Origin of the sequence: Bradyrhizobium sp. HKCCYLRH3073 (assembly GCF_051167995.1) — a bacterium.
Lineage (GTDB): Bacteria > Pseudomonadota > Alphaproteobacteria > Rhizobiales > Xanthobacteraceae > Bradyrhizobium.
The window spans coordinates 226,281-682,259 of the sequence record NZ_JBNPUD010000001.1 but is presented as its reverse complement, the minus strand read 5'-3'; the positions used below and the strand labels follow the sequence as shown (position 1 = coordinate 682,259).

Genomic DNA, 455,979 nt, shown 5'->3' with positions numbered 1-455,979 from the left:
CGCGGCAATAGCCATGGGCGCGGTGCCCTGCATGCTGGCCGACAGCATCGCCAACCAGGGCGGGCACGCCGCGCTGTGGCGCACGGTGTGGATCCGGACAGCGTTCCTAGCCTCGCTCGGCGGCGCGGTCGCGCTCGATTTCCGGCGGCTGTTCTTCCTGCTCATCATCGTCCCGGTGATCGTGCTGTTCTTCCTGGTGTTCGGACTGATCGGCGGCTGCGTCGGCCGCCGGACCGGATCGCCGATGGCCGAGGGCATCGGTCTCGGCTTCATCCTGGCGTGGTCGCTCGGCGTGTCGTTTCCGATGTTCCTGCCGGGATAGCGTGTCCAGACCACGCGGAGCGGTGCATCGTCAGCGAGGCCTGGGCAATCGGGTCAGATGAGAACCAGCACGAGCCGCCTTGGCCCGCCTGAGGACAGCGGCACCGTCTCGCCCTCGATCAGGCGAGCATCTTCGCGCGCGTCCACGCCGTCGCGCGCCTGGAGTTTCGCGGCGCGTCGCCGAAGATAGAGCGCAACGCGCAGGTCGAGCCAGAGCTCGGCATGGATGACCAGCAGGGTCAACTCGTTTGTCATCAAAAATTCTCTTCACAATGGCGGACTGCGATCTCAGGTGAGCATGCCACCTGCAGTCCGGCGCGATTGAAATTGCGATCAGACTGGCGACCGGCCCGCCAGAACACGACGGGCCGGCCTGCCGAACTAATTCAGGCCATGCGCCGCCTTGATGATGTCGGCGGCGCGCTCGCCGATGACGACGCACGGCGCCATCGTGTTGCCGCTGGTGATCTCCGGCATGATCGACGCATCGGCGATGCGCAGCCTGTCGATGCCGTAGACCTTCAGCTTGCCGTCCACCACCGACATCGCATCGTGCCCCATCTTGGCCGTGCACGACTGATGCCAGTAGGTAACCGCGGCGTTGCGCACGAAGCTTTCCATCGCGGCCGCGTCACGCTTGCCGGGAAGCGCTTCGCGCTTGACGAGCTTGTTGAAGGCCGGGTCGCCGCCCAGGGCGCGGCACAGCTCGATGTTGGCGTAAGCCGCCGCGAGATCATCCGGATGCGACAGCGTATTGGCTGCGATACGGATCGGGTCGTTCGGACCCGGGCCGGACAGATGCAGCGTGCCGCGGCTCTTGGGATGCGCGAGGCCTGCGAACATCGTCCAGCCATGCTCCGGAACGTCCGGCCCCATGGTCTCGGCACTGACCACCGGAAACTCGACCTGGCAGTGGAACATGTCGGGACAAGCGAGGGCCGCATCGCTCTTCCAGTACAGCGTGGCCTCCGAGCCGCCGTGACCGACGTCCTGCGGCTCGCGATATTCGAAGACGCAGGCGAACGCGATGTGGTCCTGGTGGTTGCGGCCGACGCCCGGCAGATGCTGGATCACCGCAATGCCGTGGCGCCGGAGTTCGTCCTCCGGACCGATGCCGGATTGCATCAGAACCTTGGGCGTGTTGATGGCGCCGAGCGAGAGCACGACTTCCCGGCCGGCCATGAACACACACCGCTTCGAATCCTGCATCGCTTCCACGCCGACGACGGAACTGCCGTCGAGGATCAGCCGCGTGACCATCGTATCCGTCAGGACCGTGAGGTTCGGCTGCGCGAGACGCGGGTGCACGTAGGAGCGGTAGATCGACGAGCGCCGTCCGTCCTTGATGATCAGGTCGTTGATGGCGGCCCCGCCACGGCCCTCCATCATGGCGCCGTTCGGACTGTCGAACGCCGGCAGACCGAGCGATTGCGCGGCCTCGATCATCGTCAGCGCGACCGGCTGCGGATTGGCCGCAGGTCCCACATGCACCGGCCCGCCGATGCCGCGCCGCCGCGGGTCGGGAATGCCCTGCCAGCTTTCGATGCGACGATAGATCTCCAGCACCGACTCATAACCCCACGCCGGATCCTGCACCTCCGCAGCGAAGCGCTCCCAATCGTTGCGATGGCCGCGCGCCCACACCATCACGTTGATGCTCGAGCCGCCGCCCAGCACCTTGCCCATGTTGAGCGGAATGGCCCGCCCGTTCAGATGCGGATTCGGCTCGGCCTGGAAGGCCCAATCGCGCGCCGAGCCGAGATTGAGCGGCCATTGTCCGGGGGTCATGACCTCGGGAACGTCGTCGCTGCCGCCCGCCTCGAGCAGGAGCACGCGAACCGCCGGATCTTCCGCCATCCGTGCGGCCACAACGGCGCCGGACGAGCCGGCGCCGCAGACGATGAAATCGTATCGCCCGGAACTCTCTCCAGGCCTCGCCATGGTGATCCGCTGCGGATCGTCTTCGCGGGTACCGGTCGCCATCATCTACTCCCTCTCCGTTTGAAATGGACTCAACACAGCCAAAACGTGCATCTGCGGCCGGACGACACCGAATCTCGGTATCTCAATGCCGCGCTGCGGGATTGAAACTATCAAATCTATCGAATATATCAATATCACCAAATATGATTGTTTTGTGATCGGAGGAACGCGCCTGCGTTTGAACCGAAGCGGACCCTGCGGCGATCCACGCGCGGGCGCGGGCCGTTCAGCGGGGGCTGCAAACGATGCGGCGAGCCGATACGGTGCAGTCCATGGAGAAGGACGTTCTGACGACATCCGAGGCGGCGAAGCTGCTGGGGATTTCCGTGCGCACGGCGCAATTGCTGATCGAGGGCGGCACGCTGACCTCATGGAAGACGCCAGGAGGGCACCGCCGGGTCTACCGCACCGAGGTCGAAGCGCTCATCGCCCGCACCAAGCCCGCCCTTGTCCTGGAATCCGCGCTCGTCATCGTCGTGTGCTCGCCGGACCGCCGGGCGGCCTACGAAGCGATGCTGGCGGCGGTGCCGGAATGCACCGTCGCGATCCATGAGGATGTCCACACCGCGGCCTTCGTCATCGGCTCGCGGCTGCCGGCCGCGGTGATCGTCGACCTCGACGACGCCTATGCCGACCGGCTGGGGTTCCTGAAGCACATCGACATGACTCCCGCGTTCGGCGCGATCGCCGTGTTTGCATCGGCAGGCGCCGGTGTGATCGCGCGCGGCGATCTCGCCGCCTTGCGGCGCGTGACCGTGACGCCGCCCGACCAGTTGGCGGCTGCGTTGCACGGCGTGTTGAAGGACAAGGAGGGGCCCCGTGACATCGTGGTGGACGGCGCGTCCTTTCCGCTCGCCCCCAATGAAGGCCGGCGTCTGGCGGCGCTGAATCGCTCAGGCCTGGTCGACACCGCGCCGGAAGACGCCTTCGACCGCCTGACCTGGCTTGCGAGCCGCAGCCTCAAGGCGCCGGTGGCGCTGCTGACACTGCTGACCAACAGCCGCCAATGGTTCAAGTCGCGTGTCGGGCTGGAGATGACGGAGACGCCGCGAAGCTGGTCGTTCTGCAACCATACCATTCTGCAGAAGGGCGTGTTCGCCGTGGACGACCTGGCCCGCGAGCCCCCGTTCGACACCAATCCCGCCGTCGCCGGCGCTCCGCATTTTCGCTTCTACGCCGGCGCCCCCGTCACCGACCCGGACGGCTTCGCCGTCGGCGCGCTTTGCGTCATCGACTACGAACCGCGCAGGCTCGACGCCGAGCAGGAAAAGACGCTGCTCGCGCTGGCGGCGCTGGCGTCCGACGAGATCCGGCTGCGCGCCACCGACCGGCAATTGCGCTGGGCATTGGACTCGCTCGACCGGCAGACAAAATCCTGACGACGGGCAGCCCCGCGCCGGTTAGCTTCGGCGGCGCTGGCACACCGAATTCGCGCAGTTCCGTGCTGCATGGGCGCCAGACTCGGACAGGGGGTGGTCATGGCGAAACACCGCATCTACACGACGAGCTTCGCGAGCGTGTACCGGCTCTACGTCGCGAAGGGGGAAAAGAAAGGACGAACCAAGGCCGAGGTCGATCAGATCATCTGCTGGCTGACGGGCTACGATCAGAAACAGCTCGACGCCGAGGTGGACCGACAGACGGACTTCGAGACCTTCTTTACGCGGGCGCCGGCCATGAATCCGGCGCGCTCCCTGATGAAGGGCGTGGTCTGCGGCGTCCGCGTGGAGGACGTCGAGGAGCCGACGATGCGCGAGATCCGCTACCTGGACAAGCTGGTCGATGAGCTGGCGCGCGGAAAGGCGATGGACAAGATCCTGCGCACGCCGTGAGCGCCAAGCGCGCGGCGGCGGTCGTGCAAACCCAAGCCTCAGTCCTGCTCCTGCCCCGGCGCCTGCCGCAGCATGAAATGCCCGAATGCGGTGGCAATCGGCTTCGTATCATCGTCCTGCCAGGCGCGGGCCTCGAAGGCGACGACGCGGCGGCCCTGCTTGACGATCGACGCCGACGCGATGCTGTCGAGCGCGCGCCCCGAACGGAGATAGTTGATGGTGAGGCCGATCGGCTTCGGCGGCGCCGACGCGCCGAGCTCGCGCATCACGGTGATGATCGCCGCGGTTTCGAGGAATGCGCCGGTCATGCCGCCGTGGATCGCCGGCAGCACGGGATTGCCGATGATCTGCTGCGAGAACGGCATCATCAGCGTCTCGTTCTCGGCGAGACGAATGCCGAGACAGCGCGCGAACGGACTGGTGGCGAACGGCCCCGTCGGATCCTCAGGCGCCTCGAGCGGTGGCGGCGCGCCGTTGAACGCCGGGCGATCGGTCAGCATGTTGGTGCGGTTGGCGCCGATCATGAAACAGGCCGTCGCGGTCGCGACCGGTTCGCTTTCTTCCTCCTGATAGGCGGTGGCGCGCACGAAGGCGATCGAGCGCGTGACGCGGAAGCATACGGCATGCGCCTTGATGTCGAGCCCGGGGGTCGCCGGCTTCTGATAGTCGATGCGCAGATCGAGCGTGGCGATTGCCCGGCTGCCGTCGAGCGCGAGCTGCACCGCCATTCCGCAGCTCTCGTCGAGCATCGCCGTGACCACGCCGCCATGGATGACGCCGGTCTCGCTGTCGCCGACGAACACGGGACGATAAGGCAGGGTCGACCAGGCCTCGCCGGGCGCGAAGCGGTCCATCCTGAGCCCGCTGATATGGCCATAGACCGAGCGGCGATTCCTGATGGCCCCGGCGAGCGCGTCGAATGCCGGCGATGCGGCGGTGGGCGGAATGTGGGACATGCGCGATTTAGAGCATGATCGCACGGAGGCACGAAGTCTTTTTCCGGCACATCTGCTTTGTGTGCGAACGATCCGCCCCGGACCACCGCTGCTCCCGCCTCTGCACCGTTCTGCACCGCCGACCACGTTCACGACGCGCGCCGCGAGACCGACGTGCAGCAGCGCGCACCGCACGGCCTTGCAGCTCGGCGCCGGGACCGCATTCCGCAAAACTACGTGGATGAAATGTTCCACCGGCGCGGCGCGCTTAGAACATTGGCAACCTTAATATGATCATAATTGTCTCCATCAAATCCCGGAGACCCCGTCGATGCGCAGATCCACCAAGACGCCGGACGCCCCGCCGAGCAGCGGCACGGCCTCTCTACGAATTGTCCTGAGCCTGGCGCTCGTTGCCAGCGCCGGCGCGATGTGGTGGAGCAGCGGCGGCGCCAACAGCTTCTCCTTCGGTAACGGAGCGCCTTCGCTCGAGACCCGCGTCGCCACGCTGACATCGGAGCTGGCCCAGCTCAAGGCCGAGACCGCCCAGTTGCGCGACCGCCAGAGCGACACCTCCGGCGAGCTCATGCAATTGCGCGCCAGCCTCACCACGACCGAGACCGGCCTGGCCACTCTGCGCACCGCCGCCGACGAGACCGAGGCGCGCCGCCGCGATACGGCCGACAAGATCGAGTCCGATCTCGCGCTGCTGAAGCGCCAGGCGGTCCGCCTCCGCGGCGCCCAGGAAGATGCGGCGACCGAGCTGAGCGGGCTGCGCACCGCCGCCGCGAACAGCGACATGTCCATCGAGCAGCTCCGGACCTCCACCGGCGAGATGCGTCAGCAGTTGGCGCGCATCGAGACCGCGCGCGAAGCGACCAGCTCGATCTCCCGCAGGCCTCACCGTGTCAGGCGCGTAGCGCGCGCGGCCGAGGCGCAGCACGAGCCGCAGCCCTTCCTGATGCAGTGGCCCGGCGTCCTCCCCGCAGGCCGCAACTGATTTGAAGTGCCACCCGGCCTGACCCGCGAATCGCGGTCAGGCATCAGCCCGGCTGGTCACCACCAGCCCGGCTGCACCGGCCGGTAGTAGGTCGGAGGCGGCCCGCGACGACGCGGAGCCGCGACGGGCTGGCCATCCCAGCTGCGCTGGAAGAAGCTGCCGAAGCCGTCGTCATATTCGTCCCCGCTGGCGACGACATCGGCATTGGTCGTCGGCCGCCGCGTGATGAAGCCGCCCTGCGGCTGGTTGCTCAGCACCGCCACGAACTCGGTCCGGTAGTTGGTCTCGCTCGACAGCGGCTCGTCCGAGACGATGATCGAGGAGCGCGGCACCGCCGTCGGCGCGATGCGGTCGAGCACGTCCTTCGGAATGGTGATGCGGTCGAGCGCGTCCTTGGCGGTGTCGCCGTCGTCGATGGTCACCGCCGTCCAGCGCAGCCCCGCGCCGTCCTGCGCCACCGCGGTGAACACATGCGTTCCGATCGGCCGGTCGGGATCACGGATGGTCACCGGGGCCTCGATCGAGGTGTCGAACACCTCGCCGCCGCCATCGGGGGCCGGCTTGTGCGTGTTGCGCCTGACATAGAGCATCTGCGTCGACCGGCTGATATAGACCGAGACCGGCTCGGTCGCGAGCCTGGCGTCGGTCGCGGTCTTGCTCGTCTCGGTCTTCCTGGCCGCCGCCGCCTTGGCGGCGTCCTTGGTCGAGGTCGCCGCTGCGAGCTTCACGGTCGCGTCCGACTTCGCGGCCTCGAGCTGCGCTGCCGCGTCGGTCGCCTTGGCGGCGGCCTTCTGCTTCGCATCCTCGGCCAGCGTCCTGGCCTGATCGGTCTTGGCGGCAGCCAGCTTCCTGTCGGCGAATTTGAGCTCGGCCTCGGCGCGTGCCTTGGCCTGCTCCAGCTTGCGCAAGGACGTCTTCAGCGCCTTGGCCTCGCGCTCGGCCGCGGCGGCCGCCGCCTTGGCCTCGTCGGCGCTCTTGGCGGCGTCCTCGGCTTCGTGGCCAAGCGTCGCGGCCCGCGACGGCACCGCGGCGAGCGCCTGCGCATTTGGTACGAACAAGGCGGGATGGGAGAACTCGACCGGCGCCGGGTCACCCGGCGCGATGATCACCCGCATGCCGATCCAGGTCCGGTCGAACAGCTTCTCGGCAAAGCCATAGGGCATGCGGACGCAGCCATGCGAGGCGGCATAGCCAGGCAGCGGCCCGCCGTGCAGCGCCACACCATTCCAGGTGATGCGCTGCATGTTCGGCATCCAGGCATCGTCGTAGAGCGTCGAGTGGTGGTCCTTGTCCTTCTCGATGATGGCGAACACGCCGGCCGGCGTCTCGCGGCCGGAGACGCCGGTCGAGACCGGCGCGCGCCAGATCCAGCCATCGGCGTCGTAGAACGTCACCTTCTGCGCCTTGATCGACACGATCGCCATGATCGGATCGCCATGCGCGCGCGGCGCCGTCGCCTCGGTCACCGGCGCCGGACGCGCCTGCCGCGCAGCGGCCTCGGATCCGGCCAGCGCCAGCACGGTGGCGGCTGCGAGAGTCGTCAGGACCGTTCCCCGACGCCGCATCGCTGCAAGGTTCTGAGCCGCCTTGGATCGTGTCACCATGCTGTTTCCCGATTCGTCATTGCTGTTCCGCCGGCGCGATCGGCGCAGGACGATCTATACGCTCGATCATGTCTTGGGGTGAAGTGAGGCGAAGGCGCGTCCTGATGTCATCGGCTTTCCGCTCGCCGCAATTGGGGCAGGATCGGGCAACGAATCGGACTCGGGACGCGCCCTTCCGTCGCACGCCCCCAAGACCCGCATTCCACCACCCCACCGGTTGCCCATCGCTTAACGCCGAACAGGGCGATCGGGTCCGTGGCTCGGCCTGGAGAACCGCAAGGCGCAGGCGCCGCGAGATCAATCTGAAATCCGCTTCTCGAAGAACAAGTCCGGATAGGGGTCGTCGTTGAAGCGGTCGATCTCGGTCCAGCCGGTGCGACGATAGAGCTGCATGGCCTCGGCGAGCGCGCTGTTGGTGTCGAGGCGAAGAAGGCTGATCGAGAGCTTGCGCGCAGCCGCTTCGGCCGCATCCATCAGGCGGCGGCCGAGGCCGAGGCCGCGCGCGGCGGGCGCGACCCAGAGCCGCTTGATCTCGGCGGCATCGCCGCCGCTGCCCTTCAGCCCGACGCAGCCGAGCGGCAGGCCGTCCGACAACGCGACGAAGAAGGCGCCGCGCGGCGCCATCATGTCCAAGGCGTCGGGATCGCGCGACAGCGAAACATCGAAGCCGCGCTCGAAACGGCGTGACAGCTCGGCGTAGTATTCGCCGAGGCAGTAGCGCGCCTGCTCGCTCCTGGGATCGGTCTCCTCGATGGTGATGCGGCTACGCCCGAGCGCGGCCGCGACCATGTCCATCGCGGCAAGCAACGCCTGGGGCTGGCCATGGCGCGCCAGCATCGACTCCGCCTGAGCGTTGGAGAGCGTCTCATAGGCCTCGAATTCGCGCCGGCCGCCTGCGGTGAGCCTGGCGATGCGGCGGCGCGCGTCGTCGGGATGCGGCCGGGTCGTCACCAGCCCCTCCTCCTCCAGGCCGCGCAGCAGCCGGCTCATCAGCCCGGAATCGAGCGCGAGATAGTCGCGCAACTCGGCGACGTCGCTGCGGCCGTGGCCGATCGCGTTGAGCACGCGGGCCGCGCCGAGCGGCCGACCCCGCCCGAGAAACGAGGTGTCGAGCGCGCCGACCTCCGAGGTGACGGCGCGGTTGAAGCGGCGGATGCGGGAAACGGGGTCGAGCATGATATCTGACCTAAGTCAGATAACTCGCGATGTCAACGCGGCCACAACCGCGCCGCCCCCAAACAAAAAAGGGCGGCCCAGCCGCCGGCCGAAGCCGGATGCCGGACCGCCAGGTTTTCCCCGGGAGGAACTCAGTTCAGAAGCTTGGCGACGTTGTCCTTGGTGACGAGGTCGAGACCCGTGTAGATCACCTCAGGCACCTTCTCGCCCTTCTTGATCGCGAGCAGCGTGTCCATCGCCTTCTCGCCCATCTCGAACGGACGCTGGCCGGTCAGCGCGTTGGAATAGCCGTCGCGCAGCAGCTCGAGCTGCATCTTCAGCGTATCGGCAACGACCAGCGTCAGCTTGCCGGCGTCGATGTCCTTCTTGTTCTTGTTGACGAAGGCCTTGTAGCCCTCGGGTGCGAACATCGGCCAGCCGCCGATCGGCACGATGGCGCCGAGGTCCGGCGTCGCGGTGCGCAGGTCGGCCATCTGCTGCACGGCGAGCGCGGGATCGTCGTTGCAGAAGGTCGGCGAACCGGCCACTTCCGTCCACTTCGAGCCCTTCAGCGCCTCGCGCACGCCGTCGACACGCTCGGCGAGGTTCTTGGCGCCGGGACCGCCGGAGACGATGGCGTACTTGCCGCCGTCAGGCCGGAGCTCCCGCAGCTGCTTGCCGAGCGCGAGACCGAAGTCCTTGTTGTTGGTGCCGATATAGGCGAGGCGCTTGGAGCCCGGCGCATCGGCGTCGAAAGTGATGACGGGAATGCCGGCGGCGGTCGCCGCCTCGATCGATTTCGTCATCGATGGAACGTCGGCGACCGAGATGGCGAGGCCGTCGACCTTCTGGGTGATGAAGTCCTGGATGATCTGCGCCTGCGTGGCCGGCTCGTGCTCGACCGGGCCCTTGTAGATGCACTCGACATCGCCGAGCTCCTTGGCGCGCTTCAAACAGCCGTCGCGCGCGACGTCGAAGAACGGGTTGTTCATCGCCTTCGGCACGATGGCGAAGCGGTACTTGGTCTCGGCCTGCGCCGGGGCCAGCATGATCGCGAGCGACGCGACCGCAAAGAGCAGCTTCTTCATGGGTTCCCTCGTCCATGTCTATCCCTGATGATTGTCTGTTCCGGGTGAGGATAGACGTGATTGTCATCCCGGCCAGTATTCGTCACAGCAGGCGGGCGCGGATGCGGTCGACCAGCACGGCGGCGATGATGATCACGCCGACCAGGGTCTGCTGCCAGTAGGAGTTGACCTGGGCCAGCACCAGGCCGTTCCGGATCACCTCGAGCAGCACGCAGCCGACGATGGCGCCGAGCGGGCCGCCGAGGCCGCCGGCGAGGTTGGCGCCGCCGATCACGGCCGCCGCGATCACGTTGAGCTCGTAGGACGTTGCCATGTTGGCAGGCGCCGAGCCGAGCCAGCCGGAGATGATGATGCCCTGCAGGCCGGCTGCCAGCGCGCCGATCACATAGACCTCGATCTTCACGCGGGGCACGGAGACGCCGGTGAGCTCCGCGGCCTTCTCGTTGCCGCCGATCGCGAACACGTGGCGGCCGAACGCGGTGTGGTGCAGCACCAGCGCCATCACCAGCGCCAGCGCCATCAGATAGATGAAGGGCGCCGGCACGCCGTACACGTCACCCTGCGTCAGCGCGTAGAAATAATCGGCGTCCGGCCCGCCGGGGAAGCTGCCCTTGCCGTTCGAGATCACGTAGCTCAGGCCGCGCACGATCGACAGCATGCCGAGCGTGGTCACGAACGGCGACAGCCCGAGCAAGGCGATGCAGACGCCGTTGATGAGGCCGACGACCAGCGAGACCGCAAGGCCGGCCAGCACCGAGACGATCAGGATCAGGCCGGGCACGTTGGCGACGACGGTCTTGCCGTCCGCGGCGAGATGCACGAACAGCGAGGACAACGGCATGCCCGGCGTCGACAGCGTCGTCATCACCATCGAGGTGATCATCGCCGCGAAGCACATCATCGAGCCGACCGACAGGTCGATGCCGCCGGTGATGATCACGAAGGTGATGCCGAGCGTCGCGATGGCGATGAAGGAGAAGTTCTTGGCGACGTTCTGCAGATTGCCTTCGGTCAGGAAATAGGGACTGGCGAAGCTCATCACGATGATGAGGGCGATGAGCGCCAGCGTGACGTAGGCCGTCTGCGAGGCGAACACGCCGCGATGCCACCATCTGATGGCGCCGACATTGGTGAAGGTGACGTCGGTGCCGGCGGAGCTGGTCCCGGATGGAACGGACATCACGCCGCCTCCTTGGCGCCGGTGATCAGCGCGGTCACTTCCTCGGGGCTGGTCTCGCCGACCGGCTTGTCGGCCTTCTTCTCGCCGCGGCGCATCACCACGACGCGATCGCAGACCGCGAAGATGTCGGGCATGCGGTGCGAGATCAGGATCACCGCGATGCCCTGCTCCTTCAGCCGATGGATCAGGCTCAGCACCTGCTCGACCTGGCGCACCGAGATCGCCGCGGTCGGCTCGTCCATCATCACCAGCTTGGCGTTCGACAGCCGCGTGCGCGCGATCGCCACCGCCTGGCGCTGGCCGCCCGACATGTCCTTGACGAGATCGTGCGGCCGCGTCTCCGAGCGCAGCTCGCGGAACAGCTCCAGCGCGCGCGCCTCCATGCCCTTGTGGTCGAGCAGCACGAGGGGACCGAAATTGCGCTTCAGCTCGCGGCCGAGAAACACGTTGGCGGCGGCGGTGAGATTGTTGGCCAGCGCGAGGTCCTGGTACACGACCTCGATGCCGACGCTGCGCGAATCCATCGGGCGATGGAAATGCACCTCGCGGCCGTCGAAATGGATGGCGCCCTGGCTCGGCGGAAAGTTGCCGGCGATGATGCGCACCAGGGTGGACTTGCCGGCGCCGTTGTCGCCCATCAGGCCGACGACCTCGCCGGCGCCGATTGTCAGATCCACGCCCTGCAGCGCGCGGATCGCGCCGAACTGCTTGCCGAGGCCCTTCAGCTCCAGCACCGGCTGCGCGGCGGTGCTCATCGCGGCGCGCCCAGCCTCGTTCGTGGACATGCGCAGGCTGCTGTCGTCAGACATAGCGGTTCACCACGCTTTCGAGATATTCCTGCCGGCCGGAGCGAGGCTGCGGATCGAGGCCGGTGTCGGCGGCGCGGTCGGCGAGTTCGGCAAGCGAGCGGCGGCCGGCGAGGATCGCCTGCCCCTCCTCGCCGTCCCAGCCGGCGTAGCGGGCTGCGAGCGGCGCCGTCAGCGCACTGTCGGTCAGCATCTCGTCGGCCGCGATCAGCGCCCGCGCGCAGGCGTCCATCGAGCCGACATGGGCGTGCAGCAGATCATCCGGATCGATCGACTGCCGCCGGATCTTGGCATCGAAGTTCAGCCCGCCGGTGGTGAAGCCGCCGGCCTTGAGCATGTCGTGGAACACCAGCGCCAGCTCCGGCACGTTCATCGCGAACTGGTCGGTGTCCCAGCCCAGCAGATCGTCGCCGCGGTTGATGTCGAGGGAGCCGAACACGCCGAGCGCCTGCGCCAGCGCGATCTCGTGCTGGAACGAATGACCGGCGAGGATGGCGTGGTTCTGCTCGATATTGAGCTTGACGTCGTCGAGCAGGTCATAGCGCTGCAGGAAGCCGTAGCAGGTGGCGACGTCGAAATCATATTGATGCTTTGTCGGCTCCTTCGGCTTCGGCTCGATCAAGAGCGGTCCCTTGAAGCCGATCTTGTGCTTGTGCTCGACGACCAGCGAGACGAAGCGACCGAGCTGGTCGAGCTCGCGCCTCATGTCGGTGTTGAGCAGGGTCTCGTAGCCTTCGCGGCCGCCCCACAGCACGTAGTTGGCGCCGCCGAGGCGGTGCGTCAGCTCGAGCGCGGCGCGCACCTGCCCGGCGGCATAGGCGAAGACATCGGGATCCGGATTGGTCGCGGCGCCCGCCATGTAGCGGCGGTGCGAGAACAGATTGGCCGTGCCCCATAGCAGCCGCACCTTGGCAGACGCCATCTTCTGCTCGAACAGGTCGCCGATCGCATTGAGATTGGCGACCGACTCCTTCAGCGTCGCGCCTTCCGGCGCGGCGTCGACGTCGTGGAAGGTGAAGAACGGCACGTCGAGCAGCCGGAACAAGTCGAACGCGACATCGGCCTTGGCGCGCGCCATCGCCAGCGCATCGTCGCCATGCTGCCACGGCCGCAGGAAGGTCTCGCCACCGAACGGATCGCTGCCCGGCCAGCAGAACGAATGCCAGTAGCAGACGGCGAAGCGCAGATGATCCTCCATCCGCTTGCCCCGGATGACACGGTCCTTGTCGTACCAGCGGAACGACAGCGGGCTGCGTGACTCGGGCCCGACATAGCTGACGGTCGCGCCGGTCTGGAAGAAGGGAGCCTGGACGTTCACGAGATGCACTCCTTGAGAGCGGGATAGAGCTTGCGCCATTGCGCGTAGGCGTCGTCGTAGGCGGCGCGCTGCGGCGCGCGGGGTTCGAAACTCTGCAGCCGCTGTGGCTTGCGGCAGACATCGGCCGGGGCTTCGCCGGTCGCGGCCAGACGGCCGAGCCTGGACGCACCGATGGCGGCGCCGACCTCGCCCTCCTCGACGCGATGCACGGTGACGCCGAGCACGTCGGCCATGATCTGCGCCCACAACAAAGAGCGCGAGCCGCCGCCGACGAGATCGAGCTCTGTGATCGGCTGCGCGCTGCGCGCGAGCGCGGCGAACATGTCGCGTGAGGCGAACGCCACGCCCTCCAGCACCGCCTGCACCAGATCAGCGCGGCCGGCGGCGCTGCGCAGCCCGACCAGGGCGCCGGCCGCGTGGGCATCGTTGTGCGGCGTGCGTTCGCCGTCGAGATAAGGCAGGAACTGCACCGGGCTCGGGCGATCGACGCTGCTACCGAGCGGCGCCAGCAGCGCGGCTTCCGGCGTCTCGAGAATGCGCGCCAGCCACGCCAGCGAGGCCGCGGCCGACAGCATCACGCCCATCTGGTGCCAGAGCCCGCCGAGCGCATGGCAGAACGCATGCACGGCCGCTTGCGGCGCCGGCGCGAAGCGGTCGGTCACCCGGAACAGCACGCCCGATGTGCCGAGCGACAGGAAGGCATCGCCGGGCGTGATGGCGCCGAGCCCGATCGCGCTCGCCGCGTTGTCGCCGGCGCCGCCCGCGATCACGACGTCAGCCCCCATGCCCCAGCGCCGCGCCAGTTCGAGCGACAACACGGCACTGCGCTCATTGCCTTCGACCAGGCGCGGCATGTGATCGAGACCGAGCCCGGTCGCCGCCAGCAGTTTTTCCGACCAGCGCCGCGCGCCGACGTCGAGCCACAGGGTGCCGGCCGCATCCGACATGTCCTCGACCATCTCGCCGGACAGCCGATAGCGCACATAGGCCTTCGGCAGCAGCACCTTCGCCACCTCGGCGAAGATCTTCGGCTCGTGCTTCGCCACCCAGACGAGCTTCGGCGCGGTGAAGCCGGGCATCGCGAGGTTGCCGGCGATCGCATGCAGCTCGGGACAGCGGCGTTCGAGCTCGGCGCATTCGGCCTGCGAGCGGCCGTCATTCCACAGGATCGCCGGCCGCAGCGGCCGGCCGTCGCGGTTCAGCAAGGTCGCGCCGTGCATCTGGCCGGACAGGCCGATGCCGCGGACGACCGCGGTCTCGCGCGGACGCTCCCGCGCGAGATCATCGACCGCGCCGATGACGGCCTCGACCCAGTGATCCGGATTCTGCTCGGACCACAGCGGCTGCGGATGCGACAGCGCCAGCGGACGCCCGGCGCTCGCGATCAGCGCGCCCGCCTCGTCCTCCAGCACGGCCTTCACGCCGGATGTGCCGACATCCAGTCCGAGAAACACGACTCCACTCCTCCCACCGACCGCCAGGCGCTTCGGCGATCTGCTGTCGCCTCGAAACCAGCACCTCGGTCTTTCTCGTTCCGTACGCAAACGACCGCGTCACCGCGGCCGCCCGCTCACGGCAGATTGTCCCGCATCACGATGTCGATGCGGATCGTCTCCTGTTCGCTCAGGATCGGCTCGCCGCGCGCCAGCGCCAGCAGCACGCGCACCGCGGAGCGCGCCTCGTGGCCCGGGTTCTGCGAAATCGCCGCGTCCATCACGCCGTTCAACAGCAGCTTGCGCGTCAGTGCCGTTACGTCGTGGCCGACGAACACGATGTCGTCGGCGCGCCCCGACTCGGTCAGCGCTTTGGCGACGCCGGCCGTGCCGGCGCCGACATTGTAGAGCCCGACGATGTCGCGGTGCTCGGTCAGCAGCTTGCGCATGAGGTGCTCTGAGCGATCGTCCACGTCATGCCCCTCAGCAACCGGCAAAACCTCAAGTTGCCGAAACTCCGCCGCGAGAACCTGGCCGAAGCCGAAGATGCGCTCGGCATGATCGCGCAGGCCTTGCGAGCCCGCCATGATCGCGATCCGCCCCGCCTTGCCGCCGGCGAAGCGTCCGACCAGCGCCCCCGCGGTGCGGCCAGCGGCGATGTTGTCGATGCCGACATAATGCTGCCGCCGCGACGATGGCACGTCCGACACCAGCGTCACCACCTTGGCGCCGGACTCGACGAGATCGTTGATCGCCGCGCGCACGCCCGGATGATCGAGCGCCACCACCGCGACGCCGTCGACCTGACCGACGAGCTGCTCGAGCTTCGCGGCCAGCACGGCGGCATCGAACACGTCGGTCGTGACGACATCGACCGTGAGCCGGCGCGCGGCCATCCAGCTCGCCAGATCGCCGAGATGCGCCTGAATCTGCTGCATGAAGGGATTGATGCCGGACGGCATCACGAAGGCAAAGCGCCGCGCGCGGGCACGGGCGAGTTCGGAGGCCGCCGCATGCGGCTGGAACGCGCTACGCGCCATGGCGTCCTTGACGCGTCGCACCGTGTCCGGGCGCACGCCCGGCCGGTTGTGCAGCACGCGGTCGACGGTGGCGAGGCTCACACCCGCCTGTCGCGCAATGTCCCGCAATGTCAGCGGCGCGTTCATGGTCCTCCCCTTTGGGTTGAGGACCATAACGCGGTTTTTGAGGTGCGCAACTCATTTTTGAGGGGCGGCGCGCCCGGCCGCGCCTGGAAGCCCCGAGGGAGCTAGACGAAAGCGACCTCGATCCGCTTGTCGGACCGCGCCGTCATGCGGCAGGCACGTGAGAAACCGTCGCTGGCGATCGCGAGCTTGAAGTTCTCCGGCAAGTCGGCCGTGGAGATCACGTCCATTGCAGCCGCGCGTTCGGACAACGCACGGACCGTGCAGTCGAGCGTCGAACGTCCGGCGTTGAACGCGATCTGCCCCGCCTTGAACACGCGGCGCAGCGCAGGCGCGATCGACGGTGACGCCTCCACCCAGGCGATGACCTGATTGCGGCCGTTGTTCTTGGCGGAGTACATCGCCATGTCCGCCCGCTCCTGCATGGCATCGAAGCCCAGACGGGAAGTCAGATCCGCGGCGCCGAAGCTGGCGGTGACCCTGATCGGTCCGCACGGCGTGTCGATCGACAGGCCGGCAGCCGCCGACCGCATCTTCTCCAACACCGCCAGCCCGTCGTGCAGGCCCGTATGCGGCAGCAGGATGCCGAACTCCTCGCCGCCGAGACGGCCGATGACGTCGGAGCTCCGCAGCACCGACCGCCAGGTCTCGACCAGCCTGGACAGGACGAGATCGCCGACGGCATGGCCGTAAGTGTCGTTCACCGACTTGAAGTGATCGACGTCGACCATGGCATATGTCAGCTTGTGGCCGTGACGCTCGGCCAGCGCCCGCAACCGCTCGCCTTCGTTGTGAAAGGCGCGGCGCGACAGCGCGCCGGTCAGGGCGTCGCGCATGCTCAGCTTGCGCAGCATCAGCTCGTCGACGGCGATCGCGGCGAGGTCCTTGAGCACATCGACATCGTGCGCACTGAACTCGCGCGGCGTCGTGTCCATCGCGCATAGCGTGCCGACGTTCACGCCGGAGATGCGAAGCTGCGCACCAGCGTAGAACCGAATGAACGGCTTGCCATGGACGAGGACGTTGTCCACCAGCCGCGCATCCTGATGCGTGTCGGGGATGATCAGCGGCTCGCTTTCCTGAATGGCATAGTTGCACAGCGCGGGCCGCCGCTCGCCCTCACGGTCGGCCATCCCTGTGGCCGCCTTGAACCATTGGCGATGGCCGTCGATGAGGGTGAGTGTCGACATCGGGACGCCAAAGACCTTCCGGCACAGGCCGGTGAGACGGTCGAAGGCGAGCTCGCTGGGTGTATCAAGGATGTCGAGTTCGGCAAGGGCTTCCAGGCGGCGGGCATCGTCGTGGTGGTCGGCTGACATCGGCAACTCCTCGCCGACAGCTTCTCGCGGAGGGACTTAACGCCGGATTGAGGAGGAGAATGAGTAAATTCCTAACAGGAAGCACGACGTCCAGCAGGGAACCCGCCCGAGGGCCGGCCTGCCTGCCATCGGCCGGCCAGCCGGCGCCATCTTCCGATAAAAATAATCACCTTGCCATTTATCCGAATTCGTGATTATCTCCCGCCATCCCGCCTCAACGAGAGGGGCGTTGCGCGCGATCGTCACGACACGCGAGGCGGGGATGCGGTGGCCGCGAGAGATCGCAGCATTCTCTTTCACGAGGGTGCGGACGAACGATCGCTTGCGGACGTGAAGTCGCAGCGGCCTGACACCCCGAAGCTGGTGTCAACCTGGCGCAATGCTAACGCATTGCGTTGGGGATGGTGGCCAACAAGCCCGGCGCACCAGGGCGACTGCGTATAAGCGTGAAGACACCGCGCAGGGAATGCCGGATGCTCGGCTGCACCTGTGGTACCTGCCGCCTGCATTTTTTTCGCAGGCGGGCCATGGGTGAGGCCTTCACCCGGCATTCCCTGCGCCCTCTCACTTGGAGGGACGAACCAATTGCAGGCCTCGGGCATCAGATGCCGCGAGAACGCGCTGCTATGTCCTCGCTGTTTGAGCCGTGAAGCCTACCCCACCCACCACCGTCGTCCCGGGCAAGCCGTGACGCGCAAAGCGCGTCGCGGCGCCGACCCGGGACCCATGGTCCGCGGCGGGTGTGAGGCGCGGGATGGCCGACGCGCCTGCCCCGAACTATGCCCTGTGATTATGGGTCCCGGCTCAAGGCCGGGACGACAGGAGAGTTTGCTGATGCGGTTACGCCATCAGTTGACGCCGACGAAGCGCGCCGCGCTCGCTCAGAACGGCAGCCCGACATAGTTCTCCGCCAGCGACCGCTGCGCGGCCTCGGACGAGAACAGATAGGCGAGCTCGGTGTCCTGCAGCCTGTCGTCGTAGGACAGCCGGTCGGGGAAGCGATGCAGCAGCGTTGTCATCCACCACGAGAAGCGCTGCGCCTTCCAGATCCGCGCCAGCGCGCGCTGGGAGTAGCCGTCGATGCCGGCGTCGTCGCCCTTTTTGTAGTGATCGAGCAGCGCATGATAGAGATAGTAGATGTCGGACGCCGCCGAGTTCAGCCCGCGCGCGCCGGTCGGCGGCACGATGTGGGCGGCGTCGCCGGCCAGGAACAGCCGGCCGTAGCGCATCGGCTCGGCGACGAAGCTGCGCAGCGGCGCGATGCTCTTCTCGATCGACGGGCCAGTGATCAGCTTGGCCGCGATCTCATTGGGCAGGCGGCGCTTCAGCTCCTCCCAGAACGCATCGTCGCTCCAGTCCTCGACCTTGTCGGTGAGCGGCACCTGGACGTAATAGCGACTCAGCACCTGGGAGCGCAGCGAGCACAGCGCGAAGCCACGCTCGTGCTTGGCATAGATCAGCTCCGGCGACACCGGCTTGGTGCGCGACAGCACGCCGAGCCAGCCGAACGGGTACACCCGCTCGTATTCCGTCAGCTTGTCGTGCGGGATCGACTTGCGGCTGACGCCATGAAAGCCGTCGGCGCCGATGATGTAGTCGCAGTCGACGCGGATCACCTCCTCGCCGCTGCGATAGGTGACGTAGGGCTTGTCGGAGGCGATGTCGTGCGGCGTGACGTCGGCCGCGTTGTGCACGACCTTGCCGCCGAGCTTGTCGCGGGCCTCGTAGAGATCGCGCGTCAGCTCGGTCTGGCCGTAGACCATCACCGAGTTGCCGCCGGAATATTTGTGCAGGTCGACGCGGTCGAGCTTGCCGTCATGGGCGATGTAGAAGCCGTGATGGATCTCGCCCTCGCGATCCATGCGCTCGCCGCACTGCGCCTCGCGCATCAGCTCGGCAAAGCCGTGCTCGAGCACGCCGGCACGGATGCGCGACAGCACGTAGTCGCGGCTGGATTTCTCCAGGATGATCGTATCGATGCCCTGCAGATGCAGGAGCTGCGACAGCATCAGCCCCGACGGGCCTCCGCCGATGATGCAGACTTGGACTTTCATGGGCGTGTTCTCCCGGATTCGCAGACGCAGGTTTGTTGGGTATGCTTTTCAGTGGCGGATTTTACCAAGAAATGCGCAGGATCAGTTGGATGGACGCGGCATTCTCTTGTACTTTTCCAACACCATGCCGCGACGCAAAACGAATGCGACGGTGGTATCGGGCGGCGCCGGTCAGCCGGCCGGCGGCGCCGCGCCGTCTCCCACGCCCATCGCGCGCCGATAGTCGCGCGGGCTGGCCCCGGTGTGGCGCTTGAAGAAGCGGCAGAAATAGGCCGGGTCCTTGAAACCGAGCTCGAACGCCAGCTTCGACACCGGCGCTGCAATATAGGTCAGCCGACGACAGGCCTCACGGGCCAGACGCGCATGCACGATGTCGAGCGCGGACTGGCCGGTCTCGGCCCGCGTCAACCGATTGAGCCGCTCCGGCGTCATGCCGAGCTCGTCGGCGTAGCGCGCCACCGACCAGTGATCGCGGTGATGCGCCTCGACCAGCACGATGAAGCGGGTGAACAGATCAGCGTGCCCACTGCCGCGCCGCCCGCCTTGCGACTGCCGCGCGCTCTGCTGCGCCAGCCGCCACACGATCGAGCGCCCGAGCCAGTGCGGCACCGGGGAGGCCGCGGAATCGGCCGCGGCGAACTCGCCGGCGAGGTCGACGAACAGCGTGCCGATCCGGCCCGTCGCAACGGCTTGCGGCTCCAGATGCAGGATTTGTGGCGCTGCAAACAGGTCGCGCAGCGCCTCGCCGGTCGCCGGCACGTCGCCCTCCACCACCGCCCGCGGATTGAAGGTGAGCACGTAGCCGTCGGTCTCGCGCGAGAAGCGGAAGGCATGGACCACGCCGGGCGGAATGATCACCGCGACCGGGCCGGTGCAGCGCTCGCGGCTTTCGTCCAACGCGATCTCGGCCGGGCCGGAGGCGACCCAGAGGATCTGATGCAGGCCCTGGTGCGTATGCGCCTCGATTTCCCAGCGATACAGCTTGCTGCGCACCTGGATCGGCTCGACATGCAGCATGTCCGGCTGCGCGGCGGAGGCTTCGCCGTACAGCGCGAAGGCCGGGATCGACGGCTTGGTGCGAAAGCGGGGCATGAGCGAGAGCTAACCCCGAATGTCGGAAAAGTACAAGTCTTGACCGGCTTTCGTGTCTCACGCCGCGGCCACGGCTCGGCTAGATCAGTGAAAAGAACAACAACGACCACACTCAATGGAGAGGAGGCCCGACATGTTCACGTTCGACCCGTATTCGCCGGCGGTCGATGCCGACCCGTTCCCGTTCTACAAGACGCTGCGCGACGAGCACCCCTGCTTCTGGAGCCAGCAAGCCCAGATGTGGATCCTGTCGCGCTATGCCGACGTGGCAGCGGCGGGCACGAACTGGCAGACCTATTCGTCGGCTAAGGGCAACCTGATGACCGAGCTGCCGAACCGCGCCGGCGCGACGCTCGGCACCACCGATCCGCCGCGCCATGACCGGCTGCGTGGCCTCGTCCAGCATGCCTTCATGAAGCGCAATCTGGAGAGCCTGTCAGGCCCGATCCGCGACATCGCGCGCGACAGCGCCGAGGCGCTGCGCGGCCAGGACCGGTTCGACTTCATCGACGCCTTCTCGTCGAAGTTCACGGTGCGCGTGCTGTTCGCCGCACTCGGCCTGCCGCTCGGCGACGAGCAGACGGTGCGCGACAAGGCGGTGCTCATGGTGCAGAGCGATCCGGTGAGCCGCGCCAAGGGACCGCAGCACATCGCAGCCTACAACTGGATGCAGGACTATGCGGCCGGCATCATCGCGGAGCGCCGGGCGCGGCCGCAGAACGATCTGATCTCGCATTTCAGCATGGCCGAGATCGACGGCGACAAGCTCGACGAGCGCGAGGTGCTGCTGACGACGACCACGCTGATCATGGCCGGCATCGAGTCTCTCGGCGGCTTCATGACGATGCTGGCCTACAATCTCGCCGATCACGACGACGCCCGCCGTGCGGTCGTCGCCAATCCCGATCTGCTGGCGGACGCCGTCGAGGAGTCGCTGCGCTTCAACACCTCGGCGCAGCGTTTCCGCCGCTGCCTGCAGAAGGATCTCACCCTGCACGGCCAGACCATGCGCGAGGGCGATTTCGTCTGCCTCGCCTACGGCTCCGCCAATCGCGACGAGCGGCAGTTTCCCAATCCCGACGTCTACGACATCACGCGCAAGCCGCGCGGCCACCTCGGCTTCGGCGGCGGCGTGCATGCCTGCCTGGGATCGGCGATCGCGCGCATGGCGATCAGGATCGCGTTCGACGAGCTGCACAAGGTCGTGCCGGACTATCGCCGCACCCAGGAGCAACTGCCCTGGATGCCGTCATCGACCTTCCGCAGCCCGATGTACCTGGAACTGACGGCTCATTAGTCGGTCGCAAGGACGGGATGGCGGGCTCGAGCACGCACCTCGCGGACGGTATGCTCCCTCGCCCCGCTTGCGCGGGGCGAGGGAGGCGCCAACCGGTTTACCAGAGCTCAAACCAGCGCGCCGAGATCCGCCGCGCTGAAGCCCTTCAGGCCCGCCTTGTCGCCGGACTTGATCTTGGCGACCCATTCGGCATCGCTGATCAGCGCGCGGCCGACCGCGATGAGGTCGAACTCCTCCTTGGCCATGCGCTCCAGCAGCGCATCGAGATCGGCTGTCGTCGACGGCTTGCCGGCGAACGCCGAGAAGAACTCGTCGGACAGGCCGACCGAGCCGACGCTGATGGTCGCGGCGCCCGTGATCTTCTTGGCCCAGCCGGCGAAGTTCAGGCCCTTCTCGCCGTCGACGTCCGGGAATTCCGGCTCCCAGAAACGGCGCTGCGAGCAGTGCAGGATGTCGACGCCGGCCGCGACCAGCGGCTGCAGCCAGTCGGCCATCAGCGCCGGCGTCTCGGCGAGGCGCGCCGCATAGTCCTGCTGCTTCCACTGGCTGACGCGCAGGATGATCGGAAAATCCGGCCCCACCGCCTTGCGGATCGCGGCGACGATTTCGCCGGCGAAGCGCGAGCGCTCCTTGATGCTGGCGCCGCCATAGCGATCCTCGCGCTGGTTGGTGCCGGACCAGAAGAACTCGTCGATCAGATAGCCGTGCGCACCGTGGATCTCGACGGTGTCGAAGCCGGTGCGCTTGGCGTCGGCCGCGGCCTGCGCGAATGCGGCGACGGTGTCGGCGATGTCGTTCTCGGTCATCGCGTTGCCGCGCGGCTTGCCAGGCGCAACCAGCCCGGACGGGCTCTCGACCGGCGCATCAGGCTCCCAGCGGCTCATGCCCTTGGTCGAGCCGGTGTGCCAGATCTGTGGCGCGATGCGGCCGCCGGCCGCGTGTACGGCGCTCGCCACGCTCCGCCAGCCGGCCAGGGCTGCGTCACCGTGGAAGAAGGGAATATTGGGCTCGTTGCGCGAGGCCGGACGGTTGACGACAGTGCCCTCGGTCAGGATCAGCCCCACGCCGCCTTCGGCGCGGCGACGGTAATAAGCGGCATTGGCCTCGCCGGGAACGCCATTCGGCGCCGCGTTGCGGGTCATCGGCGCCATGACGATGCGGTTCTTCAGCTCCAGCGACTTCAGGCGAAACGGACGAAACAGCACGCTGGTATCGAGGTCGGACATTCAGAGGGCTCCATTGCGTTCGGAACCGCTCCAGTATACTTCGTAAACCTGAAGTCAATCAGGCACCCGAAGTCGCTCAGGTATATCAGAGGAAACCGCGTCGTGACCGTCGCGTCGACATCAGAGACCGCCCCGCTCCGCTGCAAGCCGCAGCACTTCTCGTCGGAGTGCCCGAGCCGGGTGCTGATCGACCAGATCGCCGACAAATGGTCGATGATGGTGCTGGCCGTGCTGGACGGCGGGCCGTTGCGCTTCAACGCGGTCAAGAAGCAGCTCGAGGGCGTCACCCAGAAGGCGCTGACGCAATGCCTGCGCCGGCTCGAGCGCAACGGCCTCGTCGCGCGGGAGGTGATCGCGGACTCGCCCGTTGCCGTCCAGTACGAGATCACGCCGCTCGGCCGGACCCTGCAGCCGCCATTCCGCGCGCTCTACGCCTGGACCATCGCCAAGATGCCCGAGGTCGAGCAGGCGCGTCAGGCCTTCGACGAGCGCCGCGGCCGCTGATCGGCGGCGGTCGCAGACCGCTACTGAAAGGCGACTTCGGCGAAGCTGCGCAGCTTGCGCGAATGCAGCCGCTCCGACTCCTGGTGCTTCAGCAGTTCCAGCGCCTTCAGCCCGATCTGAAGATGCTGGCCGACGCGCTGCCGGTAGAAGTCGCCGGCCATGCCGGCGAGCTTGATCTCGCCATGCAGCGGCTTGTCGGAGACGCAGAGCAAGGTGCCGTAGGGCACGCGGAAGCGATAGCCGTTGGCGGCGATGGCGGCGGACTCCATGTCGAGCGCGACGGCGCGCGACTGCGACAAGCGGCGGATCACCCCAGGGCCGGAGATCTCCCAATTGCGGTTATCGACGCTGGCCACCGTGCCGGTCCGCATCACCCGCTTCAGCTCAAAGCCGGAATAGCCGGTCACCGTCTCCACGGCCTCTTCGAGCGCGACCTGCACCTCGGCCAGCGCGGGGATCGGCACCCAGGGCGGCAGCTCCTGGTCGAGCACGTGGTCCTCGCGGACGTAGCCGTGCGCGAGGACGTAGTCGCCGAGCCGCTGAGTGTTGCGCAGTCCCGCGCAGTGGCCGACCATCAGCCAGGCATGCGGCCGCAGCACCGCAATGTGGTCAGTGACGTTGCGCGCATTCGACGGGCCGGTGCCGATGTTGATCAGTGTGATCCCCTGATGGCCTGGCTCGACCAGATGAAGCGCCGGCATCTGTGGCGTGCGCGCCGGCGCGGAGCCCGTGGTTCCGCCGCCGAGCCGCGCGGTTCGCGTGATCACATTGCCCGGCTCGACGAAGGCCTCGGCTGCCCCCTGCGCGGCCGCCAGCTGCTGGCGGCCCCAATCGGCGAAGGCGTCGACATAGAACTGATAGTTCGTGAAGATCACGAAATTCTGGAAATGGTCCGGGTCGGTCCCGGTGTAGTGATAGAGCCGACGCAGCGAGTAGTCGACGCGCGCGGCGCGGAACAGCGACAGCGGCTCCGGCATGCCGGGCTTCAGCTCGAGCGTGCCGTCGGCGATCGCATCGTCCATGGTCGCGAGATCCGGAGCGTCGAACACGTCGCGCAGCGAGCGCGTCACCAACGGGCTCTCATGGTGCGGAAGCGCCGTCTCGATGTTGATGTCGCGGCGATAGGCGAAATGCACCGGGATCGGCTCGGCCGACTCGCCGATCTCGACCGGCATGCCGTGGTTCTCCACCAGCAGACGGATCTGCTCGGTGAGATACGAACGGAACAGGTCTGGCCGCGTCACGCTGGTCTCGTGCACGCCGGGCCCTGCGACGAAGCCATAGGCCAGACGCGAGTCGAGCCGGGCATGACTTGCGGTCGTCAGCCGCACGAAGGGATAGGTGGCGCGGATCCGTGTCGCCGGCACGACGCCGTTGGCATAGGCCTCGAAATGGCCGCGCAGGAACGCCGTGTTGCGCTCGTAGATCTCCTCGAGCCGGGCCACCGCGGCGGCCGCGTCGGTAAAGCTTTCGGTCTGGAACGGTTGCGGCGATTGCACGGTCAAGGGCGGCCTCATCTTGCTGAAGCCGATGGTAAGCGAAGCCGCCATACGAGTGCAACGCTCGTCGGCGGATCTTCCAGGCGCCGCCGAGGGTCCCCTCCCCGCGCGCCGAGACGCGAGGAGGGAATCGGCTCAGCCCTTCGCGAGCTGCGCGTCGAGGTCGTGCAGCACCTGGTAGCAGGGCAGCACCTGGGCAACGGACGCGTTGGGCTCGCGGCCCTCGCGGATCGCGGCGAAGAACTCGCGGTCCTGCAGCTCGATGCCGTTCATGGAGACATCGACCTTGGAGACGTCGATCTTCTCCTCCTTGCCGTTCACCAGATCGTCGTAGCGCGCGATGTAGGTGCCGGTGTCGCCGATGTAGCGGAAGAAGGTGCCGAGCGGGCCGTCATTGTTGAACGACAGCGACAAGGTGCAGATTGCGCCATTGGCGGCCTTGAGCTGGATCGACATGTCCATCGCGATGCCCAAGGTCGGATGGATCGGCCCCTGGATCGCATTGGCCTTCACGATCGGCGAGCCCGCCTGGTAGGCGAACAGGTCGACGGTGTGCGCGGCGTGGTGCCACAGCAGATGGTCCGTCCAGCTGCGCGGCTGGCCCAGCGCATTCATATTGGTGCGGCGGAAGAAGTAGGTCTGCACATCCATCTGCTGGATGTGAAATTCGCCGGCCTTGATCTTCTTGTGCACGAACTGGTGGCTCGGATTGAAGCGGCGGGTGTGGCCGCACATCGCAACCAAGCCGGTCTCCTTCTGCAGCTCGACGACCTGCTGGGCGTCCTTCAAGGAGTCGGCGAGCGGAATCTCGACCTGCACGTGCTTGCCGGCCTTGAGGCAGTCGATCGCCTGCGCAGCGTGCATCTGCGTCGGCGTGCAGAGAATGACGGCGTCGACCTCCGGCAGCTTGAGGCTGTCGGCGAGCTCAGTCGCGACGTGCTTGATGCCGTATTTGTCGGCGACTTCCTTGGTCTGGTCGAAGCGGCGGCCGACCAGCGACACCACCTCGACGCCATCGATGTTCTTGATGCCGTCGAGATGCTTGATGCCGAAGGCGCCGGCGCCGGCGAGCGCGACCTTGATCGTCTTGGCCATTTAGTTGTTCTCCAGGATCAGATGGCCGACCGCGGTGTTGCTGGCCGGCACATGATAGAAGCGGTGGCGCACGGTCGGAGCGTTGCCCTTCTTGGTCTCGTTGACGTCGCTCATGGCGCCGCGCGCGATCAGCCACATCACGAGCTCGATGCCCTCGCTGCCGGCCTCTCGGACGTAGTCGATATGCGGCACCTTGGACAGGCCTTCGGGATCGTTGATCAGCTTGTCCAGGAACATGTTGTCCCATTCCCGGTTGATCAGGCCGGCGCGCGGACCCTGCAACTGGTGGCTCATGCCACCGGTGCCCCAGATCTGCACGTTGAGCGGCTCGTCATAGCTCTCGATCGCCTTGCGGATCGCCTTGCCCAGCATGAAGCAGCGGCGGCCCGACGGCACCGGATACTGCACGACGTTGACGGCGAACGGGATGACGGGGCACGGCCATGCATCGACCTGGCCGAAGATCAGGCTGAGCGGCACGGTGAGGCCGTGGTCGACATCCATCTTGTTGACGATGGTGAGATCGAAATCGTCCTGGATCACCGACTGCGCGATATGCGCGGCGAGCTTCGGATGTCCGATCACCTTGGGCACCGGGCGCGGCCCCCAGCCCTCGTCGGCCGGCTGATATTCGGCTGCGGTGCCGATCGCGAACGTGGGAATCATGTCCAGGCTGAAGGCGGTCGCGTGGTCGTTGAAGACCAGGAACACCACGTCCGGCTTCTGCTCCTTCTCCCACTGCTTGGCGAAATCGTAGCCGGCGAACACCGGCTTCCAATAATCCTCGCCGGTCTTGCCGAGGTCGAGGGCGGCGCCGATCGCCGGCACGTGCGAGGTGAAAACGCTTGCGGAGATTTTTGCCATTTACTTCTTCTCCCCGGTGTAGCGGTTGCCCTCAACCGAGCGGCCGCCCTTGATCATCATCTCGCGATACTGGTCTTCAGTCATGCCGGTCATGCTGCCGGCCATTTGCTGAAAGCTCTTGCCGTCGGTCGCGCCGATCTTGGCGAGGAAGTAGATGTTGCCACCAAGCGCAATGCAGCGGTTGAGGTCGCGGTCGAGCACGGCCTGCTTCTGCTCCTCGCTCATCGGCCATTCGTCGAGATAGGCGCGCTCGTTGGCCTTGAAGCGGGCGCGGTTCTCCGCCTTCATCAGCGACATGCAGAACTGGTTGAGGTGATAGCCCATCCGCGACATGTCCGCGTCGAAGATGGTCGTGCCGGGAACGTCGGTATAGGGTTTGTCGAGCGACATCGCTTCCCTCCTTCAGGATTCTTCGGGCCAGTACAGCCGCATCGGATTGTCGACCAGGAGCTTCTGCTGCAGCTCCGCGGTGACGGCGATGTGGGGAATGAAGTCGACCAGCAGGCCGTCATCGGGCATGTGGTCCTTGAGGTTCGGGTGCGGCCAGTCGGTGCCCCACAGCACGCGATCCGGGAAAGTCTCGACGATGCGCTTCGCAAACGGCACCACGTCGCGATAGGCGTTCTGCTCGCCGTTCAGCGCTGGCGGTCCCTTGACCGAGAGACGCTCCGGGCAGCTCACCTTGGACCAGACGTTGGAATGCTCGCGCATGAACTTCACGAACAGCTCGAACTCCGGGCCATCGACCGGCTTGGTCACGTCAGGACGACCCATGTGGTCGACGACGACGGTGGTCGGCAGCGACGTGAAGAAGTCCCACAGCTCGGGCAGGTCGACGGCTTCGAAATAGATCACGACGTGCCAGCCGAGCTTGTTGATGCGGTTGGCGATCTCGATCAACTCGTCCTTCGGCGTGAAGTCGACCAGGCGCTTGACGAAGTTGAAGCGGACGCCGCGCACGCCGGCGTCGTGCATCGCCTGCAACTCGGCGTCGGTGACGCTGCGCTTGACGGTGGCGACACCGCGCGCCTTGCCGTTCGAATGCGCCAGCGCATCGACCATCGCGCGGTTGTCGGCACCGTGGCAGGTCGCCTGCACCACGACGTTGCGGGCGAAGCCGAGATGGTCGCGCAGCGCGTAGAGCTGCTGCTTGGAGGCGTCGCAGGGCGTGTACTTGCGCTCGGGCGCATAGGGGAATTCGGCGCCAGGGCCGAACACGTGGCAATGCGCGTCGACGCTGCCGGCCGGCACCTTGAAGCGCGGCTTCGACGGGCCGTCGTACCAGTCGAGCCATCCCGGGGTCTTCTGGAACTCCATGAGGTTCCCTACTCCTTGGACTTGATCTTGTTAATGATACGATCGGCCTCGGTGCGCCAATCCGGGCTGCGCGCGAACTCCTTGGTGCCGCGCGTGCCGAACAGGCCCTCATCGGCGAGATCGGCGACCCAGGCCTGGCGCTCGGCGGTGCCGTCCGCCGACCACGGCGTCAGCCCGATGTCGCGTACGGTCTCGGCCACCTCCCTCACCTCCTCGGCGCGGCGGCGGCCATGCTCGATGACCCGCTGAAAGAAATAGGCGCCCTGCTTCTCCCAGTCGATCCCGGGAAAGGTCTCCTTCAGCGAGGCCAGCACCGCGTCCTCGACGCCATAGGCGCGGGCGGTGGTGAAGCTCTCGATCACCATCGCCTCCAGGCCCTTGATCATGATGCTGCGGCACATCTTTGTGGCCGAGGCCACGCCGAGCTTGTCGCTAGCGGGCTTCGCGGCAAAGCCCAGATCGTTGAGCAGCGGCGCCAGCTCGCGCGCGCCGGCGCCTCCCAGCAGCAGCGGCACCTTGATGCGATAGGGCGGCACCGAGGTCATCACCGCGCCTTCGACATAGCGGCCGCCGGCGCCGTCGATCAACGCGGCCGCGCGCTGCTTGGCGCCGGGCGAAGCCGAGTTGAAGTCGAGGAACCACGCGCCTGGCTTGATCTTCGGAGCGCAGGCTTCCGCCACCGCCACGTCCTGACTGGCGGTCACTGCCGAGACGATGAAGTCGGCCTGCGCCGCCAGTTCGGCATGCGAGGCCGTGAGCGTCACGCCGATGCTCTCGGCATGGCTGCGCATCGCGTCGCCGCGGCTGTCCGCCAGCTTCACATCATAGGCCGAGACGCGCACGCCATCCTTGCGCAGATCCTCGGCGAGGATCTTGCCGACCTCGCCGTAGCCGATCAGCCCGACATGCCACTGGTTCGACGCCGCGGTCATCGCTGCTCAATCGATGTATTTGAGCCCGGCCTTCGCCAGCGGCTCGCGCATCTTGTACATGTCGAGGCCGAGCACGCCCGACGCCAGCTTCTCGCGCTTGTCGGCCTCGTTGGCCTCGCGCGCCGCGGCCGCATCCGCCGCCTGATGTGCGACCGCGGCCGGCACCACGACGATGCCGTCGACATCGGCGACGATCACGTCGCCCGGATTGACCGCGGCGCCGGCGCAGACGATCGGGATGTTGACCGAGCCGAGCGAGGCCTTGACCGTGCCGCGCGCGGAGATCGCGCGCGAGAACACCGGGAACTGCATGTCGGTGAGATCGGCGACGTCACGGACGCCGCCGTCGATGACGAGGCCCTGCGCGCCGCGGGCGCGGAAGCTGGTCGCCAGGAGATCGCCGAAGAAGCCGTCGGTATTCTCGACCGTGCAGGCCGCGACGACGACGTCGCCGGGCTGGATCTGCTCGGCCGCGACATGCAGCATCCAGTTGTCGCCGGGCTGCAGCAGCACGGTGACGGCCGTGCCGCACATCTTGGCGGTCGGATAGATCGGGCGCATGTAGCATTGCATCAGGCCGACGCGGCCCATCGCCTCGTGGATGGTGGCGACGCCGAACTTCGACAGCTTCTCCACCGCCGCCTTGTCGGCGCGGTTGATCTTCGTCTTGACGATGCCGAGATTGTTCATGGGGGTGCTCATATCGCCTGCCCTTTAGATTACTTGCCCTTGGCCTTCAACGCGGCGTCGAGACGCGGGAACACGCGCCGCGCATTGCCTTCGTAGATCTGGTGGCGCTGCTCGGGGGTCAGCTTGGCGGCCTCGATGTAGCGCTTGGTGTCGTCGTAGTAGAAGCCGGTCTCCGGATCGATGCCGCGGACGGCGCCGATCATTTCCGACGCGAACAGGATGTTGTCGATCGGGATCACGCCGGTCAGGAGGTCGATGCCCGGCTGGTGATAGACGCAGGTGTCGAAGAAGATGTTGTTGAGCAGATGGTCCTTCAACAGCGGCTTCTTCAGCTCCTGGGCGAGGCCGCGGAACCGGCCCCAGTGATACGGCACCGCGCCGCCGCCATGCGGGATCAGGAACTTCAGGGTCGGGAAGTCCTTGAACAGGTCCGACGTCAGGCACTGCATGAACGCGGTGGTGTCGGCGTTGAGATAATGCGCGCCGGTGGTGTGGAAGCAGGCATTGCAGCTGGTCGAGACGTGGATCATCGCGGGGATGTCGAGCTCGACCATCTTCTCGTAGATCGGATACCAGTGCCGGTCCGACAGCGGCGGCGAGGTCCAGTGGCCGCCGGACGGGTCCGGGTTCAAATTGATGCCGACGAAGCCGTAGTCCTTGATGCACTTCTCGAGCTCGGGAATGCAGGTCTTGGGGTCCACGCCCGGCGACTGCGGCAGCATCGCGACGCCGATGAAATTGTCCGGGAACAGCTTGCTGACGCGGTAGCAGAGCTCGTTGCAGATCCCAGCCCAGGTCGAGGACACCTGGAAGTCGCCGATATGGTGGGCCATGAAGCTCGCGCGCGGCGAGAACACGGTGAGGTCGCTGCCGCGCTCCTTCATCTTCTTGAGCTGGTTGCTCTCGATGCTCTCGCGCAGCTCGTCGTCGCTGATCGAAAGCTCCGACGCCTTGGGCATGACGGAGGGATCCTTGATGCCCGCGATCTGCCGGTTGCGCCACTCTTCGAGCGCCTTCGGAGCCGTCGTGTAATGGCCGTGCACGTCGATGATCACGTCAGTCTCTCCCTCAGATTGTCTCGCGAGCCAGCTAGCGCCTTCAATGCGCCGCCACGGGGGCGCCGACATCCTTGCCGCTGGCGCGGCCTCCCGGTCCCACGACCTGCTTTACCACAAGGGCGAGCGCCGCGATCAAGCCGGGAACTGCGATCACGGTGAAAATCTCGCTGAAGGTCAGGTGCCGCGCGGTCAATTCGGCGACCAGGAACGACCCGGCGATACCGCCGAAGCGACCGATGCCCATCATCCAGGCGACACCGGTGGCGCGGCCCTGGGTCGGATAGAACGCCGCGGCCAGCGCCGGCAGCGACGACTGCGCCGTGTTCATGACCACGCCGGCGACGAACACGATCACCACCAGGAAGCCCATGTTGCCAGCCGCCTGCCCAATCAGGAAGATCGTGACCGCCGTCAGCGCATAGCCGACCGCGACGATGCGGTTGGCGTTGAAGCGGTCCATCAGCACGCCGAAGAACACCGCCCCGACGCCGCCGAGCGGGAACAGCGCCGAGATCAGCGTCGCGGTCTGCGGGTTCAGCCCGACATCCTTGAACAGGATCGGCATCCAGTTGATCAGCGAATAGAAGATCACCAGGCCCATGAAATAGGTGACCCACAGCATCAGCGAGCCCACACGCAGCACCGGCGACAGCACCATGCCGATGCCGGTGGCATTGACGCGCCGGGTGGTCTCGGCATGCTCCGGCTCCAGCATCACGAACTGGCCGACTTCGGAGGCGGCAGAAGAGACCCTGCGCATGACCTTACGGACACGCTCCACACTGGCGCCTCGCGACAACAGGTAATGCACCGATTCCGGCAGGATCGCGATCAGCAGCACCGTCAGCACCAGCGGGGTGACGCCGCCGAGCACCAGCACGCTGCGCCAGCCCCATTGCGGGATCATCCACGCCGCGAGAAAGCCGCCGCATGCCGCGCCCAGCGGAAAGCCGCAGAACATCAAATTGGTCATGGTCGCGCGCAGCCGGCCCGGGCAATACTCGCTGAGCAGGGTCACGGCATTCGGCATGGCGGCACCGAGGCCGATACCGGTGACGCAGCGGAGCACGGTGAGCTCGGTGAGGTTGCTCGCGAACGCCGAGGCAAGACAGGCGATGCCGAAGATCAGCACGGAGCCGACCAGCACCAGCTTGCGGCCGAGACGATCGGCGATAGGCCCTGCGAACAGCGCCCCGCCGGCAAGGCCGAACAGCGCCGCGCTCAGCACCGGTCCCAGCGCCGACTTCTCGATGCCCCACTCCTTCAGGAGCGACGGCGCGATGAAGCCGATCGCCGCGGTGTCGAAGCCGTCGAGCAGCACGATGACGAAGCCGAGCGCGAAGATCAGCCACTGGAAGCCGGAAAACGGGTGGTCGTCGAGAAAGGCCTGGACGTCGACACGGGCGGTCGTTGGCATCGCTTCTGCTTCCTTGGGGTGCTGTTCTGGCGCATCAACCGAGGTCCGCAGACGCCCGTTCCTCGCGTGGTCGGGTCTTGCAGCTTCGGCAGCTTGACAGGCTATGTGACGGACAGGGACAGCGCGCACCAGCGCCCGGGGGCTTCTATCAGCTATTCCGAAACGGCATAAGATATCACATGAGCCATGCTGAATTTAGAATGGGTCTGGAGAGGCCGCCACAGCCGCTTGGGCGCGACGTCGAGGCTCACACCTCCACCTCCCCAGGCGACGCTGCTACACTTGAAGATCGGAGCTTTGCGCTCGCGTGTCTCCAAGTCGTCAGGGCCGGGCTTGTCCCGGCCATCGACGTTGGTCGGCATCCTGGGAATGACGTGGATGCCCGGGACGAGCCCGGGCATGACGGAGTAACTCACTGGCGGGGTTGCTCGTCCCAGGAGTCCGATATCTTCACATGCCCGCCTTGAACCTCCAGGGGACAATGGCACCGCCCGAACCGAACTGACGCAGCGCTCAGCGCGGCAGCTTCCTGATCAACGCGGTCGCCAGCTTGATCGTCTGCTGCGCCAGCGGCGTTGGGCGCTTGTGCGCCGAAGTGACGAAGCACAGCACGCTTGTCGGGGCCGGCTCGGTCAGCGGCCGGATCGCGAGCTCGCCGGCGCGGCCCGAGGCGGCGACGCCGCTCGGGGTCAGCACCGCGTGGCCGTAGCCGGCGCAGACGAGATCGATGATCGAGGGCACGCTCGATACCTCCCAGGCGATGTCGAGCTTGATCCCGGCGAGCGCGGCCTGCGTCTCCAGCAGGCGCCGCATCGCGTGCACCCGCTCCGGCATGATCAGGCTGTAGCGCGACAGCTCGGCCATCGGCAGCGGCGCGGTGACGCGGCGCTTGCCCTTCGGCGCGTGGCTGACGAGGGCGAGCGGCTCCTGCAGCACCGGCGTGATCTCGATGCCGGCCTGCGCCTCGGGATTGTAGACCATGCCGACATCGATGCGGCCCGTGGTGACCCACTCGACCACATGCGTCGACAGGCCCTCGACCACGGCGAGGCGCGCGGCCGGATATTCCTTCCGGAAGCGATCGATCAGCGGCAAGGTCAATTGCCGCGCGATGCTCGGCGGCAGGCCGATGGTGACGCGGCCGACCGGCGCATCGCGGCTGGCGCCGAGATCCTCGCGCGCATGCGCCACCAGCTGCAGCACGCCGACGCTGTGGTCGAGCAGCCGCTTCCCCGCTTCAGTCAGTTCGACGCCGCGCCCGTTGCGCGCGAACAGCTGCTGCTTCAATTCCGATTCCAGCGCCCGCACCTGCCGCGACAGCGCCGGCTGCGCCACGTCGAGCACGGACGCGGCCTTGCTGAACGAGCCGAGCTCGGCGACCTGGACGAAGTATTCGAGCTGCTTGAGGTTCATGGGCGGTGGCCCCGCGAATGCCCGTGGTGTGACGCGAACTCGGAGCCGCAAGCGCGCTGCAACCTCGCCCCGCTTGCGGGGCCGCGACGAGCTTCGCTCGCGCTGAGAGGTCGGATTGCATCGTCAGATGCAATCCGGGTGAGGGGGTACAGGTCTATCCGCGAACACCCCCCGCGCGGCTGCCCCTCACCCCAACCCTCTCCCCGTAAGAACGGGGAGAGGGAGCGCACCGTTGTTCTCATCTGACAGCGAGCTTTCATCAAACCCGCCTCATCTCAATTCAACACGTTCACCGAAAAATTCAGCACCGACGCAAACCCTACCCAGCACGCATAGGGCACGAACAGCAACGCGGCGATCCGATCCTCGCGCCATTGCATCACGATGAAGATCACGATCAGCACGAACATGCTGGCGATGATCGCGAACGCGACCCACATCAGATGCGCGGTGAAGAACACCGGCGACCAGGCGAAGTTCAGCACCAGCTGTCCCCACCACACCTGCATCACAGCGCCGCTTTCGACCCGCTCATAGGTGCGCCAGCCGGCGACCGCAATCATGATGTAGAGCACGGTCCAGGCGATCGGAAACAGCCAGCCCGGCGGGGTGAACCAGGGCTTGTTGAGCGAGCCGTACCAGGCGCCGGGCATGTTGGAGGCGCCGATGATCCAGCCGCCTCCGACCACGAGGACCAGCAGGACGAGGAGATGCAGGATGGATCGGTTCATATTCCGCTCGGCGTGATTTACAGGAGGAGGTTCTCGGTCCGTCCGCTGGCGACCGGCAGCCATGCGGCTTGGGCACCCACGCACGCACTGGACAGGGCTGCCGGGTGCGCGTAGCCAGGACATAACACAATGCGAGGAAAAGTCAGGGTTTTCGCCCTGATACCAACGTCCAGGGACCGGAACGCCGATCACATCTGCGCCGGGTCCTGATACCAGGAAACGGAGTTTCGTCAGTGGCTGATTCCCCGGCCTCCCCTTCAGCCATCGCCTCGATCGCGGCCGTCGAAGCCGGCCTCGCCGCGCAGGGCTATATCGCCAGCCGCCAGATCGCCACCGCCGTCTACCTGTCGCAGGCGATCGACAAGCCGATCCTGGTTGAGGGGCCGGCCGGCGTCGGCAAGACCGAGCTCGCCAAGGCGATCGCCGCCTGGCGCGGCCTGAAGATGATCCGGCTGCAATGCTATGAGGGTCTCGACGAGGCCAAGGCGCTGTACGAGTGGAAATACGCCAAGCAGCTGCTCTACACCCAGATCCTGAAGGACAAGCTCGGCGAGGTGCTCGGCGGCGCCCAGACCTTGCATGCCGCGCTCGGCCAGCTGCATGATTTCGGCGACGTGTTCTTCTCCAAGGAGTTCGTCGAGCCGCGGCCGCTGCTGCAGGCGCTGCTCGAGCCAAACGGTTGCGTACTGCTGATCGACGAGATCGACAAATCCGACGCCGAGTTCGAATCGCTGCTGCTGGAGATCCTCTCCGATTTCCAGGTTACGATCCCCGAGCTCGGCAGCATCGCCGCCGCAAAGCCGCCGACGGTGATCCTGACCTCCAACTCCGAGCGCAATCTCGGCGACGCGCTCAAGCGGCGCTGCCTGCATCTGCACATCGGCTTCCCCGAGCAGAAGCTGGAGGAGCGCATCGTCGAGAGCCGCGTGCCCGGCATCGCGCAGAATCTGCGCCGGCAGCTCGTGGCCTTCATCCACGACGTCAGGACGCTCGACCTGAAGAAGCAGCCTTCGGTGAGCGAGACCATCGATTGGGCGCGCGTGCTGGTGCTGCTGCAGGCCGCTGAACTCGACCACGAGGTGGTCAAGGACACGCTCAACGTGCTGCTGAAATACGAATCGGACATCGAGGTCGCGCTGCCGCAGGTGACGACCTTCGTCGCCAAGGCGCAGCGACAGAACATCTTCGGGTAGGCGCCATGCAGGAGAACCTGCATCGGTTCTTCCGGGCGGCGCGCGGCGCCGGCGTGCACGTCTCGCCGGCCGAGAGCATCGACGCCATGCGCGCGGTGGCGAGCGTCGGTCTCGCCGACCGCACGGTGCTGCGCGACAGCCTGCTGCTGACGCTCGCCAAGAGCGAGGACGAGAAGAAGGCGCTCGGCGCCTGCTTCGACCTGTTCTTCGCCCATGTCGATCCGGCGCAGGCCGAGGCGGATGACGAGACGCGGCAGGACGCGGCGTCGAAGGAGGCCCAGGCAGCTCCGCCATCATCGGGACAGCCGGCCGGCGCCGAGGCGGATGCCGAGCTTGGGCCCCTCGCCCAGATGCTGCTGACGCAGAACACGGCTGACATCTCGGCCGCGATCGCCAACGCGTCCAGCGCCGTCGGGCTGTCGGAGATCCGCTACTTCACCCAGCGCGGCCTGTTCTCCAGCCGCATGCTGGAGACGATGGGCATCCAGCGGCTGCGCGACGATCTGGATACGCTCACCGAAACCAATCCGTCATTGGCGGAGCGGCTGCAGGCCGGGCTCGACGGCCTGCGCGACACCGTGCGCGATGCCGTCGCGCAGGCGCTGGCGCTGTACGGCCGAGAAGAGACCGAGAATCTGCGCCACGAGATCCTGCGCAATGCCCAGCTCTCGCGCATCGAGCCGCGCCAGGTCGCGGCGATGCGGGCGCTGATCCGGCAGATCGCGCGCCGCCTGCGCGAGCGCTATGCGAAGCCGCGCAAGCGCCAGCGCCGCGGCCATCTCGACGTCCGCCGCACGCTCCGCCGCAACGCCGCCTGGGGCAGCGTGCCCTTCCTCACCGCGTGGAAGCGACGGCACCGCGACCGCCCGAAGATCGTGGCGCTCTGCGACGTTTCCGGCTCGGTCGCCCGCGTCTCGGATTTCTTCCTGCTGCTGATCCACAGCCTGCACGACGTCGTCAGCGATGTTCGCTCGTTCGCGTTCTCCGGCCACCTGATCGAGGTCAGCGAGATCCTGGAGCAGAATCCGGCCGAGGAGGCCATGGCCGAGATCATGCACAAGGTCGGCTTCGGCTCGTCCGACTACGGCTCGTCGCTGGTGGATTTCGAGAAGCAGTTCATGGCCTCGGTGACGCCGCAGACCACCGTGATCATTCTGGGTGATGCCCGCAGCAACAAGCTCGACCCACGCGCCGACATCCTCAAAGCCATCTCCGAACGCGCCAAGCGCGTGGTCTGGCTCAATCCAGAGGGCCGCATGACCTGGGGCTGGGGCGATTCAGAGATGCCGCGCTACCAGACCTTCTGCAACGTCGTCCGCCCCTGCGCGACAGCTCAGCAATTGGAACGCGCTGTGAGCGACATCGTCTCGGCGTATCAGTAGCACTCCGCTCTCCCCACGCGTCATTGCGAGCGCAGCGAAGCAATCCAGGGCCGAGTGCGCGACTCTGGATTGCTTCGTCGCTGCGCTCCTCGCAATGACGCCATAAGTTCGTAGGGTGGACAAAGCCGTCGTGCGGAGTAAGCCGCACGATCGCGTGCCCACCGGCGGACCATCCGCGAACAACGGCGGGCACGGCGCGATCAGACAGTGCCAAAAAACAATCGCGATCAGGGCGCGCCTTTGCCCACCCTACGCACCGGGAGCGGAGCTACCGGCCCCCCGCCGCCCGCTTCAACAATGCCGCACGCTGCTGGTCCGTAAAACTCACCCCCGACTTCTTCTCCACCACGCGCACCGCCCACGACCGCATCGGATCGTCATCCACCCGCGCCGGCTCGCGCAGAATGGCGACGCCGATCTCCAGCATCTTGGCATCGGCCTGATGCTCGATGCCGCCGCCACCGACGCTCGCCAATGCCAGCGCGCCGGCCGCAGCGCCGATGCCGGCGGCCAGCGCCGTCGTCACGAAGAGTTTCCAATCCAAGTCCGCCCCCCTGCTCTCATCCGCCCCTGGGCGGCCACGCTCGAACAGGTTGGTGGCCGCGACATGGCGATCTCGCGTCCATCGTTCGACAGAGGGCGCATCAGACGACCACAATTGTTCGACGAACGAAGCGCGATGCCTGCGAACTGTGATGTGCTGTGTGACTGCCCGCCGCGTTACCATGTCGCAGCGCTCGAGCCTTGTGTCGTCGGGCAAATCACGACGATGCTTGCGCCCAACCTGCTCCGGCGAAGAGGGGCGTACGCGTCGTCACGATACGTGGGGCAGGCTGCGGTGGACGCCGTTGCATCATGCGCTTGTTGCGCGGACGAGTGATGTCGTGGCGTACGGTGAAGTCGTGATGTCCTGATACCCCGACGCTGGTATCACCCGCGCAACGCGCTACGCGCGTTGTCGCGAACGCGACGAGGCTTCGCCTCGCGCGGAGGTGGCCAACAAGCCCGGCGCACCAGGGAGACCACGTATAATCCGTCAAACATCGCGCAGGGAAGGCCGGCATGTTCGGCCCACCTGTGGTTCCTGCCCCGTGCATTTTTGATCGCACGGGGGCCGCGGGTGTGGTGGACACCCGGCCTTCCCTGCGCCCTCGATTTTCGCCGGGGGTGATCGACCAGCAAAGCTCGGGCCGACCAGCCGCGAGAGCGCGATGTCATATTCCAGATTCGACCGATCAAAGACGGGCCCCTGCCGGCAGCACCCGCCCTCAGCGCGGCACCACCGCAGTCGCCTCGATCTCCACCCGCGCGGCCTTCTCGACCAGCCTGACGACCTGCACCAGGGCCATCGCGGGATAATGACTGCCAAAGATCTCGCGATAGATCTTCCCAAGCTCCTTCAGATGGCCGAGATACTCATCCATGTCGACGACATACCAGGTCAGGCGCACCAGGTGCTCCGGACGCGCATGGCCCTCGGCCAGGATTGCGGAGATGTTTTCCAGCGCCTGCCGCACCTGCGCGACGAAGCCGTCGGCGAGCGTCTCGCTCGCGTCCCAGCCGATCACGCCGCCGGTGACGACGATGCGCCCCTCGGCGCTGATGCCGTTGGCATAGCCCTTTGGCATCGGCCAGCCGCTCGGCTGCAGCACGCGCATGCCCTCGGCCTCATCCTGCTTCACCACGGCCAGCGTGGGCGCCTTGGTCGTGCTCACGACTGTGCCTCCTTATCGATTGTCAGCGCCGGACGGCGGCGCGGCCACGCCTTGCGCCAGCTGCCGCAGGGCAAAGCGCTTCAGCTTGCCGGTCTCGGTCTTGGGCAACTGTGTCACGAACTCGATCGCACGCGGATATTTGTACGGTGCGATCTCGCGTTTGACATGCTCCTGCAGTTCGGCCACCAGCGCCGGCGTGCCTTCGGCTCCCGGCGCCAGCACGACATAGGCCTTCACGACCATGCCGCGCGCGTCGTCGGGAGCACCGACAACGCCGCACTCGGCAACCGCCGGATGCGTCAGCAGCGCCGCTTCCACGTCAGTGCCGGCGATGTTGTAACCCGAGGATACGATCATGTCATCGGAGCGCGACTGGTACCAGAAGTAGCCGTCCTCATCCATCACATAGGTGTCGCCGGTGACGTTCCAACCGTTCTGAACATATTTGCGCTGACGCTCGTCGGCGAGATAGCGGCAGCCGGTGGGACCGCGCACTGCGAGCCGCCCCATCGTGCCCGGCGGCACGTCGCGGCCCTCGTCGTCGACGATCTTGGCCTCGTAGCCCGGCACCGGCTTGCCGGTGGCGCCGGGGCGGATCTCGTCCTCGATGGCGCTGATGAAGATGTGCAGCATCTCGGTCGAACCGATGCCGTCCATCAGCTTCAGCCCGGTCGCCTTCAGCCAGGCGTCGAAGGTCGGCTTCGGCAGGGTCTCACCGGCGGAAACGCATTTGCGCAGCGAGGAGATGTCGCGCCCCTCGAGCTTGCTCAGCATCGCCCGATAGGCGGTCGGCGCCGTGAAGCAGATCGTGGCCTTGGTGCGCTCGATGGCCGCGAGCAGATCGTCCGGCGAGGTCTTTTCCAGCACGACATAGGATGCCCCGATATGCATCGGAAACAGCACGCCGCCGAAGCCGAAGGTGAAGGCGAGCGGTGCGGTGCCGATGAAGCGGTCGCTCTGGCTGGCGCGCAGCACGTTGCGGGCGTAGCCGTCGCACACTGCGAGCATGTCGCGGTGAAAATGCATGGTGCCCTTGGGATCGCCGGTCGTACCGGAAGTGAAGGCGATCAAGCAGAGATCGTCGGAGGCGGTGTCGACTGCGGTGAACTCCGGGCTGGCATCGGCGATCAGCGCTTCCAGCGCGCTGGGCTGGCCGTTGCCCCAATAGACCACCTGCTTCAGCGCCGGCGCGATCGGGCGGGTCTTTTCCATCTCGTCGGCGAGCTTGCCGTCGCACAAGGCCAGCGCGATCTGCGCCTTCTGGATCGGATAGGACAGCTCTTTGGCACGCAGCAGCGGCATGGTGGCGACCACGATGCCGCCGGCCTTGATGACGGCCAGATAGGTGGCAACCATCATCGGATTGTTGGCGGAGCGGAGCAGCACGCGGCCGCCGGGCACGAGGCCGAGCTTGCCGACCAGGACGTTGGCGATCCTGTTCACCAGGGCCTGCAGCTCACGATAGGTGTAGCCGATGTCAGCGCTGATGATGCACGGCGCATCGCCCCGCCCCTCATTCACCCAGCGATCGACGAAATGCGTCACGCAGTTCAGCCGCGGCGGATATTGGAATTCGGGCCGGCTGAAGACGAAGTCAGGCCACAGCTCGCGTGGCGGCAGATTGTCCTGGGCGAAGGTGTCGACGTGAGCGCTGTGCGCATGCGCACTGGCGCTCTCCGGCTGCTGAACCTTGGCGGCAGTGGCCATCACACGCTCCTGTCTGAAGGGAAGAACGCCCGGCACGTTTCAGTCCTAAACATTTTAGACTTAAAACATCTGGACGCAAGAGCCGAAGATAGCCGAAGATTGTGCACTGCCCGCAAATTGTTTGAGCGTTTGCCGCGCGTGGCAGCGTGGCGTGCGACGTCCTGTCAGGCCCGCTTCAATCCTGCCGGCGCTGCACGGCCTTCTGCGCCGACCCCTTGGTCTTGGCGAGCAGCCGCATCAACTCGCGCACGTCCTTCTCCGTGAGATCGCCGAAGATATCCGCGATCCAGGTCTCGTGCTCGGCCGCCATCTTGCGGAATTCGGCGCGGCCGAGCTTGGTCAGCCGGATCACCTGGACGCGGCGGTCGGTATCGGAGGTGCGGCGATCCAGATGGCCGGATTCGACGAGGCGCTCGACCAGTCCGGTGACGTTGCCGTTCGAGACCATCATGCGCTTGGAGACGTCGGACAGGGTCATGCCATCAGGCGCCTTGTCGAGCTGCGCCATCAGGTCGAAACGCGGCAGGGTCACGTCGAAACGCTCGCGCAGCCGGCTGCGGATCTCGCCTTCGATCAGCGTCGTGCAGGTGAGCAGGCGCAGCCACAGCCGCAGCTCCTCGGCATGGTCCTCGGGCAGCTCGACGGCCTTGGTCTCGGAATCAAGCGTCATGACGGAATCACTTGGGCACGTTCAGCCTCGTCGGGCGAGGCTCGTGAGTTTGACCTTCAGGACCTCCCGGGAGCAAGGAAAAATGTACCGTCATTTTGCGCAGGACGATGAGGCGGCAATTCCTTTAACCTTCAAGCAATTGGCGCGGCGCTTGCATGCGTGCCGAAACTGCCCTTTCCGCAAGCAGCTCGCTTGCAGCTGAGGGCGTCATCAGACTAGGCTTGTGACCAAGCTGCGGTCTGGCCCATCGTTTGGTCAGGTGCAAAAAACATAAACCTGAAATTCCGCATCCCGGGGGAGTTGTCATGAAAATGAGTTCGAAGCTGGCCGGTCTCGGCGTCGGTCTTGGCATTGCTGCGAGCCTGCTCGCCCAGCCGACGCTGGCCGCCGACAAGATCAAGATCGGCGTCATCGTCACCCTCTCCGGCCCCGCCGCCGCGCTCGGCGGCCAGGTCCGAGACGGCTTCAACCTTGCCATCAAGGACCTCGGCGGCAAGATGGGCGGCAAGGACGTCGAGGTGGTCGTCGCCGACGACGAGCTCAAGCCGGACGCCGCGATCACCAAGGTCAAGGGCCTGCTCGAGCGTGACAAGGTCGACTTCGTCGTCGGTCCGATCTTCTCCAACATGCTGCAGGCGATCCACCGGCCGGTCACCGAGAACAAGACCTTCCTGATCAGCCCGAATGCCGGTCCGTCCAGCTACGCCGGCAAGGAGTGCAGTCCCTACTTCTACGTGACCTCGTACCAGAACGACCAAGTGCATGCCGTTCTCGGCAAGGTCGCGCAGGACCGCGGCTACAAGAAGATGTATCTGCTGGTTCCGAACTACCAGGCCGGGCGCGATTCCGTCGCCGGCTTCAAGCTCGACTACAAGGGCGAGATCGTCGAGGAGTCCTACGTCCCCCTCAACACGCTCGATTTCCAGCCTGAACTGTCCAAGATCTCCTCGCAGAAGCCGGACGCCGTGTTCACTTTCATGCCGGGTGGCATGGGCGTGAACCTCGTCAAGCAGTTCAAGCAGGCCGGCCTTGCCGACACCATTCCGGTGCTCTCGGCCTTCACGGTCGACGAATCCACGCTGCCTGCGCAGCAGGACGCCGCGGTCGGAATGTTCGGCGGCGCCAACTGGGCGCCCAATTTCGACAATCCGCAAAGCAAGAAGTTCGTCGCCGGCTACGAGGCCGCCTACAACAGCGTGCCCGGCACCTACGCCATGCAGGCCTATGACGCCGCGCTTTTGATCGACAGCGCCGTGAAGGCGGTCAATGGCGACCTCAGCAACAAGGATGCGGTGGCCGCGGCGCTGAAGAAGGCCGATTTCGCCTCGCTGCGCGGCAACTTCAAGTTCAACACCAATGGCTACCCGATCCAGGACTTCTATCTGACCAAGGTCGCCAAGCGGCCCGACGGCAAGTTCCAGACCGAAATCGTGCAGAAGGTGTTCGAGAACTACGCCGACCGCTACGCCAAGGATTGCGCGGCCAAGTAACAACAGGGAGCGAAACCAACATGAATCATCCGGAAATCGCCGGCATCACCCGGGCCAATGAGGGCATCCAGGGCATCTCCTGGAACATCCTCGGCCAGGTCTACGTGCCGAAGAACCGCACCGAGCACAGCTTCTCCTGGCATGCGACGTTCCCGGTCGGCACCTTCGTGCCGCCGCACATCCATCCCGACCAGGACGAGTATCTCTACATCCTCGAGGGCCGGCTCGACTTCTTCCTCGACGGCGCCGAGGAATACGCCACCGCCGGCGACACGGTGCGGCTGCCAATGGGCAAGCCGCACGGCATCTTCAACAAGTCGCAGCAGACGGCGAAGACCTTGTTCTGGGTGTCGCCGACGCGGCGGCTCTACGAGCTGTTCTGGGCGATCCACAACATGCGCGAGCAGAACCCCGACGACGTCGTGAAGCTCGCCGCCGAGCACAACATCCACTTCCTGCCCCCGCCTCCGGGGGCGTGAGCCGGGCTGGTGCTTGGGTTCGAACTATACCGCAGAATGCAGGCGGCTCCCTCTCCCCGTTCTTACGGGGAGAGGGCTGGGGTGAGGGGCAGCCCGGAAAACGGTGCTCGACGCTGACTTACGACGCCTGTCGCGTCACCATCCGCGCGGCAAATCCAGCCCGGCTGGCATAGCCGCGCACGATGCCTTCGCGGGCTTCGTAGTTGAGGATGGTGTTGATGTCGCTGAACCCCTGCGGCGCGAGCTGCTCGACGGCATCGATGACGCCCTCGGGGCCGCCGCGACGGTTGGACGCGACGATCTCGGCCGTCATCGGCAGCCGCTTCTGCTCATAGGTCATCAGCGCCTGGCGCGGATGCTCGGAGCGGGCCAAGGCATCAGCGAGCGCTCGGGCATCGAGAATGGCCTGCGAGGCGCCGTTGGAGCCGACCGGGTACATCGGATGCGCGGCGTCGCCCAGCAGCGTGACGCGGCCACTCGACCAGTAAGGCAACGGATCGCGGTCGCAGCAGGGATATTCCCAGAACTCCGGCGTCGCCTGCACCATCGCGGCGAAGTCGACCTGGGGAATGGAGAAGCCGTTGACATGCGGCATCAGCTCGTCGGCCTTGCCGAGCCGCGACCAGTCCTCGCGCCGCGGCGGCGCGGTGTTGGCATCGCCGATGCGCACCAGCACGGCCCAGTTGGTGAGGCGGCTCGCGGGGCTCGAGCCCTCGGCGATCGGATAGATCACCGCCTTGGCGTTGAGGCCGCCGGCGATGATCATCGAACGCCCGGTCAGGAACACCGGCCAGTCGGTGGCGCCGCGCCACAGCATCAGGCCGTTCCAGCACGGCGCGCCCTCGTTCGGGAACAGCGTCTGCCGGACCTTGGAATGGATGCCGTCGGCGCCGATCAGCACGTCGCCGCGGGCGGTGTGGACATGGGCGCCGGTGCGGTCGAAGAAATACGCGGTGACCCCGCCCTCATCCTGGGTGAAGGCGCCGAGCCGGCAGCCGGTGTGGACCTTCTCAGGCCCGAGCCGCTGCATCACCGCCTGATGGATCACGCTCTGCAGACGGCCGCGGTGAATCGAGAATTGCGGCACGTCATGGCCGGCATCGAGCCCGCGGGTCTCGTGCCAGACCTCCTGGCCGCGCCGGGTCAGGTAGAACAGCTCATAGGTCCGGATGGCGACCTCGTCGAGCCGGTCGAGCAGCCCGAGCTGGGCGAGCTCGCGGATCGCGTGCGGCAGGGTGTTGATGCCGACACCGAGCTCGCGGATTGCATCCGCCTGCTCGAACAGCTCACAGTCGATGCCGCGCGCCCGCAGCATCAGAGCCGTGGTCAATCCGCCGATACCGCCGCCTACGATGATCGCCTTCATCGTTCCCTACTCCACTCGTACTTCGCATACCGGGCGGCAGCGTTGCACAGCGGCTCACTCCGCCGCAAGCGGCTTCGCAGCCTCGGCCTTCAGCTCGGCCCGCGTTTTCGGCTTAGCCTTAATCTTCAGCTCCTCGAAATCCTGCCGGTCGCGGACGCTGTTGCGGAAGATCTGCTCCTTGCCCGGCAGATATTGCGGTGGACAGAACATGTCGGCGCCGTACCAGGCCGCGGCCTTCATCGTGAAGGCGGGGTCGACCAGATGCGGACGGCCGAGCGCGACGAGATCGGCGCGGCCGGCGGCGAGGATGGTATTGACCTGGTCGGCCGAAGTGATGTTACCGACGCACATGGTGGCGACATCAGCCTCATTGCGGACCTGGTCCGAGAACGGCGTCTGGAACATGCGGCCGTAGATCGGCTTGGCCTCGCGCACGGTCTGCCCGGTCGAGACGTCGACGAGATCGACGCCCGCCTCGCCGAAGGCGCGGGCGATCAGCACCGCGTCGTCACCAGTGATGCCGCCCTCGGCCCAGTCGGTGGCGGAGATGCGCACCGACATCGGCTTGTGCGCCGGCCACGCCGCGCGCATCGCCGCGAACACTTCCAGCGGGAAGCGCAGCCGGTTCTCCAGCGAGCCGCCGTACTCATCGGTGCGCCTGTTGGTCAGCGGCGATATGAAGCTCGCGAGCAGATAGCCGTGGGCGCAGTGCAGTTCGAGCATGTCGAATCCGCAGCGGTTGCCGCGCTCGGCCGCAGCGACGAAGTCGGTCTTGATCGCATCCATCGACTGGCGGTCGAGCTCGCGCGGCACCTGGCTGTCCGGAAAATACGGCAATGGCGACGCCGACACCACGTCCCAGCCGCCCTGCTCCAACGGCCGGTCGATGCCGTCCCACATCAGCTTGGTCGCGCCTTTGCGGCCGGCGTGGCCGAGCTGCAGCGCGAACTTCGCCTGCGAGTTCGCATGGACGAAATCGACGATGCGCGTCCACGCCGCCTCCTGGGCGTCGTTCCACAGACCGGCACAGCCGGGCGTGATGCGGGCACCGCGGCTGACGCAGGTCATCTCGGTGAACAGCAGACCCGCGCCGCCGATCGCGCGCGAGCCGTAATGCACCAAGTGGAAATCGCCAGGGACACCTTCCTCCGCCGAGTACATGCACATCGGCGACAGCACCGCGCGGTTCACGATTGTCATCTCGCGCAGCTTGAGCGGCTGGAACATCGGCGCCAAGGGCTTCTCGACATCGACATCAAAACCCTTGGCGCGGACCTGGCGCGCGAAGGCCTTGTCAACCTCGGCCACGAAGTCCGGCGCGCGCAGAGTGAGATTGTCGTAGGTGATCGCTTTCGAGCGCGTCATCACGCCGAACGCGAACTGAACCGGGTCGAAATCCCAGAAGCGGTCGACATGCTCGAACCAGACCAGCGACACGTCGGCGGCGTGCTGGGTCTTCTCGACCTCCTCGCGCCGGCCATGCTCGTAAAGATCGAGCGCCGCTGGAATGTTGGGCGCGCGCTGCATGGCGTCAGCCAGCGCGATCGCGTCCTCCATCGCAAGCTTGGTGCCCGAACCGATCGAGAAATGCGCGGTCGACTTGGCGTCACCGAGCAGCACCATGTTGTCCCTGACCCAGCGCTTGTTGCGGATCATCGGGAAATTGCGCCACATCGAGCGGTTGATCAGCAGCGGATGGTCGCCGAGGAACCAGCCGAAGATCTCCTTCATGCGATCGGCGGACTGCCGCTCGTCGAGCCCGGTCAGGCCGGCGCGCTCGAAGGTCTCGGGATCCGTCTCGAATATCCAGGTCGAGTGCCCCGCCTCATACTGATAGGCGTGCGCAATGAACGGGCCCCACTCCGTCTCCTGGAAGATGAAGGTGAAGGCATCGAGCGGCTTGGTCGAGCCCATCCACGCGAACTTGTTGGCGCGCAGGTCGACCTCGGGCTGGAAGTGATCGACATACTTCTGGCGGAAGCGGCTGTTGATGCCATCCGACAGGATCAGGAGATCGGCATCAGCGAATTGCGTCTCGTCCTCGAGATCGACCTCGAAGTGCAGAGCGACACCCAGCTCGTGGGCACGCTCCTGCAGGATGCGCAGCAGCGTGCGGCGCGAGCAGCCGCAGAAGCCGTTGCCGCCGACGCGATGCACCGTGCCGCGGAAGTGCACGGCGATATCATCCCAGTAGGCGAACTCCTGGGTGATGCGCTGGTAGCTCGGCAGATCGTGCTTCTCGAAATTGTCGAGCGTGGCGTCCGAGAACACCACGCCGAAGCCGAACGTATCGTCGGCACGGTTGCGCTCGTAGACCGCGATGTCGGCGCTGGGCCGCTGCTTCTTGAGCAATATCGCCGCATAGAGACCGGCAGGTCCGCCGCCGATGATCGCGATCTTCATGAGCGCCTCCGCTGGAGAGCCGAGCCAATGAAAATTATTTTAGACCTAAAATATCTCCTGGCAAGTCCCTTTGGTTCCCGCGGCCGCTCAATTGCCCTGGAAGACCGGTTTGGACTTGGCGGCGAACGCTTCGAAGGCGCGGTTGAAATCCTCTGTCGTCATGCACAAGGCCTGGGCAACTGCCTCCGCCTCGATCGCCTCCTCGACCGACATCGCCCATTCCATCGCCAGCATGCGCTTGGTCATCGTGTTGGCAAAGGTCGGGCCGTTCGCGATCTCTGTTGCCAGTGTCACGGCCTGCCCCAGCACGTCGGCGGGCGCGACGGTGCGGCTGAAGAAGCCCCAGCGCTCGCCCTCGTCCGCGCTCATGAAGCGGCCAGTGTAGAGCAGTTCGGACGCACGCGACTGGCCGATGATGCGCGGCAGGATCGCGCAGGCGCCCATGTCGCAGCCGGCAAGACCGACCTTGTTGAACAGGAACGCGACCTTGGCGCCGGTCGCTGCGAGACGAATATCGGAGGCCATCGCGACGATGGCGCCGGCACCGGCGCAGATGCCCTCGACGGCGGCGACGATCGGCTGCGGACAGGCGCGCATCGCCTTGACCAGGTCGCCGGTCATGCGGGTGAAGGCGGTGAGACCCTTGGTGTCCATCTTCACCAGCGGACCGATGATCTCGAACACATCGCCGCCGGACGAGAAGTTGCCGCCGGCGCCGGTCACGACCACCGCCTTGACCTCATCGTCGAAGGCACAGGCCCGGAAGAAATCGGTCAGCTCGCGATAGCTCTCGAACGTCAGCGGATTCTTGCGCTCGGGCCGGTTCAACGTCACGGTCGCGACGCGATCCTTGACCGTAAGCAGGAAATGGCTGGGCTTGTAGTCCGCCAGCGGCACGGTGACGGGGTTGGCCGGTCTCGACATGTAAGTTCCCTCTGTTCAACTGTTTTCGTTAGGCCAGGGCGCTGCGGCTCACACTTCGCCGCCGGCAACCGCGATCGCCTGCCCCGTGATCGCACCGGCACCGCTGCCGCACAGCCACAGCACAGTGTCGGCAACCTCCTGCGGCATGATGAGACGCCCCTGCGGATTGTGCTTGGCAAGCTCGGCGATCGCTTGCTCCCGGCTGCGGCCGGTCTTTTTCATGATGTTGTCGACGCTTTCCGCGACAAGATCGGTATCGGTAAAGCCGGGACACACGGCATTGACCGTGACGCGCGTCGCGGCCAGCTCCAGCGCCAGCGATCGCGTGAGGCCGACGACCGCATGCTTGGCCGCGGTGTACGCGCTGACATAGGGATAGCCCTTGAGGCCCGCGGTAGACGCCACTGCGACAATCCTGCCGTAGGGCCTGCCCTTCATCGCCGGCAGCACCGCCTGCACGGCGTGTACGACGCCCATGAAGTTGATGTCCATCATGCGGTGGAACAACGCGGTGTCGGATTTCAGGAACGGCGCCGATTCTGCGCTTCCCGCATTGGCGACCAGAATGTCGATCGGCTGATGCGCGGCGGCGCTTGCGGCTGCGGCATTGAGCGCCACCGGATCGGCAACATCGGCGATTGCGGCATGATCTGCGCATCCGGCCGCGATCGCCTCATCGAGCGTTGCGCGGTTGCGACCGACGATCGTCACGGTTGCGCCCGCAAGCTTCAAGGCGCGCGCGATTTCGCGGCCAATGCCGCGCCCGCCCCCGGTCACCATCGCATGCGCGGCTTGCGGAAGTCCGGACATGCGTGCGCCTCCTCTGATTTCGTTGGCTCGTCTCGACGGAGAAGTTATTTTAAACTTCAAATTTTTGCAACAACACGCCGGAAGCGGCTTGACACCTCGTTTACCGCGACTAGCGTTCAAGGGCCTGGAGCGAGCAACGTAGCGGCCTCGGGCATATCTCGGAGGTCTGCGTGCCTGCGTCGCAAATCGTTACCACGAAGGACGGCCGCTTCGGCTACGAGGCATCGGGGACGCCCGAGCAACAGAGCGTTGTGTTCCTGCACGGCATCGGTGGCGCCGCGCGCGCCTGGCGTGGTCAGCTCGATTATTTCGGCGAGCGCTGCCATGCGATGGCCTGGGACATGCCGGGCTATGGCCGATCCGCCCGGCTCGACATGGTCAGCATCACCACGCTCGCCGCTGCGCTCCAAGACTTCCTGATTCAGATCGGCGCCAAGCAGCCGATCCTCGTTGGTCATTCCATCGGCGGAATGATCGTACAGGAATGGTTGACGATGCATCCACAGGCCGCGTCGGCCGTGGTGTTGGCTCAGACCAGCCCGGCCTTCGGCAAGGCCGACGGCGACTGGCAGAAATCGTTCATCGAGGCCCGCCTCGGCCCGCTGGATCGCGGAGCGACGATGGCGTCATTGGCGTCGGGCCTGGTCGAGGAGTTGGTCGGCGACGATCCCGATCCGAACGGCCTTGAAATTGCAACCTCCTGCATGGCCGGCGTGCCCGAGGCAAGCTATCGCTCGAGCATGCTGGCCCTGCTCGGTTTCGACCGGCGACAAACCTTGAGGAACATCAAGGTGCCGACGCTGGTGCTCTCGGGATCGAAGGATCGCAACGCACCGGCGCCGATGATGGAGAAGATGGCGAGCTTCATTCCCGCGTCGAGCTATGTCGAGATCCAAGGCGCCGGCCATCTCGTCAATCTCGAACGGCCCGGCGAATTCAACACTGCGCTCGACGCCTTTCTGAGGGCGCACGCGACAACGACGGCAGCGGAGGCACAATGACCATTCAGGTCCAGAAGACGGCGACGGCATCCCGTGAGGCGCTCGACGCCCCGATGTTCGATCCGGCCGCGTACCGGCTGACCGCTGAGCAGGCCGACATCATCACTCGCGCTCGGCAACTCGGACAGAGCGTGCTGGCGGGCCGCGCCGCGACCTGGGATCGCGAGGCGAGCTTTCCGACTGAGAACTACAAGGACCTGCATCGCGCCGGCCTGCTCGGCATCTCCGTTCCCAAGGCTCTCGGCGGCCTCGGCGCCGGCTACCAGACCTATGCACTCACCGCCGCCGAGATCGGCCGCTATTGCGGCGCGACCGCGCTGACCTGGAACATGCACGTTTGCTCGACCTTATGGTCCGGACCGCTCGCCGACGACCTCGACATGGAGGACGACGTCCGCGCCGAGCATGAGCGGCGGCGCGCGATCCACTACAAGCGCATCGTCGAGGACGGCGCGATCTACTCGCAACCGTTCTCGGAAGGCGGCGCAGCCGCGGCGGGCGGCGTCGCCTTCGGCACCGAGGCCAAGCCGGTCAATGGCGGCTGGCTGATCAATGGCAAGAAGATCTTCGCCTCGCTTGCCGGACACGCGGATTATTATGGTGTGCTATGCACCGAGGTCAGCGAGGGCGAGAAGGCGTCCCGCCGCAACACGCTCTATCTCGCGGTGCCGGCGAAAACGGAGGGCGTCTCCGTCGTCGGCGACTGGGATCCGCTGGGCATGCGCGGCACGGTGTCACGCACGCTGCTGTTCAAGGATGTCTTCGTCGCGGAGGACGCCGCCTTGATGCCGCGCGGCGTCTACTTCCAGGCGGCCATGCGCTGGCCGCACATGTTCATGACGCTGTCGCCGACCTATATGGGCCTGGCGCAGGCGGCCTATGACTTCACCGTCAAATATCTGCGCGGCGAGGTGCCGGGCATGCCGCCGGTCAAGCGGCGGATGTATCCGACCAAGCAGATCGCGGTGGCGCAGATGCAGATCAAGCTGGAGCAGATCAAGGGCATCTGGTTCCAGGCGGTGACCGAGGCGCGCGCCAATCCGACCAAGGAGCAGGCGCTGCGCGCCTATGCGGCGCAATACTCGGTGATGGAGGGGGCCAATGACCTGGCGGCGCTCGCCATCCGCACCTGTGGCGGACAGTCGATGCTCAAGACGCTGCCGCTGGAGCGCATCTATCGCGACAGCCGTTGCGGCTCCCTGATGCTGCCCTGGACCGCCGAATTGTGCCTCGACCGCATCGGCCGCGAGGCACTGTACGAGCCCGGCGAGACGGACGACTGAGCGTGGACCTCTGCAACCTGATCGAGCGCAACGCGGCGTTCACGCCGGACAAGCCGGCGATCCACTTCGAAGGCGCGACGCTGAGCTATGCCGATTTCAGCGCGCGCATCGCGCTGATGGCGCGCGCGCTCAAGTCCGAGTTCAGCGTCGGGCGCGGCGACCGCGTCGCGATCCTGAGTCTCAACCGGCCGGACTATCTGGTCCTGCTCTATGCTTGCGCGCGGCTTGGCGCGATCCTGGTGCCGCTGAACTGGCGGCTCGCGGTGGCCGAGCAGGTCTTCATTCTTTCCGATGCCGCGGCCAAGGTGCTGGTGCTGGAGCAGGCGTTTGCGCCGGTGCTGCCGGCGCTAGCGGAGCAGCACCCGGAGACAGTGCCGGTCGGCATCGATTTCACGCCGGCTAACGGATTGCAGATCGACGATCTCCTAGCGCGTGGCCACGGCGACGATCGCAACCCGCACATCGATCTCTCCTGCCCGCTGCTGATCGTCTACACCTCGGGCACCACGGGCCGGCCGAAGGGCGCAGTGCTGCGGCAGGAGGCGCTGCTGTGGAACGGGGTGATGAGCCAGCACATGCATGGCCTGACCTCCGACGATCACGTGCTGACGGTGCTGCCGCTGTTCCATGTCGGCGGCCTCAACATCCAGACCACGCCGGCGCTGCATCACGGCGCCACCGTCACGCTGCACGCCCGCTTCACCCCGGATTCGACGCTGGCCGCGATCGTCAACGACCGGCCGACATTGACCGTGCTGGTGCCTGCAACGATCCAGGCCGTCACCGAGCATCCGGGCTGGGCCGCCGCGAACCTGTCGTCGCTCAAGGCCGTCGCCACCGGCTCGAGCATCGTGCCGCCGGCGCTGATCGCGCGTATCACGGCGCGCGGTGTGCCGGTACTGCAGGTCTATGGCTCGACCGAGACCTGTCCGATCGCGGTCTACACGCGGCTCGGCGGCGACCTCTCGCGCGCAGGCTCGACCGGCCTGCCCGGGCTGTGCTGCGAGGCCAAGATCATCGACAAAGACGGCGACGAACTTCCGGCGGGCAAAGCGGGCGAGATCGCCGTGCGCGGGCCCAATCTGTTCTTCGAATATTGGGGCAACGCCAAAGCCACGCAGCAGGCGATCCATGACGGCTGGTATCGCACCGGCGACATCGCCCAGCGCGATGCGGAGGGGTACTTCTTCGTGCTCGAGCGCAAGAACAACATGATCATCTCGGGCGGCGAGAACGTCTATCCGGCCGAGATCGAGCGCGTGCTCAGCGAGCATCCCGACGTCGTCGACTGCGGCGTGATCGGCCGGCCCGATCCGCGCTGGGACGAGGTGCCGGTCGCCTTCGTGGTCAAGCGCCAGGGCTGCGCGCTGGAGGCCGAGACCCTGCGCGCGCATCTGCAGTCGCAGCTCGCGCGCTTCAAGGTGCCGCGGGACATCGTTTTCGTCGACGACCTGCCGCGCACCGCGCTCGGCAAGGTGCAGCACCATCTGCTGCGCCAGATCGATGACCCCGAAATAAGCGAGACGGAGACGCGCTCTTGAAAATTGCAGTGCTCGGCGGCGGCAACGGCTCCTTTGCAGCGGCAGGCGATTTCGCGCTCGGAGGTCACGAGGTCCGGCTGTGGCGCCGCGATGCGGACGCTGTCGCGCAGCATCGAGCGGCGGGCTCGACGATCGTCGTCAAGGACGTCAATGGCCGGCATGAGGCCAGGCTCGCGCTGGTCACGACCGACATCGGCGAGGCCGTCCATGGTGCCGAGCTGATCCTCTGCCCGGCGCCGGCCTTCGCACAGGCCGACATTGCGCGCCATCTGGCGCCGCATCTGACCGACGGCCAGGTCGTATTCCTGCCGCCGGCGACCTTCGGCACCATGATCTTCGCGGCAGCCGCGCGCGATGCCGGCAACAAAGCCAGTGTCAGCTACGCCGAGACCGGCACCCTGCCCTGGCTGACGCGCAAGCACGGACCGTTCGAGGTCGCGATCACCATTCGCGCCAAGCGGCTGCCGGTCGGAGTGTTTCCGCTGAAGACGGCCGAGCATGCGCTCGCCGTGATCGGCAAGGCGTTCCCCGGCGTGATCGAGCCGTGCGGCGATGCGCTGTCGGGCGCGTTGATGAATGCCGGCTGCATCATCCATCCGCCGCTGATCGTGATGAATGCGGGTCCCATCGAGCATTTCGAGCGTTGGGACATCCACAAGGAAGGCACGCAAGCATCGATCCGCCGGGTGACCGACGCGCTCGACTCGGAGCGGATCGCGGTTCGCGAGGCGCTCGGCTACGGCGCGCCGCATTTCCCGCTGGCGCATCACTACGCCAAGGAAGGCGAGATCTGGATGTATGGCCGCGGCTCGCATGACCGGCTCACCGACTCCGGTGACTGGCGCGAGCAGCTGGTGCTGACGCAGCACCGCTACATGCGCGAGGATCTTCGGCTCGGACTCTCATTCCTGATCTCCGCGGCGGAGCTGACCGGCACGCCTGTGCCGCTTGCCCGCGCTTTCCTTGCCATCGGCGGCGCGATCTGCGGCGAGGATTTTTGGGCGACGGGACGCACGCTCGCCAGCCTCGGCCTTAGCGGTCTCGATCGAACCGCCCTGCAGGCGCTGCTGCGCGACGGGTTCGCGGCATGAGCGCGCGCGGTCATATTGCCTGCCTCGGCGCCGGTCGCATGGGGCGCGGGATCGCGGTGGCTTTCGCCTATGCCGGCCATCCCGTGACCATGATCGACATCAAGCCGCGCACGGCGGCCGAGTTCGACAGGCTGCAGCGCGAGGCGCTCGGCGAGATCAGCGCGACGTTCGCCACCTTGGCGCGGCTCGGGATGCTGCGGGCCGCGGACGCCGACAGACTGATGGCGAAGATCAGCGTGGCTCCGGCCGACGCGAGCAGCGACGTGCTGGCGCAGACCACGCTCGTCTTCGAAGGCGTGCCGGAGATCGTCGACCTCAAGCGCGAGGTGTTGGCCGCGGCGTCGCGCGCGGTCGCGCCGGACGTCATCATCGCCTCGACGACGTCGACCATCCTGGTCGATGATCTCTCCGGTGCGGTCGAGCGGCCCGAGCGATTTCTCAATGCCCATTGGCTCAACCCGGCCTATCTGATCCCGCTGGTCGAGATCTCGCCGGGCAAGGCCACAGATCCCGACGTCACGGCGCGGCTGAAGGCTCTGCTGGAAGCCATCGGCAAGGTGCCGGTGGTCTGCGCGGCGACGCCGGGCTTCATCGTGCCGCGCATCCAGGCGCTCGCCATGAACGAGGCGGCGCGCATGGTCGGCGAAGGCGTCGCCAGCGCCGAGGAGATCGACAAGGCGATCCGCTACGGCTTCGGCTTCCGCTACGCCGTGCTCGGCCTGCTCGAATTCATCGACTGGGGCGGCGGCGACATCCTGTATTACGCCAGCCGCTATCTCGAAGGTGCGCTGGGCAGCGACCGCTACCGCGCGCCCGAGGTGATCGAGCGCAACATGGCGGAGGGCCGCATCGGCCTGCGCACCGGTTCGGGCTTCCTCGACTATTCCGGGATGGATGTCGCCGCCTATCGCGAGCACCGGCTGGGAGCGCTGGTCGACATGCTGCGTCACTTCAAGCTGGCCCGGCCGCCGGTGGTGGATTGAGGCGGAGCACGTCGCAGCGACGGAGCCATGGGGTGGCCAAAGGCGCGCCACGCCGTCGTCCGATCGTGACGATGTCTCGCGCGCCGTGCCCACCGGTCGCACCGATCGCGTGGATCTACGGTGGGCACGCAACCGCCCTGCGAGCGGCCGTTTTGCCCGCCCTACGGATGCGGAGAATAGACGGGGCGACTGCTCGTGAATGGGCCCTCTCCCCTTGCGGGAGAGGGCATGTGGGACAGCGCGGCTGGCTCGGTTGGGTGAGGGGTATGCCTCGACGAAGTTTGCCTGCGGAGAGAGACCCCTCACCCGACCGCGTTTGTTGATAGGCCGGAGATGCCCTCTCCCACAAGGGGAGAGGGCGATGTATCGAGCAGCGCGCCGGCCGAAATGTTTTGAGTCGAGATGCACGTTCGGCGACATCCAGCGGATTCACGGTTCAAACAGCGATCGACATGCGGACGCGGTCTCGCGACGCATTTGCGTCCGAGGCTGCTGATTAGTTCGTCCCTCTTCTCGTGCAGAGGGCGCAGGGAATGCCGGGTGAAGGCCTCACCCATGGCCCGCCTGCGAAAAAAATGCAGGCGGCAGGTACCACAGGCAAAGCCGAACACGCCGGCATTCCCTGCGCGATGGGTCTAACGCTTATACGCAGTCTCCCTGGTGCGCCGGGCTTGTTGGCCACCATCACCGCGCGGCACTGAGGCCGACGCGACTTGATACCAGCGTCGGGGTATCAGGACGCTGCGACTTCACGTCCGCAAGCGATCGTTCGTCCGCGCCCTCGTAAGAAGACGCTGCGATCTCTCGCGGCCATCGCATCCCCACCTCGCGTGTCGTGACGATCGCGCGCAACGCCCCTCCGCAGTGAGGCGGGATGCAGAGAGAGAACCACGATTTCCGAAAAATAGCAAGTGATTTATTTTTTTCTGAATTCGCTCAGGTTCGGGATCGTCATCGATACGCCTCGTCGTGTTGGGCGACCTGCCGCCGCGACCAAGGTGCGCTCCCCTCCCCGCAAGGGGGAGGGGAGCGCCCCGTTGTCGGGGCGATTGCTCGAATACGACCAAGGAATTTACCCGAACACGTCCTGCAGCACGCCTTCCTTGATCACGGCGACCCCGTCCAGCTCGATCGTTGTCCCCATCATCGGCAGGTCGAAATGACCCGCCGTATAGCGGCCGGCGAATTCGTTGGCGCCGGTGGAGAACAGGAAGTTGCCGGGGACGGCGCGCAGCTCGGTGCCGTTGGTGTCGCGCTGGTCGTACATGGTCAGCGCCTCGTAGCGCGCGCCGGGGTTCATGCCCCAGCCGACATGCGACACCGCATAGGCCTCGCGGTCGCCCCAGGAGGCGAGATAGGCACGCATCATCGCGGCGTCGGCGCCCTCGCCTGCCAGGTCGGTGATGTAGTCGTCGCGCAGCGTCATCGTGACAGGCGATGAGAGATAGCGCTTGAAGGTGAGGTTGATGTCGCCCGGCGCCATGACGATGGTGCCGTTGACCGATTTGCTCTTGGGAAAGCTGACGACGATGCCGCCCGGCCAATGCGCCAGCGTGCCGGGACGGTCGGTCCAGCCCCAAACGCCGACGGTCGAGGCGCCCTCCATGACGACGTCGAGATCGGTGCCGGCCTTCGACGTCACGCGCATGCGTTTCGTGCCGCGCAGCATCTTGGCGGCGGCCCGCACGCGCTTCTCCAGCGCCGAGTCAGGCCGCATGCGCTCGAGCGCTTCCGGATGCTCATTGGAGATGACGAGAATGCGCGCGCCGGCTTTGAGGATCTCCGGCGTCTCCACCGCGTGCATCAGCCCTTCGATCGTGCAGTCGACGACGAAGCCCGCTTGCTGCAAGGCCGTCACGACAGGACCGAGCTTGCCGATCGCCTCCGACGCGCCGGTCGAGCGCACCGGCACCGGGTGGGGGTTGCGCGGGGTCGGCACCACGACGTGGAACGGACGCGCGCCCATGCGCAGCAGCGCCAGCTCGGCGATGTGCACGTTGAGCGGGCGCGACTGCGTCTCCGACAGGATCGCGGCGGTGTCGCCGGCCTTCACGGCACAGCGCTCGAAGATCTCGCAGAATGCGTCGATCCATTTCGCCTCGATGCGATCCGCCAGCATGGTCGTTCTCCCGATTGTTGTCGTTGTCTGTATCAGACCGAGGGGAAGCCGCGCAGCAGGTAAGCGCGCAGGCCCTGCAGCAGGGCGTTGAGAATGAGGCCCAGGAGCGAGATCGTGATCAGCGGCACGAACATGTCGACCGCCTGGAAGGTGCGCGCGGCGGTCACCAGCACATGGCCGAGCCCGTCGGTCGAGGTGATCATCTCGGCGAGGAACACGACGATGCAGGAGATCACGAGGCCGATGCGGCAGCCGGTCAGGATCGACGGCATCGCGGCCGGCAGCACCACCTTCCACAGCACGTCGCGCGGCGGCGTCCCGGCTGCGAGTGCCGACCAGATCAGCTTCTGCTCGACCGTGGTGGCGCCGTAATAGGTCGACAGCAGGATCGGAAACAGCGCATCCGCCGCCACCAGCATGATCTTGGATTCGTGGCCGAAGCCGAGCAGCAGCAGGAAGGCCGGATAGAGCGCGACCTTCGGCAGCGGCGCCAGCACGCGCACGATGGGCTTGACGGCGGCGTTGACGGGCGGGCTCACCGCAGCGGCAATTCCCAGGGAAACACCGAGCACCACGGCGATCGCAAAGCCGGCGAACAGCCGGAACAGCGTCGCCACGATGTCCTGCTGGAAGGTGACGCTCGAGAGCTGCTGACCCATGCGCAGGAACACCTGCCCCGGCGGCGGCAGCAGGGTCGGCGGCGCGTAGCCGAACGACACCAGCGCCTGCCACAGCAGCAGGACCAGCACGATCGGCGCGGCGCCCAGCAGGATGTCGTTGGAGGTGCGCGTCATGAGAAGCTCAAGGGCATGTCGAACTGCGGCTCGGACCAGCGCACCAGCCAGCGCCTGACGACCTCGAACGCCGCGTCGAGGCAGATGCCCATGGCGCCGATGATGATGATCATCGCGAACACCGTGTCGTACTGGCCCATGTCGAGCGCGTTGAACAGGATGTTGCCCGCGCCGGACTGCCGCGCGATCATCTCGCTCGTGACCATCGTGATCAGCGCCAGCACCAGGCCCGTGCGGCAGCCGGTCAGGATCTCCGGCAAGGCCGCAGGCAGGACGATGCGCAGCAGACGCTCGGCCGGCGACAGACCCATCGCCGCTCCCGACCACAGCATCTTCTCCTCGACCGCCTTGGCGCCCTCGAAGCTGTGGTAGATCACCGGAAGGCTGACGCCGAGGAAGATCACCAGCGTCTTGGAAATGTCGCCGACGCCGAGCCACAGCATGATGATCGGCATCAGCGCCGCCTTCGGCACCGGGTAGATCAGCATCAGCAGCGGATTGAAGAAGGCGGCGGTCGACCGGCTGCGCCCCATCAGCAACCCGAGCGGAATCGAGAAGGCGAGCGCCAGCGCGAAGCCGATCGCCATCCGCCGCAGCGAGGCCAGGATGTTGATCAGGGATTCCTTGTCGGTGAGGATCGGCGGGATCGCGCGCAGCGATTCCAGCGCGGTCGGGAAGCTGTCGTTCTTCAGCCCGAGCGAGGCGAGCTGCCAGGCCAGGAGCAGACCGCAGCAAGCCAGCACCGGCGCGAGCGGCTTCGACAGTCCATTCATGACGGCAGCTCGTTGTCACCGGAATCGTCGAACATGCGCTCGATGTCGACGATGTATTTCTGATAGCGCGGGTCCAGCAGCAGCTCCTCGCGGCGGCGCGGCCGGGGCAGATCGATGTCGATCACCTCGCGGATGCGGCCGGGCGAGCGCGACATCATCACGACCTTGTCGGACAGGAACACGGCTTCCTCGACCGAGTGGGTCACGAACAGCACCGTCTTGCGGTCGCGCTCCCAGATGTCGAGCAGGTCGTTCTGCAGCCGCGTGCGCGTGTGCGCGTCGAGTGCGCCGAACGGCTCGTCCATCAGCAGCACCTCCGGCCCGTAGGCCAGCGTGCGCGCCAGCGCGACGCGCTGCTTCATGCCGCCGGAGAGCTCCTTGGGATAGAATTTTTCGAAGCCGGTGAGGCCGACCATGGCGAGCAACGTCCGCGCGAGCGCCTCGGCCTTCGCCGGCTTCTTGCCCTGCTGCAGCGGACCATACATGACGTTGCCGAGCACGCTCTTCCAGGGGAACAGCGCGAACTCCTGGAACACCGGGCCGCGATCGGGGCCGGGACCGGTGATCGGCTTGCCCTTCATCTTCGCGGTGCCGCTGGTCGGGCTGACGAAGCCGCCGACGATGTAGAGCAAGGTCGACTTGCCGCAGCCGGAGGGCCCGAGAATCGAGACGAAGGCGCCCTCGCCCACCGTCAGCGAAATGTCCGACAGCGCGGTGTGGTCGCGGCGCGACGAGGTCTTGAACACCTGCGACACGTGATCGATCTCGATGATCGGCGTGGCCGCGCGGCGGCCGAGCGGCGTGCCCGCAAGCTGGCCGGGTCGGATCGGGGTCACGCCCATGTCGGCTTCTCTTTCCGATGCAGCACGCTCAAACGCTCCGTGAAATCAGGCAAGACGGACTGCCGCAGATTAGCAAGAACCCTGCCAATCGTCGCCACGCGCGGATCATCCCCGGTCCTGATCGAACCAGGGCCATTCGGCCGGCCCCTCGTGAGTCACGGCGCCGAGCGGTGCCTGCCCAACGAGTTTCGCGTATTTCGCCAGTGCTCCTGCCCTGTGCCGCGGCGGGCGCTGCGACCACGCGCTGCGACGCGCGGCGAGCTCGCGCTCATCGAGCAGCACGTCGAGCGTGCGCGCCTTCGCATCGATGCGGATCGGATCGCCATCCTGCACCAGCGCCAGCGGACCGCCGACGAAGGCTTCCGGGGAGACGTAGCCGATGCACAGGCCACGGGTGGCGCCGGAGAAGCGGCCATCGGTGATCAGCGCGACCTTCTCGCCCATGCCCTGACCATAGATCAGCGCGGTGACACCGAGCATCTCGCGCATGCCGGGACCGCCGACCGGTCCTTCGTTGCGGATGATCAGCACCTCGCCGGCTTGATAGTTGCGCGCGCGCACGGCCGCGACGCAGGTCTCTTCGTCTTCGAACACCCGTGCACGGCCCTCGAACACCAGGTTCTTGAGGCCGGCAACCTTGATGACGGCGCCATCGGGCGCGAGGTTGCCCTTGAGCACGGCGACGCCACCGTCGGCCATGATCGGCCTGGCCGGGCTGAACACGATCTCGCCGTCCGGCGCGTTGGCCGCGCCGTATTCCTCGGCCAGCGTGCGGCCCGTCACCGTGAGGCAGGAGCCGTCGATGTGGCCGCTCTCGATCAGCGCGCGGATCACCACGGCGGCGCCGCCGATGTCGTAGACGTCCTTGGCGGTGTACTTGCCGCCCGGCCTGAGATTGCCGATCAGCGGCGTGCGCGCGAACACCTCGCCGACATCGTCGAGCGTGAAGCGGATGCCGGCCTCATTGGCGATCGCCGGCAGATGCAGCGCCGCGTTGGTGGAGCCGCCGGTCGCCGCGACGATCGCCGCGCCGTTCTCCAGCGCCTTCCGGGTCACGAGGTCGCGCGGCAGCGGGCCGCCACGCGCGAGCATCTGCATGATCAGGCGTCCGGCCTGCCGCGCCACGTGGGCGCGCTCGGCATAGACGCCGGGGATCATCGAGACGTTGGGCATCGACAGGCCCATTGCCTCCGACAGCATGCCCATGGTGTTGGCGGTAAATTGCCCGGCGCAGGCGCCGATCGTCGGCAGGCAGGACCGCTCGATGCCTTCGAGCGTCTGTGCATCGATCTCGCCGGTCATGTAGCTGCCGACGGCTTCATACGAATCGAGCACCGTCAGCGTCCTGCCCTGGTACTTGCCGGGCAGCGCGCTGCCGCCATAGATGAAGATCGAGGGCACGTTGCAGCGGACCATGCCCATCATCACGCCGGGCAAGGTCTTGTCGCAGCCGCCGAAGCCGATCAGCGCATCATAGGCGAGGCCGTGGACCACGGCCTCGATCGAATCGGCGATCAGCTCGCGCGAGAACAGAGAGAACTTCATTCCCTCGTGGTTCATGCTGATGCCGTCGGAGACCGAGACGGTGGCGAACTCGCGCGGCGTGCCGCCGGCCTCCGAGATGCCCGTCTTCGCCGCGTCGACCTGGAAGTCGTGCGTCATGTTGCAGGGCGTCTGCTCGCCCTTCTGGCTGACGACACCGATCATCGGCTTGGCGATGTCGGCGTCATCCAGCCCCATCGCGCGCATGAAGGCGCGGTGCGGGGCGCGGTCGAGCCCCTCCACCGTCACGCGCGAGCGCAGCTTCCTCATCGACACGAGCTCCGCGCCAGCCGCCTACTGGATCGGCGCGACGATCGTCGGATGCTTGAACTGGGCGACGTCGAGCTTCGGCAGCATGCCGGTCTCGGCGTAGATGTCGAGCATCTTCTGGATCGCCGGGAAGTTCGGCGCGGCGACCGGGTCGCGGCCGAAATCGTTGTCTTTCAGCAGATAGGTATCGATCACGGCGACCGGCGCCTTCATGACCTCCGACACCACCTTCAAGGTCTCGTCGCGGTTGGCGAGCGCCTTCTTCATGCCGGCGGTGATGTCGCGGACATAGGCCTTCACCAGCTCAGGGTTCTTGTCGACGAAATCGGCGCGGCAGGCCTCGAGGATGTGGACGATGTTCGGCATCGCCTCGGACAGCGAGAACAGCTTACGGGTGCCGCCCTTGGCCTCGGCGCGCGCTGCAAACGGCTGATTCATGTTGACGGCGTCGACACGGCCCTGGCGCAGCGCATCCTCCGACACCGCGAAACCGACCTCGACCAGCTTGATGTCCTTGGCGGGATCGAGCCCGGCCTTCTTCAAGAGCATGTTGAACGGCCCCTGCGTGCCGCCACCGATCACGGAGATGCCGACCGTCTTGCCCTTGAGATCGGCGATGGTCTTGATCGGCGAATCGTCCTTGACCGCCCAGTAGACCGAGAAGCCGCCCGGCTTCTCATAGACGTGCTGGGCGACGATGTAGGCCTTGAGGCCGCCGCCGACCACGCCGTTGGCGAGTGACAGCGGCGCCTGCGTGGCGCAGTCGAGCGCGCCGGCGGCGAGCGCCTGCGTCATCGGTGCCGTTCCCTGGAACTGGGTCCACTCGATGTTGTAGGTCTTGCCGATATCCGGAAATTCGGCGGGCCGCTTCATCATCCAGTATTTGGATTCTTCCGCCGGGATGGTCCAGCCGACGCGGATCGTCTGCTGTGCGAATGTCGGCCCCGCGCTCGTCACCAAAGTCATCGCCGCGAGTGCCGCCAGCATCAACCGTTTCCGCATCACGCCCCTCCGCCTCATCAAAAAAGGAACCTCGCGGAGAATGTTTCATGTCTCAAATATCCGTGCAAGCGCGGAAAACGCCCCATGCTTGCCTGCCCCATGGGCAACCCCGCTTTGCAGCGCGGTGAAGCGGCGTCATGCGGAAACGTCGCTGGCCGTGTGCTGCGGATATGCCGGCAACGCAAGGTCGTGTCGAGGCCTCATGGTTCGAGACGCGCCGCTAGCGGCGCTCCTCACCATGAGGAGATGCATCGTGCTGAAGGATAGATGGACCGCGCCGCGAATTCCGGCCTCGTCCTGAGGAGCCCGCAAAGGCGGGCGTCTCGAAGGACGATGGAGGGCACATTGCCAGCCACGACGTTGTAAAAGGGGGCGGGAAAGAGGCTCGATTGCCACCCCTGCCCTGCCTCAGCCGACTGGCGTTGCCGCGCCGCACGCGCTAGGGAGAGGCCCCGAATTGACCTTTTGAGGAGTTCTTCGATGTCGATCCAGCGTTTCGAAATTGGCCCGCGCATGAGCCAGGTCGTCGTTCACGGCAATACCGTCTATCTCGCCGGAGTCGTCGCGCAAAAGACGGCCGGTGAAAGCGTGACCAAGCAGACCGAGGAGATTCTCTCGATCATCGACGGCCACCTCGCCAAGGCCGGCACCGACAAGTCGAAGCTGTTGTCGGCGACGATCTACCTCACCGACATCAAGACGTTCGGCGAAATGAACGCCGTGTGGGATGGCTGGGTCTCGGCCGGCAACACCCCGGCTCGCGCCACGGTCGAGGCCGGACTTGCGGCGCCGCAATACACCGTCGAGATCATGGTGATCGCGGCGAAGTAGACGCTGGGTCGCCGCGCCCTAGATCATGATGCGATTCCGCGGAATCGCATCATGATCTTATCCTTTTGTTTGAGCATGATCTTTTCGGAAAACCGGCTTCCACTTTTCCGGATCATGCCCTAGCCGGTGTCGCGGCGACCGGTGTTGCGATTGAGCGGATCACGCCGCTCGCGCCTGAGCCCTTCGGGAAGCACCGGCTCGGTGCCGGGCAAGGGCTCGGCCCGCACGTCGGCGCCCCACTGCTCCTGCTGGCGGGGCGTCGTTTCATCCTTGACCTGTTGCGGCTGCGGCAGACCGTCCTTGCTGACGGGGTCGTAGGCGCCGGAGCGCAGGTCGCGGGTGTCTCTGCCTGTCATGATGTTTCAACAAGCGTGCTGCGGCATTCGTTCCTGATCGCCGGCATGGAACGAGGCCTTCCTACCTCAGGTGAGCGCAGTGGTCGGCGTCGACGGTGGCGATGCAGCCGCGGTCAGGACTGAGGCCGCGCCGGCGCGCCCTCGCGGATGCCGTCGACCTTGACGGCGAGCCGCTTGATCTTGTCGTAAAGCGTCTGCTTCGGAATGCTCAGCAGCGCCGCGGTCGCCGGCACGTCGCCGAGCTTGCGGCGCAACGCATCCTCGATGATCGAGCGCTCGATGTTCTCCAACTGCCGTGGCAGCGACAGTTCCGAGGCTGCGGCGCCCGAGCGGTCGAGGACCTTGCGGTCGAGCACGCCGAGCACGAAGCGGTCGGCGACGTTGCGCAGCTCGCGCACATTGCCCGGCCATGAGTAGCCGAGCAGCAGCGACATGGTCTGCTCGTTCACGATCGGCGCGTCGCGCTCGAACCGCTTGGCGGCCTCGAGGGTGAAGTGCTCGAACAGGATCGGGATGTCCTCGCGGCGTTCGCGCAACGGAGGCAGCTCGATGAAGGCGACGCCGAGACGATAATACAGGTCGGCGCGGAACAGCTTCTGCTCGCTGAGCTCGAACAGATTGGCCTTGCTGGCCGCCACCACGCGGCAATCCACCGCCACAGGCTTGTTGGAGCCGACGCGCTCGACCGAGCGGTCCTGCAACGCCCGCAGCAGCTTCACCTGAACGCTGAGCGGCATGCTCTCGATTTCGTCGAGGAACAGCGTGCCGCCATGGGCGTATTCGATCTTGCCGATCCGCTGCTTGGTCGCGCCGGTGAAGGCGCCGGCCTCGTGGCCGAACAATTCGCTCTCGACCAGCGACTCCGGCAGGCCGCCGCAATTCACCGCGACATAGTTGCCGCCGCGCCGGGCACTGTGGGCGTGGAGACAACGGGCGACGACGTCCTTGCCGGTGCCGGTCTCGCCATAGATCGTCACGTCGACATTGGTCGAGGCCAGATTGGCGACGAGGCGGCGCACCTCCTGGATCTGCGGCGAGCGCCCGAGCAGGCTCGCCTCGATGCCCTGGCGGTCGGCGAGCGCCGAGCGCAAGGTGCGGACTTCGAGCGTCAGGTGCCGCTTGTCGAGCGCGCGGCGCACGACGGAGACGAGCTGCTCCGACGAACAGGGCTTCTCGATGAAGTCGTAGGCGCCGTTGCGCATCGCGTCCACGGCCATCGAGATGTCGCCGTGGCCGGTGACCAGGATGACCGGCAGGTCGGGATCGAGCCGGCGCAGCTCGGACAGCCACTCGGTGCCGCTCTTGCCGCGCAGCCGCACGTCGGACACCACCACGAACGGCATGTCGGCGCGGACGATTGCGCCGGCGGCTTCGGCGGAGGCGAACGGCGTCACCGGGAGGCCGGCGAGCTGCAGCGCCTGGACGGCGCCGATGCGGACATCCTCGTCGTCCTCGACATAAATCACGCCGACCGGTTGCTCAGGAGTCATGCGGGGACCTCTTCAATCGGCGAGCGGCAGCAGCACGATGAACTCGGCGCCGGCCGGCTCGAGATTCCGCGCCCGCAGCTCGCCGCCGAATGACCGTGCGATGTGGTTGGCGATGACGAGCCCAAGCCCGAGGCCCTTGCCGGCCGGCTTGGTCGTGACGAAGGGCTCGAACAGGTGCGGCAGGACATCGGCGGCGATCACCGGGCCGCTGTTGGCGATGGCGATACGGCACTGCCCCTCCTCACGCACGGCGTGGATGTGGATGGACTTCCGCGCGGCGCCCTCGACGGCATCGAGCGCGTTGGCGACGATGTTGCAGAGCAGTTGCTCGAGCCGGATCTGATCGGCCCTGACATGAAGCTCGGGCGCGAGATCGATGGTCACGTCGACATGGCCGTCTTTCACCCGCGCGCCGAGGATCTTGAACGTCTCGGACAGCGCCTGCTCGACCGCGACCGCATCGAGCGGCGCGTTCGATTTGTAGGCGAACACGCGCAACTGGCCGGTCAGGCGCGCGAGACGGCGGACCAGCTCGCCGATGCGGATGAGATTGCCGCGGGCCTCGCCGATCAAGCCGCGATCGACGAATTGCACGGCATTGTCGGAGGCGGTCTGCAGCGCCGCCAAGGGCTGGTTGATCTCGTGCACCATGCCCGCCGACATCTGGCCGAGCACGGCGAGCTTGCCGGCATGGACGAGTTCGTCCTGCGCCGCGCGCAATTCGGCGGTGCGCTCCTGCACCCGCATTTCCAGCCTGTCATTGGCGGCCTGCAGCGCGGCCTGGCTCGCCAGCCGCTGCCGGATCTCGCGGCGTCGCTGCGCCAGCAGGCCGAACGCCAGCAGCGCCACGATGCTGGCGAGACCCGAGAGCGTGCCGATGATCAAGGCCGTCCGCCGGATCGGCGCCTCGTCGTCGAGCAGCAGCAGCTGCCATTGCCGCCCGTTGAGCGGACGCTCGTCGACGCTGTAGACCGCGCCACGCTCGGTCGCGACCTGACCGCCGCGATCGGTCCTCTCCATGAAGGTCCAACCGAGCGGCGCGAGGCTGGAACTGCCATAGGGCTTCGACGTCGCGATTTCCTCGAGCGCATCCACCGAGAGCGGCGTCAGCGGGCGGAAGCGCCATTCCTCGCGCGAGGCGAGAATGGTGACGCCGCGGGCGTCGACCAGAAGCATGTCGGCACCGCGGTTGCGCCATTCGCGCTCGAAGGCATCGAGATTGACCTTGACGACGGCGACGCCGATCGTCCGTCCCTGTTGCTTGACGGCATAGGACAGGTAATAGCCGGCGCGCGCGCTGGTGATGCCGATGCCGAAGAACGCGCCGCGGCCGGTCGCCAGCGCCTGGCGCATATAAGGCCGGTAGGACAGGTTGCTGCCGACCGGCGTGCCCGGCTGGTCGAAATCGGCGGCGGCGATCGCATCACCGGCGACGGTGAGGACATAGAGGTTGTCGGCGCCGGCCAGCAGATTGATCGACTTCAGATGCAGGCTGACGCTCTGCTGCAGCGCGCGATCGTCCGGCGTGCCGAGCAGCCGGAAGACATCGGGCGAGGTCTCCAGCAGCGACGGCAGATATTCGAAGCGCGAGAGGTAGCCGTCGAGCTGCGCGGCCTCGACCGCCAGCCGCTGCTGGGCCGTGGCGTGCCGCTGATCGAGCCCGCGGGAAAAGGCAATGGCATAGCCGAACCAGGCCGCCGTGCCGACCAGCGCAGCCGCCATCACTCCGCGAACGACCAAGCCCGCGCGCCCGCGGACCACCGCAGTGACGTCGGGATGTCGCTCGAGGCCGATCCGGAATGGAAGGTCCGTCATTCCCTTTTCCAGGCCCATCGCTCCCAGGCCCATGCACCGGGCCGCGCCTGCCGTATCCGCAATTGTTCTGCAAGTCTAAGGCCTTGCCGGGCCATAGGCGACAACAAAATCGGCCACGCCGGCGCCCTGGGCACCCTCGTCAGTGCAGCTTGACGTGCGGCTCGGTGCGGCGGGTGATCAGCCGCGCCAGCGTGTCCAGGGTCACCTTGGCGAAGCCGTGCAGCGCGTATTCGTGCATCTTGTAGAGCGACAGATACATCATCCGCGCGAACAGGCCTTCGAACACCAGATTGCCGCCGACCAGCGCGCCCATCATCGAGCCGACGGTGCTGAACTCGCCGAGCGACACCAGCGAGCCGAAATCGTGATAGCGGTAGTCCGCCAGCGGCTCGCCCCTGACGAAGCGCGGGATCTGCTTGTAGAGGTGCGAGGCCTGCTGATGCGCGGCCTGCGCCCGCGGCGGCACGTTGCCGCGCTCGCCCCAGGAGCAGGCCGAGCAGTCGCCGATCGCGAAGATGCGCTCGTCGCGCGTGGTCTGCAGCGATTGCCTCACCACGAGCTGGTTGATGCGGTTGGTCTCCAGCCCCGCGATGTCCTTCAGGAAGTCGGGCGCCTTGACGCCCGCGGCCCAGACGATCAGCTCGGCCGGGATGACACGGCCGTCGGCGAGGCTCACTTTGTCGGGCCCGACCTCGGCGACCTTGGCGCCGACCAGCACCTCGACGCCGAGCTTTGCGAGCAGCTTCTCGGTCTCGCGCGACACCCGCTCGGGCAAGGCCGGCAACACCCGGCCCGCGGCTTCGATCAGCGTGATCCGGATGTCCTTCTCGGCGTCGACCTGGTCGAGACCATAGGCCACCACCTCGCGGGTCGTTCGATGCAGCTCGGCGGCCAGCTCGACGCCGGTCGCGCCGGCGCCGATGATCGCCACCTTGAGCTGGTGCGGGGCGATCGGCGACGACTGCGAGTGGGCGCGGATGCAGGCGTTGACCATGCGCTCGTGGAAACGCCGGGCGTCGTGCTGCGATTCCAGCTTGATCGCGTGGTCGACGACACCGGGCGTGCCGAAATCATTGTTCTGGCTGCCGATGGCCATGACGAGCACGTCATAGGGGATGGTCCGCCGCGGCGTGACCTCGCGCCCCTCCGCATCGAGATAGGGCGCCACCAGCACCTCGCGCTTGTCGCGGTCGAGGCCGATCATGTCGCCGATGCGGTAGTGGAAGCCGTGCCAATAGGCCTGGGCGAGATAGTCAACCTCATGCGCCGAGAGGTCCATGCTGCCCGCGGCGATCTCGTGCAGCTTCGGCTTCCAGACATGGGTGCGGTTGCGCTCGACCAGGGTGACGTCGAGCTTCCCCTTGCGGCCGTATCCGTCTCCGAGCCGGGTCGCGAGCTCCAGGCCGCCGGCACCGCCGCCGACGATCACGATGCGAGGAACACCAGACTGCGCGACGGCCATCATCCAACCTCCCCAAGGGTGACCGCGCCGCGACGGAGGGACTGCGATGTCACTCCGGTTGCGTCATCACGTCGGAATGCGCGGCCTTGCGGCGCCAGGCAGGATGCCTCCACGGTGAGCCCCTGCCCGCTGCCACCCTAGCAGATTATCCGAGATGTTGGCGGCATCGCGATTGGGCTTGACCGACTGATGCGCCGGGCCCCTGACGATGACGAAGCGGGCATGCCACATTTTGGCACGACGGCGCCACTGACGCTGGAATGCGACAGCAGCGCCACCCGCGACCGCAGGCCTATCCCGTCGTGACGGCGACCTCGACATCGGCCGGATCGATATCGCGATCGAGCGCGATGCGCAGCTTGTCGCGATCCAGCTCGCCTTCCCACCACGCCACGATCACGCAGGCGACGCCGTTGCCGCACAGGTTGGTCAGTGCGCGGCATTCGCTCATGAACTTGTCGATGCCGAGCACGATCGCCATGCCGGGAACGAGCTCCGGCCGCACGGCCGCAAGTGTTCCGGCCAGGGTGATGAAGCCTGCACCGGTGATGCCCGAGGCGCCCTTCGAGGTCAGCATCGCAACCAGCAGGATCGTGATCTGCTCGCCGAAGGAGAGGTGGACGTTCATCGCCTGCGCAATGAACAGCGTCGCCAGCGTCATGTAGATGTTGGTGCCGTCGAGATTGAACGAGTAGCCGGTCGGAACCACCAGGCCGACGACCGGCTTGGAGCAGCCGAGCCGCTCCAGCTTCTCCATCATCTGCGGCAGCGCGCTCTCGGACGACGAGGTGCCGAGCACGATCAGCAGCTCGTCCTTGATGTATTTGAGGAACTTGAAGATCGAGAACCCGGCGATGCGGGCGATGATGCCGAGCACGATCACGACGAAAGCGATCGCCGTGAGATAGAAGGTCGCGATCAGGCCGGCGAGGTTGCCGAGCGCCTGCGGCCCATAGCGGCCGATGGTGAAGGCCATGGCGCCGAAGGCGCCGATCGGAGCCGCCTTCACCACGAGAGCGATGACGCCGAAGATCGCGTGCGCGGCGTCGTCGACGAAGGCGCGCATCGTATGGCCGCGCTCGCCGAGCGTCATCAGCGAAATGCCGAACAGGATCGAGAACAGCAGCACCTGCAGGATCTCGCCTTGCGCGAACGCGCCGACCACCGTGTCCGGGATGATGTGGAGCACGAAGTCGACCGACTTCATCTCGCTCGCCTGCTTGGCGTAGTTGGCAACGGCGGCAGCATTGCTGCTCTGGCCCTGGAAGCCTGCTCCCGGCTGAATGAAATTGCCGACGATGAGCCCGAGCGCGAGCGCGAAGGTCGAGACGATCTCGAAATAGATCAGCGCCTTGACGGCGACGCGGCCGACCTTCTTGACTTCGGAGACGTGTGCGATGCCCGACACCACGGTGCAGAAGATGACCGGCGCGATCACCATCTTGATCAGCTTGACGAAGCCGTCGCCCAGCGCCTTGATCCATTCGTTCTTGCCGAACTCGGGCCAGAGCCAGCCGACGATGACGCCGAGCACGATCGCGAACAGGACCTGCACATAGAGGATCCGGTAGAACGGCTTCTGCGGCGCCGCGGCCGCTGTGATGGTTGCAGACATCGTATCTTCTCTCCCTGATCTTACTCGGTCTATCTCTCTGGCCTGCCTAGGACCCGCTTCCGCGCCGGCTCCATTGCGTGCCGGGGCCACGTCGCGCGTCTGGACGCGGGCCGCGCGAGGCGGACCCGCTAAGCTGCGCAGTCGGGATCGCCTGTCACCGGGTCTCAGGTGAGGAATGAGCTGTAGGCTGGCATCCGGACGTCCCCTCGCATCTGTTGTTCTGGAGCTGGCGCTCGTTTGGCGGCTCAGTAAGCAGCAATCGTGCCAGCCGAACGGTGCGGCGTGAGGCATCTGCATGTCCTTCAGTTTGCTGCGATTTGTGAACCATCACTCCCGCCGGGCCAGGGCCCTCGCGGCGCCGCGTCTGGACTTTCGGAAAATGGCCCCGGCCGGCGCCCGAAGAACCGGACGGGCCGGCACGCCGTGGCCCGACCGGCCCCGCCGGTGATCACGAGCAGGTATCGCCCGTCCGCGATGAGGTTCGGTCCGCGTGGTCGTGCTCGACGAAGCCACAACAAGATCGATCAGCCCGGGCCGCCAGACTCCTTGGGCCAAAGCGGCGCGATCCAGCCCAGCGATTATTCCTTTGTCAGATCGGTCTCGGGTTGGGAACGCACATTTCCTGCGGATATCTTTCCGCATGGAGGTGAACTGATCGTTCTAAGTCGGTGCGGGCGTCGAAGCGCAGGTCGATGGCAAGGCGATGGATGCTGTCGAGAAGTCGTGCGACGAGTGCGTTTCCCATGACCAGGCGTGTTCCGTGTGTCGCCGATCCGGTCCATCGCATAGCGGGTGAGAAGACCGAGGACATGCCTCAATGGTCCAGCGAGGTGGACCGGATGCGCCGCGAACAGGACGCCCGTCTTCCGCTCGAGAAAGTCGAGAACGATCGGGCCGGCCTTGAGGAACATGTCCACGCGTCGGTAGGTCGTGTGCTGGCCGAACATCGCGGTGAGATAGGTGCGCGCAGCGGCGTCCCCTCACCCTGCTCCTCTGGTCATGCGGCGATCCAGGCGTGGGCCTCGGCCGCCTCGGACAGTGAAAACACCCTGGTCGTTGCCGGCATCATGAACGCGAAGAGACGTACCGCCGTCCGGATCCATTCGATGTCGGTCACGACCGCGATCCTGTCCCAGCGCATCAGATGCTCGATGCCGATCTTGAAGTCTTCCCACATTGCGCCGGCATCGAGCGTGAAATCCTTGCCGGTCTCGTAGTATAATCGAAGAGTCCGGTTGGCTTGAAGTCCGGCGAGCACGGCGGGCGCCAGCACCTTGTCATAGTCCTCCTTCGTCACCCGGCCGCTGCAGCGGAACCCGACGACCTGGTCTGGAAAGTTCGTGAGCTGCTCGATCATGGCGTCCTCCTGTCGTTTTGTTGTGAAACCGAGGGGTTCGATCACGACGCACTCGATCTTGACCCTGCGATCTCGACCTTGCAGAGACTGGTTTGGCGGACCTGGCACCGGCTCGGTAGCTTTTTGCGTCAGTCTCTCTGCGCGCTTGTCCGAGCGACCGTCATATCCAAGGCCCGCGCTGGATCTTGATCCTGCCGGCCGGTATCCCGGCTGCTGTCCCTCGATCGCGAAACGGCACCATCTCGTCACCGACTTGCAGCCAGTCGACGGCACCCGCGACATCATCTCGCTGTCCTCCGACTGCGCCCTACAGACCGAGACGTCCAGCCAGGCCGGAAGTCCGGCCAGGATCCGGTAACGTGCGGATGCAGTCGATCCGTCTTCGCGCGGGCCGGAAGGCGCTCGGTTGGTGTTTCCTTGTTGACCATACCCATGAGTGCTGACTCCCCACCGTTGGTCGCCCCCTGACGTGAAACGCACTTCGCGACATCCGGTTGCCGTTTCAGTACCGGATGCGTCAGATGTGGCCACAGGACGCGCCGGCCGCCGCAACGATTCTGCGGAGTCGCCCCTCGCCGAGACGTCGGGTCGACACGGGGCTCGCCGCATGTCCGTCGTTCATCCCGCACACAACGCGTGGCCTGCCGCCGGCGATGGGGAGAGCACCGGCAGCAGGCTCCGTATCGGCGCGTCAGCCGATCGGGACCGCAACAAAATGGGTATTGGCGGCGGACTTGACCCGCATCAGCACGTCGCGCTTGCCGGCGGACCTTGCCTCCGACAATGCATTGCGCAGTTCGGCGACGGTGCCGACGATCCTGCCGCCGACATCGAGAATCACATCACCGGACTGCATACCGTGCTCCGCCGCCGGGCCGTCGGGATCCACGGCGGTGACCACGACACCCTTGTTTCCGGCGCCCGCCACGTCCTCTGCGGGCGCGACTGACAGACCGAGATGTGGCACGCCGCGAGCCGAGCCGTTGTCGTGATCGTCGGAACTGGCCTGCTTCTCCTGCTGGTTCGGCATGTTCGCAAGCGTCACAGCGATGGTCCGGGACTCACCCTTGCGAAGGATGTCGAGCTTTGCGGAGCTTCCGGGGGCCATCGCCGAAATCCGGCCCGCCAGGGCGCGCGAGTCCTTGATGGCTTCACCGTTGACGGCCGTAATGACGTCGCCAGGTTCAATCCCGGCTTTCGCCGCCGGCGTATCCGGCTTTGCTTCGTCGACCAGCGCGCCCGCGGCGTTCTTCATGCCGAGGCCTTCTGCGATGCCTGCGGTCACCGGCTGGACCTGCACGCCGAGCCAGCCCCGGGTCACCACGCCCTTGTCCTTAAGCTGGGCAACGATCATCTTGACCGTCGGCGCAGGTATATCGAAGCCGATGCCGACCGAGCCGCCTGTGGGCGAATAGATCGCGGTGTTGACGCCGATAACATTGCCGTTGGTATCGAAGGTGGGACCGCCCGAATTGCCCTTGTTGATCGGCGCGTCGATCTGGATGTAGTTGTCATAGGGGCTTGAGCTAAGCTCGCGGCCTTCCGCCGAGACGATGCCCGCCGTGACGGTGCCCCCGAGGCCGTAGGGATTGCCGACCGCCACGACCCAGTCACCGACGCGCGGCGTTTTGCTGTCCAGGTTGACATAGGTGAAGTCCGACTTGCCTTCGACCTTGATCAGCGCGACGTCGGTCTTCGGGTCGGTCCCAATGACTTTGGCGGTGTAGGTCTTGCCGTCGTCGGTGGTGACCTGCACCGACTTCGCGTGGTCCACGACATGGTTGTTGGTCACCGCGTAGCCGTCGGCCGAGATGAAGAATCCGGAGCCAACTCCCGTAATCAACTGGTGGCGACGCATCTTGCCTTGCGGGCCGTCGGCGAATCCGTATTGGCGGAAGAACTTCTCGAACGGCGTTCCCTGCATGAACGGCTCCCCGTTCGGCCCAAGCATGTCGGTCTCGTCACCTTCGTCGACACTGACGCGGACGGAGATCACCGCGGGCCTCACCTTGGCGACCAGATCGGCGAAGCCAGTGGGGCCCTGCTCGCCCTGGGAAGGCGCCGCCGCCCAGGCCTGATCGATCAGGCGGCCATAGCCGAGCGGTCCCGACAGCGCGATCGCCGAACCGATCACGGCAGCCGATCCGAGCAGAGTCAGGCGCCGCGCGGGCATGATCCTGCGGCGAGGTTGCTGATTGCTGTCCGACATGGATTGTCTCCTTCAAGATGTTGCGCCTCACGGCGTTGCACGAAGGAGTAACGCTCGTCAGATTACTACGTCCTGTCCGACGAATTAATTCATCCTGTCGGCGAGATGAATTCGTAGTAAGGCGGCATGCGCTGCCGAAGCACAGAAAGATGAACTGTTCGGCAGCGATCGCCCGGCGGACTGCGGCGTTCGGCATAGAAGGGCTCTCAGGTGAAGTGGAGCGATCGATGGCCAAAGATGCAACATCGCCAACGGCCGCCGCAGCTTGGCGCGATTCAAATGGAAGACTGCGAGAGGTGGGCGCCGATCATTCAGGCCGCCGGGCTCGCAGGCAAATAGCCGGTGCCATTTGGAGTGACTTGGGCCGCGAGTTTGGCGACGTCGTTCCAGTTGCTCGCTCAAGCGTGCTGCGGCCAATGCTGCTGAAACCTCTTTCGGACAAACCCAACGACTATACCGGCGGAATGACGATGATCATCGATGCGATCGCCGCAATTTCCCCGAGCTCATGACGTTTTCGGGCGCGCCCCCCACATTGCCCGCATGCGCTGAACTCGCCTCCAGCTGGCGTCGGTTCGACTAATGGCAGCAGCCGGGGGTCATGACGGCATCGAATACCCTATTCGACGATGTCTTCTTCGCCGCCAGCGCCTGCCTGCAGATCAGTGAGCTCCGCAGCTCGTTCCGAGAGTCTCCTCAGCAGCATGTCCAACATATGTGCGTCTTCATCGCTCAGACACGCTGCCAAATCTCTATTGTACGCCTTGGTTATCCGTTGCGCCTGCTCGTACAGGGCCTGTCCAGTGTCCGTCAGCGAAAGTGCCAAACGTCGCTTATTTTTGGGGAGCCTTGTCTTCGCAATGATTCCGCTGCCCACGAGTCTACCAACCCCTCTACTTGCAGGCTCCAGCTCGATGTCGGCGACTTCGGCGAGTTCGCTCAGGCTTATGCCGGGACGTTGCGCGACGTAAGCGAGAATGCGCCAGTCGCGCCGACCGATCCCCAACTCCCGCCGTAGCATGATGCCCGCGCCCCGCGCGGCGAGCTTTCCAAGATTGTAGATACGAAACGCGAGATACTCGTCAATGTTTGACGGATCCTTCAAATTGCTCATGACGTTCCGGCTGAGGGTGGAGGATGGCGGATGAGGTGACGTTTTCGAAACATACCGTCGTTTGACAATCTCCAACAGCAGCATTGTGCATCGCAAAACACATTTGATTTGGTCAAACGTTTGTCGACCATTGACGCTGAGCCGAAAGACACACATCAACGATCGAGCCGCGTCCCTGAATGGACCAAGCCGATCAAGGCGGCGACGGCCACAGGCAGCCCTGCTATCAGCAACCTCGAAAATGCCCGGTGTTCAGATGCAAGCAATCGAAACTGGCATAATGAGACTAGTTGCTTCGACAATTGCGGCCTGTGTTCTGCTGTGGGGAAATCCCTCCGCGGCAGATGAGATGAAGGTGACTTTGCTCGGAACCGGCACACCGACTCCACGGATCGGAAGCTTCAGTGCGTCAACACTCGTCGAGGCCGGACCCGAGAAATTGCTGTTTGATATGGGGCGGGGCTCGACCATTCGCCTCTTCCAGAAGCGAATTCCGCTCGGCGCCATCACCGCTCATTTCATCACGCATCTCCACTCCGACCATATTGTCGGCTTGCCTGATATGTGGCTCAGCGGCTGGATCGGAACGCCCTGGGCCTCACGAAAATCACCGATGGTGATCTTCGGGCCGGCCGGAACCGTCGCAATGACGCAAAACCTGACCAAGGCGTTCTCGGAGGATATTCGCATTCGCGAGGATGACGAACATCTGCCGCCGGAAGGCGTGGCATTTAATGCGCACGACATTCAGCCCGGACTCGTCTATGAGAAGGGCGGCGTGAAGGTCACGGCGATTGAGGTCAACCACGGTGAGAAGATCAAGCCAGCCTTCGGCTACGTGATCGAGTACGGCGGCAAGAAAGTCGTTCTATCGGGTGACACCAAATATGACGAGCGAATCGTGAACGCCGCGAAAGGCGCCGATCTGCTGGTTCACGAGGTCGCAATCATCGAACCTGATCTCGTGAAGGATTATCCCTCTTATCGTGCTATCGAAGCCCATCACACTTCACCAGAGGAAGCCGGGCGGATCTTCTCGCTCGCAAAGCCGAAGCTGGCGGTCTATTCGCATGTCGTATTCGCGACGGTGAAGCCGGTGCAGGATGTGCCCGAGGAGGCGCTGCTTCGGCGCACCCGCGCGACGTACCAGGGTCCATTAGTCATCGGACACGACCTGATGTCCTTTTCCGTCGGAGACGGCGTGTCGTCCTATAGTCCAGATGGGGAGCCCATGAAGCCGTTGATGGGCGATGGCCAGCGCTGATAACCACACTTGGTGACGATCTGACTGTGAAATTGCTTGGGGAACTATCCTCCCTCTGAAACTCAGATGCGAGCGCCGCGCTCATGTCCCGTGGGCAAAGGCGCGTGTTATCGCCCGCTGCGCGTATTCTCATTGAACGGTGATCCCCGCCGACAAAGGCTCTGAATGTTGGCGTTCGGGACAAGCGCGAGCTGCACGAACTCGTTACGGGCCTCACTAGGCGTATTTGACTTCCGGGGCATGCCGCACCTCCATTTTTGGGGTGACAAGCTCGGCGGGTGAGCCAGGGGCTTCAATCAATCTGACCTTAGGCGGGCAACGCCTGGTCTATACCGGGCCTCAAGCAGCCGCCCTCGTTCACGACGCCTTGGTTCGATCTGCTCCCATAGGGCAGCGTTCCTTCCGCGCTGCGCTACGATGACCTTTTCGAGCTTGGCAAAAGGCGCGTTCCCCAACAAATGGCGGACGTCACCCAGTTCCTGCAACCTGCCTAGGGGCCGGCCGTCTTCGGAGAAGCGAGTAACGGCAGACTGTCGCACTTCGGCCACGCTCTCGGGCCGCTCCCTGGCCTTTACGTACGCCTGGCAGGCTTCAAAGGAAACCGGTGCCTCGGGAAGCCAATGCCAGTCGTCTCAATCTCCTGGGCCCGCGCTGGGGCCTGTCACCTATAGTTTTCGGGATCGGAAGAACTGACGCCTCGTCGCGGCAGAAATCTCGGTTCCAGGCCTCGCGCGCTCTGCCGCGTCGACCTTCTCGCGTCGCTGCTCCGGGTGCGACTTTTATCAGGGCGTTCGTGCTAGCCCGACGCCAATTGCTTTTCCACCGCCTTGTGATCCTGCGCGAGGCCGGCGGCGATGCCCTTGGCCATGTCGCCGACATAGATGTCCTCCTCGCCGGTCTCGTAGCCGTCGAGAATTTCCTTGGCGGCCTCGGCCGGCGTCATCTTCGGGATCGGCAGGCCGGCCGTCATGCGCGTGTCGACGGCACCGGGCAGCGCGCCGGCGACGTGGACGCCCTTCGGCGTCAGTTCGCCGCGCAGTCCTTGCGTGAGGCTCAGCGCCGCGGCCTTCGAGGCGCAATAGGAGCCCATCAGCGGCAGGTTCACCCGCGCCAGGATGGTCAGGATGTTGAGCACGGCCCCCTGGTTCTTGATCAGCACCGGCGCGAAGGCGCGCGTCAGCCGCAACGGCGCGAGGTAGTTGATCTCGATCTCCTCCGTGGCGATGGCGAGATCGGGCGCGAGCATGAACGCAGTGTTGTGATTGACGCCGGCATTGTTGATCAGCAGCGTCGCGTCGGAAGCCTGTGCGGCGGCGGCTGCCGCGTCCCCATCGCTGGTAACGTCGAGCTTCAACGGCACGACCCTGTCGGACGCCGTGAGCGCGGAGACGTCGCGGGCGGCGGCATAGATCTTCGCAGCGCCGCGGGCGAGCAGTTCGGCGATGAGCGCCTTCGCGATGGCGCCGGTGGCGCCGGTGATGACGACGACGGAGTCCTTGATCGAAGCACTCATGCGGCTGATCCCTGCTGCTGGGGTTGCTCACGGGGCGAGGTGTCGTCGAGCCAGCCCGGCTCGACATCGGGGAGCGGAATGGCGGCCAGGAGCTGGCGCGTATAGGCGTGTTGCGGATGGGAGAAGATGCGGCCGACCGGGCCGTGCTCGACCACCTCGCCGCCCTTGAGAATGGCGACCTCGTCGCAGAGCACGCGGATCACTGAGAGATCATGGCTGATGAAGACCACGGTCAGCCCGAGCCTGGCGCGCAGCTCCTTCAACAGCATCAGGATGTGCGCCTGGGTCGAGACGTCGAGCCCGGAGACGATCTCGTCGGCGACGATGAAGTCCGGCTGCAGCGCCAGCGCGCGTGCGATGCCGGCGCGCTGGCGCTGGCCGCCGGAGAGCTCGTGCGGATAACGGTCGACGAAGGCTGTCGGCAGGCCGACGAGATCGAGCAGCGCGGCGGCGCGGTCGCGGCGATCGCGCCGGCCTTTCAACTGTCCATAGACCTCGAGCTGGCGCGTCAAGGTGACCGCGAGCGGCAGGCGCGGATTGAGCGAGGATTGCGGATCCTGGAAGATCATCTGGATGCGCGCGCGCAAGGGGCGCAGCGCGGCTTCGGACAGACGGCTGATCTCGACGCCGTCGAACTGGAGGCCGCCAGAAGTCGGCTCCAGCAGCCGCACCAGCAGCCGGCCCAGTGTGGTCTTGCCCGAACCGGATTCGCCGACGAGGCCGAGCACCGCGCCGCGCGGAACGGCGAGATCGACCGACTTGATGACGTCACGCATCACAGGCTTGCCGAACAGCGAAGTCGACCGCGCCGGATAGGCGAAGCCGAGCTGGCCGGTGCGCAGCAGGATCTCGCTCATGCCGGCCTCCTCGCCGCGAGCTGATCGAGCCGGTGCGCCTCCGCCCACAGGCTTTCGATCAGCGCCGGTGGCACCGGCCTCAAGCTGTCCGCCGGACGGTCGGCGCGCGGCGTCGCCGCCAGCAGCGCGCGCGTGTAGGCATGATGCGGCTTCACCAGCACGTCCGACGTCAATCCATCCTCGAGCACGCGGCCGGCATGCAGCACGGTCATGCTGCGGCAGATTTTTGCGACGACGCCGAGATCGTGGGTGACGAACAGGATCGCCGCGCCGTGGCGCTGGCGCATCCGCTCGACCAGCTGCAGCACCTGGCGCTGCACGGTGACGTCGAGCGCGGTGGTCGGCTCGTCGGCGATGACCAGCGACGGATCGCAGGCGAAGGCCATCGCGATCAGCACGCGCTGGCGCATGCCGCCGGAGAGCTCGTGCGGATAGAGTGCGAGGACGCCAGCGGGATCGCGGATCGCGACCTCGCTCAGCAGCTCGGCGGCGCGATCGCGCGCGGCACGCTTCGACAGCTTCAGATGCAGCTGCAACACCGCGCATATCTGCGCGCCGATACGCCGGACCGGGTTGAGCGACGTCATCGGATCCTGCGGGATCAGCGCGATGCGCCGTCCCAGCAGGTCGCGGCGCTGCTTGTCCGGCATCGCCAGGAGGTCGCGCCCCTCGAAGCTCACGCGGCCGGCCGTGATGGCGGCCTTCGCCGGCAGCAGGCCGAAGATGGTGCGGCCGACCATCGACTTGCCGGCACCGGATTCGCCGACGAGCCCGCGGACCTCGCCGGCCTCGACGCGCAAGGAGACGCCGCGCAGCACATTGGCGGCGCCGATCGCGACGTGGAGATTGTCGATGTCGAGCACGGCACTCATCGGCGCTGCACCGGATCGAGCGCGGCGCGCAGGCCGTCGCCGAGCAGGTTGAAGCCGATCACGCTGACGATGACGGCGCCGATCGGCAGCGCCATGATCCAGGGCGCCTGGTAGACGATCTGCCGTCCCTCGGTGATCATGCCGCCCCAGCTCGCGGTGTCGCCGGTGACGGAGATGCCGACGAAGGACAGGATGACCTCGACCAGGATAGCTATGCCCATCTCGACCGCCAGCAACGTGACGATCAGCGGCACGAGGTTGGGCAGGATCTCGAGCCGCAGCGCCTGCGCGCGGGTGAGGCCGAGCACCCGGGCCGCGGCGGCGTAGTCGCGCGCAAGCTGGGCCTGCGTTTCGGCTCTGGTGATGCGGGCGAAGCGGGTCCAGTCGACGACCACGATCGCAGCAATGACCGAGGTGAGGCCGGCGCCGATGACGGCGGCGAGCACGATCGACAGCAGCACCGGCGGGAACGCCATCCAGACGTCGATCAGCCGCGACACCAGCTGATCGATCCAGCCGCCGAAGGCGCCGGCAATCAGGCCGAGTGCGATGCCGATGACCGCAGCGAGCAGCGAGGCGATCAGCGCGACGGAGACCGCAGTACGCGCGGAATATATCAGGCGCGACAGCACGCAGCGGCCGAGGCTGTCGGTGCCCAACGGAAACGCCGCCTCGCCGCCGCGCATGAAGGCCGGCGGCAGCTGCGCCGACATCAGATCCTGCTCGGCCGGATCATGCGGCGCGATGACCGGGGCGAACAGCGCGATGAGCAGCAGCAGCGCGACAAGGCCGCCGCCGATCCACAGCCGCGCGCCGCCGCGTGAGAGAGCGCTGCGCCAGCGCGACGGCTGGGCCGTGATCGGGCCAGAAAGAACCAAGTCAACCATGGCGCAGCCTCGGATCGAGCAGCGCCACCAGCAGGTCGACGGCGAGATTGAGAGCGATGAACAGGACGGCGAAGGTCAGGATCAGCCCCTGGATCAGCGGGAAGTCGCGGTTGATGACGGCATCGATCGCCATGTTGCCGATGCCCTCGTAGGAGAAGATGCGCTCGACCAGCACGGTGCCGCCGAGCAGCAGGGTGACCTGCACGCCTGAGAGCGCGACCGTCGGGATCAGCGCGTTGGGGAACACCTCGCGCTGCAGGATCGTGGTGCGCGAAAATCCGCGGGTGCGGGCGATCTGGGCGTAGTCCTGGTCCTCGGCCTCTGCGAGCTGCGCCTTGAGGAGACGCGCGACCAGCGCGGCGAAGGGCAGCGCGAGCGCCAGCGACGGCAGCAACATATGGCGCAAGAGATCGGCGGCGACGTCGAGGCGCAGGGTGAGCAGGCTCTCGATCAGATAGAAGTGGGTGCGGAAGGCCACGGCAAGCTGCGGATCGAGCCGGCCGGAAATCGGCAGCAGCGGCAGCAGCACGCCGAAGCCGAGCAGCAGGATCAGGGCCCACAGGAAATCAGGAATGGCGAGAAAGAAGCCGTTGGCGGTGTCGAGCAGCCATTCGGCGCGGGTGCCGCGCGTGAGGCTGCCGACCAGCGCCACGGCTCCGCCCATCACGAGCGCCATGATCACCGAGAGCGCTGCGAGCTCAAGGGTCGCCGGCAGCCGCGCGCTGACCAATTCGAACACCTGCTGGCGCAGGCTGATCGAGCGGCCGAAATCGCCCGACGCGACTTGGCCAAGCCAGGTGATGAACTGCGACAGCAGCGGCTGATCGAGGCCGTAGAGCGCGCGCAGCCGCGCAATGTCGGCCGGCGAGGCGCCGGGCGGGATCATCATCGCGATGGGATCGCCGGGCACCACGCGCAGCAGCACGAACACGATGGCGCCGACGCCGAGCAGGGTCGGCGGGATCAGAGCGAGGCGCTTGAGAATGGCGCTCCAGCGCATCGCCCGACTCCGTCTCAGCCCTGGGTCACGAGCTGCGGCAGGATCATGCCGTTGGCCTGCGGCACCACCTTGAGGCCCTTCTTGTGCACGATCGGCTGGACGTATTGCAGCAGCGGAATCACCTCACCCTCCTCGGCGATGTATTTGTCGACCGCTTTCCAGCCGGCGATGCGCTTGGCCTCGTCCTTCTCGCCCCACAAGGGCCCGATGCGCTCGATCAGGTCCTTGCCCTTCCAGGCTGAATGTGGCGACGGGCCGAACATCGCAAAGCCGGTCGAGGTCGTGGGATCGCCGATCGCGTTGCCCCAATTGTAGAACGCCGCCGGCGCCAGCGCGTGGCGGGCGCGCAGCTCGAAATGCTGCGCGATCTCGTAGACCTCGATGTTGGCCTCGATGCCGACCTTGCGCCACATGCCGGCGATCGCCTGGACCATTTCGTAGTCCTTCGGCTTGAAGCCGCGCGTGGTCTGGATGGTGAACTTGACCGGCTTGGCGGCCGAGTAGCCGCTCTTGGCGAGCAGGCTCTTCGCGAGCTCCGGATCATAGGCGACCTTGATCGAGGGATCGAAGGCGGCGTAGCCCGGAGCTTCCAAGGTATCGATCGGCACGCCATAGCCGCGCAGCAGCTTTTCGACGATCGCCTTCTTGTCGATGGCGTGGTTGGCGGCGAGCCTGATGTTGCGGTCGAGCATCGGATCGATGTCGGTGAGGAAGATCATTCCGATGTCGGAGATCGGCTGCGTCAGGCCTGCCAAATTCGGCTTGGCCTTGAGGCGGTCGAACTCTTCATAGGGAATCTCGAAGGTGATGTCGGAGCCACCGGACTCGATCTCGGCGACGCGGCTGGTCGGATCGGTGACGAACTTGAAGACGACGGTCTCGAACGCCGGCTTCGGCCCCCAATAGCCGGGATGCGCCTTCAGCCGCAGGAACGCGTTGCGCTCGAAGGCATCGACCTTGTACGGGCCGGAGCCGATCGGCGCCTTCTCAAAGCCCTCCGCGCCGACCTTCTCGTAATAGGCCTTGGGCAGCACGTAGCCGGTGAGGAACGCCATCCATTTGAACAGCACCGGCTCGAACTCTACCACGTCGGCCGTGATGGTCTGGCCGTCGATCTTGAAGTTGTTGATCTTCGACCAGACGAACTGGATCGGGTTGCCGCCCTTCGGATCGGCGGCGCGGGTCAGCGACCACACCACGTCCTCCGGCGTCACCTTGGAGCCGTCATGCCAGGTCGCGTCGGAGCGCAGCTCCATCGTGACCTTGGTGCGGTCCTCGTTCCAGCCCCACTTCGTCAAGAGGCCCGGCTTGAACGAGAGATCGGCGGCCTGGCCGATATAGGGATCGAAGATGGCCTGGTAGATCGACTGGATGGTCGGATTGACCGCCGAGACGCCGACGGTCGGATCGAACGACGGCAGGTTGACGTTGTAGGCGATGGTCAGCGTGCCCGGCGCGGCACTGGCGGGGCGCAGCGGCAGGCCGGTGGCGAGTGGCAACGCAGCTGCGCCTGCGAGCTGCAACATCGTACGACGAGAGATCTGATGGTCACGCATGGTGATGCAACTCCGCATGGACGAAGGACGATGAGCGAAGAGAAGCGACGTCCCTGCCGACGCCGCCGGACGAATTGATCAGTTCGGCGCGCTCTCGGCCCAGCGCTTCATCAGCGTGTTCGAGGGCAAGGATTCGTCGACCAGCTTCTTCGCCGTCTCGATGCCGGCGACCGGGAGCTTCGCCGGATCGAGCAGGCCGATCTGCACCAGCACCGAGGCCTGATCCCAGTAGATGTGCTCGTTGTAGAGCTTGTCGCCGCGGAAGCGGACGATCGCAACCAGCGGAATCTCGACATATTTGCCGGTCGGCGGGATGCCGGGCAGCATCCAGTCGATCTCGATGTCGTGGGTGAAGCAGAACAGCATCTCGTCGACGACGCGGTCGGCGCCGATGGTGCGCGAGATCGGCACCAGCTTGGTGTCCGCCGGCGTCTTCGGAATGAAATGGTTGGCGTAGAACCTCAAGAGATCCTTGTAGCCGACGCCGCCGGTCATGGTCGGGATGTGGTTGACGTAGGGCTCGGCGACCATCGTGCCCATCGTCGCCTCCGCCGAGCGGGTGGCGAATTCGAGCTCGGTGTGACGGTCCCACAGCGACGACAGATCGTAGTGCGGGCCGAGCACTTTCCGGAACAGCGCGATCGAGCGCGAATGCGCCATCAGGGTCGCCGGCTTGTCGAAGCTGGCGCGCTCCGGCGCGGCGAAGGCGTGGTCGCAGCCTGGATAGAGATAGAACTCGGCATCGTCGCGGCCGGCAAAGCCGGCCTTGACCGCCTCGCGCGCCTCGGCGGGCGCGAACTTGTCGAGCTCGGCGAAGTGGAAGACGATCGGGCCCTTGATGTTCTTGGCCTCGGCGATATCGGCCTCGATGCCAACGCCATAATAGGAGACGGCGCAATCGACGTCGGTGCGGGCGGCGGTGAGATAAGCGAGCTTGCCGCCGAGGCAGAAGCCGAGCGCGCCGACCTTGCCCCTGCACTCGGGACGCGCGCGCAGCACCTTCAGCGCGTCGGCCGTGTCCTTGATCGCGAGATTGACGTCGAAGCGCTGGTAGTAGCCGAAGGCTTTACCGAAATCCGCCTCACCATAGCCGAGCTCGATGCCCGGCTCGAAGCGCCAGAACAGGTCCGGCGCCAGGACCACATACCCTTCCTCAGCATAATAGTCGGCGACCGCGCGCATCGAGGCGTTGACGCCGAAGATCTCCTGCAGGAGCACGATACCGGGACCGGAGCCTGACGCGGGCACCGCGAGATAGCCCTTGAACGTGCCGCCATCGGCGGCGGCGATGTCGATCCACTGACCAGCCACTGTCGTGCTCCCCGGTTCTGCCGGCCGACGTCCACGGTGACGCCGCGCCTGATGTGTTTTCTTCATTGAATTTTTAATGTAAAAATGTTGGATGTAAACAGCAGAGATTGAGCATGCGCTGCACACGCATTGTGCGGAGCGTCATCGGGAGACGGGCTATTGAAGAGGACGACGAGCGCTGGGGCGAGGCGCAGGACCGTGGCGGTGAAGGCGAGGGTGGCGGGCGGCACGGCGCGGTCACGGTCAGAGGCGGCTCGCGATGAGGCCGAGAGCGGCAGCAAAGGCGACGCGAAGGGAGCGTGGCATCTTGCGCGCAGTGACACCGAGCGACGGCTGTCCGACTTCGAATTCGCGCTGGAGCGGCTGGCCCAGTCCTATTATCGCTGGAAGGCGTCCTGCCTCGCCGCCGTTTGCGAGGTGCCGCTGACCGGCGACGATGTCGCCGTCCTCAATGTCGTACGCATGGGCGACGAGCCGAAGCGGCTCGCCGAGGTTGGCCAACTGCTCAACCGCGTCGATGTGCCTAATCTGCAATATGCGACGCGCAAGCTGGTCCGCGCCGGGCTGATCGAGACCGAAGGCCGTTCCTCACGCAAGGAGACACGCTACCGCGCCACGACACGCGGCCGCGCCGTCACCGAGGATTATGCGGCCTTGCGCGCGGCAACCCTGCCGCCGATGTTCGACGGCCTACCCGGCTGGATCGACGGCTGCGCCGCGACAGCGGCTCAGCTTGACCAGATGGCGGGGCTGTACGGCCAGGCGACGCGCATCGCGATCACGAGGCGGCACCAGTCCTGACCCGCCTCAGCGCAATATTTCGACCTTGGACCGCTATGTCGCGACTGTGGACGCGCTGAGGCCGTTCATTTGAGCGCCCCATCTCTGGAGGCTAGATGGACGGAGAGAGAACAGGCCTTTGCCCGCAGCCTCCGGTCGTGTGGGGCACGACAGGGGCGAAAGACCCGAAATAAGATCAATGGCTTGCGCACCCTCCTTCTATTGAGGCGCCTTGATCTCAAATGGGAAATTTTAGCGGCGCCCGCACCGTCCAATGGTTGGGCTGGGCTAGGACGACCCGCCAAAGCCACGGCCTCAGGATCACAACCGCGCCCAAGGGGGAGGCGCGGAACCATCTCTAATTCCGCGCCATTGATGCCAACAGGCAAACAAGCGCATCCCGCAAAACGAGAAAACGACCATGAGAGACGATCCATCGCTCCCGCCGTTCATCTATGAAGGGCTCTATCCTGCCGAGGACAAGAAGACCGCCTTTGGCTCCTTCGCTGGTCTCGTAAAGCAGGCTGCGAAGCAGGTGCGCAGCGCCGTGGAGTCCGGGCGCAAGCCAGGCATGCCGCTCAGCGTCCTAAGCAACGCCGCCCGCCGGGCCCCGCTTGCTTCTCTGCTGTTCGCGTTCCTTCTGGGCGCTTCGATAGCCCGCCGAAGGTGAATGCCACCAGCATGGGACGTAGCCCCTGCCCGTCCGCGCACGACTCTCCAACTGCCGGCAAGCGAAGCGCAACCAGACGACGATCTTGGCCCCGAGATCGTCCGGCTCTTCTGAGTTTCGCCTTGAACGCTATGCTTCCGCGCTGACGGACGCCCGAACGCCGAGGTGCAACGTGCCGGTGATCCGATATTGCAGGATCGCTGTTGCTGACCGTGCCGGTTCGCCAGCTATCTTTCCAAACGTCCTCTTTTAGAGAGGCGGCTTCAGCAGATCGGAAGGCTCAACACCCAGCGCGACAGCCAGGGCTTGGACCTTGTCGAGTTGCTGCCGATCTACCAGCTCTCAAGCGACCGTCGACATTGTTGACGCAGGTCAACGCTCTTGGCGATGGACATGTCAGCTTTTTACAACTTCAGGTTAATCGGGACCAAAACTTAGCGAGAAGGATGAGGAGACTTCCCATGCGGCTCGGCGGTCATACTGCAGCACTAGGCATGTTGCTTGGCGTCCTCGCCTTCCCCAGCGTCTGCCAGGCCGGCGGCACCGTCGAGGTGCTGCACTGGTGGACATCCGGTGGCGAAGCCAAGGCGATCGCCACGCTGAAGAGCGCCTTCGAAGCCCAAGGCGGCAAATGGATCGATTCTCCAGTCGCTGGCGGGGGTGGCGACGCCGCCATGACCGCCTTGCGAGCGCGCGTTGTTGCCGGCAATCCGCCGAGCGCGGTCCAACTCAAAGGACCGAATATCCAGGAATGGGCGCGCCAGGGCGTACTCACCGATATCGATGCGGTCGCTCGGGCGGAAAAGTGGGACGAGCTGCTGCCGCCGGTGCTTGCGTCGATCATGAAGTTCGACGGCAAATACGTGGCCGCCCCCGTCAACATCCATCGGGTCAACTGGATCTGGGCCAACCCGGCGGTGCTTGCCAAAGCGGGCGTCTTGCCGCCGACAACCTGGGACGAGTTCAACGCCGCAGCGGACAAGCTCAAAGCCGCGGGGATCACGCCGCTGGCGCATGGTGGCCAGCCGTGGCAGGACGCGACCTTGTTCGAGACGGTCGTGCTCGGGTTGGGCGGCGCGGATTTCTATCGCAAAGCGCTGGTCGAACTCGACGAAAAGGCGATCACCAGCAGCACGATGATCAAGGTGTTCGACCAGATGCGCAAGCTGCGTTCCTATGTCAGCCCGGATTTCTCCGGCCGCGACTGGAACCTCGCCACGGCCACCATCATGAACGGCCAGGCTGGCTTCCAGCTGATGGGAGATTGGGCGAAAGGCGAGTTCGTGGCGGCCGGAAAAGTGGCTGGCCAGGATTTCTTGTGCATTCCGGCGCCGGGCCTGCCGGGCTTCATCTTGAATTCGGACAGCATCGCGATGTTCAAGGTGAACGGTGTCGACAAGCTGGAGGGTCAGAAGGTGCTTGCCAGCCTGATCATGTCGGAGGGTTTCCAAGAGACGTTCAGCCTCAACAAGGGGTCGATCCCCGCACGGCTCGGCGTGCCGCGCGACAAGTTCGATTCCTGCGCGCGGAAATCGATGGACGATCTGGCTGCGGACACCAAGGCGAATACCCTGGTTCCAAGCATGGCGCATGAAATGGCGGTGTCGCGTTCGGTACGCGGCGAGATCCTGGACGTCGTGACCAACCATTTCAATTCGGACATGAGCTCGCAGGACGCTGTCAAACGATTGATGGAGGCGATCAGGCGCGCGAGGTCATAAGACGAACGGCGCTGCCGTCTGCAGCGCCTCATGTCCGTCGAGCAGTACCATCGCCATGCCCCACGCAGCGCTCCATCGATTCCTGCGACGTGTCGACACTTGGCTGCCGCGCCTGGTCATAAGTCCGTCCGGCGCGGCCGTGTTCGTGTTCGTGTATCTGTTCATTGCCTGGACGATCTACGTCTCGTTCACCCGGTCCAGCGTCCTGCCCGATTACAGCTTTGCCGGGCTCGTCCAATACGCGCGGCTGTGGGCGACGCCGCGCTGGTATGTGGCGATCGCCAACCTGTTCATCTTCACCACCCTGTTCATGGGCGGCTGCACCGTTATCGGCATCATGCTGGCGATCCTGCTCGACCAGCGCATCCGCGTCGAAGGCGTGATCCGCACCATCTATCTCTACCCGATGGCATTGTCGTTCATTGTCACCGGCACCGCCTGGAAATGGATCCTCAACCCTGGTCTCGGACTGGAAAAGATGGTGCAGTCGCTCGGCGTCACGAGCTTTCGCTTCGACTGGCTGGTCAATCCGGACATGGCAATCTACACCGTCGTGATTGCCGGCATCTGGCAATCTTCCGGCTATGCCATGGCGCTATTTCTCGCGGGCCTGCGCTCGATCGACGACGATGTTCTCAAGGCCGCGGCGGTCGATGGTGCCGGTCCGTTCCGCCTCTATATCCAGCTCGTGCTGCCGATGCTGCGGCCGATCTTTCTGTCAGTATTTGTCGTGCTGAGCCATCTCGCGATCAAGAGCTTCGACCTCGTCATTGCATTGACGAACGGCGGGCCAGGCTATGCGACCGATATGCCTGCGACCTTCATGTACTCGTTCGCATTCCAGCGCAGCGAGCTCGGGACCGCGGCGGCGAGCGCAACCATGATGCTGGCGACCGTGGTGGCGATCATGGTGCCATATCTATGGTCCGAGCTGCGGACGGACCGCCAATGATCCGCTCGCGCGCACCCGGCATCGTCCGCCCGACCGGTATCCGAACCACGGCGCTGCGCGGCGTCCTGTTCGCGATCCTCGGCCTGTTCGTTCTCTACTACCTGCTGCCACTGCTGGTGATGGTGGCGACATCATTGAAGTCGCTCGCGGAGATCCGTACCGGATCGCTGATCAGCCTTCCACGCGCCGTCACCTTCGAGGCGTGGCCGAAAGCCTGGGAATCCGCCTGTGTCGGGGTACGCTGCGCCGGTCTCAAGCCCTATCTCTGGAATTCGGTTCTGATGGTCGTTCCGTCGGTATGCCTCTCCACCATGCTTGGCGCCGTCAACGGCTATACCCTGGCGAAGTGGCGGTTTCCCGGCTCAGAGACGTTGTTCGGGTTGATCCTGTTCGGCGCCTTTATTCCCTTTCAGGTCGTTCTGGTGCCGATGGCGCGTACCCTCGGCATCCTCGATCTGGCCGGCACCATTCCCGGACTGGTGCTGGTCCACGTGATCTATGGAATTCCGTTCACGACGCTGTTCTTCCGCAACTTCTTCGTCACCGTCTCGGACGGCATCATGAATGCGGCCAAGATCGACGGCGCGGGCTTCTTCCGGATCTTCTTCCAGGTCGTGCTCCCGCTCGCGCCGTCGACCATCGTGGTGACCGTGATCTGGCAGTTCACCCAGATCTGGAACGACTATCTGTTTGGAGTGGCCTTCACGGCCGGCGACAGCAACCCGGTCACGGTTGCGCTGAACAATCTGGTCGCGACCTCGACGGGCGTCAAGGAATACAATGTCGACATGGCGGCGGCCATCATCGCTGCTCTGCCCACGCTGGCCGTCTATATCATCGCCGGAAACTATTTCTTGCGCGGGCTCTCCGCTGGTGCCGTGAAAGGTTGACCGTGGCTTCTGTATGTCTCGACAAGGTCTACAAGCAATTCGGCGCAACTGCGGTGCTCGACGGCATCGACCTCGAAATCGCCGATGGCGAATTCGTCGTGCTGGTCGGGCCTTCGGGCTGCGGCAAGTCGACCCTGCTCAACGTTGTGGCCGGGCTCGAGACATTGTCGGAAGGCCGGGTCCGGATCGGCGACCGGATCGTCGATGATGTACCGCCAAAGGATCGAAACATCGCAATGGTGTTTCAGTCCTATTCGCTCTATCCGACCAAGACCGTCCGCGACAACATCCTGTTCGGGATGGTGACGCGGCGAATCCCGGAGGTGCAGCAGCAGCAGGCTCTCGCGCGCGTGACCGAACTGCTGCATATTGAGCAGCTACTGCAGCGCAAGCCCGGCCAGCTATCCGGCGGACAGCGCCAGCGCGTCGCCATGGGACGGGCGCTGGTGCGCGAGCCCGATGTTTTTCTGTTCGACGAGCCTTTGTCCAATCTCGATGCCAAGCTGCGGGTGGAGATGCGCACCGAGATCAAGAAGCTGCACGCCCGGCTCGGGCAGACCATCATCTATGTCACTCATGATCAGGTGGAGGCGATGACGCTGGCTTCACGCATCGCCGTGATGGACAATGGGCGGATCCGTCAGTTCGCCGCGCCGGAAACCGTCTATGAGCAGCCGGCGGATCTGTTCGTTGCAGGTTTCATGGGCTCGCCGGCGATGAACCTGGTGCCGGCACGCGTCGTTCAGGGTGATGGAATCTGGCTCGAAGTGGAAGACGCGCGCGGCAATGTGCGACTTGCCGTTCCGCCGGGAGCGTCAGCCTCGATTGGCACTCATGTCGGGCGCCATCTGAAACTGGGACTCCGGCCGGAAATCATCACCCGTCAGGGCACCCAGAAGCCGAGCGGGTTGCTCTGCACGTTCCAACGTCCAGTCGATGTGGTCGAACCGACCGGACCCGATACCATGATCGTGTTCGATCTGGGCGGTGTAGAGATGATCGCGCGCGTCCACCCCGAGGACAAGGCGCCTGTCGGCAGCCTCTATTCTTTCGAGGTCAACATGGACAAGGCGAAGCTGTTCGATCCCGACTCCGGCAAGCGGGTCTGACACCCCTCCGGCTGGACCCAGGACCAGCCTTGGTGTTGGAGCTTGATGGAAATCAACCTCCCCGCCTGCAAGATCGAAACAATAGCAGCCTGTCATCACGGTTGCTGCAAGTGCCTACGCTTTCCTTAGCGGCTCCGCTTTGCGGCACGCGGAGCTGTGGTCGAGAACTGCATCGGTCAGGCCGCAATGGTTTCATAGTCAGGATGCCGCATGCATAAACATATTCTAATCCCGACGGACGGCTCGACGTTGTCGCAGGCTGCGGTTGAGTACGGCATCGCCCTCGCCAAGTCGGCTAGCGCCAAGGTCACAATATTGACCGTATCCACCCCCTTCCACACCTTTGCCGTCGAGCCGGCAATGGTCACGGACACGCCGGCGCAGTACGCGAAGCAGGTCGCGGCCCTTGCCACGAAGTATCTCGATGCGGCCAAGGAGGTCGCGTTGGCCGCTGGCGTCGGCTGCGAGGCCGTGCATGTCGAACATGATCATCCTTATCTGGCCATAGTCGACATGGCGAAAGCGAGGTCATGCGACCTGATCGTCATGGCATCGCACGGCAGGCGCGGGATCACCGCCATCATGCTCGGAAGCGAAACGAACAAAGTACTGACACACAGCAACGTGCCGGTGCTTGTCGTTCGCCCGCCGGACCGGCCGATCGTCTCCGTCGAATCCTGAACTCGACCGCTTCTGCGGCCGAGGTATGACTGCTCGCGTCTCATGGATGCTGCGCCGGGCAATGCCGAAGCACCCCAGGATCTCGCCGAGACGGTCACCGTCTCAAGATGACACCCGCCAAGGCAGACGGCCGGCGCTCACACCCTTGCCGAGCGCACTTTCGATGCCCACCGGCGTCCAATATCTTGCACGCCGGTTGACACACCTCGCCGCAGCCCAACCGTATCGCGGGGCGATCTGCTCGGCGCGCTTCGCTGAAATGTCGCAGGCTGCCTATCAGCACGCAGCCATTCAGGCCGCAGTTGGCGCCGCTCTTTCACGCTGCTCGGCCAGACTGCGCTGCAGGGCCTCCGCAAACATTACGACCTTCGCTTGGTACGTAGCCGATGCGACCTCACGTGCCGTGATTGCGAGACATCCGACTGGAGGCTTGCCCGCGAGTTCCTGCATCTGGCCGAAGGCTCTGTCGCTGCCTGCCCCGCCCAGCGTGCAAAAGAACGCCACCGCAGGAAGTCTTGACCTGCTTGCCAGCAGGAAGGCGCGGACGGGCGACGAAAGCGACCAGGCCCACACCGGCGTGCCGACAACAACGAGATCATAGCTCGATGGATCCTTGGCTATCGTAGCAATGCGCGATGGGACCTGCCGTCGCGCTTCGATCACCGATCGTACATAACCACGCATCCCTCGCCGGCTTACGGCCTCGACGATCTCTTCGCTGTCACAGCTCAGCGCTGTCCAGGCCGGCGTAGCCCCAGTCGAGCACGTGGTTATTGGCCAGGACACAGCGGTCGATTCCTGCTGCGATGAGGCAGTCCGCGTTCTCTGGGCTCATGCGGTAGTTGATACCCTTGTGAGCCCCGTCGTTACTGTGGGTCACGGCCGTTTCGAGATTGACGATCCGTGCATCCGGCTGCATGCGCGCGAGTTCGTCCAGGGCGGCGCCCCAGATGTAGGATGGTGCATTGCGCCGCGAAATGTGGCCGCTCGCCTGCTCGGCAAGGACCACATAATCCTCGGCCGACCGCGAGGCCTGCTGCTCAATGAGCTTCCGAGATGCGTCAGATGAAGCTGGACGGGTCGCAGTCATCGTCAGCGCGAAGGCGAAGGATCTTGGAGGGTCGAATTCGGGTCCGCTGCGACGGGCGGTTTCGCCCCGCTGTCTTCGGGGCCACGCGTACAAGGAAAGCTGAAGGCGCCGTCGTCGATGACGTGACGAGCATGCCGCGTCGATTGAGGCATCTCAATTTCAATAGATTGGACTTTGCCTAAGCTGGGGGCATCCGGGCTGGGACGACGACGATGACATTTCCCACGGGCTGGTGGATCCAAGGTGTCGCCGTCATGGCGGCAGTCGCGCTGCTCGGCTCCTCTGCGAGCGCAGGATGCAGCTTCGAGGACGTTGCCAACGCGTTCTGCGGAACGCTCAAGGCAACATCGGACTGCAAGTCTGTTTGCGAGGATGACGCATCCTGCGCTGCCGCGGTCGCACTTGAAATAGCTCTTGCGGGGGTCGCCCTCGAAGGATCGGACACCGGAAAAGGACAAGGGCTGGTCGATCAATTCTGCGCGGAAGCCAAAGTGAAGGGAAAGGATATCGTCGGTGCGCTGAACACGATATTCGGCAATGCAATTGCGAAGGAAGTGCTCGGCGATTTGTCAACTGAGCTCGCAGCCGTGGGCTCAGCTGCCAAGGTTGTGCAGTGCGCCTGTGAAACGGAGCAGAGTACGAATTCGATCGGCGCCGATATCGGCGCGTGCATTCAAGATGCGTTGTGCGGGGGGCTGGGGATCGGCTGCAACTGCTCGCGGCCACCGCCTCAGATGGCTTATTGCGGATCGGTCGACGTCAAGCATTGCCAGACGGAAGGTCACTTCGATCAGATGAAGGACCCCGCCTGCGTTCCCTACAGCTCGATTGCGAACTGCAATGACAAGTGGCAGAAGTGCGGCTACGGCGACAATATCCCAACGGTGGAGAGGATTGAGTCGGCGGAGGGAACGCTGGCCGTTCAACTACCTCCCACGCAAGAGGATACGGGTTGTGACCCGGTCATATCTTGCTTTTGTCCCAAGCCGATGGTGCCGGCCTGGCACGAGATCTCCAATCCGAACAGCGACGTGCATCGCTGGCTATTCGCCTGCGATTGTCCATATGAGGCCAACAATCCGGATCATCAAACACACCCAGGCCCGATCCTACCGAGCGGCTTGTCTCAGTGCCTCTGCGACAACACGGGTAAGCCGGCGAACCTGGGTTTTGCGCCGTTCGGCATGTGTCCGCCGCCGGCGTGCCCCGCGGGACAGACGCGTATGGGCCTGACCGGTGCGTGTGTGACACCGTGCTCCGATCCAACCCAGGGCATGGCGTTTGATGGCAGTTGCTGTAATCCCGCGCAGATGACGTCCTGCGGGCAATGTTGTCCGGTGGGCACGATACCTGACCCGAACAGCGGCACCTGTGTGCCGAAGCAGGCGGTGAAATGAGATTGGCGTCGTGACGCCACGGCCGGCACGATCGGCCGTCTATCGATTGACGCATCTCAAATTCAATGGACGCAGGTTCGGTTATCTCTATCGGGCCAAGTCAGTGGCGGGCGATGGTCATGCAACTTCGAGGAAGTTGGTGGTTCCACGGCGCAGCGATCGCCGCCGCAATGCTGCTGTTAGCGTCGCCGGCGCGAGCAGGCTGCAACCCAGGCGACATATTCAATGCTGCCAAACAGACGGTGGGCGGACTGTCGAGTTGCGCGGATGCCTGTGCGGACGGAGCTGGGTGCGCTGCGGCGGCTGCAGCCACCGGGGTCCTCACCGAGGTCGCCGGCGCTGCGGGGCAAGGCGCGGTCAACTCGTTCTGCAGCAAAGTACAGGGAAACCTCACCCAGATCCTCGCCCAACTGCAGTCGGCGGGCGGCTCGAAGATTGGACAGGGCCTGCTCGGGGAGCTCGCCAATGTGCTGTCCGCCGTCGGTTCGCCCGCGAAGGTCATGCAATGCGCCTGCTCAACCGAGCAGGGGGCGGGTTCCCTTGGCTCGGACATCGGGCAATGCATGGAGGACGCGCTGTGCTGGCTTCAGGAAGAGATTGGTCTCGGCGCTTGCGATTGCACGCGACCACCGCCCCGTTTCGCCAATTGCGCTGCCATCGACCTGAAGAAGTGTGAAGGCAAGGACTTCCTCACCAGAATGCATGACCCTGCATGTGTTGCGCCCGGCTCGATCGGCCACTCCATCCCGAGCTGCCAGAGCACGGGGAGCTACATGGAGCCGTGGCAGCCGACATTGGCATGCACGACGACTGCCGAGGGAACACTCATCGAGCAGTTGCCCCCTTCCGCTGAGGGTACAGGTTGCGAAGGAGTGCAGTATTGCTTCTGCCCGTCGCCGATGAAGGCTGACTGGCAGGAAGTCCCCAATCCTGATTCAGGCGATCATCGATACGCCTTCGCGTGCGAGTGCCCGGACGGCACGCATCCCGGCGCCATGATGCCGAGTGGGATCTCGTCATGTCTGTGTGACAACACGAACCAGCCCGCCAACCTGGGCTTTGCGCCGTTCGGCATGTGTCCGCCGCCGGCGTGCCCCACCGGACAGGTTCGCATCGGCGGCATCGGCGACTGCATCACGCCATGCGCCGATCCGAGCCAAGGCATGGCGTTCGATGGGAGCTGCTGCAATCCGGCCCAGATGACCTCCTGCGGGCAATGCTGCCCGCCGGACACCATCCCCGACCCGAAGAGCGGCACCTGCGTTCCGCGACCTGAGCCCCCGAAATGAGGCGACAGAACATCATGGAATATTGTCGTCATACCTCGTTGGCTATCGCCGCCCGTGCGATGCGGCGCATCGTCATCGTGTCGAGCTTGGCACTCGCGCTCGTCAGCACGGCATCGGCTCAGGCCCCCCGGAGCATCTACGCGCCGGGCCAGGCGGTCGTCACCGGCTTCTCCGGCGGTCTGCGTCCGTTCGAGATCGAGCCTGGCCAGGACCCCGATCTGAACTCCTTCATTAATCCAGACGGACCGTCGCTGCGCGTCGTTGATCTCAGCCGCATGGGCGGGCCGCCGGAAGCACAGGTGGTCGGCGCTCCGAAGCCGTTCACGGTGAGCGCGAAGTGGATCGGACAGGTGTTCGGTGTTGCGCTGGACGACCAGTCGCCCCCCAACATCTATGTCGCGGCGACATCGGCCTATGGGCTGCCCATCGTCGCACCCGGATCGGATGGCAAGCCGCAGCACATCAGATCCGGGAGGACCGGTGCAGTCTTCATGCCGGCACAATGGGGCCCCGGAGGAGGCCCTGGGTCGATCTGGAAGATCAACGGCCTTACCGGCGAGGTGAAGCTATTTGCGAACGTCCTCACTGAGGGAAAGGCGAACTCGGGCGCAGCGCTCGGCGCGCTCGCGTATGATTCTGCCACGAAGTCGCTGTTCGTCGCCGACCGCGAGACCGGCCTGATCCATCGCCTCGACCCGAACGGCGCGGATCTCGGCGTCTACGATCACGGCACCGCCGGCACGGCCGCCGTCGGGCTTGCGCCGATGCCCGCTGCTGGCGGGGCCGGCATTGATCTCGCGAGCCCACAGTTTGATAGCGCCCGCCCCGAGACCTGGGGCTATGCCGCGACGGCACGGCGCGTGTTCGGTCTCGCGATACGCGATCGTCGTCTCTATTACGCTGTCGCCGACGGACTGCGCATCTGGTCGGTCGGCCTCAAGCCGGATGGTTCGTTCGGCTCGGACATCAGGATCGAGGTCGCAGTGCCACCCGCGGCCGGCCCGACTGAAATCTCGCGCATCACCTTCGATGATGCAGGGCGGATGTATCTTGCCGAGCGGCCGGCGCCGACTGGCGCGCAGGATTTCGAGGCGCTGTCGGCGCCATCGATCGGTCGCGCGCTGCGCTATACCGTGATCGGCGTCACCGAGGCCCAACAGCCGATCTGGCAGGCCGTGCCGGACGAATATGCGGTGGGCTTCCCCGAGACCTTCCGCAACGACAATGGCGGCGTCGCCATCGGCTACAGCTACGATGAGCGCGGCAACATCAATCCCCGCTCCTGCGGCGGCTTCGTCTGGATCACCGGAGAACAGTTGCGCTACACGACCGACCCCAAGCTCTCCGCAGAGCTTGGTCATACAGACATGCTCGCAATCGACGGCCTGCAGGGAAATCCAGCTTGGCGCATCCGTCGTGGCGATGCGCCGCCGCGGATGAGCTATTTCATCGATTATGCCGATGCGCCGCCCGATCTGTCGGCCCGGGGGCATCTGGGAGACATTGCTATCCTGCGGATCTGCGCGGAGCAGCCGGCGGAGCTGCTCCCGGGCCCGCTCCCGGCCGGCGTGCCGCTGCCACCGCCGAGTTTCCGCGCCTGTCAGACGCATGTGTGCGGTCCCCCGGGTTTCCCGGTCTGTCCGATCAATCAGGTGTGGAGCAAGGGCGCTTGCGCGTCGAACTGCGCGCCGCCTGAAATCCTCCTGGGCGGCAGGTGCTGTTCACCTGCCGACCTCGGACCCGGCGGTGCCTGTTCGAGCGGCTCGATTCCATCGACTGACATTGCCAAACCGATGTGCGGGGTCACCCAGACGGCGATCGGCCCCAAGCAGGAGTGCTGCAACAACGATCACATCTATTCCGGTCCGGGTGGCGTTCAGGCTTGCTGCCTGAGCGCTCTCGTGAATGGCGTTTGCGAGCCCTCCATTCCGAAAATCCCAAACGGAAAGTGCCCGGATTGCTGTTCGCCCGGCTATGTGAAGATCGCGGGCAAATGCTGCCTGAAAAGCCAGGCGACTTCGAAAGGGGTTTGCTGTCCGATCGGACAGACGCCGAGCGCCGACGGGACACAGTGCCAGCCAACGTTCAAGATTCCCAAGATCTCGCTTTGCTGTGCCGCAGGCTACGTCCCGACCGCGGCGGGCAAGTGCTGCGCGACCGCAAACCTGACGACGAGCGGCGAGTGCTGTCCGGCCGCCGTCAATCCGAAGGATCGCTCGCGATGTGTTGCGCCAGCCCAGAAGAAGTCCGTTCCGCAAGAGCCCTGCGCCGCGGGCAAAGTTCGCGACGACGAGGGCGTTTGCGTGGCGCGAAAACCCTCGCCTGTGCCTGTCGTGCCCGGGCCGTCACCGCGACGTCCCTCGATACCCAAGGTTCCAGACAAGCGCGCGCCGTCTAATACAGGCCCGATCACCTGCCCGCCCGGCATGGTTCCCGGGCCACTCGGCAAGCGCTGCTGGCCGGCCGCACGTGGTCGCATTGCGCCGCTTGCGCCTCGCTGGACTGCACCACCGCCGCTCGAGAGAGGTCGCTAGGAGCTTTGTGTGGTGCCGATGATGATGCAGTGCTCGCTTGTCGTGGTGAAGAACATGAGTGGAAGGAACTGAGGGATGATTGGAGTAACTGACATGCCGAAGCTCTCGCGCATTCGTATTCGTGCCATCGCAGCAGTCACGCTCGTTGCCGCGGCGATCGCCGTACCCAGGACAGCCCAGGCTGAGTGGCAGCGCGCGGACATCGACCAGGCGATCCAGCAATATCTCGCCGCGCACCCGGAAGCCCTGGGGCCGGCAATCGAGAAATACCTGGCTGATCACCCGGAGGCGGTGCGCACTGCCCTGATGGCGCTGATTGCCAAGCGCAACGCTGTCGCCCAGACCGCGCCCGCGGCTGCGGCGGCCAGCGTCAAGCAGGCGATCAGTGACAACGCCAAGGCGCTGTACAACGCGCCGTTGCAGACGACACTCGGCGCCGCTGACGGCACCAGGACGGTGGTCGAATTTTACGACTTCAACTGCGGCTATTGCCGCAAGGCGCTCGGCGACACCCTTACGCTGATCGCCGACGAACCGAACGTGCGCATCGTGCTCAAAGAGCTTCCGATTCTCGGGCCGGACTCCGTCGAAGCCGCGAAGGTCGCGATCGCGCTGCAGATGCATCATCCCAGTGCCGGGGAATCCCTGGAGTTTCATCGCCGCCTGCTGGCGAAGAAGGGAAGGGTCGATCGTGCCGCGGCGCTTGAGGTGGCCGCAGATCTCGGCTTCAACGCAGGCGAGATCGAGAAGGATGCGGCGAGCGTCGAGGTGAACGAGGCCCTGCAGCAGAACACGCGCCTTGCCTCGGCGCTCGGCATCAATGGCACGCCGGGTTATGTCGTCGGCGACAGCATAGTCCCCGGGGCGGTCGGGGCCGCAGGGCTGAAGGCACACCTCTCGGCTGTGAAGGAACCATAGCGCGCGAGCGGCCGAGGCTTGGCACCAGCTCCGCCAAGTGCGTTCCGGTGACGTCCCCGCACAGGAACAGACGCACCTGACGCAATGCGTCGGTCATGGTGGCGACGCTGGTTGCGACATGGACGCGGCGGGCAACTGCTGGCGGTTGCCAGTGCCGCATCTGCGCATGGCCGAATTGACATTGCTCAATAGTCCCGTGAGCTATTCGAGCTACCTGATGTCATGGATGATTTTGCGCCAGGCACTCTCGAGCGTCGTCGCGCCTTGATCGCGCTCGTGAAGGATCTCGTCCACGAGCTTCATCCTCAGCGCGGCCGGTTCATGGAGGTCGAGCCTTCGAGTCGCATCGAGCGAGACCTCGGGATCGACAGCCTCGCGCGCACTGAATTGATCCTGCGCATCGAGCGGGCTTTCCACGTTCGCCTTCCGGCGCAGGCGGTCGGCGAGGCAGAAACCGTCGAGGATCTGGTCCGCGCGCTCGAACGGGCCGGCCCGACGCTGGACCGCCCGGTCTCAGTCGGGCACCCGGTTTCGGCGCTTCCGGCCGTACCGGCCGCAAGCGAGGCGCGCACCTTGATCGAGGTGCTGGACTGGCACGCAACGCGACACGCCGACCGGCTGCATTTGACAGTATTGCAGGACGAGGCGACGACGCTCGGGACGCTCACCTATGGAGAACTTGCGGCGAAAGCCCGGCAGGTGGCCCGTGGTCTGATCGCACGAGACATCACGGCAGGAGACCGGATTGGATTGATGCTCCCAACCAGCATCGATTTTTTCGTCGCCTTCTTCGGCATTCTCTACGCCGGCGCGATACCGGTCCCGATCTACCCGCCGATGCGCCTGTCGCAGCTTGAGGACCATCTACGGCGCCAGACCATGATTTTGCGCAATGCCGGCACCCGGATGCTGATCACCATGCCGGAAGGACGGCGATTAGCCGGCCTGCTTCGCAGTCTGGTGCAAAGCCTGGTCAGCGTCGCCAGTGTCGCCGACATCGAAGCCTCCGCGGCGCCGGCGCCGCTACCCCATTTGAAGGATGCGAGTGCAACGGCCCTGATCCAGTATACGTCAGGCAGCACCGGTGACCCGAAAGGCGTGGTGCTCAGCCATGCGAAGCTGCTCGCCAACATCAGAGCGATGGGCACGGTGATGGAAGCCGGTTCCGCCGACGTCTTCGTCAGCTGGCTGCCGCTGTATCACGACATGGGGCTGATCGGCGCGTGGCTCGGCTGCATGCATTATGCAGCACCGCTCTACGTGATGTCGCCGTTGAGTTTTCTGATCCGACCGCAGAGCTGGCTGTGGGCGATGCATCGGTATCACGCAACGTTTTCAGCATCGCCCAATTTCGGTTTCGAGCTATGCCTTGCCAAGATCAGCGATGATGATCTCGAGGGACTCGATCTGGGCTCGCTGCGCATGGTCGCCAACGGCGCCGAACCGGTCAGCGTCCAGACTCTGCGCCAGTTTGCCGAGCGGTTCGGCCGTCACGGCTTTCCCGCAAAGGCGATGGCGCCGGTCTATGGCCTGGCCGAAAACTCCGTCGGCCTGGCTTTTCCGCCGCTCGGCCGCGGGCCGGTCATCGATCGCATCAATCGCGACGAACTGAGTATTCACGGCATCGCGAAGCCGGCACCGCCTGGCGATACAGCGGTCCTGGAGATTCCGGCGTGCGGCCAGCCGCTTCCCGGCCATGAAATCCGCGTGGTTGACGCGACCGGCCGCGAGCTGGGCGAACGGCGGGAAGGACGGATCGAGTTTCGCGGCCCATCGGCGACAAGCGGCTATTTCCGCAACGAGACGAAGACGCGCGAACTGTTCCATGGAGATTGGCTCGACACCGGCGACCGCGGCTACATGGTTGGGGGCGACATCTTCGTGACGGGACGAGTCAAGGACATCATCATACGAGCTGGCAGGCATCTCTATCCCCAAGAGATCGAGCAAGCAGTTGCCAATATCCCGGGCGTGCACAAAGGCGGCGTCGCGGTGTTCGGCGTACCCGATCGCGTCTCGGGGACGGAGCGCGTCGTCGTGCTGGTCGAAACCCGTGAGTCCGACCAACCTCGCCGCCTCGAGTTGCAGGCGCGCGCCCAGGAGGTTGTGACGGACGTCGCAGGCACGCCACCCGACGAGATCGTGTTGGCGCCGCCCCGCACAGTGCCGAAGACATCGAGCGGAAAGATTCGCCGCAGTGCGGCCCGGGAGCTATACCAAAGAGGCGATATCGATACGCACCAGGGCACACTTGGTTTGCAGTTGTTGCGTCTTGCCCTTGCCAGCGCGGCGACTCAGGTCGGTCGGCTTGGCCGACTGCTCTACGAAGACATCTATGCAGCATGGTGGTGGATCATGCTCGGCGGCGCCTTCGCTGCGGGATATCTTGCCGTGCTCATCCTTCCGACGCCGAGATCGCGCTGGTCGGCGCTCAGGCAGATCGGTCGCATTGCGCTCGCAGGGATGGGCGTTCCGCTTGCGATCAAGGGCCTGGAGAAAATTCCTGCGCAAGGGGCGGTACTCGTATTCAACCATTCCAGCTATATGGACGCCTTTGCTCTGGCTACGACACTCCCCGGGGAGCCAGCGATCGTCGCAAAGCGTGAATTGGCCGAGCAGCTTGTCGCAGGACCAATCCTGCGCCGGCTCGATATTCCCTTCGTCGAACGTTACGACGTCTCGGGCAGCCTGACGGATGCCGCGCGACTGGGTGCGCTAGCCCGCGACCGGCGGCTTCTCGTCTTCTTTCCAGAAGGAACGTTCACGCGCAGGGCCGGGTTGTCCGGCTTCTATCTCGGCGCCTTCAAGACCGCGGCAGAAGCCGATCTTCCCGTCCTGCCGGGCATCATCGCCGGCACACGGACAATGTTGCGCAGCGATCAGTGGTTCCCGCGCTACAGCGCAGTCAGCATCGAGATCGGCGATCCGATCCAGCCCCGCGGCATCGATTTTCAATCCATCATTCGGCTGCGCGACCAAGTGCGACAATGGATGCTCGCTCGTTGCGGCGAGCCGGATCTGGAAGAACTCGTCAAGCCCGAGCCGATGTCCCCCGCAGCCTGAAGGAGAGAGCCATGAAGCTCGTTTCCAGCGCCTTTGCCGACGGAGCGGTCATTCCGCGGCACTTTACCTGTGACGGAGACAACGTTTCGCCTCCTCTACAGTGGTCCGGTGCGCCAGCGGGAACGCGGAGCTTCGTGCTGCTCTGCGACGATCCCGACGCGCCCGCGGGCACTTGGCACCACTGGGCGGCCTACGACATTCCGTTCACGAAGACGGAGCTTGCCGAGGATGCCACGAATGCGATCATCAAGGAAGCGGTCAACGATTTCCACAAGACCGGTTATGGCGGGCCCTGCCCTCCACATGGCCATGGGCCGCATCGTTATCATTTTCGGCTGCTCGCGCTTTCGACCGACCATGTCAGGGCCAAGGCAAACGCGTCCTGCCGGGATGTCGAGCGCGAGGCACGCAAATTTGCGCTCGCGGAAGCGGTTCTTGTCGGCCGCTATGAGAGATAGCGCTGCCAACCTGAGCGCACAGAAACATGACCCATTGTCAATCTGCGGCAAAGCGCGCGTGTCGGGCATCGGCAAGAAGCTCGCGAGACGCGCCCCCATTGATATGACTATGGTGGCGTGATCGCGGCCCTCGAACTGGATCTCCGGCTCGCTCGCCTGGTGTCATCGACAATGACCGTCAGCTCATATGCGCCTCCAAACGCGGGCGCCGCACCTGCGTCGTCACTGCAAACCCAACAGGACTCCAATTGCGGCTGGATGAAACTTCGGGGACAGGTCACACGGTGCCAAACCGGCAGACCGCGGGGCTCATTGTTGACGCAGATCAACGAGCGTCCGCGCGCTCGGACCAAATTTTAGCTGGTACAGCGACGCGTCGGGCGCGTTCGCAATGAACCGGAGCCAATCATGACCACCACGGACGCGGCGAACTCCCGCGGCGGGAGTGAAGCTCAGACCGAGCAGCAATGGGAACGAATCCGCAAGCGCCCGCAAGACTACGTCGGCGCAAACCTGATCGATTATGATCAGGCCAGGCGGACCTTCTCATGGGCCGATGCGCGAGCCTTGCTCGACGGGCTTCCCGGCGGCGGTCTCAACATCGCCCATGAGGCCATCGACCGCCATATGAAGGCCGGTCGCGGCGACAGGCTTGCGCTGCGCTGGATCGGCCGCGACGACAGCACTCGCGATTTCACCTATGCCGCGCTCGGCGCCCAGGTGAACCGCTTCGCCAACACCCTGGCCCGGCACGAGATAAGGAAGGGCGACCGGGTCTTCTCGCTGCTCGGGCGGGTGCCGGAACTCTACATCGCAGCCCTCGGCACGCTGAAGAATGGCGGCGTGTTTTCACCCTTGTTCTCGGCGTTCGGACCCGAGCCCATCAAGGCGCGCATGACGATCGGCGGAGCCAAGGCGCTCATCACCACCGAAGCCTTCTATCGCCGCAAGATCGAGCCCTGGCGCAGGGAGCTCGCCAGCCTGGAAAGAGTGTTCCTGACTGAATGCTCGGCCACTTTGCCGCCCGATACGATCGACCTTGCTGCGGCGCTTGCGGAGGCCTCTGAAGTCTTCGAGACGGTGCGGACCCTCCCTGAGGATATGGCGCTGCTCCATTTCACCAGCGGCACGACCGGCACGCCCAAGGGAGCGGTGCATGTGCACGAGGCGGTCATCGCCCACAATGTGACCGGCAAGCTCGTGCTCGACTTTCATCCCGACGATATTTTCTGGTGCACCGCAGACCCGGGATGGGTCACCGGGACTTCTTACGGAATCATTTCGCCACTGACCAATGGCGTGACCATGGTCATCGACCAGGCCGAGTTCGACACCGAGCGCTGGTACCGCATTCTGCAGGATCAGAAAATCACGGTCTGGTACACCGCGCCGACCGCGATCCGCATGTTGATGAAAGCCGGCGCCGAATTTGCCAAGAAGTTCGACCTGTCGACGCTGCGCCTGCTCGCCAGCGTCGGCGAGCCGCTCAATCCGGAAGCCGTGATGTGGGGCATGGAGGCTTTCGGCAAGCCGTTCCACGATAATTGGTGGCAGACCGAGACCGGCGGCATCATGATCACGAATTTTCTGTCGATGGACGTGAAGCCGGGGTCGATGGGCCGACCACTACCCGGCATCGAGGCCGGCATCGTCGAACGATTGGAAGGCGGCGCGTTGCGCGAGATCACCAGGCCGATGGCCATGGGCGAATTGGCCTTGCATCCGGGCTGGCCGTCGATGATGCGGGGCTACCTGAACGAGGAGGCGCGCTACAAGAAGTGCTTTGCAGGCGGCTGGTATCTCACCGGTGATCTCGCGATGCGCGACAGCGATGGCTATTACTGGTTCGTCGGCCGCGCCGACGACGTCATCAAGAGCTCCGGCCATCTGATCGGACCTTTCGAGGTGGAGAGCACCCTGATGGAGCACAAGGCCGTTGCGGAAGCCGGCGTGATTGGCATCCCGGAGCCCACTGCCGGCGAGGTGGTCAAGGCCTACGTGGCGCTCAACCCGGGCTTTGCGCCGAGCGACGCGCTGCGAAAGGAGCTCCTCGGCCACGCGCGGCAGCGGCTCGGACCGGCGGTCGCGCCAAAGGACATCGCGTTCCGCCAGAACCTGCCGAAGACTCGCAGCGGCAAGATCATGCGGCGCCTCCTCAAGGCCCGCGAACTCGGTCTGCCCGAAGGCGACCTCTCCACTCTCGAAAGCGAAGAACGATGACGGTTGCAGCCACAAAGCCGCATTTATCGCGCGAGCACATGCTGGGTCTGCTCAAGCACATGATCCGCATCCGCCGCTTCGAGGAGAAATGTGCCGAATTGTACACTCAGGAGAAGATCCGCGGCTTCATGCATCTCTACGACGGCGAGGAAGCGGTCGCTGTCGGAGTGATAACCGCGCTGGAAAAACGCGATCGGATCGTGGCGACATATCGCGAGCACGGGCAGGCCCTGGTGCGCGGCGTGCCGATGGCAACCGTGATGGCCGAGATGTACGGCAAGCAGGAAGGCTGCAGCCGCGGACGTGGCGGCTCGATGCACTTGTTCAACGCCGCGACCAATTTCTATGGCGGCAATGCCATTGTCGGTGGCGGCCTGCCGTTGGCGATCGGCCTTGCGCTCGCCTCCCATATGCAGGGCGATGATCTCGTCACGGCATGCTTCTTCGGAGACGGCGCGGTGGCCGAAGGCGAATTCCACGAAAGCCTGAATCTGGCGGAGCTTTGGCAGTTGCCGGTGTTGTTCGTGTGCGAAAACAATCTCTACGCCATGGGAACCGCGCTCGCCCTTTCGGAATCCGAAACTGACATCCAGCGCAAGGCGGCATGCTACCGCATCACTTCGGAAGCCGTCGATGGCATGGATGTGGTGGCGGTCGAGGCGGCGGCCCGCCGCGCGGTCCAGGCGGTGCGCAAAACGCGCATGCCCTATTTTCTTGAATGCCGCACCTATCGGCTGCGCGCGCATTCAATGTTCGATCCCCAGCTCTACCGCGACAAGGCCGAGGTCGAGTCGTGGCGTCCACGGGAGCCGATTGTGCGTTTCCAGGGATGGCTCGAGGCCAATCACATGGTCCATCCGGACGAGGTGTCCCGCATGACGGCCGAGATCGATGCCGAAATCGCTGAAGCAGTCGTTTTTGCTGAGGCCGGGACATGGGAGCCGACCGAGCAACTGAGCCGCTTTGTTTATGCAGACAGAGCGGTCCCCACCGGGATGTGAGGTTTCATGCAGCAGGTGGCACCCAGGACCAATGCAATCGAGATGACCTATCGCGAGGCGGTGCGTGCAGCGCTTCGGGACGCGCTCAGCCGCGACAACCGCGTCTTTCTGATGGGTGAGGACGTCGGTCGCTATGGCGGCTGCTACGCGGTGAGTCACGGACTGCTCGCCGAATTCGGGCCGCAGCGGATTCGCGATACGCCGCTCTCGGAGTCAGGCTTTACCGGCGCCGGCATTGGCGCAGCAATGGCTGGCATGCGGCCGATCGTTGAGCTGATGACGGTCAATTTCAGCCTGCTCGCGCTCGATCAGATCCTCAACAATGCAGCGACGGTGCGCCACATGTCGGGCAATCAGTTCGGCGTGCCGCTTGTGATCCGCATGGCCACCGGTGCCGGCCGCCAGCTGGCAGCCCAACATTCCCACAGCCTTGAAGGCTGGTACGCACATATTCCCGGCATCAAGGTGCTCGCGCCGGCAACCTTGGAAGATGCCCGCGGCATGCTGTGGACCGCCCTACAGGAACCCGACCCGGTGCTGATCTTCGAGAACGTCATGCTCTACAACATGTCGGGCAAGCTCGCGTCCGGTGCCGGAGCCGTCAATATCGACAAGGCTGCCGTGCGCCGCCAGGGCCGCGATATTTCTCTCATCACCTATGGCGGGTCGCTCTGGAAGACGCTCGAGGCTGCGACCGCGCTCGCAACCGATGGCATCGATGCCGAGGTGATCGATCTGCGCAGTCTGCGGCCGCTCGACGACGCCACGATCATGACTTCGGTGGCCAAGACCCGGCGTGCCGTCATCGTCGACGAAGGCTGGCGTTCCGGGAGCCTGGCGGCAGAGATCGGCATGCGCATCGTCGAACAAGCCTTCTGGTCGCTCGACGCGCCGATCGGGCGGGTTTGCAGCGAGGAGGTGCCGATCCCCTACCCTCACCACCTCGAAAACGCGGCACTGCCACAGACAGCGAAGATCGTGACCGCTGCGAAAACGGCGCTCGGCCGGACGTGAGGCGGGCCGTGGCCGAATTCCTCATGCCCTCTCTCGGCGCCGATATGGAAGCCGGCACGCTGGTGGAATGGCTGGTGAAGCCGGGAGACCGGGTCAAACGCGGCGATATTGTTGCGGTGGTCGAGACACAGAAGGGTGCGATCGAGATCGAAACCTTCCTGGCCGGCGAAATCGAAAAATTCCTCGTCAATCTTCACAGCAAGGTGCCAGTCGGAACGCCGCTAGCACTGATCCGTACCGACGGTGAAGAAAGAGCCGCCGTCACAGCACCGGTGCCACCGCCGTTACCTCTGCCAACCGCGCATCCCCCGATTGCGGTGCCCTCCCAACCACCGCCCACGCCGATCGGCGCGCCAATGCCGCCACCGCTTGCGGCTGCTGTCGTGGGACGGCTTCCCGCTTCGCCTGCCGCACGACGGCTCGCCGCAGAACGCGGCGTCGATCTCTCCACCATCACCGGCAGCGGACCGGGCGGAGCAATCGTCTACGTCGACGTGGAGCGACAGTCCGGCGCAACCCCGCCACCAACCGAAAAGAGGCGCGCGGGCTGGCTTGATCTCGCGGCGATGCGGACAGCCATCGCGGCCGCAATGGCCCGGTCGAAGCGGGAGATCCCACACTATTATCTTGAACATCAGATCGACGTCACGCCATGCGAACACTGGCTGGCCGACCAAAACGCGGCGCTTCCGCCCGACAGCCGCCTTTTGATCGGCGCGCTTGCGCTGAAGGCGGTCGCGCTGGCGATTCGTCGCTTTCCAGCCTTCAACGGCTTCTACCGCGACAACAAATTCGAGCCGTCAAAGGCGGTGCATGTCGGGGTTGCCATTGCGATCCGCGGCGGCGGCTTGGCGGCGCCGGCTCTGCATGACGCGGACCGACTGCCGCTCCACGACTTGATGAGCAGCTTACGCGACCTGGTGCAACGAACGCGCTCGGGGCGGATTCGCAGTTCGGAACTGTCAGATCCGACGATCACAGTATCCAGCCTAGGCGAGCGCGGAGTCGAAGCTCTCTATGCCATCATCTATCCACCCCAGGTCGCGATCGTTGGCTTTGGTAAGGTCGTTACGCGTCCCTGGATCATCGATGGCGTGATCGGCCCCCGTTCCGTGGTGACCATGACGCTGGCAGGTGATCATCGCGTGACCGATGGACACGCCGGCGCCTTGTTTCTGGCCGAGATCGGCAGACTTTTGCAGGAGCCTGAAAAGCTATGACCGAGATCGAGATTCGCAAAATCACGCAGGGTGAGCTCAGCGAAATCGTCAAACAGGAGCTTAACAACATCGCGCCAGAAGTCGATCTGGCAAACATTGATCCAGCAGCTGATTTGCGCGAGACCGTCGATATTGACTCGATAGACTTCCTGAACCTCGTGACCGCCCTGCATCACCGGACGGGCATCGATATTCCGGAGATCGACTATCCCAAACTCGTTACTCTCTCCGGAATGATCGCCTATCTCAGAGCCAAACTGGAATCGGCCAAGGAGTAAGTTGGTTGCGCCCGCGGGAATTGCGAGTTCTGAGCCTTGCCCGGCAACTTCAATCGCCGGCCGCTTGAATCAGGATGCAACGGGCGGCGGCGCGCGCCCCCCGGTCGGAGCGATGCTGGGCTCTGTCTAAGGACGAGAAGTCCTGTTTCTGCTAGGCAGTCGGCACGCGATAGCGTGCCCACAGCAACGCGATTGCACAAGATCCGAGTCTCGCCAGTGATTTGTCGGCCCGGCTCGTCAGAATGATGGGAACGCGAGCACCGACCACAACGCCCGCAACGTCCGCGCCGGCGAGATATTCGAGTTGCTTTGCCAGCATGTTACCCGCCTCGATGTCGGGCACAACAAAGATATCGGCCCGTCCGGCAACCGGAGAGATGATGCCTTTGCTCGTCGCCGCCTCCCTGGAAACGGCATTATCGAAGGCGAGTGGCCCGTCGATGACGGCTCCAGTGATCTGACCGCGATCCGCCATCTTGCAGAGTGCCGCCGCATCGATCGTGGAGCGAATCTTCTCGGTAACAGTTTCGATTGCCGAGAGAATTGCGACGTGAGGCGACGGATTGCCAAGCGCATGCGCAAGGTCAACTGCGTTTTGCACAATATCCCTTTTGTCGGAGAGATTTGGATAGATGTTGATGGCTGCGTCGGTCACGAAAAGCGGCCGCGGATAGAGCGGGGTGTCGATGACAAATATGTGGCTCATCCTGCGCTCGGTCCGCAGCTTCTCCTCAGCCAGGATCGGCATCATGAATTCATCTGTATGCAGGCTGCCCTTCATCAGCGCTTCCACCCTGCGGTCGCGGGCGAGGGCGGCCGCCAGTACAGCGGCCGCATGGCTGTGCTCAGCCGGAACGAGTTCGTAAGGGGTCAAATCGAGCTTGGCCTGCTCGGCCGCCGCCCGTATCTTCGCCTCGGGCCCGACCATCACGGGCAGAATCAAGCCCGCTCGCGCTGCTTCGATGGCACCGCTGAGAGACAGGGCATCAACTGGATGGACGACGGCTGTGCGGAGGGGCTGCAGGCCTTCCGCTTGCTCAATGATCCTCTGATAGTGACGGCCCTTCGCTTCGGGGCGGACAGACGCGCCTCCTTGCTGGACTGTGATGGTTCCGCTGTCCATAGGATTCATCCGACATGACTCCGCTCGGAGATGCTTGTCATATCCAGCCCCATGGATAGACGGGTGCCATGAGGTAAATCAAAGGTCTGACGACCAAGCAGGCGGCTTGAGAGAAACGTCAATCCAGCCACGGAGGTTGCGAGGCTGGAGCGGATCGGCGATATCCAGCATTGCTTCAAACTGCCTTTCTGCGCAGGGCTGGTCATGACACGTCGCGTGCCTGCATCGTTGTTACTTGGCAGCGAATCGCAGAAGCTTGTCAGCCTTGCGCCCAGCGTCGTGATCGTCGTGCCGTCACGGACTGGCTGTTCACGTTCGGCTGAGGCAGGTCGCATGTGGCCGGAGACGAAAACGATCCATCTCGTCTCCAATCGGCTCTCGAACGGCGCTACGATCCCTTGCGCTCGTTTTCGGTCCCGATACCGGGCGCCGACTTCTCCGAGCCAGCCCCGAGATAATGTTCGAACCAGCGAGCAGCATGCTCAATAACCGCCTCCAGCGCTCCCGGCTCGGGAAACAGGTGGCTGGCACCCGGAATGATTTCCAGGGCCTTCAAACCCTGCAGCCGTGCCAATGCCTCCTCGTTGAGTTCGATCACGCCGACATCCGCTCCTCCCACAACAAGGAGGGTGGGGGCCCGAACTTCATCAAGGAAGTCACCAGCAAGGTCCGGACGGCCGCCCCGCGATACGACAGCCCTCACGCGCCGGGGACATTTCGCGGCCGCAACGAGTGCAGCCGCAGCTCCAGTGCTGGCCCCAAACAGGCCCAGGGGAAGCCTTGCGAGAGACGGCTGTGCATCCAGCCAGCTGACAACGCCAGCGAGCCGGTCCGCTAGCAGCGAGATATCGAAGACGTTGGCCCGATCATCCTCTTCATCGTCGGTGAGAAGATCGAATAGAAGCGTCGCCATACCCCGGGTGTTCAATGCGTCTGCGACCGCCCGGTTTCGCGGACTCAACCGACTTGAACCACTCCCATGTACGAAGGCGACAATTGCATAGGCATCTCCCGGGACATGCAACACTCCTGCAAGACCAATCGGCGGGATCCGGATGTCGTGGGTGTCACTTCTTACCTGTGCCATCGATAAAGCGGCTCCTCGGTAGAGGCCACAACCTTGTCCTCTCGATAGGCTTCGTTTCTTGACACAGATCAATGAGTGTCCGGTTCTCCGGTGACGATCTTACAATCACCAATTGTCACGGAGAGCGGAAAATGGCGCTCTTCGAGCGAGATTGGGTGTGATCTACGCGAAAGCTTCTATAGCGCGCGTCGGGTCGCTTGACTGGCTTTTCCGCGAATATAAGCAGACGAAGGCGTGTCTTGAGAAGGTCTCGAAGCGGTCGTGGCCAAGCTATGAGCACAGCATGCAAGCCGTCTGCGATCTGCGAAACAAAAAAGGTGAGCGCATCGGATCGCTGCCGATCAAGAGTATCACCCCGCGCGCCGCCGATAAGGTCTACGAGATGTTCATCAAGAATAGCGCGGGCGAAAGTGTCCTCTTTCGGCGCGGCGAAAAATTCGTCGGCCTATGCCGCAAGGCATGGCGCGTAGTTCACCGACTATACCCGGCCGAATTCGCCGTCGAGTGTGAACGTGAGGGCCAGACCAATTTCCTTCCGCATCCGTTGAACGATCTTCTGCATGCCGGAGAACGAGTAGGGTTTGCTGACAGTCTCGACGCCTGCCGACACGGCGGGATGACCGAGCTTGAGGAAGCCGAACTTACGGAGGGACAGGGGCGCGCCCTGTCGGCACACTGCACAAAGGAAAGTTACGCCGGCTATGCCAAGCGCACAGCTCCGCGCATCCTTGCGGCCACACGCAAACGACGAGCTCACGTCTTGGCGAACACAACGCAAACGGAGTTTCAGAATGCGGTCTCTGGCGAGTTTCAGAACAACAAAATCGTGAAAATGTAAGATACTGACCGGGCAGCAGAAATCTGGCTGGGGCGGGAGGGATCGAACCTCCGAATGGCGGAATCAAAATCCGCTGCCTTACCGCTTGGCTACGCCCCATCAGGCTCGGCGGATCGGCGTAGCGTGGAGACGCCCGGCGATTCCGGATCGGCGTCCGTGGTCTACAGAGCGCGCCCGCCCATTTCAACCGCCGGGCGGCAGGAATTTTGCGGCGCGCCCAAGTGATCCGGGGCTGCCGCCAATTCGTCAATTTGGACAAGCTCTTATCCCGCCCGTCCCGAGCCGCCGCGGCGGCCTGCCGCAACGACTTGCGAAAAAGTTGAGACCCGGCCGGTTTCATGGGATGACGGCGGCCAAACCGGCAAATTTCGACCCCCGAGGACACGCCATGACCTATCGCGCCCCGCTCAACGACATGCTGCTCGCCCTCAACCACGGCGCCGGGCTGAAGGCGGCGGTCGAGGCCGGCCATTACGGCGATTTCGACCCCGACATCACTGCCGCCGTGCTCGAGGAAGCCGGCAAGTTCGCCACCGACGTGCTCGCCCCGCTCAACACGATCGGCGACAGGAACGGCGTCAAGCTCGCCGACAAGAAGGTGACGACCGCGCCGGGCTGGCCCGATGCCTACAAGCGCTGGACCGAGGCCGGCTGGAACGCGGTGTCCGGCCCCGAGGCGCATGGCGGCCAGGGCCTGCCGCTCGCCATCAACGCCGCCTGCACCGAGATCTGGAGCGCCTCGAACGTCGCCTTCGGCCTGTGTCCGCTGCTGACACTCTCCGCCATCGAGGCGCTCGACGCGCATGGCAGCGACGAGCTGAAGGACATCTATCTCGGCAAGCTGATCTCCGGTGAGTGGACCGGCACCATGCAGCTGACCGAGCCGCAGGCCGGCTCCGATGTCGGCGCCTTGCGCACCCGCGCCGAGCGCGCCGCCGACGGCACCTACCGCATCACCGGCTCGAAGATCTTCATCACCTATGGCGATCACGACATGACCGACAACATCGTGCATTTCGTGCTGGCGCGGCTGCCGGACGCGCCGGCCGGCACCAAGGGCATCTCGCTCTTCCTCATCCCCAAATTCCTCGTCAACGCCGACGGCTCGCTCGGCGCCCGCAACGACATCTATGCCAGCGGCATCGAGCACAAGCTCGGCATGCACGCCTCGCCGACCTGCACCATGACGATGGGCGACCATGGCGGCGCCATCGGCTATCTCGTCGGCGAAGAGAATGCCGGCATGCGCTGCATGTTCACGATGATGAACCAGGCGCGGCTCGGCGTCGGCCTCGAGGGCGTCGGCGTCGCCGATCGCGCCTATCAGCAGGCGCTGGCCTATGCGCAGGAGCGCAAACAGGGCCGCGCCGTCGGCAGCAAAGGCACCGGCTCCGATGCGATCATCGCCCATCCCGACGTCAAGCGCATGCTGATGCAGATGCGCTCGCTGACCGCCGCCTCGCGCTCGATCTGCTACGCCACCGCCGTCGCGCTCGATGTCGCCGTGCGCGCCAAGGATCCGGCCGTCCGTGCCGAGGCCGCCGCGCGCGGCGCGCTGCTGACGCCGATCGCGAAGGCCTTCTCCACCGACATCGGCAACGAGGTCGCCTATCTCGGCGTGCAGATCCATGGCGGCATGGGCTTCATCGAGGAGACCGGCGCCGCACAGCACTATCGCGACGCCCGCATCACCGCGATCTACGAGGGCACCAACGGCATCCAGGCGATCGACCTGGTGACGCGCAAGCTCGGCGCCAATGGCGGCGCCTCGGTGTTCAAGCTGCTCGACGAGCTCACCGACATCGTCCGCCGCGTCGAGGCCTCGAACGATCCGGCCTTCGGCACCACCGGCGCCAAGCTGCGCGAAGCGCTGGGCGCGCTCGACCGCTCCAGCCGCTGGCTGCTGGACAAGCTCGGCACCGCGCCGAACGACGCGCTCGCCGGCGCCACGCCTTACCTGCGCCTGTTCGGCTCCGCGCTCGGCGGCTGCATGCTCGCCAACGAGGCGCTGGCCGCGCGCAGCGAGAACGAGACCGACGGCGCCCGCCACGTCGCGCTGGCCCGCTTCTTCGCCGAGACGTTCGCGGTGCAGGCGCCGTCGCTGGAAAAGACCGTCACCGACGGCGCCGACGCCGTGCTCGCCGCGGAGGCCGTGCTGGTGGCGTGAGGACTCGAGCCACACAATGTGCTGGTGGCGCGACATGCGCCACACAAAAGGTGTCGTCCCGGCCTTGAGCCGGGACCCAGACTCACCGGCGGTCATGGCTTGGCCCAATCGCTCCTCCATCGTGCCCCGCACTCCTCCCTGGGGTTATGGGTCCCGGCTCAAGGCCGGGACGACAGTTGAGGTTGTGGCCGCGCCCTGCCCCGCACTACGTCATTGCAAACTTTGTGGCGATGAAGGTCGTTTCTTGCGCAGGCCGTCTACTCGGAATTCCGTCATCGCGAGCGCAGCGAAGCGATCCAGGGTCGAGCAAGGACTCTGGATTGCTTCGCTGCGCTCGCAATGACGCCAGGCGCACAGTCCCGATCCACACTGCCATACAAAATGCCGCATCAGATGAGATCGTGATGAGATGAGCATTCGCGGTCTCGCGACGCCTGCCGCGCCCGAGTGATGCCCAGAAGTCCCGCCCTCTCCAGATGGAGGGCGCGAGGAAGGCCGGACCTCGGCTGAGGCCCGTGGCCCGCCTGCAGAAAAAAAGCAGGCGGCAGTCACCACAGGTACAGCCGGACAGACCCGGCCTTCCCCGCGCGATGGTTTTAACGGGCTATAGCGCGCTCTTCCTGGTGCACCGGGCTTTCTGGCCACCATGTCGCGACGACGCGCTCTCGCGCATCGCGCTGGATACTAGCATCGGAGTATCAGAACCACACGCCTTCACCGTCCGCGAGCCTGACGTTCGTCCGTGCTATCAGCACGCCGCCCGCCCGCGTCCACCGCATCCCGCTGCAAACGTCCGTGACGACCGCGAACCGTCCCCTACCGTGCAACGGGATGCGCGGACCATAATGCTGATTTGGGGAAGCCGCCAAGCGATTTATGTTTTTCGGAATCCATTGACACCACGGCTTCGGATCGAGGTGAGTTGCCCGACGGGCGCATCGGATCGCCGCACCCAACCGCCGCATCCTTGACTTCTGAGCGCGCTCCGGCCAGTGCTACCACTGCCGCTCGCCGCGACCGGGACCACGTCTTTCAGCTCGGTCTGCGAAGGGATTGGTAACGCTCTGCATAGTTCATTGTTTTCATCATATCCGTTTGGAGACGCCCCATGAAATCGCTCGTCGCTCCTCTGTTCACCGCGGCCGTTCTGCTGTCCCCTGCTCCGGCCTCCGCCGTCGTGCTCGATCTCTCGACCATGAGCTGCAAGCAGTTCGTCGAAAGCGGCGACGACACCATCAAGATGGTGCTGATCTGGCTGGACGGCTGGTACAAGGGCGACCAGGACGAAGCGCTGTTCGACACCGAGGAGTTCGTCGCCAACGCCAAGAAGTTCGGCACCTATTGCGCCGAGCATCCCTCGGTCAGCATTGTGACGGCCGCGGAGAAGATTCTCGGCAAGTAACAGGCCATCGACGAATTGCTGAAGCAGGCGGCGTAGGGCGGGTTAGCGACAGCGTAATCCGCCGTCTCGCCGCTCCTCGAACGGCGGATGACGCTGCGCTTATGCCCCTGCTCCGTCGGGACGGCTCATACGCCCAACCAGATCAGCCCACCCGGCGACTCGTCCGCCGTAAAGTCGACCTGCAGCACGCGACGATGTCCGGGCTGCACGGACGGCTCCGACGCGTGCAGGATCGGTGTCGCATACAGCCAGATGTCGCCCGGCTCGGCGCGGCACACGGCGGTGCCACAGCGCGCGACGACGACGGGCACATCGGCTTCCGGGATGCGACCGAGGCGGTGCGAGCCGGGGGCGATCAGGAGCGGCGCGTTGCCGTCAGGGACGGCGTCGAGATGGACGCGCAGGGTGACCATTCGCGCGAGCACCTCATAAGGCGGCGCGACGTGCTGCAGGCCGCCTTTGATCGTCCAGGGGCCGAAGCCTGCGACCTCGATGCGGTCACGGACCACGATGGTGCGGTCCTGATGCCAGGGCACCGCCCAGTTGGCCTGCGCAGTCTTATCGAAATAAACGGCGCGAACCGGGCGCGTCGCGTCCCCAAGAACGGCGGCGGCGGCGCGGCCGACCGGACCGTCATTGGCGAGAAAGGGTGTCAACGCTGCCACGCCGTGCAGACGCGTGCCGGCCTGCGCTGGTGCGTGGCCGGACAAGGCCGCGACAAGTCCGCGCAACGCCGACGCATCGAGCGACGCCGGCAAATGCACCGCACCGGCGTCAGCAAAGCGGGACTTCTGGAGAGAGGAGAACTCGACGGTCATACGCGCGTGAGATTAGAGCGCACCCAAGGCGTTTGGCAATCGCCAGTTCGGCGACAGCGCAGCGGGGCACGGACACCATCAGACGCAACTCGTCGCGCCAGCTCCGCGCTCTCGTTGCGTTGAAGAAGCAAACCGCGCGGCTCGCGCGGTTGGTCCCTCTTCACGCGAGAGTCCCATGTCGATCAGCTCCGTCAGTTCTCCTCTCTCCACGGTCTCGGCCCAGGCCACCACCGCCCCATCGTCCACCACAGCAACTTCGTCGACGACCGCCACGGCCTCGTCATCGGCCACGAGCCCGGCCGACGGCGCATCGCAAAGTTCCTCCCGCAGCGGTGGCTCGTCTTCGAGCAAGGCAGTGGTCAGCGAGGTGTCGATCACGCTCGATGGCGTCACCACGACAACCATCACCTATTCCGACGGATCGACCGAGGTGACCAAGACCGCAGCCGCATCGGACAGCAGCAGCAAGGGCGCGGAGGGTTACAATGCGCAAGGCTACAATGCACAAGGCGCTTCCGGAAACGGCACGAGCGGCGGCACCGGCACGTCAAGCCAGAGCATGACGGTGTGAGCCGTCGTGCATCCGCGATGGCCTGACTAACAGTTCCCGCGCGGAACCGTGGCGTATCGGCAGTCGGCCGTGACACTGCGGTGACGCCGCCAAGCAACACTGCGCGTCAGATTTCGCGATCGGGCGATTGTTAATTTGCGCCGCCGGCACGATTCACTGCTGTTAGCAAACAAGGCAATCAGGGGGGATGTCGATGTTGCGGGGCGTGATGGCTGGGGGGCTGCTGATCCTGGCGATGGGATCGGAGCTTCAGGCGGCGGGCGAGTCAGGTGCGGAGACGCGGATGTCGTGCTCAGATGTCCGTTACTACGTCGAGAAGTACACGGCCGAGGTCGCCGAGATGTATGCGCGCAGCCGCGGCGCCACCGACGCGCAGATCAACCGTGCCCGGCGCTGCCTGACGCCGGTGCATGCCCGGCGCGCGGAGCGGTGGCGGACGTCCGCAGAATAAGTCGAGCCGCTGCGGCAAGCGATCGCAGCGTTGGTTACTCCGTCATGCCCGGGCTTGTCCCGGGCATCCACGCGGTTCTCAGCGCGCGGTATGACGTGGATGGCCGGGACAAGCCCACGGCTGTCCGGTTCAGCTTCCGCATATTGCGAGGCTCAACTGTTGTGGGTTTTTGGCAAGTTGGGGTGGCCCCGTGAGCAATTGATCGATGGGGCGGCGATGCATGAGGTTGGTGCGGACCAATCTGGCAAAGACCAAGGGGCTTTGGATTGCCTTCTGAAGGTCTTGCGCGAGGCGAAGCAAGAGGAAGGCGATCAGGGCAACGGCGATCTGGATACGAACGGCGTTCTCAGAAGTCCCGAGGAACCTGGTGATCTTGAGGGTCTGCTTGACCCAACGAAAGAACAACTCGATGGCCCAGCGGCGACGATAGAGGTCGGCGATCTCTTGAGCGCTGGCATCGAGGTCGTTCGACAGGATGCGCAGGATCTTTCCCGTTTCCAAGGTGACGCGCACTTCGCGCACCGCAGTCTGCATTGGATTGCGGCGGCTGTAGGCTTGGCGTTGTGGAAGGAAGCCGATGCGGTCGGAGAGGATGTTGCCATCCGCGATGACAGGCAACTCCTCCACGACCCGCAGCGGCGTATTGGATTTGAACCGGGTCACGATTCGACAACCGGCGGCGTCCAGTTGAGCCCACCAAGCATATTCATAATAGCCGAGATCGAAGACGTAGGTTGCTCCCGGCTCGATGGGCATCTGATGCGCTGCAGTATTGTCGTTGACGTTGGCTCCGCTGATTGCCGCATAAATCGGCCGGTCGGCGTCGGCATCATAGATCACATGCACCTTGGCACCGCAGACACCGGTAGAGAACCGTGCCCAGCCAGCGCTGGCTTCTGTCAGCCGTACGCTGGTCGAATCAATCAAATACGTCGTCTCGGCAAGCTTGCGGCGTAACCGGCGATGGGCCTGCTTCATCATGATGGCCAACAGGGCGGCAAACATCTCCGCAGGCCGATTCATATTGGCGTCCGCGAAAGTCGAGCGGCGGACAGGGCCCCCACCCAGGTGATAAAGCCGCGCGGTGTGGCTCGACAGCCCGGTGACAATCTCACGCAGACTGGAAGCCCCCGAAAGCTGACCGTACAGCAGCGCCACAAATTGGTCTTTGGTGGAAAGCCGTCGAATCCGCGCGTCCGTGCCATGCTCGTCCACAAGCGCCTCGAAGCGATGCCAGGGGACCAACTTCAGAATGTCTCGGAATACTGTATTCTGATGCGGCATGGCGGGACCTTCCTGGTGTGTCTCGAACATTTGGCGATGCTCAAGACCGCAGAAGAATCCACGCCATGCACCATGTCCAGTCTGTCTGAACCGGACAGCCGTGGGACAAGCCCGGCCATGACGACGTGGAGGGAGACGAGCACATAGCTGCGATGTTCGACGCGAGCCTTGCCTCCAGGGAGGTCGGCCGCTGCGTAGAAAATAGGGCGGGTTAGCCGAAGACGTAACCCGCCATCTTCGCGGGAAAACGGCGGATGACGCTTGCTCATCCGCCCTACTCCCAATCACGCCTGCTCGATCGCCGCCGGCATCTTGGCGACCGACATCAGCGAGCGGGCGACCTGGTTGAGGAGCTGATCAGCGTTCTCCTCCTCGGCCAGCGACTTCGACAGCAGCGCGACGACGGCGCTGTGGCGGAGCTGCTGGGCGAGGTTGCGCGCGGTGGTGTAGCCGGACATCTCGTAATGTTCGACACGCTGCGCGGCGCCGATCAGCGCCAGATCGGCGGCGGCATCCTCCTTGTCCTCGCCTTGCGCGATGATCTCCTGGCCTTCCTCGACCAGGCCCATCATGCCCTTGCAGGGTTTTGCCCGCGGCGTCTTGCCGAGCAGCTCGAAGCATTCGTTGATGCGCTCGATCTGCGCCTCGGTCTCGGCCAGATGCTGCTCGAACAGTTCGCGGAGCTGATCGAAGCGCGCGGCCTCCGCCATCTTCGGCAGCGCCTTGGTGAGCTGCTTCTCAGCGTGGAGGATGTCGCGCAGCTCCTCGATCAGGAGATCGCCGAGGCCGGCCTCGTCGGCCGGCGGCGAGCTCTCGGTGACGATCGCATTGGCCGCGCCGTTGTCGGCCTGGATCGCCGGCGATTCCGTGAACACCCAGTCGCCGCCCTCGTTCCAGGGGCCGCGGGTGTCGATCTCGCCGTGGTCGCCGGTGCCGGTGGAATCGTTGAAGAACTGATCGACCAGGCCCGGCGTCGGCGCGATGCGGCCGATGCTGAAGGCCGGCTTGTTCATGCTCTCCAACGCCAGCGCGAACGCCTTCATGTGGGTGATCTCGCGCGTCATCAGGAACTGCAGCGCGTCCTTCGTGCCGGCATCGTCGGTGAAATTGATCAGCCGCTCATAGACGATCTTGGCGCGGGCTTCGGCGGCGATGTTGCTGCGCAGGTCGACGTCGAGCTCGCCGGTGATCTTGAGATAGTCCGCGGTCCAGGCACTGCCCTGCGAGTTGAACAGGTTGACGCCGCCACCGCCGGCGATCGCGATCAGCGGATCGGCCTCGGCCGCCTCGCGGTCGAACTTGGCGGGCTTGAGATGCATGCGGGCGAGCGTGCCGACGACCTCGAGATGGCTCAGCTCCTCGGTGCCGATGTCCATCAACAGGTCCTTGCGATCGGGGTCCTCGCAATTGAGGCCCTGGATCGAGTACTGCATGGCGGCGGCGAGCTCGCCATTGGCGCCGCCGAACTGCTCCAGCAGCATGTTGCCGAAGCGCGGATCGGGCTCGTCGACACGGACGGTGAACATCAGCTTCTTGACGTGGTGATACATGGAAGGCCTCGGACGTTTGCGGGGACGGCAAGCAAGGTCCGAACGGCCGGGCATCACGGTTGTTCCTTACCTCCGACTGATGGCCTTACGCGTTCCTGCCGGCCGCGCGGCCCGGCAGACCGGCCACGGCACGAAGGGTCGGGGGGCCGCGTCAAACCAGCTCCCCCGCCGGCCAGGTCCATATGCACGCCGAAACGCACTTCACACCTGGGTTGCCGGCGTCATCGGCGCTTCGCGCGTTCGTGCCAGGGATCCGCAAGAGGAACCTGCCGGGGGTCAGCGCATGCGCCGCCGGCGCCGGCTACTGCGCGACATCCTGTTGGCAGCTGAACGATGGCCTCTTGCTAAGGTTTTCCCTGCTCGCCTAAGCTGTTCCGCTGGAGAGTGACATGTTGATGCGAACACCGGCCAGGGAGAAGCCAGGTCTCGGCGAGCGAGTCCGCCGGGTCATCGAGCGACTCCGCGACCACGCATCGTCGTTTACGCTATCATCGCCCGCGAATGGGGCGACAGTGCGGAAGCCCTCCTACGTCGTCGAAGAGGAGCCTGACGACAGCAACATGGATGTCGCGCTGGCGGCGCTGATCGACCAGATCGAACGTCCCCAGCGGACGCCGCCGCCGCGATTTCCAGGTCTGGCACGCATCACCTCATCGCGTCAGGCGCCGCACATCCCGGTCTACGAGCGGCCGCCTTATTTCGACGTCGCGCCACGCCCCGTCGAGGTCGAGCCGCGGCGGATGCCCTATGATGAGCCAGCCGAGCGGATCGTGCCGGAGGACGAGTTGTCGGAGCTGCGCAAGGATCTGATGAGCGCGATCTCGGCGCGACTCGGATCGCCGGAGGATCATCTGGCGACGATCAGGAACCTGCTGAGGTCGGTGAAGTAGGATGTGGGGCCGCAGCAACATCGGCAAGACGGTCGAGGAGCTGACCGATCATCTGCGGCTGGTCGATCACGTGCGCGCGCTGCAGGACGGCCAGAAGGAGATCGCCGAGGCGATCCGGGCGGTGAACCAGCGCCTGACCTCGATCGAGGCCGAGTTCAGGGTGCTCAAGGCCGAGACCCAGCGTGACGCACTGCGCGAGGTGCAGCACGCCGTGCAGGGCGTTCAGGGCTCGGTCCATGACGAACTGACGCGCATGGCGACGCGGCTGGTGGTGCTGGAGCAGGCCTTGCGGCGCGAGGCCGTCCGCCAGCAGGCTCCAGCCGCTGCCTCGCGCGCAGCGCCCGTCCCCCGGTCCGACGGCGCCAAATAGGCGGCAGAGGCGGATCGATCGCGTGCGGCCGGTCGCGCCACGACGGGGCAGCCCGACGCCCGCGGGCCCTGCGGCGCGCCCAAACGCCGCGAGGCGCGTTGAGACATTGTTAACCCGGCGGCGCGAGCCTCGCGGCGGACCTCACGCACGAGGCCAAAGGCGACGACAGTCCCGTCGCAGGGTGCGGACGTCAGCACCGGATCCGCAGCCCGCATCGGCCTCACATCCGAGCGAGGCGAGCCATGCCCATCAATGCCATCGGCTCCGTCACCACGACGTCAGCAGCCCCGGCGGCGACCGCCCTGGCGCGAACGGGATCGCGCTCCGCGGTCAGCACGGCCGGCGTCCCGACGGCGAGCAGGATCGTGATCAGCAAGGTCTCGATCACGGTCGCCGGCGAGATCATCACCACGACCACCTATTCGGACGGCACAACCGGGGTGACGGTCTCCACAGCGCCGCCGAGCACGGGGCTGCAGACCTACACCGCCCGGGGAACGCTCAGCGGCGGCCGCATCGCCGCGTGAGACGGTGCGCTTGGCGTCGCCGTCGGTCCTCAGCGCAGCCTGGCCGCGCGGCTCGCGATGTCGATGACAACGCTGCCGGTCTTGGCGTAACCCTGCGGCACCGAGCCCTCGCCCGCCGCGGGCTCGCGCATGTCTTCCGCATCCTTCGGCTTCGGAAAGCCTTTGCCACAGGCTGTCTCGATCGTCTCGCGGTCGGCGTAGCTCACGTCCGCAACGACCGTTCCGGGGCTCGGCCCGGCCGCGAGCTTCGACAGATCGAAATATTTGAGCTGCTCCGAACAGGTAACGATGTTGGTCAGGTAGGCTCCCGTCGTGTCCTCGGCCTGCAGCAGAAAATCATAGGACATCTCGATGGGCCCGCCGCTGGCATTGGCGAAGCCGACGCGCGCCACGCCCGTCTCGACCACCCCCTGCCCCATATGCCCGGTCAGGCAGACGAGCACGTCCTGCGCTTCGTTCCTGGTGGTGGAGATGACGCATTCATTCACCTGCATGCCCGGCTGGAAGCCGCGAAATTTGTAAGCGCCGCCGACCTGCTCGAACACGACCGCGCCGCCGAAATCGGTCGCATGCGGCTCGCAGCCGCTGCCATAGCTCACGACCAGCAGCGGATCGCTGGAGGCCAGGAAACGTCCCTGCTGCCGCTCCGGCTTCAGGGTGACGTCACAGCGGCGCCCCTCGGAGTCGGGATACGATCTGGCGCGCTTGCAGGTGGTGCCCGCGATCGCGCCGGGCGCGCAGAACAGCGACAGCAGCGCGCGGTCGGTGACGGCAGCCTCAGCGATCCCCGGGAAGGCGTGACAGAGCAGCAGCAGCGACAGCAGTACTGAAAAGGGCTTGGTCATCGAATTGCCTTGCAGAGGATCGCAGTTTTGCGCGGGACGATAGCGGACGCCGATGCCGTTGCAAACCAGTCGTAAACCACGGCGAGAATCACGGCGAGCGCTCGCCTGCGATCACGCCCGCATTCGCTCCGCGACCAATGACGCTTCAGCCCTTGGCGCGACCAGCGGATGATGTAGGCTGCGGCGAGATGCAGGACTGGACAAATGACCGGCGGCAGCGCAGCGGCCGGCGCACACGCATGAGGGGCCCATGACCGACCATCTGATCGTCACCGACGAGGGCGAGACGCGGACGATCAAGCTCCGGCGTCCGGAGAAGAAGAACGCGATCACCCAGGCCATGTATCTCGGCATCAGCGATGCAATCGACACCGCGCAGAACAACCCGCTGGTGCGATGCATCATCATCACCGGCGGCTCCGGCGTGTTCACGGCCGGCAATGATCTGGAGGATTTCCTGCATGCCGGCAATGCCGGCAGCGACGCCGCGCGCACGTCGGCGGCGACCAAGTTCCTGTATTCGCTGGCGCACAACGTCAAGCCGATCATCGCCGCGGTCGACGGCGTCGCGATCGGCATCGGCACGACGATGCTGTTCCATTGCGACTACGTGCTGGCGTCGACCACGGCGACGTTCTCGACGCCCTTCATCCATCTCGGCCTGGTGCCGGAGGGCGCCTCGAGCCTGCTGATGCCGCAGACCATGGGCTATCAGCGCGCGTTCGCGATGCTGGTCATGGGGCGCACCATGACCGCGGAGGATGCGCAGATCGCGGGCTTCGTCAATACGGTGGTGGCGCCGGGCCATACCGAGGTCGAGGCGCACAAGGTGGCGCGCGACATCTGCCGGCTGCCGGCCGAGGCGGTCGCGATCGGGCGCAGACTGATCCGCACCGCGCCGGACGAGCTGACCCGCCGCATCGACCAGGAGGCCTATCTGTTCGCCGAGCGCATGACCTCCGAGGAGGCGGTCGGCGCGTTCAAGGCGTTCCTGTCGCGCAAGAAGAAGAAATGAGCGGAGCCGCGGCGGGCGCGCATGGCGCAGTTTGATGTCATCGTGATCGGCTGCGGCGCCGTCGGCAGCGCCGCATTGCTGCATCTCGCCAAGGCGGGCAAGCGCGTGCTCGGCATCGACCGCTTCCAGCCGCCGCACAAATTCGGCTCGACCCATGGGGAGACCCGCATCACCCGCACGGCGATCGGCGAAGGCGTCGACTACACGCCGCTGGCGCAGCGCTCGCACGTGCTGTGGCGGGAGCTGGAGCGCGAGACCGGCGCACGGCTGTTCGAACAATGCGGCTGCCTGTTCATCCCGAGCCAGGATGGCGGCGAGGTCCACGGCGTCAGCAGCGCGCAGTTCTTCGCCAACATCGAAACCGCGGCGCGGCTGCACGGCGTCGACGGCGAGACGCTGTCGTCAGAGCAGTTGCGCGCCGCCTTTCCGGCGTTTGCCACCGCGGCGAACGACCGCGCCTTCCTCGATCGCGAGGGCGGCTATCTCATGGTCGAGGACTGCGTGCGCGCCGAGCTTGCGGTGGCCGCGCGCCATGGCGCGGAGCTCGTGACCGGCCGGCGCGTGGCGGCGTTTCGCCGTGCCGCGGGCGCCCTCGTCGTGACCCTGGACGACGGCGCGACGGCCTCGGCGGACACATTGATCGTCACCACCGGGCCGTGGATCACCGAGCTGATCGCGCCGCTGCGCCGCCGCGTCAATGTCACCCGCCAGGTGCTGTACTGGTTCGAGGTGCTGTCCCATCCGGAGCGCTTCGGTCCGGATGCGCCGGTCTTCATCTGGGACGTCACCGGCCGCGACCGCGCGGCCTCCGACATCTACGGCTTTCCGTGGCTGGGCTCGCCTGACAATGGCGTCAAGATCGCCAACGAAGTGCTGACCGGCGAGACCGATCCGGACGACGTCGCGCGCGAGGTCACGCCGGACGAAATCGCCGCGACCTATGAGACCTATGTCCGCCCCTTCGTGCCGGATCTCGGCCCGCGCTGCCTGCGCAGCGAGGTCTGCCTCTATACCAACGCGCCGGGCGGCCGCTTTATCATCGACCGCGATCCCGGCGATGCGGACGTGATCTACGCCTCGGCCTGCTCCGGCCATGGCTTCAAGCATTCGCCGGCGGTCGGCGAGGCGCTCGCCGCGATGGCCCGGGGCGAGACACCGAGGGTCGATCTCTCCGGCTTCACGCTGGACCGGCTGGCCGCCGCCGATCCGGCCTGACTACTTGCCGGACTGCAGCGCCGCCGTCTGCTTGGCCAGCCCCTCGTTGAACTGCGTCTCCAGCTTGTCGAGATAGGCATTGAACTCGCCCGGCTTGACGAACGGGTTGGCCGCGCCTTCCGCGATCTTCGCCCGCTTGCCGGCCATGTCGTACATCTCCGGATGGGGCGCCAGCAGGATGTCGGGATGCGCCGTCTTGGCCCAGGCGAAGGTCTTCTTGTAGTCGTCGACGATGCCCGGATAGGTGGGACGGCCGACCAGCCGGTTCAACGCCACGGTGGCGCTGCAGAAGAAGATCAGGCTGCGGGTGGCGTCGCCGTCCTTCACGTCGGTCGTCCAGCTGGTGCAGCCCGGCGAATGGCCCGGCGTCTCGTGCGCCGTCAACGTCACGCCGCCGAGCGTGACGGTGTCGCCCTCGCGCACGGCGCGGTCGACCTTGACCGGCGGGAAGCCGAGATAGCGCTCCTCCTCGCGGCCCGGATAGAAGCCGCCTTCGAGCAGCGGCACGTCCTTGGCGCCCGCCACCATCTGCGCCCCGGTCTCCTGCTTGATCTGCGCGAGCCCGCCGGTATGGTCGATATGGGCGTGGGTGTTGAGGATGTACTTGATGTCGGCGACCTTGAAGCCGAGCTTGCCGATGCTGGCCTCGATCTGCGCGGTCGATTCCGGCATCACGGTATCGATCAGGATATGGCCCTGCGGTGTCGTGATCAGGTAGGAGGCCAGCCCGTTGGTGCCGACGTAGTAGACGTTGTCGATCACCTTGAACGGCTCGGTCGGCTTATTCCACGCCGCGACCATCTGCTTCATCAGGTCCGGCAGCGATTGCGCTGCAGCGGAGCCGGCGGCCAGCGACAATGTCGCCGCGAGCAGCATCATTCTTTTCATTCCGGCCTCCCGATGTATTGTTGTTATGCAATCTTTTTATGTCATTGCGACCGCGGCGGGGCAATCGCGCTTCGTCCGTCGGACCTGCACCACACGTGACCCTGCCATGAGCCGTCTGTCCCGCTTTGCGCTTGCCTGCCTGCTGACCGGCGCCGCCGTTGCAAGCATCGCCGGCCCGCCCGCCTCGGCCGAGGACGAGCCGGTGGCGTTGCGCATCCTCGCCATCAACGACTTCCACGGCAATCTGAAGCCGCCCTCCTCCGGCATCCGCGTCGCCGATCCCGCCGACCCGACCAAGACCACCGTGGTTCCAGCCGGCGGCGCCGAGCACATGGCGAGCCTCGTCAAGCTGCTCGCCGACGGCCAGCCCAACACGATCTTCGTCGCCGCCGGCGACCTGATCGGCGCGAGCCCGTTCCTGTCGGCGATGTTCCACGACGAGCCGACCATCGAATCGATGTCGCAGATGGGGCTCGCGCTGTCGGCGGTCGGCAACCACGAGTTCGACGAAGGCAAGGCCGAGCTGCTGCGGATGCAGAACGGCGGCTGTCATCCGACCGACGGCTGCCGCGGGCCGCAGCCGTTCACCGGCGCCAAATTCCATTATCTCGCGGCGTCGACGTTCCTCGCCGGCACCGACAAGACGGTGTTTCCGCCCTACGAGATCCGCACCTTCGAGGACATCCCGGTCGCCTTCATCGGGCTGACGTTGAAGGGGACCGCGGGCATCATCTCGCCGGCGAGCGCGGCCGGCCTCGACTTCCGCAACGAGGCCGAGAGCGTCAACGCGCTGATCCCGGAATTGAAGGCCAAGGGCGTGCAGGCGATCGTCGTGCTGATCCACGAGGGCGGCTGGCCGTCCGGCGGCATGAACGAATGTCCCGGGCTGTCGGGGCCGATCGTCGACATCGTCAAGGACCTCGACAGCGCGGTCGACATCGTGATCTCCGGCCACACCCACCAGGCCTATGTCTGCACCATCGACAAGCGGCTCGTCACCTCGGGCGACAAGTTCGGCACGCTGGTGACCGCGATCGACGTCAAGCTCGACCGCACCACGCGCGACGTGATCAGCGCGACCGCCACCAACATCGTCGTCGACACCACGCTGCCGAAGGATCCGGCACAGACCGCGCTGATCGACGCCTATGAGAAGCTCGCCGCGCCCTACGCCAACCGGCCCGCCGGCGTGCTCAGCGCAACGCTGTCGCGGATGCCCGATGCGTCCGGCGAGAGCGTGCTGGGCGACGTCGTCGCCGATGCCCAGCTCGCGGCGACGCGGGCGGCCGACAAGGGCGCCGCGGTGATCGCGATGACCAATCCCGGCGGCATCCGCACCGATCTCGTCCGCCGCGACGACGGCGCCGTGACCTATGCCGACGTGTTCGCGAGCCAGCCGTTTCGCAACCAGCTGATGACGGTCACCCTGACCGGCGCCGAGATCAAGGCCGCGCTGGAGCAGCAATGGCTCGACCCGGCGCGGCCGCGCATCCTGCAGGTCTCCAGCGGCTTCTCCTATGCCTTCGACGCCAAACAATCCGCGGGCGCGCGGATCGATGCCGCCAGCATGATGCTCGACGGCAAGGCCATCGATCCCGCCGCGTCCTACCGGGTCACCATCAACAACTACCTCGCGCTCGGCGGCGACGGCTTCACCGCGTTCAAGAGCGGCCGCGATCCGATCACCGGCCCCTATGACGACGAGGCGCTGTTCGCCTATCTCAAGGCCAACGGCCCGCTGGCGCCGCCGCCGCGCGGCCGCATCGTCAACAAGGCCTCGTGACGCCCCGCACGCTGGGCGGAAAGCCGGTCATATCGCCCGCGGGGCTCTTTCCGAGGCTGCGTTCAGCGCATAGATTGGGCACTCCCGCAACGCGCGAGTGGCAGAGCCCTAATGTCGACGCTGTATCTCTCTCATGAAGCCTGCCTCGATCACGCCACGCCGTCCGGCCACCCCGAGCGCGCCGACCGGCTGCGCGCCGTCGAGGAGGCGCTGACCGAGGAGCGCTTCGCCCTGCTCGATCGCGACGAGGCCCCGGAGGCGGACATCGAGCTCGCCCTGCTCTGCCACAACGAGCACTACGTCACCGAGCTGCGCCATATGGCCCCGACCTCGGGGATCATCTATCTCGACGGCGATACCTCGATGTCGCCGGGCACCTGGGAAGCGGTGATGCGCGGCGTCGGCGGCGCGGTCGCGGCGACCGAGTCGGTGATGTCCGGCCGCCACCGCAACGCCTTCGTCGCGGTGCGCCCGCCCGGGCACCATGCCGAGATCGCCAAGCCGATGGGCTTCTGCTTCTTCGACAATGTCGCGATCGCCGCGCGCTACGCCCAACGCACCTTCGGCATCGCGCGCGCCGCCATCGTCGATTTCGACGTCCACCATGGCAACGGCACCCAGGACATCTTCTGGGCCGACAAGAGCGTGATGTACTGCTCGACCCACCAGATGCCGCTGTTCCCGGGCACCGGCGCCCGCGGCGAGCGCGGCGAGCACGACACCATCGTCAACGCGCCGCTGGCCTCCGAGGACGGCAGCCTCGAGTTCCGCTCCGCCTTCGAGAACCTGATCCTGCCGCAGCTCACTAAGTTCAGCCCGGAGCTCGTGATCATCTCGGCCGGCTTCGACGCCCACTATCGCGATCCGCTGGCGTCGCTCAACCTGCGGGCCGAGGATTTCGGCTGGGTCACCCGCAAGCTGATGGATCTGGCTGACAAGACCGCCGGCGGCCGCGTCGTTTCGGTCCTGGAGGGCGGCTATGACCTTCAGGGGCTTAAGGAATCCGTCGCGGCCCACGTCGCGGCGCTGACCGGGGCGTAATCCCCAGGTTCCGGCCGATCCACCCCGGCAGGGCCTGACAGGGCCGCGAGCGGGGTGTAAAAGCACGGCCCCGGAGTTGAGTGAGCTGCAGGGAACCCGCATGGCGGACAACACCGTAACCGACGTCAAGAAGCTGTCGTTCGAGCGCGCGATCGAGGAGCTGGAAACGATCGTGAAGCGGCTCGAGGACGGCAAGGTGCCGCTCGAGGAGTCGGTGACGATCTATGAGCGCGGCGAGGCGCTGAAGCGGCGCTGCGAGGAACTGCTGCGCCAGGCCGAGGCCCGGGTCGAGAAGATCACGACCGACGCCAGCGGCCATGCGGCGGGAACCGTACCGCTCGACGTGCAATAGCGGCTTGCGGCGGGCCTCTCCGGGCAACAGTCCGGATTTATTTCGCTGCCGTCCGGCGCGACTTTCACGCGCGGTCGGAGCGCCTCTCAATCGTGCAATTCGGCCGCACATCGGAGCAGCTGCATTGTCGACGGGCTTGGCCGCCAAGCGCCCCCTGGCGAAGTCTCTGCCCCGCGTTCACCGATCGAGAGCCGCCGCTACGTGCTTCGTTTACCATGCGACACGATTGGATCCTGGCAGTTCGACCATGGCGTCCCCGATCCCATGAGCGCGCCGGTCCACGGCTGCAAGCGTCCGGGCCCGATCATGACAACGTGCTGCGCTCATAGGCCTTCCGCGTCCGCTTCGTGACGGCCCACGAAAGGCCGCACGCCGGCGACTTCTTCATGATCGTCCGCGGACCGATCCCCTTACGCGAACGCATGGCTCACCGCGCCGCGGCGCGCGCAATCGCCGCATCGGCGGATTCTGTGCCGCGGGAAAAAGCCTGGACCGAGCTCGCGTCCCCGGTCTATTGCGGAGCGCTGGCTGCCGTCGATTTGAGCAGCGCACTGGAACCTCCGGCACGCCGCCGCGGTTGAGACGTGGCGCAAAGGTACCGTTTGCGGGCTTGCCAACGCCCGCCGGGTTGGCTTTAAGACGCACTTTGGTGTAAAGCTTCTCGCAACTGCGGGTTTTTGGAAGTGTCCATCCTCTCCAGAGAGAGGAATCTAAGCGCTTGCAAGAGCTAGCAAAACTCACTTGGCTGAACGACTTGGCGATCTTGGGCGACTAACGAGGACGGCAAGGCCACCAAGAGTGACTTACATCACATAGATCGATCCCAAACCCGGCTAGTCTTCGGACTGCGGCTTCGATCCGCGCGGATGTGACCTTCAAGACCTCAGGTTTCGCCGCCCGTTACGATGAACCTCTCAGATGTCGGCCCTTGAACCCGACCTGCAAAATTGGAATGTCACCGTGACCACATTTAGTAAGACGCCGCTTCTCGACACCATCAAGACCCCGGAAGATCTGCGCCGGCTGAAGGTCGAGCAGGTCCGGCAGGTCGCCGACGAATTGCGCCAGGAGACCATCGACGCGGTCTCGGTGACCGGCGGCCATTTCGGCGCGGGTCTCGGCGTGGTCGAGCTGACCACGGCCATCCATTACGTATTCGACACCCCGCGCGACCGCCTGATCTGGGACGTCGGCCACCAGGCCTATCCGCACAAGATCCTGACCGGACGCCGCGACCGCATCCGCACCTTGCGCACCGGCGGCGGCCTGTCCGGGTTTACCAAGCGCGCCGAGAGCGACTACGATCCGTTTGGCGCTGCGCACTCGTCGACCTCGATTTCCGCCGGCCTCGGCATGGCCGTGGCGCGCGACCTGTCGGGCGGCAAGAACAACGTGATCGCCGTGATCGGCGACGGTGCGATGTCCGCCGGCATGGCCTATGAGGCGATGAACAATGCCGGCGCGATGAACTCCCGCCTTATCGTGATCCTCAACGACAACGACATGTCGATCGCGCCGCCGGTCGGCGCGATGTCGGCCTATCTGTCCCGCCTCTACTCGGGCAAGACCTACCGTACCCTGCGCGATGCCGCCAAGCAGCTCGGCCAGCATCTGCCCAAGGTGATTGCCAACCGCGCCAGCCGCGTCGAGGAATATTCGCGCGGCTTCATGATGGACGGCGGCACGCTGTTCGAGGAGCTCGGCTTCTACTACGTCGGCCCGATCGACGGCCACAACCTCGACCATCTGCTCCCCGTGCTGAAGAACGTCCGCGACATGGAGGCCGGCCCGATCCTGGTCCACGTCGTGACCCAGAAGGGCAAGGGCTACTCGCCCGCGGAAGCGGCGGCCGACAAATATCACGCGGTGGCCAAGTTCGACATCGCCACCGGCACCCAGGCCAAGGCCAAGCCGAACGCGCCGGCCTATCAGAACGTGTTCGGCCAGAGCCTGGTCAAGGAAGCCGAGAAGGACGACAAGATCGTCGGCATCACGGCCGCGATGCCCTCGGGCACCGGCATCGACATCTTCGCCAAGGCGTTCCCGAAGCGCACCTTCGACGTCGGCATCGCCGAGCAGCATGCGGTGACCTTCGCCGCCGGCCTCGCGGCGGAAGGCTACAAGCCGTTCTGCGCGATCTACTCGACCTTCCTGCAGCGCGGCTACGACCAGATCGTCCACGACGTCTGCATCCAGAGCCTGCCGGTGCGCTTCGCGATCGACCGCGCCGGCCTGGTCGGCGCCGACGGCGCCACCCATGCCGGCTCGTTCGACAACGCCTATCTCGGCTGCCTGCCGAACATGGTGATCATGGCGGCCTCCGACGAGGCCGAGCTGGTACACATGGTGGCGACCCAGGTCGCGATCAACGACCGGCCGAGCTCGGTGCGCTATCCGCGCGGCGAAGGCCGCGGCGTGGAAATGCCCGAGGTTGGCGTTCCCTTGCCGATCGGCAAGGGCCGCATGATCCGCCAGGGCAAGCAGGTCGCTCTGCTCTCGTTCGGCACCCGGTTGGCCGAGTGCGAGAAGGCGGCCGACGAGCTCGCCGCCCATGGCCTGTCCGCCTCGATCGCCGATGCGCGCTTCATGAAGCCGCTCGACGAGGAGCTGGTGATAAAGCTCGCCCGCGAGCACGACATCCTGATCACGATCGAGGAAGGCTCGATCGGCGGCTTCGGCTCGCACGTGATGCAGTATCTGTCCGACCAGGGCATGCTGGACGGCGGCCTGAAGATGCGTTCGATGGTGCTGCCCGACGAGTTCCAGGACCACGACACGCCGGCGGCGATGTACGCCCGCGCCGGGCTGGACGCCAAGGGCATCGTCCGCAAGGTGTTCGAGGCGCTCGGCAAGGACTACGCGACCGAGTCGGTCAAGCTCGCCTGAGGGCGGGCTTGCGTCCCGCAGTGGTGAGCCATGAAGATCTATCTGGCAGGTCCCGACGTGTTCCTGCCGGATGCCATTGAAATCGGCCGGCGGAAGGCCGCGATCTGCGACCGCCACGGCCTGATCGGCCTCTACCCCCTCGACAACAGCATCGACCTCGCCTCCTCCGACGCCTCGCGCCAGATCTTCCATGGCAACGAGGCGATGATGGACGACGCCGATGCCATCATCGCCAATCTCACGCCGTTCCGCGGCCCCGGCGCCGATGCCGGCACGGTCTATGAGTTCGGCTACATGGCCGGATCCGGCAAGCTGTGTCTCGGCTACTGCAACGACCCGGCCATCTACGCCGATCGAGCCCGGCGCTTCACGGCGGTGACGGAGCAGGACGGCCGCCTGGTCGATGGCGAAGGCCTGACGGTCGAGGATTTCGGCCTGCCCGACAATCTCATGATGATCCACGCGCTCGAGCTGCGCGGCCATCCACTGGTGCTGCCGCGCGAGCGGCCGGCGAATGTCTGGAACGATCTCTCGGCGTTCGAGCTGTGCGTGAAGCTAGCGGCGGAGCGGCTGGCCACGGTCTCGTAGGGTGGGCAAAGCGGCGCCGCCAGGTGCAGCGTGCCCACCGTCCATCCACGCTCTGCAATCGAGATGGTGGGCACGGCGCGTCAATTGCGATACGAGCTTGCGGAAACACCGGTGCACGCGCCTTTGCCCACCCTACGAGTCTCGCGTGGTGGCACGATCGATGACACGAACTCCCATGTCGTCCCTGCGAAAGCCGGGACCCATAACCACAGGACGGTGTGTTGGGCAGACACGTAGTTGCCATCTTCCTACAAACTACGTCCTGTGGTTATGGGTCCCGGGTCGGCGCACCGACGCGCGATGCGCGCCAGTGCTTGCCCGGGACGACACCGGAATGGTTGCGCGACCTCCACAACTCATGACCACTCCACAACTCATGACCATTCATCAAACCGCCCATGACCCCTGCCCGCAAACGCGCTGACATCCTCCTCGTCGAACGCGGCCTGTTCGAGAGCCGCGCGCGGGCGCAGGCGGCGATCGAGGCGGGGCTCGTGTTCGCCAACGACAAGCAGGTCGGCAAAGCCTCGGAGAGCATTCCCGCCGACGCCGTCCTGCAGGCCGAGCCGGCGCATCCCTGGGTGTCGCGTGGCGGCGTCAAGCTGGCGGCGGCGCTGGAGCATTACGGCATCGAGGTCGAGGACCATGTCTGCCTCGATGTCGGCGCCTCCACCGGCGGCTTCACCGAGGTGCTGCTGGCGAATGGCGCGGCGCTCGTGTTCGCGGTCGACGTCGGCCGCGACCAGTTGCACCCGTCATTGCGCAATCACCCGAAGATCATCTCGATGGAGCAGACCGACATCCGCAGCTACGACGGCAAGCGGCTGGCGCAGCGCCCCGACATCGTCGTGATCGACTGCAGCTTCATCTCGCTCAAGGCGGTGCTGCCGGCCGCGCTATCGCTCGCCGCCTCGCCGATGAGCCTGCTGGCGCTGATCAAGCCGCAATTCGAGGCGCAGGGAAAGCACGGCAAGGGCGGCATCATCAAGGATGCAGCCGTCCATCAAGCCGTGTGCGATGACATCGCCGCCTTCGCCGCCTCGCTCGGCTGCAGCGAAATCGCGATCTTTCCGTCATCGATCAAGGGCGGCGACGGCAACGCCGAATTCTTCCTGGGAGCGCGCCGCCATGGTTGAACGTCTCGTCATCGACCAGGTCGGCCATCGCGGCGATGGCGTGTCGCTGTCATCGGGCGAGGCGCTGTACGTGCCCTACACGCTGGCCGGCGAGACCGTGGAGACGGCCGTCGTGCCCGGCCATCCCGATCGCCGCAAGCTGCTCGCGGTGGAGACGGCGAGTCCCGAGCGGATCGCGCCGTTCTGCGCGCATTTCGGCGTGTGCGGCGGCTGCGCCATCCAGCACTGGATGTCCGGGCCCTATCAGCAATGGAAGCGCAACATCATCGTCGAGACGCTACGGGCCGCCAAGGTCGACTGCGACGTGGCCGATCTGATCGATGCCCACGGCGCCGGCCGGCGCCGCGCCACCTTCCACGCCCGGATGGGCACGCACGACGTTCTCAGGGTCGGATTCTCGGCCGCGAACAGCCACGATATCGTGCCGATCGACCGCTGCCCGATGCTCGATCCTGCTCTGGACGGTGCGCTGGAAGCCGCATGGGCCCTGGCTGAGGCGCTGAAGCCGACCGGCAAGCCGCTCGACATCCAGGCGACCGCGACCAGCAACGGCCTCGACATCGACATCCGCGGCTCCGGCCCGCTGCCGCCGCCGCGCATCGCGGCCCTGTCCCGCCTCGCCGAACAGCACCGGCTGGCGCGGCTGACGCGCCACGGCGAGCTGGTGCTGATGCGCAATGCGCCAGTTGTCACGATGGGCACGGCGCAGGTGACGCTGCCGCCCGGCTCGTTTCTGCAGGCCACCGTGCAAGGCGAGGAGACGCTGGCGCAGCTCGTGATGGAGCGGACCGGCAAGGCCAGGCACGTCGCCGACCTGTTCTGCGGCGTCGGCCCGTTCGCGCTGCGGCTCGCCACGCGGGCGCGCGTCACCGCCATGGACAATGATGCCGGCGCGATCGCGGCGCTGCAGAAGGCGGCCGGGACGCCCGGCCTCAAGCCGATCAAGGCCGAGGCGCGCGACCTGTTCCGCCGCCCGCTGATGCCGCCGGAATTGCGCGACATCGATGCCGTCGTGTTCGACCCGCCGCGCCAGGGCGCGCAGGCCCAGGCCAGGCAGCTCGCGGCCAGCAAGGCGCCGGTGATCGTCGCGGTGTCCTGCAACGTCACCACCTTCGCCCGCGACGTCCGCATGCTGATCGACGGCGGCTACAAGCTCGAGACGGTCGTCCCCGTCGACCAGTTCCGCCACACGCCGCATGTGGAGTTGGTGGCGCGGCTGGTGCGGTGAGGCGGTGATGCGGGATGCCTATTAGTTGAGCGCAGAGCTTGCTCGGCACGAACGGTGCGCACCCTCTCCCCGTTCTTACGGGGGCGCGACGAGCTTCGCTCGCGCTGAGAGGGTTGGGGTGAGAGGCAGCCGCACGGGAAGTGTCAGCAGGGGCAAACGCACCGGGTGTGTGCGTGGATAGACCTGTCCCCCTCACCCGGATTGCATCTTCGATGCAATCCGACCTCTCAGCGCGAGCGAAGCTCGTCGCGGCCCCGCAAGCGGGGCGAGGTGCACTGCCGCCGCTGCGAGATCCCGGCCAATCAAGAAACACGAGAGGTCAAGCAGCGGCGCTGCCGTGTCTATGACTGCTACCGCACCACGCTGACCTTCACCGGGGCGACGCCGGTGTGGATCATGCCGAGCGCCTGGGCGGCGGAGTAGGACACATCCACCACCCGGCCCTGCACGAACGGTCCACGGTCGTTGACACGCACCACCACCGAGCGGCCGGTCTTGACGTTGGTGACCTGCAAACGGGTGCCGAACGGCAGGCTGCGATGGGCGGCCGTCAGCTCGGAGGGATCGAAGCGTTCGCCGCTCGCGGTCTTGCGGCCTTCCGAGTAGTAGCTGGCGAGGCCCGACGAGGTGGCGTGGGCTGGAGGCGGGCTGAGCTCGGCCTGCTGGACGCGCACCACCGACTCCGGCGCCGTCTCCGCACGCTGCACCTGCGGCCGGAATTCGGCGGCAGCTTGCTTCGTCGGCGCCGCCCAGCGCGCCTGCCGGACCGCCGACGATTGCGCGCAGGCGGCGAGCGAAGCCGCCGCCGCACACAGCAGCGCTGGCCTCAGAAGTTGGGATGCGAGCCCTGCACCCGGGCCATGGACGACTGACGAGGGACCTGCTGTCCGGTCGATGATACGCATGTTCTGTGCGCCTCCGCCTCAACCCGCTCATGGTCGCGGCCCAATCGCGGCGGCACAGTGGCAAAGAGAATTTTGGCGCCATGCAACCCCTGGTTTTCAGATCATGTGTGGCTGTGAGGTCACAGATTCGCCGGATCGGCAACAAGACGGGGTTTTTCCACACGAGATCGGGATACCAATCCTTGCACCCGACACGCGTCCGATGGGTGCGCAGTGCACGCCTCCGACCAGGACAGGCGGTGTGAAGCGCTGCGCGCCGGTCGATGGCGGATCAGGGGCGCCGGTGTGGCGCAGCCCGGGTCACCGGCCCCAGCGATCCTGCCAGATCTTCTCGCCGATCGTGCAGGACACGCGCGGCTCCTTGTCGGCGTCATCGGCGACCGGCACGATGCGCGGCGGCGGTGCCCGTCCGGCGACCTCCATCAGCAGCTTGGTGCGGATGGCCTCCTTGAACTCCTCGCGGCTCTTGATCGTGACCACGAACGAGCCGTGGCCGCCGGTGACGCAATCCTTGTAGTAGAGATCGAGGTTCTCGATATCCATGGTCGAGTAGGACGGCTCCTTGACCATGATCGGCAGGCCGTTGATCGTGATGCCCTTGTTGACGGCCTCGTCGCGCGCGATCGTCACCGGCGAGGGACCGTTGTTGTTGGGCCCGTCGCCGGAGATGTCGATGACGCGGCGCAGCCCGCGATAGGGGTTCTCATCGAACAACGGCATGGCGAAGTAGATCGCGCCCGAGATCGAGGTGCGCGACGCCCGGCGGATCGGCGTCTTCATGATCTCGGCGGCGACGGCGTCGGCACTTTCCGGTCCGTCGATCAGGCGCCATGGAATGATGATCTTCTGGTCGCTCGAGGCCGCCCATTCGAAATAGGTCACGGCGATGCGGCCGTGCACGCCGTTCTTCAGCGCCTGCAGGAACTCGCGCGAGCTGAGCGCCTGGGCGTAGCCTTCGCGCTGGATCGCCAGTTCGTCCAGATCCATCGAGTAGGACACGTCGACGGCGAGGATGAGCTCAACGTCGACGGAGGCTTCCTTCTCGCTCAGTTGCTGCGCCGGCTGGGTCCTCGGCGCGGCCACGACGCTGGCGACGTCGCCGCCAGCCAAGGCGCCCGCCAGACACGCCACCCCGATCGAGATCCACCAGCGCATGAGCTGCCCTCCAATCGCGTCTGATGATGGTGACATGCAATCCGCAGAGCGCAAAGCGGGAACGCACACATCCATTCACATTCCGGTTAGTCCCCTGGATTGCCCGGATGTCAGGCAGCCGCGTGCGCCCATCGCGCAAGGCATGCAGCCCGTGGTTTCCCGGAGCGTTCGAAGCCTGTATCGTGGCGTGACTGCCGCATCAGGAACACAGGCGCGCCCTTCAAATGAACGATGCCGTCACCAAGCCCAAGACGAAGGTACGCACCAAGACCGAGCGTCCGCGGCTCTACAAGGTGATCCTCGTCAACGACGATTTCACGCCGCGCGATTTCGTGGTGATGATCCTGAAGGCGGAATTCCGCATGACCGAGGACCAGGCCTACAAGGTCATGATCACGGCCCATAAGCTCGGCGTCTGCGTGGTGGCGGTGTTCACAAAGGACGTCGCCGAGACCAAGGCGACGCGCGCGACCGATGCCGGCCGCGCCAAGGGATACCCGCTGCTGTTCACCACCGAGCCGGAGACCTGAGCCGGCGAACTAATTCCCTTCCTCGCGCAGCCCGAACACGCGTTGCGCGGTCGCGAGGCCAGCGATCGGAAATTCGCCGAGATCGGTCCAGAGATCGGTCAGCGGCTCGGGACAGGCGCCGGCAAAGGCCTCGGACGCGACCACCGTGCGCTTCAGCTGCGCGGCCATCTTCTCCAGCCTTGCGGCGAGATTGACGGCGGGGCCGATGCAGGTGAAGTCGAGCCGGTTGCCGCCGCCGATATTGCCATAGAGCAACCGTCCGACATGCAGCGCCACGCCGAAACGAAACCGCTCCCCGATGTCGCCGACCGCATATTCCAGCGCGTCGACGCGGGCGCGCGACGCCCGCGCCGCCGTGAGTACGCGGCCGCAGACCTCGCTCGGATCGCCGCCCTGCGCGCGAATGGGGAACACCGCGAGCAGGCCGTCGCCCATGAACTTGAGCACCTCGCCGCCCTGCTCGCGGATCGGATCCACCTGGCAGTCGAAGTACTGGTTGAGGATGTCGACGACGTTCTCGGCCGGCAGCCGGTCCGACAGCGGCGTGAAGCCGCGCAGATCCGACAACCAGATCGCCGCATCGAGCGTATCGGTGTGGCCGCGGCGGATCTGGCCGCCGAGGATGCGCTCGCCGGCGCTGTTGCCGACATAGGTGTCGAGCAGCATCGAGGCGGTCCGGCGCAGCGTGACGATCTCGGTGTAGCGTGCGAGCGCAGGCATCAGCGACCGGATCGCGTTCAGCTGCGCGTCGGTGAAGCCTCTTGGAGATTTGGTGGTCCAGCTCGAGGCATGGACCGCGCGATCGATGAAGGTCATCGGCAAGGCGAGATAGTCGGTCACGCCCTCGGCACGCAGATCCATCAGGATCGGAAAACGCTCCGCCTGCGGATGGCGAGGATCGGCCCCGAACTCCCTGCCATGCTCGAACACGAGCGCGAGCGGACTGTCCGTGTAGGCCGGGGTGCTCTCGAAACCGAAATCGACCGTGCCCATCTCGACCTCGGCGCCCTGGCGCCAGATGAAGCTGCGGCCGGCGATATCGGGATGAAGGGTGCGGACGAACACGCCGACGCGCCACAACGGGATGCCGAGCCCGACCAGGCGCTCGCAGCATTCGGACATCATCTGGCTCGGCGTCGCCGCGGAGCGCGCACCATCGACCAGCCAGTCCTTGATGTCCCGCAGCTTGGAAGTGTCCATGGGCTGAGATTAAGCGACGGACGTGACAACAGTAAACAGGTACTCCGTGCGCGACCAACCGACCTGGCCGCGATGGCGCAGCAGATGATCGGCGAGCACGCAGGCCATCATCGCCTCGCCCACCGGGCCCGTGCGGATTGCCGACGCAGGGGTCGTGATGGCCCTTGGCGAGGCTCTTCGTGACAGCTCATGGAGACAGCGAGACGCACGCGGCGTGGCGGCAATTTTAGCCATTTGCGAGGAAGGCCGTTCAGCTCCGCGCGGTATCCTGACACGATGAGAGAGACCCTCCGCAGCGTATCATCCACCATTGTTCCTCAGACCTCGTTCGGACCGTTGCGGCTACTGCCGGCGCTGCCATGGCTCATCCTCGCCGCGGCAATGCGGGTGATCGCGTTTGCCGGCGGACCGGCCAGCCTGCCCGCTCTGGTCGTGGCCGCGGTCGCCGTGCTGCACGCCTTCATCGTCACGGCGCAGCGCTGTATCGAGGCAAGCGGCGGCCAGACGAACCTCGGCGAGCTGAGCGTCACCGACCAGCTTCGATTGTCCCTGGCCGTGCTATGGCGGATCGCCTTGCTGATGATCGCGGCTGCGCTAGCCCTGGTGTTCACGCCCTATGCGGGACAGAGCCCCCATCTGATGGCCGGACTGGATGGCATGGCCTTCGACCAGTTCACGCATCTCGGCCGGTTCTGGAGCGCATTCATCGCAGCGCTGGTGCTGCTGATGATCCTGCAGGCCGAGCGCAACAATGGCCGGACCGCGTTCTTCCCCGCACTCGGTGAGTTCGCTCGGCGCGGGCTATGGCTCGGGACCGCCGTGCTGGTGCTGGGCCTGGTCAACATCGGACTGGGCTACGGCCAGAATGCCGTCCGTAGCCTGATCTGGACGTTCGGGCAGACCGAGGCCAGTCAGTTCGCCAAGAACCTGGTGTTCTTCGTGTTCATCTTCTCGTTCGCGATGCTGCGGCTGTGGGTCACGCTCTCGATCGTGACCTTCGGGCTGAAGGCGTCGTATGTGTACGGCGAGAACGATTAACCTACCCCACCTGGCCGCGATGGCGCAGCAGGTGATCGGCGAGCACGCAAGCCATCATCGCCTCGCCGACGGGAACCGCGCGGATGCCGACGCAGGGGTCGTGACGGCCCTTGGTCAGGATCTCGGTCTCCTGGCCTGAGCGGTCGACGGTCTGGCGCGGGGTGAGGATCGACGAGGTCGGCTTGACCGCGAAGCGCAGCACGATCGGCTGTCCCGTGGCGATGCCGCCGAGAATGCCCCCGGCATTGTTGGAGAGGAAGCGCGTGCCGTCATTGGCCGAGCGCATCTCGTCGGCATTCTCCTCGCCGGTCAGCTCGGCCGCACCGAAGCCGGCGCCGATCTCGACCCCCTTCACGGCGTTGATGCTCATCATCGCCGCGGCGAGATCGGCATCGAGCTTGCCGTAGAGCGGCGCGCCAAGTCCCGCCGGCACGCCCTCGGCGACGATCTCGAGCACGGCGCCGATCGACGAGCCGGACTTCCTGATGCCGTCGAGATAGTCCTCGAAGAACGCTGCCTTGTCCTTGTCGGGGCAGAAGAAGGGATTGCGCGCGACCTCGTCCCAGTCCCAGTTGCCGCGGTCGATCTTGTGCGGCCCCATCTGCACCAGCGCGCCGCGCACCTTCACGTCGGGCAGGACCTTGCGCGCGATCGCGCCGGCCGCAACGCGCGTCGCGGTCTCGCGCGCGGAGGACCGGCCGCCGCCGCGATAGTCGCGCAGGCCGTATTTGGCCTCGTAGGTGAAGTCGGCATGGCCGGGACGAAACTTGTCCTTGATCCCGGAATAGTCCTTGGAGCGCTGATCGGTGTTCTCGATCAGGAGCGCGATCGGCGTGCCGGTGGTGACCTGCGCTCCCGTGTCTGGATCGGCCATCACACCGGACAGGATCTTCACCTGGTCCGGCTCCTGGCGCTGGGTGGTGAAGCGCGACTGGCCGGGACGGCGGCGGTCGAGATCACGCTGGATCTCCTCCGCTTGCAGCGGGATCCGCGGCGGACAGCCGTCGACCACGCAGCCGATGGCCACGCCATGGCTCTCGCCGAAGGTGGTGACGCGGAACATGTGGCCGAAGGTGTTGAAGGACATGAGCTGATCACCCAATCGGAAAAACCGTCATTCCGGGACGGTCCGAAGGACCAGACCCGGACTCTCGAGATTCCGGTTTCGCCTCTCACGACGCGCCCCGGAATGACGGGGACAAACTAACTGTACTTCTCGAAGCCGTTCTCGCCGAACACATAGACCGCGCCCTGCTGGATCGGCAGGTCGACGGCGCCGTGCGGCGTCTCGAAGCCCAGCGCGACCATCAGCGCCCGCGCCGTGCCGCCATGGGCGACCGCCACGATATCGCCAGACAGCCCATCGTACCAGTCGCGCACGCGGCGCTCGACGTCGGCATAGGTCTCGCCGCCCTCGGGCGCCAGCGACCATTTGTCGGTCAGCCGCCGGGCATAGAAGGCGGGATCGGCCGCCTGCATTTCCGGCAGCGTCGCCCCTTCCCATTTGCCGTAGCCGATCTCGCGCAGCCGGGCATCGAGCGCATAGCCCTCGGCTGGCAGCCCCAGGGTCTCACGCACCAGCTCCATGGTCGCGCGGGCGCGGCTGAGCGGGCTCGCGACGTAGGGCAGGCGCGCCGCATCATGGCCGTTGCGCGCAGCAAGCTCGGCCAGGAGGTTGCCGGCCTGCACCGCCTGCACCCGCCCGAGCGCGTTCAGCGGAATGTCCTGCGTGCCCTGCAGCCGGCCGAGCGCATTCCATTCCGTCTCGCCGTGGCGGATGTAGTAGATCGTGGGCCGTGGCATTGCGTGTTGACGTTAGTCCTTGGCGCCGACGGAGTTGCTGAGCGAGATGTCGGGCGCCTCGGGCCGCTTCATGCCGACGACATGATAGCCGGAATCGACGTGATGCACCTCGCCGGTGACACCACGCGACAGGTCGGACAAGAGATACAGCGCGCTGTCGCCGACCTCGTCGATGGTCACGGTCCGGCGCAGCGGCGCGTTGTATTCGTTCCACTTCAGAATATAGCGGAAGTCACCGATGCCCGACGCGGCCAGCGTCTTGATCGGGCCGGCCGAGATCGCGTTGACGCGGATGCTCTTCTCGCCGAGATCGGCGGCGAGATAGCGCACGCTGGCTTCCAGCGCGGCCTTGGCGACGCCCATCACATTGTAGTGCGGCATCCACTTCTCGGCGCCGTAATAGGTCAGGGTGATGATCGAGCCGCCGTCGGTCATCAGCTTCTCGGCGCGCTGCGCGATCGCGGTCAGCGAGTAGCAGCTGATCAGCATGCTCTTGGAGAAATTGTCCTGCGTGGTCTCGATGTAGCGGCCGTCGAGCTGGTCCTTGTCGGAGAAGGCGATGGCGTGGACGACGAAGTCGATCTTGCCCCACTTCTCCTTGAGCACGTCGAACACGGCATCGATGGTCGATGGATCGGTGACGTCGCAATGGCCGAGCACGAGGCCGCCGAGCTCAGCCGCCAGCGGCTCGACGCGCTTCTTCAGCGCGTCGCCCTGGTAGGTCAACGCGATCTCCGCGCCGGCCGCGCGCGCGGCCTTGGCAATGCCCCAGGCGATCGAGCGGTTGTTGGCCACACCGAGGACCACCCCGCGCTTGCCCTGCATCAAACCTGAAATCTGCGCCATGCGGCTTCCCATCGAACTGATTATGAGAGCATGATCCGGAAAAGTGGAAACCGGTTTTCCGAAAGATCATGCTCAAACAAGGAGATGAGCATCATGCGTTTCCGTGGAAGCGCATCATGCTCTGAGGACTGGACGTACACCACCGGTCTGGCCCGGTACAGCCCCATTCCGCCCGCTCTGTGGCAAACGCCCAGCCAGCTTGCCCGGCTGGAATAGGCCTGAGATCGCGGGGTTATGATCTTTGCAAGGCGCCGGCTGCGGCCTGCGCCCTTGTCATCGCAGCGAACAGCCGCAGGGCAGTCCATGAACGCGTTCCGCCAGAGCGTCGAGACCATGATTCCGGCACTGCGCCGTTATGCCCGGGCGTTGGCGCGCGACATGGACGCGGCCGACGAGCTGGTCCAGGACACGCTGGTGCGGGCGCTGCGCTCGGAACGGCTGTTCCTGGGCGGCGACATCAGGAGCTGGCTGTACACGATCCTGACCAATCTGAACAAGAACCGCCGGCGCTCCCTGGCACGGCGACCTCACTTCATGCCGCTCCAGGACGACAATGCCGACGCCAGCGGCACTGAGGCCGAGGGCCGGGACATCGAGCGCGCGCTGGCGACCCTGGTGGAGGAGCAGCGCGCGGCGCTTCTCCTCGTCGTGCTCGAAGGCATGAGCTACCGCGAGGTCGCCGACATCCAGGGTGTCCCGATCGGCACCGTGATGTCCCGCCTCGCCCGCGCCCGCGCCCATGTCCGTGCCGTGCTCGAGGGCGAGCGGCCGGCGCTGCGGAGGGTGAAATGACCACTGCACAAAAGCCGCCCTGCCATGTTCGGCTGCCCAAGCCTGCAGCGACCGCGCATCGCCGCAGCCGCTCGATTGCAACGAGATCCCGATGATGACCGAGCCGACCATTCCCGTCACCGAAGACGAGCTGCACGCCTACGTCGACAACGAGCTGCCGGCCGAGCGCCGCAGCGACGTCGAGCGCTGGCTGGCCGCGCATCCGGCGGACGCCGAGCGCGTGCAATCCTGGCGCAGCATGGCTGAGGCGCTCCATGCCCGCTACGATTCGATCGTCAACGAGCCGGTGCCGCCGCGGCTCGACCTCGACGGTCTGGAGCGCCGGCCGCGGCGCTGGGTCGTCGCGGCCATGGCGGCAAGCGTGGCGGCCTTCGCGGCCGGCGGCGCGGTCGGCTGGGTCGCGCGTGGCGCTACGTCCTCGCCGTCGCCGCTGCAGGCCCTCGCCGGCGAGGCACTCGATGCGCACCGACTCTACGTCGTGGAGGTGCGCCATCCGGTTGAGGTCCCCGGCGACGAGAAGGCCCATCTGCAGCAATGGCTGACGCGGCGCTGCGGCCGCACCGTGCAGGCGCCGGAGCTGGAAACCACCGGACTGAAGCTCGTCGGCGGCCGGCTGCTGCCGGGGCCGACCGGTCCGGCGTCCTTCCTGATGTACGAGAGCACCTCCGGCGAGCGCTTCACGGTGTATGCGACCAAGGTCGGGATCGAGGCGGCCGAGATGCGCTATACGGCGCAGGGCAACACCGCTGCGCTGTCCTGGGCGGAGCGCGGCGTCAGCTACGTCGTCAGTGGCAGCAGCGACCGGACGCGTCTCACCCAGGTCGCGCGCCTTGTTTATGACCAGTCCGAACGGGCGGGCGGCTAGCGGCGGACCATTGCCCGATTTCGCGAGGTGCCGGCCTCGGCGCGATTACGGCCGTGATCAGAAGCGTTTGCAGGATGGCCGCAAACGCTGCGCGAAAGCGTACCGATCCCCGCCTCGCCCGGGCGGGAGACACGCCAAGGTCGGCGCCGCAATTCGGTCACCGGAAATCTGGAATCAGGTCACCGGCACGTCTCAATATAGCGCCAAATGTTCACGAAAAAATGAGGAGTGTTCGATCCGCCGATCGACACGGAAGCGGCCTCGATCGGGGTTTTGTACCGCGCTGGTCCCCCTTTCGAGGCCGCACTTTTTCTCTCAGCTTTCCAGCTCGCCCCCTCAACTTTAAGCCGAGTGGCCTACAACGCGCAACCTCAGGAGAGGTTGCTGCGCGGATTGTAGGGATGGCGGTCGCGCCATTTGGTCATCAGGGCTTCGAGCTCGGCATCGTTGCCGTCGGGCAGCACGATCCGGGTGGTGACGAACAGATCGCCGACCGAGCCATCGCTCTTGGGCAGGCCCTTGCCCTTGAGCCGGAAGGTGCGGCCGCTGGAGGTGTTCTTCGGGATCGACAGCTCGACCGCGCTGCCGAGCGTCGGCGCCCTCACCTTGGCGCCCAGGACCGCCTCGTAAAGCGTGATCGGCAGATCGAGCCTGAGGTCGCTGCCCTCGACCTTGAAGAACGGATGCGGCGCGATCTGGATCGTGATCAGGAGATCACCTGGCCGGTGTCCGGGCGCGCTCTCGCCCTGCCCCTTCAGCCTGATCTGCTGGCCGGCGGTGACGCCAGCGGGGACCTTGACGTTGAGCTCCTTGCCCGACGGCAGCCGAACGCGCTTCTCGCCGCCCTTCACGGACTCCTCGAGCGAGACCGACATCGCAACCTTCAGATCGAGGTCGAGGCCGACTCCGCCGGTGTCGAACTCGAACGAACCGCCGCCGCCACGTGCACCGCGCGGGCCAGCGCCGCCGAACATGCTGTTCAGGATGTCCTCGAATCCGCCACCGCCAAAGCCGCCACCCGGCCCGCCGCCGCTGCGGAAGGTATAATTCTCGAATCCGCCCCCCGGCCCGCCGCGGCCGGCGCCGCCGCCAGGGAAGCCCTGGAAGCGCGGCTTGCCTTCGGCGTCGATCTCGCCGCGATCGAACTGCTTGCGCTTCTCCTCGTCGCCCAGGATCTCGTTGGCCGAATTGATCTCGGCAAACCGCGCCGATGCCTTCGGATCATCCTTGTTGCTGTCGGGGTGGTGCTTCTTGGCGAGCTTGCGATAGGCGCTCTTGATGGCCGCAGCGCTGGCGCTTCGCGGCACCCCCAAGACCTCATAGGGGTCGCGCATCCGTCACGTCTCCTTACAGAAAGTCAGATACTAACCTATGGGCTCCCCGCCCGCTTTGCATTTCATCTGGGGAGTCCGTTGTATTTTTGCAACGGGTTCCTGATGGTCCCGGCTAGCTTTGCTGCCAGGGTTTGAGCGTCTGGATGTCCCAGCGCCCACGCTCGATACGGCACGCCGAGCCCTGCAGCCAGCGCTCCGTCTTGCCGTTGACGTAGCTCGCGAGGAAATCGCGGCACGTGCGGCCGTTGTCGGCCGTGTAGGACTTGGCGATCGGCGTCACCGAGCCGCGAGCGCCGGTCTGCGGATTCTGCCAGGGCTGGCTGGAATCCTTGCTCCCCCTGGTCAGCACGTCCGACGCGGCGTTGCGGGCAAAAGCGAGATCGGCTTCGGTCGGCTCGCGCTCGGGCGGCGGGCTGACCGCGCCGGTGATCTCCGCATCGTCCATCTTGGCAAAGGCCGTTTCAGGGCGAGACAGGCTGCAGCCGCCGCCGGACAGGCCGATTAGAATGAGTGTCAAAGCGGTGCCGGCATGACCGATCGCGGATAGGCCAAGTCGGACCGATGCCCTATATAGGACCGGACCCGGATGGACTTGCGCGCGCTTGGCCGCGGGTGAACGCAAAACTCGGACTCCCCAAAGACATGACCGACCCCACGAGCATCAAACACCAGACAACCTTAACATCCGGTACATCGGCCGATTTTACCCAGGCCGGCGAGCCGTTTGCGCTGTTTGCCGACTGGTTTGCGGAGGCCAGCAAGAGCGAGCCCAACGATCCGAATGCGATGGCGCTGGCGACGGTCGACGATAGCGGGTTGCCCGACGTGCGCATGGTGCTGATGAAGGGCTATGACCAGGACGGCTTCGTCTTCTACAGCCACAAGGCCAGCCAGAAGGGCCGTGAGCTCGCCGCCAATCCGAAGGCCGCGCTGCTGTTTCACTGGAAGTCGCTGCGCCGCCAGGTCCGCATCCGCGGCCTCGTGACGCCGGTGAGCGACGAGGAGGCCGACGCCTATTTCGCGACCCGGCCGAAGCAGGCGCAGCTCGGCGCCTGGGCCAGCAAGCAGTCGCAGCCGCTGGAGAGCCGGTTCGCGTTCGAGCAGGCGATCGCCAAGGTCGCCACGCAATACATCATCGGCGAGGTGCCGCGGCCGCCGGGATGGAGCGGCTGGCGCATCGCGCCCATCAGCATGGAGTTCTGGCACGACCGGCCGTTCCGCCTGCACGACCGCATCGAATTCCGCCGCGACGCCGCCGACCAGCCGTGGACCAAGGTGCGGATGTATCCGTGAGACATCGCCGAGCGCGCCAGCGCCCGGCTGCCGGCGTCTGATGCCTTGTCGGACGAATCGCCCGCGCGTGCGTGAATCGAGCGTCGCACCTGCAACCATTGTGGTAAGTTGATCCGTCCGGGATCGTGAGAGACCCAGTTCATGCCGACTCCTTCGAACCAGCCGCGGCGCACGATGCTGCTGACCGGCGCCAGCCGCGGCATCGGTCATGCCACCGTCATCCGATTCTCCTCCGCCGGCTGGCGCGTCATCACCTGCTCGCGGCATCCCTTCCCCGAGGAATGTCCGTGGGGCGCAGGTCCCGAAGACCACATCCAGGTCGACCTTGCCGATCCCGAGGACACGCTGCGGGCGATCGAGGAGGTCAAACAGCGCATGGACAGTGGCGAGCTGCATGCGCTGGTGAACAACGCCGCGATCTCGCCGAAGGGCGCCGGCGGCGCCCGGCTCGGCACCGTCGACACCGACCTCGACACCTGGAATCACGTCTTCCGCGTCAACTTCTTCGCGCCGATCATGATGGCGCGCGGCCTGATCAAGGAGCTGAAGGCGGCCAAGGGCTCCGTCGTCAACGTCACCTCGATCGCCGGCTCGCGCGTGCATCCCTTCGCCGGCGCGGCCTACGCGACCTCCAAGGCGGCGCTGGCCGCGCTGACCCGCGAGATGGCGTCGGATTTCGGCCGCGTCGGCGTCCGCGTCAACTCGATCGCGCCGGGCGAGATCGACACCTCGATCCTGTCGCCGGGCACCGAGAAGATCGTGCAGGAGCAGATCCCGATGCAGCGCCTCGGCACCCCCGACGAGGTCGCCAAGATCATCTATGTGCTGTGCACGGAGACCAGCTCCTACGTGAACGGCGCCGAGATCCACATCAACGGCGGCCAGCACGTCTGAGACCGTCGCCGCGGAGGGGCCTGCCCGTCTCCGGTTTGGTTCACGGCGGATTGCCGCGCGCGGCAAGTTCCAGATGGCCGTGCGAAGCGGCGATTAACACCGTTTCCGAAGATCGATTCGGCCGCCACAAACAAAACAGCGCTCCCGGAGGGAGCGCTGTTCAAGGGATGACATCGGCTGCTGAATTTCCGATCGTGGACTTTCGGGCGGCATTGCCGGGATACCGCTCGGCCGAGAACAGTCGTTCAGCCTTCGCACACCAGGCCACGAAGGATCTGCGCGGCGCGCCAGCGCAGGCGGTCGGACTCGACGTTGAGGGCGCTGGAGCAATCATCCTCGCGCTCGTCGTCATCGAGCTCGGCGCCGCAATAGCGGCAGGTGCGCGGCGACAGCGCATGGGCCACGACGATGTCGGCGCGGCTGCGTTGATAGTTGGCCAGCTCGATCACGTTGTTCGATGCCGTTATGCGTTTCTCAACCATTGCCGCCTCTTGGATAAGGCGCGATGAACGCGCCCTCGAGCTCTGCCTTGCATGCCACGCGCCGAGACGCTCGTAGTCGGTCATGCTCACGAGCAGATTTATCGCAGAGAAGTTTCGATCAAACGTTCAGGGTTCCCGTCAAATTTTACCTGAGGAATTGGGGCGGCTTTGCAGCGGCGTTGCGGCTGGCCTAACAAGTATTTCTGTTATGCGTTGCACGTTGCCGCTTGTGACACTTGCAGTGCATAGCGACTATCAGTCGGCGGCACGCGACCAACGAACATGTCGCCCACGCAGCTAACAACGGGGCACGAATGAGGCGCTGCGGATGGCGCTTTGCCGCAGCCTTCGCGCGGGCGAGCGGCCTGGGGCGGCCGGCGATTCCAGCTCGGCTGCGCTACAGCCACTTCTTCAATTTGAAGATGTAGTACGGCACGATCGCACAGATCAGCATCAGCACCAACGCCATCGGATAGCCGTGCACCCATTCGAGCTCCGGCATCATCTTGAAGTTCATGCCGTAGATCGATGCGATCAAGGTCGGCGGCATCAGGACCACCGCCATCACCGAGAACAGCTTGATGATGTTGTTCTGCTCGAGGTTGACGACGCCGAGCATCGCATCCAGCACGAAGGTGATCTTGCTCGCGAGGTAGGACGCGTGGTCGGTCAGCGAGGCGACGTCGCGCTGCATGGTCTTGAGCTGCTCGCGCATGTCCTTCGACCACTTCACGCCTTCGACCACCGCAGACAGGAAGGTGACGAGGCGGCCGATCGACACCAGGCTCTCACGCACCTTCGAGGTCAGGTCGCCCTTGCGCCCGATCGCGATCAGAATCTGCGAATATTGCTTGGCGTGTCCGTGACGCTCATTGTTCGGCTCGAAGATCTCGTGGCTGACCTGATCGATATCAGCCCCGACCTTCTCGAGAATGTCGGCGCAGCGGTCGATCACGGCGTCGAGCAGCTCCATCAGCACCATCTCGCCGGTGATCCCGGGCGCACAGTTGCGGGCGAGCTTGGCCTCCACCACCGCGAACGGGCGCGGCTGGTCGTAACGCACCGTCACCAGGCGGTGGCCCGCCAGGATGAAGGTGACTGCCGTGGTCCTCGGCATATCGGAGTCCGAGTGACACATCAGCGTGGCCGTCATGTAGCGGGCCCCGTTCTCGATGTAGAGACGGCTCGAGATCTCGATCTCCTGCATGTCCTCGCGGGTCGGCACCGCGATCCCGGCCAGCTTTTCCACGGCCCGGTCCTCGGCGCTGCTCGGGTTCACGAGGTCGACCCAGACCGCATTGTCGGGCAGAGCCGCGGGATCGGTGATCGCCAGCTTCTTCAGCGCGGCTTCGGACGGAACGAACACCGAGAACATGGACAAAACTCCGAATCGCGAAACGTGAATTTTCGGGGACTTAGCGGCGGGATGCTGCCGCCTTGTGACGCAGCTTGCCGGCCCGGTCCATGGGCTTTCTCGCGAAGGCCATGGTCTCAAGGGCAACGCCCCCGGGAGAGAGACGATCGTGCCATTCGGAGCACAGCTGTGGATGACTGCCCGCATTTTTGCGGCAAAAAAGCAACAATCGCGGCGCTGCAGCGTGACCTGTGCGTGTATCGGCTGGAATTGAGAACGATTTTGACGATAATGGGACATGTGGAATCGCGCTGCAGTGGCGCGGCCGTACCATTGCAACGTCAGCTGTCAATTGGAATTGGTGACATGTCGCTGAAGGTGAAACTCGGACTCCTGGCCGCCGGCCTGATGCTGTCGGGCTGCATGCAGGCCACGACGTACGAGGCGACCAACACGCAGGCCTTCAAGCCGAAGGACAAGGAGCTTCTCGCGAAGATCCGCTACACCAACACGCCGGTGGCCGAGCCCTATCGGCGCGCGATCGTCGAGTATCACCGCAAGGAAGCCCCGGGCTCGATCGTCGTCGATTCCGACAGCCACTACCTCTATTACGTCCTCGATGGCGGCAAGGCGATTCGCTACGGCATCACCGTCGGCGAAGAGGCGATGGCGTGGTCGGGCATCGCGAAGGTCGGCGCCATGACCGAATGGCCGGCCTGGCATCCGACCAAGGGCGAGATCGAGCGCCTGGGCGTTCCGACCTTCGTCGCTCCGGGTCCCGACAATCCGATGGGCTCGCGCGCGATGTACCTCTATGCCAACGGCAAGGACACGCTGTTCCGCATCCACGGCACCAACCAGCCGGAATATATCGGCGCCTCGATCTCCTCGGGCTGCATTCGCCTGACGAACGAGGACGCGATCGACCTCTATAACCGCGTGAAGGTCGGCACCATCGTCGTGGTGCTGGATCCGAAGAAGGGTGATTCGCCCTACAAGCCGCAGATGGCGCTGCAGGGCGGCGGCACCTTCGCTGCGATGCAGTGAGCCCCGGCTGAAGCCGGTACGATATTCAAAAGCCGAGAAGCGCGTTTAGCAGCGTTTCCAAGGCGCCGGTCACCCGGCGCCTTTTTGTTTGGGGCTAGAACAATCCGCGGAACGGATCCCAGCTACGCCGGCCGTGATGGCGCTTCCGTGGAGCCGGCTTCGATGGCGAAGCCCGTTCCCCACTTGAGCTGTTCAGGGCGCGCTGGTCCCGCCCGGCTGTATTCCGTGCCTTGTCGGACGCTACGGTCGGCGCGCGCGTCTCTGCGGCGACGCGTCCGGACTTTTGCTGTTCAGGCGCAGACTTCGACGCGGTCTGCCGATTGCGGACCGTTCCGGCGGGCTTTGCGGCCGGAGGCTGCGCTTCCGTATCGGCCCGTCCGGAGCGGTCGTCAGCAGAAGGGCTCTGCGCGGTGGCCGGCGGCTCGGCCTTCTCGTCGGTACCGGCGCGACCGCTGCTGTTGTGTTCGGCGTCGGTGCTCGCGGTCTTCCGGACATTTTCGGTGCCAGCCTGCGCGGTCTCGCGTGACGGCGCGTCGTCGGGCCTGGCGGCGGGCATCAGGGGCGCGACCTTCGGCAGCGGGTCGAGCACGTCCCATTGGCAGATGCGGTAGTTGTTGCGGCGTTCGATCAGGTCGAGATGAATGTGGTCCTCGTGGTACCAATCCGAATCGGGGCCGAGCACCGTGGAGAAATGGGTGCAGACTGCGTGCAGCACGGACTCGCGCAAATCGCGCGGCTGATTTCGGTCGGTGAGATCGATCATGCGGCCGTCGGCCAGCTTGAAGCCGTGGACGTCCAGCGCATTGGCACGGCCGTGCTCCGATAGCTGCGCGCCGCTGACATTGTTGCGGCCGCGGCACTGATAGGAATCGAAATTGTCGAGCGCAGTGACCGCGCTGCCGAGCCGTTCGGCCAGCGGCGCCACATCGTTGCGCACCCAGTTGACGACCGCGGTCGCCATCGGACAACGCATGGTCGCCGCGGGCGTCAGCGCCACCCTGCGCTTGTCAGGCAGCACCACCGCCTCCAGCCGCACCAGGTCCTCGCCGCCGCATCCGCCTGGCCCCTTGATCGGCGGAATCGACGGCGCGATCGCGACCTCTTCGGTCAGGGCCAGCCTGCAGGCCGAAGGCGGCGGCGGGGCTTGGGCATCCACCTTTGGACCGGCGCTGGCCGCGTCGCGCGGGGCGGCATCCTCCCCCTTGGCCGCTGCCCGCGCCGGCGCATCGGCAGGCCGCGGCTGCGGAAGCGGCACCTTGGCAACACCGTCGGCCAGCTTCGCTGCGGCCTCGGCGGCCGTGGGCAGGCTGCGATGCGCCGATTTCGCGGCCGCCGCCGGCGCCGCCATGAGCCAGCTCAATGCGATCGCCACGGCCACAGCGCTAACCATCACGCCCGGCGCGACGTCGTGGCCATCACAAGCCCATTTGCGTCGGGTGCGGCGCGCGCTAAAATTGACCAAAGAGACCAAAAGACCCTCGCTGCAAGCGAATACCGGAGGAACGACCTGATGCTTGGTTTGATGCAAGACTGGCCCCTGCTTTGTCACCGGATCATCGAGCATGCGGCGACAATCCATGGCTCCCAGGAGGTCGTGACCCGCTCGGTCGAAGGCCCCATCGTTCGCACCACCTATCGGCAAATCCACGACCGTGCTCTCAAGGTCTCGCAGAAGCTGACGCGCGACGGCATCAAGCTGGGCGACCGCGTCGCCACCATCGCCTGGAATACCGGCCGTCATCTCGAGGTCTGGTACGGCATCATGGGAATCGGCGCGATCTGTCACACGGTCAATCCGCGTCTGTTTCCCGAGCAGATCGGCTGGATCATCAATCACGCCCAGGACCGCATCGTCATCACCGATCTGACGTTCGTGCCGATCCTCGAGAAGCTCGCCGACAAGCTGCCGAGCGTCGAGCGCTACATCGTGCTGACCGACGCCGCGCACATGCCGCAGACGACGCTCAAGAACGCCGTCGCCTACGAATCGTGGATCGGCGAGGCCGACGGCGATTTCACCTGGGGGACCTTCGACGAGAACACCGCAGCCGCGATGTGCTACACGTCCGGCACCACGGGCGATCCGAAAGGTGTGCTGTATTCGCATCGGTCCAACGTGCTGCATGCGTTGATGGCCAATAACCGGGATTCACTCGGTACGTCCGCTGCAGACACAATGCTTCCGGTGGTTCCGCTGTTCCATGCCAACAGCTGGGGCATTGCCTTCTCCGCTCCCTCGATGGGCACCAAGCTGGTGATGCCCGGCCCCAAGCTCGACGGTGCGTCCGTCTACGAGCTGCTCGATACCGAGAAGGTGACCTACACCGCCGGCGTGCCGACGGTGTGGCTGATGCTGCTGCAGCACATGCAGGCGCATAACCTCAAACTGCCGCATCTGAAGATGGTGGTGTGCGGCGGCTCGGCGATGCCGCGCTCGATGATCCAGGCCTTCCTCGACATGGGTATCGGCGTGCGCCACGCCTGGGGCATGACCGAGATGAGCCCGATCGGCACGCTCGCTACCCTGAAGCCGCCGTTCCTCGCCGCCGACGGCGACGCCAAGCTCGACGTGCTGCAGACCCAGGGCTTCCCGCCGTTCGGCGTCGAGATGAAGATCACCGACGATGCCGGCACCGAGTTGCCGTGGGACGGCAAGACCTTCGGCCGGCTCAAGGTGTCCGGGCCCGCGGTGTCGAAGGCCTACTACAAGGTCGACAGCAACATCCTCGACGATGAAGGCTTCTTCGACACCGGCGACGTCGCAACCGTCGACGAGCATGGCTACATGCGCATCACCGACCGCTCCAAGGACGTCATCAAGTCCGGCGGCGAATGGATCTCCTCGATCGACCTGGAGAATCTCGCGGTCGGCCATCCCGCGATCGCCGAGGCTGCCGTCATCGGCGTCTATCATCCAAAATGGGATGAGCGCCCGCTGCTGATCGTGCAATTGAAGCCCGGCCAGACGACGACGCGCGAGGACATCCTGAAATACATGGAGGGCAAGATCGCCAAATGGTGGATGCCCGATGACGTCGCCTTCGTCGACGGCATTCCGCACACGGCAACGGGCAAGATCCTGAAGACCGCGCTGCGCGACCAGTTCAAGAGCTACCGCTTCCCCAACGCCGCAGCTTAGCAACAACTCCCGTTCCGCGCGAGACTCACGGCCCCTGCGCCCCCGCGGGGGCCGTTTGCGTTCCGCGCAAAAAGTTCCATCGCCCTCGCCTCGACCAAAGGCGAATAGGAAGCCCATGGGCGGGTTCCTAAGGTCCGGCACCATAAAAAAACGAGGGAACGCCACCATGCGAAAATCAATCCGCCTGCTGCCCTGGCTGCTGGGAGCATCACTGGTCGCCACGGCCGCTCACGCCGCCGGCAACAAGGTCGTGATCGGCGACATCGACGACATGTCCGGGCTCTATGCCGACGTGATCGGGCCGGGCGGCGTCGAGGCTGCAAAGATGGCGATCGAGGATTTCGGCGGCAGCGTGCTCGGCAACAAGATCGAGTTCATGGAGAGCGATCATCAGAACAAGCCGGACGTCGGCGCCCAGAAATTGCGCGAGTGGGCCGATCGCGACGGCGTCACCATGATCCTCGGCGGCTCCAACACGGGGGTCAGCCTCGCGATGGCCACCGCCGCCAAGGAGAAGAAAATACCGTTCATTGCGATCGGTGCCGCCGGCGCCTCGCTGACGGGCAAGGACTGCACGCCCTACACCGTCCACTACGCCTACGATACGACCTCGCTCGCCAACGGCACCGCCAAGACCATGGTCAGCCAGGGCGGCAAGAGCTGGTTCTTCCTGACCGCCGACTACGCCTTCGGCACCCAGTTGCAGGAGGCCGCGTCCAAGGTGGTCGAGGCCAATGGTGGCAAGGTGGTCGGAGCGGTCCGCGTGCCGCTCTCGACCTCGGATTTCTCCAGCTATCTGCTGCAGGCGCAAGGCTCGGGCGCGCAGGTTCTGGGCCTCGCCAATGCCGGCAACGACTTCACGAACTCGATCAAGGCCGCGGATGAATTCGGCATCGCCAAGACGATGAAGCCGGCGGCGCTGCTCGCCTTCATCAGCGACATCCACAGTCTCGGCCTGAAGACCGCGCAGGGTCTCTATCTCACCACCGGCTGGTATTGGGATCTCAACGACAAGACCCGCGCCTTCGCCAAGCGCTACTTCGAAAAGACCAAGCGCGAGCCGACCATGAACCAGGCCGCCTACTACTCGGCGACCACGACCTATCTCAACGCCGTGAAGGCGGCCGGCACCACCGACTCCGACAAGGTCATGGACCAGCTGCGCAAGATGAAGATCGACGACATGTTCACGTCGAACGGCAAGATCCGCGCCGACGGCCTGATGGAGCACGAGATGTACATCATGCAGGTCAAGAAGCCGGAGGAGTCGAAGTACCCCTGGGACTACTACAAGCTGATCCAGACGATGTCGGGCGAGGAGGCGTTCGGCAAGCTCGCCGACTCGGCCTGCCCGCTGGTGCATGGGCACTGAGCATCCGGCGCAGCCTGACCAAGGAAGCCGCGGCCCCTCCCTTTCGGCGGGGCCGTGGCGCTTGTGCCGCTGCGGCTTTGACGTGGCGCAAGATGGCAGTCTCGGCCGCATCTAAAAGATGGGCATGGGTTCAAGAGCGCGCGTCCCGGCTTCCACGACATGGCGCGACGTACCGTCGACGGTGCTGACGCTCGGGCTGGTGTCGCTGCTGATGGACATCTCCTCGGAGCTGATCCACGCGCTGCTGCCGGTCTTCCTCGCCACCGTGGTCGGCGCCTCCACGGTGACCATTGGCCTGATCGAAGGCGTGTCCGAGGCTACCGCCGCAATCACCAAGGTGTTCTCCGGCGCACTATCCGACCGCATCGGCAAGCGCAAGCTGCTGGTCGCAATCGGCTATGGGCTGGCGGCATTGACCAAGCCGGTGTTTCCGCTCGCCGGCACATCCTGGCAGATCCTCGCCGCGCGCTTCGTCGACCGCATCGGCAAGGGCATCCGCGAGGCGCCGCGCGACGCACTGATCGCCGACGTCACGCCGGAAGGCATCCGCGGCGCGAGCTACGGCCTGCGCCAGGCGCTCGACACGATCGGCGCCTTTGCCGGTCCCCTCCTCGCAGTGGCGCTGATGGCGCTCTATGCCAACGACTTCCGGGCGGTGTTCTGGTGGTCGGCGCTGCCGGCCACGCTTGCCGTGCTGCTGATCCTGTTCGGCGTGCGCGAGCCGGTGGAGACAGCGCCTGCGCCGCACCCCGGCTGGCCGGTCCATGCGCGCGAGCTGCGCCGGCTGCCATCAGCCTACTGGATCGTGGTCGCCATCGGCGCGGTGTTCGCGTTGGCCCGCTTCAGCGAGGCGTTCCTGGTGCTCAAGGCGCAGGCCGACGGCCTCGCTCTCTCCCTCATCCCGTTGGTCTACGTGCTGATGAACCTGATCTATGCCGGCGTCGCCATGCCCGCCGGCATCCTCTCCGACCGCATCGGCCGCAACAACGTGCTGACCTGCGGCCTCGTGGTGCTGACAGCCGCCGACCTGACGCTGGCCTTCGTGCCCGGCCTGATCGGCACCGCGATCGGCGTCGCGCTGTGGGGCCTCTACCTCGGGCTGTCGCAGGGGCTGTTGTCGGCGATGGTCGCCGATACCGCCCCGCCGGACCTGCGCGGCACCGCGTTCGGCCTGTTCAACCTTGTGACCGGCGCTGCGCTGCTGGTCGCGAGCCTGCTGGCGGGATGGCTGTGGCAAGCCTATGGGTCGCAGGCGACGTTCGCGACCGGCGCGGCATTCTCCGTCGCAACCATCCTATTGATGCTGACGGCCTTGCGCGCCCGCCCCATCCCAAGCGCCTGACGCAGTCAACGGATCAACCGCCCTCTCCGGGCCAGACCCCTCTTGAATTTAGCCCCTCCGCGTGGTCTCACACGGATGACCCAGCCGCCCGGCGCAACGCAGGCAGCGGCCCAACCCGGCAGTTCCTGACACGATGGCACGCAGGTTTCACGCCCCCTATCTGTCGGAGCCCATCTCCAGCCTCGCGACCTGGACCCGCAATCTGGCGGTGTTCTCGGTCGTCGCCGTGCTGGTCTCGATCCTGATCCTGCGCTTCGATTTTCTGGAGATGAAGCCGGCGCTGGCGACGTTCTTCGGAGCGCTGGGGCTTGCCGTCCTGTCGATCCTGCTCGGGCTCGCGGCCTTCGTCGCGATCTGGCGCAACGGCAGCCGCGGCATGAGCCGGATCCTGCTCGCCTTCATGATCGATGCCGTGGTGCTGGCCTATCCGGCCTACCTCGCGCTCCAGTACCGCAAGCTGCCGAAGATCTACGACATCACCACCGACCCGATCGATCCGCCGCGCTTCGAGGCCTTGGCGCCGCTGCGCAACGGCGACGGCACCAACACGGCCGTGTATGCCGGGCTGTATTCAGCCGAGCAGCAGCAGAAATTCTATCCGGACATCGAGCCGGTGCAGATCGAGCTGCCGCCCGATCGTGCCTATGCGATCGCGCTGAAGCTGGTCAACCGGCGCAAATGGTTCGTGGTCGACGAGCGCGCGCCGCAGCCGCCGCGCCGCGTCGGCCGCATCGAGGCGGTCGCACGCACGCCGATCATGGGCTTTCGCGAGGACATCTCGATCCGGATCCAGCCCGACGGCGAGGATTCCCGCGTCGACGTCCGCTCCGCCTCGCGCTATTTCGAGTCAGATATCGGCAGCAACGCCGCGCGCGTGACCAAGCTGATCGAGGATCTCTCCAGCGCCGGCGAGGCCGAGGCGCAGAAGCCGGTGAAGAAGGTGACGCCGCCGCCCATGGCAGCGAAGGGGAATGCGAAGACGGTGAAGAAGTGAGAGGCGAATTGCGAAGAGGGAGGAGCGAATAGGGAATGAAATCGGTCCCCGCTCGCGCTCTTGCCCTGCTTGCTATTCGCTCCTCCCTGTTCGCTATACCAGCCGATACGTCCCGCCGATCACCGGATCGCCTTCCGTCGCGACCACGCCGCGGGCGACGAGGTCTTCCAGATGCGCCAGCACGGAATAGCCGGCCGCCGTGGTGAGCCGCGGATCGATGCCGATATAGATCGCGCGCACCATGGTCGGGATGTCGGCCTCGCCCTTGGCGAGGCGATGCAGGATCGAGGCTTCGCGCGCCTGGCGATGGCGCATCAGGAAGCGCGTGTAGCGCGGTCCCTCCGGAATTTCCGGTCCGTGGCCTGAGAAATACAGCTCCTCGGGCCGCGCGGCGAGCCGCTCCAGCGAAGCCATGTAGTCGACCATCGAACCGTCGGGCGGCGCCACGATCGAGGTGGCCCAGCCCATCACGTGATCGCCGACGAAGGTGGTGCTACGCGCGCCCCAGGCGAAGGCGAGATGGTTGGCGGTATGACCGGGTGTCGCCAGCGCCTCGAGCTGCCAGCCCTGCCCCTCGATCACGTCACCATCGGCAACGGTGACATCGGGCGCGAAGTCCCGATCGACGCCGGATTCCGGGCTGTGCTTCTCGCTCTCGTAGCGCGGCCGCGACGCGCGATGCGGGCCCTCGGCATAGACGGTGGCGCCGGTCGCGGCCTTGAGCCGGCCGGTGTTCGGCGAGTGATCGCGGTGGGTGTGCGTCACCAGGATGTGCGTGACGGTCTCGCCTCTGACGGCATCGAGCAGCGCCTGCGCATGGGCCTCGTTGTCCGGACCCGGATCGATGATCGCGACGTTACCGGTGCCCACGATGTAGCTGACGGTACCGGTGAAGGTGAACGGGCTCGGATTGTTGCAGAGGACGCGGCGAATGCCCGGACGCACCTCCTCGACGACTCCAGCTGCAAGCGGGAAGTTGCGGTTGAATGGGACGTCTTCCTCGGCCATCTGCTGCCCTTAACTCTGCGCGGGCGCTTGAATGGCCCGCTTCCTCCGGCGTCATGCCCCGCGCAGGCGGGGCATCCGGTACGCCCTGGCATATCGGCTGATCACTCTCGTCTCGGCATACTGGATCGTCCGCTTGCGCGGACGATGACAGTTGAGGACTCAGGGCCCGTCCCCAAGATCGACCAGGCGAATTAGAAGAACGCCTGACTAGAAGAACGCCTGGATGCCGGTGATGGCGCGGCCGAGGATCAGCGCGTGGACGTCGTGCGTGCCCTCGTAGGTATTGACCGTCTCGAGGTTGGCGACGTGGCGCATCACCTGATACTCGATCGAAATGCCGTTGCCGCCGTGCATGTCGCGCGCGACGCGGGCGATGTCGAGCGCCTTGCCGCAATTGTTGCGCTTGACGATCGAGATCATCTCCGGGGCCATCTTGCCCTCGTCCATCAGCCGGCCGACGCGCAAGCTTGCCTGCAAGCCAAGCGCGATCTCCGTCTCCATGTCCGCAAGCTTCTTCTGCACCAGTTGCGTGGCGGCCAGCGGACGGCCGAACTGCTTGCGGTCCAGCGTGTACTGGCGGGCGCGATGCATGCAGTCCTCGGCGGCGCCGAGCACGCCCCAGGAGATGCCGTAGCGGGCGCGATTGAGGCAGCCGAACGGCCCTTTCAGGCCGGACACGTTGGGCAGCAGCGCGCTCTCCGGCACCACCACGCCGTCCATCACGACCTCGCCGGTGATCGAGGCACGCAACGAGAGCTTGCCGCCGATCTTCGGCGCCGACAGCCCCTTCATGCCCTTCTCGAGGATGAAGCCACGGATCTGGTTGTCATGCGCGGCCGACTTCGCCCACACCACGAACACGTCGGCGATCGGCGCGTTCGAGATCCACATCTTGCTGCCGGTCAGGCGGTAGCCGTCGGCGACCTTCTCGGCGCGGGTCTTCATGCCAGCCGGATCGGAGCCGGCATCCGGCTCGGTGAGGCCGAAACAGCCGACCCATTCGCCGCTGGCGAGCTTCGGCAGGTACTTCTTGCGCTGGCTCTCGTCGCCATAGGCGTAGATCGGATACATCACCAGCGAGGACTGCACCGAGTTCATCGAGCGGTAGCCGGAATCGACGCGCTCGATCTCGCGTGCCACGAGGCCATAGGCGACGTAGCTCGCATTGGCGCAGCCATATTCCTCCGGCAAGGTGATGCCGATCAGGCCGAGCTCGCCCATCTCGTTGAAGATCTCGCGATCGGTCTTCTCGTCGAGATAGGCCTTGGTCACGCGCGGCAGCAGCTTGTCCTGGGCATAGGCGCGCGCGGTGTCACGCACCATGCGCTCGTCCTCGGTCAACTGCTCGTCCAGCAGGAAGGGATCGTCCCACTGGAAGCTCGACTGGGCCGGCTTGTCCTTTGCCTGAGGGCGCGCGCTCATGAATGGTCCTTTCGCGTCTCGCTGCGCACGGGTCGCAGCAGTCTAGAGGTTAAATCCTGGAAGTTCAGCCTTCAAGCCGCTCGTTGGCGACGATCTCGATGCCGAAACCCGACAGGCCCTTGTAGTCATGCGCTGACGACGTCAGGTTCCGGATCGAGGTCACGCCGAGATCACGCAGGATCTGCGCACCGACGCCGACCTCGCGCCACTGCCGATGGCGATCGGCCTCCGCGGTATGCGGCTCTTCGACCGGCTCGACGGGAACGCCGGCCGCGCCGTCGCGCAGATAGATCAGCACGCCGCGACCGGCCTGCTTGAAGTGCTGCAGCACCGCCTGGATACGCTGCGGGCCTGCGATCAGATCCTTCACGATGTTGGGCTTGTGCAGCCGCGTCAGCACGTTCTTGCCGTCGCCGATGCCGTTGTAGACGAACGCGGCGTGGGTGATCGGATCGAACGGCGAGCGGTAGGCGAAGCCCTGCAGCGGCCCGATCGGGCTGTCGGTCGTGAAAGTCGACACCCGCTCGATCAGCTTCTCGCGCGCCTGCCGGTAGGAGATGAGATCGGCGATGGTGACATGCTTGAGATTGTGGGCCGCGGCGAAACGAACGACCTGCTCGCCCTTCATGACCGTGCCGTCATCGTTCATCAACTCGGAGATGACGCCGACCGGCGGCAGCCCCGAGAGCTTGCAGAGATCGACCGCCGCCTCGGTGTGGCCCGAGCGCAGCAGCACGCCGCCGTCGCGCGCGATCAGCGGGAAGATATGGCCGGGCCGCGCAAAATCATTGGCGCCGGCATTGGGATTGGCGAGCGCGCGACAGCAGGAGGCACGCTCCTCGGCCGAGATTCCGGTGCCACCGTCCGGCTTGTAGTCGATCGAGACGGTGAACGCCGTGGTGTGATTTGAATCATTGTGCGCGACCATCGGGTCGAGCCGCAGCCGCCGCGCGTCGTCGGCCGTGATCGGCGCGCAGACGATGCCGGAGGTATGGCGAATGATGAACGCCATCTTGTCGGGCGTGCAGAGCGAGGCGGCGACAATGAGATCGCCCTCGCCCTCGCGGTCGTCGTCATCGGTCACGACGACCATCTCGCCCTTGGCGAAGGCGTACAGAACTTCCTGGATCGAGTCGGCCATTGCAAGTCTCGCTGCTTTTCCGGGCTGCTTTAGCCGGGATCGCAGGCGCGCGCCAGAGCGGCGGAACCGCCGCTCGAAGGTCGCCTTCCCCGGGAAAAGGACCTGCCCTGCCAGGACAAGCGCCCTGGTATCTGTTTAAAGTCGCCTCAAATCGAGAACAAGGGAGCCGCGCCTCATGGCCGCATTCGATTTTGCACCCCTCCTCAGCCCCGGCCTGCCCGCGCCGGCCGCGCGCTGGACGGGACTCGCAAAATACAGCTTCGTCGGTGGCAACAACGACGCCGACGCCGTGCCCGTGGAGGGCTTGCGCGCGGCTGCCGACGCCGTGCTCGCCCGCGAGGGACGCGCGCTCGCCACCTACGGCCTCGCGCACGGGCCTCAAGGCTACCGGCCGCTGCGGGACTTTCTTGCCGCCAAGCTGACGCGCGACGCGGGCATGTCGGCGCGCGCCGACGACATCATGATCCTGTCCGGCTCGCTGCAGGGCCTCGACCTCGTCAACCAGGCGCTGCTGACGCGCGGCGACACCGTGCTGGTCGAGCAGGACAATTACCAGGGCACGCTGGCGCGGCTGGCACGACTGGGCGTCAAGGTCATCGGCATCCCGCTCGACCAGGACGGCATGCGAACCGATGCGCTGGCGACGGTGCTGGCCGATCTGAAGGATCGCGGCATCCGGCCGAAATACATCTATACCATTCCGACGGTGCAGAACCCGACCGGCACCATCATGCCGGAAAGCCGCCGTGCCGAGCTGCTGTGGCTGTCGCGCGCCTATGGCGTGCCGGTGTTCGAGGACGACTGCTACGCCGACCTGATCTGGGAGGGCAAACGGCCCCGTGCGATCCACGGCATGTCCGATCATGGCGGCGTGATCCACCTCGGCTCGTTCTCGAAATCGGTCGCACCCGCGCTGCGGGTCGGCTTCCTGGTCGCGCCCTGGGAGATCATGTCGGTGCTGCTGGCCCTCAAGACCGATGCCGGCTCGGGCGCGCTGGAACAGATGGTGCTGGCGGAATATTGCAGGCCGCATTTCGCGACCCACGTGCCGCAGTTGGTGCGGGGCCTGCGCGCCAAGCTGGACACCCTGATCGAGGCGCTCAACGCGGAGTTCGGCACCTCCGCCGAGTTCGCGCCACCCAAGGGCGGGATCTTCCTCTGGGTCAAGCTGCCGGACCAGGTTGACGCGATGAAGCTGTCACAGGCAGCGCTCAAACGCGGCGTCTCGATCAATCCGGGACCGGAATGGTCCACCGACGCCGCGCATGCGCGGAGCCGCCTGCGGCTGTGCTTCGCCAGCCCCTCGCATCAGGAGATCCGCGAGGGCATCGCAGTGCTCGCCGATGTCTGCCGGGAGGAGTTCGGCGTGCCGCTCCGCTCGTCCAATGTGGAGCGGACGCGCGCGATCGAGTGATTTGCGCGCCGCTCACCGCACCGAAAAGGGCGACTGATAGGGCCGCCCGAACGGCACGCCATTGATCACCGTCTGCACCGGCTTGAGCTGCAGCTTGCCGTCGCGCTTGTTGCCGCGGGTATCGACGAAGCTGACGGGACCCTCGACCAGGTCCATGATTGCAACGTCGGCCGGCGCGCCGACCTGCAACGTGCCGATCTTCGGCGCACGGTTGATGATCTTGGCCGGCACAGAGGTGGCCATGCTCACCACCTGCTCCAACGAAAATCCCATCGCGATGAATTTCGCCATCACGTTGGGCAGGAACGGCATGCCCGGACTGTTGCCGGAGAACACATGGATGTCGGAGGAGATCGTGTCCGGGCCGCAGCCGCCGGGGATTGCGACTTCGGCCACGGTGAAATCGAAGCTGCCGCCGCCGTGGCCGACATCGAACAGCACGCCGCGCTGCTTGGCGGCGAGCGCCGCGGGCAGCAGCTTGCCGTCCTGGACGATGTTGGTGAAGGCGCCGCCCATATTCGGCGCGCCGGAATAGGCATGGGTCAGGATGTCGCCGGGGCGCAGCAGGTCCAGGATCTGTGACATCAGCTCGCCGGTCTCGACGCCACCGATATGCACCATCATCCGCGCCGGCCAGCCGCACAGCTCGCAGGCCTTGATGGCACGCTTCAGCGGTTCGATCCCGTGCTTGAAGATCACGTTCTCCGACATCCGCACCTTGACCCCGAGCAGGAAGTCCGGGTTCTCCGCCAGCGCCATGGCGCAGGCGTCGACCTGCGCGTTGTCGATGTTGTAGAGCTCGGCCACGGGGAACGCCGACAGGCCGTTGTTGGCGATGTGGACGAAGGCGTAGATGCGTGCCCGCGACTGGGCGGTGATGAAGCGGCGCAGCGCCGCCAGATTGTTCACACCGGCGTCGCCGGCCGAGACGACCGTCGTGGTGCCCTGGAATTGCACCAGTTCGTCCGGGGGAATCCCGATCGCCGAACCATAGGGGTAGACGTGACTGTGGAGATCGATCAGGCCCGGCGTCACCAGCCGGCCGTTGGCGTCGATCGACCGCAGCGCCCGCTCGGCCGGTATCTCGGGCTCGACCGCTTCGACGACGCCCCAGCGGATCCCGATGTCGCGCCTGCCTCGGAGCGACTGGCTGGGATCGATCACGTCGCCGCCCTTGATCACCAGATCGAACTTGTCGGCCGGCCCCATCGCGGCGCCGGCGGGACCCGATAGCGCGGCCATGGCGGCCGCTCCGGACGACAGCAGGAATTTGCGGCGCGACAGCGCAGACATGGTCAGCCTCCCCACGCTTGTTTGTAGTTGCGGGGAGCATGCGCCTTGTCCCCCTCGCCATCAAGGCCGGCCCGGAAAGAATGAGACTTTGTGCCAACGATCTCGGCGCAGGTCTGTCGTTGCGCCGTTGACGCAGTGCATTAAGATGTCACGGCAGTCATCCCCGCGAGACCGCATGATTTCGATCTCCCGCCCTCTCATCGCAATCGTCCTCTGCGCATCATCAGCGTCTGCCGCCCGGGCCGACGACACCGTCGAGGTCGCCCGGACCTGGGGCCTGATCGGAACCTGGGCCGCCGACTGCAGCGCACCGCCGGTCAAGGGCCGCGGCGCCATCATCTCCTACGAAGTCACTGACGATCGTCACCTGATCTATCGTCGTGACCACGATCCGTCCGACGTCAACCAGGTGGCGAGCGCACGCGTCGAGGCGGACCAGACGCTGGTGCTCTCGATCGTGCTGCCCAAAGCGCGCCAGACGCGAGAGAACGGGATCACCCGGACCGCCGACGGCAACATCCGCTCCGTGTTCAATCGCGGCGAGGACGACAGCTACACCATTCGTGACGGCCGCTTCGTTGCCAACGGCAAGCCGACGCCAGCGCTCAGGAAATGCGACTGACGCGGCGGGCTCGAGGGGGCGCCGCGATTCGCCCGCGAGCTTGAAGACCAAATCTGAACGTGCATTCAGCAACTTCGTGGAAGTTCCTGCGGAACGTTCTTTCACACTTCAAGTTGATCCCGCACTTTCATTCTGGAGGACAACATGAAGAAAATCGCTCTCGCACTCGCTTCCCTGGCGGTCGTCGCGCTCGCGGCACCGTCGATCGCCAATGCCGAGACCGTGGTCATCAAGCGTGGCGGCCATCACTACCACCACGGCTGGGATCGGTCCCGCGCCGAATACCGCATGCATCGTGAGTACCGGCCTCACCGTTATGTCCGGCCCTTCCACCGCCATCACGATCGCACCGTGATCATCCGGCGCGACTGATCTGCAACTTCGACACAGCAATGGCCCCGCAAGGGGCCATTTTCTGTGGCGTTCGTTCTGACGCCCGTTCTTGCAGGGCTTCGCGTGGTCGTCAGCGGTCCCAGTCCGGCGCAAAGGCCGGATTGACGAAGCGCTTGTCCTTCGGGAGGGACGCGATGGTGGCGCGATCCTCATCGTCGAGTTGAAGCTTCATCGCATCCCAGTTCGCACGCTGACTTTCCGGGCGCGCTGCCTTGGGGATCGCCGCCACCCCATCCTGGTCCAACAGCCATTTCAGCGCGACCTGGGCGGCGCTGGCGCCATGCTTCCTGCCGATGGCCCCAAGCGTCTCGTCGGCGGCGGCCCGTCCCTGCGCCAGCGGGCAATAGGCCAACAGGGGAATCGAGCGGCCCGCCATGTAGGCCATCAGCTTCGACTGGTCGAGCATCACATGATATTCGACCTGATTGCAGGCGACAGGTGCCTGGATCTCCTCGACCGCCTGCTTCAGCAGCGCGACGGTGAAGTTGGCGACGCCGATCGCGCGCGTGCGCCCCTCCTCCTTCAGCTTCAGCAGCGTCTCCAGGGCGGCGGGCAGGTTCATCCCCTTGGCCGGCCAGTGGATGAGATAGAGATCGACGAACTCCAGCCGGAGCTTCTTGAGGCTCGTGTCGAAGGCACGGCGGATCGCATCCGGCGCGAGGTTCTCCGGCCAGACCTTGGTGGTGACATGCAATTCGGCGCGCGGCAGATTGGTCGCCGCAAGTGCAGCACCGATCGCGTCCTCGTTGGCGTACATCTCGGCGGTGTCGATGTGGCGGTACCCGAGCGCAAGCGCGCTCTCGACGGCCTCGCGGCAGACGGTGCCCTGCATGCGAAAGGTGCCGAGCCCGAGCTTGGGCAGGCGGATACCCTGGGTGTCGATGGCGTTCATGAAATCTCCTGGAATCGCGCGAGCCGCTCGCCAGCGAGCGCCGGCGGCAGCCTCGAAACATCAAGACCTTGGCGGGAAGTGCTCAGCTTGCCTTCGCTCCGCTTGCGAGTTCAAGCAAGCCGGCATCCACCTCGATCAAGATGTCGGGAGCGAGGTTCCTGGACGCAACAGGCGCGCGGGTAGACCCGCCGATCAGCGCCAGTTGCAGATGCCGCCGCTGCCAGGCCGGCACGGCCAGGTCTGAATGCGCGTATCCATCGCCTGCGCGTCGAGCGGATTGCCGCGCCGATGGACGAGCTTGGTGCGGGCGGCGCCGCGGGGCCGCTCGGCCGTCCTCGTACCATGAGGCCGCCGGGTGGCGACGGCGCGCGGGATTCCGGAACTGACGTCGGGGTCAACAGCAGAACGGACGGCGACCGCAGGTCGATCTGTTTTGGCTTCGATGGGCACGGGTTCGAAATGCGCCTCGGGGCCGAGCGGCTCCGGCGACAACACGGCCTTCGATAAATCGAGCTTGAGGAAGTCACCCGGCTGATAGGCCCCTGCCACAGCATCGGTCGCTGCGAGCAACACGGCGCATGTAATCGCGCCGACAACAGCTCTCAACACCATCCCATCCTCCCGTTCCCCCGCGTAACGCCACTTACGCGTGCCCCTGCCATGAGATCTCCGCGCGCCCGCTGACGGCAAAGGCGCACGGCTGCAAGAACCGGCTGCGAGCGCCTGAGTTCGCGCCACGCATCATGTTCGATGATCGACCGTTATCAGTTCGGAGAAAGCGCCCGCCAACCGCCGGTCGTTCGACGCATCATAGCCAAAGTTCCGCGCTCGTCTCTCATGTAGGTCACGGCGCCGTCATTTCCAGGCCCAAAACTGCTGATCACGGTTACCGCTGTGCACGCAAACGGGCGCTCGCGAGATAAGTCATACTAATTCGAGGAATCGATTCTGATGCGGCAGCGTAGCCTCTCGGCGACGCCCGGCGCGATATGCATGACGCCGGGCTTGGCCGCGAACTCGCCGTCGAAATTGAGCGGACTAGCGAAACCGCGCCACGGCTCGATGCACAGGAACGGCACGCCGCCGGGCTTCGACCAGATTCCAAGCTGACGAAAATTATCCCAGGCTAACTCAAGCGCCGGTCCCCTGGTTCCGACGAGGCGAACCGAACGGCTGGCCGGCTGATCGAGGATCACGGCATCATCGTCGAACAGGCGTTCGCTCAACGGGAGAACGCGCCCCTCGATCGGTGAGGGCTCCGGCCGCTCGCGCAGCAAACCGCCGGTCAGACGGCGGATCGGCGCCAGCTCAGGCTCTGCAAAAATCAGCCGATAGCTCTCCTTCGGCTGGCCGGGGAGCAGCGGCCAGTTGAAGGCGGGATGGCCGCCGAACGAGGCGGGCAGCATCTCCGCACCGGGGTTGGCGATCTCGACCGCCACGTCCAGCGCGTCAACGGCGATCCGGTAGCTCACCGTGAGACGGAAGGCGAACGGATAGCGCACCCGCGTCGTCTCGTCGTCGGTCAGTTGCAACACGCACGACTCGGCCCCGCGCTCCAGCCAGGTGAAACGCAGGTCGCGGGCGAAGCCGTGCTGGGTCATCGGATAGGTCTGGCCGCGGTGGTGGAGCTGGTCATTCTTGAGTCGGCCGACGATTGGAAACAGCCATGGCGCATGGCGCGGCCAGGCGCCTCCGGCCTGCCAGAGCAACTCCAGGCCCCCGGCCGTCTTCAGCGAGCACAGCTCGGCGCCATCAGCCTTGACCGAGGCGGTGATGCCGCCCGCGCCGATCGTGTGAAGGTCGTCGCTCATCTGCCGTCACCCTCGTCGCAAAGAGATCACACGAGGTGATGCCGGATCGCAGCAGCAACGTCCAGGGTGCGGTTCATCACCAGCGCGGAGACCACCGCCACAAGCACAGGGGACGGGGATGTCGAACACGCGGCCGAAGCCGAGGATATCGCCGCGTTCATAGGGCCCGCGCGGTGTCTGAAGGGTAGGCAACACGCGCCAAATCTTCGTGCAGGCCGCCGCTTGCCGGACTTGATCATTCGTGTACGAATGACCGAAACCGGCTTGATGCTGCGCCGCGTGCAGGCGCAAACTGCCGCAAATGCTTTGCCAGGAGAGAAGGATATCCCGATGGCCCATGACGCGCCGCAAGCAACCGGTCCCAGCAAGCTGGTCATTCGCAACATCGGCCTCATGCTGTCCGGCGCCCTGGAACGGCCCATCCTGGATGCTGACACGATCGTCGCCGAGAACGGCAAGATCACGGGAATCGGCCGCTTCAAGGACGTCGACACCGAAGGCGCGACGACCATCGTCGATGCCCATGGCACGACGGTGGCGCCGGGCCTGATCGACAGCCATGTTCATCCGGTCGCCGGCGACTGGACGCCGCGGCAGAACCAGAGCAACTGGATCGATTCCTATCTGCATGGTGGCGTCACCACGATGATCTCCGCCGGCGAGGTGCACATGCCCGGCCGGCCGCGCGACGTCGTCGGCCTGAAGGCGATGGCGATCTTCGCGCAGCGCGCATTCTGGACGCTCCGTCCCGGCGGCGTGAAGGTGCATGCCGGCGCGCCGGTGATCGAATGCGAGATGGTCGAGGACGACTTCAAGGAGCTCGCCGCCGCCGGCGTCAAGCTGCTCGGCGAGGTCGGCCTCGGCGGCGTCAAGGACGGCCCGACCGCGCGCAAGATGGTCGGCTGGGCGCGCAAATACGGCATCCAGAGCACCATTCACACCGGCGGTCCGTCGATCCCCGGCTCCGGCCTGATCGACAAGGACGTCGTGCTGGAGGCCGGCACCGACGTCATCGGACACATCAATGGCGGCCACACCGCGCTGCCCGACGATCAGATCCGCTGCATCTGCGAGGGCTGCAAGGCGGGGCTCGAGCTGGTGCACAACGGCAACGAGCGCTCGGCGCTGTTCACCTTGCGCACCGCGCGCGAGATGAACGATCTCCACCGCGTCATCCTCGGCACCGACGCGCCGGCCGGCTCCGGCGTGCAGCCGCTCGGGATCCTGCGCATGGTCTCGCTCTTGTCCTCGCTCGGCGATGTCCCGGCCGAGATCGCGTTCTGCTTCGCCACCGGCAACACCGCGCGGATGCGCGAGCTCGATTGCGGCCTGATCGAGGTCGGCCGCTCCGCCGACTTCGTCATCATGGACAAGGCGCAGCACTCGCCGGCCAAGACCCTGCTCGACAGCGTCCAGCTCGGCGACCTCCCCGGCATCGGGATGACCATCATCGACGGCATCGTCCGCACCCAGCGCAGCCGCAACACGCCGCCGGCGACGAAAATTCCGGAGATCGTGGCGAAGTAGTTGCCACAAGCTTCGTCATTGCGACCGCAGTGCTCGTGAATGCGCCCTCTCCCCTTGCGGGAGAGGGCATGCAGGACGGAGCAGAAATCTCGGTCGGGTGAGGGGTATCTCTCCGCGAGTCTCGCTCGCCGAGAGATACCCCTCACCCAATCGCGAATGTGGATGGACCGGAGATGCCCTCTCCCGCAAGGGGAGAGGGTGCTGTATCGGGCTGCGCTCATAGCGACTGAGCAAACAAGTAGGGTGGGCAAAGCGACGCCGCCAGGCGGCGCGTGCCCATCATGTGCAGATGCGCTCTCGGTGAGAATGGTGGGCACGCTTCGCTTTGCCCACCCTACGCGGGCGGTTTGCAACAGCTATTTCAGCCGGCTCAGCAGCGACAGCAAGCTCTCGCGCTCTCTCGCATCCAGCGGCGCCAAGGTCTCCTTGGAGATCGCGAGCGCCAGCGGCGCGGTCTTCTCCGCGAGCTGCTGACCCGCGCGGGTCAGGCTCACCAGTAGCCGGCGGCCATCCTGCGGATCCGAGCTGGTCTCGGTGAGACCGCGTGCGGTCAGCCGGTCGATCACGCCCTTGATCGTCGCGACGTCCATCGCCGTGAACCGTCCCAGCTGGTTCTGCGAGCACGGTCCGGTCTCGACCAGCTTCGACATGGCCGCCCATTGCGTCGGCGTCAGGTTGCTGCCGATGTCGCGGGCGAAGATCATGGTGTGGCGCTGCCAGACCTGGCGCAGGATGAAACCGATCTGATCGTCGAGCACGTAGTTTGATTTCGCCGCCTTGGCCGTGGCCTTCGCAGCGGGCTTTGCCTGCGGCCTCGGCGCAGTCTTCGTCGTGGCTTTCGCCGATCGCTTCGGCGGGGGACTCTTGGCCATATCTTCCCTCGCCTCAGATCGACAGATGCGCGTCGCGGATGTCGGGCCGCGCGTCGAGCTCGGTCATGGTGCCGGAGAAGCAGATGCGGCCGCGCTCGATGATGTAGGCGCGGTCCGAGATCAGCTTGGCGAAATGCAGGTTCTGCTCGGAGACGACCAGCGAGACGCCTTCCTTCTTCATGGTCAGGATCGCATCGACCATCTGCTCGACGATCTTCGGCGACAGGCCTTCCGAGGGCTCGTCGAGCAGCACCAGCGACGGATTGCCCATCAGTGTACGGGCGATGGTGAGCATCTGCTGTTCGCCGCCGCTCATGCGGCCGCCCGGGCGGTTCTTCATCTCGCCGAGATTGGGAAACAACTGATAGAGTTTCTCACGTGTCCATTGCGGCGCATTCGGCCGCGGCTTCTGCCGCCCGACCTCCAGGTTTTCCTCCACCGTCAGCTCGGTGAAGATGCGGCGCTCCTCCGGAACGTAGCCGAGGCCGGCGCGGACGATCTCATGGGTGGGCGCCGACGAGATGTCCTGCCCCTCGAACATGATCTGGCCCTCGCGCAGCTCGACCAGGCCGACGATCGACCGGAAGGTCGTCGACTTGCCGGCGCCGTTGCGCCCGAGCAGCGCCACCACCTCGCCCTCGCCGACCTCGAGGCCGATGTCGAACAGGATATGCGCCGGACCATAGTGGCTGTTGAGATTGGCGACGGACAGCTTCATGCCGGCGCTCCCTCGCGATGATCGGCATCATAGAGCAGGCCTTCGCCGAGATAGATCGCCTGCACCTCCCGGTTGGCGCGCACCTCGGCTGGCGATCCCTCGGCAATGAGGCTGCCGCGATTGAGCACGAGAATGCGGTCCGCATGCTCGAACACCACGTCCATGTCGTGCTCCGTGAAAAGGACGCCGATCGACTGCTCGCGCGCGATTCCAGCCGTCAGCCGCATCAGCTCGACACGCTCGCGCGGCGCCATGCCGGCGGTCGGCTCGTCCATCAGCAGGAGCTTCGGTTGGTTGGCCAGCGCGATCGCGAGCTCCAGCCGCTTGAGGTCGCCATAGGCGAGCTCGCCGCACGGACGCTCGGCATAGCCGGCCATGCCGACGAGATCGAGCAGGCGATCGGCCTCGCCGCGCTCGATTGAAATCATCGGGCTCCAGAAATCGAACAGACGGTGATGATGCGAGACCAGGGCGACCTGGATGTTCTCGCGCACGGTCATGGTCGGATAGGTCGCGGTGATCTGGAAGGTGCGGCCGACCCCGAGCCGCCAGACCTCGCGCGGCCTGTGCCCCGTGGTCTCCTGCCCCATCACCGTGATGCGGCCGCTGTCCGGCACGTTCTGGCCGTTGAGCATGTCGAAGCAGGTGCTTTTCCCCGCGCCGTTCGGGCCGATCAGCGCCAGGATCTCGCCGGCCCGCAGCGTGAACGACACGTTGCGGACGGCGTGAATACCGCCATAGGATTTCGACAGGCCTTCGACCGAGAGCAGCGACACGCCTGGGCTCATTGCGCGCCCTCCATCTTGGCCGACAGCGAAGCGCCCTTGGGGGCCGGTGCGCGACGCCGATGCATGACGGTTTCGACCACACCCACGATACCTTTCGGGAACACCACCACGATCAGCACGATGAAGATGCCGAGCACGAGCTTCGACCAGTCGGTCTGGCTGACCAGCCAGATGTTGAGCGCCTTGTAGACGATGGCGCCGAAGATCGCGCCGGGCACCGTCTCCACGCCGCCCAGCAGCACCATGACCAGCGCATCGACCGAGAGCGAGATGCCCATGTTGTCCGGAAACACGCTGCCCTTGAGATAGGCGAACAGGGCGCCGCCGATGCCGGCCGTGGTGCCGGCGATGATGAAGGCCGTCCACTGGATGCGCTTGCCGTTGATGCCGATGGACTCGCTGCGCAACGGCGAGTCCCGCATGCCGCGCAGGGCATAGCCGAACGGCGAGAAGGTGATCAGGCGCAGCACGCCGACAACGAAGGCGGAGACGCCAAGCGCGAGCCAGTAGAAATGCGACGGCGACGCCGCCCATTTCTCCGGCCAGAGCCCGAGAATGCCGTTATCACCACCGGTGACCGCGACCCATTGGAACGCGATCGACCACACGATTTGCGCAAAGGCCAAGGTGAGCATCGCGAAATACACGCCGGAAAGCTGGACGGCGAAGGCGCCGAACACGGCCGCACCGAGCGCGCCGAGCAGCGGCCCCAGCAAGAGGCAGGCGATCATCGGCAGTCCCGCCATCTTGGCAAGGAAGGCAACGCCGTAAGCGCCCAAACCGAAATAGGCAGCGTGGCCGAAGGAGGCGAGGCCGCCGACCGCCATCAGGAAATGCAGGGACGCCGCGAAGATCACGAAGATCGCGATCTCGGCGCCGACGGTCAGCGCGTAGTTGCCGGCGATGAAGGGCAGCATCGCCGCCAGCGCCAGCGCGACGAGAGAGGCCAGCCGCTCGACCGAGCTCAGCGGGCGCCACGGAATGACGGTCAGGCCCGGCGTGCGGCGCGCCGGCGCCTCCTTCTTGCCGAACAGGCCCCAGGGCCGCACGACCAGCACGACGGCCATCACCAGGAACACGAGGATCAGCGAGATCGTGGGGAAGATGAGAATGCCGAAAGCATTGAGCTCCGACACCAGCACGGCGGCAACGAACGCGCCGAGGATGCTGCCGAGGCCGCCGATCACGACGACCACGAACACCTCGACGATGATGCGCAGGTCCATCGCGTGATGGACCGCGTCGCGCGGGATCTGCAGCGCGCCGCCGAGCGCGGCGAGGAAGACGCCGACCGCGAACACCGAGGTGAACAGCCATTTCTGATTGACGCCGAGCGCCGCGACCATGTCGCGGTCCTGCGTCGCCGCCCGCACCAGAATGCCCCAGCGGGTGCGCTGGAACAGCAGCCACAGCACCCCGAGCACGATCGGACCGAGCGCGATCAGGAACAGGTCGTAGCTCGGGATGTTCTGACCGAAGAAGTCGACCGCCCCCTTGAGGCCAGGTGCACGGCGGCCGACCAGATCGTCCGGTCCCCAGATCAGCACCACGAGATCTTCGACCATCAGGGTCAGGCCGAAGGTCGCGAGCAGCTGGAACAGCTCCGGCGCGTGATAGATCCGGCGCAGCAGCACGATCTCGACGAGGACGCCGATGGCCGCGACCGCGAGCGCCGCCACGACGATGCCGCCCCAGAAGCCGAGCGAGCCAGACAGCCGCTCCGTGAGCGAGAACGCCACATAGGCGCCGAGCATGTAGAACGCGCCATGGGCGAAATTGACGATGCGGGTCACGCCGAAGATGATCGACAGTCCCGACGCCACCAGGAACAGCGAGGCTGCGCTGGCAAGGCCGGTCAGGAACTGGACGAAATAGAAGGCCATGGGCGGTCCGCGTCAGGAGATCGTCTGTATCGAATGAGCCGCGTTCGAGCTCGTGTGCCCTGTCAATGAGCCGGCGAGCAAGCGTGGGGTGAGGGATCTCGGCCTGAACCTGTAGATCAGGCGTCGCGCGCCCTCACCCCGCCCGCTCTCCTCCGCGGGAGGAGGAGGCAGGAAGACCTCACTCAGTCCTTCGGACGGAGCTTGGAAACTTCGGCATCATCAGGCAGATAGTCCGAGCCCTTGCGATAGACGGTGTCGACCATGATGCCCTTGCCGTCCTTCAGCGCGGTCTTGCCAACATAAGCGCCGAGCGTCGACTGGTGGTCGATCTTGCGGAAGGTGATCTCGCCGAAGGGCGACGGAACGGACAGTCCCTCGGCCGCGGCGATCAGCTTGTCGGTATCGGTCGAGCCGGCCTTGGCGAGGATGGCGGCCGCCGACTTGATGGTCTGGTAGCCGACGATCGAGCCGAGCCGCGGATAGTCGTTGTACTTGGCCTGGTAGGCCTTCAGGAACGCGTCGTGCTCGGGCGTCTTGATCGAATACCAGGGATAGCCGGTGACGATCCAGCCCTCGGGCGTCTCCTCCTTGAGCGGATCGAGATATTCCGGCTCGCCCGTCAGGAAGCTGACGACCTTGCGGTCCTTGAACAGGCCGCGGGTGTTGCCTTCGCGGACCAGCTTGACGAGATCGGCGCCGAAGGTGACGTTGAGGATCGCCTCCGGGTTGGCGGCGGCGACGGCCTGCACCACCGGACCGGCGTCGATCTTGCCCTGCGGCGGCCACTGCTCGTCGACCCACTGGATGTCCGGGCGCTTCTCGGAGAGCAGCTTCTTGAACACGGCGACGGCCGACTGGCCGTATTCGTAGTTCGGCGCGATCGTGGCCCAGCGCTTGGCGGGAAGCTTCGCGGCCTCCTCCACCAGCATTGCCGCCTGCATGTAGTTCGACGGACGAAGGCGGAAGGTGTATTTGTTGCCCTTGGCCCAGGTGATGGCGTCGGTCAGCGGCTCGGCCGCCAGGAAGAACACCTTCTTTTGGTTGGCGAAGTCGCTGACGGCCAGACCGATGTTCGACAGGAACGTGCCGGCGAGCATCGCCACGTTCTCGCTCGACACCAGCTCATTGGCAGCGGTCTGCGCGTCGGCCGGCTTGCCGCTGTCGTCCTTGGAGACGACGACGAGCTTCTTGCCGTTGATGCCGCCGGCCGCATTGACCTCCTCGACCGCGAGCTGCCAGCCCTTGCGGTAGGGCTCGGTAAACGCCGGCAACAGCGAGTAGCTGTTGATCTCGCCGATCTTGATGACGTCCTCGGCACGCGCCGTGCCCGTCAATCCGGCAACGGCAAGGCCCAGGCCTGCCGCAAGCATCGTTCTCCGTCGCATCCCTTCAGCCTCCAATTTTGATTTGAATTATCTTAGACCGTCGTCGCCCTTGATCTCGGCGACCGTGAGCCCGCCGACCCTTGGCAAGGGACGCCCGCTGTCGGTGACCGCGAGCGCGACCATGATCTCGTTGGCGCGTGGCGCGTCGTCGATCTGCACCTCCATGCCGTCGAAATGGCTGCGCACGAACGCGGCGTCCTTGTGCCCGAGCGGGATGTCGAGCGTGCAACCGACGCCGCCGCGCTTTTTCGATGACGGGATCAGCGCCGCGCCCTTGCCGAGCACCTTGCGCACCGGCGCGCCCATTTTCGGATGCAGGATCGCGGCGGCATGCTCCAGCTCGCCGTCGCTGCCGACGGCCGCGGCCTTGCCGTAGCTGTGCGCCGCCGGCCCCTCGATGCCGAGCGCGGCCACGGCGCGCTTGGCGAGCATCTCGCCGAGCTCCTCGCCGATCGCGATCAGCGGCGTGAGGTCCTCGACATAGCGGCCGGCAAACGGATTCTCGATCACCGCCACTGCCGCCGCGCGCCGCGTCGGCGGCGACACGGTCCGGCCCATCTCCTGATGGACTTCCTCGACCACGGTCACGATCTTTCTGATGACGGCGCTCATCGTCGACCCTTCGTGTTCCTGCACATCATGCATCAAACCTCACGCCGCCGCCGCCCGCAACTGCGGCCGACGAACGATCTCGATCGCGCGCGGACCGACAACGCGAATGTTGCCGCGGAGCTGCAGTACGGCGCCTTCGATCAGGCCGGCCGAGAGCAGCGACTGCGCACGATGCTCGCCCACGGCCAGCGCTTGGGCAATCTCGGCATCACCGAGATCTCCGACCTCGCATGTGACGAGGCGGTCACCGAGATCGCTGTCCGGCTGCAGCTCGCAGGCGGGTCGGCGAAGCACGGCCGGATGACCCGGAAGGTCAACGGCGTTGCCGATCACCGTCGCCGCCGCATCGGCCTGCGCCGCGCTGCGCGCGAGCACCGTCACCGCGTCGGCAATGCCCAGCGAGAAGCTGCGGCCGTGGCGGCCCGATGTGGCGACGCCGCCGATCGCATCGGCAGCACGAAGCGTCATCCTGCGCATCACGCCTGCGCCGTCGGGACGGTCCATCAGCCCGACGCTGAACGTGGCGGCATCCCGCAGATGGAGTGCGATGTCACCGCCATTGTTGACATAGGCCCGCGTCAGCTTCGCCGCGCCGCGCATGGCGCCGAGAATCTCCTCGGCGACGCTGCCCGCGACCGCGGCCATCGGCGTGATGAACATCTCGCGCGCGAACGGCGACACGGCCGCATGCATCCGCCGCGCAACGACGCCTTTCAATGGGCAGCGATCGTGATCGGCTCCCTTGCGCAGATCGGACAGTTCCGCACACAGCTCGTCCAAGAGACCCGTGAAACGCTCGGCCGCCGCACGATAGGCCGCGCGAACATCGCCATCGGCGGCGTCGGCGCCGATGATCAGATCGATCGGGCCGTCCTGCAGATGCAGCCGCCGCTCGGGCAACAAGGCGATCTGTGGCCGCCGGGTCATGCGCCCGGCCTCGGCCACGGCAGCTGACGAATGTCCTTGCTGACATCCTTGAGCGACGTGAGCGGCTGGACGTAGTCCATGTGCCCACCGAGCGCCGCGTAGTCCGATAGCCTCAACGTGAACTCGATCGGTGCGACGATCGCCGGCGTCGGCACATAGCCGAAGGCGCCGGCCGGCATCTGGGTCACGTCGACCATGTAGGTGATGCCGCCGCCCGGCCAGACATAGACCGGCGCACCGCCGCTCGTGACCCGCGTCAGCGTATCCTTGACCGACCGCGTCAGCCGCACCGGATTGTCGGTGACGCCCGCGCGCAGCGAGCCGCCGGCACCGGCCATGAACAGCACGGTGCACAGTGCCGGCTCGCAGTTCTCCTGGATGCGCTCGACCGAGAACTGCAGCTCCGGCGGCATCTCACGCTGCACCGGCTTGAGCGACTCGTCGAGCACGTAGTAGGCGGCATGTTCGCCCGTCGTGGACACCATCAGCAGCGTCGTGCCAGGCTTCGCGGTCTTCGCATCGAACGGCCCGAGAATCGACAGCGGATCGGAGATGTCGGTGCCGCCCCAGCCGGTTCCGGGCTGCGCCACCTGGAAGTAGCGGCCCGGCGTGGAGCGCCGTCCCTTCATCTTGATGCCGGTCGCGGCAATGTCGAGCAGCTTGCCGGCCTGGTGCTCCGACAGCACGCCGGTGATGTGATCATCGACCACGACGACCTCGTCGACCTTGCCCTGCCATTGCTTGGCGAACATGCCGATCGTGGCCGAGCCGCAGCCGACGCGCATGCGCTCTTCCTTGACGCCGTTGACAACAGGCGGCTGCCCCGCCTGCACGATCACGCTGGAGCCGCCGTCGACGACGAGCTCGACGGCCTTGCGGTTGCTGAGGTCCATCAGCGCGTCGCAGGTGACGCGCCCCTCCTTCTTGGAGCCGCCGGTGAGATGATGCACGCCGCCGAGCGAGAGCATCTGCGAGCCGTATTCGCTGGTCGTGACGTGACCGACCGCTTCGCCGTCGACCCGCACCGTCGCCGCTTCCGGGCCGAGATAGCGATCGGTGTCGATCTTCACCTTGACGCCGCAATAGCTGAAGATGCCCTCGGTCACGACCGTGACCATGTCGACGCCCTCGACCTGCGAGGACACGATGAACGGCGCGGGCTTGTAGTCGGGATAGGTGGTGCCGGCGCCGATCGCGGTAACGAACAGCTCCGGCTGATGCACGATCTTGCCGTCCCAGTCGCCGCTCGCCTGGAACGGCACCAGCTTGCCGCCATGCGACACCGTGCGCTCCAGCAGGATATGCGGATCGACGCGCACCAGCACACCGTCCTGATTGGCATAGCGGTCGCAGGCGCCAGCCGCGCCCGGCTTGATGTAGCACATCACCGGACAGGCATCGCAGCGGATCTTGTCCCCTGCACCTTCGCTCGCCGTCTCAGTCACCATGCAGAGAAGCCCATCTTGAAGCGGAGTTGACGGCAACCGTCCGCACGCCGCGGCAATTCGTTCGTATACGAATGATGTCGCGCCCCTCCGCCGACTGTCAAGCGCCACCGCGAACGAAAAGCACGATTGCCGGATAAACGATCAGTTTGCCCTGCACAATGACGACAAATCGTGCACACGCTGCAGCGCAAAACGTGGCACTTGCATGTTAGTACACAAACGATACGCTCGGAGCGATCACCATCGCATCCTCGTTAACGATAGCACAGCGGACGGCAGAAGGGCATGACGCCAGCAACGATTCGGCTGACCGTGAACGGACGGGCGCATGACGTTGCGGCCGCGCCGCACACGCCCCTGCTTCATGTGCTGCGCAACGACCTCGCTCTGAACGGTCCGAAATACGGCTGCGGCCTCGGTGAATGCGGCGCCTGCACCGTGCTGATCGACGGCCGTGCCGCCCGCTCCTGCGTCATTCCGGTGGAAGGCTGCATCGGCCGCGACGTCACCACGCTTGAAGGGCTGGGCTCGCGCGAGGCGCCCGATCCGGTGCAGCAGGCCTTCATCGCCGAGCAGGCCGCGCAATGCGGCTACTGCCTCAACGGCATGATCATGACGACCAAGGCGCTGCTGGCGATCAAGCCCGATCCGTCACGCGACGAGATCAAGCAGGCGCTGCGCTACAATCTCTGCCGCTGCGGTGCCCATGTCGAGATCCTCCGCGCGGCGATGCGCGCGGCCGGCCACACGCTCGAGGCGCTGGACTGATGAACGATCGCCTCACCAAGGACGCCGACACGCCTCGCGGCTGGCTGGTTGTCGAACGTCCCATCGCCGGCAACGATGGCCGGTTCGAAACCTTCATCCGGATCACGGCCGCAGGCGAGGTCTCCGCCTTCAACGGCCACGTCGATCTCGGCACCGGCATCCGAACCGCGCTGGGACAGATCGTCGCGGAAGAGCTGGATGTCTCCTTCGCCCGTGTCGTGGTCGTGCTCGGGGACACCGCGGTCGTGCCGAATCAGGGCGCAACCATCGCCAGCGAGACAATTCAGATCACCGCCGTGCCCCTGCGCAAGGCTGCGGCGCAGGCCCGCGCCTTCCTCCTGGCGCGGGCGGCAGCGCAACTCGACCTCGACGTTGTGGATTTGAGGGTCGAGGACGGACTGGTCCGCGGTCCCGACAACCGCGTCCTCAGCTATGGCGAGCTGATCGGCGATGAGACGTTCCGCCTCGCCCTCGCCGACGATATCGTCGTCAAATCAGTGAACGACTATCAGGTCGTCGGCCGGTCGGTGCCGCGCGTCGATCTGCCGGCAAAGGCGGCCGGTGAACTCACTTATGTCCATGACGTTCGCGTCCCCGGCATGCTGCATGGCCGCGTCGTGCGTCCACCCTATGCCGGTGTCGATGCCGGCCCCTTCATCGGCACCAGCCTTCTTGGCGTCGACAGGGAGTCGGTGCGCGACGTACCGGGCCTGGTTGACGTCGTCGTCATCGGCGACTTCATCGGCGTCGTCGCCGAGCGCGAGGAGAACGCGATCCTCGCCGCCGAGCGGCTCCAGGCGAATTGGAAGCCGGTGCCGAGCTTGCGCGACCTCGACGATGTCGAGAACGCGCTGCGCGCCAATCCGTCCGAGCCGCGTCGGCTGCTCGACAAGGGCGATGTCGATGCCGCCATCGCCGGCGCCGCCAAGCCGATGCGGCGGACCTATCTCTGGCCCTACCAGATGCACGGCTCGATCGGGCCGTCCTGCGCGGTGGCCGACTATCGCGACGGGCAGACCCGCATTTATTCCGGCACGCAGAATCCGCACATCCTGCGCGGCGATCTCGCCAAGCTGATCGACTGTCCCGAGGATCACATCGAGCTGATCCGGCTGGAGGCCGCCGGCTGCTATGGCCGCAACTGCGCCGACGATGTCACCGCCGATGCGCTGCTGCTATCGCGCGCGGTCGGCCGTCCGGTGCGGGTGCAATTGTCGCGCGAGCAGGAGCATCTGTGGGAGCCCAAGGGCACCGCACAGCTGATGGACGTCAATGGCGGCCTCAATGCTGATGGCTCGGTTGCGGCCTATGAGTTCGCCACGCGCTATCCCTCGAACGGCGCGCCGACGCTGGCGCTGCTGCTGACCGGCCGCATCGCGCCGGAGCCTGCGGTGTTCGAGATGGGCGATCGCACCGCGATCCCGCCTTACGACTACGACCACATGCGCGTCACTGCGCATGACATGCCGCCGATCGTGCGTGCGTCCTGGATCCGCGGCGTCTCGGCGCTGCCCAACACCTTCGCGCATGAGTCCTATATCGACGAGCTCGCGGCGGAGGCTGGCGTCGACCCGATCGAATACCGGCTGCGCTATCTGAAGGACGAGCGCGCGCGTGATCTCGTGAACGCCGTGGCCGAACGCGCCGGCTGGACGCCGCGCCCCGTGAGGGAAGAGAAGACGCCCGAGAACGGCGTCGTCCATGGCCGCGGCTTCGCCTATGCGCTCTACGTCCACAGCAAGTTTCCCGGCTACGGCGCGGCTTGGTCGGCGTGGATCGCCGATGTCGCGGTGAATACGACGACCGGCGACGTCAGCGTCACGCGGGTCATCGCAGGCCAGGACTCCGGCCTGATGATCAATCCGGACGGCGTACGCCACCAGATCGAAGGCAACGTCATCCAATCCACCAGCCGGGCGCTGATGGAGGAGATTCCGTTTTCGCGCGGCAAGGTCGCGGCACGGGAATGGGGTGCGTATCCGATCATCACCTTCCCCGATTTGCCTGAGATCGACGTGCTGATGCTGCCGAGACCGGATCAGCCGCCGCTCGGCGTCGGCGAGTCCGCGTCCGTGCCGAGCGCCGCTGCGATCGCCAATGCGATCTACGACGCCACCGGCGTCCGCTTCCGCGAGCCGCCATTCACGCCGGAGCGCATTCTGAAAGGGCTGCGCGGCGAACAGGTCGAGACGCCGGCGCCGCAGTCGCTGCCCGCCCCCGAAAGACCGGCGACGACATGGCTCAAGCCCTTTGCCAGGCGGGGCGGCGTGATCGCCAGCGCCGTCGCGGCCTGCGCCGCGGCGATCGGCGTCGCCACCGCCGTGTTGCCCTGGCGCGCCATCGCGCCGATCACGCGCCCCGATCCCTCGGTCTATTCCGCCGCGACGATCGCACGCGGCGAGGCACTCGCGGCGCTCGGCAATTGCGCGGTTTGTCACACCGCGGATGGCGGCCTGATCAATGCCGGCGGCCGTGCGCTGGAGACGCCGTTCGGCACGCTGTTCAGCACCAACATCACGCCCGACGTCGAGACCGGCATCGGCGCCTGGTCCTATCCCGCCTTCGAGCGCGCCATGCGCGAGGGCGTGCATCGCGACGGCCGGCAGCTCTATCCGGCGTTTCCCTACACCCATTTCGCGCGAACCGATGAGGCCGACCTGCAGGCGCTCTACGCCTACCTGATGGCACAGGTGCCGGTGAGACAGCAGGCGCCCGACAACGCGCTGCGCTTCCCGTTCAACCTGCGGCCGCTGATCGCCGGATGGAACGCGCTGTTTCATGACACCCAGCCGTTCAGGCCTGATCCAACCCAATCGGAACAGTGGAATCGCGGCTTCTATCTCGTCGAAAGCCTCGGCCATTGCAGCGCCTGTCATTCGCCGCGCAATGCGCTCGGTGCCGAGCAGCGCAACGCATATCTGGCTGGCGGCTTCGCGGAGGGCTGGGAAGCCCCCGCGCTGACCGCGCTCTCGACTGCCCCGATCCCGTGGACCGAGGACGAGTTCTACACCTATCTCCGCTCCGGTCAGTCGCGCCTCCATGGCGTGGCCGCCGGTCCGATGGCGCCGATCGTGAAGGATCTCGCGACGCTGCCCGACGCAGACATTCGGGCCATGGCGGTCTATCTCGCCTCCTTCCAGACGCCCTCGCCCGAGGCAGCGAAGCTGGAGGCGACGGCAGCGGAGTTGGAGGCGCGCACCAGGGTGACCTCGGCGGCATCTCCGGCCGCCCGGCTCTATCTCGGCGCCTGCGCGGTCTGTCACGAGATCGGCGGCCTGCCGCTGTTCGGCAGCCGGCCCTCGCTGGCGCTGAACAGCAACCTGCACAGCGCCACACCCGACAACCTGATCCAGGTGATCCTGCACGGGATCATGAAGCCGGCCTCGTCCGATCTCGGCTACATGCCGGCGTTCAAGGACCATCTCAGCGACGTCCAGCTTGCCGAACTCGTCTCCTATCTCCGTCAGCAATTCGCCCCGGACAAGCCGGCCTGGACGGACGTGGACGCCGTCATCGGTCGCATCAGGTCGGCCGCGGTGCAGTGAGGCCGAGCATGCTCCTTCCGCGCCCGGCGCCCCGCCCACCACCCTGACGCGCATTCGGGCACCTGCTTGCCAGTAATTTCGCCTTGCGGCAGTCGCCCTGCCGCTTCTAGAATTCGGGACTACGTTCCAAAAAATGGAACAAACGGTATCATCATGAGCGCCCTGACCAACGCCATCGACATCCTGCGCTGCTTCTCGACCGCGCGGCCCGACCTCTCCTTTGCCGACGTCCAGGTCCTGACCGGCAAGCCGAAGAGCTCGACCTCACGCCTGCTCCGCTCGCTGCGCGATTGCGGCCTGCTCGAGCAGGATCCGCACAGCCGCCGCTACCGGCCGGGCCTGCTCACCTTCGAGCTCGGGCGGCTGCACCGAGCCCATGACGACCTGATCGCCACCGCCGAGCGCGAGCTGCGTGATGTCTGCGCGCGCACCGGACACACCGGCTACATCGCCGTGCTCGACGGCTATCAGCAGGTGGTGCTGCGCATCGTGCCCGGCTCCAATCCGCTGCGCGTCGTCAACCCGCCGGGACAACGCACGCCGGCCATCATCACGTCGAACGGCCGTGCCATGCTGGCGCGTCTGTCGGACCAGGACATCCGGGCGCGCGTGCCGCTCGACTATCCGAAGGTCCCGGCCAACTCGCCGCAGAACTTCACCGAGCTGATGGCGCGGCTGAACGAGATCCGCCGGACCGGCATCTCGGACGCCGCCGACGAGGCCATCGAGGGCGTCGGCTCGCAGGGCTTTGCGCTGGCGAGCGGCGAGAGCGGTGAGCTGATCGGCATCGCCGTCTCCTACTCGGTCCAGGCCACCACCGAGATCGAGCGCGCCAACGTCCGCCGCGAGCTCGGCGGCATGGCCGCGAAGCTGCGGCGCATGACCGGCGATCCGCTTGGCCAGACCATCGAGCAATTGGCCGGACTGGCCTCCTGATGACGAGCAGCAGCGCGCCGCGCGTCAACAGCCTGGCGCTGTTGATCCTGCCGAGCGCGCTGCTTTTTGCGCTGTTCTTCTTCCTGCCGATCGGATTGATGGCGGTGATGAGCGTCCTGACCGGCAACCCCGTGGTCATGCCGAACGTCGCCCTCACCGCCAGGCACTATGCCCGCATGGGCGATGACGGCTACTATCTCGAGGTGATCTGGACCACGATCCGGATCGGCCTCTGGACGACCCTGGCCGCGCTCATGATCGGCTATCCGCTCGCGCATTGGATGGCGCGGATCAAGAGCCGCACCGGCCACGCGCTGCTGCTGATGGCCGTGCTGGCGCCGATGCTGACCGGCATCGTGGTGCGTACCTTCGCCTGGATGACGCTGCTGTCCGACAAGGGTGTCATCAACCAGATCCTGACCTCGCTCGGGCTGGTCACCAGGCCGTTGCAGCTGATGTACAATGAGACCGGCATCATCATCGGCCTCGTCCACATCTATGTGCCGTTCATGGTGCTGACGCTGACCGGCGTGATCGGCCGCATCGACGAACGGCTGGAGCAGGCGGCGGAGAATCTCGGCGCAAGCCCGTGGCGCGCTTTTCTCGAAGTCACCCTGCCGCTCAGCCTGCCCGGCATCCTCGCCGGGTCGCTGCTCGTGTTCGCGCTCGCGATCAGCGCCTATGTGACCCCGATCCTGCTCGGCGGCTTCCAGGTCATGACCCTGCCGATCCTGATCTACCAGCAGATCTCCGCCAACTTCAACGTCGGCTTCGCGGCTGCGCTCGGCATGGTACTGCTCGTCATTTCGCTCTCGCTCGTCATCGCGTATAATCACGTGCTCGGCCTCGTCTCGGGCCAGCGCGAGCTGCAATGAGGGCGCAGATGACGAGCCTTGCTCCAGGATCGCAGCCGCCGCTTGCTGCGCCGATCGATCTGGGGGCGGCACCTGCCCGTCGCAGCACGACGCCGCTCCGGTGGGGCCGCAGGCTCTATCTCGCCGCCAACAGCGCCATCCTCGCCTTCCTCCTGGCGCCGATCGCGATCGTGATCGTGTTCGCGCTGAATCCGACGCCCTTCATCCAGTTTCCACCGGTCGGCGTCTCCTTGCGCTGGTTCGAGAAATTCTTCGCCTCGCGCGACTTCATGCACGCGCTGCTCTTGAGCATCGAGGTCGCAGCGATGACCACGGTCGCGGCCACCGTGCTCGGCGCGTCGGCCGCGCTGGCGATCGCGCGCGGCAACCTTCCGGGCTCTCGCCTGATCGTGGCGACCATGCTGTCGCCGCTGATGCTGCCTGCGATCCTGACCGGTCTTGCACTGTTCCAGTCCTATGTGCTGCTCGATGTCGGGCGCCCGTTGTGGGGCCTTGTCGCCGGCCATACGCTGGTGACGATTCCCTACGTCGTGCGCACCACCCTCGCCGTGTTGCATAATTTCGATGTCAGGCTGGAGGAAGCCGCGCAGAATCTCGGCGCCAGCCCCACCCGGACCTTCTTCGAGATCACGCTGCCGCTGGTGAAGCCCGGCGTTCTGGCAGGCGCGATCTTTGCCTTCATCGTCTCGTTCGACCAGTTCCCGGTGTCGCTGTTCCTGGTCGCGCCGGGCAGCGAGACCTTGCCGATCACGCTGTTCAACTATCTGAAGTTCGATCTCGACGGCACCATCGGCGCGGCCTCGGTGGTCTCGATCCTGCTCGCCTTCATCGTCGTCATCGCGCTCGACCGCACCGTTGGCCTGCGCTCCTACGTCAAACTCTAAGGGAGATTCCGGACATGACCGACTCATCGCGTCGCTTCCCCATGAGCCGCCGGCGCCTGCTGACTTCGGCTGCTGCGCTTGGTGCAGGCGTCGTCGCGGCGCCTTACGTCGCGCGCGCCGAGGAGCCCGTGCTGAACATCACCGGCTGGGGCGGCAAATGGGGCGACGTCATGAAGGCCGAGATCGGCCCCGCCTTCGAAAGCGAGTTCAAGTGCAAGCTCAGGACCGACACTGCGCTGCCGTTCCTGCCGAAGCTGCAGGCGAGCTCGCGCTCCGCGCCGATCTACGACGTGCTGCACACCAACTCCAACGAGCAGTGGGCAGCGGTCGAGATGGGCCTCGTCGAGCCGAAGGTCGACCCCAAGCTGGCGCCGAACATGGCCGACGTCTACCCCTACGCGGTCAGCGACAAGATCGTCGGTGTCTGCATCTTCACCAGCGCCATTGGCTTGGGCATGCGCACCGACAAGGGCTACGCCAACGTCACGTCCTGGAAGGAGCTGTGGGACGCGAAGTACAACGGCGTGCGCGGCGGCTATGTGATCCCTGTCAACAGCCTGGGACAGGCTTTCCTGATGATGTGCGGCACTCTCTACGGAAAGGGGCAGACCGATCTCGACGCGGCCTATGCGGCGCTCGAGAAGCTGAAGCCGATCAAGCTCGTCGACTTCACCGGCGCGATGGAGAAGCTGTTCCTGTCCGGCGAGGTCGGCCTCGGCGTGATCCACGACTCCGGCATCTACCGCTATGACGGACAAAACCAGCCGATCGACTTCGTCACCCCGAGCGAGGGCGTGCTGTCGCTGGAGCAGGTGCTGAGCATCACACCCGGCAGCAAGATGAAGGAGCTCGCCAACGCCTATGTGAACTACATGCTGCGCCCCGAGGTCCAAAAGCGCCTCGCCGAGACCGTCTGGTACTCGCCGGCCAACAAGAAGGTGAAGCTCGACGCCAAGTACGACGCCAAGCTGCTGACCACTCCGGAAAAGGTCAGCAAGCTGATCCAGGTCGACTGGAAGTGGTACAACGCGCAGAAGGACGTGATCGACAGCCGGGTCAACCGGATCTTCCGCGCATGAGCGCAAGCATCGAGATCGCCAGCGTCAGCAAGGTCTATGACGGCGGCGTACGCGCCGTCGACGCGGTCGCCATGGACATCCGTCCGGGCGAGTTCTTCTCGCTGCTCGGCCCGTCCGGCTGCGGCAAGACCACCACGCTGCGCATGATCGCGGGCTTCGACAGCCCCAGCACCGGCGAGATCCGCGTCGACGGCGCCGACATCACCCATGTCCCCGCGCACAGGCGCGACATGGCGATGGTGTTCCAGAACTATGCGCTGTTTCCGCACCGGACGGTGGCGGAGAACGTCGCCTTCGGCCTGCGCATGCGCAAGACCGACAAGGCCACGATCGCGTCCAAGGTCACGGCCGCGCTGGCGATGGTCGAGCTGTCCGGCATGGAGGACCGCAGGCCGGCACAATTGTCGGGCGGCCAGCAGCAGCGCGTCGCGCTCGCCCGCGCCATCGTCATCTCGCCGCGCGTGCTGCTCTGTGACGAGCCGCTCGGCGCGCTCGACAAGAAGCTGCGCCAGCAGATGCAGTTCGAGCTCAAGCAACTGCAGAAGACTCTCGGCCTCACCCTCGTCTTCGTCACCCACGACCAGGAGGAGGCGCTGGCGATGTCCGACCGCATCGCGGTGATGAACGCCGGCCGCGTCGAGCAGATCGGCACACCGGTCGAGATTTACGACCAGCCGCGAACCCGCTTCGTCGCCGACTTCATCGGCGACACCAATATCTTCCGCGGCCAGCGCGTGACGCTGGACCACGGGACCGGAATCGCGGTCGGCAACGGCCTGGTGCTGGCCCTGCCGGATGTGTCCGCAACGGCCGGTGGCGAGGTTCTGTCGGTCGCCTTGCGGCCGGAGAAGATCATGGTGTCGCCAGCCGGCCCGGTCGATGCCGAGAGCAAGGGCACGTCCGCACGCGGTACGGTCGAGAGCACGAACTTCCTTGGCGGTGCCGTCCTCTACCGCATCGTCCTGGACGGTGGCGAGCGGGTGCTGGCTCAGCAGCCGAATTCAGGAGCCGGTCCACTCCACGCACCCGGCCAAGCCGTCGCGCTCGGCTGGCGGCCGACCGATCTCGTCATTCTCGAGGATTGATATTGTGAACGTCATACTCCCGTCCCCTTCCCTCGATGTGGCGGATCGCCCTTCGCAACGGCGCATGGGCGTCGTCGTCATCGGCCAGAGCCCGCGCCCCGCGATGGAAGCCGAGATCGCAGCCGTGCTGTCTCACGGCACGACCATCGAATTGCGCGGCGCGCTCGACGGCATGAGCCGCGGCGAGATCGATCGCATCCCGCCGGTCGACGGCGCCGATGCGCTGTTCACCTTGCTGCCCAACGGTGACAACGTGCGCATCAGCAAGAAGGCGGTCGAGGGCCGGGCCAATGCACAGCTCGCGAAATTTCGGCACGACGGCATCGACGTCGCGATGCTGGCCTGTACGGGCAAGTTTCCCAACCTCGCGCCAGAAGGGCTCGTGATCCTGCCCTCGGCAGTGCTGCACAAGATGGTGGAAGCCGTGCTGCCGAGGGGCCGGCTCGGCGTGTTCTCGCCGCTGGCCGAGCAGACCGCGCTGATCGCCGGCAAATGGCAGCGTGATCACGTCGAGGTGGTGGGCGTCACGCTGCAACCGGGCTCCGATGACGCGGCCGTCGACGCCGCGGCGCGCGCGATGGCGGCCAAGCAGCCCGACCTCGTCGTGCTCGACTGCATGAGCTACACCAGCGCCAACAAGGCCCGCGTCCGCCGCCATTATTCCGGGCCCGTGATCCTGTCGATCGCCGCAGCCGCCCGCATTGTCGAGGAACTGTTGTCGTGAGCGGGGTGGAATTGAAGACGATCAGTCTCGACGACATCGAGGCGCTCGCGGTCGGCGCCTGGATCCTCGGCACCGGCGGCGGCGGCAGTCCCTATCTCGGCCTGCTCAACCTGCGTCGGCTCTATGCCGATGGACATCGCGTGCAGATGATGTCGCCGCTCGATCTTGCCGACGACGACTGGGTCGCCGTGGTCTCCAACATGGGCGCCCCCTTGGTCGGGCAGGAACGGCTCGCCGACAGCCGCAGCATTGCGCGTGCGGTGCGCATGCAGGAGGAGCTCAACGGCATCACATTTCGCGCCGTGATGTCGGTCGAGATCGGCGGCGGCAATGGCATGCAGGCGCTGATGGCGGCAGCACATCTGAACATCCCCGTAGTCGACGCCGACTGCATGGGCCGCGCCTTTCCCGAGGCGCAGATGACGTCGGTTGCGATCGGTGACCTCAAGCCGTATCCCTGCACGCTCTACGATCCGCGCGGCATCGAGGCCGTCGTGACCAAGGTGCCGAGCTGGAAGTGGATGGAGCGCGCCAGCCGCAAGATCTGCGTCGAGATGGGCTCGATCGCCTCGACCAGCAAGGCGCCGCGCACGGGCCGCGAGGTCAAGGACTGGGGCATCCATTTCACGACCACCAAGGCCATCACGATCGGCCGCGCGGTCGAGGCCGCCAACCGGAGCCACCAGGATCCGATCGCCGCGATCCTCGATTGCGAGGGTGGCCAGCGGCTGTTCAGCGGCAAGATCGTCGACGTCGAGCGCCGCACCACCGAAGGTTTCTTGCGCGGCTCTGCCGTCGTGGAGGGCAGCGACGATGACCGCGGCACGCGCCTGAAGCTGTCGTTCCAGAACGAGTGGATCGTGGCCTGGCGCGATGGCGAAGCCATCGCGATGTCGCCGGACCTGATCTGCGTGCTCGACAGCGTCAACGGCCACGGCATCGGCACGGAGACGGTGCGCTACGGCCAGCGCGTCACCGTGATCGCGCTGCCCGCGCCCGCCGTATTGACCAGCCCGCGCGGGCTCGAATTCGTCGGCCCCCGCGCCTTCGGTTATGACCTCGATTTCCGGTCGCTGTTTGCGCCCCCTGGAGCATAGTGAATGAAGCGGATTGGCATTGACGTCGGTGGCACCAACACCGACGCGGTCTTGATTGCCGACGACAAGGTCGTTCACTCCGTCAAGGCTGCGACCACCGCCGACGTGACCTCCGGCATCCTCGCGGCGCTGAAGGCGCTGCGAGAAAATCCCGCAGCGGCCGTACCGGTCGATGCGGTCGTGATCGGCACCACGCATTTCATCAATGCGGTGGTGCAGCGGCGGCACCTGCAGAAGATCGGCGCGATCCGCATCGGAATGCCGGCCTCCGCCTCGCTGCCGCCGTTCTGCGACTGGCCGGGTGACCTCGCCGCGCTGGTCAGCGGCAAGACCTTCATGCTCGAAGGCGGCCATGACTATGACGGCCGCCCCTTCATGCCGCTCGACACCAACGGCCTGAGGGCCGCCGCGCGCGCGATCAAGGCCAAGGGCCTGCGCGCGGTCGCGGTCGCCTCGTCGTTCTCACCGCTCGATCCGAGCTGTGAGAACATCGCGCGCGAGATCCTCGCCGAGATCTGCCCTGATGTGGCCGTCACGCTCTCGCACGACCTCGGCCGCATCGGACTGCTCGAGCGCGAGAACGCCGCTTTGCTCAACGCCGCGCTGCACGACCTCGCGGTCACGACGGTCGCCGCCTTCCGCAAGGCGATCGCGGAGTCCGGCATCGATGCGCCGCTGTTCCTGACGCAGAACGACGGCACCGTGATGCAGGCGGAGATCGCGACCGCCTTCCCGGTCATGAGCTTCGCCTCCGGCGCCACCAACTCCATGCGGGGCGCCGCGTATCTGTCCGGCCTCGACGACGCCATGGTCGTCGACGTCGGCGGCACCACCAGCGACATCGGCCAGCTCCGCCACGGCTTTCCGCGCGAGGCCAACGCCGTCGTCGAGGTCGGCGGCGTCCGCACGCTGTTTCGCATGCCCGATCTGCTCTCGATCGGGCTCGGCGGCGGCAGCCACATCACGCAGGATCCGGTCCGTGTCGGCCCGCTCAGCGTCGGATACCGGCTGACATCCGACGCGCTGGTGTTCGGCGGCGACCAGCTCACCGCGACCGACATCGCGGTCGCAGCGGGGCTGATCGACATCGGCGACAGATCGCGCGTCGCGCATCTGCCGAAAAGCCTGATCGACGCCGCGCTCGCCGACGCCCACCGCAAGCTCGAAGGCGACATCGACCGCATGAAGACCGAGGCGGGCGACGTGCCGCTGCTCGCGGTCGGCGGCGGCGCCTTCCTGGTGCCGGAGCGCCTCGCCGGCATCTCCACCATCGTCCGCGTCGACCATGGCGACTGCGCCAATGCGGTCGGCGCCGCCATCGCCCAGGTCTCCGGCGAGGCCGACCAGGTCTTCCGCGACATGACCCGCGACGAGGCCATCGCGGCGGCGCGGGCCATCGCCGAGGCGCGCGCGGTGCAGGCCGGCGCCGACCGCGACACGCTCAAGACGGTCGATGTCGAGGACATGCCGATCGCCTACCTGCCCGGCAACGCGCTGCGCGTCCGCGTCCGCGTCGCCGGCGCCATCGCCGAGCCGACCATCGGCGCGGCGGCGTAGTCCACGATCATCACGCCAGCTCGGCGATCCGCTCGACCCCGGCCTGCGCGCCCTGCGCCTTGGCCGCCGCCATCGAGCCGCCGAGGTCGATGCCCCGGCAGGCGTTGTCGACGACGATGGCCGCAAAGCCGAGCCGCCGCGCATCGACCGCCGAATAATGCACGCAGAAATCGGTGGCGAGACCGACCAGGAAAACCCGCTTCAGGCCGCGCTCGCGCAGGTATCCGGCGAGGCCCGTGGGCGTGGTCTTGTCGTTCTCGAAGAACGCCGAGTAGGAATCGATCGCGGCGCGAAAGCCCTTGCGGATGATGAGCTGCGCCTTGTCGGTCGCAAGATCGGCATGGAAGGCGGCGCCCGGCGTGCCCTGGATGCAGTGGTCCGGCCACAGGGTCTGCGGCCCGTAGGGCATCGTGACGCTTTCGAACGGCGCCTTGCCCGGGTGGCTCGAGGCGAACGAGCTGTGTCCCGCCGGGTGCCAGTCCTGGGTCAGGACGACGTGATCGAACATCCGGCTCAGCCGGTTGATCACCGGCACCACGGCATCGCCGTCGGCCACGGCGAGCGCACCGCCGGGACAAAAATCGTTCTGCACATCGATGATGAGCAGCAAATCCTCGTTGGCCCTGATCTGCATTCCTGCCTGCATCCGTTTCACGCGAGCTCCATCAAGGATGGCCCCAGGCCGCGGCGTTCTCAAGCCGGGCCGCCGAATAATCCGCGGCCAGCCAGTCCCTCCATTTTGGAATCCCTGCTCTGCAGGCCGGGCCTGGAAACGCCCGCCGATTCATGGATTCTCCCGGCGGGAGAGAATGGCCGATGCCGACTGCCGTCACACACCGCTCCGCGAGCCAGCGTCTCGAGCGCTGGGCGGTCGCCACCCTGCGCGAGGCCGGCGCGATCGTCGAATGCGAACGGCACGGCTGGATGCGCGAACGCGGCGACCCGGAAGCGCTGGCGCGGGCGCTTTGCGTCGCACGCGACGATCCACCACCCGGGCTGTGCAGTTCGGACGCGCGCGCGGCCATCGAGGACGTCCTGGCTGCGACCGGCGACACCTGTCCTGATTGTTCACGGCACGGAGAGCCGGAAGATCCGCCGCGATTCAAATAAGTGATTCCGCGGCTACCCCAAGATGCCCTAGCCTGAGGCCTCCACCGGGAGACGCCATCATGCCGAAGCATCCGGTCCCATGGCTGCTGCGCAAGCCGTGCCCGACCTGCGGTCGCGCGCTCGCGGTGCGCGAGGGCAAGGGCGAACGTCGCCAGCTTGTTTGTCCAACCTGCGACGGGCCCGATCCGCTGCACTCGCCCAAGGCGCTCGGCTGGGCGAGGGGATCGCTTCGGCCGCCGCAGCGGCCGAAGCAGCATTGACGTCACTTGCGCGTCAGCTTGCGCTCGACCTTGTTGCGGCTGTTGCCGACCTTCTTGACCGCCTTCTTCACCGCGGACGCCGAGCGGCCGCTCTTCTTGGCTTCGTAGCGGACTTCGTAGTCCTGTCCGCCCGCGACGCGGGCGCGATCCTGCTTGCGTCCGCGCCCGGATGTTGCGGTAGCTGACTTCGCGGTGGATGTCTTCTTCTTCACTGCCATGGTGCATCTCCTTGTCAGCGCGCAACGCACGACACAGCGAAGCGGTTCCGCCGATGAGGAAGACCCATCACGTCGATCAGCCGAGGTCGAACCTGACGCCCTGCGCCAGCGGCAGGCTGCGGCCGTAGTTCACGGTGTTGGTGGCCCGGCGCATATAGGCCTTCCATGAATCCGAGCCGGACTCGCGGCCGCCGCCGGTCTCCTTCTCACCGCCGAACGCGCCGCCGATCTCGGCGCCCGAGGGGCCAATATTGACGTTGGCGATGCCGCAATCGGAGCCGCGCGACGACACGAACAGTTCGGCCTCGCGCAGATCATTGGTGAAGATCGACGACGACAACCCCTGCGGCACCGCATTGTGCAGCTCGATCGCGGCATCGAGATCGCGATACGGCATCACGTAGAGAATCGGCGCAAACGTCTCGCGCTCGACCGGGCCGCACTGCGCGTCGATCTCGACCAGCGCCGGCCGCACGTAATAGGCCTCCGCGCAGCCGCCGACCGCGACGCGCTCGCCGCCGAACACACGGCCGCCGTGATCCCGCGCGGCGCTCAGCGCATCCTGCATGGCGTCATAGGCGCCGCGGTCGATCAGCGGTCCGATCAGGGTGCCCTGCTCCAGCGGATTGCCGATCGCCACCGAGGCATAGGCCTGCTTCAGCCGCGGCACGAGCTGGGCGTAGACGTCGGCATGCACGAACAGGCGGCGCAGGCTGGTGCAGCGCTGACCCGCGGTGCCCATCGCCGCGAACGCCACCGCGCGCAGGGTGAGATCGAGGTCGGCGGTGGGCGTGACGATCGCGGCATTGTTGCCGCCGAGCTCGAGGATGGCGCGGGCGAAGCGGCCGGCAAGGCAGGCGCCGACGACGCGTCCCATGGCGGTCGATCCGGTCGCCGACACCAGCGGCACCCTGGCATCGTCGACCAGCATCTCGCCCACCGCGCGGCCGCCGAGCAGCAGGCCTGCGAGCCCCTCCGGGGCCTCGCCGCCCTCGCGGCGATAACGCTGCAGCGCGCGCGCCAGCAGCGCGTCGGTCGCGAGCGCGGTCAGCGGCGTCTTCTCCGACGGCTTCCAGACGACGCTGTTGCCGCACACCAGCGCAACCGCCGCATTCCAGGCCCACACCGCCACCGGAAAGTTGAACGCCGAGATCACGCCGGTGACCCCCAGGGGATGCCAGGTCTCCATCATCCGGTGCTCGGCGCGCTCGGTGGCGATGGTCAGGCCATATAGCTGGCGCGACAGGCCGACGGCGAAGTCGCAGATGTCGATCATCTCCTGGACCTCGCCGAGCCCCTCGGAGACGATCTTGCCGGCCTCGATCGAGACCAGGCGGCCGAGCGCGGCCTTGTGGGCGCGCAGCTCCTCGCCGAACAGCCGCACCAGTTCGCCGCGCTTCGGCGCCGGCCTGAGTCGCCACTGCAGGAACGCGGCATGCGCGCGCGCAATCACCGCGGTCGCATCCGCCCTGCTGTCGTCATGCACATGGGCCAGCACCTCGCCGGTCACGGGCGAACGGGCGGCGCGCGTCCCGCCGCGCAGCCGCTCCGGCGCAACGCCGAGCGAGGTCAGGATCTCGGCCGTTTCCGCAACGAGTGTCAGGGGCGATGCTTGGCTGGGCGACATATGCAACTCCGGATTGTCCCTTGCGCCGGTGCACGCGAGACGTCATGAATGGTCCATCGTAAACGCCCCCGTGTAGATCAAATCCGGCTGCGGCGCGAGCACCCGCGCGCTGGGCAAACCGCCACTGGAGCCGATCGCCTATCCGCTCCCGCGAGTCGTTATCTCTCACGCTCGTTGCCCGCGTCGCGCCCTCCGGATGGGCCATGAGTCGCGCATCGGTGCGATCCCGCGACGCGGCGCGCCCGGGCTGATGGGATCGACGAACCCTCGCGAAACACGAGGGCGCAGGGAATGCCGGGAGCTGGCCGCCCCCATGGCCCGCCTGCGAACAAAAATGCAGGCGGCAGGAACCACAGGTTCAGCCGAGACATCCCGGCATTCCCCGCGCGATGGTCTTCACGCTTATATCGTGATCTCCCCGGTGTACGGCTGTTTAGCCACCGTCGCCCTCGGGATCATCGCCCGACGGCTTGGCGCCAGCGTCGCGGCGCCAGGACCACACGACTTCACGTCCGCAAGCTGCCGTTCGTCCGCGTGCAAGCACGCTGCGGCAGGCAAGCGGCCATCGCCTCCCCGCCTCACGTGTCGTGACGATCGCGATACGCCCCTCATGGCGAAGCAGGATAGATGCAGTAGAGCACATTTTCCGGAAAAGCGAAAGCATTTTTTTTGAGCGCCGCAGCGACCGAAGGTCGTGCGTGACACGTCTTGCGTTCGTGATCGTCGAGGAGAACTGTTGAAGCGGGTCTCGCAACAAAGATCATTGCGGCCCTTTCCGCCTCGATATACCAACGTCGCATGTGTCCTCGCGAGAGACGATCAGCATGACGATCGAGACCTGGTTCGCATTTGCCGGAACGTCCATCATCCTCCTGGTGATCCCGGGGCCGACGGTTCTGCTGGTGGTCTCCTATGCGCTGGGCCAGGGATGGCGAACCGCGCTGCCGACGGCCGTCGGCGTCGCGCTGGGCGACTTCACCGCCATGACCTTGTCCATGCTGGGCGTCGGCGCGCTGCTGGCGACCTCGGCGCTGCTGTTCACCGTGCTGAAATGGATCGGCGCGGCCTATCTCGTCTGGCTCGGGATCAAGCTGTGGCAGGCCGGCGGCGCGCTCAACGCCGTGCCGCGGACCGACCGAACCTCGGCGCTGAAGATGCTCGGTCACGCCTGGATCGTCACGGCGCTGAACCCGAAGAGCATCACCTTCTTCGTCGCGTTTCTGCCGCAGTTTCTCAGTCCGAACGGCAGCTTCCTCACGCAGATGGTCGTGTTCGAATCGACCTTCGTCGTGCTCGCCTTCGCCAACGCCGTCGGCTATGCGCTGATCGCCTCGCGCGCCCGCGCGCTCGTACGGAGCGAGAAGGTGATCAGCATCTTCAACAAGGCGGGCGGCACCCTTCTGATCGGTGCGGGCGTCGCCGCCGCGGCGGCGCGGACGGCGCAGAACTGAACGGGCCGCGAGCTTTCGGCGGAATGTCGCCGGCCACATCGGCTGACAACGCCCGCGAGGCATCGTCCGGGTTTCAGCAGCGCACAGGTCAGGCTATATTGCCGCCGTCACCTGTCATCGAGCAGGCTCTGCCATGGCCGACACGCCCCCATCCAGTCCCGAGCTCTGGCCGTCGCTCCAGCACGAGGCCCGGCGCATCGCTGCGGCCGATCCCGTGTTCAGCCGCATCCTGTCGGCTGCAATCCTCGACCATTCTGATCTCGGCAGTGCCGTCGCGCAGCAGATTGGCGTCCGCATCGGCAGCGGCGATGCCGCGCGCGCCCGGTTTGCCGCGGTCGCGCGCGAGGCGTATGCCGCCGCGCCTGAGCTCGTCGAGGCGGCGGGTCACGACCTCGGTGCGATCGCGACGCAGGATCCAGCGACGACGGCGCTGCTGCCGCCGCTGCTGAACTACAAAGGCTACGTCGCACTGCAGGCGCATCGCGTCGCGCACTGGCTCTGGAGCAACGGGCAGCCCGACCTGGCGCTACTGCTGCATGCGGACACGTCAACGTCGCTGCAGGTGAGCATCCATCCCTCGGCGCGGCTCGGCACCGCGGTGTTTCTCGATCATGCTACCGGCATCGTCATCGGCGCCCACAGCAGCATCGGCGACGACGTCACCATCCTGCAGAACGTTACGATCGGACGACACGACACACTGCCCGGCCGCGCCCCGCGGATCGGCCGCGGCGTGCTGCTCTCCTCGGGCGCGACCGTGCTGCGCGACGTCGCGATCGGTGATTTTGCCAAGATCGGCGCCGGCGCGGTCGTCACCACCGATGTGCCGGCGGGCTGCACTGCCGTGGGCACGCCGGCCCGGCTGACGAACTGCCCGGAGCAGCCGATCCCGGCTGGGGCTTGAGCCATAGCGCGCGAAAGCCGCCCATGGGCGGCTCTCGTGTCCGGATCGCGATCCGTGCTCGATGTCGGCCTCTCCGAGGCCGCAGGATCGATCTGAGGGTCAGGCCGCAGCGCTTGCCGGCAGGGCTCGGGCGCTCGGCTTCGCCTGCGCGAGATGCGTCTTCCACGCCTCGATGGCGACGACGAGCGAGGTGATCGCCCAGAACACGGGATACTCATAGCCGCCGGTGTTCCAGGTCCAGCCGAAGCCCTTCACGACCTGCAGCGCGTAGACCGCAAACAGCAGCAGTGCGGTGGCGCCGAGCGCGGCAAAGCGCGTGCAGATGCCGAGGACCAGGGCAATGCCGGCGGCCGACTCGGAGGCGGCCGCGATCACGACCCACACCTCGGGGGGATGAAAGCCGGCCTTGGCGAAGAAGCCGGCGGTCGCCGCCGACACCGCGCCGCCTGCGAATTTTCCGGCCACGTGAGGAAACAGAAACAAGCCGCAGATGATGCGAAGAATGTTCAGGCCGTTCGAGAGATCAAAATTTTCCGCCTTGATACGAAAATCGTCCTTGGTGAGCCACATGGCGTCAACTCCTTTCCAGTTGCCGCCATAGTCCGGGAAAGACGGGCTGCCGCCGTTGCGGCAAATCAAAAACGCGCCTGGAAAAACGCAGAACAGCGTTGCGTCCAACGTGTTCGCTGGGGGATCGGCGGCCCATGCGCGACGATGGCGCGCGGCTGGACTCACGACTCCTGGGGCGGCCGGTTCTACAGCAGTGTGTCAAGCTTGCCGGCCGTGACGGAGATCAGTTCGCGGATTTTGTCGCACTCCGGCGCGAGCGATGCGAGGGCCGGATCCGATCTGATGCACCGCTCCAGATTGTCGACCGCGCTTCGCCAGGCCTCCAATTCGCGCCGCAGCCGCCCGATCTCGCTGGTGACCACGGCATCGCGCAGCCGTTCCGATTGCGCGCCGATGATAGGCAACGGGGCCCGGTCGGGAAATGCGAGGATATCAGCCACGGATCGCCCCGATGAGAGAGGTGGAATTCGGCGAAGACGACAGGCGCACGACGCGCGGGGCGGCGGCATTGCCTGCAACCGCGCGGCGGCCTGGATTGACAGGCCACCGCGCGATCGGCGCTTTCCGATCCGGCGTCAAGCCGCCGCGCGCTCGGCCAGAGCCTGAGCTTCGGCCGCGGCACGCGCCATGCTGGACGACATCTCGCTCGTGACCGTGCTCTGCTCCTCGACGGCGGCGGCCGTTGACGTCACATACTCGCTGACGTTCTGGATCGCCTGCTTGATCGAGCTGAGAGACGTGACGACGCCCCCGGAGATGTTGTTGAGGCTGTCGATCTCCGTCGCGATCTTGTCGGTGGCGGTCTTCGCCTGGGTGGCCAGGTTCTTGACCTCGGATGCGACGACGGCGAAGCCCCTGCCCGCTTCGCCGGCCCTGGCGGACTCGATGGTGGCATTCAGCGCCAGCAGATTGATCTGGCCGGTGATGTTGTGGATCATCTCGACGATGCCGCTCATCGACTGGGCGGCATCGGAGAGCCGCTGCGCCTGCGCGTCGGCCGAGGTGACACGGTCCACCGCGCCCATGGCGGTCTCGCGCGACTTCGTCATGGCTTCGGAAATCTCGCGCACGGACGCGTTGAGCTCCTCCGCGCCCGCCGCCACCGATTCCATCATGGCGCGCACGCGCTCGTTGCCCATGCGAACGAAGACCTGCCGGGTGACGTCAGTCGCGTATTTGACCACCTTGAACGGCTTGCCGTTGAGGTCGAGGATCGGATTGTAGGAGGCCTGGATATAGACCTCCCGGCCGCCCTTGCCGATGCGCTTGTACTCGGCCGACTGATACTGGCCGCGGTTCAGGCTCGCCCAGAAATCGCGGTAGGCGCCGCTCTCCCGCTCGGACGGTTCGACGAACATGCTGTGATGCTTGCCCTGGATCTCGGCCAGGGTGTAGCCGAGCGCGCGCAGGAAGTTGTCGTTCGCGGTGATGACCGTGCCGTCCATGTTGAACTCGATCACCGCCTGGGACTTGCCGATGGCCTCGATCTGCCCGGCGAGGTCGGCGTTCTCTAGCTTCTGCGCGGTGACGTCGGTCGCGAACTTCACGACCCCGATCGGCCTGCCCGCCGCGTCGAGCACCGGATTGTAGGTGGCGAGGATCCATACCTCCTTGCCGCCCTTGCCGATGCGCTTGTACTCGCCGCCCTGGTATTCGCCGCGATTGAGCGCAGCCCAGAACTCGCGATAGGCTTGGCTGTCGCGCAGCGCGGGTTCGACGAACATGCTGTGATGCTTGCCCTGGATCTCGTCGAGGCGATAGCCCAGCGCATCCAGGAAATTCTTGTTGGCACCGACGATGGTGCCGTCGAGCTTGAACTCGATCATGGCCTGCGCGCGGTCGATGGCGGCAAGCTTGGAGCCGTCGGCCATGCTGCGCAGCTTCTTCTCCGTGATGTCGGTCGCGAACTTGACGACCTTCACCGGCTTGCCGGCGCTGTCGAGGACGGGATTATAGGACGCCTCGATCCAGATTTCGCGACCGCCCTTGCCGATGCGCTTGAACTCGGCGGCCTTGAACTCGCCGCGGCTCAGAGTCGCCCAGAACTCGCGGTAGGCGGCGCTGTCGCGTTCGGACGGCTCCACGAACATGCTGTGATGCCTGCCCTGGATTTCCTCCAGCTGATAGCCGAGTGCGTTCAGGAAGTTCTTGTTCGCGGTGATGATCGTGCCGTCGAGCTGGAATTCAATCACGGCCATCGCGCGACTGATTGCTGCAAGCTGTGCTTCCGCGTCCGAGCGGCTGTTCGATCGAAACAACAAGGTAACCTCCAGATGAATAGTTCGTTTGCAGATGGTCGGCGGCGATGACGATCGTCCCCGCGCGCCCGGCGACATGTCTGCGCAAAATTGATGCAACTTGTTCCAGTCTCGTTAAAGCGCGTTGAGAAACTCCGGCTTTTCCGTAGTTCTACCGCTTTGACATGACGACCGACATACAAGAACGTCGCGCGGAAGCTGCGTTGCGGCCCCTGAAGCGTCGGCAATCGGGGCGCGTGGCGCGGAGATCGTAGGGGTCAAATCGGTCGATCGCATGCCCGCCGCAGCCCTGCTGCGGCAGACAGCGGCTGCGGGACCAGGTGGCCGAGCGCCGCCTTGTTGTTGGCGCGCAGCTCCTTCCCGAGCAGCCGCACCAGCTCGCAGCACTTCGGCACCGGGAGTAACCGCCACTGCAAGAATGCCTGATGCGCGCGGGCGATCGCCGCGGTCCATCCGCGCTGATGTCGTCATGCACCTGGGCTGGCGAGCCTCGATCAGCGGCGGTCCCGTTGAACAGCGGCGCTAGACCGCCTCGACCACCGCCTTCAGGGCGTCGGAGACCTTTGTGGCGAGCGTCGCAAGCGCCGCGTTCTCGATGGCCTGCATCGAGGCGACGGGATTCACGGCAGCGACCTCGACCTTCCCGCCGATCTCCTGGACGATGACGTTGCAGGGAAGCATGGTGCCGATCCGGCTCTCCGCCTGCAATGCCTCATGCGCCAGCTTCGGATTGCAGGCGCCCAGAATGGTGTAGGGCCGAAAGTCGGCGCCGATCTTCTCGCGCAGCGTCGCCTGCACATCGATGCGGGTCAGAACGCCAAAGCCGCGTGCCTTCAGCTCCGCGGTCACCCGCTCGATCGCTGCGTCGAACGATAGATTCACCGCTTTGGCAAAATAGTAGCTCATGTTCGCCTCTTTCCGGCTGGTCTGCCGCCGCGTCAACACGGTTCGTCGCGCGCGGCCATGGGATCTTGCGGCGGCACTGTTGCGCGTCCGTGCGGCCTGCACTTGATCGAGATCAGCGAAATGGCCGCCCGTGCCGGACTCGCGGCGGCGCAGGCCAGGCCATCACGCCGTTTTGACGCCGGTCATTGCGGCCCGTGCATGAACGCCTGCATCTCTTCCGGGGTCAACTTGCCGTCCTTGTTGCTGTCCATGGCCCTGAAGATGCGCTCATGCGTCGCCTGGAATTCCCGCAGCGAGATCTTGCCGTCGCCGTCGGCGTGACGGCGCGGCGGATCACGCTGCGCCGATCCGCCCCGCCCGTTTCGATCTACCGGCCGCAATGACAGTCTCGCGCGCCGGTTTCCTCATATTCATCGTGCAGGCGCACCCAATCGGAGAGATTGCCGCGGCCGGTCTCGTTGCGGCCCTTGGGCGTGAGATCGAGATAGTGATAGGCGCCGATCAGCGGATCGCCGCCGCGGGAGCGGACCTGGAAGGTGCAGAAGATGTTGCCGGCGTCGTCCTTGGTGAACACGGTCAGGCCCGGGAGCTCGGGCGACCTGCGCGTCAAGGGGGCGAAATTGTAGACGGCCTGCCCCGTCACGATCTGCTCGTCCGAGAACGAGACTTGAAAGTCGAAATTGAAATCACTGCCCTCGGATGACACCCAGTCGAACGCCCAGCCCATGCGCGCCTTGAACGGCGCGATCTCGGCGAGCGGCGCACGCGACACGGCGACCAGGCTGACGTCGTGGTGGCGGAGGTGCTGGTTGGCGCCGTCGATGTGGTCGCACAGGAACGAGCAGCCGGGACAGCGGTGCGGATCGCCCGGCGCCATCATGAAATGATAGACGATCAGCTGGCTGCGTCCCTGAAACAGACCGGCCAGGCTCACGGCTCCATCCGCCGCCTGGAAGACATAGTCCTTCTCGACCCGGACCCACGGCAGCGCCCGGCGGGCGGCAGCCAGCGCGTCGCGCTGCCTGATGAAGGCCTTCTCCTGGGTGAGGTGGGCGCGATGAGCTTCGGTCCATTCGTCCGCGGTGACTATTCTGGGGGTCATGTCTGGAGTCCTCCGTATCCTTCGCAGAGGACGATGCAAGGCTCGGCGGCCCGACACCGACGCCATCTATTTTGTCGGCAGGTCATCGCAGCGCGGCCGGGTGCAGCGAACCGCGGATCGACTGGACAAGGCCAGCTTCGGGCGCCCCCGCTCCCGTCTCAGACCGGCGTGCGCGCTCGACCTGATCCACCGTCTGCTCCCGTCCGTTTCGGGGCGGCCATGACAGACGTGTCGGATCAGAGCAGTGACTCCCGCAGCGGCCGGACCGAGCCGGCGCGCTGCCGCAGCTGCGGCCAACCGGCGCGCGCGGTTCAGAGCATCCTGAACCCGCGAACCGGCGAAGCGGCGCGTCTGTTCAACTGTACCGCCTGCGGATCTGTCAATTGGATGGACGACCGGCGGTGAACAACCGGTTCGGTCGCGACTGGCTGCCGGCAAAAAAAATCTGATCCGCGAGGAACAAACCCGCATTCAGCCGTTTTCGATGATCGCGGGCTTCCCCGCTTCGAGCCGGCGGCAGAGGGATGATCGTGCTCCCACTGTGCAATCGCGCGCGACCGACTCCATCCCTCCTCGACGAACGTCTGCCTCGAGGTCAGCTCCGATGACGGCCAGATCGGGCATGTCACAATTTCGGTGCTGATCGAGCGCGGTTGACGGCTGTGAAAGGTCCAAGGCCGCAGCTCGCTATCAGCAGCTCCCTATGAGGAAATGCGGGCCTGCGTCCAAACGTGGCCCATCTTCACCGCGTCGAGCGCGGCGGCCAGCTCATCGATGCGATACGGTTTCGACAGGATGCGGACGCCGGCCTCCTTGGCGGCGTGAACGGCAGCGCCGGAATAGCCGCTGGTCAGCAGGATCGGCATGTCGCCGCGCCGCTTCTGGATCTCGCGTGCCAGCTCGACACCATTCATGCCCCCCGGCATCATGACGTCGGAGAACACGAGGTCGACCGTGCGCCCGTCGGCGAGCGCGCCGAGCGCGGCCGCCGCGCTGGAGGCGCGGGTCACCTCATAGCCGAGCTGGCGCAGCATCTCGCCGACCAGGGCCGCGACCTCGTCGTCGTCCTCGACCAGGAGAATGCGGCCCTCATCATGCTGGCGCGCCCGCGGCCGCTGCAGGTCGAGGAGATGGTGATGCTGCCTGGATGCCGCCTGCGCCGATCGCGGAAGGTAGAGCGCAATCGTCGTGCCCTTGCCCACCTCCGAGTCGATGCGGACGGTGCCGCGCGACTGGGTGACGAAGCCGTAGACCTGGGCGAGTCCGAGCCCTGAGCCCTTGCCGACATCCTTGGTGGTGAAGAACGGCTCGAACACCCGCACCCGGACGTCCTCCGTCATGCCGGTGCCGGTGTCGATCACGGAGAGGCGGACATAGTCGCCGGCCAATTCGTCGTCCTGCAGATGTCGCAGGTTCTCGGCCCGGACCAGGATCGTGCCGCCGGCCGGCATCGCATCGCGGGCGTTGACGGCGAGATTGAGCACCACGAGCTCGAGCTCGCCCGGATCGACCTCGACGGGCCAGAGCGCGTCGGGAAAATCGAACTCGACGTGCACGTCGCCACGCAGGCTGCGGTCGAGCAGCTCGCGCATGCCGCCGATCTGGCGGGCGATGTCGACCGGCTCGGGCCGCAGCTCCTGCCGGCGCGAGAACGCCAGCAACTGCCGGGTCAGGCTCGCGCCGCGTTGCGCCGCCTGGATCATGCCGTCCATCAGGCGGCGGCGCCGCGCCGGATCACCCTGGCGGTCGAGCATGTCGAGGCCGCCGGAGATCACCATCAGCAGGTTGTTGAAGTCGTGCGCCACGCCGCCGGTCAGGCGGCCGATGGCCTCGATCTTCTGCGCCTGGCGCAGCGTCTCCTCGACCCGTGCGCGCTCGGCCATCTCGATGCGAAGATGCTCGTTCGATTCCGCGAGCGCCCGGGTCCGCTCGACGACGAGCTGCTCGAGCTGCTGCGCCGCCTGCTCGCGCGCCTGGATCAGTGCGCGGATCTGGTATTGGCGGCGCCGCGCCCTCAGCGCCGATTGAACGGCGCTTGTGAGCGTGATCGGCTGAATCGGCCGTTCGAGCAGCGAGACGTTGCGCAGCGCGCCGACCAGATGGCGCCGCCAGGTGACGACGGCGCGCTGCTCGCGGTGGCTGGTGAGCACGATGAAGGGCAGGTCGGACCAGGCCGGCTGGCGTTCGACCCATTGCGTGAGGGGAGCGGTGTCCTGGGCAAACAGCCCTTCCTCGGCGACGAAGACCGCGCCGACGCCTGCGCTCATCTCACGGAGCAGATGCGCCAGGTCCGAGCAGACCGCCGCCTCGATCCTTGCGCTGCGGAGCAGCTCCGCCGATGCCGGTCCGTCCCGCCCGATCGGCGCGAAGACCAGGACACGGTGATCTTGCTCAATGCTCATCCCGCATGTCCATGTCGGGGAAATCCGTCCCGGTGAAGCGCGGATTGCCGGAGAAGATGCCGCTGAAATTCTTGAGCGGCGGACCGAGGCTGATGCCCGCGCTGCTCAGGCGAAATTCGCGAATGCTGTGCTCGTGGTGGCCGCTGCGCTTCTTGACCACCGACAGAGCGCGCCGAACCGCGCCGCCGACCTCGAAATAGCGCAGCATCAGCACGGCATCGCTGAGATAGCTGATGTCCAGCGGCGTATCCATCGGCCCGACCAGCCCATGCTGGGCCAGCACCAGGATCGTCAGCACGCCCTGCTGGGCCAGATAGGTCAAGAGCTCGTGCATCTGCAGGATCAGAAACCGCTCGTCCGGCATCGCGTTGAGATAGCCGTTGAGGCTGTCGATGATGATGACGCGGGCATTGTCCTGCTCGACGCTGTGCCGGACGATGGCGCCGAACTCGCCCGGCGACAACTCGGCCGGATCGACCTGCTGAAAGCGGATGCGCCCGGAGTCGATGTGTTCATCGAGCGGCAGACCGAGCGTCCGCGCGCGGGCCTCGACGGTGCCGCGACCCTCGTCAAAGGCAAAGAATACCGCATGCTCGCCGCGCCTCGCCGCCGCGATCGCATAGATCAGCGCGACCGAGGATTTGCCGACGCCGGCGGCGCCGATGAGCAGCGCGTTGGTGCCGCGCTCCAACCCGCCGCCGAGCAGCTGATCGAGTTCGGCATTGCCGCTCGGCGTGACATCGCCCGCGAACGTCCGGTGATGCTCCGCGGCGACGAGGCGCGGAAAGATCTTGAGCCCGCCGGACGCAATGGTGAAGTCATGGTAGCCGCCGCGGAATGCGATGCCGCGCATCTTGATCACGCGCAGCCGGCGGCGCTCCGCGCCGTAGTCGATCGCGAGCTGCTCCAGCATCACCACGCCATGCGCGACCGAGTGCAGCTGCAGGTCGTCCTGGGCCGACGACAGATCGTCGAGCAGGACGACGGTACAGTTGCGCTTGGCGAAGAAGTGCTTCAACGCCAGCACCTGGCGGCGGTAGCGCAGCGGGCTCTGGGCCAGCAGGCGAAGCTCCGACAGGCTGTCGATCACGACGCGGCTCGGATCGACCCGCTCGACCTCGTTGAACATCAGGCCGGTGGTCTCGCTGAGCTCGACCTCGGCCGGATGAAACACGGTGAGCTCACGCTCGGGGTCGAGCGTGGTTTCCGGCGGCACCAGCTCGAAGATATCGACGCCGGCCAGCGACCAGCCGTGCCGCCGCGCCACCAGCTCGAGCTCGCGCCGGGTCTCCGACAGGGTGATGTAGAGCACGCGTTCGCCGCAGCTCACGCCCTTGAGCAGGAACTGCAGCGCGATGGTGGTCTTCCCGGTGCCGGGCCGGCCTTCATACAGATACAGGCGATTGGGATCGAAGCCGCCGCCGAGAATGTCGTCGAGGCCTTCGCTTCCGGTCGAAATACGCGGCAGATCCGTGGGCCCGCCCTCGTCGCTTCCGCGAACAGGCTGCTCCGTCATGCAAAAGCTCCGTTATACCAATCGAGACGACGCGGCAGCGAAACCGATAATGCGGGGTTTCGCGACGACCGGATAGGAACACAGTCGATCCGCCTCGGGTTCCCCAGTTCCATAGTTCCATCCCAGGCAGCGGGCGGTTCTACAGGATCGTGGCGCGGGCGCCATGCACGGCTGACGCCGATCGCACCCGTCTTCTCAGCCGACGGCCGATCAGCTCGCCCGGCCCACCGTGTCAGCCATCGCGGCGCCGCGGGTGCCGAGCGGCTGTGCGACGCCGGTGGTGGTGTCGCGCAGGGTCTGATGCTCCAATTCGGCATCGAGCTCGGCACCGATCAGGATCACGATGGCGGAGATCCAGATCCAGGTCATGAAGCCGATGGCGGCGCCGAGCGAGCCGTAGGTCGCGTTGAAGCTGCCGAAATTGGCCGCATACCAGGAAAACAGCGCCGAGCCCGCGAGCCACAGCGCCGCCGCCAGCGCGCCGCCCCAACTGATCCAGCGCCATTTGGGCTCCTCGCGGTCCGGCCCGTAGCGGTAGATCAGGGCCAGTCCGAGCGCGACGCAGATGAAGATCGCGGGCCAGCGGCCGATCCGCAGCACCAGATCGCCGGCCCCGGACATGCCGAGATAGTTCAGCAGCACCGGGAGCACGACGACGGCACCGATGGCGAGCAGCGCGAACAGGATCGCGCCGCCGGTGAACAGCAGCGAAATCGCGTTCAGCTTGATGAAGCCACGCCTCTCGGGTTCGCGATAAACGATGTTGAGCGTGTCGAAGAGCGACTTCATCGCCGCATTGGCGCTCCACAGCGAGATCGCGAGGCTGACGAGGAAGGTGATGCCGAGCGCCTGACGGCCGTTGGCGGAAACGCGCGTCAACTGGTCGCGCGCAATGTCGATGGCGCCGCCGGGCATCACGCCCTGCAACTGTTCCAGATGTCCGGTGATTTTGGCCGGATCGGAGAACAGGCCGTAGATCGCCACCAGCGCGGCCAGCGCCGGAAAGATCGCCAGCAGGGTGTAGAACGTCATGCCTGCGGCGAGCGCAACGATCCTGTGCTCGGTGACGCTCTCATAGACCCGGAGCAGGACGTCCTTCCAGCCGCGCGCGGGAATCTCCGCGGGCGAACGCGCCAGCCGGCCGTGTCCAGCGCCGGCCCGGCTCGCGCCTCGCGAGCGCTCCGCCTGTTCGGGCCGCTGATCGAAATAGTGGATCAGGAACGCGAACCCGAGCAGAGCCAGCATCCCGCCGGTGCCAGGTGTGCGCGGGCGGCTCGCGAAAACGCTCGAAGAGTCGCGATGGGCGGCGTCTGACGTCTTGGATCGGCGAAACATGGGATCGGTCCATCACCAGCGGCCAAAAAGCAACCGGTGCGGTGGACGAATGTTCCGGCATCACGTCATGACGCGCGTTGCCAGGCTCCGCAACGGTGGGGCTGCCTCAGACCTTCAAGAGGCCAACTCGGGCGCCAACATCCAGACAATTTCGCCGGCCTGTGAACGCGTCGCTGCGGCGCCGACACAAAACAGTTATGTTGCGCGCGAGGAACGGGCCTGCGCACCCTCGCGTTGCAACGGTACTTTTCAACGCAAGGATAAACGCATGCGCCGCCTGTTATTTGCCTCGCTGTCCGCCACCGCCGTCCTCGCGAGCTTTGCCGCGATCTCGCCCGCATCCGCCGCCCAGGACCGCTACTGCCTGCAAGGCAGGATCTGGGGCTATCCTGGCAACTGCCAATTCTCCACCTATCGCCAGTGCCTGGCTTCCGCCTCCGGCACCGATGCCGGCTGCGGCATCAACCCCGCCTACGCCTATGCCCGGCAGCGCGGCTACGACCGACGCTATTGAGCGTGGACCGTTGCGTCAGCCTCTTGCGCGGTGCACGATCAGCGCCATCGATTGAGAGATGGCTAGCGGCGGGATGTCAGGCCCCCGTGCTCCCCGGCCCTGCTCTATTGCGTCGCGCAACGGCACGATGATCCGTTAGCTGTTGCGGCAAGCTTTACTCCGACGCCGGCAGTCGCGCGTGCTCTCCTCCTCCGCCGCTCGGCGCACGGAACATTGAGGCTCGCCGTCGCTTATACGGCGACCAATGTCCAATCGGAGGAGGATCATCATGGACGGACTGATTTATCTCGTGGGGCTGATCGTGGTCATCATGGCCGTTCTATCGTTCTTCGGCCTGCGTTGAGACGACGATCATGGCCATGGAAACTGCGCCGGTCGTCGCCTCACCCGTTTCGAGCGCGACGGCCGATAGCTGGACCCTGCAATGGACGCCGGTCGTTGCGGGAGCTTTGACCGCGGCGGCGGTCTCTTCGATCCTGATCAGCTTTGCCATGTCGGTCGGTCTCGGTGTCAGCTCCACCGCGCCGACATGGCGCGACGCCTCGGTGGCGCTCTGGCTCCTGTCCGGACTCTATCTGGTGCTGCAGGCGCTGATCAGCTTCGGCTGCGGCGGCTACATGGCGGGCCGCTTGCGCGCACCGCACGGGCTCGCCGAAAGCGAGGAGACCGAGAAGCGGGACGGCCTGCACGGCGTCACAGCCTGGGCGCTGGCGGTCGTGCTCGGCGCCACCCTGGCCGTACTCGGCGCGTCCGCGGCGACACGGACCCATCCGCTGACTACGCCGGCGACGGCCAATGAACCGTCGATCCTGAGCTATGAGCTCGACCATCTGTTCCGCGCGCCCCGGCGGGTACCCAGCCCGGATCTCGCCCCCGCGCGCAGCGAGGCCGGCCGCATCCTGCTCACGGCGTCGAGCCACAATGGCGTCAGCCCGGACGATCGCAGCTATCTCGTGCAGCTCGTCACCGGCACGACGGGTCTTGCTGCGCCCGATGCGGAGCGGCGGGTGGACAGCGTGATCGCAGAAGCCAAGAGCGCGATCTCGCATACCCGCGCCGGCACTGTCATCCTGGCGTTCTCGGTTGCCACCGCGCTGCTGCTCGGCGCCGTCGCCGCCTGGGCGGCTGCGGAGAGCGGTGGCCGTCACCGCGACGGCAAGCCTGTCACCGGATGGATGCTGCACGCCAACCGCTTCAGCCGGCGGCGCGACATGTGGCGGCGGCCAATGTCGATGCCGGAATAGAGCACATCAAGACCAGCGAGCGGCCCGGCCCATCGCCGGGCCGCTTCGCGTTGGACCGCCGCCGCGAACGAAGCGCGTGCAATTCAGGCGAGCCGCAGGATCATCAGGTTCGCGTCGCTGCCATAGCTGCCGGTCGGATCGGCAGCGGCTGTCTTGTCGACCGCAAATCCTTGCCTCTCCCAGAATGGCGTCGAGCCGTTGACGGCGATCAAGGACAGCGACTTCAGGCCGAGCGCACGCGCGTGTCGGATCAGCTCCTCGACGATCACGGTCGCCGAGCCGCTGCCGCGGGCCTCGGGCAGCAAGGCGAGATCGTGGATGTAGTAGGTCGACGCAGCCGGCGGAATGCTGCCGATCAGCAGGTTCAAGGCCGGGGGCCGGCCGAGATGCCAGGGATGGCTGAGCACATAGCCGGCGATGCCCGCGCCCGTCCCACGCAGCACGCGGCAGCCATCAGGATGGAGACGCAGGCGCTCCGCGAAAACACTCTTGTCCTCGGGATAGTTCGGGTGCACGCGGGCCGCGATCTCATCGACATCAGCAAGATCGCCCGGCGCCATTGCGCGCCACCTCATGGTCTGGTTCTTTCTCACTCGCCCTTTCTCACTTGGCGAGCGCCAGCCAGCGCTCGCTGGCCGACAGCGCCGTCGGCCACAGGGCCTCCGTCGGCAGCCCCCGATGCAGTGCCTTGCCGACCTCGCAGATCGACATGAAGGCCGCCGAGCGCGCCTCCTCCACCTCGAGCGGCTGCTCCGCGCTCGGGCTGCGGACGAGGCCCATCAGGCCGTTCAACGTCTGCAGTGCCGCTTCCGGCGGGCTCGCCTTCGCCGCCCTCAGCGCAGCCACGATCTGCTGCGCCTTTTCCGATTCGGTCATCACGTCGGTCATCGTCTTTTCGTTTGCCCGTGCCTCACGGGAGAACGCTAGCAGCCGGACGAAGGTCGGGCAATGCTCGGGCGGACGGCACTCCAATGCCGAACGCGCGGTGCCGACGTGCGATTTTCCGCCGGTCCTGGCTCGGCCCTCTTGCGATGCTGCTTCGCCAGCGTCTCGGCCGGCGTGCATTGGCGTCGTGATCTGCAACGCGTTCTTCAGATAGCGCGTTCTTTGGCGATCACGACGCCTCGACAAGGCGGAGGCATCGTGATCGCTCTGGCGCATGTCATTTCGCCAAGGATTTCGCCATGTCGAGGTGTTTCTGCAGCACCGGCACGGTCTGCTGGGCGAAGTCCGACAGCGGTGAATTTGCCGCCGCCTGCTTCTGATACTTCTTGATATCCTCCTGGTGATCGCGAACCATCGCCTGCGCAAACGCCTGGTCGAACCGACCGCCGGACATGCCGTCCAACCGGTTGTAGATGGCCTTCTGCTTCTTGCTCGGCTCGGACGGCACCTTCATCCCGTTCTGGCTCGCAAGCTGCTGCGCCTTCTGCAGATGCTCGCTATGGTCCTGCTGCAAGGCCTGCCCGAACTGCTTGACCTGATCGCTCTGCCCCTTCTGCTGCGCCAGCTTGCCCATGTTCACCTCGGACATGTCGCCCTCGATCGCCTCGGTCATGAAATGCTGATCCTTGGCGGGCGACCGGCCCTTCGGAGCGGCGACCGCGCCGCCGGCCACCAACACGGTCACGGCAGAGGCGGCCAGGGCAATTCGGATTGCTCTCGTCTGATGGTTGTGGATCATCCTGCTCATCGTTGATCTCCGAGGGGTTCGACTCCTGATCGTCGCGACGGCAAGAGCCTTACCCGACGATCGTTCCTAAGCCCCGCGCGGCAACCCCGCAGAATGCTTCCGCGCGCAACGACGCGGCGGGTTCCAAATGCTGCGGCACAACCGTCCCTGCAGCACAACGTCCGCGACTTCTCGGTTTCGGACCCGCGCCATGCAGCGCTCAGTGAGTGCGTGCATCCCCGCCGAGCGCCCGAGCCAGCACGCCTCGAAGCAGGCCGGCCTGCGCCGCGCTCCCGCGCCAGGCCACGATCTGATCGGGACGGATCAAAGCGAGGTCGGCCTCGTAGAGATCGCGCAGGGCCCGCGGCAAGGTGACGATCTCGACGTCGACACGCAGCGGCCCCATGGCCTCACGTAGGTGATCCTCATCGAGGTCGCTGCCCTCACACCGCAACAGCGTCCATTCGAAGCCGAAGCGGTCGTACAGCGAGATACCTTGCTCCAGCCAGGCGTGCGGCGCGCGGCCGCCGGGACAGGCGCTCGGCACGTAGGCGTTGGCCGCATCCGGCGGCGGCCGGGTGCCATCGGGGATGATGATCGGTGAGCCATCATAGCGGCCGCCGAAGGTAACGCCGGGGATGTTGAACTCGGCGCGCGCATGCTGATCGAGATAGGCGCTGGCGATGCGCCGTACCTCGTCGCCGGCCGCGGTCGCGTCCTCGATCTCGGGCACCGCGGCAAACAGGCCGAGCGAATCCGCAAAGCCGCGCGCGTAGTCGGTGTTGCGCAGCGCCACCGGACGGCGCTCGGCCTCGTAGCTGTCGAGCAGCGAGACGGGGCTCGCTCCCTTGACGACGCTCGCGATCTTCCAGCCGAGATTGACCGCGTCCTCGATCGCGGTGTTGTAGCCGAGCCCGCCGGTCGGCGTGAACAGATGCGCCGCATCGCCGCCAAGGAAGACCCGGCCGCGCTGCATGCTCTCGGCGACCAGCGCATGCCCCGCGGTCCAGGTGAGATGCGAAAGCACCTCGCAGGGAATGGGCGCACCGCAGGCGCGCTGGAACGCTGCCCGCGCATCGTCGGCGGTGACAGCGCTTTCGTTCTCGCCGGGCCGAAGCTGGGTGTGGAAAGCGAACTCGTCGCGTCCGTTCACCGCGGCCATGAAGGCGCGGCGGTCGCGGTTGAAGCAGACATACATCCAGGCCCGCGCATGCGGGACGCTGGCGTAGAACTCCGGCGAGCGCAGATAGACCGCGAGCATGCGGCCGCCCATGAAATCGCGCTGCACGCCCGTCGTTCCGCCATAGGTGATCCCGAGCGACTGTCGCACTTGGGAGCGCGGACCGTCGGCCCCGATCAGGAAATCAGCCGCGATCTCGAGGCGCGCGCCGTCGCTGACACGCTCGACCTCGGCGGCAATGCCGCCGTCGGTAACGGCATGGCCGATCAACCGGTGCCCGTAGTGCAACTGAATGCCCGCAAGGCGCGCGGCATGCCGGCGCAGGATTTCTTCGACGAATTTCTGCGACACCCGGTGCGGCAGCTCGGCCGCGCTCCATGAGCCGGACAGGCCCTTCACCAGTTCCGTCGCGCGCGCCGCGGACGGCAATTGAAAACGTGCCAGCTCATGCGCCGTGTAGCGCGTGAAATAAGCGACGTCGGTCGGGTAGTCCGCGGGCAGGCCGGCGCGCCGGACCTCGTCGGCGAATCCGAGCCGGCGGAAATGCTCCATCGTCCGCGCCTGCGTCGCGTTGGCCTGCGGGTTGAACGCCGTTCCCGGCTTCTCGTCGACCAGGATTGCGGACACGCCGCGGCGGCCAAGCTCGTTGGCCAGCATCAGCCCGCACGGACCGCCGCCCACGATCAGCACCGAGGCGCTCAGACGTTCGATCACGGCGCTCCTCCTCGCAATGGAGGAATGCTAGCGCGCCCCGCGAATTAGTCAAGCAGCCTGACTATCTGGTGTCGTCGAGCGTGTCGAAGCGGGCGCCATAGGCCGACAGTCCCTGCAGAATCGCGTCCATCGCGGCCTTGCCGAGCTCCTTGCGCATCTCGGCTTCCGCCACATCCACGGCATCGCCAAACGCCTCCAGCCATGTCAGTCCGGCCGGCGTGAAGCGGACGAGGCGCGCGCGCCGGTCACTCGGATCGGCCTCGCGCGACACCAGCCCCAGCTCGGCGCATTGATCGACCAGTTCGCCCATCGCCTGCTTGCTCATCGAGGCCCGCCGCGCGAGCTCGGTCAGCCGGGTGCCCTCGACGTCGAGGTTGCGGGTGAGGCTGACATGGGCAATCCGCGTCTCGCCGTGACCGCTCTCCGCCATCAATTGGAGAACCCGGGATTCGAACCGGCGCACCGCATTGTTGAGCAGCCGGCCGACATTGGCGTGACGCCATGCCGTCTGCCCGGTGGGCCGCGCCTTGCGTTGATCTCGCGCTGTCATATCGGGACTACCTCGCCATATCGAACCACGCCGGGTCAACGTCGCAGACGCAAGGTGAAATCGGGAAACGCGTGAGATGTCACGCGAAGAATGGTCGGAACGGCAGGATTCGAGCCTGCGCCCCCAGCGTCCCGAACGCAAATAGCGAACGAAAAGGCCAATAGGGAAAATGAAGTTTGCTCGTGATTGACGACCATTTTCGCCGTCTGTTCACAGGGGGTCGGTCGTCAACCGGTGGCCGGCCTGCTCACGCGCCAGGCGAGCCCGCTCTACCGTCGCCGATGCAGATCGCTTGACCGCCGCCGCGTCCCGTCGCCAGCTTCAGCAAATGTTCGCAATAGCCGCGAAGCTGGCCGTCAGCTCGTAGCAGCGCACGGCGCACGCAGTAATGCCACGCTTCGCCAGATCGGTAATCGTGCGGACGGTGACGCCGAACAGGTCCCAAGCGCGGCGCCGCCGATGGTCTCAGCCATGATCCAAATTGCATTAGGCCGAAACGAGATCGCTAATGAAATGGTGAGGCCACCAACTAAAACGGTTGCCCTATAGCATGACATGGCTCGACGCTCACCAAGCAATCCGCAAAATTGATTATTAGATCTACTATCTATTATGTCTTGATTTCGCGAGGCAACAATTGCTGCAACGGCAAGCGCCATGTGTGGGGCAAAATCTGCAACCCGTGCCACAAATCGAAGTATACTCGCATCTACCAATAGGCTCCGCCTTTATCGGCTTATGTGGAGCCCCTTTGGCATTTGCCACAGATAGGCCCAGTGGTATCAATACCGCGAGGAAGACAACCAATCGCATTGACCCTCCTTCTTGCTTGTCTTGCATCACATTCAAGAATTGAACTATAACGCAAACGCAACCCATAGAAACGGCATTTATCAGCCGCCGGTCAAATCAGGCCTCCGTTAGGGAACATCGGGTGTGCGGGTCAGATCGATCTCGGGACGTCGAAAATTTTCTTTTTTGGTAAGCGATATGCCGGAAGGTGGCATCCCCAGCCCGAAGCGGATGCGCTGAACCGCGCCACCAGCGCCGTGGAGATATTCCACAGCCGGCGAGCTCATGTATTGCCGTGCATTGCGTCTTCCGCCGCAAGCATTTCGTCGAGGAGATCCCATGCACCCGACGCTTCGGCTTCCGACATCTTCCGGATGGCGTAACCGACATGAACCACGACGTGATCGCCGGGCTCGATAGCTTCATGCTGTAGCAAAAACAGACTCACCGTGCGCTCGATGCCTTTGGCCTCGCATCGCGCCATGACTCCGTCACTCTCCACGACCCGCATCGGGATGCCAAGGCACATCTCGGTTCCACCCGCAAATACTTGAGTCTGAAATCATAGCCCGATCGACGAACTCGATTTGACGTGGATCAAGATAAGGGAATCATATTCGCTGCATAGAATATGTGGCGTCTGATCTCGCGGGGATTTCCATGCGGACCAATGTCGCGGCGACCACCACGCTGGTGCTCGGACTCGGCAATATCCTGCTGAGCGATGACGGCATTGGTGTGCACGTCATTCGGGCCCTCGATGCGCTTGAATGTGCGGGCGAGATACCGCCTTGTGTTGCTCTGCGGGATGGCGGGACGCTCGGGCTGTCCCTGTTTTCGGAGATCGAAGATTTCGGCTCGCTGATCGCCGTCGACGCCGTGGAACTGGGCGCGAAGCCCGGCACCGTCAAGATCTTTCAAGGTCCGGAGATGGACCGGCAGCTCACGGGCAAGAAGCGGACGGCTCATGAGGTCGCGCTTGCCGACCTGATGTCGGCGGCGCGGCTGGCCGGCTGCGAGCCGGCGCGCCGGGCGCTGGTCGCAATTCAACCTGAATCCACCCAATGGGGCCTGTCGCTGACGCCCGCGGTTGGCGCGGCCATTCCCTCCGCGTGTCAGCAGATCAAAGCACTGCTCAGCAGGTGGCACCATGACAGTTGAAGCGGATGCCGCGGCAGGATTCCGCACGGGGATGACCGACAGCCTGCTCCGCGAGATCGCCCATCACCTCGATGTGCTTGCCAAGACCGGCGCATGCGCGGCGATCGATCTGTGCAGCCTGCCTCTCACGGCTGCGGACCGCAGCGAGTTGGAAGAGCGGTTGGGCCATGGTGACCTGGAGGCCGTTTTGACCGCAGCCGGCACCAGTGAAATCTGGGAGACGCGCTATGCCGGCGTGTGGTGGGTTCGCCATTTCGGCGCCGGGGACAAGCTCGCCGCCGAACGCATTGAAATCACGGCGTCCCCGGAGATCCTGACAAGCCATGCGGCCGACATCGCTGCGGCCAGCAACAGACTGGCTGAAGACCTGATCGACCGCGTCTCTTCAGAGGATACCGAAGATGCATGAAACCGAGACGATCGGCGAGCTCTTGACGCGCAGCGGCGTCTCCCGCCGCGCCCTGCTGAAATATACGAGCTATCTTGCCAGCCTTCTGGCGTTGCCCCCGATGGCCGCGAAGGGCATGGCGGAGGCGTTGGCGAATACGCGCCGCCAATCCGTGATCTGGCTCTCGTTTCAGGAATGCACGGGCTGCACGGAATCGCTGACGCGTTCGTTCGGTCCAACCATCGAGGACATGATCTTCAATCTCATCTCGCTCGACTATCACGAAACGCTCATGGCAGTGTCGGGTACTGCCGCGGAAGCGGCGCGCCTGGCTGCCATGAAGGAGAACAAGGGCAAATATGTCGTCGTGGTCGACGGCTCCGTTTCGACGAGGGATGGCGGGGTCTACTCCACCAACGCCGGCAAGACCAACCTCGAGGTGCTGAAGGAGACGGCCGCAGATGCAGCCGCGGTGATCTCCGTCGGGACCTGCGCGGCCTTCGGTGGCATTCCCCACGCAAATCCCAACCCCACCGGCGCGGTTGCCGTCAGCGACATCATCACCGACAAACCGGTGATCAATGTCTCCGGTTGCCCGCCCATTCCGGAAGCCATCGCCGGCACGGTTGCCTATCTCGTGACGTTCAACAAGCTTCCCGATCTCGACGACAAGGGCAGACCGAAAGCGTTTTTCGGCGATACGATCCATGACCGCTGCTATCGCCGGCCGTTCTACGACAAGGGGCAGTTCGCCAAGCAGTTCGACGATGAGGGAGCGCGCAAGGGCTGGTGCCTCTATGAAGTCGGTTGCAAGGGGCCCGTGACTTACAATGCGTGCGCGACCATGAAATGGAATGGTGGCGTCTCTTTCCCGATCCAGTCGGGACACGGCTGTCTGGGCTGTTCCGAACCGAATTTCTGGGATCGTGGCAGCTTCTACCAGCCACTTTCTTCAAACACGTTGAATGATCCGGAGATCATCGGCGGCGCCGCGGCTGCGGGCGCGGCGGTCGGGATTGCCAGCGCATGGCTGGCGCGGCGACGCAAACAACGAGCAGAGAGGGAGGCCCAGCCATGAGCCTGCTGGATTTCGTGCGCGGACCCGCGATCGAGATCGCAATCGCGATATTCGTGGGCGGCGTGTTGTGGCGGCTCGCGTCGCTGCTGCTCCTGCCCTGGACCAGCGACAGATCGGCGAGGCGAGCTGATGCACCGCATGCCGTGGTTGGCGCGTTCCGTGGCTTCGTGCGTCACCTATGGCCCGCGAACACCTATCTGCGCGCCTCGTTGTTCAGCACGGTGAACGGCTATGTTTTTCACGTCGGCCTTGCCATCATCGTGTTCGGACTGGCGCAGCACATTCTCTTCCTGCGTGGATTGTTCGGCTTTTCATGGCCGAATCTGCCCACCGGCGTGATCTCGGCCGCCTCGGTGGTCACGCTGGCGTCGCTCCTGGCTGCGCTGGCGCGACGGATGACGAATCCGGTCTTAAGACTGCTTTCGACGCTTGACGACTACTTCAGCTGGCTGGTGACGTTCCTTCCGGTCGTGACGGGGCTGATCGCGGTGAGCCAGCTATGGACGCCGTACGAGACGCTCTTGTCCGTGCACCTCCTGACCGTGTGCCTGTTCCTGATCTGGTTCCCGTTCGGAAAACTCATGCATGCCTTCCTCGTCTTCCTGACCAGGAGCGAGACCGGGATCTTCTACAGCCGCCGGGGAGTCGAGATATGAACCAGCGCATCGTCGTCGATCCCATCACGCGCATTGAAGGGCATCTGCGGATCGAGGCGGAAACAGATCCCCATGGCGCCATCACCGGTGCGTACAGTTCCGGCACGATGGTGCGCGGCATCGAACTGATCCTGAAAGGACGCGATCCGCGCGAGGCCTGGGCTTTCGCTCAGCGCATATGCGGCGTGTGCACGCTGGTCCACGGCATCGCCAGCGTCCGCGCCGTGGAGAATGCGCTGGGATACACCATTCCGCCGAACGCGCAACTCATCCGCAACCTGATGATTGCCGCACAATATGTGCATGACCATGTCATGCACTTCTATCATCTGCATGCGCTCGACTGGGTCGACGTGGTGTCGGCGTTGAAGGCCGATCCCGCGGCAACGTCGCAACTGGCGCAATCGATCTCGAGCTTCCCGAAGTCGAGCCCGGGCTATTTCGCGGACACGCAGAAGAGACTGAAAGCCTTCGTCGAAGGCGGCCAGCTGGGCATCTTTGCAGGTGGATTCTGGGGACATCCCGGATTCAAGCTGCCGGCCGAAGCAAACCTGATGGCGGTCGCGCACTATTTGGAAGCGCTCGCCTGGCAGCGCGAGGTGGTGCAGATCCACACCATCTTCGGCGGCAAGAATCCGCATCCGAATTTCCTGGTCGGCGGCGCCCCGTCAGCGATCAGCCTGAACACCGGCGGCACCGCCATCGGCATCGACGGCCTGCAGACGGTGAAGACCGTGATCGGCCGAATGAAGGATTTTGTCGAGCAGGTCTATCTGCCGGACACGCTGGCCATCGCCTCCTTCTACAAGGACTGGTTCGCGCGCGGCGAAGGCGTGGGCAACTTCCTGACCTACGGCGACTTCCCCGAAAAGGGCATGGACGACCCGGCCAGCTGGCTGATCCCGGCGGGCGCGATCCTCAATCGCGACCTGACCAAGATCCATCCCGTCGACATGAACAATTCGGAGGAAATCCAGGAGTTCGTCTCCCATTCCTGGTACGACTATGCAAGCGGCAAGGACAAGGGCCTGCATCCCTACGAGGGCGAGACCAATCTGCATTACACCGGTCCCAAGCCCCCTTTCGAGCAGCTCGATGTCGGTGCGAGCTATTCCTGGCTCAAGGCGCCGCGCTGGAAGGGCCATGTCATGGAGGTCGGCCCGCTCGCGCGCGTGCTGATGCTCCATGCCAAAGGTCACGAGCCGACGCGCGAACTGGCCGGTTACGCGCTGGGCAAGCTCGACCTGCCGCTGACGGCGATGTTTTCGACCATGGGACGCACAGCGGCGCGCGCCCTGGAAAGCAAGATCGTCGTCGACCAGATGTCGACCTGGTACGACCGTCTTCTTTCCAACATCCGCGCGGGTGATCTGAACGTTCACAATTCGAACAAGTGGGATCCCTCGACCTGGCCCACCGAAGCCAAGGGTGTCGGCTTCATGGAAGCGCCGCGCGGGGCGCTGGCGCATTGGGTGGTGATCAAGAACAAGCGCATCGATAATTATCAGGCCGTGGTGCCCTCGACCTGGAACGCGGGGCCGCGCGATTCCAAGGGCCAGCCCGGACCTTACGAAGCGGCATTGATGGATCGCCACACGCTCCACGATCCTCGGCAGCCGCTCGAGATCCAGCGCACGATCCACAGCTTCGATCCGTGCATCGCCTGCGCGGTGCATGTGATCGATCCCGACGGCGAAGAGCTGATACAATTGCGGGTGAGGTAAGGCGATGGGCGGCGAAATCGACGTCGAAGCAGCCAGCAGAACGTTCCTGGCGCGGACCGAGGAACATCTGGTCAGCTATCTCGAGGCCTGCGTCCATTGCGGGAACTGCGCCGAAGCCTGCCACTTTTATCAGGCCTCCGGAGATCCACGGCATACGCCCGCCTACAAGCTGTTTCCGATGGCCAAGGCCTATCGCCGGCAGAAATTCCCGCTCTCCCTCTTCGCTCCCCGCATCACGGAAGAGGACCTCAAGGAATGGGAGGAACTGCTGTTCGATACCTGCACCATGTGCGGTCGATGCACCACGATCTGTCCGATGGGGATCGACATCGCTTCCATCGTGGGCGGCGCGCGGCAGGCCTTCGTCAAGGCAGGACTTGGGCCGAAGGACCTTCTGCAGGCCGCCGACAATTCGCGCGACCATGGAAGCCCGCTGGGCGTGACAGCCGACAAGCTGCGCGATCGCATCGAATGGCTCGAAGATGAGCACGACGTGCCCATCGCGCTCGACAAGGACAAGGCCGACATTCTGCTGACGCTCTCGTCCGTCGAAACGATGAAATACCCCGATTCCGTGGTGGCCATGGCCAAGCTGCTCAACCACGCGGGCGTCGACTGGACGCTGAGCACCAAGGGCTATGAAGCCACGAATTTTGGCTATCTGGCCGGCAAGGCAGACGTCGCCCGGATCATGGTTCAGCGGATCACCGAGGCCGCCGAGGCGGTCGGAGCCAAGACGGTCGTGATTCCGGAGTGCGGCCACGCGTTCGGTGTACTGCGCTGGTCGGGCGCCAATGTGCTCGGCCGCCCCCTGCCCTTCGCAGTCGTGCACATTTCGGAATTCATGGCGCAGCTCAAGCGCGACGGCAGGCTGAAGCTGAAACCGATCGAGGAGTCGATCACCTATCACGATCCTTGCCAGATCTCCCGTCGCGGCGGCGCGACCGAGGATGCGCGATTCCTCCTGCAGGATTTCGCGAAGGACTTCCGCGAGATGACCCCGACCGGAGATCTCAACTGGTGCTGCGGTGGCGGCGGCGGCGTGCAGGCGATCGCGCGCGCAGCCGATCTTCGCCACAAGGTCTTCAAGATCAAAATGGATCAGGTGGAGAAGACCGGCGCGAAGACGATGGTCTCGGCATGCTCAAACTGCCGGCTGACCATGGACGAGAGCAAGGCCCACTGGAAATGGGAAGGTGGCCTCGCGAGCCTGGTGGAGATCATTGCGGATCACCTGATCGAGGACGCCCCGGCAAAGACGCAAGGGTGACGGCTCACAGTCGTGCGCCTTGCGTCGTGGGCAAACGGCGGCGCAACGCGGGCCGCGGGGCAACGTAGACTGCGTCGGCGCCCCCGCCTTGTTGCGGCCCCGGTCTCGATCATGACGAAAGGCACTTCGGCGTGGCAGAGATTGCGCAGCGTCAGGACGTTCGCCTGATCAGGAACTCGAACTGCTTGCCTTCCGACTTGGATTCCAAGAGATCATTTCCGGTCGTGCGACAAAACGCCTCGAAGTCTTTCACAGCGCCGGGATCGGTGGCGAGCACTTGGAGCGTGCCACCGATCGGCACGTCCTTGAGCGCCTTCTTCGCGCGCAAGATCGGCAGCGGGCAGTTCAATCCCTTGGCATCGAGAACCTGGTCAGCCATCCTGTCTCTCCGTCATTTCTGGTGCTGGGTCCGTGACACGTTCAAATGAACAGGTTGATGTCGCTCTTGGTCGCCGTCTCGATGTAGGTCGCAGCGCCCCCGAGCACCGGCCCCTCGATCATGTCGTCCTTGGTGTACTCGAACAGATCCATGGTCATCTGGCAGGCGATCATCTTGACGTCGGCTTCGATGGCCATCGTGCGCAACTCCTCTATCGATGCGACCCCCTTCTTCTTGATCAGGTTTTTCATCATCGTCGTCGCCGCCGCGTCGACGCCGGGGATGGCCGATACGAGATTCGGCATACCGATGTGCATTCCAAACATCGGCATCTCCATGGCCGGATTGCCGAGCGTAGAGATTTTCAGGTCGAGATTCTTCTTGAGCAGCGTCAAGCCGTAGAAGGTGAAGAACATGGTCACGTCGAGGCCCATGGCCGCCGCTGTCGTGGCCAGGATGAAGGGCGGATAGGCCCAATCCAGCGTCCCCTTGGTGACAATCATCGACATGCGCTTGGTATTGTTGTCTTCGGCCATTGCATCTCTCCGTTTGGTCTCTCGCAGGCGCAACCGCGCGCGTCATTGGATTCCTGCTATTGGATTCCTGCTTTCCAACGCACGACCATCAGCACGAGGACTGCGAGGAACAGCGTCTCGGCGACGATCAGCGCGATCGCCCGGCCGCCGACATCGGCCATCGCCTTGAGCGACGTCTTCATCCCGAGCGCTGCGATCGCCGTCACGAGGCACCACCTTGAAATGTCCTTGATGACGGCAAGCAGGAATGCGGGAATGACGCCGGCGCTGTTGAGCATCACCAGAACGGCGAACACCACCAGGAACCCCGGCAGTTGGCGCCCGGCCTTGCCGACGCGATGGGCGCGGAACACGTAGGACAGCATCACGACGACAGGCAGCAGCATGGCAACCCGGAGCAGCTTGGTGAAGGTCGCGACGTTTCCGGTCTCCTCCGACACGCTGAAGCCGGCGCCAACCACCTGCGCCACGTCGTGAATGGTACCGCCAAGAAACATGCCGACGGCAGCGTGATCGAGATGGAATCCTGCGATCACCAGCGGATAGACGATCATCGCGATCGTGCTGAGCGCCGTCACGCCGATCACGGTAAAGACCGTGTCGCGTTCGTGGTGCTCCCCCTTGGGCAACACCGACGAGATCGCCAGCGCCGCCGACGCTCCGCAAATCGCCACGGCCCCGGAGGTGAGGATTCCGAACGGCCGGCTCAACCCCATGGCGCGGGAGGCCAGCGCGCCGAACAGGATGGTCAGGATCACCGCGCCGACGACCGTGATCACGGGCGTCGGGCCGAGCTTCATGATCTCGGCAATCGTGATCTGCGCCCCGAGCAGGCCGACGGCGACGTGCAGGATGCGCTTTGAGGCGAGTTCGATGCCGGCAACGCAGCGCCCCTCCTGCGACAGGAAATAGAAGGCCATCCCAAGCAGCAAGGCGAACAGCATGACCGGCCCGCCATAGTGCTCGGACAGGAAGGTTGCCGCGATCGCGATGATCAAACTGGCCAGGACACCCGGGAAGTAGGTCGGCAGCGACATGAAGGCCGCGAGGCCGCGACTTATCATCGACGTCCTGATTGCGGCGGTCTCAGTCACAGCCTGTCCACTTCCTTACGCGCAGCCAGCGAAATTCTCGGCAGCCATCTTCGCTTCATAAGGGGCGGCGGCCGCCGTGCCCGGCACGAGGCCGGCCTTGGCAGCAGCCCAATCCTTCGGGCGCACCTTGACCATCCATCCCTCGCCATACGGGTCGGTGTTGGCCAGCTTGGGCGCTGCGCTCATTGCATCGTTGACCTCGACGATTTCCGCATTGAAGGCGACCTTTGCCGGGCCGACCCACTTACCGGATTCGATCGTGGCGCAGGACTTGCCCGCATCGACCGACCGGCCGGCCTTCTTTGGTGTGAAGGCGACAAGCTGACCGGCCATGGCCGCTGCCACAGCGGTCATCCCGAGCGTCACGGTGCCGTCGGCGTTCTCGCGATACCAGATGTTGTTTTCGACGTCATAGAGGAGGTCGTCGGGAAGGTTGCAGCCGCGGACGATGGGCATCGTCTTCTCCTTATCTCAAACAGTTTCGTTGGTCTGCATCGATGCATCGAGTTGACGTAGCGGCCGGGACGCGCAGCAGAATTCGCCGAGCCCGGCCACCTCCAGCTTGCCTCCGATGAACAGCATAAGATGCCGCGCGACCATGGCGCCCAGTCGCAGCCGCCGGGCGACCTCCGCGTAGCCTGGCTCGAGGCGCACCAGATTGTAGTGATAGACGAGCTCGCGGCAGGTTTCGCGGCAGGCGTTGAAGCTTGCATCGCCGCGCGCGCCCTGCCGATGCAGCGCCAGCAGGCGAAACGTCTCGACCTGGCGATCGGTCGGGATCTCGCCGTGCGCAGCGAGCCATGTTTCGAGAATCGTTTCGCCGAGCTGCAGCAACTCCTCGGCGAGCGGCGCGGCGGCCGCCCCGAGTGCAGCATCGGACGCGGCCAACATGCCGTCCAGCCGCTCCGCGACGTCGTCGAGGCTCGTGATACCGATATCCGCCATCACCCGAGCCCCCGCGCATGCAACAGACCGGTCGAATCCGAGAAATTCTCCTGCACGCCGACCTTGCGCGCCGACAGCCCGAGCGCCATGCCAAGGAGCTGGGTGAAGTACAGGATCTTGACGCTGGTCTTGCGGCCGAAGACCTTTTCCGCGCGCACCTGATGCATTTCGAGCCCGGTGTGGCAGGTCGGGCATTCGGTGGCGATCACGTCCGCGCCGCAGGCCTCGGCCGTCGTGAGCAGGTTGAGAACGAGCTTGGTCGAGGTGTCGCTGTCGGACAGCGTGTGAGCGCCGCCACAGCATGCCGTCTTGAGCGGGTACTCGACGTTCTCGGCCCCCGCCGCAGCCAGCAGGTCGTCCATGAAATGGGGCTTCGAGGTCGATTCCGAGCCGGGCCCCTTGTCCTTTTCCGGAAAGATGTGACGCGGCCGCGTGTACATGCAACCGTAGTAGTTGGCGACCTTCAGGCCCTTCAGCGAGTTCTTCACGCGTGTCTTGAGGCCCTGTTCGCCGACGGATTCCTTGATCCAGTCGAGCGCGTGAATGGTCGTGACCTTGCCCGCTTCGTAGGTCGCGTGGCCGGCCTTGCGCGACAATCGGTCCGTCACTTCACGCGAAGCGGGATCCTTGGCGAGGTCGTATTCGGCCTTCTTGAGATTGTGATAGCAGCCGTTGCAAGGCGCCATCACCGTATCGAACCCCATCGCATCCGCGATCGAGAGGTTGCGGGCCGACAGATAGGTCTGCAGCTTGGGATCGATGTTCTTGACCTCCATGGCGCCGCAGCAGTTCCAGTTCCTGAGCTCGACCAGATCGAGGCCGAGTGCCTTGCCGACCTCCCGGGTGGAGCGGTTGTAGGCGTGCCCGGTTCCTTCGAGCGCGCACCCCGGATAGTAGGCGACCCGCTTGTGTTTGTCGCTCATCACTCAGCTCCCTGAACGTCCAACCGAAGCGCCTTGCGGGCCGCTGCTTCACACTCACGGACATACTCGTCGATCGCGAGGCTGGCGCCCCCCCATCCGCGCGTGCGAGGACGGACCACGCTGGCAAGTCCCAACTTCACCAGGAGGCCCACCGGCAATCGGCTGGCGAGACTGCGTATCAGTTCGACGAGCCACCCCTGCGACAGGGACTGCCCGGTCCGCGCGAAGAACCGGCGCAGCACGCGGCCCTCCTCGATCTTGCCGGTGGCGAAGACCTGCTCGGAGAAGACCTCATCGAACGCGGTGGACGGCTTCTTCTCGGTATGGCCCTTCAGCTCCAGCCAATGTGCCGTGGCCTTCATCACGCCTTCGGGACTGACGTCGCGAGGACAGGCATAGGTGCATTTGTTGCAGGAGACGCACTGCCAGATGATGTCCTTGTCGCGCAGCAACTCGCTTTCGAAGCCCATTCGGATCAGGTAGATCCAATAGCGCGGGTTGAAGTCGGGATTCACGGCGTTGATCGTGCAGGCATTGGTGCATGAGCCGCATTGCCAGCAGCGGTGGATGAACTCGCCTCCCGGGAGCGCCGCGATCTCCTCCTGCATCTGCTCGTTGTAGTCGGTAATGGCGCGTGAGGTGATGAACGTGCTCCAGTGCCCGGAGACATCGACGCCATCAATTTCCAGGTGCTCATGCGTGACGAGATTCTCTGGCCGGATCAGCGATTTTTCGTGAATCGGCATGGATGTTCCCTCATTCGCTCAGCAGGCGAGGCTGCCCGAGCACATGGGCCCTGCCATCGATCAGCTTCAGGCGGGTGCGCCCCGACTCGGTATCGACCGCATCGAGTCCCAGGAGACGGCGAGTATGCGCCATCGCGTCCGCCTTGAAGCCGCCGCAGAAGTCCGCGTGCAGGAACTGGCCGCCCTTGTCGTTGATATAGCTTGCATAGGTGTGGGCGCAGAGCAGATCGACGTAGAAGGCCAGATCGCGGAAGACACCGTTCGCCTGCAGGAAACCTTCGAGCTCCTCGCGTAGCATCGTGAAAGTGGCGAAGCCGTCGCCGACGGCGATCGTGCCGGTCTCGGCAGCCTCGTCGTACCATATCTCGCGCAATACGCCGGTATTGACCCTGGCGTCCCACATCCAGCGCGTCATCAGCGGATAGTGGTCCGGCGCGGTGAAATGAAGGACCTCGGCGGCAAGATCGCGCGACCAGCGGTGCTCGCGATCGGCCGGAAAGCTCGTGACGAACGCGGCGACGCGCTGGTCGGTTGTGCCGAGGTCGGACCATCCGTGCAGCAGCGCCTCGAGCCTGCTGCGCAGCGCCGCAAACCCGTTGCGGCCGAGCCACGCCCCCACACGCCGGCGCACCGGCGTGATGAACGTGGCAAGGTCGCAGAATTCGGCCTCCGTCAGCTCGCTGACCCGCCCCTTGCCCAACACCTCCTCGAACAGCGAGGCCTTGAGCGCGAGCGCTCCGACATAGCGCTCGACGCCACCGCTGTCGTCGGCGGATTCCACGAGGCTCTCGAACGCCCGCCGCAGCCTGGGGCCGGACAGATCGAGCACCGGCCGCGTCGGCTCGACCACCGCCTTGCCTCTATGGTTGGTGATCGGCCACATCACTCGGCCGCTTCCATCATGGCGCCGCGGACCAGGGCCAGCGCGGCCATCGCTGCCGATTGGCCCTGTGCGATGGAATCGTCGATGGTCTCGGGCCCGGTGGCCGCGCCGGCGACGAAGACGCCCGGCCGCGAGGTGGCCGATGTGTTGGAATAGACCGACGCCTTCTCGATATGGCCGTGCTTCTGCAGTTTGACGTCGAACACCGCCGACAACGTCATGTTGTCGACATTGGGATCCATGCCGATGGCGTGCACCACCATGTCGAACGGGATCGAGATCGGCCGTTTCACCAGCGTGTCCTCGCCCTTCACGATCAACCGCCTGCCGTCTGACGTCACTTCGGCGATCCGCGCCTTGATGTATTTGACGCGGTGCTTCTCCTGGCTTTCCCAGTAGTAGAGATCCTCGTAGAGGCCGAAGGTGCGGATATCCATGTAGTAGACATACACGTTGCACCGTGGCATCGCCTCGCGGATCTCCATGGCGATGTTGGCGGAGACCGTGCAGCAGATCTTCGAACACCACTCGCGACCGATCTGGCGGTCGCGCGAGCCGACGCATAGCAGGATCGCAACCCGTTCCGGCTCGCGCCCGTCGGACGGACAGCGCACGCCCCTGCCGGAGGAGAGCATCTGCTCGACCTGGGTCGTCGTAACCACATCAGGGTAGGTGCCGAAACCCCATTCCGGCTTATTGACGGAATCGAAATGCGTGAAGCCGGTGCACAGGATCGCCGCCCCCGCCTCCAGCATCGCGCCATCCGACAGCGTCACGCGGAAGTCGCCTGGGCTGCCCGAAAAGGCTTTCACCGTGACGCGCCTTCGGATCTCGACACGGCTGTCGGTTTCGACCCGGCGCACCATGCCACCGATGGCGTCCTTGGCCCATTCGCCGGACGGCACCAGCCTGGCGTAGCCTGACTGGATCGGCGCCCCGCCGAGCTGCTCCGCCTTTTCGACGAGAACGACGCGCTGGCCGGCCGCGGCCAGCGCATGTGCGGCGGAAAGCCCCGACGGCCCGCCGCCAACGATGAGAACGGGACGGGTCATGATGCGGCTCCTGGCAGGGTCGCCGTCGGCTTGACATAGCCTGGGCCCGACGTAATCGCGCGTTTGGGGTCGTAAAGCGTCTCGATGCGGCCGGCCTTGACCTCACCGAGATAGGCCTCGAACTCGGCTTTGGCTTTCTGCCAGTCGATCCCGAGCTTCTCGAGCAGCCCCTCGAACGGCGAGGCGTGCCAGTGAAGCTGTGCGAGCTTGTAGGGATGCGCGCCGAGGGCGAGCGCCGCGAACTGGCAATCGGCCATGATCGGCAGCGCATAGACCTTGTCGACGGCCTTGCCGATCCACTGGTTCTTGTCGAGTGTGGTGATGCAACCCGTGTCGTGGCCGATCATGACGTCCGCCCGCGCCTCCTCGACCGCGACCCTGATCTTGCGATCGATGGCGAAGGAGCGCGTGAACTCACGTTCGCCGATGATATGACGAAAGCCGAAGCCGCAGCAGTCGTACCAGGTCGAGTAGTCGACGACCTGTGCACCCAGCGCCTGCATCAGGCCGGTCGATACCGCCACGCGGTTGCCGCCCATGACGGTGTCGTCATAGATCACGTCTTCCGGAACCATCTTGTAGACGTGACAGGCCGGATGAACGGTGGCACGAAGGCTGCTCACGTCGATGACCTGCCGCTCCCGGATGCGGTGGCGCATGACGTGCAGCCACTCGGAATAGTGCACGATCTCTTCGGGGATCAGCAGCTTGCCGTCGACCAGACGACCCAGCTTGCCGAGAATCTTCTTCACCTGCTCGCGCAGTTCAGCCGAATGCATCAAGAATATGCGCATCTCCTTGTAATTGCCGAACGACGTGCCGCAGTGGATCAGCGGGAAGTAGGTTCCGACCGGCAGGCCCTGCGCCTTGGCCGACATGTATGCCTGGTGGAAGTTGCGCAGGAAGACGGCGGCCAGACTGACGACATTGCCGACCCCGGAGCCGTGATAATTCCAGGCGGTGCAAGAGGTCTGATCGGTCTCGTCGAGATAGCGCACGCCGAGCTGGTTCATCAGCCACATCACGCTCGACGGATAGCCGGGGATATTGCCGCACTGTCCGCAGGATTTGTGCTGCCAGAGGTTGGTGGTGGGAATGCGCTTGTCCCAGCCGTACAGTGTGCGCGCCACCACCGGCTCGTGGCGCTCGTCGATCCGATGAACGACGATTTCGCCGTCCTTCTCCAACTCCCACATCGCGTCGTGGATGTCGTGGACACGCTCCTTGTTGGTCAGCATGGAGCGACGGTCGATCCGGGTTTCCACCCAGGCCGTCGCCGTCTGCGCCTCGCTCGGCGTCAGGTTGGAAGGGCGCCACTCCGCGCCAAAGCCGGCGTAAGCCGACTGACTGTCACTGCGCTTTTCGTCCATCGCTTCCTCCGTCGTCCACCGCGGCGATTGATCTCGCCGTCTATTGTGGTCGTCTCAGCGGCCTATTCTTCCTGCTGCTCTTCAAGCCACTCGTTGTATTCCTCGCGCTTCTCATCCATCACGTCGCTGACGACGTCGAACAGATTCTCGTCGATCGTCTCGAGCTGATCGAGCACGCCGGTCGCCTCCCAAATGGTGTAGAGCTCGACGGACGTCTTCAGGTTGACCTCCCAGGCCGTGTCCATGGTGTGCATGGTTGGGACTGGAATGGCCTTGCGCAGGATATTGAGCGGAGCATCGACCTTGGCGACGTTCGGGCCCCAGTCGGGAAACGCATCGCGCGTGATCATGTTGGGCGCGAGCTGATTTCCCGTGGAAATGACCTTCAGAAGCACCCGCGAGAACGGCCGCAGCACATCTTTCGCCGACTGCATGCCATGCTTGATCGCGACCTCGCGCATGATCATGACGAGCCCGCCCGGTGAATTTTCGAACGGACAGCGGGCGGCACAGGTGTAGCACTGCGCGCAGGACCAGATCTTCTCCTGCATCGCGTCGTAGATGCCCTCGAGATTTTCGGTCCACAGCAGCTGGACGATCTCGCGGGGCGAATAATCGTAGTAGTGCGCCGAGGGACAGGTCGCGGTGCAGATGCCGCAATTGAGACAGCCGTGCAGTTCATGATCGTAGAGGACGTGCGAGCGAATGTCGTCGAACACCTCTTCCAGCTTCTCATAGGGAACGACCGGCACCTCGGAGACCGGGTCGCCGATAGAGGTCAGCTCCATTGAAGCTCCGCTCGTCATCTGGCGGCTCTCCTCAGTAGGTCAGCACCTTGGCGTTATCGTTTTCCATCACCTCTTCGATGACCTTTGCACCCCCGACGATGCCCTCGCATTCAGGGATCAGATCCTGCTCGGTCATGTCGAAGAGATCGAGGTTCGGAGAGCAGCAATAGAACTTCACTCCAGCTCCGTGCGCGTCCTTGATGAAGTCATAGACGGTTTTCGGAGATCCGGGCTTGACCACGAGCTTCTCGGCCACGCCCTTTTTCATGAGCTGCCCCGCCGTCGCGGTACAGACGACATCGACCTCGTAGTCCATCGCCGCGGCAACAGTGGCCTGGAAGAACGGCGCGCCGAGCTCCTCGCCGTTGCGAGGATCGGTATTGACCATGATGATGATGAGCTTTTTCGCCATTCCTACGATGTCCTCTCCGATCGTCTGCTATTGAACGTGCGTAGCGCACATCGACACAGGAGCGTGCACGACAAGTTATCTCGAGGCGCATCGCCTTGGAGTTGATGAAGATCAACAAGCCCAGGAACCGAAGTCCCAGGTAGACAACAAGCTGACATCGATTTCATCCAATCCGTCGGACGAACGCACAAAACATATTCCATTTCTTGAATGACATCTATAGGGTGAAGAAAATAATTCGTTGCTCGGGAGAACGGTCCTACGGGAGCGGCCGCATCAAATGCGTCGACTCGATCAAACCAATCATCAGCGGCCCGAGCGCCGCAGCAATCTCGTGCTGCACCACGCGCAGATCGGCGAGCGTTTCCGCCGTGCGATCAGGACATTCGTCGAATGCCATGATCAGATCCTCGATCATGGCCGATTTGATTCCGGGATGGCCGAGGAACCCGAAGCAGTTATCACGAAACTGAAACACCGCCGGCTCCCCCGCAGAGTCGATCGCGAGAACACTTGCATCGGCCGGCAGCACCGGGCGATCGCGCATGTAGATCGCCACGGGAAAGGATTGCGGCAGATGACCGCCGAGCGCAGCGGGATCGACCCGTCGGGCCGTCTCCACGACGAAGCGGAGCGGAGCTTCCTGAGTGCCGCCGCCGCACGCGGTTGCAAGTATGCAGCTGCCGGCTCCGATGCCGATGACGGGCAAGCCGCGCGCCAGGAAATCCCGTACCAACCGCAACTCCGGCCCGAGGCTCGGAAGCAGGTTGCCGCTGACGACTCCGAGCGGTCCGGCGCCAAGAACAATGAGGCCGTCAAAGTCCCCCGCCGTAGCAGGTATCGATCCTCCGGCCGTAAACGGCCGGCAATAGCGAAAGCCGACGTTGCGTCCTTCGAACTGATCTTCCATCAAGCCGAGATAGTCCGCCTCGAAATGCTGCAGGACGCAGAGTGTCTTCATGGCGAACCGCGACAACTGAATGAAGCATCAATGACGGCCGAAGCCGACGGCAGACCTGAAATATATATGTTTTTTCGCATATGAAAAGCGAGGAACGCAATGGCATGGTATGAGAAGCTGCAGGAGATCGAACCGCTCGACGACCTGCGTTTTGACCGTGGGCTCGTCGATGCACTCGAGGCGGCAGCCCGCGAGCGCGCGCTCGGACCGATGCGGTTCTACACGCCGACGTTCCGCGCCTATGCCAGCGAAGAACTCAAGGGCTGCGGCAAAGCGAGCTTTCCCGCCTTTTCCATCACCGGCGGCGCTTGCGCGCTGAATTGCGATCACTGTCAGGCGAAGATCCTCGACCCGATGATCGCGGCAACGACACCGGACGAACTCGACCGCAAGGTGCGCGATCTCATTCTACTCAAGGATCTGGGCGGTTTCCTGCTCTCGGGCGGATCCAACCGACGCAACGAGGTTCCGTACGATCGCTTCTATCCGACCATCGAGAGGCTCAAGCGCGACTTTCCCCATCTGCGCATCGCCGTCCACTCCGCGTTGCTCGACGAACGGCGCGCCCGATCCATGGAAGCGGCCGGGGTCGACGTCGCGATGCTCGACGTGATCGGCTCGCAGCAGACGATCCGCGACGTCTATCACCTCGACCGTCCCGTCGCGGATTTCGAGGCGACGCTCGCCGCGCTCTCGGGCACCAAGATGCAGGTCGTGCCACACATCGTCATCGGTCTGCACTATGGCCGGCTGCTCGGCGAAGAGACCGCGCTGGACATCGTTTCGCGCTATCCGGTCGCCGCGTTGATCCTGGTGGTGGTGACTCCGATCTATGCGCCACCGGATCGGCCCTTCGCCACGATATCCACCGACGACGTGGCGAAGGTCCTGGTCGCCGCGCGGCAACGGATCAATCACGCGCCGGTTCAACTTGGCTGTATCCGCCCCGCAGGCCGCCATAAGCTGATGACCGATGCATACGCCGTCATGGCCGGATTTGACGGCATCGCCTATCCCGCGGACGGCATCGTAGCACTCGCCCGCGCCATCGGTCGGCCGGTCGAGCAGGAGCATGCCTGCTGCTCGATCGCGCTCGACGGCCTCGCCGGCCGGCGGGCTTGCGCAGCCTGAGGTGCACGATGAACGCCGAGGCAGCGGACATCGTCGTCGTCGGGCTTGGACCGGCCGGGAGTCGTGCGGCCGCAGTTGCCGCAAAGGCCGGCTACCGCGTCGTCGCCGTGGATCGCCGGCTCGAGGCGGGTCGCCCGGTCCAGTGTGCCGAGTTCGTGCCCGCCATGATCGAGCGGGACGTTCCGAACATCACGGCCGTCGCCCAACAGAAGATCACGCGCATGCTGACCTTCACCGAGGCGACGGATTGCGAGGAAACGCCGGATTTCCGCGGCTGGATGATCGATCGCGCCGCCTTCGATCGAATGCTCGCTGACGAGGCGGCGAATGCGGGAGCCGCGTGCCGATACGGCACCTCCGTGGTTGCCATCGACATCGACGGCACAATTCATACGTCCGATGGTCTTGCCATGAAGCCGCGCGTCCTGATCGGCTGCGACGGCCCTCGCTCGCGGGTCGGCGCGGCGGTCGGCGAGACCAATCGCGCGCTCGTCGATACGAGGCAACTGACTGCGCCGCTGATCGTGCCGCACGATGCCACGGATATCTTCCTGAGCGCCGACTATCGCGGCGGCTATGGCTGGCTGTTTCCCAAGGGCGCCGTGGCCAATATCGGCGTTGGGGTCATGATGGAGGACCGGCGGCGGCTGAAACCGATGCTCGCCGCGCTCTTTGGCGCGCTGTCGGCATCGCGCCGCATCGGAACGCGCCCGTTCGCGTTGACGGGCGGGGCGATACCCGTGGGCGGCAGGGTGGGTTCGACAGGCCGGCTTGGCGCAACCCAGGTGTTGCTGGCCGGCGATGCGGCGGGCCTGACCAACCCCGTGACCGGCGCCGGCATCGCCTCCGCCGTGCAATCGGGCGCACTCGCCGGGCAAGCCGCGGCAGACATGCTGTCCGGCCGCAGCGGCGCCCTCAATGATTATGACGAAGAGCTCAGCGACATTTTCGATGCGGCCTTGAGCCGGGCATCACGGCGACGACGGCAAGTTCTGGCGCAATACGGCGACGGCCGTCGCCCCGACGCGGCTGCGCTCGCCGAGGGGTGGATCAGTTCGCCGAACTATTGGGCGTGAAAATGCAGGATCAGGAGAGGAAGTCATGAGCTGTCTCGAAGGACCGACGCATCCGGTGCCGGATTTCCTCACCGGGGAGACGCGCGCCTTCAACGCGGCCGAAGCCATGCGGCCGCGCGCGCCCGGCGACGTGCCGGCGGAAGCACGCAACGGCGGGCGCGTGAAAGCGCAGGACGCGCGGCCGGAAGGCGTCTACCTGCCGAACGACAACGTTCTGACGCCGAACATGCGATCACCCGACTACGTGCAAATGTCGACGGCAGCGGCGATCACCCTCGGCATCATGAACGGCTACATGCATCGCACCAGTTGCACCCGTTGCCTGAACCTGCTGCTGACCTACCCGGAGGGCTGCCGCGCCAACTGCGCTTATTGCGGGCTTGCGCGCCATCGCGAAGCGGAGCGCGACTATGCCGACCGCAACTTTATTCGTGTCGACTGGCCTGCGGTGCCTTACGACCAGGTGATCGACATCGTCGCATCGGGCGGCGACGGCGGGCGCTTCCATCGCATGTGTATCAGCATGATCACGCATCCGCGGTCGGACGAGGACACCCGCATCGTCCTGCGGAAATGGGTTGAACGCATCAGGCACGTGCCCGTGTCCATCCTGTCCAACCCGACGACGATGACCCGACTGGATGTGCAGGAGCTCAAGGATCTCGGCGCCGAGATATTTACGGTCGCGCTCGATGCCGCCAACCCGGCCATCTTTGACCGCACCCGCGGCCACGGCGTTCAATCGCCGCACAGCTGGGACAAATATTGGGAGATCCTGCTGGCCGCCGCCGAGATATTTGGCCCGGAACGCTTCGGCGCCCATCTCATCGTTGGGATGGGCGAGAGCGACCACGACGTTCTCTCGCAGGTGCAGAGAATTCGCGATCTCGGCGGCCACAGCCACCTGTTCGCGTTCTTTCCCGAACAAGGCTCGTTGATGGATCACCTCCCGCCGGCGCCGCGCCCGCAATGGCGACGCATACAGCTCGCCCGCTATCTCATCGACTATCGAAGCCATTCCCTGCAGCGCATGCGTTTCGACGAGCGCGGTCAACTCGTCGATTTTGGTCTGCCGCAGGACGAAGTTGACGCGATCATCGACGCGGGCGTGGCCTTCCGCACGTCCGGTTGCCCGGGCAAGGAGGCCGCTGACGTGTCCGCCTGCGACCGCCCTTACGGCGACTCGCCGCCGCGCGACATTGCTTCATACCCTTTCAAGCCCGATCGCCGCGACATTCGCCACGTGCGCAGCCAACTGCGGCGCGGGCTACCCAAATAATCGGGAGGAAGATGCGATGGCCAATAGCGTCAAGTCATTTCGGGTCATCGACACCGGGATTCGGGGCGGACGCGCCAACATCGCCTTCGACCAGGCGCTCATCGACGCTCACAAGGCACGGCGGATTCCCGATACCATCCGCTTCCTGCGGTTTCGTCCGTCGGCGCTCGTCGGTATGCATCAGATCCTGAGCCATGAGGTCCGGCTCGACTATTGCCGGAGCAAGGGAATCGAGATCGGCCGGCGGATCACGGGAGGCGGCGGCCTCTATCTCGACGAGGGTCAGATCGGATGGGAGCTCGTGTTCGGCCGCTCCAGCCTCGGCGCCATGGATCTCACCGAAACGACACGCCGGATCTGCGAAAGCGTCGCACTCGGGCTCAACAAGCTCGGCGTTCCCGCGCGCTACCGCCCGCGCAACGACATCGACGTCGCCGGCCGCAAGATCAGCGGCACCGGTGGCTTCTTCGACGGCGATACGCTGTTCTATCAGGGAACTCTGCTGATCGACTTCGATCCCGAGCAGATGATCGCTGCGCTCAAAGTGCCGGTGGAAAAGCTCGCCAAGCGCGACCTCGCTTCGGCCCGCCAGCGCGTCGTCAGCATGCGCGAGATCCTCGGCGACCACCTTCCTGATCTGGCCACCATCCAGCAAGCCCTGCTCGACGGCTTGGCCGAAGGCCTCGGCATTGTTCCGCAATGGGGCGAGGTGTCAATGCACGAAGAAGAACTCGCCGACCAATTGTATCGCGACGAGATCGGCCGTGACGACTTCGTCGAGATGGTCGACGCTCCCGAGGTGGACGACTCGCTGGTCAGTGCCACTCTGACGCGGCGTGGCGGCAGCCTGCGCGCCGATATCCGCCTCGAGGGGCCGGACCGCGGACGGATTCGCGAAGCTCTGATCACCGGCGATTTCTTCGTCACGCCGCCACGCGTCATCTTTGATCTCGAGGCGGCGCTGCGCGGCGCCGAACTGGCCGATGCCGGGTCGATCGTCGAGAACTTCTTCTCACGCACGTCGGCCGACTTCGTCAATCTCGGCCCGCCGGACATTCGCGATGTGGTCGTCGCGGCAGCGCGGCAGCTCAGCTTCGTTGCGGCCGGCCGGAGACTTCGCGGCCATTGGCTCGCGGCGACGCGACCGGAACGTCCGCCGCTCGTCCTGCTGCATGACGCCCTGGGTTGCGCCCGGCTCTGGCGCGATTTTCCCGAGCGGCTTGCGGCCGCGACCGGCTGCTCCGTCCTGGTGTTCGACCGCTGGGGCTCGGGTGACTCGGAACCGCTCGAGCTGCCCCATTCGCGGCAATATCTGCTCGCCGAGGCTTTGGATGCCCTGCCCGAAGTGCTACGGACGACCGGCGCGCGGCGCCCGATCCTGGTCGGACACTCCGATGGCGCTGCGATCGCGTTGACGTTTGCCGGCGCGTTTCCCGATGAGGTCAGCGGGGTCGTCGCGATCGCCCCTCACCTCTTCCGCGAACAGCGGACCGTTGACGGCATCGCCGCCCAGATCAGGGACTTCGAGCACGGTGACCTGAGGGCGCGGCTCGCACGGTATCATGGCAGCAGAACCGACCATCTTTTTGGCCGGCTGGTCGATGCCTGGACCGGAGAAGAAGCGCGCGACTGGGGTATCAAGCCCTACGTTGGACGGGTTCGCGCCCCGGTGCTCGCTGTTCAGGGCAGCGAAGACGAGTTCTTCACGCATGCGCAGCTTGAGACACTCCGCGCCCTCGTGCCGGCCCGGATCGAGACCTGCGTGCTGGAAGGCTGTGGGCACGCGCCCCACCAGCAGGCGACCTCGGCGGTGATAGCCGCAGCGGCCGGGTTCATCGATCGAGTGACCGCTGAAAACACGGTCGCGGCCGTCCCCGGCTCCGCCTGACGGAAGAGCTCCGGCAGGCGGCGAGCACCATCAGCACCACCTAGCAGAAGGCGCGATAAAGGGCGGACATGACCTCGATCACTTCCGGCCGCGCAACCGAATAATACACGTTTCTGCCGTCCCGGCGTACCTTGACGAGATCGTCCGCGCGCAGCCGGGCAAGTTGCTGCGATATCGTCGGCTGGCGGAGCTGCAGCGAGTCCTCGATGCTGCTGACGGATTTCTCTCCGTCCAGCAGCAGGCAGAGAATGGCAAGCCGCGCTTCGTGCGACAACGCCTTGAGGAATTCGCTTGCCTTGTGAGCCTTCTCGAGCAACGCGTCAGGCTCGAGCGAAGACCTGCTGCGTGCACGCTTGGTTGCCATGTTCGTCCGCATATTCCTCAATCGCCCGATTCGGTCGGTTACATCCAGGCGGCCACTGCGTCGTGTCGATGGCCGCCCCGTGTTGCTATCACTTTGGCGAGGCGATAACAAACAGGCGGTCGCGCCTGTCCCGGCGCGGTTCGTGCGAGACGGTATCGAGACGCCGGAGCGAGCGTGTCCTGCTCACGCGCCCGCCATGTCTGACGAGCTGATGGAGAACTACAATCCGGCTTTCAGTTCGCCTAGCTTGCGATCAAGGGTTCGCAAGCTGATACCGAGGGAGTTCGCAAGCTCCCTGCGTCTGCCAACAAACACGCTTGTCATCTTCAAAGTGGGATTGCCGATGGTCACGAACGTACCGCCAGACGCCGACGCCGGCCGCTGGAACCGACGGTTCGAAAGCGATGATTTCGTTTTCGGAACCGACCCCAATCAATGGCTGCGCCGCCATGCCGGCGCGTTCCCGCACCGCGGTCGTATTCTCTGCGTCGCCGACGGAGAAGGCCGCAACAGCGTCTGGCTCGCCCGGCGGGGATTCCAGGTCGACGCCTTCGACATCTCGGAAGTGGGTCTGGCGAAAGCGAGCAAGCTTGCCGCATCAGCCGGAGTGAGCGTGAATTACCAGCTTGCCGATTGCGACGGCTTCGCGTGGCCAAGTGCGGCGTATGACGGCATCGCGGCGATTTTCGTGCAGTTCGCCGCCCCGGATTTGAGGAAGCGGCTGTTCGCGCGCATGATCGCAAGCCTGAAGCCGGGCGGGACTCTGATCCTCCAGGGCTATACGCCCAGGCAGTTGGAATACAAGACGGGCGGCCCTTCCGCCGTCTCGCACCTCTATACGGAAGCCATGCTCCGAGAGGCGTTCCATGAGCTGGAGATCATCGAACTGCGCGAATACGAGACCGAGCTCAGCGAAGGCAGCGGCCATCATGGCCGCTCTGCGCTGATCGGAATGGTCGCGCACCGGCCTTCCTGATCGCGCTCTCCTGGTCCACGGAATCGATCGCACGCATGCGTCTCATCCTTGACTCCAGTCAAGGATGAGACGCACTCCCTTTTCTAGGCAAGGCTAGTCGCAATGGACCTCCAAATGACGAAATCCATCATGCCTGGCCGTAGAGGACGAGAATGCCAAGACGCTGAGCTGATCCTCGGAGAGCAAAATGGCCTATTCCATAGTCGAAGTCAGTCTCGTGACAGACTGAGATTTGCCGGCTATCGGCTTCGCTGCGACGCTGGAGCTGATGGTTTTTGCGAAAGCGCGCACTCAGCCTTTGCGTGATCACGTGAGGACTTTCAGTCCCGTCAAGGCCAGCAGAGCCAGCAGACATACGGATCCGGAGAACAGCCATCGCGGCAAGATCGCGTGCGGCACGAAGCCGACGCCGCGGACGAAGCCTGCGCTCATGGCCCAGAATGCCAGACCGGCCGACAGGTGGTCGGCGCGCCCTGCGGCGTTCGCCAGGAACGGCGGATAGAGCGTGCTCGCGAGCATGATCACCAGCGCGGCCACGAGGCACGGCAGATGGATGCGCGCCTGAGACGTGGCTACTGGCGCCATGTTCATTCCCCCGTCCGGTTGCCGGCCTTGCGCACCTCCTCGGTCTCGCCCCACATCGCGTTCATGATGGCAAGCAAGACGGCGAAGCCGACGCCGAGAATCCAGGCGAAATACCACATGACTAAGCTCTTCGAGTTGGCCGCTCCGGCGGCGTGGGGATCGGACCGCCGTCAGTATGCGGAATGTTCGTTGGCGTGGATCTGGGCTTCCGTGACCTTGCCGTGCATGACGCGATAGGCCCAGCCGGTGTAGACGATGATCAAGGGCATCAAGACCATCGTGGCCCAGAACATCAGCCCCAATGTGAGGTGGCTGGAGACGCTGTCCCACACCGTGAGGCTGGCATCCGGAACCGAGGAGGACGGCATGACGAAGGGAAACATGCTGGCCCCGGCCGTGCCGATGACGCCCGCAATGGCAAGTGATGACGACACGAAGGCTGCGAGGGTGCGATCGGCGGCGGCGAGTGCGCCCGCTAGCAGCGCGCCCGCGATACCGAGCAGCGGCAGCGCCCACAGCACGGGCCATCGGCCATAGTTGCCCCACCACGCGTCGGCGCTGCGGACCACGGTCTTGGCGAGCGGATCTGGAAGCGCGGCCGGATCGAGCACCGACGTGATGGCGTAGCCCTGGAAGCCGCCGAAGCGCAGCCAGAGCCCGGCACCGATGAAGGCGATCACCATGATCGACGCGGCTCCGAGCGCACCACGGACGGCGCGGGCCTGGATGGCGCCTTCGGTGCGATGCGCCAGGTAGACGCCACCGTGCAGCGTGATCATGGCGCTCGAGACCACGCCCGCAAGCAGCGCGAACGGATTGAGGAGCTGCCAGAAACTGCCGCTATAGGTCGAGACCAGGTAGCGATCGAAGTGAAACGGAACGCCCTGGAGCAGATTGCCGAACGCGACGCCGAAGATCAAAGGTGGTACCGCCCCGCCGATGAACAGGCCCCAGTCCCAGGTCCACCGCCAGGTGACGTTGTGGATCTTGCTGCGGTAGTCGAATCCAACGGGGCGAAAGAACAAGGCCCAGAGCACGGCCAGCATCGCCCAGTAGAATCCGCTGAACGCCGTTGCATACACCACGGGCCACGCGGCGAAGATCGCGCCGCCGGCGGTGATGAACCAGACCTGGTTTCCGTCCCAATGCGGGCCGACCGTATTGATGACGACGCGGCGCTCAGTGTCGGTGCGGCCGACGAATGGCAGCAAAGTGCCGACGCCCATGTCATGACCATCCATGATGGCGAAGCCGATCAGCAGCACCCCGACGAGCAGCCACCAGAGGACCTTCAATGTGGGATAATCGAGCATGACGGCGTCCTTCAGACGGGCTTGGGTTCGAATTGATAGCGGCCGGTGCCGAGGCTGCCCGGGCCGATCCGGGCGAACTTCACCATCAGATACATCTCGACCACCAGCAGCAGCGTGTAGAAGCCAACGAAGCCGGCGAGCGAGCCGTAGAGACTGGCGACTCTCAGCGTCGACACCGACAGATGGGTCGGCAGCACGCCGTAGATGGTCCAAGGCTGGCGGCCATATTCCGCGACGAACCAGCCGAGCTCGCTCGCGATCCAGGGCGCAGGCAGCAGCATCACGGCGGCACGCATGATCCATGGCCGCGCCGCACATTGCAGCCGCAGCGTGCTGAGAAAGGCCATCGCAAACAGGACAAGCATCGCAAAGCCGAGCCCGACCATCACGCGGAAGCTCCAGAACATCGGCGACACCGGCGGCACGGTATCGTCGACCGCACGATCGATCATCGCTGGCGTCGCCTGGGCCACGTCGGCGGTGTATCGCTTCAACAACAGGCCAAAGCCGAGATCGCCCTTGGTCTGCTCGAGCGTGGCCAGTGCAGCCTGGTCATGACGGTCCTTGCGCAGCGCTTCCAGCGCCTGGACCGCCGTGATGCCATCGACGATCCGCCGCCGGTTGTGTTCCTTGATCTCACGGATGCCGGGGATCGTCTTGCTGACGGAGCGTGTGCCGATCAGGCCCATCACCCAGGGAATCTCGATCTCCCAATCGTTCCGGCCCGCCTTCTCGTTGATGCCAGCCAGGAGCTTCAGCCCGGCCGGCGCCGGCTCGGTCTCCCACATCGCCTCCAGCGCGGCCATCTTGGTCTGCTGCGCCTCACCGACCGTGTAGCCGGACTCATCGCCCAGCACGATGACGCTCGCGACGCTGGCCAGCCCGAACGCGGCGGCGACCCGGAAGCTGCGCTTGGCAAATTCGATGTCGCGGCCCTTCAGGAGGTACCAGCTCGAGATCGACAGCACGAACATCGCGCCGGTGACATAGCCCGCCGAGACGGTATGGACGAACTTGGCCTGCGCGTCGGGATTGAAGACGACGGCCCAGAAATCGACCATCTCCATGCGCATGGTCTGCCAGCTGAACGCGGCCCCCACGGGATTCTGCATCCAACCATTGGCAATGAGAATCCACAGCGCGCTGAGATTGGTGCCGATCGCCATCAGCGAGGTCACCATCAGATGCTGGGTCTTTGGCAGGCGATCCCAGCCGAAGAAGAACAGGCCGATGAAGGTGCTTTCGAGGAAGAAGGCCATCAGGCCCTCGATCGCCAGCGGCGCTCCGAATATATCGCCGACATAGTGCGAATAGTAGGCCCAGTTGGTGCCGAACTGGAATTCGAGCGTGATGCCGGTGGTGACGCCGAGCGCGAAGTTGATCCCGAACAGCTTGCCCCAGAAACGGGTCATGTCTTTCCAGACCACGGCGCCGGTCATCACGTACACGGCTTCCATGATCACGAGCAGCCACACCATGCCGAGCGTGAGCGGCACGAACAGGAAGTGATACATGGCGGTCGCGGCAAACTGTAGCCGCGACAGATCGACGAGTTGGTCGGGAATCATGGGAGAGCTCCTGGCAAGCCCAGCGGCTGCCGCGCGGAATTGACGCCGGCAAGATGAGCAGCAGTGGTCGGCGCATCGACGTCGATGCGGGCGTCGCGAACAAACGCCCACCACAGCGCCAGGAGCAGCACGAGTTTGGCGATGATCGCGACGCCCAGATGTCGGAAGAGGCGCCTGTCATTCATGGCCATTGCTTAACAAGACCCGTGCCAGCGGGCGGCGTGATGAATTATTGTGTTATTTCAATCTGTTGCCGAAACGACCGTCATCGCGTCCCGTGCCATGATGCCAATTCTGGCATTATTTGGCAGTCCATGGCACAGTGCAGCGAAGGAACGACACGGAGCGGCGGAGCAGGATGACGTCGAAAGCGCGAGTGCCGGGCCGGCTGCCAGAGGCCACTCGCCGGAAGCCCGAACTTGCATCCTATCTCGAAGCCCTTCCGGAGCCGCATATTCTCGTCGACGAGCAGTACCGGATCATCGCTTCAAACGCGGCCTATCGCGCCCACTTCAGCCCCAACGAATCGGTCGTCGGCCGCACCTGTTATGAAGTGTCACACCATTTCACCGTGCCTTGCGATCAGGCCGGAGAAAGCTGTCCGCGTGCGCGCCTGCAGAAAACCGGTCAGCGCGAGCGCGTGCTGCATCTGCATCACACGCCGATTGGCGAAGCCTACGTGAACATCGAGTTGACGCCCGTCCGCGACACGTTGGGACACGACGCCTGGTTTGTCGAGAAGATGGAGCCACTTCGGATTGCCAAGGGAGAGCCGGCGGCGCGAGGGTTGATCGGGCGTTCTGCGCCGTTTCGGCAGATGCTCGAACTGGTCGCGAGGGTTGGTCCATCGAACGCGAGCGTTTTGCTGCTTGGCGAGTCCGGCGTCGGCAAAGAGCTCGTCGCTGCGGCCGTTCACGAAGCGAGCATGCGCGCCTCGCACCCGCTGGTCGTCGTCGATTGCGCCAGCATGCCGGAGACCTTGTTCGAGAGCGAATTGTTCGGTCACGAAAAGGGCGCCTATACCGGCGCGCATACGGCAAAGAGCGGGCTGGTCGAAGCCGCCAGCGGCGGCACTCTGTTTCTCGACGAGGTCGGCGACATCCCCCTTGCGATGCAGGTGAAGCTGCTCCGGCTGCTCGAAAGCGGCACCTATCGCCGGGTCGGCAGCACGGAGCTGCGTCGCGCCGACGTGCGACTGGTCTCGGCAACGCATCGGGACCTCGAGCACATGGTGGCAGACGGGCGCTTTCGCAACGATCTCTACTACCGATTGTCGACCTTTCCGATCCTTCTGCCGGCATTGCGCGACCGCCCCGGCGATCTACCGCTTCTCGCCGCAGCGCTGCTTGCCCGCGTGGCACCGGAGCGAAAGCTCACCTTGTCCCCCCCGGCACTCGAACGGCTCGAGGGCTACGCTTTTCCGGGCAATGTTCGCGAGTTGCGCAACGTGTTGGAGCGCGCGGCCCTGCTCTGCGATGACGATGTCATCTCAGCCGCAACGATCGAGCGTGCTCTGGCGTTGCGAGCGCCGGGCATCACGGGTCGCGACAATGCGCAGCGAACGGCAGCAAGGCTGCTGCATGCCGAGGATGAGAGCTCGCTGTCATTGAAGGAACGGGAAGCGCGAGCGCTTCGGACAGCCTTGTTGACGCATCGCGGGAGTCGGGAAGCGCTTGCAAAATCCCTCGGCATCAGCCTGCGCACGCTTTACCGGAAGCTGAAGGAATTGGACGCTGGATAGGCGCTGTCGTCTACCAAGGAACTACGTCAAGTCCTCGCACCCGAAAGAACAGGTCGTTGATGGGTGCGAGCACGCCGGCCGGCGGCCCGCTTCATCCTGATTGGGCTCTAAGCCCCCGGCGCGAGGAGACGATCCGCCGGACGCAATGGGTGCCGACGACGACGCATCCATGGATGGACCTCCATGCGATGGCCGCAGAACAAAGAAGGGCGGACCGCCGGCCAAGATCGCCAATCGGCTGCGGCCGCATCTGGTGCGCTGGCGTAAGATCGACGGATGCCGATCTGCAGAGCCGCGCGCAGCGGCCTTTTCGATACCGGCAAGGAGATCCGCTTCGATCAACCGCATGCACGATCGCCAGCCGCTCGCCGGCAAGATCCGCTCGGCCTGGGGCATTCTGGAAGACGCAGGGCTTGGCGATGACGTCGTGCGTCACTCCCTGCGCCACACGGCCGCGACGTCGCTGACGCAGCAAGGCACCGACCATTGGCAAGCGGCCGGTTGGCTCGGCACGACCGTCGAGCAGTTAGAGCAAACCTACGGCTCCCCACCATCCGGATTTCCAGGGCGAGGCGGCTGAGGCGTTTGGAGGAAGGCGGCAAATGCTCACGAACAGCCGATATGCCGAATGGTGCAGGGCGGCGCCGCGTGATTTCATTGTACGTTTCGTTGCGCTTCTCGGGAGATAAAAGCTGAGCGCCTCAAAAAATGGTCGGAGCGGCAGGATTCGAACCTGCGACCCCTGCGTCCCGAACGCAGTGCTCTACCGGGCTGAGCCACGCTCCGACTTGGGAAGCCGGCTTATAGCGTCGGGTTTCCGTCTTCGCAAGGACACAAGGCAGGAAATCGCATCGAAATCGTCGATCGTCGGCGGAGGGGTTAACTGCTTGAGGCCGTGAGGCTTTGTCGGGCGGCCATGGCGCGGGCGCAATGCGACAGGCGAATTGTGCGCTTCATTCGAACGTCCCCGCCCGCTATAGCCGAGCGCGTAAGCCACCACCGTCTTGTACCATCGATGCCCACCGCACACATACCAGCGATCGAGACCAGGATCCTGCCCGCCGACGCGGCTGGAATCACACAGGCCGCGGCGACGTTCGCGCGCGGCGGACTGGTCGCGTTCCCGACCGAGACGGTCTATGGCCTCGGCGCCGACGCGGCCAACGCCGCAGCCATCGCCCGCCTCTACCAGGCCAAGGGCCGGCCTGCCTTCAATCCGTTGATCGTCCATGTCGCCGACATCGCGGCGGCACGGCGCATCGGCCGCTTCAATGCCACCGCCGAGCGTCTGGCCACCGCGTTCTGGCCGGGACCGCTGACCCTCGTGCTGCCGCAGAGCGACGGCTGCGCCGTGGCCGACCTCGCCACCGCCGGCCTCGATACGGTGGCAATCCGTGTGCCGGCGCATCCGATCGCGCAGGCGTTGCTCGCGGCGTTCGGCGGCGCCGTCGTGGCGCCCTCCGCCAACATCTCCGGCCACGTGTCGCCGACCACGGCGGCGCATGTCGCGGCCGATCTCACCGGGCGAATCGACCTCATCCTGGACGGTGGGCCGGTCGCGGTCGGCGTCGAATCGACCATCGTCGGCTGCTTCGATGCGCCGACGCTGCTGCGCCCGGGCGGAGTTCCAAGCGAGGCGATCGAGGCCGTGCTCGGCCGTGCGCTGGCGCGGCCCGCCGCAGACACCGAGACGTCCGAGCAACCACTGGCACCGGGCATGCTGGCCTCGCACTATGCTCCGCACGCTCACGTGCGCCTCGACGCCAGCGATGTCGCGCCTGGCGAGGCCCTGCTCGCCTTCGGCCCCGTCACCTTGCCCGGCGCCAGCGAAGCTGCCGCGATCCTCAACCTCTCCCCCGCCGGCGATCCGGCAGAGGCGGCGACGCATCTTTTCGGCTATCTTCGCAGCCTCGATGCCAAGGGCGCGCGCAGCATCGCCGTGATGCCGATCCCGAATGACGGCCTGGGCGAGGCCATCAACGACCGGCTGCGCCGCGCCGCCGCGCCGAGATAACATTGGAAGCGACCAACGATGAACATCAGCCAGCCTGCCCTGCCGCCGCTGCCACCCGACCTGATCGCGCAGTTCGCCGCCATCGTCGGCGAGCGCCAGGCGCTGACGGCGGAGACCGACGTCGCGCCTTACGTCACCGAGGAGCGCAACCTGTTCCACGGCCGCTCGCCGCTGGTGCTGCGCCCCGGCTCGACCGCCGAGGTCGCCGCGATCTGCAAGCTCGCCAGCCAGCATCGCATCGCGCTGGTGCCGCAGGGCGGCAACACCGGCCTCGTCGGCGGCCAGACGCCGCACAATGGCGAGGTGGTGGTGTCGCTCAGGCGCATGGACAAGATCCGTGACGTCGACACCGCCTCCAACACGATGATCGCCGAGGCCGGCGTCGTGCTGCAGGTGGCGCAGCAGAAGGCAGCCGAGGTCGACCGGCTGTTTCCGCTGTCGCTGGGCGCCGAGGGCAGCTGCACCATCGGCGGCAATCTCTCGACCAACGCCGGCGGCACCGCCGCGCTCGCCTATGGCGTCGCGCGCGAGATGGCGCTCGGGGTCGAGGTCGTGCTGGCCGACGGGCGGGTGCTGAATGCGCTGTCCAAGCTCAAGAAAGACAACACCGGCTACGACCTGCGCAATCTGTTCATCGGCGCCGAAGGCACGCTCGGCATCATCACCGCGGCGAGCCTGAAGCTGTTCCCGAAGCCGCGCGCGATCGAGACCGCGTTCGTCGGGCTCAAATCGCCGGAGGACGCGCTGAAGCTGCTGGCGATCGCCCAACGCGAGGCTGCGGGCAGCCTCACCAGCTTCGAGCTGATCGCCGCGATCGCGCTCGATTTCTCGATCCGCCACGCCGCCGGCAACCGCGCGCCGCTCGCGGGCGCCCATCCCTGGTTCGTACTGATGGAGCTGTCGTCGTCGCGCGACGATGCCCGGGCCACGCTCGAGACCATCCTGGAGCAAGGCCTCGAAGACGGCATCGTCGACGACGCCGCGATCGCCGACAGCCTCGCCCAGCGCATGGCGTTCTGGAAGCTGCGCGAGGACATCTCCGCGGCGCAGAAGCCGGAGGGTGGCTCGATCAAGCACGACATCTCGGTGCCGGTCGCGGCAGTGCCGGCCTTCATTGCGGAGGCCAACGCCGCCGTCGTGAAGCTGATGCCCGGCGCACGCCCGGTGCCGTTCGGCCATCTCGGCGACGGCAACATCCACTACAATGTCAGCCAGCCCGTCGGCGCCAATACCGCCGACTATCTCGCGCGCTGGCACGAGGTCAACGCGGTCGTGTTCGAGATCGTGCTGCGGATGGGCGGATCGATCTCGGCCGAGCACGGCATCGGCGTGCTCAAGCGCGACGAGCTGCCCGACGTCAAGGACCCGACCGCGATTGCGCTGATGCGCGCGATCAAGGCGCAGTTCGATCCGCTGGGGATCATGAATCCCGGCAAGGTGCTCTAGGCTTTCGACGCTCCCATGGACAGTCTCCCCGCTCTCGCGATTTCCGACATCATCGATGCCGACGTGCCCGCCATCATCGCGCTGTGGCAGCGCTGCGGCCTGACGCGGCCGTGGAACGATCCGGCCGCCGACATCGCGCTCGCCCGCCGCGGTGACAGTTCCACGATCCTGGTCGGCCGCGTGGGCGACGCAATCGCGGCGTCGGCGATGGTCGGCCATGACGGCCACCGTGGCTGGGTCTACTACGTCAGCGTCGATCCCGATCATCGCGGCCACAGCCATGGCCGCGCCATCATGGCGGCGGCCGAGGACTGGCTGCGCGCGCGCGACGTCGCCAAGCTGATGCTGATGGTGCGCGGCGACAACACCAAGGTGCAGGAATTCTACCAGGCACTCGACTACGCCGTGCAGGACAGCGTCGTGTTCTCGAAATGGCTCGACGGCCGCCCGCCGACGCCGGGAATGAAGTAGAGGTCCAGCATGAGCATCTCCGACCGCATCCGCGTCCAAGAGACGCGCGTGCTCTCCGATCACTACGGCACGCTGACCTCGACCAGGTTCGAGTGGCGGCGCGACGACGGCACCTGGCAGATGCAGAGCCGCGACGTGTTCGACCGCGGCAACGCGGCGGCGATCCTGCCCTACAACCTCGCGCAGCGCAGCGTCATCCTGGTCAAGCAGTTCCGCTACCCCGCCTTCGTCAACGGCCACGACGATCTTTTGATCGAGGCCGCGGCCGGGCTGCTCGACGATGCCTCGCCCGAGGAGCGCATCCGCCTCGAGGCCGAGGAGGAGACCGGCTTCCGGCTGCACGATGTGAAGTACGTCTTCGAGGCGTTCATGAGCCCGGGTGTCGTCACCGAGAAGATCCATTTCTTCGTCGCCGCATACGAACCAGGGATGCGCGTCAGCGCCGGCGGCGGGCTCGCGCATGAGGGCGAGGAGATCGAGGTGCTGGAACTCGGGGTCGACGACGCGCTGGCGATGATCGCCGACGGCCGCATCCAGGATGCCAAGACCATCATGCTGCTGCAGCACGCCGCGTTGCGGATCTTTGGCTGAGCGCGGCCAACGCTCGGTCGCCGGTCTTGAGGCGACGGCATACGCGGCGATGACGATCTTCTCTATCGAGATATCCCGCCTCAGAACAAACTCCCCTGCCCGTCATCGGCCACAGTTGAAACCTTGCGGGATGCAACCTTCTTCGCCGGCTTGCGCTGCGCGTCCTCGGCGGCGCGCATCTTCGCGGTCATCGGCAGCAGCAGTTGCTCGTCGTCGTTGGCCACCGTGTTGACGCGCGTCGACACCTCGTACCACGTGAACTCGCCCTCGCGAGGCGCGATCAGCAGCCTCATGGCCTCATCGGGATCGTCGGAACGGCAGTCGAGCCACAGCGAAAAATCATCCGGCCTGATCGTCACGGGAACACGATGATGCAGCGTGGCGAGATCGCGGCTCGCAGCCGCGGTGACGATCGCCACCGTGTCGACCTCCTCGCCGTTCGGCCCGCACCAGGTCTCGGCGAGGGCCGCGAAGCCGAGCGGCGCGTGGTCGCTGCGATGGATGAAGAACGGCCGCTTGCGGCCGTCGATCACCTGCCACTCGTAATACCCATCAGCGGGCACAAGGACGCGGCGCCGCCGAATCGCGTTCTTGAACGCGGGCTTCTCGCGTACGGACTCCGAACGCGCGTTGATCAGCAGCGTGAAACTACGGGGATCCTTGACCCAGGCCGGAATGAATCCCCAGCGCATGAGCCGGAAATGCCTGATGTCCTGATCCAGAAGAACTACGGGAATCGGCTGCGTCGGAGCGATATTGTGCCGCGACGGAAAGTTCGGCTGTTCCTGGTAGCCGAAAATCTTCCTGAGAGCCGCGGGTGGTGAAGTGATCACGAAGCGTCCACACATAATCTCACTCAAATCGTCGTGTGTTCAGCACCTTTTAACTTGGGTTGCCAACACTGCAGCGGATGACCGCAGCGGCGACCCATTCCGTGCCTACCGATCGCACGACCCAACGACCGGCGGGCAGCGCCATTGACCCGGCGCGGGCCGCGATGCTGCGCGCTGCCAACATCAATCCACGCACCGGGCTCGCCACCGACTATCTGAATCATTTCAACGAAGCCGTGATGCTGCTCGAAATGATTCCCGATATTCCGGAATGCGCCGAGGATTTTCTGGCGTGGTCGCCGCTGACCTATCCAGAACATTTCACGCACACCAATTTCAAGGCCCGCGATCTCGTCATCGAGGCCTATGAGCAGGCCGACCCGGCGATTCGCGACAAGTTCGATCATCTCACGAAGACCATGACCGACATCCTGCTCGCGGTCGGCAGCGCGATGCGCGATGCCAAGCAGGACGCGACCAAGGCCAAGCTCGCCGAGCAGGCCGCCAACTGGGTCAAGCCGCTGGTGGCCCAGGCCGGCGGCATCATCAATGGCGACATCGAATTCGATTCGGAGCCCGTGGCCGAAGTCGATGAGGTCGACGCCGTCGACGCCATCATGGCGAGCTTCTGAGTTGCACGGGCTGCCGGCGCGGTCGTCTTCGCGCTACGGTGCAGACCCCGCCTGGAGCCATTGGCATGACCGACCCGACGCCGCCCCGCCGTCCCCAGCTCGCCGTCAGCGCCGCGATCTTCCGCGACGGCAGGCTCCTGCTGGTACGCCGGGCGCGTTCCCCGGCCAAGGGCGTCTATACGCTGCCCGGCGGCCGGGTGGAGTTCGGCGAGACCCTGCACGAGGCCCTCGCGCGCGAGGTCATGGAGGAAACGGCGCTCTCGATCACAATCGTCGGGCTGGCCGGCTGGCGCGAGGTGCTGCCGGCCCAGGGCGGCGGCGGCCACTACGTGATCCTTCCCTTTGCGGCGCGCTGGCGGGCCGGAGAGCCCCGGCTCGACCCGGAACTGGACGATTTTCAGTGGCGCCGCCCCGATGCGCTGGAGGGTCTGACGCTGACCGACGGGCTGCCGGAGATCATCGCCGCCGCACGGACCCTGGTGTAGGCGCCTTGCGTCCGCGACGGGGCAAAGGCATATGACGTCGGTGTTCCCCATGATCCCCAAGCGCCTCCTGGCCATCCTCATGCTCGTTGCCGCCTGCGCCGTCGTGCCGGCGCGCGCGCAGGATGCGGCCGCGCCGTTCGATGGCGATCTGCAACGGCTGGCCGAGATCCTCGGAACCCTGCATTACCTCCGCGGCATCTGCGGCAGCAATGAAGGCGCCAAATGGCGCAACCAGATGCAGGCCCTGATCGACGCCGAGACCCCGTCGGGCGAGCGCCGCGCCCGCATGATCGCCGGCTTCAACCGCGGCTATAACGGCTTCCAGCAGACCTACCGGACCTGCACGCCGGCCGCGATGGTGGCAATCCGCCGCTACATCGACGAGGGGTCCAAGATCTCGCGCGACCTCACGGCGCGCTACGCCAACTGACGGCCGGGGATATCCCCGATTGCGTTAACCTTGTTAACCTTTCCTAAAGAACTGGCCTAGGCGTCCGCCGCCTGCGTGGTAAACCACACGGGTCCGGCGCGCCCGCGTTCGGAATCAACGTGCCTCGCGGCCCCGCCAGACTGAATTCAATGAGCTTTCCCGTCACCTTCAGCGCCCTCCCCGCCGTCCTGCCCGACCACGAGCAGAAGCAGGCCGCGCTCAGCTACCTCAACGAAGCCTGGGCGGAAGCGCGCCACGACGGCGTCGACGGCGACTGCCTGGCGCAGGCCAGCCTGTTCGCGGCGCTGGCCGAGCTCGTGACGACCTATGGCGAGGACGCGGTCGCGACCTTTGTCGAGGGCCTGCCGGAGCGCGTCCGCAACGGCGAGTTCTCGCTGTCGCGCGCGACGCAGTAGGCTCGCCTTCCTCGCGTTACCGACTCCAAACGACGAACCGTAGGGTGGGCAAAGGCGCGCCACGTTGCCCGCGGATCATGCCGAACTGTTGCGCGCCGTGCCCACCATCGCGTTCCGAGTGGGCCTCACGACGGTGGGCACGCCACCGTCCTGCGGGCGGTCGCTTTGCCCACCCTACCGCTCGAACGCGCAGTCGTATTGTGATTGCGACTGCATCGGCGTTTCGCTCACGTCAGCATTCATCTGCATATGTCAAACAGCGTTGGGACATGCCTCATCGTCCTCGCGGCGCGATGCGTCCGAGCAATGACCGGCGTTCGTCCCTCATTCAATCGAGGGCGCAGGGAAGGCTGGGCGTCGGCTGACGCCCATGGCCCCCGTGCGAACAAGAATGCACGGGGCAGGAACCACAGGTGCAGCCGGATGAGCCCAGCCTTCCCTGCGCGATGGTTTTAACGCTTACTCCGCGCTCTCCCTGGGGACCGGCTGTCTTGCCCCCATCACCTGCGCCGACGCTCTCGCATCGAACAGCAGGCTTGACCTCAGCATCGGGAGGCCAGGACCACACGGCTTCGTCGTCCGCATCGATGTTGTTCGTCCGCGCTAGCCAAAGCCGCGCTGCAACCCGACACGTCCACCGCCTCCCCGCCTCGCGTCTCGTGACGACCGCGCGTACGCCCCTCTCGTTGAGGCGGGATGGCGAAGGAGTGACACGGATTCTGGAAAAACGAAAGTGAAATCTTTCGTCCGGAAGGTGCAGCGAACGCGATCACGTTGAGACAATGCGCAAAATTGTCGTTCGGCGTATGCGCCTCGTGTCGTTGCGATGAACGGGAGCGACGGCGTTACAAACAAAATCGCGCAACTGATTTGCCCGACGGGCTTTGCTGTTTTGGCGTTTGATCGCGGCGCTTCAATCCCAATCCAATCCGGCAATGACGGCACAGAAGCGGCAGCAAGCGCTACGAGATGAATTATCGCGGAAAGACCGAGTTCTTGCTCGTATTGAACAGACTAACGCGGATTGGTTCTCTTGAAGGCGTATCCCAGTAGTTCGTTCGCTGGCCTTCGCCTTAGGTCAAACCGGTCGGTTGTCTATTGAATGCCTGCTTTCGCTCGACCGCCGGGGGCAGGCCTCGGGTCTGCGGCCGGAAAAGTCCGCGTTGCGCCAAAAGCGGCTGTCCAATGCGGTCTCTGGAGCTGGAAGGAGAGGCCGCCTCTCGAACGGCATCTCCTTCGTGCGGGAAGGCGATGATGAATGAGAGATGTCGTCAAGACCTGATGAACGAGAGCAGGTCGGGGTTGAGGACATCCGCATGCGTGGTCAGCATGCCATGAGGGTAGCCAGGATACGTCTTCAAAGACCCGTTCTTGAGCAAGTCGACCGCACGCGGGACGGAACTTGCGAATGGGACGACCTGATCCGCCTCGCCATGCATCACCAGCACTGGCACGGTGATCTTCTTGAGGTCTTCGGTGTAATCTTCGAGCCAGGAGTCGACAGTCGCGTAGTGAGCGAGAGCACCGCCGGCCATGCCTTGGCGCCACCAGTTCGCAATGATTGCCTCCGAGGGCTTGGCCCCATCGAGGTTGTACCCGTAGAACGGATTCTCAGGGACGAAACGATAGAATTCCGACCGGTTGCTCAGCACGCCTGCCCGGATCGCTTCGAACCACTCCGGCGGTTGACCGGACGGGTTATTGTCGCTCCGGTACATGTTCGGCGTCAGCGAAGCGACCAGCACCGCCTTCGAGACGCGCTCCTGGTGGCGGGCGACATAGCGAGCCACCTCTCCGCCACCTGTCGAGTGCCCGATGTGGATCGCGTCGCGCAGGTTGAGGTGTTCAGTCAGGGTTGCGAGGTCGGCAACCCAGTGGTCCATGTCGTTGCCGGTGCTGGGCTGGTCGGATCGGCCATGGCCCCGCCGATCGTGGGCGATCACCCGGTACCCGTGACGAAGAAAGAATGTCATCTGGGCATCCCAGTCGTCCGCTGTCAGGGGCCAACCGTGGCTGAAGACGATCGGCTGACCTGATCCCCAATCCTTGTAGAAGATGTTTACACCGTCGTTAGTTGTGATTGTAGGCATCGAGTCGCTCCATCGGCGCTGTCAGACGTTCTTGAAAAGACCGGGACTGATTCATCAATTGAGCCACGCGTTGCTCGATTTCGCGGGCAGGGTTTCAGAATTGAGAGCCCCAGAGAGCCCTTGCCTGGGCAACACCCGGACCGCCAAATGCGTGACCGACGCGAATGGTAATTCTTGCTTCCGCCAGAAACAAATGCCTATCAGGCTTCGATGTATGCCTCGGAAGCATATTGAGGGTGGAATGGAACGCCGGCATCTGCGCTATTTCATTGCCGTTGCAGAGGAAGGTCGTTTTTGACCGCAGCCCAACGGCGCCTCAACACGTCACAGCCGTTCCTCAGCCGGCAGATTCGTGTTTTGAATCCGAAGTTGGCGTGGAGTTGCTAGAGCGCCAACCGCGTGGCGTAGCGCTGACCGATGCTGGAAAAGTTTTTCTTGATCATGCGCGGTTGGCGCTGTCGCAGGTTGAAGCGGCGGCAATCGGTGCGCGGCGGATCGCACAGCCGCAGAAGCCCACACTTTCCATGGGATTCATGGTCGGTCTGGAGGGTGATCTGGCTCCCCCACTTGCTGCGTATCCTCCGCGAGGCCCGCAGGATCTTGTCCGTGAAATCTACGTCAGCTCGGCCAGAACGTCTCCTGTATTGCACGCTGTGATTCAGGACTATGCGTCGAAGCTTGGGATCGTGCTCAAGGTAAGTTACGAAGGCGAGAACATATCGTCGGCGATGTCGTTGGTCGCGTCCACGGGCGGAGTAACTCTCGTTCCACTCTATGCGCCGACTAGCAGCCGGTGCGAGAGTCCGCTTCAGGTCGCGACCGACTGATCGGCGTCCCGGACACGCGCTTCCAGTTGAGCATGAAGCGACCTTCACGCGAGCCGGCCGCCAAGTCCGTAACGGGCCACAAGCCGACATACTTGGACGGCGACGACGCGTTCCCTTGTCAGCCCCCGGGGCCGTCCTTCATGATGTAGCCCATCAGATCGTCCACGTCGTGCTCCAGATCCCGGATGATGTTCTTGACCACGTCTCCGATCGAGATCACGCCCACGACCTTGCCCGCGTCAAGCACGGGCAGATGGCGAAAACCACGCTGCGACATCATGGCCATGCAACTGTCCAGCCGGTGGTCCGGCCTGACCGTCACCGGGTTGGCCGTCATCACCTGGCTGACCGGCGTCTGCTTCGCATCGAGCCCGGGCAGCAGCACCTTGATGGCGCAGTCCCCCTGCGTCACGATGCCGACCAGCACGCCGTCATCGATGACCAGCACCGACCGGACCCGGTTGTCGCGCATCTTGCGCAAGGCTTCGACGACCATGTCGCCGGAACGAACATGGATCACGGCGCTACTCTTCTGGGCCAGCGCGCTTCTTACTATGCTCATCGACGTCCCCTCGTGGACCCCTGTCGTGCCCCGCCTTGATGGTCCGCCTCGAAGGATAGTCGAATTGCCTGGCCTCGTCAGCACCGCTGCCGAGGCCGTGCGCCGGCCCGTGAACCGAACGACGTCTGGGTAAGGGGCGGCCTCTTGATCCCTGGGGATTGCAGACGCCGGGGCCTACCAAGAGGGTGGAACCGTCGGGTGCCGCCCAAAATGCTGCTCGGCAAGCGTATGTCGATCGACCCTGGCGGTCAGGTGGACAGCGGTGGCGTACCGCAGCTCCTCCCCCACGTCCGCATCGCCCCTGGCGGCGGACATTCGCCTTCATTGGCCGAGCCCCACGCGCTCATTCAGGCTCGAAGGCAGTCGTAGCGCTGGGATCCGACAGCGGACGAGGAACTGCCCAACGGCAGCCCTTGGCAGCCATGTCGCGTCCGAAACCCTTCACCATTTGAAGGCTTCTGACGTCAATGAAAATGCGCCCTTAACGAAATCAGGGAAAGATGGGGAGCTAGTCTTCACCTCGCTGACCGCGGTACCTTTTCGAGCTCAAGGGGACTCTCGATAGCCGTGTCGCGAGCTGGTCCCGCAGAACCGAAATCCCTTGCCTGAAGGGCAGACCGGGGCTCGTAGCTGTCGCGTGAAGAATTAGTAAGGAAACGTTAAGGAAGAGTCGGGGATTTCGGATGATTGCGCCAGAAGAAGAGAGGATGCTGAAAACGCTCCTGGTCGAGATGTTCGCCCACATCAACAGCATGCGGCGGGAATTCGCAGCTCTTCAAGGCGACAGCAAGAACAACTTCGCGACGATGGCGGACACCCTCGACGCGATCGTCGAGAATACGGAGGTGGCCGGGAACGCGATCCTCGAAAGCATGGAGACGATCGGCACCAGCGTCACGAAGTTGCAGAAGGTCAAGGACCCGACGGCCGCAGCGGTTTGCGACGAGATCCTCGACAGCTCGAACAAGGTGTTCGAGGCGTGCGCGTTTCAGGACCTCACCGGGCAGCGGATCACGCGCGTAGTCAAGTCGTTGAAGTTCATGGAGGACCACATCAACAGGCTGGTCCGGATGTGGGGAAAAGAGGAACTGGCCCGGCTCGCCGCCGAGGTCGCCGCCCCAAGCACCGAGCCGGACTTGCTGGAGGGCCCGAAGCGGGTGGGCGTGGCGATTTCGCAAGACGATATCGACAAGCTGTTTGCTTGAACGGCCTCGGATGTCGCGGGCCAACGATCAGATCGGGCGGCGCAGCTCAGCCAATCTCGCAGCCCGGACGAACGCAGCGACCGGGCTATGCGCCCTCTCCCCTTAAGGGGAGCGGGCGCTGCATCTGGCGTCTGGCAGCCCGTCATAGCGGAGCAAACTAGCACGCAGCGCCGTTACGGCCGCAGCGTCTCCATGAAGCTGACAGGCTCACCGGTCGCCGGCGTCAGCAGCTCGCCCTGCCACATCACGCGCCGGCCGCGGACGAAGGTGCCGACCGGCCAGCCGGTGACGCGCAGGCCATCATAGGGCGTCCAGCCGGCTTTCGACGCCACCCACTCGTTGGTGATGGTCTCGCTGCGCTTGAGGTCCACGATGGTCAGATCGGCGTCGTAGCCGGCGGCAATGCGGCCCTTGCGGGCGATGTTGTAGATGCGGGCGGGGCCGGCGCTGGTGAGGTCGACGAAACGCTGCAGCGACAGCCGGCCGGCATTGACGTGGTCGAGCATGATGGGCACCAGGGTCTGCACGCCGGTCATGCCGGAGGGCGAGGCCGGATAGGTCTTGGACTTCTCCTCGGCGGTGTGCGGCGCGTGGTCGGAGCCGAGGATGTCGACGATGCCCTGGTGGACGCCCCACCAGATCACGTCGCGATGATCGGCCGAGCGCACCGGCGGATTCATCTGCGCATAGGTGCCGAGCCGCTCGTAGCACTCGGGCGCGGCCAGGGTGAGATGGTGCGGCGTCGCCTCGACGGTGGCGACGTCCTTGTGGTCGCGCAGGTACACGATCTCCTCCTTGGTGGAGATGTGCAGCACGTGAATGCGCTTGCCGGTCTCGTGCGCGAGATTGACGAGACGCTGCGTGGCGCGCAGCGCCGCCTCCTCGTCGCGCCAGACGGGGTGCGAGCGCGGATCGTTCTCGACGCGCAGGTCCTTGCGCTCGTTGAGGCGGTACTCGTCCTCGGCGTGGAACGCGGCACGGCGGCGGATCACCTGGAAGATGCGGCGCAGGCTGTCGTCGTCCTCGACCAGCAGCGAGCCGGTGGAGGAGCCGACGAACACTTTCACGCCGGCGCAGCCCTCGGCGCGCTCCAGCACCGGCAATTGCTCGACGTTCTCGCGGGTGCCGCCGATGAAGAAGGCGAAGTCGCAATGCATGCGATGACGGCCGGCTTCGACCTTGGCGGTGAAGGCCTCCTCGGTCACCGTCAGCGGATTGGTGTTGGGCATCTCGAACACGGCGGTGACGCCGCCCATCACGGCGCTGCGCGAGCCGGTTTCGAGGTCCTCCTTGTGAGTGAGGCCAGGCTCGCGGAAATGCACCTGGGTGTCGATCACGCCGGGCAGCACGTGCAGGCCGGTACAGTCGATGATCTCGGCGGCCGAGGCGGCGCCGAGATTGCCGATCTCGACGATGCGCCCGGCGGAGATACCGACGTCGCGGACACCCTCGCCGTCCTGATTGACCACGGTGCCGGATTTCAGAATGACGTCGAACCGCGCGCTCATGAAGCCCTCATAGGATTTCATTCTCCTGACAACCCCAAGACAGATCGATCATGCTGCGCGCCTGCCCATTTGCTGGCCTCCGGTGGCACGCGAGTCTCGATCTTTAGAATGAAGCCACCGCGCGGCGGCGTTTCAGCCTTGTGGTTTATGCCAGGGCGGCTTACGTTTCAGTGCGGCCTGTCGCAAGAGGTTTTTCGAATGAAGGCGACGTTTCTCGACGACCGGGGCGTGGTCCAGGTCAGCGGCGAGGATGCACGCAAGTTCCTCAACGGTCTCTTCACCACCGATGTCACCAAGCTCCAGCCGGGTGAGGCCCGGTTTGGCGCGCTGCTGACGCCGCAGGGCAAGATCATCGTCGATTTCCTGGTGGCGCAGGTGCCGGCGACCGACGCCGGCGAGCGCTTCCTGCTCGACTGTCCGCGCGCGCTCGCACAGGCGCTCACCGACAAGCTGAATCTCTACAAGCTCAGGGCCAAGGTTGCGGTCAGCAATCTGTCCGACCAGGTCGGCGTGATCGCGGTCTGGGATGGCGCCATCGGCGCCACGCCGGAGCCGAGCGTCGCCGATCCGCGTCATGAGAGCCTCGGCGCACGCGTCATTGCGCCGCAGGAGGCGCTGGCGGAGATCGCCGCACGGCTCGGCGCCGAGCTCGTCGATTCCGCCGCCTATGAAGCGCATCGCATCGACTGCAGCGTGCCGCGCGGCGGGCTCGACTTCATGTATGGCGACGCCTTCCCGCACGAGACCAACATGGACCGGCTGCACGGCGTCGACGTCGGCAAGGGCTGCTATGTCGGCCAGGAGGTCGTGAGCCGCATGCATCATCGCGGCACCACGCGCACACGCGCGGCGAAGGTGCTGCTCGACGGGCCGGGTCCGGAGCCCGGCACGCCGATTCTGGCCGGCGACAAGACCGTCGGCACGATGGGCTCGGCCGCCGCGCAGAAGGGCATGGCGCTACTGCGCATCGACCGCGCCGCCGAGGCATTGGAGGCGGGAACGCCGCTCACCGCGGGCGGCCTCGTTCTGCGCATCGCCGATCCCGACGCGCTGCAGGGCGCGCCCAAGCAGACGGTCGCCTGAGCCGGTCTCATGGGTCGCGCTGCTGTCGTCCATCCCGATGGCCTGACGCGCTGCCCGTGGCCGGGCAGCGATCCGCTCTATGTCGCCTATCACGACACCGAATGGGGCGTGCCGGAATATGACGACCGCGCGCTGTATGAGAAGCTGATCCTCGACGGCTTCCAGGCCGGGCTGTCGTGGATCACGATCCTGCGCAAGCGCGACAATTTCCGCCGCGCCTTCGATGATTTCCAGCCGGAGAAGATCGCGCGCTACGGCGACAAGAAGATCCACGCGCTGATGAACGATGCCGGCATCGTCCGCAACCGCGCCAAGATCGAAGGCACGATTCTCAGCGCGAAATCCTGGCTCGACATCCAGGACAAGGGTCCCGGCTTCTCCAAGCTGCTGTGGGGCTTCGTGGACGGCGCGCCCAAGGTCAACACGTTCAAGACCACCGCCAGCGTGCCGGCCTCGACGCCGCTGTCGATCAAGATCTCCAAGGAGCTGTCGTCGCGCGGCTTCAAGTTCGTCGGGCCGACGATCGTCTACGCCTTCATGCAGGCGACCGGCATGGTCAACGACCATCTCGTCACCTGCTTCTGCCACGAGACCTGCAGCGGCAAGCGCCGCGCCCCGCGCCTCAAGCCTCCCAAATGACGACTGACAAGGCCCCGAGCGGGCACGACCGCGTCTGGCAGCGCATGCTGTCCGGCCGGCGGCTCAACCTGATCGATCCCTCGCCGCTCGATGTCGAGATCGCCGACATCGCCCATGGGCTCGCGCGCGTCGCGCGCTGGAACGGCCAGACCACCGGCGCGCACATCTTCTCGGTCGCGCAGCACACGCTGCTGGTCGAGACGGTGATGCGCGCGCGCAAGCCCAACATCGATGCGAAGCTGCGGCTCGCCGCGCTGCTGCACGACGCGCCGGAATACGTCATCGGCGACATGATCTCGCCGTTCAAGGCGGTGCTCGGCGGCAGCTACAAATCAGTCGAGAAGCGGCTGCTCGGGGCGATCCACATCCGCTTCGGCCTGCCGGCCGAGATTGCCCCCGAGATCGAGCGCCAGATCAAGGCGGCCGACCGCGGCGCCGCTTTTCTGGAGGCGACGCGCCTCGCCGGTTTCTCGGACAGCGAGGCGAAGAAGCTGTTCGGCCGCGATCCCGGCCTGCCGGACGCCACCGTGACCGACTATCTGACGCCCTGGAGCGCGGCCAAGGCCGAGAAGCAGTTCCTGACCCGCTTCAATACGGTGCTGGGGGCGTGCTGAGATGCCGCTGACGCCCGAAGAGCGCCAGAACGAGCGCCTGAAGCTGCTGGCCAATTGGGCCAACACGCTGGCGACCGCGATCGTTTCGGTCGGCGTTTTCGTGCCGATTGGACAGGAAATCTATGGCTTCCTGCCGCAAAATACCGACCCGACGCTGATCTATGTGTCGGCCCCGGTTTGCTTCATGGCCGGTTTGATCCTACATTTGGTGGGGCAATGGGTCCTTGGAGGGCTCCGATGACGATGGGCCAGATCTATGCGTTGAGCATGCCGCTCGCGGTGGCCGCGATGGTGGCGCTGTACGCTCTCATCCTGCGGCGTCCGTGGGCAGAGACGGGCGCTCGACAGCCGGTCCATTCATCACAGGCACGGCGTGAGGGTCTGCGCGACGGTCTCGTGGACCACATCGAGCGGCTCAACGCGGAGATCGAGGGCAAGGCCCATCTGGTTCGCCAGGAGCTGCGGCAGCTCAAGAACACGCGCTGAGGGCTGTCGGCGCACACATGCGCCAGCCCGACGGCAGACATCCAAAACGCGCTTTTGCAAAACGCGCTTTTGCCCTTGTGCCCCCATTCGTATAATCGGGCGTTCAAAGGCTCGCCATGATCCACGTCTGCTCACTCGCCGCCCTGCCCGAGACCGTGCGCCTGACCGGCGCCAGCCACGTGCTGACCATCATGGCCAATGTCGAGCAGGTGCGGCGGCCGGAGACGATCCGCCCCGAGAACCATCTGCGGGTCTCGGTCGACGACATCACCGAGCAGCTGCCGGGCTTCATGGCGCCGAGCGAGGATCACGTCGCCCAGGTGCTGGAGTTCGTGCGCGGCTGGGATCGTGCGGCGCCGCTGGTGATCCACTGCTATGCCGGCATCAGCCGCTCCACCGCGAGCGCCTTCGCCGCGGCCTGCGCGCTCAACCCCCATCGCGACGAGCTCGATATCGCCTGGGCGATCCGGCAGGCCTCGCCGATCGCCTCGCCGAACCGGCTGATCGTCAGCCTGGCCGACAGAGCGCTGGGCCGCAACGGCCGCATGGTGCGCGCGCTGGACGCGATCGGGCCCGGCGCCATGATGGTCGACAGCGCGCCGTTCCGGATCGATCTGGACTGAGTTGCGGCGCTGCGTAGCCGCATACCGGCGCGCTTTGAACTTATGTTCCGCGGTTTGACACAGAGGGAACGACGGCCATCGTGCGGCCCGCCGGAGCAGTTGGCCGATTCGCCGGGGTCCGCAAGGGCTCGCAGCTTCCCTCCACCCGTGACGCCTCCCGGCGGCATCGATTTCAGGATTTCCGCGTGATGTTCGATTGGCCCCTGGATTGGATCGCCCTGCTGGTGGCGTTCGCGGCGCTCGCCTTCGCGCGACGGACGTCCGACCGATTGGCCGAGGTGCAGGCACGGCTGGCCAAGCTCGAGGCCGCCCCCCCGATCGCGGCCGCGCCGGTGGTCGCGCCGCCGCTCAGCCCGCTTCAGGAGCCCGCTGAAGCCCCGCCAATGCCGCCTCCATTGCCGGAGCTGACCGAGCCTGCTCTCCAGCCCGCGGCGCTGGCGAGCGACGCAGCGGCCGATCAGCCGCCGCTCGCGTCCCCACCACCCGTGCCGCAGCCCGCGGCCGGCTTCGAGGAGCGCATCGGCACCCGCTGGGTGGTGTGGATCGGTGGGCTGACCCTGGCGCTCGGCGGCTTCTTCATGGTGCGCTATTCGATCGAGGCCGGCCTCGTCGGCCCCGAGGTGCGCGTCGCGCTCGGCGCGCTGTTTGCGGCCGCGCTGCTCGCGGCCGGCGAATGGACGCGGCGCAGGGAGAGCATCTCGCAGATCGCGGCGCTGCCGATCGCCAACATCCCGGCGATCCTCACCGCGGCCGGCACGGCGGTCGCCTTCGCCACCATCTACGCGGCCTACGCACTCTACGACTTCCTGCCGCCCGCGATCGCCTTCGTGCTGCTCGGCGTGGTCGCGCTGGGCACGCTGGCGGCGGCGCTGCTGCACGGCCCGGCGCTGGCCGGGCTCGGCCTCGTCGCGGCATTCACGACCCCGGTGCTGGTGTCGACCGGCGAGCCGAACTACTGGGCGCTCTACATCTACCTCGCCATCGTCACCGCCGCCGCGTTCGCGCTGGCACGCGTGCGGCTGTGGCGCTGGCTCGCGATGACCACAATCGGGCTGTCGTTCCTGTGGACCCTGCCCGGGCTCGACGCGGGCGTCGAGACGGTGGCGCCACACGTCTTCCATGTCGTCGCCGGCTTTGCACTGGCCGCGCTGATCGTGGTCTGCGGCTTCATGTTCGGGCCCGCAGCCGACAATGACGAGGTCGAGCCGATCTCGTCGGTGGGGCTTGCCGTCTATCTGCTCGGCGCCATGCTGGTCGTGCTCGCGAGCTTCCATGACGGCCTGGCGCTGATCGGCTTTACCGTGCTGGTCGCGGCGACGCTGGCGGTCGCCTGGCGCGCGCCGAGCGCCGCCGGCGCGGTGGCCGCCGCCGCCGCGACCGTGTTCCTCGTGTTCGCCGAATGGGCGCTGCGCGACAATCCGGACCTGCTGGTGCTGCCCGGCGGCGCGCTGCCGGGAATGGGACCGAACCCGCTCGGCGCATCGGTCACCTCGCATCTGGTGACGGCGGCGATCTTCGCGCTCGGCTTCGGCGGTGCCGGCTTCCTGGCCCAGGGGCGCTCGCACAACGCGGCCGTTCCCGTGGTGTGGTCGGCGGCCGGCGTGTTCACGCCGCTGGCGCTGCTGGTCGCGCTCTATGCGCGCATCGCCCATCTCGACCGCTCGATCCCGTTCGCGATCGTCGCCGTCGTGCTCGCCGCCGCGTTTGCCGTCGCCACCGAGGCGCTGACGCGGCGCGAGGAGCGTCCCGGCCTCGGTGTCTCGATCGCGCTGTTCGCGACCGGCACGCTGGCCGCGCTGGCGCTGGCGCTGACCTTCGCGCTGGAAAAAGGCTGGCTGACGATCGCGCTGGCGCTGATGTCGCTCGGCACCGCCTGGATCTACGAGAGCCGGCCGATCCCATTCCTGCGCACGCTCGCGGCCGTCTTTGCCGGGCTCGTGGTGCTGCGCATCGGCCATGATCCGCGCATCGTCGGCGCCGATGTCGGCACCACGCCGATCTTCAACTGGCTGCTGTGGGGCTATGGCGTTCCGGCGGCGTCGTTCTGGGGCGCGAGCTATCTGATGCGCCGCCACGGCGACGACGCCCCCTTACGGGCGGTGGAGGCCGCCGCGATCCTGTTCACGACCCTGCTCGCCTTCCTGGAGATCCGCCACGCCGTCAATGACGGCGACATGCTGGCGGTGCCGTCGCTCGCCGAGATCGGCCTCGACGTCTGCGTGGCCCTGGCGCTGGCGATCGGCCTGGAGCGGCTGCGGGAGCGCAGCGGCAGCATCGTGCACAACATCGGCGCCGTGATCCTCGCCGGATTCGCCGGCGGCGCCACCGTGCTCGGTCTGCTGATGTTCGAGAACCCGATGATCTCGGATGTCGCGATCAAGGGCGGCCTGCTCAACATCCTGATCCTGGCCTATGCCTTCCCGGCGGTGCTGATGCTGCTGCTGTCCTACGCGGTCGCAGGCCGCCGTCCGCCCGGCTACGGCAATACGCTGGCCGCGGGCGCGCTGATCCTGGCGCTGTCCTATGTCAGCCTCGAGATCCGCCGGATCTATCACGGCCCCGATCTGACGGCAGGGCCGACCAGCGCCGCCGAGCAGTACACCTATTCGATCGCCTGGCTCGCCTTCGGCGTGGTGCTGCTCGGGATCGGACTCATCGTGCAGTCGCAGCGCGCGCGTCTGGCGTCCGCCATCGTGATCGCGCTGACGATCCTGAAGGCGTTCCTGGTCGACATGTCGGCGCTGACCGGCGTGTGGCGCGCACTGTCGTTCATCGGACTCGGCCTGGTGCTGGTCGCGATCGGCTGGCTGTACCAGAAGGTGCTGTTCCGGCGGCAGCAGCAGGCGCCGCCGGCTCAGCCGGCGCAGTGACGATCAGGCGGCCCTGACCGACTGCAGGAACGAGGCGACCTCGCGCTTCAAGCGGTCGCTGTCGGTCGCGAGCGACTTGGCGGCGCTCAGCACGTGCGAGGACGCCGAACCGGTCTCGGTGGCGCCGCGCTGCACGTCGACGACGTTGGACGACACCTGCTGCGTGCCATGCGCGGCCTGCTGGACGTTGCGCGAGATCTCCTGCGTCGCCGCGCCCTGCTCTTCGACGGCCGCCGCGATCGCCGAGGAGATTTCCGACAGCTTCTCGATGGTGCCGGAGATGTCGCGGATGGCGCCGACCGATTCCTGCGTTGCCGCCTGGATGCTGCCGATCTGCTGGCCGATCTCGCCGGTCGCCTTGGCGGTCTGCTCGGCCAGGGCCTTGACCTCGGAGGCGACCACCGCGAAGCCGCGGCCGGCGTCGCCGGCGCGGGCCGCCTCGATGGTGGCGTTCAAGGCGAGCAGGTTGGTCTGGCCGGCGATTGAGTTGATCAGCTCGACGACGTCGCCGATGCGTGCCGCTGCCTTCGACAGCTCGCCTACGCGATCATTGGTCTGGCGGGCCTGCGAGACGGCCTCCTGCGCCATCCGCGCCGATTCCTGCACCTGGCGGCTGATCTCGGTGATCGACGACGACAGCTCCTCGGTGGCCGAGGCCACCGACTGCACGTTGGTCGAGGCTTCCTCGGACGCTGCCGCGACCTGGGTAGAAATTTCCTGCGAGCGGGTCGCGGTCGATGACAGTGCGCCGGCGGAGTGCTCGAGCTCGGTCGAGGCGGACGACACCGTCTGCACGATCTCGCCGATCGTCGTCTCGAACTGGCGGGTGATGTTGTCGACGCGGCGGCCGCGCTCGATCTTGGCCTCGGCGTCGGCGGCGGCGCGCTCGTCGGCCTCCTTCTTGGCGATCAGGGCCTCCTTGAACACCTGCAAGGTGTCGGCCATCGCACCCATTTCGGTCGGCTCGCCGCGGTGTGGCACCTCGGCCGAAAGATCGCCCTGCCCGAGCGCCTGCATCGGCCTGATGATCGAGGCGATGCCGGCCGAGACGTCCTGCACGAGGTAGAAGCCGACGCCGATGCCCGCAGCGATCGTCGCGATCAGGATGGTTGCCATGATCCAGAAGGCGCTGTTGTAGCCATCGACAGCCTCCTGAGTTGCCGTTGCTGCGCCCTTGTCGTTCAACTCGATCGCCTTGATCAGAAGATTCTCGGACTCGGCCGACGCAACGCCGGTGCCCCTGAACAGCCCCTCGATGTCATCAGGCAGGCGGCCGACGCTGTTGCGGGAGACATCGAGGACCTTGTCGGCCTCAACCGTGTATTTTTCCCAAGCCTTCTTCCAGGCCTCGTACAGCCTGTGCTCCTCGGGGTCCGAGATCAGCGGCTCATAGGTCCGGATGTCCTTCCTGACGTTGTCGAGCATGGCCGCCATTCGCTTGTCGACGTTCGCCTTGGCCTCCGCCGACAGCGCCATCACGTGGGCGCGAAGTGTGAGCCGGTAGACGTTGATGTCGGCACGCAGCGCCCCGAGCACCCGCACGCTGGGAAGCCAGTTTGTGGCGATGTCGACGGTGCGGACGTTGATCGACTGCATGCTGCGCACCGCGAGCAGGCCAAGCCCTGACATCGCCACCAGCATGAAGGCGATGACCGCGATGATCTTCAGACGAATGGAAAGCCTGGACACGTCCTGATCCTCCGAGGGAAAGCATCTCGCTGTCGGCCGCCTGGAGGGAGGCCGGCTTCCGCGGTGACCGACCGCGCCGCGGTGGAGACGAAAAAGCGGCACCTGCTGGGGAGCAGGGTGCCGCCGATTACCGCAAAGTTCCGTTAATGCTGAACGTCGTATGACTACGGGACGCGATCTAATCCCGCTCGTCGGACAGATCAGGCCGCGCGCACCGACTCCAGGAACGTCGCCACCTCACGCTTCAGCCGGTCGCTGTCCGAGGCCAGCGATTGCGCCGCGGCCAGCACGTGCGTGGAAGCCGTACCAGTCTCGGTGGCGCCGCGCTGCACGTCGACGACATTCACGGAAACCTGCTGCGTGCCCTCCGATGCCTGCTGGACGTTGCGCGAGATCTCCTGCGTGGCGGCACCCTGCTCTTCCACGGCCGCCGCGATCGCCGACGAGATTTCCGACAGTTTCTCGATGGTCGTGGAGATCGCCCGGATGGCGCCGACCGATTCCTGCGTCGCGGCCTGGATACCGGACACCTGTTGGCCGATCTCGTCGGTCGCCTTGGCGGTCTGCTCGGCCAGCGCCTTCACCTCGGAGGCGACGACCGCGAAGCCGCGGCCAGCTTCGCCGGCGCGCGCCGCCTCGATGGTCGCATTCAGCGCCAGCAGGTTGGTCTGGCCTGCAATCGTGTTGATCAGCTCGACCACGTCGCCGATGCGCGCGGCCGCCTTGCTCAGCTCGCCGACACGATCATTGGTCGTACGCGCCTGCTCGACCGCCTCGTTGGCCATGCGGGCCGATTCCTGCACCTGGCGGCTGATCTCGGTGATCGAGGACGACAGCTCCTCGGTCGCAGAGGCAACCGACTGCACGTTGGTGGAGGCCTCCTCGGAGGCCGCCGCGACCATCGTGGAGATCTCCTGCGAGCGCGTCGCCGTGGATGACAGCGCGCCCGCGGAATGCTCGAGCTCGGTCGAGGCCGACGATACCGTCTGCACGATCTCGCCGATCGTCGCCTCGAACTGGCGGGTGATGTTGTCGACGCGCCGGCCGCGTTCGATCTTGGCCTCGGCATCGTGGGCCGCGAGCTCGTCGGCCTCCTTCTTGGCGATCAGCGCCTCCTTGAACACCTGCAGCGTATCGGCCATGGCGCCGATCTCGGTCGGCTCGCCGCGATGCGTCACCTCCGCGCCGAGATCGCCCTTGGCGAGCTCCTGCATCGGCTTGATGATCGAGGCGATGCCGGACGAGACGTTCTGCACGAGATAGAATCCGACGGCGATGCCGGCAATGACGGCCGCGGCAATGATCGATGCCACGAGCCAGATCGCCCGCGAGTAGCTCTCGGCAGCCTGCCGCGTGGCGTTGTCGGCGCCCTTGTTGTTGAACTCGATGTCCTGGATGAAGTATTTGTCGGCGTCGCGCGCGATCGCGGCGGCCGATTTTTCCAGCATTTCGGTGGCTTCGTGCGGGATCTTGCCGACGCTCTTGTTGGATTCGTCCATCACCTGCTTGACCGCGACGACGTACTTCTCCCAGGACTGCACCCAGTTGTTGTAGATCGCACGTTCCTCGGCCGAGGTGATCATCGGCTCATAGGTCTTGCGGTCCTTGTTGATCGTCTCGAGGATTCCGTTGACGCGCTTCTCCGCGGACTGCTTGGTCTCGGCCGTCTCCGACATCACATGCGCGCGCAAGGCGATGCGCAGCAGGTTGATGTTGGCGCGCAGCTCGCCGATCGCGCGTACGCTCGGCAGCCAGTTTTGGGCGATGTCGACCGTGTTGGCATTGATCGACTGCAGGCTGGTGACAGCGAGCACGCCGAGCCCGCACATGGTGACGAGCATGAAGGCGATGACCGATATGATCTTCGTACGGATGGACATTGTTGACACGGAGGACCCCAGCTGACTGCGTGGTTCGGCCGCGTTCTGCCAGCGCCAACGGACGGCCCGAACATTCAGGTCTGCGCTGCGCTGCGCGGTCGAAGGTCAGGAGATCGGCAGACTCCGAAAATTCCGGACCCGCACGTCGTCGCTGACGGAACTCATTGGGCGCGAAACAGGCTTATCGGAGGTTAATGCGGGAACCGTAAGATTACGGACAAACCGCATAAAATGATCATCGTGCGCAACGACGCGGTGCTCCGAAACCGGCCCGCGCTGGACCAAGTCTCCCGATACCGTTGCAGGATTGCGTCGAAGCAGGAGCTTCAAACGGTGCGCCGGGCAAAGGGCGATCACTGCCGCCACCCGCACTGGCAGGCGCCGCAGCTACCGACGACGCTGATCATCGTGCGTATCTATCGGAGATGAGTTGGCCGCGGCACGACGCGGAGCTAGGGCCGAACTCTACCGGGTTGCGGCCGACCCGCCCGGAGTGGACGCAGACTTCATCGAAAGATGCCCCGCACGAGCGATCGGCGCCACGGCAAACCGGGCCGGGCTCCGACGGCCCACAACCCAATCACCCGGACAGCCGGACCTCAGCCGACCGCTTCGGACACGAGGCGAATCCGGAACACCGGCTGCTTGGCCTCGTCGAGCAGTTCCATCTGCCACTCGGCCCCCTGCTGCAACGACTTCGAGATCCCACCGATCAGGTCGGAGCAGACAGCCGTCAGCTCGTTCCAGGCGGTTTCCCGGTTGGCGAATTCATAAGGCTGGTCAGCAGCGCCAGAATAGCGGCCCTGGCTGATCCGGAAGAAATAAAGCGACATAACGACCCTTTCTCATGGGCCACCCCCCTGGTCGCAAACTGCACACGAGTCGCTACCGAGGCATGAATTTAAGATTCCGTACGACTACGGCGCAATGACCACTAACGTGCGGTCAGCTTAAAATATTGCTCTATGTTAATAGGGAGCTGGTTTTTCAATGATCGGTGAACTAACAACTAATCGGTCGAGCGACGCAGCTCCGGCGCCGCATCCGACTTCGCGTTATCGGATTTGGTCATCTCAGCCTTCGCGTTTTCGGCCTTGATGTTCTCAGTCTTGGAACTGTCCGCCTTGGCGGCCTTCGCAGCATCTGCCTTCAAGGGTTCAACCTTGCTGCGTTCCACCCGCGGGGTCTCGACCCGCGCCGCGACTTCGGTGTGCGAGCCGTCAGCCGCGGGCGCAGCAGCGCGTGCGCGCGGCCGCGCCACGGCGCGCGCCATCAGCATGGTGGCTCCGCCCTGGTGCTGGAAATCGCAATAGGCGAAGGCGCCCAGCCCGGAGACCGAGCCGCGGAAGCTGCGGTCGTCCTTCTTGTCGAGGTTGAAGCACGGCTCGAACGGCATGCCCTTGATGGCAGCGCAGACATTCTGGCCGCGAATCTGCAGGGTATTGCCGGGCAGACGGATGTGACGCACCGGGCCAGAGCCGGAGAACTGCACCGCGCCGGCGGCGCCCATGTCGTCGAGGATGCGGCCCGCGCCACGGGTGCCGTCGACACAGGTGAAGGCGAACACCTTCCCGGCGACGAATTTGCGGGCCTCGTCGGCGGTCATCGAACCCGCGATCGCGGGAGCAATCACGGCACCGGCAGTCACGGTCCCCAGCAATATACGCGCGAGCATGCATCAAACTCCCACTTAACCCCACGCAGCGGGTAAGGCGGTATCTTTACCCCATGCTTACCATACCAACCATGGCAACAATGGAGCAGCATGGTTTGAAAAGTCTGAACGTCCTCAGGATATTCTTACCACCGTACGGCCGCGGACCTGGCCCGCGAGGATCTGCGGACCCAGCGACGCGACCTGGTCCAGGGCAATTTCGTGAGTGATTTCAGCTAGTTTTGCGCGATCCAGATCGGTCGAGAGGCGCTGCCAGGCCGCCTTGCGCGCCGGCAGCGGGCACATCACCGAATCGATGCCGAGGAGGCACACGCCGCGCAAAATGAACGGCGCCACCGACGATGGCAAATCCATGCCGGCAGCGAGGCCGCAGGCGGCGATGGCGCCGCCATATTGAGTCATCGCCAGCAGGTTGGCGAGCGTATTGGAGCCGACGCTGTCGATGCCACCCGCCCAGCGCTCCTTCGCCAGCGGCTTGGCCGGCCCGGACAGCTCATTGCGGTCGATGATCTCGGCGGCGCCGAGCGACTTGAGATAGTCGGCCTCGGCCAGGCGGCCGGTCGAGGCGATCACGTGGTAGCCGAGCCTGGCGAGCACCGCCGTCGCCACCGAGCCGACGCCGCCGGCCGCGCCGGTCACCACCACCGGCCCGCTCGCCGGCGTCAGCCCGTGCTTCTCCAGCGCCAGCACCGCGAGCATCGCGGTGAAGCCGGCGGTGCCGATCGCCATCGCGTCGCGGGCCGACAGCCCCTGCGGCAGGCCGACCAGCCAGTCGCCCTTGACCCGCGCCTTCTCGGCATAGGCGCCGAGATGGGTCTCGCCCATGCCCCAGCCGGTGCAGATCACGGCATCGCCCGGCTTCCAGGCCGGATGGCTGGACTGCTCGACCGTGCCGGCGAAATCGATCCCCGCGATCATCGGGAAGCGGCGCACCACCGGCGCCTTGCCGGTCAGCGCCAGCCCATCCTTGTAGTTCAGCGCCGACCACTCGACCTTCACGGTGACGTCACCGTCCATCAATTCAGCTTCATCGAACTGCGTCAGCGCCGCGGTCGTTCCGTTGTCCGCCTTGTCGATCCGGATCGCCTTGAACGTTCCCACAGCCGCACTCCCTGCGCTTTCTTCGTCTCACGCCATGTTTAGCCGATCGGGTCGGCAGCGCAACTCAGGTCGCGGGAACGGCACGCGCGACCGGCTTCTCGACGATCGGCAGGTTGATCAGCGCCGACAGCACGCCGAACAGGATCGAGAGCCACCAGATCGGCGTATACGAGCCGTAGCGCTCGAACACGATGCCGCCGAGCCAGACGCCGAGGAAGCCGCCGACCTGGTGGCTGACGAAGGCGAAGCCATAGAGCGTGGCGAGCCAGCGGGTGCCGAACATGATCGCGACCAGCGACGAGGTCGGCGGCACCGTGGACAGCCAGGCGAGCCCCGACACCGCGCCGAACGCGATCGCCGTCGCCGGCGTCACAGGGAACGAGATGAAGGCGAGCGTCGCCAGCGCGCGGGTGAAATAGATGAAGGACAGGATGTAGCGCTTCGGCAGCCGGCTCTGCAGCCAGCCGACGCTGAGCGAGCCGATGATGTTGAACAGCCCGATCGCCGCGATCACCCAGCCGCCGGTCTGCGCCGACAGGCCTCGATCGACCAGGAATGCCGGCAAATGCACGGTGATGAAGGCGAGCTGGAAGCCGCAGGTGAAGAAGCCGAGCACCAGCAGCACGTAGGAGCGGTGGCCGAACGCCTCCATCAGCGCCGTCGTGAACGACTGCTGCTCGGCCTCCGTCGGCTTGGCCTCGGCGGCCGGCGGCGTTGCCACGGCGAGCGAGAGCGGGACGATGAACAGCATCAGGCAAGCGAACACCATCAGTGCGCTCTGCCAGCCGAACTGGTCGATCAGCGCGACGCCGAAGGGCGCGAACAGGAACTGGCCGAGCGAGCCGGCCGCGGTGCCGGCGCCGAGCGCGATGCCGCGCCGCTCCGGCGGCAGCAGCTTGCTGAAGGCCGACAGGATGAGGTTGAACGAGCAGCCCGACAGGCCGAAGCCGACCAGCACGCCGGCGCCGATGTTCAGCGACAGCGGCGAGCTGGAATAGCGCATCATCAGCAGGCCGCCGGCATAGAGCAGCGCGCCGACACAGATCACGCGCATCACGCCGAAACGATCGGCGATGGCGCCGGCGAGCGGCTGACCGAGCCCCCACAACAAATTCTGCACCGCCACTGCAAGGGCGAACACGTCGCGCCCCCAGGCGAACTCACGGCTCATCGGCTGCACGAAGAAGCCGAGGCTGGAGCGCGGACCGAAGCTCAGCAGCGCAATCGCGCAGCCGCACACGATGATGACCACCGGCGTGCGCCAGCTCTGGTTGCGGGACACGGTGCCGAGATCGCCTGCCTGTACCGACATCCGTGTCCTCCCCTGGCGCGGTCGCTGTCCGCCGCGCCTCTCCGGTTAATGCATTTGCATTGAACTCCCAAGCTCAAAAGCGGAACCCAGCCATGAAAAATTTCGATGCGGCGGCCAGCCATGAACAGGTGTCATCCGAAGCGAGTTCCAGCGGCGGAACCCGCTCATGCGTCTTTGTCCCGGGGGCGAAACGTCCTGATGCGCGAGTCGCGAACGACGATTCATCCTGCGCGGGAGCGACCTTCAGAACGGCCGCTATTTGTCGCCAAACACCAATAAACAGCGAAGGAAGTCTCTGAAGAAGAACTAACAGGTACCGCGGTACACATGGGCACGGAATGTGGAATTTGGACAGCACATGGACCACGATCAGATCGAGACATCCGGCCACGTCGTGATCGTCGGCGCCGGAGTTGCCGGACTGTTCTGCGCGCTGAAGCTCGCCCCGCAGCCGGTCACGCTGATCTCCGCCACCTCATTGGGCGAGGCCTCGTTCGGCACGACGATGCAGGCCGACATCGCGGCAGCGGTGTCATCCGGCGACAGCCCCGATACCCACGCCGCCGACATGATCGCTGCGGGTGGGGGCCTGGTCGACGCGACGGCTGCGCTGGCGCTCGCGCGCGATGCTTCGGCCGCGATCGAGGACCTGGTCCGCCTCGGCGTGACATTCGATCGTGATCACGGCGGCAGGCTGGCGACGTCTCGTGCGGCTGCGCACGCCGCGCGACGGATTCTCAGCGTTCGCGGGGACTTCACCGGACAGGCGATCATCACCGCGCTGTCGCAAGCCGTGCGCGCGACGCCCTCGATCCGCATCATCGAGGGCCATGTCGCCGACGCGTTGCTGACGGAAGACGGCGCGGTGCGTGGCCTGCAACTCCGGCCGACCGATGACGACGCGGCCGCGCCGATGCTGATCGCAGCGCCGGCAATCGTGCTGGCCACCGGCGGCATCGGCCGGCTGTTCGCGGCGACCACGAATCCGCCGCACGCCACCGGCATCGGTCTCGCCATCGCCGCGCGCGCCGGTGCGGTGATTGCCGATCCGGAGTTCGTGCAGTTTCATCCGACCGCGATGATGACCGGTCGCGATCCGGCGCCGGTTGTGAGCGAGAGTCTGCGCGGCGCCGGCGCGATCCTGGTCAACCGGCGCGGCCAGCGCTTCATGCTGCCGCGCCATCCGCTGGTCGATCTTGCCCCGCGCGACACGGTGGCCCGCGGCGTCATGGCCGAGATCATCGCCGGACGCGGCGCCTTTCTCGATGCGCGCGACGTGCTCGATGACGACGTCGCCGAGCGCTATCCGATGCTGCACCGGGCCTGCGCCGCCGCGGGGCTCGATCCGACCCGCCAGCCGATTCCAGTGGCGCCGGCGGCGCATTTCCACATGGGCGGGATCGCGGTCGACGCGCGGGGCCGCAGCACGATCGAGGGGCTCTGGGCGGCAGGTGAAGTCGCCGCGACGGCAACGGATGGCGCCAATCACATCGCCGGCAACGCGCTGCTCGGCGCGCTGGTGTTCGCCCGGCGGATTGCCGACGACATCTCCGGCCGGACGTTCACCGCCTCCTCCACCCTGCAGCACGTTGCGTTCGCCGATCCGGCCGGATCCTGTGCGGGCGCTGCGGAGGTGTCGCTGCGCGAGATGATGACGAGCCAGCTCGGCGTCATCCGCGACGAGGAGCGGCTGGCCGAGGCCATCGCCGCGATTGCCAGGATGGAGCGCGACGCCGGCAGCCCGAGGCTGCGCAACATGGCGAGCGCCGCGCTGCTGATCGCCACCGCGGCCTGGAGCCGGCGCGAGAGCCGCGGCGCGCATTGCCGCGCCGATTGCCCGGCCGAGAATCCGGGCTTTGCGCAGCGGACGATGACGACGCTCACGGCGGCGCGCGAAATCGCCGACGAGCTCAGCGCGCGGCCGACGGTGCGCCTGCCACGCTCGCTCAGCGCCTAGCGCCGCGTCCAGTTCGGATTGATCTCGGCCTCGCTCTTGGCGGCCTCGGTGAGCTCGGCCGAAATGGCCGCCGTCTGCTGTGGCGTGCCCCAGCTCGGCGCGTCGCTGCCGTCGCCCCACTTCTTCGGCCGGTAGAAGGTGTGGACGCCGAACTTGTACATCCGCTTCATCTCGGCGACCCAGGATGGCCGCACCCAATAGGCATGATAGTGGGTCGACTTGCCAACCTCCGGCAGCCAGATCTGGCCGTCGAGCATGGCCTTCGCGATCTTCCTGGCGCGGTCCCACATCTCGGGCTCGCGAATGACCTCCGGATTGTTGTCGCAGGCGAAGGTGAACTGGCAGGCGAAGTGGCGGTATTTGTTCTGGTAGACGACGCCGCACACCGTGGTGGGATAGTAGCCGGAGAACGCCCGGTTCAGCACGACCTGCGCCACGGCCATCTGGCCGCGCACCGCCTCGCCGCGGGATTCGAAATAGACCGCTTCAGCGAGGCACTTCTCGGACTTGAAGCGCGCCTTCTCGTCGGTGAGCCCCAGGCGTTCAGCCGGAGTCCTGTCGCGCTGATTGTCGGCGTTGACCTCGCCTTTCGGCGCGATGCTCTCGCCGCCATCACCGGCCTTGGCAGCATCGTCGGCCGGCTGTGACAGCACCGCCATCGGCTTGAGGTCCGGATCCGGCATCACGATCAGCGGCGCCTCGCCCGGCAGCCATGTCTCCATGGTGCCGGCAGCACCGCCCAGCGACGACGTGCCGAAATAGAGATTGGACGTCTTGACGTTGAGGCCGTCATAGCTGACGGCGCCGTCCACCAGGATCTGATCGGTTGCAGGCTTCAGCTCGCCCGAGGGCTGGATCTCGGACTTCGTCGCGTCGTATTGCGCGAGCGGCGGCGCGCTCAGCGCCTCCTGCAATTCGGGATCGAGTGCAGCGCGCTGCGGGAGCGGCGCCTGCGCCGGCGCTTCCGTCGTCTTGGCGCCGAACACGGAGGAGTTCGAATCGGGCTGTGTCGATGGCGTTGGCGCGGGCTCGGACGGCGCGGGCTCGACGGGCGCGGCCGATTCGGTCGGCTGCGCCGGCACCGTCGGCGGGCGCACGACGAGACGATCGCCCTTCAGCGTGCGATCGACCTTGGGAAAGTCGGAGGCTTGGTAGCGCGGCGGAACCTGCAGCACCGGATTGCGCGGCGTCGACCCGGTGATGTCGAGGCCGCGGCCATCGAGGCTCGCGAGGCGGATGCTCCCCGCCTGCGGCGCCGAGGTTCCGATCGGACGGCCGAAACTGTAGGTAGCGAGCTGAATGGAGGCCGCAGCCGAGAACACGCGCTTCTGCCAACGCTCGGCGACGCCCGGCTGGCGGGCGAGCAGAGAAGCGATGTCTTGATACCCGGTCTCTGTCGGCATCAGAGCGAAGACGCAGAGACCGAGTCCGAAGGACGCATATCGCGCGCCCTTCGGACCGGGACGCAGAACTAACATCGGTACGCTCAACGCAACGCTTACTGGATCGACCGAACAACAGTGCTTCCGTGCAATTCGATCTTCTCTCTTCGTATCGGGTTTAGGTTGCCGAGGAGTTAATCCGCGTTGCAATCGTGAGACAGGCAAGCGGGGAAGTTGCAGAGCGTTTTGCGATCGATATGTGTGGTAAACAGCGCGCCGACGAGAACGGTGAACATTCGATCAACGAACGCGGTGAATGAAAATCATCTGCGCATGATTGACGGCGGCGGAGTGTTCCATCGGACCTGCGCCGTTGCTCTCTCCACTCCTCATTCCGGAGCGCCCCCGGAATGACGGCAGAGTCGGAGAAGGAGTGCGCCTTGCGTCACGTGCGCACCCCATCGTGACGAACCTCACCAATGAAAAAGGCCGGCAACATGTGCCGGCCTTCATCAGATCAGATCGATCGCAGCAAGATCAGGCCTGGCTCGCGATCTCCTTGCCGAGCGCGGATTGCGCGGCGGCGAGGCGCGCGATCGGCACGCGGTAGGGCGAGCACGAGACGTAGTTCATGCCGACCTTGTGGCAGAACGCCACCGAGGCCGGATCGCCGCCATGCTCGCCGCAGATGCCGACCTTGAGCGTGGGCCGCGTGGCGCGGCCGCGCTCGACGCCGATCTTGACCAGCTCGCCGACACCCTCGCGGTCGATCGAGATGAACGGATCGATCTCGAGGATGCCCTTGGCGACGTAGGCGCCGAGGAAGCTGCCGGCGTCGTCGCGGCTGATGCCGTAGGTGGTCTGCGTCAGATCGTTGGTGCCGAACGAGAAGAACTCGGCGGCTTCCGCGATCTGGCCGGCCATCAGCGCGGCACGCGGCAGCTCGATCATGGTGCCGACCTGGTACTCCAGCTTGGCGCCGGTCTCGCGGATCACCGCCTGCGCCATCGCGTCGATGCGCGCCTTGACCAGATCGAACTCGGCCTTGGTCGCGATCAGCGGCACCATCACCTCGAGGCCGACGGCCTCGCCGGTGCGCTTCTCGGCCTCGACCGCCGCCTCGAAGATCGCGCGCGCCTGCATCTCGGCGATCTCCGGATAGGCGATCGCCAGGCGGCAGCCGCGGAAGCCGAGCATCGGGTTGAACTCGCTGAGCTCACGGGCGCGGTCGGCCAGGCGACGCGGATCGGTGTTCATCGCGCGCGCGACTTCCTCGACCTCGGCCTGGGTGTGCGGCAGGAACTCGTGCAGCGGCGGATCGAGCAGACGGATCGTGACGGGAAGCCCCTTCATGATCTCGAACAGCTCGACGAAGTCGGCGCGCTGCATCGGCAGCAGCTTGGCGAGCGCGGCGCGGCGCTCCTGCTCTTCCTCGGAGAGGATCATCTCGCGCACCGTGCGGATGCGCGTCTCCTCGAAGAACATGTGCTCGGTGCGGCACAGGCCGATGCCCTCGGCGCCGAACTTGATGGCGGTGCGCGCATCCTCCGGGGTGTCGGCATTGACGCGCACGCCGGTCTCGCGCACGGCGTCCGCCCAGCCCATCAGGGTGCCGAACTCGCCGGACAGCTCCGGCTCGATCATCGGCATGCGGCCGGCCAGCACCTGGCCGACGGAGCCGTCAATGGTGATGACGTCGCCGGTCTTGAAGGTGCGCGAGCCGATGCTCATCGTGCCCCGGCCGTAGTCGACGCGGATGGTGCCGCAGCCGGAGACGCAGGGCTTGCCCATGCCGCGCGCGACGACGGCGGCGTGCGAGGTCATGCCGCCGCGCGTGGTCAGGATGCCCTCGGCGGCATGCATGCCGTGGATATCCTCCGGCGAAGTCTCGATGCGGACCAGGATCACCTTGCGACCGTCGGCCTGCAGCTTGGTGGCTTCGTCCGAGGAGAACACGATCTCGCCCGAGGCCGCGCCCGGCGAGGCCGGCAGGCCGGTCGCGACCACATCGCGCTTGGCGGCGGGATCGATGGTCGGGTGCAGGAGCTGATCGAGCGAGGCCGGGTCGACGCGGAGCACGGCATCGTTCTCCGAGATCAGGCCCTCATTGGCGAGCTCGACGGCGATGCGCAGCGCCGCCTTGGCGGTGCGCTTGCCGCTGCGGGTCTGCAGCATCCACAGCTTGCCGCGCTCGACCGTGAACTCCATGTCCTGCATGTCACGGTAGTGCTGCTCGAGCAGCGTGTAGATCCGGGTCAGCTCCTTGAACGCGTCGGGCATCGCGACTTCCATCGACGCCTTGTCGGAGCCGGACTCGACGCGGGCATCCTCGGTGATGTCCTGCGGGGTGCGGATGCCGGCGACGACGTCCTCGCCCTGCGCATTGATCAGGAACTCGCCGTAGAGCTTGCTCTCGCCGGTCGAGGGATTGCGGGTGAAGGCGACGCCGGTGGCCGAGGTGTCGCCCATGTTGCCGAACACCATGGCCTGGACGTTGACGGCGGTGCCCCAGGATTCCGGGATGTCGTGCAGCTTGCGATAGGTCACCGCGCGCGCGTTCATCCAGGATGAGAACACCGCGCCGATGGCGCCCCAGAGCTGGTCATGCGGGTCCTGCGGGAAGTCCTTGCCGGTCTCGGTGGCGACGGCTTCCTTGTACTTGCCGACCAGCATCTCCCAATCCTCGGACGAGAGGTCGGTGTCGAGCTGATAGCCCTGGGCGTCCTTGAAGCTGTCGAGGATGTCCTCGAAATGATGGTGCTCGAAGCCGAGCACGACATCCGAATACATCGTGATGAAACGGCGATAGCTGTCGAAGGCGAAGCGGCGATCGCCCGACAGCGACGCCAGCGCCTCCACCGTCTGGTCGTTGAGACCGAGATTGAGCACGGTGTCCATCATGCCCGGCATCGAGGCGCGGGCGCCGGAGCGCACCGAGACCAGCAGCGGGTTCTCCGGATCGCCGAATTTCTTGCCGGTCAATTTGCCGATGTAGTCGAGCGCCTTGTCGACCTGCGACTGCAGCTCCTTCGGGTAGGTCTTGTCGTTGGCGTAGAAGTAGGTGCAGACCGAGGTCGGGATGGTGAAGCCCGGGGGCACCGGCAGGCCGAGATTGGCCATCTCGGCCAGATTGGCGCCCTTGCCGCCGAGCAGATCGCGCAGACCGGCCTTACCTTCGGCCTTGCCGTCACCGAAGGTGTAGACCCACTTGTTCGGCTTGATCGCGGTGGCCGCGCTCTTGGCCGGGGCCTTTGCCGCCGACGCCTTCGCAGCCTTGGCGACCGGCCTGGCAGCCGTTTTGGCCGGCTTCTTCGGAGCGGTTTTCACTGGCGCCTTCGGTGCAGACCTGGGCGCGACCTTGGCCGGGGCCTTGGCAACGGGCTTCGACGCCGTCTTGAGCGCCTTGCGCGGCGGAGCGAGTGCTGCGGTCTTGGCCTTGCCCGGCTTGGAAGGCTTTGATTTCGCTGTAACTTTCTTAGACTTCGCTACCGCTTTGGCCATGAGGTGCTTCGATCCGCAAATGGGAGGAGAAATCGCGCGCCTTACACCACTTTGGGCGCTGCGGCGCAAGCTCGAGGGTTCCCGACCTTGGGACTAGAAGTGCAGCCACTTCAGCAGGCCCATGCCGATCAGGCCATTCAGGATGAGGAAGATCGCAACGATCAGGTTCAGCAGGCGCGGCATGATCAGGATCAGGACGCCGGCGATCACGGACATGATCGGCGAGATATGGGCAACGGTCAGGGTCATCGACGAGCTCTGAATGATTGAAGGACGAGGCTGGGACGATTCGATTTGGCCGGACTTTATCCTGGCCCATCGTGGCGGAATAGGAGACGCACGGCACGAGTTCCGGTTCCCCCACCACTGGATCTGCCGCAAAAATGCCGCCGGTTCCACCGTCCGCCGCGCGGAACGATGATCTGTTGCGGGCATTGGGAAGCAGGTGCCGGCACGCGCCGGTCTCTCTCAGCGATCAACAGCTCAGGAGTCCCGTCCATGCGAACCCATCTCACCCTTGCTGCCCTCGTGGCCGCAGTCGTGATTCCGGCGACCGCACAGGCGCAATCCTACACGACGGGCGTCGGCCGCAGCGTCGTGGTCGAGGAGGACGCTCCAGTGATCACGGTCGAGCGCCGGCCGGAGTTTCGCGAATATGTCGTCCGCGAGCGCGTTCCCAACTATGTGATCCCCGATCGCGTAGTTGTTGGCGCCGTGCTGCCGGAGTCCGGTGTTACATATTACGACGTTCCGCAGCGCTTCGGCGCGACACCTTACCGATACACCGTGGTGAACGGCGAAACTGTTCTCGTCGAGCCGCGATCCCGGCGGATCATTCAGGTGGTTGAGTAGTTATAGAGCTGCATTTGGTCGCCAACGCCCCCGCAAGCGGCCAGATGTAAAAGGCCCTGCCCGGTTCCCCCCGCCGGGCGGGGCTTACTTTTGTGGGATACCGCTTCTGGTCGTCATCGCGAGCGCAGCGACGCGATCCAGGGGCCACACAGACAGTCTGCCGTCGGAGCCCCTGGATTGCTTCGGCGCAAGAGCGCCTCGCAATGACGAGCCAGAGGATGCAGCGCGGCGCGCCTGCACTCAACCGGCCTTCTTCACCACCATGCGGTGAATGATCTTGCCTGAGGACTTACTGACGACCTGCTCGTCGAGCAGCGTCGTATCTCCTGCAAAGACCGCGCGGATGGTTGCGAGGTCGACCACCGCATAGAGCCGGCCGTGCCCATCGCGCTGATCGGCCTGCTCCGTCACCCGCCAGCTCAAATACAGGACGCCACCGGGCTTCGTGATCGCGCGCATCCGCCGCACCGACGGCACCACGTCGCTGCGATCGAGATGCATCAGCACGGTCTCGCACAGCAAATTGTCGAAGCTTGCATCCGCGATGCTGGCGAGGGCAGGCAGTTCGGCATGCGTGAACGACGCGTTCGGATAGCGCGTGCGGGCTTCAGCCAGCAGTCCCTCCGACGCGTCGAAACCTTCCGCAGGATACCCGTTGGCATTCAGCCAGCCGACCTCGCGGCCGCTGCCGCAGCCGATGTCCGCGGTGCGGCCACCGGACACGAGGAAGCGCCTGATGATGGCGTGGAGATCGGCCGGCGCCGGCTGCGCATGCCAGTCGGCCGCGAACGCCGCCGCCTCACGGTCATAGGCGGCGAGCGTCGGGTGGTCCATCCTCAGCCCTCGATCTTGGAGAAGTCCGCGACCGCGCGCGTAGCGCTACGGATCTCGTTCAGCAGCCTGAGTCGGTTCTCGCGGATGGCTGCGTCGTCGTCGTTGACCTTCACCTTGTCGAAGAACGCATCGACCGCCGGACGCAGCTTCGCCATGGCACGCATCGCCGCGGCGAAGTCCTCCTTGGCGACGGCGGCGCCCGCTTCCGCAGCGACCTCGCCGATCGCCTTGGCCAGCGCCTTCTCCTCGTCGAGCTTGTAGAGCGCGGCATCCGGCGCACCCTCGAACTTGCGCTTGTCCTTCTTCTCCTCGATGGCGAGGATGTTGGAGGCGCGCTTGGTGCCAGCGAGCAGGTTCTTGCCGTCGTCGCTGTCAAGGAACTTGCCGAGCGCCTCGACGCGGCGGACGACCATCAGCAGATCGTCCTGGCCGCCGAGCGCGAACACGGCGTCAACGAGATCGTGGCGGGCACCCTGCTCGCGCAGCTGCACCTTGAGGCGGTCGGCGAAGAAGGAGAGCAGATTGATGCAATCTGCCGATCCTTTTTCGAAATAGAACAGCTCGACTGCCTTCTCAAAACTTTCTTCGCGAGCTTCAAGAATTTTGTCGGCGATCGCTGGCTCAAACAATCCTTCGAGCGTCGCAAAATGCGCCCGAAAATTTGCCGAGCTGAACCGGAAGATTCGTGAAGATACTTGCCGATGAGCTGCCCGGCATGTGTCTACCAATTTTAGCCTAAGACCATTTTCGACGACAAGTCGTATTACACCTAGCGCCGCGCGCCGCAGCGCATACGGGTCTTTAGACCCCGTCGGCTTCTCGTCGATCGCCCAGAAGCCGACCAGCGTATCGAGCTTGTCGGCGAGGGCCACGGCCACCGCGACCTTGTCGGTCGGCACACGATCGCCCGGTCCCTGCGGCTTGTAGTGCTCCTCGCAGGCAGCAGCGACGGAGGCGTCCTCGCCCTGGGCCAGCGCGTAGTACTTGCCCATCAGGCCCTGCACTTCCGGAAACTCGCCGACCACTTCCGTCAACAGATCGGCCTTGGCAAGCTTCGCCGCACGCGCGGTCTTTGCGGGATCGGCGCCAACCAGCGGCGCGATCGCGGCGGCGAGCTTCTCGATCCGGGCGATGCGCGCGGCCTGGGTGCCGAGCTTCTCGTGGAACACGATCTGCTCGAACTTCGGCAGCCGGTCCTCGAGCTTCGTCTTGAGGTCGGTCTCATAGAAGAACTTCGCGTCCGACAGCCGGGCGCGGATGACGCGCTCGTTGCCGGCGATGATGGTCTTGCCGCCGTCGGTCGCCTCGATGTTCGCGGTCAGGATGAATTTTGGCGCGAGACCTCCGGTCTTGGGATCGCGGACCACGAAGCATTTCTGGTTGTTGCGAATGGTGGCGCGGATCACCTCGCCAGGGACCTTCAGATACTCCGGATCGAAGGAGCCCATCAGCACCACCGGCCATTCGACCAGGCCCGCGACCTCATCGAGCAGCACGGGGTCCTCGACCAGCTCATAGCCTTGCGCAAACGCGAGCTGCTTGGCGTCGGTGACGATGGTGTCTTTCCGCCGGTCGGGATCGAGCACGACCTTGGCGTCGAGCAGCTTCGCCTCGTAATCCTCGAAGCGGCGCACCGAGATCGGCGCGGGCGCCATGAAGCGGTGGCCGAACGTGGTCTGTCCCGCCTCGATGCCGTCGACGGCGAAGCTGATCACGTCGGGCTCCTCGGTCTCCAGGCCGAAGGTCGCGGTGATCGCGTGCAGCGGACGCACCCAGTTCAGCGCACCAGGCTTTTCCGAGCGCTTGCCCCAGCGCATCGATTTCGGCCACGGGAATGTGCGCACGATCACCGGCAGCATCTCGGCGAGCACGTCGAGCGTGGCGCGGCCGGGCTTCTCGATCAGCGCGACGTAGAAGTCGCCCTTCTTCGGATCGCGCTGGATCGTGGCCTCCTCGATCGAGGACAGGCCGGTTGCTTTCAGAAATCCCTGGATCGCCGCGTCAGCGCCGCCCACGCGCGGACCCTTGCGCTCCTCTTTCAAATCAGCCTGCCGCGCGGGAATGCCGTGCACGGTCAGCGCCAGCCGCCGCGGCGTCGCGAACGCCTTGGAGCCTTCATAGACGAGCCCTTCGGCGACCAGCTTGTCGGTGACCATGCGGCGCAGATCGTCGGCCGCCTTGGCCTGCATGCGCGCGGGGATTTCTTCGGAGAACAGTTCGAGGAGAAGGTCGGGCATGTCTCAAGTCTCTCTGCACGAAGAACCACCTTCCCCTGGAGGGACAGGCCATCGCGAATTGCTAAACTCGTGGAAAGCAGCTTGCCTCCCACCGTCCTTCGAGACGCCCGGCGAAGGCGGGCTCCTCAGGACGAGGTCTGATTTTGCGGCGAGATCCGAAAGACCCTCATGGTGAGGAGCGCCGCCGGCGGCGCGTCTCGAACCATGAGGCCCCGGACGCAGCCGCGTTCGTTCTATCCAGCGCCCGCCCCGCCCGCTTCCGTATGCAGCCAAGCCTCGCCGCAGGCCTTGGCAAGCTCGCGGACGCGCAGGATGTAGCTCTGGCGTTCGGTGACGGAGATGACGCCGCGGGCGTCGAGCAGGTTGAAGACGTGGCTGGCCTTGATGCACTGGTCGTAGGCCGGCAGCGCCATCTGGTGCTCCCGGCGATTGCCGTCACGCCAACCGGCGTCGAGATATTTGCGGCAGGCGCCCTCGGCCATCTTGAACTGCTCGAACAGCATGTCGGTGTCGGCATGCTCGAAATTGTGCCGCGAATATTCGCGCTCGGCCTGCAGGAAGACGTCGCCATAGGTGACCTTGGCGTCGCCGTCGCGGCCGTTGAAGTTGAGGTCATAGACGCGGTCGACGCCCTGGACGTACATCGCCAGGCGCTCGAGCCCATAAGTGAGCTCGCCCGCGACCGGCGCGCATTCGAAGCCCGCGACCTGCTGGAAATAGGTGAACTGCGACACTTCCATGCCGTCGCACCAGCACTCCCAGCCGAGCCCCCAGGCGCCGAGGGTCGGGCTCTCCCAATCGTCCTCGACGAAGCGGATGTCGTGCACGGCGGCGTCGATGCCGATCGCGCCGAGCGACTTCAGGTACAGCTCCTGGAGGTTCGGCGGCGACGGCTTCATGATCACCTGGAACTGGTAGTAGTGCTGCATCCGGTTCGGATTCTCGCCGTAGCGGCCGTCCTTCGGCCGCCGCGACGGCTGCACGTAGGCGGCATTCCACGGCTTCGGCCCGAGCGCGCGCAAGGTCGTCGCCGGGTGGAAGGTGCCGGCGCCCATCTCCATGTCGTAGGGCTGCAGGATCACGCAGCCCTGCTCGGCCCAGAACCGTTGCAGGGCCAGGATGAAGCCCTGGAACGAACGTTCGGGGCGCATGTGCAGAGGCAGCGAGTCCATCGTCGGTATCGGTCTTTCGCAGGCGTCGGAAAAGCGCGCGGACCGTATCGGCGGGGCCATCAGGAATCAAGGCAATAGGGCCCTCGAAACGACGGCGACGTCCCGTCGTTCGAAGGTCGGCGGAGCGTGTCAGCCCGGCCGGTAGGCGCCGGTGACGGGATCGCGGCGCAGAGTCTTGATCTCGGCGGCCCGCGCGGCCTCGGCGACGCGTGACAGCCGCGCCTCTTCGAGCTCGCGGTTGATCTTCTGCGCGGCCTTGTAGGCCCAGCGAACCACGGCAAGCCCGCCCAGCATACCCGCGAAAGCAACGAACGGCGGCATTGGTCGATCCTCGTTCATGAACAGAGCCACCCCGATTCCCATTGTCGCCGATCCCAGTTCCCCCCGCAATCGGATTGCGAGGGGCGAAATGGCGCGCCCCCCGGGTTCTAGAACCCGAAACGAGCCCAGATCGCCCGGGTTTCGACCGCGGAGATCAGCTCCTCCGCTAGCCCGGTCCAACCGATCCCCAGGCTCCCGGCGCCTGCCGCCCGCCGTCCGAGCAGCCCGGACAGCAGGCCGCCGGCGGGCGCCACCACGGGCATAGCGACCTTGTCGCCGAAGCGGGCGCGGAGCACCGCGCGGAGGTCGCCGATGGCGTCCGCCAGCCCCAGCGTGACGGCGCTGTCGCCGGCCCAGTACTCGCCGGTGAACAGCACATCGTCGGCGCCCTTCAGCCGGGTGGTGCGGCTCTCCTTGACCAGCGAGATGAACAGCGCGTGGATCTCGCGCTGGATCTTCTTCAGCCGCGCCACGTCGTCGGGATTCTCCGGCAGGAACGGATCGAGCATCGCCTTGTGCTCGCCGGCGGTATAGAGCCTGCGCTCGATGCCGATCTTCTTGATCAGGTCCTGCAGCCCGAACGAGCCGCCGACCACGCCGATCGAGCCGAGGATCGAGGACGGATCGCAGAAGATCTCGTCGCCGGCGCACGCAATCATGTAGCCGCCGGACGCCGCGACATCCTCGACGAACACCAGCACCGGCAGCTTCTTCTCCGCCGCGAGCTGGCGGATGCGCAAGTAGATCTGGCGCGACTGCACCGGCGAGCCGCCCGGCGAATTGATCACCAGCGCCACGGCCTTGGCGTTGCGCATCGAGAACGCCCGCTCCAGCACCTTGGCGACGCCCGCGAGCGTCAGCCCCGGCCGCAACGGCGTCACCGCGCCGATCACGCCGGACAGACGGACGACCGGCACCACCGGGACGCCGCGCAGCCGCGCCGGAAGCAGCGCCTTCAGCCGATCGAATAGCCCGGCTGCATCGCTGGGTTGTGTCAAATTGTCCACCATTCAGTTACCTCGGATTTACCATTTTTTATCGCGCCGCTGCCATCCAAAGGGCTGGAACGAGCCTTGCAATGACCTGGGCAATTGCACGGCGAGCACAAGGTGCAGAGTGCGGCGGAGGAATACATGAAGGTCTACCTGTTGATGCTGCTGATCGGTACTCTATTGACTGCGATCCGTTTCACGAGGGTAACCGAACGCCAGTCGGAAGCTCAGACGCAATAACGCCCGACCACGATCAACCGTTCAGGGGGTGCTCAAGGCCAGCGCCCCCTGCCCCGACAGCACGCGCACGGCCTCGTCATTCGGCACACCTGCCACCTCATTCAGCACCACTCCGGCGAGAATCTGGGTCGGCGCCCGCCCTCCCTTAACGGCCCGGACCAGGATACGGATCGCCGGCTTGCCCGCCTGGCCATGAACCGGTTGAACGGCAAGACTGCCGAAGCCGCGCGCCAGCGCCGCGACCACCTCGCTCAAACCATCGGCCCGCCAGATCAAGGTCAGCACGCCGCCGGATTTCAGCATCCGCCGCGCGGCATGCGTCCAGATCTCCAACGTCGTCGCCGTTGCCATGTGCGCGGTCGCGCGCGCGGCGTCGGGCGAGGCACGGTGACGGGCAACATCGTGGAACGGCGGATTCATCAGCACGACGTCGACACTATCGGGCCCGAGCCCTGCGGCAGCGAAAGCAGCCGCGTCCGCGGCGACGTCCAGCGCCACGACCTCCGCCGGCAACGCATTGGCGCGTGCGTTGTCGCGCGCGAGCCGCGCCAGATCCGGCTCGCGCTCGACCAGCGTCAAGCTGAGACCGCCCACGCGCCGGGCCAAGGCCAGCCCGGCCGTCCCCACGCCGGCACCGAGATCGACCACGCGATCGCCCGAACGCGCGGCCGTCGCCGCCGCCAGCAGGATTGCGTCGTGGCCGGCGCGATGGCCCGTCGTGGGCTGCCGCAGCCGCAATTGGCCGCCGAGCACGGCGTCCTCCGAAATGTCGACAGCGTCACTCATCAGGGCGCAGTTCATGCGCCAGACCGGCGTCGGTGAGAAGCCGCCGGGCCTGGAGAATGTCGTCCTCATGCACGAGGATCCGCCGCGGCAGGATGCCGAGCGAGCCCTCGATGATGCTCATGTTCTGATCGAGCACGAGGTGATGGATGTCGGCGCCGTCGAGCAGCGCCCCTATCGCCGAAACCAGCACGATATCATTGGTCCGAACCAATTCCTTCAATCGTTATGTCTCCATGCGGGCCTGGGTCAAGAAGGGCTTGGGTCAAGAAGAAGGCTTGGGTCAACAAGGCCTGGGTCAACAAGGCCTGGGTCAAGGTTCCGTGTCTGCCCTTGCCGCCTGCGGCCGCAGTTTCTATTGTCGTTTCGAGCATAGCAAAATCGGAGACCAGAGTGGCGGTTATCGTACCTTTCGAGAGTCCATCGGGAGCCTCCATCGATGGGCTGGTCGCGCTGGTCGCAGCCGACATGGAACGGGTCAACGCTACGATTTTGTCGCGCACCGGGTCGGACGTCACGATGATCCCGGAGGTCGCAAACCACCTGATCTCCTCCGGCGGCAAGCGGCTGCGGCCGATGCTGACGCTGGCGATGGCTCATCTCACCGACTACACCGGCGACGGTCACGTCAAGCTCGCCGCGGCCGTCGAGTTCATGCACACGGCGACGCTGCTGCATGACGACGTGGTTGACGAGAGCGAAATGCGCCGCGGCAAATTGTCCGCGCGCATGCTGTGGGGCAACGAGGCCAGCGTGCTGGTCGGCGACTTCCTGCTCGGCCAGGCGTTCCGCATGATGGTCGAGGTCGGCTCGCTGCGCGCGCTCGACATTCTCTCCGCCGCTGCCGCCACCATCGCCGAGGGCGAGGTGATGCAGCTTGCCGCCGCCAAGAACACCGCCACCACCGAGGACGAATATCTCGCCGTGATCCGCGGCAAGACCGCCGAGCTGTTCGCCGCGGCCTGCGAGGTCGGGCCGGTGCTCGCCGATCGGCCCAAGGCCGAGCAGACCGCCTCGCGGTCCTTCGGCATGAATCTCGGCATCGCCTTCCAGCTCGTCGACGACGTGCTCGACTATGGCGGCAAGGCCGCCAAGCTCGGAAAGAATGTCGGCGACGATTTCCGCGAGGGCAAGATCACGCTGCCGGTGGTGCTCGCGTTCCGCCGCGGTAGCGACAGCGAGCGTGCCTTCTGGATCAAGGCGCTGGAGCGCGGCGAGATCAGCGATCACGATCTCGACCATGCGATCGGGCTGATGAACAAGCACCGCGCCCTGGAGGACACGATCAGCCGCGCGCATCACTATGGCGCGATGGCCGTCGATGCGCTGGCGCTGTTCCCGGCCTCACCGATGAAGACCGCGCTGGAGCAGGTGGTGGCGTTCTGTCTGGCCAGGTCGCATTAGTTGCTTCTAGCGACTGCCGCTGCGACTGCGGTGCTCGTGAATGCGCCCTCGCCCCCAAGGCGAAGCGAAGCTTCGCCTTGGGGGCGAGGGCGCTGTATTGGGCAGTCGTTTCGCAGATGCTGATGAGTTAGCTCAGCGTCCCCGCATGCACCCACCATTCGGGATGCGCGGCGGCGATCGCGGCGCCGGCGGCCTTCGCGTCGGCCTTGCTGCCATAGATCGCAAAGCACGTCGCGCCGGAGCCCGACATCCGCGCCAGCAGCACGCCCGCGCTCGTGCGCAGCGCCTCGAGCACGGTGCCGATGATCGGCTGCACCTTCAGCGCCGGCGGCTCGAGGTCGTTGCGCACCTGATCGAGTGCATCGACCCAGCCGCCGACCGAGGCTCCGGCCTTCGGCCAGGACGGCGCGGTGAGAACATCCGTCACCCCGATCAGCAGATCGCCCGGCTTGAGACCAAGCGCCTGGAACACGTCCTTGGTCGCCACCGGCACGCGCGGATTGATCATCACGCAGGGCAGGACGGGAAGCGCGAGCGGCTGCAGGTTCTCGCCGACGCCCGTCATGGTGCAGGCGCGCGAGGGCACGCAAACCGGCACGTCGGCGCCGGTCTTCAAGGCCACCGCCGCGAGGCGCGGGTCGTCCAGGGACAGGCCATTCAGTTTCGCCAGCAACCGCAGCGCCGCCGCCGCATCGGCGGAGCCGCCCCCAATGCCCGCCGCGACCGGCAGCACCTTCTCGAGGGTGAAGGCGCCGAGCTTCAGGCCGGGAACGGCCTCCGCCAGCAGCCGCGCCGCCTTCAGCACCAGATTGTCCGTGGTCTCGCCGCAGGCGTCCGCCAGAGGACCGGTCGTCGTCAGCGTCAGCTCCGGGCCCGGCACCAGCGTCAGCTGGTCCGCGCAGTCGGCAAAAGCAACGACGCTTTCGAGATCATGATAGCCGTCGACCCTGCGGCCGACGACCCGCAGGGTCAGATTGACCTTGGCGCGCCCCTGCTCCTGCAGCGCGCCGGTGACCGTGGACGCCAACATCGGCGCAATGCCCCCAGCATGTTCGGTGGTGGAGGTCGGTTGCCAACGCGCTGCGGCCCAGGCCGAAACGGACGTGGCCGACAACCGCCACCCCTTCATCAAAATCATCCGGGCTCCCCGGCAAGCCGAGGAGCCCGTGATGGCTCTCATATCGCGATCAGGACGAACTAGCCGCCCTTGCCATCGTCCTTCTTGGCGTCGGACGGCGTGTCCTTGGTGTCGTTGCTGGCCGCAGCGGGCGCCGGATCATCGGGCAGGCCATTCTGGATCTTGGCCTCGATCTTCGGCAGCTCCTCGGCCTCCGGCTTCAGGTCGCGGGCATGGGCCCACTGGAACTTGGCTTCCAGCTTGCGGCCGACGCGCCAATAGGCGTCGCCGAGATGGTCGTTGATGGTCGGATCCTCGGGCTTGAGGTCGATCGCGCGCTCGAGGTTCTTGACCGCCTCCTCGTAATTGCCGATGCGGTAATAGGCCCAGCCGAGCGAGTCGACGATGTAGCCGTCGTCGGGCCGCTGCTCGACGGCGCGCTTGATCATCTTCATGCCTTCGTCGAGATTGATGCCCTGGTCGATCCAGGAATAGCCGAGATAGTTCAGCACGTGCGGCTGGTCGGGCTGCAGCTCGAGCGCCTTGCGCATGTCGGCCTCGGCCTTCGGCCACTGCTTGGAGCGCTCCAGGCAGATGCCGCGATAGTAGTAATAGACGCTGTTGGCCTTGTCGTTGTTGGCGGGCAGCGAATCGACGCCGAGCGAATAGGTCTTGGCGCAATCGGCGAACTTCTTGCGGCCGCGCTCGATGTTGCCGAGCGCCATGATCGCCTCGAGATCCTTCGGATCCTGGGCAATCACGTCCTTGAGGATCTTGATCGCCTCGTCGCTGCGGTCGGCGCTGTCGAGATCGGTGGCGAGCTGGATCTGGGCGTTGCGCTTCAGTGGCGAGCTCGCCGGCACGCGCTCATAGACCTTGATCGCCATCTGCGGCTTCTTCACCGTCTCGTAGAGATCGGCGAGCGATAGCAGCGCCAGCGGATGATTCGGCTGCAGGTGCAGCGCGAGCTGCAGATAGACCAGCGCCAGATCCTCGCCGCCGCGGCGGCTCAAGGTGGCGCCGATGCCGTACAGCGCCTCGGCGGCGCCGGCCTGCGGCGAGTCGACCAGCGGCGGCAGCTTCTTGCCGGCCTTGGTCTCGCGCAGGCCCTCCTGCACCAGCGGATGGCGCGCGAGCTTCTTGTCGAAGGCTTCATAGATCGCGGTCGCCGCCGCCGCATCCTTGTTGCGCGACAGCCAATGCGCATAGGCCTCGGTGATGCGCAGCATCGAATCGTCGAGCTTGTAGGCGCGCTCGAACCGGGTGCCGGCGTCCTTCTCCTTGCCGGCCAGCTCCAGGATCATGCCGGCATGAAGGTCCTTGAACAGCGGATACCATTCGGGACCGGTCAGCTTGTCGATATTGGCGACGGCGGTCTTCGAATCGCCCGCGCCCGCCGCGGCCCACGCCGACAGCAAGGTGGCGACGAGATCGGTGATCGGCCCGCGCACCGACTGGTTGATGTTGGTCTGGGCAGCCGCGTATTTCTTCTGCTTGATGTCCTGCACGCCGACCACGAGCCGCGCGATGCGGTTCGACTTGTCGATCGTGAGCACGCGCTCGGCGAGCTTCACGGCCTCGTCGATGTCGCCATCGGCAACCGAGGAGATGAAGGCGCGGTCGAGCAGCTCGTTGTTCTTCGGGTCGCTGCGTAGCGCCGAGCGGTAGAACGCCGCCGCCGAGGCTGCGTCGCGCTCGACGCTGGCGTGGCGGGCCGCCAGATAGCTGCCCGATGTGGTGAGCGACTTCAGATCGACGCTGGTTGGAAATTTTGCGGCGTTATCCGCAGGATGATCCGGCGTCTGGGCCAGGACGGCACCGGGGAGCAGCAAGGCAGAAACGGCAATTGCGGTCCAGCGATTGCGAATTGACAACATCACGGTGCGCTCTGGTTGTTGGAAATGACGGATCGGTACGGACACGAACCCGATCGGCAGCTCTTCAAGGCGCCGACAATGCCGCGTTTGGCGGCCAACCGCAAGGATTTGCAGGATATTCGGGTCAGCCGGGAGCCCCTTTGGCGAAGGTGACCTGCGTCAAACCGCGCCAGTATGGCCGTATCGTGGCCGGCTGCCCTCCCCGGGGCAGCCGACTCACGCAATCGTGCGCATGCGGAGGCTACATCGCCTCGTAGTTCGGCCCGCCGCCGCCTTCCGGAGGAACCCAGGTGATGTTGCCGTTGGGATCCTTGACGTCGCAGGTTTTGCAGTGGACGCAGTTCTGCGCGTTGATCACGAAGCGCGGGCTCGTGCCCTCCTCGACCCATTCGTACACGCCCGCCGGGCAATAGCGGTTGGACGGCCCGGCATAGACGTCGTGCTCGGAGCTCTTCTGCAGCGCCATGTCGGCGACCTTCAGATGCACCGGCTGGTCTTCCTCGTGATTGGTGTTCGACAGGAACACCGAGGACAGCCGGTCGAAGGTCAGCTTGCCGTCCGGCTTCATCGCAGGCTTCGGCTGATGCGCCTTGGCGGGATCGAGCGTGGCGCGATCGGGCTTGGCGTGCGACTGCGTGCCGAACAGCGAGAAGCCGAGCGTGTTACACCACATGTCGAAGCCGCCGAGGACGACGCCGAGCACGGTGCCGAACTTCGACCACAGCGGCTTGACGTTGCGGACCTTGAACAGGTCCTCGCCCACCGGCGAGCCGCGCCAGGCGTTCTCGTAACTCACCAGCTCGTCATTGGCGCGGCCGGATGCGAGCGCGGCATTGACGTGCTCGGCCGCGAGCATCGCGCTGCCCATCGCATTGTGCACGCCCTTGATGCGCGGCACGTTGACGAAGCCCGCCGCGCAGCCGATCAGCGCGCCGCCGGCGAACGACAGCCGCGGCACCGACTGATAGCCGCCCTCGGTGATCGCGCGCGCCCCGTAGGCAAGCCGCTTGCCGCCCTCGAACACGCCGCGGATCGAGGGATGGGTCTTGAAGCGCTGGAATTCCTCGAACGGCGACAGATAGGGATCGTCGTAGTTCAGGTGGACGACGAAGCCGACCGCGACGAGGTTGTCGTCATAGTGATACAGGAACGAGCCGCCGCCGGTCTTCATGTCGAGCGGCCAGCCGAACGAATGCTGGATCAGGCCCTTCTGATGCTTGGCCGGATCGATCTGCCAGACTTCCTTGAGACCGATGCCGAATTTCGCCGGCTCGCTCTTGGCGTCCAGCGCAAACTTGGCGATCAGCTGCTTGGACAGGCTGCCGCGCGCGCCCTCGGCGAACAGCGTGTACTTGCCGAGCAGCTCCATGCCGCGCGTGAACGAGGCTTTCGGCTTGCCGTCCTTGCCGATGCCCATGTCGCCGGTGGCGATGCCGCGCACCGCGCCCTGCTCGTCATACAGCACCTCGGTGGCCGCGAAGCCCGGATATATCTCGACGCCGAGCGCCTCGGCCTTGCGCGACAGCCAGCGGCAGACATTGCCGAGCGAGCCGACGTAGCAATGATGGTTGTCCATCAAGGGCGGCATCGCGAAGCCCGGCAGCGGGATCGCGCTGCTTTCGGTCATCCAGAAGAACTTGTCGACCTTGACCTGGGTCTTCAGCGGGCAATCATCGTCCGAGCGCCAATCGGGAATGAGCTTGTCGAGCGCAGCCGGATCGATCACCGCACCGGACAGGATGTGCGCGCCGACCTCGGAGCCCTTCTCGACCACGACGATGTTGAGGTCGGCATTGAGCTGCTTCAGCCGGATCGCGGCAGTCAGGCCCGACGGGCCGGCGCCGACGATGACAACGTCGAACTCCATGGATTCGCGCGGAGGTAACTCTTCGGTGCTCATGTCTCTCAATCTCAGGCCCGGCCGGTGCAGTGGATCTGGCCTTTGCATCCCCCTGGCGCGTGCAAAGGTCAAACCCGGAGCTGCAACAGCAACAATGACTTAACTAGGGTTCCTGGAGGCGCCGGCGGTTCGCTGATGGGCAGGTCCCGAGGGGAGCGAAGGCTGGCGCCGGAACACTAGGGCGTTCCGTCCCTTTTTTGGGTTATTCCAAGCTCTTGTTTCCGATTTTTCGGGGCAGGACAACCACCGAAATGCATTCCGCCATGCGCCGAGGCGGCGTACACTATGGCGACGATCGATCATGATGACCCCCGAGCCCCTCCCCGACGTCCGCCAATTGCTCGCCTTCTATCTGGAGGCGGGAGTCGATTGCGCGCTCGCCGACGAGCCGATCAACAGGCTGGTGGAGCCTGAGGCCGCGGCTGCTGCCGCTCCTGCCGCCCGTCAGGCGGCGGCGCCGCAGGCCGGCCGGCTGGCGGCGCCGGCGATCATTCCGCCGCGCGGCGAACCGCCGCCTCCGCCGGAAGCGGCCGTCGCCTCGGCCCGCGAGGCGGCGCGGACAGCGCCGACCCTGGAGGCGCTACGCGAGCTGCTGGAGAGTTTCGACGGCTGCGCGCTGAAGCAGACGGCGTCGCGGCTGGTGTTCGCCGACGGCAATCCGCAGGCACGCGTCATGCTGGTCGGCGAGGCGCCCGGCCGCGACGAGGACATCGAGGGCCTGCCGTTCGTCGGCCGCTCCGGCAAGCTGCTCGACCGCATGATCGCCGCCATCGGGCTCGACCGCAGCAAGGTCTACATCGCCAACGTCATTCCCTGGCGCCCGCCCGGCAACCGTACGCCGACGCCGCAGGAGACGCAGATCTGCCTGCCGTTCATCCGTCGCCAGATCGAGCTGGTCGATCCCGATGTGCTGGTGACGCTCGGCAACCCCTCGACCCAGGCGCTGCTCGGCACCACCGAGGGCATCATGCGCACCCGCGGCAAATGGCGCGACTACGACACCGGCAAGCGCACCATCCGCGCGATCGCGACCTTCCACCCGGCCTATCTGCTGCGCTCGCCATCCTACAAGCGGCTGTCCTGGCAGGACCTGCGCGCGATCGCGACGATGCTGGCGGTCTGAGCGCCAGTCTCTCCACGTCATTGCGAGCGAAGCGCCTTGTCCGCCGAAGCCTTCTTGGGCGTAGGCAGACGCAATCCAGAGTCCCGCCCACGACTCTGGATTGCTTCGTCGCTGCGCTCCTCGCAATGACGGAGAGCGCGGCGAAGCGCTACGGCCCTTTCGGTCGCACGATCGCCCAGCCGATGCGCAGCACCGGCTGGCGGCCGTTGATCAGCCAGTCGAAGCTGCGCGGCACCTCCGGCACCAGCCCGGGAAAGCGCTGGGCGATCTCCGGCGGGGGGGTGCCGACCGTGTCGGAGGCGCGCCACACCACGACGCCGCCGCTCTCGGCGAATTTGGCCGGCGTGACCCAGGGTGTCCGCTGCGGGGTGGCATCGAGGAACAGATGCGCGCGGCGGCGGCCGAGCGCGACCAGGCTGGCGAGTTGCGGATCGCCGGCGACCGCCTGCAGCCGCTGGTTGGTACGGCGCTCGAAACTCTCGACGAAGAAACGGGAGATGTCGCGGGCCGGCATCGCCGTCGCGACCTCGCGGTCGCCGAGCAACGGCAGCACCACAGCGCTGCCCGCCGCGAGGATGGCGGGCGCGGCGACCGCAACCGCCCAGACCAGGCGCAGCAGCCGCTGCCGCCGCAGATAGATCAGATCGCCCGACGCGACCACCAGGGCAAGGCCGACCATGGTCAGGGTCACGGCAGTGCCGCCGTACATGGTCGGGAGGCCGAACAGAGCGGAGATCAGACTGCCCGCCAGCGCTGGTGCAATCGCGAAGCAATAGACGAAGTCGCGCGCGAGCGGCGGCACCGAGCGGCGATAGATGATCGGCGCATCGGTCTCGCCGCGATCGATCCAGCCGGCGTCGAGCAGCACCAGCAACAGCACGGCCGAGATCGCCAGCAGCAGTGCCCCCGCCAGCGCGAGCCAATGCCAGGCGCGCACCGAGAGCTCGGCGAGAACGGGCAGCGCCGGCAGCCCGACGCTGTCGGAACGCAGCACGAAAATGAGATAAGGCAGCGCCAGCGCCACCACCACAAGCAGCGCGAATAGCGGATCGAACGAACGCAGCACGCGGCGGCCCTGCGCGGTCGAGACCACGAAGCCCGCGATCAGCAGCAGCAGGCCGGCGGCGGCCGGCGTGGTCAGCAGCAGCAGGCCGGCCTCGATCGACCAGGCAAACCAGGCGTTGCGCCGGCCCTCGCCGAGAATCCGCCAGCTATGGAGCAGCAGCAACGCCCAGAGCGGACGCGCCAGCACCTCCGGACCGAATTCCAGCGTGGGCGCACCGAACGCGGTGATCGTCATGGTCAGCAGCACGGCGAGCACCGCCTGCTGGCCGCCGACGATCGCCGCCGCGAGGAGATACATCACCCACAGACTGAGCGCCGAGCACAGCACGGCCAGCACGTAGACGCCGAGCAGATGACCGCCGGCGAGGCGATAGGCGATGTCCGACAACCAGAATGACAGTGGCGGGCCGAGATCGGTGCCGACCTGGTACTCGCGTCCGAACGCGATCGTGGTGGCAAGCTGGCCGGGCGGGCTGCGATAGAACAGCACGGCCACGCCGAGCCACATCAGGGCCTGGCACAGCACCACGATGACGACGACCAGCCGCGGCCTTGCGCGGATCAGTTCGACAACCAGTGACGTGAAACGCATGAACGGCTGGATCGCTTAGCTGGATCGCTGAGGACGTCGAAGAGACCGGCAGGACCGTCGCTCATCCGCAGCAGCCTCGCTGTCCGACGCCCGCAATCGATACCGCATGATCGAGGCGCACAAGACCGCCCCCGCTGCGAGGAGTGACAATTCGTGCCGGTTCGCTATCTCAAGCTTTAAGACCGCTGCGCGATCGAGGCAACCAGCATCAGGCCCCGAGAGAGATTTCGGTGGATGTGACCACGGTTACCTCTGCGAAAAGGTCGGGCTCCGGCGCCTCGGTCCAGGGCTGATGCTTGCGCCGGGCGGCGACGACCGGTGCAAACAGGCTGCGATGATGTACCGAGGGGCCGAGCCGGTCCAATGCGGCGAGGTGTTCGGGCACAGCATACCCCTTGTGCTGCTCGAATCCGTAACCAGGGCAGTCCTGCGCCAGCGCGCACATCAGCCGGTCGCGCGTGACCTTGGCGACGATCGAGGCGGCCGCGATCGACATCACCAGACCATCGCCGCCGATCACCGCCTCGCAGCCGCAGTCGACGTCGATGCGGTCGCGACCGTCGACGAACACGTGCTTCGGCGCCTCGGGCAGCGCCCTCACGGCGCGAGACAGCGCCCACAGCGAGGCACGCAGGATGTTGTCGCGGTCGATTCGGGCCGGCGAGGCGACGGCCACCGCAAACGCAGACGTCTTGCAGATCTTGTCGAACAGCGCCTCGCGCTGCTCCGCGCTCAGCCGCTTGGAATCATCGAGCCCCTTCGGAATGCGCGCGGGATCGAGAATCACGGCAGCAGCGACCACCGGACCAGCCAGCGGCCCCCGTCCCGCCTCGTCGCAGCCCGCGACCGGCCAGATCCCCTGCTTCAGCAGCGCACGCTCCCGCCGGAAGCTCGGCGGCGCCACCGCGATGACGCCCTTGCCGAGCTTGGCGGCGGTCTTGCCCTTGGCGCTCTGCGGCGCAGGCTTGGTCCCGGCCTTTGCAGCGGCGCTCTTCGCCACGGCACCGCTGGCGGCCTTCGCCCTGCCCGGTTTCTTTGACTGATCGCGAATCATGGCCGGCATGGTGCGGAACGGCCCGCGGCGGTGCAACCCGAGCGGACCTCAATTCCCCGCTATTCGCACCCTCTCCAGCAACCGGCTACGCTGGCAGATGCACCCGATCATCGTCGCCGACATCGATTCCCGGCGCCACCACCACTTCCCAGACATGACCGTCCGGATCGGCAAAATAGCCGCTGTAACCGCCATAGATAGTCGGTCCGTTGCGCGAGCTTCAGCAGCAGCGCGCCCTTCTCCACTGCCGACGCGAGCGCCGCACCGACCTCAGCCTCCGAACGGCAGTTCCATGCCAGCGTCACGCCGCGGAATGCCTGCGGCCGCGGCGTGTCCGGTATACCCGCGTCGTGGGCGAGCGCGCTCCGCGGGTACAGCGCCAGCACCGTCCCGCCAGTGTCGAAGAATGCCACTTCCTCGCCGGTCGCGCGGAATTTTCTGACGAAGCCGAGCGATGCATAGAAGGCGATGCTCCGCCGCATCTCGGATACACCGAGTGTGATGACGGTGAACCGCGGGATAACCGCACCTGCACTCATCGCGCCACCTCCACACATGTCAGAACAGGCTGAGCTGCTGCCCGCCGCCCTTCGGCCGGACGAAATGATCGGTCGTCAGCTTGGTCCGGCGCTTGTTCAGCCCCAGCTTTTCGCAGGCGATCTCGAAGCGGCGGCCGATCATCCAGGCCATCGGGCCTGTCCCCTTCATCCGCGTGCCCCATTGCGAGTCGTAATCGCGGCCGCCGCGCATGTCGCGGATCAGGGTGAAGACGTGGCGGTAGCGGTCGGGATAATGCTCGAGCAGCCATTCGCGGAACAGGTCGCGCACCTCCAGCGGCAGCCGCAGCAGCACATAGGAGGCTTCCTTGACCCCGGCATGGGCGGCGGCATCGAGGATGCGCTCGATCTCGCTGTCATTGAGCGCCGGGATCACCGGCGCCACCATCACCGTCGTCGGGATGCCAGCCTTCGAGAGCGCCTGCAGCGCCTCCAGCCGCTTCGATGGCGTCGACGCCCGCGGCTCCATGGTGCGCGCCAGCTTCGGATCCAGCGTGGTCACTGATATCGCGACCTTCGCCAGGTTCTTCTTGGCCATCCGCGCCAGGATGTCGGCATCACGCATCACCAGCGCCGACTTCGTGACGATCCCGACGGGATGGCCAACCTTTTCCAGCACCTCGAGGATGCCGCGCATGATCTTCCGCTCGCGCTCGATCGGCTGGTAGGGATCGGTGTTGGTCCCGATCGCGATCATCCGCGGCTCGTAGCCGCTGGCCGCGAGCTCCTTCTCCAGGAGAGCGGGCGCATCCGGCTTCACGAACAGCTTGGATTCGAAGTCGAGGCCAGGCGACAGCCCGAGAAACGCATGGGTCGGCCGCGCGAAGCAGTAGACACAGCCGTGCTCGCAGCCGCGATACGGATTGATCGAGCGATCGAAACCGATGTCCGGCGAGTCGTTGCGGGTGATGACCTTGCGCGAGGTATCGGTCGCGACCGTGGTCTTGAACGGCGGCAGATCTTCGAGGCTCTGCCAGCCGTCGTCGAAGACAACGCGCGCCTCCGCCTCGTAGCGGCCGCTCGCATTGGATTGTGCACCCCGGCCGCGGCGCCGGCCCCGTTCGATGGCGACCGCGAGTTCCGGGAAGTCCTTGTCAGGACCGAAAGAAGGCGCGCCCGCCGGCTCGGAGGGCACCGGGACCGGCGGGCGCTTGAGGGCATGTGAAGATGCTCGGCTCATGGCCAAGACATAGCACACAAAAAGAACATTACAAGAACAAAAGAGAACATCTGCGTGGTGGTTCTGAGCCGGCGCAAGGCCAACCATCACATTCCCGTTCTATCCTCGCAGCGCACTGGAACGGGACGGTGCGGCGTTACTCTAATGCACTCTCCCGCGGGCGCGAAGCGGACGGCAAGCGAGGTTACATGAACATCACGTCTTCCCACCAGACGATCCCGGCCGATGATCTCGACCTGCTCGACCGCTACTGGCGTGCGGCCAATTATCTCTCGGTCGGGCAGATCTATCTGCTCGACAACCCGCTGCTGCGCGAGCCGCTGAAAGCGGAGCACGTCAAGCCGCGCCTGCTCGGCCACTGGGGGACGACGCCCGGACTGAATTTCATCTACGCCCATCTCAATCGCGCCATCCAGGCCCAGGATCTCAGCGTCATCTATATCTGCGGTCCCGGCCATGGCGGTCCGGGCATGGTCGCAAACACCTATCTCGAAGGCACATACAGCGAGATCTATCCGGATATCACGGGCGATGCCGATGGCCTGCGCAAGCTGTTCCGGCAGTTCTCCTTCCCTGGCGGCATTCCGAGCCATGCGGCGCCGGAAACGCCGGGCTCGATCCATGAAGGCGGCGAGCTCGGCTACGCGCTGGTGCACGCCTATGGCGCGGCGTTCGATAATCCCGATCTGATCGTGGCCTGCGTGGTCGGCGACGGCGAGGCCGAGACCGGCCCGCTCGCCGCGTCCTGGCATTCGAACAAGTTCCTGAACCCGGCCCATGACGGCGCGGTGCTGCCGATCCTGCATCTCAACGGCTACAAGATCGCCAATCCCACCGTGCTCGGCCGCATGGGCGACGCCGAGCTCAAATGCCTGTTCGAAGGTTACGGTTATGAGCCGCTGTTCGTCGAAGGCGCCGAGCCCAAGCCGATGCATCGGCAGATGGCGGACGCGCTCGATGTCGCGCTCGCAAGCATCCGCTCGATCCAGCAGAATGCGCGTCAGCCGGATGCAACGATCCAACGGCCGCGCTGGCCGATGATCGTGCTGCGCAGCCCGAAGGGCTGGACGGGCCCGAAGGAGGTCGACGGCCTCAAGGTCGAAGGTTTCTGGCGTGCCCACCAGGTGCCGATCGCCAATCCGCGCGGCAAGCCGGAGCATCTCGCGCTGCTCGAAGCCTGGCTGAAGAGCTACGAGCCGGACACATTGTTCGACGCGCAGGGCCGGCTGATGCCGGAGCTGCAGGCGCTGGCGCCGAAGGGCGCGCGGCGCATCGGCGCCAACCCGCACGCCAATGGCGGCTTGCTCAAGCGTGAGCTCAAGCTCCCAAACTACCAGCATTTTGCGGTCGACGTGTCCTCTCCGGGCCAGACCATCGCTGAAGCCACGCGCGAACTCGGCAAGTTCCTGCGCGACGTGATCACGCTGAATGCAGAGACACGCAACTTCCGCATCATGGGCCCGGACGAAACCGCCTCGAACCGGCTCGATGCCGTGTTCGAGGTCACCGAGCGGGTGTGGATGGAGGGCATCGAGCCCTACGACGTCCACCTCGCGCATGACGGCCGCGTCATGGAGGTGCTGAGCGAGCACCTCTGCCAGGGCTGGCTGGAAGGCTATCTGCTCACCGGCCGCCACGGCCTGTTCTCCTGCTACGAGGCGTTCATCCACATCGTCGATTCGATGTTCAACCAGCACGCCAAATGGCTGAAAGTGTCACGCGAGCTGCCGTGGCGGCGCCCGGTCGCGTCGCTGAACTATCTCCTGACCTCGCATGTCTGGCGGCAGGACCATAACGGCTTCAGCCACCAGGATCCGGGCTTCGTCGACCTCGTCGCCAACAAGAAGGCGGACATCGTCCGCATCTACTTCCCGCCGGATGCCAATACGCTGCTGTGGATCGCCGACCACTGCCTCCGCACCTATGACCGCATCAACGTCATCGTCGCCGGCAAGCAGCCTGCGCCGCAATGGCTGTCGATGCAGGATGCGGCCATCCATTGCGACGCCGGCATCGGCATCTGGTCGTGGGCCGGCACCGAGCCCGCCGACGAGGAGCCCGACGTGGTGATGGCCTGCGCCGGAGACGTCCCGACTTTGGAAACGCTCGCTGCCGTCGATCTGCTGCGCAAGGAATTGCCCGACCTCAAGATCCGCGTCGTCAACGTCGTTGACCTCATGACCCTGCAACCGAAGCAGGACCATCCGCACGGCCTCAGCGACCGCGACTTCGACAGCCTGTTCACGACCGACAAGCCGGTGATCTTCGCCTATCACGGCTATCCGTATCTAATCCATCGTCTCACCTACAGCCGCACCAACCATGCCGGCATGCACGTGCGCGGCTTCATCGAGGAAGGCACCACGACGACGCCGTTCGACATGGTCGTGCTCAACGAGCTCGACCGTTTCCACCTCGCCATCGAGGCGATCGAGCGCGTGCCCGGCCTCAGTGTGTCGGCGGCCCATGTGAAGCAGAAATTCCGCGACGCACTGATCGAGCATGCCCGCTACATCCGGGCGCATGGCGAGGACATGCCCGAGATCCGCGACTGGGTCTGGCCGAACAGCACCGGCGGCACCACGCCGACACAGGCAGGCGACTGACGTCGCCCGCACACCTTGTGTGACGGTTCGATGAATGATCCAACGCAAGGACTTGCGTGCGGTGCTGAGGCACGGTGACGGCATCGGAAACCTGATCGACGCCGTCATGAAATCCCAGATCATCAAGGAGCTCGGCGAAGCCGACATCCTGCTGCCGTCACTGATTGCCGACGGTCTCGCTGCCAACGACCGTGTCAAGGTGCGCATGAGCGCGCTGCAGGCCGCCGCCCAGCACGCTCAGGCGCCGGAACAGCGGCCGACCGATCTCTCGACCGAGTGCCGCGCCGCGCGCATCGCACCGGCTGATCTCGCGAGCCTGATCGGCGGCGCGCATCGCACCGCGACCGGACGCCTTGCCGCTCCCGGTCTCGCCGCGCTGATCGGTGATATCGAAAACGATACGCGCGCGATGATCCGCGCGGTCAACGCCGGACGAAGCTCCGAGGGCCAGTCTGCCGAACGCCGGCTCGGCACGATGCAACGCGCGGGCCTGCTGACGATAGGCGACGAAATCGATTTCACGCGCGTCGCGCGTCTGACTGGCGCCCAGGAAGAAGCGGACAGCCTGCACCGGCTGGTGATGGATCTCCACAAGGCGCTCAACCGCATCGCCGCCGACTGCGCCGAGGACACGCTCGACGGAGCTCATGTGTACGGGCTCGCCGCTGACGACAAGCCCGCTGTCGTCGCCTTCATGCGTGGGCTCAACGCGACGCGCGCACTCAAGTTCGACCATCCCGGCCTGGACACGATGGCGACCCGCGCCAGCGAACGCCTCCTAATCCAGAACGACATCGGCACCACCGATGCGCATGTCATGGTGATCGCGGTCCAAGGTCTGACGGTCACGGTCACCTACACCGACGTTCACCTCGCCCGCGCGAAGTTCTTCGTTCGCCTGTTCGATGGTTTCGCGGCGACCTGGAGCGGTCTCGACCGTCACACCGGGACGAACCTCGCGGACGAGAACGCGTTCTACCTGGTGACCGGCCAATTCCAGGGCAACACCGCGCAAGCGCGCGACGATTTCCTCACGGCACTCGGCGCCGCGCTGGTGTTCCTGATCGACTGGAACAAGGCCCGGAAACTGCTGCGGACCTGGCTGTCCAAGGATGATGCGATCAGACTTCTCGACTGGGCGGCGCGCAACCGGATCGGCCACCGCGCCTTCCTCGAGCTCGGCGGCAACGAACTGTTGGGTGCGGCCGTCCGGAACGCGGCGCCCCATCGTATCGGCTTCGGCGAACGTCTGGATCGCGCCCTGGGCCGCACCGCTGCAGTCGAATTTCTCAAGGCCGCGTTGCGTGCTGCGACCGAGGGCCTGCAGGCCGGCCGCTCGGTGCGGCTGGTCCGCGACCAGATCGAAGCCGATCTGGTGCGGCATCTCGATCGTGCCGACGGTGCGCTGCTCGCGATCGTGATGCGCCAGCTCGGCCTGGCCCACGACCTCGCCGCCGCGCTGAACCGCGATCTCAGTGCGCTGCAGTCCGGCGTTTCCGCCGACCGCAAGCTGCTGGCCGCACGCGCCAGCAGGATCGAACAGAAGGCCGACCGGATCGCGATCGAGGCCCGCGAGGAGATCACGCGGCTCAAGGCCGAGCCGCTGATCGCGCAACTGGTCGACCGGGTCGAAGAGGCCGTCGACGAACTCGAACAGGCGGCGTTCATCGCCTCGCTCGCGCCGGCTGCGATGCCGCCAACGCTGTCGGCGGCCTTGGCCGAGCTCTGCAAGGTCGCCATTGGCGGGATCGAGGCGGCCGCGAGCGGCCTCGCCGCCGCTGCCGAGGTGCCCGAAGGACGGCGGGCGGATTCCGATGATGCGCTCGCCGCCGTGCTGCGCCTCATGGACAGCGAACACGCGGCCGATGCGCAGGAACGCGCGATCACCGCCCTCGTGTTCACAGCGGGCTTCGACGTCGCGACATCGCTGTCCGGGCTGGAGCTGGCGCGCGCCATCGAGCGTGCGACCGACCGCCTGGCGAGCTTCGGACATCTGCTGCGCCAGTACATCATGATCGATCTCGCGGGTTAGGAACTGCCATGTCCATCATTTGCATTTTCGGCACGAACACCGAGCCATGCTCGGCCGAGACCGTCGGCGCCAAGGCCGCCAATCTGGCGCGCATGGCGACGCTCGGACTGCCCGTGCCGCCGGCCTTCGTGCTTCCCGTCGAGCTCTGCGCCGACATCATTGCGAACCAGGCCGATGCCGAACGGCGCCTGCGCGACGGCCTGCGGGCGGGCATCCGGTTTCTCGAACAGACGACCGGCCGGGTCTTCGGCGATCATCGCCGGCCCTTGCTTGTATCCGTCCGCTCCGGCGCTGCGCGATCCATGCCGGGCATGCTCGACACCGTGCTCAATGTCGGCTGCACCTCGGCTGCCATGCGCGGCCTGATCCGCAGCACCGGACGGCCGCGCCTCGCCTTCGACTGTCGCCGGCGCTTCATCGAGAGCTTCTCCGAGACCGTGCTCGGCTTCGATGCCGGGACGCTCGCGGCGCGGCGCGACGAGCTGGTTGCGCACGAAGGTGTTGCCAACGACCGGGATCTGGACAGCGAAGCCGTTGCGCGGCTCGCGGCCGACGAACAGGCTCTGGTCGAGACCGGCAGCGATGGCTGGCTGGAGGATGCCGCAGCGCAGCTCATGGCCGCGGCGCGTGCCGTCTATGGTTCGTGGAGCAGCGAGCGTGCGCAGACCTATCGCAAGCTGCAGAACCTGGAACACCTGCGCGGCACAGCCGTGACCGTGCAGACGATGGTGTTCGGCAATGGCGGTCTCAGCTCGGGCGCGGGTGTCGCGTTCTCGCGCGATCCCTCCACCGGGGCCCGGCAGCCCATGATCGACCTCGTGCTCGATGCGCAGGGCGAGGACGTCGTCTCCGGTCGCCGCATGCCGGACAGCGAGGATGCGATCACGCGCGCACTTCCCGCTCTGCGGGATGAGCTCGGTGCGGTGCTGCGGCAGCTCGAACAGGCATTCGGCGACGTGCAGGACGTCGAGTTCACCGTTGAAGATGGCCATTTGTGGATTCTCCAGACCCGGGCCGCCAAGCGCACGCCGCGCGCCGCGTTGAGGTTTGCGGTGGATTTGGTTCGCGAGCGGGTCATCGCGCCTCATGAGGCCCTGGAGCGGCTGGCCGACATCGATCTGGAGCGGCTGGTCGAGACGTCGCTGGTCGCGGCCGGCGCCCCGGTTGCAACAGGCATCGGTGCCTCCGGCGGCATCGCCACAGGGCGCGCCGCCTTCGACGCGGACGGCGCCAAGCGGCTGGCCGCCAGCGGCGAGCCGGTCATCCTGATGCGCCCGGATACCTCGACGGCCGATGTCGCGGGCTTCGCCGTCGCAGCCGGCATCGTGACGTCGGTCGGCGCACGCACCGCCCACGCCGCTCTGGTCGCGCGCCAACTCGGGCGGCCCTGCATCGTCGGCTGTCGTGCGCTCGAGGTGCGTGTCGAAGCCGGCTGCGCGACACTCGCCGGAACGCCGGTCGGAAGCGGCGACTGGGTGACCATCGACGGCGATCGAGGCTGCCTCTATCTCGGACGGCTGGAGATCGTGGCGACTCGACCCGACGCCGAGCTGGCCGAGGTCGCGGCCTGGCGCAGCGGTGCGACCCAGCCCGACAAACGGCTGTCCGCCTGACCCTCCCTTTTCCTCCCCGTGCCGCCAAACCGGCATGCTGCAAAATTCCGCAGCGCAGCGGGCTGATTTGGCTATGACAAGATGATAACAATCATGCCGGAGGCGCGACAGATAACGATGCCAGGTTCATGCTGAGCGTGATCATCCCGACCGAAGGTGTCGAGCAGACCGCCGTGGCCACCCTGTCGGCGCTGGTGCCCGGCGCTGCGGCCGGTGTCGTCACCGAGGTGCTGCTGGTCGATCGCTCGCCCGATTCCAGCGTGATCGAACGTGTCGCCGACGTTGCCGGCTGCCACTTCATGAAGTTCGAGGGCTCCCAGGCCGCTGCCCTCGCGGCAGGGGCGGCGAAAGCGCGTGCGCCCTGGCTGATGTTTCTGCCGGCCGGCGCGATGCTCGATCCCGGCTGGATCGACGAAACCATGCAGTTCGTCCAGAGCGTCGCCGCCGCTGGCCGGCCGCGCGCCGGCGTCTTCCGCTATGCCCGGTCTCCCTATGCCGCCATCAGCCTGCGCGACCGGCTGCGCGCGGTTGCGCGGGTCCTGGTCGGACCGCTCGGCGATCAGGGCCTGCTGATCGCCAGGGATCACTACCGGCAGCTCGGCGGATACAAGCCCGACCACAAGCGCGCCGAGACGCGGCTGCTGCGTCAGCTCGGCCGGTCCTCGCGGACGATGCTGCGCAGCCGGATCGTGATGGTGTAAGCGGCACGACCATACTTGCCAAAGTCAACCAATTGGTTGACAATGGCAAATATTGGAGGCGCCCCCATGAATTCCACCCCAGCCGACGGCCAAGTCGCCGCCATCCGCGCGTTCAACCGCTTCTACACCAGGAAGCTCGGCGCACTGGACCAGCATCTGCTCGACAGTCCGTTTTCGCTGGCCGAGGCGCGTGTGCTCTATGAGCTCGCACAGTACGAGGCCATCTCGGCCAAGGAGATCGGTCTCTCGCTCGGCCTCGATGCCGGCTATCTCAGCCGCATCGTCCAGAGCTTCGACGAGCAGGGGCTGATCACCCGCACGCCTTTGCCAACCGATCGCAGGCAGCAGCAGCTCGGCCTGACCGCGAAGGGACGGCAGGCCTATGCCAAGCTCGACCGCAGCTCGCAGAAGGAGATCGCGGCCATGCTGGCGCCGCTGGCGCCCTCCGTGCGCGACCGGCTGGTCGGTGCAATGACGACGATCGCGACCGCCCTGGAGCCGCAGCAGCCGGGCCGCTCCCCGGTCCTGCTGCGCAGCCATCGTCCGGGCGACATCGGCTGGGTGGTTTCACGGCATGGCGCCGTCTACGCCGAGGAATATGGCTGGGACGTCTCGTTCGAGGCGCTGGTCGCCGAGATCGGCGCACAGTTCATCAGGAGCTACGATCCGGCGCGCGAGCACTGCTGGATCGCCGAGCTCGCGGGCGAGCCGGTCGGCTCGATCTTCCTGGTCAAGGGCAGCGGCGAGGTCGCCAAGCTGCGGCTGCTGCTGGTCGAGAAGAAGGCACGCGGGCTCGGCGTCGGCCGGGCTCTGACCGAACAATGCATCCGCTTCGCGCGCGAGAAGAACTACAGGACGATCGAGCTGTGGACGCAGAGCATTCTCACCGCCGCACGCGACATCTATGCCCGCGCCGGGTTTCGCAAGATCGCCGAGGAGCCGCACGCCATGTTCGGCGTCCCGCTGACCGGCGAGACATGGCGGCTGGAGCTGTAGCCGCGCGGCTAGCACAACAACCGCCGGTAGGCCGAGATCACCTCCACAACAGGCTGCGCATGCCGATTGCGAAGTTCCGGCGCGCCGGTAGTATCGCGCCAAACCGGGGCGGGTATTGGCAGTGATGCAATCGATGGTGCGTTCGAAGCTTGCGGCGCTAGTCGCGCTGGCAGGCTTGTTTGGGGTCGAGGCCGGGACGGCGGCGCACGCCGCACCCAAAGGGCGCGCAACGGTCGCGATTACGCGCACGACGGACTTCCTCTATCTGGCGGCGCCGGCGGCGATCGAGATCAATGGCGTTAAGGTGGCGAGCCTTGGCCGCGGCGAGAGCTATAGCGGCCCGATTGCGCCCGGCGCCACCACGATCACCGTGTCGACATGGTCCTCGCCGGGCTCGTCGAACATTCGTTTCACCGCCGTGCCCGGCAAGACCTACCGGATGGTCGTGGGGCCGCGCGGCCAGAATTTCGCGGCCAGCATGATGGGCGGCCTCATCGGCGCGGCGATCGAAGGCGGCGGCGCCTTCGAGATCGTACCAACGAAGTGAGACGCGCGATCAACACGCGACGCGGCATCGCGCCGTGGCCCTACGCCGTCGCGCCCTGCGCCTTCGGCCGGCGCAGATGCTCGTCGAGCCGCGGCATGATCTCGACGAAGTTGCAGGGTCGCGTGCGATAGTCGAGCTGGGCGGCGAGGATGCCGTCCCAGCCGTCACGGCAGGCGCCCGGTGATCCCGGCAGGCAGAAGATGTAGGTCGCCCCGGCGACGCCGGCCGTGGCCCGGCTTTGGATCGTCGACGTCCCGATCTTGGCGTGGCTCAGCATGTGGAAGGCGATCGAGAAGCCGTCCATGCGCTTCTCGAACAGGGGCTCGATCGCTTCCGGCGTGACGTCACGGCCGGTGAAGCCGGTGCCGCCGGTGGTGATGACGACGTCGACGCCGGGGTCGGCGATCCACGACTTCACCACCGCGCGAATCTTCTCGACATCGTCGGTGACGATCTCGCGCGCCGCGAGCTTGTGGCCGGCGGCGGTCAGGCGGTCGCTCAAGATGGTGCCCGACTTGTCGTCGGCGAGCGAACGCGTGTCCGACACCGTCAGCACGGCGATGTTGAGGGGAATGAAGCTCTTGCTCTCGTCGATCGCCATGAGCGCGTCTCCTACAGCGAACCGGCGCTGAACGTATTGCAGGCCTGCACCGTGCCCTGCTGATAGCCGACCATGAACCAGCGCTTGCGCTGCGCGGCAGAGCCATGGGTGAACGAATCCGGCACCACGCGTCCGGTCGCCTTCCGCTGCAGGGTGTCGTCGCCGATCGCCGAGGCCGTCGTCAGCGCGGCGTCGATGTCGCCATCCTCGAGGAAGCCCGGACGCTTCTTGGCCTCACGATTGACCCACACCCCGGACAGGCAATCGGCCTGCAGCTCGACCTTGACCTGCAGCGCGTTGGCTTCGGCCTTGTTGTCCGACTGCTGCTGCATCCGCGTGACGCGCGGCAGGATGCCGAGCAGGTTCTGGACGTGGTGTCCCGCCTCGTGGGCAATGATGTAGGCCGCGGTGAACTTGCAGGCGCTGCCCGAGCAGCCCCGGAAGCGCGTCTCGACCTCGCGGAAGAAGTTGGTGTCGAGGAATATCTGCCGGTCCGGCGGACAGTAGAACGGCCCCATCGCCGACTGCGCCATGCCGCAGCGGCCGCCATTGGTGCTGTTGCGAAACAGCACGATCTTGGGCCCGGTATAATTCTGGCCGCTGGCCTGGAAGATCTCGCTCCAGCGGTCGTCGATCTCGCCGAGCACGCCGGAGATCATGTCACCCATCTCGTCCTTCGGCGCGCCGGTCTTGCCGGGCGACCGCCGGTCGGCCTGCTCCATCGGCGCGCCGCCACGGGTGATCATCTCGGCGCCGCCGATCAGGATACGCGGGTCGATGCCGAAGGCGTAGCCGATCAGGCCGAGCACGATGATGGTGCCAATGCCGAGCCCGCCGCCGCCGATCGGCAGACCCATACCGCCGCCCATCCCGCCGCCTTCGTCGCGACGGTCGTCGATGTCGTCGCTGCGACGGAAATCATCGTAACGCATGGCGGCCTTTCCTCACTGTCCTTGCGCGGCTCTGCGCGAAATGCCTAACGCGGCAAACAGGTAAAATTTCCACTGTGTTAATCAATAACCCGGCCGGCAAATTTTGCCTAGCGCGAGCCGAAAAATCCGGCGTGTGCAACCTCCCCTCGCCGGGCGGCGGCGTGCGCGCGAAGCGAAAAAGCCCATCGCAATCGCCACGTTGCGCAGAGATCATCGCGCATCGACGAACGGCTCATCATCGTCGGTGCGCGTGATGAACGCGTGCGCATCGATGCGAAAAATTTTCCCGATTAAGTCCATTTTTACTTTGCCACGTCAATGTGTGGGCAGTCGGTTGTTAGGTCCCGCGTCGCCGACAGCGTCGCCTGAGTCAGAGTTCTTGAGTCATGGTAGAGTCGCGTCGCGGGGCGTCTGCAAAGGCGCCCCGCACTAAATTTCAGCCGCTTGAAGAGCAACGAATCATCGTCGGCGACTGCGTCGCCGAGATGTCGAAACTGCAGGCCGCATCCGTCGACCTGGTGTTCGCGGATCCTCCCTACAATCTGCAGCTCAAGGGCGAGCTCAAGCGTCCCGACGAATCGCAGGTCGATGCCGTCGACGACGATTGGGACAAGTTCTCCTCGTTCGCCGCCTATGACGACTTCACCCGCGCCTGGCTGCTCGCCGCGCGCCGCGCGATGAAGCCGAGCGCGACGATCTGGGTGATCGGCTCCTATCACAACATCTTCCGCGTCGGCGCGATCATGCAGGATCTCGGCTTCTGGATCCTCAACGACATCGTCTGGCGCAAGTCCAACCCGATGCCGAACTTCCGCGGCCGCCGCTTCACCAACGCGCACGAGACCATGATCTGGGCCGCGCGTGACGAGAAGGCGAAGGGCTACACGTTCAACTACGAAGTGCTGAAGGCCGCCAACGAGGACGTTCAGGCGCGCTCGGACTGGCTGATTCCGTTGTGCACCGGCGAGGAGCGGCTGAAGGACGCCGACGGCAAGAAGGTTCATCCGACGCAGAAGCCGGAGGGCCTGCTGGCGCGGGTGCTGTTGTCGTCATCGAAGCCCGGCGATCTCGTGATCGATCCGTTCAACGGCACCGGCACGACCGGGGCCGTGGCAAAACGCCTCGGCCGCCGCTACATCGGTTTCGAGCGCGACAAGGTCTATGCGAAGGCGGCAGAGCGGCGCATCGCCGCGGTCGAGCCGCTGCCGGAGGCCACGCTCGCACCGTTCATGACGGCGCGCGAAGCGCCGCGCGTCGCCTTCTCGGAGCTGATCGAACGCGGCATGATCGCGCCCGGCACCAAGCTCGTCGACTCCAAGCGCCGCCACGGCGCGCTGGTGCGCGCCGATGGGGCCATCATGCTGGGCGACAAGGTCGGCTCGATCCACCGCATCGGCGCGGTGGCGCAAGGTCTGCCGGCCTGCAACGGCTGGACCTTCTGGCATGTCGAGACGAAGGGCGGCCTCAGGCTAATCGACGAATTGCGCGCCGAGATTCGCTCCGAGATGTCCGTCGCCTGACGCTCACGAATTCCGGCGTTCCTGTCCGGAATAACGCGCCAGCAGGTCTTCGACCTCGTACTGCTCATCGTAGCGAGCGTCGTCGCGCGGCACGACCGAGACCTGCGCAGTCGACTGCGACGATTTACCCCTGCGTCCCGCCAGGGCCGGATAGTAGCTGTCCACCGGCGGCAGCTGCATGCGATCGAGCTCAGGCTCCGCCGGCCAACGCGTGACGCGCCGGGCGGCCGCCGGCTCGATGCGGAGCTGCCGCCTGCCCCGGGCGCGCGCAAACAGCACGCTGATCGAGAAGCCCGCAATCGCGACTGCGCCGAGGAAAGCGAACATCCGCGTCTTGGACGCATCGTCCCCGGACATGCCGATCGTCACGGCCGGCGACGCATCCGCAGCGGCCAGCGCCGGCGTCGCGGGAGCAGCCGCTTCCGCGGCGCTGGTGTCGCTGGCGGCAGCGAGCGTGTAGGAGGATGCGCGCGGCGCGCCGGGCTCCGCCGCTGCCTGCAGCGTGCCGGACTGGTCGGGCCAACGCGTCGCAACAGCAGATTCGTTCACAGCCGCGCCGACCGGGTCGGGCGAACCCGCCGACGCTGACGCGACGGGCGCCGGCGCGGCGACCGGTGCAGGCGCGGCCGGAAATGCAGCAACCGACGGAAACGCAGACGTCGCCGGCACAGACGCCGCAGCGGTCGGCGTCGAGGACACGACCTTCACCTCATCGGCGGCGTCCTTGGACGACGATTGGATCTCGGCACGTGCATTGGCCGCGGTCGACGAGAGCTGAGCCCGCTCCTTCTGCGAGGCGAGCTTGCGCGTGACCAGCGACGCGCCCTTCGCTTCGCGATCGTCGTCGCGCAGATACCAGCACTGCTTCTTGGTCGCGCGATCGATGCGATAGAACCAGTGCTTCCCCGCCGGCGTCCCCGCAGGCTTTGCAAGGCATTCGTCTGCAGCCGATGCCGGTGTAAACTCGATTGTCGTCGCAGCCGCTCCCGCCAGCACGGCGATAGCAACGCACGGCAACAAACTCGTCGTTCGATTCGTCATCAGACCTCCGACGATTCAACGCGCCCCCGTTGCGCCGTTTCGGCGATGACTTCGTTCGGAATAAGGCTGCGGAGGTTCCATTTGTCGAAACAATGTTAGAACAGCGGTGTCCTTTGGATGCGTTCTAATATTTTCGGGCTGTTTTGTCGCAGCAACAGTGGGAATAGTCGACGCTGTGTCTCCCATCGTGCGTTATGTCGCTCACGACAAACACGCGGATGTGAGAAAACCCTAGACTGCAATCATGAATGCCAATCACCGCGACGCGCAAAGCCGACTTTGATGCGCGTGCGACTCATTTGATCTTCATCAATGCCTTCTCGACGACTTCGCGCGTGTACGGCTTCTGAATCACCGGCATGTCGGACAGCTCCGCCGGAATCGGCGCACGCTCGCCATAGCCGGTCGCGAACATGAAGGGCACGCCGAGTTCCTTCAACCGGTGCCCGACCGGCAGGCTGCTCTCCGCGCCAAGGTTGATGTCGAGCAGCGCGAAGCTCGGCACCGCGCGCTCGATCGACTTCAACGCCTGATTGACGGAGGCCGCGGTGTCGATGTGCCGCGCACCCAGCTCGAGCAGAATCACTTCGGCGCCCATCGCGATGATCAGATTGTCCTCGACGATCAGCACCGTACCGGACAGCCGCGGCTTGTCCTCTTCCTTGAACTGATGACGGGAGGGAGCGCCTGTCATCGCCGGCACCATCTGGACGAAATTGGCAGGGATCACGAAACGCGCCTGCACGCCGAGCAGGTCGAAGCGGATCTCGGCGTCGCCCTTGAGGTCGAACGGCACCGAACGCTCGATGATGGTGGTGCCGAAGCCGCGCCGCGACGGCGGCTGCACAGGCGGGCCGCCGCTCTCCTTCCAGTCGATGACCAGGCTCGCGCCGGGATCGAGCCGCCAGATCACCTGCACCTGTCCGGTGGAGTCGGCCAGCGCGCCGTATTTCGCCGAGTTGGTCATCATCTCGTGCACGACGAGCGCGAGCGTTGCGAACGCCTTGGGGTCGAGCGCGACATCCGGCCCTTCCATCAGCACCCGCCCTGCCCGCGAACCGAGATAGGCCCCCGCTTCCGATTCGAGCAGCGCGCGCAACGCGACCGGCGCCCAATTGAGATTGGTGATCTGGTCGTGGGCGCGCGCCAGCGACTGGATGCGACCACCGAGCACGGAAGCGAACTCCTCGACAGAGCTCGAGGTCTCCTTGCTGTGCGCGACCAGGCCGCGCACGAGGCTGAGGATGTTGCGGACGCGGTGATTCAGCTCCGCGATCATCAGCTCCTGCCGCTCCTGTGCGCCGCGGCGCTCGCGCGCGGCGAGCTCCGAAAGCTGCAAAATCACTTCGAGCAGAGTGATGCGCAGGCCCTCGGCGATGCGCAGGTCCGCCGAAGACCATGGCTTCGACTGGCCGGCCACCGTCTGCTGCCACAGCTCGAAGCTCTTGCGCGGCGTCAGGCGCGGCCCGAGCGGCCCCTCGGCATAGGTCTTGTTCGGATCGCCCGCCCAGTTGACCGAGCGCAACACCTCGCGGCGGAAGAAGATCAGGCAGTCGCGCGGCGTGCGCGAGATCGGGACGGCGAGGAAGCCGGCGGCGCGATCGCGGAATACCTCGCCGGCCGCGTACACCTTGGCAATCTCGGCGCTGGCGCAGATGCGGCCGGGGGAGGTCCGGTTGATGAAGCCGATGAGGTCCTGCACCTCCTCTTCGGTCGGCGTCTCGCCCTCGAGCGTGATCTCGTCGTCGGACCACACGGCGATGCCGTCGCACTCGATCATCTGCCGATAGTCGGCGACAAGGTCGAGGATCGCGCGCTTGCTGTGCGCCTGCGCAGCCGCGCGCTCGATCAGCCGTTCCTGGATCTGATGCGCACGCGCCTCATAGGCGACGTCGGTCTCGCGCTCGCGCGCCTCGAGCAGCCAGGAGTACATCTGGCCGAACAGCTCGGCCGCGGTACGCTTCTCGAACGACAGATGATGCGGCGCATAGTGATGGCAGGCGAACAGGCCCCACAGCTTGCCTTCGCGCAGAATCGAGACCGACATCGACGCGGCGACGCCCATGTTGCGGAGATACTCGATGTGAATGGGCGAGACCGCGCGCAGCACGCTCATCGACAGGTCGAGCAGTCCGGCATTGTGCGTAGGCGTCGACTGCAGCGGCGCAGGCGCGGCGTTGATGTCGGCGATGATCCGGAGCCAGTTGCGCTGATAGAGCTGCCGCGCCTGCTTGGGAATGTCCGAGGCCGGATAATGCAGCCCGAGGAACGGCTCCAGGCCGGAGCCCGCGACCTCGGCGATCACCTCGCCCGAGCCGTCGGGATGAAACCGATACACCATCACCCGATCGAAGCCGGTCAACAGCTTGAGCTGGCGCGCCGCCTCCTGCGCCAGATCCATCATCCCCGTCGTCTTGCGGATGCGGCCGAGCATCAGCCGCACCAGTTCGCCGGAATTGACGCCGGGCTCGATCAGACTGGGCTCGGCCTCGACGACGAGATACGCACCGGAAAAGTGGATGGCGAGGTCGAAAAGCTTGCCACGACCCTGCAGATCGACGCCGAACACGCGCTCGACCGCATCCGGGCCGCTGAGATAGTCGACCCTGGCACGGATCGCGGCCGCGGCCGCCTCCGAGAGCACGGCGTCGAGCGGCTGCTGCAGCAGCCATCCGAGGTCGCCGCCGAGAAAGTCCGGCGCGTTCTCCGAGGCCATGCATATGGTGAAGTCCGACACCAGCGCCAGCAGGAATCCGAACGGTTGAACCGTCCCGGGAACATGGATCGGCTCGCGATCGCAATTGGTGAGGTTGACCGGCTCGTTCATGCTGCTGCCATCGCCTTCGCAAACATCGCGAACGCTTCGCGTGCACTCATGATCACTCTGACATCGTCGCCGGGAGGAAGCGGCTCTTCCGCAAGCTGTGACAGGAAGCTGCGCCACAGCCCCTGCCCCGCGCCATGACGCAGATGGCGCGTCGCCCGTCGCACGCGGGGGTCAGCCGAGGCCGCGACGATACGCAGCAGATAGGCCGCCCCGAGACGCGATCCTTCCAGGACATAGAGCGTGCCGAAGACGAAGGGACGATCGAGCGGCCGCGCCGGCAGGTCCATCGGAACGATACAGCCGTTGAGATCGGCAAGATCGGCGCGGATCGCATCCGTGCGCCGCCGCCGGGTCCAGTCGCCGATCATCGCGTCGGCGCCGGCACGGTCGAGCATCTGTTCCAGCGGCAACAGCGCGGCCGCGCTGGCCTGCAGGAAGCGGCGATAATGCGCCGTCGTGGTCAGGTCGAAACGGCTGAGGCGCTCGTCGAGGGCATGATGAGCCGCCGACGTGGCGGCCTTCAATCTGTCGCGAATGCCCTCGGTGCCGTCAGCGGGAATTGGATCATCGGAAATGGCAGCCAGCGACATCAAGGGGCTCAGAAAAAGGAGATGGGGCCGCACGGCGCGCCACGGCCTCATGCAACGTCACTGGAACGGGTGAGTTCCCGCTCCAAGCGACGTTTTTTCTGGCATCCCCGGGGGCCTTGGCATTCCTCAGGCCGAGACCTCGGCAAGCGCCTTCTTCACCGCCGGCCGTTCAGCCATGCGCTTGAAATGAGCCGCGACCTTCGGGAAGGCGTTGATGTCGACGCCGTCGCCCTCGAGCCATTGCGCGATCGTGAACAGATAGGGATCGCAGATCGTGTACTGCTCGCCCATCACCCAGGGACCGCGCAACATCTTCTGCTCGATCAGCGCGAAGCAGGCACCCATCGTCTCCGGCACCTTCTTCTTCATGTCGGCGAAAGAGGAGTCTTCGGTCGCCCAGCGATAGCCGCGCATCTTGTGCGCGTGGGCGATGTGGACCGTCGAGCAGAGATAGCTGGTGAAGGACTGCACCTCCGCGAAGGCGAAGACATCGTCGAGCGGTGCAAGACGAGCCTCCGGGAAGCGCTGCGCGATATAGGCGAGCATCGCCGGCGTCTCGGTCAGAACCCCCTGCTCGGTCACCAGCGCCGGAACGCGCCCCTTGGGATTGATCGCGAGATAGTCCGGGCTGTTCTGCTGGTTGGTCTTGAAGCTGAGCTTCTCGGCGACGTAGTCGGCGCCGGTCTCGGCCAGCGCGATGTGTGAAGCGAGCGCGCAGGTGCCTGGCGCCACATAGAGCTTGAGCATGGTGATCCCTGACAAGACGAGACGCGAACCTAGCGGCGGCCGCATCGGCCGTCCATCCCGCTGTCGAAGGAATACGTCTGCGCAGCCAGCATGCGCCGGCGGTCGGGCAAACGGCAAGGCGGCCTCAGGTCACAGCGGCGCCACATCCATCGTGTGGACCGCCGTCGGGAAGTAGCGGAAGCCGTCACCGGCCTTGCCGATGTGCCCGATGCCCGGCCATGGAAAGTGATAACCGAGAATCCGCGTCCGGTTGGCGGCGAGCATGTCGAGCACGCGGACGCGGGTCTTGGCGGCCTGCTTCGGGTCGGTGTCATAGGCGAACTCGATCAGCGGCTTTTCGATCAGCAGCACCGGATGATGGGAGATGTCGCCGATATAGGCGAGCTGATCCTTGCCCGACTGGATCAGGAAGATCGTATGCCCGACGGTGTGGCCCGGCGTGAACATCGCCTGGACGCCCGGCAGGAACTCCTGGCCGTCCTTGAAGAAGGTGATGCGGTCCTTGACAGGCACGAGATTGCGCACCGCCTGCTCGTAGAACGCCTTGTAGTTGGGGCCGACCTTGGCCTCGTCGGTCCAGAAGGTGAAGTCGGCTTCGGAGATGAACAGCTCGGCATTGGGGAAGCTCGGCTTGCCGTCCGGGCCGATGACGCCGCCGCAATGATCGATATGGGCATGCGTCATGACCAGCGCATCGACGTCCTTGGCCTCGATGCCCGCCTGCTTCAAGGTCATCAGCATCTTGCCGGTGGTGTCGCCGAACAGCTTCGAGACACCCATGCCGTTGTCGAAGATGATGATCTTGTCTCCCGTGTTGAGCACCAGGATGTTCTGCTCGAGGGTCGCGGCGCCTGTCGGCAGAAAGTTGCTCGTCAGCATTCCATCGAGATCACCGGGAGAAATGCCGAGGAACGCCGCATGGGGATCGCCGAGCGGCAGCACGCCGTCGGAGATGATGGTGGCCTCGGCCGAGCCGAGCTTGAAGCGGAAGAACGTCGGCGCCTGCGTGTTCAGGAACGGCCCCTTGGCCAGGACGGGACTCGTGAGACCGTACAGCCCGGCCGCAGCGCCAAGGCCCAGCATCGAACGACGTGAAAATCCTGTTAGCTTTGTCATCTTTGCCTCCCCAAATCGATCTTATTCCTTGCTCGCGTTGGTCCGAGCTGCCGATCATGATGTTGTCACTTCAACAAGGTGCCGACGCTTTCCCCTTCTCGATCAGCACGCCCGTTCTCGATGAGCACGCCGCTCATGGTCATGTGCAGCACCGGTTTCCGCGCTCAACCCTCATGGTGAGGAAGCGCTCAGCGCCGTCTCCGGACGATGCTACGCATCGCCGGGAGAACCGTGAGGCCCCAGGGTGGCCTCGCCCTTCGAGACGCCCGCCTGCGGCGGGCTCCTCAGGGTGAGGAGCAGCAGCTCGGAACAGGTCTGCGCGCTCAAAGAGCACGACCATCAAACACAATCTAAGATTATCTACATCTGCAATGCAGTCGCAACGTAAAAGACAAGCCAAGCGAAAGGATTCAGCGCTGCAGTCGCGAAACTTGGCGCAGCATCGGCGGTTGCTTGCAGAATGATCGTTCCAGGCGACGCGACGCAGGGTCCATCGGCGCGGATCGGATGTCTGGCTATGCGAGTCAGGCACGCCCCTGCCATTGAGAAACAGTGTTCCTGTCGATCGATGGCGAAACACGACAGACGCGACCTCGCCGTCTCGCGGCGCGAAGCGCCCGAGCTGTTGCCGAGAAGGACCCTCGCAAAGAGGAGGGCGCAGGGAATGCCGGGTGCTGGCCGCAACCCATGGCCCGCCTGCAACAAAGAAAGCAGGCGGCAGTCACCACAGGTCCAGCCGGTCATCCGGCATTCCCTGCGCGATGGGCTTCCGTCTTATACGTGATCTCCCCGGGGACCGGCTGTCTTGCCCCCGTCACCGGCGGATCATCATCACCGCCCGCTTGGCATCAGCACCGGGATGCCAGGACCACACGATTTCAACGTCCGCGAAAGACCCCGCACCCGCTTCACGCCGGCGAGCCGACGCAGCGTTGCACGAGACCGGTCGACGTCGTTCGTCGGACGACGCCGTCGCAGCCACCGCATCCCGCCCCGCGTGTCGTGACGACGCGTACGCCCCTCCTGCCGGGACGGAACGGGTGGATAAGACACCTGATTTGGGGGGAGAGTCAAGAGGAATTCTGAAAAACGGAACTTGCGTCTGGATGACTGCCAGGGTTGGCCCGCTGCAGTTGCCTCGTCGCCTCCCGCTCGTCGGAGCAGGTTTTATGCAGCGTCACCGTAGCTCTGTAACTCTCCAATCCGCTCCCTGGGGGCATGGATGCCGGCGTTCGCCGGAACGACGGCGGAGCGTGTCGGTACGGTCGCCGGAGCAAGATATCTCGGAACGTCCTGCGTGTCCGGCAAGCTTGAGGTTATTTGGCGAGCGCCTTCGTCGCCTCGACCAGCCGTGCACTCGCGCTTGCGGTGGCGAGCAATACACCGGCATCGCCAGTGAGGCGTGCCTCCATGAAGGCTATCGTCTTGCCGAGTTGGAGCACCCGCGCCTCGCCGACGATCGGTCCAGGTTTTGCCGGCGCAAGAAAGTTGACGGTCATGCTGACGGTCGCCGTGTAGAGCCGGCCCTCGGTCTTGATGAAGACCGCAGGTCCCATCGTATCGTCGAGCATCGATGCGAGGATGCCACCCTGGATGAATCCGGCCGGGTTGCAGAACTCCGGCTTGCCGTCGAAGCCGATCTTGATCCAGCCCTCAGCCGGGCGGCCGTCGATCAGCCGCCAGCCGAGCAACACGGCGCAGGGCGGCGAAGCGAGCGTGTCGATTGCGGTTGCGATCATGGGTGCCTCCTCGGTGCGCCCAAGTTCTAAATGTCCGCTGCTGCCAGCCCTGTGTCAGCAGCCGAAGTCGCCATCGCCGAGCGCTGTCCAGGCGCGGCTGCCGGGCGCTGATCCAGGTCGTTGTTCGAGGCGTGAATCCGCTCTCTCTCACCCGGGCCCCTCACGCCGGCGCTTCCGCTCAAGCTTCGCGACCATGCGCGCGCCAAGCCTACGCGCAATCGATGGGAAGAGCCGAAGGCCGAGGACGGCCAGCCGGGCACGCCCACCCGGAACGATGAAATGCCGATCGCGCTGGATTCCCCGCAATGTATCCGCAACCACGAGGTCCAAGGGAGTTCTCGGGATGGTCAGCGTATGTCTTCGGTTCTCCGGTGTCCGATAGGAATCGAGCTCCGCGACCATCGGCGTCTCGAACTCTCCCGGGCAGACGAGATGAACCTTGATACCTTGGCGCAGCAGCTCGTAGTGCAGGCATTCGGTGAAGCCGACCAAGGCATGTTTCGCAGATCCATAGGCGGTGAAACCGAAAATGCCGGTCAAACCGGCGATCGATGCTATGTTGATCAACCGCCCGCCAGTGGCCCCCAGATGGGGTAAAGCAGCCCTGGTGACGTTCACCGCACCAAAGAAATTGGTTTGCATCACGTCCCGGAAATCATTGTCGGTGAGGGTCTCGAACCGCCCTTCGCGCATCACGCCGGCATTGTTGAACACCATGTCAATCTGTCCACGGCGCCGAGCAACCTCCCCGATGGCCTGGAACGTCGCAATTGGATCGCCAACATCGACGGCCTGAACCTCGATATCGGCGCCGGCGTGTCGCCGACGAAGTTCGTGAGCCGCGAGGTCCAGATTATCGGTCCGCCGCGAGAGGAGCGTCAGCCGAGCGCCTTGAGGGGTAAGCGCGTTCGCTATCGCAAAGCCCAGGCCTGTCGCTCCCCCGGTGATGACAATGCTAAGTGAACGAAACATGTGAGAATCCTTGCTGAGCTTCCCAGGTGCCGTTGCTGAGCAGGACTTCGGACAAGCTCCCAGTGCTTGAAGCCTCCGGTGAGACCCCGCAGGGCGACGGCCCGTCGCCGCAAGGCATGACCACATCGTCTTCGTGCTGCCACATCCGAGCTATTCCGATTGGCATTTGAGCGACAGCGGACCGCATGCCGGGCTGCGGTCAATCGAGCGCAGCGGCGATGCGGTCGGCGAGGGCGAGCAGGGTTTCTGGTTTACCCATCGGCGCCTCCCCGTGGCCCTTCATCGGCACGTCAGCCCAGCGAGGTATGATATGGAAATGCAGGTGGAAGACGGTCTGACCGCTGGCAGCCCCGTTCAACTGCACGATCAGGAAACCCTCGGGTGCGAGCGCCTTGACCACGGCCCGGGCGGTGCGTCGGGTGGCTACGGCCATCCGAGCGAGCACGTCCGGCTCCACGTCCAGCAGGGTGCGGGAGGTCGAGGTCTTCGAGATCACCAGGATGTGCCCCTCTGACTGCGGAAAGGCGTCCATGAACGCGAGGACGTGATCATCCTCCCAGACCTTGGCGGCGGGGACTTCGCCGCGAAGGATTCGGCCAAAGATGTTGTTGGGGTCGTAGGGGGCGGTGAGGATCATCTGGTGCTCCGGAGTATGGGAGAGGCTGCGGTGGGGCGTTTTGTGTGACGGCGCGGCGCTCCATCGGCCGAGGACGTGTGGTCCGCGGCACGGGGGCGCAATCGCTGAGGGGGTCTCTCGCGTGCCGGGCGCGGCGCGCGTGACACGGACCGTCGTCTCTTAGTCTGGCCGAGGCTGACCGGGTGCGTGTTGCAAGCGGGCTGTACCGTGTAGGCGGCATTTCCAGATGCCGGCCACGGCAAGAAGCCGCCACAACTCAACAGTCGCAATCAAGAGAGAGTTGGACATCATTTCCCCAAACAGATCTTTCCGCTATGGACGCCGCGTACGACAAAAGCTTGCGCGCCCAGGTCGCTGGATTGCGTCGGCGTGATCTTCTCGCAGCATAGACGTGTGGAGGAATGGTCGCTTGCCAGAATCGGCTACCAACTTCGACGAGAGAGCTTTGTTGTGCCTCTGGCCTCAGCGAATGATGTTCATCGGGCGTCCAGGTGCGCTGCCGCTGCACCGGCATCCAATATCGGTCTGCCTGGTGGCGCTTCAGGGGCCTCTGCGGATCGGCACCACAATGGCCGGGGAAAGCCTGACCTGCCTTACGGCCATCGTCCCCGCAGGCTTGTCGCATACCCTTGATCCAAGCGGGGCGCCGGTCGCCGTGATATACAACGATCCTGACGATCCTTACTATCGGCGCCTCTCGCCCCATCAGGGATGTGGCCTAAGCTCACTGGCCCCTGACGTCGAAAGCTCGCTTATCGTCGCTGTGCGGAATCTCTACGCGTTGCATCAGGCCGGTCATAGACTACGCTTCGACGATTTCGATTTCGCGGCTGAGCAGGCATTGGGGATCGAACCGCGTCCACCACGAGTCGATGCGCGGGTCGAACATATCGTGTCTATCATAAGGGCTGACATCGCCCGCAATCACTCGATCCAGGAACTGGCCCGGCGAGTCGACCTTTCCCCCAGCCGCCTGCAGCATCTGTTCGTCCAAGAGATTGGGGTGCCATTGAGGACGTTCAGGATTTGGATTCGTTTCCGGCACGCTGTGGAGCGTGTGGGAGGCGGCGACTCCATCACGTCGGCGGCCCTCGATGCAGGCTTTGCGAGCTCCAGCCATTTCAGCCACGCCTTCAAGGCAACCTTTGGCGCGACTGCGGCCAGCGTGCTCAAGGACGCTCCGTCCAGGGTCCAGATTCGATTGATCGGGTAGCTACGAGGGCCGCCATGGGCGCGGCGGACGAGCGTCGCGATCGGCCGAGATCAGGTAGGGTGAACAAAGCAGCCGCCCGCCAGGGCGGCAGCGTGCCCACCGCGTCACCGCGCACCCAGAGCCAAACGATGGGCACGGCGCGCGAAACAGCGCGGCCGTGGCGAGCTGTGGTGATGCGCACCTTTGCCCACTCTACGTCAGCTAGCCGGGTTCTTCAGCCTCCGTCACAGACGCATCCTCAATCACCCAACCCATGCGCCACCACCTTGCGCATCACGTTGGGCAGCGCCTCGCCGTCGAGCGTCGCGATCGGCACCCAGCGCATGCCGTCTGGCGCGCGCGTGCGGGCCGGCACGCGGGCCGCGTAGACCACGAGCTCCAGCGGAAAATGCGTGAAGACATGTGTGACGACGCCGAGCTTGCGGTGCCAGCCTTTCACACCGGCCAACTCTGGCGCCTGCGCCAGCGCGTCGGCGTCGTCCTGGCCGGCGCGCCACTCCGAGCCGGGGACCTCGGTCATCCCGCCGAGCAGGCCCTTCGAGGGACGCGAGCGCACCAGCAGCTCATCGCCCCTGACGACGACGAAGGCGGCGCCACGCCGCAGCGCGCCGGTCTTCTTGGCGCCTTTGCGCGGGAACGTCTCCTGGTCACCGCGCTCGCGCGCTGCGCAGTCGTCGTTCAGCGGGCACAGCGCGCAGGCCGGCTTCTTCGGCGTGCAGATGGTGGCGCCGAGGTCCATCAGCGCCTGCGCGCTGTCGCCGGCGCGGGACGGTCCGAGCAAGGTGGCGGCTAGCGCCTGGATCTGCGGCTTGGCCTGCGGCAATGCCTCCTCCACGGCGAATAGCCGCGAGACGACGCGCTCGATGTTGCCGTCGACCGGCATGGTCAGGCGATCGAACGCGATCGCGGCGATGGCCGCGGCAGTATAGGGACCGATGCCGGGCAGCGCGCGCAAGCCCTCCTCCGTGTCCGGGAAGGCGCCGTCATGCTCGCGCATCACGGTGACGGCGCAGGCATGCAGGTTGCGCGCCCGCGAATAATAGCCGAGCCCCGCCCACATCCGCAGCACGTCGTCGAGATCGGCGCTGCCGAGCGCAGTGACATCAGGCCAGCGGGCGACAAACTTCTCGAAATACGGCCCGACCGCCTTCACCGTGGTCTGCTGCAGCATGATCTCCGACAACCAGACCCGATACGGATCGGAGCGCTGTCCGGCTGGCGCACGCCATGGCAGCCGCCGGCGATGGCGGTCGTACCAGGCGAGAAGCTGTGCGGGACGCCCTGCTTCCCCGACAGCGATATCATGTTTGCGAGAAGCCTTGAGTTGAGCCACCCCTCCTCCATACGAGGAAACGAGCAACGAGACCAGAACCCTGATCCGGAAGTCCCCAACTCGTGGCAGAGCCAAATAGAATGCGCTCGCATTCTATAACGTCCCGCGTTATAAGTTCCGGATGATCCAGAGCTTCGCGGATCGCGAGACGGAGCTGATATGGAGCGGCCGACGGAGCCGGAGATTGCCGTCCGACATCCAGGATGTCGCGCTTCGCAAACTTCGTCTTTTGAATCAGGCGCGGGTTCTCGACGATCTCCGCATGCCGCCGGGCAACCGTCTCGAAGCCTTGAAGGCTGACCGCGTCGGCCAGCATTCGATCAGGATCAACGATCAATGGCGAATTTGCTTCGTCTGGGATGATAGAGGACCGGCGCATGTCGAAATCGTCGACTACCACCGCTAGAAGCAACCTGCTGCACAATCCCCATCCCGGCGAAATCCTGCTGGAAGAGTTCCTCAAGCCGATGGGGCTGAGCCAGAACGCGCTGGCGCGTGCCGTTCACGTGCCGCCCCGGCGGATCAATGAAATCGTGCTGGGCAAGCGCGACATCACTGCCGACACCGACCTGCGCCTTGCCCGTTATTTCCGGATCTCGGAGGGCTTTTTCCTCGGTCTCCAGATGGATTATGATCTCATGCAGCGGCGCCGCGAGATTGCGCCGGACCTGAAGGCCATCCGGCCGCGTGCGGCCTGACGCCCGCGCCGTTGCGAGCATTGATCATGGCAAAGCCCGGCCGCCTCACCGCAAAGCCTCTCTCGCTGATGATGGGCGACGTGCTGACGGCCGCCTATGCCAAGCAGGGGTTTGCCGCACGTGAACTCGTGACACGCTGGCCGGAGATCGCGGGCCGCGACATCGCCGAGCATGCCCAGCCGTTGAAGATGCAATGGCCGCGGCCGGTCGAGGGCCAGCCGCAGGAGCCGGCCACCTTGATCCTGCGCGTCGAGGGGCCGATGGCGCTGGAGATCCAGCATTCCTCGGATGTGATCCTGGAGCGGGTCAACCGCTTCTTCGGCTGGCATGCCGTCGGCAAGCTGGCGCTGCGCCAGGGCCCGTTGACCCGGCCGCCGGTGAAGCGCCGCCCGGCCCCGCCCGATCCGAAGACGGTGGCGAAAGTCGCGCAGACCCTGACCGCGATCGAGGACGACGCGCTGCGTGACGCGCTGGCCCGGCTGGGCGCGGCCATCAAGCGAAATTGACGTTCGCCGTTTGATCCCGGCTTGAGCGCCGGCATTGCCTCCAACTGGGTTTCAAGCTAGCGAAAAGGCACGTCACGAGTGTTTCAGGCGCGAGATGCGCCCATTTCGGAGCAGAGCCTTGATCATTTCCCGCCGCGCCTTCACCGCAGCCTTGTCGCTGACCGGCCTCGCCGCCCTGGCGGGCCTGTCCCCGCTGCGGCTGATCTCGGACGCGATGGCGCAGAGCGCCGCCGATGTCGCCAAGCCCCAGTCCTTGCCCGACATGGCGATCGGGCCGGCAGACGCCGCGGTGACCATCACCGAATACGCCTCCATGACCTGCCCGCATTGCGCGGCGTTCAACGCCACCGTGTTCCCGAAGCTGAAGGCCGAATACATCGATACCGGCAAGATCCGCTACATCTTCCGCGAGTTCCCGCTCGACATCAAAGCCGCCGCGGGCTCGATGCTGACGCGCTGCATCGCCAATGGCGACGCACAGAAGTATTTTGCCGTCACCGACATGCTGTTCCGTTCGCAGAACGACTGGGTGGTCAAGAACACCACCGAGACCCTGACGCGGATCGGCAAGCAGGCCGGCCTCAGCCAGCAGCAGGTCGAGGCCTGCCTCAAGGACCAGGCGCTGCTCGACAAGATCGCCGCCGACCAGAAATACGCGAGCGACATTCTCAAGGTCGATTCGACGCCGACCTTCTTCATCAACGGCGAGAAGATCAAGGGCGAGGCTTCGATCGAGGAGTTTCAGAAGAAGATCAACCCGCTTCTGAAGAGCTGATTCGAGAGACTGAGTCCGACAAGACACAGCGCGGCCCCTTCGTGGGGCCGCTTCTGATTCGTGGGCCGTTCGCCGCGAGAAAGCCTTGGAAAAGCGGGGCCGCCGGGTTGCCCTCGCGGGCGGCCATCGCCATTGTCCGGCCCCTAGAATGGGGCGCAAAGGCGACTCAGTCCACATTGACATTGCCTTCCATGGTATTGTCGGGGTTGGGAGATTCGTCTCCCGCCAACAGAGAATCTGTGCATGAAACTCACGCGTCTTCGTCTTCACGGTTTCAAGACGTTCGTCGAACCGACTGACTTCGTGATCGAACCCGGTCTCACCGGCGTCGTCGGTCCGAACGGCTGCGGCAAGTCGAATCTGGTCGAGGCGCTGCGCTGGGCGATGGGCGAGACCTCGCACAAATCGCTGCGCGCGGCCGACATGGACGCCGTGATCTTCTCCGGCTCGAACACGCGGCCCTCGCGCAACCACGCCGAAGTGGTGATGACGATCGACAACAGCGATCGCACCGCGCCCGCCGCCGTGAACGACCGCGACATTCTCGAGATCTCGCGCCGCATCGAGCGCGAGGCCGGCTCGGTGTATCGCATCAACGGCCGCGACGTGCGCGCCCGCGACGTGCAGATCCTGTTCGCCGACGCCGCCACCGGCGCTCGCTCCCCGGCCCTCGTCCACCAAGGCAAGATCGGCGAAATCATCCAGGCCAAGCCCGAGCAGCGCCGCCGCGTGCTGGAAGACGCCGCCGGCGTCGCCGGCCTGCATGCGCGCCGCCACGAGGCCGAGCTGCGGCTGAAGGCGGCCGAGACCAATCTGCTGCGCGTCGAGGACGTCATCGGCCAGCTCTCCGGCCAGATGGAAGGCCTGCGCAAGCAGGCGCGGCAGGCGATCCGCTATCGCGAGGTCGCCGCCAAGGTGCGCAAGGCCGAAGCGACGCTCTATCATCTGCGCTGGATGGGCGCGCATGCCGACCTCAACGACGCCGCGCATGTGCACGATGTCGCCGTGCGCGAGATGGCGGAGCGGACCCGCGAGCAGGCAGAATCCGCCCGCATCCAGGCCATCCGCTCGTCGCATCTGCCGGCGCTGCGCGAGGCCGAGGCCCGCGCCGCCGCGACGATGCAGCGGCTGAAGAACGCCCGCGATCTGCTCGACCGCGAGGAGGTGCGCGCCAAGGAGCGCGTCGGCGAGCTCGACCGCCGCCTGATGCAGCTCACCGCCGACGTCGCGCGCGAGCAGCAGCAGAACCAGGATGCGCAGGTCGCGCTGCAACGTCTTGAAACTGAAGATGCGGAGCTGAAGGAAGAGATCAAGGCGCGCGTCGAGATGCGCAGCGGCGTCGACGAGCGCGTCGCCGAGGCCGAGGCGCTTCTGTCCGAGACCGAGCGCCAGTTCACCGAGCTGACGACGCAGCTCGCCGATCTCACCGCCCGCCGCAACCAGCTCGAGGCCAACGTCCGCAGCCATCGCGACCGTCTCGCCAGGCTCGACCAGGACATCGCCAATGTCCGCGCCGACGAGGAGCGTCTGGCGCAGGAGACCGCCCATCTCGGCGATCTCGACACGCTCGCCGCTTCGCTCGAAGCGGCCGAGGAATCCGAGGCGCAGGCCGAGGCCGCTGTGCAGACCAACGAGGCCGCGCAGGCCAATGCGCGGCAGAAGCTCGAAGCCTCGCGCGCCCCGCTCGCCGAAGCCGAGAAACGCGTGCAGCGGCTCGAGACCGAGGCGCGCACCATCTCCAAGATGGTCAACAGCGAGACCAAGAATCTGTGGCCGCCGATCATCGACGGCGTCACCGTCGCCAAGGGATATGAGAAGGCGCTCGGCGCCGTGCTCGGCGACGATCTCGACGCGCCCGTCGATGCCTCCGCGCCGATGCACTGGACCGTCGCCGGCGCCGAGGTCACCGACCCCGCATTGCCCGACGGCGTCGAACCGCTCGCCGCCTATGTGCAGGCGCCGCCGGAGCTGTCGCGTCGTCTCGCCCAGATCGGCGTGGTGTCGCGCGATCGCGGCGCGCAGCTGGTGTCGCAGCTGCGGACCGGCCAGCGGCTCGTGTCGCCGGAAGGCGACGTCTGGCGCTGGGACGGCTTCATTGCCGCCGCGCACGCGCCGACCGGCGCGGCCCGCCGGCTCGCCGAGCGCGCCCGCCTGATCGACATCGAGGCCGAGCTGGAGCAGGCGCGCATCGACGCCACGAACAAGCGCCAGGCGCTGGAGAGCGCCGAGGCCGAGGTGAAGGCTGCGACCGCCGCCGAGAGCGCCGCGCGCGAAGCCTGGCGCGCCGCGCAGCGCGAGGTGAACTCGGCGCGCGAGCGCCACGCCAACGCCGAGCGCGAAATCAACCGCCATTCGGCGCGCAAATCGGCGCTGGTCGAGGCGTCCACGCGTCTCGCCCACGACCGCGCCGAGATCGCCGAGCTGCACCAGAATGCGCTGGAGGCGATCGAGGAGCTGCCGGCGACCACCGAGGCCGACGGCCGGCTGGCCGCCGTGCGCGCCGAGATCGAGACCAAGCGCCGCGCCGCCGCGCAGGTGCGCGCCGAGGCCCAGGCGCTGGCCCGCGAGGCCGAGCTCGCCGATCGCCGCGTGCAGGCGATCATCAGCGAGCGCAACGACTGGTTCAACCGCATCCGCGGCGCCGGCTCGCAGATCGCCACCATCGAGGCGCGCATCGCCGAGGTCCGGGACGAGCGCGCCGAGCTCGACAACGCGCCGGAGATCTTTGCCGAGAAGCGCAGCGCGCTGATCGACGAGCTTGCGATTGCCGAGGAGGAGCGCCAGGTCGCGGCCGACGCGCTGGCCGAGGCCGAGACCGCGATGGGCGACACCGATCGGGCCGCCAAGGCGTCGCTGGAAGCGTTGTCCAAGTCGCGCGAGGCCGCGGCCCGTGCCGAGGAGCGGCTGGAGAGCGCCAAGCGCCGCATCGGCGACGTCGAGCGCGAGATCCACGACATGCTCGAATGCGAACCGCAGGCGGTCGCGGCGATGGCCGAGATCGGCCCGGACACGCAACTGCCGCCGCTGCACGAGATCGAAGAGACCCTGGAGAAGCTGCGCCGCGACCGTGAGCGGCTGGGCGCCGTCAACCTGCGCGCCGAGGAGGAGCTGACCGAGGTCGAGGGCTCGCACACCGCGCTGACCACCGAGCGCGACGACCTGGTCGAAGCCATCAAGCGGCTGCGCCAGGGCATCCAGAGCCTGAACAAGGAGGCGCGCGAGCGCCTGCAATCCTCGTTCGAGACCGTCAACGACCACTTCAAGCGCCTGTTCACCGAGCTGTTCGGCGGCGGCGAGGCGGCGCTGCATTTGATCGAGAGCGACGATCCGCTCGAGGCCGGCCTCGAGATCATCGCCAAGCCGCCGGGCAAGAAGCCGCAGACGCTGTCGCTGCTGTCGGGCGGCGAGCAGGCGCTGACGGCGATGGCGCTGATCTTCGCGGTGTTCCTGACCAACCCCTCGCCGATCTGCGTGCTGGACGAGGTCGACGCGCCGCTCGACGACCACAACGTCGAACGCTTCTGCAACCTGCTGCACGAGATGAAGGGCTCGACCGAGACCCGCTTCATCATCATCACCCACAACCCGATCACCATGGCACGCATGAACCGGCTGTTCGGCGTCACCATGGCCGAGCGCGGCGTGTCGCAGCTCGTCTCGGTCGCGCTCGACGAGGCCGTGAAGATCCTCGACCAGCAGGTGGCGTGATCGTGCTTCCTCATTCCGGACCGCCGCTCGCGCGGCGCCCGGGATGACGCATGGAGAGGAGGATGATCTCTCCCGATCTGCCCGCCGCGCTCAAGGCCGCTCTCGAAGCCAGGCTGCACGGGCAGTCGCGGCAGGATGCAGCCGCCCGAGCGGCCCGCATCTCGGCCGCCTATCGCAGCGGCGGCAATTCCGGAACGATCACGAGCGACGCCGACGCCATCGCCTATGCCACCGTGCGGATGCCGGCGACCTATGCGGCCGTCGCAGCCAGCCTGAACGCCGTGATGCAGGCCTGCCCGGACTTCGCACCGGCCTCGCTGCTGGACGTCGGTGCCGGGCCGGCGACCGCGAGCTTTGCTGCGGCGGAAGCGTTTCCGCCGCTGACCTCGTTCAACGCCGTCGATTCCAATGCAGCGTTGCGCGGGCTGGCGCTGACGCTCGCTGACGACACGATGCGCCTCCGCGACCTCTCCTATGCGCTGGGACCGGCGCGAGCGCTGCTCGATCGTGCCGGAAGTGCCGATCTCGTCATCGCCAGCTACATGATCGGCGAACTGACGGACGCCGATCGCCCTGCGATCGTGGACGCGCTGTGGGCGACGACCGGTGATACGCTGCTTATCGTCGAGCCCGGCACGCCCGCCGGCTATCAGCGCATCCTCGCAGCGCGTGACCGCCTGATCGCAGCCGGCGCTCATGTCGTAGCGCCCTGCCCGCACGCAGCGCCCTGCCCGCTGGTCGCACCGGACTGGTGCCATTTCGCGCAGCGGCTGGCGCGGTCCCGGGCGCATCGCGAGCTGAAGGGCGCCGACGTCCCGTTCGAGGACGAGAAGTTCAGCTTCATTGCCCTCACGCGCAAGCCAGCAACGCATCAGCCCGCCGCACGCGTGCTCGCGCCGCCGTCGGTCACCAAGGTCGCGACAGCCGCGAAGCTGTGCCAGGCGGATGGCGCTGCCCGCGTCGTCAGCATCCCGCGCCGTGACAAGCCCGCCTTCGCCGCGGCCCGGCGCTGGGACTGGGGCGACGGCGTCGAGCCGCCGCCGCGCCACTGAATACCTGCCCGGCCGCCGATGGTTAACGACAGGTCGAGTTTGTCTCTCATTTTCGCGATTTCGCGAAACCGGCGAGAAATCCGCGTTTGCTACGGTGAGCTGCAACGGGCGCTGACATGCGCTGCTCACAAGGGAATGCATTTCGATGTTCAGGACGATGACGATCGCTGCGATGCTGCTGGCTTCGGCAGGAACCGCCTTCGCGGGCGGCCATGGCGGCGAGTCCTCGGCGCCGCCGCCGGCTCCCAAGCAGGAAGGCCCGCCGGCCAGGGCGATCATCGGCAAGAACGGGCCGGTTCTGACGGACCCGAAAGGCATGACGTTGTACTATACCGAGCGCGACACGACCGGGACCAAATCGACCTGCGACGGCGACTGTGCCCAGAAGCGCCCCCCGCTGGCGGCGCCCGACAACGCGGTCGCGACCGGCGATTTCACCGTCATCACCCGCAGCGACGGCAAGAAGATGTGGGCTTATCGCTACCGCCCGCTCTACACCTCGCAGCTCGACAGCGCCCCCGGCGATATCAAGGGCAACGACCCCACGCAGCAATGGCGGATCGCCCGTCCCTATTGAGCCCTGCGCGTCGTTGCCTCCGGCGCCAATTCGGCCACCTGGGCGCCCATCGAACGGACCGGTCAGGCCAAAGCGACTTGAACGGGCATCCCCCCTGATGCGACCAATGCACGCCGGTCCACCTGCGGACCGGCGGCGCCGTCGCGTGTCGGCCGCCTCGTTCTCCCGCCCCCTCCCTCGGAGCCCGTCATGTCCGGCTGGATCGTCCTCGGCATCATCGTCATTCTCGTGCTGTTCGCCCTTGGCGCCTACAACCGGCTGGTCGCCCTCAGCCAGCGGGTCGGCCAGGCCTTTGCCGACATCGACGTCCAGCTCAAGCAGCGCCACGATCTGATTCCGAACCTGGTCGAGACCGTGAAGGGCTATGCCGCGCATGAGCGCGGTACGCTGGATGAGGTGATCAAGGCCCGCAATGCGGCCATGTCGGCGCAGGGACCGGCCCAGGTCTCGGCGGCCGAAGGCCAGCTCTCCGGTGCGCTCGGCCGGCTGATCGCGCTGTCCGAGGCCTATCCGGATCTGAAGGCCAATGCCAACTTCCAGCAGCTCGCCAGCGAGCTGTCCGACATCGAGAACAAGATCGCCGCCAGCCGCCGCTTCTTCAACAACGCTGTGCAGGAATACAACACCGGCATCCAGCAGATGCCCGCCGCACTGTTCGCCGGCACCTTCGGCTTCACCCGCAAGGAGTTCTTCGATCTCGGCGCCAGCCGGGCCGACGTCGAGGCCGCGCCGAGCGTCAAGTTCTGATCCCGCGCCTTCCGCGCTGAAGGGTCCGACGCCATGGCCGCCTACGGTCTCTACACCCACATCGCATCGAACAAGACCCGTTCGGTGCTGCTGCTCGGCGGCCTGTTCCTGCTGATCTATGTGCTGGTGTTCGCCGGCGCGCTGATCGCGGAGGTCATGATCAACGGCAATGGCAGCGTCGCCTATTACATGAACGCTGCCACAAGCGACCTGATCAAGGCGCTGCCGTGGGCCACGATCGGCGCGGCGGCCTGGATCGTGATCGCCTATTTCTTCCACCAGACGATGATCGACGCCGTGACCGGCGGCACCGCGGTCACCCGTCAGGAGCAGCCGCGGCTGTACAATCTGCTCGAAAATCTCTGCATCTCGCGCGGCATCACCATGCCGAAGCTGAAGATCATGGACAGCCCGGCGCTGAATGCCTTCGCCACCGGCCTCAATCAGCGGCAATACGCCGTCACCGTCACGACCGGCCTGCTCGCTGCGCTCGATGACAAGGAGATCGAGGCGGTGCTGGGTCACGAACTCACCCATATCCGCAACGGCGACGTGCAGCTGATGGTCGTGGCCGTCATCATCGCCGGCGTCGTCGGCTTCTTCGGCGAATTGTTCTTCCGCCTGTTCACCAATATGAGCTGGGGCGGCGGCTGGGGCCGCTCGTCGTCGTCCTCCTCCTCATCCGACTCCGACCGCAAGGGCTCCGGCGGAGGGGCCATCATCGTCGTGATCATCGCGGTCGTGCTGATCGTGGTGGCCTGGCTGTTGTCCCAGGTGGTCAAGCTGGCGCTGTCGCGCACCCGCGAATACCTAGCCGATGCCGGGTCGGTCGAGTTGACCAAGAATCCGGACGCCATGATCAGCGCTCTGCGCAAGATCGAAGGGCGCGGCGAGCTGCCCGGCGCCACCTCCGCCGTCATGGAGTTGTGCGTCGACAATCCGCGCGAGGGCTTTGCCGACCTGTTCGCCACCCACCCTCCCGTCGATGCCCGGGTCCAGGCGCTGATCAAGTTCGCCGGCGGCCACGATCCGGGCCCGCTGGCACTGCCCACGGACGAGGCACAGCCGGACGACACCGGCACCGAAACGACAGACGGCGATGCGCCGCCACCGCTGCCGTCCGGCGGTCCCTGGGGCCAGGCCGATGGCCCGGCCACGCCGGCCGGCCAGGGACAGGCCGCTCCCGAGGGACCTTGGACCACCCCCGCGACCGGTCCCTGGGGACGGCACTAGACGTCGCCCTCGCAGCGGGATTCGGACGCCAATCCCGTGCGGCGGGCAATCGTCCTGCCAATCTCTTGCAAGTGTTTCCTCGCTGGCTCGAACGTTTGGACCGGAATGCCTCCGATTGCTCCGGCCTGTGACGGCGAACGCGCAAATTTCCCCGATCCCGTGCTGCAATGAATTTGAATTCTCCAGCGTTTCTGCCATGTTCGCGCCCAAAGCAGAATGCAATGCGCCGGCCCCCTGGCCGGCCTCAGGGCTGAAGGACTTTCCATGGCGAAACCGGCAGTGGTTGTGGTGGGCGCGGACAAGGGCGGGGTCGGCAAGACCACGGTGTCGCGGACGTTGCTCGATTATTTCAGCGCCAACAACGTCCCCACCCGGGCGTTCGACACCGAGCATCCGCGCGGCACCCTGAAGCGCTTCCACCCGGAGATCACCGAGATCGTCGACATGAATTCGACGCCGGACCAGATGAAGATCTTCGACACGCTGAGCGCGGTGGCGCCGTCAGTGACCGTGATCGACGTCCGCGCCGGCCTGATGTCGCCGACACTGGCCGCCTTGCGCGACATCGGCTTCCTCGACGCCGCCCGCTCCGGCCAGATCACCTTCGCGGTGTTCCACATCCTGGGCTCGTCGATCGCCTCGCTCGACGAGATCGCCGAGACCGCGAGCTACATGATCGGGGCGAAATATTTCCTGGTGAAGAACTTCATCAACAACACCAGCTTCTTCGAGTGGGACCAGTCGACCTACAATTCCTACTTCCACCGCATCAAGGACGCGACCGAGCTCACCATCCCGAAGCTCAACGAGATGGCGTTCGAGCAGGTCGAGGTGGCGTCGGTGCCGTTCCTCAAATTCGTCGCCAACAAGGGGCCGCGCGACGAGGCCGCCAACTACTCCTTCGTGCTGCGCGGCTATGTCCGGCATTGGCTCGCCAATGTCTGGAGCGAGTACGACCGGATCAAGCTGACCGACATCGTCGGCTCGACCAAGGCGGCGGCGCCGCGGCCGGCCGGGGAAAAATAGCATTCCCGTGACTGATGGGACTTTATCGCAACCGCATTTGACCTGATATAGGTCGGATGCCCGCGACGCCCGTCTACATCGTCTGCTCGCCCCGGCCGCAATCCGGGAAGACGCTGCTTGCGCGGGTCCTGAGCGAGTTCCTGCTGCTCAAGAACGGCCAAGTGCTCGCCTTCGACGTCACCCTGCGCGAGCCGTCGCTGCTCGACTTCCTGCCGCAGATCACGGAAACCGCGACGATCGAGGACACCTACGGCAAAATCCAATTGATGGACCGGGTGATCCTCAACGACGGTATCCCCAAGGTGATCGACCTCGGCTACTACTCGTTCGACGAGTTCTTCAAAATGTCCGAACAGATCGGCTTTTTGAAGGAGGCCGCACGGCGGAACGTGGTCCCGATCGTGCTGTACTGCGCCGAGGGCGACCGCGTCTCGATGCGCGCCTATGACGCCCTGCGGCGGCAGATCCCGAAGGCACAGCTGATCGTGGTCGAGAACGACCACGTGCTGCGCGAGGAGCTCCCCGACCTCTACAGCCGCAGCAAGCATCTGCGCATTGCCGCCCTGCCCGCCTTCCTCCGAACCTACATCGAGCGCTTCTCGTTCTCCTTCACCGGCTATCTGCGCCAGGAGAAGGACCCCTCCACCGAGCTCTATCAATGGATCCGGCGCAACTATTATGCGCTGCGCGAGATCGAGAACGAGCTCCTGATGCAGCGGTCCTGACGCCGCCGCGCGCGTTTCAGTGCCCTTCGAACGAGATCAGCGTGCGCACGGGCACGTCGAGCGCGCGCAGCTTGGCGGCGCCGCCGAGATCCGGCAGGTCGATGATGAAGCAGGCCGCCACCACGGTCGCGCCGATCTGGCGCAGCAGCTTCACCGCGCCCTCGGCCGTGCCGCCGGTGGCGATGAGGTCGTCGACCAGGATCACGCGCTCGCCGGGCTGCACCGCGTCGACATGCATCTCCATCTCGTCGGTGCCGTATTCCAGCGCGTAGGACATGCTGACCGTCTTGTGCGGCAGCTTGCCCTTCTTGCGGATCGGCACGAACCCGGCCGAGAGCTGATGCGCGACCGCGCCGCCGAGGATGAAGCCGCGGGCCTCGATGCCGGCGACCTTGTCGATCTTCGATCCGGCCCAGGGATGCACCAGCTCGTCCACCGCGCGGCGGAACGCGCGCGCGTCCGCCAACAGCGTCGTGATGTCCCGGAACAGGATGCCGGGCTTCGGATAGTCCGGAATGGTGCGGACCGTGTTCTTGATGTCCAGATCGAACGTCATCGTGCTCTCGCTACCTTGTTTTGCCGTGACCGCGAGGAATTCGTCATTGCGAGCGAAGCGAAGCAATCCAGGGCCGCGAAAACAACTCTGGATCGCTTCGTCGCTACGCTCCTCGCGATGACGGCGACCACCTGTTACGCCGGCTGCTTCAGCCGGAATGCATTCTCCACGATCCGCAAACCGACGGCATCGCCGAGCGACATCAGCGATTCCGGATGGAACTGCACGCCGCCGACCGGCAGCGTCTTGTGCTCGATCGCCATCGCCACGCCGTCCTCGGTTGCCGCCGTCACCGTCAGCACCTCGGGCATGCTGTCGCGCTCGACGAACAGCGAGTGATAGCGGCCGATCACGATCTCATTCGGCAGCCCCTGCATCAGGCGGCCGCCGCGCACCTGGACCCGCGAGGGCCTTCCATGCGCGGGCTGGGCGAGCTGGCCGAGACGGCCACCGAAATACTCACCCATCGCCTGCACGCCGAGACAGACGCCGAAGATCGGCAGCTTCTTTCGAAGCGCGGCATCGATGGTGGTCGAGATCTTGAAGTCCTCGGGACGGCCCGGCCCCGGCGACAGCACGATCAGATCCCAGCTGCGCTCGGCCAGCATCTTCAGTGCATGGACATAACGCACCACCGTGACGTTGGCGCCGACCTGGCGGAAATAGTCGGCCAGCATGTGCACGAACGAGTCGTCATGATCGATCAGCAGCACGTTCTTGCCGGAGCCTGTCGCGTCCGGCGCCGTCGACGACAGCGGCTTCGGCGGATCGCCGCGCAGCGCCTGGAACAGCGCCGCCGCCTTGACCTGGCACTCGCGATCCTCGGCCGCGGGGTCCGAATCGAACAAACAGGTGGCGCCAACGCGCACCTCGGCGAGCCCGTCCTTCATGCGGATGGTGCGGATGGTGAGGCCGGTGTTGATCGAGCCGTCGAAATTCACGGCGCCGATCGCGCCGGCGTACCAGCGCCGCGGCGAGCGCTCATTGTCCTCGACGAACTGCATCGCCCACAGCTTTGGCGCGCCGGTCACGGTGACGGCCCAGGCGTGGGTCAGGAACGCGTCGAGCGCGTCGAAGCCCGGCCGCAGCATGCCCTCGACGTGGTCGACGGTGTGGAACAGCTTCGAGTAGGTCTCGATCTGGCGGCGCGCCAGCACCTTGATGGTGCCGGGCACGCAGATGCGCGCCTTGTCGTTGCGGTCGACGTCGGTGCACATGTTGAGCTCGAACTCGTCCTTCTCCGAGTTCAGGAGCTGACGGATCTGCTCGGCATCGCCGATGGCGTCGCGGCCGCGCGCGATGGTGCCGGAGATCGGGCAGGTCTCGACGCGGCGGCCGTCGGAGCGGACGAACATCTCGGGCGACGCCGACACCAGGAACTCGCCGTCGCCGAGATTCATCAGCGCGCCATAGGGCGACGGGTTGATCCGGCAGAGCCGCTGGAACACTTCCGCCGGCGAGCGCTCGCACGGCTCGGCAAACAACTGGCCGGGCACCGCCTCGAACAGGTCGCCGCGGGCAAAGGCGGCGCGGGCCTTCTCGACCGTGGCCTGGTACTCGCCCGGCGCGTGGTCGGCAAAGCCCTGGCGCGGCTCCTTCAGATAGACGCTGGCGTCGGTGTCGCGCGGCAGGCCTGATGTCGACTGGCCGTTCCAGGAGAAATCATAAGACAGCACGACGCCGCGGCCGGTGGCGCGGTCATAGGCCAGGAGGCGATCGGGCACGTAGAGCACGATGTCGCGCTGGTCCTTTTCGCGCGGCCGCTTCTGCACGAGGTCCTCGATCTGGAAGACGAGGTCGTAGGCGAAGGCGCCGAACAGGCCGAGCAGCGGATCGTCATTGGCGGACAGCGCGGCGATCATCGCCCGCACCAGCGACATCACGCTGGCGCGGCGGGTGCGTTGGTCCTCCTCGACCGGGGCAGGCCCGCGGACGATGTGTCCGGCCAGCCGCGCCGGCGAAGCCGCAGTAATGACCACGCAGGGCTCGCGCAACGTGTCCTTCAGGAACGCGATCAGCACCTCGCCGCGGCGGTTGAGCGCCTGCAGGGTGAAGTCGGCGCCCTTGGTTTCCAGCACCAGCGGTGGGTCGGCGAAGCCGAGGTCAAAACTCTCGTAGCGGCCGGGCACGGTCGTGCCCGAGGACAGCACCACGCCGCGGCGGCGGTCGAGCAGGTCGATCAGGTCGTCGAGCCGGCTGGCATTGCCGGAAAACTGCTCGACGGCGCGCGTGATCGCGAGCCCGCTGGAGGTGCGGTAGTCGCTGCGGGCCGGAAGGGCGAAAACGGTCCTGTTCATGGGGTCCTCTTGGGCGTCCTCTTACGGAATTTGCCGAGGAAACGCCACACAGGACCAACCGGAAGCCGCCGCTGCGTGGCGGCCCCTCTGCGATCGAATGTCAAACAAATCGCACCGGCCACCTCTTACAAGGTGCGCCACCAGAGACGGGCTGGGCGGACAAGGGTGCTCATGCGGCGGAACTGACCACGGGCGGCGGGCGGGGTCAAGGGGCGGCGGGGACACAGGTGGGGGTGGCGCTTACGTGTGCGCGTCTTTCTCCACCTCGTCATGGCCGGGCTTGTCCCGGCCATCCACGTCGTCCGGCATGCTGAGAACGATGTGGATGCCCGGGACAAGCCCGGGCATGACGGAGCAACTAGTCGGCAGGATAGTTCGCTGGGATAGCTCCGCATCTCCAATGCGACAGCCCTGCCCTGGAGTGCCCCTTGCAGGGAGCGGGGCTCACCGCTGTTGGGCGAGCGGCAACTCACAACTTGCGAAGCTGAGTACTCGCGCGGCAATTGCCCTATAGCAGCCCGCGCGCGGCTTGCTTGAGATGGGCGGCGATGGCGTCGCGGGCTTCGGGTGAGGCGACGCTGCGCGCCATGGTCACGCCGCCCGAGAGAAGCGCCATCAATGCCCAGGCCTTTTGCAGCCGCGCCTCGTCGGTCTTTCCCTGCAACCCTTTCGCGATCTGCCGGGCGACCCGTTCGAGCGCCGCGCCGTAGCTGGCCTTGATGGCCGCGCTGGCGCGCGTGACGTCCGGGGTCAGGCTCTGCAGGCCGCAGCTCGCATCCAGCGCGCAAGTGAGGCGCTCACCGAGATAGAAGGCGACGAACGTCTCGGCCCAGCAGGCGCCCTGCTCCGCCTGAAGGGCTGCAATGCCGGCTCTGAGTTCCTCGAGTCCGGCCAAGGCGGCGGATTCGAACGCGGCGTCCTTCGACTTGAAATGACCGTAGAATGCGCCGGAGGTGACCCCGGCCTCCTTGGCCAGACCATCGACGCCGATCCCGCCATAGCCGAGCCGGCGAAATCCGCGGCCTGCGGCCTCCAACAGTTTTGCCTTTGCTTCCAGCTTATGTTCGGCCTGATACCGCATCTGGCGCCTCTCATAGCGATCGTTATTTCATGATTGACTCATAACGATCGTTATTCTATTAATACATCACGGTCGTTATATAATGGCCGCCATTCCCCGGACAACCGCCATAGCGCGGGCACAGGAGGACTCATGCCGATCAGTCTCACACTCACCGAAGGCGTCATCGCTGCCGACAAGGCGCCGATCGCCGTCGCGCGGATCACGGAAGCGTTCCTGAGACATCATGGTCTCGCGGGAAACAGGATCATGACGGCGAACGTCACGGCCCATCTGAACATCCTGCCGAAGGGCCAGACCTTCGCCGGTGGCACGCCTGTCGACGGAGCCTGGATCGAGACCAAGACGCCGTCCTTTGCGCTCGCCAGCCACGACATCCAGACGGCGTTCTTCGGCGAAGCCACCGACATTCTGCATGACCTCTCCGGCGGGGCGCTGGCGAGGGACCGGATCTGGTCCAACGGCGTCCATGCCGTCGACGGCACCTGGAATCTGCACGGCAGGCCGATGACCAACGAAGCGCTTGTGGGAGCCATCACCGCAGGCTGACCACGGCCATCGCGGCCGCTGCCGCATCGCGCGGCGGCGGCCCTGACCGAATGCCGACCGCTCACGTCCCCGGCTTCACCAGCCCGAGCTCCGCGAACTTCATCTCCGTCGCCACCACCGCGTTCTCATACACCTCGCCGCGCTCGACGAAGTAGTTGAAATAGCCGGCCGGCGTCTCCGGCTGGATCTCGACCAGCTCCACGGTCTTGTATTTGGGATCGGTGATGGCGCCGCTCGCGATCAGGTCGTTGATGCGCTTGAGCGCATCGACCTCGGCTTTGTAGCCGACCGAGAACCACATCTCGGTGGTCCAGTCCTGCACCTCGAACCAGTTGGCCGGCGCCTGGCCCTGCCACCCCTGGGCGAGCGGGCGGACGGCGAAGACGCGGTCGAAACCGTGTAGCTCGGAGATGATGCTGCCACGGTGATAGGCGCCGTCCATCTGTCCCTGCGGCAGCTTGGTGAAGCCGTAGAGCGACAACCATAGCGCGGCCTTGACCGCCTCCGGCGTGATCGGGCGGATGGCGCGCTCGGCCATCACCTCGGAGGCGTAGCGCAGGTCGCGCTTCGCCGCCGATTGCCGCGCCTTGACGGCATGAGCATTGGGAACCGACTTCTCCGACGGCAGCAGCGCCCGCGCCGCCTCGTTGCCGTAGAGATAGCCGGTGCCGGTCTCGGGATCATAGGTGTTGAACACGACGCCGATCGGCGTGGCGTTGAGCGTCTCCGCCGCGTGCGCGAAGTCGGCCTCGCTGCGCACCGGGACATATTGCTGCGCCGGCCACAGCCGGTCGGCGAGGGCGTTGAACGGGCCGTCGCGCCAATCCGGCCAGGAGACGAGGCGCGCCAGCGCCTCGGCATAGGCGGGACGGAACACCCCGGGATAGCCGAACATCACCGTGCGCAACTGCGACGCCGGATCCCGGTGGCGGTCGGAGGACATCAGCTCGTTGCGCAGATCGAGACCCTGAAGCCACGCCGACAGCACCAGGATCTGGCCGGATGTCGCGGTGACGAGATCCGGCGTCACGCCCCAGGCGCGGGCCGTATCGAGGAAGCCGGCGCCATGGGCGTTCAAGCCGCCCAGCCCGGCCAGCGCAAAGGCCACACGCACGGCTTTCTCCATCAGCAGAGGGATCGGGGAATGCTACCTCAGATTGTTTCTGCGACGCAACCGGCGACGAGACGCGGCGAATTCGAACATCGAACGAAGCGGCGCGTTTCGAACATGATCAACGCTCATATCCCGGCGAAACAACGGTGATTCGCGGAAACCTCGCAGCGCCAGGCGGCGGAAGGCTGCAGCCGGCGGCTGTGCGGCCCGTCACAACCTCATGTTGCGCGCGTGCATGAGGCCTCTCCTGTCGATCGGCGGTTGTCACAACCGCAAAAAGTTACATAACTTGACCGTGCGTGAGGGCAACACCTGTTGTCTATCTGCCATAGTATGGCAATGATTGGTTAACCATATTGAATTACCTTGGTTAACATGGCTCGCGGCAAACAGCCTTCTGTGTCGCATGCGCTTCCGAAGCAGCAGACGCTGCTCGATTGCTTCCTGGAAGCGCAGGCGAAGAGGACGAAGCGTCGACGGCGCTCCGCCGACGCGGCGACCAGCATCGATCCCGCCCGTCCCTTGGAGCCGACCGAGGACGCCTCGTCCCGCGACGAGGCCGAACAGACGTCGGCCGAGATCAAGGCCGTCCGCGCGGTGTAAAGTCCGCGCGGCACCGCTTCGGACCGGTGCGCCCCTGCCCTCAGCTCAGCCGAGATGCTTGTGGAAGAACGCCGTGGCGCGGCCCCAGGCGAGCTCGGCGGCCGCGCGGTCGTGCACGGTCATGCGCTGCTCGTTCACGAAGGCATGCTCGGCGTCGTAGCGGTAGAGCTCGAGCGACTTGCCGGCGGCCTTCATCGCCGCCTCGAAGCCGTCCACCAGCGCCGGCGTGCACCAATCGTCCTTGTTGGCGAAATGGGCCTGCAGCGGAATCTTGACGTCGGCGGGCTTGGCTGCCTGCTCCGGCGGAATGCCGTAGAACACGACGCCCGCGGTCAGCTCAGCGATCCGGGTGGCGCCGATGATCGTCACCGCGCCGCCGAGACAGAAGCCGGTGAGGCCGACCTTGGCGCCGTTACGGGCGAGATATTGCGCGGCGCCGCGCACCGTCTGCGTGGTCGCGTCCATGAAATCGAGCGAGTTCATCTCGCGGCCTGCCGCATCCGTGTCGTGATACGGCACCACCGTGCCCTTGTAGAGATCCGGCGCCAGCGCGTTGAAGCCGGCCAGCGCGAACCGGTCGCACATGCCCTTGATCTGATCCTGCAGGCCCCACCATTCCTGGATGACGACGACGCCCGGCGCATTGCCCTGCGCCGCCTTGGCGAGATAGCCCTTGGCCTCCTGGCCGTCGGGGCGCTTGAAGCTGATGAGTGTGCCCATGATGGTCCTCCGCAATTTCTGTTTGGGACGTTGGGAATGCGGTTTACCGCAAATGCGCGTCCGGCGCGACGGGAGGGGATCGGGTTCGCTTCAACGTGACCGCCTTCGTAGCCGGATGTCGCCACGCTCGGCCACGGGTCGCCGCGCTACACAGGCAGCGACCGTGGCGCGAACAGGATCACGGCCATGCCGGCGAGGCAGATCAGGGCGCCGGCGGCGTCCCACAGATCGGGGCGATGATCTTCGACCAGCCAGCCCCACAGCAGCGCCGACGTGATGTAGATGCCGCCATAGGCGGCGTAGGCGCGGCCGGCGAGCGGGCTGTCGGCGAGGGTCAGCAGATAGGCGAAGCCGGCAAGCGCGACCATCCCCGGCAACAGCCATAGCGGCGAATGGCCGAGCCGCAGCCAAGCCCAGAACGCAAAGCAGCCGCCGATCTCGAGCACGGCGGCGCCTGCGAAGGCCAACAATGACGTCATTGCGTCCCCTCCTCTGCCGCGCCTCGTCAACGCTACGACGGCCAGAGCGGCCAAAAGAAAAAAGCCCCCAGAGGGGGCTTTTTCAATCGCATGCGGCGATGGCTCGCGCTCCACTCAATGCGCGGCAGCCCAGACCCGCTTCTTGGTGAAGTACATCAGCCCGGCGAAGATGATCAGGAAGATGAACACCTGATAGCCGAGGCGCTTGCGTGCTTCCATGTGCGGCTCGGCGGTCCACATCAGGAAGGTCGCGACGTCGTGGGCATACTGCTTCACGGTGGCCGGCGAGCCGTCGTCGAACGTCACCTGGCCGTCGGACAGCGGCGGCGGCATCTTGATCGCGTGGCCGGGGAAGTACTTGTTGTAGTACGAGCCGTCCGGGATGGTCACGCCGTGCGGCGGGGTCTCTTCATAGCCCTGCAGCAGTGCGTTGACGTAGTTCGGGCCCTGCTCCTGGAACTGGGTGAAGAAGTCGATCAGGAACCAGGGGAAGCCGCGCTTGTAGGAGCGCGCCTTGGCGATCAGCGACAGGTCCGGCGGCGCCGCACCGCCATTGGCCGCACGGGCCGCCTGCTCGTTCGGGAACGGCGCCGGGAAGTAGTCGGCGGGACGGCCCGGGCGCTCGAACATGTCGCCGGCGTCGTTCGGACCGTCCTTGATCTTGTACTCGGCGGCGAACGCGGCCGCCTGGGCTGGCGAGTAGCCCGGGCCGCCAGGCTCGGCCAGATTGCGGAACGCCACATAGTTCAGCGAATGGCAGTTCGAGCAGACTTCCTTGTAGATCTTCAGGCCGCGCTGCACGGCGCCGCGATCGAAGGTGCCGAACGGACCTGCAAACGACCACTTCACCGACGGCGGGTTCTCCTGGCCTTCGCTGGCACGGGCATCGCCCATGCTGCCAGCGAGCAGCGACACCGCGGCGACCAGCGCAATCGCGGCCGAGGCCACCACCTTGCGGCCGGACTTCGCCAGCACGTCGTCGGCGATCGAGTTCGGCAGCGGCCGCGGGCGCTCGATGCGGGCGAGCAGCGGCAGCACGATCAGGAAGTAGGCGAAGTACAGCACGGTCAGGATACGGCCGAGCACGACGTAGACGCCCTCCGGCGGCTGCGCGCCGAGATAGCCGAGGCCGACGCAGACGACGACAAAGATCCAGAAGAACTGCTTGCCGAGCGGACGGTACTTGTTCGAGCGGGTCTTGGCCGAGTCGAGCCAGGGCAGGAACACCAGCACGATGATCGCCGCGAACATCGAGATCACGCCGGCGAGCTTGTTCGGCACCGAGCGCAGGATGGCGTAGAACGGCAGGTAGTACCATTCGGGCACGATGTGCGCCGGGGTCACCGCCGGGTTGGCCGGGATGTAGTTGTCGGCGTCGCCGAGATAGTTCGGCATGTAGAAGATGAACCAGGAATAGAAGATCAGGAAGCAGGCGACGCCGAAGAAGTCCTTGATCGTGGCATAGGGCGTGAACGGCACCATGTCCTTCTCGGTCTTCGGCTCGACGCCGGCCGGATTGTTCTGGCCAACCACGTGCAGCGCCCAGACGTGCAGCACGACCACGCCGGCGATCAGGAACGGCAGCAGGTAGTGGAGCGCGAAGAAGCGGTTCAGGGTGGGATTGCCGACGGAGTAGCCGCCCCACAGCAGGGTCACGATGCTCTCGCCGAAATAGGGCACCGCCGAGAACAAATTGGTGATGACGGTGGCGCCCCAGAAGCTCATCTGGCCCCACGGCAGCACGTAGCCCATGAAGCCCGTCGCCATCATCAGGAGATAAATGATGACGCCGAGGATCCAGAGCACCTCGCGCGGCGCCTTGTATGACCCGTAATACAGGCCGCGGAACATGTGGATGTAGACGGCAAGGAAAAACATCGACGCGCCGGAGGCATGCATGTTGCGCAGCAGCCAGCCGTAGTTCACGTCGCGCACGATCAGCTCGACCGACTTGAAGGCCATGTCGGCGTGCGGCGTGTAGTGCATCGCCAGGATGACGCCGGTGACGATCTGCACGCCCAGCATGATCGAAAGGATGGCGCCGAACGTCCACCAGTAGTTCAGGTTCCGCGGCGTCGGATAGGCAACGAAGGACGAGTGGACCAGGCCGATGATCGGAAGTCGTTGCTCGAGCCACTTCAAGGCGGGGTGGCTCGGCTGGTAGTCAGAAGGTCCACTCATGATGCGTTCCTGAAGAAATTATCTTGCACGATCGAGCGTGAGCTCAAGACAAACGTCTGCTCAGCCGATCTGGATCTTGGTGTCGGAAACGAACTGATAGGGCGGGACGGGAAGGTTGAGCGGCGCCGGTCCCTGGCGCACGCGGCCGGAAGCGTCGTACTGCGAGCCGTGGCACGGGCAGAAGAAGCCGTCGTAATTGCCTTCATGCGCGATCGGGATGCAGCCGAGATGGGTGCAGATGCCGATCACGACCAGCCACTGCTCGTGGCCGTCCTTGGTGCGGGACTGGTCGGTCGCCGGATCCGGCAGGCTCGACACCGGCACCGCGCGCACTTCCTCGACCTGCTTCTTGGTGCGGTGGGAGATGTAGATCGGCTTGCCGCGCCAGAACACCTTGATGTCCTGTCCTTCGGCGACGGGCGCGAGATCGACCTCGATCGGCGCACCGGCCGCGATGGTCGAGGCATCGGGGTTCATCTGGGAGATGAAGGGCCACAGGGCGAGCACACCGCCGACTGCCGCGGTAGCGCCCGTGGCGACGAAAAGAAAATCCCGGCGTGTCGGATGATCCGCAGTAGACGCTGTCACGATTCCAACCCTTTCTTCGTTGCAGCCGGTGGAACCGCCCCGCTCGACGTCTGACGATCTCGACCTGGGAGATCACGTGACCGGGAGATCCTGCCGGCGCCCGCGTCCCCCGCGGCGGCAGAAAACGGCTCGCTCCACCGCCCCTGGGGAACAAGCCGTCCAGAATCGTTCTATTGGCACCCTTGCGATACGAGCGCAAGCCCGCTATCGGCCCTGCAGCACGCCATGCACCAATTCCCGCTTCCGAAGCGGACTTTCAGCCTCAGTCTTAAGACCAATTCGCATGCAGATCGCGCTCTATCAGCCCGACATTCCGCAGAACACCGGAACGATTCTGCGCCTCTGCGCCTGCCTCGGGCTCGCGGCCCACATCATCGAGCCGGCGGGCTTTCCGGTGTCCGACCGCCAGTTCCGCCGCGCCGGCATGGACTATCTGGACCAGCTGAATTGGCGGCGGCACGATTCCTGGAGCGCGTTCGAGGCCTGGCGGTCCGGAGCGGGCCATCGCCTGCTGCTGCTGACGACCAGGGCCGCGACCTGCTATCTCGACGTCAGCTACCGGCCGGACGACATCCTGCTGCTCGGGCGCGAGAGCGCCGGCGTGCCGGACGGCGTGGCGGCAGCGGCCGATGCGCGGTTGCGGATTCCGCTCAAGCCCGGACTGCGCTCGCTGAACGTGGCGATGGCGGCGGCGATCGCCACCGGCGAGGCGCTGCGCCAGACCGGACAATTCGTCCAATTGCAGTCACAAGGAGCCGGAGCGTGAGCTACGCGGTGAAGGAAATCTTCATGACCCTGCAGGGCGAAGGCGCCCAGGCGGGCCGTGCCGCCGTGTTCTGCCGCTTCGCCGGCTGCAACCTGTGGAGCGGCCGCGAGGCCGACCGCGCAACCGCGACGTGCCGGTTCTGTGACACCGATTTCGTCGGCACCGACGGCACGCTAGGCGGCCGTTACGCCAATGCCGCCGACCTGGCCGCGGCCATCGCCGGGCAATGGACAGGCGGGGCGGCCGACCGCTATACGATCCTCACCGGCGGGGAGCCGCTGCTGCAGGTCGATGCCGACCTGATCGAAGCGCTCCACGCCCGCGGCTTCGCGGTCGGGGTCGAAACCAACGGTACGCTCATTCCGCCTGACGGGATCGACTGGATCTGCGTCAGCCCGAAGGCCGGCGCCGAGCTGAACCTGCGGCAGGGCCACGAGCTGAAGCTGGTCTATCCGCAGCAGGGAGCCGAGCCGGAGCGGTTCGACGGCCTCGCCTTCGAGCGCTTCTCGCTGCAGCCGATGGACGGGCCCGAGGCGGCCGCGAACACGGCGCGCGCCATCGATTACTGCCAGCATCATCCGCAATGGCGGCTCAGCCTGCAGACGCACAAGATGATCGGCATCAGATAGGATTGTGACTGACACGATGTGGGAATTGACCAAGTCGTTCACCTTCGAGGCCGCGCATACGCTGCCGATCACGACGCTCGGCGAAGCCAGCCAGGAGATCCACGGCCACTCCTTCCGCGCCGAGGTGACGGTGCGGGGCGATGCGACCAATCCCGAGACCGGCATGGTGGTGGATTTCGGCGTGCTGACGCAGCGCCTGGGCGAGATCCAGACCATGCTCGACCACAAGTTCCTGAACAAGATCGAGGCGATCGGGCTGCCGACGCTGGAGAACCTGTCGCGCTTCATCTATGAGCGCGTCCGCTCCATCGGCCATGTCACCAAGGTCAGCGTCCACCGCGACAGCTGCCGCGAGACCTGCACCTATTTCGGTCCGCAGGCCTGATCGATTGTGGTAGGACCGAACCGTAGCGACAACAGCACTGTCACCTCCGGCTGTCATGGACTCTTGACGGCGGGGTGACCGCCAATGTGCCAGGGGGGAGCGTCCATGACCATCGCCGCCATCGAGGATCGCAAGGCCCGCGCCCGCGCCTGGTTCGAGAGCCTGCGCGACCAGATCTGCGCGGCGTTCGAGCGGCTCGAGGACGAGGCGCCGGCTGCGCTCTATCCGCGCGCACCGAGCCGGTTCGTGCGCACGCCGTGGGAGCGCACCGACCATGGCGGCGGGCATGGCGGCGGCGGCGTCATGAGCATGATGCACGGCCGGCTGTTCGAGAAGGTCGGCGTGCACTGCTCGACCGTGCATGGCGAGTTCGCCCCGGAATTCCGCAGCCAGATTCCCGGCGCCTCGGAAGACCCGCGGTTCTGGGCCTCCGGCATCTCGCTGATCGCGCATCTGTGGTCGCCGCACGTGCCGGCGGTGCACATGAACACGCGCTTCGTCGTCACGACAAAAGCCTGGTTCGGCGGCGGCGCCGATCTGACGCCGGTGCTGGACCGCCGCCGCACCCAGGAGGACTCTGACACGGTCGCCTTCCACGCCGCGATGAAAGGTGCCTGCCACGCACACGCGGCTGTCGCCTCCTATGACAAGTACAAGCGCTGGTGCGACGAGTACTTCTACCTGCCCCACCGCAAGGAGCCGCGCGGCATCGGCGGCATCTTCTACGACCATCACGATTCCGGCGACTGGGAGGCCGACCTGGCCTTCACCCAGGACGTCGGCCGCGCCTTTCTCGCCATCTATCCCGAGCTGGTCCGGCGCAATTTTGCCGCCCCCTGGACCGAGGCGGACCGCGAGGAGCAGCTGATCCGGCGCGGCCGCTATGTGGAATTCAACCTGCTTTATGACCGCGGCACCACATTTGGGCTGAAAACCGGTGGCAATGTGGAGTCCATTCTGTCGTCGATGCCGCCTGAAGTGAAATGGCCCTGAAACCCTTGTTTGATTGACCCGTAAGCTCATTATGACCGCCGCCCTGCCCCGCGCCATGCTGATCGACATGGATGACACCATCCTGTCGGCCTATGGCCGTCCCGAGATCGCCTGGAACATCGTCGCCACCGAGTTCGCCGACGAACTCGCGCCGCATACGCCGCAGGCCGTGGCCGCCGCGATCCTGGCCTCGGCCCGCAGCTTCTGGTCGGTCGCGGGCGCGGAGTGGCGGATGAAGCTGATCCAGGCGCGGCAGGAGGTGGTGAAGGGCGGCTTCGCGGCGCTGACCAGCGCCGGCGCCGCCCCGCCGACCGAGCTCGCGATCCGCATCGCCGACCGCTTCACCGCCTACCGCGACGAGCAGATGTTCGTCTTCCCCGGCGCCCACGAGGCGATCGACGCGTTCAAGGCGCGCGGCGTCAGGCTGGCGCTCGTCACCAACGGCGAGGCCGGCCAGCAGCGCGCCAAGATCGAGCGCTTCGCGCTGGCGCATCGCTTCGACCACATCCAGATCGAGGGCGAGCACGGCTTCGGCAAGCCCGAGGAGCGCGCCTATTGGCACGCGATGGAGCGGCTCGGCGTCGGTCCGGACGACACCTGGATGATCGGCGACAATCTCGAATGGGAGATCGTCGCGCCGCAGCGGCTCGGCATCTACTCGATCTGGATCGACGTCCATGGCGACGGCCTGCCCGAAGGCACCGACGTCAAGCCCGACCGCATCATCCGCTCGCTGACCGAGCTGGTGCCGGCCTGAGCGTTAGCCCGTCGTTCACCTTGACGGGACACGCGCCTTTAACCGCGCGCGCCGTTCGTGCCCTCCCCCGGTGACCTGCGGCCTGCCCGTAACCGAATCGAAATTCGCACAAGCGTCTATTCGCTGCGGGGCTTGGAGGGGAATAGGCGCCAGTCCTTGCGCGCCGCTTCGACCGATCGCAAGCCGGTTCGAGCAGCGTCGGTGTCATGGCTCTCAATCTGCCGCAGATCTCCCTGGGCGTGTCGATCAAGAACTCGCTCCTGACGTCCGTCTTCCTGCTGCTGGCGATCCTCGCCGGCGTGTCGGTCATGGCGACGATGCGGCTGTCGGCGCTGCAGGACGCGATCGAGAACATCAACCGCGACCGGCTGCCGAAGATTCACACCCTGGGTGATCTCAACGTCAGCATCGCCCACACCCATCTCGTCGCGATCCGCGCAGCCCTCTCCACCGCGGCCGAGCCACGCGCCGCGTCCGAGCAGGAGCTGAGACGCCGCACCACCGACGTCGATGCGAAGATCGCGCGCTTCCAGGACACGATCGGCACCGACGCGCCGTTGAAGATGGCGTTCGACGAGTTCGTCAACAAATGGGACCTGTACCAGAAGCAGCAGGCGGTGATGCTCGAGCCGGAGGTCGGGGCGAGCCGCGACCGCCTGGAGCATGTCGTCAACATCGAAACGCCGCCGGTCTTCCAGGCCGTGGTCGATGCAATCGGACACGGCATCAGGCTCGCCGACCATCGCGCCGACAGCGCGATCGAGAGCGCGACGCTGGATGCCCAGGTGTTTCGCCTGGTGCTGTGGTCGGTCAACGGCGTCAGCGTGCTGATCGGGCTGGCGACGCTGCTGTTCGTCGTCCACGATGTCTCGATGCCGATCTTCCGCATCACCCGCAGCATGGAGGCGATCGCCAGGGGCGAGCTGCAGACCGAGATTCCCTATGCCGGCCACAGCAACGAGCTCGGCATGATGGCGCGGGCGCTGGCCGTGTTCCGCAAGAGCCTGGTCGAGAACGAACGCCTGAACGCGGCGACACGAACCCTCTCGGAGCTCAGCGAATGGCTGCAGTCGGCCAAGTCCGAGAGCGAGCTCTACGGGATGATCTCGACCGTGCTCGGCGGACTGATGCCGGAATGCACGGGCGCGCTCTACATCTACGCCGACAGCCGCGACGTGCTCGAACTGGCCGCCGAATGGAACGGCACGCTGCCCACCCGGACCCTGCACCCCGACGATTGCTGGAGCCTGCGCCGCGGCCATGTCTACGTCCATGGCACGAGCGAGGTCGAATTCCGCTGCGACCACGTGCACCACGAGACCAATGAGAACTACTGCTGCATCCCGATCCTGGCCCATGGCGAGACTGTCGGACTGCTGCACGTCGCCTACAATTTCGACGACCGCGACACCGCGGCCGAGGCCAAGGCGCGCTTCGCCGATCGGGCCCGCCTCGCGCTCGCCTGCGCCGAGCACCTGTCGATTGCCATCGCCAACATGAAGCTGCGCGAAGGCCTGCGTGACCAGTCGCTACGCGATACGCTGACCGGGCTGAACAATCGCCGCTATCTGATCGAGACGGCACGCCGCGAACTGCTGCGCGCCGCGCGCAATCAGACGCCGCTGAGCGTGGTGACCTTGGACATCGACCACTTCAAGTCGTTCAACGACAATCACGGTCACGAAGCCGGCGACACCGTGCTGCGCCATGTCGGAGAGATCCTCAAGGCCACGTTCCGCGGCGACGACGTGCCCTGCCGCCTCGGCGGCGAGGAGTTCGTCGTCATGCTGCCGAACTGCGGAATCGAGGAGGCCGCGCTGCGCGCGGAGGAGCTGCGCGCCCGCGTCGAGGCGCTCAACATCAGCTATGGCGAGGGCATGCTGCCGCGAGTGACGATCTCGGTCGGCGTCGCCGCCTATCCCGAGGCCGGCCTCGACCTGACGGAGATCCTGCGCGTCGCCGACGGCGCGCTGTACCGCGCCAAGCACAAGGGCCGCAACCGGGTCGAGCTCGCCTCCGGCGGCATGGTCCCGCCGATCGACGAGGTGACGAACCGGGCCGTCGCCGCGCTCGATGCCATCGTGGCACGTGCGGAGACCGACACCATCACGCCATCCGATCGGGAGACGGGCCAGCAGGTGGCCTGACGCCGGAAAGCTACTCCGCCGGCAGCAGGTGTCGCAGCGCCGACGCGATCATCACGCCGCCGCCGGTGATCACGGCGGCATCGAGGATGGCGGCGTGGATGTGCACCGGCATGCGGGCAACGAAGGCCTTGGCGAGGAACGCGCCGGGCACCGCGACCGCGCCGATCAGCAGGGCGAAGGCCAGCACCTGCGCCGTGACCACGCCTGCGAGGCCGAACACCGAGATCTTGATGACGCCCGTCGCCACCGAGATCATCGCATCGGTGGCGATGACCGCGGCGCCTTCGAGGCCGGCGGCCATCAGCAGCGACAGCAGGATCACGCCGGAACCAGAGGTGCCGCCGACCAGCACGCCATAACCGACCGCGCCGGCGGCAAGCCCGCCATTGCCGATCCGGACCTCGCGCTTGCGCAGGATCCGCCGCAGCGGAACGCTCATCATGAGCATCGTGCCGATCACGAACGCCGCGCCGGCATTGGTCAGTCGCGTGTAGCCGTAGGCGCCGAGCGCGGTCGTGAGCGCTGCCGCCGCGATGACGATTCCGGCGCGCGCACGGTCGGCGTGGCTGATATAGGCAACGACACGGCTGAGGTTGGTGAGGATCGCGGAGATCGCGATGATCGGCACTACCGGTTCGGCGCCGACCATCGGCACCAGTACGAGCGGCATGAGAGCGCCGGTGCCGTAGCCGGCAAGACCGCCGATGATGGAAGCGAACAGGGCGACGGCGGCGACGAGCAGGAGTTGCGAGAGCGAGATGTCGGCAAAGCCTGCCAGAAAATTCATGAACGTCCGTCGCGATTGACGCGCGCCGCCGCCTGGTCGGCGATCGCGTTCAGCGATGCCTCGTCGAGCGGAAAGTCCGCAGCCAACCAGGCATCCTCTGCGAGGGTGAGCACATGACCGAGAAGCGGTCCCTCCGCAACCCCGCGCGCGATGAAATCGGCCGCCTTCAACGGCAATTTCGGCGGCGTGAAGCGCTGCGGCAACAGCGCACGCTCGCGCCATCGCCGGTCGCCGCGATCGCGCGCCCGCGCCCAGCCGAGCATCAGGCGGTCGCGGTAGACGGTCTCGCCGAGACGATACAGCAGACGCCGGACCCGCGCCTCGTCGGCGGAAGCGAACCGCCACCAGCGATGGCCCATGCCGTCGAGCGCCTTGGTCTCGGCATTGGAGAGCTTCAGCCTGACGCCGAGCCGGCGCGCATCCTCGGTCACGGCGACCGCGAGCGCGGCAAGACGGCGGACCGCGCTCGGCGGCAGCTCCAGCTCGCGCTCGATGCCGATCATCGCGGCGAACGGACCGAGATAGGCGACGCCGCCGAGGATCGCCGTCAGCAACCCGCCATCCGCCATCGCCGCGACGGCGCCGACCGCGCCGTCGGTGACGAGCAGCTTCAGCATCTCCATGCGCACGCGCTCGGCTGACAGCGTCGCAAGCCCGCCACGGCCGGCGATGCAGGCCAGATAGCCCTCGCGATCAGGGGCGCCATGCCCGAATGCCGCATGGATGCGGAAGAAGCGCAGGATGCGCAGATAATCCTCGGCGATGCGCTGGGCGGGATCGCCGATGAAGCGCACGCGGCGTTGGGCGATGTCGGCGAGACCGCCGACGTGATCATGCACCACGCCGTCCGGCCCGACGGAGAGCGCGTTGATGGTGAAGTCGCGCCGGTGCGCGTCGCCGACCCAGTCGCGGCCGAACTCGACTTTGGCCTTGCGGCCGAAGGTCTCGGTATCCTCGCGCAGCGTCGTGACCTCGAACGGATGCCCCTCGAGCACGAGGGTCACGGTGCCGTGGTCGATGCCGGTCGGAACGCTCTTGATCGACGCCGCCTTGGCACGCCGGACCACCTCCGCCGGCAGCGCCGTGGTCGCGATGTCGATGTCGCCGATGGCGATGCCGAGCAGCGCATTGCGCACGGCGCCGCCGACCACCCGCGCCTCCTCTCCGTCGCAATTGAGCAGCGCGAGCACGCGCGCGGCGGGACCGGACGAGAGCCAGGGCGCGTGCAGCACCCGCGCGTCGATCATTTCTCGACCCCTGGAACGAGCCTGCCGTTCTCGACATGAGCGGGGACGTAGGTCGAACGCGGCGGCGCGCCGGAGAACTCGGCGAGCAGGACCAGACTTGCAATCACCAACACCAGCGCCGCCACCGTCAATTTTGTGATCAGATGAAAGGGCCAGCTGGCCGGCACCAACAGCCCCGATTTGGTCGCGAGCAAGAACAACACATAAACCGCAAAAGGAATGAGGAAAATTCCGATTTCCGTCAACACGCCACGGATCATGGCCGACATATCCGTTCGTACAAGACCCGAAGGATGCCGGCTGTGGCGCCCCATATGTAGCGCTCGGCGAACGGCATCGCGTAATACGAGCGCTCCATGCCGCGAAACTCCTTGGAATGCAGCTGATGATTGGCGGGGTCCATCAGGAAGGCCAGCGGCACCTCGAAGGCGTCGTCGACCTCGCCGGCGTTGATCTTGAGCGTGAATCCGGGCCGCACCCGCGCCACCGTGGGCAGGATGCGGAAGCCGAACGCGGTGCCGTAGACGTCGAGATAGCCGATCGGGTCGACGAAGCTGCGGTCGAGCCCGACCTCCTCCTCGGCCTCGCGCAGGGCGGCATCGAGCGGCGAGGCATCGGTGACGTCGATCTTGCCGCCGGGAAAGGCGATTTGTCCGGCATGGCTCGAGAGGTTCGGCGAGCGCTGGGTCAACAGGACCGTCGGCTCGGGATGGTCGACCACCGGGATCAGCACTGCCGCGGGGCGGATCGGCTGCTCGCGGGAGATGATCTCGAGCATGCGGTCGGTGCCGGAATCTCCGCTGGCCGGAATGACATCGGGATCGAGCAGGGCCTGCGGAACGTCGAAGCCCAGCCGCGCGCGGCCCCGCGCGAAGAAATCCGCTGAATTGAGCACAGCGGCGGCCCCGTTCCTCACCATGGGCTGGTTCAAAGCGCCCTCACCTCTTCTGCATCGGCCATGGGGAAGAACGCGCCGCCGGACCCCACGCCGAACATGACACGCCCATCGATCATCCGCTCCTCACCCATGTCAACAAGCTCGTAGTAGAGCGCCCGCGTCACCTTGGCCCAGAGATCGGCTCGCACATGCAGATAGGGCGTCAGGCCGCCGCTCTCGCCGGGCTCGAAGCGCAGGCGGTGCTCGGCATCGCACCCGACCCAGTCGTCGACATTGGTGCGGAAATGCAGCGACGGCCCGCGCGCATCGCTCTCCGTCCGCATTTCTACGGCCGTGAAGGGGACATCATCGACGCGGATGCCGACCTTCTCCACCGGCGTGACCAGGAAATAGCGATCACCCTCGCGCTTGAGGATCGTCGAGAACAGTCGCACCAGCGCCGGCCGACCGATTGGCGTGCCCATGTAGTACCAGCTACCATCACCGCCGATTCGCATGTCGAGATCGCCGCAGAATGGCGGATTCCACAAATGCACCGGCGGCAGTCCTCTTGCGGATGTGCCAGCCTGCGTTGCCGCCGACGTCAGCCGATCGAGTCCGTTGGCGGTGTCGAGTGCGTTGTCGGTGGTCTGCCCTTGCTTCGCCATGGTTTGCCTTGAGTTTGCGTCCACCTTGGCACGATTGGTGCAAGATTCCATCGCCGTCGGCTGTGCAAAAGTTCCTGGCGGCCCTGCAGGTCATGTAAGGTCGCCATAACGTGATGCCGTCAATACCCCGTAATGCCGATAATATGGGGATAGTTTAACTCAACGAATACAGCGCCTTCGCATAGATTGGCATCCGCTTCCCCGGCAAACTGGAGCGGAACGTCCGTCCGAAAGTTGAAGATGCGGGGCAGAAGGAGCGACGGAATGGCTGAGAGTGCCGAGAAGCTCGAGGATGCGATCGTCCGGTCGGCCGAACAGGTCTCCGGCCAGATCCGAGCGGCAAAGGATGCGATTTCCAGCGTCATCTTCGGCCAGGACCGCGTCGTGGAGAACACGCTGGTGACCATCCTGTCCGGCGGCCACGCGCTGCTGATCGGCGTCCCCGGCCTTGCCAAGACCAAGCTGGTCGAGACCCTGGGCGTCACGCTCGGCCTCGATGCCAAGCGCATCCAGTTCACGCCGGACCTGATGCCGTCGGACATCCTCGGCGCCGAGGTGCTGGACGAGAGCGCCGGCGGCAAGCGCTCGTTCCGCTTCATCGCCGGCCCGGTGTTCGCGCAGCTCCTGATGGCGGACGAGATCAACCGCGCCAGCCCGCGCACGCAGTCGGCCTTGCTGCAAGCCATGCAGGAGCAGCACATCACCGTTGCAGGCGCCCGTCATGACCTGCCCAAGCCCTTCCACGTGCTCGCGACCCAGAATCCGCTCGAGCAGGAAGGAACCTATCCGCTGCCCGAGGCGCAGCTGGACCGCTTCCTGATGGAGATCGACGTCGACTATCCGGATCGCGACGCCGAGCGCCGCATCCTGTTCGAGACCACCGGCGCCGAGGAGAGCGCCGCCAAGGGCGCGATGACGGCCGATGCGTTGATCGCGGCCCAGCGCCTGGTGCGGCGCCTGCCGGTCGGCGATTCCGTGGTCGAGGCGATCCTGTCGCTGGTCCGCTCGGCGCGTCCCGGTCCCGAGGCCGGCGATGCCGGCAAGCTGATCGCCTGGGGCCCGGGTCCGCGCGCCAGCCAATCGCTGATGCTCGCGGTGCGCGCCCGTGCGCTGCTCGACGGCCGCCTCGCGCCCTCGATCGACGACGTGCTCGATCTCGCCGAGCCCGTGCTCAAGCACCGCATGGCGCTGACCTTCCCGGCGCGCGCCGAGGGACGCACCATTCCGGACGTGATCCGACAACTGAAGAGCCGGATTGGCTGATGGCCGCAGCGACGGGGCACGCCGACAAGGAAATTCTCGCGATACGGCGTGCCGATGGCGAAAGCCGGACGCTGGCATCGTCGCTGCCGCGTCTCGTGCTGGAAGCGCGCCAGATCGCCGCCAATGTGATCCACGGCCTGCATGGACGGCGGCGTGCCGGCTCCGGCGAAAGCTTCTGGCAATATCGCCGCTTCGTTTCCGGCGAGCCGTCGCAGCGCGTCGACTGGCGCCGCTCCGCGCGCGACGATCATCTCTACGTCCGCGAGCAGGAATGGGAGGCGGCGCACACGGTGTGGATCTGGCCCGACCGCTCGCCCTCGATGGCGTTTGCGTCGAAAGGCGCGCGCGACAGCAAGCTCGAGCGCGCCCTGATCGTGACCTTCGCCCTGGCCGAGCTGCTGGTCGCCGGCGGCGAACGCGTCGGCATTCCCGGCCTGATCAATCCGACCGCGAGCCGCAACGTGATCGACCGCATCGCGCAGGCGATGCTGCACGATGAGACGGCGCGGCCCAGCCTGCCGCCCTCCTTCGTCCCCTCGGCGCTCGCCGAGATCGTCGTGCTGTCCGACTTCTGGTCGCCGATCTCGGAGATCAGCACCATGCTGGCCGGCCTGTCCGCATCGGGCGCACACGGCACGATGGTCCAGGTGGTCGATCCCGCCGAGGAGACCTTCCCCTATTCCGGCCGTGTCGAGTTCGTCGAGCCGGAAGGCGGCGAGGTGATCACCGCGGGCCGCGCCGAGAGCTGGGCGCAGGACTACGTCGCCCGCGTGGCGCTGCACCGCGACCAGATCCGCGCCGAGACCGGCAAGCTCGACTGGCTGTTCACCACCCACACCACCAGCCGCTCGGCCGCCGAGCTGCTGCTGTTCCTGCATGCCGGCATGACCACGGCAAAAGGTAGCGCGCGCGGCGGCGTCAAAGTGGGCGCTGGCCCCGGAGGGCTCGGCGCATGATGGGCCTGCCGCTGTCGTTCGCCGAACCGCTGCTGCTGACCGGCCTCGTCAGCCTGCCGGTGCTGTGGTGGCTGCTGCGGGTGATGCCGCCGCGGCCGCGCCGGATCGAGTTTCCGCCGACCCGCCTCCTGTTCGACATCACGCCCAAGGAAGAGACACCGTCGCGCTCGCCGTGGTGGCTGACCCTGCTGCGGCTGATCGCGGCGGCGCTGGTGATCTTCGCCGCGGCCGGCCCGATCTGGAATCCGCGCACCGAGGCCGTCGGCAGCAAGGCGCCGCTGGTGCTTCTGCTCGATGACAGCTGGAGCGCGGCGGCGAGCTGGGACACCCGCATCAGGGCCGCCGACGAGATCATCGCCAATGCCGATGCCGACCGCCGCGGCGTCGCGCTGCTGCCGCTGTCGGAGCCCGCGCGTGACCTCACCTTGATGCCGGCCGGCGCGGCGCGCGTCGCGCTGCGCCAGATCGCGCCCAAGGCCTACACGACCGAGCGCGCCGATGCGCTGCCGCAGCTCGATCGCTTCCTGAAGGCGACCGGCGATGCCGAGATCATGTGGTTCTCCGACGGCGTCGATCCCGGCCGCGGCAGCGAGTTCGTGACGGGTCTCGCCAAGACCATCGGCGACCGCAGCCTGACGGTGTTCGAAGGCGGCACGCCCTCGCCGCTGGCGCTCGCCGGTGCCGAGAACGCCGCCGCCAAGATGACGGTGAAGGTGCTGCGCGCCGATCTCTCCGTTCCCGGTGGCATCGTCCGCGCGCTCGATGCCAAGGGCTCGCCGCTCGGCGAGGCACAATTCAGCTTCGCCGCCGGCGCGCACGACGCCGAGGCGAGCTTCGACCTGCCGGTCGAGCTGCGCAACGACATCACGCGGCTGGAGATCGCGGGCGAGCGCTCGGCTGGAGCCGTACAGCTGCTCGACAAGCGCTGGCGCCGCCGCGCCGTCGGCATCGTCTCCGGCGCCACCAGCGACACCGCGCAGCCGCTGCTCGCCCCGACCTTCTACCTCACCCGCGCGCTGTCGCCGTTCGCCGATCTCCGGCTCGGCGACCGCGGTGCGCCGCAGCAGGTCATCACGCAATTCCTCGACCAGAAGGTGCCGATGATCGTGATGGCCGATGTCGGCACGCTGTCTCCGGAGCTGCGCGACCGGCTCAATGGCTGGATCGAGAACGGCGGCGTGCTGGTCCGTTTCGCCGGACCGCGCCTCGCGCAAGGCGACGACGATCTCGTGCCGGTGAAGCTGCGCCGCGGCGGCCGCACGCTCGGCGGCAGCCTGACCTGGGAGAAGCCGCAGCATCTGGCCGCGTTCGCCGCCGACGGCCCGTTCGCCGGCATCACTGTGCCGAAGGACGTCACCGTCAACCGCCAGGTCCTCGCCGAGCCCGACGCCGTGCTGGCGACCAAGAGCTGGGCATCGCTGGAGGACGGCACGCCGCTCGTCACCGGCGAGCATCGCGGCAAAGGCGTGATCGCGCTGTTCCACGTCAGCGCGGACATGCGCTGGTCCGATCTGCCGATGTCCGGCGCGATGGTCGAGATGCTCCGCCGCATCGTCGACATGTCCGGCTACACCTCGACGCCGGGACCGGGTCCCGCTGGCGAGACCGCCAAGGCCACGCTGGCACCGCTGCACATCCTCGACGGCTTCGGCGCCTTCGGACCGCCGCCTTCGACCGCCAAGCCGCTGCCGGCCGATTTCAACGACCGGGCTTCGCTGGATCATCCGCCCGGATTCTATGGCCCAGCCGAGGGACCCACCGCAGTGAACACGCTGAGCCCCGCCGATCGCATTCTTCAGCTCGACACGTCGGCGCTGCGCGCCAACCGCGCCAGCTACACCACCGCCGAGCCGCGCGATCTCCGGGGCATCCTGCTGTCGACCGCGCTGCTGCTTTTCCTGATCGACGCGGTCATCGTCGCTCTCCTCGGCGGTGCGCTGGCCTCGCTCGCACGGCGGCGACGCGCGGCACCCGCGTCCATCGCGCTTGCGGTGCTTGCAACCGGCGCCCTGCTCGCCGTCGCAATGCCGACCACCGCGCGCGCCGATGCGGCAAGCGATGATTTCGCGATGCGCGCGGTGTCGCAGACGCGGCTTGCCTATGTCGTGACCGGCAATGCCGACGTCGATTCCATCGTCAAGGCCGGGCTGACCGGACTGACCTTGTTCCTGGCGCAGCGGACCGCGCTCGAAGCCGGCGATCCCGTCGGCGTCGATCCCGCCCATGACGAGCTTGCCTTCTTCCCGCTGATCTACTGGCCGATCGTGCCGGGCGTGCCGAAGCCGCCGCAGGACGCGATCAACAAGATCGATGCCTACATGAAGCAGGGCGGCACGGTGATCTTCGATACCCGCGACGCGGTCGAGGCGCCCCCCGGCGAGAACGGCGCGCAGCAGACCCCGGGCATGCAGTCGCTGCGCGAGATCCTGTCGTCGCTCGATGTGCCCGAGCTCGAGCCGGTGCCGCGCGAGCACGTGCTGACCAAGACGTTCTACCTGCTGCGCGACTTCCCCGGCCGCTTCACCACAGGCCAGACCTGGGTCGAGGCGCTGCCGAAGGACGAGGACGAGGACAGCGCCTCGCGCCCGGCGCGCGGCGGCGACGGTGTCTCGCCGATCATCATCACCTCCAACGATCTGGCCGGTGCCTGGGCCATCCGCCCCGACGGCCAGGCCATGCTGCCGATGGTTCCGGGCGAGCCGCGGCAGCGCGAATTCGCCTTCCGCGCCGGCGTCAACATCGTGATGTACACGCTGACCGGCAACTACAAGGCTGATCAGGTGCACGCGCCGGCGCTGATCGAACGGCTCGGGCAATGAAATTAGCTGTGCGCGAAGGTCGCGCCAAACCCATAGCCGTCATGGCCGGGCTTGCCCCGGCCATCCACGACCAGCGGCGCACGCTGCGCGACGTGGATGCCCGGCACGAGGCCGGGAATGACGACAACTGCGAGTTTGCCTCATGAACTACGGCATCGCGTTCACACCTCTGGTCCCGCCGATCGTGCTGTGGCTCGCGATCGGCGCGATCGTCGTCATCGCGGCGCTGCTGTTGCTCGGCCGCTCGCGTTCGGCCTGGATCCGCGTCACCGCGCTGGCCTTGATCGCGCTCGCGCTGGCCAACCCGCAGTTCACGCGCGAGGACCGCGAGCCGCTGAGCTCGGTCGCCGCCGTCGTGGTCGACAAGAGCCCGAGCCAGAATTTCGGTGACCGCAACAAGCAGACCCAGGCGGCCCAGGAGTCGCTGGTCGACAGCCTGAAGAAGATCAAGGGCCTCGAGGTCCGCGTGGTCGATGCCGGCCAGGCGGACGGCGAGACCGACGGCACGCATCTGTTCAGCGCGCTGACATCGGCCCTGTCGGACGTCCCCGTCGATCGGGTCGCGGGCGCCTTCATGATCACTGATGGCCGCGTGCACGACATTCCCGGCAACCTCGCCGCGCTCGGCTTCCAGGCTCCGCTGCAGGCCCTGATCACGGGCCAGAAGGCCGAGCGTGACCGCCGCGTCGCGATCACCGCGGCCCCTCGTTTCGGCATCGTCGGCCAGCCCCAGACCATCAGCTTCCGGCTCGATGATCAGGGCATCGCGGGCGCCAGCGCGAAGGTCGTGATCCGCCGCGACGGCGAGGTCATCAGCGAGCGCACCTTGACCAGCGGCCAGGCTGCCAATGTCGACGTCGACGTCAAGCACGAAGGTCAGAACATCGTCGAGATCGAAGCCTCGCCGCTCGACAACGAGCTGACCCTCGTCAACAACCGCGCGGTGGTCTCGATCGATGGCGTCCGCGACAAGCTGCGCGTGCTGCTGGTGTCGGGCGAGCCGCATTCGGGCGAGCGTACCTGGCGCAACCTGTTGAAGTCAGACGCCAGCATCGATCTCGTCCACTTCACGATCCTCCGGCCACCGGAGAAGCAGGACGGCACCCCGATCAACGAGCTGTCGCTGATCGCGTTTCCGACCCGCGAGCTGTTTCAGCAGAAGATCAACGAATTCCAGCTGATCATCTTCGACCGCTATGCCCGCCAGGGCGTGCTGCCGGTCGCCTATTTCGACAACATCGCGCGCTACGTGCGCAATGGCGGCGCGGTGCTGGTCTCGGCCGGCCCGGACTACGCCTCCAACACCAGCATCTGGCGCACACCGCTCGACTCGGTGCTGCCCGCCGAGCCGGTCGGCGTCACCGAGAAGCCGTTCTATGCGCATCTGTCCGACGCCGGCAAACGGCATCCGGTGACGCGCGGCCTCGAAGGCTCGGGCTCCGAGCCGCCGCGCTGGAGCCGCTTCTTCCGCACCGTCGAGACGCGCAATGCGGTCAGCCCGCCGGTGATGACCGGCGCCGACGGCAAGCCGCTCTTGCTGCTGTCGCGCTTCGGCGCCGGCCGCGTCGCGCTGCTGCTATCCGACCACATCTGGCTGTGGGCGCGCGGCTACGAGGGCGGCGGTCCGCATCTCGACCTGCTCCGACGCACGTCGCACTGGCTGATGCAGCAGCCTGACCTGGATGAGGAGGCGCTGCGACTCCAGATCCAGGGCAAGAATCTCGCCGTCATCCGCCAGACCATGGGCGACACCGTGCCGCCGGTCACCGTGACCTCGCCGTCCGGCCAGACGCGTGAGCTGACGTTGAGCCAGGGCGATCCCGGCGAATGGCGCGCGACCTTGCCGGCCAACGAGCTCGGCCTGTGGCAGGCCACGGACGGCACCTTGAAGGCGCTCATCAATGTCGGCCCGACCAATCCGAAGGAATTCTCCGAGGTCACTTCGACCACCGAGACGCTGAAGCCGCTGGCACAGGCCACCGGCGGCGACGCCCGCCGCATCGCCGACGGATCCGGCATCGACATGCCGCGCATCGTCCCCGTCAGGTCATCGACGCTGTTCAGCGGCGACGGCTGGATGGGCGTGCGGATGCGCGACGCCAGCGTCGTCAAGGGCGTCGGCGTGCTGCCGATGTTCGCCGGCGTGATCGGCCTGTCGCTGCTGCTCGGCGCGCTCGCCGCCACCTGGGTGCGCGAGGGTCGCTGACACAACGACACGAGCACGCGCCACCGCCTCGTGCGACGTGGCGCGAAGGGCACAGCGACGGGGATTCCACCCGCCGTCGCAGTGCGCTGATTGACAGGTGTGAAGCCCCCTTGCGATGTTACATTGTAACAACGGCTGATCATCCTCCCAGCCGAACGGGGTGGCCTATTCACATGAGGCCGATTTACATGAGCCAGAGCTGGCGATGAGCTGGTTTCGCGCGAACATCAAGGATGTCTCGCGGCTGGCGCTGTTTGCGCTGGTGCTGCAATTCGCGCTCGCGTTCGGCCACGTTCATTGGCTCTCCGCGCAGGCGCTGGACGGCGGCCGTCTCACGACGGCGCAGGCCCATACCGGCTCCTCTCCCGCAAGCCAGGACCCCGACCAGCAGCCATCCGCTGACGGCTGCGCCATCTGCGCCGTCATGGCGATGGCGCAGTCGATCCTGCTGTCACCGGCGCCCGTTCTGACGCCTCCTGAAGCGGTCGCATTCCGGCTGCCCGATGCGATCACCGCCACTGTCGCGGCCGTCGTCGTCGACACCGCCTTCCAGCCGCGCGCTCCTCCCACCGCCTGATCTGAGCCGCTCGAAACGCTGCCCCGCTGCGCGAGCGCACGGCGGCCGCGTGCAGGAATGGGTCCGTCGCAACCCGACGGCAGGCGCATCCCGCCAGCAACGAAAGACGTGGGACGCCTGATCAGGATCAGGAATTGAAAGATGTTGTCGAGAGCCTTGATGTCGGGCTGCAGCGCCGCAGCCTTGTTGTGCGTTTTGGGTGCGCCCGCGCGCGCTGACGATCCGGCGAAGCCGGCGGCCGAACTGCCCGAGGTCACAGTGACCGCACCGAGCCCGATCCGTGCCCGCAAGCCGGTGGTGCCGCGGCCCAATCCCACCGCGCGCGTGGCGCGCAGCGGCCCACGCACGCCGGCGCCCGCGCGCGAGGCCCAGACCGCGCCGCCCCCGCCGCAGCAGGGCGTAACGCCCATCATCACCGACCAGTTCGCGACCGTCACGGTGGTGCCGAATGAGGAGCTGCGCCGCTCCGGCGCGGCAACGCTCGGCGATCTCCTGAATTCCAAGCCGGGCATCACCGGCTCGAGCTTCGCGCCGGGCGCATCGAGCCGGCCGATCATCCGCGGCCTCGACGTCAACCGCGTCGGCATCGTCGAGAACGGCATCGGCGGTGGCGGTGCGTCCGATCTCGGCGAAGATCATTTCGTGCCGATCGATCCACTCACCAGCGACCAGATCGAGGTCGTCCGCGGCCCCGCAGCGCTACGCTACGGCTCGACTTCGATCGGCGGCGTCGTCAGCGCCACCAACAATCGCATTCCCAGCGCGCTGCCGAGCTGCGCGACGGCGCCGTTCCAGACCTATGGCCTGCCGGCGAGCGCGCCAGCCGCGGGCAGCGCGCCTTGCGTCACCGCGGAAACGCGCACCTCGTTCAGCTCGGTCGATCGCGGCGTCGAGGGCGGCGTGCTGCTCGATGCCGGCGGCGGCAATTTCGCTGTCCATGCCGATGCCTACGGCCGCAAGACCGGCGACTACTCCATTCCCGGCTACCCCTATCTGTTCGACCAGACCCGCCCGGTGAACGGCCGGCAGCCGAACTCCGCCGTGCAGAACGATGGCGCCTCGCTCGGCGGCAGCTACTTCTTCTCAGGCGGCTTCGTCGGCGCTGCGATCACGCAGACCGATGCGCTCTACCATATCCCCGGCATCGACGGCGCCGACAGCCGGACCCGGATCGACGCGCACCAGACCAAGATCACCGCCAAGGGCGAGTACCGCCCGGACTCCGCGGCGATCGATGCCATCCGCTTCTGGGCCGGTGCAACCGACTATCGGCACAACGAGATCGGTCTCGCCGACCCCGCCGATCCCACCACCGACGGCGTGCGCCAGACCTTCACCAACCGCGAGCAGGAAGCGCGCGTCGAGATGCAGATGATGCCCGTCAATCTGCGCTTCGCGACGCTCACGACCGCCTACGGCGTGCAGGCCGGACACCAGGAGCTGAATGCGCCGAGCCCCGACAATCCCGGCTCGGTGTTCAACGGACTGTTCGGCCCCAACACCAACAACCGCGTCGCCGGCTACGTCTTCAACGAGTTCGCCTTCACACCGGCGACCAAGGCACAGGTCGCAGCCCGCATCGAGCACGTCTCATTGAACGGCTCCACGCCGAACTTCCCGGTCGACTATCTGCCGGACGGCACGCCACAGGCCAACATCGCCCGCAATCCGTCGTACACGCCGAAGAGCGCGAGCGTCGGCCTGTTGCAGAACCTGCCGGGCGATCTCGTGGCGAGCGTCACCGCGCAATATGTCGAGCGCGCGCCGAAGCCAGCCGAGCTGTTCTCGCGCGGCGGCCATGATGCGACCGCAACCTTCGACATCGGCAATCCGAACCTGACCATCGAGACGGCCAAAACCGTCGAGGCCGGACTGCGCAAGGCGACCGGCCCTTTCCGCTTCGAGGCCACCGCCTACTACACGCAGTTCAGCAACTTCATCTATCGGCGGCTGACCGGGGTGATGTGCGACGGCGATTTCGCGTCGTGCGGCACGACAGGCACGGAGCTGAACCAGGCGGTCTATTCGCAGCGCAACGCGCTGTTCCGCGGCGCCGAGTTCCAGAGCCAGTTCGATGTCGCTCCGCTCGGCACCGGCATCTGGGGCATCGAGAACCAGTTCGACGTCGTCCGCGCCACCTTCGCGGACGGCACCAATGTGCCGCGGATTCCGCCGATGCGCGTCGGCGGCGGCCTGTTCTGGCGCGACGCCAACTGGCTGACCCGCATCAATCTGCTGCACGCCTTCGCGCAGAACGATATCGCGCCGATCGCGGAGACGCCGACGCCAGGCTACAACCTGCTCAAGGCCGAGGTCAGCTACCGGACCAAGCTCAACCCGAACATGTTCGGCGCGCGCGAGATGCTGGTCGGCATGGTCGGCAACAATCTGTTGAACGAGAAGATCCGCAACTCCGTGTCCTACACCAAGGACGAGGTGCTGCTGCCCGGCATCGGCGTGCGGATCTTCGCCAATCTGAAGTTTTGAGTGCGAGGTCCTCACCTCGCCCCGCTTGCGGGGAGAGGTCGGATTGCATCGCCAGATGCAATCCGGGTGAGGGGGACTCTCCGCGAGGTTTGTGCGTGTGGCTGCCCCTCACCCCAACCCTCTCCCCGTGAAGAACGGGGAGAGGGAGCGCACCGTGCACGCCGTGCGAGCTTCCTCTCGACCTACTTCGCGTAATCCCAATCGGGCCGGATCGCGCCCTCGACGCCCTCGAACGCGCCCTCGATCAGCTCGTTCACCAACAGCCGGTTGTAGTCCACCGGTCCCGGCATGATCGCCCTGCCCTTCGGCACCGGCTTGAAGCCGACGCGCGTGTAGTAGGCCGCGTCCCCCACCAGCAGTATCAAGCGGTGGCCCTGCGCCCGCGCGTCCGCGACCGAACGCTCCATCAGCATGCGGCCGATGCCGTGCTTGCGGAACGGCGGCTCGACCGTCAGCGGCCCGAGCATCAGCGCCTTGGTGTCGCCGACGCAGATCGGCAGTTGCCGCACCGAGCCGACCAGCAAAGTGCCGATATGAGCGGTGAACGACAATGCGAGCAGATGATCGACATGCTCGCGTAAGCGGTAGGCGCTCAGCACGAAGCGGCCGGGGCCGAAGGTGCGCTCATGCAGCCGCTCGATCGCCTGCGCGTCGCCCGGCTTTTCGGCGGAGATCGTAATGGACAGGTCACTCATGTGGGGTGGCGAGATAGCATTCTGGAGCGGCGCGGTCCATGGGCGGGCCGTCCACGTGTTGACAGCATTCGCCCGCTCCGGCGGGCACCGATGCTAATTTTCTGAGCACTCGCGCGGCGTGATCGAAGATTGTGCTAAGATGTCAAGTTTCCGGAGCTGCCCTCGCTTAACCTGTCCCAGGTCATGAGCGTTGTGGTCGCCGTCGCGGCCGCTTGGACCGCTCTGACGCAGCACGAGCAGCAGGTCGAAGATGACGGGTGCGTTCAGGTCGCGCCATCGCGGCGAAACTCATGTGTTCGATGATCTCAAGACGCTGCTGGCCTGCGCCTCGCCGCGCCGGTCCGGCGATGAGCTGGCTGGCATCGCAGCCGACAGTGCCGCGCGGCGGGTTGCGGCGCGGATGGCGCTCGCCGACGTGCCGCTGCGGCGTTTCCTCGACGAGCCGCTGATTCCCTATGAGAGCGACGAGGTCACGCGCCTCATCCTCGACAGCCACGATGCCGCCGCATTCGCGCCCGTCGCATCGCTGACCGTCGGCGAATTGCGCGAATGGCTGATGTCCTGGGAGGCGGATGCCGGCCGGCTGGCCGCCCTCGCGCCGGGACTGACGCCGGAGATGGTGGCCGCGGTCTCCAAGCTCTGCGGCAATGGCGATCTCGTCGCCGTCGCCGCCAAATGCCGGGTCGTGACCCGCTTCCGCTCCACGATCGGCCTGGAGGGGCGGCTGTCGTCGCGGCTGCAGCCGAACGATCCGACCGACGATCCCCAGGCGATCGCCGCCGGCACGCTCGACGGCCTGCTGTTCGGCATGGGCGATGCCGTGATCGGCATCAATCCCGCGACCGACAATGTCGAGGCCTGCATCCGCCTGCTCACGATGCTCGATGATCTCAGGCTCAAATTCGAGGTGCCGACGCAGTCCTGCGTGCTGAGCCACGTCACGACCTCGATCCAGGCGATCGAGAAAGGCGCGCCGCTCGATCTCGTCTTCCAGTCGATCGCCGGCACCGAGGCGGCCAATGCCGGCTTCGGTGTGACCCTGAAGCTGCTGGCCGAGGCCCATGACGCAGCCTTGTCACTGAAGCGCGGCACGGTCGGCAACAACGTCATGTATTTCGAGACCGGCCAAGGCGCGGCCCTGTCCGCCGATGCGCATCACGGCCTCGATCAGCAGACCGTCGAGGCCCGCGCCTATGCCGTCGCACGCGCCTTCTCGCCACTGCTGGTCAACACCGTCGTCGGCTTCATCGGTCCTGAATATCTCTACGACGCGAAGGAGATCATCCGCGCCGGCCTCGAGGATCATTTCTGCGCCAAGCTGCTCGGCGTGCCGATGGGCTGCGATGTCTGCTACACCAACCATGCCGAAGCCGATCAGGACGACATGGACGACCTGGCGCTGCTGCTTGCGGCGGCGAACGTCAACTTCCTGATCGCGGTGCCCGGCGCCGACGACATCATGCTCAACTATCAGAGCCTGTCGCATCACGACGTGATGCGGCTGCGGCATCTGCTCGGCCGCCGCCCGGCGCCGGAGTTCGAGGCGTGGCTAGCGCGGATGGGTCTCCTCGACCACAGCGGCCGCGTGCCGCCATTGCCGGGCAGCGCGCCTTCCGTAGCCCGGCTGATCGGCCAGGGGGCGCGGGCATGAGGGACGATCCGTTCGACCTGCTCCGCAGGATGACGCGTGCCCGCGTCGCGCTTGGCCGCGCCGGCGACGGGCTTCCGACGGCGGCGAAGCTGGAATTCCAGATGGCGCATGCGCGCGCGCGCGATGCCGTATGGGGCAAGGTCGATTTCGACGGCATCGCCGGCGCGCTCGCGCCGCGCGAGGTGATCAAGGTCGCGAGCGCAGCGCCGGACCGCGCCAGCTATCTGCGCCGGCCAGATCTTGGCCGCCGTCTCGCCACGGGCGAAGCGTCGCGGCTGCCATCAGGCCCATACGATCTCGTCTTCATCATTGCTGACGGGCTGTCGGCGGATGCGGTCGAAAGCCATGCCGCCGCTGTCGTGATCGCCACCGAGGCTCGTCTGACGGGCCTGTCCATCGGACCGATCGTGCTGGCTTCGCAGGCGCGCGTGGCGCTGGGTGACGATGTCGGTGCCGCGATGCGCGCCCGGCTCGTGGCGGTCCTGATCGGCGAGCGTCCGGGCCTGTCGGCCGCGGATTCCCTCGGTGTGTATCTGACGCTGCACCCGGCCCCGGGCCTGCGCGACAGCGCCCGCAACTGCATGTCCAACATTCACGGCCACGGGCTCTCCGCCGAGCGCGCCGCCGACAAGCTGGCCTGGCTGGTGCGCGAGGCGCTGCGGATCGGCGTCACCGGCATCGGCCTCAAGGAGGCGGCGCCGGACGCCGCGATCGCGACGACACAACCAACAACACAAATCACCCATCACAAGCCGACAGGAGCGAATGGACATGAGTGACGAGGCCAAGCCGACGCTTTCAAAGAGCCTGACCGGACTCCATCTGTGGGGCATCGCGGTCGGGCTGGTGATCTCCGGCGAGTATTTCGGCTGGAGCTACGGCTGGGACAAGGCCGGCACGCTCGGCTTCCTCATCACCACGATCTTCATCGCGGTGATGTATACGACCTTCATCTTCTCCTTCACCGAGCTCACCACCGCAATCCCCCATGCCGGCGGTCCGTTTGCCTATTCCTACCGAGCCTTCGGCCCGCTCGGCGGCTTCGTCGCCGGCTTCGCGACGCTGATCGAGTTCGTGTTCGCACCGCCTGCCATCGCGCTCGCCATCGGCGCCTATCTCAACGTCCAGTTTCCGGCGCTGTCGCCCAAGACCGCCGCGCTCGGCGCATATCTGGTGTTCATGGCCCTCAACATCGCAGGCGTATCGATCGCCGCAACATTCGAGCTGTTCGTCACCGTGCTGGCGATCGCCGAGCTCCTGGTGTTCATGGGCGTCGTGTCGCCCGGCTTCTCCTTCGCCAATTTCGCCGCCAACGGCTGGGCCGGCGAGAATTCGTTCTCGCTGGCGAGCATCGGCGGCATCGTCGCCGCGATCCCGTTCGCGATCTGGTTCTTCCTGGCGATCGAAGGCGCCGCCATGGCCGCGGAAGAGACCAAGAATCCGACCAAGACGATTCCGCTCGCCTACATCGCGGGGATTCTGACGCTCGTCGTGCTCGCCTTCGGCACCATGATCATGGCCGGCGGCGTCGGCGACTGGTCGAAGCTCGCCAACATCAATGATCCGCTGCCGCAGGCGATGAAGATCGTGGTCGGCGAGAACTCCGGCTGGCTGCACATGCTGGTGTGGATCGGCCTGTTCGGACTGATCGCCTCGTTCCACGGCATCATCATGGGCTACTCGCGGCAGATCTTCGCGCTGTCGCGCGCCGGCTTCCTGCCGGCCAAGCTCGCCGCGCTGCACCCGACCTGCCGCACGCCGCATTGGGCCATCCTTGCCGGCGGCGTGATCGGCATCGCCGCGATCTACTCCGACGAGCTCATCCAGTTCGCCGGACAGACGCTGACGGCGAACATCGTGACGATGAGCGTATTCGGCGCGCTCGTGATGTACATCATGAGCATGGCCGCCCTCTTCCGCCTGCGGGCCACCGAGCCCCATCTCATCAGGCCGTTCAAGGCGCCAATCTATCCCGTGCTTCCGGCCGTGGCGCTGGTCTGTGCGACGCTCTCGCTGCTCACGATGATTTGGTTCAATCTGCAGGTGTTCGCGGCCTTCGTGGTGCTGTTCGCGGCCGGCCTGCTGCTCTATCGTCTGACCGCCGGCAAGCGCAGCATGGCGGCGAACGACAGCCTGCTCGACATCGCCTTGACCGAAGCCCGCGCCATGGCCGACTGATCCGGCCGGATCGCGACAGTCTCGATCGAGGACCCTCGGCGCCATGTGCTTGCGCGGAGGGGTCATGAATGGCCGCTCCGGCAGGCACGTGGCTTGCATAACTACGAGGTGTGAAACAACGGCGCATTTCCTCAAAGGTGAGGATTTCATGGCACAACATCCGACAGCCGAAAGCCAGCATCCGCGCGATCGGAGCCGCAACATTCTGGCCGCCGCGGCCACCGGCGTCGCTGATTTCATCGCCCAGACAGGCGGCCGTCCGGAAGCGGTGTTCGAGCGGATCGGCATCGATGCCAGCTGCCTCGGCGAGACCCGCCGCGCGCTCGACCTCGCCGACTATGTCGCGATGATGGAAGACGCCGCACAGGAGACCGGCAACGACAATTTCGGCCTTTGGTTCGGCCAACGCTACCAGCCGCGGATGCTCGGCCTGATCGGCGAGATCGCGCTGGCGGCGCCGACGCTGGGCTCGGCGATCGAGCATCTCGCGCTGTGGTTTCCCTGGCATCAGCAGGCGACCGAAACCCGCCTGACGCGCCACGACGGCTTGCTGCGGCTCGAATATCGCATTCTCGACGGCTCGATCGTCGATCGCCGGCAGGATGCCGAATTGACCATGGGCATGTTCGCGAACGTCTTCCGTGCGTGCCTGCCATCGGGCTGGGCGCCTGACATGGTGCTGTTCGAACACGCCCGGCCGGCGGCCTGGCGCGATCATGAGGCAGCCTTCGATGCCGACGTCGGCTGGTCGCAAGGCACCAATGCGCTGGTGTTTCGCGATCGCGGCCTGGACCGGGCGATGCCGGGGGCGGATCTTCCACGCCTGCAGCGGCTGACGACGGATCTTGCCGGTGTCGCCGGCTCCTGCGGCACGCCGGCGTTCCTCGATCTGGTCCGTGGCGAGATCCGGCGGCGGTTGTCGGCCGGCGCGCTTCATCTCGAGGAGGTCGCCGATGCGCTGTCGACAACGTCGTGGACGTTGCAGCGCCGGCTTGCCGAGTTCGGCGCCACCTTCTCCGACCTGGTCGAGGCGACGCGGCTCGACCTCGCCCGCCACTATCTGCGCCAAGCGCATCTGCCGCTCGGCGACGTCGCCTTCCTGCTCGGCTATTCCGAAGCCTCAGCCTTCTCCCGCGCGTTCTCGCGCTGGACCGGCTGCAGCCCGCGGCATTGGCGCCAACGGTCATTGCAGGCGACGGCTCGCAGCTAAAGCCGCGCCACCGGCATCAATCTGCCGGCATCGTCTTCTCGACCAGCCGCACCCAATAGGAGGCGCCATGGCCGAGGATGTTGTCGTTGAAACGATAGGCCGGATGGTGGCAGTCCTTGCCGTCGCCCATGCCGAGGAAGACGAAGGCGCCGGGGCGGGCCTGCAGCATGAAGGCGAAGTCCTCGGCGCCCATCAGCGGCGGCGCATTGTCGACCACCCGCTCCGCACCGACGACGTCGCGGGCGACATCGGCGGCGACCCCGGTCTCGCGCGCATGGTTCATCGTAATCGGGTAGAGCCGCGTGTATTTCGTCGTCGCCTCACCGCCATAGGTGCGGGCGATGCCGTCGGCGACCTCGGCAATACGGCGCTCCACCAGGTCCTGCACCTCGGGATCGAGCGTGCGCACGGTCCCCTTCAGTTCGACGGTCTCCGGAATGACGTTCATCGCCGTGCCGGCCTCGACGACGCAGATCGAGATGACCGCCGACTTGATCGGATCGACGTTGCGCGACACGATCGACTGCAGCGCGGTGATGATGTGCGCGGCGATCAGCACGCTGTCGACCGCCTTGTGGACCCCGGCACCGGCATGCCCGCCCTTGCCGCGGACGGTGATCTCGAGCTGGTCCGACGACGCCAGCATCGGGCCCGGCCGCAGCGCGAAGACGCCTTCGGGCACGCCCGGCGCGTTGTGCAGGCCGTAGACCTCCTGGATGCCCCAGCGGGTCATCAGCCCGTCGTCGACCATCGCCTTGCCGCCGGCGCCGCCCTCCTCGGCCGGCTGGAAGATCACGATCGCCGTGCCGTCGAAATTGCGCGTGTCCGCGAGATGCTTGGCGGCCCCCAGCAGCATCGCGGTATGGCCGTCATGGCCGCAGGCATGCATCAGGCCCGGCGTCTTCGACGCGTAGGGCACGCCCGAGGCTTCCTCGATCGGCAGCGCGTCCATGTCGGCGCGCAGGCCGATGGTGCGACCTGAGCTGGTCCGACGGCCGCGGATGACACCGACCACGCCGGTGCGTCCGATGCCGGTCACCACCTCGTCACAACCGAATTCGCGCAAGCGCTCGGCGACGATGCCGGCGGTGCGGTGCACCTCGTACATCAGCTCGGGATGTTCATGGAAATCATGGCGCCAGGCGGCCATGTCGTCGGTGAGCGCGGCGATGCTGTTCAGGATGGGCATGGAGGCGGTGTTCTCGTTCGGGACGGTGACGCCCGAACCATGACCGGAACGGCGGATGGACACAAGCTCTCGCCCGCATCAGCCCTCGATCGGGGCGTGTGACAGGTACGCCAGAAGCTTCATCTCGCGGCGGCCGCGTGTGACGGTGTCGAGCACGAGGCCCGAGGAGGCCGACAGCAGCGCCATGATCATCAGGCCCATCGACAGCACCGCGGTCGGCAGCCGCGGCACCAGCCCGGTCTCGATATAGGTGACGAAGATGGGAATCGCGAAGCCGATCGAGACCAGCGCGAGGAAGATGCCGATCGCACTGAAGAAGCGCAGCGGCTTCTCCGAACGATAGAGCTTCAGGATCGTGCCGAGGATGCGGAAGCCGTCGCGCCAGGTGTTGAGCTTGGAGACAGAGCCTTCGGGCCGCGCGTAGTATGGCGTCGCGAGCTCGGCGACCGGCAGCGCCAGCTCCAGCGCATGCACGGTCAGCTCGGTCTCGATCTCGAATCCGTCGGAGAGGACGGGGAAGGATTTGACGAAGCGGCGCGAGAACACGCGGTAGCCGGACAGGATGTCCTTGAAGGCCTGGCCGAACACCTCGGCAAGGAAGCTCGTCAGCATCCAGTTGCCGGTGCGATGGCCCATGCGGTAGGCGGCCTGCTCCTGGTCGACCCGCAGGCCCACCACCATGTCGAGCCGCTCGCTCACGAGACGCGCGATCATGCCGGGCGCGCTCGGCGCGTCATAGGTCGCGTCACCATCGACCAGCACGTAGATGTCGGCATCGACATCGGCGAACATGCGCCGGACGACGTGGCCCTTGCCCTGCCGCCGCTCGCTGCGCACCTCGGCGCCGGCCGCGCGCGCGACCTCGATGGTGCGGTCCTTGGAATTGTTGTCATAGACGTAGACGGTGGCCGTCGGCAGCGCCTGCTTGAAATCGCGGACCACGGTGGCGACCGCGGCCTCCTCATTGTAGCAGGGCACCAGCACGGCGATCCGCATCGAAGGTGAACTCATCGACCCCTCTCCCCCAGGGACGGGAGACTGCCCTCATTCGGTGCAGAAATTCATAATGATCCGGCGACAACGCGCTGTTCCGGCTGCCAGGTGGGAATGACCTTAACGCCGTCCAGCACCTCCCGCAGGCGGGATTGCGTGCCGAGCGTGGTTCCCTCCGGCAGCGCGTCCGGTGCGAAGAAGCCGGTCTCCACGATTTCGAGGTTCGGCTCCGGCGGCCGGTCCTGCGTGAACCTTTTGATAACGAAGACGGCAACGTGGTCGCGCGGCGAGACGTGGCTGTTGAGGAAGATGCCGTGCAGCTCCGGCTCGCCTTCGAGCGCGATCCGGCCCTCCTCGAACAGCTCCCGCGTCAGCGCCTCGATGAATGTCTCGCCGACCTCGACGCCGCCGCCCGGCAGGTGCCAGCCCGAGACATAGCCATGCCGGACCAGGAACACGCGGTTCTCGGCATCCAGCACCACGCCGCGGACGCCCAGCGTCATGCCGCGGGCGAAGCGCCAATAGAGGTGGAAGCCGCGCCGGAGCACCGGCTCGAACCGGATCCGCAGCCGGCTCAGATGTGTCGTCATCGCTGTCGTCGTCCTGGTTGTTCTTGCGCTCGCAGGCGGGGCTTGTCATGAGAGCCGGGGCATCACGAGGGATAGCACGAGATGACATCTGCTGGGCGCGCCTGCATCCGCCATCGGCACCGAGGGGCGTAATGGCTGCCTTCACCCTCGCCCACCTGTCCGACCCGCACCTCGCCCCCCAGCACAAGCCGCGCCTGTCGGAGCTCGCCGGCAAGCGCGCACTCGGCTATCTCAACTGGACGCGCAATCGCTACAAATATCACCGCCGCGACATCCTCGATCTGCTCATCTCCGATCTGCATGCGCAGATGCCGGACCAGATCGCCGTCACCGGCGATCTGGTCAATTTCGCCCTCGAATCCGAATTCCCGCTCGCCCAGGCCTGGCTGCGGACGGTGGGGCCGCCGGACAAGGTCACCGCGATTCCCGGCAATCACGACGCCTATGTGCGCTCGACGCGGCTGCGCTTCGCCGAGAGCTTTGCCGACTATTTCGGCGGCGATGCCGAGGGACCGGCTACGTTCCCGTCGCTGCGCCGGCGCGGGCCGCTCGCGTTGATCAGCCTGTCCTCGGCCGTGCCGTCGGCGCCGTTCATGGCGACGGGACGGCTCGGCAGCGCACAGCTCGCCGCGCTGGAGCAGATGCTCGAATCGCTGGCCCACGAGCAGCTGTTCCGCGTGCTGCTGGTGCATCATCCGCTGCGCTCGGCCCACCGGATGAAGCGGCTGACCGACGCCGGGAAGCTGATCGCGCTGCTCGCGCGCCACGGCGTCGAGCTGATCCTGCACGGCCACGACCACGTGCATTCGACGATCTGGATCGACGGCCCGGAGCGCAAGATCCCGGTCGTCGGCGTGCCCTCGGCGTCGTCGATGGCGCATGGCCACTATCCCGCCGCGGCCTACAACATGTTCGCCATCAGCAGCGACGGCAATCACTGGCGCTGCGACATGACCGTGCGCGCGGTCAACGAGGCGCTGCGGGTGCGCGAGATCCGCGAGGTCCGCCTGCTTTGAGGCGCGGCCACGCCGTCAGATCTGCTGTAGGCTCGCATAGAATGCGACGCCGAACAGCGACAGCGCGCCGAGCACGAAGCCGAGCACGAACGGCCAGACCCCACCGCGCCGCCGCGGCGCCTCGGCGCTCGTCTTCGCCTGAGCCCTTGCGACGCTGAAGGCGCGCTCGCGCTCGACCATGCGGCGGGCGACGTAGTCGGTGACGGCCTTCACGATCGCCGCGATGTCGTGCGACTCGGCGAGCACGACGCGGCCGTTTCGGGTGTCCTGCACGAAGCGATACTGCCGCTTGTCACGCCCCATCACGACGTGGGCGACGACGTCGATCCACAGCCGCGGCGTCTCGCCCTGGCTGATGCCGCGATCGAACAGATCGAGCTGGCTCGGGATCTCCGCGAACAGCGGGTCCAGCGCGTCGTTGAGAATTTCGAGCCGCGCCACCTCGGCGTCGCGCAGGTCGACCACCACGCCCGTTCGGTCTGCGGCCTCGATCCGGGCCTGGCGCAGCGCCTCGCGCAGGCGCACGGGGCGGGCTTCAGTGCTGCTGTCGGCGGCCTCGGACATCGGTCACGCTTTCACGGTTCGGCCCTGGTTTCGCCAGGTTCCCACCGTGTTAACGTAGCAGTAACCCAGTATTCTGCAATCCCCTTTCATCTTCAATGGGTTATAAGCACGCTGGCGTAACCACGAAACGGACGTGGGCGGCCTCCTCCGGCATGACCCGGCTGAGACCGCCCCGTCCTTGGGCTCTTTCCTCGAGCTTATTCAAATACCCGGCAATGCATTCCTTCCGGCGATCAGGCCGCCGGAGCGCGCTGCGGCTCCTCGACGATCGAGAAGCGGACGCCGGCCTTGTGGCGGTTCTCCTCGGACACCTCGCGCCAGCAGTCCTCGGCCTCCTTGCGCGACTTGAACGGACCCTTCACCTGGGCCGAGCCTTCCACCAGCTTGTGGAAATTCATCGAGCCGAACTCGCCGCCGATCACCCAGAAATTGCTGGTCATGAGACCCTCCTTCAACCGTCACAACTTTGACAGTGCATTGCGAATTGCGTGACAGGAGATAAACGCGAAACCGGCAGCTTCGTATAGAGGCCTTGTTTTCGAATGGTGATGTCATGTAACATCATCACTTGTCATAAATGTCATTTTGTCAATTTTGTCACAATCCGAAGGCCGGTCGGCCATGAGGGGATCGCGATGCCCGGTGAGTCCGGAAAGAAGCTGTTCGTCGGGCCCCGCTTCCGGCGCATCCGCCAGCAGCTCGGGCTGTCCCAGACCCAGCTCGCCGAGGGCCTCGGCATCTCGCCGAGCTATGTCAACCTGATCGAGCGCAACCAGCGCCCGGTCTCGGCCCAGATCCTGCTGCGGCTGGCCGAGGCCTATGATCTCGATCTGCGCGATCTCGCCACCGCGGACGAGGACCGCTTCTTCGCCGAGCTCAACGAGATCTTCTCCGATCCGCTGTTCCGGCAGATCGAGCTGCCCAAGCAGGAGCTGCGCGACCTTGCCGAGCTCTGCCCCGGCGTCACCCATGCGCTGCAGCGGCTGTACGCGGCCTACGCCGAGGCCCGGCGCGGCGAGACCCTGGTGGCGGCGCAGATGGCCGACCGCAACGACGGCGCCCGCTTCGAAGCCAACCCGATCGAGCGGGTGCGCGACCTGATCGAGGCCAACCGCAATTATTTCGCCGAGCTCGAGCAGCAGGCCGAAGCCTTGCGCGACGCGCTCGACGTCCCGGCCGAAGGACTCTATGCCGCGCTCGCCGCGCGGCTGCGCGAAAAACATTCGGTGCAGACCCGTGTGATGCCGGTCGACGTCATGCGCGAGACCTTGCGCCGCTACGACCGCCATCGGCGTCAGCTGCTGATCTCCGAGCTGGTCGACGGGCCCGGCCGCACCTTCCAGCTCGCAGTCCAACTCGGCATGGCCGAATGCCTCCCACAGTTCGAGATCATCATCGGCCGCGCCGGCGCGCTCGACGACACCTCGCGCCGGCTCTACCGCATGACACTCGCGAGCTATTTCGCCGCCGCCGTGATGATGCCCTACGCACCGTTCCTCACTGCTGCCGAGGCGCTCAGCTACGACATCAACGTGCTGGCGCAGCGCTTCAACACCGGCTTCGAGCAGGTCTGTCACCGCCTCACCACGCTGTCGCGCCCGAACGCGCGCGGCATTCCGTTCTTCATGCTGCGCGTCGACAATGCCGGCAACGTCTCCAAGCGCTTCTCGTCGGGCACCTTCCCGTTCTCCAAGTTCGGCGGCACCTGCCCGCTGTGGAACGTGCACTCGACCTTCGACACGCCGGACCGGCTGCTGAAGCAGATCATCGAGCTGCCCGACGGCTCGCGCTATTTCTCGATTGCCCAGATGGTCCGCCGGCCGGTGGCGCCGCATCCGCTGCCGCAGCCACGCTTCGCGATCGGCCTGGGCTGCGAGATCCGCCACGCGTCGCGCCTCGTCTACGCCGCCGGCATGGATCTCGAGACGGCCGAGGGCACCCCGATCGGGGTCAACTGCCGTCTCTGCGAGCGCGAGAACTGCGCCCAGCGCGCCGAGCCGCCGATCACGCGGACGCTGATTTTGGATGAGACCACCCGGCGCGTCAGCTCGTTCGCGTTCAGCAATGCGAGGGAGTTGTGAGGGCTCCACTCTCGCCTCCGTCATTCCGGGGGCGGAGTGTGTAGCCCCGCTCTCGCAATGACACTGAAAAAACAACGCACGGACGCGAGCACACGTCACGCGGAGACACGTGAAGCTCGGATATCCGGTGCGGAGAGACATGCAGTCACCTCCTCGCGGCGCATCTGCGCCCGAGCTTTTCTGTTAGTTTGCCCACTTTGAACACAGAGGGCGCAGGGAAGACCGGGAGCTCGCCGCCCCCATGGCCCCCGTGCGGAAAAAATGCACGGGGCAGGAACCACAGGTTCGGCTGGGACATCCCGGCCTTCCCCGCGCGATGGCTTTACGGCTTACTCCGTGCTCTCCCCAGGGACCGGCTGTCTTGCCCCTGTCATCAGCGCCATCGCAGGCGCAAACTTGATCTCAGCACCGGGAGATCAGGACCACACGGCTTGACCGTGCGCATCGAACCGTTCGTCGGCACGATCGCTCGCGCTGCAGTTCGATACGCCCATCGCATCCCGCACCCAACGCTCGTGACGACCGCGAAACGCCCCTCAGATCGAGGCGGGACAAGCGGAGTGAACATCAAATTCTGAAAAATGGAAACAGCAATATTTTTGCCGATAGGACTGGACACGAGTGATCCAGCTGAACTCGCTGACGAAATCAGTCCATCGGCGCACACGGAATTGACAGCTCGACAGGCCATGAGCCGGTAGCGCGCGCCGCAAATCCAACAAATATGCGCGGCCGATTTGCCCGACGGGCGGGCGGGGGTCGCGTAACAAGAGACGCGAGGGGAGGAGACCAGATCGCGCTGGAGCTGAACGTGATCAAGAACTCGGTATCGATAAGGCCTCCAGCTCCTCGATGCCGACAGGAGGCCTGCTTCGCCACCCCATGATGAAAGCGCGCTTGGCCAAGCCGTCCTGAACACGAGCGATCTGGGTCCGCTCTCTGGCAATCCGCGCTTGCAGCAGGGGATCGCGAGTTCCGGAGGCGGCGAGGCATTTGTTGATCACCCAACCGAACGGCTCGATGCCGGCGCGCCGCAGGTCCTCTTGGAGAGCGGCGGCCTCCGAAACGGGCGTCGTTTCCGGCAGGGTCACCAGGATGATCTGCGTGTAGCTGGAATCCTGCAATCGCATCAGCGGCGTGATCAGCCGGCCAGCGGCGCTCGGCTCCAATTGGCTCGTCATCTGGCGATGATAGGCCCCGGTCGCATCGAGCAGGAGCAGAGTATGACCGGTCGGCGCCGTATCGAGCACCACAAAGGCGCTCCGGGCTTCCGCAACCACGTGCGAGAAGGCATGGAAAACGGCGACTTCCTCCGTGCAGGGCGAAGCCAGGTCCTCAAGCAGGAGCGCCTTGCCCTGCTCATCCAGGTCGCGGCCACGGCTCGCCAGTATCTTCGCGACATAGCGCTCCGTCTCGCGCCGAGGATCGATCCGATCCACCGTCAGCCCGGGCATCGCGGCATCAACGACATCCGTGACGTGGGCCGCTGGATCGGTCGTGCTGAGATGGACGGCATGTCCGCGTCTCGCAAGGCCGACAGCGATGGCAGCGGCAACCGTCGTCTTCCCGACGCCGCCCTTGCCCATGACCATGATGAGGCCGCTATTGCGGTGAGCAATGTCATCGACCAAACGGTCGAGGCCCTGCAGGCCGACCGGCACTCCGACTTGCTCGCCAGTCGACGTCTCAAGCCGTGGACTGGACGACGACAACACGGCCCTGAGCGCCGCGAGACCCACAATGTCGAACCCAACCAATGGGACGTCGTCCCGCGGCAGCTTTCGCAGCGAATCCGGCATCGAGGCGAGCGCCTCATCCTGATCCCGCTCGAGTGCGCTTGCGACCGCGTCGGCAGGGTCAGTGGCGTGAAAGCGTCCGTTCACGACGAGTGTCTGATTGGAGAGGTTGAGTGCATCAAGTTCGCTCGACGTTCGCGCCGCCTCCCGGATTGCACTCCGGTCGGCGCGGGTCACCAGGACCACGGTCGTCCGCCGAGGATCGCCCAGCGCTTGAAGCGCTTGTCGAAAACGATCCTCCTGCATCTTCAAACCCGAATGTGGGCCGAGGCACGATGCTCCGCGGTCGTTGTCCTTCAGGAAACCGGTCCAAGCCTTCGGCAGGCTCAGAAGCCGCAAGGTGTGGCCGGTCGGGGCCGTATCGAAGATGATATGGTCGTAACCCGCTCTGTCCCCGTCCAGCAATCCGACGAACTCGTCGAATGCGGCAATCTCGGTGGTGCATGCGCCGGAAAGCTGCTCGCGTATGGTCGATCTCTCCTGATCCGTCACCGTGGGCTCGAGCTGTTCGAGCACGCGAGCTCGGTAGCTCTCGGCTGCGGCCTCAGGGTCGATATTCATCGCGAAGAGCCTTGCCGCGTTCGGCACCGGCACCGGGCTGTCAGTTAGTTCAACTTCCAACATCTCGTCGAGGTTCGACGCAGGATCGGTGCTGACCAGAAGAACACGCAATCCACGGTCCGCGAGACTGATGGCGGTCGCACAAGCGAGCGACGTCTTGCCTACACCGCCCTTGCCAGTGAAAAAAAGAAAGGGCGTCGGAGCGTTCAGCGCACGCAATCGAAGCATTCAAATCCCTTCCAGGTGATCGTGGTGCGGCATTGCCGACCCGGGAGTCGGTAAGATTTTTGTCGCCGGCGTTCGCTCGATTCGGTGCATGAACTCGGCGCGGAGTGCTAGACCGACTTCGACGTCCTTTCGGGTCACCAATCATGGTCCCTTTTCGTGCCTTGATCGGTCGCCGCAGACCAATCGATTCGTAGAGTCCCGGCACGACTCCTTGTTGCGATGGATCAATAATCGTGTTGCAGGAGCGCACCCATCGTCGGCATTGCGGCAGCCGCCGAGTGCGAGTCAGGACGTGGAAGATCCCAGCCCTGGATGTAGCCCCGCACCTTCCGGCGTAAGACACGAGAAGCAAAATTGCTGTGGCTGACGCGAGCAGGTCGAATGCTCACGTCTCGGCTCCATGTCCGTCACGCGGGACCGTCGCTCACGCTGCGTTCAGAACGCCGCGCACATGCTCTGCACGCGCCGGACGGATCGCCGTTGGCGCATTCAGCAGGTCGGAACTCCAAAGCCGCCTCTTGTTGGCTTGCGGTGGAACCGCAGGCCTCCAGAAGGGTTGCTCCGCAGTTCCACGCAACAGAGTGAGAATAAGTTGAATCGCCGTCAGTTCATTCAATCTGCGGCTGCGATCCCGGTCGCCGCGTCCCTGGCGCGGAGCGCGTCCGCAGCGCCGCCTGCGGCTCAGCCGTTCAGTGCAGCCACCGTGCGCGACCTCGCACGCGCCCTCGCGGCCAAGCCATTCGCCGCGCCGGACGACAAGCTGCCGGACGCGCTGGCGAAGCTCGACTACGATGCCTATCGTTCGATCCGCTTCCTGCCGGACCACGCGCTGTGGCGCGGCGACGACCTGCCGTTCCAGGCGCAGTTCTTCCATCGCGGCTCGATCTACAAGGACCGGGTCGACATCTACGAGGTTGCGGACGGACAGGCCAGGCCCGTGGCCTATCGTCCCGAGGACTTCGCATTCGGCCAGCAGGTCGCGGCGTTCCCGGCGGCCGACCTCGGCTTCGCCGGCTTCCGCATCCATGCGCCGATGAACCGGCCGGACTACTATGACGAGGTCTGCGTCTTCCTCGGCGCGAGCTATTTTCGCGCGGTGGCCAAGGGTGAGATCTATGGTCTCTCCGCGCGGGGACTTTGCATCGACACCGGCGAGGCGAAGGGCGAGGAATTCCCCGTCTTCAAGGCGTTCTGGCTGGAGAAGCCGACGCCGGGCGCCACCGCGATGGTGGTGCACGCGCTGCTCGACAGCAAGAGCGCGACCGGTTCCTACCGCTTCACCATTCGTCCCGGCGAGACCACCGTGTTCGACGTCGAGGCCTCGCTGTACCCGCGCGTCGAGATCGCTCATGCCGGGCTGGCGCCGATGACCAGCATGTTCTTCTTCGGACCCAACGACCGCAACGAGGCCGACGACTTCCGACCCGCGGTGCATGATTCCGACGGGCTTGCGATGTTCAACGGCAAGGGCGAGCAGCTGTGGCGTCCCTTGAGCAATCCGCGCGACCTGCAAGTCAGCGTGTTCAACGACCTCAATCCGCGCGGCTTCGGCCTGATGCAGCGCGAGCGCAGCTATGCCGCCTATCAGGATCTGGAATCGCATTTCGAACGGCGGCCGAGCCTGTGGATCGAGCCGATCGGCGACTGGGGCGAAGGCGCCGTGGTGCTGTTCGAGATTCCGACCAAGCAGGAGATCCACGACAACATCGCCGCATTCTGGCGGCCGAAGACGCCGCTCGCCGCCAAGGGCGAGCACAACATGACCTATCGCCTGCATTGGGGACAGGACGCGCCGAAGCCGCACGCGCTGGCGCGCGTCACCCGCACCGGCGTCGGCGTTCACGGCGAAGGCCGGCTGTTCGTGCTGGAGCTCGAGGGCGACGCCCTTAAAGGGCTCGATCCGGCGCAGGTCAAGGGCGTGGTCAGCGCCGACAAGGCCGAGGTGACCAACATCGTCACGCAGCCCAATCCCGAGACGGGCGGATGGCGGCTGAGCTTCCAATGCGCCGTCAATGGCGCACCGGTCGAGTTGCGCGCCGAGCTGACCGCCAACGACAAGCTCGTCTCCGAAAGCTGGATCTACCGATGGACGCCGTAGCCGCAGAGACGATGCGCGCGCCTCGTCGCGCGGAGATCAACGGCCTGCTGCCCCCAGAAGCGCCGCTCGCGATGCAGCCGTCGCCGCTCCATCATGTTCCGGCGGCGACGCAGGCGATCACGAGCGGGCCACGCATCGCGTTCCGACGCATGCTGATCTTCGCCGGCACGGCCGCGCTGACGCTGGCCGGCTGCACCAGGATGTACGAGGTGGTCGAGGTCGGCGGCGTGACCGTGCTGGAAGGCATGGTGCTGGTGCTGTTCTCGACCCTGCTCGCCTGGATCGCCTTTGCTTTCGTGTCGGCCCTGGCCGGCTTCTGCGCGATGTTCGCGCGCCGCCGCGATACGATCGCGATCGATGTCGAAGGTCCGCTGCCCGGGCTCTCGAGCCGCACGGCGATGCTGCTGCCGACCTACAACGAGGAGCCGCACGCGGTGATGGTGCGCTTGCGCGCCATGATCGAGTCCGTGGCGGAGACCGGCCAGGCCGAGCGCTTCGACTGGTTTCTGCTCAGCGACACCACCGATCCCGACATCTGGATCGGCGAGGAGGCCGCGTTCCTGGCGCTGCGCGAGGCGTGCGGCACCGATCGCGTGTTCTACCGGCACCGCGCCGACAATGTCGCCCGCAAGGCCGGCAACATCGCCGAGTGGGTGCGGCGCTTCGGCGCGGCCTATGATCACATGATCATCCTCGACGCCGACAGCCTGATGAGCGGCGCGACGGTGGTGCGGCTGGCGCATGCCATGGAGCACGCCCCTCAGGCGGCGCTGATCCAGACCCTGCCCGTGATCGTCAACGGCACCAGCCTGTTCGCGCGATTGCAGCAATTCGCCGGCCGGCTCTACGGACCTGTCATCGCCGCCGGCAATGCCTGGTGGTACGGCGCGGAAGGTAATTACTGGGGCCACAACGCCATCATCCGCATCGCCGCCTTCGCGCAGGACGCGGCCTTGCCGGAGTTGCGCGGGCGAAAACCATTCGGCGGGCATATTCTCAGCCACGACTTTATCGAGGCCGCGCTGATGCGCCGCGCCGGCTGGGGAATCTACATGACGGTCGACCTCGACGGCAGCTACGAGGAAGTGCCGCCATCGCTGATCGATCACGCCGCGCGCGACCGGCGCTGGTGCCAGGGCAATCTGCAGCATCTGGCGGTGCTGCCGGCGCGCGGCCTGCACTGGGTGTCGCGGATGCACCTGTTGATCGGCATCGGCGCCTACATCACCGCGCCGCTCTGGTTCACGTTCCTCGTGCTCGGCATCCTGATTTCGCTGCAGGCCAATTTCGTCCGTCCGGAATATTTCCCGAAAGGCTTTGCGCTGTTCCCGAGCTGGCCGGCGCAGGATCCGGTGCTCGCCGCCCAGGTCTTTGCCGCGACCCTCGGGCTCTTGATGGTGCCGAAGCTGCTCGCCTGCCTCGCGACCTTGTTCACGCCGGCGCGGCGCCGCGGCTTCGGCGGCGGGCTGCGCCTCTGCGTCGCGGTGTTGGCGGAGACCGTGCTGGCGGCGCTGATCGCGCCATCGATGATGATCTTCCAGTCGATCGCCGTGATCGAGATCCTGCTCGGGCGTGACGCCGGCTGGCAGGTGCAGCGCCGCAGCGACGGCGGCGTGAGCCGGCACGAGATCTACCGAAAGTTCGCGCTGCCCACCCTGTGCGGCCTCGCAATGGCTGCCAGCGCCTATGCGGTGTCGCTGCCCCTGCTCGCCTGGATGTCGCCGGTCATCGCCGGCCTCGTGCTGTCGATTCCGATCGGCGTTCTGACGGGCGGCCGTAGCGCCGGCGCCGGCCTGTTCGTGACGCCCGAGGACCGGACGCCGCCGCGCGTGCTGATCCGGGCGCGGGAGCTTGCCGGTGAGCGCGAGCCTCGCCGCGAGGCCGCGCTGGTCGCGCTGCAGCGGAATGCCGAGCTGCGGCGGCAGCACGTCGATGCCCTGCCCATGCCGCGGCGGCGCGAGCCGGGCGACATCGATGTCGAGCTGACGACGGCGAAGGCCAGGATTGCCGACGCGGCCTGCTTCAGCGACGCGATCGACTTCCTCTCCCGCCGCGAAACGCTCGCCGTGCTCAACGATCGCACCACGATCGAGCGGCTCGTCAAGCTGCCGGCCTCCGAGGCGTGAGCCCGGGCTACTTGGTCAGATGCGCCGAGGCGATCGCCTGCTGGAACAGAGCGGTCAATGCGGCGCCGATGCTGCCGCTGGAATCCACCTCGTAGTAGTAGCCGGGACTGGCGCAAGACTTCATGATGTTGCCGATGTCGCTGCGCCACGGGGCGATGTAGGTCGTGTACCAGCTGTTGTTGGTGATCGCGAGATAGGTGGTGTAGAGCACCGCGATCTTGATGCCGCGCGCCTTCAGGGAGGTGCAGGTGGTGGTGTTCAGCGGCTCCTGGCAGCGTCCGCCGGAGAGCACGGTCTTGCTGCACGTCGTCGGGTAGGAGTAGTCGGCGACGCCGTCGGCGACGAAGAACAGCCATTTCTGCGGCTTGGTCGACGAGCCGTCGCCCTGCGTCGGGATCACGCCGTTCATGGCGGACATCGCGCCGTCGTAATCGGTGCACATGTCGTTGTTGTAGCCGCTATAGGGGATCGTCATCAGGTCCAGCGCGCCGACCGACGACTTCACCGACGACATGCTCGACGACAGGCTGGCGATGGTCGTGAGGCCGAGCGAGCCGCAATCGCTGCCCAGGCTGTAGACCGCCATGCGGTACTGGTTGCTGACGACCTGGCTGGCGGTTGCGGTGTCCGTGAGCGACTGCGTCGCCGACCTGACGACGTCGATCCGCATCGTCACGCCCTTCTTCTTGGCGATGGAATAATAGCTGTTGGTCTGCAGCGTCTTCTTCGTGCTCGACGTATAGGTGTCGTGGCAGGCGAAGGCGCACTTGTCGGAGGTCGCATTCTGCAGCGTCGTCATGTCGGCCGTGGTTGCGCCGAGGCCCTGCGACGGCGAATTGTCGAGCAGAACGTAGAAGTCCATGTAGGTCGGGAACGAGGCCGAAGCCGACGACGAGGCCGAGACCGTCATGGTCGGGTAGCCGAACATGTGCATGAAGGCCGTCTTGACCACCACGCTGGCGCTGCCGGTCACGGTCCGCGCCGTGACGCTATCGCTGATATCGATGTTCAGCGAGTCCGCCGCCAGATTATGCGCCGCCATCTGGCCGTTGAACATGTTGGTCGCCGCCGTCTTGGCGTCCGACGCGGCGCCGCGCATGGCGGTGTAGCCGGTCGCAGCCAGCATCGCGGCGTCCATCGAAGCCGACAGCTTCGCCTTGGCGCGCACGGCCATCGAATAGTCGATCGCCGAGCCGACGAAGGCGAGGATCGGGAGCAGGGCAAGCGCGAAGATGATCGCGATATTGCCGCTCTGGTCGCGACGGAACCGCGACAATAGGCTGAGGTATCTATTTCCGGCCAGCACGGCCACACTCCAACAAACACGGTGATGTTGCCGAAGATGTTGCGGATCAACCGTTGCATTGGAATTGATGGAATTGCAGAGAATTCGTTACGTTGCGTTTCCGATTGTCGTAAGCGGTGTCGATGCACCACTCGAAGCGACATGACCGCCATGCGGACGGTTTTCGTGGGCCGGCACGACACCGAATGACGGACGGGTCTCGTCCGCCCGCCCGCCCGCCCGATCTGCGCGGCGCCCCTCCTCTGGTACCCCGATTGCAAAGCGGCTGCGCCGATTGCATAGTCCGCGCGGTTTGCAGCGCCGGGGCGCGCTGATTCTCTGGGGGAGTTGGGGACGACGATGGCGGATGCCGATCTTGATGCCGTGATCCGGCAACTGGCCAAGCAGCAGAACAAGGCCATTCTGGCCGCGGCGAAAAAGCGCAAGGACCGCTTCAACGGCATGGCCGTCAAGGCCAAGGACAAGGACGCCAAGGAGCGCTTCAAGCTGCTCGCGCGCGAGGCGGTCGAGCAGGCCAATGCCGCCGCCCGACGGCTCCTGATCTCCGCCGACAACGTCGCGGACAGCTACGCCCGCGCGATGCGCCAGGCCGCCGCCGCGGAGCTGCCCAGGAAGCCGGAGACCAAGCAGCCGGAGAAGAAGGCCGACGGTGCGGCGGCCAAGCCGCAAGGCGGCAAGGCGACGAGCAAGGCGGCCGGGAACGATCCAGCCAAGCCCACACCGAAGAAGGCCGCGCCGAAGAAGGCCGCCAAGAAGGCTTGAGCCGGGCTCCGAACGTGGGAGCCTCCCTCCGCAAGATTGCGCCCTCGACAGCAACCTTCGCCGGGCCTTTCGACTTGCCTCCGCAACAATCTGTCCGGATGACTGCATGAAGGTGCTGGTTTGGCATGTGCCAAGCAGATGTTCATGCTCATCGTGAAGCTACGGCTTCAGGACGACAGAGAACAGGCGAAAGCCCGCGATCTTCGGAAACGCCTCCGCGGCCTCGGGCGAGACCAGGGCCACCACGGCCGCGCTCACCTCGCCATTGTTCAACCGGGTGATCGCGGTGGCCTGCCCTTCCAGCAGCAGCACCTCCGTCGCACCGGCCGCATTCATGGCCGCGGTGATCTTCGCGTTGGACTTGGCATAGCGCTCGTCGATCGCGATCACCTTGCCGCTGAGATCGCCTACGCCACGCACGGTGGGACGCGCCAGCAGCACAGCGACGAGAGGACTTTCGCCGGGTCCTTCGGGGACACGCAGCGCGGTCATCCGCTCGGCGAGCTCGGCGGCCACCGTCACCGCAGCCACCATGACGTCGTTCTGGACCTTGGCCGGACTCGGCGTGTCCGTCGTGGCGGCGGGGGTCTTGATCACCGGCGAAGGTGCTCCGTCAGCCGGCGCAGGCGAACCGGGCCGCGGCGTTCGCGCCGGCGCCGCGAGCGGCTTCTCGATCGGTTTGTCAACCGGCCTTTCAGTCGGCTTCTCAGCCGGCTTGGCGGTGACGATTTGCGACTTGACCCGGCGCTTTGCGGCACGGGCGTGCTTGCGCTGCAGAGCCGCGCGGCGCGCGACCGCAGGCTTGTGGATCGTGGTGATAGGCTCCAATGATTGCGGCGACTGGTCGGCGACGGGACCGTCCACGCATGGCCTTCCGCTCAGATCGACGCAAGACGATGCCACCTGCGGCGTGACCTGGTGGCTGCAGCCGGCCAGCGCCAAGGTTGAAACGACGGCCAACGCGCCGAGACAAAGCGCTCTCACTTTTCCGCTCCTGACGACTCTCCCGCGCACGAGACGCGCCTCTGCTCTGGCCTGCTATTTCAAGGGTCATCGGTTAAACTCAGGCTTAAGCGCCGGTCCCGGCACGCGGACTCAGTGAGGCGTGGTTAATGTCGCGCGCACAAGGCGGCGACATTGGCCGGCCTCGACCGCGCGACTCAAGCATTCCCCCAGCCGACATCAAATAGGCTTCACGGACAGCGATCTTCGGGGGCTGCGATTGAGGGGCGCGCTTGCGGACCACGGACATGCGGGGATGGGCCAATGAATGTCGACAGCACGGCATCTGCCGTGTGCGTTGCCGTGGGTCTGGGCCTCGGCACAGCCAGCGATCGGGGCGGTTCACGGCGCTCGCCGGCCGCTCCGTGAGCTTCACCGCCAAGCTGGTCGGGCCGGAACGTCCGATCTACGAGCTGACGGATTGACGCAGCCGGCCGGTGCGGCACGCTGCGCCCGGCACGAATTCCGTTGATCGGATCGCCGCGCGCCGCCATGTTGCGGCAGGCTCGTCGCGACGCGCCGCGTTCCCTGCGCCCGCCGCGGCGGAACGAAGCGCCGCCGCAGATGTTTCTCGAACTTGCGAAGGATGCTTCATGGCCAAGACAGACCCCGCAGCCGGCAAGCCGATCGCCAATGCTGCGCTCGCCAACATTCCGCGGCTGATCACGGCCTATTATGCGCTGAAGCCCGACCCGCACGAGCCGACCCAGCGCGTCGCGTTCGGCACGTCGGGGCATCGCGGCTCGTCGTTGAAGACCGGCTTCAACGAGAACCACATTCTCGCCACCAGCCAGGCGCTCTGCGACTACCGCCGCCAGCAGGGCCTCGACGGCCCCCTCTTCGTCGGCATCGACACCCACGCGCTGGCCGAGCCCGCGCTGGCCAGCGCGCTCGAAGTGTTCGGCGCGAATGGCGTCGAGGTGATGGTCGACAAGGACGGCGGCTACACGCCGACACCGGTGATCTCGCACGCCATCATCTCCTACAACAAGGGCCGCACGGCGCATCTCGCCGACGGCGTCGTCATCACGCCGTCGCACAATCCGCCGGAGGATGGCGGCTACAAATACAATCCGCCGCATGGCGGCCCCGCCGACACCGACGCGACGGCCGAGATCGAGCGGCAGGCCAACGTGTATCTGGCCAACGACCTCGATGGCGTATCGCGCATCAGCTACAGCCAGGCCAAGCAGCGCGGCTCGGTTCACACCCACGACTACATCACGCCCTATGTCGCCGATCTCGCCAACACCGTCGATCTCGAAGCCGTCAAGTCCGCCGGCATCAAGATCGGCATCGATCCGCTCGGCGGCGCGGCGATTGCCTATTGGGCGCCGATCATCGAGCGCTACGGCCTCAATGCCACCATCGTCAACGATCTCGTCGATCCGACCTTCCGGTTCATGACCGCGGACTGGGACGGCAAGATCCGCATGGACTGCTCGTCGCCCTATGCGATGGCGAGCCTGATCGGCATGCGCGAGCGCTTCGACGTCGCGTTTGCCAACGACACCGACGCCGACCGCCATGGCATCGTCACGCGCTCGGGCGGGCTGATGAATCCGAACCACTATCTGGCGACCGCGATCTCCTATCTGTTCGCGCACCGGCCCGACTGGCGCAGCGACGCCGCCATCGGCAAGACCATCGTGTCGAGCTCTCTGATCGACCGCGTCGCGCAGAAGCTCGGCCGCAAGCTGGTGGAGACGCCGGTCGGCTTCAAATGGTTCGTCGAAGGGCTCGGCTCCGGAAGCTTCGGCTTCGCCGGCGAGGAGAGCGCGGGCGCTTCGTTCCTGAAGCGCGACGGCACGGTGTGGACCACCGACAAGGACGGCCTGATCCTCGGGCTGCTCGCCGCCGAGATCATGGCCAGGCGCGGCCGCGATCCGAGCGAGCTCTACAAGGAGCTGACGGCAGAGCTCGGCGCGCCGGTCTATGAGCGCATCGACGTGCCGGCCTCGCCTCCGCAGAAGGCGGCGCTGAAGGCGCTGACCCCGGAGAAGCTGAACCTGAAGGAACTCGCGGGCGATCCCGTTCGCGTGGTGCATACGAAGGCGCCGGGCAACGGCCAGTCGTTCGGCGGCATCAAGGTCGAGACCGACTACGGCTGGTTCGCGGCGCGCCCCTCCGGCACCGAGGACGTCAACAAGCTCTATGCCGAGAGTTTTCGCGACGCCGAGCATCTCAAGCGGATCCAGAGCGAGGCCCAGGCGGCGCTGGCGAAGGTTGGGTGAAGAGGGCGAGTAGCGAATGGGGGCTTACTCATCCCCTATTCGCTACTCCCTATTCGCCATTCGCCCCTTTCCACCATTCGCTTCCCCCTCGCCTTTTCCTTTCCCTCCGTATCGGATATCGATGGATGGACAAGGAATTAGACAGCCATCGGTGAGACCGGATGCGAAGCTCTTCGACTGCCTTGCGCGTCACCTTCAGCGCGCTCGCAACCTCGTTCATGCTGGTTGTCAGCGCGTCGGCGCAAATGGCGCCGGAGGCGACCACACCGCGTCCCAAGCCGGCGCCATCGATGCGCGCCGCGGCCTGCCATAACGGCCAGAGCTTCGACCGGTTTCTCGCCGAGCTGAAGCAGCGTGCCATTGCCGAAGGCGTGTCGCAGCGCGCGATCGCGGCCGCCTCGCCCTACCTCACCTACAACCAGGGCATCGTCAACCGCGACCGCGGCCAGCGCGTGTTCGGTCAATTGTTCACCGAGTTCGCCGGCCGGATGGCCGCGCCCTACCGGATGCAGAACGGCCAGCAGCACATCAAGGCGCACGCGGCAGCGTTCGCGCGCGCCGAGAAGGAGTATGGCGTGCCCCCGGCGGTCATCGCCGCGTTCTGGGGTCTGGAGAGCGATTTCGGCGCCAACATGGGCAATTTGCCGGTGCTGCCGTCACTGGTGTCGCTGGCCTATGACTGCCGCCGCAGCGAGCGCTTCCAGAACGAGACCATCGCCGCATTGAAGGTCATCGACCGCGGCGATCTCACGCCGTCAGAGATGATCGGCTCCTGGGCTGGCGAGCTCGGCCAGACCCAGTTCCTGCCGACCCACTACGTCACCTATGCCGTCGACTATGACGGCGACGGCCGCCGCGATCTCCTGCGCAGCGCGCCCGACGTGATCGGCTCGACCGCCAACTACATCGCGACCGGACTGAAATGGCGCCGCGGCGAGCCGTGGCTGGAGGAGATCCGCGTGCCGCAGACGTTTCCCTGGGAGCAGGCCGACCTCACCGTCAAGGCGCCGCGCAGCAAATGGACCGCCCTCGGCGTGACCTATGCCGATGGCCGGCCGCTGCCGAACGATGCGCTCGAAGGCTCGGTGCTGCTGCCGATGGGCCGCAACGGCCCGGCGTTCCTGGCCTATGCCAACTTCGCCGCTTATACCGAATGGAACAACTCGCTGATCTATTCGACCACGGCCGGCTACCTCGCCGCCCGCATCGCCGGCGCGCCGCCGATGCGCAAGCCCGCCGGCCCCGTGGCGCAACTGCCGTTCAACGAGATCAAGGAGCTGCAGCAGCTGCTGGTGAAGGCCGGCTTCGACGTCGGCAAGGTCGACGGCGTGCTGGGACAGCAGAGTCGCACCGCGGTCAAGACGATGCAGCTGCGGCTGGGGCTGCCGGCCGACTCCTGGCCCACGGCAGAGCTGCTCACGCGGATGCGTGGAAACACGCCGCGGGCGCAGGCGGCACCGGCTTCAACGACAGCGACGCGGTGAGCGCACATCGGCGGGCGACGCCCGCGCGTGGCGCGTAAGAGCCCAAACGAGTCGATGACCTCTTACGACCCGGCGCGCAGCCGCGTTGGCCAGCCGACACGGACCAAGGTTTCATCCGGGTCGGATAGCGCGAACTCGTACATCCCCCACGGCTTGTCTTCGGGCGTTTGCTGAAACTCCCGCGCCGCGGCGTCGACATCCTCGACATAGAGGTAGAGTCCAAAGGGGTTTCGGCCCGGCGTCAGCCATCCCTCGACCGCGTCCGTCAGGTGCAGAGATCCACCTTGCGGATTCGACAGCATGCGATAGGTGTCGGGCTCACCCGGAGCCGGCCTGTCGCTGTCCGGGCGCGCAAAGCCGAGCCGATTGTAGAACCGCTCCGAGGCATCGAGATCATTGCACGGCAGGATGGCGATCAAAGCTCCGGAACGGATCATGCGTGTCCTCCGATGTCATGCGACCATCGTCCGCTCCTCCCAATTCCAATCTATCACCTTGGAATTGGACCGCGAGATGATCGCTCCGGACACAAAAGCGGGAGCTGACGGACAACTCGAGCCCGTCGGCTTGTCACAATGATCTCCATCCCGAGCATGGTCGGCAACTCAGCCGAAATGAGCCGTCGCCGTCGTGCCTGCCTCAGTACGGGTGCCGGTCCTTCTTGTCCATCCAAGCCTTATACGCCTTCAGGCCGGTGTCCCGCTCGAAATTCTCCACGACCTCGATCCGGCGTTGCGTCCACGGCTTGGCGAAATCCTCATACTGGAAGGCATGCGCCTGATGGATGCCAGTCGTGCGACAGCAGTGGCGACCGCCTATTTGCCGCGACATCGAAAATCGCTGAGAACGCCGGCGACGGCCAGCTCGCATAGACGAGGTGATATGCCGGGAACGGTAGGGCAGCAATCCGCCAGCGCCCGGAAAAACCGGAAACATGCAGTTGCATTCTCTTGAACGCCGCCCCATCTCCGAGGGCGCGCGCTTTCGTCGCGACGTCTCCTGCCAAGAGAGAGCATCACATGTCCTTCTACGATTCGACCGTCCCGGCCTACCTCCAGATCCTCGGCAGCCTGTCCGGCCTGCTCAGCAAGGCCGAGGCCCATTGCGAAGCCAGGAAGATCGCCCCCGAGGTGCTGCTCGGCGCACGCCTGTATCCGGACATGCTGCCGCTCTCCAAGCAGATCCAGCTCGCCTGCGACTTCGCCGCCAAGGGGTGCGCGCGGCTGTCCCACAGCGAGATCCCCAGCACGCCCGACACCGAGACGACATTCGCCGAGCTCCGCCAGCGGCTCGCCAAGACCGTCGATTACCTCAAGGCGTTCACGCCGGCGCAGTTCGACGGGGCCGATGGCCGCGACGTGACCTTTCCCAGCGGGCCCAACACCACCCTGACCCTGAAGGGGCAGGACTTCGTTAACCGCGTCTCGTTTCCCAACTTCTATTTCCACGCTGCGATCGCTCACGGCATTCTCCGCCACAACGGCGTCGACATCGGCAAGCGGGACTTCCTGGGCGTGGCCTGATCCCCTTTCGTGGACTGCGACAGGCTGTCCAGCGGACGGCCAGTCGCGGCCGCTCCATCGCGCGGCTCGTCTGCGCCGGACGGATACCTCCCGGCATTGCGCTGTTCGCGGCAATGCACAACTGACCTGAACCCCCTCCTCCTCCCTCCTGGAAAGACCCCGATGAGTGCATCCAAACTGTTCGAGCCGTACCAGCTCGGTCCGATCACCCTCGCCAATCGTGTCGTGATGGCGCCGCTGACACGCAACCGCGCCGTTGAAGGCCTCGCCGCTGGTCCGCTGACGGCCGAGTACTACGCCCAGCGCGCCTCGGCCGGCCTCCTGATCTCCGAGGCCAGCCAGGTCTCGCAGCAGGGTCAGGGCTATCAGGACACGCCCGGCATCTATTCCAAGGCGCAGATCGCCGGCTGGCGCAAGGTGACCGACGCGGTGCACGCCAAGGGCGGCCGCATCTTCATGCAGCTCTGGCATGTCGGCCGCATCTCCCATGTCTCGCTGCAGCCGAACGGAGGCGCGCCGGTCGCGCCCTCGGCCGTTGCCGCCAAGACCAAGACCTTCGTCGGCGGCGCCTTCACCGACGTCTCAGCGCCGCGCGCGCTCGAGCTCGGCGAAATTCCCGGCATCGTCGCGGCATTCAAGCAGGCCGCATTGAAGGCCGTCGAGGCCGGCTTCGACGGCGTCGAGATCCACGGCGCCAACGGCTATCTGCTCGACCAGTTCGCCAAGGACGGCGCCAACAAGCGCACCGACGCCTATGGCGGCTCGATCGAGAACCGCGCAAAGCTGATGCTCGAGGTCGCCAAGGCCGTCTCGGAGGCGATCGGCGCCGACAAGACCGGCATCCGTCTGTCGCCGGTGACGCCGGCCAACGACATCTCGGATTCCAATCCGCAGGCGCTGTTCGACTACATCGTCGACCAGCTCGCGGCACTGAATCTGGTCTACATCCACGTGATCGAGGGGGCGACCGGCGGCCCGCGCGACGTTGCACCGTTCGACTACGCCTCGCTGCGCAAGCGCTTCAACGGCACCTACATCGCCAACAACGGCTATGACCTCGCGCTCGCGAACAAGCAGCTCGATGCCAACGCGGCCGACCTGATCGCCTTCGGTCGGCCGTTCATCGCCAATCCCGACCTGGTCGAGCGGCTCAAGACGGGCGCAGCTCTCAACGAGCTCGACCGCGCCACCCTCTATGGCGGCGGCGAAAAGGGCTACACCGACTATCCGACGCTGAAAGCGGCGCAAGCGGCGGAGTAATCGTCATCTCGTAGGGTGGGCAAAGCGCTGCCGCCAGGCGGCGCGTGCCCACCGTGCATCCGCGCAAGCGGAGGGAATGGTGGGCACGGCGCGCAAGAGACCGCGTCTGACGCAGCATGTCGCTTGCGCGCCTTTGCCCACCCTCCAGCCCTGCGATCCAGCACATCCCCACCTACATCATGCTGCCCGGCAGGAAGCAGCGCACATCGATGCGCAGGCCCGTATTCAGCTCGCGATAATACACGGGCCATACCATCGTCCGGCCCGCGCGATTGGGCTCAGTCACCACGGCCTCTTCCGGCACGGTCCACCATTGGCCTTCAATGCGGACACGGTAGCGGCCATCCTTCGTGTCCCAATCCGTGTCCGAGAGCGCGGTGCCATCCGCATCCGAGCAGCACGGCCCCCTGCCCGAACGCAAACTCTCGAACCAGCCCTTGAGCGGAGAATTGGCATAACGCCCGTCGAGATCGCGCGCCGTCGCATCGCCAAGCAGCAGAGAATGCGCACCTATACCGCCGGCGAGAGTCGCGACCGAGATCGTCGCTCGTGCCCAACGGCGGACGTGGGGCCGGCGAACGGCATCCACCAATAATGAGACGATCGATACAAGGCTTGAAGATCTACGACTCATGTGCACACCTCGCTGCTCGATACGATGCGCAATAGCTGGTCGGCTTCTGTGGCGGAAGTTCGTAGTTGACGGAGGCCGGCAGCAACTAATCGCGATGCTTCGTAAATTCCAAGAGCAGGCAACGATCCCGCTCACGAGGCCAGCGGGATAATTGCCCGAGACCCGGCGTGAGCAGGCCCCTCGACGATTCATGCAGGCTGCGTAGGGTGGGCAAAGCGGCCGCCCCGCAGGCGTCGCGTGCCCACCGTGCACCCGCGCAACCGGAGGGAATGGTGGGCACGGTGCGCGATGGAGTTCAGCTCGCGGCATGCAGTGTCGCGCGCGCCTTTGTTCACCCTACGGCAGCGGAGACGCGTCGCGCCGCGCGCTGCGACGATGCAGCGACAAAAAGGCCGGGATTGCTCCCGGCCTCTTCGACGTCGTGCTTCGCAGGCTCTGCCAAAGGCGGACTCTTCAGAACTCCGCCCGCACCTTCAGCACCGCCGACTGCTCGAGATACTGGCTGCCGACCACGGCGTTGTAGCCCAGCGAGATCGACTGACGCTCGCCGAATGCCACCAGCTTGAGCGCGGCGCCCAGCTCGGCCAGGTTGCGTTCGGGCGACGGTCCGGCGGCGAAGAAGGTCGCGCCGCCGCCGGCGAAGCTTGCGGTCACGTTCTGCGCGGTGTTGCCGAACTCGTGCCGCCATGCCGCCAGCGTCTCCAGGCCGAAGCCGTAGGTCGAGGTCACCAGCAACGGAACCGAGGCGCGGAGGCCGAGGTTCGAGCGCACCGAATTGGTGGTCTGCCTGGCGATCGCGAGCGCAGCACCTGCGGTGCTGGTCTCGGTGTAGGCCTGCTGATCGAGGCGGGCATAGGTCACGCCGGCAAACGGCGTCAGCACGGCCTGATCCACCTTCACGGGCAGACCGAATTCACCGCGGAGCAGCGTCAGCCACCCCTTGTGGCTGCCGGAGGCGGTATCGGTGAAGCCCGCGAAGTTGATGCGGCGCGTGGTGGTGTAGTCGACCAGCGCGACGCCGGCGGAGCCGTTGACGTACCAGGACGGCTGGACATAGGCACCGTACACCGTGCCCTGATAGTGCTGCATCCCGACCGCATCGCCGGCGGCGGTCCGATCGTCCATCGCGCTGGTGGCATAGCCGAACGCGGCACCGACGCGGAAGGCGCCATCGATCCGCTGATCGATGCCGGCAACGAGCCCCCCGGTATTGCCGCTGTAGCCGGCAACACCGGCCACGTCGCGCTGCGACGCATTGGTGCCGATCAGGCTGCCCCACACCGTGCGTTCCGGTTCGGGCGCGATGGCCGGAGCCAGCGCTGCCTTCACCGTCGGACGGGCCTTGGTCGCATTGAAGGCCATCAGCATCGAGGTGAGCGGATCGGTGTCGTCGGCGAACGCCGAGGCGACGCGCGAATTGGGCGATGCGGCCGCGGCCGTCAGCCGGTTGTCGATCTGGTTCTGGAACAGCGATGCGGTGCTGAGCGGCACCTGGACCTGGGCGCCGTTCACGAACGGACGCAACTGATCGCCGGCGCTGCGCACCTCCCTGTCGGTGCCGAGGCTCTGCACCGCGCCGCCGAGCGCCTGCACCTGCGCGTTGCTGCCGCTGTAGCCAAGCAATCCATTCAGCGCGGCGAGGCTGGAGGGCGAGATGCCGGCGATGGTCGCGGGCGACCGCACGGATGCATTCAGCAGCAGAGCCCCGGTGGACGTATCGGCCGTGAAGCCGACCAAGGCGCTGGAGAAATCGACGTCGAGCGGCGTCGCCGACACCGCCGTCGCGACGCGGTAGACATCGCCATGGCGCACGATGCCCTGAAGCGTCGGCGCGACCGTGCCCGCGCCCGCGAAGGTCACCGTGCCCGTGATGTTGCCGATCCTGCTCGACGGCGCCGCCGCGGTGCCGCCGGGTCCGAAGATCGTGGTCCGCAGCACCGCACTATCGACGAGCTGCACGCCGGCCCCGCCGCTCACGGTGACCTGCGACTTCATCAGGTCCAGCATGCCGAAATTGACGATGCTGGCGAGGCTTGTCACGCCGTCGAGCGTCAGCGAATTGCTGCCGAGGCCGTTCTGCGCCACGACGTTGCCGCTGAAGCCGGTGCCCTTGAGCAGGATGGCGTTCGTCGCGCCATCCTGATCGTTGATGGTGATGTCGCCACCGAGCGTGCCCGTGTTGACCAGATTGAATGTGCGGGCGCCGAAAAACGTCGCCGCCTGGTTGGTGCTGGCGGCGCAGAGCGGATCCGTGGTGTTGGTGCCGGCCGTCGGACAGGCGTTGCCGTTGGCATCCGTGCCCGAGCCGGAACTGCTATAGGTGCCGGCGATGGTCCCCGCGGTCGCCTTGGCAAAGGAGCCGCGCGAGGCGCTCTGGTCGACCGAGATCGATCCCGAGATCGTGCCGCTGTTGGTGATGTCGTGCTCGCCGGAGCCGAGATAGAGGTTGCCCTGGATCAGGCCGGCATTGGCGATGACGCTGTCACGCGGGCCCGAGTTCGAGCCGCTGCCGGTCAGCGGGAAGGTCGATCCTGCGGCGAGACCGGCGGCGGTGGTCAGCGGATTGGTATCGAGCGCCAGGATGTCGCCCTTGATCACACCGCCGGCGTTGTTGGTCAGCGTCAGCGCCTTGGTCTCCGTCACCGTCACATTGCCCGCGGAGTCGAACTTGTAGAGCGGCGAATCCGGATTGCTGCCGGGGATGGTATCGAACTCCGCGCCGGCAAAGGCGCCGATGGCCCAGTGACCGTTATAGAAGCGGCTTGCTGCCGTCCAGCTCGTGTTGGCGATGGTGCCGGAGTTGGTGATGGTGGTGTCGGCCCGGCCGTAATAGGCGGCGGCATAGTTGCCGGTCGCCGAGATGGTGCCGCCGGCGCGATTGTTCACCACGAAGCTGTTGGTGTTGTCGTCGGAATACAGCGCCGAGATGACCGCAAGGTTGGTACCGTTGTAACGGCCTGTTGCCGTAGCGCCGATCGAGACGCCCAGCTTGGTGGGATCGAACGCACCGAAAAAATTCTGGGTGACGGCCAGCGTCCCGGTGTTGTTGACGGTGAACCTGTTGACCTGGCTGTCAGCGACGATGACGTGAAGCCGGCCGGCGCTGAGCTGGCTGGTGGTGAGACTGAGCCAGCCGGCGTTGTTGATGGTGACGTTGTTGACGGCCGGGTCCTCAGCATTGGAGAAATTGGCCGCGATCATGCCGCGGTCGGCCAGGCCGGTCTGGGTGTTGGTGGTGAGATTGCGAACGGCCGTGGAGTCCAGCGTGACGATCGTCGTGGGAGGGTTGGGATTGTAGCCGGTCGCTGGAAAGACCGGGTTCGCCGGCGTATAAGAATTGCTGCCGCTCGAGGGCGTCGCCGTCGCCGCAGCGGCGTCGTACACGGTGATCGCGGAGGAGATGCTCCCGCTGCAGGTGACCGTGACACCCGGCGTCGTGCACTCGGCCCTTGCCTCGCCGACGACCATCCATGTCGACAACAACACGAAACTAGCGGCAGCCGCCTCGCTGCGCTTTTTGCTTTTTGATTTCACCTGACGCCCCACGTTACGCAATACACGGCTTCTTGTTGATGACCGATTGCATCGAAACGTTGGCAGGAACCAGCAAGGCGAACTTTTCTATGAACGCACGGGACATTGTCCAGCTAACAGCGGAATTAGTCCCATAGTAATTCGATTAATCATCATAAGCGGCTTCGCTTGAAGCACCGCTCTCCCGCCAGGTCTGAAACTTGACGACGAGGACGGCAGACCGCTCCACCGCGAAGGACATCGCAGAGATGAACTCCGCGCTCGCGGTTCCGGCACCTGCAAGACCCCGACCAGCAAATGAAAAGGCCGGGATTTCTCCCGGCCTTCTTGCCACGGTGGGGGCTGCCGTGGCGCGGCGCGGATGCGCCTATGCGTCGCTGGTCGTCCGTGGCTGAGGCTCAGAACTTCGCCCGGATGCCGGCATAGGCCGCGAGCGGCATTCCCGGCACCATGCTGCGGGGATCGTTCAACGCGAACGCCGTTCCGCCGCCGGCGGTGTTGAAGCCGGCAGGGTCGAACACGGTGCCCGCCGAGTAGTAGCGCTGGTTGAAAAGGTTCTGGATCAGGCCGAACACCTCGACGTTCTTGGTCACCTGATAGGACGTGTTGACGTTCACGACCCAGTAGGCCGGAACCTTCGGATAGACGTTGGTTTCGTCGTGCAACAGGTACTGGCTGCCGACATAGTTGACGCTGGCGCCGACCTTCCAGGCGTCGGTCACGGCATATTCGGCGCCGAGCTTCAGGCGATGCGCCGGAATGCCGGGAATGTGGTTGCCGGAGACGACGCCGACCGGCACCCGGAGGAACGGATCGTTGACGTCGAAGGCGCTGCGGAATGTGGCGTCGATGAAGGTGTAGTTGGCGTAGGCGGTCCAGCGGTTCCAGGTCAGGTCCACCTTGGCCTCGACACCCTGGCGCAGGGTGGTGCCGGCGTTCTTGAAGTAGCCGCGCACCGGGTTGAGCGGATCGACCACTTGCAGGATGTCGTCGGAATTCTCGGTCCGGAACAGGCTGAGCCCCCAGCGCAGCCGCCAGCCATCATCGACCGCCACCGACTTGATCGGCGCCTTGCGGTAGGCCGGCGGATCGGCGGCGTAGGCCGAGCGGCCGCCGGAGATCTCGCCGCGCAGGCCGCCTTCGACGGTGCGCGACACCACCTGCTTGAGCGGCGGATCGGCGATCAGGAAGTTGTCGATCAGGCAGGGATTGGCCGGATCGGAGCAGCCGAGCTCGAGCGGCGTCGGCGCGCGGTTGGCCTCGGAGTAGCCGGCGTAAGCGGTCATATCAGGCGTGATCTTGTAGGTCAGGCCGACCACCGGGTTGAAGCGCTGGAAGTTGTTGTTGCTGTTCAGCAGCGGCGCGAAGCCGGTCTGGTCGCGCAGATTGATCTGCGCCCAGTTGAAGCGGCCGCCGGCCGTCACGGCGAGCTGCGAGGTGATGTCGAAGGTGTTGGTCGCGTAGACGCCGAGATAGGTGTTCTTGGCGTTCAGGTTGACCGGGGCGAGGCCGGCATTGGGCTGATCGACGTAGACGCCGAGGCCGGTGACGAACAGATTGTTGTCGATGGTGCCGAGCTCGGAGGTGGCCTGGAAGTTGGTATTGCCGTGATCGACGCTGGCGCCGACGACGAAATGGTTGTCATGGCCGAAGAGCTGCGTGGTCGAGGTCGCCTGCAGCGAGCCGCCATAGCTGTCGGTCTTGACGGTGTTGCGGTCGATCTGGCCCAGCGCCGTGTCGGCGGCGAGCGTGTTGGCAATCGGACCGTTGCGGTTGATGTCCCACGGGGTGCCTGCGGCGTCCTGAAGGACGAACACGCCACCCCCGTCCTCGACCTCGGTGCCGTTGCCGTCAACACGCGAGGACTTGTAGTTGCGGTAGTAGCCGTTGGCCTGGACCGACAGCGTGTCGGTGGGCGCCCACTTCATGCTGGCCTGCACCATCTGCATCTGCAGGCGCAGCGACTGCGGCCAGGTGTAGACGCTGGACCAGCGCTGATTCAGCATCTCGATCGGCGTCGCCGCGACCGAGCCGAGCTTGTTGTCGGCGCCGGTGAAGGAGAGGTGGAATTCGGTGTTGTCGCCGCGCGCGCCGAAATCGGCATACATGCGCCGGATCTGCGAGGCCGACGAATAGTCGCGCCAGCCGCGGTCATAGGCGCCTTCCGCGGCAATGTATGTCGAATAGGTGCCATTGTTCCAGCCGTATTGCGCGCCCGACTGGATCCGGCCGAACGAGCCGCCGAACAGCTGCGCTTCGCCGCCCTGGTAGTTGAAGCCGTTCTTCATCTCGATCGAGAGCGCGCCGCCGGTGGCGTTGAGGCCGAACAGCGGATTGTTCGGCATCAGGGTCATGCGCGCGATCGCCATTTCCGGGATCAGGTCCCAGTTGACGACGTCGCCGAAGGCCTCGTTGATGCGGGTGCCGTTCTGGTAGACGGCGATGCCCTGCGGCGTCCCGAGCACCGGCGAGGCGGTCTGGCCGCGGTAGTTCAGGTCGCGCTGAAACGCGTTGCCGGTCTGGTCGCTGAGCGAGACCCCGGGCACCGATTGCAGGATGCCGTCGAGCAGCGTCGGCGCACGGCTGTGGTCGAGCTCCCGCGCCCCGATGGTTTCGACATTGGATGGAATCTTGTCCTTCGCGATCTCGCTGCCCTGAACGGGCGAGACGCCGACCACCTCGATGGTCTGCAGGGTTTGCTGCGCGAACGCAGCCGTGGGCAGCAACGCACACGTCGCGAGAAACGCGCTCTTCAGCGCCGACAGTCTGGTCAAGACGTCCCCCAGTTTCTTGTCGACCGGTTCCGGCAACAGCCCACGCCCCTGAGCCCCACCCGCACCAGAACTGGTCGATTTACCCGTTTACGAACCTTAACATTCGTAAACAGCCGTCCAGTTCGTCGCAACGGGCAATATTCTTCGGCCCCTAGGGACAATCTTCCCGGATCCGGAAAGTGGAGATCAATTCGCCGGGCTCTCTCCCAGACTCGGCCGCACTGTTGCACCCGATCCTGGTTTGCAAGGGAACTCATTGGTAGAGGGAAGCATCGGCGCCGTCGGCGCCATAGGGGCAAGACGACGTCGGATGTATCGCGTTCTCCTCGTCGATGACCACCCGGTCGTGATCACGGCCTGCCGCTGGCTGCTGAACGAAGCCGGGATCCGCTCGCTGTCCGAGGCACACGATGCCGACAGCGGGTACGACGCCTATGTCCGCGACCGGCCGGACGTCGCGATCGTCGATCTGCGTCTGCACGGGCAGGAGCTCGGCGGCATCCGTCTGATCGAACGCATGCGGTCGCACGATCCCCGCGCCCGGATCCTGGTCTTCAGCATGCATGCCGATCCGCGCATCGTCCGCTCGGCGATCGACGCCGGCGCCAGCGGCTATCTGCTGAAGGACGCGCCGCCGCACGAGCTGCCCAAGGCGTTGGAGCAGGTGCGCGCCGGCGGCACCTATCTCGATCCGCAGCTCGCCACCCGCATCGCCCTGCTCCGCGCCGACCCCGACGGCATGGCTGCCCCTGCGCTGACCCCGCGCGAGCGCCAGGCGCTGGCGCTGCTGGCCGAGGCGAAATCCTATCAGGCGATCGCCGACCATCTCGGCATCAGCTACAAGACCGTCATCAACCTGACCTACCGGCTGCGGCAGAAGCTCGGGGCCCGCAGCCTGCCCGACCTGGTTCGTCTCGCAGTGGAAATGTCCCGCCCGAGCTGAAACGCGAGGGGCCTGCGACGGTCTCCCGTCGCAGGCCCCGTGAGTCCATGTCCTGGTCGCGTCCGATACGGACGGCGCCTCACTTCAGCAGCTTGGCGACCGACTTCAGCTCTTTCGAATCGAGCGTGCCGTCGTTGTCAGGATCGGCCGCCTTGAAGCGGCCTTCCACCAGCGCGAGATACTCGTCCTTGGTCAGCGTGCCGTCATTGTCCGGATCCGCGGCCTTGAGATCCTTGGCCGAAACGCGGCCGCGCAGCTCCTTGGCGTCGAGCGTGCCGTCATGGTCGCGATCGAGACGATCGAACAGCGCGCCGGCGGCCGTGCGGACCTCGCTCATGTCGGCGGTGCCGTCCTTGTCGGGGTCGATCGCGGTCAGCAGCTTGGAAGGGGCCGGTGCACTGACAGCCATCGTCGACGTGCCGACGATCGCGGCCATGCCGACGGCAGCGGCTGTCATCATCAGTTTCCAATTCATCGAATTGATCCTTTGTCTCCGCCGTCCGAGGGGCGGCGATGAAGGGCACGAAAACAACGTATGCGAGCGTCGCTGGTTTCATCGGCAACGCGCCACACATCGCTTTGACGTATGGGAGGCCCTGTCATTTCGCAAGTGCAAGAACGCGACGCCAGGGAAATTCCCGCAAGAGCGCCGGGACTAGAACCTCGGTCCGTGCAGGAAATATCTCCCCGGACGGTCGCGACGCGGACCGCTATCGTGGTCGAAGGTGCCTCCCTCCGCCTCGGCCCGGGCGTTGGCGACGTGGCGTCTGCGCTTGGCGACATGCCTTGCGGTCTTGGCATCGCTCCCCGACAACGCGTGTTGGGCTTGCCCAACCTGACTTCTCTTGCCGGCGTGGGTTTGACTCCACCAGGCTTCCAACTGGTCCCGCAGCGTCTCCTCCGCGAAGGCGCGTCCGTCCGGCAGCAGCGTGGACAGGAGGAGCGCGACTATCAGCCCGAGCGGCATCGGCTGAGCGGACAAGCGGCGGCGATGACCGGGTGTGTGAAGCACGGGCGTGTCCATTCTCTGGCTGATCCGGCGATCAGCAATGCATGCTGCAACCGATGTTTTCCTCGCTCTATGACCTCAATGTGTTTGCAACACGCCACATTCATCACCGTGTTGAGATTCACTCGCGAAATGGCCGCCATATTGTCTCGGTCAAAATGTCCCGTTCGACTTGCCAAAACATCCCTATTCCTCACCGAAACAGGAAAGGCCGGAGCAAATGCGGCATTCAACGACTGATCGTTTCCCGATCGCGTCATCTTTCAGCCGACAGGCCCGCATGTTTTCGCCCCGCCGACTCGCTAGCTCATCAGTTGAAGGGAGCGCGGGGACATGCAGCCGAACGGCATCGCCAGGAGTGCAAGAAGACGATCGCGATTGTACATGGCTGCCGGTGCTCTCGTGCTCGCGCCCTTCGGTGCAGCGGCCGAGGAGATCCAGGGCAATGACCCGGCCTCGCCCGGACATTTCCAGGTCGAGCAGCGCTTCGGCTATCTGACCACCTTCAATCCGCAACAGAACGGCGGACGCCGCGTGCCGCAGCGTGCGGTCACCGGCGAGACCGAGATCGGCTACTCGCCGACCGAATGGTACGAGATCGCGTTGACCTCGCCCTACGCCTTTGCCCGCACCAATGTGCCGATGGCGCTGGGCAACGTGATGGACAACGGCGTGCCCGGCTATTCATTCCAGTCCGGCGGCGTCACCATTCGCCAGACCTTCATCCAGGGCGACCGGCTCGAGCGCACCGTCTTCCTCGGCCTGGTGTCACGCACCATCCTGGCGCCGCAGGGCGGCCTGACGCCCGATCTGTGGGTCGCCAACAAGGCCGGCGCCGGCCAGCCCGGCGCGCCGCGCTTCGTGCAGGAGGCCACGCCGCGGGTGGCGCAGATGTTCACGCCGATCATCGGCGTCAACCTGCCCAACGACTATCAGCTCATCTTCAACGCCAACATGACCTTCGGCATCGACGGCGCCGGCTCGGCGTTCGAGCCGTCGGTGCGCTTCGTCAAGCGCCTCAGCGACCGCTGGACCGTCGGCATCGAGCATTTCTCCAATCTCGGACCGTTCGGCTACATCCTGCCCTGGAATCAGCAGATGCAGACGCTCTACGCAGTCGCCGACACCCGCTTCAAGGGCTTCGAGCTCAGCTTCGGCCTCGGCTACGGCCTGACCAACGCCTCGCGTGGCCTCGCCGTCAAGACCAGCATCGGCAAGGATTTCTGATCCGCGCGCCTTCATCCCGTGACCAATCATAAGAAAAGGACACTCGTCATGCGTCGCCTCGTCACCGCCTGCGCGCTTCTCATGCTGGCCGGCTCCGCCGCGTCCGCCGAGGACGGCCCGCGCTTTCTCAATCGCACCGGCCAGACCATCGTGAAGATGTACCTGGCGGCCGCGGGCACCAAGACCTGGGGCGCCGACCAGTGCAAGAACGACGACGAGGGCGAGGTCGACCACAACGAGCGCATGACCTTGGTCGGCGTGAAGTCCGGCCGCTACGACATCAAGCTGTCCGAAAAGGGCGGCCGCACCTGCGTCGCCAAGAACATCGAGCTCAAGGAAGGCGCGCAGTTCGTCGTGCGCGATACGGATCTGACCGAGTGCAGCAAATAGCGGGACGGAGCGCCATCGGACGTAGCTCCGGATGGCGCCGCGTTCAGCGCGGCCTCAGATGCAGCGGCACCGTGCGCGAGACCTGCGCCTGAGCCATCGCCGGCGGAAAACGCGGAAACGGCGCGGCGCGTTCGATGATGCCCATCGCCGCGCGGTCCAGCGCCGGCGAGCCCGAGCTGCCGGCGAGCCGTCGCGACAGCAGACGTCCGTTACGATCGATCACGACGTTCAGCATGACGGTGCCGCTCGCGCCATTGCCGTCGGAGGGATAGGCCGCGGCGCGGCGGATCTGCGCCACCACCTCGGCGTTCCAACTGGCCTGGCCCTCGCGCGCCCCGACGCTGTCCTCGCCGGGATTGGGCGCCGACGCGACACGTGAAGGCCGGGCCGCCGGCGCCGCAGCCGGCTTCGGCGGCGCGGACTTCCTCTCGGCCTTCTTCGTTTCCTTCTTCTCGACCGGCTTGCGCTCGACACGCTCGGGCATGGGAACGGGCTTCGGCTCCGGCGGCTTCGCCTCGATCGGTTTCGGTGGTGGTGGCGGCGGCAGAACGACATCGTCCGCACGCGGCGGCTCGGGCGCGAGGGCGACCTGCGGCGCGGGCTCCGGCGAGGGAATGACATCCGGCACCGGCTCCGGCTGCGCCATGACCTGCGGCTCCGGCTCGGAGGGGGCCGGCGGGACAGGCTCAGCAACGGCCTCGCGCGCGACCGGCTCGTCCTTCGCCGGCTCTTCCTCCGGCGGCGTTGGCTCGGCCTGCGGCGCATCCTGCGCCGTCGGCGCCGGCTCGCTCACCACCGCCGGGGTGAACACGACGTCGAAGGCCGGCGCCTGGGCACGCCCCTGCGGCGCGGGGCGCAGCAGCAGATAGCCGACGGCGAGCCCGACATGCAGCGCGGCCACCACCAGCGCGGCGATGGTCCACAGCGTCCGCTCACGGCGCTGCTCGTGTTCGAACGGATCGAGCGTCAGGACGCTCACTGCGCGCCCCGGTCTTCCAGTGCGACGAGAGCGACCTTGGTATAGCCGGCGCGGCGCAACGTGTTCATCAGCGCCATCACCTCGCCATAGGGCAGCGTCTGATCGGCGCGCAGCAGCACGCGCTGCTCATGATCGGACTTGGTGGCGGCATCGAGCGAGGCGGCGATGTCGGCCTGCGCCACGCTCTGGTCGCCGACGGCGAGCGAGCGGTCGGCCTTGAAGGTGACGAAGACCGGCGTCTCCGCGCGCGGCTGCGGCTCGGCCGAGATCGCCGGCAGGTTGACCGGGACGTCGACCGTGGCGAGCGGCGCGGCGACCATGAAGATGATCAGGAGCACCAGCATGACGTCGATGAACGGCGTCACGTTGATGTCGTGCGTCTCCTCGAACTCGTCGGTGCGCCGGGCGAGCTTGACGGCCATGGCTCACTCCGCCGGATTGGCGATCGACAGCATCGGCGCCTCGACCGCGCGGATGGTGCTGCGCCGCGCCTCGGCGGGCCCCGCATGCTGCCGGTCGAGATCGCGGCTGAGCAGCCGCATCACCGCCACCGATGCATCGGCGATGACGGCGCGATAGCCGCCGGTGGCGCGCGCGAACAGGTTGTAGATCACGACCGCGGGAATCGCGGCGGCGAGGCCGAAGGCGGTCGCGAGCAGCGCTTCCGCGATGCCCGGCGCCACCACCGCGAGGTTGGTCGTATGCGCATGCGAGATGCCGATGAAGCTGTTCATGATGCCCCAGACCGTGCCGAACAGGCCGACGAACGGGCCGACGGCGCCGACGGTGGCGAGAATGCCGATGCCGCGGCCGATGCGCGCCACCGCCGCCGCCTCGATCCGCTCGAACTGCCAGGAGACACGCTCCTTGATGCCGTCGGCAGGCAGGCCGCGCGACTTGTCGATCTCGTCGTCGGCCAGGGCGAGAAGTCGGCCGACCACACCCTCATCGGCCGAAATGCGTCCTGTCGCATCGGCCAAGGAGCGGGCCGCCATGGTGATGCCGAGCGCGCCGCGGGCCGTGCGCAGCGCCGAGCGGAGCTGAATGGTCTTGACGACCAGCACCGTCCAGGTTGCCACCGAGGCCAACGCCAAGCCGATCATCACCGACTTCACGACGATGTCGGCCTGCATGAACATGGTCCAGGGCGACAACGCCTCCGGCAGCGTGCTCGCGATATTGGCGATGTGCGCCTGATCCATGGCCGTACTCCCTGTAAGGGACCTTGGGGGTCCTCGATGCAGCCGCGGAGCCCCCTGCCGTCCACCGTTCTCCCCGGAGGGCTCTTGGTTTTGATACCCGGGCAGAGCTGCAATGGAACGGCTGCACTGTTCGCAAGCCGAGAGTGCCGCCTGTTCTCGGCAGCTTCAAGACACTTGCCTCATGGAATATGTCCCCAGGCCGATGGGAAGAATTCCCGGATGGAACGGGCGCGAGCGGTTGCTGCGCTACGGTGGTGCGCATCGGCCTCAAGTTCGCCCAGCTCGAGCCGGCGAGGGCACCGCTCGCATCACCGCGGACGATGAGTCCGGAGCCGGCACCCGAGTTCAGTTGTCCGGCCCGACCGTATATGATCGTGAATATGAGCGAGACCACCGAAGAGATCGCACGCCGCGCCACGGCCGCCTTCAACGCAGGGCGCGCGGCAGAGGCGCGACGGCTGTGCGAAACGGGCTTGAAGCAAAGTCCAGACGAACCGATGTTGAGCCATCTGCTTGCCGCAGTGCTGTTCGCGGTCGAGGACAACGCCGCAGCACGGTTGCGCATCGAGGCCAGTCTGGCCCGCCGGCCGGACCATGTCGCAGCTCGGCTGCTTGCGGCGCGCATCGCGCGGGTGGGGAAGGATTTCGAGCGCGCGCTCGCCCATGTCGACCGCGCCATCGCGCTGTCACCCCGCCGCGAGGTCTTCATCGAAAAAGCTCGCATTCTCGATCAGGCAGGAATGGCAGCCCAGGCGCGGGCAGCTTGGCTGGCGATTCTCAAGGTCATGCCGGAGCACGACGAAGCGCTAGCGCGGCTCGGACGTCTTTCCTGGGAGAACGGCGACTTCGATACGGCACGGACCGTTCTCGAACGCGCAGCCAACCCGGCCGCGCCGGCCTCGGTCTGGTTCGATCTCGGCCTCGTGCGACAGGATGTTGCGGATCTCGCGGGAGCTGCCGCAGCCTATCGCCGCGTACTGGCGATAAGGCCGGATCACGCCGAAGCGGCGCTCAATCTCGGCATCGTCCTGCAGGAGAGCGGCGACCCCGACGCGGCAATGCAGGCCTATGCTTGTGCCTATCGGCTTCGCCCACAGATGTTCGGTGCCATCGCCATGGCGCTCACCTCGGCTCCGCATGGCCGACTTTGGATCGACCCTGCCGCGTTGAAGTGCGCCCTGAACTCAGCTGGTTAGGCGGCCGCGGCGTGCGCGAAATTTCTTGCGGTACACGTTTGGTGTCGCGAGCACCTCGGCGACCGTCCCGGCATACGTCTCCCGCTGCGCGTCGTCGAGCGGCTCGAACACGAGCTGCGGCGGCTCGCGCAATACTGCAAAGCATTGCGCCACGGGCGTTCCCCTGGCCAGGATGCCGGTGAAATCTGGATCGAGCCAGAGCGCCGGAAAATTGATGCCGCCGTCGTGGAATCGATCCGCATCGACCAGGCCCGACAGGGTCCGGAACGGCAGGTCCTCGCGGTTGATCGGATGCGTCGCGAACAGCGACCACCCGGCTTCGCACTCGATCGTCCAGAAGGAATTGAACTTGATGGCCGCCTGCTTGTCGGACGCAAACGGCGCACCGGCCAATTGGGCCGCGACATGAAAGCTCAATGGCGCACGCGGATGTCCCTTGGTCGCCGGCGCCGGAATGTCCCATTCCCAGGCGAATGCGCCGCGCTCGACCCTGACGTCGCAGGGCAGCAGAATCGTCACGCCATAGGCCATCGCGTCGACGAAGGGGGGACACTGCTTGACCGTGCGGATGTCGCGCCCGTGAAGCTCCGAATGCGCCGAGGCCGGCATCTGGCGCAACCATTCCGGCAGCATGGTTCGGGCCGGCACCGGTCGCAGCAGGTGATCCGCAAGGACGGGGTCGCAGCGAAAGATCATGCGCATCGCAAATTCCAGAGCTCGACCCGGTCTCATCCGGGCCACTGGCATCCAGATCCGAACTCGCACGACCGAACAAGTCAACGAAAAAGAAGAAGGCCGGGATTGCTCCCGGCCTTCCAAACTCCCCGGGGACGACCGACCTGTCGCCGGTCGTCCGAAGGAGAGGTTGCTATTTCGCCTCGGCGCGCTTCGGAGGCGACGCCGGCCACGACTTGATCAGCGTGTCGTAGTCGATCGTCTCGCCCTTCGGCTTCTCGTTCGCGAGCTTGCGCTGCGGAGCGATGTTGCCGTCCTTGGCCGACTTGTTGAACCAGTACTCGGCCGACTCCTTCTTGTTCAGCTTCGGCCCGCAATCGCCCTGGACCTTGGACTTCTCAAGACGCTCGAGCACGGAGTCCTGCGCGGCTGCGAGTGCGTCCATCGCCTGCTGCGGCGTCTTCGCACCGGACGACGCATCGCCGATGTTCTGCCACCACAGCTGCGCGAGCTTCGGATAGTCGGGCACGTTGTTGCCGGTCGGGGTCCACTGCACGCGCGCGGGCGAGCGGTAGAACTCGATCAGGCCGCCGAGCTTCGGCGCGCGCTCGGTGAACGACTTGTCCCAGATGTCCGATTCACGGATGAAGGTCAGACCGACATGGCTCTTCTTCAAGGACACCGTCTTCGAGACGATGAACTGCAGATAGAGCCAGGCCGCCTTGCGGCGATCGACCGGCGTGGACTTCAGGAGCGTCAACGATCCCACGTCCTGATAGCCGAGCTTCATGCCGTCCTTCCAGTAGGAGCCGTGCGGCGACGGAGCCATGCGCCACTTCGGCGTTCCGTCGGCGTTCATCACCGGCAGGCCGGGCTTGACCATGTCGGCGGTGAAGGCGGTGTACCAGAAGATCTGCTGAGCGATGTTGCCCTGCGACGGCACCGGGCCGGATTCCGAGAAGGTCATGCCCTGGGCCTGCGGCGGAGCATACTTCTTCATCCAGTCGAGATACTTGACGATCGAATAGACTGCGGCAGGTCCGTTGACGTCGCCGCCGCGCTCGACCGAGGAGCCGACCGGACGGCAACCTTCCATGCGGATGCCCCATTCGTCGACCGGCAGGCCGTTCGGGAGGCCCTTGTCGCCGTTACCGGCCATCGACAGCCAGGCGTCGGTGAAACGCCAGCCGAGCGAGGGATCCTTCTTGCCGTAGTCCATGTGGCCATAGACTCGGACGCCGTTGATCTCCTTGATGTCGTTGGTGAAGAACTCGGCGATGTCCTCGTAGGCCGACCAGTTCACCGGCACGCCGAGGTCGTAGCCATACTTGGCCTTGAACTTGGCCTTGTAGTCCGGGTTGGTGAACCAGTCGTAGCGGAACCAATACAGGTTGGCGAACTGCTGGTCGGGCAGCTGATACAAATGGCCGTTGGGCGCGGTGGTGAAGGACTTGCCGATGAAGTCGTTGACGTCGAGCATCGGATCGGTGACGTCCTTGGCGTCCTTCGCCATCCAGTCCGTCAGGTCGACGGCCTGGCCGTAGCGGAAGTGGGTGCCGATGAAATCGGAGTCGTTGATCCAGCCGTCATAGACATTCTTGCCGGACTGCATCTGGGTCTGGATCTTCTCGACGACGTCACCTTCCTGGATGATGTCGTGCTTGACCTTGATGCCGGTGATCTCTTCGAACGCCTTTGCCAGAGTCTTGGACTCGTATTCGTGGGTTGTCAGCGTCTCGGAGACAACGTTGATCTCCATGCCCTTGAAGGGTTCAGCGGCCTTCATGAACCACTGCATTTCCTTCATCTGGTCGTCCTTCGAGAGCGTCGACGGCTGGAACTCGCTGTCGATCCACTTCTTTGCGGCGGCCTCGTCGGCCTTTGCCGGAACGGACATCGTCATGCCCGCGGCAAACAGCGCTGCGGCGCTGGTCATCGCGAGGTAGCGGGCCTTGGTCAAGTGATGCTTCCTAGGCTTCAAGTGTCGCATGCTTTCCTCCTTGAGCGACAATATTCCAGGTCCGGGTTGCCCCCGGATCTGCCCCTTTTCACTTGCGTCAGACGGTGCGAAAGATCGCAACGGCGGACGCAAGCGAAATTGCGGTTGCGAGCCACAGGCTCGAAACCTCAAACCCTTCCTCGCCGATCGGCAAGGTCGTAATCGTGTCGGTGCCGACCAGGCCGATCCAGGCAAGATGGATGATCGCCGCCAAGATCAGCGAGATGAACAGACGATCGCCGCGCGTGGTCGGAATGCGCAGCACTCCGACCCGCTCGGCCTCGGGGTAGCGGGCCGCGAGCCAGGTCATGACGACCAGCGTGCAGGCCAGCGCGGCGAAGAAGATTGCTGTCGGCAGGGTCCATGCCATCCATGCGATGTTGTCCATGGCTCAGTGACTCCAGGCGGTAGCGGCCCCCCTCCCCCGCTTGCGGGGGAGGGTTGGGGTGGGGGCGCCGCGAGTCGAACTGCCCGAGAGGACAGAGGTCCCCACCCGCATCGCATCTGACGATGCGACGCGACCTCCCCCGCAGGCGGGAGAGGTGGAGCGGAGACTGCGGCGACATGAAATCATCATCACACCCGTCCCAGCGCGAAGCCGCGCGCGATGTAGTTGCGGACGAACCAGATCACGAGCGCGCCGGGGATGATGGTCAGCACGCCGGCGGCGGCGAGCAGGCCCCAGTCCATGCCGGCGGCAGACACTGTTCGCGTCATGATCGCCGAGATCGGCTTGGCTTCGGTCGCCGTCAGCGTGCGCGCCAGCAGGAGTTCGACCCAGGAGAACATGAAGCAGAAGAACGCCGCCACGCCGATGCCGCTGGCGATCAGCGGCACCAGGATCTTGATGAAGAAGCGCGGAAACGAGTAGCCGTCCAGAAACGCCGTCTCGTCGATCTCGCGCGGCACGGACGAGACGAAGCCCTCGAGAATCCAGACCGCGAGCGGGATGTTGAAGATGCAATGGGCCAGCGCCACCGCCCAGGGCGTATCGAATAGCCCGATCGCCGAGTAGAGATTGAAGAACGGCAGCGCATAGACCGCGGCCGGCGCCATGCGGTTCGACAGCAGCCAGAAGAACAGATGCTTGTCGCCGAGGAAGCGGTAGCGCGCAAAGGCGTAGGCCGCCGGCAGCGCTACGGCAATCGAGATCACCGTGTTGATGACGACGTATTTCAACGAGTTGATGTAGCCGGAATACCAGCTCTCGTCGGTGAAGATGCGCATGTAGTTGGCGATGGTCGGCTGATGCGGCCACAGCGTCATGGTCGAGACGATCTCGGTGTTGGTCTTGAAGCTCATGTTGACGAGCCAATAGATCGGCAACAGCAGGAAGACCAGGAACAGCGAGATGATGATTCGGCGGCCCGGAATCGTGTTCATCACGCGCCCCCTTCCACCGGCCGGCGCTCGGCGCCGGCATTGGTCATGATGGTGTAAAACACCCAGCAGACGATCAGGATGATCAGATTGTAGACCAGCGACAGCGCCGCGGCCTTGCCGAGGTCGAACTGGCCGAGCGCGATCTTGACCAGCTCGATCGAGATGAAGGTGGTGGAATTGCCCGGGCCGCCGCCGGTGACCACGAACGGCTCGGTATAGATCATGAAGCTGTCCATGAAGCGCAGCAGCACGGCGATCAGCAGCACGCGGTGCATCTTCGGCAGCTGGATCGCGGTGAACACCGCCCAGCGCGAGGCGCCGTCGATCTGGGCCGCCTGGTAGTAGGCGTCCGGGATCGATTTGAGGCCGGAGTAGCATAGGAGCGCCACCAGGCTGGTCCAGTGCCAGACATCCATCAGGATGACGGTGAACCAGGCGTCAGCCTCGTTGGAGACGTAGTTGTAGTCGAGGCCGATGGCGTTGAGCACATAGCCGAGCAGGCCGATGTCGGGACGACCGAAGATCTGCCAGATGGTTCCGACAACGTTCCACGGAATCAACAGCGGCAATGCCAGCACGACCAGTGCGAACGCCACGGTCCAGCCCTGCCGCGGCATCGCCAGCGCGATCACGATGCCGAGCGGGACCTCGATGGCGAGAATTGCGCCGGAAAAGATCAGGTTGCGCCACAGCGAGGCGAGGAAGCGGCCGCCGAGATCGGTCGAGGGATCGAGCAGCTCCTTGAACCAGCCGACACCGTTCCAGAAGAACTGGTTGTTGCCGAAGGTGTCCTGCATCGAATAGTTCACCACCGTCATCAGCGGCAGAATGGCGGAGAACGCCACCAGCAGGAACACCGGCAGCACCAGGAACCAGGCCTTGTTGTTGATGGTCTTGTCCATCACTCAGGCTCCCTCGACGAGACGGCTGTCGGCATAGACGTGGACATAGGCTGGATTGAACTTCAGCCCGATCGCGGAGCCCTGCGGCGAGAAGCCGGCCGGCAGTCGCGCGGCGAACTTGACGTCGCCGACACGGACGCGCGCGAAGCGGATGCGGCCGAGATCGTCGACGCGCTCGATATTGGCATCGAGCAGGCCGGGTCCGGGCTGCGCGACATCGACGAATTCCGGACGGACGCCGATCTCGATCTTGGCTCCGGCCGGCAGCGCGTCGTAGCTGCGCGACAGCGTCAGCGTGTGACCGTCGATGCGGGCCTCGCGTCCCTTCACCTCGGCGGAGAGGATGTTCATGCCCGGCGAGCCGATGAAGTAGCCGACGAAGGTATGCGCCGGCTTGTCGAACAGCTCTGCCGGCGTGCCGCTCTGCACCACGCGGCCGTCATGCATGACGACGACGGTGTCGGCGAAGGTCAGCGCCTCGGTCTGGTCGTGGGTGACGTAGATCATCGTCAGGTCGAGCTCACGATGCAGCGCCTTCAGTTTCGAACGCAGCTGCCATTTCAGCTCGGGATCGATCACGGTCAGCGGCTCGTCGAACAAGACGGCGGCGACATCGGAGCGCACCAGGCCGCGGCCGAGCGAGATCTTCTGCTTGGCGTCGGCGGTGAGCCGTGTCGCCTTGCGGTTGAGGTCCGGAGTCAGATCGAGGAGACGCGCGATCTCGGCGACGCGCTTGTCGATCTCGGCCTTGGGCACGCCGCGGTTCTTGAGCGGAAAGGCGAGGTTCTCGCCGACCGTCATCGTGTCGTAGATCACCGGGAACTGGAACACCTGCGCGATATTGCGCTCGCGCGTCGAGGCTTTGGTGATGTCGGTGCCGTCGAACAGGATCTTGCCGTGCGAGGGCGTCAGAATGCCCGAGATCAGGTTGAGCAAGGTGGTCTTGCCGCAGCCGGACGGGCCGAGCAGCGCATAGGCGCCGCCCTGGCGCCAGGTCATCGTCACCGGCTTCAGCGCGTAGCTCTCGATATCGCCGCTGTTGCCGTTGTAGGCGTGGGCGAGATCGACGAGGTCAATGCGGGCCATGCGGCATCTCCCTCAGATCGCCGGCGCGGCGACCAGGCGGTCGCCGGCGTCGAACACGAACACATTGGACGGATCGAGCACCGCGTCGAGGATCTCGCCGGGCTCATATTCATGGACGCCGTGCAGCACGGCGACCCAGTTCATGCCGTCGCGCGTCAGATGCACGAAGCTCTCCGATCCCGTGATCTCGGTGACCGAGACGATCGCGGGAAAGGCATGGCGGCCGTGGCTGCCGTCGCCTTTGCCAAGCCCGAGCTGATGCGGGCGGAAGCCCACGCGGTAGGCGCCATCGGACAGATCGGCATAGAGGCCGACCGCCGGCGCCTTGACCCCGCCGGCATACTCCACGCTCTCGCCGCGCTTCTGGATCTCGACCGTGTTCATCGGCGGGTCCGAGAACACCTGGCCGACACGCAAGGTATCGGGTCGGCGATACACGGCCGCGGTATCGCCGGCCTGCAGCGCCTGCCCTTCCCACATGCAGATGGTGCGGCCGCCGAGCAGCAGCGCCTCCGACGGCTCGGTGGTGGCGTAGACGAAGATCGCGCCCGAGGCTTCGAAAATGCGCGGCAGCTCGGTGCGCAGCTCCTCGCGCAGCTTGTAATCGAGATTGGCGAGCGGCTCGTCCAGCAACACGAGGTCGGCCCCCTTGACCAGGGCGCGCGCGATCGCGGTGCGCTGCTGCTGGCCGCCGGAGAGCTGCAGCGGCGTGCGCTTCAGATAGGGCTCGAGCCGGAGCAGCCGCGCCGCTTCCGCCACGCGCTTCTCGATTTCCTGGCGCGACTTGCCCTGCACGCGCAGCGGCGAGGCGATGTTCTCATAGACCGTCAGCGAGGGATAGTTGATGAATTGCTGATAGACCATCGCGACCGAGCGCTGCCGCACATCGGCGCCGGTGACGTCCTTGCCGTCGACCAGCACGCGGCCGGTGGTCGGCTTGTCGAGGCCGGCGAGCAGCCGCATGATCGAGGTCTTGCCGGACAGCGTCGGCCCGAGCAGCACGCTCAGCGTGCCGCGCTGCAAGGTCAGCGAGACGTCGCGAATGGTGGTCACGCCGTCGACAATTCGGGAGACGTGATCGAGCGTGACGCTCATGCGCGTCCTCCCGCCTCACGCGCCGGCAAGGTGGAGCGCTCGCGATTGGCTGTGATCCACGCCTCGAGGGCGGCGATCTCAGCCGCCGACATCCGCAACCCCAGCTTCGATCGACGCCACACGATGTCCTCGGCCGTCAACGCCCACTCGTCCGTCATCAGGTACCTGACTTCACGCTCCGTCAAGGTGCCACCGAAGTCCTGGCCGAGATCGGCCAAAGATGTCGCACCGGCGAGCATGGCCGCAGCCCGCGTGCCGTAGGCAAGGGCGATGCGCTTCGCATGTGCATCCGACAGGAACGGATAGGTCTTGCGGAGATCCGCAATCAACGGACCGACGGCCGAGACCTTCATGTCGCCGCCGGGCAGCGGCGATTTGCCGGTCCAGCCTTCCTCCGCCTCGCCCCCTTTCAGATAGGGCGCAAGACGCTCCAGCGCCTCTTCCGACAGGCGCCGGTAGGTGGTGATCTTGCCACCATAGATCGACAGCAGCGGCAAGCCGCCGGGCGTATCGAGCTCGAATACGTAGTCGCGGGTCGCTGCCTTGGCCTCGCTGGCGCCGTCATCATAGAGCGGCCGCACGCCGGAATAGCTCCACACAACGTCGGCCGGCGTCACCGGCTTGGCGAGATATTCCCCGAGCGCGGCGCAGAGATAGGCGATCTCCTCGTCGGTCGCCTTCACCTTGGCCGGATCGCCCTGATAGTCGCGATCGGTGGTGCCGATCAGCGTGAAATCCTGCTGATAGGGAATGGCGAAGATGATGCGGCCGTCGGCGTTCTGGAAGATGTAGGCGCGGTCGTGATCGTAGAGCTTGCGCACCACGATGTGCGAGCCCTGCACCAGCCGCACTTTCGCTTTCGCATTGACGCCGGCGCCGGTCGCCAGCACCTGCTCGACCCAGGGACCGGCGGCATTGACCAGCGCCCGCGCCTTGATGGTCTCGCGCTCGCCGGTCTGGGTGTTCTCGGTCGTGACCAGCCAGTGGCTGCCATCCTGACGGATCTCGGTCGCACGCGTGCGGGTGCGGATGACGGCGCCGCGATCGGCAGCATCCCGCGCGGTCAGCACGACCAGGCGCGCATCGTCGACGAAGCAGTCGGAATATTCGAAGCCCTTGCTGTAGCGCCCGGGGATCAAGGGGCGGCCGACCTCGTCGCTGCGCAGGTTCACCGACCGCGTCGCCGGCAGCAGCTTGCGGCCGCCGAGATGGTCATAGAGGAACAGGCCGAGGCGCAGCAGCCAGGCCGGGCGCAGCCCCGAATGATGCGGCAGCACGAAGCGCAGCGGACGGATGATATGGGGCGCGATCTGCCACAGGATTTCGCGCTCGATCAGCGCCTCGCGGACCAGCCGGAACTCGTAATATTCGAGATAGCGCAGGCCGCCATGCACGAGCTTGGTCGACCAGGACGAGGTCCCGCTCGCCAGATCGTTCATTTCACACAGGAAAACGGAATTTCCGCGTCCGGCCGCATCGCGCGCGATGCCGCAACCGTTCACGCCGCCTCCGACAATGGCGAGGTCGTAGATCCGCTCCAACAGACGCATCCCCCGGCAATCGCCTTGACTGCGGCGATTTCACTTTCGGTTTCGAGTTAAACACAAACGAAAGTGAAAGCAAATCGAAATTCGCATGTTGGGCCGCGGTTGGGCAAAAGCTGCCCAAACCGGGATCAAGGAGCCTGCGAGAGTGGCGGAAAGTCAGGCGCGGCGGAGCACGGCGGACCCCGCCGTTTCGGTTGCCTCTGCGGCGTCGTCGGCATCGTCGGCGGGCATCGCCGAGACCACCTCGATGCCGCGGCTATGGCAGAGGCTCGCCAGTCCGTCCGGCAGGGGGCGGTCGGTGACGAAGGTCTGGATCTGGCTGAGATGGGCGATGCGCACCGGCGCGCTGCGGTGGAGCTTGGTGGAATCGGCGACCAGCATCACGCTGCGGGCATTGGCGATGATGGCTTGCGCAACCTGGACCTCGCGATAGTCGAAGTCGAGCAGCGCGCCCTCCTCGTCGATCGCGGACGCGCCGATGATCGCGTAGTCGACCTTGAACTGGCCGATCAGTTGCGTCGCGGTCGATCCGATGACGCCGCCGTCCGAGCGCCGCACGGTGCCGCCGGCCACGATCACCTCGATGCGCGGATGCGGATAGAGCAGCATCGCGACGTTGAGATTGTTGGTGATGACGAGCAGGTCCTGGTGCGACGACAGCGCGCTCGCCACCTCCTCCGTCGTGGTGCCGATATTGATGAACAGAGAGGAGCCGTTCGGAATCCGCGCGGCTGCAACCGCACCGATCGCCTTCTTCTCGTCCGCAGCGACGAAGCGCCGCGCCTCGTAGGCGAGATTCTCGACCCCGGAGGCGATGATGGCCCCGCCATGGATGCGCGTCAGCGCGCGCTGCTCGCACAGATCGTTGAGATCCTTGCGGATGGTCTGGGCCGAGACCTCGAAGCGGCGCGCGAGATCCTCCACCATGACGCGGCCGGAGGCGCGGGCGATGTTGAGGATGTCGGTCTGGCGTTGGGACAGGACGGCCATGGCAAGCTTTCAGGACAAGCTGCACCATGGTGATGCTGATCGAGTCAAGCGTCAATCGGCGAAGCATTGGGCGCATCGCAGCAATCGGCCGCCCCGGAGCAGCTCAGACGCGGCCTTGGTCCGGCCTACGTCCACGTGCGCCGAGCTCGCTCAGGCGGCTGCGCTCAGCTCACCGGTCACGAGCCGAATCGCGGCGCGTTCGGCTTCGCGGGCATTGCGAAACACCTGGCCCTCGAGGGCATTGAAGCGATGGGACGCCGCGAAGAAGCGAAAGCCGCCGCGGTCACGGATGACGATCCCCGCCGCCTGGGAGCTGACCTCGATGATATAGGTTTCGGACATTGCGCAATCCCGTCGTTCATTCCGGGGCGTATAACCGAGCTCCATGACGAATGTTCCGTGCAGGGAGCCCCGGCTATTCCGACGTGAATGCCAACAGGAAATTGTGTGGATGTTATGTTGGCTGCGCTGCACGCCCTCACGCCGTGACGCCTTGCCGAATCAGTGCGGATCATCCGGGACGAGCGTCGCCTTGTGCAGCGATGCATCGGCTCCGCCGAGACAGTGCTGATGCCGACCGAGCAACTGATAGATCGTGCGCAGATCCCTCAGCACCTCGACGTGATGTTCACGAAACGCGCTGAGCTGATGCTCGTAGACGCCAATCCTGCGCTCGGCATGGAGGAGCCGCTGCTGCAGCTTCTTCAGCACCTGCAAGGTCAGTTTCTCGTCGACGTCCGACATGGACTTCCTCCCACCCTGTTCGCGCAACATGCCCCCACCATTTCCCCTGTGCCGGCAATTTTTTCCGGCTGGCATTTTTTGCCTTGTTGGTCGGAAACGGACTGCCATGATTGCTGTCCGTCCGGCGCGCCACTCGAAGCGCGCAATACGGCAGAGACGCGGCAACGCGCATCCAAGCAACCAGAACTTGCAAACATCGTAAAGACGCCTGCCCTGTGGACCGGACGTAGATCGCGCGAGAGTGATCGGCGCAGACGCCGCGCGAACGTGCTCGAATGAACGCGCATCGCCGGATGCCGGTTCCTATGCCGAGCGAGCGGCATATGCCGCGCATTAACGGAGGTTATTTGCGGCCGCCGACCGCGAATGTGATCAGGTCGCGATCACGCCATCACGCTGGATCGGCTGCGGCCGGCCGCCGTCGTCGATCGAGACATAGGTGAAATTGCCGTCGGTGACGAGGATCGGCTGCTCCTCTTTCCGGCGCAGCACCCAGGCTTCGAGACGCACCGTCATCGACGTCCGGCCGACGCGGACGAGATGTGCGTAGACCGAAACGAGATCGCCGACATAGACCGCCTTGCGGAAGTTCATCGCCTCGATCGCGACCGTCACCGTGCGCGACTTCGCGACCTTGGCGGCGAACACGCCGCCGCCGACGTCCATCTGGCTGAGCAGCCAGCCGCCGAAGATGTCGCCATTGGCGTTGGTGTCCGCCGGCATCGCCAGCGTGCGGATGCAGAGATCGCCGCGGGGCTCGGTCGGCGCGGCATGGGCGGTCGCTTCGGTCACGTCGGATGGTCTCCAATTGCGGGAGCGTTCAAGAAGGCGCCAAGCAGGGCCGTCAGTCCGGCCTCGCCATTTCGAACATCGCCTCCTGCATGATCTCGAAATAGTCGCCGCGACGGCCGGCGCGGACGATCGGATGCGCGAGCGCTGTCTGGTAGACACCGTCCTTGATCAGCGTCTTGTCGATATGCACGCCGACCACCTCGCCGAGCGTCAGCCAGGCCTGGGCCTTGGTGCCGTCGGCGCCCTGCAGCTGGATGATCTGCGTCACCTTGCATTCGAACGCGACGGGGCTTTCGCCGACCCGCGGCACGTTGACGAACTTGCAAGCGACCGGCGTCACGCCCGCGAGCTTGAACTCGTCGACCTCGCGCGCGACATGCGCGGCGGTCGCATTCATCTGCGTCGCAAGGTCGCGCGTCACCAGGTTCCAGACGAACTCGCCGGTGTCCTGGATGTTGGCGACCGAGTCCTTCCACTGCGTCGAGGAGAAGCCGATGATCGGCGGCGTGTAGTTGAACGCATTGAAAAAGCTATAGGGCGCAAGGTTGACGTGTCGATCCGGATCACGCGACGAGATCCAGCCGATCGGACGCGGCGCGACGATGGCGTTGAAGGGATCGTGGCGCAGGCCGTGGCCGTTCTTCGGTTCGTAGAAATGCAAGTCGCGTTCGATCACGCCGTCGTCTCCTAAGCAGCAGTCATTCCGGGGCGCCTCGCGCGACAAAAATGGCGAAGCCACTTTGATCGGAAGAGGCGAACCCAGAATCTCGAGATCCCGGGTTCGATGCTTCGCATCGCCCCGGAATGACTGCAACCTAGACCGCAGCGCCCCTGGAACCAAGCCCTGCCAGCACGAAATCGATCATCTCGTCGATCGTCGGGCCCGGCTTGGTCGCGCATTGCGCGATCATCTGCGGATGGAAGAAGCGCATCATCGCGGTCGTCGCACATTTTGCCGCCAGCGTCAGGTCGGTGACCGCGAATTCGCCGGACGCCGCGCCCTGCCCGATCACGCGGCCGATGATCTCGGTGATCAGCAGCATGTGCGCCTCGCAGACGTCCCAGCTCTCCTCCATCGCCACCGCGACCATCTCGTGCAGCTTGTTGTCGCCGACATAGCGCTCGGTGTTCATGCGATGGATCGTGCCGAGCAGCTCGCGCAGCCGCGGTGCCGCCGGACCGGGCCGCTCCGCGATCGCGATGGCGGCCGCCTCGACCTGGGCCATCAGCGTGCGGGCGACCCCCCGGTGGATCGCCTTCTTCGAGTCGAAGAACCGGTAGACATTCGCCGGGCTCATGCGGAGCTCCTTGGCGATGTCGGCGACGGTCGTCTTCTGGTAGCCGATCTGTCGAAACAGGCGCTCAGCAACGACGAGAATGCGCTCGTGCGTGTCGGATTCGATATGGTCGGAAACCAGGGTCATCATGCCTGCGATCTTGTTGATCCTTCATTCGGCGGCCTCGGCCAGAGGAAGCGAAGGCCTCGGCACGTCAACGTGCTGCGCTGCGGAATGATCCGGGTCTCTTGCTCCGCGCTCGTCCAGACTCTTGCGGAACCATAAGGCATACAATCCAGGCAAGTACAGCAGCGTCAGGAAGGTTGCAACGAACAACCCGCCCATGATGGTGATTGCCATCGGACCCCAGAACGCCGAGCGCGACAGCGGGATCATGGCCAGGATCGCCGCCAGCGCGGTCAACACCACGGGGCGGGCGCGGCGCACCGTGGCCTCGATGATCGCCTCCTTGCGGGTCAGGCCATGGGCGACGTCCGTCTCGATCTGATCGACCAGGATCACCGCGTTGCGCATGATCATGCCGGCCAGCGCGATCAGGCCGAGCAGCGCCACGAAGCCGAACGGCGCGTTGGCGACGTTCAGCCCGAGCGAGGCGCCGACGATGCCGAGCGGCGCCGTCAGGAACACCAGGATCAGCCGCGAGAAGCTCTGCAGCTGCACCATCAGCAGGGTCAGCATCACGATGACCATCAGCGGAAACAGCACGAAGATCGACGCATTGCCCTTGGCGGATTCCTCGAACGCACCGCCCGCCTCGATCCGGTAGGCCGGCTCGAGATGATTGCGGATGTCCTGCAGTTTCGGCGAGATCTGGTTGGTGACATCAGGCGCCTGCACGCCATCCGCCACGTCGGCGCGCACCGTGATCGCCATGTCGCGGTTGCGCCGCCACAGGATCGGCTCCTCGTGGGAATATTCGATCTTGGCGATCTGCTGCAGCGGCACCGCCACGCCGTTCTTCGAGGTGATGGTGAGGTCGCCGACATGGGCGAGATCGAGCCGCTCGGACGGCGCCGCACGCGCGACGACGCCGACCTTCTCGATGCCGTCACGGATGGTCGTGACCTGCACGCCGGAGATCAGCATGGCCAGCGACTGCGACACGTCCTGCGGGGTCAGGCCGAGCGCACGGGCACGATCCTGGTCGACGACCAGCTTGAGGTAAGGCGACTGCTCGTTCCAGTCGAGCTGCGGATCCCTGACATTCGGGTTCTGGCGCATGACGTCACGCACCTGATGGGCGATCTCGCGCACCTTGGCCGCATCCGGGCCAATGACGCGGAACTGGACGGGGAAGCCGACCGGCGGACCGAAATTGAAGCGATCGACGCGGACGCGCGCTTCGTTCAGCTCGCCGTTCGCGGCCGCGGTCTCGATCTTGGCCTTGATGCGCTCGCGCGCGGCGACGTCCTTTGCGACGATCACGATCTCGGCGAAGGCCTCGTTCGGCAGTTGCGGGTTGAGGCCGAGCCAGAAGCGCGGCGAGCCCTGCCCGACATAGGCGGTGTAGGTCTCGATGTCCTTGTCGTCCTTCAGCAGCGCCTCGGCCTCGCGCGCCGCCTTCTCGGTGACACCGAACGCGGTGCCCTCCGGCAGGCGCAACTGCAGGAACAGCTCGGGGCGTTCCGACAGCGGGAAGAACTGCTGCTGGACGTGGCCGAAGGCGACGATCGATGCCGCGAACACTCCGACCGTCGCGGCGACGGTGGTGATGCGGTGATCGACGCACCAGCGGATCACCCGGCGCAGGCCGCGATACATGCGCGTCTCATAGATCGCGTGCTCGTCATGGCCGTGATGGGCCTTCATGTCCGGCAGCAGCTTGACGCCGATATAGGGCGTGAAGATCACGGCGACGAACCACGACGCGACCAGCGCGATGGCGACGATCCAGAAGATGCTGCCGGCGTATTCGCCGACCGCGGAATTGGCGAAGCCGATCGGCAGGAAGCCCGCGGCCGTGACCAGGGTGCCGGTCAGCATCGGGAACGCGGTGGACTCCCACGCAAACGACGCCGCGCGCATCCGGTCCCAGCCCTGCTCCATCTTCACCACCATCATCTCGACCGCGATGATGGCATCGTCGACCAGAAGGCCGAGCGCAATGATGAGGGCACCAAGCGAAATGCGGTGCAGGTTCAGCCCCATGATGTTCATGACGATGAAGACGAGCCCCAGCACCAGCGGCACCGACAGCGCCACGACGATGCCCGTGCGCCATCCCAGCGCCAGGAACGACACGAACAGCACGATCACCAGCGCCTCGACGAACGAGTGCACGAACTCGCTGACGGCGTGCTCGACCACCTTGGGCTGGTCGGCGATCTGCTCAATCTCGATGCCCTGCGGCACGGCCTTCATGAAGTCGTCGGCCGCGGCGTGGACCTCCTTGCCGAGCTCCAGGATGTTGGCTTCCTTGGCGGTGACGACGCCGATGCCGAGCGCGGGCTTGCCCTCCTGCCGCACCTTGAAGCTCGGCGGATCGACGTAGCCGTGGGTGACGGTGGCGATGTCGCCGAGCCGGAACACCCGACCATTGCTTTCGACCGGCGTCTCCGCCACCGCCTTGGCGCCATCGAGCGCGCCGGTGACACGCAGCGGCACCCGCTGCGACGAGGTCTCGACCGTGCCGGCCGGTGTCACATTGTTCTGCTTGGCAAGCGAATCGAACAGCGCCTGCGGCGTGATGCCGAGCGTGGCGAGCTTGGCATGGCTGAACTCGACATAGATGCGCTCGTCCTGGGTGCCGTAGAGATTGACCTTGGTGACGCCGGCGACCTTCAGCAGGCGCTGGCGCAGACCTTCGGCGGTCTTCTTCAATTGCGCATAGTCGGCGCCGTCGCCGGTCATCATGAACAGGATCGAATCGACGTCGGAGAACTCGTCATTGACGAACGGACCGACGATGCCCGACGGCAGCGAGGACTGCACGTCGTCGAGCTTCTTGCGGATCAGGTAGAACAGATGCGGCACCTCCTTCGGCGGCGTCGAATCGCGGAAGGTCACCTGCATCGCGGTGAAGGCCGGCTTCGAATAGGTCTGCACCTTCTCGAAATAAGGCAGCTCCTGCAGCTTCTTCTCGATGGGGTCGGCGACCTGGCTCTGCATCTCCACGGCGGTCGCGCCCGGCCACATCACCGAGACGTTGACGACCTTGACGGTGAAGAACGGATCTTCGGCGCGGCCGAGCTTCTGATAGGAGAAGAAGCCGGCGACGCCGAGCGCAATGATCAGGAACAGCACCAGCGGCGGATGATTGACCGCCCAGGCCGACAGGTTGAACCGCTTCATGGGTGCTCTCCGATGAGGACCTAGTTGCTTCACGCTTCGGTGGCCTCAATCCCTCGAGACGGCGCTTTCACGCCTCCTCAGGATGAGGATCTAGCCCCTCATGGTGAGGAGCGCGGCGTCGCCGCGCGTCTCGAACCATGAGGCCATCATGCCATCAGAACGTCAGCGCCGACACGATGCGCACTCTCTGCGCGGGGTCGATCTTCTGCACGCCGAGCGCCACGACCTTCTCACCCTCGTCGACGCCCGAGGTGACCAGCACGTCCTTGCTGTCATAGGCCTTCACCTTCACCGGCTTCAGCGTCACCTCGCCCTTGTCGTTGACCACATAGAGCGACGGATCGCGGCCCTCGCTGAACAGCGCCGACAGCGGCAGCCGCGCGACGCGGGTGGTGGCGGGATCGGCGAGCGTCAAGGTCGCGGTCATGCCGAGCGAGACGGCCTCGCCGGCGTCCGGCAGCGAGAACTTGGCGAGATAGGTGCGCGTGGCGGGATCGGCGGCCGGCGCGATCTCGCGCAGCTTGGCCGCATATTTCTTGTCGGCGTTCGACCACAGCGTGACGTAGGCGCTGCCGGTCTTGGCGCGTTCGAGCAGCGTCTCCGGGATCGCGACCACCGCCTCCTTCTCGGCGAAGCGCGCGACACGGATCGCGGCCTGGCCGGCGGCAACCACCACGCCCGGCTCGATCATGCTCGCGGTGACCACGCCGCGCGCATCCGCAACCAGCGTCGCGTAGGACAGCGAGTTGCGGGTCAGTTCGACCGAGCGTTCGGCACGGTTGAGCCGTGCCCTCGCCTCGTCGGCGGACGCCCTGGCCTGGTCCATCTGGGCATCCGTGGTCCAGCCCTTGGCCCGCAGCTCCTTGGCGCGGGTCTCGGCGGCGGACGCCTGCGCCAGCACGCCGGTGGCAGCGCGGAATTCGGCTTCAGCCTGCTCGGCCTGGAGCTTCAGGTCGACCTCGTCGAGCGTGGCCAGCGGCTGGCCGACATCGACAGTCTGGCCGACCTCGACCAGGCGCTTGGCGACCTTGCCGGCGACGCGGAAGCCGATATCGGCCTCGATGCGCGGCCGGATGGTGCCGACGAAGCTGCGCTCCGGCGTCTCGGCCTCGTAATGCACGGGCGCGACCAACACCGGCCTGATCGGTTCGGCCTTCTGGGCGACGGTTTCATTGCACCCGGCCAGGGCGACGGCCATGGTGGCCAGCGCAAGACCGGTCAACAGCTTGGAATAGCTCGCGAAAATCAGGCGGATCAACATGGGGCACCCTCGCTGCAGTTGCGAGCAAGTGTCGAATGTCGAGTGACGATTGTCAATATTCGTCAGTGATCATGACTTCGTGAACATCTGGACACGTTGCCGCAGGTGCTCAGTCCATCGGCAGGCAGCCTGTCGGGGACTCCCGTCATTCCGGGGCGACCGCGCCAGCGGTCGAACCCGGAATCCCGAGGTGGTTGGCACGATCCTCATCATCTCGAGATTCCGGGTTCGGTCGCTGCGCGACCGCCCCGGAATGACGTGGCTGATGCAGCCTCTCAACGAACGTCCGCACGGCCGCCGCGGATCGCACCCGCCTCACCCCGCGGAGCGCACGTGCCCTTGCTGGGGCAACGACAACAAAGAGCCCGGTCGAGACCGGGCCCTTCGTCGCACTCAGCCGATGGGCGGTTTCAGGTCTGCAATCGTCAGCCGATTGTGCGGTCGCTATTCCGCCGCCGCCTGGCCTGCGAATTCGACCTTGCTCTCATGGCCGCCGAAGAACACCAGCAGCCCGGCGATCAGCGGCAGCACCGACAATGCGAGCAGGCCATGGGTGGTGGAGCCGGTGGTGTCCTTGATCCAGCCGACCAGATAGGGGCCGCCGAAACCGGCGAGATTGCCGATCGAGTTGATCAGCGCGATGGCGCCGGCGGCGGCCGTGCCCGACAGCCACGCCGTGGGCAAGGTCCAGAACACGCCGAACACGCAGAACACGCCGATCGCGGCAACCGTCAGCGCGACCATGGTGAGCGTGGGATCGCCGATCATGCTCGATGCCGCCAGCGCCACCGCGATCAGGATCAGTGGCGCACCGACGTGCACGACGCGCTCGCGCGTCGCATCCGAATGCCGCGCCCACAGGATCATCGCCACGGTGCCGAACGCATAGGGAATCGCGGTGACGAAGCCGGTCTGCACATTGGTCAGTCCGAACGCCTTGACGATCTGCGGCAGCCAGAACTGCATGCCGTAGAGCGCGCCGACGAAGCCGAAATAGATCAGGCTGAGCACGATCACCTTGGGCGACGACAGCGCCTCGCCGAGCGTCATGTGTCCGGCGGCCTGCTTCGCCGCCGTCTCGGCCTCGAGCCTTGCCGCGAGCCAGGCCTTCTGCTCCGCCGACAGCCAGGTTGCATGTTCGGGCCGGTCGGTCAGGTAGAACCAGGTGACCACGCCGAGGATGACCGAGGGGATGCCCTCGATGATGAACAGCCACTGCCAGCCCTGCAGTCCCATCAAGCCGTGCATGCCGAGCAGCAGGCCCGACACAGGCGCGCCGATCACGGTCGAAATCGGCACGGCAACCGCGAAGGCGGCGAGGAAGCGCGCGCGATACTGCGCGGGATACCAGTAAGTGAGATAGAGGATGATGCCCGGGAAGAATCCGGCCTCGGCGACGCCGAGCAGGAAGCGCAGCGTGTAGAAGCTCCACGGGCCCGAGACCAGCGCCATCAGCGCCGAGATGATGCCCCAGGTCACCATGATGCGCGCGATCCAGCGGCTGGCGCCGAACTTCTCCAGCGCCAGATTGCTCGGCACCTCGAAGATGAAATAGCCAATGAAGAAGATGCCGGCGCCCCAGGCGAACACCAGCGGCGAGAACTTCAGCTCGGCGTTCATGGTCAGCGCGGCGAAGCCGAGATTGACGCGATCCAGATACGAGAAGAAATAGGCCAGCACCAGGAACGGGATCAGCCGCCAGGAGATGGCGCGGATGGTCGCGGCCTCGATGTCGGAGCGGCCAGGCGCGGCCGGGGTGGTGGCGGACGGACTCATCGATCTCCTCCCGGGAGCATTGCAGACATTGGTAGTTGATGGGCGGTGTTGAGCATCGGTCGTGGCAAGTCAATCGGAAAACCTGAAACCCCACAGCCCGTCGGCGCATCGCGGGGGCGCGGCACGCGCATGACGCTCTCGTCACCCGGGATGCTCGCCCGCGCTGACAGGCGCCGCCGCGCAGCACGAGCGCTCGCGACGGCGCTGATCGTGATCGCGCTCGGGCTCGGCCTGCGTTTCCACGGTCCCGGCCTCGGCCTTCCCGCCTTGATCGTCAAGTATGGCGGCTCCGTGCTCTGGGCGACGATGGTCTATATGCTGCTCGTCGCGCTGCTGCCGCGAATGGCGGTGGGGCAGATCGCCGGCCTCGCGCTCGCCATCGCCGCCATCGTCGAAGCCTTCAGGCTGATCCACACGCCCTGGCTCGACAGCTTTCGCCTGACGCTGGCGGGCGCGCTGCTGCTCGGCCGCATCTTCTCACTGTGGAACATTGCCGCCTATGTGGTCGGCATCCTCATCGGCGTCTGGATCGACCGGATCGCGATGCGGCCTGCTTCGGCATAGGTTTGCCGACGGCAAGCTGCGACATCGCGCGAGAGCTCAGCTCGGCGCGGTACCGATGCGGCTGAAGAAGGCGTCCAGCTCCTCGGCCAGAACGGCAGGCTGCTCTTCCGGAATGTAGTGGCCGCACGAGGAGATGGTGATGCCCTCCACTTGATCAGCGACCTCCCTGAGCGGCGCGGCCATGTCCACGATCGATCCCTGGTCGGCGTCGACGGCCAGCACCGGCGGCTTCAGCCTGCCCCGGGCTTTCAGCTCGCGATTCTGGAGCGCGGACAGTGCGGCGGCACGATAATAGGCGAGCCCGGCGCGCAAGCCGCCGGCCTTGGTCAGCACCCGGGCGTATTCGTCGAGATCGCTTTCGGAGAAGGCTTGGGGATTGGCACCTTTCCGCCGCAGGAACCAGGCGAGATAGTCGCGTTCGCGGCCATGGATCAGCATCTCCGGGAGATCCGCGACGGCGTGGAACGCGAAGTGCCAGGTGCGCCACGCGCGGTCTGGCGCGAACGGCAACGCCTCGGGCAAGGTGACGCCGGGAATTCCTGCATCGAGCAGGGCCAGGCTGCGCACCTCGGCTTCGAACAAGGCCGCATAGGGATAGGCCACCCACGCGCCGATATCGTGCCCCACCAGATGATAACTGGTGAGGCCGAGTTGCTGCAGCAGGCGATGCACCGCCGTCGCCAGGGCCTGCGTGTCGTAGCCGTCGGCCGGCCGGTCCAAGTCACCCTGCCCTGGGACATCGACGGCAATGACCCGATACCGCGACCCGAGCAGCGGCATGACCTTGCGCCAGGCAAACCAGCTTTCGGGAAAGCCGGCGAGCAGCACCACGACATCGCCAGCCGGCGGGCCACCGCTGACATAGTGCAGCCGGACGCCGTCGACGGTTTCGAAGCGATGGGTGAATCCCGGCAGCGACGGCTCGGCGCGACTGAACGGCTCCGCCGCGACCAGCCGCGGTGGAGTTTTGGCAGGGATGGCGTTCATCAACTCGGGCATTGATCACTCTCCTATTTTAGAACAAACGTTTCCTATTTCGGCACGACATCATGCGAGCAACGCCGCGGCCTGATTTGCGACGCTCATCATCTCGCTCCTTGCACGCCCCGTCTTGCCAACCACCCGCAGCCCTTGGATCACGCAGAAGAGAGCGCCCGCGACGGCGTCCGGGTCGAGCGCCGGCCGGATCGATCCGTCGGCCTGTCCCAACTTGATCAGATCGCGCAACAAGGTCTCGACCCGGCGCAACGCCCCCCGGACCTTGGCGGCAGCCTCCGCATCCAGGGTAGCGAGCTCGGTCGCGCTGGTGACGACGAGGCAGCCGCGCCGGCCTTCGCTATCGCTGGCGGATTCCGCGTAGAACTGCAGCAAGGCCTCGAGCTTGTCGCGTCCGCTGTGGTGCGAATCGAGGCAGTCGCGAAGCTGCCGGTCGCGGCGCGCGATGTAGTGATCGAGCGTCGCCAGAAAGATCGCGTGCTTGTCCGCGAAGGCCTTGTAGAGGCTTCCGGTGGTGAGCTTCATGGCAGCGCGCAATTCGGCCAGCGACGCGCCGTGGTAGCCGCGCTCGCTGAAGACCACCAGGGCCCTGTTCAGTGCAGTGTCCATATCGAACTCGCGCGGCCGACCGGGGCCGCGGCGCTCGGATGAATTCGTTCGTGACCGCGTCATTCCTTCTTTTAGGAAACATTCGTTTCCAAATCAAGAGCACGACGGGACTCTCCGGCGCAGCGGTCAGTCTCCAAGTTGAAAGCGCTGGAACCGGTGCAACTCGTCCTCGATCTGCCGCTTCAGCGCCTTGCGCGGCTCGCCACGCGCGGCCTTGCCGTGGCCGACCCAGCTCCATTTCTGCATCAGGAGCTTGCCGTTCTGGCGGTCGGTCTTGAGGTCGAGCGCGGCGACGATCTCGTCCCCGACCAGGACGGGCAGCGCGAAATAGCCGAACAGGCGCTTGTCCTTCGGGACATAGGCCTCGAAGCGATGATCGTAGTCGAAGATCGCCTGCGTCCGCTTGCGCTGGATGATCAGCGGATCGAACGGCGACAGGATGTGCACGCGCGCCGGATCGATTTCAACCGGCTCGTCCAACGCTGCTGGCGTCGCCCAGTGCTCCTGCTTGCCGGCGCCGTCCAGCGCCACCGGCACAAGCGTGCCGCGCCTGACCCTGGCATCGATCACCCGGCGCACCGCGGCCTTGCTGGGGGCATTGAGATGGCAGAGCGAATCGAGGCTGACGACGCCTTGCGCGCGCAAGCCGCGGTCGAGCAGATAGGCCGCGATCTCGCGATCGCTGGCGCCCTTCGGCAGCCGTTCCCAGCCGAAATGCCGGGTGGTGAGGTCGTAGGTCTTGAGCATGCCGTCGCGGCCCGACACCGTCAGCACGCCCTCGTAGAAGCCGAGCTGCAGCGCGCGCTTCGACGGCTTGCGGCTGGCCCAGGCGTGGTCCTTCTCGCGCAGCACGTCGTCGTCGATGTCGCGGATCGTCAGCGCGCCGCCTTGGCGGATCAGCCGCATGACCTTGCGCGTATCCTCCGGCTTCACGGTGGTGAGCCAGCGATGGCCCTCGCGGCGATGGCGGCGCATCGCCGGAACGAAGTAGCGGAAGTCCTGCACCGGAATATAGGACAGCGCGTGGGTCCAATATTCGAACACGGTCTTGTCTGCGCTCTGCGCCTGCCTGAGATCGGCGCGGCGATAGGCGGGAATGCGGCTGAACAGGATGTGGTGGTGGCAGCGCTCGATCACGTTGATGGTGTCGATCTGCACATAGCCGAGATGGGCGATGGCGGCGGCGACCGCCTCCGGGCCCGCGCCGAACGGTGCCTCGGCATCGAGGCGCTGCGCGCGCAGCCAGATGCGGCGCGCCTGCGGCTTGGAGAGCGGGATGGGCGTGGAAACGGCGGGCATGCCGCGCAATGGTGCGAGATTCGCCCCCGCTCCCGCAACGGCGAATCAGGCCGACGGGAACCCCTTGCGGAACCTCAAGGCTTGGACTTGTCCGGAATGCTGCCGGTGGCGATCTCGGCCTTGCAGCTGGCGCGGCCGGGATCGGGCGCACGGCATTTGTAGATGCGGCCGGTCAGGCGGTCGACCAGCCAGGCCGTATCCTCGGAGGGACTTTCCAGGCCGACATAGCGGTTGCCGACGGCCGTGAACAGCGTCGACAGCAGGATCGATGCGGCAATGATCCCTGCTCCAATCAGCGTCGACATGGAACCGGACGATCCCGCCTGATCCTGGCTGCTCGCCCGATGGGACTGATAGTCGCGCCTGTGCGATGGGTTGAACACGGCTCTGCTTTTCTGTTCGCGTTTCTTGACTACGAATCCACTCGCCGTTCGCGTCCCTTAGGTTTGCGATTTTTTCCTGGCGAGCGCTATCCGGTAGAACCGCATCTGGCCGATTTGTTGTTCGCGGACCGGCCAGCTGCCGATCGCTTTGCGGCAGCGCGCGGCGCGTCCCGCGGACCGCTCGCTTCGCCCCTCGACGGCCGCCCGGCCCGACAACGTGACGTCGATCACATTGGACGCTTTGAACCCGTTCTATCGTTCACGCATCCAATGGCCATAGGGCATGACGACCCGAGGATAACGACGATGACCCCATATTTTGGACGTTTTGCAGTTCAGGCGGCGGCGTTCTCCGCGATGCTGGCGATCGGCGCAGGCACCGCTCTCGCCGGCGAGGCCGTGTCGGCCGACAAGATCCTCAACGCGCTGAAGCCGAAGGCCGTGACGCGCGGCATCTCGATCGGACCGCAGGCGAACCCGCAGGCCGACACGGCGACGCAGGCGAAGCAAGCGGCCTTCATCGACAGCATGCGCAACCGCAAGACCCGCTCGCTGTCGCTCGGCGAGCGCGAACTGATCGCCGAGATCGCGGCGACCAAGCCCAAGATCGATCTCGAGATCCAGTTCGACTACAATTCGGCCGACATCAGCAAGGCCTCGATGCCGGCCGTGCAGGAGCTTGGCAAGGCGCTGTCCGATCCGAACCTGAAGGGCTCGACCTTCGTGGTCGCCGGCCATACCGACGGCATCGGCAGCGACGGCTTCAACCAGGATCTCTCGGAGCGCCGCGCCGACACCATCAAGCGCTATCTGGTCGAGAAGTTCGCCCTCCCCGGCCAGGACCTCGTCACGGTCGGCTACGGCAAGACCAAGCTCAAGGACGCGGCCAACCCGGCCGATCCGCTCAACCGGCGGGTCCAGGTCGTCAACATGGACACCAAAACCGCGGCGAAGTGAGCGCTCCGCCGCGCATCGCCCCGCCTGCTTACGGTCCCTGGCGGGCGGGGCGCTTTTTGTCCGCGTTCAGATCCAGCTCTGGAACAGCATCAGCCGGGTGAAGGTCTGCATCGTCGTGCCGATGAAGGCGGCGCTGATCGGCAGCATCGCGACGAAGCCGAGGATCGCGACGGCGACATAGCTCACCAGCACCCAGCGCGGCCAGCGTCGCAGCGCATGGACGAGCGCGAGGCTCGCCAGCGTCGCCGACGGCAGGTAGTAGTAGATGAAGCTTAGCGCGCGCGGCAGCAGCGCCCAGGGCAGATAGCAGCCGAGATAGAACGCCAGGATAAGGAACGCCGTCGCGCTGCGCGTCGCGATGAAATCCCGGGCGCAGATCGCGAGCGCGGCCAGCGCCGGCCACAGCACCAGCGGATTGCCGAGCAGCACCACGGCGGCGATGTCGGTGTCACCATTCTTGTCGAACAGGAACCAGACCGGACGGACCAGCAGCGGCCAGGTCGGCCACGCGCTCATATAGGTGTGGCCGGCGATCGCCGTGGTGACGCTGTCGGCGAAGATGCGCCGCTGCGCCTCGAAGATGCCCATGACGGACAGGCCGTGCAGCGGGACGAAGGTCGCGAGATAGCAGACAGTAGGCATCGCGACGAGGCACAGCACGATCTGCAGCCAGCTCAGTTGCGGCCATTGCTCGGGCCGATACCAGTCGGTCGGCTCGCCATCGCCGAACGAGGTCTGCCAATGCTGCAACAGCTTGATGAGACCGACGATGAGAAGCGCCGTCAAGAGCGGAAACAGCCCGCTCCATTTGCAGGCGATCGCAAGGCCGAACAGCGCCCCCGCCAGCGCGAACACGACCTGCGGCCGGCGCTGCCTGAACGAAAACAGGAACGCCGCGATCCCGAGCAGGCTGAAGGCGAGCGCGCCGATGTCGAGCATCGCGATGCGCGCCTGGACGAACAGCATCTGGTTGAAGGCCGCGAGCAGCGCCGCCGCGATGGCGGGCCATTGCGCCGCGAACAGCGCCAGGCCGCACAGATAGATCGCGGCGACGGCGAGCCCGCCGAGCACGGTACCGGGATAGCGCCATGCGAAGGCATTGTCGCCGAACGTCCTGATCGACAGCGCGATCAGCTCCTTGGCGAGCGGCGGATGCATCGGGTTGAGCTGCGGCGTCGCCGGCCCCAGTCCCAGCATCTGCCGCGCCGCCGGCACGTAATGCACCTCGTCGAAGACGAATTTCGGCGGAGAAGCGAGCCCGATCATCAGCACGACGTGCGCGATCGCGAAGATCAGCAACGCCGTCATCACGCCGCGGCGGACCGACAGAGCGCCATCCTGCGCAACCTCGCCGTCATCTTCGTCGTCATCCCGGCGAGCAGCAGATACCTTCATGGGCCTCCGCGTTGAACTGATCCCACGGTGACGGCAACTAACCACCGAACGGTCATCGAGGCAAACTTGTGCCCATTTTACAACAACCCCGCGCGCCGTCTTCGGCTAGATTGAGCAGGGAACGACCTTCGGTGTGGATATGAGCCTGCGTCGCCGAACCTGTGTCGCTGCGATCTCGGCCGCCGCCCTGCTGGGCGTCGCGGGCGGCGCGAGCGCCGACGGCCGCATCGGCGAAGCCGTGCTGGTGCAGAAGGACGTGCTGCGCGTTGCAGGCGCGTCGAGCAGCCCGATCAATGTCGGCGACGGCGTCGTGCGCAACGAGACCGTGCGCACCGGCAATGACAGCGCCGCGCGGCTCGTCATGATCGACAGCACCAATCTCTCGCTCGGCGCCAACGCCACCCTGACGCTCGACCGCACCGTCTTCAACGACGAGACCAGCTATCGCGACATCGCGATCCGGCTCGGCACCGGCGCGTTCCGCTTCGTCACCGGCCATTCCGAGAAGACCGCCTACAAGATCAACACGCCACTCGCGACCATCGGCGTGCGCGGCACCATCCTCGACATCCGCTCGCAGCGCGGCCAGACCATGGTCGTGCTGCAGGAAGGCGCTTCGCGGGTCTGCACCCTCACCTTCCAATGCCTCGAGCTGACCCAGCCCGGCGACACGGCCATCATCACCGCAACCGGCAACGGCAGGAGCACGATCAAGAAGACCAGCAATCCGTCCTGGAGCTTTGCGGCGAGCTGCGCGTCGACATCGGGCCTCTGCACGGTCACCGATCTCGCCAGCAATGCGCCGCCGCAGGATTTCACCGGCATCCTGTGCGGGCGATGACGATGAGGACGCGACGCGGTCAGCTTGCTCTCCTGATGACGGCCATCGCCGGCGGGCTGCTCGCGCTCGCCCTGCAAGCCGCGCCGGCCGCCGCGCAGAGCAATTGCGGGGTGGACAACTTCGCGGCGGCGCCGTGCCCGACCCCGTCGCCGTCTCCGACCTCCTCGCCCACCGCGACGCCGACGCCGTCGGCCACGCCGACGTCGACCGCCAGTCCGACGCCGACGCCCTCGCCCTCGAGCACGCCGACCCCGTCGCCGTCGCCCACCGGCGCGGGAAACAGCGCCAACGCGATCAACGGCCTCGCCGACCAGCGCTTCAACCAGATGATCACCAACCGCGTGCTCGGGCTGGTGCTGCTCGGCGTCAACGAGCAGGTCAACTGCAGCGACTGCGTCAGCGCGTTCGGCTCGGCCGGCTCGTTCTCGGCGGGCATCCATGGCCGCAAGCAGCTCACCAGCAATCTGGCGCTGCTCGCCGGCCTCGCCTACACGCACTACGACGAGAACGGCTATCACGTGACGTCTGCGCCGATCGGCGCCTTTGCGCTGCGCTACGACTTCGCCGACTGGGGCTCGTCGCGGCCGTTCTTCGACGTCGGCACGATCCTGACGCCCTATGAGCGCGTGCGCTACGGCCGCAGCTATGCGACGAGCCTCGGCAACGTCACGGTGGACGGCACCACCACGGCATCGAACTACGCGGTCTATGGCCGCGCCGGCTGGATCAGCCGGTTCTCGCCGCGCGACGAGCTCGCGGCCTCGGTCGAGCTGTGGCAATTGTGGCAGCACGTCGCCGGCTATCGCGATCCCACGGTAGCCTTCAACCCGTTCGACGCGACGATCGCCGGCGGCACCGACCGCACCAGCCTGGTCAAGGTCGGCGGCCAGTGGACCCACCTGTTCGGCACGAGCATCGAGGCCAACATCAATGGCGGCTACGTCCAGTCGTTCGCGACCAGCTCCGGCATCGTCGCCACCGTCACCGGCAACGGCACGGTGACGCCGACCATGGGCAACCAGGGCTGGTTCGAATATGGCGGCCGGCTCGGCTTCCGCCTGCCGCAGGGCTGGATCGCCGACCTGTTCGTCAACGGCACGCTCGGCCCGCAGCCGGTCGGCAACACCATCCACGGCGGCATCGGCCTGCGCGTCCATTACTAGCGGGCCGCCCCGGCGCAGCGGATCACCCTGCTCCGCCAAATTTTCATGATCGGCCTGCGCCCGCGTCGCCTTGACCCGCGCCCGGCGGCGGACCTATGGAATGATGATCGTCATTTCAATGCAACGGCTCGCCAGGCGCGCGGAGATCCGATGGACGTTTCCACCCAGGCGACCAGCGAGGCCCGGCGTAGCGGCACGGCAGCTCCGGAGGCGCCAACGCCGCTTGTCACGCCGGCCCCGGCTCCGTCGCGCGCCAAGGCCGAATCGGTCCGCACGGCATTGCTCTCCGGCCCGGTGCTGCCGACGCTGTTCCGGCTGGCGCTGCCGACCATGACGGTGCTGGTGGCGCAGACCGCGGTCAACGTCGCCGAGGCCTACTACGTCGGCTTCCTCGGCACTGATGCGCTGGCCGGCGTCGCGCTGGTGTTCCCGATCTTCATGCTGATGACGATGATGTCCAATGGCGGCATCGGCAGCGGCGTCTCCTCGGCGGTGGCGCGCGCCGTCGGCGCCGGGCACAACGCCGATGCCGATGCCATCGCGTTCCATGCGATCGTGCTGGCGGTGATCGCCGGCGGCCTGTTCACGCTCGCGACCGCCCTGCTCGGCCCGGCCCTGTACCATGCGCTCGGCGGACGCGCAGGCGCGCTGGAGGCGGCGCTGCGCTACTCCAACTATCTGTTCGCCGGCGCCATCCCGGTGTGGATCGTCAACCTGCAGGCGGCGGCGCTGCGCGGCGCCGGCAATGTGCGGGTGCCGGCGCTGGTCACCCTGGTCGGCGCGCTGGTCATGATCCCCGCCTCGCCGCTGCTGATCTTCGGCCTCGGCCCGCTGCCGGGGCTCGGCATTGCCGGCGCGGGCATCGCCTTCGGCCTGTATTACTGCGGCGCCATGCTGGTGCTGGTGCGCTATATGGCCTCCGGCCGCTCCAGCCTGCATGTACGCGTTGCGCCGCTGCAGGCCCGGCTGTTCGCCGACATCCTGAGGGTCGGACTGCCGACCGCGCTGAACGCGGTCATGGTCAATCTCACCGTCATCCTGGTGACCGCGCTCGCCGGCCGCTTCGGCACCTCCGAGCTCGCCGCCTACGGCATCGCCTCGCGGCTCGACTACATCATGATCCCGATCCTGTTCGGACTGTGCACGGCCACCCTGACCATGGTCGGCATCAATGTCGGCGCCGGACAGCGCGGCCGTGCGCGCCGCATCGCCTGGATCAGCGCCCTGGCGGGCGCGGCGCTGGTCGGGACCATCGGCGTGATCGTGGCGCTGCATCCGCCGCTCTGGCTCGGCCTGTTCAGCCGCGACGCCGAGGTTGTGCGCGAGGGCGCGACCTATCTGCGCACCGTAGCGCCGGCCTACGCCGCGCTCGGCTTCGGCTTCGTGCTGGCTTTTGCCGGCCAAGGCGCGGGGCACGTGCTGTGGCCGTTCGTCGGCTCCGCCCTGCGCGTGCTGATCGCGGCGGGCGGCGGCTATGTCGCTATCGTCATGCTCGGCGGCGGCATGGCCTCGCTCGCCGCGATGGTCACGCTGTCGCTCGTCGCCTACGCACTCGTTTGCTGCCTCGTTCTCTCGCCCCGGATCTGGCGCTCGCGCGCTTAGCGGACACTAACCGGCAAGAGCAATTCAAACGACCTGCAACTCACAAGCGGCCACCGCCGAATACAAGCAATTCGCGCGGCTACTACCAGTGAGTGGTGCGAACAAGCACCTCTCGATGATCCGGCAAATACACTGATAACCTTCGGCTTCCGCAACGACGTCGCAGGGTTCCTTTACGGAACCGGATTCAGCATGCGGTAATGTCTGGCCGCCACTTCCTTGCAGCACGGGCTCGCATCCGCCGGCGTCGAGCCTCGGACAGCCATCAGCAGGAAGCGTTGCACATGACCGTATCGATTTCGTCGAAGACACTTCGCGATCTGGCATGGAGATTTGGCCGCGCGAAGGACGGCCAGATCAGCATGATCTTCGCCATCACCATCATCCCCATCCTGGTGTCGGTCGGCGCCGCCGTCGATTTCGCCAAGTCCAGCGACACCAAGGCGCAACTCCAGAAGTCGGTCGATGCCGCGGTCCTCGCCGGCGTGACCCAGGCCAGCGCGCAGCAGGTCTCGACCGCGAGCGCGGTGTTCTCGGGCAGCTTCAAGGGCCGGTTCGGCACCGGCACGTCGGCGACCTTCACGCCCAACGGCGACGGCTCGCTGTCGGGCACCGCGACGACCACGGTGAAGACCTCGTTCCTCAATGTCATGGGCACGACGTCGCTCGGCGTGACGGCGTCCGCTACGGCGAAAGCCGGTGCGCAGGCCAGGTCGCCGGTCTGCATCCTGCTGGTCAGCACCATCAACGCGCAATCGTTGCTGGTGAATTCCGGCGCCCAGCTCAATGCGCCGAGCTGCGAGGTTCACGTGCTGTCGACGCAGAGCCCGGCGGCGATGTTCAACGCCACGCTCAACGTCAAGCGCATCTGCATCAAGGGCACCAACATCACCAAGAACGGCGGCGTCACCCCGCCGGCCGAGACCGGCTGCGCCGCGATCGCCGATCCCTTCGCCGGCAAGCTGCCCGTCGTCACGGTGGGCGCGTGCACCACCAACAACAAGGTCTATGATCCCGGCTCGGTCACGCTCAGCCCCGGCGTGTATTGCGGCGCGACCAATTTCAACGGCTCCGGCACGCTGACGCTCAATCCCGGCCTTTACATCATCAAGGGCGGCGCGATGACCTTCAACTCGGGGTGGACGGTGACGGGCAGCGGCGTCACCTTCTACCTCGTCGACCAGAACGCGACGCTCACCTTCAACGGCAACGTCAATGCGACGCTGTCGGCGCCGACCAGCGGCACCTACGCCAACATCCTGATGTACGAGCCGTCAGGCCTGTCGACGACGAACCTGCCGATCAACGGCACCAGCAGCTCGTCCTACACCGGCCTGATGTACCTGCCGAGCCGCAACGTCACCATCAACTCGGTCTCGACCATGAGCAGCAACAGCGTCACGATGGTGTTCAACACGCTGATCCTCAACCAGACCAACTGGGCGATCGCGCCCGGCGCGCTGTCGATGTCGGCGACCAGCGGCCCGGCCGGCACGGCGTTTTTGTCGAAGTAGCTTGCTGCATATGAGGCACGCTCCAGCCGCAATGACGGTGCGCCCCCTCTCCCCGTTCTTCACGGGGAGAGGGGTGGGGTGAGTGGCAGCCGCACGAGCGGTTTGAGTCCATAGCCTCCACCCGTCTCACCTGAATCACAGAGATTCGGATCACATCACGAACGTCCTCACGCCAAGAAAGAACGGACCTAACAACTAAGACTTCTTGTGTGGCTGCCCCTCACCCCGACCCTCTCCCCGTAAGAACGGGGAGAGGGAGCGCACCAGTCGTTGTTCTTGCAGCGTTGTTCTTGCAGCGTCGCTCCTGCAACATCGCTCAAGCGGATCGGTTTCCCGGCGATTCTAAAGCACACCGAACCTGCTCTGCTCTCCTTGAGGCCGACGCCTCCCCCGCGCGTCCACCGCCCGCGGCAAGATCCCACGTCATCACGCCTCTCACATCTTTGTCACCCACTCTCCCTTGACACCCAGCGCGACTTGAGATGACGTTATGTTATAACATAACGATTGAGGCCGCATGCCCGTTCGCCGGCACCGACCCCTTCCCCTGAAGAGGCTGTTCGATCTCGATGCGCAAACTCCCCGTCACGGTCTTGTCCGGCTTCCTCGGGGCTGGGAAGACCACTTTGCTGAACCACGTCCTGAACAACCGCCAGGGTCTGAAGGTGGCGGTGATCGTCAACGACATGAGCGAGGTGAACATCGATGCGGACCTCGTTCGCGATGGCGGTGCCAATCTGTCACGGACGGATGAGCAACTGGTCGAGATGACCAATGGCTGCATCTGCTGCACCCTGCGCGACGACCTGCTGAAGGAAGTCCGCACGCTGGCCGAGAGCGGTCGTTTCGACTATCTCGTGATCGAGGCCACCGGCATTTCAGAGCCGCTGCCGGTGGCGGCGACCTTCGACTTCCGCGACGAGCATGGCATGAGCCTGTCGGATGTCGCGCGCCTCGACACGATGGTGACGGTGGTCGACGCGGTCAACCTGCTCAAGGACTATTCGTCGTCCGACTTCCTGACTGACCGCGGCGACCAGTTCGACGGCGATCGGCGCGCGCTGGTCGATCTGCTGGTGAGCAGATCGAGTTCGCCGACGTGATCGTGCTCAACAAGGTCGACGATGCCAGCGGCGATCAGCGCGACGCCGCGCGCAAGATCATTCGCGCGCTCAATCCGGACGCCGACATCATCGAGACCAACCAGGGCCGTGTGCCGCTGGAGCGCGTGCTTGCGACCGGGCGCTTCGACTTCGACCGCGCCCAGCAGCACCCGCTCTGGTACAGCGAGCTCTACGGCTTCGCCGACCATGCGCCGGAGACCGAGGCCTATGGCGTGACGAGCTTCGTCTACCGCGCCCGGCGGCCGTTCATTCCGGCCCGCTTCGACCGGTTCCTGCGCGAATCCTGGCCGGGCGTGATCCGCGCCAAGGGCCATTTCTGGCTGGCGACCCGGCCGCAATGGCTCGGAGAGATCAGCCAGGCCGGCGCCATCGTCCGCACCAGCGCGCTCGGCTTCTGGTGGGCTGCGGTGCCGCAGAAATTGTGGCCCGAGGACCTCGACTGGCGCACGCGCATGCTCGGGCGCTGGGACGAGGTCTATGGCGACCGCCGCCAGGAGATCGTGTTCATCGGCAGCAACATGGATGAGGCGGGCCTGAGCGCGCGGCTCGACGCCTGCCTGCTGCCGGGGAAGCCTGCGATAGATGTCGCCGCATGGGCGCGGCTGTCGGATCCGTTTCCGGTCTGGCGCCGCGCCGACGAGGCGGCCTGATCGGCATTCATCCGAACTGCGGCTCGAGACAACGAACCGCGAGACACACGCGCGACAGTCGCCCCTGCTTCGCGTGTGAGAGGGAGGGCGGTATAGCCACTCCCTGCCCGGCGGAGCCGTCGCGAGACGGCTCCGCCATTTCCTTGATGGCTACGGCTTCGACTCGGCGGGATCGCGGTGCACCGGATCGATCCACAGCACCGTCTCCGGCTTCTCGACCGGCTCGATGTCGATGTTGATCGCGACCGCCTCGCCGTCGCTGCGCACCAGCACGCATTCCAGCACTTCGTCCGGGCTGGCGTTGATCTCCTGGTGCGGCACATAGGGCGGCACGAAGATGAAGTCGCCGGGGCCGGCCTCCGCGGTGAATTGCAGCCGATCGCCCCAGCGCATCCGCGCCTTGCCCTTGACGACGTAGATCACGCTTTCGAGATGGCCGTGATGATGCGCGCCGGTCTTGGCGTCCGGCCGGATCGTGACGGTGCCGGCCCACAATTTCTGCGCGCCGACGCGCGCGAAGTTGATCGCGGCCTTGCGGTCCATGCCCGGTGTCGACGGCACGTTGCCATCGAGCTGATGACCCGGAATGACGCGGACGCCGTCGTGCTTCCAGCGCTCGTCGCCGTGATCGTGGGAATGGCCGTGCGCGTGATCGTGAGAGCCTGACATGATTTTCTTCTCGGGATTTCGTCGGTTCGAGGGAACCGACAGTTCTTAGCCGAAATACCGCAACGAAGCTATTCGCAGTTCCGCGCGAACATTTCTGCATTGGGTGCGTTGGGTCGGTGGAGTTCACACGAACAACGGAGGACGAAATCATGGGTGCCACCACCGACAAGATCAAGGGCGTCGCCAACGAGGCGATCGGCAAGGCCAAGCAGGGCATCGGCGAAGCCACCGGCAACGACCGTCTGCAGGGCGAAGGCGCGATCCAGGAAGTGAAGGGCAAGGGCCAGCAGGCGCTGGGCGATGCCAAGCAGGCGACCAAGGACGCGGTGAACACCGCCGCCGGCGCTGCGAACAAGAACCTCTGAGCAGGATCGGCGCGGTCGCTGAGGTCGCGCGATGACGATCTCCAGAAACTAACAAGACCGGCCCCTCGCGGGCCGGTCTTCGCGCCGTTGTTAGTTGACGACGAATAGCAACTATCGGCGTCCCAACCGGCGCCTATGAATGCGCCCTCTCCCCTTGTGGGAGAGGGCATGCAGGACAGTCCCCACAAGCTTCGTCGGGTGAGGGGTATCTCTCCCCGAGCATCGCTCGCCGAAGAATACCCCTCACCCTATAGCGTTCGCGGATGGGCCGGTGATGTCCTCTCCCACCCTGGCGAAGCTCAGCTTCGCCTTGGGGGAGAGGACGCTGTATCGCACAGCACGCTTGCTGACCGAACCGCCGTCACTCGCCCAGACCTACTTCACGCCCAGCAGTTCGACGTCGAACATCAAGGTCGCGTTCGGCGGAATCACGCCGCCTGCACCGCGTGCGCCATAGCCGAGCTCGGGCGGAATGATCAGCGTGCGCTTGCCGCCGACCTTCATGGTGGCGACGCCCTCGTCCCAGCCGGCGATCACGCGCTTCATGCCGATCGGGAATTCGAACGGCTCGTTGCGATCCACAGACGAGTCGAATTTCTTGCCCTTCTGGCCGTTCTCATAGAGCCAGCCCGTATAATGCATCACGCAGGTCTGACCGCGCGTCGGCGTCGCGCCGGTGCCTTCCTTGGTGTCGATGATCTGCAGTCCGGAGGGAGTGGTCATGGTCTTTCCTGTCGGTTGGGCGGAACTGGTCTGTGCCGAGACCGCGCGGGAGCCCAGCACGCCACCGGCCGCGGCCGATGCCGCCATCATCAGCGCAACTCTTCTGTTCATCGGACGCCGCATGCTCCAGACCGCCTCTGCTCGTTCACGGGAGCCGCGGTTTAGCCCAAGCGGGAGCGGCTGACCAGCCCGGCATCTGCTTCCGAAAAAAATAATCCTATTGCCAATAATCGGAAATCATGATTATCTCCGCGCATCCCGCCTCACCGCAGAGGGGCGTAGCGCGCGATCGTCACGACACGCGAGGCGGGGTGCGATGGCCGCGAGAGATCGCAGCATTCTCTTCGACGAGGATGCGGACGAACGATATCTTGCGGACGTGAAGTCGCAGCGTCCTGACACCCCGACGCTGGTGTCACCCGCGCGATGTGCAAGCATCGTCGCGGCATGGTGGCCAACAAGCCCGGCGCACCAGGGAGACTGCGTATAAGCGTGAAGACCGTCGCGCAGGGAATGCCGGAGTGTTCGGCTTTGCCTGTGGTACCTGCCGCCTGCATTTTTTTCGCAGGCGGGCCATGGGTGAGGCCTTCACCCGGCATTCCCTGCGCCCTCTGCATGATTGCGAGGGACGACCAAGTGCAGACCTCGGGCGAGTCTCGCCGCGAGATCACGTCCTCATGTCTTCAACTCGATGGCTGTTTGAATTGTAAATCCGCCAAACCCACCGCTGTCGTCCCGGACAAGCCGTGACGCGCGCCAGCGCGTCGCGGCTCCGATCCGGGACCCTTGCGCCGCAGCAGACGTGATGGGCAAAAAGCCAATTGCCAGCCTGCCTCAAACCGCTCCCTGGGGGTATGGGTCCCGGCTCAAGGCCGGGACGACAGCGGAATGTGTGGACACGACAGGGCCCAAGCGCAGTGATGGTGAGATAGTCCGCGAGAACGCGCCCGCCTCAATATCCCAGCGCGCAGCCGTCCTTGCGCGGGTCGGAGCCGCCGGTGAGCGTGCCCTTGTCCCAGTCGATCCAGATCGCCTGGCCGCCGCCGAGCGGCGACACCACCTTGGTGGTCTTGTGGCCGATCTTCTGCAAGCCTTCGACGACATCGGCCGGCACGCCGTCCTCGAGCTGATAGACGCCCTCGTAATGCAGGCCGCGCGCCATATCGATCGCTTCCTGCACGTCGCAGCCATAATCGAGGATGTTGGTCAGCACGTGGGTCTGGCCGACCGGCTGATACTGGCCGCCCATCACGCCGAACGACATCTGGGCGCGGCCGGCCTTGGTGGCGAGCGCCGGGATGATGGTGTGCAGCGGACGCTTGCCCGGACCGATGCAGTTCGGATGACCGGGCTGGATGCGGAAGCCGCCGGCGCGGTTCTGCAGCAGCACGCCGGTCTCGTTGGAGACGATGGCCGAGCCGAACGAATGCGCGATCGAGTTGATGAAGGAGCAGACGTTGCGGTCGCGGTCGACGACGGTGATGTAGACCGTCTCCGGATTCATCGGCGGCGCGACGTTCGGCAGATCGAGCAGCTTGTCGAGGCTGATCTGCGAGATGTACTCGTCGGCGAACTCCTTGGCGAGGATGCTCGCGACCTCGGTGGTCATGTGCGCGGGGTCGCCGATATGCTGCTCGCGCATCATGTAGGCGATGCGCGCGGCCTCGGCCTCGAGGTGGAAGCGCTCGACGCTGAGCGGATCGATCCGCGTGAGGTCGAAGCGGGAAAGAATGTTGAGCATCACCAGCATGGTGATGCCCGGGCCGTTCGGCGGGCACTGCCAGACGTCGTGATCCTTGTAGGTGGTGCCGATCGGCGAGGTCACCTCGGTCTGGTGATTGGCGAAGTCCTCCAGGGTGTGCAGGCCGCCGATGCCGCGCAGCGTCTGCACCATGTCCTCGGCGACCGCGCCGGTGTAGAAGCCCTTCGCCCCCTCCTTGGCGATCACGCGCAGCGTCTGCGCCAGCTCCGGCTGGCGGATCACGTCGCCGACCGCCGCCGCCTTGCCGCGCGGCAGGAAGTAGCGCGCGGTGTTGGTGCCGTTCTTGAGCTTCTCGAACTGGTTGTTCCAGTCGAAGGCCACCCGCGGCGCCACCACATAGCCGTCCTCGGCGGCGCGGATCGCCGGCTGCAGCAGCCGGTCGAGGCCGAGCCGGCCATGGTCGTGCAGGATGCGCGCCCAGGCATCGATGGCACCGGGCACGGAGACGGCGTGGGCGGAGGTCAGCGGCACCGAATGGATCTTGCGCTCGAGGTACCAGTCCACGGTCGCGGCGGCAGGCGCCCGGCCCGAGCCGTTATAGGCCATGATCCGGCCCTCGCCCCTGGGCTGGACCAGGGCGAAGCAGTCGCCGCCGATACCGGTCGATTGCGGCTCGATCACTCCGAGCAGGGCGCAGGCTGCCACCGCCGCATCGGCCGCGGTGCCGCCGGCCCGCAGCACCTCGATCCCGGCCAGCGCCGCCTGCGGGTGCGATGTCGCGATCATTCCGTTCTGGGCGTGGACCGTCGACCTGCCGGGGAAATGGAAGCTTCTCATCGTTGCTCGCTGCGTGATCGTGTGGTGGTTGGAATACCAGTGCTGGCCGGCTACATCGCACATTCCTTCCGGGCTCGGCAATGCCCGGGGATACCAGCTTTTCTATGGTCAGCTCTGCTGGTAAACGGCCGCATGCCCCTCGCCGTCGCCGCCTTCTATCAGTTCGTCGCCCTGCCGGATTTTCGCGACCTGCGTGCGCCGCTCCACGCCTTTTGCGCCGAACGCGGCATCAAGGGCAGCGTCCTGCTGGCCGAGGAGGGCATCAACGGCACCGTGGCCGGGACCGAGCCGGCAATTGCCGCCCTCGTCGGCGAGTTTCGCGACGGAATGCTGTTCGCCGGCCGGCTGGACAATCTGGAGCTGAAATACTCGCGCGCCACCGCCATGCCGTTCCGGCGCCTCAAGGTGCGGCTGAAGCGGGAGATCGTGACGCTCGGCGATCCCGCCGCCGATCCGACCCGCCAGGTCGGGACCTATGTCAGTCCCGCCGATTGGAACGCGCTGATCGCAGCGCCCGATACCGTCGTGCTCGACACCCGCAATGCGTTCGAGGTGGCGATGGGCACGTTCGAGGGCGCAATCGATCCGGGCCTGCAGAGCTTCGGGCAGTTCAAGGATTTTGCCGCACGCGCGCTCGATCCTGCCAGGCACAAGCGGATCGCGATGTTCTGCACCGGCGGCATCCGCTGCGAGAAGGCGAGCGCGCTGCTGCTGGCGCGCGGCTTTTCCGAGGTCTACCACCTCAAGGGGGGCATCCTGAAATATCTCGAGGAGACCCCGGAATCCGAGAGCCGCTGGCGCGGCGGCTGTTTCGTGTTCGACGAACGGGTGGCGCTCGGTCACGGGCTGCGGGAGCACAGCGAGGCCACGATCAATGCCGTTCCGGGGGGCGCACGCGATGAACAGCTCTGAGCAATCCAACGCGCAGCTCGGCGATCGGATCGACACGCTGGAGATGCGCCTGACGTTTCAGGACGACACGATCGAGACGCTGAACCAGACCATCACCGCGCAGTGGCGCGAGATCGATGCGCTGAAGCGACAGGTCGCCCTGCTGGTGGAGCGGCTCGAGGAGGCGCAAGGCAATACCGAGGGGCCGCGCAATGAGCCGCCGCCGCACTACTGAGCAGGCGGCGATCTCACGCCGGGACGGTCGCCGGCGCCTTGCCGGCGGGCAGGTCGACCACCTCGCCGGCCATGATCAGGCGGTCGCGGCCGGCGTCCTTCGCGGCATAGAGCGCGCGGTCGGCCGCCTCGATCAGCGAGGCCGGGCCGGCGGAGCGTTCGAAACCCGGCCGGCACACCGCACCGCCGATGCTCGCGGTGACGATTCCCGCCGGGTTGTGATCGTGGACGATGCGGGCCTCGTGCAGTGCCCGCCTGATCCGCTCGCCGAGCCTGGCGCAGCCCCCGGCATCGGTGTTCGGCAGCAGGATGGCGAACTCCTCGCCGCCGTAGCGGGCGGCCAGATCCGAGCTGCGCTGCGCCTCGTCGGCGAGAATGCCGGCCACGGTGTGCAAGCACTCGTCGCCGGCCGGATGGCCATAGGCGTCGTTGAAGGCCTTGAAGTGGTCGATGTCGATCATCAGCAGCGCCAGCGAGGTCTTGTCGCGGTAGGCCCTGCCCCACTCCTCCAGCAGCCGCTCGTCGAACCGGCGGCGGTTGGCGAGCCCGGTGAGGCCGTCCTCGATGGCCAGTGTCTCGAGCCGGCCCTGCAGCGTCTTCTGCTGGGTCACGTCGCGGGTGACCGCGACGAAGCCGTCGAGCGCACCATCCGGCTGACGGGTGGCGCGGATCGTGGCCTCGACCCAGATCTCCGACTTGTCGCGGCGGCGCATGCGATAGGTGGCACGGGCTTCGTCGACGGCCCCTCGCCTGAGCTGATCGAGGATCTCCTGCAACTGCGGGCGATCGAGCGGATGCACGCCGGAGAGCGCGCGCTTGCCCAAGAGCTGCGACGGATGCCAGCCCAGCACGCGCATGGTCGAGGGCGAAACGTAGCCGATGCATTCGTCCAGCTCGATCCGCGTCACGATGTCGCTGGAGCCTTCGGCGAGCAGCCGGAAGTTTTCTTCCTTGGCGGCCAGCGCCGCGGCGAGCTGCTGGCGCTGCAGCAACTGCTTCGCGAGGAAGATGCCGATCGCAATGACGAGCGCGACCAGACAGACCAGCACCGTGAGCCGAATGAGCGCATCACGCTTCCATTCGGCCAGGACCTCAGCCTCCGTGCGCGTCACCAGAATGAGGAACGGATAGCGCTGCGCGTGCTGATAGAACCCGATGCGGTCGGACGTTTCGCCGAGCCGCCGGAAATGCAGCGTCCCCGACGCAGGATGATAGGGAATCGCTTCGAGGATGGGGCGCCCAACCGTCTGAGCGTCGGGCTCCGCATTGTCGGCGAGGACGGCCCCATCGCGGCTCATCAGGCTGATCGTGCCCTGACGACCGACCGCAAACTGACGGTAGAACTGAGCAAAATAGGCAACGTCGATGGTTGCCAGCACGACGCCGCCGAACCGGCCATCCGCGTGATTCCAGCGCCGCGACAGGGTAATGACCCACTGGCCGCCAGCCCTGCTCTGCACCGGGCGACCGATCAGCAGCGAACGATCGGCGGAAACCCTGTGGTGCGCGAAGTAGTCGCGATCGGCATTGTTGTAGTTGGTGAGCGTGACGTCCTCGGTGGTCGCGAGCCAGTCGCCGTTTTCGCCATACGCGAAGATGCCGCGGATGCGCCCGAGATTGGGCTTCCTCGCCTTCAGGATCGTCTGCAGTCGGGTGATCGCGCCGGGCTTGCCGTCATCGGTTTCGAGGGCGGCGACGACGCCGCGCAACAGCGAATCCGCAAGCTCGAATGTGTCCTCGACGTGCTGGGTGAGCGAATGAGCGAGATTGCTGAGATCGGTTTCGGCATTTCGCACCTCCGCCTGGCGGGAGGTCCATTCGCCCCAGATGCTGAAAGCGAGAATGGCGACCGACACGAGCGCAAGCACGCCAGCCGCCCACATGGGCAGGCGGCCTCGATCAACTCTGGTCGCACCAACGTCCATTCCGCGGGACTCTCCGGACGCGCCGAGGTTCCCATGGACATCTTATTTAACTCTGAAATGCGGCTGCTCCGAAGGTGTCCTCAGCGGCCCGTAAGACTACGGCTGCTCCCGTACAAATACGGAGCCACACCGAGAAATCCGCGGTCGCAAGCGGCGTCCCGCTTGTTAGTTCAACAGGCGAACACCGATCGCACCTTGTCCCACAACGATGACGCATGCGCCGGATCGTGGTCGACGTCGTCGTCCTTCGCTCGGGTCGTCGAGGGCTGTTGCAGGCTCACCGGATCCGATGCCGGGAACGTATCCATCAGTCCCTTGTCGAGTTGCGTGGCCGTCTCACGATCGAGACGCGCGGCCTCGCGCGGATCGACCGCGTGCTTGTCGTGGGGCGCAGGATTGAATTTCTCAGCCATGGTCAATCTCCCTGTGGAACGACAACGCAGTGGCGAAAGACGTGTTCCGCGAGATGTGGCGGCCGGCGACCGCAATGGCGCTCGTATCTCCCGCCGCTTCCGCGTCGATATCACCTTGGCCGGAACCGCGTGGGCATGTATCACGGACGGTAAACTGTTCCCGAAAGTTGCGGAGCCCGAGCGTGAGTGAGACTGCCGTGAACAAGCCCTTCATCGACGTGCTGGCCGGACGGCGGCAGAGCGTGCCCCCGATCTGGATGATGCGGCAGGCCGGCCGCTATTTGCCGGAGTACCGCGAGGTCCGCGCCAAGGCCGGCGGCTTTCTCGACCTCTGCTTCAATCCCGAACTCGCGGCCGAAGTCACGCTGCAGCCGATCCGGCGCTTCGGCTTCGATGCGGCGATCATCTTTTCCGACATTCTGGTGATCCCGCACGCGCTCGGCCGCAGCGTCCGCTTCGAAATCGGCGAAGGCCCGCGGCTGGACCCGCTCGATACGCCGGACAAGATCGCGACGCTGTCGGCGAAGGCCGATTTGTCGAAGCTGGAAGCGGTGTTCGAGGCGCTGCGCAGGGTGCGGGCCGAGCTGCCGCGGAGCACCGCGCTGATCGGCTTCTGCGGCGCCCCATGGACGGTCGCGACCTACATGGTCGCAGGCCAAGGCACGCCTGATCAGGCGCCAGCGCGGCTGCTCGCCTATCGGCATCCCGATGCGTTCGGCAGAATCATCGATGCGCTGGTCGAAAGCTCGATCGCCTATCTCCTGAAGCAGCTGGAGGCCGGCGCCGACGCGCTGCAGATCTTCGACACCTGGGCCGGCGTGCTGTCGCCGCGCGAGTTCGCGCGCTGGTCCGTCGCGCCGACACGGCGCATCGTCGAGGGCGTCCGCAAGGTACGTCCGGATGCGAAGATCATCGGTTTTCCGCGCGGGGCCGGTGCATTGCTGCCCGGCTATGTCGCCGAAACCGGAATCGATGCCGTCAGCATCGACTGGACCGCGGAGCCGGGCCTCGTGCGCGAAAAGGTGCAGAGCAAGGTCGCGGTGCAGGGCAATCTCGATCCGCTGGCACTGATCACCGGCGGCGCGGCGCTCGACCAGGCGGTCGACGACGTGCTGGCGAGCTATTCCGGCGGCCGCCACATCTTCAACCTCGGCCACGGCATTCTGCCGGAAACCCCGATCGCCCATGTGGAGCAGATGCTGGCGCGGGTCCGCGCCTACAAGGGATGACTTGCTAGCGCGGCCGGCTGCGCTCGATCAGCTCCGCCGCGCCGTTGGCAAGCAGATCGAGCCCGACCGCCCGGCCGAGCTCGCGCGGACGATCCGCCGGCGCCGAGCGCTGCGCCTCGATGAAGTGGCCGCCATCCTCGTCGAGCACCGAGGCGGTCAGCGTCAGCTGACCGCCGTCGATGGTCGAAAAGCCAGCGATCGGCGAGTTGCAGTGACCGTTGAGCACCCACAGCACCTCGCGCTCGGCGTCGGCGCAGGTCCGCGCCGCCGCATCGTCGATGGTCGCCAGGATGCGCCGCGTGTCCCAGTCGGAGGCTGGGCATTCGACGGCGACGATGCCCTGCCCGACCGCCGGCAGCATGTCGGCGACCGGGAAGTCATAGGAGGCGCGGTCGGACAGGCCGACCCGCTCCAGCCCGGAGCGCGCCATGATCAGCGCATCAGCCGGCCCCACGGCGCCGCCGTCCGGCAGCTTCTGCAGCTCGCCATTGTCGAGCTTGCGGATGCGGGTATCGGCCGCGCCGCGAAAATGGATCAGCTCGGCCTGCGGAAACAGTCGTCGCGCATAGGCGGCCCGGCGCACGGCATTGGTGCCGATCTTGAAGCCCCGGCCGCCATCGTTGCGGAATTCGTCCAGCGACAGCCCCCGCCGCAGCACCAGCACGTCGCCCGGCGGATCGCGCGACAGCAGCGCCGCAACCACCAGCCCCGGCGTTTCCTCGTTGCCCGGCATGTCCTTCAGCGAATGCATTGCTGCATGCAGCCTGCCATCCAGCATGGCGCGGCGGATCTCGGCCACGAACGCCCCGCCCTTGCCGCCATGGGTGAGCAGCTTGCTGGTCTGGTCGGAATCGCCCGTCGTCTCGAACTTGACGATCTCGATGTCGAGCGACGGAATCGCGGCCTGCAGCCGGCGGGCGATCTCCTCCGTCTGCGCCAAGGCCATCGTGCTCTTGCGGGTGCCGATCCGGAAACGTGTCACGAACTCATTCCTGCGTCAGCGCGCGTCCTGCAAGATCATGTCGGAGGCCTTCTCCGCGATCATGATGACCGGCGCGTTGGTGTTGCCCGAAACCAGGTCCGGCATGATCGAGGCATCGACCACGCGCAGGCCGTCGATGCCGCGCACGCGCAGGCGCTGATCGACCACGGCGACAGCATCGGTCCCCATCCGGCAGGTCGAGGTCGGATGGTAGATCGTGCTGCCGGTCTGCCGGCAATAGGCCAGGATGTCGTCATCGCTCACGATCTTGGACCCCGGATAGGCTTCACCCGAGACATACGGCTTCAGCGCCGGTGCCGCCAGGATTTTCCGCAGGATCCGGAGGCCATCGACGTTGGCCCGCCGGTCGGTTTCACTGGCGAGATAATTGATGCGGATTTCCGGCGGCACCGTCGGATCCGCGCTCCTGATCCGCAGCGAACCGCGGCTTTCGGGCCTAAGCTGGCAGACCGAGGCGGTGAAGCCGGAGAAGGTGTGCAGCTTCTCGCCCATCTTGTCGGTCGAGAACGGGATGAAGTGGATCTGGATGTCCGGGCTCGCAAGCCGCGGATCGGTCTTGAAGAATGCGCCGGCCGTCCCCGCCGCGATCGTCAGCGGACCGTTGCGGAAGGCCGCATAGCGTGCGCCAGCCAGCACCTTGCGCACCGGATTGTTGACGATGTCGTTGAGCGTGATGCGCTGGCTGCAGCGCATCACGATACGCACCTGCAGATGGTCCTGCAGGTCACTCCCGACACCGGGCGCATCGAGGACCACGTCGAGACCATGCTGCTTCAACAGCTCGGCCGGACCGACCCCGGACAGCTGCAGCAGTTGCGGCGAGTTGTAGGCGCCGCTCGACACCAGGATCTCCCTGCGGGCGCGGGCCGTCCGCATCCGGCCGCGCTGGCTGAACGTGACGCCGCCGGCCCGGCGTCCCTCGAACACGATCCGCTGGGCCAGCGCGTCGGTCTCGACGTGCAGGTTGCTGCGACCGAGCGCCGGCCGCAGGTAGGAGGCCGCGGTGCTGGCGCGACGGCCGCGCCGGGTCGTCGTCTGGAAGAACCCCGCGCCCTCCTGGCTCGCACCATTGAAGTCGCCATTGAAGGGCAACCCGGCCTCGACCGCCGCCTTCACGAAGGCTTCAGACAAGGGGTCCTCGTGCCGCCAGTCGGACACCGGCAGCGGGCCGTCGATGCCATGATAGTCGTCGGCGCCGCGGGACTGATTTTCCGCCCGCTTGAAATAGGGCAGCACGTCGTCATAGCCCCAGCCGACATTGCCGCGCTGCCGCCAGCGGTCGTAGTCCTCGTGCTGACCGCGCACATAGAGCAGGCCGTTGATCGAGCTGGAGCCGCCGAGCACCTTGCCGCGCGGCTGAAACACCGAGCGGCCGTCGAGCCCCGGCTCCGGCTCGGTCTGGTACATCCAGTTGACGGTCTTTTCCTTGAACAGCTTGCCGTAGCCGAGCGGAACGTGGATCCAGATGTTGGTGTCCTTCGGACCGGCCTCGAGCAGCAGCACCGTGTGCTTGCCGTCACTGCTGAGCCTGTTGGCGAGAACGCACCCGGCCGAGCCGGCACCGACCACGATATAGTCGAACTCCAGGTCCGTCTCACGCAACGCTGCGCTGCCTTCCATCGCTTCCCCACCGGCCTTGTTGTTGTTTCATCCTCGATGATACCAAAAGCCGGCGCATGCAAGCGGCAAATCAGCAGGTCTGGTCGGCCATCTCAGTCATGACTGCTTCAGCAGCCGCGCGGCGTGCCGTGCGATCATCATCTCTTCATCGGTATTGACCACCCGCACACGCACCCGCGACTGGTCCGAAGAGATCAAGGAATGGCTCGCGCGGTTGCGGCTTTCGTCCAACGCGATCCCGAGCCACTCGAATCCCTGGCAGACGCGCTCGCGAATGCGCCATGCATGCTCGCCGATCCCGCCGCAGAACACCACCGCGTCGATGCCAGAGAGGATCGCGGCCATGGCGCCGAGCTCGCGCCTGATGCGGTCGACGAAGTAGTCGATCGCCTGCCGCGCCTCCGTCGTGCCGGCGGCCTCCAGTTCGCGCATGTCCTGCGACAACCCCGACAATCCCTTGAGGCCCGAGTGATTGTAGAGGAGATCGGTGACCGCCTCGGCCGTCATGCGCTTCTCCTCAAGCAGATAGAGAACGACGCCAGGGTCGAGCTGACCGCAGCGCGTGCCCATCGGCAGACCGTCGAGTGCCGTGAAGCCCATCGACGAACCGATGCTCTGCCCATCCCGGATCGCACACATCGAGGCGCCGTTGCCGAGATGCATCACGACCACCCGGCCCTTCTCGTCGAGCGGAGCGATCTCCTTCAATCGCGACACGACGTATTCATAGGACAGGCCGTGAAAGCCGTAGCGGCGGACGCCCTGATCGTAGAACTCGCGCGGCAAGGCGTAGGTGTCGTTAACCCAGGGGTGCGAGCGATGGAACGCGGTATCGAAACATGCGACCTGCATGGCGCCAGGAAAGGCGCGATGTGCGGCGCGGACACCAGAGAGATTGTGAGGCTGGTGCAGCGGCGCCAGCGGAATGAGCTTTTGCAGATCATTCAGAACATCGTCATTGACGACGATCGGCCGCGTGAATGCGAGCCCGCCATGAACGACGCGGTGACCGACGGCGTCGACTTCGGTGCGGCCGATGGCGCGCTGCAGGACCTCGAGCACGACGCCGAGAGCCGCTTCGTGATCGGCGGCGCTCGCTGCATCCAGGCGTTCATCGGCCAGCGGAGCGCCCCTCAGCTTTGCTTCGAGATGCGGCGCGTTACGGCCAAGCCCCTCGATCTGGCCATGCACGGTCTCGACAAGGACGGCATCTTCCTCGAACAAGGCGAATTTGATCGAGGATGAGCCGGAGTTGAGGGTCAGGATGTGTTGCATCGGTGATGCCGCCTCGTGACGAATGTTGAACTGATAAACTGCAGAAAATACGAATTATTTCCATGACGATCCGAAGACGAACAAAACGCTAGGTTGCATTCTGACACCGAATTATCGTCTGCCATCGTACCCAAGGTTGAGTCGGACCCGCGGGAGGGCCATTGCGTGAATATGCCTCGACATCTCCTCCCGACCACCGTGGTCGGAAGCTACCCGCAGCCGGATTGGCTGGTCGATCGCGCAATGCTCTCGAAATCCGTTCCCCGCATTCGCATGCAGGGCATGTGGCGCATTCCCCGGCCGCTGCTCGACGACGCCCAGGACGACGCGACCATCGTCGCGATCCACGACATGGAACAGGCGGGGATCGACATCGTGTCGGATGGCGAGATCCGGCGCGAAAGCTACTCCAACCGGTTCGCGACCGCGCTCGACGGCGTCGATGCCGACAATCCCGCCATCATCATCTCGCCGTCCGGGATCAAGACGCCAGTGCCGCGCGTCGTCGGTCCGATCCGGCGGACGCAGCCGGTCGAGCTGCGCGACATGGAGTTCCTCCGCCGTAACACCCGGCGTGCCGCCAAGATCACCCTGCCCGGGCCGTTCACATTGAGCCAGCAGGCCCAGGACGACTTCTACGGCGACGACGAGGCGCTCGCGATGGCTTTCGCCGAGGTCGTCAATGCCGAGGCCCGCGACCTGCAACGCGCCGGCGCCGACGTCATCCAGCTCGACGAGCCCTGGGTCCGCAACAATCCGCAGGCGGCGCGGCGCTATGCCGTCAAGGCGATCAACCGGGCTCTGGATCATATTACGGTGCCCACCATCGTTCACGTCTGCTTCGGTTATGCCGCCATCGTGCCGGGCTCCAGCAAGCCGAGCGGATATGCGTTCCTGGCCGAGCTTGCCGATTGCCACGCTGCGCAGATCGCGATCGAGGCGGCGCAGCCGCGGCTCGACCTCGGCGTTCTCAGAGATCTCTCGACCAAGACCATCGTGCTCGGCGTCCTCGATCTCGGCGATCCCGAGATCGAGCCGATCGCTGTCGTGGCCGAGCGCATCCGCAACGGCCTGAAAGTGGTGGCGCCCGAGCGGCTGGTCGTGGCGCCCGACTGTGGCATGAAATATCTGCCGCGTGCGACCGCCTTCGGGAAATTGAAGGCGATGTGCGCGGCGGCGGCGCGGGTGCGCGAGGAGCTCGCCTGAAAGCCCAATATGGCAGATACGGCGCATGTCGGGCGCGACGCTCCACGATGGCGCCACCCTGCAAACCCATTTCCGGAATAAGGCAGGCGGTGAGCGCCGGGGGGGGGGTCGGCTGGCCCGATTTCGTCGCGAGGGAGGCTCCGATGGCCGTCTGCATCACGTCGAGGAACGTCGCCGCCGCGATCGGCATGCTTGCCGGCGCAGCGGTGAGCGGGACCGCGATGGCCGACCCGCTCGACGACATCATGGGCGGCCTGATGCGCGACGCGCGCAGCTCGTTTGCGCGGATGGTGCCGATCGGGCTTGTGCCGACCATGCCATCACTCCAGCCGCCTCCCATCCAGCAGCCAACGGCACTGCCACCATCCTCTCGGCCCGCGCTCCCGCCGCAGGCTCAGGCCGTCAAGCCGCAGGCGGTAGCGAAACCATTGCGCCCCCGACCGCCGCTCAGTCCCGCCGCGGCGACGTTGGCGGCTGCCGATGCTGCCGAGACGGTCGCCGACGCCAATCTCGATGCCGCGCTGGCCGCCAACGAGAAGGCCATTTCCGACCGCGACGCGGCGGAGGCGCTGGCGAAGGCCAATCCCACCGCAGCCAACATCGCGGCGGCCAAGGCCGCGGCCGAGGCGGCGTACACCGCCGAAGCGAACCTCACCGACGCGCTGTTGGCCGACAAGGAGACGGATGCACGCCTGAAGGCCGCACGCGCGGCCGTCGCAGCGCAGCAGAGCGGCCGTAAGTCCTCAGGCAAGCCGCCGTCGGCGGTGCCGGTCAGCCTCGCCGACAAATAGCCGGCGGCGCGCTCACAGCGCGTCGGCCCGTTCCAGCGTGTCGATCGTGACCACGCCGTGGGCGCGTGAAACGCAGGCGCAGAGCTTGCGGCTGTCGTGCTTCTGCTCGGCGCTGAAGAACACGTCGCGATGATCGATCTCGCCCTCGACTTCGACCACGTCAACCGCGCAGACGCCGCACTCGCCGCGCCGGCAATCCGCCATGACCTCGTGGCCGGCGGCATTCAGCACGTCGAGCATCGAGCGGTCGCGCGGCACAACGATCTCCTCGCCGCTGTCGCGCAGCCGGACCTTGAACGGCTCGGTCGACAGCCGGCCGCTCGATCCGAACGTTTCATAGCTGAGATCGGCCGGCACGCGGCCGCACGCCGCCCACGCGCTGCGCGCGGCATCCAGCATCCGCATCGGTCCGCAGAACAGCACGGCTGCTCCGGACGGCAGACTCGAAAAAAGATCGGACAGGTCCAGCCGCTGCGACTGATCCGCGGCATACACCGTGAGACGGTCGCCGAGCAGCGCCGCGAGCTCATCGACATAGGCCGCATCACCGCGCGATCGCACCGCATAGTGCAGCGAGACGTTCGGCGTCTTGCGCAGCAGCGCGTGCGCTGCTCCGACCAGCGGCGTGATGCCGATGCCGCCGGCGACCAGACAATAATGCTGATACTGCCAATCGACCTGCAGCAGCGAGGTCGGGCTCGCCACGTCCAGCCGGGCGCCGGGCTGCAGCGACCACAGATAGCGCGACCCGCCGCGGGAATCCTCGGCGAAGCGCACGGCGATCCGGTAGCCACGCGGGTCCGCCTCGCCGACCAGCGAATAGGAGCGGACATCGGGCTGGCCGGCGGCGAGGACGCCGACCTTGATGTGGCTGCCGACCGCATAGGGCGCGCAGACATAGCCGTCGGGCCGCAGGATGAATTCGCGGATGCCCGGCGCAAGGTCGCGTGTCGAGACCAGGGTCGCAGGCGACCAATTGTCCTGGAAACGCATGATCGCCTCCTCAGCCGTTGATTTGCGTCTTGATCAGCACCGCCGCAGGCACCAGGTCCATCGGACCACGCGCCTTCACGGCGAGCCGCAGGTTGCGGGCCGCCAGCCGGGCATGCTCGCGCATGATGCTCTCGGCGCGGGCGCCCTCGCGGTTCTCGATCGCATCGATGACGATGCGGTGATGCTCCTGCGCGACCACCAGGATGTGACGCGCCTCCGGCAGCGCCGATTGCGCCATCACGAAGCCGCTCGGCGAGGCGAACGGCAGCGCGCTGGCGCGGTCGACCTGGCGGATCACCGGCGGGCTGCGCGACAGTTCGGCCAGCAGGGCATGAAAGCGCGCGTTCAGCGCCACATAGGCCGAGAACCCGTCGAACGAGAGCTCGGCCGGCGCGATCAGCTCGTCGATCTGGGCGAGGCACTCGCGCATCGGCTCGGTGTCGCGCACGGACACGCCGCGCTCGGCGGCGAGCCGCGCCGCCAGTCCTTCCATCGTGCCGCGCACCTCGATGGAGTCGAGCACGTCGCGCTCGGAGAACGATTTCACCATGAAGCCGCCGGACGGAATGGCCTCCAGCAGCCCCTCCTCCTCGAGCCGCACCAACGCCATGCGCACCGGCGTGCGCGAGACGCCGGCGGCCTCCACCGCCTGCAGCTCGGAGATGCGCTCGCCGGGGCGCAAGCCGCCGGTGAGGATCAGGTCGCGCAAGGTGAGCTGCGCACGTACGGTCTGCGAGATCGAACGCTCGCTGTCACGCTCGGCCATTCCATTCTACTCCGCGGCTTCACGCAGCGGCGTTTCGCGCGCGATCATCCGATCGATGATCCGCCGTGCCCACATTGCGCCTGCATCGATGTTGAGGTTGTAGAACACGCGTCCCGGATTCTCGTCCATCGCGCGCTGCTGCGCTTCCAGGATCAGCTCGTCTTCGCGGAAGATGCCCGACACGCCCTCGCGGATCTCCGTCGTCAGCCGCTGCTCGGAGAGCTGGTAGTTGCGGGCGAACGCCCAGAAATAATGGCAGGTCTTGTCGGTCTCCGGCGTGATGGTGTTGAGCACCATGCCGTTCACGCCCTGCGAGCGGTCACCCTCCGGCGCGCCCGTGCCGGCCGGTGCAACGCCGACGTCGATCGTCACCGTGCACGGCGCTTCGAAGCGGATGATCTGCCAGCGGTCCACCAGACCGGGCTTGCCGAGCTGCTTCGCCCAGAACGGCGGCGGCTCGATGCCGCGCATCCAGCGCGTCACGGTCGCGGTGCGCTCGCCATGGGTGACGTCGAACGGCGCTTCCGCCACCGCGTCGTTGCCGATCGACGAGCCGTGCACGAAGGTCTCGTGCGTGAGATCCATCAGATTGTCGACCACCAGCCGGTAGTCGCATTTGACGTGGATGGTCTTGCCATCGCCCGCCCAGGCCGGATCGTGATTCCAGTGCATGTCGGGAATAACGGCCGGATCGGCCAGCGCCGGATCGCCCATCCACAGCCAGATGAACCGATGCCGCTCAACCGCCGGATAGGCACGTACGCAGGCCGAGGGGTTGATGGTCTCCTGCGACGGCATGAAGGTGCAGCGGCCCTGCGGGCTGAATTTCAAGCCGTGATAGCCGCAAACGACGGTGTCGCCTTCCAGCCGGCCCTTGGACAGCGGCACCAGCCGGTGCCAGCAGGCATCTTCGAGCGCGGCGATGGTGCCGTCGGCCTTGCGAAACATCACGACGTGCTTGCCGCAGATCGTCCGCGGCAACAGGGCCTGCTTGACCTCGGCGTCCCAGGCCGCGGCGTACCAGGCATTCATCGGAAAAGAAGCGGCCATGGCGTGTCCTCGTGGCAGTATACTTCTAGCTGATCATTGTATACAGCAACCAGCCAGGATGCGCAAGTTTCGCCTTATACCGGCAGAAAATTGCCAATCCTGTATACAATAGCCGCACGACGGTTCCACTCCAAGGAACAAGGCTGACAGAGAATCCTTTCCGATTCAAGCACTTGCGCTGATTCCTCGCTGCGCACTCCGAAAAAGACTCACCCGCTCGGTAACGGCCCCAGAGATCCTCCGGATCAGCCCCCCTTGGCGAGAGCTGTCCCGTTCGGAGCGCGGCACCGGCGAGGCAGGGGTCGATGATCACAGCCCCTCGCCCCGAAGCCACGCGGCGCCGCGTGCATAGAGCGCTTCGACCTCCGGCCCCTTCAGCCCGGGCATGTCGCGCTTCACCGTGTAGCCGATGCGCGTCTGCAGATAGGCGAGATGCCGATACCCCACGGGAAACTGCTCCAGCAGCGCGCGATCCAGCGCCGGCACCGCGCCGGGCGTCACCGGGTCCATGCGATCCTTCTCGTAGATCGGCTGGCGCAGCACGATGCCCCATTTGCCCGCGCGCTTCTCGAGGAAGTCGTAGAAGCGGCCGGTGCAGAGCACGTCGCACACGACGCCTTCGACCTCGGCCCGCTGTGAGATCGTCATCTTGGTCTGGGAGATCGCGCGCGGGCCGGCAAGGTCGACGGAGATGCCGCCGAGGAAGTGCAGGATGTTGACGCCCTTCGCCCAGGCCGCCTTGCTGATCTCGATGAACTCGTCGCCGGTGCCCTGCGTCCACGTCGCCATCATCCGCCCGTCCGGATGCCACACCGTGCGGAAGCGCTCCCAGTCGCCGGCATCACGCCAGATCGCCCAGTTCTGCAGCAGTTCGCGGATCTGGCGGTCGTCTTCGATCTCAGCGGCGGTCCTGGTCATGGTGGTTTCCTCCTTGTGTTGTCGCTGCTGGATACGGGATCGCGGACGTACTGCAAAGTCACGGCTGCTCATAGCTGCCCGGACCGCGCGACAAATTCGGTGTCGTCCCGGCCTTGAGCCGAGCCCCATAACCACCGGCCCTCGGGGTGAGGCGAGATCGGTCGGCCATCGTGCCTCGAACTTCTCGCTGTGGTTATGGGGTCCTGGATCGGCGCGCGCCGTGGCGCGCTTGTCCGGGACGACACCGAATGTGAGGCGAGCGCGTGCTCCCCGCGGCGCGCAGCGCCCGAGTGATGCATTCGTCATGCCCCTCTGAACAACGAGAGGGCGCGAGGAAGGCCGGACCTCGGCTGAGGCCCGTGGCCCGCCTGCTCAAAAGAATGCAGGCGGCAGGTACCACAGGTACAGCCGGATAGACCCGGCCTTCCCCGCGCGATGGTTTTACGGTGTCCTTCGTGCTCTCCCTGGGGATCGGCGTTCTTGCCCCCATTTTGCGACAACGCGCTTGTGGCGCTTTGCGCAGACCTCAGCGTCGAGAGGCCAGGACCACACGACTTCGCCGTCCGTCACGACTGCACTCGTCTGGCGCAGCCGTCACGTCCATCGCAGCCCACCTCAACGTTCGTGACGACGCGTACGTCCCTCTGCTCGAGGCGGGTTGCCGGCATATAAGCATGATTTCTGAAAAAGCGCAATCTCATTTATTTGCTGCAGGGCGATCACCGCCGGATGCCCTCGATCTCCGCGAGGGACCGGACAGCCCCATGCGCGCCCCGGAGGAGCATGCCAGGCTGCGGCTGCAGCGCGAGCTCACGCCCTTGCCCGCTCACATCCAATTGACCGGTCGTGATCGATCCAGAGCGGCTGCCCCCGCTTGATTCATCTGATCGCGTTCGATTAGTTAGCCGCAACCAACAGAACGGCGGGAAACAAACGCTTCACGACCTCCCAAGGTGCTGCACAAGGCTTCGTCGCACGATGTGCTCTTCCGGATGATGACTCCCTCCATCGCACAGGCCGGGCCGCTCTGAACCGCCGCGCTCGGCGCGCCCGATCTCTCAGCTTCCATGCCGACGACCGCCGGTTCGGTCGGCCCGATCCTCTCAGCTGCATCCGACGCGCGTGCCGCCGGTGATCGATCCTGCATGTCGATCAGGATCCGGCGCCGCGACGGCCAACTCAGGAGCGACACGTCACATGATCTCCGCCGAACACCTGACCCGCCAATACGGGTCATTCGCCGCCGTCGACGACGTCTCCTTTGAGGTCGGCGACGGCGAGATCGTCGGCCTGCTCGGGCACAACGGGGCCGGCAAGACCACGATCATGAAAATGCTGACGGGCTTCCTCGAGCCGACTGCCGGCACGGCGACCATTCATGGCCATGACATCGGCAAGCAGCGCCGGCAGGCGCAGGCGCTGATCGGCTACCTGCCCGAGAATTGCCCGCTCTATCCGGAAATGACGGTGGTCGAATTCCTCGACTACGCAGCGGAGCTGAGAGGAATCCCGCCGGGCGCCCGAGCGCAGGCGCTGCGCGATGCCATCGCCGCCACCGGTCTTGCGGAAAAGGCCACCGCGCCGATCGCGAGCCTGTCGCGCGGCTACCGGCAGCGCACCGGCGTCGCACAGGCGATCCTGCACAAGCCGAAGATCGTGATCCTCGACGAGCCGACCAACGGCCTCGATCCGTCGCAGATCGCCCAGATGCGCGGACTGATCAGGGATCTCGCAAAGACCGCGACCGTGATTCTGTCGACCCACATTCTCCAGGAGGTCCGCGCCGTGTGCGAGCGCGTGCTGGTGATCAACCGCGGCCGGCTGGCGCTCGACACAAGGATGAGCGATCTCGGCGGTCCTGGCCGGTTGCGTCTTGTGACCAGCGGGCCGCCGGACCTCGTCGAGCGGCTGGTCACGGGGCTTGGCCTCGTGACCAGCGTGGAGCGGCTGACCGCCGCCGAGCCCGGCCATGCCTATGCTCTCAACCTCAATGGCCACGCGGCGAGCGCCGTGGCGCCGGCCGTCGCCCGCGTCATCACCGACAACAAGCTCGATCTGTTCGCCCTGCATCCCGAACAGCGCGATCTCGAAACCCTGTTTGCCGACATCACCGGCGCCGGCGCGCCGACCCCGGAGGCCCTGCATGCATAACGTTCTTCGTGTCGCTCGCAAGGAGCTGGCCGTCTTCTTCGCCTCGCCTGCGGCCTTCATCTTCATGGCCGCGTTCCTCGCCGTCACCCTGTTCCTGTTCTTCTGGGTCGACCGCTTCTTCGCCCGCAACATCGCCGACGTCCGGCCGCTGTTCGAATGGATGCCGGTGCTGATGATCTTCATCGTGTCGGCCATCACGATGCGAATGTGGAGCGAGGAACGGCGCGCCGGCACGCTGGAGTTCCTGCTGACCTCGCCGGTCGCGCCGCTGCAGCTGGTGCTCGGCAAGTTCCTCGCCTGCCTCGCTTTGGTTGCGATCGCGCTGGCGCTGACGCTGCCGCTCCCGATCACGGTATCCATGATCGGCCGGCTCGACTGGGGACCGGTGGTCGGCGGCTATCTCGCCGCGCTGGCCCTCGCCTCCGCCTACATCTCGATCGGCCTGTTCGTCAGCGCCCGCTCCGACAACCAGGTCATCAGCCTGATCGTCTCCACCCTGATCTGTGGCGCGTTCTATCTGCTCGGCTCCAACACGCTGACCTCGCTCACCGGCAACGAAGGCGGTGAGCTGCTGCGGCAGCTCGGGGCCGGGTCGCGCTTCGAGTCGATCGCCCGCGGCGTGATCGACCTGCGCGATCTCTATTACTATCTCAGCATCTTCGGCGTCTTCTTGGTGCTCAATCTCTATGTCCTGGAGAGCCTGCGCTGGTCGTCGCAGGGCCGCGCGCCGCAGCACCGGCGCTGGCGCATGGTGGCCGCGCTCACGGTGGCCAATCTCGTCGCCGTCAACCTGTGGCTCGGCCAGCTCCCGGCCGCACGGGCCGATCTCACCGCGGGGCACATCTACTCGATCTCGGACGAGACAAGGAGCTATCTCGGCCAGTTGCAGGAGCCGCTGCTGATCCGCGGCTATTTCAGCGCCCAGACCCACCCGCTGCTGGCGCCGCTGGTGCCGCGGCTGCGCGATCTCCTGAAGGAGTACGAGATCGCAGGACAAGGCAAGGTCCGGGTCGAGTTCGTCGACCCGATGCAGAACGCAGCCCTCGAGGCGGAAGCCAACAAGCAGTACGGCATCCAGCCGGTGCCGTTCCAGACCTCGAGCAAGTATCAGGCGTCGGTGACCAACTCCTACTTCAACATCCTCGTCAAATATGGCGATGAGTATACGACGCTCGGTTTCCGCGACCTCATCGAGGTCAAGGAGCGCGGTGACGGCGACAGCGAGCTCGACGTCAATCTGCGCAATCCCGAATACACGATCACCCGCGCGATCAAGAAGGTGCTGAACGGCTATCGCGGCTCCGGCGACGTGCTGGCCGGCCTGCCGCAGCCGGTGACGCTCGAGGCTTACATCTCGGCCAAGAACCTGCCCGAGCCGCTCGCCAAGCTGAAGACCGCGCTGCAGGAGCTGATCAAGGACTACCAGAGCAAGACGCCGGGCAAGCTCGACGCGAAGATCGTCGATCCCGACGCGAATGGCGGCCAGATCGCCAAGACCCTGCAGGACGAATACGGCCTCGAGCCGCTTTCGGTCGGCCTGCTCAACCCGAAACGCTTCTGGTTCCATTTGATCCTGAAGAGCGGCGACAAGACCGAGCAGATCCAGCTGCCGGAGCAGCTCGACAAGGACGGCTTGAAGCGCAACATCGACGCCGAGCTGAAGCGCTTCACGCCCGGCGCGCTGCGCACCGTCGCGCTGTACACCCCGCCGGCGCAGCAGCCGATGCCGCAGCTCGGCATCCCCGGCAGCAGTGGGCCGTCGTTCGATCTGCTGCAGCAGAAGCTGCAGGAGAACACGCTCGTCGACGCCACCCAGCTGAAGGACGGACGCGTTCCCGAGCGCGCCGACATCCTGTTCGTCGCCTCGCCGCAGCAGCTCGACCAGAAGCAGCTGTTCGCCGTCGATCAGTTCCTGATGAAGGGCGGCACCGTGATCGTCGCCACCTCGCCCTATCAGCCGTCGCTGCGCGGCAATCTCGACGTGACCAAGACGCCGTCCGGCCTCGAAGACTGGCTGGCGTTCCAAGGCGTGAAGGTCGGCGACAGCATGGTGCTCGACCGCCAGAACGCCTCGTTCCCGATTCCGAGCGAACGCGACGTCGGCGGCGGCATCAAGGTGCGGCAGATCCGGCTGATGGACTACCCGTTCTTCGCCGACATCCGCAGCGACGGGCTGGCGCAGGGCGCGGCGCCCTCGGCCGGCACCCAGCAGCTGACGCTGTCCTGGGCCTCGCCGCTGACGATCGATGCCGACAAGGTCGGCAAGAAGCGCAAGATCGTGGATCTGATCCAGAGCTCGCCGCATTCATGGACCGCCAAGACGACCAACGTCGTGCCGGACTTCAAGGCGCATCCCGACACCGGCTTCCCTCCTGCCGAGAAGCAGGGGCGCCAGCTGCTCGGGGCCATGATGGAGGGCGAGTTCACGTCGTTCTTCGCCGGCAAGCCATCGCCTCTCGCCAAGGACGCTGCCGAGCCCAAACCCGACGCGAAGCCCGATGACGCGGCAAAGACGGCGGCTGCCGATGCCAAGCCCAGCATCACCGGCGTGATCTCCCGCTCGCCCGAAAGCGCGCGGCTGATCGTGATCGGCTCGGGCACGTTCCTGTCGGACGACGTGCTGCAGCTCGCCTCCAGCGTCGACCGCACGCAATACCTGGCGCCGCTCGACTTCGCCCAGAACCTGGTCGACTGGTCGCTGGAGGACCGCGGGCTGCTGGCGCTGCGCAGCCGCGGCGGCCAGTTCTCGCGCACGCTCGCGCCGATGCAGAGCGGCGGCCAGATGTTCTGGGAATACCTGAACTATGCGCTCGCGCTCGCAGGGCTCGCCCTCGTCTACATCGTGCGTCGCGCGCTGCGGCTCGGCGCCCAACGGAGATATCTCAACATGCTCGGCATCGCGGAGGCGCAGACATGAAAGGGCTTCCCATCCTGCTCACGGCGCTGCTGGGTGGCCAGCTCGCGCTGGCTCTCACCTTCGCGGTCAACCGTTCCGATCATGCCGCGTTCGACGCCAAGGAGCCGCTGGTCGCGTTCGCGCCGGCCAAGGTCGATCAGGTCGCGATCGACGACGATGCCGGCCACACCGTCACCCTCGCGCGCAAGGACGGCAAATGGGTGATCCCCGCCTTGGCCGACTTTCCCGCCGACACGACGAAGGTCAATGGCCTGCTCGACCGCATCGCCGGCCTGAAGAAGGGCTGGCCGATCGCGAAGACCGAGGCCGCAGCCGAGCGCTTCAAGGTCACCGAAAAGGTTCATGAGCGCCGCGTGGTGCTGACGAGCGGCGGCAGCCGGGTCGGTGAGCTCCTGGTCGGGACCTCGCCGGCGTATCGCCAGGTGCATGTGCGGGCCGGCGATGCCTCTCCGGTCTTTGCCGTCGAGCTGGCAACCTACGACATCGGCGCGGAGCCCAGCGCCTGGATGCAGCACGACATGCTGGACACGCCGCGCGACAAGATCGCCAGCGTCAATGTCGGCGACGTCACCATCGATGGCAAGGACGGCAAGTTCACGCTGGCGGGGCTCGGCAAGGACGAGAAGCCGCGGCCCGACAAGATCGACGCCCTGGTCAGCGCGATGGCGCATCCCCCCTTCGATAACGTGCGCGGCAAGGGCAAGGCGGCGCTGGCGCAGACGGATGCGCCCGACGTCACCGTCACGCTGAAGCGGACCGATGGAAGCGCGCTGACCTATCGCTACAAGAAGGACGCCGGTGGGGGCTATCTGTTCACGCGGTCGGCGGAGGACTATCTCTTCCATGTCAACGCCGACGCCGCCGCGCCGGTCGTGCAGGCCACGCGCGCGGCATTGATCGAGCCGCCGAAACCGGACAAGGCGCCGGACGCCAAGAGCTCGAACGACAACAGCTCGAACAATAAGAGTTCGGACAACAAGGGCGCAGACGCCAAGAGCCCTGATGACAACGTTAAGAAGGCCGAGACCTCAGGCGCCAAGACGGATCAGGCGCCGGCAGCGTCAGAGGCTGTTCCGCCGTCATCCCATGGCGCCGAGCAGGCCGCTCACGGCGGCGCGGAACCGCCAAAGTCGCCCGGCGGCTAGCGCACCGCGATGCGCAAATCCGGCTTCGCTGCGCAATCAGTGGAGCCGGATCACGACTTCCCAACACGGATCGACATCACCCGTCCGCCCTTGAGCTCGAAGGAGAACGCATGCGGCGGATAGGTCCAGAGCTCGACGCCCTTCAATTCGCTCGGCTCGAAATGGTTGGGCTGGCCGAACACCTTCACCAGATCGTCGGTGGGGGCGCCGAGACCGACGCTGCTGAGCTCGTAGCCCGGAGCCGTCGTGGTGCCGTCGCCGGTGACCTGCAGCGCGACGATCTTATCGGCGGCCACGGTGACCACGAAATAAGGATAGTGCTCGCGCTGGCCGACGAAGTAGATCCAGGCGACCTTGTCCTGC

415 protein-coding genes, 2 tRNA genes and 4 pseudogenes (2 of these 421 running past the window's edge) are annotated in these 455,979 nt (G+C 65.9%); 186 read left to right on the top strand and 235 right to left on the bottom strand.

Going from position 1 to position 455,979, the window contains the following annotated elements; translation table 11 throughout:
- Positions 1-322, top strand: partial view of an alpha/beta hydrolase gene (locus ACQR1X_RS03125; protein ID WP_434898304.1) — the end only. 1,205 nt of this gene lie to the left of the window's left edge; only the last 322 of its 1,527 coding nucleotides appear in the window; its start codon lies off the left edge, out of view; the stop codon is at positions 320-322.
- A gap of 53 nt (positions 323-375) precedes the next feature.
- Here ACQR1X_RS03125 and ACQR1X_RS03120 read toward each other — a convergent pair whose 3' ends face one another.
- On the bottom strand, positions 376-564 hold the full coding sequence (locus tag ACQR1X_RS03120) for a hypothetical protein (RefSeq protein WP_434898303.1): 189 nt from the start codon (positions 562-564) through the stop codon (positions 376-378).
- A 138-nt stretch (positions 565-702) separates the two neighbouring features.
- Complete coding sequence (locus tag ACQR1X_RS03115; protein WP_434898382.1) at positions 703-2,262, bottom strand: GMC family oxidoreductase; 1,560 nt, start codon at positions 2,260-2,262, stop codon at positions 703-705.
- Positions 2,263-2,576: 314 nt separating this feature from the next.
- On the opposite strand from ACQR1X_RS03115, the gene ACQR1X_RS03110 reads away from it, so the two are divergent.
- Complete coding sequence (locus ACQR1X_RS03110) at positions 2,577-3,683, top strand: excisionase family DNA-binding protein (protein WP_434898302.1); 1,107 nt, start codon at positions 2,577-2,579, stop codon at positions 3,681-3,683.
- 99 nt (positions 3,684-3,782) lie between these two features.
- Positions 3,783-4,136 (top strand): DUF2200 domain-containing protein, encoded by a 354-nt coding sequence (locus tag ACQR1X_RS03105; protein ID WP_434898381.1) that lies wholly within the window; start codon positions 3,783-3,785, stop codon positions 4,134-4,136.
- A gap of 38 nt (positions 4,137-4,174) precedes the next feature.
- On the opposite strand, the gene ACQR1X_RS03100 is transcribed toward ACQR1X_RS03105, so the two are convergent.
- The gene (locus tag ACQR1X_RS03100) at positions 4,175-5,092 is read right to left on the bottom strand and encodes a PaaI family thioesterase (protein WP_434893377.1); all 918 of its coding nucleotides are present in this window, start codon (positions 5,090-5,092) and stop codon (positions 4,175-4,177) included.
- Positions 5,093-5,402: 310 nt separating this feature from the next.
- Between ACQR1X_RS03100 and ACQR1X_RS03095 the strand changes: the two genes are divergently transcribed.
- The gene (locus ACQR1X_RS03095) at positions 5,403-6,071 is read left to right on the top strand and encodes a hypothetical protein (protein ID WP_315802449.1); all 669 of its coding nucleotides are present in this window, start codon (positions 5,403-5,405) and stop codon (positions 6,069-6,071) included.
- A gap of 56 nt (positions 6,072-6,127) precedes the next feature.
- On the opposite strand, the gene ACQR1X_RS03090 is transcribed toward ACQR1X_RS03095, so the two are convergent.
- The 11 genes from ACQR1X_RS03090 to ACQR1X_RS03040 form a co-directional block, all read right to left on the bottom strand.
- Positions 6,128-7,675, bottom strand: coding sequence for a L,D-transpeptidase (locus ACQR1X_RS03090; RefSeq protein WP_434898301.1), 1,548 nt, complete (start codon positions 7,673-7,675; stop codon positions 6,128-6,130).
- A 297-nt stretch (positions 7,676-7,972) separates the two neighbouring features.
- Complete coding sequence (locus ACQR1X_RS03085; protein WP_434898300.1) at positions 7,973-8,851, bottom strand: bifunctional helix-turn-helix transcriptional regulator/GNAT family N-acetyltransferase; 879 nt, start codon at positions 8,849-8,851, stop codon at positions 7,973-7,975.
- 131 nt (positions 8,852-8,982) lie between these two features.
- On the bottom strand, positions 8,983-9,918 hold the full coding sequence (locus tag ACQR1X_RS03080) for a sugar-binding protein (RefSeq protein WP_434898299.1): 936 nt from the start codon (positions 9,916-9,918) through the stop codon (positions 8,983-8,985).
- Between the two features lie 82 nt (positions 9,919-10,000).
- The gene (locus tag ACQR1X_RS03075) at positions 10,001-11,098 is read right to left on the bottom strand and encodes an ABC transporter permease (protein ID WP_434898298.1); all 1,098 of its coding nucleotides are present in this window, start codon (positions 11,096-11,098) and stop codon (positions 10,001-10,003) included.
- Entirely contained in the window at positions 11,098-11,883 is a 786-nt protein-coding gene (locus ACQR1X_RS03070; RefSeq protein ID WP_434898297.1) for an ATP-binding cassette domain-containing protein, read from the bottom strand. The genes ACQR1X_RS03075 and ACQR1X_RS03070 overlap by 1 nt, the downstream gene beginning before the upstream one ends.
- A gap of 16 nt (positions 11,884-11,899) precedes the next feature.
- Positions 11,900-13,222: a xylose isomerase gene (gene xylA, locus ACQR1X_RS03065; protein ID WP_434898296.1), complete on the bottom strand. Its 1,323-nt coding sequence runs from the start codon at positions 13,220-13,222 to the stop codon at positions 11,900-11,902.
- A complete protein-coding gene (xylB, locus tag ACQR1X_RS03060) occupies positions 13,219-14,676 on the bottom strand; it encodes a xylulokinase (RefSeq protein ID WP_434898295.1) in 1,458 nt (485 codons plus the stop codon). Before xylB ends, xylA begins: the two co-directional genes overlap by 4 nt.
- A 116-nt stretch (positions 14,677-14,792) precedes the next feature.
- Positions 14,793-15,821 (bottom strand): LacI family DNA-binding transcriptional regulator, encoded by a 1,029-nt coding sequence (locus ACQR1X_RS03055; protein ID WP_315802441.1) that lies wholly within the window; start codon positions 15,819-15,821, stop codon positions 14,793-14,795.
- Positions 15,822-15,922: 101 nt separating this feature from the next.
- Positions 15,923-17,137 (bottom strand): sensor domain-containing diguanylate cyclase, encoded by a 1,215-nt coding sequence (locus ACQR1X_RS03050; RefSeq protein WP_434898294.1) that lies wholly within the window; start codon positions 17,135-17,137, stop codon positions 15,923-15,925.
- An 881-nt stretch (positions 17,138-18,018) separates the two neighbouring features.
- Positions 18,019-19,191, bottom strand: a complete 1,173-nt coding sequence (gene pobA, locus ACQR1X_RS03045; RefSeq protein WP_315802439.1) for a 4-hydroxybenzoate 3-monooxygenase — start codon at positions 19,189-19,191, stop codon at positions 18,019-18,021.
- A gap of 171 nt (positions 19,192-19,362) precedes the next feature.
- Positions 19,363-20,283 carry a helix-turn-helix domain-containing protein gene (locus ACQR1X_RS03040; RefSeq protein ID WP_316183242.1) on the bottom strand — a complete coding sequence of 307 codons (921 nt, stop codon included), beginning with the start codon at positions 20,281-20,283 and terminating at the stop codon, positions 19,363-19,365.
- Positions 20,284-20,416: 133 nt separating this feature from the next.
- Between ACQR1X_RS03040 and ACQR1X_RS03035 the strand changes: the two genes are divergently transcribed.
- Complete coding sequence (locus tag ACQR1X_RS03035) at positions 20,417-21,580, top strand: cytochrome P450 (protein WP_315802437.1); 1,164 nt, start codon at positions 20,417-20,419, stop codon at positions 21,578-21,580.
- A gap of 107 nt (positions 21,581-21,687) precedes the next feature.
- On the opposite strand, the gene ACQR1X_RS03030 is transcribed toward ACQR1X_RS03035, so the two are convergent.
- Complete coding sequence (locus ACQR1X_RS03030; protein ID WP_316183240.1) at positions 21,688-22,806, bottom strand: NADH:flavin oxidoreductase; 1,119 nt, start codon at positions 22,804-22,806, stop codon at positions 21,688-21,690.
- Between the two features lie 180 nt (positions 22,807-22,986).
- On the opposite strand from ACQR1X_RS03030, the gene ACQR1X_RS03025 reads away from it, so the two are divergent.
- Positions 22,987-23,310, top strand: a complete 324-nt coding sequence (locus tag ACQR1X_RS03025) for a winged helix-turn-helix transcriptional regulator (protein ID WP_409997925.1) — start codon at positions 22,987-22,989, stop codon at positions 23,308-23,310.
- Positions 23,311-23,330: 20 nt separating this feature from the next.
- Here ACQR1X_RS03025 and ACQR1X_RS03020 read toward each other — a convergent pair whose 3' ends face one another.
- The 11 genes from ACQR1X_RS03020 to ACQR1X_RS02970 form a co-directional block, all read right to left on the bottom strand.
- Positions 23,331-24,827, bottom strand: a complete 1,497-nt coding sequence (locus ACQR1X_RS03020; RefSeq protein ID WP_316239048.1) for an AMP nucleosidase — start codon at positions 24,825-24,827, stop codon at positions 23,331-23,333.
- 117 nt (positions 24,828-24,944) lie between these two features.
- Positions 24,945-25,904 carry a Gfo/Idh/MocA family oxidoreductase gene (locus ACQR1X_RS03015; RefSeq protein WP_316183238.1) on the bottom strand — a complete coding sequence of 320 codons (960 nt, stop codon included), beginning with the start codon at positions 25,902-25,904 and terminating at the stop codon, positions 24,945-24,947.
- Entirely contained in the window at positions 25,905-26,768 is an 864-nt protein-coding gene (locus ACQR1X_RS03010) for a class III extradiol dioxygenase subunit beta (protein ID WP_434873641.1), read from the bottom strand.
- Positions 26,769-27,158, bottom strand: a complete 390-nt coding sequence (gene ligA, locus ACQR1X_RS03005; RefSeq protein ID WP_257168873.1) for a protocatechuate 4,5-dioxygenase subunit alpha — start codon at positions 27,156-27,158, stop codon at positions 26,769-26,771. It abuts the gene before it with no gap.
- A gap of 12 nt (positions 27,159-27,170) precedes the next feature.
- Positions 27,171-28,085, bottom strand: coding sequence for an amidohydrolase family protein (locus tag ACQR1X_RS03000; protein WP_316183236.1), 915 nt, complete (start codon positions 28,083-28,085; stop codon positions 27,171-27,173).
- 8 nt (positions 28,086-28,093) lie between these two features.
- Positions 28,094-29,017, bottom strand: a complete 924-nt coding sequence (locus ACQR1X_RS02995; protein WP_434873639.1) for a DUF1932 domain-containing protein — start codon at positions 29,015-29,017, stop codon at positions 28,094-28,096.
- Between the two features lie 6 nt (positions 29,018-29,023).
- A complete protein-coding gene (gene ligK / locus ACQR1X_RS02990; RefSeq protein WP_434898293.1) occupies positions 29,024-29,719 on the bottom strand; it encodes a 4-carboxy-4-hydroxy-2-oxoadipate aldolase/oxaloacetate decarboxylase in 696 nt (231 codons plus the stop codon).
- Positions 29,720-29,736: 17 nt separating this feature from the next.
- Positions 29,737-30,762: an amidohydrolase family protein gene (locus ACQR1X_RS02985; protein ID WP_315802429.1), complete on the bottom strand. Its 1,026-nt coding sequence runs from the start codon at positions 30,760-30,762 to the stop codon at positions 29,737-29,739.
- A 43-nt stretch (positions 30,763-30,805) separates the two neighbouring features.
- Positions 30,806-32,182 carry an MFS transporter gene (locus ACQR1X_RS02980; RefSeq protein ID WP_316238989.1) on the bottom strand — a complete coding sequence of 459 codons (1,377 nt, stop codon included), beginning with the start codon at positions 32,180-32,182 and terminating at the stop codon, positions 30,806-30,808.
- 513 nt (positions 32,183-32,695) lie between these two features.
- Positions 32,696-33,595: a LysR family transcriptional regulator gene (locus ACQR1X_RS02975; RefSeq protein ID WP_315802427.1), complete on the bottom strand. Its 900-nt coding sequence runs from the start codon at positions 33,593-33,595 to the stop codon at positions 32,696-32,698.
- Between the two features lie 275 nt (positions 33,596-33,870).
- Positions 33,871-34,284 carry a TspO/MBR family protein gene (locus ACQR1X_RS02970; protein WP_315802546.1) on the bottom strand — a complete coding sequence of 138 codons (414 nt, stop codon included), beginning with the start codon at positions 34,282-34,284 and terminating at the stop codon, positions 33,871-33,873.
- 275 nt (positions 34,285-34,559) lie between these two features.
- Between ACQR1X_RS02970 and ACQR1X_RS02965 the strand changes: the two genes are divergently transcribed.
- Both ACQR1X_RS02965 and ACQR1X_RS02960 read left to right on the top strand, forming a co-directional pair.
- Positions 34,560-35,519, top strand: coding sequence for an AAA family ATPase (locus ACQR1X_RS02965; RefSeq protein ID WP_434898292.1), 960 nt, complete (start codon positions 34,560-34,562; stop codon positions 35,517-35,519).
- A 5-nt stretch (positions 35,520-35,524) separates the two neighbouring features.
- Positions 35,525-36,901 (top strand): vWA domain-containing protein, encoded by a 1,377-nt coding sequence (locus ACQR1X_RS02960; protein ID WP_434898291.1) that lies wholly within the window; start codon positions 35,525-35,527, stop codon positions 36,899-36,901.
- Positions 36,902-37,169: 268 nt separating this feature from the next.
- Here the strand turns inward: ACQR1X_RS02960 and ACQR1X_RS02955 are convergent, their stop codons facing one another.
- From ACQR1X_RS02955 to ACQR1X_RS02940, 4 genes are all read right to left on the bottom strand, one after another.
- On the bottom strand, positions 37,170-37,445 hold the full coding sequence (locus ACQR1X_RS02955) for a hypothetical protein (protein ID WP_434898290.1): 276 nt from the start codon (positions 37,443-37,445) through the stop codon (positions 37,170-37,172).
- 724 nt (positions 37,446-38,169) lie between these two features.
- Positions 38,170-38,616, bottom strand: a complete 447-nt coding sequence (locus ACQR1X_RS02950) for a RidA family protein (RefSeq protein WP_315802423.1) — start codon at positions 38,614-38,616, stop codon at positions 38,170-38,172.
- Positions 38,617-38,628: 12 nt separating this feature from the next.
- Entirely contained in the window at positions 38,629-40,323 is a 1,695-nt protein-coding gene (locus tag ACQR1X_RS02945; RefSeq protein WP_315802422.1) for a benzoate-CoA ligase family protein, read from the bottom strand.
- 175 nt (positions 40,324-40,498) lie between these two features.
- Positions 40,499-40,993 (bottom strand): MarR family winged helix-turn-helix transcriptional regulator, encoded by a 495-nt coding sequence (locus tag ACQR1X_RS02940; protein WP_315751998.1) that lies wholly within the window; start codon positions 40,991-40,993, stop codon positions 40,499-40,501.
- A gap of 305 nt (positions 40,994-41,298) precedes the next feature.
- Between ACQR1X_RS02940 and ACQR1X_RS02935 the strand changes: the two genes are divergently transcribed.
- The gene (locus ACQR1X_RS02935; protein WP_316183228.1) at positions 41,299-42,483 is read left to right on the top strand and encodes an ABC transporter substrate-binding protein; all 1,185 of its coding nucleotides are present in this window, start codon (positions 41,299-41,301) and stop codon (positions 42,481-42,483) included.
- A 20-nt stretch (positions 42,484-42,503) separates the two neighbouring features.
- On the top strand, positions 42,504-42,962 hold the full coding sequence (locus ACQR1X_RS02930; protein ID WP_315751999.1) for a cupin domain-containing protein: 459 nt from the start codon (positions 42,504-42,506) through the stop codon (positions 42,960-42,962).
- Positions 42,963-43,080: 118 nt separating this feature from the next.
- Here the strand turns inward: ACQR1X_RS02930 and ACQR1X_RS02925 are convergent, their stop codons facing one another.
- From ACQR1X_RS02925 to ACQR1X_RS02910, 4 genes are all read right to left on the bottom strand, one after another.
- Positions 43,081-44,328 carry a flavin-dependent oxidoreductase gene (locus tag ACQR1X_RS02925; protein ID WP_434891128.1) on the bottom strand — a complete coding sequence of 416 codons (1,248 nt, stop codon included), beginning with the start codon at positions 44,326-44,328 and terminating at the stop codon, positions 43,081-43,083.
- 54 nt (positions 44,329-44,382) lie between these two features.
- The gene (locus ACQR1X_RS02920) at positions 44,383-46,731 is read right to left on the bottom strand and encodes a bifunctional salicylyl-CoA 5-hydroxylase/oxidoreductase (protein WP_434882185.1); all 2,349 of its coding nucleotides are present in this window, start codon (positions 46,729-46,731) and stop codon (positions 44,383-44,385) included.
- Positions 46,732-46,818: 87 nt separating this feature from the next.
- Entirely contained in the window at positions 46,819-47,655 is an 837-nt protein-coding gene (locus tag ACQR1X_RS02915; protein ID WP_315802417.1) for an enoyl-CoA hydratase family protein, read from the bottom strand.
- Between the two features lie 48 nt (positions 47,656-47,703).
- Positions 47,704-48,465: an SDR family NAD(P)-dependent oxidoreductase gene (locus ACQR1X_RS02910; RefSeq protein WP_434898380.1), complete on the bottom strand. Its 762-nt coding sequence runs from the start codon at positions 48,463-48,465 to the stop codon at positions 47,704-47,706.
- 170 nt (positions 48,466-48,635) lie between these two features.
- Between ACQR1X_RS02910 and ACQR1X_RS02905 the strand changes: the two genes are divergently transcribed.
- Genes ACQR1X_RS02905 through ACQR1X_RS02885 form a run of 5 tightly spaced genes read left to right on the top strand, consistent with a single transcriptional unit; the run spans position 48,636 to position 54,364 of the window.
- Positions 48,636-49,466, top strand: a complete 831-nt coding sequence (locus ACQR1X_RS02905; RefSeq protein ID WP_434898289.1) for an alpha/beta fold hydrolase — start codon at positions 48,636-48,638, stop codon at positions 49,464-49,466.
- Positions 49,463-50,749: an acyl-CoA dehydrogenase family protein gene (locus ACQR1X_RS02900; protein ID WP_434898288.1), complete on the top strand. Its 1,287-nt coding sequence runs from the start codon at positions 49,463-49,465 to the stop codon at positions 50,747-50,749. The genes ACQR1X_RS02905 and ACQR1X_RS02900 overlap by 4 nt, the downstream gene beginning before the upstream one ends.
- Positions 50,750-50,751: 2 nt before the next feature.
- Entirely contained in the window at positions 50,752-52,290 is a 1,539-nt protein-coding gene (locus ACQR1X_RS02895) for a class I adenylate-forming enzyme family protein (protein WP_434898287.1), read from the top strand.
- Positions 52,287-53,381, top strand: a complete 1,095-nt coding sequence (locus tag ACQR1X_RS02890) for an NAD/NADP octopine/nopaline dehydrogenase family protein (protein WP_434898286.1) — start codon at positions 52,287-52,289, stop codon at positions 53,379-53,381. The genes ACQR1X_RS02895 and ACQR1X_RS02890 overlap by 4 nt, the downstream gene beginning before the upstream one ends.
- Complete coding sequence (locus ACQR1X_RS02885) at positions 53,378-54,364, top strand: 3-hydroxybutyryl-CoA dehydrogenase (RefSeq protein ID WP_434898285.1); 987 nt, start codon at positions 53,378-53,380, stop codon at positions 54,362-54,364. The genes ACQR1X_RS02890 and ACQR1X_RS02885 overlap by 4 nt, the downstream gene beginning before the upstream one ends.
- Positions 54,365-55,436: 1,072 nt before the next feature.
- Here ACQR1X_RS02885 and ACQR1X_RS02880 read toward each other — a convergent pair.
- The 6 genes from ACQR1X_RS02880 to ACQR1X_RS02855 all read right to left on the bottom strand — a co-directional run bounded on the left by ACQR1X_RS02880 (position 55,437) and on the right by ACQR1X_RS02855 (position 61,706).
- The gene (locus ACQR1X_RS02880) at positions 55,437-56,483 is read right to left on the bottom strand and encodes a peptidase M29 (protein WP_315802411.1); all 1,047 of its coding nucleotides are present in this window, start codon (positions 56,481-56,483) and stop codon (positions 55,437-55,439) included.
- A 32-nt stretch (positions 56,484-56,515) separates the two neighbouring features.
- Positions 56,516-57,277, bottom strand: coding sequence for an ABC transporter permease (locus ACQR1X_RS02875; protein WP_315802410.1), 762 nt, complete (start codon positions 57,275-57,277; stop codon positions 56,516-56,518).
- On the bottom strand, positions 57,274-58,050 hold the full coding sequence (locus tag ACQR1X_RS02870; RefSeq protein WP_315802409.1) for an ABC transporter permease: 777 nt from the start codon (positions 58,048-58,050) through the stop codon (positions 57,274-57,276). The genes ACQR1X_RS02875 and ACQR1X_RS02870 overlap by 4 nt, the downstream gene beginning before the upstream one ends.
- Positions 58,047-58,892 (bottom strand): ABC transporter ATP-binding protein, encoded by an 846-nt coding sequence (locus tag ACQR1X_RS02865; protein WP_315802408.1) that lies wholly within the window; start codon positions 58,890-58,892, stop codon positions 58,047-58,049. Before ACQR1X_RS02865 ends, ACQR1X_RS02870 begins: the two co-directional genes overlap by 4 nt.
- 105 nt (positions 58,893-58,997) lie before the next feature.
- The gene (gene ilvD, locus ACQR1X_RS02860) at positions 58,998-60,704 is read right to left on the bottom strand and encodes a dihydroxy-acid dehydratase (RefSeq protein WP_434898284.1); all 1,707 of its coding nucleotides are present in this window, start codon (positions 60,702-60,704) and stop codon (positions 58,998-59,000) included.
- Between the two features lie 24 nt (positions 60,705-60,728).
- Positions 60,729-61,706, bottom strand: a complete 978-nt coding sequence (locus ACQR1X_RS02855; RefSeq protein WP_315802406.1) for an ABC transporter substrate-binding protein — start codon at positions 61,704-61,706, stop codon at positions 60,729-60,731.
- 480 nt (positions 61,707-62,186) lie between these two features.
- On the opposite strand from ACQR1X_RS02855, the gene ACQR1X_RS02850 reads away from it, so the two are divergent.
- Positions 62,187-62,537, top strand: coding sequence for a RidA family protein (locus tag ACQR1X_RS02850; protein ID WP_315715601.1), 351 nt, complete (start codon positions 62,187-62,189; stop codon positions 62,535-62,537).
- A gap of 119 nt (positions 62,538-62,656) precedes the next feature.
- Here the strand turns inward: ACQR1X_RS02850 and ACQR1X_RS02845 are convergent, their stop codons facing one another.
- The 7 genes from ACQR1X_RS02845 to ACQR1X_RS02815 form a co-directional block, all read right to left on the bottom strand.
- The gene (locus ACQR1X_RS02845) at positions 62,657-62,893 is read right to left on the bottom strand and encodes a hypothetical protein (RefSeq protein ID WP_316218442.1); all 237 of its coding nucleotides are present in this window, start codon (positions 62,891-62,893) and stop codon (positions 62,657-62,659) included.
- 113 nt (positions 62,894-63,006) lie between these two features.
- On the bottom strand, positions 63,007-64,383 hold the full coding sequence (locus ACQR1X_RS02840; RefSeq protein WP_434898283.1) for a sigma-54-dependent transcriptional regulator: 1,377 nt from the start codon (positions 64,381-64,383) through the stop codon (positions 63,007-63,009).
- A gap of 12 nt (positions 64,384-64,395) precedes the next feature.
- The gene (locus tag ACQR1X_RS02835) at positions 64,396-66,198 is read right to left on the bottom strand and encodes a sensor histidine kinase (protein ID WP_434898282.1); all 1,803 of its coding nucleotides are present in this window, start codon (positions 66,196-66,198) and stop codon (positions 64,396-64,398) included.
- Positions 66,199-66,337: 139 nt separating this feature from the next.
- On the bottom strand, positions 66,338-67,660 hold the full coding sequence (locus ACQR1X_RS02830) for an NAD(P)/FAD-dependent oxidoreductase (RefSeq protein ID WP_434898379.1): 1,323 nt from the start codon (positions 67,658-67,660) through the stop codon (positions 66,338-66,340).
- A gap of 292 nt (positions 67,661-67,952) precedes the next feature.
- The gene (locus ACQR1X_RS02825; RefSeq protein WP_434898281.1) at positions 67,953-69,275 is read right to left on the bottom strand and encodes a dicarboxylate/amino acid:cation symporter; all 1,323 of its coding nucleotides are present in this window, start codon (positions 69,273-69,275) and stop codon (positions 67,953-67,955) included.
- Positions 69,276-70,272: 997 nt separating this feature from the next.
- Positions 70,273-70,917, bottom strand: coding sequence for an STAS/SEC14 domain-containing protein (locus ACQR1X_RS02820; protein WP_434898280.1), 645 nt, complete (start codon positions 70,915-70,917; stop codon positions 70,273-70,275).
- 406 nt (positions 70,918-71,323) lie between these two features.
- Entirely contained in the window at positions 71,324-72,841 is a 1,518-nt protein-coding gene (locus ACQR1X_RS02815; protein WP_434898279.1) for a Do family serine endopeptidase, read from the bottom strand.
- Between the two features lie 227 nt (positions 72,842-73,068).
- Here ACQR1X_RS02815 and ACQR1X_RS02810 point away from each other — a divergent pair, with 227 nt between their 5' ends.
- The gene (locus ACQR1X_RS02810; RefSeq protein WP_434898278.1) at positions 73,069-73,353 is read left to right on the top strand and encodes a hypothetical protein; all 285 of its coding nucleotides are present in this window, start codon (positions 73,069-73,071) and stop codon (positions 73,351-73,353) included.
- 107 nt (positions 73,354-73,460) lie between these two features.
- On the opposite strand, the gene ACQR1X_RS02805 is transcribed toward ACQR1X_RS02810, so the two are convergent.
- Complete coding sequence (locus tag ACQR1X_RS02805) at positions 73,461-73,955, bottom strand: MarR family winged helix-turn-helix transcriptional regulator (protein WP_434898277.1); 495 nt, start codon at positions 73,953-73,955, stop codon at positions 73,461-73,463.
- Positions 73,956-74,304: 349 nt separating this feature from the next.
- Here ACQR1X_RS02805 and ACQR1X_RS02800 point away from each other — a divergent pair, with 349 nt between their 5' ends.
- Positions 74,305-75,219: an MBL fold metallo-hydrolase gene (locus ACQR1X_RS02800; RefSeq protein WP_316218434.1), complete on the top strand. Its 915-nt coding sequence runs from the start codon at positions 74,305-74,307 to the stop codon at positions 75,217-75,219.
- A 796-nt stretch (positions 75,220-76,015) separates the two neighbouring features.
- Here ACQR1X_RS02800 and ACQR1X_RS02795 read toward each other — a convergent pair.
- From ACQR1X_RS02795 to ACQR1X_RS02765, 7 genes are all read right to left on the bottom strand, one after another.
- The gene (locus ACQR1X_RS02795) at positions 76,016-76,732 is read right to left on the bottom strand and encodes an SDR family oxidoreductase (RefSeq protein WP_315802397.1); all 717 of its coding nucleotides are present in this window, start codon (positions 76,730-76,732) and stop codon (positions 76,016-76,018) included.
- On the bottom strand, positions 76,729-77,589 hold the full coding sequence (locus ACQR1X_RS02790) for an ATP-binding cassette domain-containing protein (protein ID WP_434898276.1): 861 nt from the start codon (positions 77,587-77,589) through the stop codon (positions 76,729-76,731). The genes ACQR1X_RS02795 and ACQR1X_RS02790 overlap by 4 nt, the downstream gene beginning before the upstream one ends.
- Positions 77,586-78,461, bottom strand: coding sequence for an ABC transporter ATP-binding protein (locus ACQR1X_RS02785; protein WP_434847601.1), 876 nt, complete (start codon positions 78,459-78,461; stop codon positions 77,586-77,588). Before ACQR1X_RS02785 ends, ACQR1X_RS02790 begins: the two co-directional genes overlap by 4 nt.
- On the bottom strand, positions 78,458-79,348 hold the full coding sequence (locus ACQR1X_RS02780; RefSeq protein WP_315802394.1) for an ABC transporter permease: 891 nt from the start codon (positions 79,346-79,348) through the stop codon (positions 78,458-78,460). Before ACQR1X_RS02780 ends, ACQR1X_RS02785 begins: the two co-directional genes overlap by 4 nt.
- Positions 79,341-80,348 (bottom strand): ABC transporter permease, encoded by a 1,008-nt coding sequence (locus ACQR1X_RS02775; protein WP_316178414.1) that lies wholly within the window; start codon positions 80,346-80,348, stop codon positions 79,341-79,343. Before ACQR1X_RS02775 ends, ACQR1X_RS02780 begins: the two co-directional genes overlap by 8 nt.
- Before the next feature lie 14 nt (positions 80,349-80,362).
- Positions 80,363-81,904 carry an ABC transporter substrate-binding protein gene (locus ACQR1X_RS02770; RefSeq protein ID WP_434898275.1) on the bottom strand — a complete coding sequence of 514 codons (1,542 nt, stop codon included), beginning with the start codon at positions 81,902-81,904 and terminating at the stop codon, positions 80,363-80,365.
- A gap of 78 nt (positions 81,905-81,982) precedes the next feature.
- Positions 81,983-83,215: a dienelactone hydrolase family protein gene (locus tag ACQR1X_RS02765; RefSeq protein ID WP_315802391.1), complete on the bottom strand. Its 1,233-nt coding sequence runs from the start codon at positions 83,213-83,215 to the stop codon at positions 81,983-81,985.
- A gap of 204 nt (positions 83,216-83,419) precedes the next feature.
- On the opposite strand from ACQR1X_RS02765, the gene ACQR1X_RS02760 reads away from it, so the two are divergent.
- From ACQR1X_RS02760 to ACQR1X_RS02730, 7 genes are all read left to right on the top strand, one after another.
- A complete protein-coding gene (locus ACQR1X_RS02760) occupies positions 83,420-84,016 on the top strand; it encodes a helix-turn-helix domain-containing protein (protein WP_434847604.1) in 597 nt (198 codons plus the stop codon).
- A 400-nt stretch (positions 84,017-84,416) separates the two neighbouring features.
- Positions 84,417-84,665: a hypothetical protein gene (locus tag ACQR1X_RS02755; RefSeq protein ID WP_315802389.1), complete on the top strand. Its 249-nt coding sequence runs from the start codon at positions 84,417-84,419 to the stop codon at positions 84,663-84,665.
- 461 nt (positions 84,666-85,126) lie between these two features.
- Positions 85,127-86,386, top strand: coding sequence for an ABC transporter substrate-binding protein (locus ACQR1X_RS02750; RefSeq protein WP_315802388.1), 1,260 nt, complete (start codon positions 85,127-85,129; stop codon positions 86,384-86,386).
- Positions 86,387-86,441: 55 nt separating this feature from the next.
- Positions 86,442-87,338 (top strand): carbohydrate ABC transporter permease, encoded by an 897-nt coding sequence (locus tag ACQR1X_RS02745; RefSeq protein ID WP_434895967.1) that lies wholly within the window; start codon positions 86,442-86,444, stop codon positions 87,336-87,338.
- Positions 87,335-88,228 (top strand): carbohydrate ABC transporter permease, encoded by an 894-nt coding sequence (locus tag ACQR1X_RS02740; protein ID WP_316238333.1) that lies wholly within the window; start codon positions 87,335-87,337, stop codon positions 88,226-88,228. The genes ACQR1X_RS02745 and ACQR1X_RS02740 overlap by 4 nt, the downstream gene beginning before the upstream one ends.
- Before the next feature lie 2 nt (positions 88,229-88,230).
- Positions 88,231-89,337 carry an ABC transporter ATP-binding protein gene (locus ACQR1X_RS02735; protein WP_434884441.1) on the top strand — a complete coding sequence of 369 codons (1,107 nt, stop codon included), beginning with the start codon at positions 88,231-88,233 and terminating at the stop codon, positions 89,335-89,337.
- 210 nt (positions 89,338-89,547) lie between these two features.
- Complete coding sequence (locus ACQR1X_RS02730; protein WP_434894152.1) at positions 89,548-90,018, top strand: universal stress protein; 471 nt, start codon at positions 89,548-89,550, stop codon at positions 90,016-90,018.
- Positions 90,019-90,739: 721 nt separating this feature from the next.
- On the opposite strand, the gene ACQR1X_RS02725 is transcribed toward ACQR1X_RS02730, so the two are convergent.
- Positions 90,740-91,108, bottom strand: coding sequence for a CapA family protein (locus tag ACQR1X_RS02725; RefSeq protein ID WP_434893087.1), 369 nt, complete (start codon positions 91,106-91,108; stop codon positions 90,740-90,742).
- Positions 91,109-91,320: 212 nt separating this feature from the next.
- Here ACQR1X_RS02725 and ACQR1X_RS02720 point away from each other — a divergent pair, with 212 nt between their 5' ends.
- The 11 genes from ACQR1X_RS02720 (at position 91,321) to ACQR1X_RS02670 (ending at position 106,500) form a co-directional block, all read left to right on the top strand.
- Entirely contained in the window at positions 91,321-92,505 is a 1,185-nt protein-coding gene (locus ACQR1X_RS02720; protein WP_316218425.1) for a hypothetical protein, read from the top strand.
- 119 nt (positions 92,506-92,624) lie between these two features.
- Complete coding sequence (locus ACQR1X_RS02715; protein WP_434898274.1) at positions 92,625-93,794, top strand: hypothetical protein; 1,170 nt, start codon at positions 92,625-92,627, stop codon at positions 93,792-93,794.
- A gap of 59 nt (positions 93,795-93,853) precedes the next feature.
- Positions 93,854-96,328, top strand: a complete 2,475-nt coding sequence (locus tag ACQR1X_RS02710) for a hypothetical protein (RefSeq protein ID WP_434898273.1) — start codon at positions 93,854-93,856, stop codon at positions 96,326-96,328.
- Between the two features lie 93 nt (positions 96,329-96,421).
- The gene (locus ACQR1X_RS02705) at positions 96,422-97,246 is read left to right on the top strand and encodes a DsbA family protein (RefSeq protein ID WP_434898272.1); all 825 of its coding nucleotides are present in this window, start codon (positions 96,422-96,424) and stop codon (positions 97,244-97,246) included.
- A gap of 222 nt (positions 97,247-97,468) precedes the next feature.
- Positions 97,469-100,309 carry an AMP-binding protein gene (locus ACQR1X_RS02700; protein WP_434898271.1) on the top strand — a complete coding sequence of 947 codons (2,841 nt, stop codon included), beginning with the start codon at positions 97,469-97,471 and terminating at the stop codon, positions 100,307-100,309.
- 11 nt (positions 100,310-100,320) lie between these two features.
- Positions 100,321-100,767, top strand: coding sequence for a YbhB/YbcL family Raf kinase inhibitor-like protein (locus tag ACQR1X_RS02695; protein WP_434847611.1), 447 nt, complete (start codon positions 100,321-100,323; stop codon positions 100,765-100,767).
- A 408-nt stretch (positions 100,768-101,175) separates the two neighbouring features.
- On the top strand, positions 101,176-102,987 hold the full coding sequence (gene acsA / locus ACQR1X_RS02690; RefSeq protein ID WP_434898270.1) for an acetate--CoA ligase: 1,812 nt from the start codon (positions 101,176-101,178) through the stop codon (positions 102,985-102,987).
- Complete coding sequence (pdhA, locus tag ACQR1X_RS02685) at positions 102,984-103,988, top strand: pyruvate dehydrogenase (acetyl-transferring) E1 component subunit alpha (RefSeq protein ID WP_434898269.1); 1,005 nt, start codon at positions 102,984-102,986, stop codon at positions 103,986-103,988. Before acsA ends, pdhA begins: the two co-directional genes overlap by 4 nt.
- A gap of 6 nt (positions 103,989-103,994) precedes the next feature.
- The gene (locus tag ACQR1X_RS02680; protein WP_315802373.1) at positions 103,995-105,002 is read left to right on the top strand and encodes an alpha-ketoacid dehydrogenase subunit beta; all 1,008 of its coding nucleotides are present in this window, start codon (positions 103,995-103,997) and stop codon (positions 105,000-105,002) included.
- Positions 105,003-105,010: 8 nt separating this feature from the next.
- Complete coding sequence (locus ACQR1X_RS02675) at positions 105,011-106,222, top strand: dihydrolipoamide acetyltransferase family protein (protein ID WP_434898268.1); 1,212 nt, start codon at positions 105,011-105,013, stop codon at positions 106,220-106,222.
- Positions 106,219-106,500 (top strand): acyl carrier protein, encoded by a 282-nt coding sequence (locus ACQR1X_RS02670; RefSeq protein WP_315802371.1) that lies wholly within the window; start codon positions 106,219-106,221, stop codon positions 106,498-106,500. The genes ACQR1X_RS02675 and ACQR1X_RS02670 overlap by 4 nt, the downstream gene beginning before the upstream one ends.
- A 151-nt stretch (positions 106,501-106,651) precedes the next feature.
- Here ACQR1X_RS02670 and ACQR1X_RS02665 read toward each other — a convergent pair whose 3' ends face one another.
- The gene (locus ACQR1X_RS02665; RefSeq protein WP_434898267.1) at positions 106,652-107,623 is read right to left on the bottom strand and encodes a bifunctional enoyl-CoA hydratase/phosphate acetyltransferase; all 972 of its coding nucleotides are present in this window, start codon (positions 107,621-107,623) and stop codon (positions 106,652-106,654) included.
- A 388-nt stretch (positions 107,624-108,011) separates the two neighbouring features.
- Entirely contained in the window at positions 108,012-108,536 is a 525-nt protein-coding gene (locus tag ACQR1X_RS02660) for a dienelactone hydrolase family protein (protein WP_316218415.1), read from the bottom strand.
- Between the two features lie 325 nt (positions 108,537-108,861).
- Between ACQR1X_RS02660 and ACQR1X_RS02655 the strand changes: the two genes are divergently transcribed.
- Positions 108,862-109,548 (top strand): hypothetical protein, encoded by a 687-nt coding sequence (locus ACQR1X_RS02655; protein ID WP_434898266.1) that lies wholly within the window; start codon positions 108,862-108,864, stop codon positions 109,546-109,548.
- A 24-nt stretch (positions 109,549-109,572) separates the two neighbouring features.
- On the opposite strand, the gene ACQR1X_RS02650 is transcribed toward ACQR1X_RS02655, so the two are convergent.
- Positions 109,573-109,647: transfer RNA gene (locus tag ACQR1X_RS02650), tRNA-Gln, on the bottom strand.
- Between the two features lie 289 nt (positions 109,648-109,936).
- Between ACQR1X_RS02650 and ACQR1X_RS02645 the strand changes: the two genes are divergently transcribed.
- Positions 109,937-111,715: an acyl-CoA dehydrogenase gene (locus ACQR1X_RS02645; RefSeq protein ID WP_434898265.1), complete on the top strand. Its 1,779-nt coding sequence runs from the start codon at positions 109,937-109,939 to the stop codon at positions 111,713-111,715.
- Between the two features lie 1,108 nt (positions 111,716-112,823).
- Positions 112,824-113,117, top strand: a complete 294-nt coding sequence (locus ACQR1X_RS02640) for an HdeA/HdeB family chaperone (RefSeq protein ID WP_315802337.1) — start codon at positions 112,824-112,826, stop codon at positions 113,115-113,117.
- Between the two features lie 125 nt (positions 113,118-113,242).
- Here the strand turns inward: ACQR1X_RS02640 and ACQR1X_RS02635 are convergent, their stop codons facing one another.
- Both ACQR1X_RS02635 and ACQR1X_RS02630 read right to left on the bottom strand, forming a co-directional pair.
- Positions 113,243-113,935, bottom strand: a complete 693-nt coding sequence (locus ACQR1X_RS02635; protein WP_434898264.1) for a phytanoyl-CoA dioxygenase family protein — start codon at positions 113,933-113,935, stop codon at positions 113,243-113,245.
- 78 nt (positions 113,936-114,013) lie between these two features.
- On the bottom strand, positions 114,014-114,313 hold the full coding sequence (locus ACQR1X_RS02630) for a hypothetical protein (protein ID WP_316178380.1): 300 nt from the start codon (positions 114,311-114,313) through the stop codon (positions 114,014-114,016).
- Between ACQR1X_RS02630 and ACQR1X_RS02625 the strand changes: the two genes are divergently transcribed.
- Together ACQR1X_RS02625 and ACQR1X_RS02620 are read left to right on the top strand one after the other, a co-directional pair.
- Entirely contained in the window at positions 114,303-114,506 is a 204-nt protein-coding gene (locus ACQR1X_RS02625; RefSeq protein ID WP_315802334.1) for a hypothetical protein, read from the top strand. The two genes, ACQR1X_RS02630 and ACQR1X_RS02625, sit on opposite strands and share 11 nt — an antisense overlap.
- A 193-nt stretch (positions 114,507-114,699) precedes the next feature.
- Entirely contained in the window at positions 114,700-114,957 is a 258-nt protein-coding gene (locus tag ACQR1X_RS02620) for a hypothetical protein (RefSeq protein ID WP_315802542.1), read from the top strand.
- 129 nt (positions 114,958-115,086) lie between these two features.
- On the opposite strand, the gene ACQR1X_RS02615 is transcribed toward ACQR1X_RS02620, so the two are convergent.
- Together ACQR1X_RS02615 and ACQR1X_RS02610 are read right to left on the bottom strand one after the other, a co-directional pair.
- On the bottom strand, positions 115,087-116,241 hold the full coding sequence (locus ACQR1X_RS02615; RefSeq protein ID WP_315800429.1) for an IS4 family transposase: 1,155 nt from the start codon (positions 116,239-116,241) through the stop codon (positions 115,087-115,089).
- Positions 116,242-116,525: 284 nt separating this feature from the next.
- Positions 116,526-117,791 (bottom strand): DUF892 family protein, encoded by a 1,266-nt coding sequence (locus ACQR1X_RS02610; RefSeq protein ID WP_316218412.1) that lies wholly within the window; start codon positions 117,789-117,791, stop codon positions 116,526-116,528.
- A gap of 512 nt (positions 117,792-118,303) precedes the next feature.
- Here ACQR1X_RS02610 and ACQR1X_RS02605 point away from each other — a divergent pair.
- The 3 genes from ACQR1X_RS02605 (at position 118,304) to ACQR1X_RS02595 (ending at position 119,578) form a co-directional block, all read left to right on the top strand.
- Positions 118,304-118,681, top strand: a complete 378-nt coding sequence (locus tag ACQR1X_RS02605) for a hypothetical protein (protein ID WP_434898263.1) — start codon at positions 118,304-118,306, stop codon at positions 118,679-118,681.
- Between the two features lies 1 nt (position 118,682).
- The gene (locus tag ACQR1X_RS02600; protein WP_315802331.1) at positions 118,683-119,051 is read left to right on the top strand and encodes a hypothetical protein; all 369 of its coding nucleotides are present in this window, start codon (positions 118,683-118,685) and stop codon (positions 119,049-119,051) included.
- Positions 119,052-119,293: 242 nt separating this feature from the next.
- Positions 119,294-119,578, top strand: a complete 285-nt coding sequence (locus ACQR1X_RS02595; RefSeq protein ID WP_315802330.1) for a hypothetical protein — start codon at positions 119,294-119,296, stop codon at positions 119,576-119,578.
- Positions 119,579-119,607: 29 nt separating this feature from the next.
- Here the strand turns inward: ACQR1X_RS02595 and ACQR1X_RS02590 are convergent, their stop codons facing one another.
- Positions 119,608-120,423 (bottom strand): hypothetical protein, encoded by an 816-nt coding sequence (locus ACQR1X_RS02590; protein ID WP_434898262.1) that lies wholly within the window; start codon positions 120,421-120,423, stop codon positions 119,608-119,610.
- 250 nt (positions 120,424-120,673) lie between these two features.
- Here ACQR1X_RS02590 and ACQR1X_RS02585 point away from each other — a divergent pair, with 250 nt between their 5' ends.
- Positions 120,674-121,438, top strand: a complete 765-nt coding sequence (locus tag ACQR1X_RS02585) for an enoyl-CoA hydratase-related protein (protein WP_434898261.1) — start codon at positions 120,674-120,676, stop codon at positions 121,436-121,438.
- Positions 121,439-121,459: 21 nt separating this feature from the next.
- Positions 121,460-122,653, top strand: coding sequence for an N-methyl-L-tryptophan oxidase (gene solA, locus ACQR1X_RS02580; RefSeq protein WP_434898260.1), 1,194 nt, complete (start codon positions 121,460-121,462; stop codon positions 122,651-122,653).
- Here solA and bla read toward each other — a convergent pair whose 3' ends face one another.
- On the bottom strand, positions 122,654-123,541 hold the full coding sequence (bla, locus tag ACQR1X_RS02575; RefSeq protein WP_316218409.1) for a subclass B3 metallo-beta-lactamase: 888 nt from the start codon (positions 123,539-123,541) through the stop codon (positions 122,654-122,656). It abuts the gene before it with no gap.
- Between the two features lie 106 nt (positions 123,542-123,647).
- Here bla and ACQR1X_RS02570 point away from each other — a divergent pair, with 106 nt between their 5' ends.
- The 7 genes from ACQR1X_RS02570 to ACQR1X_RS02540 all read left to right on the top strand — a co-directional run bounded on the left by ACQR1X_RS02570 (position 123,648) and on the right by ACQR1X_RS02540 (position 132,555).
- Entirely contained in the window at positions 123,648-125,324 is a 1,677-nt protein-coding gene (locus ACQR1X_RS02570) for a bifunctional metallophosphatase/5'-nucleotidase (RefSeq protein WP_434886935.1), read from the top strand.
- Between the two features lie 111 nt (positions 125,325-125,435).
- Entirely contained in the window at positions 125,436-126,365 is a 930-nt protein-coding gene (locus ACQR1X_RS02565; RefSeq protein ID WP_315802324.1) for a histone deacetylase family protein, read from the top strand.
- Positions 126,366-126,465: 100 nt separating this feature from the next.
- Complete coding sequence (locus tag ACQR1X_RS02560; RefSeq protein WP_315802323.1) at positions 126,466-126,717, top strand: exodeoxyribonuclease VII small subunit; 252 nt, start codon at positions 126,466-126,468, stop codon at positions 126,715-126,717.
- Positions 126,718-127,677: 960 nt separating this feature from the next.
- A complete protein-coding gene (dxs, locus tag ACQR1X_RS02555) occupies positions 127,678-129,603 on the top strand; it encodes a 1-deoxy-D-xylulose-5-phosphate synthase (RefSeq protein ID WP_434898259.1) in 1,926 nt (641 codons plus the stop codon).
- A 30-nt stretch (positions 129,604-129,633) separates the two neighbouring features.
- Positions 129,634-130,191, top strand: coding sequence for a nucleoside 2-deoxyribosyltransferase (locus ACQR1X_RS02550; RefSeq protein ID WP_315802321.1), 558 nt, complete (start codon positions 129,634-129,636; stop codon positions 130,189-130,191).
- A 398-nt stretch (positions 130,192-130,589) separates the two neighbouring features.
- Positions 130,590-131,327, top strand: coding sequence for a TlyA family RNA methyltransferase (locus tag ACQR1X_RS02545; protein WP_315802320.1), 738 nt, complete (start codon positions 130,590-130,592; stop codon positions 131,325-131,327).
- On the top strand, positions 131,320-132,555 hold the full coding sequence (locus ACQR1X_RS02540) for a class I SAM-dependent RNA methyltransferase (protein ID WP_434898258.1): 1,236 nt from the start codon (positions 131,320-131,322) through the stop codon (positions 132,553-132,555). Before ACQR1X_RS02545 ends, ACQR1X_RS02540 begins: the two co-directional genes overlap by 8 nt.
- Positions 132,556-132,905: 350 nt before the next feature.
- On the opposite strand, the gene ACQR1X_RS02535 is transcribed toward ACQR1X_RS02540, so the two are convergent.
- Positions 132,906-133,460, bottom strand: a complete 555-nt coding sequence (locus tag ACQR1X_RS02535; RefSeq protein ID WP_315802318.1) for a septal ring lytic transglycosylase RlpA family protein — start codon at positions 133,458-133,460, stop codon at positions 132,906-132,908.
- A gap of 300 nt (positions 133,461-133,760) precedes the next feature.
- Complete coding sequence (locus ACQR1X_RS02530) at positions 133,761-134,615, bottom strand: DUF1194 domain-containing protein (protein WP_315802317.1); 855 nt, start codon at positions 134,613-134,615, stop codon at positions 133,761-133,763.
- Positions 134,616-134,839: 224 nt separating this feature from the next.
- On the opposite strand from ACQR1X_RS02530, the gene clpS reads away from it, so the two are divergent.
- Positions 134,840-135,145, top strand: a complete 306-nt coding sequence (clpS, locus tag ACQR1X_RS02525) for an ATP-dependent Clp protease adapter ClpS (RefSeq protein WP_035654766.1) — start codon at positions 134,840-134,842, stop codon at positions 135,143-135,145.
- A gap of 9 nt (positions 135,146-135,154) precedes the next feature.
- Here the strand turns inward: clpS and ACQR1X_RS02520 are convergent, their stop codons facing one another.
- Positions 135,155-136,345: an adenylate/guanylate cyclase domain-containing protein gene (locus tag ACQR1X_RS02520; protein ID WP_315802316.1), complete on the bottom strand. Its 1,191-nt coding sequence runs from the start codon at positions 136,343-136,345 to the stop codon at positions 135,155-135,157.
- 9 nt (positions 136,346-136,354) lie between these two features.
- Positions 136,355-136,526, bottom strand: a pseudogene (locus ACQR1X_RS02515) (chorismate synthase); the annotation flags it as partial.
- Positions 136,527-136,621: 95 nt separating this feature from the next.
- On the opposite strand from ACQR1X_RS02515, the gene ACQR1X_RS02510 reads away from it, so the two are divergent.
- Positions 136,622-137,383, top strand: a complete 762-nt coding sequence (locus tag ACQR1X_RS02510; RefSeq protein ID WP_316178361.1) for a hypothetical protein — start codon at positions 136,622-136,624, stop codon at positions 137,381-137,383.
- A gap of 1 nt (position 137,384) precedes the next feature.
- Here the strand turns inward: ACQR1X_RS02510 and aroC are convergent, their stop codons facing one another.
- From aroC to fabI, 3 genes are all read right to left on the bottom strand, one after another.
- Positions 137,385-138,470 (bottom strand): chorismate synthase, encoded by a 1,086-nt coding sequence (aroC, locus tag ACQR1X_RS02505; RefSeq protein ID WP_315802314.1) that lies wholly within the window; start codon positions 138,468-138,470, stop codon positions 137,385-137,387.
- Positions 138,471-138,586: 116 nt separating this feature from the next.
- A complete protein-coding gene (locus ACQR1X_RS02500) occupies positions 138,587-139,186 on the bottom strand; it encodes a histidine phosphatase family protein (protein ID WP_315802313.1) in 600 nt (199 codons plus the stop codon).
- A gap of 12 nt (positions 139,187-139,198) precedes the next feature.
- Positions 139,199-140,032 (bottom strand): enoyl-ACP reductase FabI, encoded by an 834-nt coding sequence (fabI, locus tag ACQR1X_RS02495; protein WP_315802312.1) that lies wholly within the window; start codon positions 140,030-140,032, stop codon positions 139,199-139,201.
- Between the two features lie 303 nt (positions 140,033-140,335).
- Here fabI and ACQR1X_RS02490 point away from each other — a divergent pair, with 303 nt between their 5' ends.
- Positions 140,336-140,824: a sigma-70 family RNA polymerase sigma factor gene (locus ACQR1X_RS02490; protein WP_315802311.1), complete on the top strand. Its 489-nt coding sequence runs from the start codon at positions 140,336-140,338 to the stop codon at positions 140,822-140,824.
- Positions 140,825-140,915: 91 nt separating this feature from the next.
- Positions 140,916-141,689, top strand: a complete 774-nt coding sequence (locus ACQR1X_RS02485; RefSeq protein ID WP_316238313.1) for an anti-sigma factor family protein — start codon at positions 140,916-140,918, stop codon at positions 141,687-141,689.
- Positions 141,690-142,060: 371 nt separating this feature from the next.
- Here the strand turns inward: ACQR1X_RS02485 and ACQR1X_RS02480 are convergent, their stop codons facing one another.
- Together ACQR1X_RS02480 and ACQR1X_RS02475 are read right to left on the bottom strand one after the other, a co-directional pair.
- Complete coding sequence (locus ACQR1X_RS02480) at positions 142,061-143,023, bottom strand: DnaJ C-terminal domain-containing protein (protein WP_315802309.1); 963 nt, start codon at positions 143,021-143,023, stop codon at positions 142,061-142,063.
- A 112-nt stretch (positions 143,024-143,135) separates the two neighbouring features.
- Positions 143,136-143,540: an RT0821/Lpp0805 family surface protein gene (locus ACQR1X_RS02475; protein ID WP_315802308.1), complete on the bottom strand. Its 405-nt coding sequence runs from the start codon at positions 143,538-143,540 to the stop codon at positions 143,136-143,138.
- A 125-nt stretch (positions 143,541-143,665) separates the two neighbouring features.
- On the opposite strand from ACQR1X_RS02475, the gene pdxH reads away from it, so the two are divergent.
- Complete coding sequence (gene pdxH / locus ACQR1X_RS02470; RefSeq protein ID WP_315802307.1) at positions 143,666-144,316, top strand: pyridoxamine 5'-phosphate oxidase; 651 nt, start codon at positions 143,666-143,668, stop codon at positions 144,314-144,316.
- Between the two features lie 141 nt (positions 144,317-144,457).
- Positions 144,458-145,210 carry an SDR family NAD(P)-dependent oxidoreductase gene (locus tag ACQR1X_RS02465; RefSeq protein WP_315802306.1) on the top strand — a complete coding sequence of 251 codons (753 nt, stop codon included), beginning with the start codon at positions 144,458-144,460 and terminating at the stop codon, positions 145,208-145,210.
- 245 nt (positions 145,211-145,455) lie between these two features.
- On the opposite strand, the gene ACQR1X_RS02460 is transcribed toward ACQR1X_RS02465, so the two are convergent.
- Together ACQR1X_RS02460 and ACQR1X_RS02455 are read right to left on the bottom strand one after the other, a co-directional pair.
- On the bottom strand, positions 145,456-145,776 hold the full coding sequence (locus tag ACQR1X_RS02460) for a hypothetical protein (RefSeq protein WP_409997915.1): 321 nt from the start codon (positions 145,774-145,776) through the stop codon (positions 145,456-145,458).
- Between the two features lie 313 nt (positions 145,777-146,089).
- Positions 146,090-147,067 carry a magnesium transporter CorA family protein gene (locus tag ACQR1X_RS02455; protein WP_315802305.1) on the bottom strand — a complete coding sequence of 326 codons (978 nt, stop codon included), beginning with the start codon at positions 147,065-147,067 and terminating at the stop codon, positions 146,090-146,092.
- Positions 147,068-147,412: 345 nt separating this feature from the next.
- On the opposite strand from ACQR1X_RS02455, the gene ACQR1X_RS02450 reads away from it, so the two are divergent.
- A complete protein-coding gene (locus ACQR1X_RS02450; protein WP_315802304.1) occupies positions 147,413-148,093 on the top strand; it encodes a L,D-transpeptidase in 681 nt (226 codons plus the stop codon).
- A 94-nt stretch (positions 148,094-148,187) separates the two neighbouring features.
- Here ACQR1X_RS02450 and ACQR1X_RS02445 read toward each other — a convergent pair whose 3' ends face one another.
- On the bottom strand, positions 148,188-149,657 hold the full coding sequence (locus ACQR1X_RS02445; protein ID WP_434898257.1) for an extensin family protein: 1,470 nt from the start codon (positions 149,655-149,657) through the stop codon (positions 148,188-148,190).
- Between ACQR1X_RS02445 and ACQR1X_RS02440 the strand changes: the two genes are divergently transcribed.
- The 4 genes from ACQR1X_RS02440 to ACQR1X_RS02425 all read left to right on the top strand — a co-directional run bounded on the left by ACQR1X_RS02440 (position 149,604) and on the right by ACQR1X_RS02425 (position 154,940).
- Positions 149,604-151,232, top strand: a complete 1,629-nt coding sequence (locus ACQR1X_RS02440) for a fatty-acid--CoA ligase (RefSeq protein ID WP_434898256.1) — start codon at positions 149,604-149,606, stop codon at positions 151,230-151,232. The two genes, ACQR1X_RS02445 and ACQR1X_RS02440, sit on opposite strands and share 54 nt — an antisense overlap.
- A 166-nt stretch (positions 151,233-151,398) precedes the next feature.
- Positions 151,399-152,604 carry an ABC transporter substrate-binding protein gene (locus ACQR1X_RS02435; RefSeq protein WP_315802301.1) on the top strand — a complete coding sequence of 402 codons (1,206 nt, stop codon included), beginning with the start codon at positions 151,399-151,401 and terminating at the stop codon, positions 152,602-152,604.
- Positions 152,605-152,722: 118 nt separating this feature from the next.
- Complete coding sequence (locus ACQR1X_RS02430; protein ID WP_410051463.1) at positions 152,723-153,946, top strand: MFS transporter; 1,224 nt, start codon at positions 152,723-152,725, stop codon at positions 153,944-153,946.
- A 133-nt stretch (positions 153,947-154,079) separates the two neighbouring features.
- On the top strand, positions 154,080-154,940 hold the full coding sequence (locus ACQR1X_RS02425; RefSeq protein WP_315802299.1) for a DUF1499 domain-containing protein: 861 nt from the start codon (positions 154,080-154,082) through the stop codon (positions 154,938-154,940).
- A gap of 93 nt (positions 154,941-155,033) precedes the next feature.
- Here ACQR1X_RS02425 and ACQR1X_RS02420 read toward each other — a convergent pair whose 3' ends face one another.
- The 3 genes from ACQR1X_RS02420 to ribB all read right to left on the bottom strand — a co-directional run bounded on the left by ACQR1X_RS02420 (position 155,034) and on the right by ribB (position 158,511).
- Positions 155,034-155,948: an MBL fold metallo-hydrolase gene (locus ACQR1X_RS02420; RefSeq protein ID WP_315802298.1), complete on the bottom strand. Its 915-nt coding sequence runs from the start codon at positions 155,946-155,948 to the stop codon at positions 155,034-155,036.
- 207 nt (positions 155,949-156,155) lie between these two features.
- On the bottom strand, positions 156,156-157,370 hold the full coding sequence (locus ACQR1X_RS02415) for an acyl-CoA dehydrogenase (protein WP_315802297.1): 1,215 nt from the start codon (positions 157,368-157,370) through the stop codon (positions 156,156-156,158).
- 64 nt (positions 157,371-157,434) lie between these two features.
- Positions 157,435-158,511: a 3,4-dihydroxy-2-butanone-4-phosphate synthase gene (gene ribB / locus ACQR1X_RS02410; RefSeq protein WP_315802296.1), complete on the bottom strand. Its 1,077-nt coding sequence runs from the start codon at positions 158,509-158,511 to the stop codon at positions 157,435-157,437.
- Positions 158,512-158,686: 175 nt separating this feature from the next.
- Here ribB and ACQR1X_RS02405 point away from each other — a divergent pair, with 175 nt between their 5' ends.
- On the top strand, positions 158,687-159,925 hold the full coding sequence (locus tag ACQR1X_RS02405) for a PLP-dependent aminotransferase family protein (protein WP_316178340.1): 1,239 nt from the start codon (positions 158,687-158,689) through the stop codon (positions 159,923-159,925).
- 12 nt (positions 159,926-159,937) lie between these two features.
- Here the strand turns inward: ACQR1X_RS02405 and ACQR1X_RS02400 are convergent, their stop codons facing one another.
- On the bottom strand, positions 159,938-161,218 hold the full coding sequence (locus ACQR1X_RS02400; RefSeq protein WP_434839808.1) for an amidohydrolase family protein: 1,281 nt from the start codon (positions 161,216-161,218) through the stop codon (positions 159,938-159,940).
- 175 nt (positions 161,219-161,393) lie between these two features.
- Between ACQR1X_RS02400 and ACQR1X_RS02395 the strand changes: the two genes are divergently transcribed.
- Positions 161,394-161,840 (top strand): hypothetical protein, encoded by a 447-nt coding sequence (locus ACQR1X_RS02395; RefSeq protein ID WP_315802293.1) that lies wholly within the window; start codon positions 161,394-161,396, stop codon positions 161,838-161,840.
- 144 nt (positions 161,841-161,984) lie between these two features.
- Entirely contained in the window at positions 161,985-162,212 is a 228-nt protein-coding gene (locus tag ACQR1X_RS02390; RefSeq protein WP_315802292.1) for a hypothetical protein, read from the top strand.
- 91 nt (positions 162,213-162,303) lie between these two features.
- On the opposite strand, the gene ACQR1X_RS02385 is transcribed toward ACQR1X_RS02390, so the two are convergent.
- The 3 genes from ACQR1X_RS02385 to ACQR1X_RS02375 form a co-directional block, all read right to left on the bottom strand.
- On the bottom strand, positions 162,304-163,125 hold the full coding sequence (locus tag ACQR1X_RS02385) for an aldo/keto reductase (RefSeq protein WP_434898255.1): 822 nt from the start codon (positions 163,123-163,125) through the stop codon (positions 162,304-162,306).
- Positions 163,126-163,317: 192 nt separating this feature from the next.
- Positions 163,318-163,737, bottom strand: a complete 420-nt coding sequence (locus tag ACQR1X_RS02380; RefSeq protein WP_316178335.1) for a hypothetical protein — start codon at positions 163,735-163,737, stop codon at positions 163,318-163,320.
- 317 nt (positions 163,738-164,054) lie between these two features.
- Entirely contained in the window at positions 164,055-164,936 is an 882-nt protein-coding gene (locus ACQR1X_RS02375; RefSeq protein ID WP_315802290.1) for an aldose 1-epimerase family protein, read from the bottom strand.
- A gap of 330 nt (positions 164,937-165,266) precedes the next feature.
- Between ACQR1X_RS02375 and ACQR1X_RS02370 the strand changes: the two genes are divergently transcribed.
- Entirely contained in the window at positions 165,267-166,463 is a 1,197-nt protein-coding gene (locus ACQR1X_RS02370; RefSeq protein WP_315802289.1) for an amidohydrolase family protein, read from the top strand.
- A gap of 356 nt (positions 166,464-166,819) precedes the next feature.
- Here the strand turns inward: ACQR1X_RS02370 and ACQR1X_RS02365 are convergent, their stop codons facing one another.
- From ACQR1X_RS02365 to ACQR1X_RS02330, 8 genes are all read right to left on the bottom strand, one after another.
- Positions 166,820-167,335, bottom strand: a complete 516-nt coding sequence (locus ACQR1X_RS02365; protein WP_316178332.1) for a MarR family winged helix-turn-helix transcriptional regulator — start codon at positions 167,333-167,335, stop codon at positions 166,820-166,822.
- Between the two features lie 13 nt (positions 167,336-167,348).
- Positions 167,349-168,053, bottom strand: a complete 705-nt coding sequence (locus tag ACQR1X_RS02360; protein ID WP_315802286.1) for an ABC transporter ATP-binding protein — start codon at positions 168,051-168,053, stop codon at positions 167,349-167,351.
- Positions 168,050-168,841 (bottom strand): ABC transporter ATP-binding protein, encoded by a 792-nt coding sequence (locus ACQR1X_RS02355; protein ID WP_316217231.1) that lies wholly within the window; start codon positions 168,839-168,841, stop codon positions 168,050-168,052. The genes ACQR1X_RS02360 and ACQR1X_RS02355 overlap by 4 nt, the downstream gene beginning before the upstream one ends.
- Entirely contained in the window at positions 168,838-170,724 is a 1,887-nt protein-coding gene (locus tag ACQR1X_RS02350; protein ID WP_434895876.1) for an ABC transporter permease, read from the bottom strand. Before ACQR1X_RS02350 ends, ACQR1X_RS02355 begins: the two co-directional genes overlap by 4 nt.
- A 182-nt stretch (positions 170,725-170,906) precedes the next feature.
- Positions 170,907-172,109 (bottom strand): ABC transporter substrate-binding protein, encoded by a 1,203-nt coding sequence (locus tag ACQR1X_RS02345; RefSeq protein ID WP_316238301.1) that lies wholly within the window; start codon positions 172,107-172,109, stop codon positions 170,907-170,909.
- Between the two features lie 27 nt (positions 172,110-172,136).
- Positions 172,137-172,721, bottom strand: a complete 585-nt coding sequence (locus ACQR1X_RS02340; protein ID WP_434898254.1) for an amino acid synthesis family protein — start codon at positions 172,719-172,721, stop codon at positions 172,137-172,139.
- A 39-nt stretch (positions 172,722-172,760) separates the two neighbouring features.
- Positions 172,761-173,648 (bottom strand): UPF0280 family protein, encoded by an 888-nt coding sequence (locus tag ACQR1X_RS02335; protein WP_434898253.1) that lies wholly within the window; start codon positions 173,646-173,648, stop codon positions 172,761-172,763.
- The gene (locus ACQR1X_RS02330) at positions 173,645-175,096 is read right to left on the bottom strand and encodes a 6-hydroxynicotinate reductase (protein WP_316178321.1); all 1,452 of its coding nucleotides are present in this window, start codon (positions 175,094-175,096) and stop codon (positions 173,645-173,647) included. The genes ACQR1X_RS02335 and ACQR1X_RS02330 overlap by 4 nt, the downstream gene beginning before the upstream one ends.
- Before the next feature lie 285 nt (positions 175,097-175,381).
- Here ACQR1X_RS02330 and ACQR1X_RS02325 point away from each other — a divergent pair, with 285 nt between their 5' ends.
- The 10 genes from ACQR1X_RS02325 to ACQR1X_RS02280 all read left to right on the top strand — a co-directional run bounded on the left by ACQR1X_RS02325 (position 175,382) and on the right by ACQR1X_RS02280 (position 187,646).
- On the top strand, positions 175,382-175,864 hold the full coding sequence (locus ACQR1X_RS02325) for a (2Fe-2S)-binding protein (protein ID WP_434898252.1): 483 nt from the start codon (positions 175,382-175,384) through the stop codon (positions 175,862-175,864).
- The gene (locus ACQR1X_RS02320; RefSeq protein ID WP_434898251.1) at positions 175,864-179,409 is read left to right on the top strand and encodes a molybdopterin cofactor-binding domain-containing protein; all 3,546 of its coding nucleotides are present in this window, start codon (positions 175,864-175,866) and stop codon (positions 179,407-179,409) included. Before ACQR1X_RS02325 ends, ACQR1X_RS02320 begins: the two co-directional genes overlap by 1 nt.
- Positions 179,410-179,562: 153 nt before the next feature.
- Positions 179,563-180,345: an IclR family transcriptional regulator gene (locus ACQR1X_RS02315; RefSeq protein WP_434864072.1), complete on the top strand. Its 783-nt coding sequence runs from the start codon at positions 179,563-179,565 to the stop codon at positions 180,343-180,345.
- Positions 180,345-181,220, top strand: coding sequence for an ABC transporter permease (locus ACQR1X_RS02310; protein WP_316178315.1), 876 nt, complete (start codon positions 180,345-180,347; stop codon positions 181,218-181,220). The genes ACQR1X_RS02315 and ACQR1X_RS02310 overlap by 1 nt, the downstream gene beginning before the upstream one ends.
- Before the next feature lie 8 nt (positions 181,221-181,228).
- On the top strand, positions 181,229-182,104 hold the full coding sequence (locus tag ACQR1X_RS02305; protein WP_434898250.1) for an ABC transporter permease: 876 nt from the start codon (positions 181,229-181,231) through the stop codon (positions 182,102-182,104).
- A 14-nt stretch (positions 182,105-182,118) separates the two neighbouring features.
- Positions 182,119-183,183, top strand: coding sequence for an extracellular solute-binding protein (locus ACQR1X_RS02300; protein WP_434893063.1), 1,065 nt, complete (start codon positions 182,119-182,121; stop codon positions 183,181-183,183).
- Positions 183,180-184,268 carry an ABC transporter ATP-binding protein gene (locus ACQR1X_RS02295; RefSeq protein WP_316178309.1) on the top strand — a complete coding sequence of 363 codons (1,089 nt, stop codon included), beginning with the start codon at positions 183,180-183,182 and terminating at the stop codon, positions 184,266-184,268. Before ACQR1X_RS02300 ends, ACQR1X_RS02295 begins: the two co-directional genes overlap by 4 nt.
- Positions 184,269-184,332: 64 nt before the next feature.
- The gene (locus tag ACQR1X_RS02290) at positions 184,333-184,992 is read left to right on the top strand and encodes an AroM family protein (protein WP_434840390.1); all 660 of its coding nucleotides are present in this window, start codon (positions 184,333-184,335) and stop codon (positions 184,990-184,992) included.
- Positions 184,989-186,089, top strand: a complete 1,101-nt coding sequence (locus tag ACQR1X_RS02285; RefSeq protein WP_316217239.1) for a DUF917 domain-containing protein — start codon at positions 184,989-184,991, stop codon at positions 186,087-186,089. The genes ACQR1X_RS02290 and ACQR1X_RS02285 overlap by 4 nt, the downstream gene beginning before the upstream one ends.
- Positions 186,090-186,092: 3 nt before the next feature.
- Positions 186,093-187,646 carry a hydantoinase/oxoprolinase N-terminal domain-containing protein gene (locus ACQR1X_RS02280; RefSeq protein ID WP_434898249.1) on the top strand — a complete coding sequence of 518 codons (1,554 nt, stop codon included), beginning with the start codon at positions 186,093-186,095 and terminating at the stop codon, positions 187,644-187,646.
- 10 nt (positions 187,647-187,656) lie between these two features.
- Here the strand turns inward: ACQR1X_RS02280 and pncA are convergent, their stop codons facing one another.
- On the bottom strand, positions 187,657-188,292 hold the full coding sequence (gene pncA / locus ACQR1X_RS02275) for a bifunctional nicotinamidase/pyrazinamidase (protein WP_434898378.1): 636 nt from the start codon (positions 188,290-188,292) through the stop codon (positions 187,657-187,659).
- Positions 188,293-188,462: 170 nt separating this feature from the next.
- Between pncA and ACQR1X_RS02270 the strand changes: the two genes are divergently transcribed.
- Together ACQR1X_RS02270 and ACQR1X_RS02265 are read left to right on the top strand one after the other, a co-directional pair.
- Positions 188,463-188,756, top strand: a complete 294-nt coding sequence (locus tag ACQR1X_RS02270) for a hypothetical protein (protein ID WP_434898248.1) — start codon at positions 188,463-188,465, stop codon at positions 188,754-188,756.
- Positions 188,757-188,815: 59 nt separating this feature from the next.
- Complete coding sequence (locus tag ACQR1X_RS02265) at positions 188,816-189,016, top strand: hypothetical protein (RefSeq protein WP_315802268.1); 201 nt, start codon at positions 188,816-188,818, stop codon at positions 189,014-189,016.
- A gap of 2 nt (positions 189,017-189,018) precedes the next feature.
- Here ACQR1X_RS02265 and ACQR1X_RS02260 read toward each other — a convergent pair whose 3' ends face one another.
- Complete coding sequence (locus tag ACQR1X_RS02260) at positions 189,019-189,234, bottom strand: DUF3606 domain-containing protein (RefSeq protein WP_315802267.1); 216 nt, start codon at positions 189,232-189,234, stop codon at positions 189,019-189,021.
- Between the two features lie 76 nt (positions 189,235-189,310).
- Complete coding sequence (gene amaB, locus ACQR1X_RS02255) at positions 189,311-190,861, bottom strand: L-piperidine-6-carboxylate dehydrogenase (RefSeq protein WP_434882148.1); 1,551 nt, start codon at positions 190,859-190,861, stop codon at positions 189,311-189,313.
- Positions 190,862-191,685: 824 nt separating this feature from the next.
- Between amaB and ACQR1X_RS02250 the strand changes: the two genes are divergently transcribed.
- Together ACQR1X_RS02250 and ACQR1X_RS02245 are read left to right on the top strand one after the other, a co-directional pair.
- Positions 191,686-192,312 carry a LysE family translocator gene (locus ACQR1X_RS02250; RefSeq protein WP_316217246.1) on the top strand — a complete coding sequence of 209 codons (627 nt, stop codon included), beginning with the start codon at positions 191,686-191,688 and terminating at the stop codon, positions 192,310-192,312.
- A 133-nt stretch (positions 192,313-192,445) separates the two neighbouring features.
- Positions 192,446-193,216 carry a serine O-acetyltransferase gene (locus ACQR1X_RS02245; RefSeq protein ID WP_434898247.1) on the top strand — a complete coding sequence of 257 codons (771 nt, stop codon included), beginning with the start codon at positions 192,446-192,448 and terminating at the stop codon, positions 193,214-193,216.
- Positions 193,217-193,315: 99 nt separating this feature from the next.
- Here the strand turns inward: ACQR1X_RS02245 and ACQR1X_RS02240 are convergent, their stop codons facing one another.
- The 9 genes and pseudogenes from ACQR1X_RS02240 to ACQR1X_RS02200 all read right to left on the bottom strand — a co-directional run bounded on the left by ACQR1X_RS02240 (position 193,316) and on the right by ACQR1X_RS02200 (position 203,215).
- Positions 193,316-193,786 (bottom strand): DoxX family protein, encoded by a 471-nt coding sequence (locus ACQR1X_RS02240; protein ID WP_315802261.1) that lies wholly within the window; start codon positions 193,784-193,786, stop codon positions 193,316-193,318.
- A gap of 185 nt (positions 193,787-193,971) precedes the next feature.
- Positions 193,972-194,226, bottom strand: a complete 255-nt coding sequence (locus ACQR1X_RS02235; RefSeq protein ID WP_316178294.1) for a hypothetical protein — start codon at positions 194,224-194,226, stop codon at positions 193,972-193,974.
- Between the two features lie 135 nt (positions 194,227-194,361).
- On the bottom strand, positions 194,362-195,984 hold the full coding sequence (locus tag ACQR1X_RS02230) for a methyl-accepting chemotaxis protein (RefSeq protein WP_434895867.1): 1,623 nt from the start codon (positions 195,982-195,984) through the stop codon (positions 194,362-194,364).
- 582 nt (positions 195,985-196,566) lie between these two features.
- Positions 196,567-196,950: a DUF302 domain-containing protein gene (locus tag ACQR1X_RS02225; RefSeq protein ID WP_315802258.1), complete on the bottom strand. Its 384-nt coding sequence runs from the start codon at positions 196,948-196,950 to the stop codon at positions 196,567-196,569.
- 182 nt (positions 196,951-197,132) lie between these two features.
- Positions 197,133-197,267: pseudogene (locus tag ACQR1X_RS02220) on the bottom strand (EF-hand domain-containing protein); the annotation flags it as partial.
- A gap of 50 nt (positions 197,268-197,317) precedes the next feature.
- Entirely contained in the window at positions 197,318-198,052 is a 735-nt protein-coding gene (locus ACQR1X_RS02215) for a DUF899 domain-containing protein (RefSeq protein ID WP_434895866.1), read from the bottom strand.
- A 701-nt stretch (positions 198,053-198,753) separates the two neighbouring features.
- Positions 198,754-200,454: a response regulator gene (locus tag ACQR1X_RS02210; protein ID WP_434864084.1), complete on the bottom strand. Its 1,701-nt coding sequence runs from the start codon at positions 200,452-200,454 to the stop codon at positions 198,754-198,756.
- On the bottom strand, positions 200,444-201,970 hold the full coding sequence (locus ACQR1X_RS02205) for an ATPase domain-containing protein (RefSeq protein WP_434898246.1): 1,527 nt from the start codon (positions 201,968-201,970) through the stop codon (positions 200,444-200,446). Before ACQR1X_RS02205 ends, ACQR1X_RS02210 begins: the two co-directional genes overlap by 11 nt.
- Before the next feature lie 210 nt (positions 201,971-202,180).
- On the bottom strand, positions 202,181-203,215 hold the full coding sequence (locus ACQR1X_RS02200; RefSeq protein ID WP_434898245.1) for a YihY/virulence factor BrkB family protein: 1,035 nt from the start codon (positions 203,213-203,215) through the stop codon (positions 202,181-202,183).
- Between the two features lie 358 nt (positions 203,216-203,573).
- Here ACQR1X_RS02200 and ACQR1X_RS02195 point away from each other — a divergent pair, with 358 nt between their 5' ends.
- A complete protein-coding gene (locus ACQR1X_RS02195; RefSeq protein ID WP_315802253.1) occupies positions 203,574-203,819 on the top strand; it encodes a DUF3551 domain-containing protein in 246 nt (81 codons plus the stop codon).
- Positions 203,820-204,172: 353 nt separating this feature from the next.
- Complete coding sequence (locus ACQR1X_RS02190) at positions 204,173-205,063, top strand: hypothetical protein (protein ID WP_316178281.1); 891 nt, start codon at positions 204,173-204,175, stop codon at positions 205,061-205,063.
- A gap of 83 nt (positions 205,064-205,146) precedes the next feature.
- On the opposite strand, the gene ACQR1X_RS02185 is transcribed toward ACQR1X_RS02190, so the two are convergent.
- The 6 genes from ACQR1X_RS02185 to ACQR1X_RS02160 all read right to left on the bottom strand — a co-directional run bounded on the left by ACQR1X_RS02185 (position 205,147) and on the right by ACQR1X_RS02160 (position 210,500).
- Positions 205,147-205,638, bottom strand: coding sequence for a GNAT family N-acetyltransferase (locus ACQR1X_RS02185; protein WP_315802251.1), 492 nt, complete (start codon positions 205,636-205,638; stop codon positions 205,147-205,149).
- A 28-nt stretch (positions 205,639-205,666) separates the two neighbouring features.
- Complete coding sequence (locus ACQR1X_RS02180) at positions 205,667-205,939, bottom strand: hypothetical protein (protein ID WP_316178472.1); 273 nt, start codon at positions 205,937-205,939, stop codon at positions 205,667-205,669.
- 286 nt (positions 205,940-206,225) lie between these two features.
- Complete coding sequence (locus tag ACQR1X_RS02175) at positions 206,226-206,756, bottom strand: DUF4142 domain-containing protein (protein ID WP_434864085.1); 531 nt, start codon at positions 206,754-206,756, stop codon at positions 206,226-206,228.
- Positions 206,757-206,955: 199 nt separating this feature from the next.
- The gene (locus ACQR1X_RS02170) at positions 206,956-208,572 is read right to left on the bottom strand and encodes an FAD-dependent oxidoreductase (protein ID WP_434864117.1); all 1,617 of its coding nucleotides are present in this window, start codon (positions 208,570-208,572) and stop codon (positions 206,956-206,958) included.
- Positions 208,573-208,690: 118 nt separating this feature from the next.
- Positions 208,691-209,179, bottom strand: a complete 489-nt coding sequence (locus ACQR1X_RS02165; RefSeq protein WP_315802249.1) for a MarR family winged helix-turn-helix transcriptional regulator — start codon at positions 209,177-209,179, stop codon at positions 208,691-208,693.
- Between the two features lie 1,075 nt (positions 209,180-210,254).
- Positions 210,255-210,500 carry a HypC/HybG/HupF family hydrogenase formation chaperone gene (locus tag ACQR1X_RS02160; protein ID WP_315802248.1) on the bottom strand — a complete coding sequence of 82 codons (246 nt, stop codon included), beginning with the start codon at positions 210,498-210,500 and terminating at the stop codon, positions 210,255-210,257.
- Between the two features lie 131 nt (positions 210,501-210,631).
- Here ACQR1X_RS02160 and ACQR1X_RS02155 point away from each other — a divergent pair, with 131 nt between their 5' ends.
- From ACQR1X_RS02155 to ACQR1X_RS02130, 6 genes are read left to right on the top strand one after another with little or no spacing between them, the layout of a single operon-like run.
- Positions 210,632-211,132 carry a HyaD/HybD family hydrogenase maturation endopeptidase gene (locus tag ACQR1X_RS02155; protein WP_316238281.1) on the top strand — a complete coding sequence of 167 codons (501 nt, stop codon included), beginning with the start codon at positions 210,632-210,634 and terminating at the stop codon, positions 211,130-211,132.
- Positions 211,122-211,541, top strand: a complete 420-nt coding sequence (locus ACQR1X_RS02150; protein ID WP_434898244.1) for a hydrogenase expression/formation C-terminal domain-containing protein — start codon at positions 211,122-211,124, stop codon at positions 211,539-211,541. Before ACQR1X_RS02155 ends, ACQR1X_RS02150 begins: the two co-directional genes overlap by 11 nt.
- On the top strand, positions 211,534-212,598 hold the full coding sequence (locus ACQR1X_RS02145) for a hydrogenase small subunit (RefSeq protein ID WP_434864087.1): 1,065 nt from the start codon (positions 211,534-211,536) through the stop codon (positions 212,596-212,598). Before ACQR1X_RS02150 ends, ACQR1X_RS02145 begins: the two co-directional genes overlap by 8 nt.
- On the top strand, positions 212,595-213,254 hold the full coding sequence (locus tag ACQR1X_RS02140) for a hypothetical protein (RefSeq protein ID WP_434864088.1): 660 nt from the start codon (positions 212,595-212,597) through the stop codon (positions 213,252-213,254). Before ACQR1X_RS02145 ends, ACQR1X_RS02140 begins: the two co-directional genes overlap by 4 nt.
- Positions 213,251-214,978, top strand: coding sequence for a nickel-dependent hydrogenase large subunit (locus ACQR1X_RS02135; protein WP_434864089.1), 1,728 nt, complete (start codon positions 213,251-213,253; stop codon positions 214,976-214,978). The genes ACQR1X_RS02140 and ACQR1X_RS02135 overlap by 4 nt, the downstream gene beginning before the upstream one ends.
- A gap of 4 nt (positions 214,979-214,982) precedes the next feature.
- Positions 214,983-216,248, top strand: coding sequence for a (Fe-S)-binding protein (locus ACQR1X_RS02130; protein WP_315802242.1), 1,266 nt, complete (start codon positions 214,983-214,985; stop codon positions 216,246-216,248).
- Between the two features lie 151 nt (positions 216,249-216,399).
- On the opposite strand, the gene ACQR1X_RS02125 is transcribed toward ACQR1X_RS02130, so the two are convergent.
- The 13 genes from ACQR1X_RS02125 to ACQR1X_RS02065 all read right to left on the bottom strand — a co-directional run bounded on the left by ACQR1X_RS02125 (position 216,400) and on the right by ACQR1X_RS02065 (position 226,337).
- Positions 216,400-216,627 carry a sulfurtransferase TusA family protein gene (locus ACQR1X_RS02125; protein ID WP_315715462.1) on the bottom strand — a complete coding sequence of 76 codons (228 nt, stop codon included), beginning with the start codon at positions 216,625-216,627 and terminating at the stop codon, positions 216,400-216,402.
- 41 nt (positions 216,628-216,668) lie between these two features.
- Positions 216,669-217,163 (bottom strand): sulfur carrier protein DsrE2, encoded by a 495-nt coding sequence (gene dsrE2 / locus ACQR1X_RS02120; RefSeq protein WP_315802241.1) that lies wholly within the window; start codon positions 217,161-217,163, stop codon positions 216,669-216,671.
- A gap of 56 nt (positions 217,164-217,219) precedes the next feature.
- Complete coding sequence (locus ACQR1X_RS02115) at positions 217,220-218,257, bottom strand: YeiH family protein (RefSeq protein ID WP_434898243.1); 1,038 nt, start codon at positions 218,255-218,257, stop codon at positions 217,220-217,222.
- A 15-nt stretch (positions 218,258-218,272) separates the two neighbouring features.
- Positions 218,273-218,713, bottom strand: coding sequence for a glycine cleavage system protein H (locus tag ACQR1X_RS02110; protein WP_315715458.1), 441 nt, complete (start codon positions 218,711-218,713; stop codon positions 218,273-218,275).
- 15 nt (positions 218,714-218,728) lie between these two features.
- Positions 218,729-219,202, bottom strand: coding sequence for a hypothetical protein (locus ACQR1X_RS02105; protein WP_434898242.1), 474 nt, complete (start codon positions 219,200-219,202; stop codon positions 218,729-218,731).
- Positions 219,202-220,125 (bottom strand): CoB--CoM heterodisulfide reductase iron-sulfur subunit B family protein, encoded by a 924-nt coding sequence (locus tag ACQR1X_RS02100; RefSeq protein WP_316178266.1) that lies wholly within the window; start codon positions 220,123-220,125, stop codon positions 219,202-219,204. Before ACQR1X_RS02100 ends, ACQR1X_RS02105 begins: the two co-directional genes overlap by 1 nt.
- Positions 220,125-220,871 (bottom strand): 4Fe-4S dicluster domain-containing protein, encoded by a 747-nt coding sequence (locus tag ACQR1X_RS02095; RefSeq protein ID WP_316178264.1) that lies wholly within the window; start codon positions 220,869-220,871, stop codon positions 220,125-220,127. The genes ACQR1X_RS02100 and ACQR1X_RS02095 overlap by 1 nt, the downstream gene beginning before the upstream one ends.
- Before the next feature lie 10 nt (positions 220,872-220,881).
- On the bottom strand, positions 220,882-221,757 hold the full coding sequence (locus ACQR1X_RS02090) for a hypothetical protein (protein ID WP_315802235.1): 876 nt from the start codon (positions 221,755-221,757) through the stop codon (positions 220,882-220,884).
- Entirely contained in the window at positions 221,754-222,806 is a 1,053-nt protein-coding gene (locus ACQR1X_RS02085) for an FAD-dependent oxidoreductase (RefSeq protein ID WP_316178262.1), read from the bottom strand. Before ACQR1X_RS02085 ends, ACQR1X_RS02090 begins: the two co-directional genes overlap by 4 nt.
- Complete coding sequence (locus tag ACQR1X_RS02080) at positions 222,803-224,176, bottom strand: heterodisulfide reductase-related iron-sulfur binding cluster (RefSeq protein ID WP_434898241.1); 1,374 nt, start codon at positions 224,174-224,176, stop codon at positions 222,803-222,805. Before ACQR1X_RS02080 ends, ACQR1X_RS02085 begins: the two co-directional genes overlap by 4 nt.
- A gap of 62 nt (positions 224,177-224,238) precedes the next feature.
- A complete protein-coding gene (locus ACQR1X_RS02075; protein WP_434898240.1) occupies positions 224,239-224,964 on the bottom strand; it encodes a 4Fe-4S dicluster domain-containing protein in 726 nt (241 codons plus the stop codon).
- 31 nt (positions 224,965-224,995) lie between these two features.
- Positions 224,996-225,376, bottom strand: coding sequence for a DsrE/DsrF/DrsH-like family protein (locus tag ACQR1X_RS02070; protein ID WP_315802231.1), 381 nt, complete (start codon positions 225,374-225,376; stop codon positions 224,996-224,998).
- 259 nt (positions 225,377-225,635) lie between these two features.
- The gene (locus tag ACQR1X_RS02065; RefSeq protein ID WP_434898239.1) at positions 225,636-226,337 is read right to left on the bottom strand and encodes a type 1 glutamine amidotransferase; all 702 of its coding nucleotides are present in this window, start codon (positions 226,335-226,337) and stop codon (positions 225,636-225,638) included.
- A gap of 99 nt (positions 226,338-226,436) precedes the next feature.
- Between ACQR1X_RS02065 and ACQR1X_RS02060 the strand changes: the two genes are divergently transcribed.
- Genes ACQR1X_RS02060 through ACQR1X_RS02045 form a run of 4 tightly spaced genes read left to right on the top strand, consistent with a single transcriptional unit; the run spans position 226,437 to position 231,711 of the window.
- Positions 226,437-227,468 (top strand): radical SAM protein, encoded by a 1,032-nt coding sequence (locus ACQR1X_RS02060; RefSeq protein ID WP_434845330.1) that lies wholly within the window; start codon positions 226,437-226,439, stop codon positions 227,466-227,468.
- An 8-nt stretch (positions 227,469-227,476) separates the two neighbouring features.
- Entirely contained in the window at positions 227,477-228,544 is a 1,068-nt protein-coding gene (locus ACQR1X_RS02055) for a geranylgeranyl reductase family protein (RefSeq protein ID WP_434898238.1), read from the top strand.
- A 25-nt stretch (positions 228,545-228,569) separates the two neighbouring features.
- A complete protein-coding gene (locus ACQR1X_RS02050; RefSeq protein WP_316178251.1) occupies positions 228,570-229,823 on the top strand; it encodes a radical SAM protein in 1,254 nt (417 codons plus the stop codon).
- Positions 229,744-231,711, top strand: coding sequence for an alpha/beta fold hydrolase (locus tag ACQR1X_RS02045; protein WP_434898237.1), 1,968 nt, complete (start codon positions 229,744-229,746; stop codon positions 231,709-231,711). Before ACQR1X_RS02050 ends, ACQR1X_RS02045 begins: the two co-directional genes overlap by 80 nt.
- Positions 231,712-231,751: 40 nt before the next feature.
- Here the strand turns inward: ACQR1X_RS02045 and ACQR1X_RS02040 are convergent, their stop codons facing one another.
- Entirely contained in the window at positions 231,752-232,075 is a 324-nt protein-coding gene (locus ACQR1X_RS02040) for an ArsR/SmtB family transcription factor (protein WP_316217268.1), read from the bottom strand.
- Positions 232,076-232,271: 196 nt separating this feature from the next.
- Between ACQR1X_RS02040 and ACQR1X_RS02035 the strand changes: the two genes are divergently transcribed.
- Complete coding sequence (locus tag ACQR1X_RS02035; protein WP_316178247.1) at positions 232,272-233,051, top strand: class I SAM-dependent methyltransferase; 780 nt, start codon at positions 232,272-232,274, stop codon at positions 233,049-233,051.
- Between the two features lie 306 nt (positions 233,052-233,357).
- Here the strand turns inward: ACQR1X_RS02035 and ACQR1X_RS02030 are convergent, their stop codons facing one another.
- From ACQR1X_RS02030 to cydP, 5 genes are read right to left on the bottom strand one after another with little or no spacing between them, the layout of a single operon-like run.
- Positions 233,358-233,636, bottom strand: coding sequence for a cyd operon YbgE family protein (locus ACQR1X_RS02030; protein ID WP_316238265.1), 279 nt, complete (start codon positions 233,634-233,636; stop codon positions 233,358-233,360).
- Between the two features lie 2 nt (positions 233,637-233,638).
- Positions 233,639-233,755: a cytochrome bd-I oxidase subunit CydX gene (cydX, locus tag ACQR1X_RS02025; RefSeq protein WP_316217271.1), complete on the bottom strand. Its 117-nt coding sequence runs from the start codon at positions 233,753-233,755 to the stop codon at positions 233,639-233,641.
- A gap of 51 nt (positions 233,756-233,806) precedes the next feature.
- A complete protein-coding gene (cydB, locus tag ACQR1X_RS02020) occupies positions 233,807-234,949 on the bottom strand; it encodes a cytochrome d ubiquinol oxidase subunit II (RefSeq protein WP_434898236.1) in 1,143 nt (380 codons plus the stop codon).
- 11 nt (positions 234,950-234,960) lie between these two features.
- Positions 234,961-236,517: a cytochrome ubiquinol oxidase subunit I gene (locus tag ACQR1X_RS02015; protein ID WP_434882115.1), complete on the bottom strand. Its 1,557-nt coding sequence runs from the start codon at positions 236,515-236,517 to the stop codon at positions 234,961-234,963.
- Entirely contained in the window at positions 236,514-236,702 is a 189-nt protein-coding gene (cydP, locus tag ACQR1X_RS02010; RefSeq protein WP_410053165.1) for a cytochrome oxidase putative small subunit CydP, read from the bottom strand. The genes ACQR1X_RS02015 and cydP overlap by 4 nt, the downstream gene beginning before the upstream one ends.
- Before the next feature lie 173 nt (positions 236,703-236,875).
- Here cydP and ACQR1X_RS02005 point away from each other — a divergent pair, with 173 nt between their 5' ends.
- The gene (locus ACQR1X_RS02005) at positions 236,876-238,258 is read left to right on the top strand and encodes a sigma-54 interaction domain-containing protein (RefSeq protein ID WP_434898235.1); all 1,383 of its coding nucleotides are present in this window, start codon (positions 236,876-236,878) and stop codon (positions 238,256-238,258) included.
- A 145-nt stretch (positions 238,259-238,403) separates the two neighbouring features.
- Positions 238,404-238,838 carry a hypothetical protein gene (locus tag ACQR1X_RS02000; RefSeq protein ID WP_434898234.1) on the top strand — a complete coding sequence of 145 codons (435 nt, stop codon included), beginning with the start codon at positions 238,404-238,406 and terminating at the stop codon, positions 238,836-238,838.
- Positions 238,839-238,967: 129 nt separating this feature from the next.
- On the opposite strand, the gene ACQR1X_RS01995 is transcribed toward ACQR1X_RS02000, so the two are convergent.
- Positions 238,968-239,044: transfer RNA gene (locus ACQR1X_RS01995), tRNA-Pro, on the bottom strand.
- A 229-nt stretch (positions 239,045-239,273) separates the two neighbouring features.
- Here ACQR1X_RS01995 and ACQR1X_RS01990 point away from each other — a divergent pair.
- From ACQR1X_RS01990 to ACQR1X_RS01975, 4 genes are read left to right on the top strand one after another with little or no spacing between them, the layout of a single operon-like run.
- The gene (locus ACQR1X_RS01990; protein WP_434898233.1) at positions 239,274-240,272 is read left to right on the top strand and encodes an L-threonylcarbamoyladenylate synthase; all 999 of its coding nucleotides are present in this window, start codon (positions 239,274-239,276) and stop codon (positions 240,270-240,272) included.
- A gap of 18 nt (positions 240,273-240,290) precedes the next feature.
- Positions 240,291-241,718 (top strand): FAD-binding oxidoreductase, encoded by a 1,428-nt coding sequence (locus ACQR1X_RS01985; protein ID WP_434883802.1) that lies wholly within the window; start codon positions 240,291-240,293, stop codon positions 241,716-241,718.
- 15 nt (positions 241,719-241,733) lie between these two features.
- On the top strand, positions 241,734-242,189 hold the full coding sequence (locus ACQR1X_RS01980) for a GNAT family acetyltransferase (protein WP_434898232.1): 456 nt from the start codon (positions 241,734-241,736) through the stop codon (positions 242,187-242,189).
- Between the two features lie 9 nt (positions 242,190-242,198).
- Positions 242,199-242,780 (top strand): NUDIX domain-containing protein, encoded by a 582-nt coding sequence (locus ACQR1X_RS01975; protein WP_434898231.1) that lies wholly within the window; start codon positions 242,199-242,201, stop codon positions 242,778-242,780.
- An 80-nt stretch (positions 242,781-242,860) separates the two neighbouring features.
- Here the strand turns inward: ACQR1X_RS01975 and ACQR1X_RS01970 are convergent, their stop codons facing one another.
- Entirely contained in the window at positions 242,861-243,628 is a 768-nt protein-coding gene (locus ACQR1X_RS01970) for an SOS response-associated peptidase (RefSeq protein ID WP_434898230.1), read from the bottom strand.
- Positions 243,629-243,690: 62 nt separating this feature from the next.
- Between ACQR1X_RS01970 and ACQR1X_RS01965 the strand changes: the two genes are divergently transcribed.
- The 4 genes from ACQR1X_RS01965 to ACQR1X_RS01950 all read left to right on the top strand — a co-directional run bounded on the left by ACQR1X_RS01965 (position 243,691) and on the right by ACQR1X_RS01950 (position 245,576).
- On the top strand, positions 243,691-244,245 hold the full coding sequence (locus ACQR1X_RS01965) for a hypothetical protein (RefSeq protein WP_409997911.1): 555 nt from the start codon (positions 243,691-243,693) through the stop codon (positions 244,243-244,245).
- A 65-nt stretch (positions 244,246-244,310) separates the two neighbouring features.
- The gene (locus ACQR1X_RS01960) at positions 244,311-244,730 is read left to right on the top strand and encodes an NUDIX hydrolase (protein WP_315802180.1); all 420 of its coding nucleotides are present in this window, start codon (positions 244,311-244,313) and stop codon (positions 244,728-244,730) included.
- A gap of 31 nt (positions 244,731-244,761) precedes the next feature.
- On the top strand, positions 244,762-245,160 hold the full coding sequence (locus tag ACQR1X_RS01955; RefSeq protein WP_315802179.1) for a TIGR02301 family protein: 399 nt from the start codon (positions 244,762-244,764) through the stop codon (positions 245,158-245,160).
- 149 nt (positions 245,161-245,309) lie between these two features.
- Complete coding sequence (locus ACQR1X_RS01950) at positions 245,310-245,576, top strand: hypothetical protein (protein ID WP_315717207.1); 267 nt, start codon at positions 245,310-245,312, stop codon at positions 245,574-245,576.
- 1,271 nt (positions 245,577-246,847) lie between these two features.
- Here the strand turns inward: ACQR1X_RS01950 and ACQR1X_RS01945 are convergent.
- A complete protein-coding gene (locus tag ACQR1X_RS01945) occupies positions 246,848-247,666 on the bottom strand; it encodes an alpha/beta fold hydrolase (RefSeq protein ID WP_434898229.1) in 819 nt (272 codons plus the stop codon).
- 236 nt (positions 247,667-247,902) lie between these two features.
- On the opposite strand from ACQR1X_RS01945, the gene ACQR1X_RS01940 reads away from it, so the two are divergent.
- Entirely contained in the window at positions 247,903-248,493 is a 591-nt protein-coding gene (locus tag ACQR1X_RS01940) for a hypothetical protein (protein ID WP_434898228.1), read from the top strand.
- A gap of 118 nt (positions 248,494-248,611) precedes the next feature.
- Here ACQR1X_RS01940 and ACQR1X_RS01935 read toward each other — a convergent pair whose 3' ends face one another.
- Positions 248,612-249,055, bottom strand: coding sequence for a CBS domain-containing protein (locus ACQR1X_RS01935; RefSeq protein WP_315802855.1), 444 nt, complete (start codon positions 249,053-249,055; stop codon positions 248,612-248,614).
- Between the two features lie 683 nt (positions 249,056-249,738).
- Here ACQR1X_RS01935 and ACQR1X_RS01930 point away from each other — a divergent pair.
- A complete protein-coding gene (locus tag ACQR1X_RS01930; protein WP_315802854.1) occupies positions 249,739-250,260 on the top strand; it encodes a protein phosphatase CheZ in 522 nt (173 codons plus the stop codon).
- A 173-nt stretch (positions 250,261-250,433) separates the two neighbouring features.
- Here the strand turns inward: ACQR1X_RS01930 and ACQR1X_RS01925 are convergent, their stop codons facing one another.
- Positions 250,434-251,768, bottom strand: a complete 1,335-nt coding sequence (locus ACQR1X_RS01925; RefSeq protein ID WP_434898377.1) for a dihydroorotase — start codon at positions 251,766-251,768, stop codon at positions 250,434-250,436.
- A 198-nt stretch (positions 251,769-251,966) separates the two neighbouring features.
- Between ACQR1X_RS01925 and ACQR1X_RS01920 the strand changes: the two genes are divergently transcribed.
- The 7 genes from ACQR1X_RS01920 to ACQR1X_RS01890 all read left to right on the top strand — a co-directional run bounded on the left by ACQR1X_RS01920 (position 251,967) and on the right by ACQR1X_RS01890 (position 258,083).
- Entirely contained in the window at positions 251,967-252,851 is an 885-nt protein-coding gene (locus tag ACQR1X_RS01920; protein WP_434898227.1) for a YgfZ/GcvT domain-containing protein, read from the top strand.
- A 9-nt stretch (positions 252,852-252,860) separates the two neighbouring features.
- Complete coding sequence (locus ACQR1X_RS01915; RefSeq protein ID WP_434890591.1) at positions 252,861-253,490, top strand: DNA-3-methyladenine glycosylase I; 630 nt, start codon at positions 252,861-252,863, stop codon at positions 253,488-253,490.
- On the top strand, positions 253,487-254,104 hold the full coding sequence (locus ACQR1X_RS01910) for an HD family hydrolase (RefSeq protein WP_316178222.1): 618 nt from the start codon (positions 253,487-253,489) through the stop codon (positions 254,102-254,104). Before ACQR1X_RS01915 ends, ACQR1X_RS01910 begins: the two co-directional genes overlap by 4 nt.
- 1 nt (position 254,105) lies before the next feature.
- Positions 254,106-254,345: a hypothetical protein gene (locus ACQR1X_RS01905; protein WP_315802850.1), complete on the top strand. Its 240-nt coding sequence runs from the start codon at positions 254,106-254,108 to the stop codon at positions 254,343-254,345.
- Complete coding sequence (locus ACQR1X_RS01900; protein WP_315802849.1) at positions 254,342-254,590, top strand: hypothetical protein; 249 nt, start codon at positions 254,342-254,344, stop codon at positions 254,588-254,590. Before ACQR1X_RS01905 ends, ACQR1X_RS01900 begins: the two co-directional genes overlap by 4 nt.
- 116 nt (positions 254,591-254,706) lie before the next feature.
- Entirely contained in the window at positions 254,707-255,213 is a 507-nt protein-coding gene (locus ACQR1X_RS01895) for a tyrosine phosphatase family protein (RefSeq protein ID WP_315802848.1), read from the top strand.
- A gap of 188 nt (positions 255,214-255,401) precedes the next feature.
- A complete protein-coding gene (locus tag ACQR1X_RS01890; RefSeq protein ID WP_434898226.1) occupies positions 255,402-258,083 on the top strand; it encodes a DUF2339 domain-containing protein in 2,682 nt (893 codons plus the stop codon).
- A 3-nt stretch (positions 258,084-258,086) separates the two neighbouring features.
- On the opposite strand, the gene ACQR1X_RS01885 is transcribed toward ACQR1X_RS01890, so the two are convergent.
- Together ACQR1X_RS01885 and ACQR1X_RS01880 are read right to left on the bottom strand one after the other, a co-directional pair.
- Positions 258,087-259,772 carry a methyl-accepting chemotaxis protein gene (locus tag ACQR1X_RS01885; protein ID WP_315802846.1) on the bottom strand — a complete coding sequence of 562 codons (1,686 nt, stop codon included), beginning with the start codon at positions 259,770-259,772 and terminating at the stop codon, positions 258,087-258,089.
- Between the two features lie 200 nt (positions 259,773-259,972).
- Complete coding sequence (locus ACQR1X_RS01880; protein ID WP_315802845.1) at positions 259,973-261,661, bottom strand: methyl-accepting chemotaxis protein; 1,689 nt, start codon at positions 261,659-261,661, stop codon at positions 259,973-259,975.
- Positions 261,662-261,883: 222 nt separating this feature from the next.
- Between ACQR1X_RS01880 and ACQR1X_RS01875 the strand changes: the two genes are divergently transcribed.
- A complete protein-coding gene (locus tag ACQR1X_RS01875) occupies positions 261,884-262,081 on the top strand; it encodes a hypothetical protein (RefSeq protein WP_315802844.1) in 198 nt (65 codons plus the stop codon).
- 170 nt (positions 262,082-262,251) lie between these two features.
- Here ACQR1X_RS01875 and ACQR1X_RS01870 read toward each other — a convergent pair whose 3' ends face one another.
- The 4 genes from ACQR1X_RS01870 to ACQR1X_RS01855 all read right to left on the bottom strand — a co-directional run bounded on the left by ACQR1X_RS01870 (position 262,252) and on the right by ACQR1X_RS01855 (position 265,740).
- Positions 262,252-262,485 carry a DUF6894 family protein gene (locus tag ACQR1X_RS01870; RefSeq protein WP_015668557.1) on the bottom strand — a complete coding sequence of 78 codons (234 nt, stop codon included), beginning with the start codon at positions 262,483-262,485 and terminating at the stop codon, positions 262,252-262,254.
- Between the two features lie 176 nt (positions 262,486-262,661).
- On the bottom strand, positions 262,662-263,327 hold the full coding sequence (locus ACQR1X_RS01865) for a hypothetical protein (RefSeq protein ID WP_315802843.1): 666 nt from the start codon (positions 263,325-263,327) through the stop codon (positions 262,662-262,664).
- A gap of 114 nt (positions 263,328-263,441) precedes the next feature.
- Complete coding sequence (acuI, locus tag ACQR1X_RS01860; RefSeq protein WP_316178216.1) at positions 263,442-264,428, bottom strand: acrylyl-CoA reductase (NADPH); 987 nt, start codon at positions 264,426-264,428, stop codon at positions 263,442-263,444.
- A 64-nt stretch (positions 264,429-264,492) separates the two neighbouring features.
- Positions 264,493-265,740, bottom strand: coding sequence for an MFS transporter (locus tag ACQR1X_RS01855; protein ID WP_316178215.1), 1,248 nt, complete (start codon positions 265,738-265,740; stop codon positions 264,493-264,495).
- A 358-nt stretch (positions 265,741-266,098) separates the two neighbouring features.
- On the opposite strand from ACQR1X_RS01855, the gene ACQR1X_RS01850 reads away from it, so the two are divergent.
- Positions 266,099-267,697 (top strand): L-aspartate oxidase, encoded by a 1,599-nt coding sequence (locus ACQR1X_RS01850; RefSeq protein WP_315802840.1) that lies wholly within the window; start codon positions 266,099-266,101, stop codon positions 267,695-267,697.
- Here the strand turns inward: ACQR1X_RS01850 and ACQR1X_RS01845 are convergent.
- The 3 genes from ACQR1X_RS01845 to ACQR1X_RS01835 all read right to left on the bottom strand — a co-directional run bounded on the left by ACQR1X_RS01845 (position 267,694) and on the right by ACQR1X_RS01835 (position 272,829).
- On the bottom strand, positions 267,694-269,175 hold the full coding sequence (locus ACQR1X_RS01845) for a cell wall hydrolase (RefSeq protein WP_316178213.1): 1,482 nt from the start codon (positions 269,173-269,175) through the stop codon (positions 267,694-267,696). The two genes, ACQR1X_RS01850 and ACQR1X_RS01845, sit on opposite strands and share 4 nt — an antisense overlap.
- Before the next feature lie 441 nt (positions 269,176-269,616).
- Positions 269,617-272,580 (bottom strand): pyruvate, phosphate dikinase, encoded by a 2,964-nt coding sequence (gene ppdK, locus ACQR1X_RS01840; protein ID WP_315802838.1) that lies wholly within the window; start codon positions 272,578-272,580, stop codon positions 269,617-269,619.
- Between the two features lie 93 nt (positions 272,581-272,673).
- A complete protein-coding gene (locus tag ACQR1X_RS01835; protein WP_012042558.1) occupies positions 272,674-272,829 on the bottom strand; it encodes a DUF3096 domain-containing protein in 156 nt (51 codons plus the stop codon).
- 249 nt (positions 272,830-273,078) lie between these two features.
- Between ACQR1X_RS01835 and ACQR1X_RS01830 the strand changes: the two genes are divergently transcribed.
- Complete coding sequence (locus ACQR1X_RS01830; RefSeq protein ID WP_316238244.1) at positions 273,079-273,432, top strand: DUF1236 domain-containing protein; 354 nt, start codon at positions 273,079-273,081, stop codon at positions 273,430-273,432.
- A 240-nt stretch (positions 273,433-273,672) separates the two neighbouring features.
- Here the strand turns inward: ACQR1X_RS01830 and ACQR1X_RS01825 are convergent, their stop codons facing one another.
- From ACQR1X_RS01825 to ACQR1X_RS01795, 7 genes are all read right to left on the bottom strand, one after another.
- Positions 273,673-274,266, bottom strand: a complete 594-nt coding sequence (locus ACQR1X_RS01825) for a class I SAM-dependent methyltransferase (protein ID WP_434898225.1) — start codon at positions 274,264-274,266, stop codon at positions 273,673-273,675.
- Positions 274,267-274,268: 2 nt separating this feature from the next.
- Entirely contained in the window at positions 274,269-276,503 is a 2,235-nt protein-coding gene (glyS, locus tag ACQR1X_RS01820; RefSeq protein WP_434898224.1) for a glycine--tRNA ligase subunit beta, read from the bottom strand.
- 233 nt (positions 276,504-276,736) lie between these two features.
- Positions 276,737-277,675 carry a glycine--tRNA ligase subunit alpha gene (locus ACQR1X_RS01815; RefSeq protein WP_315802834.1) on the bottom strand — a complete coding sequence of 313 codons (939 nt, stop codon included), beginning with the start codon at positions 277,673-277,675 and terminating at the stop codon, positions 276,737-276,739.
- A gap of 129 nt (positions 277,676-277,804) precedes the next feature.
- Positions 277,805-277,996 carry a hypothetical protein gene (locus ACQR1X_RS01810; protein WP_315802833.1) on the bottom strand — a complete coding sequence of 64 codons (192 nt, stop codon included), beginning with the start codon at positions 277,994-277,996 and terminating at the stop codon, positions 277,805-277,807.
- A 107-nt stretch (positions 277,997-278,103) separates the two neighbouring features.
- Complete coding sequence (locus ACQR1X_RS01805; RefSeq protein ID WP_315802832.1) at positions 278,104-279,006, bottom strand: S49 family peptidase; 903 nt, start codon at positions 279,004-279,006, stop codon at positions 278,104-278,106.
- A gap of 243 nt (positions 279,007-279,249) precedes the next feature.
- Positions 279,250-280,014, bottom strand: coding sequence for a tRNA1(Val) (adenine(37)-N6)-methyltransferase (locus ACQR1X_RS01800; protein ID WP_315802831.1), 765 nt, complete (start codon positions 280,012-280,014; stop codon positions 279,250-279,252).
- Positions 280,007-280,234 (bottom strand): DUF2007 domain-containing protein, encoded by a 228-nt coding sequence (locus tag ACQR1X_RS01795; RefSeq protein ID WP_315802830.1) that lies wholly within the window; start codon positions 280,232-280,234, stop codon positions 280,007-280,009. The genes ACQR1X_RS01800 and ACQR1X_RS01795 overlap by 8 nt, the downstream gene beginning before the upstream one ends.
- A 170-nt stretch (positions 280,235-280,404) precedes the next feature.
- On the opposite strand from ACQR1X_RS01795, the gene ACQR1X_RS01790 reads away from it, so the two are divergent.
- Entirely contained in the window at positions 280,405-281,415 is a 1,011-nt protein-coding gene (locus tag ACQR1X_RS01790; RefSeq protein ID WP_315717243.1) for a polyprenyl synthetase family protein, read from the top strand.
- 127 nt (positions 281,416-281,542) lie between these two features.
- Here the strand turns inward: ACQR1X_RS01790 and ACQR1X_RS01785 are convergent, their stop codons facing one another.
- The 3 genes from ACQR1X_RS01785 to ACQR1X_RS01775 form a co-directional block, all read right to left on the bottom strand.
- Positions 281,543-282,445, bottom strand: coding sequence for a 4-(cytidine 5'-diphospho)-2-C-methyl-D-erythritol kinase (locus ACQR1X_RS01785; RefSeq protein WP_315802829.1), 903 nt, complete (start codon positions 282,443-282,445; stop codon positions 281,543-281,545).
- A gap of 167 nt (positions 282,446-282,612) precedes the next feature.
- On the bottom strand, positions 282,613-284,409 hold the full coding sequence (locus tag ACQR1X_RS01780) for a tetratricopeptide repeat protein (RefSeq protein ID WP_315802828.1): 1,797 nt from the start codon (positions 284,407-284,409) through the stop codon (positions 282,613-282,615).
- Between the two features lie 241 nt (positions 284,410-284,650).
- Positions 284,651-286,309 (bottom strand): electron transfer flavoprotein-ubiquinone oxidoreductase, encoded by a 1,659-nt coding sequence (locus tag ACQR1X_RS01775; RefSeq protein WP_315802827.1) that lies wholly within the window; start codon positions 286,307-286,309, stop codon positions 284,651-284,653.
- A gap of 304 nt (positions 286,310-286,613) precedes the next feature.
- Between ACQR1X_RS01775 and ACQR1X_RS01770 the strand changes: the two genes are divergently transcribed.
- The gene (locus ACQR1X_RS01770; RefSeq protein WP_434864118.1) at positions 286,614-287,432 is read left to right on the top strand and encodes a uracil-DNA glycosylase; all 819 of its coding nucleotides are present in this window, start codon (positions 286,614-286,616) and stop codon (positions 287,430-287,432) included.
- A 148-nt stretch (positions 287,433-287,580) separates the two neighbouring features.
- Here ACQR1X_RS01770 and ACQR1X_RS01765 read toward each other — a convergent pair whose 3' ends face one another.
- The 4 genes and pseudogenes from ACQR1X_RS01765 to ACQR1X_RS01750 form a co-directional block, all read right to left on the bottom strand.
- A complete protein-coding gene (locus ACQR1X_RS01765; RefSeq protein WP_434898223.1) occupies positions 287,581-289,089 on the bottom strand; it encodes a glycosyltransferase family 39 protein in 1,509 nt (502 codons plus the stop codon).
- Between the two features lie 208 nt (positions 289,090-289,297).
- The gene (locus ACQR1X_RS01760; RefSeq protein WP_434898222.1) at positions 289,298-290,152 is read right to left on the bottom strand and encodes a ribonuclease HII; all 855 of its coding nucleotides are present in this window, start codon (positions 290,150-290,152) and stop codon (positions 289,298-289,300) included.
- Positions 290,153-290,228: 76 nt separating this feature from the next.
- Positions 290,229-290,682: pseudogene (locus tag ACQR1X_RS01755) on the bottom strand (VOC family protein).
- 19 nt (positions 290,683-290,701) lie between these two features.
- Positions 290,702-291,880: a PA0069 family radical SAM protein gene (locus ACQR1X_RS01750; protein ID WP_315802880.1), complete on the bottom strand. Its 1,179-nt coding sequence runs from the start codon at positions 291,878-291,880 to the stop codon at positions 290,702-290,704.
- A 188-nt stretch (positions 291,881-292,068) separates the two neighbouring features.
- Here ACQR1X_RS01750 and ACQR1X_RS01745 point away from each other — a divergent pair, with 188 nt between their 5' ends.
- The 6 genes from ACQR1X_RS01745 (at position 292,069) to ACQR1X_RS01720 (ending at position 300,375) form a co-directional block, all read left to right on the top strand.
- Positions 292,069-294,486 (top strand): phosphoketolase family protein, encoded by a 2,418-nt coding sequence (locus ACQR1X_RS01745; protein ID WP_434898221.1) that lies wholly within the window; start codon positions 292,069-292,071, stop codon positions 294,484-294,486.
- Positions 294,487-294,592: 106 nt separating this feature from the next.
- Positions 294,593-296,518 carry a hypothetical protein gene (locus ACQR1X_RS01740; protein ID WP_434898376.1) on the top strand — a complete coding sequence of 642 codons (1,926 nt, stop codon included), beginning with the start codon at positions 294,593-294,595 and terminating at the stop codon, positions 296,516-296,518.
- Positions 296,519-296,526: 8 nt separating this feature from the next.
- Complete coding sequence (locus ACQR1X_RS01735) at positions 296,527-298,131, top strand: PEP/pyruvate-binding domain-containing protein (protein WP_434898220.1); 1,605 nt, start codon at positions 296,527-296,529, stop codon at positions 298,129-298,131.
- A gap of 128 nt (positions 298,132-298,259) precedes the next feature.
- The gene (locus tag ACQR1X_RS01730; RefSeq protein ID WP_315802821.1) at positions 298,260-298,832 is read left to right on the top strand and encodes a glycosyl transferase; all 573 of its coding nucleotides are present in this window, start codon (positions 298,260-298,262) and stop codon (positions 298,830-298,832) included.
- 66 nt (positions 298,833-298,898) lie between these two features.
- On the top strand, positions 298,899-299,828 hold the full coding sequence (locus tag ACQR1X_RS01725) for a bifunctional helix-turn-helix transcriptional regulator/GNAT family N-acetyltransferase (protein ID WP_316217310.1): 930 nt from the start codon (positions 298,899-298,901) through the stop codon (positions 299,826-299,828).
- A 133-nt stretch (positions 299,829-299,961) separates the two neighbouring features.
- Positions 299,962-300,375, top strand: coding sequence for a hypothetical protein (locus ACQR1X_RS01720; RefSeq protein ID WP_434891010.1), 414 nt, complete (start codon positions 299,962-299,964; stop codon positions 300,373-300,375).
- 40 nt (positions 300,376-300,415) lie between these two features.
- Here ACQR1X_RS01720 and moaB read toward each other — a convergent pair whose 3' ends face one another.
- Together moaB and ypfJ are read right to left on the bottom strand one after the other, a co-directional pair.
- Positions 300,416-300,976, bottom strand: coding sequence for a molybdenum cofactor biosynthesis protein B (gene moaB, locus ACQR1X_RS01715; RefSeq protein WP_434891009.1), 561 nt, complete (start codon positions 300,974-300,976; stop codon positions 300,416-300,418).
- 11 nt (positions 300,977-300,987) lie between these two features.
- Entirely contained in the window at positions 300,988-301,908 is a 921-nt protein-coding gene (ypfJ, locus tag ACQR1X_RS01710; RefSeq protein WP_315802817.1) for a KPN_02809 family neutral zinc metallopeptidase, read from the bottom strand.
- A gap of 386 nt (positions 301,909-302,294) precedes the next feature.
- Between ypfJ and ACQR1X_RS01705 the strand changes: the two genes are divergently transcribed.
- Positions 302,295-303,428 carry a site-specific DNA-methyltransferase gene (locus tag ACQR1X_RS01705; protein WP_316217311.1) on the top strand — a complete coding sequence of 378 codons (1,134 nt, stop codon included), beginning with the start codon at positions 302,295-302,297 and terminating at the stop codon, positions 303,426-303,428.
- Between the two features lie 3 nt (positions 303,429-303,431).
- Here the strand turns inward: ACQR1X_RS01705 and ACQR1X_RS01700 are convergent, their stop codons facing one another.
- From ACQR1X_RS01700 to ACQR1X_RS01665, 8 genes are all read right to left on the bottom strand, one after another.
- Positions 303,432-304,469 carry a hypothetical protein gene (locus ACQR1X_RS01700; protein ID WP_434898219.1) on the bottom strand — a complete coding sequence of 346 codons (1,038 nt, stop codon included), beginning with the start codon at positions 304,467-304,469 and terminating at the stop codon, positions 303,432-303,434.
- 295 nt (positions 304,470-304,764) lie between these two features.
- Positions 304,765-307,296, bottom strand: coding sequence for an HWE histidine kinase domain-containing protein (locus ACQR1X_RS01695; protein ID WP_434898218.1), 2,532 nt, complete (start codon positions 307,294-307,296; stop codon positions 304,765-304,767).
- Positions 307,293-307,886, bottom strand: a complete 594-nt coding sequence (locus ACQR1X_RS01690) for a biliverdin-producing heme oxygenase (protein WP_434898217.1) — start codon at positions 307,884-307,886, stop codon at positions 307,293-307,295. The genes ACQR1X_RS01695 and ACQR1X_RS01690 overlap by 4 nt, the downstream gene beginning before the upstream one ends.
- 126 nt (positions 307,887-308,012) lie before the next feature.
- Positions 308,013-308,633 (bottom strand): glutathione S-transferase family protein, encoded by a 621-nt coding sequence (locus ACQR1X_RS01685; RefSeq protein ID WP_316178174.1) that lies wholly within the window; start codon positions 308,631-308,633, stop codon positions 308,013-308,015.
- Between the two features lie 129 nt (positions 308,634-308,762).
- Entirely contained in the window at positions 308,763-309,749 is a 987-nt protein-coding gene (locus ACQR1X_RS01680) for an MBL fold metallo-hydrolase (protein ID WP_316217316.1), read from the bottom strand.
- Positions 309,750-311,065: 1,316 nt separating this feature from the next.
- Complete coding sequence (locus tag ACQR1X_RS01675; RefSeq protein WP_434898216.1) at positions 311,066-311,488, bottom strand: PaaI family thioesterase; 423 nt, start codon at positions 311,486-311,488, stop codon at positions 311,066-311,068.
- A gap of 147 nt (positions 311,489-311,635) precedes the next feature.
- Positions 311,636-312,460 (bottom strand): SDR family NAD(P)-dependent oxidoreductase, encoded by an 825-nt coding sequence (locus ACQR1X_RS01670; protein WP_434898215.1) that lies wholly within the window; start codon positions 312,458-312,460, stop codon positions 311,636-311,638.
- Between the two features lie 199 nt (positions 312,461-312,659).
- On the bottom strand, positions 312,660-313,097 hold the full coding sequence (locus ACQR1X_RS01665) for an HIT family protein (RefSeq protein ID WP_434898214.1): 438 nt from the start codon (positions 313,095-313,097) through the stop codon (positions 312,660-312,662).
- A gap of 469 nt (positions 313,098-313,566) precedes the next feature.
- Between ACQR1X_RS01665 and ACQR1X_RS01660 the strand changes: the two genes are divergently transcribed.
- A complete protein-coding gene (locus ACQR1X_RS01660) occupies positions 313,567-314,310 on the top strand; it encodes a helix-turn-helix domain-containing protein (protein WP_434845359.1) in 744 nt (247 codons plus the stop codon).
- Between the two features lie 238 nt (positions 314,311-314,548).
- Here ACQR1X_RS01660 and mutY read toward each other — a convergent pair whose 3' ends face one another.
- The gene (gene mutY / locus ACQR1X_RS01655; protein WP_410051434.1) at positions 314,549-315,643 is read right to left on the bottom strand and encodes an A/G-specific adenine glycosylase; all 1,095 of its coding nucleotides are present in this window, start codon (positions 315,641-315,643) and stop codon (positions 314,549-314,551) included.
- A gap of 121 nt (positions 315,644-315,764) precedes the next feature.
- Between mutY and ACQR1X_RS01650 the strand changes: the two genes are divergently transcribed.
- From ACQR1X_RS01650 to ACQR1X_RS01600, 11 genes are all read left to right on the top strand, one after another.
- Positions 315,765-316,049 carry a type II toxin-antitoxin system RelE/ParE family toxin gene (locus ACQR1X_RS01650; protein ID WP_434898213.1) on the top strand — a complete coding sequence of 95 codons (285 nt, stop codon included), beginning with the start codon at positions 315,765-315,767 and terminating at the stop codon, positions 316,047-316,049.
- Complete coding sequence (locus ACQR1X_RS01645; protein ID WP_315802800.1) at positions 316,021-316,341, top strand: HigA family addiction module antitoxin; 321 nt, start codon at positions 316,021-316,023, stop codon at positions 316,339-316,341. The genes ACQR1X_RS01650 and ACQR1X_RS01645 overlap by 29 nt, the downstream gene beginning before the upstream one ends.
- Before the next feature lie 26 nt (positions 316,342-316,367).
- Entirely contained in the window at positions 316,368-316,847 is a 480-nt protein-coding gene (locus tag ACQR1X_RS01640; RefSeq protein ID WP_315802799.1) for a DUF721 domain-containing protein, read from the top strand.
- Between the two features lie 118 nt (positions 316,848-316,965).
- Positions 316,966-317,622 carry a DsbA family protein gene (locus ACQR1X_RS01635; RefSeq protein WP_434898212.1) on the top strand — a complete coding sequence of 219 codons (657 nt, stop codon included), beginning with the start codon at positions 316,966-316,968 and terminating at the stop codon, positions 317,620-317,622.
- A 243-nt stretch (positions 317,623-317,865) separates the two neighbouring features.
- Positions 317,866-321,330, top strand: a complete 3,465-nt coding sequence (smc, locus tag ACQR1X_RS01630; RefSeq protein WP_434898211.1) for a chromosome segregation protein SMC — start codon at positions 317,866-317,868, stop codon at positions 321,328-321,330.
- 62 nt (positions 321,331-321,392) lie between these two features.
- Entirely contained in the window at positions 321,393-322,382 is a 990-nt protein-coding gene (locus tag ACQR1X_RS01625) for a small ribosomal subunit Rsm22 family protein (protein ID WP_434898210.1), read from the top strand.
- A 145-nt stretch (positions 322,383-322,527) separates the two neighbouring features.
- The gene (locus ACQR1X_RS01620) at positions 322,528-322,959 is read left to right on the top strand and encodes a COG4315 family predicted lipoprotein (RefSeq protein ID WP_434898209.1); all 432 of its coding nucleotides are present in this window, start codon (positions 322,528-322,530) and stop codon (positions 322,957-322,959) included.
- A 189-nt stretch (positions 322,960-323,148) separates the two neighbouring features.
- On the top strand, positions 323,149-323,706 hold the full coding sequence (locus ACQR1X_RS01615; protein ID WP_315802794.1) for a LemA family protein: 558 nt from the start codon (positions 323,149-323,151) through the stop codon (positions 323,704-323,706).
- Positions 323,707-323,739: 33 nt separating this feature from the next.
- On the top strand, positions 323,740-324,939 hold the full coding sequence (locus tag ACQR1X_RS01610) for a M48 family metallopeptidase (RefSeq protein ID WP_434874007.1): 1,200 nt from the start codon (positions 323,740-323,742) through the stop codon (positions 324,937-324,939).
- 264 nt (positions 324,940-325,203) lie between these two features.
- A complete protein-coding gene (locus tag ACQR1X_RS01605) occupies positions 325,204-325,965 on the top strand; it encodes a hypothetical protein (protein WP_009025709.1) in 762 nt (253 codons plus the stop codon).
- Between the two features lie 56 nt (positions 325,966-326,021).
- Entirely contained in the window at positions 326,022-326,690 is a 669-nt protein-coding gene (locus ACQR1X_RS01600; protein WP_315802792.1) for a hypothetical protein, read from the top strand.
- A gap of 16 nt (positions 326,691-326,706) precedes the next feature.
- Here the strand turns inward: ACQR1X_RS01600 and ACQR1X_RS01595 are convergent, their stop codons facing one another.
- From ACQR1X_RS01595 to ACQR1X_RS01585, 3 genes are all read right to left on the bottom strand, one after another.
- Entirely contained in the window at positions 326,707-327,246 is a 540-nt protein-coding gene (locus ACQR1X_RS01595) for an adenine phosphoribosyltransferase (RefSeq protein WP_315802791.1), read from the bottom strand.
- 134 nt (positions 327,247-327,380) lie between these two features.
- Positions 327,381-329,543 (bottom strand): anthranilate synthase component I, encoded by a 2,163-nt coding sequence (locus tag ACQR1X_RS01590; RefSeq protein ID WP_434898208.1) that lies wholly within the window; start codon positions 329,541-329,543, stop codon positions 327,381-327,383.
- Positions 329,544-330,051: 508 nt separating this feature from the next.
- The gene (locus tag ACQR1X_RS01585) at positions 330,052-330,624 is read right to left on the bottom strand and encodes a TetR/AcrR family transcriptional regulator (protein WP_434898207.1); all 573 of its coding nucleotides are present in this window, start codon (positions 330,622-330,624) and stop codon (positions 330,052-330,054) included.
- 132 nt (positions 330,625-330,756) lie between these two features.
- Here ACQR1X_RS01585 and ACQR1X_RS01580 point away from each other — a divergent pair, with 132 nt between their 5' ends.
- Complete coding sequence (locus ACQR1X_RS01580; protein ID WP_316238228.1) at positions 330,757-331,173, top strand: 4-oxalocrotonate tautomerase; 417 nt, start codon at positions 330,757-330,759, stop codon at positions 331,171-331,173.
- A 61-nt stretch (positions 331,174-331,234) separates the two neighbouring features.
- Here the strand turns inward: ACQR1X_RS01580 and ACQR1X_RS01575 are convergent, their stop codons facing one another.
- A complete protein-coding gene (locus ACQR1X_RS01575) occupies positions 331,235-332,287 on the bottom strand; it encodes a hypothetical protein (RefSeq protein ID WP_434898206.1) in 1,053 nt (350 codons plus the stop codon).
- Positions 332,288-332,686: 399 nt separating this feature from the next.
- Between ACQR1X_RS01575 and ACQR1X_RS01570 the strand changes: the two genes are divergently transcribed.
- Complete coding sequence (locus ACQR1X_RS01570) at positions 332,687-332,890, top strand: hypothetical protein (RefSeq protein WP_434898205.1); 204 nt, start codon at positions 332,687-332,689, stop codon at positions 332,888-332,890.
- A gap of 45 nt (positions 332,891-332,935) precedes the next feature.
- Here ACQR1X_RS01570 and ACQR1X_RS01565 read toward each other — a convergent pair whose 3' ends face one another.
- From ACQR1X_RS01565 to petA, 4 genes are all read right to left on the bottom strand, one after another.
- The gene (locus ACQR1X_RS01565) at positions 332,936-333,610 is read right to left on the bottom strand and encodes a dienelactone hydrolase family protein (RefSeq protein ID WP_315802785.1); all 675 of its coding nucleotides are present in this window, start codon (positions 333,608-333,610) and stop codon (positions 332,936-332,938) included.
- 146 nt (positions 333,611-333,756) lie between these two features.
- Positions 333,757-334,089, bottom strand: a complete 333-nt coding sequence (locus ACQR1X_RS01560) for a YnfA family protein (protein ID WP_434840525.1) — start codon at positions 334,087-334,089, stop codon at positions 333,757-333,759.
- 114 nt (positions 334,090-334,203) lie between these two features.
- Positions 334,204-336,270 carry a cytochrome c1 gene (locus ACQR1X_RS01555; protein ID WP_434898204.1) on the bottom strand — a complete coding sequence of 689 codons (2,067 nt, stop codon included), beginning with the start codon at positions 336,268-336,270 and terminating at the stop codon, positions 334,204-334,206.
- 60 nt (positions 336,271-336,330) lie between these two features.
- Entirely contained in the window at positions 336,331-336,861 is a 531-nt protein-coding gene (petA, locus tag ACQR1X_RS01550) for a ubiquinol-cytochrome c reductase iron-sulfur subunit (RefSeq protein WP_315802877.1), read from the bottom strand.
- A gap of 280 nt (positions 336,862-337,141) precedes the next feature.
- Here petA and ACQR1X_RS01545 point away from each other — a divergent pair, with 280 nt between their 5' ends.
- The 6 genes from ACQR1X_RS01545 to ACQR1X_RS01520 all read left to right on the top strand — a co-directional run bounded on the left by ACQR1X_RS01545 (position 337,142) and on the right by ACQR1X_RS01520 (position 342,535).
- Positions 337,142-337,624, top strand: a complete 483-nt coding sequence (locus ACQR1X_RS01545) for a tRNA (cytidine(34)-2'-O)-methyltransferase (RefSeq protein ID WP_316178147.1) — start codon at positions 337,142-337,144, stop codon at positions 337,622-337,624.
- Positions 337,621-338,253 (top strand): 7-carboxy-7-deazaguanine synthase, encoded by a 633-nt coding sequence (gene queE / locus ACQR1X_RS01540; RefSeq protein WP_315802781.1) that lies wholly within the window; start codon positions 337,621-337,623, stop codon positions 338,251-338,253. The genes ACQR1X_RS01545 and queE overlap by 4 nt, the downstream gene beginning before the upstream one ends.
- Before the next feature lie 16 nt (positions 338,254-338,269).
- On the top strand, positions 338,270-338,638 hold the full coding sequence (locus tag ACQR1X_RS01535; RefSeq protein WP_315802876.1) for a 6-pyruvoyl trahydropterin synthase family protein: 369 nt from the start codon (positions 338,270-338,272) through the stop codon (positions 338,636-338,638).
- Positions 338,639-338,743: 105 nt separating this feature from the next.
- Positions 338,744-339,631, top strand: a complete 888-nt coding sequence (gene hemF, locus ACQR1X_RS01530; RefSeq protein ID WP_434898203.1) for an oxygen-dependent coproporphyrinogen oxidase — start codon at positions 338,744-338,746, stop codon at positions 339,629-339,631.
- Positions 339,632-339,662: 31 nt separating this feature from the next.
- On the top strand, positions 339,663-340,388 hold the full coding sequence (locus tag ACQR1X_RS01525) for an HAD family hydrolase (RefSeq protein WP_316217327.1): 726 nt from the start codon (positions 339,663-339,665) through the stop codon (positions 340,386-340,388).
- Between the two features lie 206 nt (positions 340,389-340,594).
- Positions 340,595-342,535, top strand: a complete 1,941-nt coding sequence (locus ACQR1X_RS01520; protein ID WP_315802778.1) for a diguanylate cyclase — start codon at positions 340,595-340,597, stop codon at positions 342,533-342,535.
- Positions 342,536-342,545: 10 nt separating this feature from the next.
- On the opposite strand, the gene ACQR1X_RS01515 is transcribed toward ACQR1X_RS01520, so the two are convergent.
- The 5 genes from ACQR1X_RS01515 to ACQR1X_RS01495 are packed head-to-tail and all read right to left on the bottom strand — an operon-like array spanning position 342,546 to position 346,114.
- On the bottom strand, positions 342,546-343,322 hold the full coding sequence (locus tag ACQR1X_RS01515) for a TSUP family transporter (RefSeq protein ID WP_434882530.1): 777 nt from the start codon (positions 343,320-343,322) through the stop codon (positions 342,546-342,548).
- Entirely contained in the window at positions 343,319-344,569 is a 1,251-nt protein-coding gene (locus ACQR1X_RS01510; protein ID WP_315802776.1) for a CCA tRNA nucleotidyltransferase, read from the bottom strand. Before ACQR1X_RS01510 ends, ACQR1X_RS01515 begins: the two co-directional genes overlap by 4 nt.
- Positions 344,566-344,829 carry a DUF6111 family protein gene (locus tag ACQR1X_RS01505; RefSeq protein ID WP_315802775.1) on the bottom strand — a complete coding sequence of 88 codons (264 nt, stop codon included), beginning with the start codon at positions 344,827-344,829 and terminating at the stop codon, positions 344,566-344,568. The genes ACQR1X_RS01510 and ACQR1X_RS01505 overlap by 4 nt, the downstream gene beginning before the upstream one ends.
- Positions 344,826-345,488, bottom strand: coding sequence for a CoA pyrophosphatase (locus ACQR1X_RS01500; RefSeq protein WP_434898202.1), 663 nt, complete (start codon positions 345,486-345,488; stop codon positions 344,826-344,828). Before ACQR1X_RS01500 ends, ACQR1X_RS01505 begins: the two co-directional genes overlap by 4 nt.
- 8 nt (positions 345,489-345,496) lie before the next feature.
- Positions 345,497-346,114: a DUF1285 domain-containing protein gene (locus ACQR1X_RS01495; protein ID WP_434898201.1), complete on the bottom strand. Its 618-nt coding sequence runs from the start codon at positions 346,112-346,114 to the stop codon at positions 345,497-345,499.
- 264 nt (positions 346,115-346,378) lie between these two features.
- Here ACQR1X_RS01495 and ACQR1X_RS01490 point away from each other — a divergent pair, with 264 nt between their 5' ends.
- The 7 genes from ACQR1X_RS01490 (at position 346,379) to ACQR1X_RS01460 (ending at position 356,422) form a co-directional block, all read left to right on the top strand.
- Positions 346,379-347,377, top strand: coding sequence for an AAA family ATPase (locus ACQR1X_RS01490; protein WP_316217332.1), 999 nt, complete (start codon positions 346,379-346,381; stop codon positions 347,375-347,377).
- Positions 347,377-348,333: a DUF58 domain-containing protein gene (locus ACQR1X_RS01485; RefSeq protein WP_434898200.1), complete on the top strand. Its 957-nt coding sequence runs from the start codon at positions 347,377-347,379 to the stop codon at positions 348,331-348,333. The genes ACQR1X_RS01490 and ACQR1X_RS01485 overlap by 1 nt, the downstream gene beginning before the upstream one ends.
- Complete coding sequence (locus tag ACQR1X_RS01480; RefSeq protein WP_434898199.1) at positions 348,330-351,152, top strand: DUF4159 domain-containing protein; 2,823 nt, start codon at positions 348,330-348,332, stop codon at positions 351,150-351,152. Before ACQR1X_RS01485 ends, ACQR1X_RS01480 begins: the two co-directional genes overlap by 4 nt.
- A complete protein-coding gene (locus ACQR1X_RS01475; RefSeq protein WP_434898198.1) occupies positions 351,149-351,298 on the top strand; it encodes a hypothetical protein in 150 nt (49 codons plus the stop codon). Before ACQR1X_RS01480 ends, ACQR1X_RS01475 begins: the two co-directional genes overlap by 4 nt.
- Positions 351,295-353,358, top strand: a complete 2,064-nt coding sequence (locus ACQR1X_RS01470; RefSeq protein WP_434898197.1) for a hypothetical protein — start codon at positions 351,295-351,297, stop codon at positions 353,356-353,358. The genes ACQR1X_RS01475 and ACQR1X_RS01470 overlap by 4 nt, the downstream gene beginning before the upstream one ends.
- Before the next feature lie 205 nt (positions 353,359-353,563).
- Positions 353,564-353,935 carry a DUF2946 family protein gene (locus ACQR1X_RS01465; RefSeq protein WP_316178114.1) on the top strand — a complete coding sequence of 124 codons (372 nt, stop codon included), beginning with the start codon at positions 353,564-353,566 and terminating at the stop codon, positions 353,933-353,935.
- A 159-nt stretch (positions 353,936-354,094) separates the two neighbouring features.
- Positions 354,095-356,422, top strand: a complete 2,328-nt coding sequence (locus tag ACQR1X_RS01460) for a TonB-dependent receptor domain-containing protein (RefSeq protein WP_434845633.1) — start codon at positions 354,095-354,097, stop codon at positions 356,420-356,422.
- A gap of 182 nt (positions 356,423-356,604) precedes the next feature.
- On the opposite strand, the gene ACQR1X_RS01455 is transcribed toward ACQR1X_RS01460, so the two are convergent.
- Positions 356,605-357,117 carry a GNAT family N-acetyltransferase gene (locus ACQR1X_RS01455; RefSeq protein WP_434845376.1) on the bottom strand — a complete coding sequence of 171 codons (513 nt, stop codon included), beginning with the start codon at positions 357,115-357,117 and terminating at the stop codon, positions 356,605-356,607.
- Between the two features lie 250 nt (positions 357,118-357,367).
- Here ACQR1X_RS01455 and ACQR1X_RS01450 point away from each other — a divergent pair, with 250 nt between their 5' ends.
- The 4 genes from ACQR1X_RS01450 to qhpR all read left to right on the top strand — a co-directional run bounded on the left by ACQR1X_RS01450 (position 357,368) and on the right by qhpR (position 362,156).
- Entirely contained in the window at positions 357,368-358,768 is a 1,401-nt protein-coding gene (locus ACQR1X_RS01450) for an ethanolamine ammonia-lyase subunit EutB (RefSeq protein ID WP_316238493.1), read from the top strand.
- On the top strand, positions 358,765-359,547 hold the full coding sequence (eutC, locus tag ACQR1X_RS01445) for an ethanolamine ammonia-lyase subunit EutC (RefSeq protein WP_315802765.1): 783 nt from the start codon (positions 358,765-358,767) through the stop codon (positions 359,545-359,547). The genes ACQR1X_RS01450 and eutC overlap by 4 nt, the downstream gene beginning before the upstream one ends.
- Positions 359,540-360,946, top strand: a complete 1,407-nt coding sequence (gene eat / locus ACQR1X_RS01440) for an ethanolamine permease (RefSeq protein ID WP_315802764.1) — start codon at positions 359,540-359,542, stop codon at positions 360,944-360,946. The genes eutC and eat overlap by 8 nt, the downstream gene beginning before the upstream one ends.
- A gap of 148 nt (positions 360,947-361,094) precedes the next feature.
- Positions 361,095-362,156: an AraC-like transcriptional regulator QhpR gene (gene qhpR, locus ACQR1X_RS01435; protein ID WP_316217337.1), complete on the top strand. Its 1,062-nt coding sequence runs from the start codon at positions 361,095-361,097 to the stop codon at positions 362,154-362,156.
- A gap of 16 nt (positions 362,157-362,172) precedes the next feature.
- Here the strand turns inward: qhpR and ACQR1X_RS01430 are convergent, their stop codons facing one another.
- The 3 genes from ACQR1X_RS01430 to ACQR1X_RS01420 form a co-directional block, all read right to left on the bottom strand.
- The gene (locus ACQR1X_RS01430; RefSeq protein ID WP_315802762.1) at positions 362,173-363,345 is read right to left on the bottom strand and encodes a M20 aminoacylase family protein; all 1,173 of its coding nucleotides are present in this window, start codon (positions 363,343-363,345) and stop codon (positions 362,173-362,175) included.
- A gap of 78 nt (positions 363,346-363,423) precedes the next feature.
- Entirely contained in the window at positions 363,424-364,356 is a 933-nt protein-coding gene (locus ACQR1X_RS01425; protein WP_434898196.1) for a glycosyltransferase family 2 protein, read from the bottom strand.
- 50 nt (positions 364,357-364,406) lie between these two features.
- Positions 364,407-364,928, bottom strand: coding sequence for an NUDIX domain-containing protein (locus ACQR1X_RS01420; protein ID WP_434898195.1), 522 nt, complete (start codon positions 364,926-364,928; stop codon positions 364,407-364,409).
- A gap of 131 nt (positions 364,929-365,059) precedes the next feature.
- Here ACQR1X_RS01420 and ACQR1X_RS01415 point away from each other — a divergent pair, with 131 nt between their 5' ends.
- The gene (locus tag ACQR1X_RS01415; protein ID WP_316178101.1) at positions 365,060-365,944 is read left to right on the top strand and encodes a metallophosphoesterase family protein; all 885 of its coding nucleotides are present in this window, start codon (positions 365,060-365,062) and stop codon (positions 365,942-365,944) included.
- A 15-nt stretch (positions 365,945-365,959) separates the two neighbouring features.
- Here the strand turns inward: ACQR1X_RS01415 and ACQR1X_RS01410 are convergent, their stop codons facing one another.
- Complete coding sequence (locus ACQR1X_RS01410; protein WP_315802758.1) at positions 365,960-366,508, bottom strand: hypothetical protein; 549 nt, start codon at positions 366,506-366,508, stop codon at positions 365,960-365,962.
- A 233-nt stretch (positions 366,509-366,741) separates the two neighbouring features.
- Positions 366,742-366,948 carry a DUF4170 domain-containing protein gene (locus tag ACQR1X_RS01405; protein ID WP_006612464.1) on the bottom strand — a complete coding sequence of 69 codons (207 nt, stop codon included), beginning with the start codon at positions 366,946-366,948 and terminating at the stop codon, positions 366,742-366,744.
- Between the two features lie 195 nt (positions 366,949-367,143).
- Here ACQR1X_RS01405 and ACQR1X_RS01400 point away from each other — a divergent pair, with 195 nt between their 5' ends.
- Complete coding sequence (locus ACQR1X_RS01400) at positions 367,144-368,589, top strand: helix-turn-helix domain-containing protein (RefSeq protein ID WP_315802757.1); 1,446 nt, start codon at positions 367,144-367,146, stop codon at positions 368,587-368,589.
- 815 nt (positions 368,590-369,404) lie between these two features.
- On the opposite strand, the gene arsA is transcribed toward ACQR1X_RS01400, so the two are convergent.
- Positions 369,405-371,174: an arsenical pump-driving ATPase gene (gene arsA / locus ACQR1X_RS01395; RefSeq protein WP_316178099.1), complete on the bottom strand. Its 1,770-nt coding sequence runs from the start codon at positions 371,172-371,174 to the stop codon at positions 369,405-369,407.
- A 592-nt stretch (positions 371,175-371,766) separates the two neighbouring features.
- On the opposite strand from arsA, the gene ACQR1X_RS01390 reads away from it, so the two are divergent.
- Together ACQR1X_RS01390 and mdoH are read left to right on the top strand one after the other, a co-directional pair.
- Positions 371,767-373,272, top strand: coding sequence for a glucan biosynthesis protein G (locus ACQR1X_RS01390; protein ID WP_316178097.1), 1,506 nt, complete (start codon positions 371,767-371,769; stop codon positions 373,270-373,272).
- On the top strand, positions 373,260-375,398 hold the full coding sequence (gene mdoH / locus ACQR1X_RS01385) for a glucans biosynthesis glucosyltransferase MdoH (RefSeq protein ID WP_316178095.1): 2,139 nt from the start codon (positions 373,260-373,262) through the stop codon (positions 375,396-375,398). Before ACQR1X_RS01390 ends, mdoH begins: the two co-directional genes overlap by 13 nt.
- 7 nt (positions 375,399-375,405) lie before the next feature.
- Here the strand turns inward: mdoH and ACQR1X_RS01380 are convergent, their stop codons facing one another.
- Entirely contained in the window at positions 375,406-376,704 is a 1,299-nt protein-coding gene (locus ACQR1X_RS01380) for a TadE/TadG family type IV pilus assembly protein (protein WP_316178093.1), read from the bottom strand.
- A 339-nt stretch (positions 376,705-377,043) separates the two neighbouring features.
- On the opposite strand from ACQR1X_RS01380, the gene ACQR1X_RS01375 reads away from it, so the two are divergent.
- The gene (locus ACQR1X_RS01375) at positions 377,044-377,466 is read left to right on the top strand and encodes a hypothetical protein (RefSeq protein WP_316217346.1); all 423 of its coding nucleotides are present in this window, start codon (positions 377,044-377,046) and stop codon (positions 377,464-377,466) included.
- Between the two features lie 159 nt (positions 377,467-377,625).
- Here ACQR1X_RS01375 and ACQR1X_RS01370 read toward each other — a convergent pair whose 3' ends face one another.
- Positions 377,626-378,330 carry a hypothetical protein gene (locus ACQR1X_RS01370; RefSeq protein WP_434874658.1) on the bottom strand — a complete coding sequence of 235 codons (705 nt, stop codon included), beginning with the start codon at positions 378,328-378,330 and terminating at the stop codon, positions 377,626-377,628.
- Positions 378,331-379,061: 731 nt separating this feature from the next.
- Between ACQR1X_RS01370 and pgm the strand changes: the two genes are divergently transcribed.
- Together pgm and ACQR1X_RS01360 are read left to right on the top strand one after the other, a co-directional pair.
- The gene (pgm, locus tag ACQR1X_RS01365; protein WP_434898194.1) at positions 379,062-380,702 is read left to right on the top strand and encodes a phosphoglucomutase (alpha-D-glucose-1,6-bisphosphate-dependent); all 1,641 of its coding nucleotides are present in this window, start codon (positions 379,062-379,064) and stop codon (positions 380,700-380,702) included.
- Between the two features lie 245 nt (positions 380,703-380,947).
- A complete protein-coding gene (locus tag ACQR1X_RS01360; protein WP_434874680.1) occupies positions 380,948-382,186 on the top strand; it encodes a lytic murein transglycosylase in 1,239 nt (412 codons plus the stop codon).
- 62 nt (positions 382,187-382,248) lie between these two features.
- Here ACQR1X_RS01360 and ACQR1X_RS01355 read toward each other — a convergent pair whose 3' ends face one another.
- On the bottom strand, positions 382,249-382,623 hold the full coding sequence (locus tag ACQR1X_RS01355) for a VOC family protein (RefSeq protein ID WP_315802749.1): 375 nt from the start codon (positions 382,621-382,623) through the stop codon (positions 382,249-382,251).
- A 202-nt stretch (positions 382,624-382,825) separates the two neighbouring features.
- Complete coding sequence (locus tag ACQR1X_RS01350) at positions 382,826-383,017, bottom strand: hypothetical protein (RefSeq protein WP_316217349.1); 192 nt, start codon at positions 383,015-383,017, stop codon at positions 382,826-382,828.
- A 188-nt stretch (positions 383,018-383,205) separates the two neighbouring features.
- On the opposite strand from ACQR1X_RS01350, the gene ACQR1X_RS01345 reads away from it, so the two are divergent.
- Complete coding sequence (locus ACQR1X_RS01345) at positions 383,206-383,709, top strand: DUF1993 domain-containing protein (RefSeq protein WP_434898193.1); 504 nt, start codon at positions 383,206-383,208, stop codon at positions 383,707-383,709.
- Positions 383,710-383,871: 162 nt separating this feature from the next.
- The gene (locus tag ACQR1X_RS01340) at positions 383,872-384,969 is read left to right on the top strand and encodes an alkene reductase (protein ID WP_434898192.1); all 1,098 of its coding nucleotides are present in this window, start codon (positions 383,872-383,874) and stop codon (positions 384,967-384,969) included.
- A gap of 172 nt (positions 384,970-385,141) precedes the next feature.
- Here ACQR1X_RS01340 and ACQR1X_RS01335 read toward each other — a convergent pair whose 3' ends face one another.
- The 3 genes from ACQR1X_RS01335 to ACQR1X_RS01325 form a co-directional block, all read right to left on the bottom strand.
- On the bottom strand, positions 385,142-385,510 hold the full coding sequence (locus tag ACQR1X_RS01335; protein ID WP_434898375.1) for a hypothetical protein: 369 nt from the start codon (positions 385,508-385,510) through the stop codon (positions 385,142-385,144).
- Positions 385,511-386,056: 546 nt separating this feature from the next.
- Positions 386,057-389,089, bottom strand: a complete 3,033-nt coding sequence (locus tag ACQR1X_RS01330; RefSeq protein ID WP_434898191.1) for an autotransporter domain-containing protein — start codon at positions 389,087-389,089, stop codon at positions 386,057-386,059.
- A 446-nt stretch (positions 389,090-389,535) separates the two neighbouring features.
- Positions 389,536-391,911, bottom strand: a complete 2,376-nt coding sequence (locus ACQR1X_RS01325; RefSeq protein WP_434898190.1) for a TonB-dependent receptor — start codon at positions 391,909-391,911, stop codon at positions 389,536-389,538.
- Between the two features lie 310 nt (positions 391,912-392,221).
- Here ACQR1X_RS01325 and ACQR1X_RS01320 point away from each other — a divergent pair, with 310 nt between their 5' ends.
- Complete coding sequence (locus ACQR1X_RS01320) at positions 392,222-392,854, top strand: response regulator transcription factor (protein ID WP_315802742.1); 633 nt, start codon at positions 392,222-392,224, stop codon at positions 392,852-392,854.
- A 79-nt stretch (positions 392,855-392,933) separates the two neighbouring features.
- On the opposite strand, the gene ACQR1X_RS01315 is transcribed toward ACQR1X_RS01320, so the two are convergent.
- Positions 392,934-393,290, bottom strand: coding sequence for an EF-hand domain-containing protein (locus ACQR1X_RS01315; RefSeq protein ID WP_315802873.1), 357 nt, complete (start codon positions 393,288-393,290; stop codon positions 392,934-392,936).
- 957 nt (positions 393,291-394,247) lie between these two features.
- Between ACQR1X_RS01315 and ACQR1X_RS01310 the strand changes: the two genes are divergently transcribed.
- Together ACQR1X_RS01310 and ACQR1X_RS01305 are read left to right on the top strand one after the other, a co-directional pair.
- Positions 394,248-395,090: a hypothetical protein gene (locus ACQR1X_RS01310; RefSeq protein ID WP_316217355.1), complete on the top strand. Its 843-nt coding sequence runs from the start codon at positions 394,248-394,250 to the stop codon at positions 395,088-395,090.
- Between the two features lie 48 nt (positions 395,091-395,138).
- Complete coding sequence (locus tag ACQR1X_RS01305) at positions 395,139-395,480, top strand: hypothetical protein (RefSeq protein WP_315717331.1); 342 nt, start codon at positions 395,139-395,141, stop codon at positions 395,478-395,480.
- Positions 395,481-395,523: 43 nt separating this feature from the next.
- Here ACQR1X_RS01305 and ACQR1X_RS01300 read toward each other — a convergent pair whose 3' ends face one another.
- From ACQR1X_RS01300 to exbB, 3 genes are read right to left on the bottom strand one after another with little or no spacing between them, the layout of a single operon-like run.
- Positions 395,524-396,459: a TonB family protein gene (locus tag ACQR1X_RS01300; protein ID WP_434898189.1), complete on the bottom strand. Its 936-nt coding sequence runs from the start codon at positions 396,457-396,459 to the stop codon at positions 395,524-395,526.
- The gene (gene exbD, locus ACQR1X_RS01295; RefSeq protein WP_315802739.1) at positions 396,456-396,881 is read right to left on the bottom strand and encodes a TonB system transport protein ExbD; all 426 of its coding nucleotides are present in this window, start codon (positions 396,879-396,881) and stop codon (positions 396,456-396,458) included. Before exbD ends, ACQR1X_RS01300 begins: the two co-directional genes overlap by 4 nt.
- 3 nt (positions 396,882-396,884) lie before the next feature.
- Positions 396,885-397,661, bottom strand: coding sequence for a tonB-system energizer ExbB (gene exbB, locus ACQR1X_RS01290; RefSeq protein ID WP_434839103.1), 777 nt, complete (start codon positions 397,659-397,661; stop codon positions 396,885-396,887).
- A 380-nt stretch (positions 397,662-398,041) separates the two neighbouring features.
- Here exbB and ACQR1X_RS01285 point away from each other — a divergent pair, with 380 nt between their 5' ends.
- Positions 398,042-398,857: a tetratricopeptide repeat protein gene (locus ACQR1X_RS01285; protein WP_434898188.1), complete on the top strand. Its 816-nt coding sequence runs from the start codon at positions 398,042-398,044 to the stop codon at positions 398,855-398,857.
- Here ACQR1X_RS01285 and ACQR1X_RS01280 read toward each other — a convergent pair.
- The 17 genes from ACQR1X_RS01280 to ACQR1X_RS01200 form a co-directional block, all read right to left on the bottom strand.
- Complete coding sequence (locus tag ACQR1X_RS01280) at positions 398,846-399,559, bottom strand: hypothetical protein (RefSeq protein ID WP_434874682.1); 714 nt, start codon at positions 399,557-399,559, stop codon at positions 398,846-398,848. The two genes, ACQR1X_RS01285 and ACQR1X_RS01280, sit on opposite strands and share 12 nt — an antisense overlap.
- 166 nt (positions 399,560-399,725) lie before the next feature.
- Positions 399,726-401,522, bottom strand: coding sequence for an ABC transporter substrate-binding protein (locus tag ACQR1X_RS01275; RefSeq protein ID WP_315802736.1), 1,797 nt, complete (start codon positions 401,520-401,522; stop codon positions 399,726-399,728).
- Positions 401,523-401,589: 67 nt separating this feature from the next.
- Positions 401,590-401,919 (bottom strand): DUF2160 domain-containing protein, encoded by a 330-nt coding sequence (locus ACQR1X_RS01270; protein WP_315802735.1) that lies wholly within the window; start codon positions 401,917-401,919, stop codon positions 401,590-401,592.
- A gap of 188 nt (positions 401,920-402,107) precedes the next feature.
- Positions 402,108-402,914 carry a carbohydrate ABC transporter permease gene (locus ACQR1X_RS01265; protein WP_315802734.1) on the bottom strand — a complete coding sequence of 269 codons (807 nt, stop codon included), beginning with the start codon at positions 402,912-402,914 and terminating at the stop codon, positions 402,108-402,110.
- Positions 402,914-403,816 carry a carbohydrate ABC transporter permease gene (locus tag ACQR1X_RS01260; RefSeq protein WP_315802733.1) on the bottom strand — a complete coding sequence of 301 codons (903 nt, stop codon included), beginning with the start codon at positions 403,814-403,816 and terminating at the stop codon, positions 402,914-402,916. Before ACQR1X_RS01260 ends, ACQR1X_RS01265 begins: the two co-directional genes overlap by 1 nt.
- Positions 403,817-403,819: 3 nt before the next feature.
- The gene (locus tag ACQR1X_RS01255) at positions 403,820-404,902 is read right to left on the bottom strand and encodes an ABC transporter ATP-binding protein (RefSeq protein WP_315802732.1); all 1,083 of its coding nucleotides are present in this window, start codon (positions 404,900-404,902) and stop codon (positions 403,820-403,822) included.
- Between the two features lie 12 nt (positions 404,903-404,914).
- Complete coding sequence (locus tag ACQR1X_RS01250; RefSeq protein WP_315802731.1) at positions 404,915-405,997, bottom strand: ABC transporter ATP-binding protein; 1,083 nt, start codon at positions 405,995-405,997, stop codon at positions 404,915-404,917.
- Positions 405,994-407,547 carry a glycerol-3-phosphate dehydrogenase gene (gene glpD / locus ACQR1X_RS01245; RefSeq protein ID WP_434898187.1) on the bottom strand — a complete coding sequence of 518 codons (1,554 nt, stop codon included), beginning with the start codon at positions 407,545-407,547 and terminating at the stop codon, positions 405,994-405,996. Before glpD ends, ACQR1X_RS01250 begins: the two co-directional genes overlap by 4 nt.
- A 153-nt stretch (positions 407,548-407,700) precedes the next feature.
- Entirely contained in the window at positions 407,701-408,534 is an 834-nt protein-coding gene (locus tag ACQR1X_RS01240; protein WP_316178064.1) for a DeoR/GlpR family DNA-binding transcription regulator, read from the bottom strand.
- 150 nt (positions 408,535-408,684) lie between these two features.
- Positions 408,685-408,876: a hypothetical protein gene (locus tag ACQR1X_RS01235; RefSeq protein WP_315802729.1), complete on the bottom strand. Its 192-nt coding sequence runs from the start codon at positions 408,874-408,876 to the stop codon at positions 408,685-408,687.
- Between the two features lie 159 nt (positions 408,877-409,035).
- The gene (locus ACQR1X_RS01230; protein WP_315802728.1) at positions 409,036-409,278 is read right to left on the bottom strand and encodes a hypothetical protein; all 243 of its coding nucleotides are present in this window, start codon (positions 409,276-409,278) and stop codon (positions 409,036-409,038) included.
- A gap of 372 nt (positions 409,279-409,650) precedes the next feature.
- Positions 409,651-410,070 (bottom strand): acyl-CoA thioesterase, encoded by a 420-nt coding sequence (locus ACQR1X_RS01225; RefSeq protein WP_315802727.1) that lies wholly within the window; start codon positions 410,068-410,070, stop codon positions 409,651-409,653.
- A gap of 52 nt (positions 410,071-410,122) precedes the next feature.
- Positions 410,123-410,746 carry a flavin reductase family protein gene (locus ACQR1X_RS01220; protein ID WP_434898186.1) on the bottom strand — a complete coding sequence of 208 codons (624 nt, stop codon included), beginning with the start codon at positions 410,744-410,746 and terminating at the stop codon, positions 410,123-410,125.
- Between the two features lie 139 nt (positions 410,747-410,885).
- Positions 410,886-411,494: a TetR/AcrR family transcriptional regulator gene (locus tag ACQR1X_RS01215; RefSeq protein WP_315802870.1), complete on the bottom strand. Its 609-nt coding sequence runs from the start codon at positions 411,492-411,494 to the stop codon at positions 410,886-410,888.
- A 24-nt stretch (positions 411,495-411,518) separates the two neighbouring features.
- A complete protein-coding gene (locus tag ACQR1X_RS01210) occupies positions 411,519-414,659 on the bottom strand; it encodes an efflux RND transporter permease subunit (protein WP_434898185.1) in 3,141 nt (1,046 codons plus the stop codon).
- Positions 414,660-414,813: 154 nt separating this feature from the next.
- Positions 414,814-415,920: an efflux RND transporter periplasmic adaptor subunit gene (locus ACQR1X_RS01205; protein WP_434898184.1), complete on the bottom strand. Its 1,107-nt coding sequence runs from the start codon at positions 415,918-415,920 to the stop codon at positions 414,814-414,816.
- Between the two features lie 444 nt (positions 415,921-416,364).
- A complete protein-coding gene (locus tag ACQR1X_RS01200) occupies positions 416,365-417,696 on the bottom strand; it encodes an MFS transporter (RefSeq protein WP_434898183.1) in 1,332 nt (443 codons plus the stop codon).
- A gap of 129 nt (positions 417,697-417,825) precedes the next feature.
- Here ACQR1X_RS01200 and ACQR1X_RS01195 point away from each other — a divergent pair, with 129 nt between their 5' ends.
- Positions 417,826-418,260, top strand: coding sequence for a DUF2809 domain-containing protein (locus ACQR1X_RS01195; RefSeq protein ID WP_315802722.1), 435 nt, complete (start codon positions 417,826-417,828; stop codon positions 418,258-418,260).
- Between the two features lie 36 nt (positions 418,261-418,296).
- Here ACQR1X_RS01195 and ACQR1X_RS01190 read toward each other — a convergent pair whose 3' ends face one another.
- The 5 genes from ACQR1X_RS01190 to ACQR1X_RS01170 all read right to left on the bottom strand — a co-directional run bounded on the left by ACQR1X_RS01190 (position 418,297) and on the right by ACQR1X_RS01170 (position 421,778).
- Entirely contained in the window at positions 418,297-419,259 is a 963-nt protein-coding gene (locus ACQR1X_RS01190) for an alpha/beta fold hydrolase (RefSeq protein ID WP_434898182.1), read from the bottom strand.
- A gap of 48 nt (positions 419,260-419,307) precedes the next feature.
- Entirely contained in the window at positions 419,308-419,865 is a 558-nt protein-coding gene (locus tag ACQR1X_RS01185; protein ID WP_434898181.1) for a TetR/AcrR family transcriptional regulator, read from the bottom strand.
- A 126-nt stretch (positions 419,866-419,991) separates the two neighbouring features.
- On the bottom strand, positions 419,992-421,164 hold the full coding sequence (locus ACQR1X_RS01180; RefSeq protein WP_434898180.1) for a winged helix-turn-helix domain-containing protein: 1,173 nt from the start codon (positions 421,162-421,164) through the stop codon (positions 419,992-419,994).
- A 74-nt stretch (positions 421,165-421,238) separates the two neighbouring features.
- The gene (locus ACQR1X_RS01175) at positions 421,239-421,469 is read right to left on the bottom strand and encodes a hypothetical protein (RefSeq protein WP_315802718.1); all 231 of its coding nucleotides are present in this window, start codon (positions 421,467-421,469) and stop codon (positions 421,239-421,241) included.
- A 135-nt stretch (positions 421,470-421,604) separates the two neighbouring features.
- Positions 421,605-421,778, bottom strand: a complete 174-nt coding sequence (locus ACQR1X_RS01170) for a hypothetical protein (protein ID WP_434898179.1) — start codon at positions 421,776-421,778, stop codon at positions 421,605-421,607.
- A gap of 75 nt (positions 421,779-421,853) precedes the next feature.
- Between ACQR1X_RS01170 and ACQR1X_RS01165 the strand changes: the two genes are divergently transcribed.
- The gene (locus ACQR1X_RS01165; RefSeq protein WP_434898178.1) at positions 421,854-422,504 is read left to right on the top strand and encodes an OmpA family protein; all 651 of its coding nucleotides are present in this window, start codon (positions 421,854-421,856) and stop codon (positions 422,502-422,504) included.
- 66 nt (positions 422,505-422,570) lie between these two features.
- Here ACQR1X_RS01165 and ACQR1X_RS01160 read toward each other — a convergent pair whose 3' ends face one another.
- Positions 422,571-423,899 (bottom strand): phospholipid carrier-dependent glycosyltransferase, encoded by a 1,329-nt coding sequence (locus ACQR1X_RS01160; RefSeq protein WP_316178040.1) that lies wholly within the window; start codon positions 423,897-423,899, stop codon positions 422,571-422,573.
- 139 nt (positions 423,900-424,038) lie between these two features.
- On the opposite strand from ACQR1X_RS01160, the gene ACQR1X_RS01155 reads away from it, so the two are divergent.
- The 5 genes and pseudogenes from ACQR1X_RS01155 (at position 424,039) to zigA (ending at position 430,793) form a co-directional block, all read left to right on the top strand.
- Entirely contained in the window at positions 424,039-424,740 is a 702-nt protein-coding gene (locus ACQR1X_RS01155) for a FecR family protein (RefSeq protein ID WP_315802715.1), read from the top strand.
- Positions 424,737-425,903, top strand: a complete 1,167-nt coding sequence (locus ACQR1X_RS01150) for a hypothetical protein (protein WP_434898177.1) — start codon at positions 424,737-424,739, stop codon at positions 425,901-425,903. Before ACQR1X_RS01155 ends, ACQR1X_RS01150 begins: the two co-directional genes overlap by 4 nt.
- Before the next feature lie 150 nt (positions 425,904-426,053).
- Positions 426,054-427,505: an MATE family efflux transporter gene (locus tag ACQR1X_RS01145; RefSeq protein WP_434898176.1), complete on the top strand. Its 1,452-nt coding sequence runs from the start codon at positions 426,054-426,056 to the stop codon at positions 427,503-427,505.
- Between the two features lie 284 nt (positions 427,506-427,789).
- Positions 427,790-429,019 carry a TadE/TadG family type IV pilus assembly protein gene (locus tag ACQR1X_RS01140; protein WP_434887400.1) on the top strand — a complete coding sequence of 410 codons (1,230 nt, stop codon included), beginning with the start codon at positions 427,790-427,792 and terminating at the stop codon, positions 429,017-429,019.
- Positions 429,020-429,588: 569 nt separating this feature from the next.
- Positions 429,589-430,793, top strand: a pseudogene (zigA, locus tag ACQR1X_RS01135) (zinc metallochaperone GTPase ZigA).
- 150 nt (positions 430,794-430,943) lie between these two features.
- Here zigA and ACQR1X_RS01130 read toward each other — a convergent pair.
- Positions 430,944-431,462: a cupin domain-containing protein gene (locus ACQR1X_RS01130; protein WP_315802710.1), complete on the bottom strand. Its 519-nt coding sequence runs from the start codon at positions 431,460-431,462 to the stop codon at positions 430,944-430,946.
- Between the two features lie 149 nt (positions 431,463-431,611).
- Here ACQR1X_RS01130 and ACQR1X_RS01125 point away from each other — a divergent pair, with 149 nt between their 5' ends.
- Positions 431,612-431,827 (top strand): CsbD family protein, encoded by a 216-nt coding sequence (locus ACQR1X_RS01125; protein ID WP_316178028.1) that lies wholly within the window; start codon positions 431,612-431,614, stop codon positions 431,825-431,827.
- 375 nt (positions 431,828-432,202) lie between these two features.
- On the opposite strand, the gene ACQR1X_RS01120 is transcribed toward ACQR1X_RS01125, so the two are convergent.
- Positions 432,203-432,661, bottom strand: a complete 459-nt coding sequence (locus tag ACQR1X_RS01120; protein ID WP_316178026.1) for an FKBP-type peptidyl-prolyl cis-trans isomerase — start codon at positions 432,659-432,661, stop codon at positions 432,203-432,205.
- Between the two features lie 841 nt (positions 432,662-433,502).
- Entirely contained in the window at positions 433,503-435,089 is a 1,587-nt protein-coding gene (ggt, locus tag ACQR1X_RS01115; protein WP_315805858.1) for a gamma-glutamyltransferase, read from the bottom strand.
- Positions 435,090-435,221: 132 nt separating this feature from the next.
- Between ggt and ACQR1X_RS01110 the strand changes: the two genes are divergently transcribed.
- A complete protein-coding gene (locus tag ACQR1X_RS01110; RefSeq protein ID WP_434898175.1) occupies positions 435,222-436,001 on the top strand; it encodes a rhodanese-related sulfurtransferase in 780 nt (259 codons plus the stop codon).
- The gene (locus ACQR1X_RS01105) at positions 435,988-436,215 is read left to right on the top strand and encodes a SlyX family protein (protein ID WP_316218624.1); all 228 of its coding nucleotides are present in this window, start codon (positions 435,988-435,990) and stop codon (positions 436,213-436,215) included. Before ACQR1X_RS01110 ends, ACQR1X_RS01105 begins: the two co-directional genes overlap by 14 nt.
- A 13-nt stretch (positions 436,216-436,228) precedes the next feature.
- On the opposite strand, the gene ACQR1X_RS01100 is transcribed toward ACQR1X_RS01105, so the two are convergent.
- Positions 436,229-438,139, bottom strand: a complete 1,911-nt coding sequence (locus ACQR1X_RS01100) for a diguanylate cyclase (protein ID WP_434883863.1) — start codon at positions 438,137-438,139, stop codon at positions 436,229-436,231.
- Positions 438,140-438,309: 170 nt separating this feature from the next.
- Positions 438,310-438,552: a hypothetical protein gene (locus tag ACQR1X_RS01095; RefSeq protein WP_434898174.1), complete on the bottom strand. Its 243-nt coding sequence runs from the start codon at positions 438,550-438,552 to the stop codon at positions 438,310-438,312.
- A gap of 197 nt (positions 438,553-438,749) precedes the next feature.
- On the opposite strand from ACQR1X_RS01095, the gene hemE reads away from it, so the two are divergent.
- Positions 438,750-439,781 carry a uroporphyrinogen decarboxylase gene (gene hemE / locus ACQR1X_RS01090; protein WP_410051925.1) on the top strand — a complete coding sequence of 344 codons (1,032 nt, stop codon included), beginning with the start codon at positions 438,750-438,752 and terminating at the stop codon, positions 439,779-439,781.
- Between the two features lie 4 nt (positions 439,782-439,785).
- Here the strand turns inward: hemE and hemC are convergent, their stop codons facing one another.
- From hemC to ACQR1X_RS01075, 3 genes are all read right to left on the bottom strand, one after another.
- Positions 439,786-440,763: a hydroxymethylbilane synthase gene (hemC, locus tag ACQR1X_RS01085; RefSeq protein ID WP_315805852.1), complete on the bottom strand. Its 978-nt coding sequence runs from the start codon at positions 440,761-440,763 to the stop codon at positions 439,786-439,788.
- 15 nt (positions 440,764-440,778) lie between these two features.
- On the bottom strand, positions 440,779-442,404 hold the full coding sequence (locus tag ACQR1X_RS01080) for a GMC family oxidoreductase (protein ID WP_434892969.1): 1,626 nt from the start codon (positions 442,402-442,404) through the stop codon (positions 440,779-440,781).
- A gap of 96 nt (positions 442,405-442,500) precedes the next feature.
- Positions 442,501-443,679, bottom strand: coding sequence for an acetate/propionate family kinase (locus ACQR1X_RS01075; protein WP_434894827.1), 1,179 nt, complete (start codon positions 443,677-443,679; stop codon positions 442,501-442,503).
- A 171-nt stretch (positions 443,680-443,850) separates the two neighbouring features.
- On the opposite strand from ACQR1X_RS01075, the gene ACQR1X_RS01070 reads away from it, so the two are divergent.
- A complete protein-coding gene (locus tag ACQR1X_RS01070) occupies positions 443,851-444,885 on the top strand; it encodes a uroporphyrinogen decarboxylase family protein (RefSeq protein WP_434845635.1) in 1,035 nt (344 codons plus the stop codon).
- 143 nt (positions 444,886-445,028) lie between these two features.
- Positions 445,029-445,676, top strand: coding sequence for a hypothetical protein (locus ACQR1X_RS01065; protein ID WP_434898173.1), 648 nt, complete (start codon positions 445,029-445,031; stop codon positions 445,674-445,676).
- 12 nt (positions 445,677-445,688) lie between these two features.
- Here ACQR1X_RS01065 and ACQR1X_RS01060 read toward each other — a convergent pair whose 3' ends face one another.
- From ACQR1X_RS01060 to ACQR1X_RS01045, 4 genes are all read right to left on the bottom strand, one after another.
- The gene (locus ACQR1X_RS01060) at positions 445,689-446,669 is read right to left on the bottom strand and encodes a PDR/VanB family oxidoreductase (RefSeq protein ID WP_434898172.1); all 981 of its coding nucleotides are present in this window, start codon (positions 446,667-446,669) and stop codon (positions 445,689-445,691) included.
- 10 nt (positions 446,670-446,679) lie between these two features.
- Entirely contained in the window at positions 446,680-447,435 is a 756-nt protein-coding gene (locus ACQR1X_RS01055) for a GntR family transcriptional regulator (protein ID WP_315805847.1), read from the bottom strand.
- A gap of 6 nt (positions 447,436-447,441) precedes the next feature.
- Positions 447,442-448,485: a Rieske 2Fe-2S domain-containing protein gene (locus ACQR1X_RS01050; protein WP_434898171.1), complete on the bottom strand. Its 1,044-nt coding sequence runs from the start codon at positions 448,483-448,485 to the stop codon at positions 447,442-447,444.
- 309 nt (positions 448,486-448,794) lie between these two features.
- Positions 448,795-449,403, bottom strand: a complete 609-nt coding sequence (locus ACQR1X_RS01045; protein WP_434898170.1) for a nuclear transport factor 2 family protein — start codon at positions 449,401-449,403, stop codon at positions 448,795-448,797.
- A 1,197-nt stretch (positions 449,404-450,600) separates the two neighbouring features.
- Between ACQR1X_RS01045 and ACQR1X_RS01040 the strand changes: the two genes are divergently transcribed.
- Genes ACQR1X_RS01040 through ACQR1X_RS01030 form a run of 3 tightly spaced genes read left to right on the top strand, consistent with a single transcriptional unit; the run spans position 450,601 to position 455,616 of the window.
- Positions 450,601-451,554, top strand: a complete 954-nt coding sequence (locus ACQR1X_RS01040) for an ABC transporter ATP-binding protein (RefSeq protein ID WP_434898169.1) — start codon at positions 450,601-450,603, stop codon at positions 451,552-451,554.
- Positions 451,547-454,471, top strand: coding sequence for a Gldg family protein (locus ACQR1X_RS01035; RefSeq protein WP_434898168.1), 2,925 nt, complete (start codon positions 451,547-451,549; stop codon positions 454,469-454,471). The genes ACQR1X_RS01040 and ACQR1X_RS01035 overlap by 8 nt, the downstream gene beginning before the upstream one ends.
- Positions 454,468-455,616, top strand: coding sequence for a DUF4340 domain-containing protein (locus ACQR1X_RS01030; RefSeq protein ID WP_434874163.1), 1,149 nt, complete (start codon positions 454,468-454,470; stop codon positions 455,614-455,616). The genes ACQR1X_RS01035 and ACQR1X_RS01030 overlap by 4 nt, the downstream gene beginning before the upstream one ends.
- A 50-nt stretch (positions 455,617-455,666) precedes the next feature.
- Here the strand turns inward: ACQR1X_RS01030 and ACQR1X_RS01025 are convergent, their stop codons facing one another.
- Positions 455,667-455,979, bottom strand: the 3' portion of a protein-coding gene (locus ACQR1X_RS01025; protein ID WP_315804493.1) for a hypothetical protein. 368 nt of this gene lie beyond the right edge of the window; the window shows 313 of its 681 coding nt (coding positions 369-681); the start codon falls outside the window, past its right edge — the gene reads right to left on this strand; it ends in the stop codon at positions 455,667-455,669.

Bases quoted from the DNA above. Each gene is read 5' to 3' on its own strand.
- ACQR1X_RS02075 (WP_434898240.1), bottom strand. From the start codon at position 224,964: ATGGAGCTGACCTCTATCGGCGACCCGGTCTCCGAGGTGCCGGTCGTT.
- ACQR1X_RS01045 (WP_434898170.1), bottom strand. From the start codon at position 449,403: ATGACCAGGACCGCCGCTGAGATCGAAGACGACCGCCAGATCCGCGAA.
- ACQR1X_RS01430 (WP_315802762.1), bottom strand. From the start codon at position 363,345: ATGCCCATCCTGAACAGCATCGCCGCGCTCACCGACGACATGGCCGCC.
- ACQR1X_RS01950 (WP_315717207.1), top strand. From the start codon at position 245,310: ATGAGCTTTCCCGTCACCTTCAGCGCCCTCCCCGCCGTCCTGCCCGAC.
- ACQR1X_RS03075 (WP_434898298.1), bottom strand. From the start codon at position 11,098: ATGTCCGTTCCATCCGGGACCAGCTCCGCCGGCACCGACGTCACCTTC.
- acsA (WP_434898270.1), top strand. From the start codon at position 101,176: ATGACCACCACGGACGCGGCGAACTCCCGCGGCGGGAGTGAAGCTCAG.
- ACQR1X_RS02100 (WP_316178266.1), bottom strand. From the start codon at position 220,125: ATGAGCGACAAACACAAGCGGGTCGCCTACTATCCGGGGTGCGCGCTC.
- ACQR1X_RS02155 (WP_316238281.1), top strand. From the start codon at position 210,632: ATGCGGACCAATGTCGCGGCGACCACCACGCTGGTGCTCGGACTCGGC.
- glpD (WP_434898187.1), bottom strand. From the start codon at position 407,547: ATGCGTCTGTTGGAGCGGATCTACGACCTCGCCATTGTCGGAGGCGGC.
- ACQR1X_RS02805 (WP_434898277.1), bottom strand. From the start codon at position 73,955: ATGAGCAATTTGAAGGATCCGTCAAACATTGACGAGTATCTCGCGTTT.
- ACQR1X_RS01915 (WP_434890591.1), top strand. From the start codon at position 252,861: ATGGGTCGCGCTGCTGTCGTCCATCCCGATGGCCTGACGCGCTGCCCG.
- moaB (WP_434891009.1), bottom strand. From the start codon at position 300,976: ATGGCGATCGACGAGAGCAAGAGCTTCATTCCCCTCAACATCGCCGTG.
- ACQR1X_RS01875 (WP_315802844.1), top strand. From the start codon at position 261,884: ATGATCATCGTGCGCAACGACGCGGTGCTCCGAAACCGGCCCGCGCTG.
- ACQR1X_RS01305 (WP_315717331.1), top strand. From the start codon at position 395,139: ATGCGTCGCCTCGTCACCGCCTGCGCGCTTCTCATGCTGGCCGGCTCC.
- ACQR1X_RS02200 (WP_434898245.1), bottom strand. From the start codon at position 203,215: ATGCTGGCTCTGCTCGGGTTCGCGTTCCTGATCCACTATTTCGATCAG.
- ACQR1X_RS02445 (WP_434898257.1), bottom strand. From the start codon at position 149,657: ATGCTCGATGATCCGGTGACAAAGCAGGGGCCAGTCTTGCATCAAACC.
- ACQR1X_RS01190 (WP_434898182.1), bottom strand. From the start codon at position 419,259: ATGCCCGAGTTGATGAACGCCATCCCTGCCAAAACTCCACCGCGGCTG.
- ACQR1X_RS02865 (WP_315802408.1), bottom strand. From the start codon at position 58,892: ATGGGCGTGACCCCGATCCGACCCGGCCAGCTTGCGGGCACGCCGCTC.
- ACQR1X_RS01835 (WP_012042558.1), bottom strand. From the start codon at position 272,829: ATGACCCTGACCGTTGCCCATATCTCGCCGATCATGTCCGTGATCGCC.
- ACQR1X_RS01855 (WP_316178215.1), bottom strand. From the start codon at position 265,740: ATGTCGGTACAGGCAGGCGATCTCGGCACCGTGTCCCGCAACCAGAGC.
- ACQR1X_RS01610 (WP_434874007.1), top strand. From the start codon at position 323,740: ATGGCCGCCTACGGTCTCTACACCCACATCGCATCGAACAAGACCCGT.
- ACQR1X_RS02720 (WP_316218425.1), top strand. From the start codon at position 91,321: ATGACATTTCCCACGGGCTGGTGGATCCAAGGTGTCGCCGTCATGGCG.
- ACQR1X_RS03030 (WP_316183240.1), bottom strand. From the start codon at position 22,806: ATGTCCGACCTCGATACCAGCGTGCTGTTTCGTCCGTTTCGCCTGAAG.
- ACQR1X_RS01425 (WP_434898196.1), bottom strand. From the start codon at position 364,356: ATGAGTTCACCTTCGATGCGGATCGCCGTGCTGGTGCCCTGCTACAAT.
- ACQR1X_RS02820 (WP_434898280.1), bottom strand. From the start codon at position 70,917: ATGATGTCGCGGGTGCCGTCGACTGGCTGCAAGTCGGTGACGAGATGG.
- ACQR1X_RS02615 (WP_315800429.1), bottom strand. From the start codon at position 116,241: ATGCCGCATCAGAATACAGTATTCCGAGACATTCTGAAGTTGGTCCCC.
- ACQR1X_RS02290 (WP_434840390.1), top strand. From the start codon at position 184,333: ATGGGCGTCGTCGTCATCGGCCAGAGCCCGCGCCCCGCGATGGAAGCC.
- ACQR1X_RS01480 (WP_434898199.1), top strand. From the start codon at position 348,330: ATGATGGGCCTGCCGCTGTCGTTCGCCGAACCGCTGCTGCTGACCGGC.
- ACQR1X_RS02330 (WP_316178321.1), bottom strand. From the start codon at position 175,096: ATGGTGACTGAGACGGCGAGCGAAGGTGCAGGGGACAAGATCCGCTGC.
- cydX (WP_316217271.1), bottom strand. From the start codon at position 233,755: ATGTGGTATTTCGCCTGGATTCTCGGCGTCGGCTTCGCCGTCTTGCTT.
- ACQR1X_RS02680 (WP_315802373.1), top strand. From the start codon at position 103,995: ATGCAGCAGGTGGCACCCAGGACCAATGCAATCGAGATGACCTATCGC.
- ACQR1X_RS02800 (WP_316218434.1), top strand. From the start codon at position 74,305: ATGAAGGTGACTTTGCTCGGAACCGGCACACCGACTCCACGGATCGGA.
- ACQR1X_RS01595 (WP_315802791.1), bottom strand. From the start codon at position 327,246: ATGACGTTCGATCTGGACATCAAGAACACGGTCCGCACCATTCCGGAC.
- ACQR1X_RS02085 (WP_316178262.1), bottom strand. From the start codon at position 222,806: ATGACCCGTCCCGTTCTCATCGTTGGCGGCGGGCCGTCGGGGCTTTCC.
- ACQR1X_RS03050 (WP_434898294.1), bottom strand. From the start codon at position 17,137: ATGTCAGCCGACCACCACGACGATGCCCGCCGCCTGGAAGCCCTTGCC.
- ACQR1X_RS02150 (WP_434898244.1), top strand. From the start codon at position 211,122: ATGACAGTTGAAGCGGATGCCGCGGCAGGATTCCGCACGGGGATGACC.
- ACQR1X_RS02180 (WP_316178472.1), bottom strand. From the start codon at position 205,939: ATGACCGAATCGGAAAAGGCGCAGCAGATCGTGGCTGCGCTGAGGGCG.
- ACQR1X_RS01205 (WP_434898184.1), bottom strand. From the start codon at position 415,920: ATGTTGATCCGCCTGATTTTCGCGAGCTATTCCAAGCTGTTGACCGGT.
- ACQR1X_RS02250 (WP_316217246.1), top strand. From the start codon at position 191,686: ATGACGATCGAGACCTGGTTCGCATTTGCCGGAACGTCCATCATCCTC.
- ACQR1X_RS01035 (WP_434898168.1), top strand. From the start codon at position 451,547: ATGCATAACGTTCTTCGTGTCGCTCGCAAGGAGCTGGCCGTCTTCTTC.
- ACQR1X_RS02385 (WP_434898255.1), bottom strand. From the start codon at position 163,125: ATGAACGCCATCGACACCCAGGGTATCCGCCTGCCCAAGCTCGGGCTC.
- ACQR1X_RS01165 (WP_434898178.1), top strand. From the start codon at position 421,854: ATGACCCCATATTTTGGACGTTTTGCAGTTCAGGCGGCGGCGTTCTCC.
- ACQR1X_RS01865 (WP_315802843.1), bottom strand. From the start codon at position 263,327: ATGCTCGCGCGTATATTGCTGGGGACCGTGACTGCCGGTGCCGTGATT.
- ACQR1X_RS01175 (WP_315802718.1), bottom strand. From the start codon at position 421,469: ATGTCGACGCTGATTGGAGCAGGGATCATTGCCGCATCGATCCTGCTG.
- ACQR1X_RS02030 (WP_316238265.1), bottom strand. From the start codon at position 233,636: ATGGCGCCAGTAGCCACGTCTCAGGCGCGCATCCATCTGCCGTGCCTC.
- ACQR1X_RS01535 (WP_315802876.1), top strand. From the start codon at position 338,270: ATGTGGGAATTGACCAAGTCGTTCACCTTCGAGGCCGCGCATACGCTG.
- ACQR1X_RS02305 (WP_434898250.1), top strand. From the start codon at position 181,229: ATGACGAGCCTTGCTCCAGGATCGCAGCCGCCGCTTGCTGCGCCGATC.
- ACQR1X_RS02745 (WP_434895967.1), top strand. From the start codon at position 86,442: ATGCCCCACGCAGCGCTCCATCGATTCCTGCGACGTGTCGACACTTGG.
- ACQR1X_RS02340 (WP_434898254.1), bottom strand. From the start codon at position 172,721: ATGAGCGCCGTCATCAGAAAGATCGTGACCGTGGTCGAGGAAGTCCAT.
- ACQR1X_RS02345 (WP_316238301.1), bottom strand. From the start codon at position 172,109: ATGCGACGGAGAACGATGCTTGCGGCAGGCCTGGGCCTTGCCGTTGCC.
- ACQR1X_RS01470 (WP_434898197.1), top strand. From the start codon at position 351,295: ATGAACTACGGCATCGCGTTCACACCTCTGGTCCCGCCGATCGTGCTG.
- ACQR1X_RS01805 (WP_315802832.1), bottom strand. From the start codon at position 279,006: ATGGTGGACAATTTGACACAACCCAGCGATGCAGCCGGGCTATTCGAT.
- ACQR1X_RS01200 (WP_434898183.1), bottom strand. From the start codon at position 417,696: ATGAGTCCGTCCGCCACCACCCCGGCCGCGCCTGGCCGCTCCGACATC.
- ACQR1X_RS02145 (WP_434864087.1), top strand. From the start codon at position 211,534: ATGCATGAAACCGAGACGATCGGCGAGCTCTTGACGCGCAGCGGCGTC.
- ACQR1X_RS03080 (WP_434898299.1), bottom strand. From the start codon at position 9,918: ATGAAGAAGCTGCTCTTTGCGGTCGCGTCGCTCGCGATCATGCTGGCC.
- ACQR1X_RS01585 (WP_434898207.1), bottom strand. From the start codon at position 330,624: ATGCGGTATCAGGCCGAACATAAGCTGGAAGCAAAGGCAAAACTGTTG.
- ACQR1X_RS02480 (WP_315802309.1), bottom strand. From the start codon at position 143,023: ATGCGCGACCCCTATGAGGTCTTGGGGGTGCCGCGAAGCGCCAGCGCT.
- ACQR1X_RS02975 (WP_315802427.1), bottom strand. From the start codon at position 33,595: ATGAACCTCAAGCAGCTCGAATACTTCGTCCAGGTCGCCGAGCTCGGC.
- ACQR1X_RS01830 (WP_316238244.1), top strand. From the start codon at position 273,079: ATGCGAACCCATCTCACCCTTGCTGCCCTCGTGGCCGCAGTCGTGATT.
- ACQR1X_RS01920 (WP_434898227.1), top strand. From the start codon at position 251,967: ATGAAGGCGACGTTTCTCGACGACCGGGGCGTGGTCCAGGTCAGCGGC.
- cydP (WP_410053165.1), bottom strand. From the start codon at position 236,702: ATGAATGACAGGCGCCTCTTCCGACATCTGGGCGTCGCGATCATCGCC.
- ACQR1X_RS02395 (WP_315802293.1), top strand. From the start codon at position 161,394: ATGATTTCGATCTCCCGCCCTCTCATCGCAATCGTCCTCTGCGCATCA.
- ACQR1X_RS01130 (WP_315802710.1), bottom strand. From the start codon at position 431,462: ATGTCAGGCTCTCACGATCACGCGCACGGCCATTCCCACGATCACGGC.
- ACQR1X_RS02560 (WP_315802323.1), top strand. From the start codon at position 126,466: ATGGCGGACAACACCGTAACCGACGTCAAGAAGCTGTCGTTCGAGCGC.
- ACQR1X_RS02175 (WP_434864085.1), bottom strand. From the start codon at position 206,756: ATGAGCAGGATGATCCACAACCATCAGACGAGAGCAATCCGAATTGCC.
- ACQR1X_RS02610 (WP_316218412.1), bottom strand. From the start codon at position 117,791: ATGTATCACCACGTCAAGAAGCTGATGTTCACCGTCCGTGTCGACGAG.
- ACQR1X_RS03110 (WP_434898302.1), top strand. From the start codon at position 2,577: ATGGAGAAGGACGTTCTGACGACATCCGAGGCGGCGAAGCTGCTGGGG.
- ACQR1X_RS02530 (WP_315802317.1), bottom strand. From the start codon at position 134,615: ATGCGCTGGTGGATCTCGATCGGGGTGGCGTGTCTGGCGGGCGCCTTG.
- ACQR1X_RS01670 (WP_434898215.1), bottom strand. From the start codon at position 312,460: ATGTTTCGTTCACTTAGCATTGTCATCACCGGGGGAGCGACAGGCCTG.
- ACQR1X_RS02825 (WP_434898281.1), bottom strand. From the start codon at position 69,275: ATGTCTGCAACCATCACAGCGGCCGCGGCGCCGCAGAAGCCGTTCTAC.
- ACQR1X_RS02845 (WP_316218442.1), bottom strand. From the start codon at position 62,893: ATGACAGGCAGAGACACCCGCGACCTGCGCTCCGGCGCCTACGACCCC.
- ACQR1X_RS02945 (WP_315802422.1), bottom strand. From the start codon at position 40,323: ATGGCCACTGCCGCCAAGGTTCAGCAGCCGGAGAGCGCCAGTGCGCAT.
- ACQR1X_RS01605 (WP_009025709.1), top strand. From the start codon at position 325,204: ATGGCGAAACCGGCAGTGGTTGTGGTGGGCGCGGACAAGGGCGGGGTC.
- ACQR1X_RS02035 (WP_316178247.1), top strand. From the start codon at position 232,272: ATGTCTGACGAGCTGATGGAGAACTACAATCCGGCTTTCAGTTCGCCT.
- ACQR1X_RS01235 (WP_315802729.1), bottom strand. From the start codon at position 408,876: ATGTCCGAAACCTATATCATCGAGGTCAGCTCCCAGGCGGCGGGGATC.
- ACQR1X_RS02660 (WP_316218415.1), bottom strand. From the start codon at position 108,536: ATGGCGACGCTTCTATTCGATCTTCTCACCGACGATGAAGAGGATGAT.
- ACQR1X_RS02810 (WP_434898278.1), top strand. From the start codon at position 73,069: ATGGCCAAAGATGCAACATCGCCAACGGCCGCCGCAGCTTGGCGCGAT.
- ACQR1X_RS01410 (WP_315802758.1), bottom strand. From the start codon at position 366,508: ATGTCCGAGGCCGCCGACAGCAGCACTGAAGCCCGCCCCGTGCGCCTG.
- ACQR1X_RS02205 (WP_434898246.1), bottom strand. From the start codon at position 201,970: ATGACGGAGCAGCCTGTTCGCGGAAGCGACGAGGGCGGGCCCACGGAT.
- ACQR1X_RS01850 (WP_315802840.1), top strand. From the start codon at position 266,099: ATGGACCACGATCAGATCGAGACATCCGGCCACGTCGTGATCGTCGGC.
- ACQR1X_RS01050 (WP_434898171.1), bottom strand. From the start codon at position 448,485: ATGGCCGCTTCTTTTCCGATGAATGCCTGGTACGCCGCGGCCTGGGAC.
- ACQR1X_RS01360 (WP_434874680.1), top strand. From the start codon at position 380,948: ATGGCGCCGGAGGCGACCACACCGCGTCCCAAGCCGGCGCCATCGATG.
- ACQR1X_RS01265 (WP_315802734.1), bottom strand. From the start codon at position 402,914: ATGAACACGATTCCGGGCCGCCGAATCATCATCTCGCTGTTCCTGGTC.
- ACQR1X_RS02000 (WP_434898234.1), top strand. From the start codon at position 238,404: ATGGGTGCCGACGACGACGCATCCATGGATGGACCTCCATGCGATGGC.
- ACQR1X_RS01475 (WP_434898198.1), top strand. From the start codon at position 351,149: ATGAAATTAGCTGTGCGCGAAGGTCGCGCCAAACCCATAGCCGTCATG.
- ACQR1X_RS01780 (WP_315802828.1), bottom strand. From the start codon at position 284,409: ATGTTGTCAATTCGCAATCGCTGGACCGCAATTGCCGTTTCTGCCTTG.
- ACQR1X_RS02450 (WP_315802304.1), top strand. From the start codon at position 147,413: ATGTCGCTGAAGGTGAAACTCGGACTCCTGGCCGCCGGCCTGATGCTG.
- ACQR1X_RS01095 (WP_434898174.1), bottom strand. From the start codon at position 438,552: ATGGCTGAGAAATTCAATCCTGCGCCCCACGACAAGCACGCGGTCGAT.
- ACQR1X_RS01355 (WP_315802749.1), bottom strand. From the start codon at position 382,623: ATGATCCGTTCCGGAGCTTTGATCGCCATCCTGCCGTGCAATGATCTC.
- arsA (WP_316178099.1), bottom strand. From the start codon at position 371,174: ATGCTTCGATTGCGTGCGCTGAACGCTCCGACGCCCTTTCTTTTTTTC.
- ACQR1X_RS01965 (WP_409997911.1), top strand. From the start codon at position 243,691: ATGACCGCAGCGGCGACCCATTCCGTGCCTACCGATCGCACGACCCAA.
- ACQR1X_RS02995 (WP_434873639.1), bottom strand. From the start codon at position 29,017: ATGACCGCGGCGTCGAACCAGTGGCATGTCGGGCTGATCGGCTACGGC.
- ACQR1X_RS02600 (WP_315802331.1), top strand. From the start codon at position 118,683: ATGTGGGGCCGCAGCAACATCGGCAAGACGGTCGAGGAGCTGACCGAT.
- ACQR1X_RS02460 (WP_409997915.1), bottom strand. From the start codon at position 145,776: ATGACCGACTACGAGCGTCTCGGCGCGTGGCATGCAAGGCAGAGCTCG.
- ACQR1X_RS03020 (WP_316239048.1), bottom strand. From the start codon at position 24,827: ATGAGGCCGCCCTTGACCGTGCAATCGCCGCAACCGTTCCAGACCGAA.
- ACQR1X_RS01560 (WP_434840525.1), bottom strand. From the start codon at position 334,089: ATGACGTCATTGTTGGCCTTCGCAGGCGCCGCCGTGCTCGAGATCGGC.
- ACQR1X_RS02935 (WP_316183228.1), top strand. From the start codon at position 41,299: ATGAAAATGAGTTCGAAGCTGGCCGGTCTCGGCGTCGGTCTTGGCATT.
- ACQR1X_RS02355 (WP_316217231.1), bottom strand. From the start codon at position 168,841: ATGAGCCCAGGCGTGTCGCTGCTCTCGGTCGAAGGCCTGTCGAAATCC.
- ggt (WP_315805858.1), bottom strand. From the start codon at position 435,089: ATGAGAAGCTTCCATTTCCCCGGCAGGTCGACGGTCCACGCCCAGAAC.
- exbB (WP_434839103.1), bottom strand. From the start codon at position 397,661: ATGGATCAGGCGCACATCGCCAATATCGCGAGCACGCTGCCGGAGGCG.
- ACQR1X_RS02440 (WP_434898256.1), top strand. From the start codon at position 149,604: ATGCTTGGTTTGATGCAAGACTGGCCCCTGCTTTGTCACCGGATCATC.
- ACQR1X_RS01260 (WP_315802733.1), bottom strand. From the start codon at position 403,816: ATGGACAAGACCATCAACAACAAGGCCTGGTTCCTGGTGCTGCCGGTG.
- ribB (WP_315802296.1), bottom strand. From the start codon at position 158,511: ATGGCCGACTCGATCCAGGAAGTTCTGTACGCCTTCGCCAAGGGCGAG.
- ACQR1X_RS01905 (WP_315802850.1), top strand. From the start codon at position 254,106: ATGCCGCTGACGCCCGAAGAGCGCCAGAACGAGCGCCTGAAGCTGCTG.
- ACQR1X_RS01785 (WP_315802829.1), bottom strand. From the start codon at position 282,445: ATGTTGGCGTCCACGGTCACCGGCGCGCTGCAGGAGCAGGGGCGCGCC.
- ACQR1X_RS02755 (WP_315802389.1), top strand. From the start codon at position 84,417: ATGAGAGACGATCCATCGCTCCCGCCGTTCATCTATGAAGGGCTCTAT.
- ligA (WP_257168873.1), bottom strand. From the start codon at position 27,158: ATGTCGCTCGACAAACCCTATACCGACGTTCCCGGCACGACCATCTTC.
- ACQR1X_RS02850 (WP_315715601.1), top strand. From the start codon at position 62,187: ATGTCGATCCAGCGTTTCGAAATTGGCCCGCGCATGAGCCAGGTCGTC.
- ACQR1X_RS02125 (WP_315715462.1), bottom strand. From the start codon at position 216,627: ATGGCTGACCAGGTTCTCGATGCCAAGGGATTGAACTGCCCGCTGCCG.
- ACQR1X_RS01495 (WP_434898201.1), bottom strand. From the start codon at position 346,114: ATGGCGAAGCAAGGGCAGACCACCGACAACGCACTCGACACCGCCAAC.
- ACQR1X_RS01735 (WP_434898220.1), top strand. From the start codon at position 296,527: ATGTCCATCATTTGCATTTTCGGCACGAACACCGAGCCATGCTCGGCC.
- ACQR1X_RS02590 (WP_434898262.1), bottom strand. From the start codon at position 120,423: ATGACCAAGCCCTTTTCAGTACTGCTGTCGCTGCTGCTGCTCTGTCAC.
- ACQR1X_RS01890 (WP_434898226.1), top strand. From the start codon at position 255,402: ATGTTCGATTGGCCCCTGGATTGGATCGCCCTGCTGGTGGCGTTCGCG.
- ACQR1X_RS01400 (WP_315802757.1), top strand. From the start codon at position 367,144: ATGCCCGGTGAGTCCGGAAAGAAGCTGTTCGTCGGGCCCCGCTTCCGG.
- ACQR1X_RS01990 (WP_434898233.1), top strand. From the start codon at position 239,274: ATGCCCACCGCACACATACCAGCGATCGAGACCAGGATCCTGCCCGCC.
- ACQR1X_RS02595 (WP_315802330.1), top strand. From the start codon at position 119,294: ATGCCCATCAATGCCATCGGCTCCGTCACCACGACGTCAGCAGCCCCG.
- ACQR1X_RS02055 (WP_434898238.1), top strand. From the start codon at position 227,477: ATGAACGCCGAGGCAGCGGACATCGTCGTCGTCGGGCTTGGACCGGCC.
- ACQR1X_RS01980 (WP_434898232.1), top strand. From the start codon at position 241,734: ATGGACAGTCTCCCCGCTCTCGCGATTTCCGACATCATCGATGCCGAC.
- ACQR1X_RS02485 (WP_316238313.1), top strand. From the start codon at position 140,916: ATGATGACCGAGCCGACCATTCCCGTCACCGAAGACGAGCTGCACGCC.
- ACQR1X_RS01055 (WP_315805847.1), bottom strand. From the start codon at position 447,435: ATGGCCGAGCGTGACAGCGAGCGTTCGATCTCGCAGACCGTACGTGCG.
- ACQR1X_RS01040 (WP_434898169.1), top strand. From the start codon at position 450,601: ATGATCTCCGCCGAACACCTGACCCGCCAATACGGGTCATTCGCCGCC.
- ACQR1X_RS02815 (WP_434898279.1), bottom strand. From the start codon at position 72,841: ATGTCGGACAGCAATCAGCAACCTCGCCGCAGGATCATGCCCGCGCGG.
- ACQR1X_RS02065 (WP_434898239.1), bottom strand. From the start codon at position 226,337: ATGAAGACACTCTGCGTCCTGCAGCATTTCGAGGCGGACTATCTCGGC.
- ACQR1X_RS01490 (WP_316217332.1), top strand. From the start codon at position 346,379: ATGGCTGAGAGTGCCGAGAAGCTCGAGGATGCGATCGTCCGGTCGGCC.
- mdoH (WP_316178095.1), top strand. From the start codon at position 373,260: ATGGACGCCGTAGCCGCAGAGACGATGCGCGCGCCTCGTCGCGCGGAG.
- ACQR1X_RS02405 (WP_316178340.1), top strand. From the start codon at position 158,687: ATGGCCGCATTCGATTTTGCACCCCTCCTCAGCCCCGGCCTGCCCGCG.
- ACQR1X_RS01070 (WP_434845635.1), top strand. From the start codon at position 443,851: ATGCCTCGACATCTCCTCCCGACCACCGTGGTCGGAAGCTACCCGCAG.
- ACQR1X_RS01600 (WP_315802792.1), top strand. From the start codon at position 326,022: ATGCCCGCGACGCCCGTCTACATCGTCTGCTCGCCCCGGCCGCAATCC.
- ACQR1X_RS01705 (WP_316217311.1), top strand. From the start codon at position 302,295: ATGGTAGAGTCGCGTCGCGGGGCGTCTGCAAAGGCGCCCCGCACTAAA.
- ACQR1X_RS03085 (WP_434898300.1), bottom strand. From the start codon at position 8,851: ATGCTCGACCCCGTTTCCCGCATCCGCCGCTTCAACCGCGCCGTCACC.
- ACQR1X_RS02490 (WP_315802311.1), top strand. From the start codon at position 140,336: ATGAACGCGTTCCGCCAGAGCGTCGAGACCATGATTCCGGCACTGCGC.
- cydB (WP_434898236.1), bottom strand. From the start codon at position 234,949: ATGCTCGATTATCCCACATTGAAGGTCCTCTGGTGGCTGCTCGTCGGG.
- ACQR1X_RS02635 (WP_434898264.1), bottom strand. From the start codon at position 113,935: ATGACCGTCGAGTTCTCCTCTCTCCAGAAGTCCCGCTTTGCTGACGCC.
- ACQR1X_RS02665 (WP_434898267.1), bottom strand. From the start codon at position 107,623: ATGGACAGCGGAACCATCACAGTCCAGCAAGGAGGCGCGTCTGTCCGC.
- ACQR1X_RS02230 (WP_434895867.1), bottom strand. From the start codon at position 195,984: ATGGCCGTGATTGAATTCCAGCTCGACGGCACGATCATCACCGCGAAC.
- ACQR1X_RS01665 (WP_434898214.1), bottom strand. From the start codon at position 313,097: ATGATCCTCACCGCCCCCTACGACCCCAACAACATCTTTGGCCGAATC.
- ACQR1X_RS03090 (WP_434898301.1), bottom strand. From the start codon at position 7,675: ATGGTGACACGATCCAAGGCGGCTCAGAACCTTGCAGCGATGCGGCGT.
- ACQR1X_RS02710 (WP_434898273.1), top strand. From the start codon at position 93,854: ATGCGGCGCATCGTCATCGTGTCGAGCTTGGCACTCGCGCTCGTCAGC.
- ypfJ (WP_315802817.1), bottom strand. From the start codon at position 301,908: ATGCGTTACGATGATTTCCGTCGCAGCGACGACATCGACGACCGTCGC.
- ACQR1X_RS01625 (WP_434898210.1), top strand. From the start codon at position 321,393: ATGATCTCTCCCGATCTGCCCGCCGCGCTCAAGGCCGCTCTCGAAGCC.
- ACQR1X_RS02280 (WP_434898249.1), top strand. From the start codon at position 186,093: ATGAAGCGGATTGGCATTGACGTCGGTGGCACCAACACCGACGCGGTC.
- ACQR1X_RS01195 (WP_315802722.1), top strand. From the start codon at position 417,826: ATGACGCTCTCGTCACCCGGGATGCTCGCCCGCGCTGACAGGCGCCGC.
- ACQR1X_RS01740 (WP_434898376.1), top strand. From the start codon at position 294,593: ATGAAATCCCAGATCATCAAGGAGCTCGGCGAAGCCGACATCCTGCTG.
- ACQR1X_RS02930 (WP_315751999.1), top strand. From the start codon at position 42,504: ATGAATCATCCGGAAATCGCCGGCATCACCCGGGCCAATGAGGGCATC.
- aroC (WP_315802314.1), bottom strand. From the start codon at position 138,470: ATGTCCTTCAACACCTTCGGCCACATGTTCCGCGTCACCACCTTCGGC.
- ACQR1X_RS02640 (WP_315802337.1), top strand. From the start codon at position 112,824: ATGAAATCGCTCGTCGCTCCTCTGTTCACCGCGGCCGTTCTGCTGTCC.
- eutC (WP_315802765.1), top strand. From the start codon at position 358,765: ATGAGGGACGATCCGTTCGACCTGCTCCGCAGGATGACGCGTGCCCGC.
- ACQR1X_RS02380 (WP_316178335.1), bottom strand. From the start codon at position 163,737: ATGGTGTTGAGAGCTGTTGTCGGCGCGATTACATGCGCCGTGTTGCTC.
- ACQR1X_RS01955 (WP_315802179.1), top strand. From the start codon at position 244,762: ATGACGTCGGTGTTCCCCATGATCCCCAAGCGCCTCCTGGCCATCCTC.
- ACQR1X_RS01110 (WP_434898175.1), top strand. From the start codon at position 435,222: ATGCCCCTCGCCGTCGCCGCCTTCTATCAGTTCGTCGCCCTGCCGGAT.
- ACQR1X_RS01515 (WP_434882530.1), bottom strand. From the start codon at position 343,322: ATGAATTTTCTGGCAGGCTTTGCCGACATCTCGCTCTCGCAACTCCTG.
- ACQR1X_RS02165 (WP_315802249.1), bottom strand. From the start codon at position 209,179: ATGACAGCGCGAGATCAACGCAAGGCGCGGCCCACCGGGCAGACGGCA.
- ACQR1X_RS01100 (WP_434883863.1), bottom strand. From the start codon at position 438,139: ATGGACGTTGGTGCGACCAGAGTTGATCGAGGCCGCCTGCCCATGTGG.
- ACQR1X_RS01680 (WP_316217316.1), bottom strand. From the start codon at position 309,749: ATGACAAAGCTAACAGGATTTTCACGTCGTTCGATGCTGGGCCTTGGC.
- ACQR1X_RS01080 (WP_434892969.1), bottom strand. From the start codon at position 442,404: ATGGAAGGCAGCGCAGCGTTGCGTGAGACGGACCTGGAGTTCGACTAT.
- ACQR1X_RS02040 (WP_316217268.1), bottom strand. From the start codon at position 232,075: ATGGCAACCAAGCGTGCACGCAGCAGGTCTTCGCTCGAGCCTGACGCG.
- ACQR1X_RS02135 (WP_434864089.1), top strand. From the start codon at position 213,251: ATGAACCAGCGCATCGTCGTCGATCCCATCACGCGCATTGAAGGGCAT.
- pdxH (WP_315802307.1), top strand. From the start codon at position 143,666: ATGACCGACCCCACGAGCATCAAACACCAGACAACCTTAACATCCGGT.
- ACQR1X_RS01645 (WP_315802800.1), top strand. From the start codon at position 316,021: ATGTCGAAATCGTCGACTACCACCGCTAGAAGCAACCTGCTGCACAAT.
- ACQR1X_RS02110 (WP_315715458.1), bottom strand. From the start codon at position 218,713: ATGCCCATCGTCCGCGGCTGCAACCTTCCCGACGACCTCCTCTATGAC.
- ACQR1X_RS01215 (WP_315802870.1), bottom strand. From the start codon at position 411,494: ATGACCCTGGTTTCCGACCATATCGAATCCGACACGCACGAGCGCATT.
- ACQR1X_RS01420 (WP_434898195.1), bottom strand. From the start codon at position 364,928: ATGACGACACATCTGAGCCGGCTGCGGATCCGGTTCGAGCCGGTGCTC.
- ACQR1X_RS02550 (WP_315802321.1), top strand. From the start codon at position 129,634: ATGAAGATCTATCTGGCAGGTCCCGACGTGTTCCTGCCGGATGCCATT.
- ACQR1X_RS01675 (WP_434898216.1), bottom strand. From the start codon at position 311,488: ATGATCGCAACCGCAATCGACACGCTCGCTTCGCCGCCCTGCGCCGTG.
- ACQR1X_RS02500 (WP_315802313.1), bottom strand. From the start codon at position 139,186: ATGCCACGGCCCACGATCTACTACATCCGCCACGGCGAGACGGAATGG.
- ACQR1X_RS01690 (WP_434898217.1), bottom strand. From the start codon at position 307,886: ATGTCGCTGGCTGCCATTTCCGATGATCCAATTCCCGCTGACGGCACC.
- ACQR1X_RS02870 (WP_315802409.1), bottom strand. From the start codon at position 58,050: ATGAATGGACTGTCGAAGCCGCTCGCGCCGGTGCTGGCTTGCTGCGGT.
- ACQR1X_RS01120 (WP_316178026.1), bottom strand. From the start codon at position 432,661: ATGAACAGAAGAGTTGCGCTGATGATGGCGGCATCGGCCGCGGCCGGT.
- ACQR1X_RS02140 (WP_434864088.1), top strand. From the start codon at position 212,595: ATGAGCCTGCTGGATTTCGTGCGCGGACCCGCGATCGAGATCGCAATC.
- ACQR1X_RS02585 (WP_434898261.1), top strand. From the start codon at position 120,674: ATGACCGACCATCTGATCGTCACCGACGAGGGCGAGACGCGGACGATC.
- ACQR1X_RS03015 (WP_316183238.1), bottom strand. From the start codon at position 25,904: ATGGCCAAGACGATCAAGGTCGCGCTCGCCGGCGCCGGCGCCTTCGGC.
- ACQR1X_RS02335 (WP_434898253.1), bottom strand. From the start codon at position 173,648: ATGACCCGGCGGCCACAGATCGCCTTGTTGCCCGAGCGGCGGCTGCAT.
- pncA (WP_434898378.1), bottom strand. From the start codon at position 188,292: ATGCAGGCAGGAATGCAGATCAGGGCCAACGAGGATTTGCTGCTCATC.
- ACQR1X_RS02570 (WP_434886935.1), top strand. From the start codon at position 123,648: ATGAGCCGTCTGTCCCGCTTTGCGCTTGCCTGCCTGCTGACCGGCGCC.
- ACQR1X_RS02420 (WP_315802298.1), bottom strand. From the start codon at position 155,948: ATGGCCGAGGAAGACGTCCCATTCAACCGCAACTTCCCGCTTGCAGCT.
- ACQR1X_RS01770 (WP_434864118.1), top strand. From the start codon at position 286,614: ATGACCCCCGAGCCCCTCCCCGACGTCCGCCAATTGCTCGCCTTCTAT.
- ACQR1X_RS02535 (WP_315802318.1), bottom strand. From the start codon at position 133,460: ATGCGTATCATCGACCGGACAGCAGGTCCCTCGTCAGTCGTCCATGGC.
- ACQR1X_RS02645 (WP_434898265.1), top strand. From the start codon at position 109,937: ATGACCTATCGCGCCCCGCTCAACGACATGCTGCTCGCCCTCAACCAC.
- ACQR1X_RS01745 (WP_434898221.1), top strand. From the start codon at position 292,069: ATGAACATCACGTCTTCCCACCAGACGATCCCGGCCGATGATCTCGAC.
- ACQR1X_RS02425 (WP_315802299.1), top strand. From the start codon at position 154,080: ATGGCACGCAGGTTTCACGCCCCCTATCTGTCGGAGCCCATCTCCAGC.
- ACQR1X_RS03100 (WP_434893377.1), bottom strand. From the start codon at position 5,092: ATGTCCCACATTCCGCCCACCGCCGCATCGCCGGCATTCGACGCGCTC.
- ACQR1X_RS01450 (WP_316238493.1), top strand. From the start codon at position 357,368: ATGACGGGTGCGTTCAGGTCGCGCCATCGCGGCGAAACTCATGTGTTC.
- ACQR1X_RS02295 (WP_316178309.1), top strand. From the start codon at position 183,180: ATGAGCGCAAGCATCGAGATCGCCAGCGTCAGCAAGGTCTATGACGGC.
- ACQR1X_RS02510 (WP_316178361.1), top strand. From the start codon at position 136,622: ATGAGAGAGACCCTCCGCAGCGTATCATCCACCATTGTTCCTCAGACC.
- ACQR1X_RS01160 (WP_316178040.1), bottom strand. From the start codon at position 423,899: ATGAAGGTATCTGCTGCTCGCCGGGATGACGACGAAGATGACGGCGAG.
- ACQR1X_RS02900 (WP_434898288.1), top strand. From the start codon at position 49,463: ATGACCATTCAGGTCCAGAAGACGGCGACGGCATCCCGTGAGGCGCTC.
- ACQR1X_RS01925 (WP_434898377.1), bottom strand. From the start codon at position 251,768: ATGAGCGCGCGGTTCGACGTCATTCTGAAATCCGGCACCGTGGTCAAT.
- ACQR1X_RS03000 (WP_316183236.1), bottom strand. From the start codon at position 28,085: ATGGAGTTCCAGAAGACCCCGGGATGGCTCGACTGGTACGACGGCCCG.
- ACQR1X_RS01455 (WP_434845376.1), bottom strand. From the start codon at position 357,117: ATGAGTGACCTGTCCATTACGATCTCCGCCGAAAAGCCGGGCGACGCG.
- ACQR1X_RS02910 (WP_434898380.1), bottom strand. From the start codon at position 48,465: ATGTCCGGACTTCCGCAAGCCGCGCATGCGATGGTGACCGGGGGCGGG.
- ACQR1X_RS02225 (WP_315802258.1), bottom strand. From the start codon at position 196,950: ATGAGCTACTATTTTGCCAAAGCGGTGAATCTATCGTTCGACGCAGCG.
- ACQR1X_RS01140 (WP_434887400.1), top strand. From the start codon at position 427,790: ATGACCGTATCGATTTCGTCGAAGACACTTCGCGATCTGGCATGGAGA.
- eat (WP_315802764.1), top strand. From the start codon at position 359,540: ATGAGTGACGAGGCCAAGCCGACGCTTTCAAAGAGCCTGACCGGACTC.
- ACQR1X_RS01775 (WP_315802827.1), bottom strand. From the start codon at position 286,309: ATGAGCACCGAAGAGTTACCTCCGCGCGAATCCATGGAGTTCGACGTT.
- ACQR1X_RS03115 (WP_434898382.1), bottom strand. From the start codon at position 2,262: ATGGCGAGGCCTGGAGAGAGTTCCGGGCGATACGATTTCATCGTCTGC.
- ACQR1X_RS02835 (WP_434898282.1), bottom strand. From the start codon at position 66,198: ATGACGGACCTTCCATTCCGGATCGGCCTCGAGCGACATCCCGACGTC.
- ACQR1X_RS01345 (WP_434898193.1), top strand. From the start codon at position 383,206: ATGTCCTTCTACGATTCGACCGTCCCGGCCTACCTCCAGATCCTCGGC.
- ACQR1X_RS01415 (WP_316178101.1), top strand. From the start codon at position 365,060: ATGGCTGCCTTCACCCTCGCCCACCTGTCCGACCCGCACCTCGCCCCC.
- ACQR1X_RS01145 (WP_434898176.1), top strand. From the start codon at position 426,054: ATGGACGTTTCCACCCAGGCGACCAGCGAGGCCCGGCGTAGCGGCACG.
- ACQR1X_RS01340 (WP_434898192.1), top strand. From the start codon at position 383,872: ATGAGTGCATCCAAACTGTTCGAGCCGTACCAGCTCGGTCCGATCACC.
- ACQR1X_RS02725 (WP_434893087.1), bottom strand. From the start codon at position 91,108: ATGACTGCGACCCGTCCAGCTTCATCTGACGCATCTCGGAAGCTCATT.
- ACQR1X_RS01105 (WP_316218624.1), top strand. From the start codon at position 435,988: ATGAACAGCTCTGAGCAATCCAACGCGCAGCTCGGCGATCGGATCGAC.
- ACQR1X_RS02770 (WP_434898275.1), bottom strand. From the start codon at position 81,904: ATGCGTGACCATCAGATCTCTCGTCGTACGATGTTGCAGCTCGCAGGC.
- ACQR1X_RS02520 (WP_315802316.1), bottom strand. From the start codon at position 136,345: ATGGACACTTCCAAGCTGCGGGACATCAAGGACTGGCTGGTCGATGGT.
- ACQR1X_RS02455 (WP_315802305.1), bottom strand. From the start codon at position 147,067: ATGTTCTCGGTGTTCGTTCCGTCCGAAGCCGCGCTGAAGAAGCTGGCG.
- ACQR1X_RS02245 (WP_434898247.1), top strand. From the start codon at position 192,446: ATGGCCGACACGCCCCCATCCAGTCCCGAGCTCTGGCCGTCGCTCCAG.
- pgm (WP_434898194.1), top strand. From the start codon at position 379,062: ATGGCCAAGACAGACCCCGCAGCCGGCAAGCCGATCGCCAATGCTGCG.
- clpS (WP_035654766.1), top strand. From the start codon at position 134,840: ATGAACGATGCCGTCACCAAGCCCAAGACGAAGGTACGCACCAAGACC.
- ACQR1X_RS02790 (WP_434898276.1), bottom strand. From the start codon at position 77,589: ATGAGCGAGATCCTGCTGCGCACCGGCCAGCTCGGCTTCGCCTATCCG.
- ACQR1X_RS01660 (WP_434845359.1), top strand. From the start codon at position 313,567: ATGATGTTCATCGGGCGTCCAGGTGCGCTGCCGCTGCACCGGCATCCA.
- ACQR1X_RS02705 (WP_434898272.1), top strand. From the start codon at position 96,422: ATGCCGAAGCTCTCGCGCATTCGTATTCGTGCCATCGCAGCAGTCACG.
- ACQR1X_RS02190 (WP_316178281.1), top strand. From the start codon at position 204,173: ATGGCCATGGAAACTGCGCCGGTCGTCGCCTCACCCGTTTCGAGCGCG.
- smc (WP_434898211.1), top strand. From the start codon at position 317,866: ATGAAACTCACGCGTCTTCGTCTTCACGGTTTCAAGACGTTCGTCGAA.
- ACQR1X_RS03035 (WP_315802437.1), top strand. From the start codon at position 20,417: ATGTTCACGTTCGACCCGTATTCGCCGGCGGTCGATGCCGACCCGTTC.
- ACQR1X_RS02565 (WP_315802324.1), top strand. From the start codon at position 125,436: ATGTCGACGCTGTATCTCTCTCATGAAGCCTGCCTCGATCACGCCACG.
- ACQR1X_RS02855 (WP_315802406.1), bottom strand. From the start codon at position 61,706: ATGCGGAAACGGTTGATGCTGGCGGCACTCGCGGCGATGACTTTGGTG.
- ACQR1X_RS02215 (WP_434895866.1), bottom strand. From the start codon at position 198,052: ATGACCCCCAGAATAGTCACCGCGGACGAATGGACCGAAGCTCATCGC.
- ACQR1X_RS03095 (WP_315802449.1), top strand. From the start codon at position 5,403: ATGCGCAGATCCACCAAGACGCCGGACGCCCCGCCGAGCAGCGGCACG.
- ACQR1X_RS01375 (WP_316217346.1), top strand. From the start codon at position 377,044: ATGGCGGATGCCGATCTTGATGCCGTGATCCGGCAACTGGCCAAGCAG.
- ACQR1X_RS02315 (WP_434864072.1), top strand. From the start codon at position 179,563: ATGAGCGCCCTGACCAACGCCATCGACATCCTGCGCTGCTTCTCGACC.
- ACQR1X_RS02740 (WP_316238333.1), top strand. From the start codon at position 87,335: ATGATCCGCTCGCGCGCACCCGGCATCGTCCGCCCGACCGGTATCCGA.
- pobA (WP_315802439.1), bottom strand. From the start codon at position 19,191: ATGAAAGTCCAAGTCTGCATCATCGGCGGAGGCCCGTCGGGGCTGATG.
- ACQR1X_RS03010 (WP_434873641.1), bottom strand. From the start codon at position 26,768: ATGGCAAAAATCTCCGCAAGCGTTTTCACCTCGCACGTGCCGGCGATC.
- ACQR1X_RS03070 (WP_434898297.1), bottom strand. From the start codon at position 11,883: ATGTCCACGAACGAGGCTGGGCGCGCCGCGATGAGCACCGCCGCGCAG.
- ACQR1X_RS02210 (WP_434864084.1), bottom strand. From the start codon at position 200,454: ATGAGCATTGAGCAAGATCACCGTGTCCTGGTCTTCGCGCCGATCGGG.
- ACQR1X_RS02795 (WP_315802397.1), bottom strand. From the start codon at position 76,732: ATGAGTGCTTCGATCAAGGACTCCGTCGTCGTCATCACCGGCGCCACC.
- ACQR1X_RS01520 (WP_315802778.1), top strand. From the start codon at position 340,595: ATGGCTCTCAATCTGCCGCAGATCTCCCTGGGCGTGTCGATCAAGAAC.
- ACQR1X_RS03055 (WP_315802441.1), bottom strand. From the start codon at position 15,821: ATGAACGCGCCGCTGACATTGCGGGACATTGCGCGACAGGCGGGTGTG.
- ACQR1X_RS01975 (WP_434898231.1), top strand. From the start codon at position 242,199: ATGAGCATCTCCGACCGCATCCGCGTCCAAGAGACGCGCGTGCTCTCC.
- ACQR1X_RS01650 (WP_434898213.1), top strand. From the start codon at position 315,765: ATGATCCAGAGCTTCGCGGATCGCGAGACGGAGCTGATATGGAGCGGC.
- ACQR1X_RS02320 (WP_434898251.1), top strand. From the start codon at position 175,864: ATGAACGATCGCCTCACCAAGGACGCCGACACGCCTCGCGGCTGGCTG.
- ACQR1X_RS01505 (WP_315802775.1), bottom strand. From the start codon at position 344,829: ATGATCCGTGGCGTGTTGACGGAAATCGGAATTTTCCTCATTCCTTTT.
- ACQR1X_RS01895 (WP_315802848.1), top strand. From the start codon at position 254,707: ATGATCCACGTCTGCTCACTCGCCGCCCTGCCCGAGACCGTGCGCCTG.
- ACQR1X_RS03105 (WP_434898381.1), top strand. From the start codon at position 3,783: ATGGCGAAACACCGCATCTACACGACGAGCTTCGCGAGCGTGTACCGG.
- ACQR1X_RS01555 (WP_434898204.1), bottom strand. From the start codon at position 336,270: ATGAGTGGACCTTCTGACTACCAGCCGAGCCACCCCGCCTTGAAGTGG.
- ACQR1X_RS02960 (WP_434898291.1), top strand. From the start codon at position 35,525: ATGCAGGAGAACCTGCATCGGTTCTTCCGGGCGGCGCGCGGCGCCGGC.
- ACQR1X_RS01730 (WP_315802821.1), top strand. From the start codon at position 298,260: ATGCTGAGCGTGATCATCCCGACCGAAGGTGTCGAGCAGACCGCCGTG.
- ACQR1X_RS01500 (WP_434898202.1), bottom strand. From the start codon at position 345,488: ATGGTGAGGAACGGGGCCGCCGCTGTGCTCAATTCAGCGGATTTCTTC.
- ACQR1X_RS02095 (WP_316178264.1), bottom strand. From the start codon at position 220,871: ATGCCGATTCACGAAAAATCGCTGATCCGGCCAGAGAATCTCGTCACG.
- amaB (WP_434882148.1), bottom strand. From the start codon at position 190,861: ATGTCGCCCAGCCAAGCATCGCCCCTGACACTCGTTGCGGAAACGGCC.
- ACQR1X_RS01125 (WP_316178028.1), top strand. From the start codon at position 431,612: ATGGGTGCCACCACCGACAAGATCAAGGGCGTCGCCAACGAGGCGATC.
- ACQR1X_RS01255 (WP_315802732.1), bottom strand. From the start codon at position 404,902: ATGGCCCGCATTGACCTCGTCGATCTCGCCCACGCCTACAACGGCAAC.
- ACQR1X_RS02730 (WP_434894152.1), top strand. From the start codon at position 89,548: ATGCATAAACATATTCTAATCCCGACGGACGGCTCGACGTTGTCGCAG.
- ACQR1X_RS02365 (WP_316178332.1), bottom strand. From the start codon at position 167,335: ATGGCCAAGAGTCCCCCGCCGAAGCGATCGGCGAAAGCCACGACGAAG.
- ACQR1X_RS02540 (WP_434898258.1), top strand. From the start codon at position 131,320: ATGGTTGAACGTCTCGTCATCGACCAGGTCGGCCATCGCGGCGATGGC.
- ACQR1X_RS02785 (WP_434847601.1), bottom strand. From the start codon at position 78,461: ATGAGTGCCGTGCTCGACATCGACAATCTCCACGTCGCGATCGGCGCC.
- ACQR1X_RS02265 (WP_315802268.1), top strand. From the start codon at position 188,816: ATGCCGAAGCATCCGGTCCCATGGCTGCTGCGCAAGCCGTGCCCGACC.
- ACQR1X_RS02015 (WP_434882115.1), bottom strand. From the start codon at position 236,517: ATGATTCCCGACCAACTCGTCGATCTGTCGCGGCTACAGTTTGCCGCG.
- glyS (WP_434898224.1), bottom strand. From the start codon at position 276,503: ATGCCCGACCTTCTCCTCGAACTGTTCTCCGAAGAAATCCCCGCGCGC.
- ACQR1X_RS01685 (WP_316178174.1), bottom strand. From the start codon at position 308,633: ATGCTCAAGCTCTATGTGGCGCCAGGCACCTGCGCGCTCGCTTCACAC.
- ACQR1X_RS02775 (WP_316178414.1), bottom strand. From the start codon at position 80,348: ATGCGCTGGAGCGCCATTCTCAAGCGCCTCGCTCTGATCCCGCCGACC.
- ACQR1X_RS03040 (WP_316183242.1), bottom strand. From the start codon at position 20,283: ATGCCCCGCTTTCGCACCAAGCCGTCGATCCCGGCCTTCGCGCTGTAC.
- ACQR1X_RS01075 (WP_434894827.1), bottom strand. From the start codon at position 443,679: ATGCAACACATCCTGACCCTCAACTCCGGCTCATCCTCGATCAAATTC.
- ACQR1X_RS02360 (WP_315802286.1), bottom strand. From the start codon at position 168,053: ATGAAGCTGTCCGTCGCCAATCTCAACAGCCACTATGGTCCGGCGCAT.
- ACQR1X_RS01250 (WP_315802731.1), bottom strand. From the start codon at position 405,997: ATGAGCGTCACGCTCGATCACGTCTCCCGAATTGTCGACGGCGTGACC.
- bla (WP_316218409.1), bottom strand. From the start codon at position 123,541: ATGAAAAGAATGATGCTGCTCGCGGCGACATTGTCGCTGGCCGCCGGC.
- ACQR1X_RS02060 (WP_434845330.1), top strand. From the start codon at position 226,437: ATGGCATGGTATGAGAAGCTGCAGGAGATCGAACCGCTCGACGACCTG.
- ACQR1X_RS02670 (WP_315802371.1), top strand. From the start codon at position 106,219: ATGACCGAGATCGAGATTCGCAAAATCACGCAGGGTGAGCTCAGCGAA.
- ACQR1X_RS01185 (WP_434898181.1), bottom strand. From the start codon at position 419,865: ATGGACACTGCACTGAACAGGGCCCTGGTGGTCTTCAGCGAGCGCGGC.
- ACQR1X_RS01320 (WP_315802742.1), top strand. From the start codon at position 392,222: ATGTATCGCGTTCTCCTCGTCGATGACCACCCGGTCGTGATCACGGCC.
- ACQR1X_RS01720 (WP_434891010.1), top strand. From the start codon at position 299,962: ATGGTGCGTTCGAAGCTTGCGGCGCTAGTCGCGCTGGCAGGCTTGTTT.
- ACQR1X_RS01285 (WP_434898188.1), top strand. From the start codon at position 398,042: ATGAGCGAGACCACCGAAGAGATCGCACGCCGCGCCACGGCCGCCTTC.
- ACQR1X_RS01815 (WP_315802834.1), bottom strand. From the start codon at position 277,675: ATGGACTCGCTGCCTCTGCACATGCGCCCCGAACGTTCGTTCCAGGGC.
- ACQR1X_RS01695 (WP_434898218.1), bottom strand. From the start codon at position 307,296: ATGAACGAGCCGGTCAACCTCACCAATTGCGATCGCGAGCCGATCCAT.
- ACQR1X_RS02160 (WP_315802248.1), bottom strand. From the start codon at position 210,500: ATGTGCCTTGGCATCCCGATGCGGGTCGTGGAGAGTGACGGAGTCATG.
- ACQR1X_RS02005 (WP_434898235.1), top strand. From the start codon at position 236,876: ATGACGTCGAAAGCGCGAGTGCCGGGCCGGCTGCCAGAGGCCACTCGC.
- ACQR1X_RS01800 (WP_315802831.1), bottom strand. From the start codon at position 280,014: ATGAGTGACGCTGTCGACATTTCGGAGGACGCCGTGCTCGGCGGCCAA.
- ACQR1X_RS01760 (WP_434898222.1), bottom strand. From the start codon at position 290,152: ATGCCGGCCATGATTCGCGATCAGTCAAAGAAACCGGGCAGGGCGAAG.
- ACQR1X_RS01825 (WP_434898225.1), bottom strand. From the start codon at position 274,266: ATGGACCACCCGACGCTCGCCGCCTATGACCGTGAGGCGGCGGCGTTC.
- ACQR1X_RS02435 (WP_315802301.1), top strand. From the start codon at position 151,399: ATGCGAAAATCAATCCGCCTGCTGCCCTGGCTGCTGGGAGCATCACTG.
- ACQR1X_RS02880 (WP_315802411.1), bottom strand. From the start codon at position 56,483: ATGCTGGCGGATCGCATCGAGGCGAAATGGATCGACGCATTCTGCGAG.
- ACQR1X_RS02050 (WP_316178251.1), top strand. From the start codon at position 228,570: ATGAGCTGTCTCGAAGGACCGACGCATCCGGTGCCGGATTTCCTCACC.
- ACQR1X_RS02350 (WP_434895876.1), bottom strand. From the start codon at position 170,724: ATGGCCTTCTATTTCGTCCAGTTCCTGACCGGCCTTGCCAGCGCAGCC.
- ACQR1X_RS02195 (WP_315802253.1), top strand. From the start codon at position 203,574: ATGCGCCGCCTGTTATTTGCCTCGCTGTCCGCCACCGCCGTCCTCGCG.
- ACQR1X_RS02370 (WP_315802289.1), top strand. From the start codon at position 165,267: ATGGCCCATGACGCGCCGCAAGCAACCGGTCCCAGCAAGCTGGTCATT.
- ACQR1X_RS01270 (WP_315802735.1), bottom strand. From the start codon at position 401,919: ATGGACAACATCGCATGGATGGCATGGACCCTGCCGACAGCAATCTTC.
- ACQR1X_RS02885 (WP_434898285.1), top strand. From the start codon at position 53,378: ATGAGCGCGCGCGGTCATATTGCCTGCCTCGGCGCCGGTCGCATGGGG.
- pdhA (WP_434898269.1), top strand. From the start codon at position 102,984: ATGACGGTTGCAGCCACAAAGCCGCATTTATCGCGCGAGCACATGCTG.
- ACQR1X_RS02270 (WP_434898248.1), top strand. From the start codon at position 188,463: ATGCCGACTGCCGTCACACACCGCTCCGCGAGCCAGCGTCTCGAGCGC.
- ACQR1X_RS02105 (WP_434898242.1), bottom strand. From the start codon at position 219,202: ATGGCGGATATCGGTATCACGAGCCTCGACGACGTCGCGGAGCGGCTG.
- qhpR (WP_316217337.1), top strand. From the start codon at position 361,095: ATGGCACAACATCCGACAGCCGAAAGCCAGCATCCGCGCGATCGGAGC.
- ACQR1X_RS01620 (WP_434898209.1), top strand. From the start codon at position 322,528: ATGTTCAGGACGATGACGATCGCTGCGATGCTGCTGGCTTCGGCAGGA.
- ACQR1X_RS01180 (WP_434898180.1), bottom strand. From the start codon at position 421,164: ATGCCCGCCGTTTCCACGCCCATCCCGCTCTCCAAGCCGCAGGCGCGC.
- ACQR1X_RS02940 (WP_315751998.1), bottom strand. From the start codon at position 40,993: ATGACGCTTGATTCCGAGACCAAGGCCGTCGAGCTGCCCGAGGACCAT.
- ACQR1X_RS02465 (WP_315802306.1), top strand. From the start codon at position 144,458: ATGCCGACTCCTTCGAACCAGCCGCGGCGCACGATGCTGCTGACCGGC.
- ACQR1X_RS01150 (WP_434898177.1), top strand. From the start codon at position 424,737: ATGACGATGAGGACGCGACGCGGTCAGCTTGCTCTCCTGATGACGGCC.
- ACQR1X_RS01750 (WP_315802880.1), bottom strand. From the start codon at position 291,880: ATGAGCCGAGCATCTTCACATGCCCTCAAGCGCCCGCCGGTCCCGGTG.
- ACQR1X_RS01845 (WP_316178213.1), bottom strand. From the start codon at position 269,175: ATGTTAGTTCTGCGTCCCGGTCCGAAGGGCGCGCGATATGCGTCCTTC.
- solA (WP_434898260.1), top strand. From the start codon at position 121,460: ATGGCGCAGTTTGATGTCATCGTGATCGGCTGCGGCGCCGTCGGCAGC.
- ACQR1X_RS02430 (WP_410051463.1), top strand. From the start codon at position 152,723: ATGGGCATGGGTTCAAGAGCGCGCGTCCCGGCTTCCACGACATGGCGC.
- ACQR1X_RS01280 (WP_434874682.1), bottom strand. From the start codon at position 399,559: ATGCGCATGATCTTTCGCTGCGACCCCGTCCTTGCGGATCACCTGCTG.
- ACQR1X_RS02390 (WP_315802292.1), top strand. From the start codon at position 161,985: ATGAAGAAAATCGCTCTCGCACTCGCTTCCCTGGCGGTCGTCGCGCTC.
- ACQR1X_RS02325 (WP_434898252.1), top strand. From the start codon at position 175,382: ATGACGCCAGCAACGATTCGGCTGACCGTGAACGGACGGGCGCATGAC.
- ACQR1X_RS02750 (WP_315802388.1), top strand. From the start codon at position 85,127: ATGCGGCTCGGCGGTCATACTGCAGCACTAGGCATGTTGCTTGGCGTC.
- ACQR1X_RS01525 (WP_316217327.1), top strand. From the start codon at position 339,663: ATGACCGCCGCCCTGCCCCGCGCCATGCTGATCGACATGGATGACACC.
- ACQR1X_RS01765 (WP_434898223.1), bottom strand. From the start codon at position 289,089: ATGCGTTTCACGTCACTGGTTGTCGAACTGATCCGCGCAAGGCCGCGG.
- ACQR1X_RS01945 (WP_434898229.1), bottom strand. From the start codon at position 247,666: ATGCCTACAATCACAACTAACGACGGTGTAAACATCTTCTACAAGGAT.
- ACQR1X_RS01155 (WP_315802715.1), top strand. From the start codon at position 424,039: ATGAGCCTGCGTCGCCGAACCTGTGTCGCTGCGATCTCGGCCGCCGCC.
- fabI (WP_315802312.1), bottom strand. From the start codon at position 140,032: ATGGCGCAGATTTCAGGTTTGATGCAGGGCAAGCGCGGGGTGGTCCTC.
- ACQR1X_RS02070 (WP_315802231.1), bottom strand. From the start codon at position 225,376: ATGGCGAAAAAGCTCATCATCATCATGGTCAATACCGATCCTCGCAAC.
- ACQR1X_RS02170 (WP_434864117.1), bottom strand. From the start codon at position 208,572: ATGCTGGCCAACGAGCTTGGCCGCCGCGGCGTGTCCGCAATCCTGGTC.
- ACQR1X_RS01240 (WP_316178064.1), bottom strand. From the start codon at position 408,534: ATGGCCGTCCTGTCCCAACGCCAGACCGACATCCTCAACATCGCCCGC.
- ilvD (WP_434898284.1), bottom strand. From the start codon at position 60,704: ATGAGGAAGCTGCGCTCGCGCGTGACGGTGGAGGGGCTCGACCGCGCC.
- ACQR1X_RS02830 (WP_434898379.1), bottom strand. From the start codon at position 67,660: ATGGCCGTCGCGCAGTCTGGTGTTCCTCGCATCGTGATCGTCGGCGGC.
- ACQR1X_RS01485 (WP_434898200.1), top strand. From the start codon at position 347,377: ATGGCCGCAGCGACGGGGCACGCCGACAAGGAAATTCTCGCGATACGG.
- ACQR1X_RS01580 (WP_316238228.1), top strand. From the start codon at position 330,757: ATGCCGATCAGTCTCACACTCACCGAAGGCGTCATCGCTGCCGACAAG.
- ACQR1X_RS01960 (WP_315802180.1), top strand. From the start codon at position 244,311: ATGACCGACCCGACGCCGCCCCGCCGTCCCCAGCTCGCCGTCAGCGCC.
- ACQR1X_RS02875 (WP_315802410.1), bottom strand. From the start codon at position 57,277: ATGACGCGCACCTCCAACGACATCCTGCTGGGCGCCGCGCCGATCGTG.
- ACQR1X_RS02545 (WP_315802320.1), top strand. From the start codon at position 130,590: ATGACCCCTGCCCGCAAACGCGCTGACATCCTCCTCGTCGAACGCGGC.
- ACQR1X_RS01065 (WP_434898173.1), top strand. From the start codon at position 445,029: ATGGCCGTCTGCATCACGTCGAGGAACGTCGCCGCCGCGATCGGCATG.
- ACQR1X_RS02915 (WP_315802417.1), bottom strand. From the start codon at position 47,655: ATGTCGAGACCGGCCAACCCCGTCACCGTGCCGCTGGCGGACTACAAG.
- ACQR1X_RS02780 (WP_315802394.1), bottom strand. From the start codon at position 79,348: ATGGTTGACTTGGTTCTTTCTGGCCCGATCACGGCCCAGCCGTCGCGC.
- ACQR1X_RS02715 (WP_434898274.1), top strand. From the start codon at position 92,625: ATGCAACTTCGAGGAAGTTGGTGGTTCCACGGCGCAGCGATCGCCGCC.
- ACQR1X_RS01210 (WP_434898185.1), bottom strand. From the start codon at position 414,659: ATGAAGCGGTTCAACCTGTCGGCCTGGGCGGTCAATCATCCGCCGCTG.
- ACQR1X_RS01700 (WP_434898219.1), bottom strand. From the start codon at position 304,469: ATGACGAATCGAACGACGAGTTTGTTGCCGTGCGTTGCTATCGCCGTG.
- ACQR1X_RS01970 (WP_434898230.1), bottom strand. From the start codon at position 243,628: ATGTGTGGACGCTTCGTGATCACTTCACCACCCGCGGCTCTCAGGAAG.
- ACQR1X_RS01900 (WP_315802849.1), top strand. From the start codon at position 254,342: ATGACGATGGGCCAGATCTATGCGTTGAGCATGCCGCTCGCGGTGGCC.
- ACQR1X_RS01930 (WP_315802854.1), top strand. From the start codon at position 249,739: ATGATTGCGCCAGAAGAAGAGAGGATGCTGAAAACGCTCCTGGTCGAG.
- ACQR1X_RS02980 (WP_316238989.1), bottom strand. From the start codon at position 32,182: ATGCCAACGACCGCCCGTGTCGACGTCCAGGCCTTTCTCGACGACCAC.
- ACQR1X_RS01030 (WP_434874163.1), top strand. From the start codon at position 454,468: ATGAAAGGGCTTCCCATCCTGCTCACGGCGCTGCTGGGTGGCCAGCTC.
- ACQR1X_RS01640 (WP_315802799.1), top strand. From the start codon at position 316,368: ATGGCAAAGCCCGGCCGCCTCACCGCAAAGCCTCTCTCGCTGATGATG.
- ACQR1X_RS01060 (WP_434898172.1), bottom strand. From the start codon at position 446,669: ATGCGTTTCCAGGACAATTGGTCGCCTGCGACCCTGGTCTCGACACGC.
- ACQR1X_RS01810 (WP_315802833.1), bottom strand. From the start codon at position 277,996: ATGCCGCCGTTCGTTGCTTTCGCGGGTATGCTGGGCGGGCTTGCCGTG.
- ACQR1X_RS02240 (WP_315802261.1), bottom strand. From the start codon at position 193,786: ATGTGGCTCACCAAGGACGATTTTCGTATCAAGGCGGAAAATTTTGAT.
- ACQR1X_RS01460 (WP_434845633.1), top strand. From the start codon at position 354,095: ATGTCGGGCTGCAGCGCCGCAGCCTTGTTGTGCGTTTTGGGTGCGCCC.
- ACQR1X_RS02920 (WP_434882185.1), bottom strand. From the start codon at position 46,731: ATGAAGATCGCGATCATCGGCGGCGGACCTGCCGGTCTCTATGCGGCG.
- ACQR1X_RS01725 (WP_316217310.1), top strand. From the start codon at position 298,899: ATGAATTCCACCCCAGCCGACGGCCAAGTCGCCGCCATCCGCGCGTTC.
- ACQR1X_RS01510 (WP_315802776.1), bottom strand. From the start codon at position 344,569: ATGATCGACGCGCGGGTGCTGCACGCGCCCTGGCTCTCGTCCGGTCCC.
- dsrE2 (WP_315802241.1), bottom strand. From the start codon at position 217,163: ATGGCCGAAGACAACAATACCAAGCGCATGTCGATGATTGTCACCAAG.
- ppdK (WP_315802838.1), bottom strand. From the start codon at position 272,580: ATGGCCAAAGCGGTAGCGAAGTCTAAGAAAGTTACAGCGAAATCAAAG.
- ACQR1X_RS02925 (WP_434891128.1), bottom strand. From the start codon at position 44,328: ATGAAGGCGATCATCGTAGGCGGCGGTATCGGCGGATTGACCACGGCT.
- ACQR1X_RS02300 (WP_434893063.1), top strand. From the start codon at position 182,119: ATGACCGACTCATCGCGTCGCTTCCCCATGAGCCGCCGGCGCCTGCTG.
- ACQR1X_RS01405 (WP_006612464.1), bottom strand. From the start codon at position 366,948: ATGACCAGCAATTTCTGGGTGATCGGCGGCGAGTTCGGCTCGATGAAT.
- ACQR1X_RS01590 (WP_434898208.1), bottom strand. From the start codon at position 329,543: ATGAACAGGACCGTTTTCGCCCTTCCGGCCCGCAGCGACTACCGCACC.
- ACQR1X_RS01275 (WP_315802736.1), bottom strand. From the start codon at position 401,522: ATGCGACACTTGAAGCCTAGGAAGCATCACTTGACCAAGGCCCGCTAC.
- ACQR1X_RS01935 (WP_315802855.1), bottom strand. From the start codon at position 249,055: ATGAGCATAGTAAGAAGCGCGCTGGCCCAGAAGAGTAGCGCCGTGATC.
- ACQR1X_RS02620 (WP_315802542.1), top strand. From the start codon at position 114,700: ATGTTGCGGGGCGTGATGGCTGGGGGGCTGCTGATCCTGGCGATGGGA.
- ACQR1X_RS01565 (WP_315802785.1), bottom strand. From the start codon at position 333,610: ATGGGCACACTCATCAGCTTCAAGCGCCCCGACGGCCAGGAGGCCAAG.
- ACQR1X_RS02080 (WP_434898241.1), bottom strand. From the start codon at position 224,176: ATGGACGAAAAGCGCAGTGACAGTCAGTCGGCTTACGCCGGCTTTGGC.
- ACQR1X_RS02185 (WP_315802251.1), bottom strand. From the start codon at position 205,638: ATGAGGTGGCGCGCAATGGCGCCGGGCGATCTTGCTGATGTCGATGAG.
- exbD (WP_315802739.1), bottom strand. From the start codon at position 396,881: ATGGCCGTCAAGCTCGCCCGGCGCACCGACGAGTTCGAGGAGACGCAC.
- ACQR1X_RS01910 (WP_316178222.1), top strand. From the start codon at position 253,487: ATGACGACTGACAAGGCCCCGAGCGGGCACGACCGCGTCTGGCAGCGC.
- ACQR1X_RS01315 (WP_315802873.1), bottom strand. From the start codon at position 393,290: ATGGCCGCGATCGTCGGCACGTCGACGATGGCTGTCAGTGCACCGGCC.
- ACQR1X_RS02400 (WP_434839808.1), bottom strand. From the start codon at position 161,218: ATGTCTGCGCTGTCGCGCCGCAAATTCCTGCTGTCGTCCGGAGCGGCC.
- ACQR1X_RS02415 (WP_315802297.1), bottom strand. From the start codon at position 157,370: ATGAGCGCGCGCCCTCAGGCAAAGGACAAGCCGGCCCAGTCGAGCTTC.
- ACQR1X_RS01870 (WP_015668557.1), bottom strand. From the start codon at position 262,485: ATGTCGCTTTATTTCTTCCGGATCAGCCAGGGCCGCTATTCTGGCGCT.
- ACQR1X_RS02695 (WP_434847611.1), top strand. From the start codon at position 100,321: ATGAAGCTCGTTTCCAGCGCCTTTGCCGACGGAGCGGTCATTCCGCGG.
- ACQR1X_RS02700 (WP_434898271.1), top strand. From the start codon at position 97,469: ATGGATGATTTTGCGCCAGGCACTCTCGAGCGTCGTCGCGCCTTGATC.
- ACQR1X_RS02310 (WP_316178315.1), top strand. From the start codon at position 180,345: ATGACGAGCAGCAGCGCGCCGCGCGTCAACAGCCTGGCGCTGTTGATC.
- ACQR1X_RS01465 (WP_316178114.1), top strand. From the start codon at position 353,564: ATGAGCTGGTTTCGCGCGAACATCAAGGATGTCTCGCGGCTGGCGCTG.
- ACQR1X_RS02375 (WP_315802290.1), bottom strand. From the start codon at position 164,936: ATGAGCGACGACCTTCACACGATCGGCGCGGGCGGCATCACCGCCTCG.
- ACQR1X_RS02840 (WP_434898283.1), bottom strand. From the start codon at position 64,383: ATGACTCCTGAGCAACCGGTCGGCGTGATTTATGTCGAGGACGACGAG.
- ACQR1X_RS01545 (WP_316178147.1), top strand. From the start codon at position 337,142: ATGCAGATCGCGCTCTATCAGCCCGACATTCCGCAGAACACCGGAACG.
- ACQR1X_RS01985 (WP_434883802.1), top strand. From the start codon at position 240,291: ATGAACATCAGCCAGCCTGCCCTGCCGCCGCTGCCACCCGACCTGATC.
- ACQR1X_RS01310 (WP_316217355.1), top strand. From the start codon at position 394,248: ATGGCTGCCGGTGCTCTCGTGCTCGCGCCCTTCGGTGCAGCGGCCGAG.
- ACQR1X_RS01615 (WP_315802794.1), top strand. From the start codon at position 323,149: ATGTCCGGCTGGATCGTCCTCGGCATCATCGTCATTCTCGTGCTGTTC.
- ACQR1X_RS02130 (WP_315802242.1), top strand. From the start codon at position 214,983: ATGGGCGGCGAAATCGACGTCGAAGCAGCCAGCAGAACGTTCCTGGCG.
- ACQR1X_RS02260 (WP_315802267.1), bottom strand. From the start codon at position 189,234: ATGGCAGTGAAGAAGAAGACATCCACCGCGAAGTCAGCTACCGCAACA.
- hemF (WP_434898203.1), top strand. From the start codon at position 338,744: ATGACCATCGCCGCCATCGAGGATCGCAAGGCCCGCGCCCGCGCCTGG.
- ACQR1X_RS01230 (WP_315802728.1), bottom strand. From the start codon at position 409,278: ATGTCGGACGTCGACGAGAAACTGACCTTGCAGGTGCTGAAGAAGCTG.
- ACQR1X_RS01350 (WP_316217349.1), bottom strand. From the start codon at position 383,017: ATGTCGCGGCAAATAGGCGGTCGCCACTGCTGTCGCACGACTGGCATC.
- ligK (WP_434898293.1), bottom strand. From the start codon at position 29,719: ATGAGCACCCCCATGAACAATCTCGGCATCGTCAAGACGAAGATCAAC.